The organism is Nocardia tengchongensis (assembly GCF_054781395.1).
In genome coordinates this window covers 169,957-627,732 of sequence record NZ_BAAGUM010000006.1, presented here as the reverse complement: position 1 = coordinate 627,732, position 457,776 = coordinate 169,957, and the positions used below count along the sequence as shown (strand labels likewise).

The 457,776-nt window shown below is 68.5% G+C and carries 421 protein-coding genes, 6 tRNA genes, 1 other RNA gene, 2 pseudogenes and 1 riboswitch (1 of these 431 only partly in view); of the genes and pseudogenes, 236 read left to right on the top strand and 194 right to left on the bottom strand.

All coding sequences use genetic code 11. The features are described from left to right. The 4 genes from ACYVKL_RS13975 to aroA all read right to left on the bottom strand — a co-directional run. On the bottom strand, positions 1–498 hold the 5' portion of the coding sequence (locus ACYVKL_RS13975) for a nitroreductase family deazaflavin-dependent oxidoreductase (RefSeq protein WP_379163099.1). 27 nt of this gene lie to the left of the window's left edge; only the first 498 of its 525 coding nucleotides appear in the window; it begins with the start codon at positions 496–498; its stop codon lies off the left edge, out of view. Between the two features lie 26 nt (positions 499–524). Beyond that, positions 525–722, bottom strand: a complete 198-nt coding sequence (locus tag ACYVKL_RS13970) for a hypothetical protein (RefSeq protein WP_379163096.1) — start codon at positions 720–722, stop codon at positions 525–527. A gap of 84 nt (positions 723–806) precedes the next feature. Then, positions 807–1,814, bottom strand: a complete 1,008-nt coding sequence (gene rsgA / locus ACYVKL_RS13965) for a ribosome small subunit-dependent GTPase A (protein WP_379165720.1) — start codon at positions 1,812–1,814, stop codon at positions 807–809. After that, positions 1,811–3,091, bottom strand: a complete 1,281-nt coding sequence (aroA, locus tag ACYVKL_RS13960; protein WP_379163093.1) for a 3-phosphoshikimate 1-carboxyvinyltransferase — start codon at positions 3,089–3,091, stop codon at positions 1,811–1,813. The genes rsgA and aroA overlap by 4 nt, the downstream gene beginning before the upstream one ends. Before the next feature lie 105 nt (positions 3,092–3,196). Here aroA and ACYVKL_RS13955 point away from each other — a divergent pair, with 105 nt between their 5' ends. After that, entirely contained in the window at positions 3,197–3,487 is a 291-nt protein-coding gene (locus ACYVKL_RS13955) for a hypothetical protein (protein WP_379163090.1), read from the top strand. A 53-nt stretch (positions 3,488–3,540) separates the two neighbouring features. Here the strand turns inward: ACYVKL_RS13955 and ACYVKL_RS13950 are convergent, their stop codons facing one another. Next, positions 3,541–5,049, bottom strand: coding sequence for an aldehyde dehydrogenase family protein (locus tag ACYVKL_RS13950; RefSeq protein WP_379163087.1), 1,509 nt, complete (start codon positions 5,047–5,049; stop codon positions 3,541–3,543). A 128-nt stretch (positions 5,050–5,177) separates the two neighbouring features. Here ACYVKL_RS13950 and ACYVKL_RS13945 point away from each other — a divergent pair, with 128 nt between their 5' ends. After that, the gene (locus tag ACYVKL_RS13945) at positions 5,178–5,945 is read left to right on the top strand and encodes an SOS response-associated peptidase (protein ID WP_379163084.1); all 768 of its coding nucleotides are present in this window, start codon (positions 5,178–5,180) and stop codon (positions 5,943–5,945) included. A 26-nt stretch (positions 5,946–5,971) separates the two neighbouring features. On the opposite strand, the gene ACYVKL_RS13940 is transcribed toward ACYVKL_RS13945, so the two are convergent. The 4 genes from ACYVKL_RS13940 to ybaK all read right to left on the bottom strand — a co-directional run bounded on the left by ACYVKL_RS13940 (position 5,972) and on the right by ybaK (position 9,350). Continuing rightward, complete coding sequence (locus ACYVKL_RS13940; RefSeq protein ID WP_379163081.1) at positions 5,972–6,202, bottom strand: hypothetical protein; 231 nt, start codon at positions 6,200–6,202, stop codon at positions 5,972–5,974. Positions 6,203–6,462: 260 nt separating this feature from the next. Continuing rightward, on the bottom strand, positions 6,463–8,157 hold the full coding sequence (locus ACYVKL_RS13935) for an MDR family MFS transporter (protein WP_379163078.1): 1,695 nt from the start codon (positions 8,155–8,157) through the stop codon (positions 6,463–6,465). After that, positions 8,154–8,702: a MarR family winged helix-turn-helix transcriptional regulator gene (locus ACYVKL_RS13930; RefSeq protein ID WP_379163075.1), complete on the bottom strand. Its 549-nt coding sequence runs from the start codon at positions 8,700–8,702 to the stop codon at positions 8,154–8,156. Before ACYVKL_RS13930 ends, ACYVKL_RS13935 begins: the two co-directional genes overlap by 4 nt. Positions 8,703–8,858: 156 nt before the next feature. Continuing rightward, complete coding sequence (gene ybaK / locus ACYVKL_RS13925) at positions 8,859–9,350, bottom strand: Cys-tRNA(Pro) deacylase (RefSeq protein WP_379163072.1); 492 nt, start codon at positions 9,348–9,350, stop codon at positions 8,859–8,861. A gap of 241 nt (positions 9,351–9,591) precedes the next feature. Between ybaK and ACYVKL_RS13920 the strand changes: the two genes are divergently transcribed. Together ACYVKL_RS13920 and rsrA are read left to right on the top strand one after the other, a co-directional pair. Further along, on the top strand, positions 9,592–10,311 hold the full coding sequence (locus ACYVKL_RS13920) for a sigma-70 family RNA polymerase sigma factor (RefSeq protein WP_379163069.1): 720 nt from the start codon (positions 9,592–9,594) through the stop codon (positions 10,309–10,311). 8 nt (positions 10,312–10,319) lie between these two features. Beyond that, a complete protein-coding gene (rsrA, locus tag ACYVKL_RS13915; RefSeq protein ID WP_246598627.1) occupies positions 10,320–10,589 on the top strand; it encodes a mycothiol system anti-sigma-R factor in 270 nt (89 codons plus the stop codon). Positions 10,590–10,671: 82 nt separating this feature from the next. Here the strand turns inward: rsrA and ACYVKL_RS13910 are convergent, their stop codons facing one another. Next, positions 10,672–10,746, bottom strand: a complete 75-nt coding sequence (locus tag ACYVKL_RS13910) for a 50S ribosomal protein bL37 (RefSeq protein ID WP_153805149.1) — start codon at positions 10,744–10,746, stop codon at positions 10,672–10,674. A gap of 91 nt (positions 10,747–10,837) precedes the next feature. Between ACYVKL_RS13910 and ACYVKL_RS13905 the strand changes: the two genes are divergently transcribed. Together ACYVKL_RS13905 and ACYVKL_RS13900 are read left to right on the top strand one after the other, a co-directional pair. Further along, positions 10,838–11,053: a biotin/lipoyl-binding carrier protein gene (locus ACYVKL_RS13905; RefSeq protein WP_213559751.1), complete on the top strand. Its 216-nt coding sequence runs from the start codon at positions 10,838–10,840 to the stop codon at positions 11,051–11,053. Positions 11,054–11,138: 85 nt separating this feature from the next. Then, positions 11,139–12,653, top strand: coding sequence for a sensor histidine kinase (locus ACYVKL_RS13900; protein WP_357191588.1), 1,515 nt, complete (start codon positions 11,139–11,141; stop codon positions 12,651–12,653). 200 nt (positions 12,654–12,853) lie between these two features. Here ACYVKL_RS13900 and ACYVKL_RS13895 read toward each other — a convergent pair whose 3' ends face one another. Together ACYVKL_RS13895 and ACYVKL_RS13890 are read right to left on the bottom strand one after the other, a co-directional pair. Next, positions 12,854–13,108 carry a WhiB family transcriptional regulator gene (locus ACYVKL_RS13895; protein ID WP_033087439.1) on the bottom strand — a complete coding sequence of 85 codons (255 nt, stop codon included), beginning with the start codon at positions 13,106–13,108 and terminating at the stop codon, positions 12,854–12,856. A 255-nt stretch (positions 13,109–13,363) separates the two neighbouring features. Next, positions 13,364–14,302 carry a diacylglycerol/lipid kinase family protein gene (locus ACYVKL_RS13890; RefSeq protein WP_213559753.1) on the bottom strand — a complete coding sequence of 313 codons (939 nt, stop codon included), beginning with the start codon at positions 14,300–14,302 and terminating at the stop codon, positions 13,364–13,366. Positions 14,303–14,443: 141 nt separating this feature from the next. On the opposite strand from ACYVKL_RS13890, the gene ACYVKL_RS13885 reads away from it, so the two are divergent. Continuing rightward, complete coding sequence (locus ACYVKL_RS13885; RefSeq protein WP_379163064.1) at positions 14,444–14,881, top strand: hypothetical protein; 438 nt, start codon at positions 14,444–14,446, stop codon at positions 14,879–14,881. 134 nt (positions 14,882–15,015) lie between these two features. Here ACYVKL_RS13885 and ACYVKL_RS13880 read toward each other — a convergent pair whose 3' ends face one another. From ACYVKL_RS13880 to ACYVKL_RS13865, 4 genes and pseudogenes are all read right to left on the bottom strand, one after another. After that, on the bottom strand, positions 15,016–15,495 hold the full coding sequence (locus tag ACYVKL_RS13880; RefSeq protein WP_213559754.1) for a GNAT family N-acetyltransferase: 480 nt from the start codon (positions 15,493–15,495) through the stop codon (positions 15,016–15,018). After that, positions 15,492–16,109: an acid phosphatase gene (locus tag ACYVKL_RS13875; RefSeq protein ID WP_379163061.1), complete on the bottom strand. Its 618-nt coding sequence runs from the start codon at positions 16,107–16,109 to the stop codon at positions 15,492–15,494. The genes ACYVKL_RS13880 and ACYVKL_RS13875 overlap by 4 nt, the downstream gene beginning before the upstream one ends. A gap of 21 nt (positions 16,110–16,130) precedes the next feature. Next, positions 16,131–17,354, bottom strand: coding sequence for an Rv3212 family protein (locus ACYVKL_RS13870; RefSeq protein WP_379163059.1), 1,224 nt, complete (start codon positions 17,352–17,354; stop codon positions 16,131–16,133). Between the two features lie 1,209 nt (positions 17,355–18,563). Then, positions 18,564–19,976, bottom strand: a pseudogene (locus ACYVKL_RS13865) (DEAD/DEAH box helicase); the annotation flags it as partial. Between the two features lie 417 nt (positions 19,977–20,393). Here ACYVKL_RS13865 and ACYVKL_RS13860 point away from each other — a divergent pair. From ACYVKL_RS13860 to ACYVKL_RS13850, 3 genes are all read left to right on the top strand, one after another. Next, on the top strand, positions 20,394–21,428 hold the full coding sequence (locus tag ACYVKL_RS13860; protein ID WP_379163056.1) for an alpha/beta fold hydrolase: 1,035 nt from the start codon (positions 20,394–20,396) through the stop codon (positions 21,426–21,428). A gap of 246 nt (positions 21,429–21,674) precedes the next feature. After that, the gene (locus ACYVKL_RS13855; RefSeq protein WP_213559757.1) at positions 21,675–22,376 is read left to right on the top strand and encodes a ferritin-like fold-containing protein; all 702 of its coding nucleotides are present in this window, start codon (positions 21,675–21,677) and stop codon (positions 22,374–22,376) included. Positions 22,377–22,472: 96 nt separating this feature from the next. Further along, entirely contained in the window at positions 22,473–22,700 is a 228-nt protein-coding gene (locus tag ACYVKL_RS13850; RefSeq protein ID WP_213559758.1) for a DUF3107 domain-containing protein, read from the top strand. Positions 22,701–22,780: 80 nt separating this feature from the next. On the opposite strand, the gene ACYVKL_RS13845 is transcribed toward ACYVKL_RS13850, so the two are convergent. Then, on the bottom strand, positions 22,781–23,446 hold the full coding sequence (locus ACYVKL_RS13845) for an HTH-type transcriptional activator FasR (protein WP_357191600.1): 666 nt from the start codon (positions 23,444–23,446) through the stop codon (positions 22,781–22,783). 424 nt (positions 23,447–23,870) lie between these two features. Between ACYVKL_RS13845 and ACYVKL_RS13840 the strand changes: the two genes are divergently transcribed. From ACYVKL_RS13840 to ACYVKL_RS13830, 3 genes are all read left to right on the top strand, one after another. Further along, on the top strand, positions 23,871–24,869 hold the full coding sequence (locus ACYVKL_RS13840) for a DUF3152 domain-containing protein (RefSeq protein WP_379165718.1): 999 nt from the start codon (positions 23,871–23,873) through the stop codon (positions 24,867–24,869). Positions 24,870–24,987: 118 nt separating this feature from the next. Further along, entirely contained in the window at positions 24,988–26,175 is a 1,188-nt protein-coding gene (gene moeZ / locus ACYVKL_RS13835) for an adenylyltransferase/sulfurtransferase MoeZ (RefSeq protein ID WP_379163051.1), read from the top strand. 149 nt (positions 26,176–26,324) lie between these two features. After that, complete coding sequence (locus ACYVKL_RS13830) at positions 26,325–27,176, top strand: TIGR02569 family protein (RefSeq protein ID WP_379165717.1); 852 nt, start codon at positions 26,325–26,327, stop codon at positions 27,174–27,176. Positions 27,177–27,264: 88 nt separating this feature from the next. Here ACYVKL_RS13830 and ACYVKL_RS13825 read toward each other — a convergent pair whose 3' ends face one another. Continuing rightward, positions 27,265–28,725: an MFS transporter gene (locus tag ACYVKL_RS13825; protein WP_379163048.1), complete on the bottom strand. Its 1,461-nt coding sequence runs from the start codon at positions 28,723–28,725 to the stop codon at positions 27,265–27,267. A gap of 175 nt (positions 28,726–28,900) precedes the next feature. Then, entirely contained in the window at positions 28,901–29,584 is a 684-nt protein-coding gene (locus ACYVKL_RS13820; RefSeq protein ID WP_213559761.1) for a FadR/GntR family transcriptional regulator, read from the bottom strand. A 164-nt stretch (positions 29,585–29,748) separates the two neighbouring features. On the opposite strand from ACYVKL_RS13820, the gene ACYVKL_RS13815 reads away from it, so the two are divergent. From ACYVKL_RS13815 to ACYVKL_RS13780, 8 genes and pseudogenes are all read left to right on the top strand, one after another. Continuing rightward, a complete protein-coding gene (locus ACYVKL_RS13815; RefSeq protein ID WP_379165716.1) occupies positions 29,749–30,954 on the top strand; it encodes a CynX/NimT family MFS transporter in 1,206 nt (401 codons plus the stop codon). Between the two features lie 264 nt (positions 30,955–31,218). Beyond that, complete coding sequence (locus ACYVKL_RS13810) at positions 31,219–32,724, top strand: nitrate/nitrite transporter (protein WP_379163046.1); 1,506 nt, start codon at positions 31,219–31,221, stop codon at positions 32,722–32,724. A 38-nt stretch (positions 32,725–32,762) separates the two neighbouring features. Continuing rightward, on the top strand, positions 32,763–35,315 hold the full coding sequence (nirB, locus tag ACYVKL_RS13805) for a nitrite reductase large subunit NirB (RefSeq protein ID WP_379165715.1): 2,553 nt from the start codon (positions 32,763–32,765) through the stop codon (positions 35,313–35,315). 65 nt (positions 35,316–35,380) lie between these two features. Continuing rightward, positions 35,381–35,779, top strand: a complete 399-nt coding sequence (gene nirD / locus ACYVKL_RS13800; protein WP_357191606.1) for a nitrite reductase small subunit NirD — start codon at positions 35,381–35,383, stop codon at positions 35,777–35,779. Then, positions 35,776–36,930, top strand: a pseudogene (locus tag ACYVKL_RS13795) (uroporphyrinogen-III synthase); the annotation flags it as partial. The gene nirD and the pseudogene ACYVKL_RS13795, both read left to right, overlap by 4 nt. Positions 36,931–37,481: 551 nt before the next feature. Beyond that, the gene (locus ACYVKL_RS13790; RefSeq protein WP_379163044.1) at positions 37,482–38,291 is read left to right on the top strand and encodes a sirohydrochlorin chelatase; all 810 of its coding nucleotides are present in this window, start codon (positions 37,482–37,484) and stop codon (positions 38,289–38,291) included. 135 nt (positions 38,292–38,426) lie between these two features. Then, entirely contained in the window at positions 38,427–38,639 is a 213-nt protein-coding gene (locus tag ACYVKL_RS13785) for a hypothetical protein (protein ID WP_379163041.1), read from the top strand. Positions 38,640–38,773: 134 nt separating this feature from the next. Continuing rightward, positions 38,774–39,181 (top strand): nuclear transport factor 2 family protein, encoded by a 408-nt coding sequence (locus ACYVKL_RS13780; RefSeq protein WP_379163039.1) that lies wholly within the window; start codon positions 38,774–38,776, stop codon positions 39,179–39,181. Between the two features lie 2 nt (positions 39,182–39,183). Here the strand turns inward: ACYVKL_RS13780 and ACYVKL_RS13775 are convergent, their stop codons facing one another. Continuing rightward, positions 39,184–39,813, bottom strand: a complete 630-nt coding sequence (locus ACYVKL_RS13775) for a TetR/AcrR family transcriptional regulator (RefSeq protein ID WP_357191613.1) — start codon at positions 39,811–39,813, stop codon at positions 39,184–39,186. Positions 39,814–39,930: 117 nt separating this feature from the next. On the opposite strand from ACYVKL_RS13775, the gene ACYVKL_RS13770 reads away from it, so the two are divergent. The 6 genes from ACYVKL_RS13770 to ACYVKL_RS13745 are packed head-to-tail and all read left to right on the top strand — an operon-like array spanning position 39,931 to position 47,665. Beyond that, positions 39,931–41,313 (top strand): flavin-containing monooxygenase, encoded by a 1,383-nt coding sequence (locus tag ACYVKL_RS13770; RefSeq protein WP_379163036.1) that lies wholly within the window; start codon positions 39,931–39,933, stop codon positions 41,311–41,313. 15 nt (positions 41,314–41,328) lie between these two features. Then, positions 41,329–42,477, top strand: coding sequence for a serine hydrolase domain-containing protein (locus tag ACYVKL_RS13765; RefSeq protein ID WP_379163033.1), 1,149 nt, complete (start codon positions 41,329–41,331; stop codon positions 42,475–42,477). A 58-nt stretch (positions 42,478–42,535) separates the two neighbouring features. Next, complete coding sequence (gene casG / locus ACYVKL_RS13760; RefSeq protein ID WP_379163030.1) at positions 42,536–44,197, top strand: steroid-24-oyl-CoA synthetase; 1,662 nt, start codon at positions 42,536–42,538, stop codon at positions 44,195–44,197. Positions 44,198–44,203: 6 nt separating this feature from the next. Continuing rightward, a complete protein-coding gene (locus ACYVKL_RS13755) occupies positions 44,204–45,949 on the top strand; it encodes an N-acyl-D-amino-acid deacylase family protein (protein ID WP_379163027.1) in 1,746 nt (581 codons plus the stop codon). Further along, positions 45,946–46,725, top strand: coding sequence for an SDR family NAD(P)-dependent oxidoreductase (locus ACYVKL_RS13750; RefSeq protein WP_379163024.1), 780 nt, complete (start codon positions 45,946–45,948; stop codon positions 46,723–46,725). Before ACYVKL_RS13755 ends, ACYVKL_RS13750 begins: the two co-directional genes overlap by 4 nt. A 4-nt stretch (positions 46,726–46,729) precedes the next feature. After that, positions 46,730–47,665, top strand: a complete 936-nt coding sequence (locus ACYVKL_RS13745; RefSeq protein ID WP_379163021.1) for an SDR family NAD(P)-dependent oxidoreductase — start codon at positions 46,730–46,732, stop codon at positions 47,663–47,665. Here ACYVKL_RS13745 and ACYVKL_RS13740 read toward each other — a convergent pair. Then, a complete protein-coding gene (locus ACYVKL_RS13740) occupies positions 47,652–48,233 on the bottom strand; it encodes a helix-turn-helix transcriptional regulator (RefSeq protein ID WP_379163018.1) in 582 nt (193 codons plus the stop codon). The two genes, ACYVKL_RS13745 and ACYVKL_RS13740, sit on opposite strands and share 14 nt — an antisense overlap. 187 nt (positions 48,234–48,420) lie before the next feature. On the opposite strand from ACYVKL_RS13740, the gene ACYVKL_RS13735 reads away from it, so the two are divergent. From ACYVKL_RS13735 to ACYVKL_RS13700, 8 genes are all read left to right on the top strand, one after another. Beyond that, entirely contained in the window at positions 48,421–50,514 is a 2,094-nt protein-coding gene (locus tag ACYVKL_RS13735; protein WP_379163015.1) for a CocE/NonD family hydrolase, read from the top strand. 229 nt (positions 50,515–50,743) lie between these two features. Then, entirely contained in the window at positions 50,744–51,139 is a 396-nt protein-coding gene (locus ACYVKL_RS13730) for a hypothetical protein (RefSeq protein WP_379163012.1), read from the top strand. An 18-nt stretch (positions 51,140–51,157) separates the two neighbouring features. Further along, positions 51,158–52,075 carry an SGNH/GDSL hydrolase family protein gene (locus ACYVKL_RS13725; protein ID WP_213559774.1) on the top strand — a complete coding sequence of 306 codons (918 nt, stop codon included), beginning with the start codon at positions 51,158–51,160 and terminating at the stop codon, positions 52,073–52,075. Positions 52,076–52,250: 175 nt separating this feature from the next. Continuing rightward, positions 52,251–52,643, top strand: coding sequence for a hypothetical protein (locus tag ACYVKL_RS13720; RefSeq protein ID WP_213559775.1), 393 nt, complete (start codon positions 52,251–52,253; stop codon positions 52,641–52,643). Between the two features lie 37 nt (positions 52,644–52,680). Further along, a complete protein-coding gene (locus tag ACYVKL_RS13715; RefSeq protein ID WP_379163008.1) occupies positions 52,681–53,589 on the top strand; it encodes an SGNH/GDSL hydrolase family protein in 909 nt (302 codons plus the stop codon). Beyond that, on the top strand, positions 53,586–54,935 hold the full coding sequence (locus ACYVKL_RS13710) for an acyltransferase family protein (protein ID WP_379163005.1): 1,350 nt from the start codon (positions 53,586–53,588) through the stop codon (positions 54,933–54,935). Before ACYVKL_RS13715 ends, ACYVKL_RS13710 begins: the two co-directional genes overlap by 4 nt. Before the next feature lie 154 nt (positions 54,936–55,089). Next, positions 55,090–56,625: an alkaline phosphatase family protein gene (locus tag ACYVKL_RS13705; protein WP_379163002.1), complete on the top strand. Its 1,536-nt coding sequence runs from the start codon at positions 55,090–55,092 to the stop codon at positions 56,623–56,625. A 99-nt stretch (positions 56,626–56,724) separates the two neighbouring features. After that, on the top strand, positions 56,725–57,375 hold the full coding sequence (locus ACYVKL_RS13700) for a hypothetical protein (RefSeq protein ID WP_379162999.1): 651 nt from the start codon (positions 56,725–56,727) through the stop codon (positions 57,373–57,375). Here ACYVKL_RS13700 and ACYVKL_RS13695 read toward each other — a convergent pair. The 6 genes from ACYVKL_RS13695 to ACYVKL_RS13670 form a co-directional block, all read right to left on the bottom strand. After that, the gene (locus ACYVKL_RS13695) at positions 57,321–57,557 is read right to left on the bottom strand and encodes a hypothetical protein (protein ID WP_379162996.1); all 237 of its coding nucleotides are present in this window, start codon (positions 57,555–57,557) and stop codon (positions 57,321–57,323) included. The two genes, ACYVKL_RS13700 and ACYVKL_RS13695, sit on opposite strands and share 55 nt — an antisense overlap. Positions 57,558–57,814: 257 nt before the next feature. Next, positions 57,815–58,549: a respiratory nitrate reductase subunit gamma gene (gene narI, locus ACYVKL_RS13690; protein WP_379162993.1), complete on the bottom strand. Its 735-nt coding sequence runs from the start codon at positions 58,547–58,549 to the stop codon at positions 57,815–57,817. Further along, positions 58,546–59,226 carry a nitrate reductase molybdenum cofactor assembly chaperone gene (narJ, locus tag ACYVKL_RS13685; RefSeq protein ID WP_379162990.1) on the bottom strand — a complete coding sequence of 227 codons (681 nt, stop codon included), beginning with the start codon at positions 59,224–59,226 and terminating at the stop codon, positions 58,546–58,548. The genes narI and narJ overlap by 4 nt, the downstream gene beginning before the upstream one ends. After that, positions 59,223–59,405 carry a hypothetical protein gene (locus tag ACYVKL_RS13680; RefSeq protein ID WP_379162987.1) on the bottom strand — a complete coding sequence of 61 codons (183 nt, stop codon included), beginning with the start codon at positions 59,403–59,405 and terminating at the stop codon, positions 59,223–59,225. The genes narJ and ACYVKL_RS13680 overlap by 4 nt, the downstream gene beginning before the upstream one ends. Next, positions 59,402–61,117 (bottom strand): nitrate reductase subunit beta, encoded by a 1,716-nt coding sequence (gene narH, locus ACYVKL_RS13675; protein ID WP_379165714.1) that lies wholly within the window; start codon positions 61,115–61,117, stop codon positions 59,402–59,404. Before narH ends, ACYVKL_RS13680 begins: the two co-directional genes overlap by 4 nt. A 10-nt stretch (positions 61,118–61,127) precedes the next feature. Then, positions 61,128–64,859: a nitrate reductase subunit alpha gene (locus ACYVKL_RS13670; protein ID WP_379162984.1), complete on the bottom strand. Its 3,732-nt coding sequence runs from the start codon at positions 64,857–64,859 to the stop codon at positions 61,128–61,130. Between the two features lie 323 nt (positions 64,860–65,182). Here ACYVKL_RS13670 and ACYVKL_RS13665 point away from each other — a divergent pair, with 323 nt between their 5' ends. Then, the gene (locus ACYVKL_RS13665; protein ID WP_379162981.1) at positions 65,183–65,617 is read left to right on the top strand and encodes a YdeI/OmpD-associated family protein; all 435 of its coding nucleotides are present in this window, start codon (positions 65,183–65,185) and stop codon (positions 65,615–65,617) included. A 58-nt stretch (positions 65,618–65,675) separates the two neighbouring features. After that, positions 65,676–67,127, top strand: a complete 1,452-nt coding sequence (locus tag ACYVKL_RS13660) for an HNH endonuclease signature motif containing protein (protein WP_379162978.1) — start codon at positions 65,676–65,678, stop codon at positions 67,125–67,127. Between the two features lie 398 nt (positions 67,128–67,525). Here ACYVKL_RS13660 and ACYVKL_RS13655 read toward each other — a convergent pair whose 3' ends face one another. Further along, positions 67,526–69,694 (bottom strand): arylsulfatase, encoded by a 2,169-nt coding sequence (locus tag ACYVKL_RS13655; RefSeq protein WP_379165713.1) that lies wholly within the window; start codon positions 69,692–69,694, stop codon positions 67,526–67,528. On the opposite strand from ACYVKL_RS13655, the gene ACYVKL_RS13650 reads away from it, so the two are divergent. From ACYVKL_RS13650 to ACYVKL_RS13625, 6 genes are all read left to right on the top strand, one after another. After that, positions 69,599–69,835 carry a hypothetical protein gene (locus ACYVKL_RS13650; RefSeq protein WP_379165835.1) on the top strand — a complete coding sequence of 79 codons (237 nt, stop codon included), beginning with the start codon at positions 69,599–69,601 and terminating at the stop codon, positions 69,833–69,835. The genes ACYVKL_RS13655 and ACYVKL_RS13650 overlap by 96 nt on opposite strands. 140 nt (positions 69,836–69,975) lie before the next feature. Further along, positions 69,976–71,562 (top strand): ABC transporter substrate-binding protein, encoded by a 1,587-nt coding sequence (locus tag ACYVKL_RS13645; protein WP_379162975.1) that lies wholly within the window; start codon positions 69,976–69,978, stop codon positions 71,560–71,562. After that, on the top strand, positions 71,559–72,518 hold the full coding sequence (locus ACYVKL_RS13640; protein WP_357191650.1) for an ABC transporter permease: 960 nt from the start codon (positions 71,559–71,561) through the stop codon (positions 72,516–72,518). The genes ACYVKL_RS13645 and ACYVKL_RS13640 overlap by 4 nt, the downstream gene beginning before the upstream one ends. Positions 72,519–72,874: 356 nt before the next feature. Then, positions 72,875–73,768 carry an ABC transporter permease gene (locus ACYVKL_RS13635; RefSeq protein ID WP_379165712.1) on the top strand — a complete coding sequence of 298 codons (894 nt, stop codon included), beginning with the start codon at positions 72,875–72,877 and terminating at the stop codon, positions 73,766–73,768. Continuing rightward, a complete protein-coding gene (locus ACYVKL_RS13630) occupies positions 73,765–75,444 on the top strand; it encodes a dipeptide ABC transporter ATP-binding protein (protein ID WP_379162972.1) in 1,680 nt (559 codons plus the stop codon). The genes ACYVKL_RS13635 and ACYVKL_RS13630 overlap by 4 nt, the downstream gene beginning before the upstream one ends. A gap of 202 nt (positions 75,445–75,646) precedes the next feature. Then, on the top strand, positions 75,647–76,429 hold the full coding sequence (locus ACYVKL_RS13625) for an MmyB family transcriptional regulator (protein ID WP_379162969.1): 783 nt from the start codon (positions 75,647–75,649) through the stop codon (positions 76,427–76,429). Positions 76,430–76,569: 140 nt separating this feature from the next. On the opposite strand, the gene ACYVKL_RS13620 is transcribed toward ACYVKL_RS13625, so the two are convergent. Next, complete coding sequence (locus ACYVKL_RS13620) at positions 76,570–78,318, bottom strand: NTP transferase domain-containing protein (RefSeq protein WP_379162966.1); 1,749 nt, start codon at positions 78,316–78,318, stop codon at positions 76,570–76,572. Between the two features lie 354 nt (positions 78,319–78,672). Here ACYVKL_RS13620 and ACYVKL_RS13615 point away from each other — a divergent pair, with 354 nt between their 5' ends. Then, entirely contained in the window at positions 78,673–79,503 is an 831-nt protein-coding gene (locus tag ACYVKL_RS13615) for a helix-turn-helix transcriptional regulator (RefSeq protein ID WP_379162963.1), read from the top strand. A gap of 52 nt (positions 79,504–79,555) precedes the next feature. On the opposite strand, the gene ACYVKL_RS13610 is transcribed toward ACYVKL_RS13615, so the two are convergent. Further along, positions 79,556–80,425: an alpha/beta fold hydrolase gene (locus ACYVKL_RS13610; RefSeq protein WP_379162960.1), complete on the bottom strand. Its 870-nt coding sequence runs from the start codon at positions 80,423–80,425 to the stop codon at positions 79,556–79,558. A gap of 251 nt (positions 80,426–80,676) precedes the next feature. On the opposite strand from ACYVKL_RS13610, the gene ACYVKL_RS13605 reads away from it, so the two are divergent. Further along, the gene (locus ACYVKL_RS13605) at positions 80,677–81,117 is read left to right on the top strand and encodes a hypothetical protein (RefSeq protein ID WP_379162957.1); all 441 of its coding nucleotides are present in this window, start codon (positions 80,677–80,679) and stop codon (positions 81,115–81,117) included. A 41-nt stretch (positions 81,118–81,158) separates the two neighbouring features. Continuing rightward, positions 81,159–81,452 carry a WhiB family transcriptional regulator gene (locus tag ACYVKL_RS13600; protein ID WP_281423543.1) on the top strand — a complete coding sequence of 98 codons (294 nt, stop codon included), beginning with the start codon at positions 81,159–81,161 and terminating at the stop codon, positions 81,450–81,452. Between the two features lie 43 nt (positions 81,453–81,495). On the opposite strand, the gene ACYVKL_RS13595 is transcribed toward ACYVKL_RS13600, so the two are convergent. From ACYVKL_RS13595 to ACYVKL_RS13585, 3 genes are read right to left on the bottom strand one after another with little or no spacing between them, the layout of a single operon-like run. Beyond that, positions 81,496–82,251 carry a VOC family protein gene (locus ACYVKL_RS13595; RefSeq protein WP_379162954.1) on the bottom strand — a complete coding sequence of 252 codons (756 nt, stop codon included), beginning with the start codon at positions 82,249–82,251 and terminating at the stop codon, positions 81,496–81,498. A gap of 35 nt (positions 82,252–82,286) precedes the next feature. Beyond that, the gene (locus ACYVKL_RS13590; protein WP_213559794.1) at positions 82,287–82,610 is read right to left on the bottom strand and encodes an MGMT family protein; all 324 of its coding nucleotides are present in this window, start codon (positions 82,608–82,610) and stop codon (positions 82,287–82,289) included. 19 nt (positions 82,611–82,629) lie between these two features. Next, positions 82,630–83,415 carry an alpha/beta fold hydrolase gene (locus ACYVKL_RS13585; protein WP_379162951.1) on the bottom strand — a complete coding sequence of 262 codons (786 nt, stop codon included), beginning with the start codon at positions 83,413–83,415 and terminating at the stop codon, positions 82,630–82,632. Between the two features lie 130 nt (positions 83,416–83,545). Here ACYVKL_RS13585 and ACYVKL_RS13580 point away from each other — a divergent pair, with 130 nt between their 5' ends. The 4 genes from ACYVKL_RS13580 to nudC all read left to right on the top strand — a co-directional run bounded on the left by ACYVKL_RS13580 (position 83,546) and on the right by nudC (position 93,220). Next, a complete protein-coding gene (locus ACYVKL_RS13580) occupies positions 83,546–87,046 on the top strand; it encodes an ATP-dependent helicase (protein WP_379165710.1) in 3,501 nt (1,166 codons plus the stop codon). 23 nt (positions 87,047–87,069) lie between these two features. After that, a complete protein-coding gene (locus tag ACYVKL_RS13575) occupies positions 87,070–91,023 on the top strand; it encodes an ATP-dependent helicase (protein ID WP_379165708.1) in 3,954 nt (1,317 codons plus the stop codon). Between the two features lie 182 nt (positions 91,024–91,205). After that, positions 91,206–92,273 (top strand): potassium channel family protein, encoded by a 1,068-nt coding sequence (locus ACYVKL_RS13570; RefSeq protein ID WP_379165707.1) that lies wholly within the window; start codon positions 91,206–91,208, stop codon positions 92,271–92,273. A 26-nt stretch (positions 92,274–92,299) separates the two neighbouring features. Then, a complete protein-coding gene (gene nudC, locus ACYVKL_RS13565) occupies positions 92,300–93,220 on the top strand; it encodes an NAD(+) diphosphatase (protein ID WP_379162948.1) in 921 nt (306 codons plus the stop codon). Positions 93,221–93,280: 60 nt separating this feature from the next. Here the strand turns inward: nudC and ACYVKL_RS13560 are convergent, their stop codons facing one another. Beyond that, on the bottom strand, positions 93,281–93,532 hold the full coding sequence (locus ACYVKL_RS13560) for a mycoredoxin (protein WP_357191667.1): 252 nt from the start codon (positions 93,530–93,532) through the stop codon (positions 93,281–93,283). A gap of 129 nt (positions 93,533–93,661) precedes the next feature. Here ACYVKL_RS13560 and ACYVKL_RS13555 point away from each other — a divergent pair, with 129 nt between their 5' ends. From ACYVKL_RS13555 to ACYVKL_RS13545, 3 genes are read left to right on the top strand one after another with little or no spacing between them, the layout of a single operon-like run. Continuing rightward, a complete protein-coding gene (locus ACYVKL_RS13555; RefSeq protein WP_213559799.1) occupies positions 93,662–94,084 on the top strand; it encodes an SRPBCC family protein in 423 nt (140 codons plus the stop codon). After that, positions 94,081–94,506, top strand: a complete 426-nt coding sequence (locus ACYVKL_RS13550) for an EVE domain-containing protein (protein WP_379162944.1) — start codon at positions 94,081–94,083, stop codon at positions 94,504–94,506. The genes ACYVKL_RS13555 and ACYVKL_RS13550 overlap by 4 nt, the downstream gene beginning before the upstream one ends. Beyond that, entirely contained in the window at positions 94,503–94,970 is a 468-nt protein-coding gene (locus ACYVKL_RS13545; RefSeq protein ID WP_213559801.1) for a MarR family winged helix-turn-helix transcriptional regulator, read from the top strand. Before ACYVKL_RS13550 ends, ACYVKL_RS13545 begins: the two co-directional genes overlap by 4 nt. 42 nt (positions 94,971–95,012) lie before the next feature. Here ACYVKL_RS13545 and ACYVKL_RS13540 read toward each other — a convergent pair whose 3' ends face one another. Beyond that, positions 95,013–95,831, bottom strand: coding sequence for a low temperature requirement protein A (locus tag ACYVKL_RS13540; protein WP_379162940.1), 819 nt, complete (start codon positions 95,829–95,831; stop codon positions 95,013–95,015). 114 nt (positions 95,832–95,945) lie between these two features. On the opposite strand from ACYVKL_RS13540, the gene ACYVKL_RS13535 reads away from it, so the two are divergent. The 3 genes from ACYVKL_RS13535 (at position 95,946) to ACYVKL_RS13525 (ending at position 99,038) form a co-directional block, all read left to right on the top strand. Beyond that, entirely contained in the window at positions 95,946–98,102 is a 2,157-nt protein-coding gene (locus ACYVKL_RS13535) for an ATP-dependent DNA helicase UvrD2 (protein WP_379165706.1), read from the top strand. Positions 98,103–98,207: 105 nt separating this feature from the next. Then, the gene (locus tag ACYVKL_RS13530; protein ID WP_379162938.1) at positions 98,208–98,585 is read left to right on the top strand and encodes a hypothetical protein; all 378 of its coding nucleotides are present in this window, start codon (positions 98,208–98,210) and stop codon (positions 98,583–98,585) included. 111 nt (positions 98,586–98,696) lie between these two features. Continuing rightward, positions 98,697–99,038 (top strand): WhiB family transcriptional regulator, encoded by a 342-nt coding sequence (locus ACYVKL_RS13525; protein WP_213559803.1) that lies wholly within the window; start codon positions 98,697–98,699, stop codon positions 99,036–99,038. A gap of 91 nt (positions 99,039–99,129) precedes the next feature. Here the strand turns inward: ACYVKL_RS13525 and ACYVKL_RS13520 are convergent, their stop codons facing one another. The 3 genes from ACYVKL_RS13520 to ACYVKL_RS13510 all read right to left on the bottom strand — a co-directional run bounded on the left by ACYVKL_RS13520 (position 99,130) and on the right by ACYVKL_RS13510 (position 103,156). Continuing rightward, a complete protein-coding gene (locus tag ACYVKL_RS13520) occupies positions 99,130–100,518 on the bottom strand; it encodes an ABC1 kinase family protein (protein WP_379165705.1) in 1,389 nt (462 codons plus the stop codon). A gap of 44 nt (positions 100,519–100,562) precedes the next feature. Further along, a complete protein-coding gene (locus ACYVKL_RS13515) occupies positions 100,563–101,393 on the bottom strand; it encodes a TOMM precursor leader peptide-binding protein (protein WP_379162935.1) in 831 nt (276 codons plus the stop codon). 341 nt (positions 101,394–101,734) lie between these two features. Further along, positions 101,735–103,156, bottom strand: a complete 1,422-nt coding sequence (locus tag ACYVKL_RS13510; protein WP_379162932.1) for a zinc-dependent metalloprotease — start codon at positions 103,154–103,156, stop codon at positions 101,735–101,737. An 85-nt stretch (positions 103,157–103,241) separates the two neighbouring features. On the opposite strand from ACYVKL_RS13510, the gene ACYVKL_RS13505 reads away from it, so the two are divergent. Then, positions 103,242–104,267 (top strand): YlbL family protein, encoded by a 1,026-nt coding sequence (locus ACYVKL_RS13505; protein WP_213559805.1) that lies wholly within the window; start codon positions 103,242–103,244, stop codon positions 104,265–104,267. 4 nt (positions 104,268–104,271) lie between these two features. Here the strand turns inward: ACYVKL_RS13505 and ACYVKL_RS13500 are convergent, their stop codons facing one another. Beyond that, positions 104,272–104,886 carry a PPA1309 family protein gene (locus tag ACYVKL_RS13500; protein WP_379162929.1) on the bottom strand — a complete coding sequence of 205 codons (615 nt, stop codon included), beginning with the start codon at positions 104,884–104,886 and terminating at the stop codon, positions 104,272–104,274. A gap of 179 nt (positions 104,887–105,065) precedes the next feature. On the opposite strand from ACYVKL_RS13500, the gene ACYVKL_RS13495 reads away from it, so the two are divergent. Then, positions 105,066–108,053 (top strand): UPF0182 family protein, encoded by a 2,988-nt coding sequence (locus ACYVKL_RS13495; RefSeq protein ID WP_379162925.1) that lies wholly within the window; start codon positions 105,066–105,068, stop codon positions 108,051–108,053. A gap of 70 nt (positions 108,054–108,123) precedes the next feature. Here the strand turns inward: ACYVKL_RS13495 and ACYVKL_RS13490 are convergent, their stop codons facing one another. Continuing rightward, complete coding sequence (locus ACYVKL_RS13490) at positions 108,124–109,089, bottom strand: Lrp/AsnC family transcriptional regulator (RefSeq protein ID WP_379162922.1); 966 nt, start codon at positions 109,087–109,089, stop codon at positions 108,124–108,126. Positions 109,090–109,220: 131 nt separating this feature from the next. Between ACYVKL_RS13490 and ACYVKL_RS13485 the strand changes: the two genes are divergently transcribed. Further along, complete coding sequence (locus ACYVKL_RS13485) at positions 109,221–110,078, top strand: SDR family oxidoreductase (protein ID WP_379162919.1); 858 nt, start codon at positions 109,221–109,223, stop codon at positions 110,076–110,078. Positions 110,079–110,167: 89 nt separating this feature from the next. On the opposite strand, the gene ACYVKL_RS13480 is transcribed toward ACYVKL_RS13485, so the two are convergent. Further along, positions 110,168–110,704 carry a transglycosylase family protein gene (locus tag ACYVKL_RS13480; protein ID WP_379162916.1) on the bottom strand — a complete coding sequence of 179 codons (537 nt, stop codon included), beginning with the start codon at positions 110,702–110,704 and terminating at the stop codon, positions 110,168–110,170. A gap of 534 nt (positions 110,705–111,238) precedes the next feature. On the opposite strand from ACYVKL_RS13480, the gene ACYVKL_RS13475 reads away from it, so the two are divergent. Then, positions 111,239–111,312, top strand: a tRNA-Met gene (locus ACYVKL_RS13475). A 49-nt stretch (positions 111,313–111,361) separates the two neighbouring features. On the opposite strand, the gene ACYVKL_RS13470 is transcribed toward ACYVKL_RS13475, so the two are convergent. Next, positions 111,362–112,501: a glycosyltransferase gene (locus ACYVKL_RS13470; protein WP_379162913.1), complete on the bottom strand. Its 1,140-nt coding sequence runs from the start codon at positions 112,499–112,501 to the stop codon at positions 111,362–111,364. 61 nt (positions 112,502–112,562) lie between these two features. Between ACYVKL_RS13470 and ACYVKL_RS13465 the strand changes: the two genes are divergently transcribed. Beyond that, positions 112,563–113,216, top strand: coding sequence for a TetR/AcrR family transcriptional regulator (locus ACYVKL_RS13465; protein ID WP_379162910.1), 654 nt, complete (start codon positions 112,563–112,565; stop codon positions 113,214–113,216). A 59-nt stretch (positions 113,217–113,275) separates the two neighbouring features. Here ACYVKL_RS13465 and ACYVKL_RS13460 read toward each other — a convergent pair whose 3' ends face one another. The 3 genes from ACYVKL_RS13460 to ACYVKL_RS13450 form a co-directional block, all read right to left on the bottom strand. Then, entirely contained in the window at positions 113,276–114,142 is an 867-nt protein-coding gene (locus ACYVKL_RS13460; RefSeq protein WP_379162907.1) for an SGNH/GDSL hydrolase family protein, read from the bottom strand. A gap of 112 nt (positions 114,143–114,254) precedes the next feature. Continuing rightward, positions 114,255–114,905: a TetR/AcrR family transcriptional regulator gene (locus ACYVKL_RS13455; RefSeq protein WP_213559820.1), complete on the bottom strand. Its 651-nt coding sequence runs from the start codon at positions 114,903–114,905 to the stop codon at positions 114,255–114,257. Between the two features lie 92 nt (positions 114,906–114,997). Continuing rightward, positions 114,998–115,429 (bottom strand): type II toxin-antitoxin system Rv0910 family toxin, encoded by a 432-nt coding sequence (locus tag ACYVKL_RS13450; RefSeq protein ID WP_379162903.1) that lies wholly within the window; start codon positions 115,427–115,429, stop codon positions 114,998–115,000. 139 nt (positions 115,430–115,568) lie between these two features. Here ACYVKL_RS13450 and ACYVKL_RS13445 point away from each other — a divergent pair, with 139 nt between their 5' ends. Further along, entirely contained in the window at positions 115,569–117,842 is a 2,274-nt protein-coding gene (locus tag ACYVKL_RS13445) for an FdhF/YdeP family oxidoreductase (protein WP_379162900.1), read from the top strand. Here the strand turns inward: ACYVKL_RS13445 and ACYVKL_RS13440 are convergent. From ACYVKL_RS13440 to ACYVKL_RS13430, 3 genes are all read right to left on the bottom strand, one after another. After that, positions 117,811–119,127 (bottom strand): FUSC family protein, encoded by a 1,317-nt coding sequence (locus tag ACYVKL_RS13440; RefSeq protein ID WP_379162897.1) that lies wholly within the window; start codon positions 119,125–119,127, stop codon positions 117,811–117,813. The genes ACYVKL_RS13445 and ACYVKL_RS13440 overlap by 32 nt on opposite strands. 189 nt (positions 119,128–119,316) lie before the next feature. Continuing rightward, complete coding sequence (locus ACYVKL_RS13435) at positions 119,317–120,225, bottom strand: LysR family transcriptional regulator (RefSeq protein ID WP_379162894.1); 909 nt, start codon at positions 120,223–120,225, stop codon at positions 119,317–119,319. 19 nt (positions 120,226–120,244) lie between these two features. Next, positions 120,245–120,451, bottom strand: coding sequence for a hypothetical protein (locus tag ACYVKL_RS13430; RefSeq protein ID WP_213559824.1), 207 nt, complete (start codon positions 120,449–120,451; stop codon positions 120,245–120,247). 446 nt (positions 120,452–120,897) lie between these two features. Between ACYVKL_RS13430 and ACYVKL_RS13425 the strand changes: the two genes are divergently transcribed. From ACYVKL_RS13425 to ACYVKL_RS13405, 5 genes are all read left to right on the top strand, one after another. Next, on the top strand, positions 120,898–121,407 hold the full coding sequence (locus ACYVKL_RS13425) for a PP2C family protein-serine/threonine phosphatase (protein ID WP_379162891.1): 510 nt from the start codon (positions 120,898–120,900) through the stop codon (positions 121,405–121,407). Positions 121,408–121,498: 91 nt separating this feature from the next. Further along, positions 121,499–123,481 (top strand): YhgE/Pip family protein, encoded by a 1,983-nt coding sequence (locus ACYVKL_RS13420; protein WP_379162888.1) that lies wholly within the window; start codon positions 121,499–121,501, stop codon positions 123,479–123,481. Between the two features lie 64 nt (positions 123,482–123,545). Then, positions 123,546–123,619: transfer RNA gene (locus ACYVKL_RS13415), tRNA-Met, on the top strand. A gap of 112 nt (positions 123,620–123,731) precedes the next feature. Beyond that, a complete protein-coding gene (locus tag ACYVKL_RS13410) occupies positions 123,732–124,154 on the top strand; it encodes a nuclear transport factor 2 family protein (RefSeq protein WP_379162885.1) in 423 nt (140 codons plus the stop codon). A gap of 197 nt (positions 124,155–124,351) precedes the next feature. Then, entirely contained in the window at positions 124,352–124,573 is a 222-nt protein-coding gene (locus ACYVKL_RS13405) for a DUF397 domain-containing protein (RefSeq protein WP_379162882.1), read from the top strand. A gap of 83 nt (positions 124,574–124,656) precedes the next feature. Here the strand turns inward: ACYVKL_RS13405 and ACYVKL_RS13400 are convergent, their stop codons facing one another. Then, positions 124,657–125,571, bottom strand: a complete 915-nt coding sequence (locus tag ACYVKL_RS13400; protein ID WP_379162879.1) for a helix-turn-helix domain-containing protein — start codon at positions 125,569–125,571, stop codon at positions 124,657–124,659. 159 nt (positions 125,572–125,730) lie between these two features. On the opposite strand from ACYVKL_RS13400, the gene ACYVKL_RS13395 reads away from it, so the two are divergent. Further along, a tRNA-Met gene (locus tag ACYVKL_RS13395) sits at positions 125,731–125,804 on the top strand. A 239-nt stretch (positions 125,805–126,043) separates the two neighbouring features. Here the strand turns inward: ACYVKL_RS13395 and ACYVKL_RS13390 are convergent. Next, a complete protein-coding gene (locus ACYVKL_RS13390; protein ID WP_379162876.1) occupies positions 126,044–127,669 on the bottom strand; it encodes a tannase/feruloyl esterase family alpha/beta hydrolase in 1,626 nt (541 codons plus the stop codon). A 114-nt stretch (positions 127,670–127,783) separates the two neighbouring features. Next, the gene (locus ACYVKL_RS13385; protein WP_379162873.1) at positions 127,784–129,334 is read right to left on the bottom strand and encodes a GMC family oxidoreductase; all 1,551 of its coding nucleotides are present in this window, start codon (positions 129,332–129,334) and stop codon (positions 127,784–127,786) included. Positions 129,335–129,520: 186 nt separating this feature from the next. Between ACYVKL_RS13385 and ACYVKL_RS13380 the strand changes: the two genes are divergently transcribed. The 5 genes from ACYVKL_RS13380 (at position 129,521) to ACYVKL_RS13360 (ending at position 135,712) form a co-directional block, all read left to right on the top strand. Then, on the top strand, positions 129,521–130,369 hold the full coding sequence (locus ACYVKL_RS13380; protein WP_379162870.1) for an alpha/beta fold hydrolase: 849 nt from the start codon (positions 129,521–129,523) through the stop codon (positions 130,367–130,369). Positions 130,370–130,402: 33 nt separating this feature from the next. After that, positions 130,403–130,849 carry a VOC family protein gene (locus ACYVKL_RS13375; RefSeq protein ID WP_379162867.1) on the top strand — a complete coding sequence of 149 codons (447 nt, stop codon included), beginning with the start codon at positions 130,403–130,405 and terminating at the stop codon, positions 130,847–130,849. 23 nt (positions 130,850–130,872) lie between these two features. Continuing rightward, positions 130,873–132,330 carry a dihydrolipoyl dehydrogenase family protein gene (locus ACYVKL_RS13370; protein ID WP_379162864.1) on the top strand — a complete coding sequence of 486 codons (1,458 nt, stop codon included), beginning with the start codon at positions 130,873–130,875 and terminating at the stop codon, positions 132,328–132,330. Between the two features lie 132 nt (positions 132,331–132,462). After that, complete coding sequence (locus tag ACYVKL_RS13365) at positions 132,463–133,905, top strand: aldehyde dehydrogenase (protein WP_379162861.1); 1,443 nt, start codon at positions 132,463–132,465, stop codon at positions 133,903–133,905. Between the two features lie 211 nt (positions 133,906–134,116). Beyond that, a complete protein-coding gene (locus ACYVKL_RS13360; protein ID WP_379162858.1) occupies positions 134,117–135,712 on the top strand; it encodes an ABC-F family ATP-binding cassette domain-containing protein in 1,596 nt (531 codons plus the stop codon). 54 nt (positions 135,713–135,766) lie between these two features. Here ACYVKL_RS13360 and ACYVKL_RS13355 read toward each other — a convergent pair whose 3' ends face one another. Both ACYVKL_RS13355 and ACYVKL_RS13350 read right to left on the bottom strand, forming a co-directional pair. Beyond that, on the bottom strand, positions 135,767–136,807 hold the full coding sequence (locus ACYVKL_RS13355; RefSeq protein ID WP_379162855.1) for an alpha/beta fold hydrolase: 1,041 nt from the start codon (positions 136,805–136,807) through the stop codon (positions 135,767–135,769). An 87-nt stretch (positions 136,808–136,894) separates the two neighbouring features. Continuing rightward, the gene (locus ACYVKL_RS13350; RefSeq protein ID WP_379162853.1) at positions 136,895–139,609 is read right to left on the bottom strand and encodes an ATP-binding protein; all 2,715 of its coding nucleotides are present in this window, start codon (positions 139,607–139,609) and stop codon (positions 136,895–136,897) included. A gap of 152 nt (positions 139,610–139,761) precedes the next feature. Between ACYVKL_RS13350 and ACYVKL_RS13345 the strand changes: the two genes are divergently transcribed. From ACYVKL_RS13345 to ACYVKL_RS13325, 5 genes are all read left to right on the top strand, one after another. After that, positions 139,762–140,166, top strand: a complete 405-nt coding sequence (locus ACYVKL_RS13345) for an SRPBCC family protein (protein WP_379162850.1) — start codon at positions 139,762–139,764, stop codon at positions 140,164–140,166. Beyond that, the gene (locus ACYVKL_RS13340; RefSeq protein ID WP_379162847.1) at positions 140,166–141,107 is read left to right on the top strand and encodes an alpha/beta fold hydrolase; all 942 of its coding nucleotides are present in this window, start codon (positions 140,166–140,168) and stop codon (positions 141,105–141,107) included. Before ACYVKL_RS13345 ends, ACYVKL_RS13340 begins: the two co-directional genes overlap by 1 nt. Further along, positions 141,107–141,238, top strand: a complete 132-nt coding sequence (locus ACYVKL_RS13335; RefSeq protein ID WP_379162845.1) for a hypothetical protein — start codon at positions 141,107–141,109, stop codon at positions 141,236–141,238. Before ACYVKL_RS13340 ends, ACYVKL_RS13335 begins: the two co-directional genes overlap by 1 nt. A 209-nt stretch (positions 141,239–141,447) precedes the next feature. Then, positions 141,448–142,029, top strand: a complete 582-nt coding sequence (locus tag ACYVKL_RS13330) for a hypothetical protein (protein WP_379162843.1) — start codon at positions 141,448–141,450, stop codon at positions 142,027–142,029. Positions 142,030–142,071: 42 nt separating this feature from the next. After that, entirely contained in the window at positions 142,072–142,833 is a 762-nt protein-coding gene (locus ACYVKL_RS13325; RefSeq protein WP_379162840.1) for a lysophospholipid acyltransferase family protein, read from the top strand. Positions 142,834–142,866: 33 nt separating this feature from the next. On the opposite strand, the gene ACYVKL_RS13320 is transcribed toward ACYVKL_RS13325, so the two are convergent. Next, on the bottom strand, positions 142,867–143,418 hold the full coding sequence (locus ACYVKL_RS13320; protein ID WP_379162837.1) for an anthrone oxygenase family protein: 552 nt from the start codon (positions 143,416–143,418) through the stop codon (positions 142,867–142,869). A gap of 283 nt (positions 143,419–143,701) precedes the next feature. Here ACYVKL_RS13320 and ACYVKL_RS13315 point away from each other — a divergent pair, with 283 nt between their 5' ends. The 4 genes from ACYVKL_RS13315 to ACYVKL_RS13300 all read left to right on the top strand — a co-directional run bounded on the left by ACYVKL_RS13315 (position 143,702) and on the right by ACYVKL_RS13300 (position 147,345). Further along, positions 143,702–145,075 carry a cutinase family protein gene (locus ACYVKL_RS13315; protein ID WP_379162834.1) on the top strand — a complete coding sequence of 458 codons (1,374 nt, stop codon included), beginning with the start codon at positions 143,702–143,704 and terminating at the stop codon, positions 145,073–145,075. A 90-nt stretch (positions 145,076–145,165) separates the two neighbouring features. Continuing rightward, positions 145,166–145,765, top strand: a complete 600-nt coding sequence (locus ACYVKL_RS13310) for a dihydrofolate reductase family protein (RefSeq protein WP_213559851.1) — start codon at positions 145,166–145,168, stop codon at positions 145,763–145,765. Next, entirely contained in the window at positions 145,762–146,103 is a 342-nt protein-coding gene (locus ACYVKL_RS13305; protein WP_379162831.1) for a YciI family protein, read from the top strand. Before ACYVKL_RS13310 ends, ACYVKL_RS13305 begins: the two co-directional genes overlap by 4 nt. Positions 146,104–146,112: 9 nt before the next feature. Beyond that, positions 146,113–147,345 (top strand): RNA polymerase sigma factor, encoded by a 1,233-nt coding sequence (locus ACYVKL_RS13300; RefSeq protein WP_379162828.1) that lies wholly within the window; start codon positions 146,113–146,115, stop codon positions 147,343–147,345. Here the strand turns inward: ACYVKL_RS13300 and nicT are convergent. Beyond that, positions 147,316–148,446 (bottom strand): Nickel transporter NicT, encoded by a 1,131-nt coding sequence (gene nicT / locus ACYVKL_RS13295; protein WP_455566206.1) that lies wholly within the window; start codon positions 148,444–148,446, stop codon positions 147,316–147,318. The genes ACYVKL_RS13300 and nicT overlap by 30 nt on opposite strands. 117 nt (positions 148,447–148,563) lie before the next feature. Between nicT and ACYVKL_RS13290 the strand changes: the two genes are divergently transcribed. Beyond that, positions 148,564–149,034: a Fur family transcriptional regulator gene (locus ACYVKL_RS13290; RefSeq protein WP_379162825.1), complete on the top strand. Its 471-nt coding sequence runs from the start codon at positions 148,564–148,566 to the stop codon at positions 149,032–149,034. Positions 149,035–149,169: 135 nt separating this feature from the next. Here ACYVKL_RS13290 and ACYVKL_RS13285 read toward each other — a convergent pair whose 3' ends face one another. Further along, positions 149,170–149,640, bottom strand: a complete 471-nt coding sequence (locus ACYVKL_RS13285; RefSeq protein ID WP_379162822.1) for a MarR family winged helix-turn-helix transcriptional regulator — start codon at positions 149,638–149,640, stop codon at positions 149,170–149,172. A 47-nt stretch (positions 149,641–149,687) separates the two neighbouring features. On the opposite strand from ACYVKL_RS13285, the gene ACYVKL_RS13280 reads away from it, so the two are divergent. Then, complete coding sequence (locus ACYVKL_RS13280; RefSeq protein WP_379162819.1) at positions 149,688–150,062, top strand: cupin domain-containing protein; 375 nt, start codon at positions 149,688–149,690, stop codon at positions 150,060–150,062. 47 nt (positions 150,063–150,109) lie between these two features. Further along, the gene (locus ACYVKL_RS13275) at positions 150,110–150,484 is read left to right on the top strand and encodes a cupin domain-containing protein (protein WP_379162816.1); all 375 of its coding nucleotides are present in this window, start codon (positions 150,110–150,112) and stop codon (positions 150,482–150,484) included. A 16-nt stretch (positions 150,485–150,500) separates the two neighbouring features. Here ACYVKL_RS13275 and ACYVKL_RS13270 read toward each other — a convergent pair whose 3' ends face one another. After that, positions 150,501–152,042, bottom strand: a complete 1,542-nt coding sequence (locus ACYVKL_RS13270; protein WP_379162813.1) for a DUF4185 domain-containing protein — start codon at positions 152,040–152,042, stop codon at positions 150,501–150,503. A 145-nt stretch (positions 152,043–152,187) separates the two neighbouring features. On the opposite strand from ACYVKL_RS13270, the gene ACYVKL_RS13265 reads away from it, so the two are divergent. Together ACYVKL_RS13265 and ACYVKL_RS13260 are read left to right on the top strand one after the other, a co-directional pair. Then, positions 152,188–154,833 carry an ATP-dependent RNA helicase gene (locus ACYVKL_RS13265; RefSeq protein WP_379162810.1) on the top strand — a complete coding sequence of 882 codons (2,646 nt, stop codon included), beginning with the start codon at positions 152,188–152,190 and terminating at the stop codon, positions 154,831–154,833. Between the two features lie 385 nt (positions 154,834–155,218). Continuing rightward, entirely contained in the window at positions 155,219–156,196 is a 978-nt protein-coding gene (locus ACYVKL_RS13260) for a quinone oxidoreductase family protein (protein ID WP_379162807.1), read from the top strand. Between the two features lie 9 nt (positions 156,197–156,205). Here the strand turns inward: ACYVKL_RS13260 and ACYVKL_RS13255 are convergent, their stop codons facing one another. After that, positions 156,206–157,582 carry a DUF2252 domain-containing protein gene (locus ACYVKL_RS13255; protein WP_379162804.1) on the bottom strand — a complete coding sequence of 459 codons (1,377 nt, stop codon included), beginning with the start codon at positions 157,580–157,582 and terminating at the stop codon, positions 156,206–156,208. A gap of 127 nt (positions 157,583–157,709) precedes the next feature. Between ACYVKL_RS13255 and ACYVKL_RS13250 the strand changes: the two genes are divergently transcribed. The 5 genes from ACYVKL_RS13250 to ACYVKL_RS13230 all read left to right on the top strand — a co-directional run bounded on the left by ACYVKL_RS13250 (position 157,710) and on the right by ACYVKL_RS13230 (position 161,766). Next, entirely contained in the window at positions 157,710–159,011 is a 1,302-nt protein-coding gene (locus ACYVKL_RS13250; RefSeq protein ID WP_379162801.1) for a family 1 glycosylhydrolase, read from the top strand. Positions 159,012–159,151: 140 nt separating this feature from the next. Next, positions 159,152–159,970 carry a hypothetical protein gene (locus tag ACYVKL_RS13245; protein WP_379162798.1) on the top strand — a complete coding sequence of 273 codons (819 nt, stop codon included), beginning with the start codon at positions 159,152–159,154 and terminating at the stop codon, positions 159,968–159,970. 210 nt (positions 159,971–160,180) lie between these two features. Continuing rightward, positions 160,181–160,657, top strand: a complete 477-nt coding sequence (locus ACYVKL_RS13240) for a DUF1772 domain-containing protein (protein WP_213560931.1) — start codon at positions 160,181–160,183, stop codon at positions 160,655–160,657. A 43-nt stretch (positions 160,658–160,700) separates the two neighbouring features. Further along, positions 160,701–161,099 (top strand): PPOX class F420-dependent oxidoreductase, encoded by a 399-nt coding sequence (locus ACYVKL_RS13235; RefSeq protein ID WP_379162793.1) that lies wholly within the window; start codon positions 160,701–160,703, stop codon positions 161,097–161,099. 250 nt (positions 161,100–161,349) lie between these two features. Continuing rightward, positions 161,350–161,766, top strand: a complete 417-nt coding sequence (locus ACYVKL_RS13230; RefSeq protein ID WP_379162790.1) for a DUF4442 domain-containing protein — start codon at positions 161,350–161,352, stop codon at positions 161,764–161,766. Here the strand turns inward: ACYVKL_RS13230 and ACYVKL_RS13225 are convergent. The 5 genes from ACYVKL_RS13225 to ACYVKL_RS13205 all read right to left on the bottom strand — a co-directional run bounded on the left by ACYVKL_RS13225 (position 161,763) and on the right by ACYVKL_RS13205 (position 165,888). Then, positions 161,763–162,611, bottom strand: coding sequence for an alpha/beta fold hydrolase (locus ACYVKL_RS13225; protein ID WP_379165702.1), 849 nt, complete (start codon positions 162,609–162,611; stop codon positions 161,763–161,765). The two genes, ACYVKL_RS13230 and ACYVKL_RS13225, sit on opposite strands and share 4 nt — an antisense overlap. Before the next feature lie 362 nt (positions 162,612–162,973). Continuing rightward, positions 162,974–163,531 (bottom strand): nitroreductase/quinone reductase family protein, encoded by a 558-nt coding sequence (locus ACYVKL_RS13220; RefSeq protein WP_379162787.1) that lies wholly within the window; start codon positions 163,529–163,531, stop codon positions 162,974–162,976. A gap of 76 nt (positions 163,532–163,607) precedes the next feature. Continuing rightward, positions 163,608–164,456 carry a class I SAM-dependent methyltransferase gene (locus ACYVKL_RS13215; protein WP_379162784.1) on the bottom strand — a complete coding sequence of 283 codons (849 nt, stop codon included), beginning with the start codon at positions 164,454–164,456 and terminating at the stop codon, positions 163,608–163,610. 162 nt (positions 164,457–164,618) lie between these two features. Then, positions 164,619–164,825 carry a DUF397 domain-containing protein gene (locus ACYVKL_RS13210; RefSeq protein ID WP_379162781.1) on the bottom strand — a complete coding sequence of 69 codons (207 nt, stop codon included), beginning with the start codon at positions 164,823–164,825 and terminating at the stop codon, positions 164,619–164,621. 85 nt (positions 164,826–164,910) lie between these two features. Beyond that, the gene (locus ACYVKL_RS13205; RefSeq protein WP_379162778.1) at positions 164,911–165,888 is read right to left on the bottom strand and encodes an esterase/lipase family protein; all 978 of its coding nucleotides are present in this window, start codon (positions 165,886–165,888) and stop codon (positions 164,911–164,913) included. A gap of 130 nt (positions 165,889–166,018) precedes the next feature. Here ACYVKL_RS13205 and ACYVKL_RS13200 point away from each other — a divergent pair, with 130 nt between their 5' ends. After that, positions 166,019–166,897 (top strand): DMT family transporter, encoded by an 879-nt coding sequence (locus ACYVKL_RS13200; RefSeq protein ID WP_379162775.1) that lies wholly within the window; start codon positions 166,019–166,021, stop codon positions 166,895–166,897. Position 166,898: 1 nt separating this feature from the next. On the opposite strand, the gene ACYVKL_RS13195 is transcribed toward ACYVKL_RS13200, so the two are convergent. Beyond that, positions 166,899–168,059 carry an AI-2E family transporter gene (locus tag ACYVKL_RS13195; protein WP_379162772.1) on the bottom strand — a complete coding sequence of 387 codons (1,161 nt, stop codon included), beginning with the start codon at positions 168,057–168,059 and terminating at the stop codon, positions 166,899–166,901. A 196-nt stretch (positions 168,060–168,255) separates the two neighbouring features. Here ACYVKL_RS13195 and ACYVKL_RS13190 point away from each other — a divergent pair, with 196 nt between their 5' ends. The 3 genes from ACYVKL_RS13190 to ACYVKL_RS13180 all read left to right on the top strand — a co-directional run bounded on the left by ACYVKL_RS13190 (position 168,256) and on the right by ACYVKL_RS13180 (position 172,612). After that, positions 168,256–168,915, top strand: coding sequence for a phosphate signaling complex PhoU family protein (locus ACYVKL_RS13190; RefSeq protein ID WP_379162769.1), 660 nt, complete (start codon positions 168,256–168,258; stop codon positions 168,913–168,915). Between the two features lie 265 nt (positions 168,916–169,180). After that, positions 169,181–171,634 carry an MFS transporter gene (locus tag ACYVKL_RS13185; protein WP_379162766.1) on the top strand — a complete coding sequence of 818 codons (2,454 nt, stop codon included), beginning with the start codon at positions 169,181–169,183 and terminating at the stop codon, positions 171,632–171,634. 93 nt (positions 171,635–171,727) lie between these two features. Continuing rightward, positions 171,728–172,612, top strand: coding sequence for an SGNH/GDSL hydrolase family protein (locus ACYVKL_RS13180; protein ID WP_379162764.1), 885 nt, complete (start codon positions 171,728–171,730; stop codon positions 172,610–172,612). A gap of 190 nt (positions 172,613–172,802) precedes the next feature. On the opposite strand, the gene ACYVKL_RS13175 is transcribed toward ACYVKL_RS13180, so the two are convergent. Then, positions 172,803–174,773 carry a molybdopterin-containing oxidoreductase family protein gene (locus ACYVKL_RS13175; RefSeq protein ID WP_379162761.1) on the bottom strand — a complete coding sequence of 657 codons (1,971 nt, stop codon included), beginning with the start codon at positions 174,771–174,773 and terminating at the stop codon, positions 172,803–172,805. Between the two features lie 215 nt (positions 174,774–174,988). Here ACYVKL_RS13175 and ACYVKL_RS13170 point away from each other — a divergent pair, with 215 nt between their 5' ends. Both ACYVKL_RS13170 and ACYVKL_RS13165 read left to right on the top strand, forming a co-directional pair. Beyond that, on the top strand, positions 174,989–175,366 hold the full coding sequence (locus ACYVKL_RS13170; protein ID WP_213559875.1) for a hypothetical protein: 378 nt from the start codon (positions 174,989–174,991) through the stop codon (positions 175,364–175,366). Between the two features lie 240 nt (positions 175,367–175,606). Further along, positions 175,607–176,368 carry a DUF6319 family protein gene (locus ACYVKL_RS13165; protein ID WP_379162758.1) on the top strand — a complete coding sequence of 254 codons (762 nt, stop codon included), beginning with the start codon at positions 175,607–175,609 and terminating at the stop codon, positions 176,366–176,368. A gap of 66 nt (positions 176,369–176,434) precedes the next feature. On the opposite strand, the gene ACYVKL_RS13160 is transcribed toward ACYVKL_RS13165, so the two are convergent. After that, positions 176,435–177,955 carry a diguanylate cyclase domain-containing protein gene (locus ACYVKL_RS13160; protein WP_357191801.1) on the bottom strand — a complete coding sequence of 507 codons (1,521 nt, stop codon included), beginning with the start codon at positions 177,953–177,955 and terminating at the stop codon, positions 176,435–176,437. A gap of 271 nt (positions 177,956–178,226) precedes the next feature. Between ACYVKL_RS13160 and galK the strand changes: the two genes are divergently transcribed. The 9 genes from galK (at position 178,227) to ACYVKL_RS13115 (ending at position 197,692) form a co-directional block, all read left to right on the top strand. Beyond that, complete coding sequence (gene galK / locus ACYVKL_RS13155; protein ID WP_460771914.1) at positions 178,227–179,360, top strand: galactokinase; 1,134 nt, start codon at positions 178,227–178,229, stop codon at positions 179,358–179,360. A gap of 288 nt (positions 179,361–179,648) precedes the next feature. Continuing rightward, complete coding sequence (locus ACYVKL_RS13150) at positions 179,649–186,194, top strand: SDR family NAD(P)-dependent oxidoreductase (protein WP_379162752.1); 6,546 nt, start codon at positions 179,649–179,651, stop codon at positions 186,192–186,194. After that, the gene (locus ACYVKL_RS13145) at positions 186,191–189,511 is read left to right on the top strand and encodes a non-ribosomal peptide synthetase (RefSeq protein ID WP_379162749.1); all 3,321 of its coding nucleotides are present in this window, start codon (positions 186,191–186,193) and stop codon (positions 189,509–189,511) included. Before ACYVKL_RS13150 ends, ACYVKL_RS13145 begins: the two co-directional genes overlap by 4 nt. Further along, on the top strand, positions 189,508–192,402 hold the full coding sequence (locus ACYVKL_RS13140; protein ID WP_379162746.1) for a type I polyketide synthase: 2,895 nt from the start codon (positions 189,508–189,510) through the stop codon (positions 192,400–192,402). Before ACYVKL_RS13145 ends, ACYVKL_RS13140 begins: the two co-directional genes overlap by 4 nt. Next, on the top strand, positions 192,399–193,457 hold the full coding sequence (locus tag ACYVKL_RS13135; protein WP_379162743.1) for a 3-oxoacyl-ACP synthase III family protein: 1,059 nt from the start codon (positions 192,399–192,401) through the stop codon (positions 193,455–193,457). Before ACYVKL_RS13140 ends, ACYVKL_RS13135 begins: the two co-directional genes overlap by 4 nt. Positions 193,458–193,465: 8 nt before the next feature. Continuing rightward, on the top strand, positions 193,466–194,188 hold the full coding sequence (locus tag ACYVKL_RS13130; RefSeq protein ID WP_379162740.1) for an SDR family NAD(P)-dependent oxidoreductase: 723 nt from the start codon (positions 193,466–193,468) through the stop codon (positions 194,186–194,188). Further along, the gene (locus ACYVKL_RS13125; RefSeq protein ID WP_379162737.1) at positions 194,179–194,952 is read left to right on the top strand and encodes an enoyl-CoA hydratase/isomerase family protein; all 774 of its coding nucleotides are present in this window, start codon (positions 194,179–194,181) and stop codon (positions 194,950–194,952) included. The genes ACYVKL_RS13130 and ACYVKL_RS13125 overlap by 10 nt, the downstream gene beginning before the upstream one ends. A gap of 30 nt (positions 194,953–194,982) precedes the next feature. Further along, the gene (gene ccrA / locus ACYVKL_RS13120) at positions 194,983–196,338 is read left to right on the top strand and encodes a crotonyl-CoA carboxylase/reductase (protein ID WP_379162734.1); all 1,356 of its coding nucleotides are present in this window, start codon (positions 194,983–194,985) and stop codon (positions 196,336–196,338) included. Beyond that, the gene (locus tag ACYVKL_RS13115) at positions 196,325–197,692 is read left to right on the top strand and encodes a cytochrome P450 (RefSeq protein WP_379162731.1); all 1,368 of its coding nucleotides are present in this window, start codon (positions 196,325–196,327) and stop codon (positions 197,690–197,692) included. Before ccrA ends, ACYVKL_RS13115 begins: the two co-directional genes overlap by 14 nt. Here ACYVKL_RS13115 and ACYVKL_RS13110 read toward each other — a convergent pair. After that, complete coding sequence (locus tag ACYVKL_RS13110; RefSeq protein WP_379162728.1) at positions 197,666–198,895, bottom strand: phthiocerol/phthiodiolone dimycocerosyl transferase family protein; 1,230 nt, start codon at positions 198,893–198,895, stop codon at positions 197,666–197,668. The genes ACYVKL_RS13115 and ACYVKL_RS13110 overlap by 27 nt on opposite strands. Positions 198,896–199,244: 349 nt before the next feature. Here ACYVKL_RS13110 and ACYVKL_RS13105 point away from each other — a divergent pair, with 349 nt between their 5' ends. Genes ACYVKL_RS13105 through ACYVKL_RS13090 form a run of 4 tightly spaced genes read left to right on the top strand, consistent with a single transcriptional unit; the run spans position 199,245 to position 203,812 of the window. Continuing rightward, on the top strand, positions 199,245–200,354 hold the full coding sequence (locus ACYVKL_RS13105; RefSeq protein ID WP_379162725.1) for a nucleotide disphospho-sugar-binding domain-containing protein: 1,110 nt from the start codon (positions 199,245–199,247) through the stop codon (positions 200,352–200,354). 15 nt (positions 200,355–200,369) lie between these two features. Then, a complete protein-coding gene (locus ACYVKL_RS13100) occupies positions 200,370–201,455 on the top strand; it encodes a cytochrome P450 (protein ID WP_379162722.1) in 1,086 nt (361 codons plus the stop codon). A 42-nt stretch (positions 201,456–201,497) separates the two neighbouring features. Beyond that, the gene (locus tag ACYVKL_RS13095; RefSeq protein ID WP_379162714.1) at positions 201,498–202,847 is read left to right on the top strand and encodes an NDP-hexose 2,3-dehydratase family protein; all 1,350 of its coding nucleotides are present in this window, start codon (positions 201,498–201,500) and stop codon (positions 202,845–202,847) included. Between the two features lie 14 nt (positions 202,848–202,861). Then, the gene (locus ACYVKL_RS13090; RefSeq protein ID WP_379162708.1) at positions 202,862–203,812 is read left to right on the top strand and encodes an aldo/keto reductase; all 951 of its coding nucleotides are present in this window, start codon (positions 202,862–202,864) and stop codon (positions 203,810–203,812) included. A 69-nt stretch (positions 203,813–203,881) separates the two neighbouring features. Here the strand turns inward: ACYVKL_RS13090 and ACYVKL_RS13085 are convergent, their stop codons facing one another. The 6 genes from ACYVKL_RS13085 to ACYVKL_RS13060 all read right to left on the bottom strand — a co-directional run bounded on the left by ACYVKL_RS13085 (position 203,882) and on the right by ACYVKL_RS13060 (position 211,839). Beyond that, the gene (locus ACYVKL_RS13085; protein WP_379162705.1) at positions 203,882–204,601 is read right to left on the bottom strand and encodes a DUF8020 domain-containing protein; all 720 of its coding nucleotides are present in this window, start codon (positions 204,599–204,601) and stop codon (positions 203,882–203,884) included. Positions 204,602–204,734: 133 nt separating this feature from the next. Beyond that, positions 204,735–206,207 carry a PepSY-associated TM helix domain-containing protein gene (locus ACYVKL_RS13080; RefSeq protein ID WP_379162702.1) on the bottom strand — a complete coding sequence of 491 codons (1,473 nt, stop codon included), beginning with the start codon at positions 206,205–206,207 and terminating at the stop codon, positions 204,735–204,737. A gap of 219 nt (positions 206,208–206,426) precedes the next feature. After that, positions 206,427–207,002: a hypothetical protein gene (locus ACYVKL_RS13075; protein WP_213559877.1), complete on the bottom strand. Its 576-nt coding sequence runs from the start codon at positions 207,000–207,002 to the stop codon at positions 206,427–206,429. A 133-nt stretch (positions 207,003–207,135) separates the two neighbouring features. Continuing rightward, entirely contained in the window at positions 207,136–208,791 is a 1,656-nt protein-coding gene (locus tag ACYVKL_RS13070; protein WP_379162699.1) for an acyl-CoA synthetase, read from the bottom strand. 204 nt (positions 208,792–208,995) lie between these two features. Continuing rightward, on the bottom strand, positions 208,996–210,651 hold the full coding sequence (locus ACYVKL_RS13065; protein WP_379165701.1) for an acyl-CoA synthetase: 1,656 nt from the start codon (positions 210,649–210,651) through the stop codon (positions 208,996–208,998). A gap of 351 nt (positions 210,652–211,002) precedes the next feature. After that, entirely contained in the window at positions 211,003–211,839 is an 837-nt protein-coding gene (locus tag ACYVKL_RS13060) for an SDR family NAD(P)-dependent oxidoreductase (protein WP_379162696.1), read from the bottom strand. A 110-nt stretch (positions 211,840–211,949) separates the two neighbouring features. On the opposite strand from ACYVKL_RS13060, the gene ACYVKL_RS13055 reads away from it, so the two are divergent. Together ACYVKL_RS13055 and ACYVKL_RS13050 are read left to right on the top strand one after the other, a co-directional pair. Further along, positions 211,950–212,735, top strand: a complete 786-nt coding sequence (locus tag ACYVKL_RS13055) for a helix-turn-helix transcriptional regulator (protein WP_379162693.1) — start codon at positions 211,950–211,952, stop codon at positions 212,733–212,735. Between the two features lie 118 nt (positions 212,736–212,853). Beyond that, entirely contained in the window at positions 212,854–213,660 is an 807-nt protein-coding gene (locus tag ACYVKL_RS13050; protein WP_379162690.1) for an SDR family oxidoreductase, read from the top strand. 9 nt (positions 213,661–213,669) lie between these two features. On the opposite strand, the gene ACYVKL_RS13045 is transcribed toward ACYVKL_RS13050, so the two are convergent. Beyond that, on the bottom strand, positions 213,670–214,617 hold the full coding sequence (locus ACYVKL_RS13045) for a serine hydrolase (protein ID WP_379162687.1): 948 nt from the start codon (positions 214,615–214,617) through the stop codon (positions 213,670–213,672). A 218-nt stretch (positions 214,618–214,835) separates the two neighbouring features. Here ACYVKL_RS13045 and ACYVKL_RS13040 point away from each other — a divergent pair, with 218 nt between their 5' ends. The 3 genes from ACYVKL_RS13040 to ACYVKL_RS13030 all read left to right on the top strand — a co-directional run bounded on the left by ACYVKL_RS13040 (position 214,836) and on the right by ACYVKL_RS13030 (position 216,397). After that, on the top strand, positions 214,836–215,327 hold the full coding sequence (locus ACYVKL_RS13040) for a hypothetical protein (protein ID WP_379162683.1): 492 nt from the start codon (positions 214,836–214,838) through the stop codon (positions 215,325–215,327). 99 nt (positions 215,328–215,426) lie between these two features. Then, entirely contained in the window at positions 215,427–216,044 is a 618-nt protein-coding gene (locus ACYVKL_RS13035; protein WP_379162680.1) for a GNAT family N-acetyltransferase, read from the top strand. Continuing rightward, positions 216,032–216,397, top strand: coding sequence for a VOC family protein (locus ACYVKL_RS13030; RefSeq protein WP_379162677.1), 366 nt, complete (start codon positions 216,032–216,034; stop codon positions 216,395–216,397). Before ACYVKL_RS13035 ends, ACYVKL_RS13030 begins: the two co-directional genes overlap by 13 nt. A 12-nt stretch (positions 216,398–216,409) precedes the next feature. Here ACYVKL_RS13030 and ACYVKL_RS13025 read toward each other — a convergent pair whose 3' ends face one another. From ACYVKL_RS13025 to ACYVKL_RS13010, 4 genes are read right to left on the bottom strand one after another with little or no spacing between them, the layout of a single operon-like run. Continuing rightward, positions 216,410–216,763, bottom strand: a complete 354-nt coding sequence (locus tag ACYVKL_RS13025; protein ID WP_379162674.1) for a VOC family protein — start codon at positions 216,761–216,763, stop codon at positions 216,410–216,412. A gap of 23 nt (positions 216,764–216,786) precedes the next feature. Beyond that, positions 216,787–217,302, bottom strand: a complete 516-nt coding sequence (locus ACYVKL_RS13020) for an O-acetyl-ADP-ribose deacetylase (protein ID WP_379162671.1) — start codon at positions 217,300–217,302, stop codon at positions 216,787–216,789. Positions 217,303–217,332: 30 nt separating this feature from the next. Next, positions 217,333–217,998 carry a YdcF family protein gene (locus ACYVKL_RS13015; protein ID WP_379162668.1) on the bottom strand — a complete coding sequence of 222 codons (666 nt, stop codon included), beginning with the start codon at positions 217,996–217,998 and terminating at the stop codon, positions 217,333–217,335. A gap of 36 nt (positions 217,999–218,034) precedes the next feature. Then, positions 218,035–218,379 (bottom strand): hypothetical protein, encoded by a 345-nt coding sequence (locus ACYVKL_RS13010; protein WP_379162665.1) that lies wholly within the window; start codon positions 218,377–218,379, stop codon positions 218,035–218,037. Between the two features lie 74 nt (positions 218,380–218,453). Between ACYVKL_RS13010 and ACYVKL_RS13005 the strand changes: the two genes are divergently transcribed. Continuing rightward, complete coding sequence (locus ACYVKL_RS13005) at positions 218,454–218,765, top strand: ArsR/SmtB family transcription factor (protein ID WP_213559890.1); 312 nt, start codon at positions 218,454–218,456, stop codon at positions 218,763–218,765. Further along, positions 218,762–219,301, top strand: coding sequence for an SRPBCC domain-containing protein (locus ACYVKL_RS13000; RefSeq protein WP_379162662.1), 540 nt, complete (start codon positions 218,762–218,764; stop codon positions 219,299–219,301). The genes ACYVKL_RS13005 and ACYVKL_RS13000 overlap by 4 nt, the downstream gene beginning before the upstream one ends. A 72-nt stretch (positions 219,302–219,373) precedes the next feature. On the opposite strand, the gene ACYVKL_RS12995 is transcribed toward ACYVKL_RS13000, so the two are convergent. Together ACYVKL_RS12995 and ACYVKL_RS12990 are read right to left on the bottom strand one after the other, a co-directional pair. Beyond that, positions 219,374–220,609: an acyl-CoA dehydrogenase family protein gene (locus tag ACYVKL_RS12995; protein WP_379162659.1), complete on the bottom strand. Its 1,236-nt coding sequence runs from the start codon at positions 220,607–220,609 to the stop codon at positions 219,374–219,376. A 27-nt stretch (positions 220,610–220,636) separates the two neighbouring features. After that, positions 220,637–222,025, bottom strand: a complete 1,389-nt coding sequence (locus tag ACYVKL_RS12990; protein ID WP_379162656.1) for an acyl-CoA dehydrogenase family protein — start codon at positions 222,023–222,025, stop codon at positions 220,637–220,639. A 234-nt stretch (positions 222,026–222,259) separates the two neighbouring features. On the opposite strand from ACYVKL_RS12990, the gene ACYVKL_RS12985 reads away from it, so the two are divergent. After that, complete coding sequence (locus ACYVKL_RS12985) at positions 222,260–222,508, top strand: hypothetical protein (protein ID WP_379162653.1); 249 nt, start codon at positions 222,260–222,262, stop codon at positions 222,506–222,508. Between the two features lie 100 nt (positions 222,509–222,608). Here ACYVKL_RS12985 and hisN read toward each other — a convergent pair whose 3' ends face one another. Both hisN and ACYVKL_RS12975 read right to left on the bottom strand, forming a co-directional pair. Then, positions 222,609–223,394 (bottom strand): histidinol-phosphatase, encoded by a 786-nt coding sequence (hisN, locus tag ACYVKL_RS12980; protein WP_213559896.1) that lies wholly within the window; start codon positions 223,392–223,394, stop codon positions 222,609–222,611. Positions 223,395–223,510: 116 nt separating this feature from the next. Continuing rightward, on the bottom strand, positions 223,511–224,107 hold the full coding sequence (locus tag ACYVKL_RS12975; protein ID WP_379162649.1) for an NADPH-dependent FMN reductase: 597 nt from the start codon (positions 224,105–224,107) through the stop codon (positions 223,511–223,513). Between the two features lie 143 nt (positions 224,108–224,250). Between ACYVKL_RS12975 and ACYVKL_RS12970 the strand changes: the two genes are divergently transcribed. The 11 genes from ACYVKL_RS12970 to ACYVKL_RS12920 all read left to right on the top strand — a co-directional run bounded on the left by ACYVKL_RS12970 (position 224,251) and on the right by ACYVKL_RS12920 (position 233,740). After that, a complete protein-coding gene (locus ACYVKL_RS12970; protein WP_379162646.1) occupies positions 224,251–225,108 on the top strand; it encodes a helix-turn-helix domain-containing protein in 858 nt (285 codons plus the stop codon). 192 nt (positions 225,109–225,300) lie between these two features. Further along, positions 225,301–226,419, top strand: coding sequence for a peptide chain release factor 2 (gene prfB, locus ACYVKL_RS12965; RefSeq protein ID WP_213559899.1), 1,119 nt, complete (start codon positions 225,301–225,303; stop codon positions 226,417–226,419). A 59-nt stretch (positions 226,420–226,478) separates the two neighbouring features. Further along, the gene (locus ACYVKL_RS12960; protein WP_379162643.1) at positions 226,479–227,318 is read left to right on the top strand and encodes a mechanosensitive ion channel family protein; all 840 of its coding nucleotides are present in this window, start codon (positions 226,479–226,481) and stop codon (positions 227,316–227,318) included. After that, positions 227,305–227,481 carry an Rv3103c transmembrane domain-containing protein gene (locus ACYVKL_RS12955; RefSeq protein ID WP_379162640.1) on the top strand — a complete coding sequence of 59 codons (177 nt, stop codon included), beginning with the start codon at positions 227,305–227,307 and terminating at the stop codon, positions 227,479–227,481. The genes ACYVKL_RS12960 and ACYVKL_RS12955 overlap by 14 nt, the downstream gene beginning before the upstream one ends. 57 nt (positions 227,482–227,538) lie before the next feature. Further along, positions 227,539–228,228, top strand: coding sequence for a cell division ATP-binding protein FtsE (gene ftsE, locus ACYVKL_RS12950; RefSeq protein ID WP_213559902.1), 690 nt, complete (start codon positions 227,539–227,541; stop codon positions 228,226–228,228). Further along, positions 228,228–229,133, top strand: coding sequence for a permease-like cell division protein FtsX (gene ftsX, locus ACYVKL_RS12945; protein WP_213559903.1), 906 nt, complete (start codon positions 228,228–228,230; stop codon positions 229,131–229,133). The genes ftsE and ftsX overlap by 1 nt, the downstream gene beginning before the upstream one ends. A gap of 215 nt (positions 229,134–229,348) precedes the next feature. Beyond that, positions 229,349–231,556 carry a DNA helicase RecQ gene (gene recQ / locus ACYVKL_RS12940; RefSeq protein WP_379162636.1) on the top strand — a complete coding sequence of 736 codons (2,208 nt, stop codon included), beginning with the start codon at positions 229,349–229,351 and terminating at the stop codon, positions 231,554–231,556. Between the two features lie 32 nt (positions 231,557–231,588). Beyond that, positions 231,589–231,909: a MazG nucleotide pyrophosphohydrolase domain-containing protein gene (locus ACYVKL_RS12935; RefSeq protein ID WP_379162633.1), complete on the top strand. Its 321-nt coding sequence runs from the start codon at positions 231,589–231,591 to the stop codon at positions 231,907–231,909. Between the two features lie 126 nt (positions 231,910–232,035). Continuing rightward, positions 232,036–232,108 (top strand) — tRNA-Glu (locus ACYVKL_RS12930). A gap of 380 nt (positions 232,109–232,488) precedes the next feature. Next, positions 232,489–233,166: a slipin family protein gene (locus ACYVKL_RS12925; RefSeq protein WP_379162630.1), complete on the top strand. Its 678-nt coding sequence runs from the start codon at positions 232,489–232,491 to the stop codon at positions 233,164–233,166. Between the two features lie 49 nt (positions 233,167–233,215). Next, a complete protein-coding gene (locus ACYVKL_RS12920; RefSeq protein WP_379162627.1) occupies positions 233,216–233,740 on the top strand; it encodes an SRPBCC family protein in 525 nt (174 codons plus the stop codon). A 47-nt stretch (positions 233,741–233,787) separates the two neighbouring features. On the opposite strand, the gene ACYVKL_RS12915 is transcribed toward ACYVKL_RS12920, so the two are convergent. Next, positions 233,788–234,111 (bottom strand): putative quinol monooxygenase, encoded by a 324-nt coding sequence (locus tag ACYVKL_RS12915; protein WP_379162624.1) that lies wholly within the window; start codon positions 234,109–234,111, stop codon positions 233,788–233,790. Between the two features lie 130 nt (positions 234,112–234,241). Here ACYVKL_RS12915 and smpB point away from each other — a divergent pair, with 130 nt between their 5' ends. Together smpB and ssrA are read left to right on the top strand one after the other, a co-directional pair. Then, the gene (gene smpB, locus ACYVKL_RS12910) at positions 234,242–234,718 is read left to right on the top strand and encodes an SsrA-binding protein SmpB (protein ID WP_040860814.1); all 477 of its coding nucleotides are present in this window, start codon (positions 234,242–234,244) and stop codon (positions 234,716–234,718) included. A 113-nt stretch (positions 234,719–234,831) separates the two neighbouring features. Further along, positions 234,832–235,204: a transfer-messenger RNA gene (gene ssrA, locus ACYVKL_RS12905) on the top strand. Positions 235,205–235,287: 83 nt separating this feature from the next. On the opposite strand, the gene ACYVKL_RS12900 is transcribed toward ssrA, so the two are convergent. The 3 genes from ACYVKL_RS12900 to ACYVKL_RS12890 all read right to left on the bottom strand — a co-directional run bounded on the left by ACYVKL_RS12900 (position 235,288) and on the right by ACYVKL_RS12890 (position 236,713). Further along, entirely contained in the window at positions 235,288–235,629 is a 342-nt protein-coding gene (locus ACYVKL_RS12900; protein WP_379162620.1) for a helix-turn-helix domain-containing protein, read from the bottom strand. Then, positions 235,626–236,009 carry a type II toxin-antitoxin system RelE/ParE family toxin gene (locus ACYVKL_RS12895; protein WP_379162617.1) on the bottom strand — a complete coding sequence of 128 codons (384 nt, stop codon included), beginning with the start codon at positions 236,007–236,009 and terminating at the stop codon, positions 235,626–235,628. The genes ACYVKL_RS12900 and ACYVKL_RS12895 overlap by 4 nt, the downstream gene beginning before the upstream one ends. 98 nt (positions 236,010–236,107) lie before the next feature. After that, positions 236,108–236,713 (bottom strand): TetR/AcrR family transcriptional regulator, encoded by a 606-nt coding sequence (locus ACYVKL_RS12890; protein ID WP_379162614.1) that lies wholly within the window; start codon positions 236,711–236,713, stop codon positions 236,108–236,110. Positions 236,714–236,829: 116 nt separating this feature from the next. Between ACYVKL_RS12890 and ACYVKL_RS12885 the strand changes: the two genes are divergently transcribed. Further along, the gene (locus ACYVKL_RS12885; RefSeq protein ID WP_379162612.1) at positions 236,830–237,621 is read left to right on the top strand and encodes a hypothetical protein; all 792 of its coding nucleotides are present in this window, start codon (positions 236,830–236,832) and stop codon (positions 237,619–237,621) included. A gap of 68 nt (positions 237,622–237,689) precedes the next feature. On the opposite strand, the gene ACYVKL_RS12880 is transcribed toward ACYVKL_RS12885, so the two are convergent. After that, complete coding sequence (locus ACYVKL_RS12880; protein ID WP_379162609.1) at positions 237,690–239,108, bottom strand: alpha/beta hydrolase family protein; 1,419 nt, start codon at positions 239,106–239,108, stop codon at positions 237,690–237,692. A gap of 266 nt (positions 239,109–239,374) precedes the next feature. Between ACYVKL_RS12880 and ACYVKL_RS12875 the strand changes: the two genes are divergently transcribed. From ACYVKL_RS12875 to ACYVKL_RS12845, 7 genes are read left to right on the top strand one after another with little or no spacing between them, the layout of a single operon-like run. Then, the gene (locus ACYVKL_RS12875) at positions 239,375–240,301 is read left to right on the top strand and encodes an ABC transporter permease (protein WP_379162606.1); all 927 of its coding nucleotides are present in this window, start codon (positions 239,375–239,377) and stop codon (positions 240,299–240,301) included. Continuing rightward, a complete protein-coding gene (locus ACYVKL_RS12870; RefSeq protein ID WP_379162603.1) occupies positions 240,298–241,182 on the top strand; it encodes an ABC transporter permease in 885 nt (294 codons plus the stop codon). The genes ACYVKL_RS12875 and ACYVKL_RS12870 overlap by 4 nt, the downstream gene beginning before the upstream one ends. Further along, complete coding sequence (locus ACYVKL_RS12865) at positions 241,179–242,207, top strand: ABC transporter ATP-binding protein (protein WP_460771902.1); 1,029 nt, start codon at positions 241,179–241,181, stop codon at positions 242,205–242,207. Before ACYVKL_RS12870 ends, ACYVKL_RS12865 begins: the two co-directional genes overlap by 4 nt. Then, positions 242,204–243,247 carry an ABC transporter ATP-binding protein gene (locus ACYVKL_RS12860; protein WP_460771900.1) on the top strand — a complete coding sequence of 348 codons (1,044 nt, stop codon included), beginning with the start codon at positions 242,204–242,206 and terminating at the stop codon, positions 243,245–243,247. Before ACYVKL_RS12865 ends, ACYVKL_RS12860 begins: the two co-directional genes overlap by 4 nt. An 8-nt stretch (positions 243,248–243,255) precedes the next feature. Further along, positions 243,256–244,785 (top strand): ABC transporter substrate-binding protein, encoded by a 1,530-nt coding sequence (locus ACYVKL_RS12855; protein ID WP_379162600.1) that lies wholly within the window; start codon positions 243,256–243,258, stop codon positions 244,783–244,785. Next, entirely contained in the window at positions 244,782–246,038 is a 1,257-nt protein-coding gene (locus ACYVKL_RS12850) for an amidohydrolase family protein (RefSeq protein ID WP_379162597.1), read from the top strand. The genes ACYVKL_RS12855 and ACYVKL_RS12850 overlap by 4 nt, the downstream gene beginning before the upstream one ends. After that, on the top strand, positions 246,035–247,513 hold the full coding sequence (locus ACYVKL_RS12845) for a chlorohydrolase family protein (protein ID WP_379162594.1): 1,479 nt from the start codon (positions 246,035–246,037) through the stop codon (positions 247,511–247,513). The genes ACYVKL_RS12850 and ACYVKL_RS12845 overlap by 4 nt, the downstream gene beginning before the upstream one ends. Positions 247,514–247,523: 10 nt before the next feature. Here the strand turns inward: ACYVKL_RS12845 and ACYVKL_RS12840 are convergent, their stop codons facing one another. Genes ACYVKL_RS12840 through ACYVKL_RS12820 form a run of 5 tightly spaced genes read right to left on the bottom strand, consistent with a single transcriptional unit; the run spans position 247,524 to position 253,098 of the window. Next, positions 247,524–248,504 (bottom strand): ornithine cyclodeaminase family protein, encoded by a 981-nt coding sequence (locus tag ACYVKL_RS12840; protein WP_379162591.1) that lies wholly within the window; start codon positions 248,502–248,504, stop codon positions 247,524–247,526. A 26-nt stretch (positions 248,505–248,530) separates the two neighbouring features. Then, entirely contained in the window at positions 248,531–249,457 is a 927-nt protein-coding gene (locus ACYVKL_RS12835; RefSeq protein WP_379162588.1) for an ABC transporter permease, read from the bottom strand. Further along, entirely contained in the window at positions 249,454–250,551 is a 1,098-nt protein-coding gene (locus ACYVKL_RS12830; protein WP_379162585.1) for an ABC transporter permease, read from the bottom strand. Before ACYVKL_RS12830 ends, ACYVKL_RS12835 begins: the two co-directional genes overlap by 4 nt. Next, positions 250,548–252,110 carry an ABC transporter ATP-binding protein gene (locus ACYVKL_RS12825; protein WP_379162582.1) on the bottom strand — a complete coding sequence of 521 codons (1,563 nt, stop codon included), beginning with the start codon at positions 252,108–252,110 and terminating at the stop codon, positions 250,548–250,550. Before ACYVKL_RS12825 ends, ACYVKL_RS12830 begins: the two co-directional genes overlap by 4 nt. A 1-nt stretch (position 252,111) precedes the next feature. Then, positions 252,112–253,098, bottom strand: a complete 987-nt coding sequence (locus ACYVKL_RS12820; protein ID WP_379162579.1) for a BMP family protein — start codon at positions 253,096–253,098, stop codon at positions 252,112–252,114. Between the two features lie 138 nt (positions 253,099–253,236). On the opposite strand from ACYVKL_RS12820, the gene ACYVKL_RS12815 reads away from it, so the two are divergent. Further along, the gene (locus ACYVKL_RS12815; RefSeq protein ID WP_379162576.1) at positions 253,237–254,001 is read left to right on the top strand and encodes a GntR family transcriptional regulator; all 765 of its coding nucleotides are present in this window, start codon (positions 253,237–253,239) and stop codon (positions 253,999–254,001) included. Positions 254,002–254,005: 4 nt separating this feature from the next. Here the strand turns inward: ACYVKL_RS12815 and ACYVKL_RS12810 are convergent, their stop codons facing one another. The 4 genes from ACYVKL_RS12810 to ACYVKL_RS12795 all read right to left on the bottom strand — a co-directional run bounded on the left by ACYVKL_RS12810 (position 254,006) and on the right by ACYVKL_RS12795 (position 256,669). Beyond that, complete coding sequence (locus tag ACYVKL_RS12810; RefSeq protein WP_379162574.1) at positions 254,006–254,695, bottom strand: DUF899 domain-containing protein; 690 nt, start codon at positions 254,693–254,695, stop codon at positions 254,006–254,008. 94 nt (positions 254,696–254,789) lie between these two features. Further along, on the bottom strand, positions 254,790–255,317 hold the full coding sequence (locus tag ACYVKL_RS12805) for a phenolic acid decarboxylase (protein ID WP_379162572.1): 528 nt from the start codon (positions 255,315–255,317) through the stop codon (positions 254,790–254,792). Between the two features lie 250 nt (positions 255,318–255,567). Beyond that, positions 255,568–256,128 (bottom strand): hypothetical protein, encoded by a 561-nt coding sequence (locus ACYVKL_RS12800; RefSeq protein WP_379162570.1) that lies wholly within the window; start codon positions 256,126–256,128, stop codon positions 255,568–255,570. 139 nt (positions 256,129–256,267) lie between these two features. Next, positions 256,268–256,669: a CD225/dispanin family protein gene (locus ACYVKL_RS12795; protein WP_379162568.1), complete on the bottom strand. Its 402-nt coding sequence runs from the start codon at positions 256,667–256,669 to the stop codon at positions 256,268–256,270. 187 nt (positions 256,670–256,856) lie between these two features. On the opposite strand from ACYVKL_RS12795, the gene ACYVKL_RS12790 reads away from it, so the two are divergent. Continuing rightward, positions 256,857–257,930 (top strand): hypothetical protein, encoded by a 1,074-nt coding sequence (locus ACYVKL_RS12790; RefSeq protein WP_379162566.1) that lies wholly within the window; start codon positions 256,857–256,859, stop codon positions 257,928–257,930. A gap of 1 nt (position 257,931) precedes the next feature. Here ACYVKL_RS12790 and ACYVKL_RS12785 read toward each other — a convergent pair whose 3' ends face one another. Next, the gene (locus tag ACYVKL_RS12785) at positions 257,932–258,696 is read right to left on the bottom strand and encodes an IclR family transcriptional regulator (protein ID WP_379162563.1); all 765 of its coding nucleotides are present in this window, start codon (positions 258,694–258,696) and stop codon (positions 257,932–257,934) included. Between the two features lie 48 nt (positions 258,697–258,744). On the opposite strand from ACYVKL_RS12785, the gene ACYVKL_RS12780 reads away from it, so the two are divergent. From ACYVKL_RS12780 to ACYVKL_RS12730, 11 genes are all read left to right on the top strand, one after another. Beyond that, positions 258,745–258,984 carry a thiamine-binding protein gene (locus ACYVKL_RS12780; protein ID WP_213559929.1) on the top strand — a complete coding sequence of 80 codons (240 nt, stop codon included), beginning with the start codon at positions 258,745–258,747 and terminating at the stop codon, positions 258,982–258,984. Beyond that, positions 258,977–259,366: a helix-turn-helix domain-containing protein gene (locus ACYVKL_RS12775; RefSeq protein WP_379162559.1), complete on the top strand. Its 390-nt coding sequence runs from the start codon at positions 258,977–258,979 to the stop codon at positions 259,364–259,366. Before ACYVKL_RS12780 ends, ACYVKL_RS12775 begins: the two co-directional genes overlap by 8 nt. A 138-nt stretch (positions 259,367–259,504) precedes the next feature. Then, entirely contained in the window at positions 259,505–260,002 is a 498-nt protein-coding gene (gene uraD, locus ACYVKL_RS12770) for a 2-oxo-4-hydroxy-4-carboxy-5-ureidoimidazoline decarboxylase (protein ID WP_379162556.1), read from the top strand. Next, positions 259,999–260,334, top strand: a complete 336-nt coding sequence (gene uraH, locus ACYVKL_RS12765; RefSeq protein ID WP_379162553.1) for a hydroxyisourate hydrolase — start codon at positions 259,999–260,001, stop codon at positions 260,332–260,334. The genes uraD and uraH overlap by 4 nt, the downstream gene beginning before the upstream one ends. A 6-nt stretch (positions 260,335–260,340) precedes the next feature. Further along, a complete protein-coding gene (gene pucL, locus ACYVKL_RS12760) occupies positions 260,341–261,246 on the top strand; it encodes a factor-independent urate hydroxylase (RefSeq protein ID WP_379162550.1) in 906 nt (301 codons plus the stop codon). A 46-nt stretch (positions 261,247–261,292) separates the two neighbouring features. After that, positions 261,293–262,699 (top strand): nucleobase:cation symporter-2 family protein, encoded by a 1,407-nt coding sequence (locus tag ACYVKL_RS12755; RefSeq protein ID WP_379162547.1) that lies wholly within the window; start codon positions 261,293–261,295, stop codon positions 262,697–262,699. A 160-nt stretch (positions 262,700–262,859) separates the two neighbouring features. Then, positions 262,860–263,681, top strand: a complete 822-nt coding sequence (locus ACYVKL_RS12750; RefSeq protein WP_379162544.1) for a hydroxypyruvate isomerase family protein — start codon at positions 262,860–262,862, stop codon at positions 263,679–263,681. A 40-nt stretch (positions 263,682–263,721) separates the two neighbouring features. Then, positions 263,722–264,612, top strand: coding sequence for a 2-hydroxy-3-oxopropionate reductase (locus tag ACYVKL_RS12745; RefSeq protein WP_379162541.1), 891 nt, complete (start codon positions 263,722–263,724; stop codon positions 264,610–264,612). 2 nt (positions 264,613–264,614) lie between these two features. Then, positions 264,615–266,393 (top strand): glyoxylate carboligase, encoded by a 1,779-nt coding sequence (gcl, locus tag ACYVKL_RS12740; protein ID WP_379162538.1) that lies wholly within the window; start codon positions 264,615–264,617, stop codon positions 266,391–266,393. Positions 266,394–266,402: 9 nt separating this feature from the next. Continuing rightward, positions 266,403–267,566 carry a glycerate kinase gene (locus ACYVKL_RS12735; protein WP_379162535.1) on the top strand — a complete coding sequence of 388 codons (1,164 nt, stop codon included), beginning with the start codon at positions 266,403–266,405 and terminating at the stop codon, positions 267,564–267,566. Further along, the gene (locus tag ACYVKL_RS12730; protein ID WP_379162532.1) at positions 267,563–268,420 is read left to right on the top strand and encodes a fumarylacetoacetate hydrolase family protein; all 858 of its coding nucleotides are present in this window, start codon (positions 267,563–267,565) and stop codon (positions 268,418–268,420) included. The genes ACYVKL_RS12735 and ACYVKL_RS12730 overlap by 4 nt, the downstream gene beginning before the upstream one ends. Positions 268,421–268,556: 136 nt before the next feature. Here the strand turns inward: ACYVKL_RS12730 and ACYVKL_RS12725 are convergent, their stop codons facing one another. Next, complete coding sequence (locus tag ACYVKL_RS12725) at positions 268,557–269,348, bottom strand: VOC family protein (protein WP_379162529.1); 792 nt, start codon at positions 269,346–269,348, stop codon at positions 268,557–268,559. 177 nt (positions 269,349–269,525) lie between these two features. On the opposite strand from ACYVKL_RS12725, the gene ACYVKL_RS12720 reads away from it, so the two are divergent. From ACYVKL_RS12720 to ACYVKL_RS12705, 4 genes are read left to right on the top strand one after another with little or no spacing between them, the layout of a single operon-like run. After that, a complete protein-coding gene (locus tag ACYVKL_RS12720) occupies positions 269,526–270,215 on the top strand; it encodes a VC0807 family protein (RefSeq protein WP_379162526.1) in 690 nt (229 codons plus the stop codon). Beyond that, the gene (locus ACYVKL_RS12715; RefSeq protein ID WP_213559941.1) at positions 270,208–270,867 is read left to right on the top strand and encodes a TMEM175 family protein; all 660 of its coding nucleotides are present in this window, start codon (positions 270,208–270,210) and stop codon (positions 270,865–270,867) included. The genes ACYVKL_RS12720 and ACYVKL_RS12715 overlap by 8 nt, the downstream gene beginning before the upstream one ends. A 37-nt stretch (positions 270,868–270,904) precedes the next feature. Then, a complete protein-coding gene (locus tag ACYVKL_RS12710; protein ID WP_379162523.1) occupies positions 270,905–271,405 on the top strand; it encodes a VOC family protein in 501 nt (166 codons plus the stop codon). Continuing rightward, positions 271,402–272,874 carry an FAD-binding protein gene (locus tag ACYVKL_RS12705; protein WP_379162520.1) on the top strand — a complete coding sequence of 491 codons (1,473 nt, stop codon included), beginning with the start codon at positions 271,402–271,404 and terminating at the stop codon, positions 272,872–272,874. Before ACYVKL_RS12710 ends, ACYVKL_RS12705 begins: the two co-directional genes overlap by 4 nt. Here ACYVKL_RS12705 and ACYVKL_RS12700 read toward each other — a convergent pair. From ACYVKL_RS12700 to ACYVKL_RS12690, 3 genes are all read right to left on the bottom strand, one after another. Further along, a complete protein-coding gene (locus tag ACYVKL_RS12700; RefSeq protein ID WP_379162517.1) occupies positions 272,850–274,256 on the bottom strand; it encodes a DUF4132 domain-containing protein in 1,407 nt (468 codons plus the stop codon). The two genes, ACYVKL_RS12705 and ACYVKL_RS12700, sit on opposite strands and share 25 nt — an antisense overlap. Before the next feature lie 222 nt (positions 274,257–274,478). Further along, positions 274,479–275,078 (bottom strand): TetR/AcrR family transcriptional regulator, encoded by a 600-nt coding sequence (locus tag ACYVKL_RS12695; protein WP_357191986.1) that lies wholly within the window; start codon positions 275,076–275,078, stop codon positions 274,479–274,481. A gap of 154 nt (positions 275,079–275,232) precedes the next feature. After that, positions 275,233–275,853: a TetR/AcrR family transcriptional regulator gene (locus tag ACYVKL_RS12690; RefSeq protein ID WP_379162514.1), complete on the bottom strand. Its 621-nt coding sequence runs from the start codon at positions 275,851–275,853 to the stop codon at positions 275,233–275,235. A 76-nt stretch (positions 275,854–275,929) separates the two neighbouring features. Between ACYVKL_RS12690 and ACYVKL_RS12685 the strand changes: the two genes are divergently transcribed. The 4 genes from ACYVKL_RS12685 to ACYVKL_RS12670 all read left to right on the top strand — a co-directional run bounded on the left by ACYVKL_RS12685 (position 275,930) and on the right by ACYVKL_RS12670 (position 279,728). Further along, a complete protein-coding gene (locus ACYVKL_RS12685; protein WP_379162512.1) occupies positions 275,930–277,249 on the top strand; it encodes a YhgE/Pip domain-containing protein in 1,320 nt (439 codons plus the stop codon). 137 nt (positions 277,250–277,386) lie between these two features. Next, complete coding sequence (locus ACYVKL_RS12680; RefSeq protein ID WP_379162509.1) at positions 277,387–278,073, top strand: GAF and ANTAR domain-containing protein; 687 nt, start codon at positions 277,387–277,389, stop codon at positions 278,071–278,073. 114 nt (positions 278,074–278,187) lie between these two features. Then, positions 278,188–278,898, top strand: a complete 711-nt coding sequence (locus tag ACYVKL_RS12675) for a GAF and ANTAR domain-containing protein (protein WP_379162507.1) — start codon at positions 278,188–278,190, stop codon at positions 278,896–278,898. 221 nt (positions 278,899–279,119) lie between these two features. Continuing rightward, a complete protein-coding gene (locus tag ACYVKL_RS12670) occupies positions 279,120–279,728 on the top strand; it encodes a sigma-70 family RNA polymerase sigma factor (RefSeq protein ID WP_379162504.1) in 609 nt (202 codons plus the stop codon). A 24-nt stretch (positions 279,729–279,752) separates the two neighbouring features. On the opposite strand, the gene ACYVKL_RS12665 is transcribed toward ACYVKL_RS12670, so the two are convergent. The 7 genes from ACYVKL_RS12665 to ACYVKL_RS12635 form a co-directional block, all read right to left on the bottom strand. After that, positions 279,753–281,303 (bottom strand): MFS transporter, encoded by a 1,551-nt coding sequence (locus tag ACYVKL_RS12665; protein WP_379162502.1) that lies wholly within the window; start codon positions 281,301–281,303, stop codon positions 279,753–279,755. Between the two features lie 99 nt (positions 281,304–281,402). Next, a complete protein-coding gene (mscL, locus tag ACYVKL_RS12660; RefSeq protein WP_379162499.1) occupies positions 281,403–281,795 on the bottom strand; it encodes a large conductance mechanosensitive channel protein MscL in 393 nt (130 codons plus the stop codon). Positions 281,796–281,954: 159 nt separating this feature from the next. Further along, complete coding sequence (locus tag ACYVKL_RS12655; RefSeq protein WP_379162496.1) at positions 281,955–283,457, bottom strand: BCCT family transporter; 1,503 nt, start codon at positions 283,455–283,457, stop codon at positions 281,955–281,957. A gap of 160 nt (positions 283,458–283,617) precedes the next feature. Then, positions 283,618–283,983: a hypothetical protein gene (locus ACYVKL_RS12650; RefSeq protein ID WP_379162493.1), complete on the bottom strand. Its 366-nt coding sequence runs from the start codon at positions 283,981–283,983 to the stop codon at positions 283,618–283,620. A gap of 12 nt (positions 283,984–283,995) precedes the next feature. Continuing rightward, positions 283,996–284,220, bottom strand: coding sequence for a hypothetical protein (locus ACYVKL_RS12645; protein ID WP_379162490.1), 225 nt, complete (start codon positions 284,218–284,220; stop codon positions 283,996–283,998). 90 nt (positions 284,221–284,310) lie between these two features. After that, positions 284,311–285,609, bottom strand: coding sequence for a D-arabinono-1,4-lactone oxidase (locus ACYVKL_RS12640; protein ID WP_379162487.1), 1,299 nt, complete (start codon positions 285,607–285,609; stop codon positions 284,311–284,313). 33 nt (positions 285,610–285,642) lie between these two features. Beyond that, positions 285,643–286,317, bottom strand: coding sequence for a TetR/AcrR family transcriptional regulator (locus tag ACYVKL_RS12635; RefSeq protein WP_379162484.1), 675 nt, complete (start codon positions 286,315–286,317; stop codon positions 285,643–285,645). Between the two features lie 118 nt (positions 286,318–286,435). On the opposite strand from ACYVKL_RS12635, the gene ACYVKL_RS12630 reads away from it, so the two are divergent. Then, entirely contained in the window at positions 286,436–287,944 is a 1,509-nt protein-coding gene (locus ACYVKL_RS12630) for an MFS transporter (protein WP_379162481.1), read from the top strand. A 90-nt stretch (positions 287,945–288,034) separates the two neighbouring features. Here ACYVKL_RS12630 and ACYVKL_RS12625 read toward each other — a convergent pair whose 3' ends face one another. Continuing rightward, positions 288,035–289,228 (bottom strand): lipase family protein, encoded by a 1,194-nt coding sequence (locus ACYVKL_RS12625; RefSeq protein WP_379165700.1) that lies wholly within the window; start codon positions 289,226–289,228, stop codon positions 288,035–288,037. Positions 289,229–289,360: 132 nt separating this feature from the next. Between ACYVKL_RS12625 and crcB (ACYVKL_RS12620) the strand changes: the two genes are divergently transcribed. The 6 genes from crcB (ACYVKL_RS12620) to ACYVKL_RS12595 all read left to right on the top strand — a co-directional run bounded on the left by crcB (ACYVKL_RS12620) (position 289,361) and on the right by ACYVKL_RS12595 (position 294,500). Continuing rightward, on the top strand, positions 289,361–289,804 hold the full coding sequence (crcB, locus tag ACYVKL_RS12620; RefSeq protein ID WP_379162478.1) for a fluoride efflux transporter CrcB: 444 nt from the start codon (positions 289,361–289,363) through the stop codon (positions 289,802–289,804). Further along, complete coding sequence (locus ACYVKL_RS12615) at positions 289,785–290,141, top strand: DUF190 domain-containing protein (protein ID WP_379162475.1); 357 nt, start codon at positions 289,785–289,787, stop codon at positions 290,139–290,141. Before crcB (ACYVKL_RS12620) ends, ACYVKL_RS12615 begins: the two co-directional genes overlap by 20 nt. Then, on the top strand, positions 290,138–290,500 hold the full coding sequence (gene crcB, locus ACYVKL_RS12610) for a fluoride efflux transporter CrcB (protein ID WP_379162472.1): 363 nt from the start codon (positions 290,138–290,140) through the stop codon (positions 290,498–290,500). Before ACYVKL_RS12615 ends, crcB (ACYVKL_RS12610) begins: the two co-directional genes overlap by 4 nt. A 47-nt stretch (positions 290,501–290,547) precedes the next feature. Continuing rightward, positions 290,548–292,188: a phosphoglucomutase (alpha-D-glucose-1,6-bisphosphate-dependent) gene (gene pgm / locus ACYVKL_RS12605; RefSeq protein ID WP_379162469.1), complete on the top strand. Its 1,641-nt coding sequence runs from the start codon at positions 290,548–290,550 to the stop codon at positions 292,186–292,188. A gap of 239 nt (positions 292,189–292,427) precedes the next feature. Next, the gene (locus tag ACYVKL_RS12600; RefSeq protein ID WP_379162466.1) at positions 292,428–293,654 is read left to right on the top strand and encodes an MFS transporter; all 1,227 of its coding nucleotides are present in this window, start codon (positions 292,428–292,430) and stop codon (positions 293,652–293,654) included. A 105-nt stretch (positions 293,655–293,759) separates the two neighbouring features. Next, positions 293,760–294,500 (top strand): DsbA family protein, encoded by a 741-nt coding sequence (locus ACYVKL_RS12595; protein WP_213559962.1) that lies wholly within the window; start codon positions 293,760–293,762, stop codon positions 294,498–294,500. An 18-nt stretch (positions 294,501–294,518) separates the two neighbouring features. On the opposite strand, the gene ACYVKL_RS12590 is transcribed toward ACYVKL_RS12595, so the two are convergent. Both ACYVKL_RS12590 and ACYVKL_RS12585 read right to left on the bottom strand, forming a co-directional pair. Continuing rightward, a complete protein-coding gene (locus tag ACYVKL_RS12590; RefSeq protein ID WP_379162462.1) occupies positions 294,519–294,839 on the bottom strand; it encodes a hypothetical protein in 321 nt (106 codons plus the stop codon). A 149-nt stretch (positions 294,840–294,988) separates the two neighbouring features. After that, positions 294,989–296,932, bottom strand: coding sequence for a DUF222 domain-containing protein (locus ACYVKL_RS12585; protein ID WP_379162458.1), 1,944 nt, complete (start codon positions 296,930–296,932; stop codon positions 294,989–294,991). 129 nt (positions 296,933–297,061) lie between these two features. On the opposite strand from ACYVKL_RS12585, the gene ACYVKL_RS12580 reads away from it, so the two are divergent. The 3 genes from ACYVKL_RS12580 to ACYVKL_RS12570 all read left to right on the top strand — a co-directional run bounded on the left by ACYVKL_RS12580 (position 297,062) and on the right by ACYVKL_RS12570 (position 297,899). Beyond that, positions 297,062–297,134, top strand: a tRNA-Ala gene (locus ACYVKL_RS12580). Positions 297,135–297,228: 94 nt separating this feature from the next. Then, positions 297,229–297,459 (top strand): ribbon-helix-helix domain-containing protein, encoded by a 231-nt coding sequence (locus ACYVKL_RS12575; protein ID WP_379162455.1) that lies wholly within the window; start codon positions 297,229–297,231, stop codon positions 297,457–297,459. Then, entirely contained in the window at positions 297,456–297,899 is a 444-nt protein-coding gene (locus tag ACYVKL_RS12570) for a PIN domain-containing protein (protein WP_379162452.1), read from the top strand. The genes ACYVKL_RS12575 and ACYVKL_RS12570 overlap by 4 nt, the downstream gene beginning before the upstream one ends. 182 nt (positions 297,900–298,081) lie before the next feature. Here ACYVKL_RS12570 and ACYVKL_RS12565 read toward each other — a convergent pair whose 3' ends face one another. The 3 genes from ACYVKL_RS12565 to ACYVKL_RS12555 all read right to left on the bottom strand — a co-directional run bounded on the left by ACYVKL_RS12565 (position 298,082) and on the right by ACYVKL_RS12555 (position 300,306). Beyond that, on the bottom strand, positions 298,082–298,279 hold the full coding sequence (locus tag ACYVKL_RS12565) for a hypothetical protein (protein WP_343223339.1): 198 nt from the start codon (positions 298,277–298,279) through the stop codon (positions 298,082–298,084). Between the two features lie 354 nt (positions 298,280–298,633). Next, complete coding sequence (locus tag ACYVKL_RS12560) at positions 298,634–299,350, bottom strand: class I SAM-dependent methyltransferase (RefSeq protein ID WP_379162448.1); 717 nt, start codon at positions 299,348–299,350, stop codon at positions 298,634–298,636. Next, positions 299,347–300,306 (bottom strand): alpha/beta hydrolase, encoded by a 960-nt coding sequence (locus ACYVKL_RS12555; protein WP_379162445.1) that lies wholly within the window; start codon positions 300,304–300,306, stop codon positions 299,347–299,349. Before ACYVKL_RS12555 ends, ACYVKL_RS12560 begins: the two co-directional genes overlap by 4 nt. 113 nt (positions 300,307–300,419) lie before the next feature. On the opposite strand from ACYVKL_RS12555, the gene ACYVKL_RS12550 reads away from it, so the two are divergent. Continuing rightward, positions 300,420–300,863: a nitroreductase/quinone reductase family protein gene (locus tag ACYVKL_RS12550; protein ID WP_379162442.1), complete on the top strand. Its 444-nt coding sequence runs from the start codon at positions 300,420–300,422 to the stop codon at positions 300,861–300,863. Between the two features lie 45 nt (positions 300,864–300,908). Then, positions 300,909–301,400, top strand: coding sequence for a MarR family transcriptional regulator (locus ACYVKL_RS12545; RefSeq protein ID WP_379162439.1), 492 nt, complete (start codon positions 300,909–300,911; stop codon positions 301,398–301,400). A 105-nt stretch (positions 301,401–301,505) separates the two neighbouring features. On the opposite strand, the gene ACYVKL_RS12540 is transcribed toward ACYVKL_RS12545, so the two are convergent. From ACYVKL_RS12540 to ACYVKL_RS12435, 22 genes are all read right to left on the bottom strand, one after another. Continuing rightward, on the bottom strand, positions 301,506–302,138 hold the full coding sequence (locus ACYVKL_RS12540) for an SRPBCC family protein (protein WP_379162436.1): 633 nt from the start codon (positions 302,136–302,138) through the stop codon (positions 301,506–301,508). A gap of 81 nt (positions 302,139–302,219) precedes the next feature. Continuing rightward, positions 302,220–303,542 (bottom strand): DUF2786 domain-containing protein, encoded by a 1,323-nt coding sequence (locus ACYVKL_RS12535; protein ID WP_379162433.1) that lies wholly within the window; start codon positions 303,540–303,542, stop codon positions 302,220–302,222. Between the two features lie 54 nt (positions 303,543–303,596). Continuing rightward, on the bottom strand, positions 303,597–305,780 hold the full coding sequence (locus ACYVKL_RS12530) for an MMPL family transporter (protein ID WP_379162430.1): 2,184 nt from the start codon (positions 305,778–305,780) through the stop codon (positions 303,597–303,599). Between the two features lie 6 nt (positions 305,781–305,786). Beyond that, positions 305,787–306,713, bottom strand: coding sequence for an SDR family NAD(P)-dependent oxidoreductase (locus ACYVKL_RS12525; RefSeq protein WP_379162427.1), 927 nt, complete (start codon positions 306,711–306,713; stop codon positions 305,787–305,789). Beyond that, positions 306,710–307,213 carry a DUF2505 domain-containing protein gene (locus ACYVKL_RS12520; RefSeq protein WP_379162424.1) on the bottom strand — a complete coding sequence of 168 codons (504 nt, stop codon included), beginning with the start codon at positions 307,211–307,213 and terminating at the stop codon, positions 306,710–306,712. Before ACYVKL_RS12520 ends, ACYVKL_RS12525 begins: the two co-directional genes overlap by 4 nt. Before the next feature lie 2 nt (positions 307,214–307,215). Then, on the bottom strand, positions 307,216–308,970 hold the full coding sequence (locus ACYVKL_RS12515) for an AfsR/SARP family transcriptional regulator (RefSeq protein ID WP_379162421.1): 1,755 nt from the start codon (positions 308,968–308,970) through the stop codon (positions 307,216–307,218). 38 nt (positions 308,971–309,008) lie between these two features. After that, complete coding sequence (locus ACYVKL_RS12510; RefSeq protein WP_213559976.1) at positions 309,009–309,482, bottom strand: DUF1772 domain-containing protein; 474 nt, start codon at positions 309,480–309,482, stop codon at positions 309,009–309,011. Positions 309,483–309,688: 206 nt separating this feature from the next. Beyond that, a complete protein-coding gene (locus ACYVKL_RS12505; RefSeq protein WP_213559977.1) occupies positions 309,689–310,099 on the bottom strand; it encodes a hypothetical protein in 411 nt (136 codons plus the stop codon). After that, the gene (locus ACYVKL_RS12500; protein ID WP_379162417.1) at positions 310,089–311,054 is read right to left on the bottom strand and encodes an NADP-dependent oxidoreductase; all 966 of its coding nucleotides are present in this window, start codon (positions 311,052–311,054) and stop codon (positions 310,089–310,091) included. Before ACYVKL_RS12500 ends, ACYVKL_RS12505 begins: the two co-directional genes overlap by 11 nt. After that, positions 311,051–311,758: a bifunctional 2-polyprenyl-6-hydroxyphenol methylase/3-demethylubiquinol 3-O-methyltransferase UbiG gene (gene ubiG, locus ACYVKL_RS12495; RefSeq protein WP_213559979.1), complete on the bottom strand. Its 708-nt coding sequence runs from the start codon at positions 311,756–311,758 to the stop codon at positions 311,051–311,053. The genes ACYVKL_RS12500 and ubiG overlap by 4 nt, the downstream gene beginning before the upstream one ends. A 1-nt stretch (position 311,759) precedes the next feature. Continuing rightward, complete coding sequence (locus ACYVKL_RS12490; RefSeq protein WP_379162414.1) at positions 311,760–312,974, bottom strand: FAD-dependent monooxygenase; 1,215 nt, start codon at positions 312,972–312,974, stop codon at positions 311,760–311,762. Then, a complete protein-coding gene (locus ACYVKL_RS12485) occupies positions 312,971–313,510 on the bottom strand; it encodes an ester cyclase (protein WP_213559981.1) in 540 nt (179 codons plus the stop codon). The genes ACYVKL_RS12490 and ACYVKL_RS12485 overlap by 4 nt, the downstream gene beginning before the upstream one ends. After that, positions 313,500–314,648, bottom strand: a complete 1,149-nt coding sequence (locus ACYVKL_RS12480; protein WP_379162411.1) for a 3-oxoacyl-ACP synthase III family protein — start codon at positions 314,646–314,648, stop codon at positions 313,500–313,502. The genes ACYVKL_RS12485 and ACYVKL_RS12480 overlap by 11 nt, the downstream gene beginning before the upstream one ends. A gap of 10 nt (positions 314,649–314,658) precedes the next feature. Next, on the bottom strand, positions 314,659–317,082 hold the full coding sequence (locus ACYVKL_RS12475; RefSeq protein WP_379162409.1) for a beta-ketoacyl synthase N-terminal-like domain-containing protein: 2,424 nt from the start codon (positions 317,080–317,082) through the stop codon (positions 314,659–314,661). Positions 317,083–317,100: 18 nt separating this feature from the next. Continuing rightward, positions 317,101–318,375, bottom strand: coding sequence for a beta-ketoacyl-[acyl-carrier-protein] synthase family protein (locus tag ACYVKL_RS12470; RefSeq protein WP_379162406.1), 1,275 nt, complete (start codon positions 318,373–318,375; stop codon positions 317,101–317,103). Further along, positions 318,372–318,869 (bottom strand): 3-hydroxyacyl-ACP dehydratase FabZ family protein, encoded by a 498-nt coding sequence (locus tag ACYVKL_RS12465; protein ID WP_379162404.1) that lies wholly within the window; start codon positions 318,867–318,869, stop codon positions 318,372–318,374. The genes ACYVKL_RS12470 and ACYVKL_RS12465 overlap by 4 nt, the downstream gene beginning before the upstream one ends. Beyond that, positions 318,866–320,197, bottom strand: coding sequence for a beta-ketoacyl-[acyl-carrier-protein] synthase family protein (locus ACYVKL_RS12460; protein ID WP_379162401.1), 1,332 nt, complete (start codon positions 320,195–320,197; stop codon positions 318,866–318,868). Before ACYVKL_RS12460 ends, ACYVKL_RS12465 begins: the two co-directional genes overlap by 4 nt. Next, positions 320,194–320,646 (bottom strand): hotdog family protein, encoded by a 453-nt coding sequence (locus tag ACYVKL_RS12455; protein WP_379162398.1) that lies wholly within the window; start codon positions 320,644–320,646, stop codon positions 320,194–320,196. The genes ACYVKL_RS12460 and ACYVKL_RS12455 overlap by 4 nt, the downstream gene beginning before the upstream one ends. 34 nt (positions 320,647–320,680) lie before the next feature. Then, positions 320,681–321,466: an SDR family NAD(P)-dependent oxidoreductase gene (locus ACYVKL_RS12450; protein ID WP_379162395.1), complete on the bottom strand. Its 786-nt coding sequence runs from the start codon at positions 321,464–321,466 to the stop codon at positions 320,681–320,683. After that, positions 321,466–321,912, bottom strand: a complete 447-nt coding sequence (locus ACYVKL_RS12445; RefSeq protein WP_213559987.1) for an acyl carrier protein — start codon at positions 321,910–321,912, stop codon at positions 321,466–321,468. Before ACYVKL_RS12445 ends, ACYVKL_RS12450 begins: the two co-directional genes overlap by 1 nt. Before the next feature lie 54 nt (positions 321,913–321,966). Beyond that, entirely contained in the window at positions 321,967–322,956 is a 990-nt protein-coding gene (gene fabD / locus ACYVKL_RS12440; protein ID WP_379162391.1) for an ACP S-malonyltransferase, read from the bottom strand. A 414-nt stretch (positions 322,957–323,370) separates the two neighbouring features. Beyond that, on the bottom strand, positions 323,371–324,687 hold the full coding sequence (locus ACYVKL_RS12435; RefSeq protein ID WP_379162388.1) for a winged helix-turn-helix domain-containing protein: 1,317 nt from the start codon (positions 324,685–324,687) through the stop codon (positions 323,371–323,373). 381 nt (positions 324,688–325,068) lie between these two features. Between ACYVKL_RS12435 and ACYVKL_RS12430 the strand changes: the two genes are divergently transcribed. The 3 genes from ACYVKL_RS12430 to ACYVKL_RS12420 all read left to right on the top strand — a co-directional run bounded on the left by ACYVKL_RS12430 (position 325,069) and on the right by ACYVKL_RS12420 (position 327,652). Beyond that, the gene (locus tag ACYVKL_RS12430) at positions 325,069–326,031 is read left to right on the top strand and encodes a DNA polymerase domain-containing protein (RefSeq protein ID WP_379162385.1); all 963 of its coding nucleotides are present in this window, start codon (positions 325,069–325,071) and stop codon (positions 326,029–326,031) included. Between the two features lie 346 nt (positions 326,032–326,377). Next, positions 326,378–326,547, bottom strand: a riboswitch (M-box (ykoK) riboswitch). An 80-nt stretch (positions 326,548–326,627) separates the two neighbouring features. After that, positions 326,628–327,140 carry a DUF3558 domain-containing protein gene (locus ACYVKL_RS12425; protein ID WP_379162382.1) on the top strand — a complete coding sequence of 171 codons (513 nt, stop codon included), beginning with the start codon at positions 326,628–326,630 and terminating at the stop codon, positions 327,138–327,140. After that, positions 327,140–327,652: a DUF3558 family protein gene (locus ACYVKL_RS12420; RefSeq protein ID WP_379162379.1), complete on the top strand. Its 513-nt coding sequence runs from the start codon at positions 327,140–327,142 to the stop codon at positions 327,650–327,652. The genes ACYVKL_RS12425 and ACYVKL_RS12420 overlap by 1 nt, the downstream gene beginning before the upstream one ends. A gap of 37 nt (positions 327,653–327,689) precedes the next feature. On the opposite strand, the gene ACYVKL_RS12415 is transcribed toward ACYVKL_RS12420, so the two are convergent. The 7 genes from ACYVKL_RS12415 to ACYVKL_RS12385 all read right to left on the bottom strand — a co-directional run bounded on the left by ACYVKL_RS12415 (position 327,690) and on the right by ACYVKL_RS12385 (position 334,714). Beyond that, positions 327,690–327,881, bottom strand: a complete 192-nt coding sequence (locus ACYVKL_RS12415; protein ID WP_213559994.1) for a hypothetical protein — start codon at positions 327,879–327,881, stop codon at positions 327,690–327,692. 198 nt (positions 327,882–328,079) lie between these two features. Then, positions 328,080–329,036 (bottom strand): AraC family transcriptional regulator ligand-binding domain-containing protein, encoded by a 957-nt coding sequence (locus tag ACYVKL_RS12410; RefSeq protein ID WP_379162376.1) that lies wholly within the window; start codon positions 329,034–329,036, stop codon positions 328,080–328,082. Positions 329,037–329,081: 45 nt separating this feature from the next. Continuing rightward, on the bottom strand, positions 329,082–330,041 hold the full coding sequence (locus ACYVKL_RS12405) for an AraC family transcriptional regulator ligand-binding domain-containing protein (RefSeq protein ID WP_379162373.1): 960 nt from the start codon (positions 330,039–330,041) through the stop codon (positions 329,082–329,084). Positions 330,042–330,066: 25 nt separating this feature from the next. Beyond that, on the bottom strand, positions 330,067–330,987 hold the full coding sequence (locus ACYVKL_RS12400; RefSeq protein WP_379162370.1) for an AraC family transcriptional regulator ligand-binding domain-containing protein: 921 nt from the start codon (positions 330,985–330,987) through the stop codon (positions 330,067–330,069). 125 nt (positions 330,988–331,112) lie between these two features. Continuing rightward, the gene (locus ACYVKL_RS12395; RefSeq protein ID WP_213559998.1) at positions 331,113–331,304 is read right to left on the bottom strand and encodes a hypothetical protein; all 192 of its coding nucleotides are present in this window, start codon (positions 331,302–331,304) and stop codon (positions 331,113–331,115) included. A 57-nt stretch (positions 331,305–331,361) separates the two neighbouring features. Continuing rightward, a complete protein-coding gene (locus tag ACYVKL_RS12390; RefSeq protein WP_379162367.1) occupies positions 331,362–333,080 on the bottom strand; it encodes an AMP-binding protein in 1,719 nt (572 codons plus the stop codon). Continuing rightward, on the bottom strand, positions 333,077–334,714 hold the full coding sequence (locus ACYVKL_RS12385; protein ID WP_379162364.1) for an AMP-binding protein: 1,638 nt from the start codon (positions 334,712–334,714) through the stop codon (positions 333,077–333,079). Before ACYVKL_RS12385 ends, ACYVKL_RS12390 begins: the two co-directional genes overlap by 4 nt. Before the next feature lie 55 nt (positions 334,715–334,769). Here ACYVKL_RS12385 and ACYVKL_RS12380 point away from each other — a divergent pair, with 55 nt between their 5' ends. Next, positions 334,770–335,630 carry a helix-turn-helix transcriptional regulator gene (locus tag ACYVKL_RS12380; protein WP_357192066.1) on the top strand — a complete coding sequence of 287 codons (861 nt, stop codon included), beginning with the start codon at positions 334,770–334,772 and terminating at the stop codon, positions 335,628–335,630. 86 nt (positions 335,631–335,716) lie between these two features. Here the strand turns inward: ACYVKL_RS12380 and ACYVKL_RS12375 are convergent, their stop codons facing one another. Both ACYVKL_RS12375 and ACYVKL_RS12370 read right to left on the bottom strand, forming a co-directional pair. Beyond that, positions 335,717–336,073 (bottom strand): ribosomal subunit interface protein, encoded by a 357-nt coding sequence (locus tag ACYVKL_RS12375; RefSeq protein ID WP_379162361.1) that lies wholly within the window; start codon positions 336,071–336,073, stop codon positions 335,717–335,719. A gap of 99 nt (positions 336,074–336,172) precedes the next feature. Beyond that, positions 336,173–337,381, bottom strand: a complete 1,209-nt coding sequence (locus ACYVKL_RS12370; RefSeq protein WP_379162358.1) for a UDP-N-acetylglucosamine--N-acetylmuramyl-(pentapeptide) pyrophosphoryl-undecaprenol N-acetylglucosamine transferase — start codon at positions 337,379–337,381, stop codon at positions 336,173–336,175. Between the two features lie 301 nt (positions 337,382–337,682). Between ACYVKL_RS12370 and ACYVKL_RS12365 the strand changes: the two genes are divergently transcribed. The 4 genes from ACYVKL_RS12365 to ACYVKL_RS12350 all read left to right on the top strand — a co-directional run bounded on the left by ACYVKL_RS12365 (position 337,683) and on the right by ACYVKL_RS12350 (position 342,233). Then, positions 337,683–339,845, top strand: a complete 2,163-nt coding sequence (locus ACYVKL_RS12365) for a terpene synthase family protein (protein WP_379162355.1) — start codon at positions 337,683–337,685, stop codon at positions 339,843–339,845. A 286-nt stretch (positions 339,846–340,131) separates the two neighbouring features. After that, a complete protein-coding gene (locus tag ACYVKL_RS12360; protein ID WP_379162352.1) occupies positions 340,132–340,602 on the top strand; it encodes a polyprenyl synthetase family protein in 471 nt (156 codons plus the stop codon). A 375-nt stretch (positions 340,603–340,977) separates the two neighbouring features. Next, positions 340,978–341,796 carry a hypothetical protein gene (locus ACYVKL_RS12355; RefSeq protein ID WP_379162349.1) on the top strand — a complete coding sequence of 273 codons (819 nt, stop codon included), beginning with the start codon at positions 340,978–340,980 and terminating at the stop codon, positions 341,794–341,796. Continuing rightward, positions 341,793–342,233, top strand: coding sequence for a hypothetical protein (locus ACYVKL_RS12350; RefSeq protein ID WP_379162346.1), 441 nt, complete (start codon positions 341,793–341,795; stop codon positions 342,231–342,233). The genes ACYVKL_RS12355 and ACYVKL_RS12350 overlap by 4 nt, the downstream gene beginning before the upstream one ends. Before the next feature lie 23 nt (positions 342,234–342,256). On the opposite strand, the gene ACYVKL_RS12345 is transcribed toward ACYVKL_RS12350, so the two are convergent. Next, the gene (locus ACYVKL_RS12345; RefSeq protein ID WP_213560005.1) at positions 342,257–343,069 is read right to left on the bottom strand and encodes an SAM-dependent methyltransferase; all 813 of its coding nucleotides are present in this window, start codon (positions 343,067–343,069) and stop codon (positions 342,257–342,259) included. A 172-nt stretch (positions 343,070–343,241) separates the two neighbouring features. On the opposite strand from ACYVKL_RS12345, the gene ACYVKL_RS12340 reads away from it, so the two are divergent. Further along, a complete protein-coding gene (locus ACYVKL_RS12340) occupies positions 343,242–344,354 on the top strand; it encodes a cytochrome P450 (protein WP_379162343.1) in 1,113 nt (370 codons plus the stop codon). Positions 344,355–344,375: 21 nt separating this feature from the next. Here the strand turns inward: ACYVKL_RS12340 and ACYVKL_RS12335 are convergent, their stop codons facing one another. Then, on the bottom strand, positions 344,376–345,191 hold the full coding sequence (locus ACYVKL_RS12335) for a class I SAM-dependent methyltransferase (RefSeq protein ID WP_379162340.1): 816 nt from the start codon (positions 345,189–345,191) through the stop codon (positions 344,376–344,378). Between the two features lie 122 nt (positions 345,192–345,313). On the opposite strand from ACYVKL_RS12335, the gene ACYVKL_RS12330 reads away from it, so the two are divergent. Together ACYVKL_RS12330 and ACYVKL_RS12325 are read left to right on the top strand one after the other, a co-directional pair. Then, on the top strand, positions 345,314–345,940 hold the full coding sequence (locus ACYVKL_RS12330) for a TetR/AcrR family transcriptional regulator (protein ID WP_379162337.1): 627 nt from the start codon (positions 345,314–345,316) through the stop codon (positions 345,938–345,940). A 55-nt stretch (positions 345,941–345,995) separates the two neighbouring features. Further along, entirely contained in the window at positions 345,996–347,405 is a 1,410-nt protein-coding gene (locus tag ACYVKL_RS12325) for a sensor histidine kinase (RefSeq protein ID WP_379162333.1), read from the top strand. Here ACYVKL_RS12325 and ACYVKL_RS12320 read toward each other — a convergent pair. Next, positions 347,319–348,041 carry a response regulator transcription factor gene (locus ACYVKL_RS12320; RefSeq protein ID WP_379165699.1) on the bottom strand — a complete coding sequence of 241 codons (723 nt, stop codon included), beginning with the start codon at positions 348,039–348,041 and terminating at the stop codon, positions 347,319–347,321. The two genes, ACYVKL_RS12325 and ACYVKL_RS12320, sit on opposite strands and share 87 nt — an antisense overlap. A gap of 87 nt (positions 348,042–348,128) precedes the next feature. Here ACYVKL_RS12320 and ACYVKL_RS12315 point away from each other — a divergent pair, with 87 nt between their 5' ends. Then, positions 348,129–348,842, top strand: a complete 714-nt coding sequence (locus tag ACYVKL_RS12315) for a phosphatase PAP2 family protein (protein WP_379162330.1) — start codon at positions 348,129–348,131, stop codon at positions 348,840–348,842. A gap of 49 nt (positions 348,843–348,891) precedes the next feature. Here ACYVKL_RS12315 and ACYVKL_RS12310 read toward each other — a convergent pair whose 3' ends face one another. Then, positions 348,892–350,337, bottom strand: coding sequence for an FtsW/RodA/SpoVE family cell cycle protein (locus tag ACYVKL_RS12310; RefSeq protein ID WP_379162327.1), 1,446 nt, complete (start codon positions 350,335–350,337; stop codon positions 348,892–348,894). 197 nt (positions 350,338–350,534) lie between these two features. On the opposite strand from ACYVKL_RS12310, the gene ACYVKL_RS12305 reads away from it, so the two are divergent. Continuing rightward, entirely contained in the window at positions 350,535–351,470 is a 936-nt protein-coding gene (locus ACYVKL_RS12305; protein ID WP_379162324.1) for a QcrA and Rieske domain-containing protein, read from the top strand. A 5-nt stretch (positions 351,471–351,475) separates the two neighbouring features. Here the strand turns inward: ACYVKL_RS12305 and ACYVKL_RS12300 are convergent, their stop codons facing one another. Next, positions 351,476–352,474, bottom strand: coding sequence for a polysaccharide deacetylase family protein (locus tag ACYVKL_RS12300; protein ID WP_379162321.1), 999 nt, complete (start codon positions 352,472–352,474; stop codon positions 351,476–351,478). A gap of 123 nt (positions 352,475–352,597) precedes the next feature. Between ACYVKL_RS12300 and ACYVKL_RS12295 the strand changes: the two genes are divergently transcribed. Beyond that, positions 352,598–353,920: a putative glycoside hydrolase gene (locus ACYVKL_RS12295; RefSeq protein ID WP_379162318.1), complete on the top strand. Its 1,323-nt coding sequence runs from the start codon at positions 352,598–352,600 to the stop codon at positions 353,918–353,920. A gap of 3 nt (positions 353,921–353,923) precedes the next feature. Here the strand turns inward: ACYVKL_RS12295 and ACYVKL_RS12290 are convergent, their stop codons facing one another. After that, the gene (locus ACYVKL_RS12290; RefSeq protein ID WP_379162315.1) at positions 353,924–355,507 is read right to left on the bottom strand and encodes a hypothetical protein; all 1,584 of its coding nucleotides are present in this window, start codon (positions 355,505–355,507) and stop codon (positions 353,924–353,926) included. Between the two features lie 121 nt (positions 355,508–355,628). On the opposite strand from ACYVKL_RS12290, the gene ACYVKL_RS12285 reads away from it, so the two are divergent. Further along, positions 355,629–355,701: transfer RNA gene (locus tag ACYVKL_RS12285), tRNA-Ala, on the top strand. A gap of 227 nt (positions 355,702–355,928) precedes the next feature. Here the strand turns inward: ACYVKL_RS12285 and ACYVKL_RS12280 are convergent. Both ACYVKL_RS12280 and ACYVKL_RS12275 read right to left on the bottom strand, forming a co-directional pair. After that, positions 355,929–356,294, bottom strand: coding sequence for a hypothetical protein (locus ACYVKL_RS12280; protein WP_379162312.1), 366 nt, complete (start codon positions 356,292–356,294; stop codon positions 355,929–355,931). A 541-nt stretch (positions 356,295–356,835) separates the two neighbouring features. Continuing rightward, positions 356,836–357,435 carry a TetR/AcrR family transcriptional regulator gene (locus tag ACYVKL_RS12275; RefSeq protein WP_379162309.1) on the bottom strand — a complete coding sequence of 200 codons (600 nt, stop codon included), beginning with the start codon at positions 357,433–357,435 and terminating at the stop codon, positions 356,836–356,838. Here ACYVKL_RS12275 and ACYVKL_RS12270 point away from each other — a divergent pair. From ACYVKL_RS12270 to ACYVKL_RS12255, 4 genes are all read left to right on the top strand, one after another. Beyond that, positions 357,428–358,198 (top strand): DUF998 domain-containing protein, encoded by a 771-nt coding sequence (locus ACYVKL_RS12270; RefSeq protein WP_379162306.1) that lies wholly within the window; start codon positions 357,428–357,430, stop codon positions 358,196–358,198. The genes ACYVKL_RS12275 and ACYVKL_RS12270 overlap by 8 nt on opposite strands. Beyond that, positions 358,195–358,965, top strand: coding sequence for an SDR family NAD(P)-dependent oxidoreductase (locus ACYVKL_RS12265; protein WP_379162303.1), 771 nt, complete (start codon positions 358,195–358,197; stop codon positions 358,963–358,965). The genes ACYVKL_RS12270 and ACYVKL_RS12265 overlap by 4 nt, the downstream gene beginning before the upstream one ends. A gap of 224 nt (positions 358,966–359,189) precedes the next feature. Beyond that, positions 359,190–360,065 carry an alpha/beta fold hydrolase gene (locus ACYVKL_RS12260; RefSeq protein WP_379162300.1) on the top strand — a complete coding sequence of 292 codons (876 nt, stop codon included), beginning with the start codon at positions 359,190–359,192 and terminating at the stop codon, positions 360,063–360,065. A 133-nt stretch (positions 360,066–360,198) separates the two neighbouring features. Next, positions 360,199–360,918 (top strand): alpha/beta fold hydrolase, encoded by a 720-nt coding sequence (locus tag ACYVKL_RS12255; RefSeq protein WP_379162297.1) that lies wholly within the window; start codon positions 360,199–360,201, stop codon positions 360,916–360,918. Between the two features lie 587 nt (positions 360,919–361,505). Here ACYVKL_RS12255 and ACYVKL_RS12250 read toward each other — a convergent pair. Continuing rightward, positions 361,506–362,735, bottom strand: coding sequence for an epoxide hydrolase family protein (locus ACYVKL_RS12250; RefSeq protein WP_379162294.1), 1,230 nt, complete (start codon positions 362,733–362,735; stop codon positions 361,506–361,508). Between the two features lie 29 nt (positions 362,736–362,764). Continuing rightward, on the bottom strand, positions 362,765–363,223 hold the full coding sequence (locus ACYVKL_RS12245) for a nuclear transport factor 2 family protein (protein WP_379162291.1): 459 nt from the start codon (positions 363,221–363,223) through the stop codon (positions 362,765–362,767). A 180-nt stretch (positions 363,224–363,403) separates the two neighbouring features. On the opposite strand from ACYVKL_RS12245, the gene ACYVKL_RS12240 reads away from it, so the two are divergent. Continuing rightward, positions 363,404–364,009, top strand: coding sequence for a TetR/AcrR family transcriptional regulator (locus tag ACYVKL_RS12240; RefSeq protein ID WP_379162288.1), 606 nt, complete (start codon positions 363,404–363,406; stop codon positions 364,007–364,009). Positions 364,010–364,174: 165 nt separating this feature from the next. On the opposite strand, the gene ACYVKL_RS12235 is transcribed toward ACYVKL_RS12240, so the two are convergent. Beyond that, positions 364,175–365,203 (bottom strand): Lrp/AsnC family transcriptional regulator, encoded by a 1,029-nt coding sequence (locus tag ACYVKL_RS12235; protein ID WP_379162285.1) that lies wholly within the window; start codon positions 365,201–365,203, stop codon positions 364,175–364,177. Between the two features lie 148 nt (positions 365,204–365,351). On the opposite strand from ACYVKL_RS12235, the gene ACYVKL_RS12230 reads away from it, so the two are divergent. The 7 genes from ACYVKL_RS12230 to ACYVKL_RS12200 all read left to right on the top strand — a co-directional run bounded on the left by ACYVKL_RS12230 (position 365,352) and on the right by ACYVKL_RS12200 (position 371,762). Further along, a complete protein-coding gene (locus ACYVKL_RS12230; RefSeq protein ID WP_379162282.1) occupies positions 365,352–366,782 on the top strand; it encodes an MmgE/PrpD family protein in 1,431 nt (476 codons plus the stop codon). 2 nt (positions 366,783–366,784) lie between these two features. Beyond that, positions 366,785–367,657, top strand: a complete 873-nt coding sequence (locus ACYVKL_RS12225) for an isocitrate lyase/PEP mutase family protein (RefSeq protein ID WP_379165698.1) — start codon at positions 366,785–366,787, stop codon at positions 367,655–367,657. A 6-nt stretch (positions 367,658–367,663) separates the two neighbouring features. Next, positions 367,664–368,911: a 3-isopropylmalate dehydratase large subunit gene (locus ACYVKL_RS12220; protein WP_379162279.1), complete on the top strand. Its 1,248-nt coding sequence runs from the start codon at positions 367,664–367,666 to the stop codon at positions 368,909–368,911. Then, positions 368,908–369,468, top strand: coding sequence for a LeuD/DmdB family oxidoreductase small subunit (locus ACYVKL_RS12215; protein WP_379162276.1), 561 nt, complete (start codon positions 368,908–368,910; stop codon positions 369,466–369,468). Before ACYVKL_RS12220 ends, ACYVKL_RS12215 begins: the two co-directional genes overlap by 4 nt. 33 nt (positions 369,469–369,501) lie before the next feature. Then, entirely contained in the window at positions 369,502–370,071 is a 570-nt protein-coding gene (locus tag ACYVKL_RS12210) for a YbhB/YbcL family Raf kinase inhibitor-like protein (protein WP_379162274.1), read from the top strand. Positions 370,072–370,200: 129 nt separating this feature from the next. Further along, positions 370,201–371,133 carry an NmrA family NAD(P)-binding protein gene (locus ACYVKL_RS12205; RefSeq protein ID WP_379162271.1) on the top strand — a complete coding sequence of 311 codons (933 nt, stop codon included), beginning with the start codon at positions 370,201–370,203 and terminating at the stop codon, positions 371,131–371,133. 80 nt (positions 371,134–371,213) lie between these two features. After that, the gene (locus tag ACYVKL_RS12200; RefSeq protein ID WP_379162268.1) at positions 371,214–371,762 is read left to right on the top strand and encodes a PaaI family thioesterase; all 549 of its coding nucleotides are present in this window, start codon (positions 371,214–371,216) and stop codon (positions 371,760–371,762) included. A gap of 623 nt (positions 371,763–372,385) precedes the next feature. On the opposite strand, the gene ACYVKL_RS12195 is transcribed toward ACYVKL_RS12200, so the two are convergent. Continuing rightward, positions 372,386–374,179, bottom strand: coding sequence for a serine/threonine-protein kinase PknD (locus tag ACYVKL_RS12195; RefSeq protein WP_379162265.1), 1,794 nt, complete (start codon positions 374,177–374,179; stop codon positions 372,386–372,388). Between the two features lie 236 nt (positions 374,180–374,415). Here ACYVKL_RS12195 and ACYVKL_RS12190 point away from each other — a divergent pair, with 236 nt between their 5' ends. Continuing rightward, the gene (locus ACYVKL_RS12190) at positions 374,416–376,992 is read left to right on the top strand and encodes an FHA domain-containing protein (RefSeq protein ID WP_379162262.1); all 2,577 of its coding nucleotides are present in this window, start codon (positions 374,416–374,418) and stop codon (positions 376,990–376,992) included. A 517-nt stretch (positions 376,993–377,509) separates the two neighbouring features. On the opposite strand, the gene ACYVKL_RS12185 is transcribed toward ACYVKL_RS12190, so the two are convergent. Then, positions 377,510–377,992, bottom strand: a complete 483-nt coding sequence (locus tag ACYVKL_RS12185) for a hypothetical protein (RefSeq protein WP_379162259.1) — start codon at positions 377,990–377,992, stop codon at positions 377,510–377,512. A 411-nt stretch (positions 377,993–378,403) separates the two neighbouring features. Continuing rightward, positions 378,404–378,952 carry a TetR/AcrR family transcriptional regulator gene (locus tag ACYVKL_RS12180; protein ID WP_379162256.1) on the bottom strand — a complete coding sequence of 183 codons (549 nt, stop codon included), beginning with the start codon at positions 378,950–378,952 and terminating at the stop codon, positions 378,404–378,406. Positions 378,953–379,043: 91 nt separating this feature from the next. Between ACYVKL_RS12180 and ACYVKL_RS12175 the strand changes: the two genes are divergently transcribed. Then, positions 379,044–379,544 (top strand): hypothetical protein, encoded by a 501-nt coding sequence (locus tag ACYVKL_RS12175; protein WP_379162254.1) that lies wholly within the window; start codon positions 379,044–379,046, stop codon positions 379,542–379,544. A 50-nt stretch (positions 379,545–379,594) separates the two neighbouring features. Here the strand turns inward: ACYVKL_RS12175 and ACYVKL_RS12170 are convergent, their stop codons facing one another. Further along, complete coding sequence (locus tag ACYVKL_RS12170) at positions 379,595–380,815, bottom strand: FAD-dependent monooxygenase (protein WP_379162251.1); 1,221 nt, start codon at positions 380,813–380,815, stop codon at positions 379,595–379,597. Positions 380,816–381,113: 298 nt separating this feature from the next. Between ACYVKL_RS12170 and ACYVKL_RS12165 the strand changes: the two genes are divergently transcribed. Together ACYVKL_RS12165 and ACYVKL_RS12160 are read left to right on the top strand one after the other, a co-directional pair. Then, positions 381,114–382,007 (top strand): SAM-dependent methyltransferase, encoded by an 894-nt coding sequence (locus ACYVKL_RS12165; RefSeq protein WP_379162248.1) that lies wholly within the window; start codon positions 381,114–381,116, stop codon positions 382,005–382,007. A gap of 111 nt (positions 382,008–382,118) precedes the next feature. After that, complete coding sequence (locus tag ACYVKL_RS12160) at positions 382,119–383,495, top strand: flavin-containing monooxygenase (protein WP_379162245.1); 1,377 nt, start codon at positions 382,119–382,121, stop codon at positions 383,493–383,495. Positions 383,496–383,525: 30 nt separating this feature from the next. Here ACYVKL_RS12160 and ACYVKL_RS12155 read toward each other — a convergent pair whose 3' ends face one another. The 5 genes from ACYVKL_RS12155 to ACYVKL_RS12135 form a co-directional block, all read right to left on the bottom strand. Beyond that, a complete protein-coding gene (locus ACYVKL_RS12155) occupies positions 383,526–384,545 on the bottom strand; it encodes an AraC family transcriptional regulator (protein WP_379162242.1) in 1,020 nt (339 codons plus the stop codon). Positions 384,546–384,631: 86 nt separating this feature from the next. Further along, positions 384,632–386,044 (bottom strand): serine hydrolase domain-containing protein, encoded by a 1,413-nt coding sequence (locus ACYVKL_RS12150; protein WP_379162240.1) that lies wholly within the window; start codon positions 386,042–386,044, stop codon positions 384,632–384,634. A gap of 103 nt (positions 386,045–386,147) precedes the next feature. After that, on the bottom strand, positions 386,148–386,990 hold the full coding sequence (locus ACYVKL_RS12145; protein WP_379162238.1) for an acyl-CoA thioesterase: 843 nt from the start codon (positions 386,988–386,990) through the stop codon (positions 386,148–386,150). A 9-nt stretch (positions 386,991–386,999) separates the two neighbouring features. Continuing rightward, complete coding sequence (locus ACYVKL_RS12140; protein WP_379162235.1) at positions 387,000–388,139, bottom strand: DUF7802 domain-containing protein; 1,140 nt, start codon at positions 388,137–388,139, stop codon at positions 387,000–387,002. Then, entirely contained in the window at positions 388,139–389,074 is a 936-nt protein-coding gene (locus ACYVKL_RS12135; protein ID WP_379162232.1) for a metal-dependent hydrolase, read from the bottom strand. The genes ACYVKL_RS12140 and ACYVKL_RS12135 overlap by 1 nt, the downstream gene beginning before the upstream one ends. Positions 389,075–389,247: 173 nt before the next feature. Between ACYVKL_RS12135 and ACYVKL_RS12130 the strand changes: the two genes are divergently transcribed. From ACYVKL_RS12130 to ACYVKL_RS12120, 3 genes are all read left to right on the top strand, one after another. Beyond that, a complete protein-coding gene (locus ACYVKL_RS12130; RefSeq protein WP_379162229.1) occupies positions 389,248–389,862 on the top strand; it encodes a TetR/AcrR family transcriptional regulator in 615 nt (204 codons plus the stop codon). A 49-nt stretch (positions 389,863–389,911) separates the two neighbouring features. Then, positions 389,912–390,250 carry a PNPOx family protein gene (locus ACYVKL_RS12125; RefSeq protein ID WP_379162227.1) on the top strand — a complete coding sequence of 113 codons (339 nt, stop codon included), beginning with the start codon at positions 389,912–389,914 and terminating at the stop codon, positions 390,248–390,250. 65 nt (positions 390,251–390,315) lie between these two features. Beyond that, positions 390,316–390,750, top strand: a complete 435-nt coding sequence (locus ACYVKL_RS12120) for a hypothetical protein (RefSeq protein ID WP_379162224.1) — start codon at positions 390,316–390,318, stop codon at positions 390,748–390,750. On the opposite strand, the gene ACYVKL_RS12115 is transcribed toward ACYVKL_RS12120, so the two are convergent. Continuing rightward, entirely contained in the window at positions 390,678–390,956 is a 279-nt protein-coding gene (locus ACYVKL_RS12115; RefSeq protein WP_379162221.1) for a hypothetical protein, read from the bottom strand. The two genes, ACYVKL_RS12120 and ACYVKL_RS12115, sit on opposite strands and share 73 nt — an antisense overlap. Before the next feature lie 144 nt (positions 390,957–391,100). Between ACYVKL_RS12115 and ACYVKL_RS12110 the strand changes: the two genes are divergently transcribed. Then, positions 391,101–391,880, top strand: a complete 780-nt coding sequence (locus ACYVKL_RS12110; RefSeq protein ID WP_379162218.1) for an MBL fold metallo-hydrolase — start codon at positions 391,101–391,103, stop codon at positions 391,878–391,880. 171 nt (positions 391,881–392,051) lie between these two features. Beyond that, the gene (locus ACYVKL_RS12105; protein WP_379162215.1) at positions 392,052–393,191 is read left to right on the top strand and encodes an alpha/beta hydrolase; all 1,140 of its coding nucleotides are present in this window, start codon (positions 392,052–392,054) and stop codon (positions 393,189–393,191) included. Positions 393,192–393,264: 73 nt separating this feature from the next. Here ACYVKL_RS12105 and ACYVKL_RS12100 read toward each other — a convergent pair whose 3' ends face one another. From ACYVKL_RS12100 to ACYVKL_RS12090, 3 genes are all read right to left on the bottom strand, one after another. Then, positions 393,265–393,930 (bottom strand): esterase-like activity of phytase family protein, encoded by a 666-nt coding sequence (locus tag ACYVKL_RS12100; protein WP_379162212.1) that lies wholly within the window; start codon positions 393,928–393,930, stop codon positions 393,265–393,267. Positions 393,931–394,044: 114 nt separating this feature from the next. After that, a complete protein-coding gene (locus tag ACYVKL_RS12095) occupies positions 394,045–394,902 on the bottom strand; it encodes an aldo/keto reductase (RefSeq protein WP_379162209.1) in 858 nt (285 codons plus the stop codon). Between the two features lie 30 nt (positions 394,903–394,932). After that, positions 394,933–398,667 (bottom strand): arabinosyltransferase domain-containing protein, encoded by a 3,735-nt coding sequence (locus ACYVKL_RS12090; protein WP_379162207.1) that lies wholly within the window; start codon positions 398,665–398,667, stop codon positions 394,933–394,935. A gap of 184 nt (positions 398,668–398,851) precedes the next feature. Between ACYVKL_RS12090 and ACYVKL_RS12085 the strand changes: the two genes are divergently transcribed. Next, the gene (locus tag ACYVKL_RS12085) at positions 398,852–399,838 is read left to right on the top strand and encodes a hypothetical protein (RefSeq protein ID WP_379162204.1); all 987 of its coding nucleotides are present in this window, start codon (positions 398,852–398,854) and stop codon (positions 399,836–399,838) included. Here ACYVKL_RS12085 and ACYVKL_RS12080 read toward each other — a convergent pair. Further along, positions 399,817–400,752 carry an SAM-dependent methyltransferase gene (locus ACYVKL_RS12080; RefSeq protein WP_379165697.1) on the bottom strand — a complete coding sequence of 312 codons (936 nt, stop codon included), beginning with the start codon at positions 400,750–400,752 and terminating at the stop codon, positions 399,817–399,819. The two genes, ACYVKL_RS12085 and ACYVKL_RS12080, sit on opposite strands and share 22 nt — an antisense overlap. Positions 400,753–400,864: 112 nt before the next feature. Between ACYVKL_RS12080 and hutH the strand changes: the two genes are divergently transcribed. Together hutH and hutU are read left to right on the top strand one after the other, a co-directional pair. After that, positions 400,865–402,409 carry a histidine ammonia-lyase gene (gene hutH / locus ACYVKL_RS12075; protein WP_379162201.1) on the top strand — a complete coding sequence of 515 codons (1,545 nt, stop codon included), beginning with the start codon at positions 400,865–400,867 and terminating at the stop codon, positions 402,407–402,409. Beyond that, positions 402,406–404,055 (top strand): urocanate hydratase, encoded by a 1,650-nt coding sequence (hutU, locus tag ACYVKL_RS12070; RefSeq protein ID WP_379162198.1) that lies wholly within the window; start codon positions 402,406–402,408, stop codon positions 404,053–404,055. The genes hutH and hutU overlap by 4 nt, the downstream gene beginning before the upstream one ends. A 22-nt stretch (positions 404,056–404,077) precedes the next feature. On the opposite strand, the gene ACYVKL_RS12065 is transcribed toward hutU, so the two are convergent. Further along, positions 404,078–405,235 (bottom strand): alpha/beta hydrolase family protein, encoded by a 1,158-nt coding sequence (locus ACYVKL_RS12065; protein ID WP_379162195.1) that lies wholly within the window; start codon positions 405,233–405,235, stop codon positions 404,078–404,080. 72 nt (positions 405,236–405,307) lie between these two features. Continuing rightward, on the bottom strand, positions 405,308–405,745 hold the full coding sequence (locus ACYVKL_RS12060; protein ID WP_213560051.1) for a T6SS immunity protein Tdi1 domain-containing protein: 438 nt from the start codon (positions 405,743–405,745) through the stop codon (positions 405,308–405,310). 109 nt (positions 405,746–405,854) lie between these two features. On the opposite strand from ACYVKL_RS12060, the gene ACYVKL_RS12055 reads away from it, so the two are divergent. Continuing rightward, positions 405,855–406,838 carry a cyclase family protein gene (locus ACYVKL_RS12055; protein WP_379162192.1) on the top strand — a complete coding sequence of 328 codons (984 nt, stop codon included), beginning with the start codon at positions 405,855–405,857 and terminating at the stop codon, positions 406,836–406,838. 114 nt (positions 406,839–406,952) lie between these two features. Beyond that, on the top strand, positions 406,953–407,795 hold the full coding sequence (locus ACYVKL_RS12050) for a helix-turn-helix domain-containing protein (protein WP_379162189.1): 843 nt from the start codon (positions 406,953–406,955) through the stop codon (positions 407,793–407,795). A gap of 32 nt (positions 407,796–407,827) precedes the next feature. Here ACYVKL_RS12050 and ACYVKL_RS12045 read toward each other — a convergent pair whose 3' ends face one another. From ACYVKL_RS12045 to ACYVKL_RS12035, 3 genes are all read right to left on the bottom strand, one after another. Continuing rightward, a complete protein-coding gene (locus ACYVKL_RS12045) occupies positions 407,828–408,145 on the bottom strand; it encodes a hypothetical protein (RefSeq protein WP_379162186.1) in 318 nt (105 codons plus the stop codon). Between the two features lie 255 nt (positions 408,146–408,400). Beyond that, the gene (locus tag ACYVKL_RS12040) at positions 408,401–409,189 is read right to left on the bottom strand and encodes a hypothetical protein (protein WP_379162183.1); all 789 of its coding nucleotides are present in this window, start codon (positions 409,187–409,189) and stop codon (positions 408,401–408,403) included. A gap of 77 nt (positions 409,190–409,266) precedes the next feature. Next, the gene (locus ACYVKL_RS12035) at positions 409,267–409,821 is read right to left on the bottom strand and encodes a lipoprotein LpqH (RefSeq protein WP_379162181.1); all 555 of its coding nucleotides are present in this window, start codon (positions 409,819–409,821) and stop codon (positions 409,267–409,269) included. A 148-nt stretch (positions 409,822–409,969) separates the two neighbouring features. Here ACYVKL_RS12035 and ACYVKL_RS12030 point away from each other — a divergent pair, with 148 nt between their 5' ends. The 5 genes from ACYVKL_RS12030 (at position 409,970) to ACYVKL_RS12010 (ending at position 416,619) form a co-directional block, all read left to right on the top strand. Further along, positions 409,970–411,298, top strand: a complete 1,329-nt coding sequence (locus ACYVKL_RS12030) for a hypothetical protein (RefSeq protein WP_379165695.1) — start codon at positions 409,970–409,972, stop codon at positions 411,296–411,298. Further along, positions 411,295–412,380, top strand: coding sequence for a hypothetical protein (locus ACYVKL_RS12025; protein ID WP_379162178.1), 1,086 nt, complete (start codon positions 411,295–411,297; stop codon positions 412,378–412,380). Before ACYVKL_RS12030 ends, ACYVKL_RS12025 begins: the two co-directional genes overlap by 4 nt. Position 412,381: 1 nt before the next feature. Beyond that, the gene (locus ACYVKL_RS12020) at positions 412,382–413,917 is read left to right on the top strand and encodes a tetratricopeptide repeat protein (RefSeq protein WP_379162175.1); all 1,536 of its coding nucleotides are present in this window, start codon (positions 412,382–412,384) and stop codon (positions 413,915–413,917) included. Beyond that, a complete protein-coding gene (locus tag ACYVKL_RS12015; protein WP_379162172.1) occupies positions 413,914–415,185 on the top strand; it encodes a hypothetical protein in 1,272 nt (423 codons plus the stop codon). The genes ACYVKL_RS12020 and ACYVKL_RS12015 overlap by 4 nt, the downstream gene beginning before the upstream one ends. Before the next feature lie 111 nt (positions 415,186–415,296). Further along, positions 415,297–416,619: a serine hydrolase domain-containing protein gene (locus tag ACYVKL_RS12010; RefSeq protein WP_379162169.1), complete on the top strand. Its 1,323-nt coding sequence runs from the start codon at positions 415,297–415,299 to the stop codon at positions 416,617–416,619. Positions 416,620–416,638: 19 nt separating this feature from the next. Here the strand turns inward: ACYVKL_RS12010 and ACYVKL_RS12005 are convergent, their stop codons facing one another. After that, positions 416,639–417,361, bottom strand: coding sequence for an SDR family NAD(P)-dependent oxidoreductase (locus tag ACYVKL_RS12005; protein ID WP_379162166.1), 723 nt, complete (start codon positions 417,359–417,361; stop codon positions 416,639–416,641). Between the two features lie 109 nt (positions 417,362–417,470). On the opposite strand from ACYVKL_RS12005, the gene ACYVKL_RS12000 reads away from it, so the two are divergent. From ACYVKL_RS12000 to ACYVKL_RS11990, 3 genes are all read left to right on the top strand, one after another. Continuing rightward, positions 417,471–418,112: a TetR/AcrR family transcriptional regulator gene (locus ACYVKL_RS12000; RefSeq protein ID WP_379162163.1), complete on the top strand. Its 642-nt coding sequence runs from the start codon at positions 417,471–417,473 to the stop codon at positions 418,110–418,112. Positions 418,113–418,204: 92 nt separating this feature from the next. After that, positions 418,205–418,516, top strand: coding sequence for a hypothetical protein (locus ACYVKL_RS11995; RefSeq protein ID WP_357086311.1), 312 nt, complete (start codon positions 418,205–418,207; stop codon positions 418,514–418,516). Between the two features lie 82 nt (positions 418,517–418,598). Then, positions 418,599–419,066, top strand: coding sequence for a hypothetical protein (locus ACYVKL_RS11990; protein ID WP_379162159.1), 468 nt, complete (start codon positions 418,599–418,601; stop codon positions 419,064–419,066). Between the two features lie 297 nt (positions 419,067–419,363). On the opposite strand, the gene ACYVKL_RS11985 is transcribed toward ACYVKL_RS11990, so the two are convergent. Together ACYVKL_RS11985 and ACYVKL_RS11980 are read right to left on the bottom strand one after the other, a co-directional pair. Beyond that, the gene (locus tag ACYVKL_RS11985) at positions 419,364–419,948 is read right to left on the bottom strand and encodes a TetR/AcrR family transcriptional regulator (RefSeq protein ID WP_379162156.1); all 585 of its coding nucleotides are present in this window, start codon (positions 419,946–419,948) and stop codon (positions 419,364–419,366) included. Continuing rightward, positions 419,945–420,922: a patatin-like phospholipase family protein gene (locus ACYVKL_RS11980; protein ID WP_379162153.1), complete on the bottom strand. Its 978-nt coding sequence runs from the start codon at positions 420,920–420,922 to the stop codon at positions 419,945–419,947. The genes ACYVKL_RS11985 and ACYVKL_RS11980 overlap by 4 nt, the downstream gene beginning before the upstream one ends. Before the next feature lie 124 nt (positions 420,923–421,046). On the opposite strand from ACYVKL_RS11980, the gene ACYVKL_RS11975 reads away from it, so the two are divergent. Then, positions 421,047–422,213, top strand: coding sequence for an acyl-CoA dehydrogenase family protein (locus ACYVKL_RS11975; protein ID WP_379162150.1), 1,167 nt, complete (start codon positions 421,047–421,049; stop codon positions 422,211–422,213). Positions 422,214–422,222: 9 nt separating this feature from the next. Then, entirely contained in the window at positions 422,223–423,302 is a 1,080-nt protein-coding gene (locus ACYVKL_RS11970; RefSeq protein WP_379162147.1) for an acyl-CoA dehydrogenase family protein, read from the top strand. A gap of 379 nt (positions 423,303–423,681) precedes the next feature. Here the strand turns inward: ACYVKL_RS11970 and ACYVKL_RS11965 are convergent, their stop codons facing one another. The 5 genes from ACYVKL_RS11965 to ACYVKL_RS11945 all read right to left on the bottom strand — a co-directional run bounded on the left by ACYVKL_RS11965 (position 423,682) and on the right by ACYVKL_RS11945 (position 431,548). Further along, complete coding sequence (locus ACYVKL_RS11965) at positions 423,682–425,133, bottom strand: HNH endonuclease signature motif containing protein (protein WP_379162144.1); 1,452 nt, start codon at positions 425,131–425,133, stop codon at positions 423,682–423,684. A 53-nt stretch (positions 425,134–425,186) separates the two neighbouring features. Beyond that, complete coding sequence (locus tag ACYVKL_RS11960; protein ID WP_460771868.1) at positions 425,187–427,217, bottom strand: MMPL family transporter; 2,031 nt, start codon at positions 427,215–427,217, stop codon at positions 425,187–425,189. A 1-nt stretch (position 427,218) separates the two neighbouring features. Beyond that, positions 427,219–427,599, bottom strand: coding sequence for a nuclear transport factor 2 family protein (locus ACYVKL_RS11955; protein WP_379162141.1), 381 nt, complete (start codon positions 427,597–427,599; stop codon positions 427,219–427,221). A gap of 79 nt (positions 427,600–427,678) precedes the next feature. Continuing rightward, complete coding sequence (locus tag ACYVKL_RS11950) at positions 427,679–431,107, bottom strand: AfsR/SARP family transcriptional regulator (protein WP_379162138.1); 3,429 nt, start codon at positions 431,105–431,107, stop codon at positions 427,679–427,681. 78 nt (positions 431,108–431,185) lie between these two features. Further along, the gene (locus ACYVKL_RS11945; RefSeq protein WP_379162135.1) at positions 431,186–431,548 is read right to left on the bottom strand and encodes a hypothetical protein; all 363 of its coding nucleotides are present in this window, start codon (positions 431,546–431,548) and stop codon (positions 431,186–431,188) included. A gap of 306 nt (positions 431,549–431,854) precedes the next feature. On the opposite strand from ACYVKL_RS11945, the gene ACYVKL_RS11940 reads away from it, so the two are divergent. From ACYVKL_RS11940 to ACYVKL_RS11925, 4 genes are all read left to right on the top strand, one after another. After that, positions 431,855–432,988, top strand: a complete 1,134-nt coding sequence (locus ACYVKL_RS11940; protein WP_379162132.1) for an LLM class flavin-dependent oxidoreductase — start codon at positions 431,855–431,857, stop codon at positions 432,986–432,988. An 8-nt stretch (positions 432,989–432,996) separates the two neighbouring features. Next, the gene (locus tag ACYVKL_RS11935) at positions 432,997–433,650 is read left to right on the top strand and encodes an FMN reductase (RefSeq protein WP_379162129.1); all 654 of its coding nucleotides are present in this window, start codon (positions 432,997–432,999) and stop codon (positions 433,648–433,650) included. Positions 433,651–433,678: 28 nt separating this feature from the next. Then, a complete protein-coding gene (locus ACYVKL_RS11930) occupies positions 433,679–434,641 on the top strand; it encodes a DUF5996 family protein (protein WP_379162126.1) in 963 nt (320 codons plus the stop codon). Positions 434,642–434,752: 111 nt separating this feature from the next. Next, a complete protein-coding gene (locus ACYVKL_RS11925) occupies positions 434,753–436,126 on the top strand; it encodes a bifunctional lysylphosphatidylglycerol flippase/synthetase MprF (RefSeq protein ID WP_379162123.1) in 1,374 nt (457 codons plus the stop codon). Positions 436,127–436,131: 5 nt separating this feature from the next. On the opposite strand, the gene ACYVKL_RS11920 is transcribed toward ACYVKL_RS11925, so the two are convergent. The 3 genes from ACYVKL_RS11920 to ACYVKL_RS11910 form a co-directional block, all read right to left on the bottom strand. After that, positions 436,132–436,884 carry an alpha/beta fold hydrolase gene (locus ACYVKL_RS11920; RefSeq protein ID WP_379162120.1) on the bottom strand — a complete coding sequence of 251 codons (753 nt, stop codon included), beginning with the start codon at positions 436,882–436,884 and terminating at the stop codon, positions 436,132–436,134. Positions 436,885–436,949: 65 nt separating this feature from the next. Next, positions 436,950–437,699, bottom strand: coding sequence for an SDR family oxidoreductase (locus ACYVKL_RS11915; RefSeq protein WP_379162117.1), 750 nt, complete (start codon positions 437,697–437,699; stop codon positions 436,950–436,952). Positions 437,700–437,712: 13 nt separating this feature from the next. Then, positions 437,713–438,093, bottom strand: coding sequence for a hypothetical protein (locus tag ACYVKL_RS11910; protein WP_357192162.1), 381 nt, complete (start codon positions 438,091–438,093; stop codon positions 437,713–437,715). A 181-nt stretch (positions 438,094–438,274) separates the two neighbouring features. On the opposite strand from ACYVKL_RS11910, the gene ACYVKL_RS11905 reads away from it, so the two are divergent. The 7 genes from ACYVKL_RS11905 (at position 438,275) to ACYVKL_RS11875 (ending at position 448,644) form a co-directional block, all read left to right on the top strand. Beyond that, entirely contained in the window at positions 438,275–438,832 is a 558-nt protein-coding gene (locus ACYVKL_RS11905; RefSeq protein WP_213560081.1) for a sigma-70 family RNA polymerase sigma factor, read from the top strand. Positions 438,833–438,921: 89 nt separating this feature from the next. Next, positions 438,922–439,380, top strand: a complete 459-nt coding sequence (locus ACYVKL_RS11900; protein WP_379162113.1) for a Rieske (2Fe-2S) protein — start codon at positions 438,922–438,924, stop codon at positions 439,378–439,380. 279 nt (positions 439,381–439,659) lie between these two features. Next, positions 439,660–441,414, top strand: a complete 1,755-nt coding sequence (locus ACYVKL_RS11895; RefSeq protein ID WP_379162110.1) for an N-acetylmuramoyl-L-alanine amidase — start codon at positions 439,660–439,662, stop codon at positions 441,412–441,414. Positions 441,415–441,804: 390 nt separating this feature from the next. After that, the gene (locus tag ACYVKL_RS11890; RefSeq protein ID WP_379162107.1) at positions 441,805–442,815 is read left to right on the top strand and encodes an Hsp70 family protein; all 1,011 of its coding nucleotides are present in this window, start codon (positions 441,805–441,807) and stop codon (positions 442,813–442,815) included. 258 nt (positions 442,816–443,073) lie between these two features. Further along, a complete protein-coding gene (locus tag ACYVKL_RS11885; RefSeq protein WP_379162104.1) occupies positions 443,074–444,078 on the top strand; it encodes an AurF N-oxygenase family protein in 1,005 nt (334 codons plus the stop codon). A gap of 15 nt (positions 444,079–444,093) precedes the next feature. Then, complete coding sequence (locus ACYVKL_RS11880; RefSeq protein WP_379162101.1) at positions 444,094–445,677, top strand: FAD-dependent oxidoreductase; 1,584 nt, start codon at positions 444,094–444,096, stop codon at positions 445,675–445,677. 786 nt (positions 445,678–446,463) lie between these two features. Then, complete coding sequence (locus tag ACYVKL_RS11875) at positions 446,464–448,644, top strand: Hsp70 family protein (RefSeq protein WP_379162098.1); 2,181 nt, start codon at positions 446,464–446,466, stop codon at positions 448,642–448,644. A gap of 472 nt (positions 448,645–449,116) precedes the next feature. Here ACYVKL_RS11875 and ACYVKL_RS11870 read toward each other — a convergent pair whose 3' ends face one another. The 3 genes from ACYVKL_RS11870 to ACYVKL_RS11860 form a co-directional block, all read right to left on the bottom strand. After that, positions 449,117–449,881: an SDR family NAD(P)-dependent oxidoreductase gene (locus ACYVKL_RS11870; protein WP_357192169.1), complete on the bottom strand. Its 765-nt coding sequence runs from the start codon at positions 449,879–449,881 to the stop codon at positions 449,117–449,119. Between the two features lie 118 nt (positions 449,882–449,999). Continuing rightward, complete coding sequence (locus tag ACYVKL_RS11865; protein WP_379162097.1) at positions 450,000–450,647, bottom strand: HAD family hydrolase; 648 nt, start codon at positions 450,645–450,647, stop codon at positions 450,000–450,002. Between the two features lie 24 nt (positions 450,648–450,671). Continuing rightward, positions 450,672–451,238 (bottom strand): hypothetical protein, encoded by a 567-nt coding sequence (locus ACYVKL_RS11860; protein WP_379162095.1) that lies wholly within the window; start codon positions 451,236–451,238, stop codon positions 450,672–450,674. Between the two features lie 134 nt (positions 451,239–451,372). On the opposite strand from ACYVKL_RS11860, the gene ACYVKL_RS11855 reads away from it, so the two are divergent. After that, positions 451,373–452,080 carry an AIM24 family protein gene (locus ACYVKL_RS11855; RefSeq protein WP_379162092.1) on the top strand — a complete coding sequence of 236 codons (708 nt, stop codon included), beginning with the start codon at positions 451,373–451,375 and terminating at the stop codon, positions 452,078–452,080. A 44-nt stretch (positions 452,081–452,124) separates the two neighbouring features. Here the strand turns inward: ACYVKL_RS11855 and ACYVKL_RS11850 are convergent, their stop codons facing one another. Genes ACYVKL_RS11850 through ACYVKL_RS11830 form a run of 5 tightly spaced genes read right to left on the bottom strand, consistent with a single transcriptional unit; the run spans position 452,125 to position 457,724 of the window. Continuing rightward, positions 452,125–453,060: a sirohydrochlorin chelatase gene (locus tag ACYVKL_RS11850; RefSeq protein WP_379162090.1), complete on the bottom strand. Its 936-nt coding sequence runs from the start codon at positions 453,058–453,060 to the stop codon at positions 452,125–452,127. Position 453,061: 1 nt separating this feature from the next. Continuing rightward, complete coding sequence (locus ACYVKL_RS11845; RefSeq protein WP_379162087.1) at positions 453,062–454,351, bottom strand: sulfate adenylyltransferase subunit 1; 1,290 nt, start codon at positions 454,349–454,351, stop codon at positions 453,062–453,064. Continuing rightward, positions 454,351–455,277, bottom strand: a complete 927-nt coding sequence (cysD, locus tag ACYVKL_RS11840; protein WP_379162084.1) for a sulfate adenylyltransferase subunit CysD — start codon at positions 455,275–455,277, stop codon at positions 454,351–454,353. The genes ACYVKL_RS11845 and cysD overlap by 1 nt, the downstream gene beginning before the upstream one ends. Beyond that, positions 455,256–455,966, bottom strand: a complete 711-nt coding sequence (locus ACYVKL_RS11835; RefSeq protein ID WP_379162081.1) for a phosphoadenylyl-sulfate reductase — start codon at positions 455,964–455,966, stop codon at positions 455,256–455,258. The genes cysD and ACYVKL_RS11835 overlap by 22 nt, the downstream gene beginning before the upstream one ends. A gap of 15 nt (positions 455,967–455,981) precedes the next feature. Then, complete coding sequence (locus ACYVKL_RS11830) at positions 455,982–457,724, bottom strand: nitrite/sulfite reductase (RefSeq protein ID WP_379162078.1); 1,743 nt, start codon at positions 457,722–457,724, stop codon at positions 455,982–455,984. Positions 457,725–457,776: the final 52 nt, after the last annotated feature.

The following is a 457,776-nucleotide window of genomic DNA, read 5'->3' as shown; positions in this document are numbered from 1 at the left end:
GAAACGGCGCGCACCCGCGTGCCGCTGCTCCATGGCGTACCCCGGCCAGAACTCCAGCGCCCGCCGCCAGGCGCGATCGCGATCCGCGCCGGTCAGTTCGCGCACGCGGACCCCGAACCGCTCGCCCCGCACCTCGAGTTCGGCCGTCTCGGCGTGGCGCAGGTTGGCCGCCCAGGACGGCTGCACGGGCTCGCCCCAATTCGAGGAGATGATCAAGAAGCGCTTCTCGTCGAGTGGATCCGGGGTGTAGAGCAGGCTGACGGTGCGCGGCAGTCCGGTGCGTCGGCCCGCCACCGTGAGCCGCACCGCGGGCAGGCCCGCGATATCGAGGATTCCCATGCGGTCGTGGGTGACTCGGCGCGCGAGGCGTTCCAGGGCGAAGACGGCGGGGGCGGCGCGCATGACGGTGCGCCGGCGGGCCAGTGCCCGCCCGAGCCGGGGGAGCGGATTCCAGCGGGCGGGCGCGCCGGGGCCGCGTCGCCATTCAGCGAACACCATGCCCCGATTATGTTGCCGGGCCGCCGCTAGGGCGCCCAACGCGCCCGATCCCAATCGTCGTTCCAGTCGTTGGGGTCGGCCGGGGACCGATCGTCGTCGTGCTCGCGCGGGAGTTTCCCGGGGTCGCGTTTCCGGGGCTCGGTGTCGTCCCGATCCGGGGCGGGCCGGGCCGCGGTGGGCCGCCGCGCGCTGGCGGGCGGCGGCTCGGGGAGATCCTCGCTCATGACATCCCTTCGTGCCGGTTATGCACAAAAGGTATCGAATCAGCGATTTCTCAGCTACCGATGGGTTGCGGGTTTCCCGGACGGTCAGGACTCGCTGCTGCCCCGGAACCACGGGTCGTTGGTGCCCAGCGCGGTCAGCAGCAGGCGAATGGCCGCTACCCGCTGCTCTTTGCCCGGCAGCAGGTCGAGCGCGCATTCCGGGTCCGCGGGCGGGCCCAGATGGGTGCAGCCGCGCGGGCAGTCCTCGATGGCGTCGGCCAGATCGGAGAACGCCTGAATGACGTCATCGGGCGTGATGTGGGCCAGGCCGAACGAGCGCACGCCGGGCGTGTCGACCACCCAGCCATCTCCGGGCAACGGCAGTGCCACCGATTGGGTCGAGGTGTGCCGGCCCTTGCCGACCCCCGACACCACACCGACCGCCCGGTCTGCATCTGGGACGAGCCGGTTCACCAGCGTCGACTTGCCCACCCCCGAATGCCCGATGAACGCGGTCAGCTTGTCGTCGAGCAACTCCAGCACCGGTTCCAGCGGATCCTCGATCCCGGCGTAGACGATGGTGAGATCCAAATCCTCGAAGGCCGCGGCGAATTCGGATTCGGCGGCCAGATCATGTTTGGTCAGGCACAGAATCGGTTGCAGCCCACCGACGAACGCGGCCACCATGGCCCGCTCCACGAACCCGGTGCGCGGCGGCGGATCGGCCAGCGCCACCACGATGAACAACTGCTCGGCGTTCGCCACCACCACCCGCTCGAACGGGTCGGTGTCATCGGCGGTGCGGCGCAACACCGTTCGCCGCTCCGCCACCCGCACGATGCGGGCCAGGGAGTCGGGCTTGCCGGACAGGTCGCCGACCAGATCCACCTGATCGCCGACCACGATCGGGGTCCGGCCCAGTTCGCGCGCCCGCATGGCGGTCACATTGCGATCCGGATCCCCGTCCAGCACGCACCCCCAGCGCCCGCGATCCACCGAAACCACCATGGCCGCTTCGGCATCCAGATGCTGTGGCCGGGTCTTGGTGCGCGGGCGCGAGCCCTTGCCCGGGCGCACCCGGACATCGGACTCGTCGTACTCGCGGCGCCTCAGTGCTCTGCTCCGGCCAGCATGCTCTCCCACAGCTCGACGAATCCGGGCAGTGTCTTGGCGGTGGTGCCGATGTCCTCGATCTCCACGCCCGGCGTCACCAGGCCGATGATCGCGCCCGCGGTGGCCATCCGGTGGTCGGCGTAGGAGCGCCACTGCCCGCCGGTGAGCGGGTTGGGCACGATGGCCAGCCCGTCGTCGGTCTCGGTGGCCTTGCCGCCGAGCCGGTTGATCTCGGTGGCCAGCGCCGCCAGCCGGTCGGTCTCGTGGCCGCGCAGATGCGCGATGCCGCGCAGCCGCGACGGCGAATCCGCCAGTGCCGCAAGGGCGGCCACGGTCGGGGTCAGCTCGCCCACGTCGTGCAGGTCGATATCGATGCCGGCCAGGCGTTCCGGGCCGCGCACGGTGAGCACGTTGTTGTCGAAGAAGCGCGCCTCCGCGCCCATCCGGACCAGGATTTCGCGGATCACGTCGCCGGGCTGGGTGGTGTACCGCGGCCAGTGCGGGATGCTCACCTCGCCGCCGGTGACGGCGGCCGCGGCCAGGAATGGGGTGGCGTTGGACAGGTCCGGCTCGATGTCCCAGTCCACCGCCCGGATCGGGCCGGGCGCGACGGTCCAGGTCTGCGCCTTGCGCGGATCGTTGGGCGCGTCCACCCGGACGTCGGCGCGCCGCAGCATCTCCACGGTCATCTCGATGTGCGGCATGGACGGCAGCGCCGCGCCGTCGTGGTTCACGGTGACGCCCTGCTCGAACCGCGCCGCCGACAGCAGCAGTCCCGACACGAACTGGGAGGAGCCCGACGCGTCGATGGTGACCGGCCCGCCCCGCAGCGTGCCCGTGCCGTGCACCACGAAAGGCAGCTGGTTGCCGTCGATGTCGAGGCCCAGCGCGCGCAGCGCGTCCAGAATGGTGCCCAGCGGTCGCGTCCGCGCCTGCTCGTCGCCATCGAAGGCGACGTCCCCGCGCGCCAGCGCCGCCACCGGCGGCAGGAACCGCATCACCGTGCCGGCCAGTCCGCAATCGACCATGGCGCTGCCGAATTCGGCGGGCGGCGTGACGACCAGCGTCGTCCCGTCCCCCTCGATCCCGACGCCCATGGCCCGCAGCGCCGCGATCATCAGATCGGTGTCGCGGCTGCGCAGCGCGCCGGTGAGGGTGGACGGCCGATCCGCCAGCGCGGCGAGAATCAACGCCCGATTGGTGATCGATTTGGACCCGGGCAGGGTCACGGTCGCGTGAACGGGAACTCGGACAAGGGGCGCGGGCCAGAAAGTCACAATGCCTATCCTCCCAAATGACCGGGGTCTCGCGGGGCGCACGTCCCGTTCTCGCCCGTACCGCAACCCTCGACGTATACGTATACGAGTACGTATGCTGGGTGGGTGATCGATCCCATCAGCCTCGTAATCGGTGGCGCGCTGGTCGGCGGCGGCTGGCTCGCGGGCCGATTCGGCTCCCGCCGCACCAAGTCCGAGCAGCCCGGTCCGGCGCTCTGCGGCTGCGGCCACGACCTGGCCCTGCACGACCGCGAAGCGGGCCACTGCCACGCCGAGAACTTCCGCAAGACCGGAGCGGGCATCAAAGCCTGGGCGCGCTGCAACTGTCGGCGCTACACCGGCCCGACCCCGCTCGAGGAGTTCTTCGCCGCACCGCCGTTGCCGCCGACCTCCTGACGAACGACGCCGGTCCCCGTGGGGGACCGGCGTTGTCTCAGTGGGCGTTTCGCTTACTTGGCGCGCCCGTGCACCAGCGGCACGATCTTGCGGAGCAGCTTCATGGTGCGGTCGGTGCGGCTGTAGGACAGCAGCGCCATGCCCGGAATCGCGAAGCGCTGCACCGCGATCGAGTGCGGGCGGGCGAACTCCAGCAGGCCCGGGGCGCCGTGGATACGGCCGATGCCGGAGTCGCGGACGCCGCCGAAGGGCAGCCCGGAGATGGCCGCGTAGGACAGCACCGAGTTCACCGAGGTGCAGCCGACCTCCAGGCGGCGGGCGATCTCCATGCCCTGCTTCTTGGAGTAGACCGCCGACCCGAGCCCGTACTTGCTCTTGTTGGTCAGCTCCACGGCCTCGTCCACGCCGCTGACCGTCTTGATGGTGACGGTCGGGCCGAAGGTCTCCTCGCACACCGCGTCCGAGGACTCGTCGGTGTCGACCAGGATGACCGGTTCGATGTAGGGGCCCTTGACCGATTCGGGTCCGCCGAGCACCGCGGTGCCGCCGTTCTTCAGCGCGTCGTCGATGTGCCGGCGCACGATGTCGATCTGGCTCGGCATGGTCATCGGCCCGTAGGAGGCCTTGTCGTCGGAGCCCGGCTTGATGTCGGTGAGGATCCGCTTGACCTCGGCGACGAACTCGGTGGCGATCGACTTGTCCACGTACACGCGCTCGACGCCCGCGCAGGTCTGGCCGGAGTTGGCGGTGGCGCCCCAGGCGACCGCGTCGGCGGCGGCCTTGATGTCGGCGTCGGCGGCCACGATCACCGCGTCCTTGCCGCCGCACTCCAGCAGCACCGGGGTGAGGGTCTCGGCGGCCGAGGCCATGATCTTCTTGCCGGTCGCGGTGGAGCCGGTGAACGCCAGCTTGTCGACGCCGGACTTCACCAGCGCGGCGCCCGTCGCGCCGTAGCCGTTGATGGTGATGAACACCCCATCGGGCAGTTCCGGATTCGCCTCGGCGAACGCCTTGGCCACGAAATTGCCGATGCCGGTGGAGAATTCACTCGGCTTGAAGACCACGCAGTTGCCCGCGGCCAGCGCGTAGGCGATGGAGCCGTTGGGTGTGTAGACCGGGTAGTTCCACGGGCCGATGATGCCGACCACACCGAGGGGGCGGTACTCCAGGTGGGCGGCGAAGTTGGCCATGAACGCGCCGGGCGCGACCTTGCGCGGCTTGAGCACCTTCTCGGCATTGGAGGCGGCCCACTTGATGTGCTCGAGCGCCAGCATCAGTTCGAGGAAGGCGTCGTCGAGGGGCTTGCCGTTCTCGGCCTTGATCAGCTCGCTGAGCTCGTCGGACTTCTCGACCAGCTTGGAGCCCCAGCGCAGGATGTGCTTCTTGCGCTCGGCGTAGCTCAGGGCGCCCCAGGTGGCGGCGGCGCTGCGAGCCTTGGCGACGGCCGCGTGCACGGCCGCCTCATCATCGATCGGGTAGGTGGCGAGGGCCTCGCCGGTGGCAGGGTTGACGGAAGTCAGCGTGTCAGCCTGATCGAGCGGGGCGGCTTCGGTTGCAGTCATGATGTGCGGCGATCCCTTGATGAGAGGTTGATGAGACGAACGTCTCACACCGCCCAAGTGATGTCAATTGCCATCACATCGACCGCGACGCACTGGTGAGTGTCGGGGGGTGATGGCAGCATGGTCGCATGTGCGGTAGATACGCGACCACGACGAATCCCGCGACACTGGCCGCCGAACTCGACGCCATCGACGAGACCGGCGACAAGGGATTCAACCCCAACTACAACGTGGCCCCCACCAACCAGGTGCTCACCATCGTCGAACGCCATGACCGCGACCACCCGGAAGACCCGGCGGCCCTGCGCATCCGGGCCATGCGCTGGGGACTGATCCCGACCTGGACCAAGACCGCCGAGCCCGGCGTCCCGGTGAAGGGCAAACCCCTGTTCAACGCGCGCGCCGACAAGGCCGCCACCACCGCCTCCTTCCGTGACGCGGTGAAGAAGCGCCGCTGCCTGGTCCCCATGGACGGCTGGTACGAGTGGGTCACCGAGGCGGGCGGTTCCGGAAAGGCCGTCAAGCGGCCGTACTTCATGTCCCGCGCCGACGGCGGACGCCTCTATATGGCGGGTCTGTGGTCGGTGTGGCGCGATCGCGACCAGGGTGACGCGGCCCAGCCGCTGCTGTCCTGCACGATCCTGACCACGGATGCGGTCGGCGACCTGACCGAGATCCACGACCGGATGCCGCTGCCCATGCCGCGCGAGCATTGGGCCGCCTGGCTGGACCCGGATCACCCGGCGCCGGAAGCCTTGCTGGAAACACCTGCGGCCGCGACGGTTTCGGACATTCTGATCCGCGAGGTGCCGTCGCTGGTCAACAGCGTCAAGAACAACGGCCCGGAGCTGCTGGGGGCGGTGGACGAACAAGCCGGTCAGATCAGCCTGATCTGACCGGCCCGCAAGTCATTCGGCGACGGCTAACCGCACTTGACGGTCGGCAGGCCGATATTGAGCACGCATTTCAGGGTGTCGGCCATCGAGTCGATCATCTTGCTGACGATCCCGCCACCGAGCTTCTCGGCCTTTTCCGCCTTCTCGTCCTTCTTCGGCTGCGCCCCGCCGCCCGGCGCGCCCGGGTCGGGGAAGCTGGGCCCCTGCTCCGCCACTGCCACCGCCACGGGCGCGGCCGTCGCGGTCACCATGGTCAACGGGCCCGCCGCCAGGGCCAGTGCGAGTACTCCGGCGGCGGCTGTACGACGACAGCGCCTATTCGAATACGTAGGCCGATGGTGAGTCATAAACCGCATCACATCCTCGGGTTCGAATCGGACCTTGCGGACTGCACACGTTCACAACAAGCTCACTGCTCGTTCCCCAGTAACTCACAGAAAACCGCCGGGATAGTGAAAAGGCGGTGCCCCCGCCGCGTCATCGCGTCGGGGGCACCGTGTCTTCGGTTGTCGCCGGGTCAGACCGCGGCGGCCGCCTTCTCGTCCTTCTCGTCCTTGCCGGCGGCCTGGATGCCGCCCGCGGTCCGCAGCGGCACTTCCTTCCAGAACAGCACCAGGATGAAGGCGATCAGCGCCACCACCGTGGCCGCCAGGAACACCCGGTCCATGGACTTGGCGAAGCCCTCCTTGAACGGCTGCGCCAGGGTCGGATCCAGCTTCTGGATGACCGAGCTGTCGTTGAGCACCTGGCCCGCGACCGCCGGATCCTTGGCGACCAGGCCCTTGGCGACCTGCTGGTCGACCGGGTTGTCACTGGTCATGCCGTCCTTGATGGCCTGCACGTAGGCGGGCTGCTGGGCGGCGTGCTCGAGCGAGGTGGTGATGTTCGGGGCGAGCTGGGTGAACAGCACCGACAGGAACACCGCCACACCCAGGGTGCCGCCGATCTGCCGGAAGAATGTCGCCGCGGCGGTGGACACGCCCATGTCCTTGGGCGGCAACGCGTTCTGCAGCGCCAGGGTCAGCGGCTGCATCAGGTTGCCCAGGCCGAAGCCGGTGATGGCCATGAAGATCATCACGATCCACAGCTTGGTGTCGGCCGACACCAGGTGCAGCAGGAACAGGCCCGCGGTCAGCAGTCCCGCGCCGACCGGCGGGAACAGCTTGTACCGTCCGGTCCGCGAGATCAGCTGACCCGCCAGGATCGAGCCGGTCATCATGCCCGCCACCAGCGGCAGCATCAGCAGACCCGCCTTGGTCGGGCTCGCGCCCTGCACCACCTGCAGGTACTGCGGCAGCAGCGTGATGCCACCGAACATGGCCGCGCCGACCACCACCGAGATGAGCACGCCGAGGGCGAAGGTGGAGTTCTTGAACATGCGCAGCGGGATCAGCGCGGCGTCGCCCTGCTTGGCCTCGACGGCGATGAAGCTGACCACACCGATCGCGCCCAGCGCGTAGCAGAGGATGGCATGTCCACTGGTCCAGCCCCATTCGCGGCCCTGCTCGGCGATCACCAGCAGCGGCACCAGGCCGACGATCAGCGCGGAGATGCCCATCCAGTCGATCGGCACCTTGGTGGTGGGACGCTTGGGCAGCTTGAGCACGCGGGTCACCACGGCCAGCGCGATGATGCCGATCGGCACGTTCACCAGGAACACCCAGCGCCAGCCGGTGACGCCGAGGATCTGGTCGGTGCCCGACAGCAGGCCGCCGATGACGGGTCCCACCACGCTGGAGGTGCCGAACACGGCCAGGAAGTAGCCCTGGTAGCGGGCGCGTTCGCGGGGGGAGACGATGTCGCCCATGATGGTCAGCGCCAGCGACATCAGACCGCCCGCGCCCAGGCCCTGGAAGGCGCGGAAGGCGGCCAGCTCGTACATCGAGGTCGCCATCGAACAGGCCAGTGAGCCGGCGATGAAGATGGTGATGGCGGCCAGGTAGAACGGCTTGCGGCCGTACATGTCCGACAGCTTGCCGTAGAGCGGGGTGGCCAGCGTCGAGGTGATCAGGTAGGCGGTGGTGACCCACGCCTGCGCCGAATAGCCTTGCAGCTCATCGGCGATGGTGCGGATGGAGGTCGACACGATGGTCTGATCGAGGGCGGCCAGCAGCATGCCCATCATCAGGCCGCTCATGATCACCAGGATCTGTTTGTGGGTGAAGCCGGCCGAATTGACTTCCGGTTCCGCCGCTTTCGCTTGGGTTGTCACGAATTGCTCTCCGCGGGTTCGTAATAGGAATTCAGGTCTCTATGGGCCGCGATATCGGCCAGCATGCGCTGCCGGGTGTCCTCGTACCCGTCGACGAAGCGGTGCAGCAGGGCGGCGAAACTGTCGCGCTCGGCGGCAGTCCAGTCGGTCAGCATGCTGCGCAGTGAGTCGTTGCGGCGGGCCCGGATCTGGGCGGCCACGGTGCGGCCGGCGTCGGTCACGTCGAGCACGCTGGCGCGGCCGTCGGCCGGGTCGGCGCGGCGTTCGATGAGTCCGCGTTTGACCAGGCTCGCGACCTGGCGGCTGATGGTCGAGGCGTCCGAGTAGAGGTCCTCGGCGAGCGCGCCCGAGCGTTTCGGGCCGCCGTAGATCAGCTGGAACAGGATGCTGAACGCGGCCGGCTCGATCTCGCCCGCGGTGAGGGCGGAGATCTGCGCGTTGGTGCGATCGCGCAGCTTGGTGAGCCGGGCGATCTGATAGGCGATGGCGTCGACAAGGCCGTCGTCGATGTCGGTGGGGGTGGTCGCCGGGTCATCGTCGGTCACGGTCGGTCTCACCTCCTTGCGTCGTGTAATTGCTTGTAGTTGGCAACTAGTTGTACGGCGCAAGTATTCCGATATAGTTGTCACTTGGCAAGGGATTTCCGGAGGTTGTGTCTCCGCTCACGGCCGAAACGGACAATTCGCCCAAGAATCGGCTGGTCAGGACACCGCGACCGACGCGGTCACCGCCCCCGTGAGCCGCACCAGATCCCCCGGAGCCAGCTCGATCTCGAGCCCGCGCTTACCCGCGCTGCACAGCACCCGGTCCCACTCCAGCGCCGAGGCGTCGATGACGGTGGGCAGTCGCTTCTTCTGCCCCAGGGGCGAAATCCCGCCCAGCACATAGCCGGTCGTGCGTTCGGCCTTGGTCTTGTCGGCCATCGCCGCCTTGCCGCCGCCCAGCGCCGCGGCTGCTGCCTTGAGCGACAACGTGGTCGGCACCGGCAGCACCGCCACCGCGAGCCCGCCCGAACCCAGCTCGATCACCAGCGTCTTGAAAATCTGCCCCGCGGTAACCCCGAGCTCCTGCGCCAGCGCGTCCACCGCCTCGGCCCCGTACGAATCACTGCGCGGGTCATGGGCATACGCGTGCACGCGATGCTCCACCTTCGCCTGCACCAATGCCTTGATCGCGGGAGTAGAAGCGGCCATGCGGCCCACCCTAGACACCGTGCGCAAGCGGTTTTCGCGGTGTGGGAACACGGTGAGCGTTCACCCTGTTGCACGCGATACGCGCTTCTCGGCAACCGCCTGGCCCACGGACGAGAAGCACTCGAACCCCATGACCAAGGAGGAGTCGGTGACCGTTCTGCTCGAGGAGCGCCCTGCCGGTTTCCGGGCCGAATCCCTGTTCGCGGTAGATTCAATTGCTACGGCGATCGAAGGGATTAGCGTGACGAGCGACGACGACATGGTCGATCGCCGGCGTGATGACGATGCGGACAGCATCGACGCCGGTGAGGATCAAGCGGTCGACTATGACGAGGTGAGCGAATCCGGCGCCCGGAGCTCCGAATCGCCCACCGAGCTGGCCGCCCGCTTCGAGCGGGATGCCCTGCCGCTGCTGGACCAGCTCTACGGCGCGGCCCTGCGCATGACCCGCAATCCGGCCGACGCCGAGGACCTGGTGCAGGAGACCTTCGCCAAGGCCTACCAGGGCTTCAAGTCCTTCCGCGAAGGCACCAACCTGCGGGCCTGGCTGTACCGCATTCTGACCAACACCTACATCAACTCGTATCGGAAGAAGCAGCGCCAGCCCGCGCAGTATCCGACCGACGAGATCACCGACTGGCAGCTCGCCGCCACGGCCGAGCACACCTCCCAGGGCCTGCGCTCGGCGGAGATGGAGGCTCTCGAGGCGCTGCCGGACGACGACATCAAGACCGCCCTGCAGTCGCTGCCGGAGGAATTCCGGATGGCGGTGTACTACGCCGACGTGGAGGGCTTCCCCTACAAGGAAATCGCCGAGATCATGGGAACTCCCATCGGTACCGTCATGTCCCGTCTGCACCGTGGCCGCAAGCAGCTCAAGGGGCTGCTCGCGGACGTGGCGCGGGAACGTGGATTCAACCGTTCGGGCAGCGATGCGGCGCGCGAGGAGGTCACCCAGTGAGCGACGAGATGGAAGAACTGGACTGCTCGGCGGTACTCGCCGACGTTTGGCTGCTCCTGGACAACGAGTGCGACGAGACCGTCAAGGCGCGCCTGCGTGAGCACATCGACCGTTGCTCGCCGTGTGTCGAGGCCTACGGCCTGGAGGAGAAGCTGAAGTCGCTGCTGAACCGCAAGTGCGGTGGCGACCGTGCGCCCGACTCGCTGCGCCAGCGTCTGACCATGGAGATCCGGACCAGCTACACGGTGGTCGAGACCCGGATCGAACCGGCCGAATAGGACACCCCCGAACAGTTGAGCGGCACCACTTCCCTGGTGGGAAGTGGTGCCGCTCAGCAGTTTTCGAGCTTATCGAAGCAGCTCAGGCGTTCGGCCGCTTGCCGTGGTTGGCGGCATTCTTCTTGCGGCCACGCTTCTTACGTCCACGCTTACCCATAGGTAATCTCCCTTCAGTCGGTCGCCATTCTTTCACGCGGGATCTGCTGTACCTTCAGGGGCTACAGGTCACTCGAAAGCGAGAGGTGTTCATGGCTGAGGAAGTGCTGGCCGAGATGGTGTCGACCGTGCAGGAGATCCTGGTCTCCGTGGGCGACGAAGTGAAGGCCGACGATCCCGTGGTCATGCTCGAGTCGATGAAGATGGAGATCCCGGTCATCGTGGAAGGCCCCGGCACCGTGGCCTCGATCAACGTCAAGCCCGGCGACGTCCTGCAGCCCGGCGACCTGATCGCCGTCATCTCCTGAGCCGAGGTCCCGGCCGCTCCTGACGCATCCTTGCCGTGTCGCGTGGGAACATACACGCGACGTGGGAACAGAGGAGTGTGGGTGAATGTCGACCCTGAGTGAGCTACTGGCCGAGCACACCGATTTGCCGGGCGCGGCGGTCGACCATTTGCAGCGGGTGGTGGGGGACTGGCAGCTACTGGCGGATCTGTCCTTCGCGGATCTGCTGCTCTGGGTCGGGACCGGACCGGTGGCCGACGGCGCGGAGGTGGTGTGCGTGGCCCAGTGCCGGCCCACCACCGCCCCCACCGTGCATCCGGAGGATCTGGTCGGCAGCTATGCCACCAAAGAGGCGAATCCGCATGTGTTCGAAGCCCTGCTGAACGCCGATATCCAGCGTTTCGAGGCGGACAGCGCCCTGACCGGGGTGTATCACCCGCATCCTGTGCACGCCATGCGCGAGGCGATCCCGGTGCGGGTCGGCGACCACATCATCGCCGTGCTCGGCCGCGATACCGACACCCAGCGCCGCAAGATGCGGTCCAGCCTCGAGATCGCCTACATGTCCTGCGCCGACGACCTGTGCCAGATGGTCGCGGACGGCACCTGGCCGGCGCTCGAGGACCGCACCGGCTCGCATTCCAGCCCGCGCGCGGGCGACGGTTTCATCCGCCTCGACACCGAGGGCACCGTCGTCTACGCCAGCCCCAACGCGCTGTCGGCCTATCACCGCATGGGATTGCAGAACGATCTGGTCGGCCAGGATCTGGCGCTGACCACCCGCTCACTGATCACCGATCCGTTCGACGCGCAGGAGGTGGTCGGCGACATCCAGGCGGCCCTGGCCGGAAAGGGCGGGCGCCGAATGGAAGTCGAGGCGCGCGGCGCGACGGTGCTGCTGCGCACCCTGGTGCTGCGCCCGCACGGCGAACTCGGCGGCGCGGCGGTGCTGGTCCGCGACGTGACCGAGGTGAAGCGCCGGGACCGCGCCCTGCTGTCCAAGGACGCGACCATCCGCGAGATCCACCACCGGGTGAAGAACAACCTGCAGACGGTGGCCGCGCTGCTGCGCCTGCAGGCCCGCCGCACCGAGAACGAGGAGGCCCGCCTGGCGTTGACCGAATCGGTCCGCCGGGTCACCTCGATCGCCTCGGTGCACGAAATGTTGTCCATGTCGGTTGACGAAGAGGTCGATCTGGACGAGGTGGTGGACCGGCTGCTGCCGATCATGGCCGACGTGGCGACCGTGCACACCGCCCGGATCAAGGTGCGCCGCGCCGGTTCGCTGGGCGTCTTCTCCGCCGAACGCGCGACGCCGCTGGTCATGGTGCTGACCGAGCTGGTGCAGAACGCCATCGAGCACGCCTTCGACGCGGGTGAGAACGGTACGGTCACAATCCGTTCCGAGCGTTCGGCCCGCTGGCTCGACGTCATCATCAGCGACGACGGCCGCGGCCTGCCCGACGGATTCAGCCTGGAGGCCTCCGACCGGCTGGGCCTGCAAATTGTCCGCACACTGGTCACGGCGGAATTGGGCGGCTCGATCGGACTTCACCCCGGAGCCGATGTGGGAACGGACGCGGTGCTGCGAGTTCCGCTCGGCCGGCGCTCCGCCCGCTGACCGAAATATGTTGCCTCACGCATAAGTTCGGGCGGAGTGAAAAACCTGCGCCCGAACTTTCGTTCGAAAAGTGGGAATCCCGTTGATCGAGAATTCCCCTCTTTACACACTGAAGCCCGGCACCTGTGTTGGTGCCGGGCCGAATTGCGTTGCGGCCCCTAGGCTGGGTGGGCCGTAACGCCTATGTCGTCTAGCTGCAGTCAGACGACGCTGCGGGTGCGCGTGCGCGCGTTGCGACGCTTCAGCGCGCGACGCTCGTCTTCGCTCATTCCACCCCACACGCCGGCGTCCTGGCCCGACTTCAGGGCCCAGGAGAGGCAATCGGCGGTGACAGGGCAGCGAGCGCAGACCAGCTTGGCATCGGCAATCTGCGCGAGCGCCGGACCACTGTTACCCACCGGGAAGAACAGCTCGGGGTCCTCATCGCGACAGATGGCCTTGTGGCGCCAGTCCATTCCTCTGCTCCTTTGCTAGGGCGCGCACGGCGCTGCCCCTTAGGTTTGTGGTCCGTTCACTTGTGCGACTCGAATGTTTCCGCACGGTTGCTTGTGAATGCTTTCACGAACACCGTAGATGTCAATAGATACCTGGTGCACCGTGGGGAAGCTCACGCTGTAAGACCCCTACATGGGGGTCCGCCGTGTCATTTGTACTCGGTCGAGCGGGTTTTCGCAGCGCAACAACGAGTTTTCTCAGGTGTGTCGAACCGGCTAGGGCTTCGGCGCGACCACATCGAGGATATCCGGGACGGCTGTGAAATTCACCATGTTGCGTCGACCGATGAAGTCGCCGTCGATTTGCAACCCGATCGGTTCTTCCGCTGTGACGGTTACGCCCGGAACGTCGTCCTCGCGAAACAATGTGTGGCCCTTGGGTTCCGCACCGGCCGACAGCAACTGCCGCGCGACCATCAGGGTGGGCAGAACACCCATGGTGCGCATGGCAAACACCCCGAGACCGGATTCGAAGGTGGTGCCCGGGTTGGTGATGACGGGCGTGTTGTCGAGATATGTCCAGGGACTCGCGTTGGTCACGAATGCGTAATGCACGTTCGTGACCGGTTCGTGACCTGGAATGTCCAAGGTCACTTGCGGGGCACGACGTTTGGCGCGGAAGAACTGCTGGACCGTGGTGCGCAGATAGCGAGCGGGCGTGGCGGACTTGCCCTTCGCGCGTTTGGCGTCGATGACCTCGCACACATCCGCGTCCAGACCCACACCCGCGCTGAAGCAGAACCAGCGATCGTCGGCCACGCCCAGGCCGATGCGGCGGTCCGCGCTGTCGGCCAGCAGATCGATGAGCTGATTGGCGGCGGTCACCGGATCCGGCTCGATGCCCAGCGAGCGCGCGAACACATTCGCCGAACCGCCCGGAATGATCCCCAGCCGCGGCAGCCACTCCCGGCGCGGCTGCCCGGGCAGCGGGAGGAATCCGTTGATGGTCTCGTTCACGGTGCCGTCGCCGCCGTGCACCACGATCAGATCCATCCGGCTGTCGGCGGCCCAGGCGGCCAACTCGGCGGCGTGCCCCCGCCGCTCGGTCTGGCGCACGGTGAGTTCGGTGCGGCTTTCCAGCGCGTGGGCGAGCAGATCGCGAGTGGACCGGGTGGTCGAGGTGGCATTGGGGTTCACGATCAGCAACGTCCGCACGTGACGCAGCCTACTGAGGTCCGCCGCGACACGGATGCCCGAGTCGGTTGACGCGAGGGCTCGAGGTGGTCCAGCGGGCCGGTGAATGCGGGTGGGCGGGTCCGGGATTCGTCAACGACGCTCGGTCGTAGGCTGGGGGTCGTGGCTGAGCAGAACCAGGGCGAGAACAAGTCGGCGGGCGACACGGGGGCCGTGCCCACCACGGTGCGCGTGGCGGGTGCGCTGGTCGCGCTCGAAGGCGCGGCCGGACTGGTCGCGATGGTCGTGCTGATCATCGTCGGGCTGGACGGGGCGGCGCAGAGCGCGAAGAACAGCTATCTCACCGCCGGGTACGCGGCGATCCTCGGCAGCATGGTGCTGGCCGCCGGCATCACCCTGATGCGCGGCAAGCGGTGGGGCCGCGCACTGGCCACGCTGACGCAGTTGCTGCTGCTGGGCGTCGCCTACTACATGTTCACCTCGGGGCGTCCGGAGTTCGGGACGCCGCTGGGACTGCTCGCGCTGGGCACCCTGGGCGCGCTGTTCGCGCCCGCCTCGACCAGGTGGATGGCCGAGGGTTACGGCTCGACCGAGGAGTAGCCGCCGGACTGCGCCGGGCCGTTCCGATGGCTCAGTGGCGCGTGAACCGATTTTTGGACGCTTGCCCACCAACTTGGGGTGAGCGAGCGCTTTCCAACGGATCTGTGGCGCCGCCGAGCGCCGGGCGCGGATCCTCAGTCGTCGGCGTGCGTGGCGAGCCGCGCCAGCGGCGCCCCGGACAGCCGGTACCCGGTCCACTCGTGCTGGTGCTCGGCTCCGATGGCCTGGTAGAAGTCGATGCTCGGGGTGTTCCAGGTGAGCACCGACCAGTCCATCCGGGCGTAGCCTTGCTCGACCGCCTCGCGGGCCAGCGTCGCGAGCAGGCTCTTGCCCAGCCCGTGACCGCGCGCCTCCGGCTTGACGTAGAGATCCTCCAGGTAGATCCCGTGCACGCCCTTCCAGGTGGAGTAGTTCAGGAACCAGATCGCGCAACCGACCACGCCCTGATCGCTCTCGGCCACGTGGGCGTACAGCGCCGGGTTCGGACCGAACAGCGCGGTCTCGAGCTGCTCCTCGGTGAGCGTGCACTCGTCGGGGGCCTTCTCGTAGTCGGCCAGGTCGTGGACGAGTCCCACCAGTGCGGGAACGTCGGCGGGTGTGGCGCGGCGGATCATGCGGGAGCCCCTTCCATCGGGTCTAGCGGCGCGACCAGGTTGTGCGCGAGCACGGTGCGCGCGTCGTGATCGTGTCCCAGCACGGTAACCGCGGCCGTGGACAGGAAGAATCGCCGGCCCTCGACCACCTCGAACTCGGCCCAGCGCGCGATCAGGGCGCGGGAGAAATGGCCGTGCCCGACCAGCACCACGTCGCGGGTGGCGAGTTCGGGGATGACGGTGGCCAGCACGTGGTCGGCGCGTTTGCGGACATGCTCGGCGGATTCGCCCTCGGGCACAGCGCCGGTCCAGATGGTCCAGCCGGGCGACATCCGCTGGATCTCGGGGGCGGTCAGCCCCTCGTATGCGCCGTAGTCCCACTCCGCCAGATCGTCGTCGACGATGACGCCGGTCAGCCCGGCCAGTTCGGCGGTGCGCAGGGCGCGCTGCCGGGGACTGCTGAGTACCAAGGGATTCGACAGGTCCAAGCCGCGCAGCAGTGTTCCGGCGGACCGGGCCTGGGCCTCACCGATCTCGGTGAGCGGTATGTCGGTGCGCCCGGTGTGGCGGCGCGCGGCCGACCAGGCCGTCTCCCCGTGTCGCAGCACTATCAGCCGGAATTCGCCACCGCTCATGAATTGATCATGCCGGAACGGTCAGGAATGTGCGCCGACGCCGTATACCTGGGTGCCCCGGCGCTCCAGGAACGTCGTGCCCGACACTCCGAGCGAAATGGGTTCGCCGTGATAGTCGCTGCGCTGCAGCGGGATTCGGGAGAGCTGGGCGCCGGTGGCGGGATCCAGGATGGCCAGCCCGTCCGGGACCGGGGCGATCAGCTGGCCGGACATCAGTGCGGCGGTGCCGAGCACATTGTGGGTGCCCCACAGCGGGTCCAGGGTGGTCAGATTCAGCGCGACCAGGGCCTCACCGGTGTAGACGAAGAACCCGGTCGACAGGCGCGCGACCATGGCGGTCTGGGTGAACGCCGGCATCTGGTGCGTGGCAACCATATTGCCGTTCACGTCGTAGAGCGCGAGAACCGGTGTGGTGGAAGCCGTCCCGGGTAGGTAGAGCGCGATCCTGGTGTCGGACACCGCGATCACCCGGGCCCCGTCCACCGCGCCGCCCGGCTCGTTGAGCACGTGCGAGCTGTATTCCTCCGGCGTGGTGCCGTCCTTCGGCGCCGGATTCAGGATGGACAGCCGATCGGCGGCCTCGTTGGGGCAGCGTTCCAGCACCGCCACCCGGCTCGGCGCCGACGCCGCCGACAGCAGGTCGCAGCCGCTGCGCGGCTGGGTGTGCGGATTCACCGGGGCGTCCACGTAGCCGTATTCGAGGGTGCGGACCATGTCCGAACGCCACAGCTCGAGCCGCCGCGGCCCCTGCGCCAGCATGTAGGTGCTGTCGGGGGTGAGGGTCACGTGGTTGTCCATGTAACTGGACCGGGCCGCCACCCGAGCGCCGTTCTCGACATTGAGCAGCGTGGTCTGGCTGCACCCGCGCTGATCCTTGTAGGTGGCGATGACCGTCCCGAATTGGACCTCGGCCGCGCACAGCGGCAGGTCCCGCTCGTAGGTCCACACCTGTTCGCCGGTGCGCGGATCCCGCCCGGACACCGTGCCGCCGTCCGCGGTCACGGCGACCCCGCCCACCACCAGCGACCGTTCCGCCGCCCCGTCCGGCGCGTGCCACAGCTCGGAGACCTGCGACGGCACCGGGTCGGTGGACACCGGGGCGGGGAGGGTGCGGGTGGCGGTGGCGGCGTGGGTACCGCGAACACCGCTGGTCAGCACCACGACCACTGTCGCGATCGCCACCAGAGCGGCGATCGCGACAGCAGTGAGAATATCGGCGCGCGTCCGCCGCTCCGGTGCGAGCACGACAGCGAGAGTAACCGATCCGAGCGGCTAGGCCGAGGCCGCGACCGCGGTGTCGGCCACCGTGATGGCGCCCTCCGCCGCGGAATCGGCCTTCTTGCGCCGCGTCCGCTTGACCGGAGCCGCCTCGGAACCGCTTGCCGCGGCACCCGGCTCGACCGCTTCGGCCTCGGTCTTCGCGGCCGCCTTCACGGCCTTGCGAACCCGCTTCTTCGGCGCCTCGGCCTCGGCCACGATCTCGCCCTGCGCCGCGGCGGCCTTGGCCTTCGCGGCGCCGACCTTGCCCTTGGCGGGCTCGGCCGTACCGTTGGCGGACCCCGCCTCGGTGTCGGTGGCCGCGGTCACGGCCTTGCGAGTCCGCTTGGCCGGGGCCTTCTTCGGAGCCTCGGCCGGCTCGGCGGCGGCGTCGCCACCGGCCTCGACGACGGCTGCGGTTGCGGCCTTCCGGGTCCGCTTGGCCGGAGCCTTCTTCGGAGCCTCGGCGGACTCCTCGGCGACCGTCGCGACGGCGGCCTTGGCGCGGCTCGCCCGCTTCTTCGGCGCAGCCATCGCGGCCTCGCCCGAATCGGTCACGACCGCAGCCGATTCCACCGGGGCGGTCTCGGCCACGACCGCGGCCGCCTCCGATCCGGTGGCGGAATCTGCTGCGCCGGTGCCGGATTCGGCCACGGCCTTGGTCCGGCGGGTGCGCTTCTTGGGCGCTTCGGCGGCGGGAGCCTCGGCGGACACGGTCGCGTCGGCCGGGGCGGCCTCCACGCTCTCCGTGACGGTGACTTCGGCAGCCTTGCTGCGACGGGTCCGCTTGCGCGGCGCGGCAGCCTCGGCGGCCTCCACGACGGCGGGAGCCTCCGCGACCGCGGTGGCCTGCACTGCCTCGGCGGCGACCGCGACGTCACCGGTGTCGGCCACGACCTCGGCGGGAGCGCTCGCACCGTTGCCGTTCTCGGCCGAACCCTTGCCACGGCGGTTGCGCCGGCGAGTACGGCCGGTCTCGGCGGACTCGTCGGCCGCGATCTCCACCGCGGCTTCGGTCTCCACCGAGGTGGCGGCGAGGACCGCGGCGGTCTCGGCACCGTTGGCGCCACCCTTGCCGCGCCGGCGGCGACGACGGCGACGGCCGGACTTCTCCGGATCGCCGACGGTCGAATCCGTCTCGACGGCAGCGGATTCCGTCACCACCGTGGTGGTGGCCGGGGCCGCGTCGCCCTCGGTGCGGCCGCCACGGGTGCGGCGGCGGTTGCGGTCGCGGGGAGCGCGGCGTTCGCGTTCGACGACGACGGCGTCCTCGTCGCGCGGGGCCGGGCCCTTGCGCACGATGCCGGTCACGCCCTGCGGGATGCCGAGTTCCTCGTACAGGTGCGGGGAGCGGGAGTAGGTCTCCGCCGGTTCCGGGATGCCGAGGCCGAGGGCCTTGTCGATCATGGCCCAGCGGTTCAGCTCGTCCCAATCGACCAGGGTGACCGCGACGCCGGCCTTGCCGGCGCGGCCGGTGCGGCCGATGCGGTGCACGTAGGTCTTCTCGTCCTCCGGGCACTGGTAGTTGACGACGTGGGTGACGTCGTCGATGTCGATGCCGCGGGCGGCCACGTCGGTGGCGACCAGCACGTCGATCTTGCCCTCACGGAACTTCTTGAGCGCCTTCTCACGGGCGATCTGCCCGAGGTCGCCGTGCACCGCGCCGACGGCGAAGCCGCGCTCGGCCAGATCGTCGGCGACCTTCTGTGCGGTCCGCTTGGTGCGCGCGAAAATCATTGTCGCGCCGCGGCTTTCGGCCTGCAGGATGCGGGCCACCAGTTCGCTCTTGTCGAGCGCGTGCGCCCGGTAGATGAGCTGCGCGATCCGGTCGTGCACCGCGGACTCGTGGTGCTCCTCGGCGCGAATGTGCGTGGGCCGGTTCAGGAAGGTGCGGGCCAGGGTGATGATCGGGCCCGGCATGGTGGCCGAGAACAGCATGGTCTGCCGCTGGTCGGGGACCATGTTCAGGATCCGCTCGATATCGGGCAGGAAGCCCAGGTCGAGCATTTCGTCGGCCTCGTCGAGAACGAGCACCTCCACCTTGCCCAGGATCAGATGATTCTGCTGGGCCAGGTCGAGCAGGCGGCCCGGGGTGCCGACGACCACGTCGACGCCGGCGCGCAGCGCGGCGATCTGGGTGTCGTAGGGGCGGCCGCCGTAGATGGAGGTCACCCGCACCGGGGTGCCCTGCTCGTCCTTCAGGTACTTGCTGGCGTTCTCGAGATCCTCGGTGACCTGCATGCAGAGCTCGCGGGTCGGGACGATGATCAGGGCGCGCGGGGTGCCGTCGAGGGTCTTGGTGCCGGAGCTCGCGGAGGCGATCCGGTTCAGCAGCGGCACACCGAAGCCGAAGGTCTTGCCCATACCGGTGCGGGCCTGGCCGATGAGGTCCTCACCGGCCAGCGCGAGCGGCAGGGTGAGTTCCTGAATGGCGAAAGTGCGTTCGATGCCGCGATCGGCGAGGGCCCGGACGATTTCCGGCCGCACGCCCAATTCGGCGAATGTGGGAGCGAGGTGGGTGTCGTCGAGTTCCGCGGTCAGCAGCGTGTCCGCCACACCCGGTTCCTGCTCTACGGTGATCTTGCTCAGGTTCTTGCCTTTCCTCGTTATCGCGTCTCGCGCGCACGAGGCGTGGGGCGGACCCGGACGGTCCGCGACAACCACTTGATCCGGTTTCTCGCCGCTGCGGGATGCCTGTCCCCGGGGGATGGGCGTCGACCTGGCGCGGCGGTGCAGTGCTGCGGATCGGAGTGCGCGCACATTTTCCATGGACTACGGGTATGAATTACCGCCGTCCGCGGAGATTGTAGCGTGATACGGCCTTCGGCCTGTTTTCCGCCACCGCTAATGTGTGGCGTTATTGCGCTGGTAGGCGCGCATATCGGTGTCCGCCGGGGGTTTCGCATTGGCGTTAATGATTGCGGCGCACCATAATTCGGGCAGGGGGAGCCGGCGGTCCGGTCGGTCGGCAGTTGAGTTGCTCACATATGTGATACGCCGTGTACCACCATCTGCGAAGGTAGTGCCGTGAGCTTGGCAGACACCGTGACAACCGCAGCCCGCAATGCGTGGGCCCTGACCTTCGGCGACGGCATCGAGTCCCCGGAACCCACCCCGTCAACGCTGCTGTCCGAGGCGCCGCACCGCGAACTGCGCCGCTACGACGGCGCCGGCCCCGACGCCCCGGCCGTGCTGCTGGTGCCGCCGCTGGCCGCGCCCGCCTTCTGCTTCGACCTGCGCCCCGACCAGAGCCTGGCCCGATTCCTGCTCGAATCCGGCCGCGCCCCTTACCTGGTCGACTACGGCGACATCACCTTCGACGACCGCCGCATGGGTTTCGAGACCTGGATCGACGACATCCTGCCCGAGGCCATCCGCCAGGTGTCCGCCGACCGCGGCGGCCGTCCGGTGGATCTGGTGGGCTGGTCCATCGGCGGCGTGCTGGCCCTGCTGACCGTCGCGGCCGACCAGACCCTGCCCATCCGGTCGATCACCGCCGTGGGCGCGCCCCTGAGCTACGACCACATGTTCGGCGCCCGCGAACTGCGTTCGCTGGCCCGTATCGACGGCGGCCGCACCGCGACCACCGCCATCCGCGCCCTCGGTGGCGTCTCGGCGCAGATCACCCGATTCGCCTACCGCGCCACCGCCTGGAATCGGGAACTCGAGCGACCGCTGTTCATCGCGAGCAATCTCGCCGACACCGCGACCCTGGCCCGGATGGAGACCATCGACCGGTTCCAGAATTCGCTGCCCGGCTATCCGGGGCGTTTCTACAACCAGCTCTGGGGCCGCTTCATCCTGAACAACGACATCGGCAAGGGCGGGCTGCGACTGGGTGAGCGCGAGATCGCGCTGGCCGCGGTCACCCAGCCGGTGCTGCTGGTCGGCGGACCGCAGGACGCGATCACCGCGGCCGCGGCCGTGGCGCACGGGACGACGACGCTGACCGGTTCGCCGGATGTGCGGTACGAGACCGCACCCGGTTCTCACCTCGGCATTCTCATCGCCCGTGACACCACGTGGACCTATCTGGACAAATTCCTGAGCGACCTGGCCTGATCGTTCACAGGCCCGGGAGATTCGGGAAAGGCTGCTTCCCGGGCCAGGATTCGGCGTCGAGCTCGCCGATCCGGTAGCCCTTGGCCGGCACGGTCGGGGTGATGCCCTACCAGGTCCTCCGAGTCGACCGGCGTGTTTGTGAATAGTGCTGTGGCACAAAGCCTTTCGAACAATTCGAGAGTACGCCCGGCGCGCGGCACCCGATGGGTGAATGCCCGCCGTTTTCTGGGGCTAGGGTGGGGACCCATGGGAGCAAACTCGTCCACTGCCCTCGGCGCTGCCGCGGAGTCCTCCGACGGCCGTATCTCCGCCGAACATCCCGGAGTCACCGACCTGTTCGCGGTCCTCGCCTACGGTGAGATCTCGGCCTTCTACCGCCTCGCCGAAGAGGCCAAGCTCTCCCCGACGCTGCGCGGGCGGGTGGCCGTGGCCAAGATGGCCGGCAACGAGGCCGAGCATTTCCAGACCCTCGAACAGGCGCTCGCGGACCGCGGCACGGACGTCTTCGACGCGATGGCCCCCTTCGTTCGCGCGCTGGACGCCTATCACGCCTCCACCGACCCCTCCACCTGGCTGGAGTCGATGGTCAAGTTCTATGTCGGCGACGGTATCGCCGCGGACTTCTACACCGAGATCGCCGGCGCCCTGGCTCCCGAGGTCGCCGACGTGGTGCGCGATGTGCTGGCCGAGACCAGTTACTCCGAGTTCGTGATCGAGGAGGTGCGCGGCGCGGTCGCGGCGAACCGGTCCGAGCGCGACCGGCTGGCGCTGTGGGGCCGCCGCCTGCTGGGCGAGGCGATCACCCAGGCGCAGTACGTGATGGCGCAGCGCGACGAGCTGACCGAGCTGGTGCTCACCGCGACCGGTGACCTGAACGGCATCGCCACGCTGTTCGAGCACATGCAGGACAGTCACGCCGAGCGCATGCGCGTGCTCGGCCTGGGCTGAGTTTCGCTGTCAGCGCAGGCGGTCGGGGCCGGTGGCGGTCGCGGCTGCGCTAGCGTGATCGGGACAGGACTACGACTCTAGGTTCGGAGGTTGGCCGTGGAGGTCAAGATCGGCATTTCGGATAGCCCGCGTGAGCTCGTCATCAACAGCTCGCAGACCCCGGCCGAGGTCGAGGCACTCGTCAGCGGCGCGCTGCAGGGCGAGGGCGGCGTCGTGGCGCTCACCGACGAGAAGGGCCGCAAGTTCCTGATCCAGGCTGCCAAGGTCGCCTATGTCGAGATCGGTGCGCCGTCTTCGGGTCGCGTCGGCTTTGCCGCCGTCTAGATATTTCGATCGAAAGGAATTGGCCCGCTGACATTGTCAGCGGGCCAATTCCTTTTTGATTCAACGAGAGTTGTTATCTCTCAATCGATCGGGTGCAGCGGCACGTGCTTGAGCCCGCCCCAGCAGAGCGAAACTGTGGTGTCGACCGCGTCGTCCTTGGTGATCGGGCGGTCCGCCTCGAGCCAGTAGCGCGCGCTCAGCTGGCTGGCGCCGACCAGGCCGACCGCGAGTACGCGGGCCCGGTAGGGGTCCAGTCCGGAATCGTGGGCGACCAGGTCGAACACCGCGTCCACGCAGGCCTCGGTGGCCTGCTCGACCCGGCGCTGCACCTGCGGCTCGTTGGTCAGATCCGATTCGAAAACCAGTCGGAAGCCCTGGGTCTCATGATCGACGAAATCGAAGTAGGAGGCGACGGCGGCGCGGACGCGCTGCTTGTTGTCGGTGGTGGAGCGCAGCGCCTGGCGCACGCTCGACACCAGCATGTCGACGTAGTTCTGCAGTACCGCCAGATACAGCTCGAGCTTGCTCGAGAAGTGCTGGTAGAGCACCGGTTTGCTGACGCCGGCGCACTGCGAGATCTCATCCATGCCAGCGGCGTGATAGCCGCGCTGCACGAAGACCTCGCTGGCCGCGGCGAGAAGCTGCGCCCGGCGCGCCTCACGGGGCAGACGGGTGCCGCGCTTGCTCGTCGCCATGGCCTCGGACGACATACGGTGCGATGTCATCCGGTCCACGAGGTCAGTCATTGCCAATTCTCCCAGTTGATTCCCGGTGGGAAGGATGTGTCACCGGTATCCCACGAACGATACGCGCTCAGAGGGCCGGTGCCGATCCAGGTTCCGAATATTTGTCTGCCGGCTGTTGTCGATCAACACCCGTGATGGTCGAGTGTTGCCCGCCGTTGATTATGCGAGGCCGATCACAACTGTGTAGCACATGTTCCGATTTGTGAGGTCTGCCGCATTCGCGTGAGATATCTCGCAGCAATGACTACGGGCTGGGACGGCACCTCTCTGTGACCGGCCGGGCTGTGAGAGTCTGTCAGGCGTGACCGAGAAGGCCGCCGGCGACAAGCGACGGGGTAGACCCAGCGGGCCGATCTACGATCCGCTCGGTTTGTACGTCGACGACAGCGCATCGGAGACCGGCTCGTCGGTATCTTCTGGGCTCATCGAGTCGCCCGATCCCACCCTCCCCGCTGCCGAGGACCGGCCGCTGCCGCATCAGCCGCTGCGCGCCCGCTGGGATCCCACCTCCCCGCCCGCTGACGCCCGCAACCGCCCGCGCCCGGACCGGGAGACCAAGAAGCAGAGCCCCCTGGGCCGCTTCGTCAGCACCTACGGCTGGCGCGCCTACGCGCTGCCGGTGCTGCTGGTGATCACCGTCGTGGTCGCCGTGGACGCCTTCCGCCACACCGGTGACGCCGACACCGGGCTGCCGGGCTTCGGCCGGCTCAGCGAGCACACCGCGCCGCCCAGCGGCATCATCGGCGGCGCCCCGAAGGGCGACGGCCGCTACGCCGCCGACCTGCCGACCGGCGCGGTCCCGCCGGGCGGGGTCTACGCCGATTCCGGCGCGGGCACCTGGCACGTGGTGCCCGGCACCACCGCGCAGATCGGCACCGGCACCCAGCACGTGTTCACCTACACCGTCGAGATCGAGAACGGGGTGGACACCACCGGCCTCGGCGGCGATCCGGCGATCGGCCAGATGGTCGACGCCACCCTCGCCAATCCCAAGTCCTGGACCCATGATCCGCGTTTCGCGCTGCGCCGCGTCGACACCGGCAACCCCGACTTCCGCATCTCGCTGACCTCCCGCGACACCACCCGCAAGTCCTGCGGTTTCGAGATCCCGGTCGACTCCTCCTGCTACAACGCCGATCTGGGCCGAGTGGTGCTCTCCGAAGTGCGCTGGGTGCGCGGGGCCCTGGCCTTCCAGGGCGATGTCGGCTCCTACCGGCAGTATCAGATCAATCATGAAGTGGGCCATGCCATCGGCTACCACGAGCACCAGCCGTGCGAGATCGACGGCGAGCTGGCGCCGGTCATGATGCAGCAGACCTTCGGGACCAAGAACAACGACATCGCGAAGCTCGATCCCGAGGGCGTGGTGCCGATGGACGGCAAGACCTGCCGCTTCAACCCCTGGCCCTACCCGCGGGCCTGAGCGGCCTCCGATCCCGCCGGTGCGATCGGGGCCTAGGCTTGGGGAAGAACGCTCCCGGTCTCGGTGTTGCAGGTGTGGCCGTGAGTTTCCGGCGTATTCGATTGAGGAGTCCGCACACGTGACAGCATCGCATCCCTCCCTGCCGCCCCTGGTGGAGCCGGCGGCGGAGCTGACCCGCGACGAGGTCGCCCGCTACAGCCGCCATCTGATCATCCCGGACCTCGGGGTGGACGGTCAGAAACGCCTGAAGAACGCCAAGGTGCTGGTGATCGGCGCGGGCGGGCTCGGCTCCCCGGCGCTGCTGTACCTGGCCGCCGCCGGTGTCGGCACCCTCGGCATCGTCGAGTTCGACGAGGTCGACGCGTCGAACCTGCAACGGCAGATCATTCACGGCGAGTCCGATATCGGCCGGTCCAAGGCCGACAGCGCGCGCGACTCGATTCTGGAGATCAATTCCGGAATCACGGTGGAGCTGCACAAGATTCGGCTGGAGCCGGACAACGCGGTCGAGCTGTTCGAGCGCTACGACCTGATCGTGGACGGCACCGACAACTTCGCCACCCGCTACCTGGTCAACGATGCCGCCGTGCTGGCCGGCAAGCCCTACGTGTGGGGTTCCATCTACCGCTTCGAGGGTCAGGTCTCGGTGTTCTGGGAGGACGCCCCCGACGGCCGCGGCATCAACTACCGCGACCTGTACCCGGAGGCCCCACCGCCGGGCATGGTCCCCTCCTGCGCCGAGGGCGGCGTGCTGGGCGTGCTGTGCGCGTCCATCGGCTCGATCATGGTGACCGAGGCGATCAAGCTGATCACCGGTATCGGCGACCCGCTGCTGGGCCGGCTCATGGTGTACGACGCACTGGACATGAGCTACCGCACCATCAAGCTGCGCCGCGACCCGGAGCGTCAGCCCATCACCGAGCTGATCGACTACGACGCGTTCTGCGGCGTGGTGTCCGAGGAGGGTCAGGCGGCCGCGATCGGTTCCACCATCACCGCGCGTGAGCTAAAGGAGATGCTGGACGCGGGCAAGCCGGTGGCCATCATCGACGTGCGTGAGCCGGTGGAATGGGACATCGTCCGCCTGGCGGGCGCGACCCTGATCCCGAAGGACCGCATTCTGTCCGGTGAGGCGCTGGCCGAGCTGCCCCAGAACACCCCGATCGTGCTGCACTGCAAGACCGGGATCCGCTCGGCCGAGGCGCTGGCCGCGCTGAAGAACGCCGGGTTCTCCGACGCCACCCACCTGCAGGGCGGAATCATCGCCTGGGCCAACCAGATCGACCCCTCGCTGCCGGTCTACTGAGGCGGCTGGAACGGGCCTTCGGCGGGGTGCCGGAGGCCCCTGGGTAACGCACCGGTGGCCGGTATTTCACACCATGGTTTCGGCCTGTGGGATGCCCGGCGCGGCGTCCGATGCGAAAACCTGGCCAGCGGTACCGTACGCGCGTGACCATGACTGCTGTGGAACCTCCTGAGCATGTGCGCTCGACCTTCGGGTTGCGCGAGGAAGCGCCTGTTCCGCTGGGGAACTGGGACGGCGGCTGGCGGTGCGGCGATGTGGTGCTGAGCCCGGTCACCGATCACGCGCGCGCCGCGTGGTCGGCGAAGGTGCGCGAGACGCTGCGGGTGGACGGGCTGCGCCTGGCGCGGCCGGTACGGGCCACCGATGGACGGTATGTGGTGTCGGGCTGGCGGGCGGACACCTACCTGGAGGGCGTCCCCGAGCCGCGGCACGACGAGGTGGTGTCGCTGTCGCTGCGGTTGCATCAGGTGACCGCGCAATTGGAGCGCCCGCGTTTCCTGGCCGCACAGCCGGTCGCGCCGTGGGCGGACGTGGACGTGTTCGCCGCCGCGGATCGTGCCGCGTGGGAAGCGGTTCCGCTGCGCAGTCTCAAGATGGGCGGCATGCTTCCGGCCACCTCGCCCGACGGTGACCGCAGTCTGACCCTGATCACCCAGCTGTCCACGCTGCGCAAGCCGGTGACCACGCCGGCGCAGCTGGTGCACGGCGATCTGTTCGGAACCGTGTTGTTCTCCGGTGGTTTCGCGCCCGGCCTGACCGACATCACCCCGTACTGGCGGCCCGCTCCGTGGGCCGCGGCGGTCATCGTGGTGGACGCGCTGTCGTGGGGCGGGGCCGACGACGGTCTCATGGAGCGCTGGCGTGAACTCCCCGAGTGGCCGCAGATGCTGGTGCGCGCGGTCATGTTCCGGCTGGCCGTGCACGCCCTGCACCCGCGTTCCACCCCGGAGGCCTTCCCCGGGCTGGCCCGGACCGCGGACATGACCCGCCTGATGCTCTAGGACTCCGAGGACGCGACGCGGAAAGGCCGCACCGGGCGACGAATCCGATGCGGCCTTTCCGTTTTCCCCAGGGGCGGTAGGGGAGTCTTTACACGTTGGCGTGGGCCAGCGAGGGCGCCCGGCCGACGGCGAACGAGGAGCGCAGGTAGAACCACCAGCAGAGCGCGCCCATGCCCAGGTAGGCCACCACGTAACCCCAGAAAGCGGGATTCATGCTGTGGTAGTGGGTGTTCGACAGTCGCAGCGCCTGCTGCAGGATCCAGCCGCCCGCCGCGCCGACCGCGCCGATGACGCCGATGGCCGCGCCCGCTTGCCGTTTCGCGGAGATCAGCGCGTCACCGATGTCCTGTCCGGTCTCGGCGGCCCGCTGCCGCGCTTCCGCGGTGAAGATCATCGGGATCATCCGGTAGGTGGAGCCGTTGCCGATGCCGCTGAGCACGAACAGCAGCAGGAACGAGGCCAGGTAGAGCGGGAAGTTCTTGGCGGACAACGACGCCACGATGAGCGCGGTGGTCAGCGCCATGCCGCCGAAGACGTAGATGGTGATCTTCGCGCCGGTGAGCTTGTCGGCGATCCAGCCGCCGAAGGGGCGGCTGAAGGATCCGACCAGTGCGCCGAGGAAGGCCAGGTTGCCCAGCGTGCCCATCCAGCCGATCTTGGCCAGGCTCGGGAAGTTGGCCTTGAGCAGGGTCGGGAAGGCGAAGGAGAAGCCGATGAAGGAACCGAAGGTGCCGATGTAGAGGATGGCCATCACCCAGGTGTGGCGGTTGGCCAGCGCCCGCTTGTAGGACGTGCCATCGGATTTCGCGCCGGACAGGGAATCCATGTAGCGCAGCGCGCCCACCAGTGCGATGAGGATGAACGGAATCCACACCAGAATGCCGAGTGTGATGCCGTACCGGTATCCGGCGGGAGTCTTGGCCACGATGTGGGTGCCCAGGGTGATCAGCAGCGGCACGAACAATTGTGTCTGTGCTACACCGAGATTGCCGCCCGCGGCATTGATGCCCAGCGCCGCGCCCTTCTTGCCCTCGGGGAAGAAGAAGTTGATATTGGCCATGGAGGACGAGAAGTTGCCGCCGCCGACACCGGCGATGGCGGCCAGCACCATGAACACCCACATCGGGGTCGAGGGCTGGTTGATGAAATAGGCCAGGCCCAGGGTGGGCACCAGCAGCATGCCGGCGCTGAACGCGGTGAACGCGCGGCCACCGAAGCGCGGGATGGCGAAGGTGTAGGGCACCCGCAGCGCCGCGCCGACCAGGGTCGGGGTGGAGGTGAGCAGCAGCGCGTTGTTGACGGCGTCGGGATTGTTCTTGCCCAGGAAGGCGAATCCGGCCGAGCCCATGGCGGTGACCACGCTGGCCCACAGCACCCAGACGCTGAATCCGAGGTTTTCGGCGAATACCGAGAAGATCAGATTCTTGCGAGCGGTCTGTTTACCGCCGTTCTCCCAGAATTCCGTGTTGTCGGGTTCCCAGCGGTCGATCCATCGTCCGCGTTTCTGAAAACTGATGGTTGTTTCCGATGGCTCGATAACTGTTGCCATGAGCGGCTGTCCTCTCGGCTGTCGCGACCGCCCTCATCGTTCGATTCCCGATCGTCGGGGGGAACCGTTGCGGTCGCGTCAACCGTAGGAAGCTCGTTTTACGTCCGGGTGTTTTTCGGTGACAGAGATGACAATTCGGGCTCACTTGGCCCAGATTCGCATGGTGACGTTTCGGTTACCCGAAATTCGTATCAAGCGTCCGGTATTCGGCCATGAGCGAGTCCAGGAAGCAGTTGGCGGTGCGTGCCGCGCGATCCGGGTCGCCGTCGATCACCGCCTGGACCAGGTCGGCGTGCTCGTCGTGATAGGTCTCGCCCTCGCGCGCGGACCGGAAGCGGATGCCGGCGGCGATGACGGGTAGCAGCGAGTCGTAGAACTCCAGATACACCGCGTTGTGACTGGCCACCACGATAGCGCGATGCAGCTGCACATCGGCCTCGATCGCGGCATCGAAATCGGTGTCCCACAGCCGGGTTCGTTCGCCGAGCAGGCGCCGCAGGTTCTCGATGTCGCTGTCGTCGCGGCGGCTCGCGGCCAGCCGGGCGGCGGTGGTGTCGAGGGCCTGGCGCAGTTCGAGCACGTCGCGCTGCTGGGCGTCGGCGAAGTACTCGGTGAGGGTGCCGCCGAGGGTGGAGGTGGAGATGACGTAGGTGCCCGAGCCTTGTCTGCGTTCGAGCATGCCGGCGTGCACGAGCGCCTGGACGGCCTCGCGCACCGTATTTCGGCCGGTGCCGGTGAGTTCGGTGAGTTCGGGCTCGGTGGGGATGCGCGAGCCGACGGCCCAACGGCCGGAACGGATTTCGGCACGAAGCTGCTCGGTCACCTGGGCGATGAGGCTCGTGCGCCGGACTGGTTGCACGGGGGACAGCGTACCTTGCCTCACATTCGTTGCATCACATCATCGGGTCATCCTATGATTTCGTGGTGACTGCGACGATGGATGAGACGATGGCCCCCGGGCGGGGCGCGACCCGTACCCCTGCCGATTCGGGGCGCATCCACGTCGAACACCCCAAGCCCGAAATGTCGAAGCGCGCCCTGTTCGAGGGGCGCCTGCTGGTGTTCGTCGCCATCGTCATGTCCGCCCTGACGCTGCGCATCGCCGTCACCGCGTTCACCCCGCTGGCCGCCCGCATCGGCGATGACATCGGCTATTCCACCGCGGTGGTCGGCGTCTTCGGCATGCTGCCGACCGCCATGTTCGCGCTCGGCGGTCTGCTCACCCCTGTGTTGTCCCGCCGCCTGGGCCTGGAGATGACCGCCCTGGCGGCCATGCTCATGACCGGTATCGGCTCGGTGCTGCGCGCCCTGGTGCCCGACACCTGGCAGCTGCTGGCCTTCTCGGCCTTCGCGCTGGCCGGCATGGGCATCGGCAACGTGGTGATCCCGCCCCTGGTCAAGCGGTACTTCTCGGATCGGCTGGCGATGCTCAGCTCGGTCTACATCGTGATGGTGCAGCTGGGCACGGTGCTGCCCGCGCTGATCACGGTCCCGATCGCGGACGCGCACGGCTGGCGGTTGTCGCTGGGCATGTGGGCCGTCCTGGCCTTCGCGGCTGCCCTGCCGTGGATCGCCGTGCTGCGCACTCGCCGTGACCACGCCCGCTTCGACACCACCGAATTGCCCGCCGGCGCGGTCGAATCCACCGGCAAGGTGTGGCGCTCGCCGCTGGCCTGGGGCATGGCCTTCATGTTCGGCATGACCTCGCTGATCACCTATTCGATGTTCACCTGGCTGCCGACGATCTTCAGCGACGCCGGCGCGAACGCCGCCTTCGGCGGTTCCATGGTCGGCATCTTCGCCCTGATCGGCCTGGTCGCGGCGCTGAGCGCGCCGATCGTGGTGGGCCGCATGGCCAATCCGTTCCCGGTGGTGCTCGGCTGCGCGGTGTTCTTCTTCATCGGTTTCGCCGGCCTGCTGTTCGCGCCGATGAGCGCCCCGCTGGTGTGGGTGCTGGCGCTGGGCCTGGGTCCGTCGACCTTCCCGATGGCGCTGACGCTGATCAATCTGCGCACCCGCACGGGCGCCGGTTCGGCCGCGCTGTCCGGTTTCACCCAGGGTGTCGGCTACTCGGTGGCCTGCGTGGGCCCGCTGTTGTTCGGTGCGCTGCACACGATGACCGGCGGTTGGCCGGTGCCGTTCGCCTTCCTCGCGGTGGCCGTGCTGATTCTGATGGCGGGCGCGTGGGTGGCGTGCAAACCGCGCTTCCTGGAAGACACCTGGAACTAGCCGGAATTTCACCGTTCGAGTTGCCGAGTCGTGAGGTTGGGTCCATGCTTTGTGGCGAGACTCTCACCTCACGGCTCGGATTCTCGTTTTCAGGCGGTTCGTGACCGCCGGAAACCGTTGCGTCACATAGGCGAAACATAAGGGCACTTCTCACGCCGGGCCCCCGGTAATCGTGAGCAACCGTTGATTCAGCGGACATTTCGCGCAGCATCACCGCAATACCCGTTTTCTACCTTGAGGCCATCCAGATTTCAGGAGGGCCTCTTGTTGACGACGCTGACCCGCAAGCGCGACATCGAGCATTGGGATGCCGAAGATGTCGAGGCTTGGGAAGCCGGTGGTAAGGACATCGCGCGCCGCAATCTGATCTGGTCGGTCTTCGCCGAGCACATCGGGTTCTCGGTGTGGTCGATCTGGTCGGTCATGGTGCTGTTCATGCCGACCGACGTCTTCCACATCGATCCGGCCGGCAAATTCTTCCTGGGTGCGGTCCCGACGCTGGTCGGCGGCTTCATGCGGATCCCCTACACCGTGCTGACCGCCAAGTTCGGCGGCCGCAACTGGACCATCGTGTCCGCGCTGCTGCTGCTGATCCCGGCGCTGCTGACGCTGTACTTCATCAACCAGCCGGGCACCTCCTACACGACGTTCCTGGTCGTGTCGGCCTTCGCGGGCCTGGGTGGCGGCAACTTCTCCTCGTCGATGTCCAACATCAACGTCTTCTACCCGCAGCGGCTCAAGGGCTGGGCGCTGGGCATGAACGCGGGCGGCGGCAATATCGGCGTTCCGGTGGTGCAGCTGATCGGTCTGGCGGTCATCGCCACCCTCGGTAACCACTACGGCAACGCGTCGGTGGTGTGCGCGGTCTACCTGGTGCTGATCGTGATCGCGGCCACGGGCGCGGCGCTGTTCATGGACAACGTGAAGAACCAGAAGGCCGACCTGTCCTACATGCTCAAGGCGCTGCGGGTGCCGCAGTCCTGGGCGATCGCCTTCCTCTACATCGGCACCTTCGGTTCGTTCATCGGTTACAGCTTCGCCTTCGGCCAGGTTCTGCAGATCACCTTCAAGGCCGGCGGCGCGAGCGTCCCGGCGGCGGCGCTGCACGCCGCGCAGATCGCCTTCATCGGCCCGCTGCTGGGTTCGCTGGCCCGCCCGTACGGCGGCAAGTGGGCCGACCGCATCGGCGGCAGCAAGGTCACGCTGTACACCTTCGTGGCGATGACGGCGGCGGCCGTGGTGGTCGCGGTGTCCTCCACCATGGGCGACCACGCCGGGCACCCCAAGGGCGGCGTGCTGGTGGCCATGATCGTCGGCTTCACCGCGCTGTTCGTGATCTCCGGCATCGGCAACGGTGCGGTCACCAAGATCATCCCGTCCGTGTTCGAGGCCAAATCCCGTTCCCTGGAAGGTGATTCGGCCAGCCGTGCGGCGTGGGCCCGCAACACCTCGGGTGCGCTCATCGGCTTCGTCGGCGCCATCGGCGCGCTCGGCGGTGTCGGCATCAACCTGATGCTGCGCACCTCCTACGCCTCCACCAAGTCCGCGACCACCGCGTTCTGGGTCTTCATGGCCTTCTACGTGCTGTGCGGCGTGGTCTGCTGGGCGGTCTTCATGCGCCGCCCGAGCCTGCGGGCACTGTCCACCGAGGCCGCCGACGCCGATGTCGTCGTCGAGGCGGAGGCCCTGGTCCTCGAGGCCGAATCCGGGTCCACCGCAATCGATTCCGCGTCCACCCCCGCCTCGTCCGCTCCGTCGGCTCGCGCCTGACCTGCCTGTTCTCGAAAGGGACCGTCATGACCAACAGCATCGAACGCAAGACCGTCGTAGTGGTCGGCCATGGCATGGTCGGGCACCGCTTCGTGGAAGCCCTGCGCTCCCGTGACGAGGCCGGCGTCTGGCAGGTCATCGTGCTCAGCGAGGAGAAGCTGGCCGCCTACGACCGCGTCGGACTCTCGTCCTACGTCGGCATCTGGGAGACCTCCGCGCTGGCCCTGCCGGGCAACGACTACGAGGGCGACGACCTGGTGCAGGTGCGGCTCGGCGTGCGCGCCGACGGCATCGACAAGGCGGCCCGCAAGGTCACCACCTCCACCGGCGACGTGATCGGTTACGACGCACTGGTTTTGGCGACCGGCTCCTACGCCTGGGTGCCGCCGGTGCCGGGCGCCGACGCCGAGGGCTGCTTCGTCTACCGCACCCTCGAGGACCTCGACGGCATCCGGGCCACGGCCGAGGCGGCCGGTCCGGGCGCGGTCGGCGTGGTGGTCGGCGGCGGTCTGCTCGGTCTGGAGGCGGCCAACGCGCTGCGCCTGCTGGGCATGACCCCGCACGTCATCGAGTACAACAACTGGCTGATGCCCGCCCAGGTCGACGAGGGCGGCGGCGCGATCCTGGAGAAGCTGGTCACCGAGCTCGGCCTGGCCGTGCACACCGGGGTCGGCACCGCCTCGGTCGAGGCCGACGCGGCGGCCCCGCTCGCGGAGAAGCTGACCGTCAAGCTGTCCGACGACAGCGAATTGCGCGCCGCGCTGGTGGTTTTCGCCGCCGGTGTGCGTCCTCGCGACGAGATCGCCAAGACCGCCGGCATCGAGGTCGGCCCGCGCGGCGGTGTCATCACCGACCTGGGTCTGCGCACCTCGGACCCGAGCATCTACGCCATCGGTGAGGTCGCCGCGGTCGAGGGTGTCTGCTACGGCCTGGTGGCCCCCGGTTACAGCACCGCCGAGGTGGTCGCGGACCGCCTGCTCGGCGGCGAGGGCGAGTTCCCGGGCGCGGACATGTCGACCAAGCTGAAGCTGCTCGGTGTGGACGTGGCCTCCTTCGGTGACGCGCACGCCAAGACCGAGGGCGCGCTCTCGGTGGTGTTGCACGACGCCGCCAAGGGCACCTACGCCAAGCTGGTCGTCTCCGATGACGCGCAGACCCTGCTCGGCGGCATCCTGGTCGGCGATGCCACCCAGTACTCGGCGCTGCGCCCGCTGGTCGGCCGCCCGCTGCCCGCCGATCCGGCCGCGCTGATCTCCCCGGCCGGTGCGGAACTGGGCGCGGACGCGCTGCCCGACGACGCCCAGATCTGCTCCTGCAACAACGTGTCGAAGGGTTCCATCTGCGGCGCGATCGCCGACGGCGCCTGCGACGTCCCGGCCATCAAGAGCTGCACCAATGCCGGAACCTCGTGCGGCGGTTGCGTTCCCATGCTCAAGAAGCTGCTGGAGCAGTCGGGCGTGGAGGTCTCCAAGTCGCTGTGCGAGCACTTCTCGCAGTCGCGCGCCGAGCTGTTCCACATCATCCAGTCGACCGGTATCCGCACCTTCTCGGGCCTGATCGCCAAGTACGGCAAGGGCACCGGCTGCGACATCTGCAAGCCGACGGTGGCCTCCATCCTGGCCTCCACCTCGAGCGATCACATCCTCGACGGCGAGCAGGCCTCGCTGCAGGACACCAACGACCACTTCCTGGCCAACCTGCAGAAGAACGGCACCTACTCGGTCGTCCCGCGGATGCCCGGCGGTGAGGTGACCGCCGACCAGCTCATCACCATCGGTGAGATCGCCAAGGAATTCGACCTGTACGTGAAGGTCACCGGCGGTCAGCGCATCGACCTGTTCGGCGCCCGCGTCGAACAGCTGCCGCTGATCTGGAAGCGCCTGGTGGACGTGGGCATGGAGTCCGGTCACGCCTACGGCAAGTCGCTGCGCACGGTGAAGTCCTGCGTCGGCTCGACCTGGTGCCGCTACGGCCAGCAGGACTCGGTCGGCATGGCGGTGCTGCTCGAAAAGCGTTACCGCGGTTTGCGTTCCCCGCACAAGCTGAAGCTGGCGGTCTCGGGTTGCGCCCGGGAGTGCGCGGAGGCCCGCGGCAAGGACGTCGGCGTCATCGCCACCGAGAACGGCTGGAACCTCTACGTCGGCGGCAACGGCGGGCTGACCCCGAAGCACGCGGTGCTGCTGGCCGGCGAGCTCGACGACGAGACGCTGATCAGCTACATCGACCGCTACCTGATGTTCTACATCCGCACCGCGGATCGCCTGCAGCGCACCGCGCCGTGGCAGGAGGCCCTGGAGGGCGGCATCGACTACCTCAAGGCCGTCGTCTGTGACGACAGCCTGGGCATCGCCGCCGACCTGGAGGCCGCCATGGCCAAGCACGTCGACGGCTACAAGGACGAGTGGGCCGCGGTGCTCGAGGACGAGGGCAAGCTGTCGCGCTTCGTGTCCTTCGTCAACGCGCCGGAGGAGTCGGACCCGACCATCGGTTTCGACGAGAGCGGCGAGCGCAAGGTGCCGGTCCTGCTGGGCATCCCGGAGCTGCCGGTGAGCGCGTCGCAGGCCACAGAACCCGCCACGCACGGGAAATGACTGCTTAACGACTTGGAAACAGGGCGCCGGTACCAATAGGTAAGGCGTTCGGAGGAGAGTTACCGATGACCGTGATCGACACACCCGGCACCGCAGTCACCACCGCCACCTCGGGGTGGACCCAGGCTTGCCGACAGGACTATCTGATTCCCGGCCGCGGCGTGGCGGTGCTGCTGAAGGGCGGCCGCCAGGCGGCCCTGTTCCTCACCACCGACGGCATGCTGTTCGCCGTCGGCAACATCGATCCGTTCGGACGCGCCGCGGTCATGTCGCGCGGCCTGGTCGGCGACCGCGGCGGCGTGCCCGTCGTGGCGTCTCCGCTGCTCAAGCAGGCGTTCTCGCTGCTCGACGGGCGCTGCCTGGACGACGACACCATCTCGCTGCCGGTATACGCGGTGCGTACCGCCGACGGTGTGGTGTCGGTGTCCAACGACCCTGTGCAGTTCGTCGGCGGTACCGCATGACCGAGGTCGACGGCGGTACCCCGCTGGCCGGATTCACCGTCGGCATCACGGCGGCCCGGCGCGCCGACGAACTCGGCACCCTGCTGACCCGCCGGGGCGCGAATGTCGTTTCCGCCCCGGCCATCCGGATCATTCCGCTGGCCGACGACAACGAGCTGGAGCGGGTGACGCGACAGCTGGTCGCCGACCCGCCGCAGATCGCGGTCGCCACCACCGGCATCGGCTTCCGCGGCTGGATGGAGGCCGCGGAGGGCTGGGGCCTGGCCGAGGAGCTGCGCTCCACGCTGGGCTCGACCCGCATGCTGGCCCGCGGACCCAAGGCCAAGGGCGCCATCCGCGCGGCGGAGCTGCGCGAAGAATGGTCTCCCGCTTCGGAATCCAGTGCCGAGGTGCTCGATCACCTGCTGGCCCAGGGCGTCGAAGGGGTGCGGATCGCGGTGCAGCTGCACGGCGCGACCACCGAATGGGAGCCAGTCCCCGATTTCTGCGAGGTGCTGCGCTGCGCCGGCGCCGACGTGGTGCCGGTTCCGGTCTACCGGTGGATCCCGCCGGACGACCGCACCCCGATGGATCGCCTCATCGAGGGCATCGTCACCGCCGGACTGGACTGCGTGACCTTCACCAGTGCGCCCGCCGTGGCCTCACTTCTCATGCGCGCCAAGGAAACCGGATTGCTGGAGGCCGTGCTGCACGCCTTCCGCACCCGGGTGCTGCCCGCCTGCGTCGGTCCGATCACCGCCGCGCCGCTCGAGGAGCTGGGCGTGCCCACCTCCATGCCGGGTCGTGCCCGCCTCGGCGCCCTGGCCCGCCACGTGGCCGAGGAACTGCCGCGGCGCGCCAACCGGATTCAGGCCGCCGGCCACGTGCTGAGCGTGCGCGGCGGGTGCGTCGTGGTGGACGGTCAGGTGCGTCAGCTGGCGCCCGCGCCGATGGCGCTGATGCGTTCGCTGGCCCGTCAGCCCGGCCGCGTGGTCTCCCGCGAGGACCTGCTCGCCGCCCTCCCCGGCGGTGGCGACGACACCCACGCCGTGGAGACCGCGATCGCCCGGCTGCGGGCGGGCCTGGGCACGCCCAAGGCCATCCAGACCGTCGTCAAGCGCGGCTACCGGCTGGCGCTCGATCCGGCCGAGTGCATGGACAACTCGCACGAGACTCCGAATCCCGTTGTCCGGCAGGCAGGCCCGGCCCGTAGCAATGGGCTGGGCGCTCGTCGCGAGGTGCCGCCGGCCCGGATCCCCGGTGCCCGTCCACCGCTGACCGACACCCCGCCCGCAGCGGCTTCCCGCCGCCCGGGCGCCCCGTCGGCGGTCAACGGCTCCGCTCACCCGGTCGCGGCCCCGTCGCCGGTGGCACGATCCGTTGGCGCGCCGCTGCGACCGATGCCCGCTCCGGCGGGCCCGAGCACCGGGGCTGCGCGACCGGGCGCGGCTCCGGTGCGCTCGGTCGCTCCGGCGAATGATGGTCGCCCCGTTGGTCTTCCGGCGCAGTCGGGTAGTGCTGCGCCAGCGGCGCCGGTCGCCGGCCCGGCGGCCACGTCCGCTCGGTCGGCAGCCACCGCGCGGGCCGTGTCGGCGTCGCGACCGTCGAATCCCGTTGCCAACCAGCCGAATTCGGTGGCTCGGCAGGAGTCTCCGGCCCGCCCGTACGGCTCTTCCGGCGCCCTGCCGGGGTCGGGAGCCGCCCGTCCGTCGCGGGGTGCGTGGTGAGCGCCCCCGCGCTGGTGCTGGTCGCCCACGGCACCCGCAGCGCGCGCGGTGTGGAGATGATCGCCGAGCTGGCCGAGGCGGTCGCGCGGGAGCTGGGCGCGTCGGCGCTCGCACACGCGGCCCGGCTGTCCGGGACAGGTGCCGGTGCCGATTTCGGGGCCGCATCGGCATCGTTGCGTGAACTGGCGATCGTGGGCGCGCCGCAGGTGCGCACCGCGTTCGTCGACGTGCTGGGGCCGTCCCCGGCCGAGGTGTTGCGGGATCTGGATCCGGTTCCCGCCGTGGTGGTTCCGGCCTTCCTGGCCTCGGGCTACCACGTCTATCAAGATGTGCCGCGAGAGGTGGCCGCGAGTGCGCACGACGCGGTCGCGGTCACCCAGGCCATGGGTCCGGACCCGGCGCTGGCGGAGGTCATGCACCTGCGGTTGCGGGCGGCGGGCTGGCGGCCGGGGGACGCGGTGGTGTTCGCCGCCGCGGGTTCCTCGGACGCGCGTGCTCGTCAGGACGTCCAGCGGGCCGCCAACCTGCTCTCCGAGCGGGTCGGCACGCCCGCCCACCTGGCCTACATCGCGACCGGCGAGCCCAAGGTCCCGGAGGTGGTGGCGGCGGTGCGGGCTGCGGGCGCGCGCCGGGTGTTCGTCGCCTCCTACCTGCTCGCGCACGGCCTGTTCCATCAGCGGCTGCACGAGGCGGGCGCGGACGGCGTCGCCGAGCCGATCGGTGTGCACCCGTCGGTGGTGCGTTTGCTGACCGATCGCTACTACGCGGCGGTCGACGCGCTGGCGGCCGACGCCCGAGTTGCGTGATCGGTCCGATCCGGCACTGCGGTCGTTAGGGGTTCGGCCCTAAACTATTCGCCGAATTCCCCTATGGCTTGGCGATGTTCGGATTCACGTGGCAACCTTTACCGCAATTCGGTAAAGACTCTGGAGGATTCCCACGTGAAGAAGCTTGTCGTCGCCGCTGTGATCGCGGGCGGTATCGCCGGCCCGGCCGCCACCGCCGCCGCCGATTTCCCCACGATCTACGACCCGTGGACGGCCTGCATCCAGTCGGGTCAGACGGTCGAGCAGTGCGAGGCGCTGGTCAACAGCACTCAGCCGACCGATCAGGGCGCGGGTCTGGGTTACAGCGGTTCGTCGTTCTCCCGCTGATCTCTAAAACAATTCAATTTCAGATTTCGGGCCGGCGTCATTCGACGCCGGCCCGAGTCTATTTCGCGCACCCGCCGTCCCGCTCACCGGAATTTGCCGGGTCGGTCCGCGCGAGTGACGGCCAGGATGGCGGGATGTCGCTCGAACACCCCGCTCGCCGTGCCGGACTCGCCTCGCAGGCGGCGGTGCGCGCCAAGCGCAAGGACGAGTGGCTGGCCCTGTTCGCCCCCGAGGCCCGGGTGGAGGATCCGGTGGGCGTCTCGCCGTATGACCCGGTGGGGGAGGGGCATCGGGGTCTCGCGGCCATCGCGGCGTTCTGGGACCTGGCCATCCAACCCAGCCGGATCGAATTCACCTGGGCGGATTCCTTCGCCTGTGGTGACGAGGCCGCCTTCACCGGCACGATTCGCAGCACTCGCGCCGAGCTGGCCGTCGAGGTGGATCTGGTGGCCGTCTACCGGGTGAACGCGGACGGGAAAATCGTTGCGCTGCGCGCGTTCTGGGAACTCGCGCGCGCTCGCGTCACGCCGCTGCCGAACTAGCCCTACGGCGTCTGTAGCGCCGGGAACCAGATGTCGGTGAGAACGCCGGCGGCCTCGTCGGCGGAGACGTCGATGGTGCCCTGCATGGCCCAGCGGGTGAAGAAGCGTTCCAGCTGGGCCACCAGCAGTTCGACGCGCAGCCGGGCTTCGTCCTGGCGGTCGGCGGGCCAGCGCGACAGGTAGGAGCTCATGACGCTGGGCAGCGACATGATGCCCTCCTTGGCCACCTCGCGGAATTCGGGTTCGAGGGCGGTGGCCTCGTCCCAGGCGGGGAGCAGGTCCTTGTATTCCTGGAACCAGTCGATGGCCCGGCGCATCCAGGCGGCGAATTCGTCGCGGGAGCCGGTGTCGAGCACGTGGTCGAGGTCTTCGTAGAAGTTCCGGACGCTGGGCAGTGTGCCCTGTTCCGCGATCGCCCGCAGCACGTCCGGTTTCCCGGTGAAGTGCAGGTAGAAGGTGGCGCGGCTGCAGCCGACGGCGGCGGCGATGTCGTCGACCCGGATCGGCGCGTAGCCCTGTTCGGTGAACAGCTGTTTGGCGGCGTCGATGAGCCGGCTGCGGGTGAGCCGTTTCTGCTCGTCGCGCAGCGAGGTGCGGCGCGGGGTCTCGGGTTGGTCTACGGATCGGGTCACCGTTGAATGATAGACGCAAGTTCACTCACTAGACACACTGTCTAGCGAGTGTTAGCGTGTGTGGCACATCACGTCCGGCAGGGCTCCCGAGACCCGTCGCCGAATCAGGAGAGTGCATTGGCTGCGAAATCCGCACACAACCGTGAACTACCCCGGGTCGCCATCATCGGTGCTGGCCCGTCCGGTATCACCGCCGCGAAGCGGATGGCCGAATACGGCATCCCCTTCGACTGCTACGAAGCCTCCGACGAGGTGGGCGGCAACTGGTATTACAAGAACCCGAACGGCATGTCGGCGTGCTACCAGAGCCTGCACATCGACACCTCCAAGTTCCGTCTGCAGTTCGAGGACTTCCCCGCGCCCGAGGAATGGCCCGACTTCCCGCACCACAGCCAGTTGCACCAGTACTTCAAGGATTACGTCGACCATTTCGGCCTGCGTGATCGAATCCGGTTCAACCACAAGGTGACCGCGGCCGTGCGCGGCGCAGACGGCCTGTGGACGGTCAGCACCGATCAGGGCACCGTCGAGACCTACGACGCGCTGATCGTGGCCAACGGCCACCACTGGGATCCGCGCACCCCCGACTACCCGGGCGAGTTCGACGGCACCCTGCTCCACTCGCACGCCTACAACGACCCCTTCGACCCGATCGATATGCGCGGCAAGCGCATCGTCGTGGTCGGCATGGGCAACTCGGGCCTGGACGTGGCCTCGGAGCTGTCGCAGAAGTTCATCGCCGAGAAGCTGTGGGTGTCGGCCCGGCGCGGCGTGTGGGTGCTGCCCAAGTACGTCGGCGGCAAGGTCGGCGACACCCAGGTGGTGCCGGCCTGGATGCCGCCGAAGGTGGCGCTCAAGCTCAAGCAGCGCTTCGTGGTCAAGAACCGCGGCCGCATGGAGGATTACGGCCTGCCCAAGCCGGATCACCTGCCGTTCGAGGCGCATCCGTCGGCCAGTGAGGAGTTCCTGCACAAGGTCGGTTGCGGCGACATCGATTTCAAGCCCGCCATCACCAAGCTGGACGGCAAGGTCGTGCACTTCGCGGACGGCTCCACCGAGGAGGTGGACGTGATCGTGTGCGCCACCGGCTATCACATCAGCTTCCCGTTCTTCACCGATCCCGTGCTCAAGCCCGATGCGAGCAACAAGCTGCCGCTGTGGCGTCAGATGCTCAAGCCCGATGTCGACAATCTGTTCTATCTCGGTCTGGCGCAGCCGATGCCGACCCTGGTGAACTTCGCCGAGCAGCAGTCCAAGCTGGTCGCGGCGTACCTGTCGGGCAACTACCGCTTCCCGTCGCAGGCCGACATGAGCGCCGCGGTGACCAAGGCGGAGGCCGAGCGCGCCGAGCGCTACTACAACTCGCCGCGGCACACGATCCAGATCGACTTCGACATCTATGTGCGCGAGCTGAAGAAGGAACTCGCCGACGGTGCGCGCCGTGCCGCAGCGGTGGGCAACGCCTTGCCGGTGCGCAGCCGCGCGCTGGTCGAGGCGTAGAGGGGGCCGGTCGGAATGAGCAACGTCGCTGGTTTCTGTGCCGACGAATTCGAAGCTGTCCGTGCGGCTTTCACCGAGCAGGTGGAGTCGGGCGCGGAGCTGGGCGCGTCGGTCTGCGTGACCGTGGACGGCGAGCCCGTGGTGGATCTCTGGGGCGGCTACGCCGATCCGGAGAAGACCGAGCGCTGGGCCCCGGACACCCTGGTGAACACCTTCTCCATCACCAAGACCATGGTCGCGCTGAGCGTCCTGCTGCTGGTCGACCGCGGTGAGCTGGACGTGCATCAGAAGGTGGCCCATTACTGGCCGGAGTTCGCGGCCAACGGCAAGGCCGATATCGAGGTGCGGCACCTGCTTTCGCACACCTCGGGCGTCTCCAGCTGGGAGGCCCCGATCGTGCTGTCGGACATCTACGACACCGAGGCCTCCACGGATCGCCTTGCGACACAGGAGCCTTGGTGGGAGCCGGGCACCGCGTCGGGCTATCACGCCATGAACTACGGCCACCTGCTCGGCGCGCTGGTCAAGCGGGTCACCGGGCGTCCGCTGGGCCGGTTCTTCGCCGAGGAGCTGGCGGGCCCGCTGGGCGCGGACTTCCACATCGGCACTGCCACAGCGGATCTGGGCCGGATCGCGACCCTGGTGCCGCCGGAGCTGCCGGACTTCGATCCGGCGCTGCTGCCGCAGGACAGCGTCATGTTCAAGACCCTGTTCCAGCCGCTGCTGGACTTCGCCGAGTGCGGTACCCCCGCGTGGCAGCAGGCGGAGCTGGGCGGCATGGGCGGGCACGGCAATGCCCGTTCCATCGCCCGGTTGCAGTCACTGATCAGCAATGGCGGCGAGCTGTCCGGCCGGAAGTTCCTGTCGGACAAGACCATCGACCTGATCTTCGAGCAGCAGTCCGACGGCGTGGATCTGGCGATCATGGTGCCGCTGCGGTTCGGTATCGGTTACGGCCTGCCGCAGCCGCAGACCGCCCCGCACGTGCCGGACGGCCGGGTGTGCTGGTGGGCCGGGATCGGCGGGTCGATGGTGGTCAACGACCTGGACCACCGGGTCACCTTCGCCTACGCCATGAACCGGATGGAGGCGGGCCTGATCGGTTCGCCTCGTGCAGACGCCTATCTGAAAGCGACCTTCGATACAGTCCGGGGGTCGGCGTGATCGGTCTCACTCTGGTTACCCGCCACGGTTCGCGCACAAGGATTCGAGGACTTGATTCATGACCAACGCCGTTGACCTCCAGGCTCTCGCCGCCCAAGTCGCCGGAAAGCTGACCGCGCCGGGCGCCCCGTTCGAGATGACGGTCGAGCAGGTACTGGGCGTTCCGCAGCCGGTGTTCAAGAACCGGCACGCGTCGCTGCTGGACCTGCTGGAAGCCTCCCGTGAGCTGGGCGACCTCGACTATCTGGTGTCCGCGCGCACCCGCTACACCTTCGCCGAGCACTATGCCGCCGCGGGCGCGCTGGCCGCCGCGCTGGCCGAGCGCTACGGCGTCGGCAAGGGCGATCGGGTCGGCATCCTGGCCGCCAACACCCCCGAGTGGGTGCTGACCTTCTGGGCCGCGCAGCGTCTGGGCGCGATTCCGGTGGGCTACAACGCCTGGTGGGTGCCGCGCGAGATCGAGTACGGTCTCGAGCACTCCGCCCCGAAGGTGGTGATCGCCGACGCCAAGCGCGCCGCGCTGGCCGCCGAGACCGGCACCGACATCCCGGTGCTGACCATGGAGACCGACCTGCCCGCGCTGATCGCGGAGTTCGCGGGCGGCAACCCGGCCGCCGAGGTGACCGAGGACGATCCGGCGATCATCCTCTACACCAGCGGCACCACCGGCCGCCCCAAGGGTGTGGTGCACACCCAGCGCAATATGGTCGCCGTCGCCGACTACCACCGCTTCATGGACGCGCTGGCCGCCGGCTTCCGCGGCCAGGCCTGGGACGGTTCCCCGGCGGCGCGCCGCTACCTGGCCACCATGCCGCTGTTCCACATCGCGAGCCTGCACAACCTGTCGATCCCGCGCCTCACCACCGGTGACGCCGTGGTCTTCCCGACCTCGGGCGAGTTCGACGCGGAATCGCTGCTGCAGCTGGTCGAGACCGAGAAGGTCACCAACTGGGCGGCCGTGCCGACGCTGGCGAGTCGCATTCTGGGCGTGGACATCTCGAAGTACGACCTGTCCTCGCTGACCGCGTTCTCGCTGAACTCCGCGCCGTCCTCGCCGGCGCTGGTGCAGCGGCTGCGCGAGAAGTTCCCGGTGGCGCTGCAGGGTCTGACCACCAGCTACGGCTGCACCGAGTCCGGCACCGCCGCGACCGTGGCGACCCCGCCGGAACTGGCCGCCGACAACGAGACCGTGGGCCGCGCGGTGGTCGGTGTCTCGCTCGAGGTCCGGGATCCGGACGGCAAGCCGGTGCCCGAGGGCGAGGAGGGCGAGATCTGTATCCGCAGCCCCTACGTCATGCTCGGCTACTGGAACAACGAGGACGCCACCAAGGCGGCCATCGACGAGAACCGCTGGCTGCGCACCGGCGACTTCGGCACCCTGCGCGGCGGCAAGCTCTACATCTCCGGTCGCCGTTCGGATCTGATCCTGCGCGGCGGCGAGAACGTCTACCCGCAGGAGATCGAGAACGTGCTCGACGAGCACCCGCTGGTGCGCGAGTCGGCCGTGATCGGCGTCCCGCACGAGGATCTCGGCCAGGAGGTGGCCGCGATCGTCGTGGTCGACGATCCCGAGTCGGTGACCGAGGACGAACTGCGCGACCACGTGGCCAGGCAGCTGGCCTATTTCAAGGTGCCCGCCCGCTGGCTGGTCACTGCGGATCCGCTGCCGCGCAACGCCACCGGCAAGGTGCTGCGCCGCGATCTCACTATGGGGAAGTGAATTCCTGTGTACGACACCATCATCAAGAACGGCCGCTGGTTCGACGGAACGGGTGCGCCGTCGGCCATCCGTAATCTCGGCATCCGGGACGGCCGGGTGGCGGCGGTCTCGGCCGCGCCGCTGGACGAAACCGGTTGCGCGCGAGTGATCGACGCGACCGGCCGCTGGGTCATGCCCGGCATGATCGACATCCACACCCACTACGACGTGGAGGTGCTGCTCGATCCGACGCTGTCGGAGTCGCTGCGGCACGGCGTCACCACCCTGCTGCTGGGCTCGTGCTCGCTGTCCGCGGTGCACGTCGGCGGCTCCGACGCCGGTGACCTGTTCGGCCGGGTGGAGGCGATTCCGCGCCAGTACGTGGTCGAGTCGGTGGACACGCTGAAGACCTGGAACAGCGCGCACAGTTATGTGCAGGCGCTGGAGTCGCTGCCGCTGGGACCGAATGTCGCCTCGTTCATCGGGCATTCGGATATCCGGACCGCGCAGCTGGGCTTGGAGCGGGCCACCGATCCCGACGTCAAGCCGACCGAGTCGGAGATCGCGGCCATGGAGCACAAGCTGACCGAGGCGCTGGACGCCGGCTTCGTCGGCATGTCCTCGCAGCAGCTGTTGTTCGACAAGCTGGACGGTGAGGTGTGCCGGTCGCGGACGCTGCCGTCCACCTACGCCACCGCCAAGGAGCGCCGCCGGCTGAATCGCATTCTGCGCGACCGCAAGCGGGCGCTGCAGGGTGGTCCGGACGTGGCCAAGCCGCAGAGCATGATCGGCATGGCGGCCAGCAGCCTGGGCTTCTTCCGGCCCAAGCTCAAGGTGAGCCTGCTCTCGGCGGCCGACATCAAGGCGATTCCGGGCGTGGTGAAGGTCTTCCCGCTGCTGGGCAAGATCATCAACGGGCTCGGCGGCGACTTCCGCTGGCAGCATCTGCCGGTGCCGTTCGAGGTCTACTCCGACGGCATCGACCTGCCGGTGTTCGAGGAATTCGGTTCCGGCGCCGCGGCTCTGCACCTGGCCGACCAGCTCGAGCAGCGGCACGAACTGTTCCAGGATCCGGAGTACCGCCGCTGGTTCCGCAAGGACTACGACAAGAAGTGGGGCCCGCGCGTGTGGCACCGCGACTTCTTCGACGCCGAGATCACCGAATGCCCCGACGAGAGCGTGGTCGGCAAGACCTTCGGTCAGGTGGGTGTGGACCGCGGCGGCATCCACCCGGTGGACGCCTTCCTGGACCTGCTGGTCGAGCACGGCCCGAAGGTGCGCTGGCGCACCACCATCTCCAACCACCGTCCCGAGGTGCTGAACGCGCTGGCGGCGGATCCCAGTGTGCAGCTGGGCTTCTCGGACGCGGGCGCGCACCTGCGGAACATGGCGTTCTACAACTTCGGGTTGCGGCTGCTCAAGCGTGTGCACCAGGCGCAGCAGGCGGGCACGCCGTTCATGACGGTCGAGCACGCCGTGCACCGGGTCAGCGGCGAGCTGGCCGACTGGTACGACCTGGACGCCGGGCATCTGCGCGAGGGCGACCGGGCCGATGTGCTGATCATCGATCCGGCCCGCCTCGACGACAGCCTGGAGGCCTACGCCGAGAACCCGGTTCCGGAGTACGGCAACCTGTCCCGCATGGTCAACCGCAATGACGAGACCGTCACCGCGGTCCTGGTCAACGGCGAGTTCGTGTTCGGGCTGGGCGAGAAGGCCGAGACCCTCGGCCGGGAACGCACCGGCGAGTTCCTGAAGGCGGGCGCCCGATGAACGCACGCAGATTCGACGGCCGCACCGCGGTCGTCACCGGCGCCGCTTCCGGCATCGGCGCGGCCATCTCGGCCGCCCTGATCGCCGAGGGCGCGAACGTGGTCGGCTTGGACCTCGACGAGGCCGGACTGGGCAAGCGGGCCGCCGAACTCGGCGACGCCTTCGTCCCGGCGGTCACCGACGTCACCGACGAGTCCCAGGTGGAGGCCGGAATCGGGGTCGCCGCAGCCCGTTTCGGCGGTCTCGACGCGGCGTTCAACTGTGCGGGCGCGTCCCGCATCGGCGCGGTCACCGACCTCACCGAGGCGGACTGGGACTTCACCATCGACCTGATTCAGAAGAGCGTCTTCCTGTGCACCAAACATGAAGCACGCCTGATGAAGTCGAGCGGCGGCGGCGCGATCGTGAACATCTCCTCGCTGGACGCGCGCGTCCCGATGCCCGGCGGCAGCCCGTATTCCACCGGCAAGGCGGGCGTGGTCATGTTCACCAAGAACGCGGCGCTGGAACTGGCCCAGCACCGCATCCGGGTGAACGCCATCCTGCCCGGCCTGGTGGACACCCCGCTGGTCGCCGCGGTGATGGGCTACGAGCCCGCGAAACAGATGTTCCTGGACCGCATCCCGATGGGCGCGCCCGCGACCCCGGAACAGATCGCCGCCCCCAGCCTGTTCCTCGCCTCCGACGACGCCTCCTACATCACCGGCATCGACATGGTGGTGGACGGCGGCTGGGAGTTGAGCAACTTCCCCAACCTGGCGAAGCTCGCGGGCTGACCCGATGAGCTCAGCGCCAACCGAATACGGCGCGACGACCGAGACCGGCGATGTGATCGCCGGTCTCGATCTGGCCGGGCGCGTCGCCGTGGTCACCGGCGCCACCGCCGGTCTCGGCGCCGAGACCGCCCGGGCGCTGGCTGCCGCCGGGGCCACCGTCATCCTGGCCGCGCGTGATGTGGTGGCCGCCGCCGCGGTCGCCGACCGCATTCGCGGCCGGCATCTGCGGGCCGAGCTCGACGTCGTGCCGCTCGATCTCGGCTCGCTCGAGAGCGTGCGCGCGGCGGTGCGGACGCTCTGCGCCGCGCGCCGCCCACTGCACCTGCTGATCAACAACGCGGGGGTGATGTACACGCCGTTCGGGCATACCGCCGACGGGTTCGAATCGCAGTTCGGCACCAACCATCTCGGCCACTTCGCGCTGTCGGCGGGCCTGTTGCCGGCCCTGTCGGCGGGCGCGGAGCGGGCGGGGGAGCCGAGCCGGGTGGTCACCGTGTCCTCCGCCGCCCATCACGCGTATCCGGCCGATCTCGACGATCCCAACTTCGAGCGGCGGGAGTACGACAAGTTCGCGAGCTACGGACAGTCCAAGGCGGCGAATGTGCTGATGACGGTCGAACTCGCCGCCCGCGGTGCGGACGGGGGCGTGCACGCCTACGCGGTGCACCCGGGCACGTGTGCCACCGATCTGGCCCGGCACATGTCCCGGGAGGACTTCACCAGGATGCGAGAACTGTCCAGCGGTGACCCGGGCGTCCTGAACAACCTGAAATCGGTTCCCGCCGCGGCAGCGACCACCGTGTGGGCGGCGACCTCGAATGTGCCCCACTCCGGCGCCTATCTCGCGGATTGTGGTGTCGCGCAGGCCAGTAGCCACGCCACCGATCCGGCCACCGCCGCTGCTCTCTGGGAGCTGTCCGAACGCCTCACCGCCCGGTAGCGGGCTCCGAACCGAAACTGGTTGGAGTGCGACGCGATTCGGGTGATCGCGCCGCACTTCTGATCTGCTGGGGAGTCTGCCCGTACCAGCGGCGTACCGCCCGGGTCAGCGCGGACTGTTCGCGCAGGCCGATGAGGGTGGTGATGCGGCTCATCGGCAGATCCGTCTGGCACAGCAGCCGGTGGGCGGCATCGCGGCGAGCCTCGTCGAGGACGGCCGTGAAAGTTGTTCCCTCGGCGGCCAATGCGCGTTGCAGGGTGCGCTCGTGCACCGTGATCATGCGGGCCACGGTGTCGATGTCGGCGTGGGATTCGAGAAAGGCGCGGTCGATCGCGGACCGGACCCGCGTGGTCATCGAGCGGTCGGGGTCCGGGTAGTTGCGGTCCAGGAAGTCCATGGCGACTTTCAGTGCCCGGCTCAGGGATTCGGCGGGGACGAGGGCATCGTCGTCGGCGATGGCCTCGGGGGTGATCCCGAATCGCCGGAGCAGGCCGGCGCCGTCCCCGCCCAGTTCGTCGATGAGTTCGCGGTATCCGCGCAGATTCGCCGCGCGCGCCATGATCGCCATCGGCCGGTCGCCTCCCGCCGGTTCCTTCGTTCGCGCCGGGATCCTAACCCGGTCCGCAGACTGTCTGGGACGGAATGACCGAATGGGTCTGTCGCCCAGGGGTAAAACGATGTCGCCTTGGGGCGAGTCGTTATTACTCGTCAGTAGCAACAATCGGTCCCGACAACGGTACGAGAGGTGGGACTCGATGATGACGGCTCGATGGCGAACCCGGAGATCGGCGGGGAAAGTGCTGGTGATCGTGGCCGCGGTGCTCGCGGGAACACAGTTCCTCGCGCCGATGGCCGTGTCGGACACCGCATTCACCGGTATCGACGGCGGCCCGTACGCGGCGGACTGGACCGCGGCGGTGGACGGTCCGCAGCCGCACAACGGCATCGTGCCGGATCTGGCGGTGCCGATCACGATGTCCGACGGTGTCGTGCTGAAGGCCGACGTCATTCATCCCGCGGACAACGGGCGTGTCCCGGACGGTCGCCGGCCGGTGATCCTGCAGATGCAGGGATACGGCAAATTGCCGCTGCTGGTGGGTGAAGCGGTGCTCAGCGCCGCCGACGGCCTGGGCATCAAGCAGCCACTGGAGGCGTGGGCCGCGTCGCTGAATCTGCCGGGCGCGGGTGTGGACGGGCTGTTCGACCTGACCCGCCAGCTCGACTCCGGTGCGCTGGAGGCGGCCGCGCAGGATTGGGCGCTGGCCGAGGCGGGATACACGCTGGTGCAGGTCGATACGCGGGGTACCGGCACCTCCGAGGGCGCGTGGCAGGTCTTCGGCGACCGGGAGAAGCAGGATGTCGCGGAGGTCGTCGACTGGATCACCCGCCAGTCCTGGAGCGACGGAACCGTTGGGGCCATGGGGATCTCGTTCACCGCGATCACCGCGCTCGAGGCCACCGACCGGGCGCCGGCGGGCCTGAAGGCGGTCTTCGCCTACGAGGGCAGCGCCGACATCTTCACCGATATCGCGGGCCCGGGCGCCGCGGTCGGGGTGGGGTTCCTGGTCCCGTGGCTGTTGGGTGTCAACGCGCTCAAGATGATTCCGGACGTGACCGCGCTGCTGGTCGGGAAGTTCGACCCGGTGCAGCAGGCACGCTGGCTGCGTGACCGGATCGCCGATCCGCTGACCCTGGTCGACATGGTCGTCAACGGCTACACCGCCATGACCCCCGATCAGCTGACCGCGCGGACCCGGGAACTGGTGGACCCGAACTCGGGCTTCCGGCGCGGCCTGAAGACCGACATCACCCGCATCCAGGTGCCGACGTTCATGGTGGGCGCGTGGTTCGACATCTTCGGCACCACCCCCGCCGACACCTTCGACGCCATTCCGCTGCCGCGCGAACAGAAGAAGCTGATCATGGGCGACGGCTATCACCTCGGCTCGGGGGTCGGCGGATTCGGTCATCCCGGCCTGCCGCCGCGCCTGGATGTGTTGCAGCGGGCCTGGTTCGACCACTGGCTGCGCGGAATCGACAACGGCATAGATCGATTCACCCCGATGATCGTCAGGCAGCAGGGCGGCGGCTGGACCGACGCACCCGAATTCCCGCGCGCCGAAGCGGTGTACCGGCGCATGTATCTCGATGACATCCCGTCGGGCACCAGCCCGGGATCGCACTACGACGGTGGCCTGTCGGCCGACCCCCGTCAGGTCGCGGTCCGTGATCTGACGGTCACCCCCGCCCTGTCGAGTCTGTGCGGCCGCGACGCCGCCCGCATCACCGCGGGCGCGACCGCCATTCTCGACCTGTGCACCAACGACTCCCGGGTCTGGGAGAACGACGGCCTGTCCTTCACCAGTGGCCCGGTGCCCGCCCCGACCACGGTGTCCGGTCCGATCGCCGTGCATCTCAACGTGGTCGAGGACGCCGCCGACGGGTACTGGGTCGCGACGGTCAACGATGTTGCCCCCGACGGGGTCTCGCACGAGATCGCCACCGGCCAGCTGGTCGCCTCCATGCGGCAGATCGACGAGGACGCCGGCAAACGATCCCCCAATGGTGACTACACCGAGCCCCACTACTTCCTCGACCTGGGCCGGCGTCAGCAGACCGTCCCCGGCGTCCCGGTCACCCTGGACATCGCCCTGACCCCCATCGAGGCCGTGCTCCAGCCCGGCCACCGCCTCCGGATCGACGTCTACGCCAGCAACTTCCCGAAGGCGCTGCCGCCGATGATCTTCCTGGCCGATTCGGGCCTGAAGCCCGAACACCTGCGCCTGGATCCCGACGCGCCCAGCTGGGTGAACATCCCCTTGACGGCCGCGATCCCGGCCGGTAGCTGAGATCGGGCGAACCCTGGTCCGGGGCCGGTGGATGCCGGTCCCGGACCGGGGGTAGCTGTAACTTGTTTCACCAGGTACGGTGTGCCTGATCTGGGCGGACGCAGTCCGATGCCCCTAGAGCTCGGGGCAGTTTTCTGAATCCGGACGGTTTGGGGTGGCGGATTTTGTACACTCCCCGCTGAAGTGAATAGTCCACACTTCAGTTTCAGTTTCCCGATTCGAGGTACCCATGAAGTCTGCTACACCGGGGGTGTTCGCCGTCCGTACCGCCGCGGCTGTTATCGGTGGTGCGTTGTTGTTCGCGGGGGTCACAGGGTGCGGCAGCGACAAGGCATCAGAGGGTTCGCCGACCGGTGGCGCCGTGGTGTCCTCGGCGGTGAAGGCCACGGGCACGCCCGCGCCCACCACCACCGCGGCGGCTCCCGCGCCCGCCGAGGCGCCCGCGCCGGCGCCCGCGGCCACCGAACCGGCCGCCCCGCAGCCCGCCGCGCCGGAAGCTCCCGCGCCGCAGCAGGTCGCCCCGCAGCCGGTGGCGCCCAAGCCCGCTCCGCAGGTCGAGCAGCCCGCGAAGCCCGCCCCGCCCACCCTGGACGCACCGGGCTTCGAACCCCGCGCCGGATACTGAGAGAGCTGGACTAGTCAGTTGCTGGGCAAGAATGGACGGTGGCTGTGTGCTGCCGTCGTCGCGGTGGCGGCCTCGGTCTCCGCGATGAGTGTGACCCCCGCCGGCGCCGATCCGGGCGCCGAGGGCAGAGAGCTTGTGACACTGGGTGATTCGTTCTCGGCGAACGCCTGGGACTTCATGGACGGCGACAACACCTGTCAGCGTCATGGCAGGACCGCCTGGCCGGTGCAGCTGGCCGAGCTGATGGGCGTGCACGGGACCGACCGGGTGTCGGACCCGTCCTGCCCGGGTTCGTCGATCGACAGCGGCCCGGGCTGGACCATGGCCCAGCAGGCGCAGAAGGCCGACAAGGAAGGCGCGTTCGGTCCCAAGACCAAACTGGTGACGCTGCAGTTCAGCCTGAACGACAAGTGGGGCAAGAACGACCAGACGCTGTGGGGGTCGTTGCAGAAGTGCGTGTTCAACCTGCCGCTCGGCTGTGACCCCGAGGCCATCGACGAGGATCGGTTCCCCGACTACAACGGGGTCTCCGGTGCGCTGATGGCCAAGCGCATGACCAATGCGATCACCTACATCAAGTACTACGCGCCGAACGCGAAGATCGTCCTGGTCGGCTATCCGGAGCTGTTCACGCCGGGTTCCAGCACGGTCTGCCTGAGCATCGTCGGCGTCGCGCCGTTCATCCAGTCGCGCGGTCGCGCGGTGGTCGAGTACTTCGACCGCATCGACAAGGCGGAGCGGGAAGCCGCCCAACTACTCGGGATCGAGTTCCTCGATGCCCGCGGGCTCACCGCAGGTCACGGCCTCTGCTCGTCGCAGCCGTGGCTGAACGGTGTGTTCGACCCCCGGACAGATCTGGACGGTCTGTTCTTCCATCCATCCACCCAGGGTGACACCGTGGTCGCCCGTGCCATCTACGACCGCTACGGTCACTGACCGTGTGCACAACCAGCTTCCGGTGGTTTGACCGCCGGTAGCTACTCGTCGAGTCTGCTGGTTGCGCAGGGGTTTTGCAGTTTGCCGAACTCTTGTCGCAGCTCTCGCAGCCTCTTGTACACTCCGCGCAAAAGTGAAAAATCCGCAGTTCAATTTGCGATACGAGGGTTTCAACATGAACATCCGCATCACCGGCAAGTCGACCGCGCGCGCCACCGTGGCCGCCATCGGCTCCGTCCTGATCATCGGTGGGCTCGCTGCGTGTGGCAGCGACAAGGCCGCCGACTCGCCCGCCCCGACCACCACCTCGGCGGTGGCCCCGGCGAGCACCACCGCCGCTCCCGCGAGCAGCGCGGCCCCCGCGCCCGCCGCCCCGCCGGCCGCCACCGAGGCCCCCAAGGTCGAGGCCCCGGCTCCCGCACCCGCCGCCGCACCGGAGGCCCCGGCGCCGCAGCAGGCCGCGCCGCAGCCGGTCGCCCCCAAGGTCGAGGCTCCGGCACCCGCGCCGGCCAAGCCGGCCCCGCCGACCCTGGACGCTCCCGGCTTCGAGCCCCGCGCAGGCTACTGACGAACGCGCGCGGGTTCTGAAACAACGGAGATAGCACGTGTCGGGAAACAACGGACGGTGGCTGTGCGCCGCGGTGCTGGCAGTCACCGCGGCCATGGCGGGAACTTCGGGGGCACAGGCGGATTCGGCTCCGCAAGGCAAAGAGCTGGTCATTCTGGGTGATTCGTTCACGGCGAACGGATGGGACCCGCTGTCGCAGGACAACAAGAAGTGCCAGCACGGTGACACCGCGTGGCCGGCGCAGTTGCAGGCCCAGCTGGGCCTGCAGGGCGACGACCAGGTGTGGAACCAGTCGTGCCCGGGTGCGTCGATCGACACCGGGAACGGCTACATCCTGAAGGTTCAGGCGAGCAACGCCGACAAGGCGGGCGCGTTCGGTCCGAAGACGAAGTTGGTGACCCTGCAGTTCGGTCTCAACGACGTCTGGGGCGACTCCTCGAAGTCGCCGTGGGACTCGATGCAGAGCTGCTTCTACGATCCGGCCGGCGGCTGCGGTCCCGACGCGGTGGCCGACGGCCGGATGGCCGACCCGAAGAACGTGACCGGTCCGGAGTACGCGGCCCGGATCGCCAAGGTCGTCGCCTACGTCCGTTATTACGCTCCCAACGCACGCATCGTGATCGTCGGCTACCCGGAGTTGTTCTCGCCCGGCCAGGACGCGATCTGCTTCGATATCGCCGGCGTGGAGATCGGCCAGCCCCGCGGTCGTACGGTCGTCGACTACCTCGACCGTTTCGACCTGGCCCAGCGGGAAGCCGCCGCTCTGTTGCACATCGAGTACCTCGACAGCCGCTCGCTCACCCGCGGGCACGGCCTGTGCACGCCGGACCAGTGGGTCAACGGCGTGTTCGACCCGAAAGTCAATGTCGCCGGTCTGCCGTTCCATCCGGCTCCGCAGGGCGACGCCGTGATTGCCAACGCCCTGCACGAGAGGTACGTCCGATGACCCGTCCACCCGAAGTCGTGCCCGGCACGCGGGAGGACTCCACCGCCCTGGCGGTGGAGTCGTTCCCCACGGAGTTGATCCAGCCGGTGCACGCCACCCGGACCGCCGCGCCCGCCGAGACCGTCGAATCCGTCATCGAGCGGGCCGCGCGGCAGCGCCCGCCGCTGCCGTCGCTGACGGGTGCTCGCTGGTGGGCGGCGTTCGCGGTGTTCCTGCTGCACGCGCTGGTGTTCCTGCCGGTGTACCCGTTCCAGAAGTCGGAGATGTTCCGCAACATCCACGCCTGGGTGCCGATGCAGCTGGGCGCCGCGGGCGTCACCTTCTTCTTCGTGTTGTCGGGCTTCATCATCTACTGGTCGTTCCGGCCGGGCATGGCGAAGAGCGCGTTCTATCGCCGTCGCGTGCTGAAGATCTACCCGACACATCTGCTGGCGGCCGCGGCGTTCATCGTGGTGGCGAGCGTGCCGCTGCACCGCGCGATCGTATGGGTGCCGAACCTGCTGCTGGTGCACACCTACGTGCCGAACTGGACCACGGTCGGCGGCCTGAACGTGCCGTCCTGGTCGCTGGCCGCGGAAATGCTGTTCTACCTGAGCTTCCCGCTGGTGCTGCCGCTGATCATGAAGATCCCGACGCACCGGCTGGTGCTGGCGGCGGCGGTGCTGCTGCTGGGCATCGCGGCCCTGCACACCTCGTACTTCCTGTTCTTCGACGGTCCCAAGGGCATCGCCAACGCCTTCGCGCCGCGGCTGGTGCCGGGCACCACCTCGCCGTACTACGAGCTGCACGCCTCCCCGGCGTGGTTCCAGCAGGCGAACATCCCGGTGTCGCTGTCGTATTGGCTGAGCTACACCTTCCCGCTGTCGCGGCTGCCGGAGTTCTTCCTCGGCGTGCTGGCCGCGCGCATGGTGCTCGAGGGCAAGTGGCGCAACACCAATCTGACGTGGCCGCTGCTCGCCCTGACCGTCGCGTACGCGGCGACCTGGGTGGTGCCGGTGAACTACAAGATGTCGGTGCTGATGCTGGCTCCGATGACCGCGGTGGTCGCCACCATGGCGAACCGTGACCTGCACGGCATCGGCAAGGTCAACTCCCACCCCCGCATGGTGTGGCTGGGCAATATCTCCTTCGCCTTCTACCTGATCCAGTTCCCGGTCATGGTCGTGATCACCCGGCATCTGATCGGCGGCAAGGAGTTCGGCGTCGTCGGCTGGGCGGGCTTCTCGGTGCTGAGCCTGGTGGTCTCGACGGTGCTCGCCGCGGCGCTCTACCACTGGGTGGACCTGCCGATCATGAAGAACTTCGCCCGCTCGAAGAAGAAGGCCGTCAAGGTAGCCGCACAGTAACCGGCTTCGACTGTCGCACAACCGCTTCCGCCTATTGGACCTACGTCCAATAGGCGGTTCGCGTTCATCGCCCGGCCACTGCCGGGCAGGCACCGCGACATCTGAAACATGTTCCATTTGGGGCGCATTTGTAACGACCCCGTAAGGAACACATATGCGCCACAACGGCGTTGGAAAGCACCTCGGCAGGGCCTTCGCGCTCTCCGCGGCGGCCGCACTGTCCATCCTGGGCGGCTCGGCCGTCGCCCCGATCGCGGCGGACGCCGCGGTCACCAGCCCGAACCTGATCGTGGACGGCGATGCCGAAGCGGTGGCGCAGTGCTCGCCGCGCGGGCTCGACGGCATGACGCTGCCCGGCTGGAACGTCGGCAAGGGCGAGCCGAACGCGGTGTGCTACGGCCAATCCGGTTGGCCCTCAGCGTCCTCGACCGGACCGTCCAACCGCGGCGCCAAGTTCTTCACCGGCGGCGGTACCGGCAGCTCCGAGATGGATCAGTGGATCGACATCTCCGGCGCGGCCGCGGCCATCGATCAGGGTGGCGTGAGCTTCGACCTCAACGGCTGGCTGGGCGGCTACGGCGCGCAGATGGACAAGGCCGGCCTGACCGTGTCCTTCCTCGACGGGTCGCGTTCCAAGATCGGCTCGGCCGACGCCGGCAGCGTCAGCAGCATCGACCGCGGCTTCAAAACCGAACTGCTGCAGCGTGATGCGAAGGGCACCCTGCCCAAGGGCACCCGCTCGGTGCGGGTCGCGGTGGACTTCACCTGGACCGACGGCGACACCACCGACGGCTACGCCGACAACCTGTCGTTCACCATCGGCGCCTCCCTGCCCGCGCCGTCGCTGAGCCAGTCCACCACCACGGTGCCGGGCTACGACCACGTCTTCATGGTCTACCTGGAGAACCAGGACTACGACGGCATCAGCGGCATCATCGGAAATTCGCAGGCCCCCTACATCAATGGCCTGCGGCCGCAGGGCGCGACGTTGAGCCAGTCCTTCGCCACCACGCATCCCAGCGACCCGAACTACGTGGCGCTGGCGGCGGGCGGACTGTACGGGCTGGTCGACAACAGCGTGACCACCACGACCCTGAACGCGCGCCACATCGGCAACAGCGTCGACGCCGCGGGCAAGACCTGGAAGGGTTACGCCGAGGAGGCCAACGGCAACTGCGATCAGACCGCGCACGGCCAGTACTACCAGGACGACCTGCCGTTCCTGTACTTCCAGAACATGAAGTCGGATCCGGCCTACTGTGCGGCGCACCTGCAGCCGCTCACCCAGATGACGACGGACCTGCAATCCGCCGCCACCACACCGAATTTCGTGTGGTTCGCGGCCAATGAATGCCACAACATGGAGGGCTGCGGCGTCGCCTCGGGCGACCAGTGGCTCAGCGCCACGCTGCCGACGATTCTGAACTCGCCGGCGTGGAAGACGCAGCGCTCCCTGCTGATCGTGACCTTCGACGAGGGCACGGTCAAGGCGTTCGGCCCGCTGTACCCGAACCGCGTTCCGACCATCGTGCTCGGCTCGCAGAACACGGTGAAGGCCGGGTACACCAGCTCCCAGCGCACCGACCAGTACGGTCTGCTGCGCACCATCGACACCGCGCTGGGTCTGCAACCGCTCACCAATAACGACCGCTACGCGGGCACGGTGAACGACATCTATTCCGGCCACTGACATCTGGCCCGGGGCGCGGCGTGTCATTGCGACGCGCCGCGTCCTGGGCGGATGGCGGAGGTCCGGGATCCTGTCGGCTCCCACCGCTAATCTGCGGGGATGGTGAAACCGGAATCGGCACTGCGCCGCTTGATGCGCGACACGGGGAAGTTGCTGCAGCCGTACGGTTTCGACGGAGCCGAGCCCACCTGGACGCGCGTGCTGCCCGACGGTGTCGCCACCATCGCGCGGACGCGCACGTTCCGGACCTTCACCGGTGGGCAACAGGTGCTGCGATTCGGCCTGGGCGCGTGGGCGACTCCGGCCGCCTGGCAGGAATTCCAGATGTGGCGCACCGAGCGCCGCGGCCTGCGCCCGCTCGCCGTCGAGGTGGCCACCGGTCCCGGCCTGCTCCCCGGCGAGGGCCTGCCCGCCGAATCCGGCGACCTGTGGTCGCTGCGGCTGGACCCGTACCAGCCCGGCCACGTCCAGCCGGAGGACATCGAGGCCATCCGCGCCGAGCTGCCCCGCCGCGTGCACGCCCACGCCCGCCGCGCCCTGCGCCTGCTCGAACCGGACAGCTATCTGGAAGAGCTACTGGCCCTGCCGAAACCGGGCCTCGACGCCTGGGAGGCGATCGTCGTCCTGCTCGCCGACCACGGCCCGGATCCCCGCCTGGACGCGGCCCTGGGCCGCCTGCGGGACCAGCCCGGCACTCAGGACGTCATGGAGTTCATCGCCGCTCGCACCCTGTCGAGCCGGTCAGCGTAGAAGAACACCCGCCCGCAGCCGATGCAGAGCAGGGCGAGCAGGTCCGACAGGGGCCGCCCGCCATTGCGCCGGACCAGATACATATCCATGCTGCCGCCTACCAGGACCCGGCGTTCACCGCAGTCGGGGCAGGGCGTTTCCTGCGGCGTGACCCGCTCGGGCTCGAAATTTTTCGATAGCATCCGGCTATTGTCGCCCGGCTGACTTCTGATATTCGCGCCAGGCCTGCTGCGTGTCGGTCAGTTTTGGTTTCGGCGTGCGAGTGCGGAAGAAATTCACCACCATCACGACCGGCAGGATGAATGCCTGGAAGAAGATCAGGTAGGAGTCGCCGTCGAAGAGGAAGGCGAGGTAGAAGGCGTAGCCGAGGTAGGCCGGGCCGAACGATAACAGCGGCCGAAACCGGGCGCCATCGACTAATCGATGAACGCCGGGTATCTCAGCGGCGCGGAATGACCGGGGTTTCCCAGGCCTTGGAATAGCGCTTCTTGTCGGCGGACTTGTCGGGCTTGCTGCGGTAGACCACGTACGGACGGACCAGGTAGCCGACCGGTGCGGAGAACATGTGCACCAGGCGGGTGTAGGGCCAGAAGCCGATGAGCGCGAGCACGACCAGGCCGTGTAGCTGGAAGGTCCAGGGCGTGCCGACCATGAGGTCCGGTTCGGGGTGCCCCGTGAAGATGCTGCGGAACCACGGTGACACGGTCTCGCGGTAGTTGTAGGTGCCCCACAGCAGGTTGCTACCCCAGGTGTTGAGCAGGCCGGTGACCAGGGCCGCGGTCAGCAGGACGTACATGACCTTGTCGTTGACCGTGGTGGCCTGCCGGACCGCGGAGACGGTGATCCGGCGGTAGGCCAGGATGGCGACGCCGATGATGACCGCCAGTCCCGCAACGGATCCCGCGGAGACCGCGACCAGGTGGTACGCCTCCTCGGAGATGCCGATCGCATTGGTCCACGACTCCGGGATCAGCACGCCCATCACATGCCCGCCGATCACCCCGAGCATGCCGAAGTGGAACAGCGGGCTGCCCAGCTTCAGCAGCCGCGACTCGTAGATCTGCGAAGACCGTGTGGTCCAGCCGAATTGGTCGGTGCGGTAGCGGTACAGGTGGCCCAGCACGAAGGAGGTGAAGGCGATGTAGGGCAGCATCAGCCAGAGCACGGAGCTCATCGGCGGGCCTCCGATCCGGAGAAGGCGAGCGGGTCCATGGCGAAGGGGTCGAGGCCGACCTCCTCCTCCGGCGGGCCCTGGGCGGCGAGTTCGGCGATGCGCCGGCGGTCGGCGGTGGTGACCGGTGGCAGGGTCGCCACCACCGACGCCAGCACCCCGGCGTAAGGAGATCCGCTGTCGGAAAGCGACAACCGCAGCAGTTCCAGCACCGGGACGTGTTCGCCCAGCAGTCGTTCGCCGCCGATGGGGTCGACGGTGGCGGCGAATTCGAGCAGCACGGGCAAGTGGTCGGGCAGTTCCTCGTCGCCGAGTTCGACACCGGCGTGGCGGTAGGCGTGCTTGAAACGCAGCAGCGCCATCCCGCGCTTGCGGGTGTCCCCGTAGGCGTAGAAGGTCAGGTGCAGGCTGGCCCGGCGGCGCATGTCGAAGGTCTCGACGTACTCCTGGGCCAGCGCGATCGGGTCGCCGTCGCGCAGGTGCGCGAGGAACCCGGCCAGCAGCGGACGCACCGAATCCGGCAATTCTGCTGTGGCGGCGTCGAGTTCGTCGAGCATGGCCAGGGTCTGCGTGTTCGGGTAGTCGAGCAGCAGCGCACCCAGCCGCCATACCAGCCGCCGGTCGCGATCGCTCAGGGCGACGGCCGGTTCGGGCCGGCGCCGCAGTTTCAGCAAGCTCATCGCGTCGCTCCGGTGGCTTCCGGGGCGGCGGTGTCGGTGGCGTCGGCGTCGATCAGGGCGCGGGTGCGTGGATGCGGGTAGTCCAGCGCCAGCGCGTCGATCCGCCAGTCCAGGCGCTGCTGGGGATCGACGGGGGCGATGGCGGGTTCGGTGCGCCGCCGCAGGTTCCACCGGCTCATCGCGCCGCCCCCGTCGGTTCGGGCTCGATCGACTCGACGCCGACCGGCTCGGGTTCGGGCGCGGGGGAGTGGTGCCCATTTCCATTGGCTCCGTTGCCATTACCGACGGCGCCGTTGCCGTTGGCGGAAGTGGGCACCAGCCCGCTGGTGCTCTTGCCGTCCCAGTTGAGCAGGTTGATCCGGTTGGATTTCTGTTCGGGCGCGGCAGCACCGTTGGTATCGGTCAGGTGGAACTTCTCGGCCATGTAGTCGAAGGCCGTCATGCCGGGTCCGCCGTCGGTGTCCAGCGAGCAGCCGGTGGCGAGCGAATCCAGTTCGTGCGCCTTGGAAGTCGCGCCGGAGGGGATCACGTAGCGGTGCTCGTACTTGGCGATGGCGAGCAGCCGGTACATGGCCTCGATCTCCTCGGGTTCCAGGCCGACCGCGTCCGGGATGGACAGGTCGGGCTCCTGGCCCAGGTTGATCGAGCGCATGAACGACCGCATGCCCGCGAGCCGTTGCAGCGCGGCCCGGACCGGGCCGATCTCACCGGCGGTGAACAGTTCGGCCAAGTACTCCAACGGAATTCGCAGCGCGTCGATGGCGCCGAACAGGTTGTTGTGGTTCTCGCCGTCGTGGCCGGTCTGGGTGAGGGTGTCGACCACCGGGGACAGCGGCGGCACGTACCAGACCATCGGCATGGTGCGGTATTCCGGGTGCAGCGGCAGCGCGATCTGGTAGTCCACGATCAGCTTGTAGACCGGTGAATCCTGCGCGGCGGCAATCCATTCCGGGGAGATCCCGGCCCGCTCGGCCTCGGCGATGACGCGCGGGTCGTGCGGGTTGAGGAACACGCCCAGCTGCGCCGGGTAGAGGTCCTGGTCGTTCTCCACCGAGGCGGCCTCGAGCACCTTGTCGGCGTCGTAGAGCATGACGCCGATGTAGCGCAGCCGTCCCACACAGGTTTCCGAGCACACGGTCGGGATGCCGACCTCCACGCGCGGGTAGCAGAAAGTACATTTCTCCGCTTTGCCCGTCTTGTGGTTGAAGTAGATCTTCTTGTACGGGCAGGCGGTGACGCACTGCCGCCAGCCGCGGCACTTGTCCTGATCGACGAGCACGATGCCGTCCTCGGCGCGCTTGTAGATCGCGCCGGAGGGGCAGGCGGCCGCGCAGGACGGGTTGAGGCAGTGCTCGCAGATGCGCGGCAGGTAGAACATGAAGGTCTCTTCGAACTCCAGTTTCACCTGATCGGACAGCTTGGCCAGCAACGGATCCTTGCCGACCTGCTCGGGTCCCGAGCCCAGCGAGTCGTCCCAGTTCGCGCCCCAGGTGACATCGGTGTCCTCACCGGTGATCAGCGACTTGGGCCGCGCCACCGGGGTGGTGTCCATCTTCGGGGCCGAGAGCAGGTTCTCGTAGTCGTAACTCCACGGGTCGTAGTAGTCCGACACGGTGGGCAGGTCCGGGTTGGCGAAGATGTTGAGCAGCCGCTTCATCCGCGAACCGGACTTCAGGGTCAGCCGGCGCCGCTTGTCGCGGACCCATCCGCCCTTCCACTTCTCCTGGTCCTCGTAACGCCGCGGATAACCCTGTCCCGGACGGGTTTCCACATTGTTGAACCACACGTACTCGGTGCCGGAGCGGTTGGTCCAGGCCTGCTTGCAGGTGACGCTGCAGGTGTGGCAGCCGATGCACTTGTCCAGGTTCATGACCATGGCGAGCTGAGCCATGACGCGCATATCAGTACTCCACTTCCTGCGAGCGCTTACGAATCGTGGTGACTTCGTCGCGCTGATTTCCGGTGGGGCCGTGGTAGTTCAGCGCGAACGACTGCTGCGCGTAGCCACCGATGAGATGCGAGGGCTTGATCATGATCCGGGTGAGCGCGTTGTGGATACCACCGCGCTTGCCCTTGCCGACCTTGGTGTTCTCGGCGCCCTCGATGCGCGGGACGTTCACCGCGCGGTCCTGGGCGTGATACATGAAGACGGTGCCCTCGGGCATGCGGTGCGAGACGATGGCGCGCGCCACCACGATGCCGTTGCGGTTGATCGCCTCGATCCAGTCGTTGTCGGCGACACCGATCTTCTTGGCGTCGACGTCCGACATCCAGATCGCCTGCCCGCCACGCGAAAGCGTCAGCATGTGCAGATTGTCCTGATAGGCGGAGTGGATGGACCACTTCGAGTGCGGCGTCAAATACCGAACGGTCATCCCGTTGCCATCGACATTGCCGATACCCGGTTCGGCGAACAGCGCCGACATGTCCAGCGGCGGCCGGTAGATGGGCAGCTGCTCGCCGAGCTCCATCATCCAGTCGTGGTCGAGGTAGAAGTGCTGGCGTCCGGTGAGGGTGTGCCAGGGCTTGGACCGCTCGACATTGATGGTGAACGGGGAGTACCGGCGTCCGCCGGTCTCGCTCCCGGACCATTCCGGTGAGGTGATCACCGGAACGGGCCGGGCCTGCGTGTCGGCGAAGGTGATTCGCTTACCCTCGTGCTCGGCAGCCAGATCGGCCAGCTCGGTTCCGGTGCGCTCTTCGAGCGCGTGGAACCCTTCCACCGCGAGCCGGCCGTTCGTGGTGCCGGACAGTGCCAGGATCGCCTCGGCCGCGTGGGTGTCCTTGGCCAGAGACGGACGGCCCTGCGCGACACCGGAAACCACCGTGCCGTTCACGCCGCGCAGGTAATCTACCTCGGCGTCGGGAATTGTGGTGACACCCTTGGTGGTGAGTCCCAGAGTTTCCACCAGCGGACCGAGCGCGGCCATCTTCTCCGCGACCTTCGGGTAGTCGCGTTCGACGACAACGAGTTTCGGCATCGTGATACCCGGAACAGGTTCGCATTCGCCGTATTTCCAGTCCAGTACGCGTCCACCGGCCTGCGCCAGCGCGTCGGCCGAGTCGTGCTGCAACGGCATCGCGACCAGGTCTTTGCGCACGCCGAGATGCTTTTCCGCCAGCCACGAGAAGCCGCGGGCGATGCGGTGGAACACCTCGAAGTCGGTCTTGGCCTCCCACGGCGGGGAGATGGCCGGGGTGAAGGCGTGCACGAACGGGTGCATGTCGGTGGAGGACAGGTCGTGCTTCTCGTACCAGGTGGCTGCCGGGAACACGATGTCGGAGAACAGTGTGGTGGAGGTCATGCGGAAGTCCAGCGACATCAGCAGGTCCAGCTTGCCGGTGGCGGCCTCGTCGCGCCATTCCAGTTCCTGCGGGCGGATGCCGGTGGCCTCACCGGTCTGCAGGTTGGAATCCGCACCGAGCAGATGCTTGTGGAAGTACTCGTTGCCCTTGCCGGAGGAGCCGAGCAGGTTGGCCCGCCACACGGTGAGCACGCGCGGGAAGTTCTCGGTCGCGTCGGGATCCTCGCAGGCGAACCGCAGATCACCGGACCTGAGACCGTCCACCACATAGTCGGCGGGCGTTTTGCCCGCTGCCTCGGCGTCGTCCACCAGGTCGAGGGGGTTGCGGTTGAGCGTCGGGTAGGACGGCATCCAGCCCAAACGCGTAGCGAGCGCGATGTTGTCGGCCGCGGTGCGCCCGGCGAAGGTGCCCTTGCTCAGCGGCGAGGCGAACGATTCGCTGGTGAACGGGTCGTAGCGCCACTGGTTGTTGGCCAGGTACCAGAACACGGTGCCCTGCATCTGGCGCGGCGGCCGCTGCCAGTCGGAGGCGAAAGCCAGTGTGGCCCAACCGGTCACAGGGCGGCACTTCTCCTGGCCCACGTAATGGGCCCAGCCGCCGCCGTTCACGCCCTGGCAGCCGGTGAGCAGCGTCAGGGTGAAGAAGGACCGGTAGATCTGGTCGCTGTGGAACCAGTGGTTGGTGCCCGCGCCCATGAGGATCATGGACCGGCCCTTGGAACGTTCGGCGTTGTCGGCGAATTCGCGGCCGAGACGTTCGGCCTGTTGGGCGGGGACGCCGGTGATCGACTCCTGCCAGGCGGGAGTGTACGGCTGAGTCGCGTCGTCGTAGCCGGTCGGCCAATTGCCGGGCAGGCCGGACCGTCCGACGCCGTACTGCGCCAGCAGGAGATCGAACACCGTCGTCACTCGTCGACCCGCGATGACGGTGGTCGGCACGCCGCGGGTGAGGACAGCCGCATCGCTGCCCGCGGTGAGCCCGTCGAAGCGGGGGAACTGTACGGCTGCAACATCATCGGTGCGGCCGTACAGGGTCAGCAGGGGGTCGGTGTCCCCCAAATCCAGGTTCCAGCGTCCCTTGCCGGCTTCGGTGAAGCGGTGGCCGAGGGAGCCGTTGGGCACCTGCGGAACACCGTCGGCGTCCAGCAGGACGGTCTGGTGCTCGACGCCCTCACCGGTGTGGCCGAGATCGGCCGCGGTGAGGAACTTGCCCGGGGTGAAGGTGTGGCCGCTGTAGTCACCGTCGGTGTTCCAGCCGCCGTCGTGCTCGTCCAGCGCCACCAGGTACGGCAGGTCGGTGAACCGCTTGACGTAGTCGTTGAAGTAGGGAGTCTGCTTGTCCAGGAAGAACTCTCGCAGCACCACGTGCCCCATGGCCATGGCCAGCGCGGCGTCCGTGCCCGGGCGGGCCGGAACCCACTCGTCGGCGAACTTGGTGTTGTCGGCGTAGTCGGGGGAGACCACCACGACCTTCTGGCCGCGGTACCGGGCCTCGGTCATGTAGTGCGCGTCCGGGGTACGGGTCACCGGAACGTTGGAGCCCCACATGATCAGGTATCCGGCGTCGAACCAGTCGGCGGACTCCGGCACGTCGGTCTGATCACCGAACACCTGCGGGGAGGCCACGGGCAGGTCGGCGTACCAGTCGTAGAACGACAGCATCGAGCCGCCGATCAGCGAGATGAAGCGCGCGCCGACCGCATGCGAGACCATCGACATGGCCGGGATGGGAGAGAAGCCCGCCACCCGGTCCGGGCCGTACTTCTTGATGGTGTGCACGTGCGCGGCCGCGGCGATCTCGGCGGCCTCCCACCACTCGGCACGGACGAAACCGCCCTTACCGCGCGCGGACTTGTAGGACTTGGCCTTGTCGGCGTCCTCGACGATGGACTCCCACGCGAGCACAGGGTCTTTCAGCCGCTCCTTGGCCGCGCGATACAGCTCCAGCAGCGTGCCGCGCACGTACGGGTAGCGGATTCGGGCGGGGGAGTAGGTGTACCAGGAGAACGACGCGCCACGCGGACACCCGCGCGGTTCGTACTCCGGCTTGTCGGCGCCGACGCTCGGATAGTCGGTCTGCTGCGACTCCCAGGTGATGACCCCGTCCTTGACGTAGATCTTCCAGGAGCAGGAGCCCGTGCAGTTCACGCCGTGCGTGGACCGCACCACCTTGTCGTGGGACCACCGGTCGCGATAGAACTCGTCGGCCTCACGCCCACCCACCTTGTGCAGGGTGCGCATGTCGCCGGACACTTCGCCGCGGTTGAAATACTTCCCCAGTCGAAGCAGCGCATCGGCGGACGAGTGTCCGTTCTGCGAGATGGTCATAACGCCCCCTTCGAGCTGGAAAACCGGGCTGCTGGCTCGACTGTAGGGACGTTCGGGGAGGCATCAAAACGGTTTGCTCACAATGCTCGACACCGAATTGTGAGCTGTGAGATCGCCGCAATGTCCCGGTCACTGAGGGGTAGCGGCCGAGGTCACACCCCTGGGGCTCGACCTGGGAAAACCCTTCCATCGCCGCTGAAACATGTACCCGCGAAGGTGTTTCGGACCAGCGGCGGTGAAGCTTCCGAAACGGTTGGTTCTCGCTTACTTAATATTTGTTAACACACCTTTGGGTAGCTGGATGATCGCTATATCGTGCAGCCATGCATCGATTCGACGGCGTCATCGAAGCCGCCACCGGCGGCGGTGCCTACATTCCCGTCCCCGCCGATATCATCACCGCGCTCGGTGGCGGCGGACGAATCCCAGTCCAGGCCACTTTCGACGGGATTCCCTATCGAGGGTCCATCGCCAACATGGGCGCCGGCCCGTGTCTCGGACTTCTGAAGGCCATCCGCGCCGAACTCGGCAAGGGGCCTGGAGACCGGGTCGAGGTGACCGTCGTCCGGGATACCGGCGAACGCACGGTCGCTGTGCCTGAAGACCTGGCGGTCGCTTTGGCTGCCGGAGGGGTTCGTGCGGCTTTCGACGAGCTCTCGTACACGCGCCGTCGGGAGTATGTCACGGGCGTTGTCGAGGCCAAGAAGACCGAAACACGTTCTCGCAGAATAGAAAAGGTTGTATATTCGTTGAAATAGTAAGGTAGAACGGACATTTCGGGTTCCCAGGCTCGGTGTGCGGGCGTAGAATTAGCACATGGGTTCGAATGGGGTGACACTCGACGACTGCGGTATCGCTGAACTGGCGGCCGCGGTCTCGACCCTTTCGGACTCCGTTCAGAACGCGACGATGGCCCAGTTCTCCGATGAGGATGTCGTGGCGTTGATGCAGCAGCTCGAAGGCTGCAAAAGGCAACTGGCCGCACTGGATACGCGCCTGATTGTCGAAGCTGGAGAGCGTTCACTGCATGCGCGTTCTGGGGCCGGGAAGATGGTGCCGTTCCTGCGGCACACCCTCGGACTTTCGCGGTACGACGCGGCCCTGCGTGTGAAGGTGACCCATCACTGCGGAGAGTTCTTCGAGCCCTCAGGGCACCTGCGTCCGGCGACTTTGCCGGTGATGGCGGAAGCCTTTGCTGCCGGGGAGATTTCACGGGATCACGTCCGCAACATCATGGACGTCATGGACCACCTCCCGACCGACATCCCTGCCGAAGCACGCGCAGAAGCCGAGGAAATTCTCGTCGACTACTCGCGTGAAGGCTGGCCGGATGATCTGCCCAAGATCGGCCGCGACATCCTCGCCCGCCTGGATCCGGACGGGAAGATGGTCTCCGATGCCGACCGTCGGCGTCGTCGTGGGATCACCCTGTGCCGTCCCGGGCTGGATGGCATGTCGCGGATCGAAGGCTGGATCACTCCCGAACTGCGGGCATGCCTGGATGCGGTGTTCGCCAAGCTCGCCCGGCCCGGCATGTGCAACGTCGAAGATGCTGAAAGCCCCACCGCCAGTGGTGGGTTCATCGCCGACAGCGTCCTCGACGCTGCCGCGCGCCGTGACCGGCGTGATGTGGGGCAGCGCACCCACGACGCGCTGATGGCGCTCGTGCAGCCGGGGGTGAACATGCGCGCACTGGGCATGCACCGTGGGCTGCCGGTCGAGGTCGTTCTCACTATGAGCCTGACCGACCTCGAGAACGGGACCGGGGTGGCCACCACCAACACCGGTACCCAGATCTCGATCAACGAGGCGCTGAAGATGGCCGAGGGAACCCACCCGGTGATCGCGGTTCTCGATGGCGACGGGATGCCGCTGTACCTGCAGCGGTCCCGCCGCACCGCCAACCGCGCCCAACGCCTCGCCTTGCTGGCCCGCGATAAGGGATGTACCCGTCCGGGTTGCGAACAACCCGCTTCGATGTGCGCCGCCCACCACGTGAATGATTGGGCAAAAGGCGGTCCCACAGACATCAACAACCTGACCTTGGCATGCGATCACTGCCACGCGTTGATCAACGATGGCCCCGATGGGTGGAAAACCGTTGTCATGGGCAAGGACTCACCCCATCGAGGCCGCACCGGGTGGATTGCACCGAAGAGTGTTGACCCCACCGGCACACCGCGCGTGAACGATCGTCATCACGTCGGGCAGTCGATCGCGGCTGCGATCGATTCGAGTTGCCGAAAGTGGCGCTCACGGGCAGCGTGAAACCAGTGCTGCTCGTATCCTGCTGGCGTGCGCAAAACTACATAGAGTGTGGTCGCCTTGCCTGCCCTACCGCACCTGGGCTGACGCCGAGCCGGGAGCCGTGCCCGCCGATCCCGGCCCACGGACTGCACGGATCACCTTCTCGAGACAAAGACCCAAAGACCAAAGACTCGAGGACTCGAGACGACCCCCAACCCTTCCCTCCCAGCACACCTCACGGTGCGTGTACCTCGACAACTTCAGAGTGCTTGTACCCCACACCGGGCCGATCCACGGCCGAGCCGCAATGGGGCTGGTAGGTGAGTGAGCCTCCCCAGCCAGCCAGCCCCTCTCCCTTCTCCAGGCGTCTTTTATCTTTTAGTCCTCTTTTAGTCTTGGCCTTTTCGGCTTTTGCTCCCTTACTCCGCAATCAACTCCGCTTCAGAATCCAACGCCCGCTGAGCCTCCTCGGAAACCCCAACGGCTCCAGGCCGATACGTAACAGCCTTCAACTCACCGCTATACCGAAACGCCCCCCACCGCTCCCGCAGCTCCCACGACACCGGCCCCCGAGCATCAAGCCCCACCGAGATCCCGGTCCACGGCGACATCCCTACCAACTGCACCTGATCCAACAACGCCCCAGCCTCAACCCCATCGATCCCGATAGCAAAATCCCACCGCAACCGCGGCCGAACACGCGCAGCCACGGTGAGAACCTCACTACCGCCAGGAATCTCACCAGCATCCACAGTCACGTATCGCCCATACGCGTTGTACCCGAAGATCAATCGCCCATCCTCGACGTACAAGATGTACCCACCGAGCGGATCCCCATGGGCAACCAGCACCCCCTCATCACCCCACCGATACCCACCCAGCTCGACGACAATACTGAAATCGCGATAAGCGATGAGCCGCTGCGACCGATAACGCTCCAGCGTAGGAGTACCGGGAAGAATCCGAACCGCCTCACCCAACCGAGCTTCCTCAGGCCGCCGCCGAGCCAGATCCTGCCGAGTCAACAACGGAAAAACCGTGTTATGCCAAGCAGCTTCGTCCCAAGCAGCGGAAAGCTCAGCCACCTTGTCCGGCAGCTGCCCAGCCAGATCGTGCAGCTCCGTCGGATCGGTCCGAACATCGAAGAGCTGCCAACGCGGATCGTCGATCCCCCGCTCGGGCTCGTGCAGAGCGAGCAGCTTCCACCCGTCACGATAGAAGCCACGGTGCCCGGTCATTTCCGAGTACTGCTCCACGTGCCGGGAGACGGCGGACGAATCGTGCAACACGTCAGTGGCGGAGACACCGTCGAACTCCTTGGCAGGCAACCCATTACGCACGGACGGCCGATCCAGTCCGATCAACTCCAGCAATGTCGGAGCCAGGTCGGTGATGTAGACGTACTCCTGCCGGACACCGCTGTCGCTCTCCGCGCGCGGCAGCCCCCGCGGCCAGGACAGCACGAACGGCACCCGGACCCCGCCCGCGAAGGTCTGCCCTTTGTAGAACCGGAACGGCGTATTCGAGGCCTGCCCCCACCCGCGCGGATAGTGGACACCGAGCTTGGCGGTGCCGATCAGCTCGTCGTCGTGCGGGACGTCGCGTTCCCAGTCGGGCTCATCGACCTGCGCGAACTGCGCGAAATAGGTGCGGGTGCCTTCCGGTCCGCCCTCCGCGGTGCCGCCGTTGTCGGAGGTGAACACGATGATGGTGTTGTCCAGCTCCCCGAACTGTTCGAGGGTGTCGACGATGCGGCCCAGGCTCTGGTCGATGCTGTCGACCATGCCGGCGTACACCTCCATGTAGCGCTCGAACCGTGACCGCTGCTCATCGGTCAGCGAATCCCATTCCTGCGCTTCGTAACCCGGTTCGGTGTTGCGCGGCTTCTGTTGTGTTCCGGGTGGGAACAATCCCTGCGCGAGCTGGGAGGCGAACCGGCTCTGCCGCAGGCGATCCCAGCCCTCCCGGTACTTCCCGCGATACTTGGCCTGATCCTCCGGCTTGGCCTGCAACGGCCCGTGCATCGCGGTGTGCGCGAAGTACAGGAAGAACGGCTTGTTCGCGTCGTGAGCGCGCAGTTCTTTGAGGTAACCGACCGCGCGATCGGTGTAATCGTCGGTGAGGTAGTACCCCTCCGGATACTCCTCGATATCCACCGGTGAGTTGTCCGAGACGAGTTGATTCGGGTAGTAGAAGGAGTTCAACCCCTCCAAAGAGCCGTAATACCGGTCGAATCCGCGCTGCGTCGGCCACGAATCACGTGATGCCGCAGGGTGCAGCGTGGCATCACGCACCAGATGCCATTTGCCGACCGCGTACGTGGCATAACCGTTGGCGCGCAGTATTTCCGGAAGTGTCAGCACATCGTCGGCCAGCTCCAATCGCAGTCCCGGGTAGCCGGGATCGGCATTGGCGACGAATCCGAAACCCGCACGGTGGGAATTGATTCCGGTCAGCAGCGCGGCCCGGGACGGTGAGCACAGTGGCGTGGTGTGGAAGTTGGTGAGCCGCAATCCATTCGCGGCCAGCCGATCCAGGACCGGCGTCTCGATCTCCGATCCGAAGGGGCCGATATCGCTGAAGCCCATATCGTCGACCAGCACCACGACGACATTGGGCGCACCGGCCGGCGCGACCGGCGGATACTGCCATTCCGGCGTGGAATCGGCGGTGGTGCGGCCGATCTCACCGGCGAAACTCTCATAACCACGGGCATTGTCGGGGACTGACATGCTCCCCAGCAAAGGCCGCAGGCCCGGCCGGAGGCCAGGGTTTCACTCTGGCTGCGTGCAACCGGTGATCCGTCATGCATCCGCGGATAGCGTCGCCGCACACAATCCAGGCCCGGTCCACACTCGAGGATTTCCCCATGAATTCGTCCCCCGGCGATCTCCACCGCCGTAACTTCCTGCGCGGTTCGGCCGTCGCCGCCCTGGCGATCTTCGGTGGCGGGGCGCTGGCCGCCTGCACCTCGGCGGTGAGCCAGCAGCGTGGCGGCGACGACAACGCGCAACCCGTGCGCGGCGGAACCCTGAAGTACGGCGTGCTCCTGGACCTCGTCCCCGCCAACCTGCTCACCAATACCGGCAGCACGCCGTACGTGGTCGGCCTGGTCTTCGAAACCCTGGTGCGGTACCCGCACGACAAGTTCGAACCGCAGCCGCTGCTCGCCAAGAGCTGGATCGTCGCACCCGACGGCAAGTCCATCACCCTGGACCTGCGCGACGACGTGAAATTCCACAGCGGACGGCCCTTCACCTCCAAGGATGTGGAGTTCTCGCTGCGCACCTACGCCGACCCCAAATGGTCGGGGCAGCTCAAGAGCACGGCCGCCGCGGTCACCGGCATCGACAGCAGCGACCCGCACCGCGTCACGCTGACCCTCGCACACCCGCTCAGCAACCTGTTCGACCTGCTCGACACGGTGCCGATCCTCGACAGTGAATCGATCGATCAGCTCGGCACCGGAGAGAAGATCGTCGGCACCGGCCCGTTCCGGTTCACACAGCGAATCCCCAACCAGCAGTTGGTGTTCGAGAAGAACCCGAACTACTGGGTGCCGGACCGCCCCTACCTGGACCGCGTCGAGATCACCATCATCCCCGACAATCAGGCGCAGCTGAACGCCCTCAAGACCGGGCAGATCCATCTCGCCGACGGCGTCACCTACCGCGACAACGAGAACCTCGCCAAGACCGACGGCTACCGCGTCATCACCTACGAAGGCGCCGAGATCGAGATCTACGTCGGCGCGAACGTCGCGGACCCGGTGCTGTCGGACGTGCGGCTGCGGCAGGCCATCGCCTACGCCGTCGATCGGGAGCGCATCATCGCCGAGGTGTTCCGCGGCGCCGGCTACGCCGCGAACCTGCCGTGGCCCAAGAACTCTCCCGCCTTCGACGCCGCCCGCAACACCCGGTACTCGCGAGATGTGGCCAAGGCCAAGCAGATCCTCGCCCAGTTGCCGAAGCCGCCGAAGATTCCGCTCAGCTACAACACCGCCCTGTCCGCGTACGAGGCGACCGCGCAGATCGTGCAGGCCAACCTCGCCGAGGTCGGCATCGAGGTGGAACTCACGCCCACCGACAACGCCACCTTCGTCAAACAGCTGATCGGCGCACAGTTCCCGGGCCTGTGGATCACCGACCACTCGTGGGCGCAGTTCGTGCCGTCCACCCTCACGGTCAGCGCCTACCCGTTCAACGCCCGGAAGAACGCCTCCCACTTCGAATCCCCCGCCTACGTGGCCGCCGCCGACGCCGCCTGGCAGCTGCCGCAGAGCACCGGCCCCGAAGCCGTCCGCGCCTACCAGGCGTTGAGCGATCAGCTGCTGGACAGCCTGTTCCTCATCGAGATCGGCGTCCGATACTCGCAGGGCTCGGCGACGCGGAAACTGCACGGCTTCAACTGGACCAAGCGCCGCGAACTGGCATTGACCGAAGCGTTCCTGGCATGACCGCCTACCTGCTGCGCCGGGTGCCGTCCGCGCTGGCGGTGCTGTTCGGGGCCTCGGTCCTGATCTTCCTGCTGCTGCGGCTGGTACCCGGCGACCCGGCGACCATCCTCGCCGGAGCCGACGCCTCACCGGAAACCGTTGCGGCCATCCGGCATCAACTCGGATTGGACCGATCCATTCCGGCGCAATACCTGTCCTGGCTGCGCGGCGTGGTGACCGGGGACCTGGGGCGCTCCTACCTGATCGGCGGCCAGATCTCCGATCTCATCGGCCGCGGCCTGTCCAACACGCTGATTCTCGCGGGGGCGGCGCTGCTGCTGGCGGTCACCGTCAGCCTGGTGGTGTCGGTGTCGTCGGTGCTGTGGGATCGGCGCTGGCTCAACGCGATCGTGGCCGCCGCCAACACCGTGACCGTCGCGATCCCGGTATTCGTCACCGGCGTCCTGCTGGTGCTGGTGTTCGCCGTCGCGATTCCCGTCCTGCCCGCCGGCGGGCTGCCGCCGGACGGGTTCGTCGCCCGCCCCGATATCGCTGTCCAATACCTGCTGCTACCCGCGACCTGCCTCGGCCTCCCGGTGGCGGCCGCACTGACCCGCTTCCTCACCGAGGCGCTACGCACCGAACTCGCCAAGCCCTACGTCCTGACCGCCCGCGCCCTGGGTATCCCGCGCCGCCGCATCGTCACCCACGACGCCCTCCGCAACGCGCTCCCCACCATGCTCACCACCCTCGGCATCCAAACCGGCAACCTGCTGGGCGGCGCCGTGCTGGTGGAAGCCGCCTTCGCCTGGCCGGGCATCGGACGCCTCATCGAAGAGGGCATCAACCGCCGCGACTACCCCGTGGTCCAGGCCCTGCTCCTGTTCTCTGTAGCGGTATTCGTGACCATCCAACTGACCACCGACATCGCCCACGCCTACCTCGACCCCCGCATCCGCATCGGAGGCCGCGCATGAGCGATCTCATCGCCCCCACCCAACCGTCCACCGACACCGCGTCCGAACTTCGCGGTGACGCCGGCCGGCCACTCGCGGGGACCACGACAAAACTGTCCACGACCACCGCAACGGAACCATCTACCGCGACCGCAACAGAACCGCCTACCGCGACCGCAGCCGAGCCGACTGGCGCGACCACGGCTGACCCGCCCGTAGTGACTGCGGCTGAGCCGCTCGCGGTGACCACGGTCGAGTCGACCGATGTGACCGTGGGCGAGTTGCCTGGCGTGTCCGCTTCCGAGGAGCCCGCAGTGACGGTGGCCGAATCGGGTGGTGTGACCGCGGCCGAGCCCGCCGCGGCGACCGCGCCCGAGCTGCCCGGCGGTGCCGTACCCGAGCCCGGTGCTGGGGACAAGGCGGCGGCGGAAACGCCCGTACGTGAGTCGAATCCACGGCGCTCCGGGTTGCGTGCGCTGGCGCACGGGCAGGGGCTGGCCGGGTTGCTGCTGATCGCGGTGATCACTCTCGCGGCGCTGGCCGCAGGCGTGCTCACGAAATACGGCCCGCTGGAGCAGATTCCGGGGGCCAATCTGCTGGGGCCCAGCGGCGAGCATTGGCTTGGGACCGATCATCTGAACCGTGATGTGTTCACTCGCATGCTGTACGGGATTCGGGTGGATCTGCTCATCGCCTTCCTGGCGGTGCCCACCGGTGCGGCGCTGGGGTCGGTGGTCGGGCTGGCGGCGACCGTCAATCCGGTCGCGGATGTGGTGGCGCAGCGCGTGTTCGACCTGATCCTGGCGTTTCCGGCGCTGATCTTCGCGATCGCGCTCACCGCGGTCACCGGGCCCGGCGCGCACGCGGTCGCCATCGTGATCATCGCCGCGGAGATCCCCATCTTCGGCAGGCAGATCCGCACGGCCGTACTGGCGGTGCGTGAACAGCCGTTCGTGGAGGCCGCCACCGTGATCGGTGCGAGCACCGGGTGGACGCTGCGTAAACATGTGCTGCCCAACGTGATCGAACCGCTCGGGGTGCAGTTGGCGTTGTCGCTGTCGCTGGCCGTCTTCGTGGACAGCGCCATGAGCTTCATCGGCATCGGGGTGCGGCCGCCGGACCCGTCACTGGGGTCGATCATCGCCGAGTCCACCCGCAATCTGGATGCCAATCCCGCCATGGCGGTCGGCCCACTGCTGGTGGTGTCGGCGCTGACCCTCGGATTCCTGTTGATCGCCCAGGCTCTGGGCCGTGCCCGGAGGGCGATATGACCGGCGAGACCCTGCTCGACATTCGCGACCTGGCCGTGCGATTCGCGGCACGCACCGTCGTGCACGGGGTGGATGTCCAGGTGGCGCGCGGCGAAACCGTCGCGCTGGTAGGCGAATCCGGCTCCGGCAAGTCGCTCACCGCCCGCGCCGTGCTCGGGTTGTTGCCCGCCGGCGCGACCGCCACCGGATCGATCCGGCTCGACGGCACCGAGATCATCGGCGCCACCGACAACGACCTGCGTCCGCTGCGCGGCACCCGGGCCGCGATGGTGTTCCAGGAACCGCAGACCGCCCTGAACCCGGTGCGTCGCATCGGCAGTCAGATCATCGAGGCCCTGCGTGCGCACCGGCCGATCGGTCGAGCGCAGGCCCGCGCCCGCGCCATCGAATTGCTCGGCCTGGTCGACATTCCGGAACCGGACAAGCGGGTCGACTGGTATCCGCACCAGCTTTCCGGCGGTCAGAAACAGCGGGTGGTCATCGCGCTGGCGCTTTCCGGCGACCCGGACCTGCTCATCGCCGACGAGCCCACCACCGCCCTCGACGTCACGGTGCAGGCCGAAATCCTGCGCCTGCTCCAGGACCTGCAGCGCCGCAACAACACCGCGATCCTGTTCATCACCCACAACCTGGGCGTGGTCGCCGCCATCGCCGACCGGGTGGTGGTCATGCGCGCGGGGGAGTTGGTCGAAACCCAGCCGGTCCGCGAGCTTTTCGCGCATCCACGCGAGCAGTACACGCGAGAACTGCTGGCCGCGGTCCCAGAGTTGCCGGAGGACACCGCCGAAGCGGTGACCTCGGAGCCCGCGTCGCCCGCCGAATCGCGGGAGCCGGTCACCGAGCCCGAGCCGGTACTGCGTATCCGCGATCTCTCGGTGGTCTACCGCCGCCACGGCAAGCAGTTCCAAGCATTGCAAGACGTGTCATTGACCCTGGCGCCCCGCGAGGTGATCGGCCTGGTCGGGGAATCCGGTTCGGGGAAGAGCACTCTGGGCCGCACCGCACTCGGTCTGGTGTCCGCCGCGGCGGGCGAGGTGGTGCTGCAGGGCGTTCCACTCACCGGGCTCTCCCAGCGTGAACTGCGTGGCCTGCGTAAGCACGTGGCCCTGGTGCATCAGGATGTGACCGCCTCACTGGATCCGCGCCGCACCCTGGAGGATTCGATCGGCGAGCCGCTGCGCGTGCACCGGGTGGCCTCGGGCGCCCTGCTGCGCGCCAAGGTCGGCGGCCTGCTCGAATCCGTGCGGTTGCCTCGCGACTACGCCACCCGTCGCCCGGGCGAATTGTCCGGCGGTCAACGCCAACGGGTGGCGCTGGCCCGGGCGCTGGCCCTGGCGCCCCGCCTGCTGGTGGCCGACGAGCCCACCAGCGCGCTGGACGTCTCCGTGCAGGCACGGGTGTTGGAGCTGTTCGCGGACCTGCGCGCCGAGTACGGATTTGCCTGCCTGTTCATCAGTCACGACCTCGCCGTCGTGCATCAGGTGGCCGATCGGGTGCTGGTGCTGCGGGAAGGGCGTATGGTCGAATCCGGGCCGGTCGAGACCGTCTTCCGGGCCCCGAACGCGGAGTACACGCGCCGCCTGCTCGACGCCGTTCCGGCCCCGGATCCGGCTCGTTCTCGGCCGGCGGAGGACGTTTCCGCGCGAGTGCCCCTGGTTTCGGGGGCACGGGGGTAAGTTCGAAAGCACACTCTCCGCCGTAGATCCAGAGCGACGCCGAAAGGTATACCAATAGGAGTATCGGGAGATACTGATTGGATTTGCCGCCCTGACCAGTTCGTATCCGGATCTGTGTAAGTATCCGTCCAGAAGGAGATCTCGGCGTTGCCTCCATGGGGAGGCAAGGTGGGCCGCCGGGATTCCGTTGAGGAGGGAACCAGTGGGCGCGAGAGCGGTATGCGGACAGGATTTTCAGGAACTCGAAGCACCCACTTTCGGAAACCTGTTGCGGCGACTGCGTGACAATCGTGGTGTTTCCCGCGAACGCCTGGCATTCAACGCCGGTGTAAGCGCAAGTTACACAACGCATCTGGAGAAGGGCGACCGCGGCAACCCGACCCGGGAAGTGGTCACCGCGCTCACCCGCTATCTGGACCGGCTGGTCCCGCTCTCCACCGCGGACCGCCGCCAGCTGGACGACCTCGCGGGTCTGGGAGCAGGCGACTTCCCCTCCGTGGCGGAGCTGCGCCGGGCCGTCACAACGGAGATGACCCGGACCCTGGAACTGCACAACCCCAATATGGCCGCCCTGATGGACACCCGGGCCAACCTGCTGGCCACCAATGACGGCTGGAAAGACGCGTTCCCGGGCCTGTCCGAGCACGGCAATATGCTGCGCTGGTTCTTCGGCAATGAGCTGGCGACCAAAGTGATGGTCAACTGGGAGTCCGACGCCCGGTTGCTCGCGCGTTGGATGCGCGGATTGATCGGCCGGTCGGGTAATGCCGACGGATTCGCTGACCTCATCCGGGAACTCGGGGAATTCCCGAATTTCCGGCACGCCTGGTCCGAGGGCGGCGTGGAGTTCGCGCCGCACGTCTTCACCCTCCATATGCGCAATCCGGTGACCGGCGCCCGCCGCCGGGTTTTCGCCCAGACCGGGCGGATCGACGGCGCGTCCTATCCGGGACAACTGCTGACGATTCTCGGATTGCCCGGCTGACCCTGCCACACTCGGTCCCGATACCGCGTTCCCGCTGCATATCCGTTGGAGTGCAGCGGTTCTGCCGTGTCCGGCGACCCCTACCTTGGATGCGGTACGTGTATCAGATGCAAGTTCAGGATCGACTGATCCGCGTCGGCTCAGCCGCGCAGCGGGATGAACTCGGCGAGGTCCCCGTCGACGGCGTCGGCCGGGACCACCACCAGGCCGTCACGGTCCAGCAGGTCCGCCAGGTGCGCCGTGTGCAGGCGCAGATCGCCGTGGAAGCCGCCACCGGGCAGCGCGCGGGCCGGGACGATGCGGGCCACGGGCGCGGTCAGCTCGCCCGCGTTGGCGAGCGGGCCCAGGATCTTGCGGGCCGGTGTCGCGCCCGTCATGGCCTCCACGGTCGCGCCGATCAGGGCCAGCAGGGTGCCGATGGCCGCGAACGGGTTGCCTGGCAGGCCCAGAACGACTGTGCCGGAATCCAGTTGGGCGGCCACGGTGGAGCCGCCGGGGCGCAGCCGCAGGCGGCGCAGCAGCATGGTGGCCTCGGTGCGGTCCAGGGCCGAGCGCAGTTGATCGGCCGCACCGCCGCCGGTGGCGCCCACGATGACGAGCAGATCGCAGTCGGCGGCCGCGGCCAGCACCTCGTCGAAGGCGTTCTCGGAGTCGCGCAGATGCACCCGATCGATGGTCGACACGCCGTACCAGGCCAGTATGTCGGGCAGCACCGGACCGATCGCGTCGCGGGTCTGGCCGGTGTGCAACGGGCCCTCCCCGCGAATCTCGTCGCCGGTCATGACGATTCGGGCGCGCACCGGGCCGCGCACGGACGCCGCCGCGACCTCCGCGCTGGCGGCCACCGAGATCAGCGCCGCGTTCACCGGGGTGCCGGCGGGCGCGACTTCGTCACCGGGCAGCCAGTATTCGCCGCGGCGGCGCACATCCTCGCGAATGGGCGTGTCCGGCAGGCGATACAGCGTGCCCTCGGCGTCGATGCGGACGAACTCGTCCCGCACCACCGAACTGGTCCCGTCGGGCACGTGCGCGCCGGTCGCGATCCGCACCGCTTCGCCGTCGAGCAGGCCCACCGGCCGCTCGCCGCCGGCGAAGCCGATATCGCGGCGCAGCTGCCAGGGCCCGTCGCCGCTGACCGCGTACCCGTCCATGGCCGAAACGTCGAAGCGCGGCAGCGCATCCGCCGCGCGCAGCGGGGCCGCCAGGGTGGCCCCGCGCACCGATCGCAGGGTCGCGCGGCGGGCCGGCAGCGGGGAGATGCTCGTGCGCAGCACATCCCGGGCCTCGTCGAGCCACAGCGGTTCGGCCGCGCGGGCGGCCCCGGTGCGGGCCCGGCGCACGTCCTCGGGAGTGTCGCAATCCTCGACCCCGGGCAGCGCCACCATGGCGGTGTCCACCGGCACCAGCGCCTTCATCGGCCGATTCACCAGGGAGTCCAGGGCTTTCAGCGCCGTGTCCAGCGCGGCTCGGCGCCACACGCCGACCAGGTACTGCGGGCGGCCCGAGGCGTCCGCGGCGAACACCGCGTCGCTCCCGGATTCCCTTGCGTGGGAGAGCAGTTCATCGATCGCCGCGGCGGTGAGGAACGGCATGTCCGCGGCCAGCACCACGATCAGCCCGGCCGGGAACTCGCAGCCGGCCAGTGCGCCCAGACCTGCGGCGATGGCCGCGACGGGGCCCGCGCCGGCCGGTATCTCCTGTGCCTGAAGGACTTCCGGCGGCAGCTCGGGCCGGTGCGGTCCCACCACCACGGTGCGCGTGCAGCCGGCGACCGCCGTGAGCGCCGCGTCGAGCATGGACTGACCGCCCACGACCAGGGCGGGCTTGTCCACGCCGCCCATTCGGCTGGCCTTTCCACCGGCCAGCACGATGGCGTCGACGGGTGTCACGATCCCCGTCCGGGGCGGGGGAGTGTCGGTGGCTCGGAGCGCATGGTTGAAGATCGTAGTGGCAGGCTGTTGAAGGTCTGTCGGGCGCGCCGGAAACCTGCGCTTGCTAAGCAATTGCCGATAGTCGTTACGTTATGAGATGTGGCACGACACATAGTAGAAATGGTCTTGTTTTAACCTTCGGAACAATCGCATATGGCAGTATCCGAGTCGAGAACTGGCGGAGTATGCGGCGTTCGTCACAGTTCGCACCAGGCGTCACACCGGGTCCCACTGTCCGGAACCAGGAGGACTCAGAGCGATGAAGGTTGGTTTGCTGAGTGTTTGTGGAGAGGGAACGGCGTGGTGCTGGGCGTGAAACCGGATAGGGACTCGGACGATCTGAAGCCGCCGACTTTCGGACTGCTGCTGCGCCGGTTGCGTGATGCCCGGGGCGTATCACGCGAACGACTCGCCTTCAACGCCGGCGTGAGCGCCAGCTACATCAGCCATTTGGAGAAGGGCGATCGTGGCCACCCCACCCGCGAGGTGGTCGATGCGCTGCTGCGCTATCTGGATCGAATAACCCCGCTGTCCGCCGTCGAGCGCCGCCATCTGCTCGATCTGGCCGGACTCGGCGTGAGCGAATTCCCCTCGGTGGAACAACTGCGCGCCGAAATCACCGACGACATGCGCCGGGCGCTCGATCTACACGAGCCGAACCTGGCCGCCTACGTCGATACGCGCTGGAATGTGCTGGCGTGCAACGAAAGCTATGCCCGGGCATTCCCCGGACTGGAGCGCGACACCAATATTCTGCGCTGGTTCCTGGGTAACGAGGCCGCGCGCGGGGTGATGGTCGAGTGGGAGGAAGAGGTCCGGCTGACCGTGCACTGGCTGCGCGGGCTGATCGCGAGCTCAGGAGATACCGCCTGGTCGGTTGAATTCCTTGCGGAACTCGGACGTTTCGGACTTTTCCGGGAAATGTGGGACGAGGGCATCGCCGCCTACGGACGGCCCCGCGCCACCATGCGCCTGCGCGAACGCGACAGCGGCCGGCGCTTCGACATCGCGGTGCAGCTGTTCAGCGTCTTCAACGCCGCCTACCCCAGCCAGATCCAGATCTTCCTCGGCATTCCGAGCTGGCACGAGGCCGGAGCCGGGTTCGGCGAAGCCGGTCTCGACGAGGGAACCGGCCGGCCGTGACCGCCATGGGCACGGCCCGCGGGGCTGCTGCGAACTCGACGAGCGCGACCGGTTACTGCGCGGCCTGAATCTCGCGCTCGGCGCGCATCCCGCGCTCGCCGCGGACCTTCGGCCACGGCGCGGACAGGGCCCGCGTCAACTTGCTCTCGCGGCGCGCGGTGGACTGTTCGACCAGCCGGATCAACAGTGGCGCAACCACTTCCGGGTGGGTCCAGGCCGCACCGTGTCCCGCGCCGGGGATGGTGACGACGCCGTCGGCGCCGGACAGGCCGGCGGTCAGCGCCTCGGATTTCTGGGATGTGCTGTTGCTGTCGTGGCTGCCGCGCACGACGAGGGCGGGTGCGGTGATCTCCGATAGTCGATGGAGCACCGATCTGCGGTCCATCAGGCAGCGGGCGGCCGGCATGATGCCGTTGCGGTCGGAGCTGTACCAGCGACTGGTCCAGGCGCGCCACAGCCGCGGATCCGTGCCGCCGATGAGCTGCGGTGCCAATTCGGCCACCAGTGGGGCCAGCGGCTCGGTCCCGGACCAGCGTTCGAAGAATTCGCGGTAGTAGGCCAATTCGGCCGGGGTGCACGCGGTGGCCTCGGTATCGATCAACGCGAGGCCCTGGATGCGTTCAGGGGCCAGCAATGCCATGCGCAATGCGGAGTAGCCCCCCTGGCTCATTCCGCCGATGACCGCCTGCTCGATTCCGAGTTCGTCCAGTACCGCCAATCCGTCGGCGGCCAGATCCCAATAGCTGAACGGTTCGCCATCGGGTGACTGCGTCCGTCCATGGCAGCGCGCGTCGACCGTTACGAGATTGATACCGGCGGCTGCCAGAGATTCGCGCATGGGCTCGAACATGGACTCGTCCATGAAGAATCCATGGGCGAGCAGCAGCGTGGGGCCGCTGACCTGGCTGGAGGTGTAATGCACTGTTGCTGAACCTGATCGCACATAAGGCATGGTCAGACCATAAACGGCGGAACACGCCGCTCCCTATATGTTTGCCCGCGTGGTGCCAGGCACCCTGCGGTGCGGTTCCCGGCGGGTACCCACACTGGCCAGTGTCAGTACTGCTAGGGGTTTGCCCCAGATTGCCTCAAAACTGGACAACAAGATCACGAGGCCTTTTAAATCAGCGCATGGCGCTTTTGGGACAAGCGCAATTTCAAGGGAGGAAACAAATGTTCGACGTCACCACCGCAGCGCGACGGAACGACTTCCGGATCGATCGCGGCGCGGGATTGCGGGAGTCGCTCGAAGGTCTCTTGCTGCACGACGGAGTCGGCCTCGACGCCCGGATGCGTCACGCGATCGCCGCGGTCGTCCACCTGGCTGTGGACGCCCCGCTGGGCGTTCCGGAAGACGCCGAGGAATTCCTGGGCCGGTTGGACGCCTCATGGCTGTTCGCCGCCTGGAATGACAGCGATCAGGAACTCTCTCTGCTGAATACCCTCTGCGGCGGCGAGGTCCCGGCATTGAGCTGGTGCGAACTCATGTTCACCACCTCGCTCGCGCCGTGGTCCGGTGCGCCGGCAGCGGTGCATGCCCGTCGCATCTTCGTCAATGGTGAACAGGCCAGGTTGGCGGCGGTCAGTGGTGACTGCGGCATGGGTCGCGCGTAAACATACCGCGCGTTTTTCTTTCTGATACTTGTATTGAAGGGATGAGGATAGTGAAGCTGCTTTTCACCAATTTCGACGCCATGTTCGAATCTCTCGCCCGCCGCGACGGCGCCGACTCGGAATCCTGGCACCAGCAGGCGCTGTGCACCCAAACCGATCCCGAAGCATTCTTTCCCGACAAGGGCGGCTCCACCCGCGAGGCCAAGCGCATTTGCTCCTCGTGCGATGTGAAGAAGGAATGCCTCGACTACGCGCTCAGCCACGATCAGCGTTTCGGCATCTGGGGCGGACTCTCGCCGCGTGAGCGCCGGCGCTTCGAACGCGGCGCGGCCTGACGGTCGTCCGGCCCGGCAATTACGCCGATCCGGCCGGAGTTTTTCAATCGATTGTTGCTTGTAAGAGACAGAATTCATTGGTCTCCGGATCGGCCAGCACCGCCACCGGCGCACCCACCGGCGAATCCCCGCCGGGCGCCGTCTCGCGGTCGACCGGAACCGCGCCCGCGGCCCGCAACCGGGCCGTCTCCTCGACGGGATCGTCGGAGGGGAAGGCGACGAGATCCAGATGCAGGCGCCCGTGCTCGCCCAGCGCCTGCGGCGAACGCAGGAATTCCAGCCACGGGCCCAGCCCGGTGGCCGCCCGGATTCCCGCGTAGCGAGAGGTCTGGTGGGTGAGTTGCCAGCCCGAGGCCGCTGACCAGAACTCGGCCAGCCGCAACGGATCCCGGGTATCGACCACGATCGCCGCCACCGCGCCGGTGTCGACGTATTGCTCCCGGGGCTCCAGCACGCAGAACTCGTTGCCCTCGGGATCCGCCAGCACGGTCCAGGGCACCACGCCCTGACCGATGTCCAGCCGCCGGGCGCCCAGGGACAGTGCCCGGTCCACCAGCACCCCCTGCTGGTCCAGGGAGCGGCTGCACAGATCCAGATGAATACGGTTCCGCGCCGTCTTGGCCCGCCGCGCGGGGAGGAAGGTGAGCGCCACGTCCGGCCCGTCCGGGTCCGGCGCGGCGATATCGACCTCCCCGGGCCGGTCCACCATCACCTCCCAGTTCAGCAACGCGGCCCAGAAGCGGGCGACCATAACGGGTCGCTCCGCATCGAACACCACGCGCGCCAGCCGGGTGGACATATCTCCACGGTAACCGGCGGCCGGGGTGACGGGTATCAGCTTTCGGCGAACCGGCCGAGAGACGGGTCCCAATGGACGCGCGCCCGGGACAGGTCCACCCGGTCCCCGTTCAGCGGACAGCCCTCGGCGGCCAGCTGGGCCAGCTGCCGATGCGCCAAATGTGGTGCGGGCGTGCCGTTTGCGCGCAGCACCCGATGCCACGGCAGATCCGCGGAATCGGTGCGCATGATCCACCCGACCGTGCGCGGTGTGGACAACCCCGCCGCGGCCGCGATATCGCCGTAGGTGGCTACCCGACCGGGCGGAATCGCCGCGACCAGCTCCCGCACCCGCTCGACCTCGGCATCGGTGGTCGCCATGTCACGCCTCCCTCTGGGCTCAGAGCAGCCCGCGGACCAGTTCCGCGGTTCGCGCGGGCCGGGCCTGGGGCACCATGTGATCGCAGTCGAATTCCAGCACCGTGAGCCGGTCGCCCAGGTGCTCGGTGAGCGCCGCCCGGAACGTGGGGGACACCAGCGGCGGATCCACCTTCATCGCCTGCACCAGCACCGTGGGCAGCGTCGCCGGCGGCAGCACGAAATCGCGGGCGATCTCACCCCAGAAGGCGATGATCGCGGGCATCGTCACCCGCCAGCCCACCCGGCCGTCGGCCGTGGGCACCAGATGCTCGGCCAACTCGGCCTCGAGCACCGCGGGATCGAGCTCACCCCAGGCGGTCTCGAGCTTGTCGAAGCGAGCCTGCTCGACGTCCGCGTAATCCGGGGACGTCAGCGTCGAACTCGCGATGCTCAGCATGCGGTCGGGGTCGAGGCCCAGCGCCGGATCCAGTAGCACCAGCCCGCGCACCAGCTCCGGCCGCCGCCGCGCCAGGTGCACCCCGATCGCGCCGCCGAACGAATGCCCGACCACCACCACCGGTTCGCTGGTCTCGCGCTCCAGCAACGCGGCGAGATCATCGACCAGCGTCTCGAAATCCCACGGCGGCACGCCGGGCGACCTCCCGTGCCCGCGCAGATCCGGTGCGATGATCCGGACGTCGGGGAGATGATCGTCGGCCAGGATCTGCCAGCGCCGGCCGTGGCCCGTCAACCCGTGCAACGCCAGCACGACCGGACCGGTCGGGGGACCGAAACGATGAGTATGAAGCTCCACCACACCGCCCATTCTGCTGCCTGCGTCGCCAGCGGCGAATCGCGGACCATGATCATGAACGGCATATCGAATGTGACCGTCGGCACGGACAACTCATGGCAAACGAAAACTGTCGGGGCGGTCTGTTGAAATAGCCGACGTGATGCGATCGGATAGCTCGGTGCAATTGGTGCGCCGGGCCGAGGCGGAAACGCTCCCCCGGGAGTGGGACCCCGCCCTCCGGCCGCTCTTCGACGTGCTCGGCGCCGACCCCGGCTGGGCGCCCTGGCAGGTGCTCGGCGGACCCGGCACCGGGAAGACCGCGCTGCTCGCCGACCTGGCCGCCACCCGCATCCTGGCCGGGGTCCCGCCGGAATCGGTGCTGGTCCTCACCTACACCAAGCGGGCGGCCACGGACGTGCGCGCCGCCATCACCGCCCGCGTCGCCGCCGCGGCTCCAGCGGCGGCCTACGGCGCATCCGGCTACTCGGCCGCGGACCGCGCGGCCTTCGATCCAGCCGATGACGGCTCGGTCGTGGACGGCGTGCCCGGCGCGACCCGCGGCCCGCTGGTGCGGACCCTCCACTCCTACGCGTTCGGCCTGCTGCGTTCGTTCGCGGCCGCGCACGGCAACCCGCCGCCGCGCCTGCTCACCGGATCCGAGCAGGACATCGTCATTCGTGAATTGCTGCGCGGCGACGTCGCCGACGGCGCGCTCGGCTGGCCCGAACGGCTGCATCCGGCACTCACCGCGGCCGGGTTCGCCGAACAATTGCGGGACCTCATGTTGCGGGCCACCGAACGGGGTCTCGGACCCGAGGATCTGATCGAGCTCGGCCGCCGCCACCGCCATCCCGAATGGGTCGCCGCCGGCTATTTCGCCGAACGCTACGAGCAGATCATGATGCTGCGCTGGTCGGTCGGCATGGACGTGCCCGAGGCCAGCGCTCCCGCCCTCGACGCCGCCGAACTCGTCACCGCCGCGCTCGAGGCCTTCCACGTCGATCCGGAACTCCTTGCCGCCGAACGCGATCGACTGCGCTGCATCCTCGTCGACGACGCCCAGCACCTCGATCCCCATGCCGCCCAACTGATCCGCCTGCTCGGCTCCGGCACCGCCACCACCGTCATCGCCGCCGACCCCGACCAATCCGTCTACACCTTCCGCGGCGCCGACTCCCGCTTCGCCGCCACCCCCGACGCCCCCGCCGACCGTCGAATCATCCTTCGCCGCAACCACCGTTCCGTCCGCGCTGTCCAGGAAGTAGCCGACCGCATCGCATCCCGGCTGCCCGGCTCCGCGATCCACCGCGTGCAGCCTTCCGCGCCCGCCGATGCCGACGAGACTCACCGGGGTGCCGTGCAACTCGAGGGCGAGGTGCGGGTGCAGGTGCTCACCACCCCCGCCAAGGAGGCGGCGCTGATCGCCGACCACCTGCGGCGCGCCCACCTCACCCACGGCGTGCCCTGGTCCCGCATGGCGGTGATCGTCCGGTCGGTGCCGCTGTCACTGGCCCCGCTGCGCCGCGCCCTGCTGGCCGCGGGGGTGCCGGTCCGGCAGCCACCCGCCGACGTGCCGCTCGCGCGGCGGCGGGGCGCGGCGTGGATGCTGTTGGCGCTGCGGGCCGTAACCGCCGGCGATCCCACCGCGGTGCGGCATCCGCGACCGATCGGCTTCACCGCCGACGACGCGCTCGACCTGCTCGCGGGACCGCTCGGCGGCGCGGACCAGATCAGCCTGCGGCGACTGCGCCGCGGCATCCGGCGCACCGTCATGGAGCTGGGCTACCCGGAGCCTCCCGTCGCCGACGCCGCGGAGAACGACTCGGTCGAAACCCTTGTGGTGGAGACGAATTCGGTTGGCACGGAATCCTTCGACGACACCGACCGCTTCGCCGACCTCGACCGGTCGTCGGCGGAGATTCTGCGGGACCTGCTGGTGGGGACCCGGAATCGGGTGGTGCTCGAGAAGCTCACCACGGTGGAGGCCGCGCCGCTGCGGCGGGTGCTCAAGGCGCTGGGGCGGGCGCGGAAGGTGCGGCGCGAGGGCGGTGGGCTCGAGGACGTGATGTGGGGGGTGTGGACGGCGTCCATGCTGGAGCGGCGGTGGACGGGGCAGTCCGAGCGCGGGGGCGCGGGCGGGATGCAGGCCGATCGGGACCTGGACGCGGTGGTGGGCCTCTTCGAGGCGGCCGCGGCGTACGTGGATCGGCTGCCGCGCGCCACCGTCGAGGGTTTCGTGGAATACCTGGAGCAGCAGGTGATTCCGCAGGACAACGCGCCGATCACCGATCCCGGCGAAGCGGTGACCATCTGCAGTGCGCACGCGGCGGCCGGGCGGGAATGGGACACCGTGGCGGTGGCGGCGGTGCAGGAGGGCATCTGGCCGGACCTGCGGTTGCGGGGCACGCTCCTGGGTGTCGAGGAACTGGTGGATCTGCTCGCCGGCGTCGGCGGTGCGGGCGAGAAGGTGAGCCGTTCCGCGCCGCTGCTGGCCGAGGAACGGCGGCTGCTGCTGGTGGCGTGTAGCAGGGCGCGGCGATCGCTGCTGGTGACGGCGGTCGAATCCGTCACGGGGGATCAGGATCTGGTGCCCTCGCGCTTCCTGGGCGAACTGGACGCGGACGCCGAGGACGGCCGGCCGGGCAAGATCCCACCGCCGGTGGATCCCGGCCGCGCCCTGGCCATGCACGCGCTGATCGCCGAATTGCGCACCGCCGCATGCGATCCCGAGACCAATCCCGCCCGCCGGATGCGCGCGGCCCGGCAGCTGGCGCGGCTGGCGCAGGCCGGGGTGCGCGGCGCCCACCCCGACGACTGGTACGGCACCGCCGAACTCTCCTCCGTGAATCCGCTGTGGGACACCGAATCCGGGATGATCTCGCTGTCCCCGTCCACCGTCGATCAGCTCGAGACCTGCCCGCTGCGCTGGGCGCTGGAACGGCACGGCGGCGGCGACGGCGAGAACCCGCACGCCCTCAAGGGCAATCTGGTGCACACCCTGGTGCAGGCGCTGGCCGGGCAGGTCAACGAAACCCAGGTCAAGCAGGCCCTGGTGAAGGCGTGGAAGAAGGTCGACCCCACCGCCCGCGACGGCGAGAACTGGCATTCCCGGGCCGAACTGCGCCGCACCGAGACCATGGTCGACACCTTCCTGGCCTGGCTGCGCAACACCCGCGACGAGCTCACCACGATCGGCGTCGAGGTGCCGGTGGACTGCGTGCTGCCCGCCCGCGGCCCCGGCGAACTGCCGGTCCGGATCGCCGGACGGGTCGACCGGGTGGAACGAGATGCCTTGGGCCGCTTCGTCATCGTGGACGTGAAGACCGGCAAGACGCCCATCTCCAAGCAGGCCGCCGAGGAGCACGCGCAGCTGGCCACCTACCAGGTCGCGGCCGCCGAGGGCGCGCTCGGCGAGGGCGAGCCCGGCGGCGCGCGCCTGGTGTACGTCGCCAAACCCAGTGCCAAGGAGGGCGCCACCCAGCGCACCCAGCCGCCGCTGGACGCCGCGGGCGTCGACAGCTGGCGCGCCATCGTCCACCACGCCGCCGACGCCTCCAAGGGCCCCAGCTACCTCGCCATGCGCAATGACGGCTGCCGTCACTGCAAGGTCGCGGGCAGCTGCCCCGTGCAGGACCGCGGCCGCCAGGTGACGGACGAGTGAGCGCCCCATCGGGTGACGGGTCGATGGCGGGCGACGGGGCGACCATCACGCCGCGTCAGCTCGCCGACGCGCTCGGCCTGCCCCCGCCCACCGAGGAACAGGCCGCCGTCATCGCCGCCCCGCCCGGCCCGACCCTGGTGGTGGCCGGCGCGGGCGCGGGCAAGACCGAGACCATGGCAGCCCGCGTGGTCTGGATGGTGGCCAACGGTTTGGTGGAACCCGACCAGGTGCTGGGCTTGACCTTCACCCGGAAAGCCGCCCAGCAGCTCACCACTCGCATCCGCACCCGCCTGGCCCGGCTGGCGGGCGCGCCCGTGGTGCGCGACCTCGACCCGACCGGCCGGCTGCGCGCCCAGCTCACCGCCGCCGAACCCGAGATCAGCACCTACCACTCCTACGCGGGCCGCCTGCTCACCGAATACGGCCTGCTGCTGCCGGTCGAACCGACCGCCACCCTGCTCACCCAGACCCAGCTGTGGCAGCTCGCCTACCGTGTGGTCTCCACCTGGGACGGCGACCTGGACACCGACCGCAGCCCGGTCGGCGTCACCGAGGCGGTGCTCGCCCTGTCGGGCCAGCTCGCCGAGCATCTGGTGCACCCGCGCGAACTGGCCACGGCCCACCTGGAATTGGAACGCCTCGTCCACACCCTGCCCGCCGGACCCCGTCAGAAGGGCGGCCCCAAACGAGCCCTGCTCGACATCATCGAAGCCCAGCAGGAGCGCGTGGCCCTGCTGCCCTTGGTGGATCGCCTCGCCGAGGAACTCCGCCGCCGCGGCGCGCTGGATTTCGGTGCGCAGATGTCGCTGTCGGCCCGCCTGGCCGCGACCCACCCGGAAGTCGGTGCGGCCGAACGAGACCGCTTCCGTCTGGTCCTGCTCGACGAGTATCAGGACACCGGCCACTCGCAGCGCATCCTCCTGTCGGCCCTGTTCGGGGCGGCGGCCGACGAGACCGTCGTGGACATGGAAAGCGCAGCGCCGCACAGGAATACGGCCGCGAGACACGACGACTCCGCGGATATCCCACGACCAGTCGACGGGCAAGCGACCCCGCGGATCGCCGGTGCGGACGATCCCCGTGCCCACGGCACATCCGGCGACTCGGCCGGCGCACAGACGCACCGACACCGGCTGGCGGTCACGGCGGTCGGCGATCCGATGCAGTCGATCTATGGCTGGCGTGGGGCGTCGGCGGCCAACCTGCCGCGCTTCACCACCGACTTCCCCAGTGCGCCAGGGATTCCCGCGCCCGTGCTGCCGCTGCTCACCAGCTGGCGCAATCCGCCCGAGGCGCTGGACCTGGCCAACCTGGTGTCGGATCCGCTGCGGGAGCGCGCGGCGCGGGGTGGGGGAGTGACGGTGGACGCGCTGCGACCACGCCCCGACGCCACCGCCGGGCTGGTCGCGCTGGCGCTGGCGGAAACCGTTGCGGAGGAACGGGACTGGGTGGCCGAGCGGATCGCCGCGGAATGGGCCGAGGCGCGAGAGGCGGAGAACCCGCCGCCCACCTCCGCGGTCCTGGTGCGGCGCAATGCCGACGCCGCGCCGCTCGCCGAAGCCCTGCGCGAACGCGGACTGCCGGTGGAGATCGTGGGCCTGGGCGGGCTGCTGCACACGCCCGAGGTCGCCGACATCGTCGCCACCCTGCGCCTGATCGCCGATCCCGCGGCCGGCAGTGCGGCGGTACGCATCCTGACCGGTGCACGCTGGCGCATCGGCGTCTCCGACATCGCGGCCCTGTCCCGGCGCGCCCGCGAACTGTCCATCCGCCGCCCCGCCGGGCAGACCGACGCCATCACCGACACCGCCACCCTCGACGAGGCGCTGCGCGAGGTCGCGCCCGAACCCGCCGAGAAGGCGGGCCTCGGCGACGCCATCGCCGATCCCGGTGACGCGGAACAGTATTCGGCGCAGGGCTTCGCCCGCATCGTGGCGCTGGGCCGGGAGCTGTCGGCGCTGCGCGAGCGGTCCGGGCAGCCGCTGGCCGAACTGGTCGCCGACGTCGAACGCACCATCGGCGTCGGCGTCGAGACCCAGGCCCGCCGCACCCACGCCGCCGCCGGCCGCGAACACCTGGACGCCTTCGCCGAAGTGGTCGCCGGATACACCGCCGACCACCGCTCCTCCCTGACCGGCCTGCTCGACTTCCTCGCCGCCGCCGAGGAGGTCGAGAACGGCTTGGAGCCCGGCGAAGTGGAGGTCGCGCACGACCGGGTGCAGGTGCTCACCGTGCACGCCGCCAAGGGCCTGGAATGGGAGGTGGTCGCGGTCCCGCACGTGGTGGACGGCACCTTCCCCTCCGGCACCGGCACCGCCACCTGGATGGGCGCGCTCGCCGAACTGCCCACCACGCTGCGCGGCGACCGCGCCCAGGAGGACGCCACCGACGGCGTCCCCGTCCTCGACCTGACCGACCTCTACGACCGCGCCGACCTGGAACGCGCCCTCGACGACCACAAGAAGGCCCTCGCCGCCCGCCGCCTCGACGAGGAACGCCGCCTGTTCTACGTGGCCCTCACCCGCACCGAGCGCGCCCTGTTCGTCTCCGCCCACCACTGGGCCGAGACCGGCTCGAAACCCAAGGGGCCCTCCGGTTTCCTGCTCGAACTGAAGCGCGAGACCGAGACGCCCGGCTCGGCGCTGTCCGGCGGCGTCGACATCGACCGCTGGGACGACCCGCCCCTGCCCGGCACCCCCAACCCCTTCACCGACAACCCGCAGACCGCGACCTGGCCGCGCGACCCGCTCGGCTCCCGCCGCGAATTCGTGGAAGAAGGCGCGGCCCTGGTCAAGGCGGCGCTGGAGGTGCTGCGCGAGGAATCGAAGCCCGAGCAGATCGAACTCGACTTCGGCCCCGGATTCGGCGACGCGGCAACCGATCCCGAATCCGCCGAGGACGATCCCGCGGACGACGATCCCGCGGACGACGACCCCGACGGCGAGGACCCCGAGGGCTGGGCCGAGGACGTCGACGCCCTGATCGCCGAGCATCGCGCCGCCGAACAAGCCGTCCGCGAGGTGGAACTGCCCGGCCAGCTCGCCGCCACCGCCCTGGTCGACCTGCGCGCCGACCCCGCGAAACTGGCTGCGCGCCTGCGCCGTCCGCTCCCGTACCCGCCCAGCCCCTACACCCGCCGCGGCACCGCCTTCCACGCCTGGCTGCAACGCTGGTTCGCCGGTGCGCGCCTGCTCGGCTTCGAAACGCTGCCCGGCGCGGCCGATGTCGCCGACACCGACGCCGACCTGATGCGTCTCCAGGAAGCCTTCCTCGCCTCCCCGTGGGCCGATCGCAATGCCGTGGACGTGGAGGTCTCCTTCGAAACCACCATCGCGGGCACCGTGATTCGCGGCCGCATGGACGCCGTCTTCCGCCGGCCCGACGGCGCCTGGGTCATCGTGGACTGGAAGACCGGCGCGGAACCCCGGCGCGGGGAAGAGGATTCGGTCGCCGTGCAGCTGGCGGTCTACCGGCTGGCATGGGCCAGGCTGGAGTCCGCGCGCAGCGGCCGCGCCGAATCCGACGTGCTGGCCGAGACCTTCGCGGCCTTCCACTACGTCCGCTCCGGCCGCACCATCGCCCCCGCGCACCTGCCCGGCCCGGCCGAACTCGCCGCCATCATCACGACCGCGGCCCCCCGCCGCCGCGCCCCGGAACCGCCGCTCCCCGACGAGCCCCCGCTTCCCGACGAACCCGACTTCGATGATCCGGGGCCCGACGAGCCCATCGAAGTCGAACTGCTGCGCCCCCGGCCGACCGAGCCGCCGGACCCAGAAGCGTCACCCGGCATCAATGCGACATCGGATTTCGCGATGCCGCTCGTTCCCGAGACGCCACCGGCGCACGCGCCACTGCCCCCGCAGGACGCGTGGACGTCCGAGGGTTCGCGGCGGGATGCCGTGTCCGACTTCGACTTCCCGCCGGAATTCGAACCGCCGCCGGACCCGGAATCGCTGCCGCCGGATCCGTCGGCTTGATCGGCCACGGCCATCCCCGGTCGCTCGGGCTGTACGACGGGCCCGGTGATTTCGGGCCGGTCGGCCCCCGCATCGCGACGCGCCCCCGGTCGAACCGTGGTGCGCGGCGGTTCGCCCGGTACGCTCCGGACCTGTGCCGCTGCCAGAAGTGTCGACGTGTCGATCTCGAGAATTGAACGGTGATTCGCGTGATCGGTGATTCGTCGTCGCGTGGATTGGCCGGGCTGACCGAACGGCCCGACTTCGCGCTCGTCGGGGTGCTGCGCATCCCGTCCGCACAGTCCAGTCCGTGGTATTCGCTGGTACGGCGAGTGGGCCTGGCCGTGCTGCTGCTGGCCGGGGCGACCCTGGTGGTGTACGTCGGCCGCGACGGCTACCACGACAATGCCCGCGAGCACATGAGGCTGCTCGATTGCGCGTACTACGCGACCGTGTCCCTGTCGACCACCGGCTACGGCGACATCACCCCTGTCACCCCGAGCGCGCGGCTGATCAATATCCTCGTGGTCACCCCGCTGCGGATCATGTTCCTCATCGTCTTGGTCGGCACGACCCTGGCCGTGCTCACCGAACGATCCCGGCAGGCGTTCAAGATTCAGCGATGGAGGCGCACCGTGCGTAATCACACCGTGGTAGTCGGCTACGGCACCAAGGGCCGCACCGCCGTGGACGCCATGCTCGCCGACGGCGCGCAGCCGAGCGACATCGTGGTGGTGGACACCGACCCGCAGGTGCTCGAATTCGCCGCCAACGCCGGGCTGGTCACCGTGCAGGGCTCGGCCACCAAGTCGGATGTGTTGCGGCTGGCCGGAGTTCAGCACGCCGCGGCCGTGGTGGTCGCCGCCAACCGCGACGACACCGCCGTGCTGGTCACCCTGTCCGCCCGCGAGATCAACCCCAAGGCAAGGATTTCCGCGGCGGTCCGGGAGGCCGAGAACACCCACGTGCTGCGGCAGTCCGGCGCGGATTCGGTGGTGGTGTCCTCGGAGACCGCCGGCCGCCTGCTCGGCATCGCCACCACCAAGCCCACCGTGGTCGACATGATCGAAGACCTGCTCACCCCCGACGCCGGCTTCGCCATCGCCGAACGCGACGTGGAATCCGAGGAGGTCGGCGGATCCCCGCGCCACCTGCGCGACATCGTGCTCGGCGTGGTCCGCGAGGGCCGGCTCATCCGGGTCGGCGACCCGGAGACAGACGCCCTCGAGGCCCGCGACAAGCTGCTGTATCTGCGGCGCGTCCACGCCTGAGTGACGCCCCCGTCTAGTCTCGGGGTGTGTCAGGTTTTGAGCTCAATGCGGTTCCGGTGCTGTCGCGTACCTCGCTCGACCGCGCGGAACACCTCCGCTCCGACGAACAGGCCCTGAAAGAGGGCTGGCCGCAGGCCAAACTCCTCCGGATGAACAAACGCGGCCAGGTCCGCATCGAGCAGGGCGGCGTGGTGCTCGACGCCGCGCTCACCCTCGCCCCCGAACGCGCCCCCGAGGCCGTCTTCCTCGGCGTCGACGGCGACACCCACCTGTGGGCGGTGCGCGACAACACCATCGAGGGCGAACTGGCCGACCTGCGCGCCTTCGGCGCCACCCTCGACCTCGACGACTTCGGCACCGGCCTGCTGGCCACCGCCATCGCCGTGCTGAACTGGCACGACAAGGCCGCCTTCAGCGCGGTCGACGGCAGCCCCACCGCGTCCGCCAACGGCGGCTGGTCGCGGATCAGCGCGACCGGGCACGAGGACTTCCCGCGCACCGATCCGGCCGTCATCTGCCTCATCCACGACGGCGGCGACCGCGTCCTGCTGGCCCGCCAGCACACCTGGCCGGCCGGATTGTTCTCGCTGCTGGCCGGTTTCGTGGAGGCGGGGGAGTCGCTGGAGCGCTGCGTCGAACGCGAGATCAAGGAGGAGGTCGGCGTCGACGTCCGCGAGATCCGCTACCTGGGCAGCCAGCCGTGGCCGTTCCCGCGCTCACTCATGCTGGGCTTCGCCGCCCTCGGCGACCCGGACCAGCCGCTGGCCTTCCACGACGGCGAGATCGCCGAGGCGTACTGGTTCACCAAGGCCGAGGTGCGGGAGGCCCTGGCCGCGGGCGCGTGGGGCTCGCCCACCGGAGCCACCGGCGGCGCGGCGAAACTGCTACTGCCGGGGTCGATTTCGATCGCGCGGACCATCGTCGAATCCTGGGCCGCCGAAAACTGAGCTCGGACAACGGGAAGCCGCACACCTGACGGGTGTGCGGCTTCTTCGGTATGTGGGGCCTCAGCCGATGGCGGCGAGGGCTTCCTTGACCTGAACCAGGGTCGGGTTGGTGGCGGTCGAGCCGTCCCGGTACTTCACGGTCGGCACAACGTGATTGCCGTTGTTGACGCTGCCGACGAACTCGGCGGCCTCCGGGTGGTCTTCGATGTCGATCACCTCGTAGGTGATCCCGGCCTCGTCGAGCTGGGTCTTGAGGCGGCGGCAGTAGCCGCACCAGGTCGTCGAGTACATGGTCAGATCGGTAGCAGTCACGGTCGGTGCAACATACTCGCCGTCGATCGTGTTCCTGTCGCGGGGTCGGGTGTGAGCGGATCGACCCTGTTCGGAACCGATCGGAGATCAGGGGTTGACGGGTGAATAGTAAGCGCGCATACTAATTGCATGACGTTCATCGCTGAAGCCTCCGCCACCTCGACCGCCGCTCCCGCCGCCTTCTTCGCCAAGTGGGCCGACATGGCCACCTGGCCCGAATGGAACCAGGACACCGAGTGGGTCACCCTCGAAGGCCCCTTCGTCCAGGGCGCGACCGGCGTTCTCAAGCCCAAGGGCGGACCCAAGACCAAGTTCGTGGTCACCAAGCTCACCGACACCGAGTTCATCGACTCGTCCAAGCTGATCGGCGCGCGGCTGATCTTCGCCCACGAGATCGCCACCATCGCTGGCTGCACCACCGTCACCGTCCGCGTCACCATGGAAGGTCCGCTGCGCGGGCTCTGGAACAAGATCATGGGCGGCGGGCTGCGCGACTCGCTGCAGCGCGATGTCGACGCCCTGGTCGAGGCCGCCGAGGCGGTGCGGGTATGAGCACCAGGTACTGGCTGGCCGTGGTCTCCCGCGACCACGTCCGGCGCGGCGTGGAACTCGGCTTCGCGCAAGCCAATCACGGCAAACGCGCCGCGGTCGAACGGATGAGCGCCGGCGACGGACTCGTCTACTACTCGCCCCGCACCGGCATGCGCGAGGGCGAACCGATCAAATCCTTCACCGCCCTCGGCACCATCGCCGAGGGCCCGGCCTGGCAGGTCGAAGAACTCGGCGGCTGCTTCCGCCCCTGGCGGCGCGCGGTCGACTACGACCGCGACGCCCGTCAGGTCCCCATCGACGATCTGCGCACCGAACTGGACCTGACCAGCGTCCCCAACTGGGGCATCGTGTTGCGGCGCGGCCTGGTCGAACTCACCGCGCACGACTTCGAACTCATCTCCCGCGCTATGGTCGGCCAGTGACGAATGGCGGACTACACACGGAGTTCGACGACGCCGACGAAAGCCCCGGTCTCTTGCTCTGGCAGGTGACCAATCGCTGGCAGGCCGCGCAACGCGCGGCCCTCGCCCCCTTCGACCTGACCCACGTCCAATTCGTGCTGCTCGCCGCCCTGACCTGGCTCACCGGCCGGTCCGGCGGCGACCCCGTCACCCAGCGCGACGTCGCCGACCAGGCCGCCACCGACCCCATGATGACCTCCCAGGTGCTGCGCACCCTGGAACAGAAGGGCCTGCTCGAACGCCACGACCACCCGACCGACAAACGCGCCAAATCCCTGCTCCCCACCGAAGCCGGAGCCGCCCTGGTCAATCGCGCCATCGGCGCGGTCGAAGGCTGCGACCGAGAATTCTTCGAACCCCTCGGCGACCAGACCCCCCGCTTCACCGCCGCCCTGCGCCGACTACGCGACCGCGACTCCGACTGAGCCCGAACCGGTTGTGGCGTAACTGATCCGAGCGGCCGGATGTCAGGCCGCTGACCCTCGCGGGACCCGGCGCGGGCGGTCGGGGCCGGAACTGTTGCCCCACTTGCCCGCCGCCCAGGTCTCCCACAGCAGCGGCCAGATCACCAGCGCCGCCACCGCGCCGACCAGGGGCAACGCTGTCAGATGCGGGGCGAAGAAGCCGAGCAGGACGGCCAGCACCGCGCACGGCAGGGGCCAGACCAGCGTCCATCGCCAACCCGCGCCACTGCGCACGCCGCTCAGGCCGATCACCGCGAAATAGCATGCGGCGCCGCCGCACAACGCCCAGCCGACACCTGTACTCAGGTGTCCGTGCGCGTGGTCCAGCGCCAAGCCCAAGCCCGCCGCGAGCGTGGCCAGGCCGCCGGTGATGCCGCAGTGGGTGAGCATGATGCGCTGCCAGGGCTCGTCGGCGCCGGCGGCGGCCTCGGTCATCAGACGGGGCACGAAACCGAACAGCAGGGTCAGCGCCCAGAGCCCGGCCAGGATCACGAACGCCGCGAAGGCCAGGCCCAGCACGGCCGCCGCCATCAGGCCCAGACCCAGCATCGCGGCCAGCATCAACGCCACCCGGGTCTGGTCGCGGGCGATATTGCCGTACAGGGTGATACAGGCCCAGACCATCCAGAACGCCAGGTAGAGCACCACATACAGGCCCACGTCACCCAGCGACGGCCCGCGATGCAGCAGGTGCGTCAACTGACCGATGCCCGCCACCGCGACCAGGTCGAAGAACAACTCCATCCAGCTCGCGTGGCGCTCGTGCGTCCCCGATGTCTCGGCGCTCCCGGCATCGGGCGTCTCAGGCGTCTCATCGACCACGTCCGCACGCTAACGCACCATTCGCCGCATCGGCCCGATCCGGTGCCGCCACGACGGCGCCGTTTCACGCCACCGCGCGGATGGCCGCCGACTGTGTCGGAGTGCGCTGTCATGATGGAGCGCGTGACTGCCGCGACCACCCAGGCCCAGCTCCGGCTCGACGACCTCGATGCCGAGCAGGCGGCGGCCGTGCGCGCACCCCGGGGACCGGTCTGCGTGCTGGCCGGCGCGGGCACCGGCAAGACCCGCACCATCACCCATCGCATCGCGCACCTGGTCTCGGCCGGGCACGTACGGGCCGATCAGGTGCTGTCGGTGACCTTCACCGCCCGCGCGGCGGGGGAGCTGCGGAACCGGTTGCGGGCGCTGGGGTTGAGCGGGGAGGCCGGGCAGGTGCAGGCGCGCACCTTCCACGCGGCCGCGCTGCGGCAGCTCAAATACTTCTGGCCGCAGGTCGTCGGTGACGTGCCGTGGCGGCTGATCGACGGCAAGTTCCCGATCGTGGCCCAGGCCGCGGGCCGCGCGGGCCTGCCCACCGACACCGACAGCCTGCGCGATCTGATCAGCGAGATCGAATGGGCCAAGGGCTCGCTCATCGCGCCCGAGGACTACGCCGGCGAGGTGGGCCGCCGCCACCGCGACGTGCCCTACGAGGCCAAGAAGGTCTCGGCGGTCTACACCTACTACGAGGCGCTGAAGAACACGCCCGACGGTCTGCTGCTCGATTTCGACGATCTGCTGCTGCACACCGCCGCCGCGTTGGAGGACTACTCCTCGGTGGCCGAGGAGTTCCGCGGCCGCTACCGGTGTTTCGTGGTGGACGAATACCAGGACGTCACCCCGCTGCAGCAGCGGGTGCTCGACGCCTGGCTCGGCGACCGCGACGATCTGACCGTGGTCGGCGACGCCAACCAGACCATCTACTCCTTCACCGGCGCCAGTCCGTCCTTCCTGCTGGACTTCTCGCGGCGCTTCCCGGAGGCCACGGTGGTCCGCCTGGAACGCGACTACCGCTCCACCCCGCAGGTGGTGTCGCTGGCCAACCGGGTGATCGGCGCGGCCCGCGGCCGCATCGCGGGCACCCGGCTGCAACTCATCGGCCAGCGCCCCGACGGCCCGGAACCGGCGTTCGCCGAATACGACGACGAACCCGCCGAGGCCGCCGCGGTCGCCAAGGCGGTCGCCAAACTCCTCGGAAAAGGTGTTCCCGCAGCGGAAATCGCCATCCTGTACCGCATCAACGCGCAGTCGGAGGTCTACGAGCAGGCGCTCACCGAGGCGGGCATTCCGTATCAGGTGCGCGGCGGCGAGGGCTTCTTCCAGCGTCCCGAGGTGCGGCAGGCGGTGTCCGCGCTGCGCACCGCCGCCAATCGCGACGACCTGCCCGACGCGCGTGGCGCCAAGCTGGTCACCCTGGTGCGCGCGGCCCTGGCCGGGGTCGGGCTCACCAAGGAGGAACCGGTCGGCGTGCAGGCCCGGGAGAAATGGGCCTCACTGGTGGCGCTGGTCGCGCTCACCGAGGAACTCGCCGAGGCCGAACCCGAGCTCGACCTGAGCGGGCTGCTGCGCGAGCTGGCAGCCCGCGCCGAGGCCCGGCACCCACCGACCGTGCAGGGCGTCACACTGGCCTCGCTGCACGCGGCCAAGGGCCTGGAGTGGGACGCCGTCTTCCTGGTCGGCCTGGCCGACGGCACCATGCCCATTCAGCATGTGCTCGGCCCGGATTCGACGGTGTCCGACGAGGCCGCCCTGGAGGAGGAGCGCCGGCTGCTCTACGTCGGCGTCACCCGCGCGCGAGAGCATCTCCAATTGTCCTGGGCGCTGGCCCGATCCGCAGGCGGGCGCAAGGTGCGCCGCCGCTCCCGGTTCCTGATCGGCCTGGTCCCCGACGACTCCCCGGCCTCGCGCATCGCCACCCACACCACCGAGCGCCCCAGCGGGCCCAAACGGGTCCACCCGACCTGCCGGATCTGTGGCCGCCCGCTGCTGAACACCCAGGCCACCATGCTCGGCCGTTGTTCGCGCTGCCCGGCCGACGTGGACACCGGACTGCTCGAGGCGCTCAGGGAGTGGCGCAAGGAGAAGGCCGACGAGCTGAAGGTGCCCCATTTCGTGGTATTCAGCGATACGACCTTGACAGCCATCGCCGAACAACGCCCGGCCGACGATCGTGCCCTGGTCGCGATACCCGGGATCGGCGCGAAGAAGCTGCAGACCTACGGCGCGGACGTGCTCGCCGTTGTGAGGTCGAAAACCGCAGGTCAAAAATAGGTTGTGTGTATCTGTATGGATACCTAATGTGGTTCAGGTGCACAGGGGAAGACCCCGCGCGCACCGAGTACTGATCGCAAACGAGTGAAGGAGGGAGGCAGACCAATGAACAACAACGCATGCATCGCATCGACCGGCATCAGTGCCGGCCGCGTCAGCATGACGTCCGTCATGTCCGTTGCGCCCGTCTCCCTGGGGATCCTCGCTTCGCAGGGGATTCGTCTGTCCGGCATGGGTGGCGATCTTGGTCTTCAGGTCTTTGCAAGCAAAGCCCAAGCGGATCAGCAGATCGTGATCAAGCAGGACAAGCCCGAGGGCTACTGGTTCCCGGCAGCGGCAGTCGTTGACAGCAACGCCGTCGCCGTCGAAACCGTCACAGGCGCAACCGGATCCGAGCGACCGGTGCATCTGCTGGCAGCCCGCCCCAACACCACCGACCCAGCGTCCGTGAACAGGAGTCGACACCGAAGTCGACTCAGGTAGGGATTCACTCCCAGACCTCCTGGCCACGGATCGCGACAGACGCGAAACCGTGGCCATTGTTTTATCGGCCTCCAGCCACGGCACCGGTTTCGCGAAACCTACGAACGACCGATGCACGAGCTGAAGGAGAACGACGTGTCCACCACGGTCATCCGTGAACGAGTGACATGCCGCAACACCGTGGCCAACACGACCGCCCGCACCCGCCGGACGGTCACGATCAGCGTCCCTTGCCGCGCCGGCAACCCGGACCTCTGGTTCGCCGAGTCCCCGGCCCAGCTGGAAGAGGCGAAGGCGCTGTGCGCCAGCTGCCCGATCCGTCAGGGCTGCCTGTCCGCCGCGCTGGATCGCGCCGAGCCGTGGGGTGTCTGGGGCGGTGAGATCTTCGACCAGGGTGTCGTGATCGCCCGCAAGCGCCCGCGTGGCCGCCCGCGCAAGGTCGCGGTGGCATGACCGCCCCGGCTTCCGGGGGACTAGTACGCATACGGCCCGCTTACCTGAAGGTAGGCGGGCCGTTTTGCGTCGCAACGACTTTCGGCCGGGACTAGCCGGCGGCGCGGCGGGTTTCGGCGTAGCCGGGGACCCAGTCGTTCATCAGTTTCATGAAGGGGACTTCGGCGTCGAGCTGGGCGCAGATGCCGACCGAGCCGCCCAGGACCCGGAAGATCATCACGTGTTCGGCCGGAAGTTGCAGGGAGCGCGCCGTTTTGATCATCTCGGCATTGGAGATGTCGGTGGCCTTGCCCGCCACGCGCTGCATCCAGCGCCGGGTGAAGTGGAAGGTCTCGGTCCGGATGGGGTCGGTGAAGGGGCGGAGATAATCTTGAATCTCCTGGATGCTCACCGTCTTTCCGGGGATGACCCAGCCGTGATCGTGCAGCAGCGCCACCACTTCGTCGTAGCGCTCCTCGGCCTCGAGCGCCACCAGTTCACCCAGGACCTTGGGGAAGCCATTGGGCAGCGGCGCGCACGCGCCGTAGTCGATGACCGCGAGCCGGCCGTCCTCGAGCATCATGAAGTTGCCCGGATGCGGATCGGCGTGCAGCAGGCCCGCGATGGCCGGTGAGCTGAAATGGAATTCGCCCATCAGCGCCGCGACCCGATTGCGCAGCTCGACGGTGCCTTCCGGATCGGCCATGCCGCGCTGGATGATCTGCGAGACCGGGGTGGCGTTGTCGAGCCACTCGGTGACGATCACCTTCGGGGCGCTGGCCACCACCTTCGGCACCACGAAGCGCGGATGCCCGTTGAAGGCCTTGGCGAACTGCCGCTGGTGCCCGGCCTCGATGCGATAGTCGAGCTCTTCCTCGGTGCGCTCGCTGATCTCGGCGAGAATCGGCTTGATGTCCGCGCCCGGGATCAGCGCGCCCATCATGCCCGCCATCCGGTTCAGTGTCTTGAGATCGGCGCGCAGCGCCTCGTCGGCGCCCGGGTACTGCACCTTCACCGCGACCACCCGGCCGTCGGACCAGACCGCCTTGTGCACCTGGCCGATGCTCGCCGACGCGGTGGGCTGGTCGTCGAATTCCCGGAAGCGTTGCCGCCAGCCGGTTCCCAGCTGCTGATCGAGCTGCCGGTGCACGGCCGCCACCGGCATGGGCGGCGCGGCGGCCTGCAGTTTGGTGAGCGCCTCGCGGTAGTGCTCGCCGAACTCCTCGGGGACGGCGGCTTCCATCACCGACAGCGCCTGGCCGAACTTCATGGCCCCGCCCTTGAGCTCACCGAGCACCGCGAAGAGCTGTTCGGCGGCCTTCTGGTTCAGCTCGGCGTTGATCTCCTGCTTGTCTCCCCCGGCAAGTTTGCGGCCGAATCCGACAGCCGCCCGCCCCGCGATGCCGAGCGGAATCTTGGCCAGCTTGGCGTTGCGGGAGGAGCGCTTGCTCACAATCTCTGACACGTTCCCATCATGCCGATGTCCCAGACGGTTCGCCATGGGATTCGGGTGTTCTGCCGGGTAGCGGGCGGGAGTGGTTTCCATCACACCACCGCGCTCGCGCCGCAACCGCAGTCCGGGTGCGCCGGCCAGGGCCGCCGATCCAGGTGCGGGGTCTCCGGATCCCACTCCAGGGTGGCGTTCAAACTCGCAGGTGGACGCTCCGCGGGGCCGCGGGACACGGTCTCGATCTCGCGCAGTGCCAGGGCCGCGGTCAGGGCGATCACCGCGGGGGAGGCGCAACCGACCCGGCCCAGCAGCTGCGCGGCCAACTGCGGCCAGGCCGGTTCGGCGGCGGTGCGGTACAGATCCGCGCAACGCAGGCAACCGGTTTCGCCCGGCAGCACCAGCGGGCCGACGATGCCGCGACCGTCCCGGAGGCGTACCTGCAGATGTGGGATACGGCGGCGCATGAGGTCGGCGACCAGGCCCGGATCGGGCACCAGGGTGTCGGACAGCACCAGCAGATCCGGGCGTTCCGCCGCGCTCCCGCCCCGGCCCGGGGCGCCCGGGTGTCCGTGGGAGTGCTTGGCCCGCAGCCCGATTCGGTGCAGCCCGTCGAGCAACGCGTCGGCCAGCGGGCCGCGCCCGTGCACGCGCACCACCCGCAGCCGGGCGCGCGGTTCCGGGGCCGCCAGCAGATCGGCGGCCGCCAGTTCGCGCAGGAGCGAGCGCGTGTGCTCGATCTCGAAGCCCAGTTCCCGTGCCCGCCAGAGGATCTCGGACTCGGCGCGGGAACCGTCCAGCAGCCGCAGCAGCGCGGGCACCGCGTCGACGGGACCGGGCGGCCGCAGAAAGACCGCGTGCTCCGGACTCCAACCCAACTGCACCACGCCATTCGGGCGTATCAGCACGGTGATCCGGGGATGCAGCATCGGGCTCCGGTCGACCGTCGCCGCGGCACGGTCGGATGCCGCTGTCGTTCGCGAAGCCGCGCTGGTCCCTGCTGTATCCGCGCTGATGCGTGGGGGAGTTGTGCTGGTGCGAGGGCCAGTTGTGCTGGTCTCCGCGAGAGCCGCGCCGGTCCATGGCGGAGTTGCGCTGGTGCGTGGGGGAGCGGTGCTGGCGCGTGGGGGAGTGGCGCTGGTCTGCACAGGAGTCGCGCTGGTGCGTGGGGAGGTCGCTGCCGTCATGTACACAGCCTGCGCGCCCCCGGAAACGCGGAAACCCGCGAAAATGCTTGTTCATCAGCGCTTTCGCGGGTTATCCACAACTTCTACTTCGGGTCTTGCCCATCCGATTCGTCCGGCTTTGCCTCGGTGTCGGCGGCCTTGGCCTCCTTCTCGGCCCGCTCCCGCGCCTCCGTCTCGGCCAGCTGCGCCAGCGGATCGTCGAACACGGTCGAGCCGCCGCCCAGCATCGAGTCGATGAAGCCGGCGGGCGAGTCCAGGTCGGAGGAGTCGGGCAGCAGATCCGGGTGCGCCCAGACGCCGTCCCGCTTCTCCAGCCCGGTGTCGGCGGTCAGCCGCCGCCACAGCGCCGCGGCCTCGCGCACCTTGCGCGGCCGCAACTCCAGGCCGACCAGGGTGGCGAAGGTCTGCTCGGCCGGGCCGCCGGTGGCGCGGCGGCGGCGCAGCGTCTCGGCCAGCGCGCCGGCGCCGGGCAGCCGATCGCCCACGGCGTCGGTGACCACGGTTTCCACCCAGCCCTCGATCAGGGCCAGCAGGGTTTCCAGCCGCTCCAGCGCCGCCTTCTGCTCGGGCGTGGTCTGCGGCTCGAAAGTGCCCTGGGACAGCAGCTCTTCCAGCTTCGACGGATCCTGGGCGAGGGTCATCGGGTCCAGGCCCGCGGCGGCCTGCTCGATGGCGGAGAAGTCCATCTTGATGCCGCGCGCGTAGTCCTCGACCGCACCCAGCACCTGCTGGCGCAGCCACGGCACGTGCGCGAACAGCCGCTGGTGGGCGGCCTCACGGGCGGCCAGATAGACCAGGATCTCGCTTTCGGGCTGCTCGAGCCCGGCGCTGAATTCGGAGATGGCCGCGGGCAGCAGCGCCGAGATGCCGTCGGGGCCCAGCGGCAGCCCGATGTCGGTGGAGGTCAGCACTTCCTTGGCGAGCTGGCCCAGGGCCTGGCCCAGCTGCGAACCGAAGGCGAGCCCGCCCATCTGACCCAGCATGCCCATCATCGGCCCCGCGAATTCGCGGGCCTCGGCGGGCAGCGTCGCGGTCCACATGCCCGAAACCTGTTCAGCCACCGGATCACACAGCCGCTTCCAGGTGGGCAGCGTCTCCTCGATCCAGTCGTTGGCGGTCCAGGCGACGGTCTTGGTCGCGCCCGCCGGGAAGGTGGTCGCGGCGTCGAGCCACAGTTCCGCCAGGTGGGTGGCGTCGTTCACGGCGCTCTGCGTGGTCGCGGACACGGGCGTGACGGACGCGCCGAGCTGCTGGCGGGCCAGCCGTTTGGCGATGTCGTAATTGACCGGTCCGGCCTGCGCCGCGCCCGGCTGTCCCATGCTGGAGAACATGGCACCCAGCTGCGAGAGCATCTGACCGAGTTGCGAGGGATCGAATCCGCCACCGCCCGGGCCGCCCATGCCGAACCCGAACGGGTTGTTCGCACCAGAACCGCTGGACTCGTCACCGGGCTTGCGCTCCGGATCGTCGTCGCGATTCGAGAATCCGAACGGCATATCACTCATACCCACTACGGTACTGGAGCCGCGGATCACGCGAACCGCCGAGCGGAGCGCGGCAATGGCCTCGATGACCAGTACCCTTGGCCGCGTGAACCGTCGGATATTCACCCTGCTCGCCGCTCTGATCCCGATTCTGACGCTGGGCATCGTAGGCAGTGTCGTCACCGTGCCCTTTGTGGCGCTCGGACCTGGGCCGACCTTCAATACGCTGGGTGAATTCGACGGCAAACAAGTGGTTGACGTGCAGGGCGCGGAGCTGAAATCGGCTTCCGGCAATCTGAATATGACGACTGTCTCAGTTCGCGATCAGCTGAATATCTTCGACGCGTTCCGCCTGTGGATCGACGGTGAACACGGATTGGTGCCGCGCGCGGAGGTGTATCCCCCCGGGCAGACGCGTGACGATGTGGACAAATCCAATCAGCAGCAGTTCAAGGATTCCGAAGACTCCGCGGAATTGGCGGCTTTCAACTATCTGAAGCTGCCGACCGCGGTGCAGCTCGCGAATGTCTCCGACGACGGCCCCGCCAAGGACGTGCTGCGCAAGGGCGACGAACTGGTGACCGTCGACGGCAAGCACATCGTCACCGCCAAAGACGTTGTGGCCGCCGTGTCCTCGGTGAAGCCCGGCACCACCATCGGCGTGGTCTTCCGTCGTGACGGCGTCGAGCAGACCGCCGAGATCACCCTGGCCCCGCGCCCGGACGACTCCGGCAAGGGCTACCTCGGCATCACCCCCGACGAGATCTCCAAGGGCCCGGTCAAGGTGGCGTTCAACCTCGGCGAGATCGGCGGCCCCTCGGCCGGACTCATGTTCACCCTGGCCGTGATCGACAAGCTGACCACCGGTGACCTGTCCGGCGGCAAGTTCATCGCCGGCACCGGCACCATCGACCCGGACGGCAAGGTCGGCCCGATCGGCGGCATCCAGTACAAGATGATCGCCGCCCGCGAGAAGGGCGCCGAGACCTTCCTGGTCCCGGCCGCCAACTGCAACGAGGCCGCGCAGCGCACCCCCGCGGGCCTGCGCCTGGTGAAGGTCGAGAACCTCACCGGCGCGGTTCAGTCCCTGGAGGACATCAACGCCGGCAAGGACGTTCCGAGCTGCGGCTGACCGCCTAGAGGAACTCGTCGGGGTCGTTCTCGAGGGTGTGCCGCAGCGCCTCGACCAGATTCGGGGCCAGGTTCGGCGCGGTGCGCAGTTCCAGATCGCCGAAGGGGTCCTCATCTTCGTCCTCGCCGGGACGCACCTGCAGCAGCGACAGCGAGGTGCCGTCCCGCAGCACGCCCACGAACAGCCGCGCGTCGCGGCGTTCGGCGTGGGTCAGCGCCGCCTGACGTCCGGCCTGGTCGGCGGCGTCGCGGTCGGCGAGCAGCGGGGCGATGGCCTCGTCGAGGCTCTGTTCGGCGGTGGGCGGCAGCACCACGATCTGCTGCACCAGCACACAGCCCTCGACCGAGGCGGGCCAGCTGGTGGTGCCGAGGAATTCGTCGAGCGCCATGGCGTCCGCCTCGCCCATGATGTCCTCGGGGAAGGGCTCCTGCGCAATGGGAGTCAGCGCGTCCTTCTCGTCGAGCTGATCCAGCAGCGCGGGCTCGGCGGCGACCAGGTCCGCGGTCGGGACCAGCGCGAACATCTGCGGCGGCCGATCCCAGCCCTCGCCGTCGACATACTCCGCTACTTCCCGAATACACCGGTACAGGGCCGAGGCCGCCCACTGCTCTGGATTCACCCGGCCATCCTCGCATCCCGTGAATACCGGTCCCACCCGGCACGTGTTGGGCCGCGCGGCGGGCGTTTTACGTAGAGTGGGGCGCGAACGGTCCCCTGGGACCGACTCGCATCATCGGACTCGACGTCCGGCGCCGGTTTTCCCGGTTCGGACGTCGCCGGACCCTGGGAGAGTGGCACGTGGGCATGCGCCCCCCGACCGGCTTACCCTCGCTGTCGCGACGCAGCCGCATTCTGCTCGTCACGGCCCTGGTGCTGGCGGCCCTGTTACTGGTCGGCCCCCGGCTCACCGACGCCTATACCAACTGGTTGTGGTTCGGGGAGGTGGGATTCCGCAACGTCTACCACACCGTGCTGCTCACCCGGGTGCTGTTGTTCCTGGTGGTCGCGGTGGTCGTGGGGGCGATCATCTGGCTGGCGCTGCTGCTGGCCTACCGCACCCGTCCGGTGTTCGTGCCGGTCAGCGGGCCCGGTGATCCGATCGCGCGCTACCGCACCACGGTGATGAGCCGGCTGCGCCTGTTCGGGCTGGGCATTCCGCTGCTCATCGGCGTGCTGTCGGGTCTGGTGGCGCAGTCGAGCTGGGTGACGGTGCAGCTGTTCCTGCACGGCGGCGACTTCGGCGTCCAGGACCCGCAGTTCCATCTCGACGTCGGCTTCTACGCCTTCGACCTGCCGTTCTACCGGATGGTCCTGAACTGGCTGTTCGTGGCGGTGGTCATCGCGTTCTTCGCGAACCTGGTGGCGCACTACGTGTTCGGCGGGCTGCGGCTGTCGGGGCGCGAGGGCACGCTCAGCAATTCGGCGCGGGTGCAGCTGGCCATCCTGGCCGGAATCTTCGTGGCGCTCAAGGCCGTCGCGTACTGGTTCGACCGCTACGCGCTGCTGTCGAGCACCCGTAAGGAGCCGACCTTCACCGGCGGTTCCTACACCGATATCAACGCGGTGCTGCCGGCCAAACTGATTCTGCTGTCCATCGCGGTCATCTGCGCCATCGCCTTCTTCGCCGGAGTCGTGCTGCGCGACTTGCGGATTCCGGCCATGGCGGCGGCGCTGCTGGTGCTGTCGTCGGTGCTGGTGGGCGCGGTGTGGCCGCTGCTGGTGGAGCAGTTCTCGGTGCGCCCGAACGCGGCCACCAAGGAGCGCACCTACATCGAGCGCAATATCGAGGCCACCCGCGCCGCGTACGGGCTCACCCCGGACAAGGTCGAGTACGTCAACTACAAGGGTGTCGCGACCAACGAACAGGTCTCCTCGCCCGCGGACCAGCAGACGATCAAGAACATCCGTCTGCTGGATCCGAACCTGCTGACCCAGACGTTCATTCAGCGCAACCAGCAGCTGCAGAACTTCTACGGCTTCCCCGATCCGCTGGACATCGACCGCTACACCGTCAACGGTGAACTGGGCGACTACGTGGTGGCGGCGCGCGAACTGCAGCCGCAGAACCTGTCGGAGAACCAGACCAACTGGCTCAACAAGCACACCGTGTACACCCACGGCAACGGTTTCGTGGCCTCGCCCGCCAACAAGGTGAACGCGGCCCCGCCCAAGGAATCCCAGCAGGCCGGGCAGAGCGCGGGCAGCACCGATTCCAACGGCGGCTACGGCTATCCGGTGTTCACCGTCGGCGACATGTCCACGGTCAGCGACCTGATCACCAAGAAGGCCGGGCTCAAGGAGGCCATTCCGGTCGAGCAGCCGCGCATCTACTACGGCGAGCTGATCTCCAAGAGCGACGCCGACTACGCCATCGTCGGCGCCAACGGTCAGACCCCGCGCGAATACGACACTCCCACCGACCAGTTCACCTACAACGGTGCGGGCGGCGTGAAGATCGGCAACTGGTTCAACCGGGTGGCCTTCGCGGCCAAGTACGCCGAGCGCAACATCCTGTTCTCGGGCGCCATCGGCTCGGATTCGAAGATCATCTTCAATCGCAATCCGCGCGAACGGGTCACCAAGGTCGCGCCGTGGCTGACCGCCGACGGCAATGCGTACCCGGCCGTGGTGAAGGGCCGCATCGTCTGGATCGTGGACGCCTACACCAGCCTCGACAACTACCCGTACGCGCAGAAGACGCCGCTGGACGGTGCGGTCGAGGACAGCATCGATCAAGCTACGGGGCGTCTACTACCGCGCAAGGAAGTCTCCTACATCCGCAACTCGGTGAAGGCGACGGTCGACGCCTACGACGGCACCGTCTCCCTCTACGAGGTGGACAAGACCGACCCGGTGCTGAAGGCCTGGGAGGGCGTGTTCCCGAACTCGGTGAAGCCGGAGAGCGAGATCTCCGACGAACTGCGTTCGCACTTCCGCTATCCCGAGGACCTGTTCAAGGTGCAGCGCGAGATGCTCGCCAAGTACCACGTGGACGATCCGGTGGAGTTCTTCAACGGCAACGCCTTCTGGTCGGTCCCCAATGATCCGACCCAGGAGGGCGCGGCCAGCAGCGCGCATCAGCCGCCGTACTACGTGCTGCTCGGCGACCCGAAAACCGGTAAGCCGCAGTTCAATCTGACCAGCGCCATCGTGGGCTACAAGCGGAACTACATGTCCGCCTACCTGCAGGCGAATTCGGATCCGACGAACTACGGCAAGCTGACGGTGCTCAAGTTGCCCGCGGATTCGCAGACCCCGGGCCCGGGACAGACGCAGACGTCCATGACGACGGCCGATCAAGTGTCCAGAGACCGGAACCTGTTGACCGGCGGCAATGTCAACAAGATCAAGTACGGCAATCTGCTGACCCTGCCGGTCGGTGACGGCGGCATCCTCTACGTCGAACCCTGGTACCTGGAACGCAATACCGGCGGCCCCAACGCCCCGTCGTTCCCGCAGCTGGTGAAGGTCCTGGCCAGCTACCGCGACAAGGTCGGCTACGGCGCGACGGTCAAGGAAGCCCTCGACCAGATCCTGCCCGCCGCCGGCAATGCCGCGACCGACCAGCCCGGCCAGACGGTTACCCCGCCCACCCAGGGCGCGACGCCGCCGGCCAATCCGCCTCCGCCGACCGGATCCACCGGTAAGGACGCGGCGGTCAAGCAGCTCGACGACGCGTTGCGGGCAGTCCAGGACGCCCAGAAGTCCGGCGACCTGGGCGCGTTGGGCAAGGCGCTCGAGCAGTTGCAGAACGCCGTGAACAACTACCAGAAGGCCGGCGGCTGACCGTGGCCGGCTGACCTGAAAGGCGCTGACATCTCGTGGATGTCAGCGCCTTTCGCGTCTCTGCGTGCGGTCAGGCCCGAACGCCCAGCGGACTCGGCGCTCCGGTCGCCTTCACCGTCGCGAGCACCGGCGTGGTCTCGAGCGCATGGATGGCGTCGAAGGACCCCAGCCGGTGGGTCAGATACCGGTGCAGCGCCGCCGGATCCGGGCACAGGGCCTCGACGATCAGATTGGTGCGGCCCGTGGTCGCGGCCACGAAGGCCAATTCCTCGTGCCCGGACAGGGCTTCGGCGACGGTGTCCAGCTGTCCCGGGGCCACCGTCGCCCACAGCAGGGCGCGGGTGGTGACGTCGAAGACCCGGTCGTCCACCTCGACATCCAGATAGAGCGCGCCGGTCGCCCGCAGATCCGCGATGCGGCGGGCGAGGGTGGACTGCGACCAGCCGGTGCCGGCCGCCAGATCGGCGAGCGTTGCGCGGCCGTCGGCGCGCAGGGCCGCGAACAGTCGTGCGTCGGCAGTAGAGATCGGCCGATGGCCGCCGGTCGGGGCCGGTGGCAACAGCTTTCGCCGCTGCCCGACGTCGAGGACGGTGAGTCGTCCCGGCCAGGCGGTCGGCCCGCCCAAATAGGTGTGCAGCACATAGTGCGCCGAGATACCGGTGATCGCGGAGGTCCTGGGCAGGTCATCGAGCAGCAGCGCGGGGGCGCCGGGTCCCGGGCCGTCGACGATGAGGAACACCTCGGTGCCGCCGGAGGTGAGCATCACCCAGCTGGTGTCATCGCGTCCGGCCAAGGCCCTGGCCAGTTTTCGCGCGGCGGCGGGTGCGCAGGTGAGACGAACCAGCCACTGCGTCGTGCCGGTGCGCCCCGGGTCCGGCAGGCCGACCACTCGCAGCCCGAACTCGGTGCGCAGGCGGCGATAGCGGCGGGCGACGGTCTGGGTCGAGACGCCGAGCACCTCGCCGACGCGTGTGAACGGCGCGCGCCCATCGATGTGCAGGGCGTGCACGAGGCCGCGATCCACTTCGTCGAGCATGGAAGAAATCATCACAGATCGAGACAATGTGGAAAATGCTGCCGACCGGTTCGCGCTGAATGGTCTTCTTCTCGCCCCGTTCGCACGATGGGGGAGCGGGATGCCCCCGCTGAGCGACGAACGGAGTACCCATGTTTCTCGTTACCGGTGCCACCGGCACCGTCGGCCGCGCCGTGATCGATCATCTGCTGGCCGAGGGTCTGCCGGTGCGAGCGATCACCCGCCGCCCCGAGGCTGCCCGGCTGCCCGCGGAGGTCGAGGTGGTGCGCGCGGACCTGAGTGACGCCGCGAGCCTGCCGGCCGCCCTGGCCGGTGTCGATCGCGTGTTCCTCTCGACCGCGGGACCCGAGATCGCCTCGCACGACGCGAATCTCGCGGCCGCGGCGGCAGTGGCGGGTATCGGCCGGATCGTGAAACTCTCCTCCGGCCGGGCCGGTGACGTGGCCGCCGCCGATCCGATCCCGGCCTGGCATCGCGCGGGCGAGGAGGCCGTGCGCGCGAGCGGGGTGGCGTGGACGATGGTGCGGCCCATGGGCTTCATGTCCAACGTGCTGCACTGGACGGGCTCGATTCGCGAATCCGGTACGGTCCGTGCGCCTTTCGGGCAGGGCCGGATCGCGGTCGTCGATCCCCGCGACATCGCCGCCGTCGCGGTCGCGGCGCTGACCGAGCCGGGGCATGCCGGACAGGTCTACACGGTGACCGGTCCCGAGGCGTTGTCGGCGGCGGAACAGACCGCTGTGCTCGCCGAAATCCTAGGCCGCCCACTGCGATTCGAGGAGATCACGCCGGAGCGGGCGCGGGCCGATCTGGAGCGGTTCGGTGTCGAGCCCGAGCTGGCCGCGGCCATCATGGCCTTGCGGGCGACGGCGCTGGAGTCGTTCACCTCGGTGGTGCATCCGACGGTCGCGGCGGTGACGGGCCGGGCACCGCGAAGCTTCCAAGAATGGGCTTTCGAATATCGCGCGAAATTTACTGCCGCACAATAAGAATTGTTGCCCTGATATAGCGAATGGTGCCGCATCGCCATTGATGCAGCACCATTCCATAACTTCCGGAAAGGAAGGAGATGCGGGGGCTACTTGCCCCAAGTCTCGATGAGGCCGGCGTTCGAGGCGAGGATCTGGTTGTACTGATCCTGCATGCCCAGCTGCCCGGCGACGGTGTTGGCGACGACCTTGGCCTGGTCGATCAGGGCCTGGCGGTCGGTGGGGGCCGCGGGCGCGGCGGGGGCCACCGGTTCGGGGGCGGGCGCGGGTTCGGGCTCGGAGGTGCCCGCGCGCAGGTACTGGCCGCAGACCGGCCAGGCGCCGACGCCCTGGGAGGCCAGCACGTTCTCGGCCACGCGGATCTGCTCGGCCTTGCTGGCATTGGAGGCGCTGCCGGCGCCGCCGTTGGCGGCCCAGGTGCTCTGCGAGAACTGCAGACCGCCGTAGTAGCCGTTGCCGGTGTTGATGCCCCAGTTGCCGCCGCTCTCACACTGGGCGACGCCGTCCCAGTCGTGTGCCGGAGCGGCGGAGGCGGTTGCGGTGAAGCCGAACGGGACGGCAACAAGTGCGCCTGTGACGGCGGCGAGGCCGAGGGCGCGGGTGTTGATCTTCCGGTTCTGTTTCATGTGTTTTTCCCTCCCTGTGCCGACCGGCCCGGCGCGGATGCTCCGCCGTGGTCCCTGTCCCCAGGAGTCGGGGTGCTCGACCGCGGGACAGGGTTTCCGGAGTGCAGCGGTTCGAGTCGGAGCCCATCGCAGGTTTGATCCGGGCCGGGACTGACGATAACGAGTAAATCTCGGCAGATCACGTCTTGATAACTTCAGAATTGCATGAAGCGAATGACCGAAAAATCGGCTTCGATGCAGGTTGGCTATGCTGCAAATGCCAAACCAGAGCGGTCTGTTATCTACCCGTGATGTGACTCGAATCACCGGGAATTTGTGGCACCGGTCACGTTTTCGGCGCATGCTCACGGCCGAACGCACGCGCGAGCCTCTCAAACGGAAGATTTTCACACCGATTCCTCCGCTTAATGGGCAACCGTCCGGTCTGGTTCGCGGCGCAAGCTCTCACGCCGACGTTTCCAAACCCCCCGAAATCCCGTCTGACCAGACGATTTGGTGCATCTGCTCGCCCGTGTGTAATGTTGTGTTCACCGACGCGGGGTGGAGCAGCTCGGTAGCTCGCTGGGCTCATAACCCAGAGGTCGCAGGTTCAAATCCTGTCCCCGCTACTAGTGGCCCCGGGCCGAAGATCGAGAGATCTCCGGCCCGGGGCTTTTTTCATTCCCCGAGCGTCAGCAGGGTCTGTGCGACAGCCGCCGGGGATGGCCTGGCGGCGATCTCGGTGCGCAGGCGTCCCGCGGCGAGGCGATAGGAATCCTCGGTCAGGACGGCCTCGATCGCGGTCTGCACGGCTTCCGGGGAAACCAGATCGGGCGTCAGCACCTGCGCTGCACCGGCTGCACGGCAGGCGGCGGCGGTGGGGAACTGGTCGGCACCGCGCGGCGACAGCACCAGAGGCAGTCCGTGTGACAGCGCGGCGAGCGTGGTCCCCGCTCCGGCGTGGCACAGCACGGCGTCGCAGCGGGGGAGCAGGGCGGACAGCGAGAGCCATCGCAGGACGAACACATTGGCCGGTACCGGGCCGAGTGCGGCCGGGTCGGTACCGGCGCCGACGGTCACGACGACGTCCGCGCCCGAGTCCGCCAGACCGGCCAGCAGTGGCTCGAACGCGTCCGGCTGGTTGAAGATCGGGACCGTCCCCAGCGATACGTAGACCACCGGCCGATCACCCAGGCGGCGAATCGATTCCGGTAGTTCGTCGGCGACGTGGCCGGAGACGGCGGGCTGGATCGGCTGCGCGATCGCCTTCGCCACGCCGAGGTCGGGTTGCAGACTCGCCGGGACCGGATCCAGATAGCCGTGGCGGTACAGTCCGGCATGCTCATCGACGTCGAGACCCGCCGAATGCCACAGTGGCGCAACCCATTCCGCCATGGCCGCGACCAGTTCTGGCTCGAGCATGAGGCCGGTGCCGTAGGTGATCGACGGTACGCCGAGCCGCGCCGCCAGGATCGGGGCGGCCAGATCCACCGGCGCGTGCAGCACCAGATCCGGCGCGAAGGACGCGGCGATCGCGAACAGGTCGGGCAGCTTGCGTGGGGCCATGATCTTCGAGAACATCACCGCCCCGATGCGCCACGGCTGTGTGCCGGCCGAGAACTCCGGCAAGGTCACGGCCTCGGCCGCCGCATCCGGGCCCGCCTCCGCTACGGGTAGCCCGGCGCTGCGCACCCGGGCGGCGAGTTGCGGGGCCGTGGCGATCAGTACTCGGTGTCCGGACGCCTGCAGGGCTGCGGCCAGCGGCGCTACGGGCGCGAACACGCCTTCCATGGGTGTCGTTGCGATGAGAATGCGCATGTCTACCGACCCTCCCTCGGTATAGCGAACTATATAGTGAACTATAGATAGGATGACGGGTATGTCAACCGCGTCCCGCGGCGGTGGCCGCCGCCGAGCCACCCGCCGTCGCATTGCCGAGGCCGCCGCGCTGCTGTTCGCCGAACGCGGCTATGCCGCAACGACTCTGCAGGCCATCGCGGATGCCGCCGGGGTGCATGTGCAAACCATCTACCAGGCGTTCGGCACCAAAGTGGGGGTGCTCGCGGAGACCGCGGCCGTCCTGGTCGCCGGCCCCGACGAGGACGCCTCGACCCCGCCCCCGGAGCGCGCCTGGGTCCGCGAACTGTTCGCCGAACCGAACCCGGCCCGCCAACTGGCCCTCTACGCCGCCCACATGCGCACGGTCTCCGAGCGCTACCTCGGACTCCTCGACATCATGCGCGTCACCGCCGCCGTCGACCCCGAAGTAAGCGCCTTCCTCGCCGCCGCCGAACAGGGCCGCTACGACGGCCCTCGCCACATCACCCCGCAACTCGCCGCCAACGGCGCACTCAAACCCGGCCTGACCGCCGAACGTGCCGCAGACATCATGTACGCGCTCACCGCCTACGACGTCTACCGCTCGCTCATGATCGACCGAGGCTGGACCGGGTTGGAAACCGAACAGTTCGTCTCGGAAACCCTCGTGGCAGCGCTGCTTCCGATGCCGGGCCAGACCTCGCCCCGGGACTGAGAAGCGGCCCGGCGCCATTTGGTTCCGGGCCGCTTCGGCATGGTCTGGGCGCTACCGCCTCACAGCGCCTCCGCGATCAGCTTCGCGAACGCCTGTCCGCCACGGGCATTGGGATGGAACGGCGCGGCCGGGGCCGCGGGTGCCAGCGGCTCGATCCAGCGGTCCTGCGGGGCGGCGCACGCATCGTGTCCGATGCTCGCCGGGCGCAGGTCGACGAAGGTCGCGCCGTGCGCGGCGGCCTGCTCGGCGATGCGGTCGCCGAGACGGTCGATGGTGGTCTGGAGGTAGTCGGCGTCGCGGGCGGTGATGGGAGTCGCGAGATCCGGGCATCCGCCGGGCCGCAGGTATTCGCCGTAGCTGGTGATCATGATGCGCGCTCGCGGTGCGCGGCGGGCGATCTCGTCGAGGGTGGCGCCGATGGTGGCCGCGGCCGCGTCCACCTTGTCCGCGAGTTGGTCGCCGCCGCCACCGGTGAAGCGGTCGACGCAGGCGCGAGTGGTGTTCTGCGGCACCGGGTTCAGGCAACCGATCAGGTCTTGGAACAGCCCGGCGTCGTTCGCGCCGATGGTGAGGGTGACCAGATCGGTGTTCGCGCTCAGGGCGTCGTACTGCGGTGTCGCGCCACGTCCCCAGCCGGGACCGGCCTTGTCGAAGTCCTGGGCCTTGGCCCCGGAACAGGTCGCGTTCCGGAAGTTCCGGATGCCGATTGTGGCGGCCAGTCGTGCCGGATATCCGTTGTCGACCGACTGCAGGCAACTGGCCGAGTCGCCGTTCTGGGCGGGCACCAGCGGCCCGGCCGCGAAGGAGTCGCCCAGGGCGACGTACTCGACATAGTCCTGCGGGGCCGCGTCGGCTGCCACGGGTGTCATCAACATGGTTGCGAGGGTCGCCGCCACGGCGGCGCTGCCGGTCAATGCGGAACGCATGGGGCCTCATCTCGATCGAATGATATCTGTGCGAACGTACAGATTAGGAGAATCTGTGCGAATGTACAGGTTTTTCGGGTGAATCGGTGCGTGGCCGGGGGATTCGAGAGAGTTAGGGGCCGACGCGCCGCTGCAACAGCTGGTCCGCCGCGTCGCGTTCGGGCCCCGCGAGATGCGGCAGCGTCAGCGCGCGCAAGGCGCGGTGCAGGGAATCCGCTTCGACCGCGCGGGTGCGCGGCCGGCCGAGGCGATGCAGCAGGAAGCCGTCGATCATGGCCACCATCTGCCCCGCGGCCTCGTCGGGGTCGTCGGCGCCGCACGCGCGCAGCACCCGCGCCGCGAGCGTTTCGAACTGCTCGAGCGCCTGGGTCACCGGCCCTTCCAGCTCGGGTCGCCGCCCGGCGTCCAGATACAGCTGGAACTGGGCGATCACCGCGGTGCGCGATCGGGCCGCGGTGGTCGCGATGAGGCGCAGCAGTTCGTCGAGGGTGGGCCGATCCGCGAGCGCGCGCTCGAGCATCGGGCCGAATTCGGCGATGCGGTCCTGAACCTGCAGCGCGAGCGCCTCGTCGATCAGGTCCTGCACCGAGGCGAAGAAGTATCCGGTCGTCGCCCCCGGCAGTTCGGCGCGCGCGGCCACGCGTCGATGCGTCACCGCTGCGGGCCCCTGCTCGGCGATCAACTCCAGGGCGGCGCGGACCAGCGCTTCACGCCGTAGCCGGCTGCGTTCCTGTCGTGGTTGCTCGCGCGCGGGGCTGCCCATGCCTCCCAAACCTTTTCGGTGCACAGGCCTCCGAATGCTGTGCGAATGCCCAGATTCTAATGCCTCTGCCGCGCGCCTTCCGGTATCGGTTGTCAGCCGTAGAGCTGGACGAATCGCTCCATCGACCGTTCGATGTCACCGCGCAGGGCGCGCGCGACCGCCGACCCGATCGGACCGAACAGCGGTGCCCCGCCCAGCTCGAGGTCGGCGGTGACCTTCGACCCCGTGGAACTCGGCGCGACCCGCAGTTCGATGCCGAACTTGGTGCCGCCGATGCCGGAACCGTTGAGCACCAGCCGGTTCGGCGGTTCCGCGGTCTTGACCGTCCAGGTGACGCGGTTGCGGAAGCCCTTGACGGTGGCGACGCCGATGAGCCGCGTGCCGGGTTCCAGGTTGTCGGGAAGCCGGCCGCGCCAGCCCTCGTGCAGGGTCAGCCACTTGTCCAGTTCGGGCAGGTCGGAGGCATGCGACCACGCCTTCTCGGGCGGGATCGGGACGTCTACGGAAACCTTCAGCTTGGCCACGGGGCCGATAGTATCTGTTACAGGCTGTAGCGGCTGATGGCGCGTCGGGGACCGGAGACAATCGTGTCCGATCCCCGGGTGAATACTGAGCCTTGGAATCGCTTCACGAACGACACCGGATCGTCGAAGGGATCGCATGATGGCCACGGATTCGACCGGGGAACCGTCCTTCCACCCGTATACGCACCCCGCGGCCGGGTGGGGCGCGGCCAAGAGCGTCACCGCATTCCTGGCCCGGGAGGGTGAGGGCATCGCGGGGCCGCGCGCGGTCATGAAGATGAACCACGAGAACACCGGCTTCGACTGTCCGGGCTGCGCGTGGCCCGATGACATGAAGGGCCTGCACCTCGACATCTGCGAGAACGGCATCAAGCACGTGGCGTGGGAGATGACCCACAAGCGTGTCGGCCGGGAATTCTTCGCCGCCCACACCGTGACCGAGCTGTCGAACTGGAGCGAGTTCGAGCTGGAGAACCAGGGCCGGCTGACCGAGCCGATGAGTTACGACCCGGGCACCGACCGCTACCTGCCGATCTCCTGGGCTGACGCTTTCGAGCTGGTGGGCCGGTCCTTGCGTGAGCTCGCCGATCCGAATCAGGCCGCCTTCTACACCTCCGGCCGGCTCGGCAACGAGGCCACCTTCCTGTACCAGCTGCTGGCTCGGGAGCTGGGCACCAACAATTTGCCGGACTGCTCGAACATGTGCCACGAGGCCAGCGGCCGCGCCCTGCAGGCCGCGTTGGGCACCGGTAAGGGCACCGTCGACCTGGTGGATTGGGAGGCCACCGATGCGCTCTTCATCCTGGGCGTCAATGCCGCCTCGAACGCGCCTCGCATGCTGACCTCGTTGGTCGAGGCGCACAAGCGTGGAGCCCAGATCGTGCACATCAATCCCTTGGTCGAGGCCGCGGCCCGCAAGGCGATCATCCCGCACGACTTCCTCGAGATGGCGACGTTCCGGGCCACGCCGACCAGCACCCTGAACCTGCAGCCGCGCATCGGCGGTGACATGGCGCTGTTGCGCGGGATCGCGAAAGCGGTACTGGAACAGTCGAAGTCGGATCCGAAGGCGATCGACGCCGAGTTCATCGACCGCTACACCTTCGGGTTCGACGACTACCGCGCCGTGTGCGAGGCGACCTCCTGGGCCGAGATCGAATCCCGGTCCGGCGTCAGCGCGAAGGATATCCGCAAGGCCGCCGACATCTACCGGGTCGCCGACCGCAGCATCGTCAGCTGGTGCCTGGGCGTCACTCAGCACGAGCACGGCGTCGACACGGTGCGCGAGATCGTGAATCTGCTGCTGCTGCGCGGCAATCTGGGCCGGGAGGGTGCGGGCCCGTCCCCGGTGCGCGGGCACAGCAATGTACAGGGCAACCGCACCTGTGGCATCGACCACCGGCCCGCCCCGGCGTTCCTGGACCGGCTCGCCGAGGTGTGCGGCATCTACCCACCCCGCGAGCACGGGCTGGACACGGTCGCCACCATCGAGGCGATGGCGGCGGGACGGGTGCGGGTATTCGTCGGTATGGGCGGCAATTTCGCCATCGCGGCGCCCGACACCGCGTATACCTTCGAGGCGCTGCGCAACTGCGAGCTGACGGTTCAGGTCAGTACCAAACTCAATCGCAGCCACTTGGTGCACGGGCGGCGCGCCCTGATCCTGCCGTGCCTGGGGCGGACCGAAAAGGATATGCAGCGCAGCGGAATTCAATCCACCTCGGTCGAGGATTCGATGAGCATGGTGCACCTGTCGACGGGTATGAAGCGGCCCGCCTCACCGCATCTGTTGTCGGAGCCCGCCATCATCGCCGGCATCGCGCAGGCCGCGTTGCCGGGCAGTCGTACGCCGTGGCAGGACTATGTCGAGGACTACGACCGCATCCGCGACACCATGGCGGCGGTCCTGGACGGCTTCGAGGACTTCAACCGGCGCGTGCGGCTGCCGCTGGGATTCCGGATCCGCCAGCCCGCAAGGGAACTCGTCTTCCGCACCCCGTCGGGCCGTGCGGAATTCTCCGCCGCCGCCCTGCCCGAGACGCGTGATCTCCCCGGCGCGCTGACCTTGGCGACGATGCGCTCGCACGATCAGTGGAACACCACCATCTACTCTGACAACGATCGGTACCGAGGCATCAAGAATCTGCGAACACTTGTCTTCATGAACGCCGAGGACATGCGTGAGCGGCAGCTGCGCGAGTTCGACGAGGTCGACATCACCAGCATTGCTCGTGACGGATCAACTCGTAAGTTGTTGCGCTACAAGGTGATTCCGTACGACATTCCTCGCGGCTGCGCGGCCGGCTACATGCCGGAGATGAACGTGCTGTGCGCGATCGGCGACTTCAGTACCCAGAGTGACCAGCCCATCATGAAGAACCTCACCGTGCGGGTGGAGCGGTCCGAACCCTGAACTCGGAGACCGCCTCCGGTGTGCGCGGCCGCGTGAGCACGGCGACCGCCACACCGACGGTGACGCCCAGAACGGTGTCGGTGCCCCGGTCGAGCAGTAGCCGGACCGGATCGGCGGGCGCCGCCAGCTCGGTCATCACCATGATCAGCGGCGTGAAGAAGCCCAGCGCGAGCGCGTAATTGCGGGCCATGAACAACTCGGTCGGGAACAACAGCACCAGCACCGAAACTCCCAGCAGCCACGGCGGCGGATGGGGCAGCAGCAACAGCGCGGACGCACCCAGTCCGACGAAAGTCCCCGCCACCCGCTCCACCCCGCGCAGCACCCGGCCGCGCGAATCGCCCGCGGCCAACGGCACGGCGGCGGCGGCCATCGCCCAATTGGCATGAGCCACACCCAAAGCCACGCCACCCGCCCCGGCGATGGCGACCGCGAGCGCATACCGCCCCGCGTGCCACAACTCCTCCCGTGCGAATACGCGCTGCCCGGTTGCCGCGATCGCTGCCTGCCGCGCCCCGCGCGCAGTCGCCGGCTGCTGAGCAGTGTGTGCCGCCACCGTCTGCTGGGTGGTGCGGGCCGCCGCGCGCTGCTGCGCCCTGCCTGCAGTCGCGGACTGCTGGGCAGTGTTTGCCGCCACCGTCTGCTGGGCGGTGCGAGCGGCCGCTTCCTGCTGCGCCTCGCGTGGGGTCTCTGTCGGCTGCGCAGGGCATGCCACCGCCGCCTGGCTCGCAGGTGGTGCCGTCTGCCTGGACGGGCCTCCCGAATCCGTGTGCAGGGTGCCGAGCAGCACGCACAGTGCGGCAGTGGCCGTATATAAGGACAGTCCCGCCAGCGGTGTGCCGGTGCCCGGGAGAATCGCCGCCACCGCACCGAGCGCGAACAGCCCGAAGAAGGGTCCGGCGGGGCGCAGCCCGGCCCGGTCGGCCACCAGGGAGGCGAGCGCGGCGAAGGCGGTCTCGACGAGGACGAGGGTGATCGGCCGGGCGTGCGTCCGGGCCAATGCGCCGCCGATCACCACGCCCGTGCCGAGCACGGTGGCCGCGACCAGTTGCTGCCGCACTCGCGGCCCGCGGCTGTACCCGCGGCCGTACATCCCGACGAACGAGCCGAAGGCCGCGAACACCAACATGTCGGTCCGGCGCGCCAGCACCAGCATCGCGCCCGGGATCGCCAGTCCCAGGGCGACGCGCAGTGCGTAGTGGTGATCGTCGCCCCGCGGCGCGATGGACAGCAGCTCCCGGATCAATCCCCGCCAGGGGTGTGCGGTGGGTCTGTGAGGGTGCACCGCGGTTCTCCGATCGTCGCGCGGGCCGCTCCCGGTAGCTGGTGGAGGTGGAAAGCGCACCAGCGCAAGGGAATACGGTGTGGTTCCCGACGATTCCGGTCGGAGTGAGGGCGTTCGCCGCTTCCAGTGTGCGCGATGGCCAATGCCCTGATCAAACGGTCTTTCGGATGGCCCGATAGGCCGCGCCGATCACCGCCGGTCGACGTCCGCGTCGATCGGTGTGGAGCGCGCCGATTCGGTCAGCGCCCGCGTCAGCACCGAGACCGGTTCGCCGGCCCGGGTGACCATCGCGACCGTGGCCCGGATTGACGGATGCTCGAGCCGCAGGACTCGGGTGTCCGCCGGCGGTCGCATGGTGCGCAACCAGGTCGCGGGGATGATGGTGGCCCACCGGCCGGTGGCGACCTGCCCGATCAGGGTGGCCACCGAATCGGTTTCCAGCTGCGGGTTGGCGGTCAGGCCCTGGGCGGCCAGGGCGTCGTCGATCAGTTGCCGTCCCCGCATCCCCGGAGTGAGCAGACACAGCGGCAGTTCCACGACATCGGCCCATTCGAGCGGCTCGGTTCGGCCGGTCAGTACATCGTTGCCCGCGAGCAGCACCTGCTGTTCGCGGTACAGCGGTGTCACGGTCAGTCCCGAGGTGTCCTGGCCGTCGGGGTAGACGACCCCGGCGTCGAGTTCGAATCGTCGCAGCCGATCGACGATATCGGCCGACTTCAGTCCGGTCTCGAGGCGCACCTTCACGAGTGGATGTTCGGCGCAGAACGGATCGGTGAGCAGGGCTACCGTCGCCGCGGCGGCGGGAATGACGCCCAGGCGCAACTCCCCGGTCAGACCGGTCTGCAATGCGCGCACTTCGTGTTCGAGCGCGTCGCGGTCGGCCAGGATCCGCCGTGCCCACAACACGAGCCGCTCGCCTTCGGGCGTGAGTCCTTCGAAGGTGCGCCCTCGTGTCACGAGCGGCACTTTCAGTTCGCTCTCGAGTTTGCGGATCGCTTCCGACAGGGCCGGTTGTGAGACGTGACAGGCTTCCGCGGCCCGGGCGAAGTGACGCTCGCGCGCGAGTGCGACGAAGTACTCGAGCTGGCGGAACAGCATGCCCTATTCGACCACGGCGCTAGACCTCGTCGTCGATCTCCTCGCCGGCGGCGTTGATGCCGAGCATGTCCAGCAGATACTTGCAGTCCGCGGCGTCGAGGGCGTGACCTGCGACGGTGAGCGCGGCCATGGCGTTCTGCTTCGCGCAGGCGGCCTTCTCGGCGGCGCGTGCCGCGGTGAATTCGCTCTGTTCGTGGACGAGTGTGGTCTTTCGGGCGTTGGTCATGTGATCGCTTCCGGTGCCACGCCGGGTTGCCGTAACCGAATGACTCAGGCCAACTCCGTCTAGGGGTCAGCCTACGGGGTGCGCTCTGATTACTCAGTAAGCCCTCAGGCAATTCGGGAGCGGTGTCCGGGTTTCGCCCGTTGAATGGGTAATGCTGGTCGACAGCACCCGTGAGACCGAGCCCCAGGAGGTCGGGTCGTGCACACCGAAGCCATCGAGGTGGGAGATGCCTGGGCCGCTGACGCCGAGGCGCGGTTGCGGCTGGATCGGGTGGCCGGGGCCGGGGTGAGCCGCGTGGGCCGGCGCACGGTCAATGCCGACGCGTTCGCCACGTTCAGTGACGCGGCGAGTGGTCGCAGCGCCTTCGTGGTGGCCGACGGGTCGGGGATCATCTGGCGGCGGCCCGGGCGGCGCGGCTGGCGGCCTCGATCGCGGCCCGCGTCGCGGTGGAGCGAGGTGCGCGGGCCGGCATTCTGGCGGCGCAGCACGGTCTGCTGGCGGAACTACCCGAGTCCAGCGCCGACAGTGTGCTGGTGGTCGCGGTGCTGCCGAGTCAGGGGCAGCCGGATGGTCCCGGCGATATCGCGTGGGTCGGCGACTGCCGGGCGTATCGCTGGAACGGCCGGGTACTGCATCGCATGACCACCGATCACACGGTGGCCGAGTATTTCCGCGCACGCGGGCACGACCCGCTGCCCGGCATGCGTCATCTGGTGACCACGTCGGTGCGGACCGTGCGGCCCGCCGATATCGGGCACACGGCGACGGGGTCGAGTGCGGGGCGGCTGCTGCTGTGCAGTGACGGCGTGGGCAAGAAGCTGGGTATGCCGGTCGTCAAGTCGATCCTGGCCCAGGGATCCTCGCCGGGTCAGGCGGCGGAAGGCCTGGTCGGTGCGGCTCTCGGGCGGGGTGGCACCGACAATACGACGGCGTTGGTGGTCGACGCGATCCGCTGAGCGCGAAGGTGTTTCACCGAATTTACATCTACTGGACGGGTGACCAGGTAGCTTGGTCCGAAATCGGAACTGGGCAGTATCGGGGTTCGCCGTGGCAGACAGATCGACATCCATCCGCGCTCGTATCGGCGGCGTACTCCGGGCGCGCCGGGCATCGGCGCCCGCACGGGTCCTGATCGTCCTGCTGCTGGTGGTGCCGACGCTCGTCTCGGCCGTCTACATGTGGATCATGTGGGACCCGGAGCTGTACCTGAAGCAGATTCCCGTTGCTGTCGCCAGTGACGATGTCGGCGGCGTCTCCGACGGCAAGGCTCAGAACATGGGCACCGAGATTCTCGACACCCTGGTGTCGGGCGGTGAGCTGCAGTTCCATCGGGTCAGCAGCGAGGAAGCGGTGCGCGGCCTGCGCGAGAGCCGGTACGCCTTCTCGGTCGTCATCCCCGCCGACTTCACCCGCAATGTGCTGAGCGTGACCGATCCGGTGCCGCAGCGCGCTCGAATCGCGGTGTGGTACAACGACTTCAACGGCACCCTCGGCCCTGCTGTGGCCAACAGCGTGGTCGCCGACGCCCAGAATCAGATCGCGGCCACCATCGGTCGCGGCTATGCCTCTCAGATCCTGGTCGGCGTCAACAGTCTCGGTGCGGGCATCGGCGACGCTTCCAAGGGCGCGACCCAGCTGGCCCAGGGCACCGCGCAGCTCGCCGACGGCTCCGGGCAGCTCTCGACCGGACTCGACCAGGCCGCCACCGGCGCGGCGCAACTGGTCGCCGGAACCGGTGAACTCCACACCGGCACAGTGCAACTCGCCGACGGAACCTCGCAATTGGTCACCGGCACCGATCAGCTCGGCGCGGGCGCGGTCCAGATCCGCGACGGCGTGGACCAGGTCGTGACGCCCCTGCTGGACGCCCTCGAACCGGCCGGAAAGTTCGCGACCGATCTGACCCCCTTGCTCGACCAGCTGAGCAAGAACGCCGATCCGGACCTGGCCGACGCCATCACCCAGCTGAAGGGTCTGATCACCCAGGTCCGTCCCGGCGATCCCGACTCCATCGTCGGCCAGCTCACCCAATTGCGCGACGGCACCAAGGAATTGGCCCGCCAGCTCACCGACCCCAAGGCCGACTACCGCGCCGGCGTTCTCGCCTTGGCCACTGGCGCCACCCAGTTGCGCGACGGCGCGGGGCAGTTGGGCGCGGGCGCGACCGAACTGTCCACCGGACTGCGTCAGCTCGCCGACGGCGGCCACGAACTCCGCGCGGGTGTCGGCCAATTGGGTGACGGCGCAACCCAACTCGACACCGGCCTGCGCGACGGCGCCGCCGCCGCACCCCACATCACCGACCCCACCACCTCCGCCGACGTCATCGCCCAGCCCGTCACCATGGACATCCGCAATCAGGAACCGAGCCAGGTGGTCCGCGGCGGCGACCGCAGCCACAAGGACGTCTCCCGCGGCGCGGGCCCCGTCCTGGTGGTGATGGGCGCCTTCCTGGCGGCCATCGTCCTGTGGATGTTGTTGCGCCCGTGGCGCGGCGCCGAGACCGGCCGCACCCCGTGGCGTCGCTCCGCGGGCCCGCTGCTGCGCGCGTCCGCGGTCGGTGCTGCCGGTGTCCTCGTCGTCACTGCGCTGGCCGCGCTCTACGGCAGCTCGGTCGGCTGGTCCCCGCAGCAGTGGCCGGCCATGGCCGCCGTGATCGTGCTCGTCGCCGCGGTCGCCGCTGTTACCACGCAACTCTTCATCGTCCTGTTCGGCCGAGTCGCCGGCTCCATCGCCGCCTTCTCCTTCTACATGTTCCAGATCTTCACCTTCGGCGGCGTATTCCCCGCGGGCACAACGCCATCCGCGTTCCGCCCCTTCAAGGACATCGCCCCGATGACCTTCGCCCGCCGAGCCGTCATCCGAGCCGACATCGCCCTCTACGACACCATGTTCTGGACCTCGATCGCCGTCCTACTCCTCATGCTGGCCGCTGCTTTCGCCCTCATGCTCGCCGCCCGCCGCTTCACCTCCACCCCCGCCCCCGACCCCACCCCTCAACCCCTGCACCCGATCGCCTCCTCAGCCTGAAAACCACCCCTGATCGGCCGATTAGGTACATCTCCATCCCCCTGTGTACGGTTGTGTTACCCGACGCGGGGTGGAGCAGCTCGGTAGCTCGCTGGGCTCATAACCCAGAGGTCGCAGGTTCAAATCCTGTCCCCGCTACTACGAAGAACGGCCCTGGAACCACTGGTTCCGGGGCCGTTCTTCATGCGGCGGTCTCGCTCAGCGAGATCGATCCGAACGTGTTCTACCCGGCGGGGCGATATTCGCGTCCATGGACAACGACACCGCTGCCGTCATCGGCTTGCTGCACACCTATGCGGATGCCCTGGATAGACGCGACTGGGCCGCGCTGGACGACGTGTTCGCCGCCGATGTGCGTGCCGACTACGCGGGCTCGGAAATCCGGACCGGGGCAGGTGATCTGGTGGCGATGATTCGGGGCTATCTCGACAACTGTGGTCCCACGCAGCATCTGATGGGCAACGAGCGTGCCCGGATCAGCGGCGATCATGCCACCGCGACGGCGAAGATGCGTGTTCACCACGTGGCGGCGCACGCGCCGGACCTTACCTTCGAGGTTTTCGGCTGGTATCACGCCGAGGCTCAGCGCACCGCTGACGGGTGGCGGATCATGGCCTGGCGGCAGGAAGCATCGCATCATGTCGGCACCTTCGAGGTCTTCGCGCGTACCTGATCGGAGCGCCGCCCGGGCGCCCATTTCTGTCGGTGGGTCGCCGTAGAGTTGCTCTCATGAGCGTTTCGATGTTTCGGCGCGCAGGACCCGATGAATTCGGTTGCGCTGCCGGTGGTTCGGATAGCACTGTGATGGGCGTAGGTGATGCACGTGCAGGGTCATGGGGAGTGGCCCTCCGGGGGGAAGGAAAAGATGTCATGAACCGCAAGATGATTCACGGGGGGCGTCGTGGCCCCAGGTTCGCGAAGAGCAGTTTCAGCTACGGTGGCGGCGATTGTGTGGAGGTCGCGTACCACGAAGGGCAGATCGCTGTGCGTGACTCCAAGGACCGGCACAGCCCCACACTGTGGTTCACGAAGTCCGAGTGGCGAGCGTTCACCTCGGGAGTCCGGGCCGGCGAATTCGACTTCGCCGACTGATGGAAAGGTGGTGTCGCAGCGAATTCGCTGCGACACCACCACCCCCACGTGCGGCCGACCCCTCGACGGCCGCTGGAATCAGGTCAATGGGTTGCGATGCGGTGGATTTCGTCCCGAATCTCGGCGAGAAATCTGCGGGCATCGTTGTCGTGTAAGGCCATTCGACTCAAAGCCACCCAACGGCGGCGGTGAGCCTCGACGAGTTCGGGTCCGCGCGTGACCAAGCTTCCGGGGATCGGTTCCGCGGAGGCGAGCGCGTGGTCCTCGTTCTCGTAGATGACGAAGCCGTGCGGGATCGTGGTGCTCGCCTCGACGTCCTGCGGAATCACCCCGACGGCGACGGTTTCGAGGGTCTCGATCGAGATGATCCGGTCCAGCTGGGCGAGCAGCACGCGATGTGGTCCGGGCCGAAAGCGCAGGGCCGCTTCGGTTATCAGGAACTCGAATCGCTTCGCCGGGTCGTACAGCACCCGCTGGCGATCCAGACGCGCGGCGAGCGCCGCGGCCAGCGCGTCGGGCGCATAGGGTGGATCGAAGGTGGCGAACACCCGGCGGGCGTAGTCGGCGGTCTGGAGCAGACCTGGCACCAGCGCGGGCTGGAAGTTCCGCACGATCTGTGCGTCCTCCTCGAATGCCCGTACGTCGTCCTGCAAATGCGGCCGCTCCGCCAGTGACGCCGCCCAGTCGTGCACCTCGGGTGTGTGCGCCGCCTCGGTGAGCGCGCGCAGCGCTTCCTCGCAATCCGCGTCGGCCCCAACCGCTTTCGCCCAGTCGAGCACCTGCGGCAGCGGCGGAACCATCCGCCCGGCCTCGATCCGGGACAGCGTCGACTGGCTGATCCCCACCCGTTTGGCCAACTCCCGCCCCGAGATTCCCGCCATGTCCCGCAACCGGCGCAGCTCCGCAGCCAACTGCTGGCGCGGGCGTGACTGGCGCACAGCCGAATTCGCGGCCATCGCCACGTTCGGCGCTGTCGCGTCCGCTGCCGGTTGATTCACTGGAAACATGATGATTCAGATCGAATCATTTCGATTCACGAGAGTCAAGACTCAGTTGATCTTGCCCGCCTGCACCCGCCGCCGCGCGGTCCCCGAACCCTGGCTCCGGCCAGCGATTTTGCCTGTAGGCGCCAGCTGTGTAGTGTTGTGTTCACCCGACGCGGGGTGGAGCAGCTCGGTAGCTCGCTGGGCTCATAACCCAGAGGTCGCAGGTTCAAATCCTGTCCCCGCTACTAACGAAGTAGCCCGGAACCTTCTGGTTCCGGGCCATTTTCGTTTCGGCAGGCCATCGGAGATGCTGCCGGTCTGTCCAGGTCCGGTCGACGTACCCGGTCCGCATGCCGCGCTGGGGGAGATGCCCGGGAGCAGATGCATGAACCACATCAGCAGGCCCGTGAACACCACTGTCGTTCACGCACAGTGAAACTCACCTGGGGTCGGGCCCGCCCCTGTGCGAGGGCGGGCCCAGCCGTCAGGACGAGGGTGCGACGCAGCGGAAGCTGGCCGCGGACGTCGGGTCGCCGTCGCCGTTGTAGCGGGAGACGAACGGGAGACGGCAGATGTCGCGTGCGACCGTCTGGCCGGTGGCGGTGGTCAGGTCGGCCCGCAGGACATCCGGCGCCTGGCCGTGCTCGACCCACTCCGTCAGGGCGGTCAGGTCGTTGCTGCCGGTGAGGGCACAGTGCGCGACGCCCGGTGCCAGGAAGACGCGGTAGAAATCGTCGACCTTGGCGGTGCCGCCCATCAGCGCGTCCACCCGGTTGCGATAGTCGATGGTGCCCGCGGTGGGGATCAGCTGGTCGGCGTCGCCCTGCCAGGTGATGATCTTGCCGCCGGCGTCGCGGAACGCCGACAGGTTCGGGTCGGCGGTGCCGATGATCGAGTCGAACTCGGAGCGGGCCTGCTGGAAGATCTGATCGAACTGCGCGTAGGTGAGGTTCGCGGTGTCGAAGGCGGGCTGCTTCTCCACGAACGTGGCGACCCACTGGGCGGGGACGGGGAACGGCGAGCCCACGGTGACGCCGTCGGGGCCGGTGGTACTGGCCGTCAGGTTGCTGAAGTCGGCGCCGATCGGCAGGCCGTACCAGAGCCGGCGGCCGTTGCCGTCCCGTGGACCGTCCCAGATCTTGCGGACCACTTCGGCGTCGGCCTCGCTGATCGTGCGCTCCTTTCCGTCGCACACGACCTTGGTGCCGATCAGGCTGCGCGGGTTGAAGTTGCATCGGCCCGGGTCACTGATCAGACCGTCGGCAACGCCGTCCTGCGGGTCGCAGGCCTTGACCGCGGCCTGATTGAACGCGTTGAACTCGCACGCGGTCGGGTAGGTGTGCGCCTCCTTCGTCACCACCTGCGGCCAGAGTGTGGCGACCTCGAACTGATTCCAGTTGATGGCCGGGGCATCGGCATTGATGCCATCGAAGTCGGTCGGGTACTTCGTGGCCTCCATGTAGCCCTGTCGTCCGCCGGTGGAGCAGCCGTTCCAGTAGGTGTAGGACGCGGCATGGCCGTAGACCTCGTTGACGACCTGCTTGCCCACGACGGCCAGCTCGTGCACCGAGCGGGAGGCAAAGTTCTCCAAAAGCGCGGTGTTGATCCGACCGCTCGAATTCAGTGCCCAGCTGCTGTCCAGACCGGTGGTATCCACCCCGGCGTCAGTGGTTCCGGTCGCGTAGCCCTGCTTGACGGCCGTGGCCACGCTGCCGATGTTCCCGGCGGCGTAGGCGGCGCCGCCGACCGCCTGGAATCGGCCGTTCCAGCCGGACTCCGGCAGCCAAACCTGCAGCTTGGCATGGTCGTTCGCGCCGGGGTGGGTCAGCGTGACCGTCACTTCGCAGTGCGCGGGGACATCGGGCACGGGGTAGCCGCCCAGCGGCGGGGTCCCGGGGACCTGGAACGTTCCCGCGGGGACCGTGGTCGCGGTCAGGGACTCCACGGTGGCGCCGGCCGGTGCGGGTATCTGAAATGTATTGCAGTTGAACGCGTTCGCGTTCGCCGGAGTGGTGGGGGAATCGTCCGACCGGTCCACCAGTGCGTAGATTGCGGCGGCGCCTGCCACCGTGACACCGGCGGTCGCGAGTGCCAGTACTCGTCGTTTCAAGATCTCTCCTCAGTTGGAATTGCACCCACTGTGTCCGGCGTGCCACCACCGACACATCAGTCAGATGACGCTCGGCCGACGTAATTCGGGTGCACGCCGTTGACCTCGTCCGTACTAGGACCGCCGCAGCAGATCTGCGGCGCGTTCGGCGATGGCGTAGACCGTCGCGTTCGTATTGGCCGACGGAATCGCCGGTATGACCGAGCCGTCGGCGATCCGCAGCCCGGTCAAGCCGCGCACCCGCAGTTCGGAATCCACGACGGACGATTCGTCCTCACCCATGGCACAGGTGCCGACCGGGTGGCAGTAGGAGCCGAAATTCCGTCGGGCGTAGTCGCCGAGCGCCGTTTCATCGGTGACGTCGAGCCCAGGCGCGATTTCGGTGACGCCCCATCCGGCGAGCGCCGCCGAACCCGCGATCTCGCGGGCGGCTTCGATGCCCGCCACGACTACCGCGACATCGGCTGCCTCCGTGAAGTATCCGGGGTCGAGGACCGGCGGTGCGGCGGGGTCCGCCGAGGTGATGCACAAGGAACCTCGGCTCGCGGGAAGCATCGGTGAGACCCCGATGGTGAAGCCGTTCGGCACCGCCGCAACGGGATTGGGCAGCGGGATATCGATGAAGATGACCTGCACATCCGGCCCCGTCAGGTCGGGATCGCTGCGCAGCAGGCCGATGACCTCGCCGTGATTCGCCCGCGGCGTCGGCACCAGCCGCCGGGAACTGTGCACCAGGTTGATGCGGGGATGGTCGTGGAGATTGCGGCCCACCCCGGCCAACGGGTGTGCCACCGCTACGCCCGCGTCCCGCAGTACGGATTCCGGTCCGATGCCCGAGCACAGCAACAGTTGTGCGCTGCCGATGGTCCCCGCGGTCAGGACGACTTCAGAAGTGGCGGTGGCGCGGTGGATTTCACCGGCCGCCCGGTATTCGACCCCGGTGCAGTGCTGACCTTCGAGGAGCAGCCGCTGGGCGAGCGCGCCGGTGATGACGCGGAGGTTCGGTCGTCCCAGCGCGGGCCTGAGGTAGGCATCGGCGGCGCTCTGCCGTTGTCCGGCAACGATATTGAGGTCAACCGGGGCGAAACCGTCCTCGAGTCCGCCGCTGATGTCGGTCGCGCGCGGGAATCCGACTTCGATCGCGCCGGCCAGGCAGGCGCGCAGGATCTCATTGGGTTCGGTGGCCGGGCCGACGGTCAGGGGACCGCCGGCGCCGCGGCCGGGCGCGCCGCTCACGGCGGTCTCGGTGCGCTGGAAGTAGGGCAGCAGATCGTCGTAGGTCCAGCCCTCGGCGCCGTGGACATTCCAGCCGTCGTACGAGGTGTGATGACCGCGCGCGAACACCATGGCATTGATGGCCGACGAGCCGCCCAGTCCCTTGCCACGCGGCAGCGGCACCGGTGTGCCCGAAAATACCTGTGGCACAGTGTGGTCGCCCCATCCGGCCGGTGAGTTGGCGAGCGTCGGCCAGGACGGGGGATGCGCGACCGCATCGGGCAACACCGCATCCCCGGCCTCCAGTAGCAGCACCCGCAGGTTCTCGTCCTCGGTGAGCCGGGCGGCGAGCACGCAGCCCGCGCTACCGCCACCGACGATGACGAAGTCGTAGGCATCAGAGGAAGGCATGTAGTTCATAGACACCGTGTTCATGGACAACGTGTTCATGGATTCCACCCTTGCGGCGGGCCGCTGACCCCCGCATCCGTCAGCCGACGCTGATCGCGACGTAGGTCGTCGCCCGGCGAGCACGTACGTCGACGCCACCGTCACCTGACGGATGTGCGACCCGGGCTCCGGCGGCGACAGTGGTATCGCACCGCTCGAACCCACCTGCTGGAAGGACGAAATCCCATGGTCGACAATGGATATGGTCGTAGGTGTCGCGCCACCCGGGCCGCCGCCGCACTCGTGGCCGGTGTCGCGGGCCTCGGCCTCGCCGTCGCCTGCACCGCGAACACCGTCACCCATGCCGGTCCCGACGAGGACGCGCCGCGACCGACCATCGTGCTGGAGCACGGCGCGTTCGCCGACGGATCCAGCTGGAACGATGTGATCGCCAAGCTGAGCAAGGACCGGTATCCCGTGGTGGCGGCGGCCAACCCGCTGCGCGGTCCCGCGAGTGACGCTGCCGCGCTGCGCAGCGTGATCAGCCACATCGACGGGCCCGTCATTCTGGTCGGGCATTCCTACGGCGGCTCCGTCATCAGCGCGGCCGCTGCCGGAAACGACAAGGTCAAGGGGCTCGTCTACGTGGCCGCGTTCCTGCCCGCGCCCGGCGAGACCGCACTCGAACTGACCGGCAAGTACCCCGGCTCGACGCTTCCCGGCACCTTGAATCCGGTGCCGTTCACCACTGCCGACGGAAGCACCGGCACCGACCTCTACATCCAGCAGGACAAGTTCCGCGCCCAGTTCGCGGCCGATGTTCCCGTGGATCGCGCCGCCCTCGCCGCCGCGTCGCAGCGGCCGATCGCGCAGTCCGCGCTCGAGGAGAAGGCCACGGTCGCCGCCTGGACCGAGAAGCCCAGCTGGGACATCGTCACCACCAAGGACCTGAACATTCCGGTCGAGGCGCAGCGGTTCATGGCCGACCGCGCGCACGCGAAGGTCACCGAGGTCGACGCCTCGCATTCGGTCGCCGTTTCGCATCCGGATGTGGTCGCCGAGGTGATCGAGCAGGCCGCCGCGGCCGCGCACTGACCCGAAACCCGACCATCACAGGAGAACACGATCATGGATATGAAACTGGAAGTCGTCGTGCTGCCCGTCGCGGACGTCGACCGAGCCAAGGCGTTCTATGCCGATCAACTCGGATTCCGCCTCGACGCCGACTTCACGGTGGACGACGGCTACCGTGTGATCCAGGTGACCCCGCCCGGCTCCGCATGCTCCCTCATCTTCGGAACCGGAGTCACCGCCGCCGCGCCCGGTTCGCTGGATGGCCTGCATCTCATCGTCAGCGACATCGAGCAGGCCGTCGCCGAACTCACCGAACACGGTGTCGTCGTGGACGGACCGTTCCGAGACGCGAGCGGCGTCTTCCACCACGCCGGAACCATCGACCGCGTCGCCGGCGCACATCCGGAGCGTCGCAGTTACGGTTCTTTCGCCGCCTTCCACGATCCGGATGGCAACGGCTGGTTCCTGCAGGAAATCACTCAGCGCGCGCCCGGCCGCTGACCCCGAAGCCCCGAAAGCACATCATGTCTGACGAGAACATCCAGACCTACGACGTCATCGTCCTGGGGGCCGGGCCGGTCGGCGAGAATGTCGCCGACCGCACCAGCGCCGCCGGACTCAGCACCGTCATCGTCGAATCCGAACTGGTCGGCGGCGAATGCTCGTACTGGGCTTGCGAACCCAGCAAGGCGCTGCTGCGGCCCGCTCTGCTGTACGCCGAGGCCGCGCGATTCCCGGGTGTCGCGAACGCCGTCACCGGATCGCTCGATGCCCGAGCGGTTTTGAAACACCGCGACCGCATGGTCGGCGACTGGAACGACCAGGGCCAGGTCGAATGGCTCGAATCCGCCGGCATCGCACTCATTCGCGGCCACGGGCGACTCGACGGAGTCCGGCAGGTGACGGTCGAGACGCCCGACGGTGGCGCCGTGCGCTTGCGCGCCCGGCACGCGGTCGCGGTCTGCACCGGTACTCGCGCGGCATTGCCGCCGCTGCCGGGCCTGGACACATTGCGGCCATGGACCAGTCGGGAGGCCACCAGCGCCTCGGACGTGCCGCGCCGGCTCGCCATCCTGGGCGCCGGGGTGGTCGCGGTCGAAATGGCCACGGCCTGGCGGGCTCTCGGCTCCGAGGTCGTCCTCATCGCCCGGGAGCCGCGGCTGCTCACCCGCGTCGAACCCTTCGCCGCGGACCTGGTGGCCGAACGGCTCCGGGCGGCGGGCGTCGAAGTGCGCTTCGGCTCGGGCATTGCGACCGCCGAACGAGCGGGTGGACCCGATGACAGCGTGCACCTGAGCCTGGACGACGGGGCCCGGATCGTCGTCGACGAACTGCTGCTCGCGACCGGACGCGCACCGCGCACCGATGACATCGGCCTGGACACAGTCGGTGTGGCCTCGGGGGAGTGGCTCACCACCGATGACACCTTCACGGTGACCGCGGTCGAGGGCGAATGGCTTTATGCCGTAGGCGATGTCAATCGCCGGGCGCTGCTCACCCATCAGGGCAAGTACCAGGCGCGGATCGCGGGTGCGGTCATCGCCGACCGAGCGTCCGGTGGGGAGCTCGACACGTCCCCGTGGGGACGGCACACCGGCACCGCTGATCTGGTCGCCGTCCCGCAGGTCATCTTCACCGATCCGGAGATCGCCGCCGTCGGCCTCACCACCGAGGACGCGGCGCGGGCGGGCCGCACGGTCGATATCGTCGACTACGACATCGGCCGGGTCGCCGGTGCGCTCCAGCATGATCCGGACTATCGGGGCCGCGCGCGCATCCTCATCGATCCCGAGCGCGGGGTGATCGTGGGGGCCACTTTCGTCGGTGCGGGCGTGGCCGAACTGCTGCATTCCGCCACCATCGCCATCACCGGCGAGATCACCCTGGACCGGCTCTGGCACGCGGTGCCCTCGTTCCCGACCATCAGTGAGGTGTGGTTGCGGCTGCTCGAGACCTATCGGGATCAGCGTGCGAAATCCTAGTTGGGCCGCCCGGACGAGCGTCGTATGACCGTCGGAGATTACGTCATCCGACGCTCGCCGCCCGGGCTCGGCGGTCCCTAGCGTCGGAGCTATGACGACGACCACATTTCAGCTCGGAGGCGGAGAAAACGAATGATCACCTACGACCGGCTCTACGTCGGCGGTTCGTGGACCCAACCCAGCGAACCGGCTCTGCTGGAGATCCTCTCGCCACACGATCGATCGCTCATCGGCCGAGCTGCGCAGGCGCAACCCGCGGACGTGGATCGCGCGGTGGCGGCAGCGCACGCGGCCTTCGAAAGCCGGGTGTGGCGCGACACCGCACCCGCCGAGCGGATCGCGCTGCTGCGCCGGTTCAATGAGCTGCGCGAGGAACAGGCCGACCGGATCGCCGAGCTCATCACCGCCGAGAACGGTTCCGCCGCCTGGTTCACCAAGGCCGGTCAGGCCGGTCTGACCCGGCAGGCGAACGCCTATCTCGTGGCCGCCGAGAATTTCGACTGGGAGCGCACCCTCACGCCGTCGGACCCGGATACGCGGGTGCGCAGCGTGGTACGGCGCGAGCCGGTCGGCGTGGTGGCGGCGGTGATCCCATGGAACTCGCCCTTCTCCTCCGCGACATCGAAGATCCTGCCCGCCCTGCTCACCGGAAACTCGGTGGTGCTGAAGGTATCTCCGGAGAACTCGCTGAGCATGGGCGTGCTGGCCGAGCTGGTGGATCGCATCGGCCTGCCGGACGGGGTGATCAGTGTGCTGCCCGCGGAACGGGAGACGAGCGAGCACCTGATCTCTCATCCGCTGGTGGACAAGATCGCGTTCACCGGCTCGACCGATGCCGGTCGCCGAATCGCGACGGTCGCGGGTGAGCAGCTCAAACGGGTCAGCCTCGAACTGGGTGGCAAATCGGCGGCGGTGATCCTGCCCGACGCCGATCTGACCGCGGTCATGAACGGCCTGAAGTTCGGTTCGCTGCTGAACAACGGGGAGTCGTGCATTGCCCAGACGCGGATCCTCGCCCCGAACTCCCGCTACGAGGAAATCGTCGCGGCGCTGGCGGCGTTGGTCGAGTCCTTGGCGGTCGGTGATCCGCGCGACCCGGAGACCTTCGTCGGACCCATGGTCCGCGGTGATCAGCAACAGCGGGTCCGCGACTATATCGAGGTCGGCATCGCCGAAGGCGCGCGCCTGGTCTGCGGCGGCTCGCAGCTGCCGCCCGGCGTGCCGGACGGCTTCTACGTCACACCAACGGTTTTCGCCGACGTGACGCCGGACATGCGCATCGCGCGGGAGGAGATCTTCGGTCCGGTCCTGGTCGTCATCGCCTACGACGACGTCGACGATGCGATACGCATCGCCAATGACTCCGAATACGGGCTCTCCGGCGGCGTGTGGTCGGCGGACGAGGACGCGGCCGTGGCCGTCGCCCGGCGCATCCGGACCGGCACGGTCACCATCAATGGTGCGCCGGTCGGATTCGACGGTCCCTTCGGCGGATTCAAGGCCAGCGGGATCGGCCGGGAATACGGGGCCGTCGGCCTGGGCCAGTACACCGAATACCAGACGATCACCGTCTGACACCGCTGGTAGGGTGGTCGCGTGCTCATCGAGGAAGTCGACAGACTCTAGCCGCCCAGTCGAAGGCGGCGCTCTCCTCGCACATTTCTCTCGGTGACCTGTTTCGAAAAACAGCCCGAGGCATTTCGGCGCCTTCTGCCTTCGTCTGCTTCCGCAATCTCTGGAAATCACGCGGCCCGCTCGTTCGCGAGCAGGAAAGAGTCGACGACCCATGTCCACATCCATGCAATCAGCGATCACCCTGAAAAACCTGTCCTTCGAATGGCCCGACGGAACCGTCGCGCTCTCCCGGCTCAATGGGACCCTGACCACCGGGCGCACCGGTCTGGTGGGGCGCAACGGCTCCGGCAAATCGACCTTGCTGCGATTGATCGGCGGCATCCTCAGGCCGACATCAGGACGTATCGAAACCACCGGAGAGGTGGGATATCTACCGCAGACGCTCACGCTGGGCCGCGACGCCACCATTGCCGAATTGCTCGGTATCGCAGGCAAACTCTCGGCCCTGCGCGCGATCGAATCCGGTGCGACGGGGGAGGTGCACTTCGAGACGATCGGTGACGACTGGGACATCGAGGCCCGCGCCGAGGAAGCGCTGCACGACATCGGTTTCGGTGCGGCCGATCTCGACCGGAAGGTGGGAGAGATCTCGGGTGGCGAAGCCGTGCTGGTCGCGATCACCGGGCTGCGCATCCGGCGGACGCCGATCACTCTGCTCGATGAGCCGACCAATAATCTCGACCGCGAAACCCGTGCCAAGCTGGCCGAATTCGTGGCCGGGTGGCCGGGCACCCTGGTCGTGGTGAGTCACGACCTCGAGTTGCTCGAGCATATGGATTCCACCGCGGAACTCCACGGTGGAAGGCTGGAGGTGTTCGGCGGACCCTACAGCGTCTGGAAGCAGCACCTCGAGGAGGAACAAGCGGCGGCCGTGCAAGCGGCCCGCACCGCCGAGCTGGCCTTGAAGGTCGAGAAACGGCAGCGCATCGAGGCCGAGACGAAGCTGGCCCGGCGGGAGCGCACCGCACGTGCTACCCAGCGGGACGGCGGCATACCGCGCATCCTCGCGGGCAACCGTGCCAGTAGCGCACAGGATTCCGCGGGCGCTTTGCGTACCACACTCGACGCGAAAGTGATTGCTGCCCAGGAGGCTTCGAACGCCGCGGCGAGCCGGGTTCGCAGGGAGGAGCACATTCGTCTCGAACTGCCCGATCCCGGGGTGCCGCGCAGCCGCCGGATCGCGGAACTGCGCGACGGTGACCGGGCCATCATCATCCAGGGCCCGGAGCGGGTCGCCCTGGTGGGGCGCAACGGTACGGGAAAGTCGACCTTGATCGAGAACCTGATCAGCGGTCGCGATCCGGAGCGCGGCACGGTGTTCACCGATCGGGTCGGATATCTGCCGCAACGTCTGGACGGGCTGGACGAGCAGGCCGGTGCGCTCGAGAATGTCCACGCGGTGGCCGCCGCTACCGCGCCGGGCACGATCCGCAATCATCTGGCCAGGCTCCTGTTGCGCGGCAGCGGCGTCGAACGGCCGGTCTCGACACTGTCGGGCGGTGAGCGTTTCCGAGTCTCCCTGGCGCGCTTGTTGTTCGCCGATCCGCCGGCGCAATTTCTGATCCTCGACGAGCCGACCAACAATCTCGACATCGCCAGCGTGGACCAGCTGGTCGAGGCCCTGGCCGACTATCGCGGCGCGATACTCGTCGTCAGCCATGACTATCCGTTCCTGCGCAGAATCGGCATCGAGATGGTTCTCGAACTCGGTACCGACGGCGGCATTCAGCAACGCGACTCCCTCTAGACAGCGAACCGCCGGACCCGGCTGTGCGGCCGGGCCCGGCGGTCTGCGCAATGTTCAGAGGTGGTCGGCGTCGATGATCGCCTGGGCGAACGGGTGCGGCGCTTCCTGCGGGACGTTGTGCCCGATGCCGTCGAGCACACGGTGTTCGTACTTCCCGGTGAACTTGGCGCGGTAGCCCCTCCCGTCCTTGGCGGCTCCGTCGAAGTCGCTGCCGATCGTGATGGCGGGCACCGAGATTGCCGGTCCGGTGGCGAGCTGCTGCTCGTAGGCGTCGTATTGCGGTTCGCCCGGGGCCAGGCTCAGGCGCCACCGGTAGTTGGAGATGACGATGTCGACCTGGTCGGGATTGTCGAAGGCGGCGGCGCTGCGGTCGTAGGTGGCGTCGTCGAAATTCCAGGCCGGGGAGGCGCGCTTCCAGATCAACTTGTTGAAGTCGTGCCGATTCCGGTCGTAGCCGAGGCGGCCGCGTTCGGTGGCGAAGTAGTACTGGTACCACCAGCCCAGTTCGGCCTCGGGCGGCAGTGGCTGCTGCTGGGCCGCCTGCTGGGTGATGATGTATCCGCTCACCGCGACCATGGCCTTGACCCGCTGCGGCCACAGTGCGGCGATGATGTCGACCGTGCGTGCGCCCCAGTCGAATCCACCAAGCACGGCCTTGTCGATGTGCAGGGCGTCCATGAAATCGACGATGTCGCGCGCGATGGCCGACTGCTGCCCGTTGCGGGCGGTCTGCGCGGACAGGAAGGTGGTCTGGCCGTAGCCGCGCAGGAACGGGACCAGTACCCGGTAGCCGGATGCGGCCAGCAGCGGGGCGACATCGGCGTAGCTGTACGCGTCGTAAGGCCAGCCGTGCAGCAGGATCACGGGTTGCCCGGTGGCGGGGCCGAATTCGGCGTAGGCGACCGAGAGGACGCCGGCGTCGATCTTCTTGATGGGGCCGAGGCTGGTGTTGTCTCCCGATCCCGCTCGTAGTGCCGCGCCGGGCGTGCTGTTCGCGGGTGCGCCGGCGGAGTCCGTGGAGCAGGCGGTGAGGGAAGCCGCGGCCACGCCCGCCGCCAGCACTCCGGCGAACAGTCCGCGTCGGTTGATGTTCATGCCATTGACGCTAGGCAGCGCACCGCTGCCGCCGCGTGCGTCGGATGACGTAATCGGTGTCGCTCGGCCGGGTCGGCAGCCGGTCGATCAACCGGCTGTTTCCTCCAAAGTGGGCAGCAGCGCCGCGAGATCCCCACGTGAACTGATCCCGAGCTTCGGGAAGATGCGGTGCAGGTGGGTGCTGACGGTCCGATGCGACAGGTACAGCCGCTGCCCGATCTCCCGGTTGGTCAGCCCCTGCGCCGCCAGTTGCGCGATGCTCAGTTCGTGCGGGGTGAGCCGCTCCCGGGCGTCCGGGTCGCGATTCGGGCTGGATTCTCCCGCGCTGCGCAGTTCCAGCCGAGCCCGCTCACTCCATGCGGTGAAGCCGAGGGCATCGAAAATCTCTCGGGCCGTGCGCAAATGGGTGCGGGATTCCACCACCCGCCGCTGCCGCCGCAGCCATTCGCCGTAGGCCAGGTGCAGGCGGCCGCGTTCGGCGGGCCGACCGGTGAGATCCGCCTCCAGCGCTTCGTTGAACAGCTCCGCGGCCGTATCACCGGCGAGCACCGCTCGGGCGTAACGCATTCCGATGTGCAGGGCGGGCGACGAGGTGGACGCCGTCACCGGCTCCAGTTCGCGCAGCAGTTCCACCATGACGTCGCCGCGCCCGCAGCGGACCGCGGCCTCGGCGAGTTCGGTGAGGAAGCAGACTCGCAGCGCGGGCGAATACGCCGGGTCGCGCGGATTGTGGATGCGGGCCAGATCGGCGAAGGCGTCGTCGAATCGGCCCTCCCCGAAGGCGATGAGCGCCCGGGTGAGCTGTACGGTCGCCAGCACGGGCCGCGCGCCGGCGGTGAGTCCGGCCCGTTCGGCCTCCGTGGTGAGCGCCGTGGCCTGCGCGTAATCCCCGCGCAGCGCCGCGATCTCGGCCTGCACCGTAATGACGGTCGCATGCATGAAGGGCTGCCCGGTCTCGAGGGCGAAAGCGGCCGCCTCTGCCGCGATCGGGGTGGCGGCGGCGAGGTCACCGACTCGGGCCAGGCTCCATGCCTGGATCGCCAGTGCCCGCGTCAGCAGCCCCAGCTGCCCGGCGGCACGGAAGCCGGGCGCGGCCGCACCGGCAAAGTGCGATGCCAGGTCGAAAGCGCCGACCTGGTAGGCCGCGCTGCTGAGGAAGTGATCGGTTTCGGTATCCCGCCCCGTGCTCGTGGCCAGCACCCGCAGGTGGCCGAGGACCTCCTCGCCGCGTTCGAACGGGGCCACGATCGAGTCGATCGCGAGCTTGCGCGGATCGCCGTCGGGAATGCCGAAGGTATCGGCGACGGCGAGTACCGCGCGCCGGATATCGGGCCCGGGTTCGGACCAGAAGCACCGTGAGGCCGCGGCCCACAGGATCCGTAGTCCGGCATCGGGAAATCCATCGGTTGCGACGGCGGCCGCCAGCGCCGCCAGTTCACCGATGTGCGCGGGACTGTCGCGCATGCCGTCCTCGAACCCGCTGAGCACCCACTTCGCGGTGGCCTCCTGCTCGGCCGTGAGCGGGAGCATACGCGCGGCGTCGACCAGTCGTTCGACCGTCTCGCGGTGACCGGAGTCGACGGCCAGCTCGGCCGCGCGCAGCAGGCGATCCGCGCGGCGGACGGGGGTGGAGCTCAGGGCCGCGGCCCGTTCCAGCGCCGCGATCGCGCCGCCGCGGTGCCGGGACCGTTCGGCCGCGTCCTCGAGTGCCGTGGCCACGTCTTCGTCGGCGCCCGACGTACCCGCCGCCCGATGCCACACCTGGCGATCCGGCAACGGTTCGAGCGTTTCGGCGAGTGCCTGGTGCGCGCGTCGGCGCTGCTCGGCCGTCGCCGCCGCCACCAGGGCGGACCGAACCAGCGGATGGCGGAAAGTCACCGTGCCTGAACCGATGCCGATCAGCCGGGCCGCCACGGCGGGCGCGAGCACTTCGGACGACACCGCATCGCCCAGGAGAATTCCTGTGGCAGTGAGTATTTCGATGGTCGAGTCGCCGTCGTTGAGGGCGGCGACGAGCAATGCCGACCGGGTCGGCCCGGGCAGTGTGGAGCCGCGTGCCGAGAACGCCTGCTCCAGACGCTCGGTCAAGGGCAGTGCCGGGGCGTTGTCGGTGAGATCTGCTGTGGCCGCGGGCAGCTCGGTCAGCGCCAGCGGGTTTCCGTGGGACTCGGTGAGCACTCGCCGGCGCAGCTGCGCGGGTATGCCCGGTGCGATGGTGTCGAGCAGCGCGTTCGCGTCGTCCTCGGGCAGCGGACCGAGCCGCATGACGGTCAGTCCCGCGTCGCGTAGCGGGGACGTGGTGGCGTCACGCACAGTGGCCAGCAGCGCAACAGGTTCGGAGTCGATGCGGCGCGCGACGAATGCGAGCACCTCGGCGCTGGCGAGATCGAGCCAGTGCACGTCCTCGGCGACCACCAGCACGGCGCGGTCGGTCGCCGAGTCGGCCAGCAGGGTCAGGGCGGCGAGGCCGACCAGATGGATGCTCGGCTCGTCGGTGCTGTCCGACATGCCCAAAGCGGTTGCCAGCGCGTCGAACTGGCGCGATGGCAGGGCGTCGAACTCGCGCCGCAGCGGGTACAGGAGCCGCTGCAGTCCGGCGAAGGCCAGATTGCTCTCGGCTTCCACCCCGGCGGTCCGCAGTACCCGCAGCCCCGCACCGGCCGCGGCGGCGGTGGTCTGCTCGACGAGCGTCGATTTCCCGATGCCGGGTTCGCCCTCGATCAGGATGCCGCTGCGGTCGCCGGGGCCGTCCACGAGCGCGGACAGGTCTTTCAGTTCGGTGTCGCGTCCGAACAACGGCATCGCGCGGAGTCCTCCTCTGGGCTCGAAACGGTATCGGGCCCGGTCGAGACCCTACCGAAACAGGATTACGTCAAGACAGCGTCATCTGACAGATTCGGCGGCCGGCCACCGGCGGCGAAGGTATTTCCATGGCTACCGTTCGATTTCACCTGATGTCCACTCTGTCTCCCGCCGAGGTCATGCACGTGCTCACCGACTTCGGACCCACCCGGCCCGACGCATGGCCGAGCATCGATGCCGAACACTTCGTCGTCCACGCCCGCGGCGAGAACTGGGCCGAGGTCACCGAGGGCACCGCCGCCGCCTGGGAACGCGCCCGCTACGACTGGGATCCGGCCGGAGACACCGTCACCGTCACCACGCTGGATTCCAAGCTGTTCGGCGCGGGCGGCGGCTGGGTCTTCACGATCACGCCGGACCTGCCCGGCTGCCGGGTCGATGTGGAGCTGACCCGCACCCCGCAGGCGTTCAAGGGCAAGATCCTGGCGGCGTTGCTGCCGTTGGTCGGGCCGTCCACGCTGCGCAAGTCCTTCGCTACTCCGCTGCGCGCCGCGTGATGTCCGGGTCGAACCAGCTCGTCGCGGCGCTCGCACCCGGCGCGCACGCCTTCGACTCCGACGGCATCACCCAGCGCTACCACGTATCCGGCAGTGGACCGGTCTGCCTGGCGCATCCGGGCGGACCGGGTATCCACTGGGAATACCTGCGCATGCCCGAGCTCGAAGAACACCTGACCATGGTGTACGTCGAGGCGCTCGGCACCGGCGAGTCCGGCCGGCTGCCGACCCATCCCAACGGCTACACCCGCGAGCGCTACAGCATTGCGCTGCAACAGATCATCGACCATCTCGGTGTGCCGAAGGTGTATCTGCTCGGCCACTCGCACGGTGCGTTCGTCGCCGCCCATCACGCGATCCATCGCCCGGCCGGGCTCGCGGGCATCATCCTGTACGAGGGCGCACCGGTGACCGGACCCGAACACGGCGCGGAGGCCACCCGGCGGCTCCAGGAGTTCGCCGCCGCGCACGCCGATCGCCCCGGACTGTCCGACGTACTCGCGGCTTTCGGTGCGATGCAGGATATTTCGACCGACGCGCAGACCCTCGCCGTCGCCCGCGGCGTGCTGCCGTCGTACTTCGCCGACTACTGGGGCAACGAACTGCGCTGGGCCCCGGTACGAGATGCGGTGCGCGCCAACTATATCTCGGGGCTCGACGCGATCGGTTCCCCCGAACTCATCGACGATCGCGCCGATCTGCCGAAGGTGACCGTCCCGGCGTTGGTCCTCGTGGGCCGCTTCGACGTCATCTGCGGACCGCGCTGGGGTCAGGAACTGCACGACCTGATCCCCGGTTCGCGACTGGTGATCCTGGAAAACAGTGGCCACCTGGGGCATCTGGAAGAGCCCGAGCGCTTCACCGACGCGGTCCGGAACTTCGTCCTCTCCACACCATCGCTGCCCTCGCCGAGCGGTGGAAGTCTCGAAAGGCTCATGTGATGAAGCGTCAATATCCCGAACGCCCCCCGATCGCAGAGCTTTTCGTCTGTGGCCCGATCGCGATGCTGATCTGGTCGGAGACCGCCCTGCTGCACGGTCGTGGACCGTCCGCACGGGAGCTCATGAGCTAGCGCCACAGGGCACCCCTATCGCAGCCCTCGGCCGCCGGGTGTATCGGTGTCACGGTTGCGTGCCCCTGTCCCCGCTACTACGAAGCGGCCCCGGAACCACTGGTTCCGGGGCAGTTCTCGTGTGGATCGGCAACGGATTCTGCAACGTTGTCGTCGGTTGGTTCGATATCGGTGATGGATTGGGGCACTGGAGGAATTGGGGGAATCGCATGCGGGCATGGGTACTGGCCGTGGCGGCCGTCGCGGCGGTAGGTGTGGTCGCGGGCTGCAATGACGACACCGCGCAGGGCGGGGGCGCCGCTTCCTCGAGCGTGACGACGAGTAGCGCGGCCGCGGGTGGCGCGACGACGGGAACGCCGGTGACCACCCTGCCCGACCGTGATGCCGCGAATGTGGATGCGCGGGACTTCCAGCAGCAGGAGTTCTACTACTTCCAATCGCCGACCGGGAACATCATGTGCGCGTTCACCCCTGCCCACACCTTGGGGATGGGTTGCCAATTGGAGCACGCCTCGGTCGTGCCCGCAGCATTGCCGGGCTGCGGAACGCGGCCCGATCGCGCGGTGGCGGTGCAGATCGTCGAAGGCACGGCGAAGTTCCTGTGCACGAGTCAGGGCATCTACGTCGGCCCGCCCCTCAACGGTGGCAGCAAAGGCGGCGGCAAGGTCCTCGAGTACGGCCAGACCCTCATCGTCCGAGGCACCGCCTGCACCTCCACAACGGCCGGCGTCCGCTGCGACAGCGGTGGCCACGGCTTCCTCATCGCGGCCGATCAGCAGCAGCTCTTCTGACTGCTTCGATCGGCGGAAATTTGCTAGGGATACGCTGTTGATATGGAGCCGCCCGAGGTCACCCTCGAAAACTGTGACGCCGTGTACGACTATTACCGCGATCATCGGCAGAACCTGGTGAAGGCGAAGGCGGCGTACTGGTTGCTCGGGCGCCGCTTCAAGCCGCGGGTGGGCTTCGCGGCGGGGGCGCGGAAAGGGTTGCGGGACTTCATCTCCGCAGGCCGGCCACTGATCATCAGCATCAATCACCTGTCGGAGCGGGACCCCTACACGGTGAGCGCGGCGGCATGGCGCAGTCCATTGCGGCCGGTCATCGGACACACCAGGGTGCTGGCCAAGCATGAGGTGTTCGCCGATCCCAAACTGCGGAGCACACTCGACATGATGGGCGGCATGCCGGTCTTCCGCAGCAAGGACCATGAGAGCTCCTCGGTCAACGCCGCTTCGGAGCGGTTGATCGACACCTGCGCGGTAGTCATGGCGCGTGGCGACAGCATCGCATTGTTCCCCGAGGGCACCTGCAACACTGTCGACCACACGCGGGTGCTCGATCTCGGTGGCGGCATCGGGCACATCGCCTGTCGCGCTCGCGAACTCGGTGCCGACCCGGTGCTGGTCAGCCTCGGACTCAGTTACGGCCCCCGGCCGGATCCCGCCGCCGAACTCGGCAAGGCGGATGTCCTGTCGGCCAGCTTCTACTTCGGGATGCCGGTCGGCGAACTGCCGGCACAACCCGCCGACATCACGAGCGTGGCACGCGACGAACTACAGGCCGCGCTCGACGGAGCGGTCGCAGCCTACTGAGCGCCGCTCAGGCGGCGGCACTGTGCGCGGGCGTCAGCGGCTGAGGCGGCCGTGCTGGACCAGGGCCCAGCACAGGGCGGTGAGGGCGCCGGTGTTGGCGAGGGCGCGGGCGATATTTCCTGTCAGCCAAGGGGTTTCGAAGTCCTTGCGCAGGGCGGCGAAGTCGACGAGGCCCTGGGCGTCGGTGGCGGTGGCGAGGTTGTTGTTGAGGGGGACGTTGAAGCCCGAGGTGATGATCAGGCTCAACAGGTTGAGTGCCGCCGCCACCGCGATCCAGATCAGGACCGGGCGTAGGTCCGAGCGGAGGTAGAACACGCCCGCCAGGATCGAGAAGGCAAGGGAGCCCAGGAAGCTCAGCATGAAGACCGGGTTGACGATGACCACGTTGATCTTGTTCATCACCTCGACGAAGGTCTTGTCGTCGAATTTGCCCAGGCCGATCATCACCGAGCACGCGTAGGCGTAGAACACGCCGGCCAGCAGGCCGGTCGTCACGGTGGCGATGATCAGTGACACGGCTCCGAGCGTCGGGGGCGCTCGGTGCGCGTCCAGTACGTCCTCGGCCAGTAGTCCGCTGTGTGTCATGGTCGTTCACTCCCGTCATCGGTATCGACTCCGTCATCGGTATCGACCTGTTCAGCCTCGGCGGGCCCGTGGAATCGATCAACGGGGAATTACGCATGGCCTGATTAGCTGATGTGATTGATAGCGAGACCGCATGATCCGAAGTCGGGGTAACTGAAACGATTATGTGTCTGAAAAACGTGCGAAACCGGCGGTGAACCGCGAGAATAGCTGTGACTGTGCTGCGAATCTGGCCCTCGCCGCGCGGGAACGGGAACCCTTCGGCGGCAGAGGAATCGGAACAATGAGCAGGCTGGCGACCTCGTGCGCGGCGATCTTGGTCACCGCGGCCGTCACGGTCGGGACCCCGGGGATCGGCGCCGCGCGGGCGGAAACGCCTGCCGCACAGTCGTGTACCCCGTACACCGCGATCCTCGCGCCCGGCACCTGGGAGACCCGATCCGATGCCGACCCGACCGTGCCGGTCGGTTTGCTGCGGCCCATCGGCGACGGCCTGCAACGGCAGTTCGGCGACGACATCACCGTGCTCTACGCCAATTACGCCGCCAGTGCCTTCGACCAGGGCCTGACCTACGCGCAGTCGCTGGGCACCCTGGAATCCCGCCTGCGTCAGATGGTGAGCGGCCTGTGCGCCACCACGCGCGTCCTGCTCGCCGGATACAGCCAGGGCGCGGACGGCGTCGGCGACTTCGCCACCGAGATCGGCAATGGTGAGGGCCCGATCAGCCCCGACCGGGTGGTGGGCGTCGGGCTGGTGGCCGATCCGCACCGCGACCCGAAAACCACGCTCTCGCTGGGTACTCCGCAGCCGGGCCACGGCATCGCCGGCACCCGCGGCCAGGGTTTCGGCGCGCTCGCCGACCGGGTGCGCACCGTCTGCGCCGACGGTGACCTGTACTGCTCGCTCAATGCCTCGATGTCGCCGTTCCTGGCCGCGCTCGGCCAGGTCGTCATCGGCAATCCCGCGGCCATCGCCGCCATCATCCCGCCGGGCACCGATCCCACCACCCTGCTCGCGCAGGCCGTGAAGGTGGGCGCGGGCTGGGCCGCTACAGCGGCGAACTTCCCCACCGTGCTCTCCGGCATCTCCGGCCTGCAGAGCCTGGTCGAGTCGGGCAATATCACTGCCGCACACCAGATCGCGACCGATGTGAACGTCGCCCTGGCCCCGATCGTCCAGGCCGCGGCCGGCGTCGATCTGCCGCTGGTCGCCGAGGTGATCCGCGCGGCCGCCGGCGTCGACCCGTCGGGCTGGACCGCCGCCGCCAGCGTCCTCGCCGATGCCCTGACCCAGATCGACGTCCTGCACATCGCCGAAGTCGCCGGCCATGTCCAGGAAACCCTGTGGCGCACGATCGAATCCATCAACCGCGGCGACAAGGTCGGCGCGGGCGTCGAACTGGTGTCGCTCACCTCGGCGGGTCTCGACCTCGCCGGCGCCGTCGTCGGCCCCTTCACCACCGCCATCCGCCGCGACATCCGCGCCGCCACCCAGACCCTGCTCAGCTTCGGCAACCCCGACAGCCTCAACGACCTGCTGGAGCTGACCCGCCAAGGCGTCGACATGGCCACCTTCTACGCCTCCAAGGCCCACGTCGACTACGGCGACGACACCCAGCTGCTGCTGAACTTCCTCGGATCCCAGGCCGCCTCGTAAGGTCGCCGCCCCGCACTGTCGTATTCGCGATCACCCGTTCGTGTAGAGGGTGAGCCCGGTATCGGACCGGGCACTGCGGAAGGAGTGATCGTGGGCAGGATCATCGCGGTTGTCAGCCTCACCCTCGACGGCGTCATGCAGGCGCCGGGGCGGGCGGACGAGGACACCCGGGGCGGGTTCACCCGGGGCGGCTGGGCGCAGCCCTACGCGGACCCCGAGCAGGGGCGGGTCGTCGGGGCGCACATGGCGGCGTTCGGCGGGGGATTGCTGTTCGGGCGGCGCACCTACGAGGACTTCTACGGGGTGTGGCCGCAGCGGACCGACAACCCGTTCACGGAGGTCCTGGACAGGACCGAGAAGTTCGTCGCGTCGCACACCCTGGCCGAACCGCTGCCGTGGCAGCACTCGACCCTGCTCTCCGGCGACGCGGTCAGCGCGGTGGGGAAACTCCAGCTCGAGCGACCCGAGCTGGACCTCGTCGTGCTCGGCAGCGGCGATCTGCTGCGATCGCTGATGCCCGCGGGCATGATCGACGAGTACCTGCTGCAGATCCATCCGCTGACGCTGGGCACCGGACAGCGGCTCTTCGACGGTGTGGACCTGGGCGCGTTGCGACTGACCGAGAGCGTCACCACGACGACCGGCGTCGTGATCGCCACCTATCGGCCGATGGGAGAGGAGTCGCGGTGAAGCAGTACCTGCTCAGCATCTACCAGCCCGCCGAAGGCGATCCGCCGGACAATCTGGACGAGATCATGCGCGACCTGGAGACGCTCAACGACGAGATGCGGGCGGCCGGGGCGTGGGTGTTCGCGGCCGGGCTGTATCCGCCCAGCACCGCCACCGTGCTGCGGGCCACCGGATCGGAGGTGCTGGTCACCGACGGGCCCTTCGCGGAGGGCAAGGAACAGATCGGCGGGTTCACCGTGATCCGGGCGGAAGATCTCGACGCCGCGCTGGAGTGGGCGGGACGGCTCGCCCAGGTCGTCGCGCTGCCGATCGAAGTGCGGCCCGTGCAGGAGCGCTGATCCACCGCGATGGCCGAGAAGAGCAGCGGTGCAATCGATGTGGCGGCGATCGCGAGCGTCTTCGCCACCCAGTACGGGCGCGCCGTCGCCAGCCTGATCCGCGTCTTCGGTGATGTCGACATCGCCGAAGACGCGGTGCAGGACGCGTTCGCCATCGCGTTGCTGCGCTGGCCCGCGGACGGATTGCCGCCCAGCCCGCCCGGCTGGATCATCACCACCGCCCGCAACCGGGCGGTCGATCGGCTGCGTCGCGAGGCCGCCCGGCACGACAAATACGCGCAGGCCGCGCTGCTGCACGCGCGCGACGAACCCGCACCGGAGGACACGGTGGGCGACGACCGCCTGCGCTTGATCTTCACCTGCTGCCATCCGGCGCTCGCGCGTCCGGCCCAGGTGGCGCTGACGCTGCGGCTGCTGGGCGGACTCACCACCGAGGAGATCGCCCGCGCCTTCCTGATCCCCGAATCGACACTGGCGCAGCGCATCACGCGGGCGAAGGGCAAGATCCGGGACGCCGGAATCCCGTATCGGGTGCCGTCGGCGGCCGAGCTGCCCGCCCGGCTGGACGCGGTGCTGACGGTCGTCTACCTCATCTTCACCGAGGGGCACACGGCCACCGCGGGCGATCAGCTGATCCGGGCGGACCTGTGCGCGGAGGGGATTCGCCTGGGTCGCGCACTCGCCGAGCTGATGCCCGACGAGCCGGAGGTCCGGGGGCTGCTGGCGCTGATGCTGCTCACCGAATCCCGTCGCGCCGCACGCACCGGGCCCGACGGCGGGCTCGTTCCACTACCGGAGCAGGATCGGCGACACTGGGATCGGGCACTCATCGACGAGGGGCAGGCGCTGGTTCGAATGTGCTTGCGGCGCAATCGACCCGGCCCCTACCAGATCCAGGCTGCGATCAACGCCGTGCATGCGGACGCGCGCACCGCCCAGGACACCGACTGGTCGCAGATTCTCGCCCTGTACGACCAGCTCGAAACCCTCGCCCCCGGCCCGATCGTGGCGTTGAATCGTGCCGTGGCACTGGCCGAGGTGCACGGTCCGGAGGCCGCGCTCGGCGTGCTCGACGGTCTCGACCTGCGCGATCACTATCTCTTCCACGCTGTCTGGGCCGATCTGCTGCGCCGGCTGGGACGCACGGCCCAGGCCGGGCAGGCCTACGACGCGGCCATCGACCTCGCCCGTAATCGCGCCGAGCGCGACTTCCTACTCGATCGGCGCGGGATCCTGCGCTAGCCCGGCGCTCCACTTCTCCTCGATGCGCCCGTAGCGCCAGGTGAGGACCGCGGCGGCCCAGGTGACCACGAACAGTCCGACGATCAGGAACCCGATCAGGTTCAGGTCGATGCCGGTGATGGCGTCCCACGGGCCGCCGGTCCAGCCGAACTGGTCGGCCAGCAGTCCGAGCAGTTCGATGGTGCCGATGATGAGGGCGACCGCGATCGAGAGCCCCGTGATGGTGATGTTGTAGTAGATCTTGCGCACGGGCTTGGCGAAGGCCCAGCCGTAGGCGAAGTTCATGAAGGTGCCGTCGATGGTGTCGAGCAGGCTCATGCCGGCGGCGAACAGGACCGGCAGGCACAGGATCGCGTACCAGGGCAGCCCCGCCGCGGCACTGGTACCGGCCAGCACCAGCAACGCGACCTCGGTGGCGGTGTCGAAGCCGAGGCCGAAGAGCAGGCCGATCGGATACATCTGCCACGACTTGGTCACCGATTTCATGATCGGGCCGAGGATCCGGTTCACCAGGCCGCGGCGCGCGAGCTGGTTCTCCAGCTCGGCCTCGTCGAAGTCGCCGCCGCGCATACGCCGGAACACTCGCAGAATGCCGACCAGCACAACGATATTGAGGATGGCGATGAGGTAGAGGAAGGTTCCCGACACGGTCGTGCCGATCAGCCCGGTGTAGTGGTGCAGCGCCGAGGAATCGTCCTCGACCGGCCCGACGATGGCCTTGACCCCCAGCGAGAGCAGCAGCGCCAGCCCGAACACGACCGACGAATGCCCCAGCGAGAAGAAGAATCCCACCGACAGCGGCCGCTTCCCCTCGTCCATGAGTTTGCGCGTGGTGTTGTCGATCGCGGCGATGTGGTCGGCGTCGAAGGCGTGCCGCATGCCCAGCGTGTAGGCGGTCAGCCCGACCCCGATGCCGAGGGTGCGGTCACCGAGGCTGAAATGCTGCGGTGCGACGAAGGCCACCAGCGTGAACCAGCCGAGCACGTGCAGGCCGACGATGAACCCGGCCATCGCCGCGAGTCGCATCCATTCCTGCCGGGTCAGCGCCAGCCGGCCGGTCAGGGTTCGAAGCGTTCCGCGCCGCTGTAATGCTGATCCCACCGGGTGCCTCTCCACGCGAACCGAATTCGTCGAAGGTAAACACGACGATCCTCTTGTTGCAACTCATTGGCAAGACGGGGTTGGCGGACGACCGGGTGGAAGCGGCAGACTGTACCCATGGCAGGCGTTCCCGCTCACACCCATGCCCCGGCCCCGGCCGGAGAGCAGTTCGCGCGCCTGCTGCTGCGCGACCACGGGCTGCGCTGCACGGCGCCGCGGCTGGCCGTGCTCACGGCACTGGATCGTGCCCGCAAGGACGGCCATCTCACCGTCGCCCAGATCCAGCAGGTATTGACCGAGACCGGCCACGACGTGGACCTGACCACCGTCTACCGCACCGTCTCGACGCTCACCGACGCGAACGTCCTGCACGCCTTGGTCATCGACGAGCGTGTCACCAGCTACGGCCTCACCGACATGCCGCACCATCACGCGGTCTGCACCCGCTGCGGCGCCATCGACGAGGTCCCTTCGGCGCACCTCGCCGAGGCGTTGGCCGAGGCCCGCGCCGGCAGCCGCTTCGTGCTGCCCGACACCGGGGGACTGACCCTGCACGGGCTGTGCCCGGCCTGCCAGCACACCCAATGAGGTGAGCGGGCCCGCCGATGGCGTCGAAAGTCCCGCGACCGGCGTGATCTACCCCCCTTGCGTGGGTGGGAGCGCACATAGATTTACCCCCGTCCGGGCCCGCGCGGGGTGGGCCCGGACCACTTCCGGGGCAGGTCAGAGCGGGCGAAAGGTCTTGCGGCTGGAATCGGTTGCGTCGCTGACGATATCGACGAGTACGGTGCGCGCGGTATCCACCTCGCCCGCGCCCACCCGCCCGGCGAGTCGGCGTTCGTAGTCGGTGTGGAATTCGCGCACGGTGCGCAGCATGTCCTCGCCGCGGGGCGCCAGGTGCAGCAGTTTGGCGCGCTTGTCGGTCGGGTCGGGGCGGCGTTCCACGTACCCGTGCCGGACCATCTCGTCGACCACCTTGGCCGCGCCCTGGGCGGTGATGCCGAGCTGTTCGCCCAATCGGCTGGCCGTGCACGGGGATTCGGCGAGGGCACGCAATACGTAGCCGTAGGACGCGCCCATCACCTCGTGGCCGTGGGCGGCGAGGTGGGCGTGCAGCTGCTGCACGAACGACTGGTAGGCCTGGCCGAGTAGCACGCCGAAATCCATTTCTTGACGCTCCGTTCGCGGGGACATATATTCAACTGTAGTTGAACACCTTGGTTGAACATCTGGGAGACACTATGCCACTCATCAAGTCCGCCGACGCACCCACCTTCGAGGCCCCGCTCATGACCGCGACCGGCCTGGCCGCACCCAGCCGCGGATCCAAGGAGAACAGCGTGTGGCGGTTCACCCTGGCGGGCGGCAACCCCGGGCACGCCCACGCCGTGTCGCGGGAGGAGATCTTCGTAGCGCTCGCCGGGGCCGCCCGCGTCGAAATGGACGGCGAGACAAGCGAATTCCGGGCCGGGGATGCACTCGTGATCCCCGCGCACACCGTGTTCAAGCTGTCGGTGCCCGGCGACGAGCCGTTCGAAGCGGTCGCCATCCTGCCGGTCGGCGCGTACGCCCAGGCCCCCGGCGGCGACCGGGTCAGCCCGCCGTGGGCGCAGTAAGGCCACCCGCTCAGCCGAATTCACCGACACCGAGAACAGGACCGCACATGCCGCTGATCACCGCTGCCGACGCCCCGCGCTTCGAGAACGAGCACGCCATCTTCGTCGGCCTCGCCGCCCCCAGTCGCGGCGCGACCGAGAACTGCGCGTGGCGGCTCAGTATCAAGCCCGGCGTCGACGCACCGCCACACGCCCTGGATCGGGAGGAGATCTTCATCGCCCTGTCCGGCCGGCTCACCGTGACCATGGGCGCGGAGATCCTCACCGTGGAGGCGGGCGACGCCCTGGTGGTGCCCGCGCACCAGCAGTTCGCCATGGCCAACCCGGGTTCCGAGCCGTTCGAGGCCGTGGTGGTGCTCCCGGTCGGCGGCCAGGGCCTGATCCCCGGTCAGGACCCGGTCATCGCCCCTTGGGCGCGGTGACCGGGATCAGCTTGCGTCACTTCAGTTTCGCGTGCATGAGGTAGACGTTGTAGCTGTTCCACGCCGAGATCGTGAAGTACAGATCCTTGCCGGTGGACCAGGGGTGGATGAAGCCGCCGTAGGCGGTCGGATAGTCCTCGGTGTTGATCAGCGTCACCGGTTCGGTCCAGGTTCCCTGGGGATCGGAGGCGGTGCGCAGCACGATCTGCTGGCGCACCGTGTCCAGGTACACCAGCTGCCAGCGGTTGGATTCGGCGTCGAAATGCACCGACAGTTCACTCGCGGTGCCGGAAATCAGTGGCGTGGCCAGCAATTCGTTGGCCCCGTCGGCCGGCGCCCAGGCGTCGTTCACCCAGTACTGGTACGAGGACTTGTCGAGTACGTGATCGGCGGGCACCCGGGCGAGGCCGATGGTGCCGAGGCGGCCGTTGGGCGTTCCGAACATGTAGACGTAGTCGCCGTGCGGGACCATGGTCGCGACCTGGAACCGGCCGAGCCCGAACAGGTTGTCCCAGCGGGCCCACTGCGATTTGGTCCAGGTGCGCCCGTTGTCGTCGGACCAGGCGATGCCGCCGAGATTGGTCCACCACATGCCCGGGATCTTGGACCAGCGATTGACCGACATGTAGGTCAGGTACTGCCGGTCACCGACGGCGAAACCGGAGGTGGGGATGGTGGTGGTCTCGAAGTTCTTGACCTTGCGGCTGTCCAGGATCTCGGCGGCGTGGCAGCGCTTGTTCTGCACGAAGTCGTCGAGCACGAGCCCCTGCGACAGATCCTTGGTGCTGCTGTAGGCGATCACATTGCTGCGCCAGTCCTGCGTGTCGGTGCCCGCGCCGCCCACTTTCCAGCCCTTGCCGAAGGTGTCGCCGAACACGACCGCGACCTGACCGGGCTTGCTCTCCCACATCAAGCCCAGATCGGTGCCGTCCACCGACCAGCGGGTATCGGTCCGGTTGATCGAGCCGTGCCCGGTCACCTGATTCACCAGCTCCACCGAATCCACCTGCGGCGCGGCCACGGCGGCGGCCGGGGGTGCGGGGACGGCCTGCTGCAGGGGCGCGGCGGTGGGGGCAGGCTGCGGCTCGGGCGGCTCACCACCGGGCACCACGACGGGGATGGGCTCGGCCTCGGTGGTGACCTCGACCTGCGGCAGTGATGCGCTGCCGCCGCCCGGCGCGGCGGGCGGTGTCGGGGCCACGGTGTCGCGGACGTCCGGGCAGGGACTGGCGCACGGGTCCGCGGGCAGGTCGACGTCCACGCGGTTCTGGTCCGGCTTGGGCGCGAACTGCTGCACGGTCACGATCTGCGGCACCGGAATCGGCACCTTGACGGTCACCGGGGCCTGCGAAGTCGATCCGCTCGGATCCGCCTGCCGATTGACCGGGTCGAATCCCGTTTCTCCGCAGCTGTTCACCGGCGCGGGAGCCCACGGGTGCGGCGCGGCGGCGGCCGGGGTGGCGGGCAACAGCATCGCGCCCAGCGTGACCACGGCCGACAGCGACAGCGCCGCAGGGATTTCGGCATGGTTCGAGCGACGGCGGGATCGAATTCCCATGGGGTAGGCGGCTCCTCGTTGGCGATCGACGCGCACCACCTTAGACCGATCTTGTTCAGCGGTGAATCACCTTGGACGGGTCGCGGGATCGGTCGCCGGTAGGGGGTCGCGGCGGCGCGCCGCGGGGACGGCAGACTGAACGGTAATGAAGCTGCCTGACCTTCCCGACCTTCCGGTGCGCGGGGCGCTCGACGAGATCGCCGCCACGCTGTCCGACCACGGCACCGCCGTGCTGGTCGCGCCGCCCGGAACCGGCAAGACGACGCTGGTCCCGCTGGCCCTGGCCGCCACCACCGCCGGGCGGGTGGTGGTGGCGGAGCCGCGGCGGCTGGCGGCCCGGGCGGCCGCCGCGCGCATGGCGGCGCTGCTGGGGGAGCGGGTCGGGCAGACCGCCGGATATTCGGTGCGCGGCGACCGCAAGGTCGGGCCCGGCACCCGCATCGAGGTGGTGACCTCCGGGCTGCTGGTGCGGCGCTTGCAGAACGATCCCGAGCTCTCCGGGGTCGATGTGGTGGTGCTCGACGAATGCCACGAGCGACACCTGGACGCGGACCTGCTGCTGGCGTTGCTGCTGGACGCGCGCGCCGGACTGCGACCGGATCTGCGGGTGCTGGCCACCTCCGCGACCGTTGCGGCGGACCGGCTTTCGGCGCTGCTGGGCGGGGAGTCCGAGCCGTCAGCACCGGTCTTGGAGGTGCGCGGACGTGCCTACCCGGTCGAATTCGACTACGTGCCACCGCTGGCCCGCGAGCGGATCGAACAGCAGGTCGCGCGGGCGACCCGGATGGCGTTGGCCGGCAGCCCCGGTGATGTCCTGGTCTTCCTGCCGGGCGCGGGCGAGATCCGGCGGACCGCCGCGCTGCTGTCGGGACTACCCGACGTGGACGTGGTCCCGCTGCACGGCAGATTGCCCGCGGCCGCCCAGGATTCGGCGCTGCGGCCGGGCGCCCGCCGCCGGGTCGTACTGTCCACCGCGGTGGCCGAATCCAGCCTGACCGTGCCCGGCGTGCGCGCGGTCGTCGATTCCGGACTGTCGCGGGTGCCCCGCATCGACCATCGGCGCGGACTGTCCGGGCTTGCCACCGTCCGCGTTTCGGCCGCCGTCGCCGAGCAGCGCGCAGGCCGCGCGGGCCGCGAAGGCCCGGGCTGGGCGTGGCGCTGCTGGCCCGAATACGAGCACACCACCCTCCCCGCCTACCCCGAGCCGGAGATCCGCACCGCCGATCTGACCAGGCTGGCACTGGAACTGGCGTGCTGGGGAACCGTCGACGGACAAGGCCTGGCGTGGTGGGACGCACCCCCGCCGGGCGGCCTGGCAGCCGGCCGCGCGGTGCTCCGCGCACTCGACGCCGTCGACGACCATGGGGGAGTGACGGACCGGGGCCGTCGCATGGCGGCCGTGGGCCTGCACCCACGCCTGGCCCGCGCCCTCCTCGACGGCGCCACCGAGGTCGGGTCGCGCGCCGCCGCCGAAGTGGTGGCACTACTCGACGACGACTCACTGGCTCCCGGCGTCGATCTGGTCGCAGCCCTGCGAACTCTGCGCGCCGACCGTCCGGCCCGCTGGCAGAAGGAGGCACAGCGGCTTACGCGCCTGGTCGAGGGCGATGACGCCGAGCATGGTCGGTCAGCCGAACCGCACTCGGGCGCGATGCGCGCTCCGGCCGCTGCGCCGAATGCAGGAGCTGCACGGAGTCTGGAAGCTGCGCCGAACCCAGGAGCTGCGCCGAGTCCGGAGGTGCCGCCGGGCTCCGGAGCGGTGCCGATGTCCGGAGCCGCGCTGAAGCGGACGGTCGCAAATGGTGCGCGGGCCGATGACCCGGCTTTCGTTGCGGCGCTGGCCTATCCGGAGCGAATCGCGCGTCGTCGCGCGGCGGGGTCGGCCAGCTATCTGATGGCGGGCGGCACCGCTGTGACCCTGCCGCCGGGGAGTGGGCTCGGTGACGCCGAATGGCTGGCCATCGCGGTGGCCGGGCGTGATCCCGGGCAGTCGGAGGGTCGAATCCGGCTGGCCGCCAAGGCCGATGAAGAGCTGGCTCGCCAGGCGGCCGCCAATCTGCTCGAGACGGCGGACGAAGTCGACTGGGTCGATGGCGATCTGGTGGCGCGGCGGGTGCGGCGGCTGGGGGCGATCGTATTGTCGGAGCAGCCGCTGCGGGATCCGGATCCGGGTCTGGTGTCCGCGGCGCTGCTGCGCGGGCTGCGCACCGGCGGTCTGGGGCTGTTGCGTTGGAACGAGGACGCGCGCAGCCTGCGGCAGCGACTGGACTTCCTGCACCGCACTCTCGGCGAGCCGTGGCCCGCCGTCGACGACGAGGCCCTGCTCGCCGACGCCGAAACCTGGCTCGCCCCCGAACTTTCCACCGCTCGTCGCCGCGCCGACCTGGAACGCGTCGACGCCGGTCAAGCCCTGCGCCGCCTGCTGCCGTGGCCGGCGGCCGCCCGCCTCGACGAGCTCGCCCCCGAACGCCTGGAGGTCCCCTCCGGCAGCCGCGTCCGCGTCGACTACTCCGCCGACCCGCCCGTGCTCGCGGTCAAGGTGCAGGAGATCTTCGGCTGGACCGAGACCCCGCGTCTGGCCGAAGGCCGCGTTTCCCCGGTGCTGCACCTGCTCTCGCCCGCTCAGCGCCCGGTGGCCGTCACCGCCGACCTGCCGTCCTTCTGGCGCACCGGCTGGCCGCAGGTCCGCGCCGACCTGCGCGGCCGCTACCCCAAACACGCTTGGCCCGAGGACCCGACGACGGTCACCGCGCATCGGGGCACCGCCCGCAACGCCAAGCGCTCCGAATAGCGGGGTGTATCGCGCAGGGACGTGAATGGTGAACGGCCGCACCTGGATACGTGCCCACCGTCCATGCGCATCGCCCGCAACGCCGAGTGCTCTGAATTGCGGCGTGTATCGCGCAGGGACGCGAATGGTGAACGGCCGCGCCTGGATACGTGCCCACCGTCCATGCGCATCGCCCGCAACGCCGAGTGCTCTGAATTGCGGCGTGTATCGCGCAGGGACGCGAATGGCGAATGTCCGCGCCCGGACACGTTGCCCACGGTCCGCGCGCCTGCACCGTCGCATGCGGAATACCGGTGCGCTCGGGCATGCTGCACAGGTGCGTCCGGGGTTCCGGATGATGTGGTGCGACTCGTCTGGTGAGCAGGCGGGGGAGGAGTGTGGCGGTATGCGCGCGATTCGATTCGACGAGTACGGCGGGCCCGAGGTGCTGCGGTCGGTGGACGTGGAGATTCCGGAGCCGGGTGCGGGGCAGGTGACCATTGACGTGGCCTACGTCGGAGTGAATTTCGCTGACCTGCAGGCGCGTTCGGTGGGGTACCGGGTACCGGCGCTGCCGTTCGTGCCGGGGCTGGAGCTGTCCGGGCGGGTGCGGGCGATCGGCGCGGGCGTCGAGGGTTTGAGCGTGGGGCAGCCGGTGGCGGCCATCTCAGACGGTGGCGCGTACGCCGAGGTGGTGGTGGTCTCGGCCGATACCGTGTTCCCGGTCCCCGATGGTGTCGAACTGCGCACCGCCGCAACACTTCCCACGGTTCTGCCGACCGCCTACGCGCTGGTGCACACCGTCGGCCGCCTGCAGCCGGGCGATACCGTCCTGGTGCAGGCCGCCGCCGGCGGGGTCGGCACGGTGGCCGCCCAGATCGCCAAGCTCGCGGGTGCGGGCGCGGTATACGGCGTCGTGTCCAGCGAGGCCAAAACGGAATACGCCCGTGAATACGGGTACGACGACGCGTTCCTGTCCGCGACCTTCGACGCCGACGTCCGCGCGGCCACCGGCGGACGCGGGGTGGACCTGGCGTTGGAGTCGGTCGGTGGTGAAACCCTGCGCCGCACACTGGATTCCCTGGCCCGCTTCGGCCGCGTGGTGTCCTTCGGCAATGCGGGCGGCGAGGCGCCGTGGCAGATCGGCGCGCCGGAGCTCTACCCGCAGGGCCGTTCGATCGCCGGATTCTCCATTCTCGGTCTGAGCGCAGCTGCCCCGGACGTGCTGCACGAGATCGCTTCCCATGCCTTCGATCTCGCGACCTCGGGGAAGGTGCGGCTGCCGATCACCGCCGAGTTCCCGCTGGCGGAGGCCGCCGACGCGCACCGGCTGATGGCGGGCCGCTCCTCGACCGGCAAGCTGGTGCTCGCGGTCAACCCCTGAGCTGTCCGGTCACGCCGATCCGTTCTCCGCCGCCGTGATCCGCCCGGATTCGATGGCGGCGAGCAGGGATGCGTAGTCGGTGTCGGTCTGGTCGGCGTAGGTCAGCGCGAATTCGCCGATGGCGTTGTCGAAGACGTCGTTGCCGCCCAGATACGCCGCGATGGCCGTCCGGTCCCCGGACCGGGCGTGCCCGCGGGCCAGCGTGTGCCCGCACAGGCCCGCGTACTCGCGCAGCTGGGCCGCGGACATGTCGTCGATGACCAAGGAGCCCTTCATGTCTCGCAGTTGCCGCCAGTAGTAGAAGAGTCCGTCGGGGCCGGTCGCCCAGCCCAGGAAGATGTCCCCGGCGGACTGGGTGAGCCGCTGCCCGTGCACGACGCGATGGCCTTGATGCTCGAACTGGCTGTCGCTCAGATGTGTCGCCAGCACCGAGTGCTCGGCCTGCTTGACCTGTAGGAACAGGGGGTCGCCGGTGTTGCGGCCGGTCAGCAGCGCGATGAAGCATCGGGTGCCGACACTGCCCACGCCGACCACCTTCATGGCGATGTCGCGCAGTTCGTAGCGGTCCAGCAGCACCCGCCGATCCTCGGGGAGGGTGTCGCGATAGTCCGACAGCACTGAAATCAGTTGTGTGTGCAGCTCTTTCGGGATCGGGCGGAGCAGCGGCGGATCGGCTTTGATGCGCGGCGCGCCGTCGGGCCCGGGCTCGGTGAGCTTGTCGAGCGCCTGCAGGCTGGTGCGGGACCGCGCCCGGTTGATCACCTTCTCGGTCTGTTTGCGATCCCGCGGCCGCATGAGTGCGGCCACCTCCTCGGCGTCGACCATCTCGTACCAGACATCGGTCTCGCCCAGGCCGGCCAGCCGGACCATGGTCTCGCGATAGGCCCGTGCCGCCGCCACCGCGGCCTCGCGGGCTTCCGCGTCGTCGCTCCCATTGGCGCGTGCCGCCACCGCCACGCTGGCGGCGAGCCGTTTCACGTCCCATTCGAACGGGCCGGGCAGTGTCTCGTCGAAGTCGTTGACGTCGAACACGAGCGACCGCTCCGGGGAGGCGAACAGTCCGAAGTTCGACAGGTGCGCGTCGCCGCACAGCTGGACGTGCAGGCCGGTGTTGGGTGCGTCCGCCAGGTCGGACGCCATGATCGCGGGCGCGCCGCGATAGAACGGGAAGCGTCCGGCGGCCATCCGCTGGTATCGGATCGCCACCAGTTCGGGCACCCGGGTGGTGGCCTGCCGCTCCAGTACCGCGATCGGATCCGGCCGGTCCGCCGTGGCTTTCCATTCGCCCAGCGACCGCCGCGGCACCCGTTTGCGCACCGCCCGGCCGGCTTCCGCCGCCGAAGTGTCTCCGGCGTCCGCTGTTGACTCCGTCTCCGATGTCGACATGCGCTGACTCTATCCCCGATTGTGCCAAACCACTATCGACCTGGCACTGGCTCGAAACAATTCGCAGCTATCCAGGAGTAAGTAGCCGCATTCACTCATTTCGAGTACTGGTCCCGGGGAAGTGCTGATGCGCACTCGATTTCGCTGTCTCGTCGCGGCCGGGCTCGTCACGGCCGCTGCCCTGCTCCTGGTGCCCGGTGCCGCCAGCACCGCACCGGAGACACGCACCGGCGTGCTGGGCGAGGATTTCCTCTGGGGCGTGGCGGCTTCCGGATTCCAATCCGAAGGCCAGTCACCCGACAGCAATTGGACCCGCTATATCGAAGCCAATCCCGGCTGGGATCGCCTGGGTGATTCCGTCGATTTCCGTTCCCGGTTTCGATCCGATATCGCCGCGGCCGAGAATCTGGGCGTCCGGGTATTTCGGATCGGCGTGGAATGGGCGCGCCTGGAACCCCGACCGGGAGTGTGGGATCCGGCCGCTTTCGCCTACTACGACGACGTGGTCACCGCGATCGTGGCGGCCGGCATGCGCCCGATGCTGACCCTGGACCACTGGGTGTATCCGGGCTGGGCGGCGGATCGCGGCGGCTGGCGCAATCCCGGCATGGTGTCGGACTGGCTCACCAATATGTGCAAAGTCGTCGACCATTTCGCCGCCCGAAACCCCATCTGGGTGACCATCAACGAGCCGGTCGCCTACATCATGCACGAGGTCCGCCAGAACGACACCGACGCCGATCAGATGCTGGACCGAGTAGCGGAGGCGCACAACAGCATCTACGACTACATCCATCGGGTCCAGCCGAATGCCCTGGTTACCAGCAACGTCGGCTACGTGGCCGGCGCGGAGTCTCGAGTCAACGGTCCCCTGATGGACCGCATAGCCGACAAACTCGATTTCATCGGCATCGACTACTACTTCGCCTACGAACCCCCGGACCTCGCCACCACCCCCGCTCCGTCCGGAATGTGGGATCTCCCTGTCCGTCCCGAAGGCATCTACTTTGCCCTCCAACACTATTCGCAACGTTTCCCCGGCAAGCCCCTGTGGATAGTCGAGAACGGCATCCCCACCGAGGACGGCGCGCCCCGTCCCGACGCCTACACCCGCTCGGAACACCTCCGCGACACCGTCTACTGGCTGCAACGCGCGAAATCCGACGGCATGAACCTCAGCGGCTACAACTACTGGAGCCTCACCGACAACTACGAATGGAGTTCCTACACACCCCGATTCGGCCTCTACACCGTCAACGTCCACGCCGACCCAACCCTGACGCGCATTCCCACAGATGCCGTCGCGACCTACCGCGACATCATCGCCCGCAACGGCCTGCCCGCCGGCTACCTCCCGTCCCGCCCGCCCGACGACTGCCGCTTGGTCGACCCGCCCGCCAGCTGCACCGCCCCGGTCACCGCGCCCTGAGCCTGAAATCGCGGTTCGCGGGCGGAAATCACGGCCCCCAAAAGCGTGGGCATGCGACGGGCCGCCGATCGGTGAACAGTGCTATTCGCAAACGATCACTGTGCTCCCGTGAGCTTTTCCGAATCGAGAACAGCCGCAATATGCGTACCCGCACCTCAGCTCGAACCCTCGCCGCGGCCGGTATCACCGCCGCGGCCTCCGCCCTGACCGTGCTCAGCGCCGGTACGGCCGCCCATGCCGATATCGTCGGCACCGGAATGACGGTGCAGGGCAGCAACTTTCAGGTCGGACAGACCTACAACGTCGTGGTCCCGATCTCCGGCTGCTACAGCCCCGGCCTGTCGGACACCTCCGGCGGCGTGACCATCCGCTCCGCCTGGGCCGTCACGTCGAGCATGCCGGCCGGTACCCCATGCAGCGGTACCACGTCCACCACGACCATTCACTGGACCCCGCTGACCCCCGGCACCCACGTCCTGGGCTTGGGCTACGGCAACACCAACCCGAACCTCCCGCCCTACACCGACCAAGGCACCGCCACCGTCGAGGTCGGCGGCACCGCGAGCACGGACCCCAAGTCCTGCGGCGACGCGGCCGCCAAGCTCTGCACCACGGTCCACGGCACCCCCCAGGTGGGCTGCGAACTGTCCGTGACCATCTCGACCATCCCGGCCTCGGTGGCTTCCTCGGGCTCATCCATCCTCCAGAGCCTGAGCGCCGGAGCCCCCACCCGCAACGCGTGGGTCTCCGACAACGGAACCGGCGTCGGCGCCACACCAATCAACGGCAGCTCCATCACCACCAAGTGGACCCCCACCACAACTGGCTCCCACCACCTGACCGGCCAATACGACACCGGCGCCCAGCCCGGCTTCCTCAGCGACGCAGTGATCTTCCCCGGCACCGCCGGCGAGATGTGGATGCAGGTCGCCGCCTCCGGCACCCAGCCCTGCGCCTGACCCACCCCATCCGAACCGCCCCGCCCCCGAGTGAAGCTTGGAGGCGGGGCGGTTTTTCGCGTTCGCGGCAAACCCGAACCCTCCCTGGCCATATCGGCAAGCGAGCATCTTTCGGCGAGTCAAAATCTAGCAGCGCTAGACATGCTAGCGGACGAGTGCTACCGTTGCTTCAGGTTCTAGCGATGCTAGATTTTGGAAGGGAAGCCGGAAATGCTGATCGTCACCGGGCAGATCGTTGCCACCGTCGCTGTGCTCGCCAATGCTGTTGTTTATGGCACCGATGTTTGTGGGGCTGTGATCATGCGGTCCGTGTATCGCAAGCTCGACGATGCGACCGTGACCATCAGTGCGGGGTGGGGGCACTACTACGGCGATAAGCGGATGCCGGTGGTCGGGGCGGGTGGTGTGGTCACCGCGGTGCTGACGTTGGTGATCGCGCTGGTGGCTGGGCAGATCGGCGCCGCGGTCGCGGCGGGGATCGCGGTGGCGGCATTGCTCACCTGGCTTGCCTTCTATGTCCGGGTCGCCAAGCCGATCAATACTCAGCAGACCGCTGCCGCGCAGAGCGGCATCATTCCGGCCAATGCCCGTGCGCTGCAGGACAAGTGGGACAGCATCCTGAAGTACCGGGTCGCCCTGCAGTTCATCGCCATCGCCGGACTGTGCGCCACGCTGATCCTGTTCTGACCTCGACTCACCTGATATCGAATTTCACTGAGGAGTAATCGACATGACCTTCACCATCAACGAACAGAAGTTCCTCGCCGAGGCCGGGATCGGTCGGCTGGCCACGGTGTCGCCCGACGGCGTCGTGCAGAACAATCCGACCACCTATCGGGTGAACGCGGACGGCACCATCGACATCGGGGGCATGCGGATGCGTAGCAGTCGCAAGTTCCGCAATGTCGAGTCGGGTAGCCGGGTGTCGTTCGTCGTCGACCAGCAGGTTTCGTTGGAGCCGTATGTGATTCGCGGTATCGAGGTACGCGGTACGGCCGAGGCGCTCGACGACGAGGAGCCGCCGTTCCCGCCGCAGGAGCGCGCGGTCATCCGAATCCACCCGGAGCGCGTCATTTCCTGGGGTATCGACGGCGGATCCTTCGACTTCACCAGCCGCGCCGCCGAGTAATCCCGCAAGGCACAACAACATCTATTGATCGCCCGAGCCGCCGCGCTGACCAGTTTGGTCAGCGCGGCAGCGGCATGTCAGAGCACTCGGCTGGCCACGAGATGCGGTGTTGGAAATGATGGGACCGCAACGAGTATCGAGATGAAGCTGTAGACAGGATCGACTGATGCCCACGCCCGCAGAACCCCGAACGTCCGCAGGACGAGCCGGCACCCAGTCGCTTCCCGCTCCGCAGGTGGTTCGCCGAATCATGAGCCTGTACCCGCCACTGTTGGGCGCCGGCGTCCGCGTCACCCATATCGCCGACGATTGGACCAGCGTGGTCGCCACGCACCGAATTCGCCGATGGAACCGCAACCCGAACCGGGCAGCCTTCGGCGGCACGTTGTACGCGATGACCGATCCGTTCTTCGGGATCATGGCGCGTGGTCAACTCGGAGCCGGGTATCGGGTATGGACCAGCGGCGCGAGCATCGAATTCATCGCGCCCGGTCGCGAACTGGTGACGGCCACCATGTCACTCCCGCGCGAGGAGGTCGCGACGATCCGTGCCGCCACCGACGACGGCAGCAAGTCGATCACCTCGCACACCGCCGAAGTCGTCTCCAGCGCAGGCGTTCTCGTCGCGCGAGTCACGCAGCAGCTGTACGTGCGCCGCAGCGATTAGCAATTTCGGAGAGCGAGCATGGCGGAGGCGACTTGGTCGGCATCGGCAGTCCGCAAAGTGGTGCTCATTCCTTCGAGGACGTGCAGTCGAGCCGCCGGGATCTCGGCGGCGAGTGCCTCACCGTTGCCGACGGGGAAGAACGGGTCGGCGCGCCCGTGCACCACGAGCGTGGGCATATCGAGCTCCCCGAGCTGCTCTCGCCATCGCGGGGCACAGTCGATCCGGGAGAACACCATCCCAAGCTGATTCGCCTGGTGCACCGCGGGATCGTTCGACGGCGTCCGGTCCCAGATACGGGCCGCCGTCGCGCGCGCGTCCTCCGGGGCGTCACCTCTGGCTTTCGCGCCCTCGGCAGCGAACGCCGCGACGGCATCCCGATCGGTCCAGTCCGGCAGCGGGCGGGAGAACAGCGTGGCCATGACCGCAGGGTCGTGTTCCGGTAGGTCCGCATCCGCCGGGCCCGGCGCTACCGGCCGGGTGCCGACGAGCGTCAGCGCGGAGAACTTCTCCGGGTGGTCCAGCGCGGCAACCTGAGCGACCATCCCGCCAACGCCGACCCCACCGATATGAGCGGCCCTCGCCCCGAGCACCTCGACCAGCGCGGCCGCGTCCGCCGCGAGATCGCGCAGGCCGTAACCCGGATTCAGTGGATCGAGAGTCGTCGACGCGCCGGAATCCCGCAGGTCGTACCGAACCACCCGCCGCCCATTCGCCGCGAGCTCCTCACACAGAGTGTCGGGCCAAGACAACATCGTTGTCCCACCGACCAACAGGATCAGTGGATCGTCCGCGCGTCCGAAGCTCTCGATGCCGAGCTCCACACCATTCGCCCGCACCACCGTCATGCCATCCCGAACCGGTCGCACCATGCCCGGACTCCTCTCTGTCGGTATGCCCAGAGGTATCGACGACGCATTCACCGGAAAGTCATCGGTGCCGTTGCGCCAGCGGCATGCAGCATGCCTGGGTGGGCGCCTACGAGATTCGCGGGCAGTGGAAACGTCGATCGCATCGGCGCCGGTCGGATCAGGCAGGGCAACGACCACTGATCCCTGCTGCGAGGGCGCCGGCTCGGATCGGGCAACGCCGTTCACCGCGACCGAGGCGAGCAGCAGAATCAGTAGATACCGAAATATTCTGCCCAACAAGCCAATTCCCCCAGGTCCCGACGGTACTTGGCTTCGACCGGCTCAGCCTAGCCCAGGCCCTACGTAGCCGAGCCTGCCTCGCGTGGGGTCAACCGAATGATCGGGATGGTCCGGCCCACCTGGCTCGCTTCCCGGCGATACGGGATGTAGGCCGGGAAAACGTGATCGGCGATGGTCCAGAGCCGTTGGCGCTCGGTGGCGTCGTCGATCACGGTCGCCCGCATCGGTGCTCCACCGAAGACGACATCGGGATTGGCCAGCAGGTTGTAGTACCAAGCGGGGTTGGTTGCCGCGCCCGCGTTGGATGCCGCGATGACGGCGTCATCGCCATCCATGAAGTAGATGATGGCGTTGCGGCGCCGAGCTCCGGTTCGGGCTCCCTCGGTCTCCAGCACTGCGGTCGGGAAGACCAACGTCGCCGATAGGCGGCCGCGCGTGAGCCGCAGCAGCACCGGATCGAGCTTCCACGCGATGTGGCGAGAGATAAATCGAGGCAGTCGCCCGACGGCAACGGCAGCGTAGGCGCGGACGAACCACCTCGGCCGACCCGTCGCATCGACTGGCTTCGCCCGCAATCGCACCGGCTTCTGCTGCTTGTCCCCACGATCGGTCTTCATGTCGTACCCCCAGGTCCGAGAACGGCCTACTACAATGCATAGTAGGCCGTTCTCGTTGGTGTGCAAGGGTTTGCGACTACTGGTGAGTCAGCCGGACGACCCCGCTGTAGGGCTGCTCGCCAGGCGCCCATGGATCAGGCTGCTGAGCGGCGACGACTTCAGCGGGAACGGGCGGCGAGAGCCGGTTGAATCGAGCCGCACCCACCACGATCGATTCGAGGTAACTCGCATTCCATCCGAGCTCCTCGAAGAACGTGACCCCATCGGCAGGCAGGAATGTCCACGGTGCCCGCTGCAACAGACCCTCGTTACGGTCGGTCATCAGACGAGCGACTCCCGCAGAACTGAAGTCGAGGCACCACCCGGCGATCTCAGGCCGCGTCAACGCCGCCGACAAGGCGACCACGTCAGCCTCCTCCAGGTACATCACCAACCCCTCGGAGATCACCAGTGCTCGCGTCGCGTCGGTGAGCACCGAGTCGAGATACGTTGTGACAGCACCAGAATCGGTGACATCGAGCGCGGTCCGAACCAGCCGGCACCGAGGTGTCTCCCCAGCGAGCAGCGCGGATTTCTCGGCGACGAGGTCGGGCAAATCGGCTTCGATCCACACCAGGTCGGCCGGCAATTCCATCCGGTACGGCCGCGCATCGAGCCCGGCCCCCAGATTCAGCACCAAATTGCACCCACCGGCGACCGCCTCGGCCACCTGATCATCGATGAGTTTGGTGCGAGCAACCAGGAACCAGTCATCCGCCATCGCCTGCCCGGCAACCTCGGCGATCACCCGCCCCCGCTCCCCGGCGAGCCGCTCGGCCAGTGGGTCCCGGAACAACGCATCAGGCCGCGCGGACTCCATGGCCCGATGCGCGGCCACCCACCGCGCGGTATCCGAAACGTTGGAAACCAATGGTTGCGAAGACATTCGACCCATCTCCCTTGCTCGCCTCTGCATCAACAGGATGCCTCTACATTTATAGAGTGTCGGGCGGGGGCGTGGACCGAGATGTGGGCGATGCCACCCGTGAAACCCCAGGGCAACACTCGAATCCGCAGGCAGATGAGCTTGGCAACGGGTGTGATGGCCCTACGGTCGGTCGAACTCGCCGTCCTTGACTCCCTGGGTGAAGGCGTCCCATTCACCCGGCGTGAAGGTCAGGGCCGGGTCGGTCGGGTTCTTGGAGTCTCGGACGCCGACTCGGCCGGAATCGAGGAACGCGACCTCGACGCATTCGCCTTGGGCTTGGCTGTATGTGCTCTTGAACCAGTTCGTCACGGGCAGTTCGTTATTCACATTCGAAATCCTCTGCGTGGGCGCTGGACTGTGGCTTGGAAGCGGTAGAAGTTGGGCGAATACCTCTGCGGGGAGCGGGGTTCCGCTACTCCGTGAGGAGTTGTTCAATCACCCACTGGGCTGCGTCGGGTTGCATAGGAAGGGTGGCGTGGTCGGCTAATCCGGCTCGGGGGTAGAGGTCTTCGAAGTAGTCGTTTTCGACGCGGGGGTCGTCGATGAAGGAGGCTGGGCCGGGTGGGGTGAGGACCTGGTCGCCTCGGGTGGCGAGGACGGAGTAGACGACGCCGGGGACGGTTACTCCGCCGTTGAGGATGGCGCGGGTTATTCGGGATCCGGCGAGGCAGTCGAGGGCGCCTGCTATGCCGGTGAATATGGTGTCGCGCAAGGGATCTTTTGCGTCGTCGAGGATTCCGGCCAGGCCCTCGGGGGAGCCGGGGAGGTCGAGGCCGCCTACCAGGGTGGCGGCTGTGGTTCCCTGGGTTACTGGCGCTAGGTAGATCGCGCGGTCCACGTGGGGGCCGCCGTGCAGGAACTTCAGGTAGTAGTTGGCGATCAGGGCGCCGGATGAGTGGGCGACGATGTCGACGTGGTCGGCGCCTGTTGCCGCCTGCACCTTCGTGATGAATCCTGCCAGTTCTCCGGCGGATTCGGGCACCGGGGCGGCGGCCTGCATCGGGCCGATGATGCCGTACCCGAAGACGAACGGGCATCCGCCGAGATCGCGAATTCCACCGGTGATTCCCGCCATCTGCTTGTCGAGTGTCGCGCGAATGTCCCCTACCGCCCCGAAACCACCAAGCACTACAACAGGATTCGGCTGCTCGGCGGACGGAATGCAGTCCAGCGTCGGCTCGAGTGTTCTGGCGGTCTGCGCCGCCCCGGCGACGTTCGAAGGTCTGACCCTGGACCCGAAGGCAGGTCCCGATCCGATGATCGACGGCTGCCCGATGATCGGGCCGGGCCGGGGGACCGCCTCCGCCGGTGCGGCGCTCAATCCGATCGCGGCAGCCGCCACCACCACCGCGGTACCAACTCGAACCTTCAGTTGTGTCCCCGCCCTCATCGATTTCCATTGTCTGTTCGCCGGTGTCGCAGTGCTCACCGAAATACTTCGGCTGGCGGGGGTGTTCGGACGACTGGCCCAGCGTGTCGGCGGCGTGCCATACGCTCCGGGGGATCGGAAGGAGTGTGGGGTGAGTAAGCGCGGCTGGCTGTTGTTCCTGGGTATGGGCGTGATCTGGGGTGTCCCGTACGCCATGATCCGGGTCGCGGTGCGGGATTTCGATCCGGTGTTCGTGGCCTTCGGCCGGACGCTGCTGGGCGCGCTGGTGTTGTCGCCGTTCGCGTTGTATTCGAAGGTGCTGTGGCCGGTGTTGCGGCAGTGGCGCTGGGTGCTGGTGTACACGCTGGTGGAGATCACCGGGCCGTGGTTGCTCATCGGCCACGCGGAGACTCGACTGACCAGTTCGACGGTGGGGCTGCTCATCGCCGCCGTCCCGTTGATCGCGATCGTGATCACCACCCGCCTCGGCCACGAGCGCCTCGACCTGCGCCGGGCACTCGGCCTGGTGATCGGCTTCGCGGGCGTGACCGCCCTCGTCGGCCTGGATATCGACGTCTCGAATCTGGGTGCGCTGGCGGCCATCGGAGTGAGCGTGATCGGTTACGCGCTCGGCCCGATCATCATCGACCGCAAGCTCGCCGACCTGCCGCCGATCGGCGTGGTGACCGCGTCGCTGGCCATCGCGGCCGCGCTATACCTGCCGTTCGCGCTGTGGCGCGTGCCGGACCGCTTCCCAGCCGGGGCGAGCTGGTCGGTGGTGGGCCTGGGCCTACTCTGCACGGCGCTGGCGTTCGTGGTCTTCTTCGCTCTCATCGGCGAGGTCGGCCCCTCGCGCGCGACCGTCATCACCTACATCAATCCCGCGGTGGCCCTGCTGATCGGCGTCTCACTGCTGAACGAACCGCTCACCGCGGGCATGGCGATCGGCTTCCCGCTGGTGATCGCGGGCTCGATCCTGGGCACCGCGCGTGCCAAGGACCGGCCCGAGGTGGTTCCGGCGCGGGCCTAGCTCACTCGTCGGACTCCGCGGCCTGCTGTGCCGCGGCGCGATCCGCCTTGCGCTGCTTGTGCGCTCCGCCGCGCCGCTCGATGCGCGGATCCTCGCTGACCTCGTAGCGCTTCACGTACTCCCCGAGGAACGCCTGCAGGGTGGCGGTGGCGGGAATCGCCAGCAGCGCGCCAACCGCCCCGAGCAGCGCCCCGCCCACGATCACCGACAACAGCGCGATCGCCGGATTCACGTCCACCGTCTTCGCGGTGATGCGCGGCTGCAGCACATAGTCCTGAATCCACTGGTAGATCACCACGAACAGGATGATCCACACCGCATCGAGCGGTTTGATGGTGAGCGCCACCAGAATCGGCAGCACACCCGCCAGATACGTCCCGATGGTCGGCACGAACGAGGCCACCACGCCGAACCAGATGCCCAGTGCCACCGCGTTGGGTATCCCGAGCAGCGCCAGGAACGCCCCGTGCGCCACGGCCGAGATGACCGCTAGCAGCGCCCGCGAATACAGGTAGCCGCCGGTCTTGTCGATGGCCAGGTCCCAGGCATGCAGCACCGCACCCTGTTTCGCGGGCGGCAGCAGCGAGCACACCGTGCGCCGCAGTTTGGGCCCGTCGGCGGTCATGTACACGCTGAACAGGGCGATAGTCAGCAAGCGCGCCAGCCCGCCCAGCACCGTGCTCGACAGTCCCCACACATTGTTGGCGGCCCGCTCGGCCCAGGAGCTGATCACGTTGGAGTCCTTGAACAGCCGGTCGCGCAGTTGGTCGAGGGTGAAGCTCTGGTGGAACACGCGATTGACCCAGTTCAAGAGCTCGTCGAGCAGCCGCGGGAGTTCGTGCACCACATTGGCGACGGTCTCCACCATGAGCACGCCCAGTGTCGCGATGAACCCGGCGGTGCAGGCGAACACGATGATGAACACCACCGCGGTGGCCAGTCCGCGATTGACGCCGCGCCCGGCCATGCCGTCCACCGCCGGCTCCATGGCGAGGGAGACGAAGAAGGACACGGTCATCATGATCGCGATGCCGATCAGCTGGTGCGCCGCCCAATTGGCGAGTTCGAACAGTCCGAGCAGAGCCAGGGCGAGCACCATGGCGCGAGGTAGCCAGGCGGGCATGGCGGCCCGGAGCGTGGGTTCTGGGTTGTCGGCGGCCACGGGCCCCAGTCTCGGGCACCGGCGCGGCTTTCCCGGGACGACCCACCGAGGGGTCCGAAATCGAACGGCGGGTGGACGAATCGGACGAATCTGGACGGTCTGTTTATTTTTGGTGAACGGAATCGAGACCCATTCGGAGAGAAAGGTTTTCCCGCGATAGTGTGCAGGCATGCGGGAGGGCGGCCAAGATATGCGAGTGCGCACGAAATTCTCCAGCGAACTGATAGCGCTGACCGAGGAGCTCGCGCATATGGCGCAGCTGACACAGGAGGCGTCGGAGCGGGCCACGGCCGCGCTCGGCGGCGCCGATCTGACGGCGGCGTACGAGGTGTTCGCGCTGGAGGAACACGTGGAGATCGAGCACGCTAAATGTGAGGACCGCTCGGTCATCCTGCTGGCGCTGGAGGCTCCGGTCGCCCGCGACCTGCGGCAGGTCATCACCGCCATGCAGATCGCCGACGACCTCATGGCCGTGAGCCGATCGCTCAGCCGGGTCGCCGACGTGGTGGTGCGCCGCTACCCGGCCGTGGTGGCCCCTGCCCACGTTCTCGACCTGCTGGTGGAAATGTCCGGTGCGGTCACGCATCTGGCCGGCAGCGCCGTGAGAGTCATTGCGGCGCAGAACCCGCCACGCGATCGGGTCCTGGTCCCGCGCGACGAGAACCTGGAGCGGCTGCGCGGCCGCCTGGTGGAGATGGCCGCCGACGACGGCTGGCCGCACGGGTCGGCCATGGCCATCGATATCGCGCTGCTGGCCCACCATTTCGAGCGCGCGGCCGACCACTGCGTGCGCATCGGACGGCTCATTCGCTTCTTCCACACCGGTATTCCGCTCTACGCGCAAACGGAGGCGTAACTACCACCTCCTGTGAGGGGCCCCGATCGGCGGGAGTAAGCTGCCCGAATTGCTTCATGGCGAGGTCTTTTCGAGTAGCACCGCACGCACGGACAGCCGAAATCCGACAAGGGCCCCAAACATGCCAAACAGCTCTACCCAGGCATCGGTATCCACCCCGTCTCGGGTGGCAGCGCCGGTCCGGGTCGCACCGTCCATCGCACCGTCGGCGCCGACGATCGAGCAATCGGCGCCCCCCGAGAGAACGCTCACGCACCGCCAGATCATGACCATCCTGTCCGGTCTGCTGCTGGGAGTATTCCTCGCGGCACTGGACCAGAACATCGTCAGCGTGGCGATCGTCCGCATCGCCAACAGCCTGCACGGCTTCGACAAACAAGCCTGGGCCACCACGGCCTACCTGATCACCGCCACCATCTCCACGCCGCTCTACGGCAAATTGGCCGACATCTACGGCCGCAAACCCTGCTACCTCATCGCCATCGGCGTCTTCGTGCTCGGCTCGGTGGCCTGCACCTTCGCCACCTCGATGTACCAGCTCGCCGGCTTCCGCGCGCTGCAGGGCGTCGGCGCGGGCGGGCTCATGTCGCTGGCCTTCACCATCATCGGCGATATCGTGCCGCCCCGCGAAAGGGTCAGGTACCAGGGCTATTTCATGATGGTGTTCGGCATCGCCACCGTGCTGGGACCGGTGCTGGGCGGCTTCTTCTCCAATGCCGACCACATTCTGGGACTGTCGGGCTGGCGCTGGGTGTTCCTGGTGAACGTGCCCATCGGCGGGCTCGCGCTGGTCGTGGTCGCCAAGGTGCTCAACGTGCCCTTCGAACGACACCGGCACCGCACCGACTGGCTGGGCGCGATAACCCTTGCGGCGGGCACGGTTCCGCTGCTCATCGTCGCCCAGCAGGGTCGCGAGTGGGGATGGCGGTCGCAGCACGCCCTGCTCTGCTACGGCATCGCGGCCGCGGGGCTGGCGCTGTTCCTGGTCGTCGAATTCCTGATGAAGGACTCCGCGCTGATTCCGCTGCGGCTGTTCCGGAGTCGCACGTTCAGCATCGCCATCCTGGGCGGATTCGTCGTCGGCGTCGCCATGTTCGGCGCGATCGTGCTGGTGCCGTTGTACTTCCAGGTGGTGCGCGGGTATTCGCCCACGCGCTCCGGGCTTTTCATGCTGCCCCTGGTGGTCGGCATCATGATCGGCGCGCAATTGTCCGGGCTCATCACCAAATTCACCGGACGCTACAAGGCGCTGCCCGTCCTCGGATCGCTGGTGATCGGCGTGGGATCGCTGCTGTTCGCGCTGGTCCGCTTCGACAGCCCGCTGTGGCAGCCGCTGCTGTACTGCGGCGTCATCGGTTTCGGGCTGGGCGGGTGCATGCAGACGCTCATCATCGCCGCGCAGAACGCCGGGCCGCGCGCGGACATGGGCGTGTCCACCGCATCGGCCACCTTCTTCCGGCAGATGGGCGGCACCCTCGGCGTCGCGGTGTTCCTCACCATCCTGTTCAACCTGCTGCCGCGAAAGATCATGGCGGCCTTCGGCGGTCAGCTGCCGCCGGAGTTCGACGCCGCGCAACTGGGCCGGGTCGAAGCCAACACCAGCGGTATCGCGGCGCTGCCCGAACACCTGCGGACCCCCATCCTGGTCGGGTTCACCCACGCCATGGGCGGGGTGTTCGCGGTGGCCGCCGCGGTGGCGGTGGTGGCGGCGTTCGTGCTGCTGTTCATGAAAGAGATTCCGCTGCAGGACACTCCGAAGCCCGTCGTGGTCGTCGAGGAGATCGTCGAGGCGGAACCCGAACCCGAACCCGAAACCGAGCCGGAGCCGGAGTACGAGTTCGAGGAGTCCTCGGGCCTGTCGGTGTCGGGTCGGGTGCAACGGGAGGACGGGCAGTCGGTGCCCGACACCGTGCTCACGCTCATCGATCAACGCGGACGCCAGGTTTCGCGAGCGATCGGCCATTCCGATGGCGAGTACCTCATCGCTGCGCCGCATGCGGGTGGGTACGTGCTGATCGTATCGGCGTTCGGGTATCAGCCCGCCGCGCTGAGCATTTCCGTCGGCAGCCGCCCGCATCGCCTGGATGTCTCGCTGCTCGGCTCCGGCGAGGTGTCGGGCGTGGTGCGGTCGGCGGGACGGGGCGCGCCGCTGGGGGATGCGACGGTCACCCTCACCGACGCGTTCGGCGATGTGGTCGGGTCCGCCGTCACCACCTCCGACGGTGACTTCACCTGCCGCGGCGTGCTGGCCGGGACCTACACGCTGGTCGCGGTGGCCGAGCACATGCGGCCCTCCGCCATCACCCTCACCGTGCCCGACAGCGGGATGCTGCGCCACGACATCGAATTGGCGCCGCGGTCGGTGCTGGCCGGGTCGGCCTGCAACGAGCGCGGCGACGGCATCCCCGACGCCCAGATCACCGTGCTGGACGAGGCCGGGGACCTGATCGCGGTCACCCGCACCGACGGCACCGGCCGCTATGTGGTGCCGGACCTGGCCGAGGGGCGCTACACCGTGATGGCGCGCGGGTATCCCGCCGCGTTCAGCCGGGTCACGGTGGCCGACGGTGAAGTGGCGCATGACGTGCTGCTGGGATATGAGCGGATGGAGGCGGTGTCCGACGTACGCCGAGAGGTGTCCGTCGACCGCAGAGAGGTGTCCGTCGACCGGATGGAGACGGTGGGAGCCGACCGCAGGGAGGTGGCGGACCGAGTTTGAGATTCGGTGAGCGGGACAGCCGTCCAGCTGTTAGGTTTCCGCACTGAAAACAGTCCATTATTCGGTATTGGGCTGACCCAGGGGAGACCAGACATGAAGACCTCGCGCGCACTGCTCACCGCCGCCGCCCTCGCCGCCGTCCTGCCCACCGCGGCGGTGGCCGCCGAACCGCCCGCGACCACTGTCAACGAGTATGTGGCCCTCGGTGATTCCTGGGCCGCCGACGCCACCCTCAGTCAGCTCAGCACCGCGTTCACCCCGGTGCCCTGCGTGCAGAGCGCCCACAACTACGCCAAGCAGGTGGCTGCGGCCCTGGCCGTGCCGGTGTTCCGCGACGCCACCTGCGGCGGCGCGGTCACCGCGAACATGACCCAGCCGCAGTCCATCGGCGGCAGCTCCAACCCACCGCAGTTCGACCGGCTCACCGAGTCCACCGACCTGGTCACCCTCGAAATCGGCGGCAACGACGCGAATCTGGCCGCCATCGTCACCGACTGCATCACCCTCGACCCGGCGGTCAGCCCCTGCCTGAACTCCATGGTCGCCGACGGCGTCGACCGGATGTCACAGAACATCGCCAAGACCGAACCCCGCGTGGCCGCCACCATCGCCGGCATTCGGGAACGCGCCCCGCACGCCCGCATCCTGCTGCTCGACTACTTCGAAGGCATCGGCCTCGACGGCGGCTGCTGGCCGGTCATCCCCATCTCCGACCCCGACGCGATCTGGCTGGGGCAGAAGCTGATCGAACTGCACACCATGCTCGCCCGGGTCGCCGCCACCACCGGCGTCGACTTCGTCGACACCTACGCCGGCAGCTCGGGCCACGACGCCTGCCGGCCGGTCGGCACCCGCTGGGTGGAGGGCCTGGTCCCGTTCTCCGGCAACCCGGTCGGCCTCGCCGTCCCCTTCCACCCCAACCAGCTGGGCGCGGACTACCAAGCTCGCCGGGTACTGGAAACCCTGGGCGCGTCCTGACTGCTCACCGCCGTGCCCGGCGGCTGCCGTGCCCGGCGGCCCAACCGCTGAGCACGGCGGTCTGTCGCCTCCCAGCTATCTCGATACCCCGCAGCACGAGCAACGTCCACCGGTCGCCGAGTACCGCGGCGGTGCGTGGCGCCGCCAGATCACTCCCGCATTCGGCAGCGCCAACCGCGCACCCGGCGCTTCATTCTCGCGGGCGCGGTGTGATCCGCACGCGGTTGTCGTGGAAGACCGCGCCGCCGCCGTAGTCCGAATCCCGTTCGGCGATGGTCGCGTTCACGGTCGCGCCGCCGGAATGCTTGGCCCAGCGGCCTTTCGGGGTCGCGGCGACGCCGGGACGGACCGTGTCGGAGACCTCGGCGATCGCGTCGAAGGAGCCGCGGTCGTTGCCGACCGTCACCGGATCACCGTCGGCGATGCCGCGTGCCGCCGCGTCGTCGGGGTGGATGGTGACGCGGAGTTCGCCTGCGCGCCGCCGCAATTCGGGATTCGAACCGAACCCCGTATTGAGGAAATAGTGCGAGGCGGCCGAGATCAGCACCAGGCCGTCGCCCGGATCGGCGGGCGGGGTGTAGCCGGCCAGCGGCGCGTGCCCGTCCCGCTCGGCCAGGTCGGACACGAACCGCAGCTTGCCCGCGGGCACCGGACCCGGCGCGATCTTCAGGAAGCCCTCGGCGCGCAGCCGGTCCACGTCGTACTGTTTCAGCAGCTGGTTCGCCAGCTCCTCGTCGGACTCGTAGAGCGCCGGTTCGGTGAGCCCCATGCGGCGGGCCAGGCGGCGGAAGGTTTCGGTGGTGGGCAGGCAGTCGCCGGGCGGCGGCACGGCCGGCTCGTTCCAGACCAGATAGAGATTGCCGTACGCGGCCAGCACATCCAGGTGCTCGGGCTGCATGGTGGCCGGGAGGACGATATCGGCGTAGTCGACCGTGTCGGTCGGGAAGTGTTCGAGCACCACCGTGAACAGGTCCGCACGGGACAGACCCTCGATCACCCGGCGCTGATCGGGGTTGGAGCCCACCGGATTCGCGCCGATCACGAACAACGCGTGCACCGGCGGGCCGTCCGGATCCAGCAGCGCCTCACCCATCCGGGTCATGGACAGGGTACGCACCGGGTGCGGCAGCAGATCGAAGCGGGTCAGGGCGGGCGTGTCGAGGCGGAAGTGTCCGCTGGTCGAATAGTGCAGTCCACCACCGCGAATCGCCCAGTCACCGGTCACGCCGGGCAGACAGGCCAGGGTGCGCAGGGCCATACCGCCGCCCGCGTGCCGCTGCATGCCCTGCGAGGCGCGGATGGCCGTGGGGCGGGTGCGGGCGATGCGCTCGCCCAACGCCACGATGCGCTCCACCGGCACACCGGTGATGGCGGCGGCCCGCTCGGGCGGGTACTCGGCGATGCGGGACCGGAATTCCGGCCAGCCCTCGGTGTGGGCCGCGAGGAACTCCTGGTCCTGCGCGCCCAGCCCGACGATGACGTGCATCAGGCCCAGTGCGAGCGCGGCGTCGGTGCCCGGCAGCGGGGCCAGGTGTTCGTCACAGCGTTCGGCGGTCTTGGTGCGCACCGGATCGATGGCCACGGTGTACGCGCCGCTGTCCTGGATGAACTTCCAGACGTGATGTCCGGAGGTCATCGGGTTGGTGCCCCACAACAAGATCAGCTTCGACGCCGCCAGGTCCTCGGGGTCCATGCCGCCCGCGGTGCCCAGGGTGTATTCCAGCCCGACGGTGCCCGCGACCGAGCAGATGGTCGGGTCGTGGCGGGAGGCGCCGAGCGCATTGAAGAAACGTCGTCCGGAAAGACCCTCCAGCCCTTGGATGTAGCCGAGGCTGCCGGTGCCGTGGAACGGCCACACCGCCTCGCCGCCGTGCTCGGCGATGATGGCGGTCAGGCGTTCGGCGATCTCGTCGAGCGCCTCGTCCCAGCTGATCGGCTCGAAGCGGCCCTCACCCTTGCGGCCGATCCGGCGGAGCGGGCGGGTGAGGCGTTCGGGGGAGTGGACCTGTTCGAGGTAGCGGTTCACCTTGACGCACAGCGCGCCCCGGGTGACCGGGTGCTCCTTGTTGCCGCGCAGTCCGGCGGCCCGGCCGTCCTGGACGTCCACCACCCAGGAGCAGGCGTCGGGGCAGTCGAGGGGGCACGCTCCCAGAACCTTCACACCGTAGATCGTAAGCAAGTGCTCAGGCGGGTGCGAAAGGCGAGGATACGGCCGGTTTTCCAGTGCGACACGCCTAGGTCGTCATGTGAAGACACGCGGTCGCACTGGGGTAGTCTCGGCGCGCGGCTAATCAGCCGCAACAGGAGTGCGGGGGCGGAAGTGCGCGGTGGAATGGGAGATTCATGATCACCCCCGGCCGAGGTCTAGTCGGTGTCGTGTCAGGGTGCGCGGCGCTGCTGACCGGCTGCGCGCACGCAGGTCACGCCGATACCGCGCACGCGAGCCGGCCCCATACCGAGCTGGCCGCCTCCGATACCTCCGAGATGCAGCGCAGTGCCTTCGTCACCGCCTGCGCGGGCACCGCCGCGGGCTGGCAGGCGACCGCGGTGGTCAGCAACCGGGATGTGGTGGAGCACCGGTATCTGGTGGTGATCAGTTTCATGACGCCCGAGGCCGCCGATCTGGAACGGACCCGCACCGAGGTGCTGGTGGCGCCGGGCGCGACCCAGGACTTCACCACCGAGACGCTGCTGGATCCGGTGGCCCGGCCACAGACCGTGCGGTGTGTGCTGCGCGGCGTCGAACAGCTCTGATCGATACTCGCTATTCGGGCACGGGACGGATGGGTCCGTCACGAAAGTTGCGCGGGGACAGGGGCGGACGCCTAGGATCACCTGCGCCGGCCATGTTCCGTGGGCCGCACCAGTAGGAATAGCTGAAGGTTCACCAACCGTGTGGTGGTGACCATGCGCATTCTCCGGATGTGGATTTGTCGGTGCCATGGTGCATGCTCTTGGCACGCAGCTGTCCGCCCCGTCCGCCCCGGAGTGCCCATGTCGACCCGTACCAAGCCACAGCCCTTGTCGGATACCGAGATTCGGGAGATCGCCGCGGAAATCGACGCGGGCAGACCGCCCATGGTGTGGTTCACCGCCCTGGCGGTCGGTGTCCCGGAAGGCCGCTCCGGCAAGGTGATGTCTCTCGGTGATCCGTCCGAAGGCGATTTCCTGCAGGTGAAGCCGACGGGCTCGAAGGACGTCCTGTCCTTCGGTCCCACCGAGGTGACCCTGACCAAGCCGGCCCGGCAGAACCCGAAACCGGCCCCCGCGCCGGCGCCCGCGGTCAAACCGGCGAGTGCAACCCCAAGAACGGCAACCAGGAAGGAACCGACCGTGACGATGTCGTCCCCCGCGACGATGCCGGCCGCCGCGCCGAGCACCCCGCCCGCTCCGGAAGCCACCCCGCAGCCGACGGCCGAGGGCGAGGCCAAGAAGCCCGCCTCGCGCCCGGCTCGCAACGCCGCCGCGAACTCGGCCGCCGCCCGCAAGCCCAAGGCTCCCGAGGTGACGGTCACCCTCTCCGGCACCGGCGAGGGCGAGTGGACCCTCGACGTCGTCAACGGCAAGAAGCGCACCATTCGCGGCCTGGCCGTGCCGAGTTCGGCTGTCTCCCAGGCGGCCAAGATCCTGCACCCCGAGGTGTCGGAGGTGGTGGACTCGATCCTGGAGTCCGTCCGCGCCTCCCAGCGCGCCAAGGTCGAGCAGCTGCAGGCCGAACTCGAGTCGGCGCGTCGGCTACTCGAAGACCTGGCCTGAACCGGCCTTCCGGCCCGAGGGCTGATGGCCCAACCCTTTTCGTGTGGGTTGGGCCACAACTCGTGCTCAGACCGCGGATTCGCGTTGCCAGGTGAGCGGGCCCGATTCCGGGCGGCCGCGGCGTAGATCGTCGTGGAAGATGTAGCCGAGCGAGTATTCCTTGGCGTGGTACATGGCCGAATCCGCCTCGCGCAGTAGCTCGTAGACCGTGGTCTCGGTCTCGCGCGGCTTGGTGCAGGCGATGCCGATACTGGCCGCGATGCGCACCTCGGCCGCGCTCAGCTCGAACGGTTCCCCCAGGGTGGCCAGCAGGCGTTCGGCCAGCTGCCGCGCCTGCGCCTGCGCCAACGGCGCCAGCACCACGAATTCGTCGCCGCCGTATCGCGCGGCCGCATCGTCGCGCCGGATCACCCGGCGAATGCGGGCCGCCGCGTTCGCGATCAGCTCGTCGCCCACCGCGTGCCCGTAGTTGTCGTTGACCCGCTTGAATCCGTCCAGGTCGATGAACAGCAGCGCCAGCGGCTGCCCGGCCCACCGCTCCCGATTACGATGCAGCGCCCGCAGCAGGGCGGCGCGGTTCAGGAGTCCGGTGAGCATGTCATGGTCTGCCTGATACTGCGCGCGCCGCTCGCTGCGGGCGCTGCGTTCGATTGCGCGCTCACTGCGTAGCAGCACCCCGGCTAGTAGGAGGGCGAACAGCGACGACACCACGACGCGGTCCAGGGTGTCCAGGCTGGAGCCGACCACCGGCACCAGCGAGGCAACGATCATGACGATCGCGATGATGCTGGCCCGCTGCCGGGACCGGTGCGGATGGATATCGCGCGGCCCGCCCAGCACCACCATGCTCGGATGCAGCGCGGCCGCGCCGATCAGCGTGAAACCCAGCTGCAGCGGCAGCAACTGGATCTGCCGCCCGATCACCGCCGAACCCGCGGTCTCCAGGTTGTAGGCCAGATCGCCGGCCAGGATCACCAGCATGGCCAGATGCACCAGGCGCAGTGAGGTTTCCGAGCGCGCCGAGGTGATCACCGAATGCACGATCACGGTGAGCAGCAGGGCGTCCACGATCGGATCCGCGACGCAGGTGATGGCGGTGAAGTTCACGTGGTGCGCCATGTGCAGCACCGGGGAGATGAGGAACGTCCACGAGAGCAGCAGCGCGCCCAGGCCGATCAGCCCGGAGTCGAGCAGCAGGTCGTGATCGGTGCTGTTCTGGCGCGGGCGCAACCACAGCACCGCGGCCACACCGACGCAGCAGTAGCCGCTGAGGGTGAACAGATCGTCGAAGGGGTGCCGCTGGGAGTCGGAGACGTGGCGTAAGGCGGTGCCGATGGCGAACTGCACCGCGGCCGCGGAGAGCAGGTACCAGGGCAGCGGATGGCGGGGCCGGAACTTGCGCACCCCCATGCCGATCATGGTGAGGCTGATCGCGACCGATACGAACAGGGTGCCCAGCGCCACGGCTTTGGAGTCGATCGCCAGCGGCAGGCCGAGAATCAGTACGCCACAGATGAACAGGACGGTGCGCCAGCAGATATTGAAGCGTCGACCGGGCCGTTCGGCCGGTTGTACGTCTGTTCCCACCAGCCCCCCTTATCCGAGCAGTACTCGAAAAGACACCGCCGATCATCAACCGAGTGTTGCGGTACGAGCATAGGTGCCCACGCTGCGGTGGCAGAGTGCCCGGTCGAGAAAGGCGCTGCCACTAATTGGGCAACCGGTCCGATCATTACATGAAAGCGCGCGCTCCGGAGCGGAGTTCGGCGAACCCGCAGGGCTGCTTTCGCGAGACTCGCTATGCTCCCCGCAGACCGAACCGTACGGCCCGCAACACCCGGTGCAGAGGAGCCCGACTGTGGAATCGACGGTGGGACGCTGGTGGGCGCCGGGCCGGGTCAACCTGATCGGCGAGCACACCGACTACAACGACGGCTACGTGCTGCCCCTGGCCCTGCCGCTCGGGACCACCTGCACCGCCCGCGTCCGCCCGGATGGCGTGGTGCGCCTGCGATCCCGGCAGGCTCCCGGCGACGCGGTCGGCACCACCACGGCCGCGCTGGATTCGTCCGGTTGGTCCGGTTTTCCGGTGTGGTCGCGCTACCCCCTCGGCGTCATCCGCGAGTTCCAGCGCCGGGGTCACGAACTCCCCGGCATCGAACTCGACCTCGACAGCACCGTCCCGATCGGCGCCGGCCTGTCCTCCTCGGCCGCCCTCACCTGTTCGGTCGCCATCGCCCTGCGGGACCTGTTCGCACCCACCGTCTCCGCCACCGACCTCATCGACATCACCCGCACCGCCGAGAACGTCTACGCCGGCGTCCCCACCGGCGCCCTCGACCAATCCGCCGCCCTCCTCTGCACCCCCGGCCACCTCCTCTTCCTCGACACCCGCACCGGCGCATCCGAACAGATCCCCTTCGACCTGGACCACTTCGCCCTCACCCTCTTGGTCGTCGACACCGGCAGCCCCCACACCTTGGTCGACAGCGAGTACGCGGCCCGCCGCACCGAATGTGCCGCCGCCGCAGCCGTACTCGGCATCCCCACCCTCCGCGACGCCCCCACGGTTCCCACCGCCGCCCGCCTCCCCGACCCCCTCCTCCGCCGCCGCGCCCGCCACGTCATCACCGAAAACGCCCGCGTCCAGCGAATTGCCGAACAATTGCGCACCGGCGCCGACCCCCGCACCATCGCCCCCCTCCTCACCGCAGGCCACACCTCCCTCCGCGACGACTTCGAAGTCTCGGCCCCACCCCTCGACACCGCCGTCACCGCCGCCCTCACCGCCGGTGCCCACGGCGCCCGCCTCACCGGCGCCGGCTTCGGCGGCAGCATCATCGCCCTGGTCGATCGGGACCGCGCCGAATCCGTCGGCACCGCGGTCCGAGAAGCCTTGATCGCCAAAGGGTTCGAGACTCCCCGCATCTTCACCGCCACCCCCTCGGCAGGCGCGCACCGGATCTCCGCCGCCGGCATCCCATCGCCCTGATCGGGCCTTGTCGGAGGTGCCCCGGGACCTCCACTCCGGGGCGGCAATCCGTCGGTCTGCATCGCGCGATTGCTCAAAATACATTTCACTAGAACGTGTTTCAGATCTGTGCTAGCGTCGCTGGGGCAAGGGTCAGGGGACCATCCAGTTCGGACGCGAATTGGGCGACTTGCATGTGTTCGGCCAGAGGGAGTTTGGTCGAAAATCTCTCCGGTGCTGTTGATTTCGGCATCGGCATAAACGCTTGCGGTCCTCGGTGGCTTCGCATGCAGTTTTTCGGGAGGGTATATGACTGATCATTCATTCAATTCCGGATCCATCGCCATTACCGGTATCGGCTGCCGATTCCCGGGTGCGGCCACTGCGGCGGATCTGTGGCGGCTGCTGGAGAATGGCGGCGATTCGATCACCGAGGTGCCGCCGGATCGATTCGACATCGATGCCTTCTACAGTCCGATCGCGGGCGTTCCGGGGACCATAACCACGCGATTCGGCGGCTTTCTGCCCGACGTGACGCGGTTCGACAATACGTTCTTCTCGCTCTCGCCCCGCGAGTCCGCGCGCATGGACCCGCAGCATCGCCTGCTGCTCGAAGTCGCCTGGGAGGCACTGGAAGACGCGGGTGAGGAGCCCGGCGCCGATGCGGCCGGGCGCAAGGGCGTGTACATCGGCCTGATCAACAACGACTACAAGGATCTGCTGCTGCGGAGGCCGGAATTCCTCGATGCGCATGCCAGTGCGGGCGTGGCCAACGCGATGGCCTCCGGACGGGTGTCCTTCGCGCTGGGCTTCGAGGGTCCGAGTCTCACCGTCGACACCGCGTGCTCGTCCTCGTTGGTGGCGGTGCACTCCGCATGTGCCGACTTGCTCTCGGGCACAAGCGATCTGGCGCTCGCCGGTGGCGTGAACATCGTCTTGACCCCGGAACCCAGTATCTGTTTCGCGCAGTCCGGGATGCTGGCGGCCGACGGGCACTGCAAGTTCGGTGACGCCTCGGCGGACGGCTTCGTGCGCAGCGAGGGCTGTGGCATCGTGGTGCTCGAGCGGCTCGAGGACGCGGTGGCCGCCGGCAAGCACATCTACGCGGTCATCGCGGGCAGCGCGGTCAACAATGACGGCCGCAGCGGCGGCGGACTGCAGATGACGCCCAGCAGCGCCGGCCAGGCCGCGGTGATCCGGGCCGCGTGCGCGAAAGCCGGAGTCGCACCGTCGGATCTGCAGTACATCGAGGCGCACGGCACCGGGACCGCGGTCGGCGATCCCATCGAGATCGAGACGCTGGGGCGGGTGGTGTCGGAGCAGCGTCGCTCGGGCGAGCCCTGCCTGTTGGGCAGCGTCAAGACCAATATCGGGCACACCGAATCCGCCGCGGGGATCGCGGGACTCATCAAGGTGGCGCTGTCGATCCACCACCGCAGGCTGCCCGCCAGCCTGCACTTGCGCACACCCAACCCGGGCATCGCCTGGGACGAGTATCCGATCGAAATCAACGGCGCGGCACGGGATTGGCCGGACCGGGAGGGACGGCTGCTCGCGGGCGTGAACTCGTTCGGACTGTCGGGCACCAACGCACACGTGGTGCTGGCCGGATCGCCGACGGTACCGAGTGCCGACCCGATCGCCGAGGCCACGCGCCCGGTGCTGCTGCCGGTGACCGCGCCCACCGCCGGGGGCCTGCACCGGCAGGCCGAGCGACTGGCGCAGTGGTTGCGCTCCGCGGACGGGGTGGATGTGCCGGGACTGGCCCGCACGCTGTCCCGCTACCGAACCCACCATCGGCATCGCGCCGTGGTGGTCGGGCGCTCGACCGATGATCTGAGCCACAGGCTCGACCTGGTGGCCGCCGGAACGACCCGTCCGAACGTCGCGCTCGGCGTCGCCGGCGAACCCGGCAAGGTGGTGTTCGTCTTCCCCGGACAGGGTTCGCAATGGGCCGGTATGGGCGCCGAACTGTGGCAGCGCGACGCCGTTTTCCGAACCTCGATCGAGCGGTGTGACCGGGTACTGCGGTCGGTGGCCGGGTGGTCACTGATCGAGGAGCTCACCAAGGATCCGGCTCAGGGGCTGCCCGACCGGCTCGACATCGTCCAGCCGATGCTGTTCGCGGTCCAGGTCGCGCTCGCGGAGACCTGGCGGTCCTGGGGCATCGAGCCCGACGCGGTGATCGGGCACAGCATGGGCGAGGTGGCCGCGGCCCATATCGCGGGGCGGCTGAGCCTCGAGGACGCCGTCCAGGTCATCTGCCTGCGCAGCCGGCTCGCCGCGCGGATCGCGGGGCGCGGCGCCATGGCGACCGCCGAAGTGTCGCGGCAGCAGGCCGCCGAACTGGTTGCCGCCTACCCGGATCGGCTGGCCGTCGCGGTGTGCAACAGTCCGTCGCAGACCGTGATCTCCGGCGACGTGGATGCGATCGACGAGGTCCTGGCGCAGCTCGAGGCGCGCGGCCTGCAGGGGTGGCGCATCGATGTCGATTTCGCGTCCCACTGCCCGCAGATCGACGAGTTCGAGCCGGAATTCGCGGCTCAGCTGGCGGGGATCACCCCACTGCCGGGCACGTTCCCGTTCTACTCCACCGTGCTGGGGCGGGCGCTCGGCGATGAGCAGCTCGATGCCGCCTACTGGTTCGCCAACATGCGCTCGACGGTCCTGTTCTGGGACGGGGTCGAGCATTTGGTGGCGGACGGCTGTCACACTTTGCTCGAGATCAGCCCGCACCCTGCGCTGCTGGGCGCCGTGCAACCGGCGCTCGCCGCCGCCGAATTCCCTGTCCAGGTACTACCTTCGGGTCGGCGGGAGCGGGAACTGGAGTCGATGCTGTCCACGGCCGGCGCGCTGTTCACCCAGGGCCGGGCGCTGGACTGGTCCCCGCTGCAGCAGCCGGGCGCGCCGATTCCGCTCCTGCCGGTCTTCGCCTGGGAGCCCAACCGGCACTGGCTGCCCGAGGACACCGGTTCGAGTCGGCGGTCCCGGGTGCCGGGCCGGCATTCCTGGGCGGAGAAGTTCTCCGCCGCGGTCACTCTCGCGACCAGGCCGGAGATTCGCATCGCGGACGCGGTCGCCGATCTCGGCGAGCTGTCGTATCTGACCGACCACCGGGTCGGGGAATCGGCAGTGCTGCCGGCCACCTGCTACCTCACCGCGGTGCTCGGTGCGGGCGGCCCCGGAACCGAGTTGACCGATGTCGACATCGCGAAGGCGCTGTTCCTGACCGAGGACCGGCCCGTAGACGTGCAGCTCGTGATCGAACGCAAGACCCCGGAGACAGCCGAGTTCAGTTTCTGCAGTGCGGAATTCGGGCAGCCCTCGGGCACGCCGAGCTGGACCGAACATTGCACCGGTGGGCTGCGGACCGCGGAACCCGATGCGGCGCCGCCGCTTCGAGTCGATCTGGCGGCGATCCGAGCTCGGATCACCGAGCCGGTCGCGGTGGACGAGTTCTACGCTGATCTCGGTGGTTTCGGCCTGCATTACGGGCCTGGTTTCCAAGGCGTGGTGTCGGTACATCGCGGTGCCGGTGAGGCATTCGGCCGAATCGAGGCCCCGGCCGGCATCGCGGACCGCGCGGACATCATCCACCCGGCGGTGTTCGACGCCTGCCTGCAGGTCGTCGGTGTGTGCGAGTTGAGCGGGCAAGCGGCGTCCGGGCAGGTCTTCCTGCCGGTCGGAGTGGAGCGGCTGCGGCACTTCGGTGGCGGTCGGGAAGTCTTGTACAGCCATGTGGTGCGTCGGCCCGAATCCACCGTGGACAGCCCCCTGATGGATGTCCGCGTGTACGACGAGGCCGGCGACCCGGTGCTCGAGGCGCTGGGGCTGCGACTGCGTGAAGTCGGCGGCGCTCAGCAGACGGGAACCTGGCGGGTCGAGGACAGTCTGCTCGAACTCGCCTGGGCGCCGGGCGAAGTGGCTCCGGAACCCGTGGAGCGATCGGCCGACGGTGCGTGGATGCTGCTGACCGACGCGTCCGGTGCCGGGCGTGAGCTGGCAGACCGCTTGACCGGCCTCGGTGCGGTGGTGTCGACGATCGAGCGGGGGGACCGCTTCGAGGTCGTCGAGCCGGGCCTGCGGTATCGAGTAGTGCCGGGTTCGACCGACGATCTCGCCGCCGCCATCGCCGATTTCGGTCAGGTGAGCGGCCGGTCCATCACGGATGTGGTGCATCTGTGGAATCTCGACGTGTCCCCGGCCGCCGATCTCGATGCCGCGGCCCTCGCGGCGGCGGAGCTGCTCGGACCGATCAGCCTGCTCACCGTCGTGCATGCGCTGGGCGAGACCGCGCGGCCGCGCATCACCGTGGTGACGCAGGGCGCCCACGCCCTCGACACGGACGCGCAGGTGGCCGTGGCCCAGGCGCCGTCCTGGGGCCTGGGCCGGGTGATCGCCCGGGAACGCCCCGAATTCGATTGCACGCTGGTCGATCTCGCGGCCGGTGCGGAACCGGCGAAGCAGTTGGACGCACTGGTCGCGGAGTTGCTGAACCGCGACGGTGAGCGCGAGATCGCGCTGCGCGAGCTCGGTCGCCACGTCGCGCGCCTGGACCGGACCGATGGGTCCGCCGACCACGACGTCGTCCGCACCGCACTGCCCTCCGCCGAGCCGTTCCGGCTGGAGAACCGCACACCGGGGATCCTGGACGGCTTGGTTCTGCGCAACACCGCGCGCCTGGATCCGCAACCCGGATTCGTCGAGATCAATGTTCGCGCGGCGGCACTGAACTTCATCGACATCATGTCGGCGATGGGTGTGCTGCCCAACTACGGCCGGTTCGAGGGCCCGCTCGGCATCGAATGCTCGGGCGTGGTCACCGCGGTCGGCGCGGGTGTGGAGGACTTCGCGGTCGGCGACGAGGTGGTCGCCATGGCGCCCAACAGCATTGCCTCCTATGTGGTGACCAATGCCTACTGTGTCGCCCACAAGCCCGCCCAGATGACCTATGCCGAGGGCTCGACCATTCCGGTGGCCTTCCTGACCGCGTGGTACTCGCTGATCACACTGGGCCGGTTGGCGCCCGGCGAGCGGGTGCTGATCCACTCCGCGGCCGGCGGTGTCGGACTGGCAGCCATCGAGATCTGCCGGATGGTCGGCGCCGAGGTGTTCGCGACGGTCGGCACCGAGGAGAAGCGCGAATTCCTGCGTGCCCGCGGCGTGCGGCACATCATGGACTCGCACGCGCTGGACTGGGCCGCCGAGACGATGCGCCTCACCGACGGCGCCGGCGTCGACATCGTGCTCAATTCCTTGGCGGGGGAGGCCATCCCGCTCGGCATCGGGGTGCTGGCGCCCTACGGCCGGTTCGTCGAGATCGGCAAGCGCGACATCTACGACAACAAGGAGATCGGGCTGTACCCGTTCCGGGCCAACCTGAGCTTCTACGCCGTGGACCTGGATCGGATCACCCGCGAACGCCCGGAGATCTGGGGCGGGGTGCAGCGCGAGATCATGCCCAAGTTCGCGGACGGCACCTTCTCCCTGCTGCCCTTCCGGCAGTACGACTCCGACGCCATTCCCGACGCCTTCCGGTTCATGGCTCGCGGTCAGCACATCGGCAAGGTCGTCATCGATCTGGATTGCCCGGAAGTCATGGTGGCGGGCACCGCCCAGGGCGCGTTGCTGCGCGCCGACGGCACCTATCTGATCACCGGCGGCCTCGGCGGGCTGGGTCTGCTGACCGCGGAGTGGCTGGCCGAACGCGGAGTCGGCCGCCTGGTGCTGATGGGCCGCAGCGCACCGTCCGAGCAGACGCGGGCCAAGCTGCGGGAGATCGAGGTGATGGGAACGCAGGTCGAGGTGGCTCGCGTCGACGTCACGGCCGAGGCGCAGGTGATCGAACTGCTCGCCCAAATCCGGGAGACCGGGCCGCCGTTGCGCGGAATCCTGCACTGCGCCATGGTGCTCGACGACGGGGTGCTCGCCGAACTCGACCCCGACCGGATGCGCACCGCCATGGCGCCGAAGGTGCAGGGCATCTGGAACCTGCACGCGCACACCGCGTCCGATCCACTCGCCCTGTTCGTGCTGTTCTCCTCGGCGGCCTCGCTGCTGGGCTCGCCGGGGCAGGGAAACTATGCCGCCGGCAATGCCTTCCTCGACGCGCTGGCGCACCACCGCCGCTCCCTGGGACTGCCGGCGACCAGCATCAACTGGGGTGCGTGGGCGGAAATCGGTCAGGCCGCGCAGGACGGCCGCGACAGCCGGCTGGGCAACCGCGGCATCGGGAGCATGACACCGGCACAGGGTCTGGAGGCGCTCGAAGCGGTGATCATGGCCGACCCGGTACAGGTGGCGGTGCTGAATTTCGATGTCGCGCGCTGGGCGCAGCTCTATCCGTCGGCGGCGGCCTCGCCCTTCTACAGCCGCTTGGTGGATGACGTGCCGCAGGCCGGCGGCGATGGCACCGGCACGCTGATCCGCCGCGCCCTGCGGACGGGCGACCGCGCCGAGGCCACCGCGGCCCTGGCGGAGTTCCTGCGGGAGGCCGTCGCCCGGGTCATCGGCATCCAGTCGGGCGAGCTGTCCGTGGACACCGAACTCACCCGGCTCGGAATCGATTCGCTGATGGCGGTCGAACTGCGCAACAAGATCACCGCCGAGCTGCGCGTGGAGCTGCTGCCGACCGTACTGCTCAAGGGCCCCACCGTGGTTCAGCTGGAACAGCAGATTCTCGCGCTGCTGGACCAGGAGATCGCCGACAGCGGCACGGCCGAGGTCATCGAATCGGAGGCACCGCTCGACCCGGCGCGAGCCGAGGAGCTGCTGGAGCGTATCGACGAGCTGTCCGACACCGAGGTGGAAGCCTTGCTCGCCGACCTCGCCGCCTCGGGTGAGGCCACGGAATGACCGGCGTACCGGTCGCCGATCCCGCGGCGAGGCAACGAGAACGATTGCGGGAGTTGCTGCGACAGCGGGCGAGCGTGGCGGCGGCCGGGCATCCGCTGTCTGAGGGGCAGCAGGCGCTGTGGCTGCTGCACCAGCTGAACCCGGATGATCCGGCCTACAACGAGGTCATGATGGCCGAATTGGCGGCCGAATACAGCGATGACCACGTGCGGTCGGCCTACCGGACCCTGTTGGCCCGGCACGCCACCCTGCGGACGACCTACGGTGACAACGCCGGTGTGCCGACCCAGATCGTGCGCCCGGTGGACGACTCGATGGCGTTCACGGTTCATCAGCTGGGCCCGGTCTCCGATGCCGAGTGCATGAGTGTCGCGCAGCGACTGGTCCGGGCGCCGTTCGCACTCGGCGTCGGGCCAGTGGCCCGCGTCGATCTGCTGCGGCGCCCGGACAGGCCGGCGATCCTGCTGTTCACCGCGCACCACATCGCCCTGGACGGGTGGTCGTTCATGCTCCTGACCGAGGACCTGTGCGCACTGCTGTCCGGCGCGGAACCACGCGCGCTGTCACCGGTGTCCTACCTGGATCATTGTGCGGCGCAGGCCCGTTCCCTGAGTGGACCGCGCGGAGCGGAGCTGCGTGACTATTGGCGGGCTCGCCTCGCGGACCTGCCGGATCCGCTGGATCTCGGCGCGAGCGGAGCGCGGGGGCCGCTGGCGTCGGCCCCCGTCGCGACGCGCGAATTCCGGGTGGACGCGGCCCTCAACCGGCAGCTGCGGGACTTCGCCGCGGCGACCGGCGTCACGGTGTCGACGGTGTTCATGTCGACGTTCCAGGCGCTGCTGCGGTGGTACGCCCTGCGCGACGACATCGTGATCGGGACGTTCGCCGGCGGACGACCGGCGAGCGTATTCGAAACCGTGGCCGGATATTTCGTCAATCCGGTCGTGCTGCGCGCGGATCTCGGGGACGACCCGTCGTTCACCGAGCTGGTGCGCCGGGGGCACACCACCCTCATCGACGCGCTCGACCATCAGGACTATCCGTTTCAGCGGATCGTCGCCGACCAGGGCGTGCCCCGGGACGTGAGCCGCAACCCGATCTTCGACGTGCTCTTCTCCTTTCAGAGCCAACGGCGGTTCAGCGGCCGCACTCTCGACGAGCTGACATCGAAGCTCACCGCCGGTGACGGTGGCGGTGAAGCGGCCGGTGCGCCCCTGCGGTTCCTCATGTTCGAGCACGAGTTCGCGAAATTCGATCTGATACTGGAGGTTTTCGAGGTCGGCGCCGACCTCACCGTGTACCTGCGGTACCGGGCGGACCTGTTCGAACCGGAGCTGATCGAGCACCTCGGTGAGAGCTTCCTGACCCTGACTCGACGCGCACTCGACGACCCCGGTGCCCGGATCTCGCAGCTGTCACCGGTGTCCCCGGCGGAGTTCGAGGAGGTCATCGGCGAATTCAACGCCACCGCCGCGGAATTCGACGGGGACGCGATCGGGCTGCACGCGATCGACGAGCAGATTCGGCGCACGCCCGAGGCCATCGCCTGCGTCTGCGGCGAAGAGAGCTTGACCTACTCCGAACTCGGACAGTGGACCGGCCACTTCGCCGGAGAACTGGTACGCGCCGGAGTACGGCCCGGCGAGTTCGTCGGCGTCGCGCTGGACCGCTCCTTGGAGCTCATCGTCGCCATCCTGGCGGTCCTGCGGGCCGGCGCGGTGTACGTTCCGCTGGATCCCGAACTCCCCGCCGACCGAATCGATTACGTGCTGCGGGATACCGCCGCGCGATTCGTGATCGGGGACGGCACGAGGGACATGGGGACGGTGCGCGGGCTCAGCGTGCGCCGGCCCGAAGAGACGGCGACCCCGCCGATCACCTTCACCGCGCCCGCGCCGGACGCGGTCGCGTACGCCATGTACACCTCGGGCTCGACCGGCCACCCGAAGGGCGTGCTGATCAGCCACCGCGCGCTGGCCAACCGGCTCCGCGACGGCGCGCGGCGGTTCGGGCTGACCACCGCGGACGCGATGCTGCAGCGCACCGCCATCAGTTTCGACGTCTCGGTGGGCGAGCTGCTGCTGCCGCTGGTCTGCGGCGCCCGGCTGGTGTTCGCCCGGCCGGGCGGGCATCGCGATCCGGGCTATCTGGCCGATCTCATTGCGCGCGAGGGCATCACCACCGCTTACTTCGTGCCATCCACGCTGCGGCTGTTCCTGGCCGCCGCGGACGCCCGATCCTGTGCATCGCTGCGGCGGGTGTTCTGTATCGGCGAGGAGCTCACCGCCGATCTGCGCGACCGGTTCTTCGAACGCCTCGACAGCGAGCTGTACAACTTCTACGGTCCCACCGAGGCGACCATCGAGGCGACCGCCTGGCGATGCGACAACGCTGACGAGCGTCGCTATGTGCCGATCGGCACGCCTCTGGCCAATACCTCCGTCTACCTGCTCGACGACCGGCATCAACCGGTGCCGGTCGGCGGCATCGGGGAGATCTGTCTCGGCGGCGTGCAGGTCGCCCTGGGTTATCTGAACAAGCCCGGCCGTACCGCGGAGTCCTTCGTCGCCGACCCGTTCACCCACCGGTCCGGCGCACGCATGTACCGGACCGGCGATCTCGCGCGCCGGCACGTCGACGGAACCGTGCGCTACCTGGGTCGCCGGGACGGACAGGCCAAGGTGCGCGGCGTTCGCATCGAAACCGCCGAGGTGGAGAACCAGCTCTCGGCTCACCCGGCGGTGGACGCGGCGGTGGTGTCCGTCGTGGAGACCGACGCGGGCAACGATCTGGTCGCGCACCTGGTGGTTGCGGAGCCCGCGCCGTCGGTGGCCGAGCTCCGCGAGCACCTCGGCGCGGTGTTGCCGCAGGCGATGATTCCGCATCGCTTCCATGTCATGGACGCCATTCCCTTGACCGCCAGCGGCAAGGTCGATCGGCGGGCGCTGCTCCGCAACGCCGCCGATCGGGCCGGAACCCGTCCCGCGTCGCGTGGCCCGTTGTCGGATCTCGAGATCGCCGTCGCCAAGGTGTGGCGGGAAGTGCTGGGGGCCGACGAGATCGGGATCGATGACAACTTCTTCGACCTCGGTGGCGACAGTGTCCGGCTCGTCGCCGTGCATCGCGAATTGACGCGGATCGCGGCGCGGGAATTCCCGCTCGTCGAATTGTTCCGTTATCCGACAATCGGTTCGACGGCCGCTTTCCTGGAACATCCGGCCGTCGATAATCGGGCCGAATCGGGCCGGCAGCGCGGGCAGGATCGACAAGCCTTTCTGCGCGCGGCGCGACGCAGCGGCGGGCGGGCGGCGCGATGACGAACAACTCGGTACCCGCGGTCGCCATTATCGGTTGTGTCGGAAGGTTTCCCGGAGCGCGAAACGCGGAGGAATTCTGGGACAATATCGCCCGCGGAATCGAATCGGTGACCGAACTGTCGGCCGAGGAATGCCGCGGCAACGAGCTGGATCCCGCGATCGTGGACACCCCGTCCTATGTTCGCCGCGGCGCGTTGCTCGACGACGTCGAATACTTCGACGCGGAATTCTTCGGATTCTCGCCGGGCGAAGCCGCCGCCACCGATCCACAGCAACGCATCTTCCTCGAATGTTGTTGGGAGGCACTGGAAAGCGCAGGTATCGACCCGGACCGAGCGCCCGGCCCCATTGCTGTCTTCGCGGGCGCGGGCACCTCGACCTACGCCGAAGCGCAGCTGATGCGGGCCCGCCGCCGACCTGCGTTCGGCGAATTGATGCCGCTGGTGATCGGCAACAACCGGGACTTCCTGGCCACCCGCGTGGCCTACAAGTTCGGCCTCACCGGTCCCGCTCTCACTCTCCAGACCGCCTGCTCGACCTCCCTGGTGGCCGTGCACTACGCCTGTCAGAGCCTGCTGCTCGGCGAGAGCGATGTGGCGCTGGCCGGCGGCGTCGCGATACGGACACCGTTGCGGGTCGGGTATGTCCACGAGCCCGGCGGCATCCTGTCCGCGGACGGACACTGCCGCGCCTTCGACCACGAGTCCGACGGCACCGTGCCGGGCAACGGCGCTGGCGTCGTGGTGCTCAGGCGTCTCGATGACGCGCTGCGCGCGGGTGACCCGATCCTGGCGGTGATTCGGGGCTCGGCGGTCAACAACGACGGCCGGGCCAAGGTCGGCTACACCGCACCAGGCGCCGACGGCCAGGCGCGGGTACTCGCCGAGGCGCTGGCCGTCGCCGATATCGAGCCGGACACCGTCTCGTACGTGGAGGCGCATGGGACGGGCACCCGACTGGGTGATCCGATCGAATTCGCGGCGCTGCGTGAGGTTTACGGCAACCGACAGGCCGCCGGGCGGCCGTGCTACGTCGGCGCCGTCAAATCCAATATCGGTCATCTGGATACCGCCTCGGGCATCGCCGGGCTGATCAAAGTGGTCGGCGCGTTGCGGCAGCGTGTGATTCCCGGAACCGCGAACTTCCGTGTGGCCAACCAGCTGCTCGGTCTCGGCGACGGATCGGCGCTGGCGATCGCCGATCGCCCCCGGGTCTGGGACAGCACCGGCCCGCGTCGGGCCGGAGTCAGCTCGTTCGGGCTCGGCGGCACGAATGCGCATGTGGTGCTGGAGGAAGCGCCCGCCGCCCGGGTCGAGCACTGCGCCGATCCGCAGTTGCTGGTGTTGTCCGCCGCGGATCCCCGGGCCCTGGACGCGATGGTGTCGGCGCTGTTCGCGCACCTCGCGGATCGCCCGGAACTGTCGGTCCGGGATGTCGCTCATACCCTGCACGCCGGGCGAAAGGTATTCGCACACCGGTTCGCCCAGGTCGTCGACGGTCAGGGCCGACCGCTGGGGGAGCCGATCCGGGGTCGTGCTTCCGCACACCGCGGCGCCGCGGTGGTATCGATTTCGGGCGCACTCTCGTCGGCCGAGCGGGTCCAGCAGCTCGACGCGGCCGCGCGAGCCTGGGTCGACGGTGCCGAATGTGACTGGAGCGTACTGTATTTCGGCCTTCCTGTCCGGAAGGTGACACTGCCCGGCTACCGATTCCAGCGCGACCGGCACTGGTTGGGGGATGACCTGGCGCGGTCGGCGAGCCGGTCGGATGCCGGGCGGACCCCGACCGAGACGACCGTCGCGGAGATCTGGGGTTCGATACTCGGATTGGCGGACATCGAGCCCGGCGAGAACTACTTCGCCCTCGGCGGTGACTCGCTGCGCGCTTTGCGCATGGCGCGCAGCGTTACCGAACGATTCGGGGTGCCGGTCACCCTGCAGGACCTCGTGTCCGCACCGACCCTGGGTGAATTCTGCGCCTTCCTCGATCGCGTCGAGTCCGGCGCAGAGCAGACGCCTGATGGCAAGGCAGCGCCGTGGATTCACCTGAATCAGAACGGTTCTCGGCCCCCGATCGTGCTGATCCATCCAGGCGGGGGATCAGCGCTGACCTATGTGCCGCTCGCCACCGCTGTCGGTGCCGACCAGCCACTGATCTGTATCCAGTCGCCGACGTATCGCGGTGGCGTGGAACCGGATTCGGTGGAGGCGGCCGCCACCGTCTATCTGGCCGATCTGGCGGCCGCCGGCGTCGAGTTCCAGGAACTGTGCGGATGGTCCTACGGCGGCAATGTGGCCTTCGAGATGGCGAGACGGATCCGGAAGGAGAGCGGCCGGATGGTCGGGGTGTATCTCATCGACAGCCTGCCGCCCGCCGCCTATCCCGATCGTCCGCCGAGCGAATCCGAGCTGTACGCTGCCTTCCCGGTGGTGCTCGGGCAATTCGGTCGCGCTTCAACCGAAAGCGTTGCCACCGAACAGGATTCGGAGATCCCGGTTGACTTCGAGGAGGCGGTCGCGGCTTTGCGCAGGGCGGGCGCGCTACCCGAATGGCTGCCCATCGACGCGGCCCGCACCATGTTCGACGTCTGGCGCCGGCACATGGTCGCGGTGTACGGCTATCGGCCCGGACCCGCTGTCACCGACATCGACATCACGCTGCTGCAGGCGAGCGAACGACAGCCGGACGCATTGACCGAGCTCTTGCGCATCGACCCGGATCCGCGGGTGACCCGCACCGGATGGGCCGAGCTCACCACCGGGCGATCGACGGTGCATCCGATCGCCGGAAACCATCACTCCCTGGCGCGGGAGGGCAATGTGGAAAGTCTCGCCGAGGTACTGCTGCGATTGATCGCCGCCTCGCGAGCAGACAAGGGGGAGGGGCAATGAAGAAGGCGGGCAACAGAATAACTCCGCACCGCACGGGACTGCGACGGTCGGTGGGATTCCTCGGATCCGGGCTGTACGTGCCCGACCGGGTGGTGACCAACGCCGAGCTGGCACGCACCCTGGATACCTCGGACGAATGGATCACCGCGCGCACCGGCATCCGGGAACGTCGCTTTCTCGACGATGGGCTGGCCACGTCGGACATGTGCCTCCCGGCGGCACGGGAGGCCTTGCGGCGCACCGGGATCGAGGCGGAAGACCTCGACGCCATCATCGTCACGACGTCCACACCGGACCAGCCGCTGCCCTCGACGGCGGTGACCGTCAAGGACGGACTCGGCGCAAGCAGGGCCATTCCGCTGGATATCGCGCAAACCGCCTGCGCCGGCGGAATCTACGCGCTGCTGGTCGCGGCGCACCTGCTGCAGGGCGAGATGTTCGAACGCGTGCTCGTCATCGGCGCCGATACCGGTTCCCGGGCCACCGATCCCACCGACCGGGGCACCCGGGTGTTCTTCGGCGATGCCGCGGGCGCTGTGGTCCTCGGCCCGGTACCGGCCGGATTCGGTGTGCAGTCCTGGGATTTCGGTGACGAGCTGTGCTTCGACGTGGCAATCCCGGCCGGTGGCTCACGGCGGCCGACCACCCCCGAGACCGCCGAGGCGGGCGACCACTTCGTGCGGATGAACGGTCCCTCGGCGTGGAAGTACGCCACCGAGTATCTGCCCGCCAGCATCCAGCAGACCCTCGACCGGGCGGGACTGGCCGTCGGCGACGTCGACTACTTCCTCCTGCACCAGGCCAATCTGAACATCATCACCCATGCCATGGACGCACTCGGGGTCTCCATGGATCGAGCGCCGACCACCGTCGAGCGCTTCGGAAACACCGCCGCCGCAAGCCTGTTCACCGTGCTCCACGAAACGCTCCTGGCCGAGCCCGAGACCGGCCGGCTGCTGGTACTGGCCGGCATCGGTGCGGGCGTGCTGTGGGGGTCCATCTGCTTCCGCCACTACGCGATACCCGGCGGCCTCGTGAAGGGTGAAGCCGAATGACCGGCCGGATGACGGGCAAAACCGCCGTGATCACCGGCGGCACAGCCGGGTTGGGTCGCGGCATCGCCGAAGCGTTCGCCGCGGAAGGCGCCGAGGTGGTGTGCGCCGCGCGCCGCGATCCGCGCTCCGACCCGGACTGGCCGGAGGAATTGCGATACCACCCTGTGGACGTGACCGACCCCGACTCGGTCACCGAGATGATGGGGGCTGTCGCCGAGCGCCTCGATGGGATCGACGTCGTGGTCGCCAACGCCGGCATCAGCATCGACGGCCGGGTGACCCGGCTGGCGCCCGCGGACTGGGCCAGGGTCGTCGAGGTCAATCTGAACGGTGTCTTCCACACCGTGCAGGCGGCCGTGCCGCACCTGACGCCGACCGAGGGCACGGTGATCACCGTGTCCTCGGCCCTGGGCAGCCGTCCGGCGGTCGGCGCCGCGGCCTATTGCTCCACCAAAGCAGCCGTGGAGATGTTCACCAAGGTCTGTGCCGATGAGCTGGGCGCTCGCCGGATCACCGTCAACTGTCTTGCCCCGGGCATCGTCGACGGCGGAATGACCGACGAGTTCCAGGAGCAGAACCAGGCCGCGTGGGAGTCCTATCGCTCACGCCTGATCTCGGGACGTCCCGCCAATCTGACCGAGATCGGCGCCGCGGCAGTCTATTTGGCCGCCGGCGCGGGATACATCAACGGCCATGTGCTCGCCGTCGACGGGGGACTGCGATGGACGTGAAGCGGGAAGCGGTGCGGCTGACCGTATTCGGCGGCATCGGCCACGTCACGCTGGATCGGCCGCCGGTCAACGCGTTGAACTTCGCGGCCCAGGATCGGCTGTGCGAGCTCGCGGACGAGATCGCGCGGCGCGGCGACATCCGGGCGGTGCTGATCACCGGGGCGAACGAGAACTTCAGTGCCGGAGCCGATCTGAAGGAGCTCCGCGCGGTGGACCAGGCCGAGATGGCGCTGCGGGCGCCACGCATGCAGACGGCGCTGGCCCGGCTGGCGGCGATCGCGAAGCCGGTCGCGGTGGCCCTCGACGGCGTCACGCTGGGCGGCGGCTGCGAGATCGCGCTGTGCGCGGACCGGCGTTTCGCGTCGGCGCGGCTGTCGATCGGATTACCCGAGGTCGCCGTCGGGGTGATCCCGGGCGGTGGCGGTACCCGGCGGCTGGCACGACTGGTCGGCCATTCGCTGGCCAAGGACCTCATCTTCAACGCCACCATCCTCGATGCCGAGGCGGCGCTGCGGATCGGTCTGGTCGATGAGGTGTCCGACAACCCGGTCACGGCCGCCCACGACTGGCTGGCCCGCCTGGCCGTGGGACCCGCGCGGGCGCTGGCCGCCGCGAAACGCTCGATCGACTTCCTGGCCGAGTCCTCGGACGCCGGACTCGCATACGAGACGGCGGCGCTGATCGAAGTATTCGGAACCGCCGACCGTGAGAGGGGGATCGATGCCTTCGTCGCGAAACGTGCGCCGAACTTCCTGGGCCGGTAAGCGCCTGGGCGTCGGACGGGAGGTGCGGTCATGATCGATTCCCTCGCCGCGGCGGCGCTGAGTGGGGCATCCACCGAAGAGCTGCTGGCCGAACCCGTTCCCGCCGACTACTTCGCCGCGCACCTGCACCGGGGCGACCGGGCGCTGTTCGACGGCACGGCCGATCGCGATGTGCGCCGGTCGATCCGGCTCGGCCGGGTCCCCATGCCGGAACTCGCGCCGGACGAGGTGCTGGTCGCCGTGATGGCCAGCTCCATCAACTACAACACCGTGTGGTCGGCCATGTTCGAGCCGGTCTCCACCTTCGACCTGCTGGGTCGCTTCGCGCGGGAAGGCGGCCATGCCGGTCGCCACAATCTCGATCATCAGGTGATCGGCTCCGACGGCTCCGGGGTCGTGGTGCGGACCGGGGCCGGGGTAAGGCATTGGCGGCCAGGCGATCACGTGGTGATCAGCCCGGCCTACGTGGATGACCAGGAACCGGCGACGCACGGCGACGGCATGCTCGGCGAACGCCAGCGGGCCTGGGGATACGAGACGAATTTCGGTGGGCTGGCGCACTATTCGATCGTCCGCGTCTCCCAGTTGCTGCCCAAGCCGGCGCATCTGAGCTGGGAAGAGGCGGCGAGCTTCACGCTGTGCGCGGGCACCGCCTATCGCATGCTGGTCGGTGCGCACGGCGCCCGTATCAAGCAGGGTGACATCGTGCTGATCTGGGGCGCCACCGGCGGTCTGGGAGCATTCGCGGTCCAGCTGGTGAAGAACGGCGGCGGCATTCCGGTCGGCATCGTGGGGTCCGAGCAGAAGGTCGAGCTGGCCCGGCGGATGGGTTGCGACGTGGTCGTCAACCGGCAGCTGTTCGGAATCCCGGACGACGACCAGGATCCGGTGGAGCGGGCGGTCGCGGTCGGCAAACGGCTCGGCAAGATCATTCGTGCCGAGGTGGGCGAGGATCCGCACGTGGCCTTCGACTACGTCGGTCAGGAGACCTTCGGAACCTCGGTGTTCGTCGTGCGCCGCGGCGGCACGGTGGTGACCTGTGGCTCCAGCACCGGCTACCGGCATTACTTCGACAACCGCTACTTGTGGATGAATCTCAAGAAGATCATCGGCAGCCACGTCGCCAACCTGCAGGAGCAGTGGGAATGCAACCGGCTCTTCGATCTGGGGAGACTGACGCCGGTGCTGTCGCGGACGTACCCCCTGGCCGAGGTCGGTGCGGCCGCGCGCCTGGTGCAGCGCAACGAACACCTCGGCAAGATCGGGGTGCTGTGCCTGGCTCCGCGGACCGGCCTCGGCATCACCGATCCCGAGGCGAGACAACGACACGGGGAGGAACGAATGGCGTTGTGGCACAGCGCGGGAGGACGCGATGACCGAGCATGACCACGCGGTTGTCACCGCGCCGGGGGCGTTGCCGCTACTCGGCCACGCCGGAGCATTCCAACGCGATCCGGCGCGGTTCCTGGCCTCGCTGTCCCGCCACGGTGATCTGGTCCGCATCAAGATGGGCCCGATGCGGGTACTCGTCGTCTGCCACCCGGCGCTGCTGGAGGAAATGCTGGTCCGGGACAAGATCTTCGACCGCACCGGGCCGTTGTTCCAGCGGGCGCGCGACGTCGTCGGCAACGGCGTCGCCACGTGTCCGCACGCCGAGCACCGGCGGCAGCGCCGACTCGTGCAACCGGCTTTCCACAAGACACGGATGCCGGGATACGCGGCCATCGCCAGTAATCAGATCGCGGAGCACACCGCCGCCTGGCGTGCCGGGCAGCCCATGGACGTCATCGCCGAGCTGAACCGGCTCACCTGTGCCGTGGTCGCACGCACGCTGTTCTCGACCGAAATGGACGCGAGCGAACTGGCCCGGGTGGTCACCGACATCCAGACCGTCCTCGACGGGCTGACTCGCAGCGCCATGACCCCGCCGCGGCTGGAACATCTTCCGATCGTCGGGATCCGCGGCTTTCTCGCCGCACGGGATCGACTGCGGCAGGGCACCTTACGGCTGGTATCGGACTACCGGCGCGCGGGTGGCGACCGCGGCGACCTGCTGTCGATGCTGCTGATGGCCGGCGACGCGGCCGACGGCAGGCTCTCCGACGAGGAGGTCTGCGACCAGGTCCTGACCTTCACCATGGCGGGCACCGAGACCTTGGCCAACACCATGGCCTGGGCGCTGCACAGGTTGTCCCGGCACCCCGAGGTCGAACGCCGGCTGCACGCGGAGGTCGACGCGGTCCTGGACGGTCGCGTCGCGACCTTCGACGACCTGGACCGGCTCGAGTACACCGGGCAGGTCATCGCCGAGACGCTGCGGCTGCACTCGCCCGCCTTCCTGTTCCTGCGCCGGGTCTCCATCGATGCCGAACTCGGCGGAGCTCCCGTCGCGACCGGCGATACCGTGCTGTGGAGTCCGCACGCCATTCACTACCGTCCGGACCTGTACCCCGATCCGGAACGATTCGATCCGGGTCGGTGGGCCGGCGATATGCGAAAGACCCTGCCGCGCGGCGCGTATGTGCCGTTCGGCGGCGGGCCGCGCAAGTGTGTCGGCGAGTACTTCGCGCTCACCGAGGGGACCATGGCCCTGGCGAGCATCGTGGCGCGTTGGCGCTTGCGGCCTACCACCGACCGGCCGGTTCGAGGGGTGTTCCGGGCGACCTTGCGGCCGCACGCGCTACACCTGATCCCCGAACCGCGTGCCCGATCCTCAGTGCGAAACCAGTTGGGCGCGTAGTACTTCGACGGCGTGGTCAGCGATGCGGTGCGCCCGTGCCGCTGACAGCACGCCTTCGGCGAAAGTGAAGTTCCATCGCAGCACGCCGCCGCTGGTGACGGCGCCGGCCACCATATAGGAGACACAGGAAACGCCGACCGCTCCCTGCAGCCCGGACAGCCGCCAGTCCCCGGCCCGGTCCGGGAAGGCCGACAGCCCGATATTGCTGACCAGCACGGTCCGGGCCGCCCGCTGATTCACCAGATCCACGATGAATCCGCTCTTCGCAACCGACTTCGGGGTGACCAGCCGCCACGACGCGAGTCCCGAGAGATGCTGACGAAGCCGGAGTCGCTGCCGCACGATCCGATTGGATCTGCGCGCGGTGGTCCACAGATCGATATTCGGTCCCGCGAGTAGGTAACCCGAAACACTGGAGGCATAAGGACCCAATTCTTCGAGACCGATCGGCGGCTCGAGTTCACCTCGACAATTCACCGGTGATCCGATCGGCACACGCCGGGAACTATTCGGCGTGATTTCGTGAGCGACGGCCGTGGCCATGGCTGCCGTCAATGCTCCATGTACGGTGACGCCCCGGCTCTTGCAGAGCGCGATCAATTCGGAAGATTCCTTTGTGGAAAATTCTCGGCAAATGAGTCGGCTGCGCCGTTGGGCCGGTGGCACTTCGGCTTCCGGCGGCAGTAGGACCGGTCGGCTCAGCACGGACACCGCCTGGTCCAGGATCAGGGCGAGCACGGCCCGGGTCAGGCTGCGGGAACCGCGCGGGATCAGTTCGTCCGCCGGGCGCAGCGGCGGCCGGGACCGGATCGTCGCCGGATCCGCCGCCTGCTCGGCGGCGTAGCGGACCACCTGGCCCAGCAGCGAAACCATCGACAGCGCATCGGCGATCACGTGCGCGATGGTCAGGATCAGTTCGTGCGATTCGTCGGCGGTGCCTTCCCCGTGCACGATGTCCACCAGCCGGACCAGCGGACCGGTCCGCCAGTCCAGGGGTTCACGCAGTTCCACGGCATCGACCTCGGCGGCGGCGGTCGTCTCGTCGCCCGCCGCCGCGCGCACCGTGCGGACACCCACCCGGGGATCGGTCGCCGCGACGAAGCGGGGCCGGGTGCCGTCCGGCCGGGCCTCGATGCGCACCCGCAACAGCGGATGCTCGGCGACGATGCGGGCCGCGGCCTGTGTCAGTTGGGCCGTGGTCATCCGGCCGTCGATCCGGATCCACGCGCAACCGTTCATCGTCGAGATCTGATCGGCTATCCAGAACCATCGTTCCGAATTGCTCAGCGGTCGGCGAACTTCAAGCAAATTATCGTTCGAATGATCAGTAATCGTGGCCACGATTCCCCCGGTTCACGTCGTCATGCGCCCTCCAGCGCCGTATGGAATCGAAGGGAGCGCGGTTTGCCGCGCAATCGTGGCATGGCTATTCGGGAGGATCAAGGGCCTTGTGCCGCTTGGGTTCCGGCGCTAGGCTCGGCGCGGGAGTTGAAACACGTTCTAGGTGGGGTGCAGTTTATTCATGCGTGTATTGTTCATTTCCGCTCCAGGAATGGGGCATGTCTTTCCGATGATTCCGCTGGCGTGGGCGCTGCGCGCGGCCGGGCACGAAGTTCTCGTCGCGACGGCCGGAGACGCGCTGGCCGCGAAGGACGCCGGCCTGCCGGTGGTCGATCTGGTGCCGGGCTTCGACATCAAGGTGTTGTACGGCCAAGTGCTGCGTGACAATCCGGAGCTCGCCAAGGAGATGGAGGCGGGAATGAAGGTCACCGACCTCCGTGATCCCGTCGTCCTGTCGAGGCTGGCGCTGGTGTCCATGATGCTGACCGACGGGGCCGTGGCACTCGCCGAACAGTGGAAGCCCGACGTCGTGGTGGAGTCCATGATTCTCGGTGCGGGACACGTGGTGGCGGGCAAGCTCGGAATCCCGCTGTTCGCCCATGGATTCGGGTTCGCGCGCGGCGGGGGACTCGCACCGCGGTGGCGCGAGTACCTCGCGGCGCAGTTCCAGCAGCACGGCGCCGAACTGCCCGAGCGGACCGGGTACATCGACATCGCTCCGCCGAGCATGCTGCACGAGCAGCCGACCGGTTGGTCTATGCGATTCGTGCCCTACAACGCCGGCGGCGTGCTGCCGGACTGGGCGCGCCGCACGCCGGAACGCCGGCAGATCGTCGTCACCCTGGGGACGATCGCACCGATCATGAGCGGGCTCGGACCCGTCGAACGACTGCTCGCCGCCGCACCCGAGATCGACGCCGACTTCATCCTGGCGCTCGGCAGCGCCGACACCAGTGGTCTGGGCGCAATGCCGTCGAATGTCCGTGTCGTGGACTGGATCCCGCTCGACGCACTGTTGCAGCACAGCCCCCTGCTCATTCATCACGGTGGCGCGGGCTCCACCTTGACCGCGCTGGCCATGGGCGTGTCGCAGATCGCGTTGCCCAGCGGAGCCGACCGATACATCAACGCGATCGCCATGCACGATTCCGGCGCGGGCGTATCGGTGGAAGAGGACGAGCTGGACGCCGCGCTCATCGAACGGGTCCTCACCGACGACAAGATCCGGCACGAGGCGGGCCGGATACGCGATGAGATCGCCGGCCTGCCCACCCCCGGCACGGTGGCGGCACGGTTGCACGAATTCGTCGTCCAGCGCTGAAGATCGAAGGTAGACATGCACAAGAATCAGACCGCCACGGGCGACCCCATGTGGGTCGCCACCGGTCACGCCGAGATCCGCAACCTGCTCTGCGACGAGCGGCTGGGCCGATCGCATCCGAATCCGGAGACCGCGGCGCGGGTCAACGATGCCGCCCTGTTCGGGCCGATGGGCAACTTCGAGACCGAAGTGTCCGACCACGCCCGGATGCGGTCGATACTGCAGCCCCAGTTCTCCGCCCGGACCATGGGCAAGCTGCGCCCGCGCGTCAGCGCGCTCACGTCCGAACTGCTCGACACGCTCACGGATCGGCCGATGCCGGTGGATCTGATTGCGGCGGTGGCTGTTCCGCTGCCGGTCCTCGTCCTCTGCGAACTGCTGGGCGTGCCCGGCGAAGATCGTGAGCAATTCGGGGCGTGGATACAGCAAGCGTGGGACGCCGGCGATGGCGAACGGGCCGCGCAAGGGCAGGCCGCGCTGTTCACCTACCTCTCCCAACTCGCCACCGAGAGACAGGCGAACCCCACCGACGACGTCCTCTCCCGGATCGCGACAACCGAGGGCGTGCACGCCTTCGAGGCCGCGGCGCTGTCGATGGCAACGCTTTTCGCCGGCCGCGAGACGATGGTCAATGCGATCAGCGTGGGGGTCTCGACGCTCCTCGAAACCCCCGACCGGTGGAGCCGGCTGGTCGCCGAGCCCACCCTGGTGCCCGGCGCGGTAGAAGAGTTCCTGCGGGCGCCCGGGCAGCCGGACGCCGGGCTGGTCCGCTACGCGCGCACCGACATGGACGTCGACGGCGCCACCGTCTGCCAGGGCGATCTCGTCCTCCTCGACGTCAACACCGCCAATCTGGACCCGGAGGTGTTTCCCGAGCCGGAACGATTCGACATGACTCGGCAGTCGTCGGCGCACCTCACGTTCGGCCACGGCCTGCGCTACTGCATCGGCGCCCCACTGGCGCGGATCGAGCTGCAGGAACTCTTCACCCAGTTGATCTCCCGATTCCCCGATATGCGCCGGGCCGTTCCGGTGGCCGATCTGCGCCGCCAGGACGACGTGGTGCCGGGCGCGTTGGTCGAACTCCCCGTGACCTGGTGAGTATCGCGGCGCGATCGCGGCCATGAAGGACATCCGCAACCGATGATCGACAACCTGTCCGACTTCAATGATTGGTTCTCCATACAGCAAGCCGCGCACAGGTTTTCGGTGCGTCGCGTCCCGCTCGCCGACACGGCCGGCTGGATCGTGGAGGACGGCACCGCCAACGTTCGACACCTGAGCGGGAGGTTCTTCTCGGTCCAGGGCGTGCACGTGGAGACCAACCACCGCGACCAATCCTCGTGGCGCCAGCCGATTATCGTGCAGCCCGAAATCGGAATACTCGGCATGCTGATCCGGGTCGTTGGCCGGCGAGTCTATTGCTTGATGCAGGCCAAGATGGAGCCCGGAAACATCAATCACCTTCAGCTCTCTCCGACCGTGCAGGCCACCCGCAGCAACTACACCGGCGTGCACGGCGGACTCGATGTGCCCTACCTCGACCACTTCCGGGCGCCCCGTCGCGGTCGCGTGATCTTCGACGCCTTGCAGTCGGAGCAGGGGTCTTGGTTCCTGAAGAAGCGGAACCGCAATATCGTGATCGAGGTCGAGTCCGCGCCCGCGGGGCGCGACGGATATTGTTGGCTGAGTACGGATCTGATCGCAGAACTGTTGCTCACCCCGAATCTGGTGAACATGGATTCGAGAGCCGTCCTCTGTGGAGTCTTCCACGCCTTCCCCGGATCGATCTCGTCGCGCACACCCTTTCGCGGGCCGGCGGTCCACCCCTTCGAACAGGTATTGAGCTGGTTCTGTGACGCCAAGTCGGAATTCAGTCTGTCGCAGCGGTTGATTCCCCTCGGCGATGTTCCGGATTGGGGCATCGCGGATGGCACCCTGACGCATCGGGACGGGCGCTACTTCTCGGTGTTCGGTGTGGATGTCGAGGCGGCGGGGAGGGAGGTCGCGACTTGGTCCCAGCCGATACTCGAACCGGTAGACCGAGGCTTGATCGTCTTCTTGGGCCGCACCATCCGAAGCGTGTTCCATGTGCTCGTCCATGCTCGCACCGATGCGGGGACGCGAGACATCGTCGAGATCGGCCCGACCATCTCCTGCAATCCTGCCAACTATTCTCACGTTCCGGACGACCGCCGCCCCCGGTTCCTCGACATCCTCCAAGGCGTGCACGAAAGCGACATCCTGTTCGATGCCGTCCATTCGGAGGAGGGCGGACGCTTCTTCCACGCGGAGAATCGGTACATGGTCGTCGATGTGGGCGAGGACTTCCCGCTCGAAGTGCCGTCGGACTATTGCTGGATCACACTCGAACAGCTCGGAACATTGGACCGATTCGGCAACCTGGTGAACATCGCCGCACGATGCCTGGCCAGTTGCATGACGAGCCTGCCCTACGACGTGTCAGAACTCGCCACCGCCTCGTTTCGATAGGAACTGTTCCGACCATGGAGTACGTAAACCTGGGCCGTAGTGCCCAAGTTGTCAGCCGACTCTGCTTGGGCACACTGAACTTCGGCGTGCGCACGACCAAATCCGACAGCTTCCGCATCATGGATACGGCCTTGGACCGCGGAATCAATTTCCTGGACACCGCCAACGACTACGGCTGGCAGGTCCATCGCGGCTTCACCGAAGAGCTGCTCGGCGAGTGGTTCCACCTCGGTGACCAGCGGCGCGACCGAATGGTGTTGGGCACCAAGGTATTCAATCCGATGAGCGACTGGCCCAACGACCGGGGATTGTCAGCTCGCAATATCATCAGCTCCTGCGAGCAGAGCCTGCGCCGACTCCGCACCGACTGGATCGACCTCTATCAGATGCACCACGTCGACCCGTCCGCGACCTGGGATGAAGTCTGGCAAGCGATGGAAGTCCTGACCAGCCAAGGCAAGATCCGCTACGTGGGTTCCTCCAACTTCCCGGCCTGGAACCTCGCGGCGGCACAAGAGGCGGCCATCAGACGCAGCTACCTCGGCATCGTGTCCGAACAATGTTCATACAACCTGGTCACCCGGCACATCGAGGCTGAACTGCTACCCGCGGCGAATGCATACGGAGTCGGGGTTGTCGCCTGGTCGCCCCTCCACGGAGGCCTGCTCAGCGGCGCGTTGCGCAAGCTCTCCCAAGGCACCGCGGTCAAGAGCGCACAAGGTCGGGCCATGGAGACTCTCCCGAAAGTCCGCAAGGCCGTGCACGAATTCGAACGGCGCTGCGGCGAATTGGGAATCCCGCCCGCCGATGTCGCACTCCACTGGGTATTGACCCGCCCGGGCGTAACCGCCGCCGCTATCGGCCCCCGGACCCTCGACCATCTCGAGGACGCAACTCGGGCACTGCATCTCGACCTACCCGCCGACCTCATGCGCGAGATCAGCGAGATCTTCGACAGCCACTGACCGGCCGCCTGGGCGCTGCCGCCTTCCGATCGCGAAAGTGAGATCGGAAGGCGGCAGCGGGTTTTCGGGCTACTTCGGGGCCGGCGCGACCGACGGCTGGGTGATGGTGGTGAAGTACTGGACCGCGGCGGCGACGGCGACGGGGGCGGTGACGAGCACCTGGCCGGCGATGGTGCCGAGGAAGCCGACGGCGCTGGCGCCGATCAGGCAGCCGGTGCCGGCCGCGCCCAGGAGGGGGACGAACAGGGCGGCGAGCAGGCCGGCGGAGCCGAGGGTGACCAGGCTCGCGCCGGCGACGCCGCCGATCAGGCAGCCCAGTGCGGCGCCGCCCAGGCCGCCGGTCAGGGTGCCGATGGTGGCGCCCATGGACAAGGTGCTGGTCATGCGGCTCCAGGCGGCCTGCTCGCGCTCGTAGTCGGTCTTCCAGGGGGCGCTGTTCTCGAACGGGAGGGCGACCGGCTGGTACGACGCGTGGGCGAGGTCGAGCTGGGGGGTGAGGGTGGCCACGCGGTCGTGGATGTCGGCGGCGATCGGGAAGACGAAATCGTCGACGCGCAGCGACAGTTCGGTGCCGGCGACGGTGGTGCCGTCGGCGGCCTTGATCCGGAACACGCCGTTCTCGACGCCCAGGGAACCGGCGTCGGTGCGGATCACCACGTCCTTGTCACCGGCGGTGGCGGTGTAGTTGATGGCGTCCGCGGCGGCGGGCGCGGCGTTCACGGTTCCGGCGGTGACGCCCAGGGCGGTGGTCACGAGGGCGGCGGACACGGCGAACTTGTTGAGCTTCATCAGGTTTCGATCTTTCGTCGGTGCGGGTCAGAGGCCGCACGAGAGGACGCAGGTCGCGTCTTGCGAGCTGCGAAAGGGTGCAGTGGGCCGGCGGCACGGCCCGGAGGCCGTGTCGCTCAGCGGTTTTCGGTGGTTAAGCGGTCTTGGCGCGCACGCGGGCTCCCACACCCACGAGCACGTCGATCACCAGGAACGCCAGCAGCGGGAGGCCGATCATCGGCGCGAACCAGCCGACCAGCGCGGCGCCCGCCGCCAACGGCAGCAGCACGACCAGCGGGGCCTGCGCGAACGCCCGGCGCGGGGCCTTGCCCACCGCGAGCTTCGACTCCTTGGTCGGGCGGCGACGCCACCACATCAGGTAGCCGCGCACCACCACCGTGCCCAGCCCGACCATGGCGGCCAGCAGCAACAGCTGATTGACCAGGCCGAACAGCAGACCCATGTGGAACTGGATGCCCCAGTTGGTGAGCTTGGCCATCAGCGGCCACTCGGCGTAGGGCAGCTTGGCGGTGACATTGCCGGTCGCACCGTCGACCGCGATGGCGTCGCGGGTGTACTGGCCCGGGCGACGCAACTCCTGCGCCACGAAGGCCATGCCGTCCTTGGCCGGAATGCTGATCTCCAGCGGCCCGGTCAGCCCATTGGCGCGGGCGACGCCGTACACGGTGTCGGCCAGCGCGGCCTTGCCCGCCGGGGGAGTGGCGGCGGGCGCGCCACCGTGTCCCGCGTGCTCGCCGCCGGCGGTCATGGCCGGACCGGTCGTGCCCGGCAGCTTCGCGTTCACCGCGGGGGTCTGCCAGCTCATCGCCTTACGCAGCTCGGTCACGTTCTCGCCCGCGTACTTCGACCAGGTCATGCCGGTGGCCGAGAGCAGCAGGATCACCGGCAGGATCCAGACACCCACCACCGCATGCCAATTCAGCGTGCGTGCGCGGGGCCGCGAGCGATCCGGGCGCACCAGCCAACCGGCCGAACGCTTCTCGCGGCGCGCCCGCACCCGGCGGTACCAGAGCACCAGCCCGGCCAGCGCGACCAGCCACATCCAGGAGGCCGCGATCTCGCTGTAGAAGCGGCCGACCTTGCCCAGATGCAGATCCTTGTGCAGCTTGTCGATCCAGGTGCGCAAGGGCAGCGCGCCCGAGCTGCCGTAGACGACGTCGTCACCCACCGTCTGCGCGGTGACCGGATCGACGAACACGGCGCGACGCTCGGACTCGCCCAGCGACGGATCGCTGAAGATGACTCGCGTGGTGTCCCCGGCGTTCTGGCCGGGAGCCACGGCCACCAGCGCCAGCGTCGGTTCGACCGCCTGCGCGGCCGCGATCTGCTCCTTCAACGGCTTGGCCGGACCGGTCGAATCGGTGTGCAGCACACCGCTGGAGGTGAAGTTCTCCAACGTCGGGGAGATCGCGTACAGCGCGCCGGTCACGGCCGCGATCAGGATGAACGGCGCCACGAAGACACCCGCGTAGAAGTGCAGCCGCAGCATGAGCGCCTGGAAGGCATTGCCCGCGCCACGTTTCGTGGACTTCCCGGACGCCGGTTCCGGCGTCGGGACAGGGGAGGGCGGCGGTGCCGTTTCGACACCGCTGTCAGTGATTGTCACCAATGGTCTTTCGGGTTCGAGGGAACACCCGGGCAAACGCGGGTACGGGACACGTCGGGATGGCGCTGGGTCGGCACCCATGACCCCCTCACGGCGCGCACGTGGGCGCGCAGCGGTCACGGGAGGCCGGGACGCGCAGACACCACCGCGACCGGTCGCGGGCGTACAGCGAAGTCACACGGACGCGAAAGCCCGTGTGCCCGGATGAAAGTTAAGGAATCAGCCTCGAACGAGCGCGGGCGGCCCGCGCGTGCGGAAGACGTCTGCGGCGAAGATCCGCAGCACGACCAGATCCCGGTGCGCGATGGGCAGCAGCGGCGGCCCCGACAACACCGGCAGTGCAATGGGCAGCGGCAGCACCCGGGCCAGCACCATGGTGCCGATCCGATAGGCCGCCTCCGCGCCCAGAATGACCACGGCCGCCGCGCACGCCGCCACGATGTGCGCGGCCAGCATGGCCGGACTCCACATCGAGGCGCTGTGGTGCATGTGGTGCATGCTGCCCGGCGAACCCCACATCATGGCGAAGTGCCCGAGCAGCTGCCCGCCGGTCAACGCGACCACCAGGCCCAGCGCCGTGGCGCGCAGCGCGTGCACGCTTGCCACCGCCGCACCGACCGCGGCCGAGGCGGCGACCAGCAGCGTCAACGGCCCCGATTCCAGGGGCGAGGCCCCCGAGATCCAGCCGTGCGCGGCCATCGCGAGCGCCCCGGAAACCGAACCGGCCGCCCCACCACGCAATACCGCAGCATCGCTGCGGAATTGCGCCGTAGGGCGGCCGGACTCGAAACTCACGCGCTGATAATAGCGATCGCTGTTTGCTCAAACGCTCGTGCCCCGCTGCGGGGCAGCGGGGCACGAAAGGAACTGGCTATGAAGGTCTTCTGCACCCTGGTCGGGGTATGGAAGCTGCTGGTCGGCGAAGAGCCTAGTCCGCTGTGACGTCCATCTCGATGAGCGGCTTGCGCAGCAGCTTGCCGGTGGCGTTGCGCGGCAGCTCGTCGAGGAAGATGACCTCGCGCGGCACCTTGTACCGGGCCAGGTTGTCCTTCACGTAGTCCTTGATCTCCTGCACGTCGCGCTTGGAGTCGGGGCCGGGAACCACGATGGCGCGCAGCCGCTTTCCGAAGTCCCGGTCGTCCACGCCGACCACCGCGGCCTCGAGGATGTCGTGGCGGTTCGACAGCAGGTTCTCGACCTCCTGTGGGAAGACGTTCTCACCGCCGGAGATGATCATGTCGTCGTCACGGCCGTCGATGAACAGCAGCCCGTCGGTGTCGAAGTGGCCGACATCGCCGGAGTTCATCAGGCCGTCCACGTACTCCTTGGTGCGGCCGTCGGTGTACTGCTTGAACGAGTGCCCGTTCTCGATGAAGATCGTGCCGGTCACGTTCGGGGCGGAGATGCGCTTGCGGTTCTCGTCGTAGAGCGCGACGCGAATACCGACCGGGGCCTTGCCCGCGGTGGTCGGGGCCTTGCGCAGCTCGCTCGGGGTGGCCACGGTCATGACCGCGCACTCGGTGGAGCCGTACACGTTGTAGAGGGTCTCACCGAAGTAGTCGAGGGTGCGGGTGACCACGTCCGGCGGGATGGCCGAGCCGGCCGCGAAGATGACGCGCAGCGTCCGCTTCGGGTCGTACTTGGCCAGGGTCTCCGGCGGCAGGTCCAGGATGCGCTGCAGCATGGTCGGCACCACGGTCAGGCCCTGCGCCCGGAACTTCACGATATTGGCGAGGGTGGTCTCCGGGTCGAACCGGCGCTGCTGGAACACCACCCGGTTGCCCAGCGCGATCGACAGCGTGAACTGCGACAGGCCGGTGGCGTGGAAGATCGGAGCGGCCATCACCACGGTGCTGTTGCGCGGCAACGGGATTCGATCCAGGAACTGGGCCGTGATGAACGGCGACACCTTGTCGCGTGGCGCGCCCTTGGGGGTGCCGGTGGTGCCCGAGGTCAGGATGACCATGCCGCCCGGCTTCTCCGGCGGCGACAGCGGCTCGGTGGACTGCCCGGCCGCAACCGACTCGATGGTCGGAATCGACGGGTCGGCGTTGTCCTTCTCGTCCACCCAGGTCAGGATGCGCGGGATATCGGCCGGAATCGCCGACATCAGGTCGAAGAACTCGCTGTCGTGCAGCACCGCCTTGACCTTCTCGCGCACCGCCACATCGGTGAACTGCGGCTTGGCGAAACCGGTGTTCATCAGCACCGCGCGCACGCCCAGCTTGCCGGCGGCGACCAGGCTCAACACCATGCCGCGGTGATCGCGGGCCAGCACGCCGATCACATCGCCGGGGCCCAGGCCCTGCGCGACCAGGCCGCGGGCCAGCGCGGTCGACTGCTTGTCGAGCTGCTCGAAGGTGAGCTCGCCGCGCTCGTCGACGATGGCCGCGGACTTGGGGTTGGTGTTGGCCGCGTGCACGACCGCGCCCGCGAACGGACCGAACTTCAAGACATTGATCGCCGAGCGCACCGCCTGATCGGGGCGCAGCGGACTGAACAGTCCCCCTCGGACCATGGCGTTGACGCTGAGTGCGGTATCGCCGGCCTTGCGTAGAACCGTGCCCGCCGATGGAAGTGACATGGGTACAACCTTCCGCGGTCCCCCTGCCGGACGAGTCCGCCGACGGACCACAACATCGAGATCCAGTGCGGTGCTAACCCTAGCAAGCGCAGGCAGCGGCGATGTGGCCGAGGTCTCCGTTACCGACGGTTACGAATAAACCTCGCAGCTCGTGGCGCGGATCCCAGGATTGCCACCGTGTCGCGGCCATCGTCCGGGCCCGGTTCATGCTGTGGGCGGCTCGTATTCGACCAGGACGCGGCGCAACAGTTTGCCGGTCGCGTTGCGGGGCAGATCCTCGAGGAAGAAGACATCCCGGGGCACCTTGTAGCGGGCCAGGTTCGCCTTCACGTGCGCCTTGATCTCCTCGCCGTCGAGTTCCGCGCCGGGCTCGGGAACGATGAACGCGCGCAGCCGTTTGCCGTACTCGACATCGTCGACGCCGACCACGGCCGCATCGAAGATGTCGGGACGCTCCAGCAGCAGGTTCTCCACCTCCTGCGGGAAGACGTTCTCGCCGCCGGACACGATCATGTCGTCGTCGCGGCCATCGATGAACAGCAGCCCGCGATCGTCGAAGTGCCCGACATCGCCGCTGGACATGTAGCCGTCGATGACCTCTTTCATGCGACCGTCGGTGTAGCCCTTGAACGGCGAGCCCGAGCGGATGAAGACCCGCCCGGTGACATTCTTGGCCAGAACGCGGCGGCCGTCGTCGTCGAACAAGGCCACCTCGCAGGTCAGCGGAGCCTTCCCGGCGGTGCCCGGAGCGATGGTCAGATCCTCGGGCCGCGCGACCGAGGCGATCGCGCATTCGGTGGAGCCGTACAGGTTGTAGAGCACCGGCCCGAACACCTCGGCGGTGCGCACCGACAACTCCGGCGACAACGCCGATCCCGCCAGCACGATGCCCTTCAGTGACGAGGTGTCGTACTTCTGCCGAATCTCCTTGTCCAGCTCCACCATTCGATGCAGCATGGTCGGCACCGCCACCAGCATGTCGGCCCGGTGCTCGGCGATCAGGCGCAGCGTCCGCTCGGCGTCGAAGCGGCGGGCGGTCACCACCTTGTTCCCGAACGCGCACCCGGTCAGCCAGGTCGCGAAGCCGGTGGAATGGAAGATGGGGGAGACGATGACCATCGTGCCCCGCTGCGGGAAGTCGATGCGATCCACCATCTGCACCGTCGACAGCGGTCCGGTGCGCTCACGCGGCGCACCCTTGGGCAGACCGGTGGTGCCGGAGGTCAGGATGATGAAGCCGCCCGGCTTCTTCGGCGCGGGCAGCGGCGTCGGCGCGTTGGATTCGACGAGCTCGTCGAGAGTCTTCGCGCCGGAAGGGATTTCGGCGCCCTCGTCCACCCAGGTCAGAATGCGCGGCAGGTCCTCGGGCAGGGCATCGAGCAGTCCCAGGAATTCGCTGTCGTGCAACACGACTCGCACGTTCTCGCGCTCACAGACCTGGGCGAACTGCGGTTTGGCGAAACCGGTGTTCATCAACGCCAGCCGGGCGCCCAGCTTGCCGACCGCGGCCATGGTCAGAATCAGTCCCCGGTGGTCGCGGGCCAGCACACCCACCACGGTGCCGGGCTTCACGCCGTTGCGCTGCAACCCGCGCGCGAGCGCGTTGGACTGGTCCTCCAGCTGCCGGTAGGTCAGCTCGCCCCGCTCGTCCGCGAGCCCGGGCTGGTCGGGGAACATGCGCGCCGCTCGCCTGATCGCCGTCGCCGGTGGGCCGAAAACCCTGGCGTCCCTGAGCAATCGGACCGTCCCCACCGGATCCGACGGATCGCTGAGTCCCAGCTCCCGCAATCGCTTGAGACCCTGGAACGCCTCACCGGTGTGCGCCACCCGCTGCCGCGCCGAATGCAAGACCGAGACCATGCGGACCACCTCCACTACGAGCCGCCCGCCGCCCGAACCCGACAGCGGTAGCGCCACCGTAACAGCGGTATGTGACGTCGGTTACACAATTTCGGTCACATGAGGCATCGGTATGAACCGCGAAATGCCTCCGACTGTTAACCCGGACGTCGCTCGAACGTCACCCTGGTCGCCCAGGCTGCGGGTTTCTGCTCTCGACCCGGATGAGGAATTCAAATGGAACTGCTCGCTGTGCTTGCCAACATCATCACCACCATGGGGACCGGCAGCGCCGCGCTCACCGCTCTGTAGCCGATAGGCATGACAACAGCCCGCCGGAATCCCGGCGGGCTGTTCGCTGTCACGGGGTCCTCACGCCTCGTCGAAGGCGGTGGTCAGACCCAGATGCGCGGTGGCGTCGAGCTCGGCGGCGACCGTTGCCAGCTTGCTGCGGATGGCCCCCACGGCGTCCGCGCCCAAGGCCAGACGCAGCGGAGCATCCGGCTGACCGACCGTGGCGAGGACCGCGGCCGCCGCCTTCGCCGGATCGCCGGACTGCTGCTGATCGGAGGCGGGCAGGCCGTCCCGGATCGCTCCGACCGTCTCCGCGTAGTCGGGGATGGCGGAGCCGAAAGTGAGGGCCGCGGGCTTGGCGAAGCCGGTCCGGAACTCGCCGGGTTCCACGATCAGCACCTGGATGCCCAGCGGATCCACCTCCGCCGCGAGCGCCTCACTGGCCAACTCCAGCGCACCCTTGGCCGCGCTGTAGGCGCCCACGCCCGCGAACGACATGAACCCGCCCATGCTGGTCAACTGCACGATCGCGCCCGCGCGACGCTCCCGCAGCTGCGGCAGCACCAGCCGGGTCAGCCGCAGCGGCTCGAAGAACATGACCTCCATGGCATCTCGCAGATCGGCGTCGCTGGTCTCCTCGATCGCGCCGACGATCCCGTACCCGGCATTGTTCACCAGCACATCGATCCGCCCGGCCTCTTTCACCGCCCGCTCGGCGGCCTCCGCGTCCCGGACGTCCAAGGTCACCACCTGCACCTGATCCGGGTGTGCGGCAACCACTTCCGCCATCGTCTCGGGCCGGCGCACCGCGGCCACCACCTCGTCCCCGGCGGCCAGCACGGCCTCGGTGATGGCCGCGCCGAAACCACTGTTCGCGCCGGTGATCAGCCAACGGCGGGTGGGCTCTGCACTCATGGTCGCTTCCTTCGTCGCTCTGCCCCCGGCGGATTCACCGGGGCGGTTGCCCCACAGTCTTCCGGCGCGCGGCATCGCCCGGTATGGCCCAAAGGTGGAAGATGGATGGGGTGACTGGAGCCCTCCTCGACCCGCATCGCCGCCCCCGGCCACTGCCCGACAGCAAACCGCTGAGCGCCGAGGATCATCGGCGGCTGATCGGCGTCCTCGAAACCGTGGATCGCGCCGCGGACCTCCTCGAGTTCCGGGAGCGGCTGGTGGTCGCGCTGCAGAGCTGGTTCGGATTCATCGGAGTCGCTGTGCTGCACGGGGATACGCTGGCCGAGGCGATCGGTGAGGGCTGCGGCGTCCAAGGCGGATACACCTCGGAGTTCATGGCCGACTACGCCGAACGCTGGGCCGAGATGGATCCGCTGCGCAGCGAGGCGGTGCCCGGGCTGCTGCGCACACGCGGCGTGATCCGGCTCAGCGAGGTACCCGGATCCGAGGCGTTCCGCCGAGAGTTCCTGCACCCCAACGGCATTACCGACAAGGCAGCCATGCTGGTGGACGGTGGGCCGGCCGGCGTGCTCTGTGTCGGGATGGCGGTCGCGGACTCGCCGAGTGTGCCCGAACGCGATATCGCCCTGCTGCACGCGCTGCGCCGTCACCTCGCGCCCCTGGTCGCCGATCAGCTCGCCCGGGACCGCGAACGCCGGGCCGCCACCGCCAACTGGCAGCTGACCCCGCGCGAATGGGAGGTCGCCGACCTGGCCGCCCGCGGCCTGACCAACCGGCAGATCGCCGAACGCCTGTTCATCGGTGTGGACACCGTGAAGAAGCACCTCAGCCGGGTGCTCGCCGAAACCGCCTGCACCAGCCGCACCCAATTGGCCGTCCGCTTCGCCGCCGCCTGACCGGACTCCACAGTCGGACGGGTCCTCGCGTCGGCGACACGGCCCGAACCGGTCGCGAGCCCGCATCGAACCGCTCGAACCCGACCCCGGGGACGGTGACTCGCCGCAGAATCATGTGATGAGCGACCTCTTCGACTACTCCGGCCGGACGGTATTCGTGGCCGGTGGCACCAGCGGCATCAATTTGGGCGTGGCCAGGGCATTCGCGCAGGCGGGGGCGTCGGTGGGGGTGCTGTCGCGCTCACCGGACAAGGTCCGCGCGGCGGTGGACTCGATCGGCGAGAGCGGGGTCACCGTGCTGGGCTTCGACGCCGACGTGCGCGACTATGCGGCGGTCGCGCAGGGGATCGGCGCCATCTGCGGCGAAATCGGTGAACTGGACGTGCTGGTGTCGGGCGCGGCGGGGAACTTTCCGGCCGCCGCGGACACCATGTCGGCGGGAGCGTTCGCCGCGGTCGTGGACATCGACTTGAAGGGCACCTTCAATGTGCTGCGGGCCGGCCGCGAGCATCTCCGCACGCCGGGCGCGTCGGTCATCACCATCTCGGCCCCGCAATCGACCATCCCCATGGCGATGCAGGCGCACGCGTGCGCGGCCAAGGCGGGCGTGGACATGCTCACCAAATGCGCGGCGCTCGAATGGGGGCATCACGGCATCCGGGTCAACGCCGTGATGCCGGGCCCCATCGAGGACACCGAGGGCATGGCCCGCCTGGCTCCCACGCCCCAAATGGCCGACCTGGTGGCCAGATCCGTGCCCATGGGCCGCTACGGCACCGCCCAGGAGATCGCCGACTGCTGCCTGTGGCTGGCCTCGCCGTACGCCGCCTACGTCAACGGCGCGATCATCCCCGTCGACGGCGGGTGGTCCCTCGGCGGGGCTTCGGAAGTCTTCACCGTCATGCGAAACATGCTGGCGGGCTGAGCATTCCGCTCAGTGTCCGCCCGCCGCGATCTTCTTCGGATCGATGAACGACTGCAACGGCGACAGATGCGTGTAGGTGTCGAGCAGAGATCGGCCCAGGGTAGCGTGCGCCTCCACCACCGGATTGGTCGCGCCGTAGTTGTCGGCGTCCGGCGCCTGATCGGTGAAGAAGGAGAACACCACCAGCGGCGCTCCCGCCGCGTCGAACATGATGCCGGTGTCGTGCCGCTTGTCTTCGGACGCACCATGTTTGGTGGCGAAGCGGGCCCGTTCGTCCGAGGACATGTTCCGGCGGACGCCGTCCGTGTAACCCACCGCCGACCACGTCATGATCCGCAGCACCGCCTGCGTCGACTCCTTCGACAGCAGCGTCCCCGAAGCCAGCCGGAACAACAGGTCATTGTTCTCGCGAGGGGTGGTGACGCCCAGATAGAAGCGGTTCTCCCCGGGCAACGGAACCACCCGGGTCTGCTTGAACCCCAGCCGATCCAGTGTGTCGTTGATCTGCTCGCCCGACACGAATCGCGATATCAACCGCACCGCGGTGTTGTCGGAAACCTGCAACATCGTGGTCAGCAGATTCGCGACGGTCAGTTGATCGCCGAACGCCGCCTGATTCAAATACAGCCCACTGCCCTCGGCCACGATGTCGGCATCGAGCGTCGTCGTATCCGATAACTTCACCCGCCCCGCGTCGACCTCACTCATGAGCGCCGTCATCACCGCCAGCTTCTGCACGCTGGCCCCCTCGATCACGAAGTCGGCATCCTCCGCCACCACCGGCACCGGCTTCCCCGACCCCAAATCACTGACCAGGCAATGCCACCGCCCGCCGGCGACCTTCGTGATCGCCCGATACTGCGCATCGAACGCGGGCCCCACCACCGGCACCCCGGCCCGGCCCACCGCCGCCGGCAACAACGCTCCCGCCGTTAGAGCCCCCGCCCCCAATAGCATTCGCCTACTGAATCCACGCACCGCCGAAACCTATCCGCGCAGATCACATTTCGGCAACCGCGCTGCCACCGCCGCACCTCGATCCCCACCCATATCAGCAGGTAGCCCGCCCGCTACCGAACCTCGAGAATTCCCTGTGATTCCCCGAATGCCGGCAGTATCCTGATCCTGCCGCTCCCGGCGAGCGGCCACTGTGCGTTCGATCAGGGGAGGCGCGCATGTCCGACCGGGCAGGCGTAGCGATCGCAGTCGCCGTCATCGGCGCCGCCGCCACCATCGCCGCCGCATTCATCGCGGCCGGCGCCTTCGGCAACAGCCACTTCGGCACCGGCGGCAGCGACCAGCCCAGCACGGTGGTGGTGAACGGCGGCGGAAACGACACGGGCAAGCAGGATTCGAAAGGCCCATCCGCCGACCAGATCGCCTCGTTCATCCGAAGCTACTACGGCCAGCTCCCCAACGGAGTGGACACCGCCTGGACCCAACTGTCCCCGAGCTACCAGGCCCAAAGCGGTGGAAAATCCGGCTACACCACCTTCTGGTCCAAAATCCGTTCCGTCCGAGTGGATTCCATCACCTCCACCGACTATCGAACCAGCACCGCGGGCCTGACCTACGTCTACTCCGACGGCAAAACCCAAACCGAAAAACGCTGGCTACGAGTCGAATACGTGAACAGTCAGCTCGAGATCACGGGTTCCGGGATCTGATCACCTTCTCGGGTATCAGCCGACGGTTGAATCCGGCGTCGACGAGGCGATCAAATCTCCCAGCCGGAACGAGATCGCCGAGAGGCTCGTTGGCAGGACATGACCTCATCGACGGGCACCGCGCGGCTGATCACCGACGCCGACGTTCCCACCGCGGTGGACACCCTGGCCCGCGCGTTCGCCGACTACCCCTACACCCGGTACGTGATCGACGCCGACAACCACCTGGAACGGATCCGCCGCTATCAGGAGCTGTGTCTGACCCGCATCGCGATGGTTTACGGGAAGGTCTGGATCGTCGACGGCGGCCACGCCGTCGCGGCCTGGTCCACCCCGGATCACGACCCCACGGCCGCATTCGCGGAGATGGAAGTGGAACTGAGCGAACTCATCGGCGACCGATCGGAGGCGGCGGCAACCTCCGAAGCCGCCATCGAGCCCTACCGGCCACAGGAGCCGGTGTGGATGCTCAACACCGTCGCTGTCGCCCCCGAACATCAGGGCCGAGGACTGGGCACTGCCGTGCTCCGGCCGGGCATCGAGGAAGCCGCCCGCGCAGGCTATCCGGCCTTCCTGGAAACCTCGAGCGAGGCCAACGTCCGCTTCTACCAACACCTGGGATTCGAAGTCACCGCCGACGTCACGCTGGCCGACAACGGCCTGCGCACCTGGTGCATGCGCCGGGAACCGAGTCAGGAGAGTCAATGGCGTCGGTAAGAACGATCCAAGTCACCTTCGACTGCGCGGATCCCGCGCGCCTCGCACATTTCTGGTGCGAGGTACTGGGATACGAGCAGCAGGGATCAGCATGCGTCGACCCCTCAGGCGTAGGCCCGCGCCTGTACTTCCAACGTGTCCCCGAAAGCAAGGTCGTCAAGAACCGGCTGCATCTGGACGTGCGCGTCGGCACCGGTCTGGTGGGCGCGGACCGCGTCGCCGCCCTCGAGGCCGAATGCGCCAGACTCGTCGCCCTGGGCGCAGTTCGGCAGCAGCTGCTGCTCGCCGACGGTGTCAACGAATCGTGCCTGATCATGCAGGACATCGAAGGCAACGAGTTCTGCCTCGACTGAGCGCTGCGAGCGTCAGAAGTACTGAACCAAGCAGAATTCGTGGCTCTCGGGGTCGGCCATCACGACGACCACTCCCCCGTCGTGATCGTGCCGCTCGCCCGTGTACGTGCCTCCGAGAGCGATCACCTGGGCCATCCCTTGCTCGACATCGTCTACTGCGACATCGAGATGAAGGCGCACCTTGCCGTTCTTGGGTTCGCTCACCGGCTGGAAAACCAGACGCGGCTGCGGGTCATCAGGACGTCCGAGGTAGACCCAACCAGGTTCGGACGGACCCTGCGGGCGGTCCAGCAGAGCACTCCAGAACGAGGCAACCTCTTGCACATCAACGCAATCGATCGTCAAGCCGACCCAACGGTTCACCATCTCGCCAGTATCGTGGGTCTGCGTCAGTATCGCGCCTGTGCACTATCGAAGGAGTCGTAGGCGTCCTGGCTGAACAGTACGAACCGCACTTCCCGCACCGCGGTGTCGGAGACTCGCACCGTCTCGATCGCGATCCGGGCACCGTCGTCCATCGGCCAGCCGAAAATGCCGGTAGAGATAGCCGGGAACGCTACCGTCCGTGCACCCAATTCATCCGCCACCCGCAGTGATTCGCGATAGCAGGAGGCCAGCAGCTTCGATCGATCGTCCTGCGCCGACCACACCGGCCCGACCGTATGAATCACCCACCGCGCGGGCAGATTCCCACCGGTCGTCGCCACGGCCTGCCCGGTCGCCAGCCCTTTCCCATAGTGGGACGCCCGCAGTTCACGACATGCGGCCAGAATCGCCGGACCACCTTTGCGATGAATGGCCCCGTCCACGCCCCCGCCTCCGAGCAGTGACGAATTCGCCGCGTTCACCACGGCATCAACATCCTGCTCGGTGATATCGCCACGAACCAGCACGACTTCGACCATGGACCCATTGTCCCTGCGTCCGGAGCCGGATCACCCCTCGGTCACCAGTCGACGTGTGAATCCGGCTTCGACGAGCCTCTGGTAAGCCGCCGTAACCTCGGCGGGCACATCCTGCGCGATCGCCCAGCCTTTGGCGGGGTAGACCCAGACCCGTTGAGTGTCGCCGACGAGCATGTTCATCACCCGCTCTGCGTCGCAGATGCTAGCCACGTAGTCGTCCAACGCGAGCGGAAGCGACCCGCACGTGACATCGACTCCAGGCCAACGCTTTCGGCAGATGGCATAGCTCCGTCGCTGCTGATACGGCCGTGAGATCAGCATTACCGACGAGATCGAGCCGAGCAGTCCATGCTCGTCGAGCAGGACACGGGAGAAGTCGATGTTGTCGCCAGTGTTCGTAGCCTTGGGCTCGACCAGAATCGCCTCAGCCGGCACCCCCAGCCCGATGGCATGCTCTCGAAAGTGGTTGGCCTCGCCGCGGGGAAACCGTTCTACCGTCGTCGGAGCGTTCGCCCCGGTGAACACAATGAGCGGGAACATGCCCGCGTGATGCAACTCGGCTGCGTAGGTGGCAACGCCGATGTCATGGCCACCGAGCCCGATGCCGACATCGACCGGTCGTGGCGTGTGGTGCATCTGGTTGTAGTCCCAGAGGGTTCCGACATCCGAACGGAACTCGGCTGGCAAGGTCGTCACTCGACCATCATCGGCCGCCTTCGCGGATATGGGTTTTCAGGACTGCAGTTCGGGGAGGGGTTGTTCTTCGAGGATGACGATTTCGCACTGGTCGGCCCAGTGCAGGTGGTGGTGGTTGTCGACCAGTTTCAGGGCCTCGTCCATGGAGATGGCCTGGAGGATGGACATTCCGATTACTTCGCTGGGGGTTTCGGTGGTTTCGGTGCGGGTGATGCGGCGGGCGTTGCCGAGGGGCTTGCCCGGGTCGAGGAGGGCGGGGCCGAGGCGGGTGCTCCAGTCCACCCACAGTTGCATGCCTTTCGCGGCTTCGGCGGGGGCGACCTGGGCGAATCGTTCGGCCACGGACAGTGGGGCGAGGTAGAGGACTACGTAGCGGTTCATGAGCCGACAATAGGTGACCAAAAGGTCACATGTCAACAGTTAGGTGACTGATTGGTCTCGTATAAAGTCGGGGTGTGGACGAGGATGCCGTGTTCAAGGCGCTGGCGGATCCCACTCGGCGGCATCTGCTGGACGCGCTGTTCGTCAGGGACGGGCAGACGCTGACCGAGCTGGAATCCGGGGTGGAGATGACCCGGTTCGGGATCAGCAAGCATCTTCGGCTGCTCGAGGACGCAGGTCTGGTGACGGTGGTCCGTAGCGGGCGGAAGAAGTTGCACTACCTCAATTCCGTGCCGATCCGGCTGATCCACGACCGGTGGATCGACAAGTTCACCGAACAGCAGATCTCCGCGCTCGCCGACCTGAAGAAGGACCTGGAATCGTGACCTTCGAGGACATCCTCTCGCGAGCACGCCCCGAGACCACACAGATCCACCGCGTGATCATCGCCGCACCGCCAGAACGGATCTGGGAGGCCGTCACCGACCCCGATTGGACCGTCCGCTACGGCTTCGGCGGCCGCAGCGTGATCGAACCCCGCGTCGGCGGCGCGTTCACCGTCTTCGCCCCCACCGGCCCCCGCCCGCTCGACACCGACCCCGACATCATCATCCGCGGCACGGTCACCGACTACGCCCCGCCCCTGCGCTGGGCCGCCCGCATCCGCTTCCTGGGCGACGAAAACCTGGTGGCCGAGCCGGAAACCCACCTCTGCTACGAAATCCGCGACCGAGGCGACGGCACCTGTGCCCTCACCGTCATCCACGACGTCGCCGGCGCCCCCCTCATCTCGATCATCATCTCCGGCGACCTGGAACCGGAAGGCTTCGGCGGCGGCTACCCCTTCATGCTCAGCGACCTCAAATCCCTCCTGGAAACCGGCCACCCCCTCCCTGTCAGCCGCCCCACCAACAAGACCTGACCACCCCGAGAAACGGCAAAACCCCGGTGCCGGCCCTGCAGGCCACACACCGGGGTTTCGTTGTGCCAGAACTTACTTCAGCTTGTCGCTCGACAGCCCGAGCACACGCCGGGCCACGATGAGCTGCTGGATCTGCTGGGTGCCTTCGAAGATGTCGAGGATCTTCGAGTCGCGGGCCCACTTCTCGAGGAGGGTGCGCTGGGAGTAGCCGGTGGCACCCGCGAGCTCGACCGCCTTGAGGGTGACGTCGGTGCCCATGCGGCCGGCCTTGGCCTTGGACATGGAAGCCTCGAGGGAGTTGGGCTTCTTGTTGTCGGCCATCCAGGCCGCGCGCAGCGACAGCAGGTAGGCGGATTCCCAATCGGCTTCCATGCGAAGGAATTCGGCTGCCGCGGCGTGCTGGTTGTTGGCGGGCTTGTCGTAGGAGATCTCGACGCCGGCGTCCTCGAGCACCTTGCGGAGTTCCTCGAGCGCGGCGCGGCCGACGCCGACCGCCATGGCGGCGACGAGGGGGCGGGTGTTGTCGAACGTCTGCATGACGCCCGCGAAACCCTTCTCCACGTTGACTTCCGGGGAACCGAGGATGTTGTCCTTCGGGATCCGGCAGTCCTCGAAGCGGATCTCGGCGGTGTCGGACGCCTTGATGCCGAGCTTGTGCTCGAGGCGGGACACCGTGAGGCCCTTGGCGTCCCGGGGGACCACGAAGGACTTGATGGCGGCGCGGCCCAGGGACTTGTCGACCGTGGCCCAGACCACGATGTGAGTGGCGCGGGAACCGGCGGTGACGAAGATCTTGGTGCCGTTGAGGACCCACTCGTCACCATCGAGGGTGGCGGTGGTGGTGACGGCCGCGGAGTCCGAGCCGAACGACGGCTCGGTGATCGCCATGGCGGCCCACACCTTGCCGAACCGGGACAGCTGCTCGTCGGTGGCGACCGCGGCGATAGCGGCGTTGCCGAGACCCTGGTAGGGGATCGACAGCATCAGGCCGGCGTCGCCCCAGCAGGTCTCGAGCGCGTTCATCAGCGCGGACATATTGCCGCCGTTGGTGTTTCCGAGCAGCTCGGCGGCGTGCGTGTCCGGCTCGCCTTCGCCCTTGGCCTTACGGCCGCCGGTTGCGCCGGAGATGTCCGCCGTGCCCGAGTCCGACAGGCCCTCGATCATGGCGGCCATGGTGTCGAGCTCGGTCGGGTATTCGTGCTCGGCCAGGTCGTATTTGCGGGAAGCCGGGCGGAAGATCTCGGCGGCGACCTGGTGGGCCTGGTTGGCGCTGGCCCGCAGCTTCTTGGGGAGTTCGAGATTGATCATGAGTGGTCTCTCCGTTGAGAAGTCGGGTCAGAGGAGAACGACGCCCTCGGCGACGCCCACACCGCGCAGATCGCGGTACCAGCGCTCGACCGGGTGTTCCTTGGTGAAGCCGTGGCCGCCGAGCAGCTGCACGCCGTCGAGGCCGATCTGCATGCCCTTGTCGGTGGCCAGCTTCTTGGCCAGCGCGGCCTCGCGGGCGAAGGACAGACCCTGCTCGGCGCGAGACGCACCCCGCAGCGTCACGAGGCGAAGACCGTCCAGCTCGATCGCCATGTTGGCGACCATGAACGCGACCGCCTGCCGGTGCGCGATCGGCTCACCGAACGCCTCACGTTCCTTCACGTACGGAATCACGTAGTCCAGCACGGCCTGACCGGTGCCGATGGCCAGCGAGGCCCAGCCCAGACGGGCCAGCCGCACCGCGTCGGCGTACTCCTCGGCGCGCTGCGCGCCCTCGGAGTCACCCAGCAGGGCGGTGGTCGGCACGGCGACGTTGTTCAGGATCAGACGACCCAGGCCCGCGGCCCGCATACCCATGCTCGGGTCCGCCTCGATCACGACACCTTCGGTGTTGGACTCGACGATGAAGAACGTCGGACGGCCGTCCAGCTCGGCGGCCACGATGAACAGCTCGGCGTCACCGGCGGCCGGCACCAGGGTCTTCACACCGTTGAGCCGGAAGCCGCTGGGCGAGCGGGTGGCCTTGGTCTTCAGCGCGAACGGGTCGAACAGCGCCTGCGGCTCGGCGATGACCACCGAGGACTGCGGCACGTTCTCACCGGCGTAAGCGCCCAGGTAGCTCTGCTGCTGCGCGTCGGTACCCCACTGCGACAGCGCGACCGCGACACCGCTCGGCGCCAGGATCGGCAGCGCCAGGCCCATGTCGCCGTGCGCCAGCGCCTCGGCCACCAGCGAATTGGTGACCGCGCCACGCTCGGACGCCGCACCCTCGAGCTCCTCGGGCACGTTGATCAGCGTGACACCGAGCTCGGCGGCGCGCTCGAGCAGATCGCGCGGCGCCTTGGCGGCATTGTCGGCCTCGTAGGCGGCCGGGCGCAGGATCTCCGCGGCGAAGTCGCGCACCGTCTCGACGATCATCTGCTGCTCGTCGGTCGGGGTGAGGTCGAAGTAGTCCTTCTTGCGAGACTCGTTGGCGGGCAGCCGCTTCGGAGCGCCACCGCCGGAGACCTTCTCGAACGCGCGAGTCGCGGCACCGAGGGTGCGGAAGCCGGTCTTGGTGCCCTCGTAGGTGAGCCGCTCGATCGGCTTGCGCAGGTTGTACTTCTCGGCCAGGTCGGACCCCGTGATGGTCGTCATGACCCGCATCGCCGCGCCCATCCAGTCACGTTTGACCGGGTTGAGGCCAACGGCGGAGGTATCCCGCTTCGTTGCGGTGTCTCGAGTGCTCATAATCACCAGTTTTCTATCGAGGAGGTGGGTGATCCTGCCCAGCAATCTTACTCCTGAGTAAGACTATCTTACTTCAGAGTAAGAACAGTCGTCGAGTGTTGTCGAATCGCGAGGTCAGGGCGATGGTGTGAACTTACCGAGGGATTGAACCGGATCTAGTGAAACAAACACACTTCAAACGATCGCGAGCTGGGCTAAGGTGTCGGCGCATAACCCGATCCTGATGGAGGCTCGTACATAATGAAGATCGCGCTCGGAACGGTCGGCTTCATCGCCGCCGGTCTCTTCCTCACCGCCCCCGCCGCCAATGCCGAAGTGCCGCTGCAGAACATCGACATCGGCATCACCGGCTCCGGCGCCGGCTCCAGCACGGGCGGTTGCGGTGGCGGCGTCCTCAACACCGAGATCGGACTCGGCTCGGTCGGCGTGGGTTCCTCCGCGGCCACCGGTCCGTACATCGACCTCGGCTCGGTGTGTGTCCCGCTCTGAAACGCCACAGGCGTAGCGACGTCCGAGTAATCAGGGCATAGCAACGCGCCCGGCCGCGGGACCGCAGCCCGCGCCGGGTATCCCCGTCGAGATCTTCGAATCAGGCCTGCAGGGCCGCCAGCACCTGGTCCTGCAGATGCGAATTGGTCGCCACCGCGCTGCCGCCGTGCGGGCCCGGCTTACCGTCGAGGGAAGTAAACGTGCCACCCGCCTCGCGAATCAGAATGTCGAGCGCGGCCATGTCCCACAGCGACAACTCCGGCTCGGTGACGATGTCGACCGCACCCTCCGCCAGCAGCGCGTACCCGTAGAAATCGCCGTACCCGCGCACCCGCCACACCTCGTCGGTGAGCGCGATGAGCTTGGCCCGGCGCCCGATCGCGCGCCAGCCCGACAGGCTCGAGATCGCCAGACTCGACGCCCCCAGCTCCGCCACCGCCGACACCGAAATGGCCTTCGGCTCACCCTTTTCGAAGGTGGCCCAGGCGCCCTGGCCCGCCGCCGCCCACCAGCGCCGCGACAGCCCCGGCGCGCTCACCACGCCCACCACCGGCACGCCGTCCTCCAGCAGCGAGATGAGCGAAGCCCACACCGGCACGCCTCGCACGAAGTTCTTGGTCCCGTCGATCGGGTCGATCACCCACTGCCGCCCGCTGAACTCGGCATCCCCGCCGAATTCCTCACCGAGCACCAGATCCAGCGGGCGTTCCGCCGCGAGCACCTCGCGCACCATCCGCTCGACCGCCAGATCCGCGTCCGATACCGGTGTCAGGTCCGGTTTCGAATCGATCTTCAAGTCGAGCGCCCCGAACCGCTCACGGGTGATCACATCGGCCGCGTCGGCCAGCCTCAGCGCAAGTTCCAGGTCAGCGGAGTATCCGGTCACGCCGAGCACGTTAGTCCTCCCCAGTTAACGCCGGGTGTCCCACGTCCCGAACCGGGCATCGGAACGCCGGTGAGGGGATTTGCCCGAAATTCTCTCAACGGCGTACCACTCGACGGTCAGGCGGGGACGGCGGCCTGGCGGGCGGAGGCGAGGGCCGTTGCCCACCAGTGGAGTTGGGTGAGCAGGCGCTCGGCCGAATCGTCGAATTCGGCGGGTTCGCGAAGCGCGCCGGACTCGTCGAACAGCAGGAAGTATCGCGGGAAGGAGACGTATTCCTTCACCGTGTGCGCGTTCAGTTCGTTGAAGACCGCGCGCAGCCCCTCGATGGCCAGCAGGCCCCCGGACTTGCCGCTGTAGCCTACGAATCCGACGGTCTTGCGGTCCCATTCGGTGAGGTGCCAGTCGATTGCCGTCTTCAACGACGCCGGGAAGCTGCGGTTGATGTCGGGGGTGACGACCACGAAGGCGTCGGCTGCGGCCAGGCGCGCGGCCAGCTCGTCACCCCGGCCCGGGCGCACCGGGTGCGGGTCCATCACCGGCGGGACCGCGGGCAGTTCGTGCGGCAGGTTGTAGTCGGCCAGATCGATGACATCCACTTCGAACGCGCCGTGGGCGCGGGCCCGCGCGGCGAACCAGTCGGCCACCACCGGTCCGAAACGGCCCTCCCGGACGCTGCCGATGATCACTGCGAGGCGCAGGGACGTGCTGGTCATGAGGGTCTCCTCGAGAATCCGTGGCGACCGGTCGGCCGCGCTGAGATCAACTCTGCGAGTGGGCGAGACCGTTAGGGAGGCCACGCTGAGAGTGGTAGTGGCAGGGTCACCCTCGCGGGCGCGACCGTTGTTACCGTCGAAACGTGAGTGAGAACGAGCTGGGACTGTTCCTGCGCCTGCGCCGGGAGGCGGTCACGCCCGCCGAGGCCGGGCTGCCGGCCGGGCCGCGCCGTCGCACCCCCGGGCTGCGCCGGTCCGAATTGGCCACGCTCGCGGGCGTTTCCGTGGAGTACCTCACCCGCCTGGAGCAGGGCCGCGACCGGCATCCGTCCGCATCGGTGCTGATCGCGCTGGCCGACGCCCTGCGCCTGAGCCCGGCGCAGCGAGTGCATCTGCTCAATTTCGCCAAGGCCGGCGATCCGAACTTCAACTGCCGCGGCGGTTCCGGGCCCAACCGCCGCGTCCGCCCGGCCGTGCGGGCCATGCTCGACCAGCTCGAACCCGCGCCCGCCGCATTGATGAACCGCCTCAGCGAGATCCTCGCCGTGACCGACGGCTACCGCGCCCTGTTCGAGCCGACCGGTCTGCTCGATGGCGGGCTGCCCGGGAGCTACGCGCGCTACGTCCTGTCCGACCCGCGGGCCCGCGAGGTCTACCCGGACTGGGAACACAAGGCCGACAAGGTCGTCGCCACCCTCAAACAAGGCCCCGGCCGCGCCGACCCCTTCGTCAACGCGCTCGTCGAGGAGCTCGCCACCACGGTCGGCCCCGAATTCACCCACCGCCTCGACACCATCCCCGGCCTCCCCGACACCAACGGCGTCGGCCGCCTCACCCACCCCGAAGCCGGGCCCCTTCGCCTCGCCTACGAAACCCTGAACCTGTCGGCCGACGACGACCAATACCTGATGGTCTATCTACCTGCCGACGACGCCACCGCCACCGCGCTCGACCGCCTGGTCGGACGCCGTCCCGGTGGCCTGCGCGCTGTCGCCGGGTGATTGCCACGAGAGTTCCCGGTGGCGGGTTTGTTCGATCGAGAGGTGACACTGATTTCGCAACGGTCGGGGTAACTCACCGGGTACGTCCAAGGTCGGGTCGGCTCCCAACCGGCCGCTCCGGGTGCATAAGTGACTACGGCACTCAGCTGTCCGCTGAAGTCCCGGGGAGGCGGGGTAGTAGATTTGAACACCGTGCATCCTGACGTCTCCGCTGATCTGGCCGAACTCGACACGACTTTGAAGACCATCGAGTCGGTGCTCGATATCGACGAGCTGGCTCGCCGCATCGACGAACTGGAACACCAGGCGGCCGATCCGGAGCTGTGGAACAACCAGGAGCACGCCCAGAGCGTGACCAGCGAGCTGTCGCACGCGCAGGCCGAGATGCGGCGGGTCAAGGACCTGCGGCAGCGGCTCGAGGACCTGCCGGTGCTCTACGAGCTGGCCGAGGCCGAGGAGGGCGCGGACCAGGTCGCGGCGCTCGCCGACGCCGATGCCGAGCGGTCCGCCCTGCACGCCGACGTCGAGGCGATGGAAGTCCGGACCCTGCTGTCGGGCGAGTACGACAAGCGTGAGGCGCTGGTCAACATTCGCTCGGGCGCGGGTGGCGTGGACGCCGCGGACTGGGCGCAGATGCTGATGCGCATGTACGTGCGCTGGGCCGAGGGCCACAAGTACCCGGTCGAGATCTATGACACCTCGTACGCGGAAGAGGCGGGCATCAAGTCGGCGACCTTCGCGGTGAAGGTGCCGTACGCGTACGGCACGCTGTCCGTCGAAATGGGCACGCACCGACTGGTCCGTATCAGCCCGTTCGACAACCAGGGCCGCCGCCAGACCTCCTTCGCCGAGGTCGAGGTGCTGCCCGTCGTCGAGACCACCGACCACATCGAGATCCCCGAAGGCGAGATCCGGGTCGACGTCTACCGCTCCTCGGGCCCCGGCGGCCAGTCGGTCAACACCACCGACTCCGCGGTGCGCCTGACCCACATCCCGACCGGCATCGTCGTCACCTGTCAGAACGAGAAGTCGCAGCTGCAGAACAAGATCTCGGCCATGCGCGTGCTGCAGGCCAAGCTGCTCGAGCGCAAGCGGCAGGAAGAACGCGCCCAGATGGACGCGCTCAAGACCAACGAGGGCGCGTCCTGGGGCAACCAGATGCGCTCCTACGTGCTGCACCCGTACCAGATGGTCAAGGACCTGCGCACCAACTACGAGGTCAACAACCCCTCCGCCGTACTCGACGGCGACATCGACGCCTTCATCGAAGCGGGCATCCGCTGGCGCATGAAAGAGCAGCCGGCGAACTAGGACTGATCGGATCAACTCGGCTTGCCGCTCCGCTGTCGGCGGGGCGGAGCGGAGGCGCTATGAATTCAGAGCTCGGAAACTGGCTGCGGTCCAGCGGTTTGGAGATCGTGCTCCTGGTTGTCGGCACGATGCTGTTCAGCCGGGGCGCGAACCATGTGCGGGACCGGATCACCCGGCGGATCGACGCCGGATTCCACAGCAGCGACTCGCTGGTGCGGTCCGAGGCGAGCAAGCATCGGCACGCGCTGGCGCAGGTCATCACCTGGGTGGTGCTGTCCCTCGTCTACTTCCTGGTCTCCCTGGAAGTGCTGCGCCGCTTGGGTTTCGAACTCAGCGGTCTGGTCGCCCCCGCGGCGGTGCTCGGCGCGGCGCTGGGTTTCGGTGCGCAGCGCATCGTGCAGGATCTGCTGGCCGGATTCTTCCTGATCACCGAACGGCAGTACGGCTTCGGTGATGTCGTGCGGATCGCGGTGAGCGGGAACTCGGCCGAGGCCGAGGGTACGGTGGTGGATGTCACGCTGCGTATCACCACGCTGCGCAGCGCTGACGGTGAAGTGGTCATCGTTCCCAACGGTCAGATCGTGAAAGTGACCAACCTGTCCAAGGATTGGGCGCGGGCCGCGATCGATGTGCCGGTCCCCGCCACCGCCGACATCAACAAGGTCAACGAAGTCCTGCGCGAAGTCGGGGCCAAGGCGTTCTCCGATCGCAAGCTCAAGGCGCTGCTGCTGGACGAGCCGAGCGTGATGGGTGTCGAAGATCTCACCGTCAATCAGATGAACATCAAGATGGTGGCCCGGACGCTACCGGGCAAACAGTTCGAAGTCGGGCGCGAGTTGCGGGTGCGGGTGGCCGCGGCGCTGCGCCGGGAGGGTCTCAGTGTCGGTGCCGACCAATAGAATCCGTAAGTCCACGGCGATCCTGATGGCCGTGTGGGTCGCCACCCTCGTGCTCTACCTCGTCGTCAAGCCCACCGGACATGAGCCCAAGAGCACCCCGCCGATGGTGAACACCGTGCTCAGCAACTATCTGCCAAACACATCCGAGCACCCGCAGCGCTGACTCCACGCCCGCGCGGTGTAGTCGGCGGCGCGCCCGCCCTGGCTACACTGGCTCCCCGTGATAACCCTGCGCAACGTCACCAAGTCGTATCAGACCTCGACGCGGCCGGCGCTGGACAATGTCTCCGTCGATATCGAAAAGGGCGAGTTCGTCTTCGTTATCGGGCCCTCGGGCTCCGGAAAGTCCACGTTCATGCGACTGCTGTTGAAGGACGAGAAGCCGACCGCCGGTGAGGTGTGGGTCGCCGACTTCCGAGTCGACCGGCTGCCCGGACGCAAGGTCCCCAAACTGCGCCAGCGCATCGGCTGCGTGTTCCAGGACTTCCGGCTGCTGCAGCAGAAGACCGTGGAACAGAACGTGGCCTTCGCGTTGGAGGTGATCGGCAAATCGCGAGCATTCATCAATCGCTCGGTGCCCGAGGCCCTCGACATGGTCGGGTTGGCCGGCAAGGCCGACCGCCTGCCCGGCGAGCTCTCCGGCGGTGAACAACAGCGCGTGGCACTCGCCCGCGCCTTCGTGAATCGGCCGCTGGTACTGCTGGCCGACGAACCGACCGGCAACCTCGACCCCGAGACCAGCCAGGACATCATGACGCTGCTCGAACGCATCAACCGCACCGGAACCACGGTGGTCATGGCCACCCACGACAACACCATCGTCGACGCCATGCGCCGACGTGTGGTCGAACTCGATCGCGGGCGCATCGTGCGCGACGAGGAGATGGGCGTCTACGGGGTGGGCCGGTAATGCGCGCGGGATTCCTGTTCAGCGAGGTCTTCACGGGCCTGCGCCGCAACGTCACCATGACCATCGCCATGATCCTCACCACCGCGGTGTCGCTGACCATGCTCGGCGGCGGCCTGCTGGCGGTCCGGATGGCGGACAAGATCCAGGACTACTACGTCCAGCGCGTGGAGATCCGGCTCTACCTCGACGACCAGGTGTCGAAGACCGACCCGGACTGCACCGGGCAGCCCTGCGCGTCGCTCATGGCGGATCTGAAGAAGCACGACTATGTCGCGAACGTGCAGTACATCAATGCCGCGGATGCGGTGAAGGAGGTCAAGGAGACCACCTTCAAGGATCAGCCGGGGCTCGCCGACGAGGTGAGCAAGGACGGGCTGCCCGCGTCGTTCCGGGTGAAGCTCGACGATGTCACCAAATACCGGTCCATCTACGACGACTTCTCGCTCCGGCCCGGCGTCATGACCGTGCTCAATGACATGGATATCGTGGACCGACTGGTCAGCTTCTTCGTCGGATTGCGCAATGCCGCCTTCGGATTGGCCGCTTTGCAGGCGCTGGCGGCCCTGATGCTGATCGCCAACATGGTGCAGGTGGCGGCGTTGGCGCGGCGGACCGAGGTCGGCATCATGCGGCTGGTCGGCGCCACCCGCTGGTACACGCAGCTGCCGTTCCTGCTGGAAGCCGTGCTGGCCGCGCTGGTGGGATCCGTGCTGGCCGTGGGCGGTCTGTTCATCGCGCAGCCGCTGGTCATCAACCGGGCGCTGGGATCGCTGTTCAACGATCAGGTACTGCCCCGGATCACCGGCGACGACATCGCGTCCGTGGCCATGATCGTCACCCCGATCGGTATCGGATTCGCCGCTCTCACCGCCTATGTCGCGCTTCGCTACTACGTTCGGGAGTGACGGCGGCCGCTTCGTAGCCGGACGCGACCCACTGATCTCGTGTCGATGCGGGTAACTCATCGGGTACGTCCAGAATTGGTTCGGCACTCGACCGCATGGACGGGTGCACGACTGCTCACGGCACTCGGCTCTCCGCTGAAGTCGCGGAGAGGCGGGGGAGCGCGAAGTTTTGTAGCGGGGTCCGCGCGTCGGATGGTGTCCGTAGGATTGCCGTCGTGAGTGCGCCGGAGGTCGAGACCATTGACGGGAACCTGGGTGATGCCGGAAGTGATCCGGCACACCAGGTTTTGCGAAAGACGTTCGGATACGACAATTTTCGCGGACCGCAGCGGGAGATCGTCGAACAGGTGATCTCCGGCGGCGACGCCCTGGTGCTCATGCCCACCGGTGGCGGCAAGTCGCTGTGTTATCAGATCCCGGCGCTGGTGCGGCCGGGTGTCGGTGTGGTGATCTCGCCGCTGATCGCGCTCATGCAGGACCAGGTCGACGCGCTCACCGCGGTGGGCGTGCGGGCCGGGTTCCTGAACTCCACGCAGTTCCCCGATGAACGGCGCACCGTCGAGGCGCAATTCGTGGCGGGGGAGCTGGACGTGCTCTACCTCGCGCCCGAGCGGCTGCGGCTCGAATCCACCGCCCAGCTGCTCGACCGCGGCAAGATCTCGGTCTTCGCCATCGACGAGGCGCACTGTGTGTCGCAGTGGGGCCACGACTTCCGGCCCGACTATCTGGGCCTGTCGATGCTGCACGAGCGCTGGCCGGACGTGCCGCGCATCGCGCTCACCGCCACCGCCACCGAATCCACCCGCAAGGAGATCGCCGAACGGCTCGATCTGCCCGAGGGGCGCGGCGCGAAGCATTTCGTGGCCAGCTTCGACCGGCCCAACATCCAGTACCGGATCGAGGGCAAGAACCGGGCCGAGCACCAGCTGCTGTCGTTCATCCAGAACGAGCACGCCGGGGACGCGGGCATCGTGTACTGCCTGTCGCGCAATTCGGTGGAGAAGACCGCGGCGTTCCTGTCCGCCAACGGCGTGGAAGCCGTCCCGTATCACGCGGGGCTGGACAATCGCACCCGCGCGACCAACCAGTCGCGGTTCCTGCGCGAGGACGGCCTGGTGGTGGTCGCCACCATCGCCTTCGGCATGGGCATCGACAAGCCGGACGTGCGTTTCGTCGCCCACCTGGATCTGCCCAAATCGGTGGAGGGCTACTACCAGGAGACCGGCCGCGCCGGGCGTGACGGCCAGCCGTCCACCGCCTGGATGGTGTACGGCCTCAGTGACGTTGTGCAGCAACGGAAGATGATCGACTCCTCCGACGGCGACGCCATGCACCGCCGCCAGCTGCAACTGCACCTGGACGCCATGCTCGCGCTCTGCGAGACCGTGCAGTGCCGCCGCGTCCAGCTGCTCGCCTACTTCGGTCAGCAGGGGGAGCGCTGCGGCAACTGCGACACCTGCCTGACCGCGCCCGAATCCTGGGACGGCACCGTGCCCGCGCAGAAGGTGCTCTCCACCGTGCTGCGGCTGAAACGCGAACGCGGGCAGAGCTTCGGCGCGGGCCACATCGTGGACATCCTGATCGGCAAGCGCAATCCCAAGGTGGAACAGCACGCCCACCACGAGCTCAAGGTGTTCGGCATCGGCACCGAACTGCGCGATATCGAATGGCGCGGCGTCGTCCGGCAGCTACTCGCCCAGGGCCTGCTGGCCGTGCACGGCGATTACGGCGTGCTGACCCTCACCGAGGCCAGCAACCAGGTGCTGTTCGAGAAGCGCGAGGTCATGCTCCGCCGCGAGCCCGAACGCGCCAAGGCCGGCCGAACCGCCAAGCCCGCCAAGGCTTCCCGCCTCGCCGCCGGCGACCTCAGCAAGTCCGACACCGACCTGTTCGAGAAGCTGCGCGCCTGGCGCGCCGCCACCGCCAAGGAACAGGGCGTCCCCGCCTACGTCGTCTTCCACGACGCCACCCTCCGCGACATCGCGACCCGCAAACCCGCCAGCCTCTCCGACCTCGCGGGCATCTCCGGGATCGGCGAGAACAAGCGCGCGAAGTACGGCGAAGGCGTGCTCGAGGTGATCGCCGCGGCAGGTGGTTCCGCCGCCGGGGGCGACTCCACAGCGGGTGGCCCGGTGGCCGCTGCCGCGCCTGCACGGCACGAAACAGCGAGTCCCGCACCGATTTCCGGGTCCGCGTCCGCCGGCTCGGCGACCTCGGCTTCCGGGTCCAGGTTCGGCGCAGCCGACAGGCCCGCGACCGCAGCCTCCGCAGCGCAGCGCGGCACCCGTTCCGCCGCGCCATCCACCGTGGGCCGGGGGTCGAGCTCTGCGACCTCTATGCCCAACTTCGCGGCCACCGACGACATCCCCTGGCCCGACGAGGTCCCGCCGGACTTCGACGACCTCCCGCCGGACTACCAGTAGAGCCGCCTGACTCGAATAGATCGGTCGCCGCCATGACAGTTGACATGCCGCAGGTAGCGGCTGAAATCCTGGCCCGCCTGCGGGATGCCGGGTTCCCGGCGGAGGGGTCCGCGAATCGGCAGGTGCTCGCGCTGGCAGAGGAGACCGGCGAGTTCGTCGGGGCGTACCGGCGCTGGTCCGGGCAGGCCCGCCGCACAGGCACATTCGACGAGATGCGGGCCGAGCTGGCGGATGTGGTCATCTGCGCGTGGATGACCGCCGCCGAACTGGGCATCGACCTCGACGCCGCGGTGGCCGACAAACTCGCGGTGATCTACGAGCGCGGCTGGCGCGACGAGGACCCGCCGAGTTGATCGCGCCTGGTGGCGGCGCAGCGCTCGTGAGCTCGCGCACAGCCGTCAGCAGGCGATTTGGTTGCTGGGCGACGGCACGATAAGCTTTCGGAGCTGCCGCGGTCCACGGATCGCAGCGAGCGACCTGGTCCCGTCGTCTAGCGGCCTAGGACGCCGCCCTCTCAAGGCGGTAGCGCGGGTTCAAATCCCGTCGGGACTACTGTGAAAGGCCCTTCAGTGAAAACTGAAGGGCCTTTTCGCATTTCAGGGTTCCCCACGCGATCTCAGGCTTCTCTCGCACCCCCGGAAAATCATTGGCGCGCATCGTGATGCGCTGGCTACCTTTGATCTCAGCCGCTACCAAGGGGCGCACCGGAATCTCCGGCCGCGTTCCCCGTATCGGGTGTGGCCACTCCCTGGTGACGCAGATTCCATCTGCCGAGGTTCGACTCCTTGACGTGATGCGCCCTGTCCGGTCGTACGCGGCATCGAGGCTCTGCGAGCTCCCCGTCCCGGACGGGGGAGGCTCCCGCCGCGTGCCGTGATCGGGCAGGGCGTGTCCGGTCGTGCCTGATGCCAAGTGAGGGAAGGAGATTGGGAATGACTACGAAGACGATGTTCACGAAGACGTATGTGACTGTCATGGATTGGCAGCGCACCCTGCTGTACCGCGACGGCATCCTGGTTCAGACGCTGGAGCCGGGCCGCCACCGCTACGACGCCAAGCGCTGCACGCTGGTCACCGTCGACATCCGCCCGCGGGTGCTGCAGGTCCTCGGCCAGGAGCTGCTGACCGCGGATGGCCTGTCGCTGCGCGCGAGCTTCGCCGCCGACTGGGTGGTGACCGACCCGGTCGCGTTCACCACCGCCGCCCAGAGCGCCGAGGTAGTGCTCTACGGCGCGGTGCAGGAGGTCGCCCGCGATCTCGTGGCCGCCCGCACCCTCGACGAGCTGATCGCCGACCGCGCCCTGCTCGGCGGCGGCACCGCGACGGTCGCGGCCGCGGTGGAGCGGCTCGGCATCCGGGTCGACGCCGTGCGCGCCAAGGACCTCATGCTCCCGGGCGAGCTCCGGAAGGCCGCCCTCGAGACGGTCCTGGCCCGCGAGCGTGGTCGCGCCGAGCTCGAGCGCGCCCGCGCCGAGGCCGCCGCCCTGCGTTCGCTGGCCAACACGGCCAAGTTGCTCACCGACAACCCGGTCCTGCTGCGCCTGCGCACTCTGCAGGTGGCCGCGACCCCGGGCGCCAAGGTCGTTCTCGACTCGCGCGAGAACGTCTGAGGCTGGTTTTGCTTGCATCATGAAAGTCTTAGTGCCTAAGCTCACTTTCATGATGCAAGCAGAATCGGAGCAACACTTCACCACCGCGTTCTCGGTGGATCGGACTCCCCAGGATGCCTTCGAGGGCATCGTCAACGTTCGCGGCTGGTGGTCCGAGGACGCGGCGGGCGTCACCGATCAGGTCGGCGGCGAGTTCGTCCATCGCTACCAGGACGTTCACCGCTGCACGATCCGCGTCACGGAACTGGTGCCCGGACGCAAGGTCGCATGGCTGGTCGTGGACAACTACTTCAACTTCATCGAAGACCAGGCGGAATGGAAGGGCACCGAGATCATCTTCGAGATCGCCGAGAAGGAGGGCGGGGCAGAGGTTCACTTCACCCATGTGGGTCTGGTCCCGCAGTACGAGTGCTACGACGTGTGCTCCAACGCCTGGGACGGCTATCTCGGCGGGAGCCTGCGCAATCTGATCAATACCGGTGTGGGGCAGCCCAACCCGGCGGCCGGTGGCGAGGCCCCCGCTCATCAGGACGCGGCTTCCGAGTTGCGCGCGGACCGCGCGCCTCAGGGTTAGAACATGCGGGTTCCCGGCCGGAGCCTCGCGTTCCGGCCGGGATCGGTTCAGGCCAGGGCCGTGGTGTGGTTCTGTTCCCACACCTGGATGTGCGGCCCGAACTCGGTGAGGAAGGCCCGCACGTGCGGGGTCGAGCCGTGATCGTCGAGAGCCTGGCGCGAATCCCAGTGTTCGAAGCACAGGAACAGTGACGGATCGTCGTTGTCGCGGTAGAACTCGTAGGTATGGCAGCCCGGTTCGGCGAGTGTGGGCGCGGTCAGCTTCAGCATCGCCTGCGCGACCTGGTCGGCGGCAGCGGGATCGACCTTGATTCGGATGAAAGCCGTGTGCACGGAAGTCCTTTCGAGCAGAGTCGCTGTGAACTGGCTCACGCCAGCACCGGTTCATGACTAACACCGGGCGGCGTCATCCGGGCTGAGCGCGTCCCGGCCACCGGAACGCGGCGCAAGCATCCGTAAGCTGGTCGGGAATTCCGGCCGGCGACGGGACGATAGAGGAGACATGAAGGAAAAGGGGCGCAAGGTCATCGCCAGCAACAAGAAGGCGAGGCACAACTACGCGATCCTCGAGACGTTCGAGGCCGGCGTGGCGCTGGTCGGCACCGAGGTGAAGAGCCTGCGCGAGGGCAAGGCCTCGCTGGTCGACGCCTACGCCTCCATCGACGACGGTGAGGTGTGGCTGCGCGGTCTGCACGTCCCCGAGTACGGCCACGGCACCTGGACCAACCACGCCCCGCGCCGCACCCGGAAGTTGCTGCTGCACCGCCGCGAGATCGACAAGCTGCTCGGCAAGACCAAGGAGTCCAGTCTCACGCTGGTCCCGCTGTCCATGTACTTCTCCGACGGCAAGGTCAAGGTCGAACTGGCTCTCGCCAAGGGTAAGCAGGACTACGACAAGCGCCAGGACCTGGCCCGACGCGACGCCGAACGCGAGGTCACCCGCGAACTCGGCCGCCGCATCAAGGGCATGCGCGGCTGACCGGAAGCGCCCCGGTCGGTGGCGCGTTAATGGAATGAACCAAGGTTTGTTCGGTGTTAGGATAGGTAGCCCGGTGAGAGCCGGGAAGTTCAACTGAATCGTTGAACACAGACGGGGCTGAACGGTTTCGACTGCGTACGTTGATTCAGGGGAAGCGTGTCGGTGCAGGCAGGAGACCACCGTATAAGCGTCGCTGCAACCCTATAAGCGCCGATTCCAATCAGCGCGACTACGCTCTCGCTGCCTAAGCAACGAAGCGTGTCTGTCAGCCCGGGTTCGCCCTCGACCCGGTCCCTGGCATCAGCTAGAGGGCTCTACCGTCCGGCGCGGTCGCGGCGTCGGATGGGACATCTAACAGCGACTGGGATCGTCATTCCGGCTTGTTCGCGTGACCGGAAGATCCGAGCAGAGACATAGCGAACTGCACACGGAGAAGCCCTGGAGATGCGGCGGAGGACCCGGGTTCGATTCCCGGCAGCTCCACCGAAAAGGCCCCTCACCTACGGGTGAGGGGCCTTTTTCATGGGTCCGCGCCGCCGAACATCCAGCAGCGGTGGTCATTTCGACCTTCAGGCTGCGTCGGTGTGGTGACCGGCGAAGTTCACGCTGGTGTTGTCGGCGTCGAGTGCAATGTTGAGTGTGGCGTCCAGTGCTTCGGCGAGCTTGGCGAGCAGGGGGAGTGTGGGCACGGTGTCGGAGCCCTCGATGCGTGAAATCTTCGCTTGGGTCAGGCCGGCGCGGGCGGCTAGGTCTGCTTGCGTAAGGCCTAGTTCCGTTCGTCGATCGTAGACGGCCTGGGCCAGTGCCATGGAGAGCTGGATTTCACGGCGGACCTCGGTGACATCGTCGGGTTCGGTGTAGCCCTCGGCGAGTTTGCGTTCCCGGAGGGTCTTCCATCGTGCGTGGCTCATCGGTCCAGTTCTCCCTTCTCGATCGTGCGAATGAATTCTTGATGGGCGGGTCCGTGTTCGGCCTGGCAGGTCTGTTGGGCCAGCTTGGCGCGCTTGACCTCACTGTCCTCTCGCATTCGGGTCTTGCGAAACACTGTCAGCAGAATCACCCGCCGGCCAGGTGCGACCCAGTAGGTGATGCGAATGGCCGCACCATCGAGCGTTGGGCGTAGCTCGCGGACCCCGTCGCCGAGGTATCGGGCGTAGGGCTCGCTCAGTGATTCCGCATGTTCGGCGAGCAAGCCAACGTATTCGTCGATCTTGAGGAAATGTTTGGCTGGCAGTGCTTCCAGCCAGTCCTGCACCTCAGGCTCGATCTCGATGGTGAACAGTTCACCCACGACATCAACACTATATGTCGTTGACGACATGCGGCAAGGAATCGAATGGATGGGGATGCGGCAGAGGCCCCAGGTTCGCTTGCCCTGTTCTGGTCGGGTCACTCGGCGCGGCTGTACAGGGTCATCGTGTGGTTGATGCAGCGGGTGATGAACGGGGCTTCGAGCGGGCGGTTGCCGACCAGGAGGCGGAAATACAAAGGGGCGGCGAGGGTTTCCATGACCTCGCGCGGATCGGTGTCGATGGTCAGCTCGCCGCGGTCGATCGCTCGGGTGATCACCTGGGAGGTGCGTTCGAATCGGTCGTTCCAGAAGTGGCGGCGGGCGGCGTCGACATCGGGATCGACGGAGAGGGCGAGTGCGCTGCCCAGTAGGCGGGCGATGCCGGGCTGGGAGATGAGGGTTGCGATCTGGTCGGCGAGTTGCTGGAGGTCTCCGCGGAGGGTTCCGGTGTCGGGGACCGGATTGCCTTCTGCGGCAAGCTCGCCTACGGCATCGGCGACGAGGGCTGTTCGGGTGCCCCAGCGGCGGTAGATCGTTGTCTCAGCGACGCCGGCTCGGTCGGCGACCTCGCTGATGGTCAGGCCTTCGAGGCCGTGCTCGGCGATTTGGGCGACGGTGGCGGCCAGGATGGAGTGCCGTACGCGGGCCGAACGGCCTCCGGTCCTTTTGCGGGGTGCCGTCGGCTGTTGTTCGGGCTGGTCCATAGGCTGTTCTTAGCAGGGTGCAGCAGTAAAAGCTACTTGATCTGGCGTTAGTCTTCCGCCGGTGCTCGGTTAATGCTAATTTTCCTTTCGTTAAGGACTTGCGAGAGGACGTGGATATGGCCGAAGTCATCGAGATACGTGCAACCGTGGGGGAGCGGCCGGTCACGCGTGACCAGGTGCGGGAGTGGGAATCGCGCCGTGCCACCGGGGTTCTTCGAAAGCTGGCTTCCCACCTCGGATCTCGCGGACTGGCCGAGCTCATGCCGGGCTGCTCGGTCGAAGCGCTGGTTGCCGCGCCACTTGATGTGCAGCAGTCCGCGCTGACCGAGCTGAAGACTGGGCTCGGTCACGCCGGTATCTACGCCATGTTGAAACGTGAGCTGGATGTGTCGGACCGGATGGCTCGCACCGGTGTGGCGCTCAGTCGGGGGCGGACCAAGCACTCCGCGACTTGCCTGGAAGTTCCGGGCTACTCCGCCGAGCGGTTCGCCACCTGGTTCAACAACCTGGTGACCGCCAACAATGAACCCGACATGGTCGCCGCCTGCCCCGACCATTACCTGCTCCGCGGCCTGCCCGGCGGTCGTCAGGAAGTCGTCGAAACCACCGGCGGTTCCCCGATGCCGTCCCGTTTCCTGGTCGACTACACCAGGACCGAGGCCCTCACCATCCCGGTGGATCCGCGCTACCCCATTCAGATCGCCGGCCAAGCCTTCCTCGACGACGGCCTAGCCATCGGCGGTGTCCGCCACCAATTCCTCGACCGTGATGGCACTCTGCACGCACTCCTCACGGTCCAATTTCCAGCCACCTTGCCCGGCAGGCTCATTCGCCAGCATCAATGGCATCTGGCGGTGGAATTCAGCAACTGGCTGATCGCGGCAGCGCCCGCTGCGGCAACCGCGTGACGCCCTGGATAGGTTGTCGCGCGTGACGGAAGCGGCGGAGACTGACGGGCGGGTCGACGCTCGTGGCCTCATCGGCTGAGCAGTTGCCAGTGCAGTGCCCACGGCACGAATGCCGTTGCCGTTGCGAGCAGGACGACGGTGTGCCGCTGCAGTGGTGCGGTGAGCTGGGTGCGCGCCCGCCATGCCGAGAGGGCCAGGATCACGGCGAGTGCGGGGACCGCTACGGCCAGGCCGTGTAGGAGGAGCCACGGCAGGGGTTGGCCGAGGGTGAAGGAGGTCGGCGGCCGGCTGCCACCCGTTGCCAGGATCGCTACGACGTAGGTCACGGTGCCCAGAGTGGTCACCAGGCCGAGAGCGGACAGCGCCCGTGCTGCTCGGCGCGCTGCTCGGTCGGCATCGGATGGCTTGCGGCGCAGGATCATTCGGGCGAGCGCCGTGAGGGGATAGGTGGCGAAGCCGAGTAGCAGTACCGCTAGGGCCGCGTACTCGAAACCGGGGTGGCCGCCCGGGGCGTGGCTGGGGGCCGTCTGTGGGGGAGGGGTGGCTGCGCTGGTGGGTGGTGGCTGGTCGGCGGCGACGGCGTGGATCCAGTCGGTCATGACGTCGGTGTAGCCGGGGTCGAGAGCGCCCAGGGGCTTGCCCTCGAACAGGTCGCCGCCGACCTTGTCGAAGCCGTCGGTGGTGCGGTGGCCGTTGTGTCCGGCGTTCGGCACGAAACGTGTTGTCACCGAGTTGTTTTCGGCGGATGCGAGTTCGCGCTGATAGATCGCCGCGCTTTCGGCGGCGGGGACCTTGACGTCGTGGTCGCCCCACAGCGCCAGCACGGGCACCCGCACCTGCCGCAATGCGGGCGCCGGGTCGTAGTCCGCTGCCGGGAATACGCCCAGCCCGTCGACCACGGCGGCGCCCGGGCCGCTCACCGCGTCCGGTAGGCGGCCCGAGACGCCGTGGTGCCGTGCCAGATTCGCCAGCAGCCAGGTCTGGGTGCGCAAGGGGGTCAGGCCGGATCCGCCGATGGTGACCACGAATCCGACTGTCGCCGAGCGGGCGGCCGCGAGCGTCGCCACCCAGCCGCCCTCGCTGAAACCCCACAGGCCGACGTGTCCGGCGTCCACATCGGGCCGATCCCGCAGCAGCCGCACTCCGGCGAGCGCGTCGTCGGCCAGCACCGAGAAGTCGCGGTGGGTGGTGGAGTATCCCGCGGTGCGCTTGTCCACCACCAGTGTCGTGATGCCCGCCTGGGCGAAAGCGACTGCCTCGGAGTGATATTCGGCCCGAGGTCCCGGACCGGATCCGCCGATCAACACGATTCCCGGATGTCGCCCCGCGCCCGCGGGCCGATAGACAGCGCCGTGCAGGGTCACGCCGTCGCTGTCGAACGTCACCTGCTCCTGCCCGAGGTCCGGCTGCCCGGGCTGCGCGGCGGCCTCGCCGCCACCGAATCCGCAGCACAGCAGTACCGCCATCGCGACCATCATCACTCGCATGCCGAAAACGTAGGGCCGTCAACCGCTTCTGGGCATCGCTCCACGGTACCGATGCCCTTCACCCTCCGGTACGGGCCGAACCGAGCCGCGGGCCTGCGCGACCGCCGCGGTTCGATCCCTTCGTTCGAGTGTGCCCGAATGTTGCGAAACATCGCAATTTGCAGGTCATTTCATATATCTCAGCGTTCACCGCTCGGAAACACCCGGATGACGACGCGGATACGGATCCCTCCAATTCTGTAGACCGCATGCCCGGATGAGAAGAGTTGAGCTTGGTCGTCTATCTGCTACGCCGTTTGGTTCAGGCGGTGATCACCGTGTTCGTGGTGGTCTCGTTGGCCTTCGCGCTCGGGCGCCTCACGGGTAGCCCGGCGGCCACCCTGCTGCCCGAGACCGCGACCGAGGCCGATATCGCGGCGCTCGACGCGAAACTCGGCTTCGACAAGCCGCCGTTCACCCAGTACCTCGATTACCTGCGCGGAGTGTTTGCCGGAGACTTCGGCGACTCCTACCGGCAGCAGGGCACTTCGTCGATGGCGATCGTCGGGGAGCGGCTGCCCGCCTCGCTGCAGCTCGGGACGGCCGGATTCGTGCTCGGCATCCTGCTCGCCTTCCTGGCGGTGCTCACGGTGCATCTGAGCGGCATCCGGTCGCTGCGCGGGGTACTGCTCGGGCTGGGCGCGGCACGACTCGCGGTGCCGGACTTCCTGTTCGGTCTGCTGTTGGTGCTGCTGTTCTCGGTGACCTTGGGTTGGCTGCCGTCGCTGGCGAGCGCGAATCCGCTGTCCATCGTGATGCCGGCCGTCACCATCGCCACAGCGCAGTTCGTCGTCTACGCCCGGCTGCTCGACAATTCGCTGACCACCGAGAGCACACAGGATTACGTGCGCACCGCCTATGCCCGCGGCGAACGGCGCTCGACAGTGGTGCTGCGCGACGTGCTGCCGAACGCGCTACTGCCGGTCCTGACGGTTTCGGGCATCAATTTCGGCACTCTGCTGGGTGGGTTGGTGATCGTCGAAAGCGTCTTCGCCTGGCCGGGTCTGGGCCAATTGATGCTCACCTCGGTCTTCAGCCGGGACTTTCCGGTCGTGCAGTCCGGACTGGTCGTCATCGCGACCATCTTCGTCATCGTCAATCTCGCCGTCGACATCCTGTACGGCTTCGTCGATCCGAGAGCGAGAGTCCGATGATTCGATCCTTCTTCGCCCGCATCAGTTCGGCTCGCGATATCGCCGCGCTGCTCGGCGTCGTCATGATTCTCGTGGTCGTGCTGTTCTCGCTGCTGTATCCCGTCACCGACGGTTACAGCCCGTACTCGCAGCAGTTGGCGGACGCGTTCACCCGGCCGTTCACCACTGCGCGATATCCCCTCGGCACCGATTCACTGGGCCGGGACCTGGCCAGCCGCCTGGCGCTGGCGGGCCGGATCACGCTGGGTCTGGTCGTGGTCATCGTGGTGGTCAACTCGGCCATCGGGGTGATCATCGGCACCGTCTCGGGCTACTTCCGCGGCGCCCTGGACAGCCTGCTCATGGGGTATGCCGATGTGCAGCTGGCGGTTCCGATGAGCCTGGTCATCATGGCGCTCTCCGCGGTGCGCGGACCGAGCGTCGGGCTGATGGCCACGATTCTGGGACTCACCTTCTGGGTGGGGTACGCCCGCGTCGGACGCTCGGTGGCGCTGGGTCTGTCCACGCGCGACTTCGTCATCGCGCCGCGGCTGCTGGGAGCGAGTGCGAGCTGGGTGATGCGGAAGCACATCGTGCCGCACGTGCTCGTGCCGGTGGGCATTCTGGCGACCGCTGATCTGGGGAACGTGATGATCATGATCTCGACGTTCGACTATCTCGGGCTCGGTGTTCAACCACCCACTCCCAGTTGGGGACTGATGATCACCGACGGCCAGAAGTATGTCCGGCAGGCGCCCTTCCTGACGATCGTTCCGGCGGTCGCGCTGCTGCTCGTCATTGCCGGAACCCTGCTGATCAGCCGGCGATTCACCGCAGAGAAGCGCGGACCGCGCCGGGCGACCGGTGTTCGGGCGCCTTTCCGGAAGGCGGTGACGGCATGAGCGAGAACCGATCCCACGACACCGGTCCGCTCCTCGAGGTCACCGATCTCACCATCGGCTACGTGACCGAATCCGGCGAACGGGTGGTGCTCGTCGACTCCGTCTGCCTGCGCCTCGAGGCGGGTGAAGTGCTCTGTCTCGTAGGCGAATCCGGCTCCGGCAAGTCGGTGACCGTGCTCGCCGTGCTGGGTCTGCTCACGCCGCCGCTGACCGTCTTCTCCGGCAGTGTGAAGTTCCGCGGGCGTGAGCTGGTCGGGGCGGACGAGACGACCCTGCGTCGGCTGCGCGGGGCGGAACTGGGGATGGTGTTCCAGGATCCGATGACCTCGCTCAACCCGGTGCGCCGGGTGGGGACGCAGATCGAGCGGGCCCTCGCGATCCATCAGCGTCTCGACGCCAAGACCCGCCGCCGGCGGGTCGTCGAACTGCTTGCCGAAGTCGGTATTCCGCAGCCCGAGCAGCGCTCCCGCGCCTATCCGCACGAGTGGTCGGGCGGCATGCGGCAACGCGCCGTCATCGCGATGGCGATGGCGAACGATCCGGCGGTGCTGATCGCCGACGAGCCGACCACAGCCTTGGACGTGACCATTCAGGCCCAGTTGATGGACGTGCTGGCGACGGCTCGGGCACGCAGCGGAGCGGGCATGGTGCTGATCACCCACGATCTCGGACTCGTCGCTCAGCACGCCGACCGCGTCGCGATCATGTACGCGGGCCGGGTCGTCGAGACGGGCACGGTCTGGCAGGTCTTCGACGACGCCACCCATCCGTATACCCGCGGGCTCCAGCGCAGCCTGCTCGGCCAGGCGGGTGCCGAGACCAAAGGCCGCGCCTACGCCATCCCCGGGTCGCCGCCCGCGCCGGCAGCTCGTCCGCGCGGCTGCGGGTTCGCGCCGAGATGCGAATTCCCCGGAAAGGGCAGCGAGTGTGCCACGGCCACACCGGTGCTCGTCGCGTCGAACACCGGTCACGCGATCGCCTGCCCGCCCGCGCGGGCCGTCACCGGACAGGAGGCATGGTCATGAATCCGACCGCTGTTCCCGAAGCCGTCATCCGGGTCGAAGACCTCGCGGTGACTTTCGACATTCGTCGCGGACTGCGCCGATCTCGAACACTGCGCGCCCTCGACGGGATCACCTTCGAGGTCCTTCGCGGCGAAACATTCGGTCTGGTCGGCGAATCCGGAGGCGGCAAGTCCACGCTCGTGCGCACCCTGTTCGGGATCAACACCCCGACCGCCGGGCGCGTCTGGATTCTCGGCCGGGACCTGCGCACCTTGTCGCCGCGAGCCCGGCGGGCACTGCGGAACAGGGTGCAACTGGTCTTCCAGGACCCGTACTCCTCGCTCGACCCGCGCATGACCGCGCACGACATCGTGGCCGAACCGCTTCGCATCGTCGGCGGATACTCCCGTGAGCGGGTCGTGGAACTCCTGGACCAGGTCGGGCTCACCGCGGATGCGCTGCCGCGCCGCCCCGCCGAGTTCTCCGGCGGGCAACGGCAACGCCTCGGCATCGCACGCGCGCTCGCGCTGGAACCGGAGGTCCTCGTCCTCGACGAACCGGTCTCCGCGCTCGATGCGTCGGTGCAGGCGCAGGTCATCAATCTGCTGCAGGACCTGCAGGAGAGGCTCGGGCTCTCCTATCTCTTCATCGCGCACGACCTTTCGGTGGTCCGGCACATGGCCGACCGGGTCGGCGTGCTGCATCTGGGAAAGCTCGTCGAAATCGGCGAGACCGAAGCGATTTTCACCGATCCCAGCCATCCCTATACCCGCGCGTTGATCGCGTCCGCACCGGTCCCCGATCCCCATCGGCGTGACGGTGACGCCGCGGTGCTCGTGCGGGGCGAGATGCCCGATGCCGCGAATCCGCCGAGCGGGTGCACATTCCGCACCCGATGCCCCGACGCGCGAGCCGAGTGCGCCGAGCGGGAACCCCGGCTCACGCCGCTCGACCCGGCCGACACGCTCGATCTGCTCGGTCGTACGGGTCACTCGGTCGCCTGCCATTTCCCGGCATTGCCGACCCGACCCGCGAAATCCCTTTCCCTTCTCAGTGATTAGGAACACCAGTGAGATTCAAGATCCCCGCCGCCATGGCCGCACTGACCGTCGTGGCCGCCTCCATGGCGCTGACCGGCTGTGCTCCCGCCGGCAGCTCCGGCGCCTCGGGCAATGCGATCGTGGTGGGCGCGGTCGCCGAGCCCGAGCATGTCCCCGACCCGATCGTCGACGGCTCGCTGGCGGGCTACAACTATTACTTCGCGGCCTTCGATCAGCTGGCCCGCTTCGATGACGACGGCAAGATCACACCGCTGCTGGCCACCAGCTGGGAGCCGAATGCCGACTTCACGAAGTGGACGTTCACGATTCGCGACAACGCCAAGTTCCACAACGGTGAGGCGGTGAAACCGTCCGATATCGCCTTCACCTACAACACGATCAAGGCGACGCCGTCCGGCGACCCGGCCTCCTATATGGAGATGTTCGAGTCCGCGGCCGTCGGACCGCAGAACACCGTCGTGTTCACGCTGAATGCCCCGTACGCCGCGTGGCCGACCATTGTCACCGGCGTCTCGATCGTGCCCGAAAGCGTGTACACCAAGCTGGGTTCCGCCGGTTTCGCCGCCGCGCCGGTCGGCTCGGGTCCGTTCCAGTTCGACCACTACACCCGCGGTGTCGAGTACGTGGTCAAACGCAATCCGAACTACTGGGGTGCGGCGCCGGCCGTGGAGAAGGTGACCTTCAAGACGGTGGCCGACGCCGACGCCCGCCTCAACGGAGTGCAGTCCGGCAGCCTGGATGTGGCGCTCATCGCGCCGAATCAGGTGTCCGCGCTGGGGGGTTCGTCGAACGTCACCGTCAAATCCAAAGTGTCCAACGGCGTCACGTTCCTGGGCATGAACTCGTCGGGCGGACCGCTGGCGAACGAGAAGGTACGCGCGGCCATCGCGGTGGCCATCGACCGTGAGAGCATCGTGAAGAACGTGCTCGCCGGAAAGGCGACGGTCGACAATCAGCTCATCGCGGCGAATGTCGGCGGCTACGACCCGGCCTATCCGCGAGCCACGTACGACCCGGCCAAGGCCAAGCAGCTGGTCGCCGAGTCCGGCTACACCGGCCAGGAGATCCCGTTCCAGTACGCCACCAACGGCCGCATCCCGCTGAGTTCCGAAATTGCGCAGGCGATTCAGGGCGACCTCGCCAAGGTCGGCATCAAGGTCACCCTGCAGGGCACCGATCAGGGCAGCTTCTCGCAGATCATCTACGGCACCAAGACCGCGAAGGGCCTGTACCTGAACACCTACGCGCCCTCGACGCTGGACGGTGACGCACCCGTGTCGTCCATGTTCGGCGGCCAGCAGAACGACTACGCCATGCTGCCCGCCACCGCCGCGCTGGTCGCCAAGACACGCACGGTCAGCGGGCCGGCCCGGATCAACGCCTACCGAGAACTGTTCCAGTTCAACGATGCTCGGGCACTGCTCGTCGGCCTGTACACGCCCGACACGAACTACGCGGTGAACCCCAAGCTGAACTGGACGCCGCGGGCCGACGGCATGATCACCGTGCACGCCGCGACCTTCCGGACCGCCGCATGACCGACCTGGTCATCGGCAACGTGCACCCGTGGGGCGGGCAGCCGGTCGACCTGGTCATCGAAAACGGGGTAGTGGCAAAGGTTTCCGATGTATCGGCGACCGGGCCGGCCGACCATGCGACCGCCGCCCGCACGTACCTCGATGGTGGCGGTCGGCTCATCCTGCCCGCACTCTCCGACGTCCATCTGCACCTGGACTCCAGCTGTCTCGGCCTGCCCGTCCGCCGCTACACCGGCGGGCCCGGCCGCTGGGGCCGGATCATGAACGATCGGGAGCACTGGCGATCGGCGGAACGGACCGTCACGGAACGGGCTTCGTTCACCCTCGCCGTGGCGGTCGCCAATGGCGCCACCCGGATCCGCACCCACGCTCAGGTGGATGCCGACTCCGGGTTGGACAAGCTCGAGGGCGTACTGGCGGCGCGGGAACGCTACGCCGAGGTCGCCGATGTACAGATCGTCGCGTTCCCGCAGGTCGGGATTCTGCGTGAACCCGGCGTCGTGGGACTGCTCGACGCGGCGCTGCGGGCGGGCGCGGACCTCATCGGCGGCATCGACCCGTGCGAGATCGATCGTGACCCGGTGCGCCACCTCGACGCCGTCTTCCTGCTCGCCGAACGGCATCAGGTCGATGTCGACATCCATCTGCACGAGGCCGGCGAGCTCGGGTTGTTCACGCTGTCGCTCATCCTGGAACGGGTCGAGGCGCTCGGGATGCAAGGGCGGGTGACGATTTCGCATGCGCGGTGTCTCGCGAGCCGCCTGCCCGGCGTCGCGGCGGCGATCGCCCGCCTCGCGGCGAACGAGGTGGCGATCACGCATGCCGCGGGCGGGAACGGCTGGGAGCTGCCGCTGCTCGAGTTGGCGGCGGCCGGGGTGCGAGTCGGGGTCGGCATGGACGGCCAGCGTGACTTCTGGTCCCCGTACGGCAACGGCGACATGCTCGATCGGGCCTGGCAACTGGCCTTCACCAACGGATTCTCCGGCGATGCGGAGATCGAGCACGCGCTCGCCATCGCTACCTGGGGCGGTGCGGGCGTGATCGATCGCCGCCTGGGCGTCCTCGACCGGCTCGGGCTGCACCCCGGGTTCGAGCCGGGGGATCCCGCCGAATTCTTGCTGGTCGAAGCGCTCAGCCCGACCGAGGCCGTGATGGATCGGCCTGCTGAGCGGACCGTTGTGCATCGTGGGGCGGTCATCGAAGTCGACACGGCTCTGGAGGGTTTCGAGTGGCCCGGCGGGAAGGGGAGGTGAGCGTGCGTCGCGCCATCCGGGCAGCGCATGTGCTCGCCCATTCGGGGGACGGGCATGTGCTGCTGGACAATGCGGAGGTCGTGGTCGACGGGACGCGCATCCTCGCCGTCGGGCCGCACGGCGCGGCGGCGGTGGACGAGGTGGTCGATCTGGGCGAGGCCCTGTTGATGCCAGGATTCATCGACCTCGACGCGCTGACCGATATCGACCACGCCCTGATCGACTCCTGGCAGTCACCCGAGCTCGGACTCGGGCTGCAGTGGTCCCGCGACTATGCCGAGCAGCGGCGGCGAGCGGTATTCGACAGCGCCGAACGGGCTTTCATCCGCGAATACGGGTTCGTCCAGCTGCTGCTGCACGGCGTCACCACCGCCATGCCCATCGCCTCGGAGGTGCACAGCGACTGGGCGGAGACCTTCGACGACGCGGTGGCCATGGCCGGGACCGCCGAACGGCTGGGGCTGCGTGTCTATCTCGGGCCGAGCTACCGGTCCGCGGTGAATGTGGTGGACGACGACGGGACCCGCTCCCTGTATTGGAACGAGGCGCTGGGTCTCGAAGGATTCGACGGGGCCGAACGATTCTTGGATTGGGCCCGCCGCAACCCCTCCGATCTGGTGCACGGCGTCCTGTTGCCCTGTCGCATAGAGACACTCAGCGAAGATCTGCTGCGGCGGACCGCGAAGCTCGCCACCGAGACCGGGGTGCTGGTCCGATTGCACGCGCTGCAGGGGCTCACCGAACGCAGTCTCGTGCTGGAGAAGTTCGGTGCGCCTCCGCTCCAGGTCTTGGAGCGCACCGGTCTGCTCGGTCCGAAACTGCTGCTGCCGCACGGGATCTACGTCGACTCGCATCCGCTCGTCGGCCTGGGGACCGATGTCGACGTCGCGACTCTGGCCGGCGCGGGCGTCACGATCGTGCACTGCCCGCTCACCTCGGCGCGCTACGGCGCGGCCCTGGACAGTTTCGAGCGCTATCGGGCGGCCGGAGTCGGTCTCGCACTCGGCACCGATTCCTTTCCGCCCGACCTGATCCGGGGCATCGACACCGGCGTCAACGTCGCCAAGGTCGCCGCACACCGCCTCGACGCGGCCCGCTACGGCGACTACCTGACCGCCGCGACGCTGGGCGGCGCCACCGCCCTCGGCCGCCCCGACCTCGGTCGAATCTCGGCGGGCGCCACCGCCGATCTGGTCGCCTTCCGGCTCGGCGACATCCGTGACGGCGTCCTCGACGATCCGATCCGCACCATCTGCATGAACAGCACGGCCCGCGCGGCGACCTTCTCGATGATCGCCGGCCGCATCGTCATGCGCGACGGCGAACTGCCGGGCATCGACCTACCCACCATGGCCCGCCGCGCCCAATCCCTGTTCGACCGCATGCGCCAGGCGTACTCCGAAAGGGACTATCTGCGCCGCAACCCCGACGCCCTCTTCCCGTCATCCTTCCCCCGAACGCGGTTCACCGCCTGAGCGAATGCGGTCAGGAACTGAGGTCCACTTCGGTGCCGATGCCGTCGGCTCGGGCCTTGTCGATGATCAGGCGGGCGGTGGCCAGGTCCTGGAGGCCGATGCCGACGGAGTTGTAGAGGGTGATGTCGGTGTCGGTGGTGCGGCCGGGGGAGGTTCCGGTGATGACGTCGCCCAGTTCGGTGGTGACCGCGGAGTCGGGGATCGCGCCCTCGGCGATGGCGAGGAGGGTGTCGCCGGATTTGGTGAGGGTGGTGGCGATCGAGTCGACTATGACGCGGGAGCGGCGCATGGCCTCGCCGTCGACCTCGCGGTGGTCGTTGCGTGGGGGCGCGCCCACCGCGTTGACGTGGAGGCCGGGGGTGAACCAGGCGCCGTGCACGATCGGGTCGCGGGACGGGGTCAGGGTGCAGAGGATGTCCGCGGCTCGGGTGACCGCCTCGGGGGTGTCGAGGGCTTCGATGGTGAGGTCGAGATCGGCTACGGCAGTGCGGAATTCGCCGATGGTCGCGGCGGTGCGGGACCAGACGTAGACGGTGTCGAGGGCGCGGACGCGGGCGATCGCGCGGGTGTGCTCGACGGCCAGGTTGCCCGCGCCGATCACGCCGAGGGTCGAACTGGCCTGGCGGGCCAGGTATTTCGTCGCGACCGCGGTGGCGGCGGCGGTGCGTACGGCGGTGACCAGCCGGCCGTCGATGAGGGCCTCGCAGCCGCCGTGCTCGGCCGAGGTCACCACGATCACCGATCGCTGCACCGGCAGCCCGCGGGCTCGGTTGTCCGGCAGATCGGCGAGTAGTTTCACGGCGGCCGCGCCCGCGGATTCGGCGGCGGCGGCCATCGGGATGAACGCGGCCCGGCCCAAGGACATGGCGGGCGGGGCGGGGACCACCGCGGTGCCGCGGGCGAGGTCGGCGTGTGCGCGTTCCACCGCCGCGAGCACCTCGCCGCGGTCGAGCACGGCGCGCACATCGGAATGCGACAGGATCAGAGTCAACGGTGCTCCTCGAGAACGGTTGCGGGTCAGAAGGTTCGGGCGAACGCGACGGTCAGGTCGCGGGGGGAGCGGCTGTTGCCGACCAACCCGCTCACGGCGACGATCGCGATCAGATAGGGCAGCATCACCAGCAGCGCGAACGGCACGTGCAGACCGAGCGCGGGGAGCGCGAACTGCAGCGCCTGGGCGATACCGAAGAACACCGAGGCCAGGACCACCCCGAGCGCCCGCCACCGTCCCGCGATCACCGCCACCACGGCCAGATAGCCGATGCCGCCGGTTATGTTGTCGCTGAAGGAATGCACCTCCGACAGCGCGAGCTGCGCGCCGCCCAGACCGGCGGCCACCGCGGCCACCAGGACACAGCCGTAGCGGACCGCGCGCACCGGAAGCCCGGTGCGATCCGCCGCCACGGCATCCTCGCCGATGGCGTCGACCACCAGACCGAGCTTGGTGCGCCGGGCGAACACCACCGCGAGCACGGCGACCAGCAGCATGCACAGATAGCCGAGCGCCGTCTGCCCGAACAACGCCGGCCCGACCACCGGGATGTGGTGCAGCAGCGGAATGGGCAGCGGGTCGAAACCCGGAGCGCTGTGCCCCTTGCCATCGGCGAGCAGCAATCGTGCACCGTAGGTGGTCGCGCCCAGCGCCAGCGCATTGCTCGCGATTCCGACGACGATCTGGTCGGCCCGCAACGCGACGCTCCACACCGCTTGCACCACACCGAAGATCGCCGCCGCCGCGACGGCCGCGAGCGTGCCGAGCACCGGCGAACCGGTGGAGACCGCGCCGAGGACACCGGCGAACGCGCCGGTCAGCATCATCGCCTCGAGACTCAGATTGAGCACTCCGGCACGTTCGCTGACCAGCTCGCCACTGGCGGCCACCAGGATTGGTAGGGTGAAACCGATTCCGCTGGTGGCGATATCGGTGACAGTGTCGAGACTCATCGCGTCGCCCCCGTCAGCTCCGGCATGGAAACATCCTGGGTGTCGGATGTTTCGACCTTGGGGCGTCGCGTGGTCCAGATGGCCGCGCCCGCGATGAACACGATCATCAACGACTCCACGACCGAGACCGTCGAAGCGGGCACGTTCGCCGCCAGCTGCAGGTTGATGCCACCGGAGACCAGGAACCCGAGTAGCATCGACACCGCGGCGACCGCGGTGAGCGAGCCGCGGGCCAGCAGCCCCACCACGAGTCCCGAGAAGCCGTAACCGGAAGAGAATCCCTCGGCGAGCACGAACGGTGCTGTCGCGACCAGCAATCCGCCCGCCAGGCCCGAGAACGCGCCCGCTCCGGACAAGCTGAGAAAACGCAGCCGATCGACGGGCAGGCCGAGCCGGGCCGCCGCGTCGGGATTGCGCCCGACCGCGCGCAGCCGGGTGCCGAGTGCTGTGTGGCGCACCATGATCGCGGTACCGACTGCGGCTGCCAGCGCGATCCACAGCGCGATGGTCGCAGGGGAGCGCGGGATGCCGAGCAATGGCAGATGCGCTGCGGAAGTCAGCGGTTCGGACTGTGGCAGCGTCTCGGAGGAGGTGACCGGCTGGCGCAGCAGCGCGGGCTCGTGCACGACCAGCAACACCAGGGCCAGGCCGACGAAGTTCAGCAGCAGCGTGGTGATGATCTCGCTGGTGCCGCGCCGCACCCGCAGATACGCCGCGATCGCCGCCCACGCCCATCCGGCGGCCGCCGCGCCCGCCAGCACCGCGGGCAGCGTGACCGCGGCGGGCGCGCCGGTCAGGGTGGTGCCGATCGCGGTGGCGGCGATACCGCCGGCGCAGATCTGGCCCTCCCCACCGACATTCACCAGTCCGGCGCGGTGCGCGATGGTGAAGCCGACCGCGACCAGCATGAGGGTGGCGGCCACATTGAGGGATGCGCCGACCGCGTAATTGCTGCCGAACATCCCCTCCCACAAAGCCGTCACCGCGGTGCCGGGTGCCGCACCGGCCGCGGCGGCCAATGCGAGGCCGATCAGCCCGGCGGCGACCATGGCCGCGGCGGCGGCCACGATCGGCCGGTATGCCGTGACGCTCATCCGGCGACTCCCATCATCAGTTCACTGATCTGCTGTGCCGCAGCGGGATCGGCGGTCGACACCGGCCCGGTGAGCGCGCCCCGGTAGGCGACGAACACCCGGTCGCACAGCGCCAGCAGTTCCGGCACCTCGCTGGACACCACGAGCACCCCGCAGCCGTCGGCCGCCGCGCGCCGCAGCCGGGTCAGCACGAAATCCACCGCCCCGATATCGAGTCCCCGCGTCGGCTGGGCGGCGACCAGGCAGCGCAGGTTCTCCGTCGACAGCTCACGCGCCAGCACGACCTTCTGCTGATTGCCGCCCGAGAGCGACCCCATCCGCACCCACGGCCCGGCGGCCCGCACATCGAAACGCTCGAGTTCGGCCTGCGCGGCCCGGCCCATCGCCCGCTTGTCGAGCAGACCGAAGCGGCGGAAGCGGCCCAGCCTGCCCAGGAACAGGTTTTCGGCGAGGGACATGTCGGCGATCATCGCGTCGCGATGCCGGTCCTCGGGGACGACGCCGAGTCCGAGCCTGGTCCGGCTCGCGGGTGTGGCCGCGGTGATGTCGCTGCCGTCCAAGGTGATTCGGCCGCTGTCGGCCGGAGTCGCGCCGGACAGCACGCTCACCAGTTCGCTCTGGCCATTGCCCTCGACCCCGGCGATGCCGACGATCTCGCCGGGCCGCACCGCGATCGCCACATCGTGGAGCGCGGTGCGGCCGTCGGGGTGGTCGACGCTGAGCGCCGCCACCTCGAGGACCGCGGGCCCGCTTGCCGGCTTAGGCGAATGATCCTGTCGGACAACAGCAGCCGAGGCCGTATCGATGCCGAGCGTGGCCGCGACGGTCGGGTCGAGGTCGGCGGGGCTGCGGCCGACCATCGCGGTCAACAGCTCCGACACCGTGGTGCCCGGCAGCCGCCCGCCGCCCGCGACGGTGCCGCGGCGCAATACCGTCGCGGCATCGGCGACCCGGGCGACCTCGCCGAGTTTGTGCGTCACCAGCACCACCGCCTTGCCGTCAGCGGCGATCGCGCGGCAGGTGTCGATCAGTGCATCGATCTCGGCCGGATCCAGGACCCCGGTCGGTTCGTCGAGCAGGATGAGCGAGGGATCGCGCAGCAACGCCTTGACGATCTCCACCTTCTGCCGCGCGCCGACCGGCATGGCGGCGACCCGCTGATCGAGATCGATACGCAGCCGGTAGCGCTCGGCGATGTCGTCGAGCCGGACGGCGAGTTCACCGCGGCGCATCCGCCATCCGCTCTGGGTGAGGGCGAGGTTCTCCCCGACGGTCATGGTGGTCACCAGGCTGAAGTGCTGATGCACCATCGCCACTCCGGCGGCCATTGCCGCGGCCGGTGAATCGGGTTGAAAAGTCATGCCGCCGAGCGACATTCGACCGGAATCGGGTCGGTAGCCGCCGAATACCAGATTGCACAGCGTCGACTTGCCCGCGCCGTTCTCGCCGAGAACGCAATGCACGGTGCCCTTTTCGACGGTGACATCGACCCCGTGCAGCGCCCGGACCGCGCCGAAACTCTTACCGAGGCCCTGCAGGGCCAATGCCGGATCGCTCATCTCAGTACGGCTTGACCGCGCCGGTCGACAGCGCCGTCTCGGCCTTGGCCAGCGCGTCGGCGGTGCTCTGGTCGCACAGCTTGAAATCCGTGCCGTGGTTGGGCGAGGTGAGCCCGAACTTCACGTTCTCGGCCTTCCAGGTCCCGTTCACGGCGGCATCGACGGCGTATTCGACCTCGGCGCCGATGTCGGTGTGCACGTAGCCGAGGTAGGCGGGGTTGGTGCAGTCGCCGGGGACCGGGCCACCGATCATCGCGGTATTCGACTGGGCCGCAGCCTGTTCCATGCCCGCCTTGCCCAGGTTGACGATCTGTCCGAGCGCACCCGCGCCGGCGCCGTAATCGGCCAGCGCGGCCTGCTTCGCCTTGGCCGGATCGTTGAAATCGCCGACGTACTGCGGGGTCAGCACCTTGATGTCGGGCTTGGTGAAGCGCGCCCCGTTGCCGTACGCGGTCGCGGCATTGACGATCGCGGGAAGTTCGACGCCGCCGACGAAGGCGACCGTGCCGGTCTTGGATCCCGCCGCAGACACCGCGCCGCTGAGGAATTCGGCCTCGGCCTGCTGCGGGTCGTAGTACGCGAGGTTGGACAGCGGCTTGGCGTCGGCGGGGCCGCCGATCTCGACGAACTTCACGTTCGGGAACTGCGGGGCCACCTTGCGCACGTCGGCGTCGGTCTGCCCGCCCAGCGAGATCACCAGATCGTTCGACGAGGCGAAGCGCACCAGCGCCTGCTGGTAGTCCGCGGCCGCGACCTGCTCGACCTTGCTGAGTTCGACCTTGCCGCCGAGGCTTTCGGAGACGCGCTGGTATCCGAGGTAGCCGGACTGCATGAAGCCGGTGTCCGACAGCGAGCCGGGGAAGAACACACCGACCTTCAGCTTCCCGCCGGAGGAAGCGGTGTCGGCGGAGCCGCAGGCCGACAGGACAGCGGCGGCGGCGAGTGCGGCCGAGCCGAACGCGATCGCGCGTCGAGTGGACTTGTGCACGGGGGGACTCCTTGCTCGAACGTTCCGCCGACTTAGCGGTATACCATTAGATGATGAGCGTGGTTTCCCCATGTGACGTGCGGATTACCGAAACGTAAGAAATCGTGACCCACTTCGCGGGCCGCTACCGTGGGAGGCGTGTGGGAGCGGAAGGACGGTGTCGTGGCGCAGGAAACGACGAAGAAGTCGCTGCGGGATCAGGCCTATGAGGAATTGCGGGACCGGATCATCGATCTGCGGCTGAGTCCCGGCCAGCGACTCGTCGAACGAGACCTGGCCGCGGAACTGGCGATCTCCCGCATCCCCTTACGCGAGGCGTTGCAGATGCTGGAACGCGAAGGGCTGGTGGTGATCGTGCCCCGGCAGGGCGCGATCGTCGCCCCGTTCACCGTCGCCGACGTGCGCGACCTGTTCGACGTCCGGGAGAGCCTCGAAGTGCTGGCGGCCCGGCTCGCCGCGGAACGCGTCACCACCGCCGACCTGGCCGTGCTGCGCGACCAACTGACCGCGGCCCGCGACGCGACCGCCCGCGGCGATCAGGCCGCGATCGCCGCCGCCAACGCGAGCTTCCACGCCGTGATCGTCGATATCTCCGGTAACCCGCTGCTGCAATCCCTGTTGCGCCCCTTGGAATCTCGGGTCCGCTGGCTGTTCCACCTCACCAAGGAACGCGACCCCGGCACGCAATGCGAGGAACACGAACTCCTCTACGCCGCCATCGCCGACCACGATCCCGCAGCCGCCGCCGAAATCGCCTACCGGCACGTCGCTTCCGGCCGCGAACCCAGCATCGCCCTGTCCGAACAATGGTCGATGCCTGCCATCGACCCGGTCACCGCCACCCGCACGCGCCAGCGCATGCCGCAACGCGACTCGATGCGGCTGGTGCGCGGGGAGGCGTAACCGGTCAGAGAGCCGGGTCGCCGTAGGCGGCGGCTACTTCCTGGGAGGTGCCCCAGCGGCTGTAGGTGGGGGATTGGGGCCAGTCGGTGGGGGAGTCCTGCCACTCTTCCTGGCGGCCGTAGGGGAGCAGGTCGATGAGGGGGAAGGTGTGGGTGAGTTGTTCTACGCCTCGGCCGTTGGTGTGCCAAGTGCGGTAGACGGTGTCGCCGTCGCGCAAGAAGACGTTGACGCCGAAGCCGCCTGCGGGTGGGGCGTCCATATCGGTGCCGAAAGGGCTGTTGGCGGTCGAGTACCAGGGCATTTTGTTGCCTACTCGGCGTTTGTAGGCGAGGGCTTCGTCGATCGGGCCCTGGGTGACGATGACGAAGCGGGCGTCATAGTTGTCGAGGAAGTTCAGGCGGGTGAACTGGGCGGTGAAACCGGTGCAGCCGGGGCATTGCCATTCCTTGCCCTCGAACCACATGTGGTTGTAGACGATCAGCTGGGATTTGCCCTCGAAGATGTCGGCGAGGGCGATCGGGCCCGCTTCGCCCTCCAGGGTGTAGGCGGGGAGTTCGACCATGGGGAGGCGGCGGCGTTGGGCGGCGATGGCGTCCAGTTCGCGGGTGGCGGCCTTCTCACGGGTGCGCAGGGTTTCGAGTTCTTTGCGCCAGGTGGCGGCGTCGACTATCGGTGGCAACGGGTGGGTGCTCACGGGAGGTCCTCCTGACCGGCTCACGGATTGCGTGTTGTAGGCAGAGACGGTGGGGGCTCGCCGAATTCATCGGTGCCGCGCGATCGGGTCCGGATCAGTTGGCGCGGTTCGCGTAATCGTGGGGGAGCTTGCCCGGCGGCCGGTCGATGACGGTGTCGTCGTCGGGGCTGCGGGTTTCGAGGAACGTGATGTGGCCGGTGGCGGCGACCAATGTCTGCGGGTAGGTGGGGCCGCGGTTGCGGGCCGCGGTGATCTCGGGGGTGTTGTCCTCGTAGCGGCCCAGCGTGAATTCGGGGTAGTCGAGCATCCACTGCGGGTAGCAGATGGTGGTGTGGACGCGGCGTTCCCCGAGCCAGGCGATGACCACGGTGACCGTGCCGGTCGGTTCCACCCAGGCGAGTTTGAACATGTCGTCGCTGAGTTGCACGATCTTGGCCGGCTGTGCGGTGGACCAGCGGCCGAACATGGGGCCCATCAGGCAGCGGAAGGCGACGGTGTGCGAGTTGCGGACGTAGAGCTCGTACTTCCAGCCGTTCTCGTACGTATAGATCAGGTGCTGTCCGACGATGCCCGTCAGGTCACCGGCCCAGGCCGGTATGGTGGCAGCTTCTTCGGCGCTCATCGTGCACTCCTCTCGGCCGACCTGCATCGAGCCCCGGGTGTCCCCGGCCAGCCTATCCGCTGATCACGCCGTTTCGAGGAACCCCGGCGGACCGCCGGGCCCGCGGGGTCATGCCGACCCCGCGGGCGCGGCGTTGCGCGCACAGCTCGACGAGCAGGTGTTCAGCTCGGTGCCCGCTCTCGCCGTGCCGGATGACCGGCAGCGACGCGAGCTGTACGCGCTACTGGAACATGGAGCGTTCCAATGGCATTCAGCTGTTCGCTGCCGCCCCCGCCGGGATGCTCGCCGCGGGCGGGCTGATGAACCCGTCCGCCGTGCCGACCACGGCGCCGACGCCCGCGCCGAGAGCCGCGAACGGTACGGCGACGAAGGCATAGCCGAGGGCCGCTCCCACCACCGGAACCACCACGAGACCGATCGGTGCGAAGGGGAGCCCGGCGACGAGTCCGGACACGGCGCCGATCACAGCGCCGACGGAGGCGATCGGGCTCGCGGCGGTGGCGCCGACGGCCGCGCCGATCGCCGCATCGCCGATCACCTTCTTGGCGACGTGGGTCGCCCGCGGTTGATCGACCCCGGCCGCCTGGAGCGCCTGCGCCAGAACGGCTTCCGCGTTCGCCGAGGCGGTGTTGATCTGCTGCGTCTGCTCGGCGGTCAGGAAGAACGGCTGCTCGAGCCGGACGGTGCCGATCTGGATGGCCGAATCGGGGATGGCGTCGGCGGGCTGGACGGCCGCCGCCGGCTCCTCCGCGAGTGCGGGTCCGGCACCCAGCAGGGTGAGGGACAGCGGAAGGGCACTGACGACAGCCAATTTGGCGGCGCGCCGAAATGCCGGACGAACGGGACTCTTAGCCTGGGCACTGCCCATAGGTGACCTCATTCCGTAGTTTCGATGCCGTTCGCATCTTCATTCGGAACCGGAGGCCGCACGGATCGTCCGGATCTCGGAACTATCGCCCGCCGTGGCCCATTCGCGGGCCGGGGCCACCCCAGTTGTGGTGGCCGTGATGGCCGTGGTGCAAGAGCACCAGCATGCCCACGATATAGAGCGCGGCGAACACGACGAGCAGTGCACCGCCGATCCACAGGGAGAGAATGCCGAGGTAGCGGGCTCGGCCGGAGGCGTACCGGGCCCCGTCGGCGTCGCCTTCGCTCCACAACGGGAAGACCTCGAGGGCGTGGGTGAACGCGGAGAACGACAGCGGCCAGAAGAACAGCAGGGAGGCTACGGCCCAGCCGATATTGTTCGGTGGGCGGGTCGCCGTTTTCTGGATATTTGCGGTCGGGGCGGGCGCCGGGAGTTCGGTGGTCCGGGGCTCGTCGGGTGTGGCGGCCGGGTCGGGTGCGGTCATGGCGGAATCCTTTTCGAATTTGCCTGGTCCGCGAGGTTTCGCGAACCCTGTGAGATCGATTACGACACCGTTGTCTGGTAGGTGGCCGAGAACCGCCGGTGAGGTCCCTGCGTAGCTGGACACGGCTGCGCGGGCACCGCGGAATATCACCGCTGCACCGGACTGGCTGGACAATCGCATCCCGACGATGATTCCCTCACTCCGCCCGGGCTACTGGCAGCAGGACGGATTCTGGACCGACGCCTCCGACAACCGGCAGCCGGTCGGCGGCGCGGGCGTCACCACCGCGTATGTGCTGAGCGAGCAGGGCAATCGGATCGCGATCCTGGATCCGTGGTTGCCCGGCGGCGATCCCACCGCGCCCGACGACTACTCCTACGAGATGCCCACTCCGAAGCACGGCCGCTACGAGGCGGTCAACCTCAGCTCGGCGGGCTCGACCACGCTGGTGATCAACCGGTTCGGCGACATGTACACCCGACTGTGGGATTTCGACATGTCCGGCGCGGACGACATCTTCTTCCGCTATTCCTACGACGATCAGCGCGGCAAGCCGGCGGCGCCCAACCTGAGCATGGACGAGATCGACACGCTCTTCGGTCCGAAGGCGTACGCCGCCAACCAGCTGCCCGCCCCGGACTGGGTGCGGCAGCCCAAGATTCCGGGTGAGATCACTTCGGCGGTCAGCATCCATCAGACCGGCGGGGACTCCTCGGACCGGGAGCTGCGCGTCGAGGGTCGCAGCGGCGGCCGGACCGGGTACTGGCACAAGCCGGTCGATCCGGACGCGAGCTGGAGCTTCGAGGCGACCGGCGCGGGCCTGACCGCGGATCTGTTCGACAATCGCCCCGGCGACCACTCCGACGAGACCCTGGCCGGGCCGTCCGGGATCGACTACGGGTATGCCGATCCGGCCCAGTGGACCTTGGGCACAACCGATTTCGACTATGCCGCCTCGCCCGCGCCGCTGCGACTGTGTGCCGGTGAGGCGTGCGTGGACCTGCGCCTGCACCTGGTGGACGGCCTGCGACTGCTGCGAGCCGCCGACGGCCTCACCGGTGCGCCCCGCGAATATCTCGCCGCGATCGAGGTCCCGCAGTCCGTGCTCGACGAGCTGCCGGAACAGCCCCCGGCCCTGGCCGCAGCCATCCGAACTCTCACCGGCACAGCCAGATTCCGAGAGTTCAAGGCGACCGCGACCCTCGATGACCTGACCCTGCCACTGCCGGGCGGCCCGATCGTGCTGCGCCGAACGCGCTGACCTACTGGAGGTCGTCGGACAGCGCCGCGGCGACCTCCGTCAGCAGCGGCGCGGCCCGCTCGACCAGCTCCTCGGTCATGCGTCCCACCGGGCCGGACACGGAAATCGCCAGCCGGGCAGGCGCCTTCGGGACGGCGACGGCCACGCATCGCACGCCCAGCTCCTGCTCGCCCTCGTCCATGGCGTACCCGGTGCGCGCGGCCTGCTCGAGCTGGCGAGCGAATTCCTCGGGTTCGGTGATGGTGGTGTCGGTGTAGCGCGGCATTCCGGTGCGCCGCAACAGTTCCCGGGTGAGGTCCGGCGGTGATCCGGCCAGGATCGCCTTGCCGACGGCCGTGCAGTGCGGCAGCACCCGGCGCCCCACTTCGGTGAACATCCGCATGGAGTGCCGCGACTGCACCTGTGCCACATAGACGATCTGATCGCCGTCGAGCATCGCCATGTTCGCGGACTCGCCCAGTTCGTCGACCAGCCGCGCCAGGTGCGGCCGGGCCAGCACCGACAGCATCTGGGAGGAGCTCTCGCCGAGCTTGATCAGCTTGGGGCCCAGCACATATTTCCGCGACGGCTCCTGGTGCAGGTAGCCGAGATCCACCAGGGTGCGGACCAGGCGGTGGATGGTGGGCAGCGGCAGTCCGGAGGCGGTGGCCAGCTGGGAAAGCCCCATCATGCCGCCCTCGTCGGCCATGAGTTCCAGTAGTCCGAACGCGCGCTCGATGGATTGCACACCCCCGGTGCCGCCCTTGGACTCCCTCGCTGCGGGCACCCGGTCCTCCTTAGTTTTTCCGAATGCCGGAATAGTAGCCTGGGGCGCATGCGGCTACGCGCGGAGTTCACGACCGAACCGTTCCACGGCGAAGGGGAGGCGCCGCCGCATGCGCTGGCGGCCCTCGAGCTCGCCGAATCGGCCGGTTTGGAGTGCGATTTCGGTCCGCTCGGCACCTCGGTGGCCGGGTCGGACGAGCGGCTGCTGCCGGTGCTGGGCGAGATCATGGTGACCGCCTTCGCGCACGGCGCGACCCGGGTGACCATGCAGGTCGAACAGGATGACTGAGGGTTCGCCGGTGGATGCTTCCCACCCGGTTCTGGTGACTCTCGCACCACTGCTGGAGAAGACCGGCGGGCGGCTGGTGCCCGCGCACGAGGCGACCGCCGAGGATGTCCCGCTGGTGTGGGAGGGGCAGACGCTGGCGTGTGTGCGCTTCGGTCAGCCGGAGGCCGACACGCTGGGCGGTCTGGAGCGGCTGCTCGACGAGGTGGCTGCCGAACTGGGCGGTCCACTCACCGAGTTGCCGCGCGTCGACAAGCAGCGTGCCGTGCGGTTGCTGGAAGAGCGCGGCGCGTTCACCTTCCGCAAGTCCGCCGAGACGGTGGCGGCGGCGCTGGGCGTCACCCGCTTCACCGTCTACAACTACCTCAACCGCGAGCGCGCCTGACCGCTCCGCGGCGCTCACCATTGCGCTGACCTGCACCCTCTGTATATTTTCAACAAACTGTTGACGGGTTGTTGTGGCCCGTGCCACTCTTCTCGGGTGGCGGAATCACCCTTCCGTTATCCGAGAGAGGTTGCGCCGATGGTGACGTTGAGCGAATTCAATTCGACAGCCGGTGATCGACTCCGGCCGGACCTGCTGACCTGCTGTGACGTGCCCGCCTGGGTCGACAGCCTGCTGGCCGACCGGCCCTATGCCGACATCGACGGCCTGCTCGCCCGGGCCGACGAACTCGCCGGCGCCCTGACCGGAGCCGATGTGAACCGCGCGCTGGCCGCGCACCCCCGCATCGGCGAGCGGGTCAGCGGCACCGGGACCGGATCGGCCTGGTCGCGGCAGGAACAGGCCGGGGTCGGGCAGGACGCGGCCGTCTCGGCCCAGCTGCTCGACGGCAACCGCGCCTACGAGCAGCGGTTCGGCCGGGTCTTCCTGATCTGCGCCACCGGCCTCTCCGCCGAGCAGATCCTCACGAATCTGCGCGAGCGCCTCACCAATGACGATGCCGCCGAGGCGGCCGTGGTGGCCGGAGAATTGCGCAAGATCGCCGTCCTCCGCCTGCGAAAGGTCTTCGAACAATGAGCACCATTACGACGCACATCCTGGACTCCGCGCTCGGCAAGCCCGCCGCCGGCGTCCCGGTCCGGCTGGAACACCTCGGCCCCGAGACCCGGGTGCTGGCCGAGGGCAAGACCGATGACGACGGCCGCATCCGCGACCTCGGCCCCGAGGGCCTCGAGGCGGGGCACTACCGGCTCACCTTCGACATCGAGTCCTATTCCGCCGCAACGCGACAGACCTACTTCTATCCCACGGTGTCGATCACGTTCATCGTGGCGGGCGAGCCCGGCGAGCACTACCACGTGCCCCTGCTGATGAGCCCCTTCGCCTATTCCACCTACCGAGGAAGCTGAACTCACATGGCAATCAAGCTGGGACAGAACCAGTACGGCAAGGCCGAGAACCGCGTCGTCCGTGTCTACCGCGACACCCCGCGCCACCAGATCCGCGACCTGAACGTCTCCTCGGCGCTGCGCGGCGAGTTCGCCGATGCCCACATCACCGGTGACCAGGGCGACGTGCTGCCCACCGACACCCAGAAGAACACCGCCTTCTCCTTCGCCAAGGAGAAGGGCGTGCACTCCATCGAGGAGTTCGGCCTCACCCTCGCCGACCACTTCATCTCCCGCGCCCCCACCGCCACCGGCGCGCGTGTGGAGGTCGAGGAGTACTCCTGGGATCGCATCGAGGTCGACGGCTCCGGCCACGACCACTCGTTCGTGAAGTCGGGCCAGGGCATTCGCACCACCGTGGTGAACGTCGACGGCGTCGGCCCGGATCGGGTGGCGCACGTGGTATCCGGGGTGCGGGACCTGACCCTGCTCAAGACCACCGGCTCGGAATTCCACGGCTTCTTCAAGGACAAGTACACCACTCTGCAGCCGACGAACGACCGCATCATGGCGACCTCGCTGGTGGCCAAGTGGCGCTACAACCACACCGACGTCGACTGGGACAAGACCTACGACGCCATCCTCAAGACCATCCTGCGGCAGTTCGCCGTGGTGCACTCGCTCGCGCTGCAGCAGACCCTGTACTCCATGGGCCGCGCGGTGCTCGAGCAGTTCACCGAGGTCGCCGAGATCCGTTTCTCCGCACCGAACAAGCACCACTTCCTGGTGGACCTCAGCCCCTTCAACGTGGAGAACTCGGGCGAGGTCTTCATCGCCGCGGATCGCCCCTACGGCCTCATCGAGGCCACCGTCGAGCGCGACGACGCCCGCGAAGCCGGCAACGCCTGGCTCGCCACCCCCGGCTTTTGCTGACGGGACTCAGCCGGATCCCCCTCTTCCTGAACTAGGAGGTGCGGCGATGGGCGATGACCAGAGCCGCGTGTCAGTGATCGTCACCCGTCCCGAGGATGCTCGACATTCGTTGGGGCAGTTGGCGATCTACGGAACTCAGCACATCCTGACGATGTACGGCGGCGTGATCGCGCCGCCACTGATCGTCGGCGGTGCGGCCGGGCTCTCGGTGTCGGACATGGCTCTGCTGGTGACAGCGGGCCTGTTCCTCTCCGGCCTGGCCACCCTGCTCCAGACCCTCGGAATCGGGCCGGTCGGCTCCAGATTGCCGATCGTGCAGGGCATTTCGTTCGCCAGCGTCTCCACGATGGTAACCATCGCGAGCGACGGCGGACTCCGGCCGGTCTTCGGGGCGATCATCGTCGCCGGTCTGATCGGCCTGGCGCTGTCCAGCTTCTTCGCCAAGCTGGTGCGCCTGTTCCCGGCGGTGGTGACCGGGACGATCATCACGGTGATCGGACTCTCGTTGCTGCCCACCGCATTCCGGTGGGCGATGGGCAACAATCCGAAGGCCGCCGATTACGGCTCCATGGGCAATATCGGTTTCGCCGGGCTCACGCTGCTCATCATCCTGGTGATCAGCAGGCTGTTCCAGGGCGCGATCTCACGGCTGTCGATCCTGCTGGGCCTGGCGGTCGGCACGGTGCTCGCCGTGCTCACCCACCACGCCGACTTCGGTGCGGTGAAGGACGCGAAAATCATTGCGCTGCCGCCGATCCTGCACTTCGGCGGGCCGACCTTCGAGGTCGGGGCGATCGTGTCGATGACCATCGTGATCCTGGTGATCATGACCGAGACCACCGCCGACATCCTCGCCATCGGTGAGATCGTCGGCACCGAGGTGGATTCCGCGCGAGTGGCGGCCGGTCTGCGGGCCGACATGCTGTCCACGACCGTCGCGCCGGTGTTCGGCAGCTTCCCGTGCAGCGCTTTCGCGCAGAACGTGGGTCTGGTGGCGCTGACCGGCATCAAGAGCCGGTTCGTGGTCGCCGCGGGCGGTTTGGTGCTGGTGCTGCTGGGGCTGTTCCCGGTGGTGGGCGCGGTGGTGGCCGGGATTCCGTATCCGGTGCTGGGCGGTGCGGGCATCGTGCTGTTCGGCTCGGTGGCGGCGAGCGGTATCCGCACGCTGGCGCGGGTGGACTTCACCGACAATCTGAACATGGTCATCGTCGCGGTGGCCTTGGGTGTGGGCTTGATTCCGATTGCCGCGCCGACGTTCTGGGACAAGTTCCCGACCTGGCTCGGGGTGATCATGCACTCCGGGATCAGTGCCACCGCCGTGGTGGCGATCGTGTTGAACCTGGTGTTCAACGAGATCACCAGTGGAAACCGGGCGGGCGCTTCGGTGTTCGCCGCAGCCGAGGACCTGAAGGACGATCTGGGCGAACGCCTGGACGACGACATCCGCGACTGACTCGGCAACTTCGTATATTTCCTGCTCTACCGGCCGGTAGCTCCCGGAACTCTCTTGACGGGCTTGTTCCGGGAGCTCTAGCATTTTCATATACCGAAAAAACATTTCCGCATTATGGAAAACAGCGGAGAACCTGCGGGAACGACTGGAGGGATTCCTGATGACCCACACGCTGAACTACGCCGTGAACTGCTCGCTGCTGTACACCGAGCTGCCCGTCCTGGAGCGCCCGGAAGCCGTGCGGCAGGCCGGATTCGACGCCATCGAGTTCTGGTGGCCGTTCGCCGAGGCGGTCCCGTCCGACAAGGATGTGGACGCCTTCGTGACCGCGGTCCAGAACGCGGGCGTGCAGCTGATCGGCCTGAACTTCTTCGCCGGTGACATGCCGGGCGGCGACCGCGGCCTGGTCTCCTGGCCGGCTCGCGCTGCCGAGCTCGAGGACAACATCGACGTCACCGTGGGCATCGGAGAACGCCTGGGCACCAAGGCTTTCAACGCCCTCTACGGCAACCGCGTCGACGACGCCACCCCCGAGCAGCAGGACGAGCTGGCCGTCGAGAACCTCTCCGTCGCAGCGCTGGCCGCCGCCCGCATCGGGGCCACCGTGCTGGTCGAACCCGCCTCCGGCGCACCGCGTTACCCGCTGCTGACCGCCGCCGACGGCCTCGCCGTCATCGACAAGGTGCAGGCGCATTCCGGGGTATCGAACATCGGCCTGCTCGCCGACCTCTACCACCTCGCCGTCAACGGCGACGACGTGGACAAGGTGATCACCGAGCACACCGACCGCATCGCTCACGTGCAGATCGCCGACAACCCCGGCCGCAACGAGCCCGGCACCGGTGAACTGCAGCTCGAGCTCCAGCTCACCGACCTCGCCTCGCGCGGCTACCGCGGCTGGGTCGGCCTCGAGTACAAGCCTTCCGGCCGTTCCGAGGACGCCTTCGAATGGCTGCCGCGCGAGCGCCGAGCCGCCAAGTAGACCGAAAACTTTTGACATTCAACGACTTAGGGAACAGATCATGACCAACATCGCTTTCATCGGCCTCGGCATCATGGGCAGCCCGATGGCCGTCCACCTGCAGAACGCCGGCCACGCCGTCAAGGGCTTCGACCGCAGCCCCGCGCAGGCGCAGCCGCTGGTCGACGCGGGCGGCCGGGCCGTCACCTCCATCGCCGACGCCGTGCGCGGCGCCGACGTCATCGCCGTGATGGTGCCGGACTCCCCGCACGTGCAGGAGGTGCTGGCCGGGGAGAAGGGTGTTTTCGAGACCGCCGAGCCCGGCGCGCTGATCATCGACTTCTCGTCCATCCGCCCGGACGTCACCCAGGAGCTGGCCAAGCAGGCCGCCGAGCGTGGCTTCCGCCTGCTCGACGCCCCCGTCTCCGGTGGTGAGCCGGGCGCGGTCAACGCCACCCTGTCGATCATGGTCGGCGGCGCGGCCGAGGACTTCGCCACCGCCGAGCCGCTTTTCGACACCGTCGGCAAGACCATCGTGCACGTCGGCACCAATGGCGCGGGCCAGACCGTGAAGGCCGCCAACCAGCTGATCGTGGCCACCAACATCCAGGCCGTGGCCGAGGCCGTGGTGTTCCTCGAGGCCTACGGCGTCGAGCTGGGTCCGGCACTGGACGTGCTGGGCGGCGGCCTGGCCGGTTCGGCCGTGCTGAACCAGAAGCGCGACAAGATGATCAACCGCGAGTTCGCGCCCGGCTTCCGCATCGACCTGCACCACAAGGACATGGGCATCTTCACCACCGCCGCCCGCGAGGCCGGTCTGGTGACCCCGGCCGGCTCGCTGATCGCGCAGCTGGTCGCCTCGGCCCGCGCCAACGGCGACGGCCACCTGGACCACTCGGCCCTGCTGCGTGGCGTCGAGCGCCTGAGCGGCTCGCTGGACAAGGAGAACTGAGCATGACCCGGATGCGCACCGTCGACGCGGCGGTCCTGATCCTGGAGAAGGAAGGGGCCACACAGGCTTTCGGCCTGCCCGGCGCCGCGATCAACCCCTTCTACAGCGCCATGAAGAAGCACGGCGGCATCAAGCACGTGCTGGCCCGCCACGTCGAGGCCGCCTCGCACATGGCCGAGGGCTTCACCCGGGCGCAGCCCGGCAATATCGGCATCTGCATCGGGACCTCGGGTCCCGCGGGCACCGACATGGTGACCGGCCTGTACGCCGCCTCCGCGGATTCCATTCCGATCCTGTGCATCACGGGCCAGGCGCCCGTGGCCAAACTGCACAAGGAGGACTTCCAGGCCGTCGACATCGCCTCCATCGCCAAGCCGCTGGCCAAGTGGGCCACCACCGTGCTGGAGCCCGCGCAGGTGCCGGGCGCGTTCCAGAAGGCGTTCTGGCTCATGCGCGAAGGCCGCCCGGGCCCGGTGCTCATCGACCTGCCGATCGACGTGCAGCTGGCCGAGATCGAGTTCGACATCGAGACCTACGAGCCGCTGCCGGTCGTGCGCCCCGCCGCCACCCCGGCGCAGGCCGCCAAGGTGCTGGCGATGCTGAACGCCGCCGAGCGTCCGCTGATCATCGCGGGCGGCGGCATCATCAACGCCGACGCCGACGAGCTGCTGGTGAAGTTCGCCGAGCTGACCGGTGTTCCGGTGGTCCCGACCCTGATGGGCTGGGGCACCATTCCCGACGACCACGAGCTGAACGCGGGCATGGTGGGTCTGCAGACCTCCCACATCTACGGCAACGAGTCGCTGCTGGCCGCGGACTTCGTGCTGGGCATCGGTAACCGGTGGGCCAACCGCCACACCGGTGCGCTCGACGTCTACACCAAGGACCGCACCTTCGTGCACGTCGATATCGAGCCGACCCAGATCGGCCGGGTCTTCGCGCCCGACTACGGCGTTGTTTCCGATGCCGGTGCCGCGCTGGAGCAGTTCATCGCCGTCGCCGAATCCCTCGACAAGGTGGGCGGTTTGACCGACCACAGCGAGTGGGTCGAGGAGGTGCGTGCCAAGCGCGCCACCGGTCAGCGCAAGACGCACTTCGAGAACGTGCCGCTGAAGCCGGCGCGCGTGTACGAGGAGATGAACAAGGCGTTCGGCCCGGAAACCCGCTACGTCACCACGATTGGTCTGTCGCAGATCCAGGCGTCGCAGATGCTGCACGTGTACAAGCCGCGGCACTGGATCAACGCCGGTCAGGCCGGGCCGCTGGGCTGGACCCTGCCCGCCGCGCTGGGTGTGGCCACCGCGGTCGAGGACGAGCCGGTCGTGGCGCTGTCCGGTGACTACGACTTCCAGTTCCTGATCGAGGAATTGGCGGTCGGCGCGCAGTTCAACATTCCGTACATCCATGTGCTGGTGAACAACTCGTACCTGGGCCTGATCCGTCAGGCGCAGCGGGCGTTCGACATGGACTACTACGTGCAGCTGGACTTCGAGAACATCAACTCGCCCGAGGTCAACGGTTACGGCGTGGACCACGTGAAGGTCGCGGAAGGGCTGGGCTGCAAGGCGATTCGCGTCTTCGAGCCGCAGGACATCGGTCCCGCGTTCGAGAAGGCCAAGTCGCTGATGGCCGAGTACAAGGTGCCCGTCGTGGTCGAGTGCATTCTCGAGCGCGTCACCAATGTGTCCATGGGCGCGGCCGGGATCGACCAGGTCGTGGAGTTCGAGGAGCTGGCCTCCGCGTTCGCCGACGCCCCGACCGCCACCGTCCCGCTGGACTAGAGGATTCCCATGGCTCGTGTGCTGATCGCCTCCGACAAATTCAAAGGCTCGCTGACCGCGGTGCAGGTCGGGGCCGCCGTGCGAGCCGGAATCCGGCGGACGCGCCCCGACGCCTCGGTGTCGGTGGTGCCGGTCGCCGACGGCGGTGACGGCACCGTCGCCGCCGCCCTCGCGGCCGGGTTCGACGCGGTCCCGTTGACCGCGTCCGGGCCGACCGGGGAACCGGTGCTGACCGCCTACGCCCGCCGCGGCGATCTCGCCGTCGTGGAACTGGCCGACGTGTCGGGCCTGGTGCGGCTGCCGGAAGGCCGCCCGCACCCGATGACCGCCACCAGCCGGGGCACCGGTGAGGTGATGGCGGAGGCGGTGGCGGCGGGCTGCCGCCGCATCGTCCTCGGGATCGGCGGCAGCGCCGGAACCGACGGCGGCGCAGGACTGTTGGAGGCGCTCGGCGCTCGGCTGCTCGACGATGCGGGGCGACCCGTCGGCGACGGCGGGGCGGCGCTCACCCGGGTGGCCTCCATCGACCTGACCGCCCTGCGCGAGCGGATGGACGGCGTCGAGGTCATCGTGGCCTGCGACGTCGACAATCCGCTCACCGGGCCCCTCGGGGCCGCCGCGGTCTACGGACCGCAGAAGGGCGCCGATCCGGCCCAGGTAGCCGAGTTGGACGCCGCGCTCGGGCAGTGGGCGGGGCGGCTGGCTGCCGAGCTCGGGTCGGATCGGCGTGCCGCGGCGGGGGCCGGCGCCGCGGGGGGCGTCGGATTCGCCGCGCTCGCGGTGCTCGGCGCGACCTTGCGGCCCGGCATCGAATTGATGCTGGAGCTGGTCGGATTCGACGAGCGGCTGGCCGGCGTCGACCTGGTCATCACCGGTGAGGGGAAGCTCGACGAGCAGACCCTGCACGGCAAGGCGCCGGCCGGCGTCGCCGCGGCCGCGCGGGCGGCGGGCGTGCCGGTGGTCGCGGTGTGCGGCCGGAACACCTTGCCGCCGGAGCGGTCCCGTGCCGCCGGTTTCGCGGCGGTGTACTCACTCATCGAGATCGAACCGGACGAACAGCGCTGCCTGAGCGCCGGGTTGATGCTGTTGCAGCAGTTGGGCGTTCGCGTCGCGGACGACTATCTACCCGCCGTGGCGGCGACGGTATCCGAGCAGTCCGGAGGCGAAGCATGAAACTGTTGCGAGTAGGGGCCAAGGGCGCCGAGCGGCCCGCGGCCATCGACGAACAGGGAGTGCTGCGCGATGTCTCGGCTGTCGCTGCCGAGATCGACGGTGCGCTGCTGGGTGATCCGGTCGCCCTCGGTGCGATCCAGCGGGCGCTGGCGTCGGGGACCCTGCGCGAGGTGGATGCCGCCGCCCGGATCGGAGCGCCGATCGCCCGTCCCGGCAAGGTGATCGGGGTCGGGCTGAACTACACCGACCACGCCGCCGCCATCGGCGCGGCCATCCCCGAACGCCCGGTCGTGTTCCTCAAGCCGGGCACCACGGTGAGCGGTCCCTACGACGCCATCGAACTGCCGCGCGACAGCGCCGCCACCGATCACGAGGTGGAGCTGGGCGTGGTGATCGGCCGCCGGCTGCGTGACTGCCCCGACGCCGCCACCGCGCTGGGGGCGGTGGGCGGCTATGTCACCGCCAACGACGTCACCGAACGCAATGGCATCGCGGGCGAACCGACCTGGGTGAAAGGCAAGTCCTTCGACACCTTCACCCCGATCGGGCCATGGCTGGTCACCCCCGACGAGGTCGCCCAACCGCAGGCGCTGCGCCTGCACCTGTGGGTCAATGGTGAACAGCGGCAAGCCGGTTCGACCGGCGACATGGTGTCCGGGGTCGGCGAGGTGCTGTGCTACCTGAGCACACTGATGACCCTGGAACCCGGCGATCTGGTGCTCACCGGCACCCCGGCGGGCGTCGCGGTCAGCCGGCCCGAGCCGAAGCCGTATCTGCGCGACGGCGATGTGGTCGTCGTGGAGGTCGCCGGACTCGGCAGGCAGCAGACCCTGGCCACCGGGGTGCGCGGCTGAACCGAACCGTCCCGCACCGCTGAGACTTCCCGCGACGACGCCCGACGCGCTGCTGGGGCGCTGACCTCGTCGCCACGGGATGATTCGAACGGCCCGGCCGCTGTGGAGGCCGGGCCGTTCGTCCTGTCGGGGCCGCTCAGGACTTGTTGCCGCCCAGGCTGAATCGCACGCCGGACGGATCGGCCACCGCCGCCAGCCGCCCGTACGGGGTGTCCTCCGGCGGCCGCACCACGCTGCCGCCCAGCTCCGCGACCTTCCGCACCGAAGCGTCCACCTCCTCGACACCGAAGTACACCGCCCAATACCCGGGCACCGCGGGCGGCAGGAAACTCGACGAATCCATCACGCCACCCAGCATCGGCGTCATGGAATGGATTGTGGTGTAGCGGAATTCGGGCGTCTCGGCGATCGTGAACGGATCCTGCCAGCCGAACGCCTCCCGATAGAACTTCAACGCGTCGTCATAGCTGCGGGTGTGCAGTTCGAACCAGGAGGGCGCGCCCACATGGCCTTCCCACTTCCCGTCGCCCACCACGCCGCGCTGCTCGAACCCGGTCATGGTGCCGGGCTCCCACACCCCGATCCCGACCCCGCCGTTGTCGCCGAACACCCCGAACTTGCCGAGCTCGGCCACCGGCATCACCGGCACCACGGTCCTGCCACCCGCCGCCGTCACCTTCTCGGCCGTGGCCTCGGCATCGGTGCTGGCCAGGTACACCATCCACTGGCTCGGCCCGCCCGAACCGTCGTCGGCCATCCCGCCCGCCACCGCCTTCCCATCCTTGCGGAAGGTGATGTAGTTCCCGTGCTCGGGCGAAACCTCGGCGGTCCAGCCGAACAGCTCACCGTAGAAGGCCATGGCGCCCTCGGGGTCGGTGGTGAAGAGATCGGTCCAGATCGGATCGCCGGGCTGCGTTGAATAGGACATGTCAACTCCTCGAATCGATGTCTTCGTCTCCTGGGAATGGAGACGACACGGCGCTGGGGAAATCATCGCCCGTGACAACTGTCATGGCCGGGAGGTGATGGTTGGCAGATTCGGCGGGGCGGCGGTCTCCGTAGCGTCATTCCTGTAGCGCAGAAACCGATTACAGGAGCTTCCATCATGGCTGACCACACCCTCGCCGCGCCCGCCCCGCAGGCCGCCGGACGGCCGAATGTGCTGCGAATGCTCGCGCCGACGATCCGTGACATCGCGGTGCCCCTCGCCGCCTACTACGTGCTGCACGCCGCGGGCTACTCCGACTTCATCGCCTTGATGGCGGGGGCGCTGTTCTCCGGCGCCGTGGTCCTGGCCGGGGTGATCCGGGCGCGGAAGGTCGACGCGCTGGCCGCGCTCATCCTCGCGGGATTCGCCTTCGGCATCGGCAGTTCGCTGATCAGCGGGGATGCCCGGATGATCATCGTGCGGGACTCGGTCACCACCGCGGCGATCGGGCTCGCCTTCCTGGTCAGCGCGCTGCTCGGCAAGCCCTTGACCTACGTGGCGGCCCGCAAGGGTCTGGCGGGATCCCCCGAGAAGCTGGCCCAGCTGGACCACAAGTTCCGCACCAACCCGCTGGTCCGCCGACTGCTGAACCGGATCGCCCTCATGTGGGGTGTCGGGCTGGCCGGCGAGTCGGTCCTCCGGGTGGTCCTCGTCTACCGTCTGCCCATCCACACCATGACCTGGCTGTCGAGCGTGTTGATGATCGGCGTCACCGCGATCATGACCATCATTACGGTGCGAACGGTCAAGCGGGTCAAGCGAACTGAGCCGATCGAGGAACCGGGTTACGCTTCGATCCATGAGTGAGGGATCGGTTCCGGAACGCACGCTGGCGGGAACCGCTCGGGTGGAAGCGTTCAGCGACGGGGTGATGGCAATTGCCATCACCCTGTTGATTTTGGAGATCCGGGTGCCCGAGCACGAGCCGGGTCGGCTGCTGCAGGCGCTCGGGCATATCTGGCCGTCGTATGTGGCGTATCTGGCGTCGTTCATGACGATCGGGGTGGTGTGGATGAACCACCACACCTTCTTCGGGCGGTTGCGGCGGATCGACCACGTGCTGCGGTGGTGGAATCTGATGCTGCTGCTGGGGATTTCGCTGGTGCCGTTCCCGACCATGGTGGTGGCCGAGAACGTGGTGCACGGGACGCATCGGGACGCGGTGGTGGCGGTCGGGCTGTACGGGATCGTCGGAGTGCTGATGACCGTGCCGTGGGCGCCCATGTGGTGGCGGCTGGCGAAGCGGCCGGAGATGCTGAAGCCGGGGTTGGGCGCGGATTACGCACGGCGCGAGAGCTGGCGGGCCTGGCCCGGGATTCTGGTGTACGGGGTGTGCGTCGGGGTCGGATTCCTGTCGCCGATCGCGGCCCTGGTGCTGTATCTGCTGGTGGCGACGTTCTACGGGTTGAGCAACAAAGGGTGGACGGCGCCGTCGGAGGACGATCCGGACGACGAGTAGCCCTTGCCAAATTAAGCGATTGTGATTAACTGCCGAGATGGACAGCACGAGCGTGGCCGGCGGGCCGGTCACCCAGATCGCATGGGTCGTCACGGACATCGAGGCCAGTGAACGATTCCTGAAAACCACCATGGGGGCGGGCGGCTGGATGCGGATGCCCGATATCCACTTCGCGCCCGAGACCTGCCGGTACCGGGGCGAACCGGCCGACTTCACCGCCCACATCTCGCTGTCCTACAGCGGCGACACCCAGCTCGAGCTGATCCAGCCGGTGCGCGGGAAGTCGATCTATACCGAATTCCTCGAGCGCGGCGGTCCGGGCCTGCACCATGTCTGTATGGAACCCGAGGACTTCGACGCCGCGCTGAAAGACGCCGCGGCCCGGGGGATTCCGGTGGTGCAGCGGGGCGATATGGGCGGGGAGATGCGGTTCGCCTACCTCGACGGCACGGACTCGGGCGTACCGTACATCGAACTCGCCGAGATCGGGCCGAACATGCGGCTGTTCTTCGAGCAGATCAAGAAGGGTGCCCAGTGAGCACGCAGATCCCGGAAACCGTTGCGGCGGAATCCATTACCGACTGGTCCGACGAGGTCGACGTGGTCGTCGCCGGATTCGGCATCGCGGGCGGCTGTGCGGCGGTCGAGGCGGCCACGCGCGGGGCCCGCGTGCTGGTGCTGGAACGGGCCGGCGTGGCGGGCGGCACCACCGCGCTCGCGGGCGGGCACTTCTATCTCGGCGGCGGCACCGCCGTACAGCAGGCGACCGGCCACACGGACTCGGTCGAAGAGATGTACAAGTACCTGCTGTCGGTGGCGCGCGACCCCGAGCCGGACAAGATCCGCGCCTACTGCGAAGGCAGCGTCGAACACTTCGACTGGCTGGAGAGCCTCGGCTTCGAATTCGAGCGCAGCTACTACCCGGAGAAGGCCGTCATCCAGCCCGGCACCCAGGGGCTGATGTACACCGGCAACGAAAAGGTCTGGCCCTACCGGGAACAGGCGGTTCCCGCGCCGCGTGGCCACAAGGTTCCGGTACCCGGCGACACCCAGGGTGCGGCCATGATCATCGACCTGCTGGTGAAGCGGGCCGCCACCCTCGGCGTCGAAGTGCGCTACGAGACCGGGGTGACCAACCTGGTCGTCGACGCCGACGGGGCCGTGGTCGGCGTCGAGTGGAAGAGCCTCGGGACAGGGTCTTCTAAAAGAACCGGTGCGGTCAAAGCGAAGTCGGTGGTGCTGGCCGCCGGCGGCTTCGTCATGAACACCGACATGGTGGCCGAGAATGTGCCGTGGCTGACCGAGAAGCCCTTCGTGCTCGGCACCCCGTTCGACGACGGGCTCGGCATCCGGCTCGGCGTCTCCGCGGGCGGCGTGACCCGCATGATGGACCAGGCGTTCGTCACCGCGCCGGTCTACCCGCCGTCGAAGCTGCTGACCGGAATCGTGGTGAACCACAAGGGCGAACGGTTCGTCGCCGAGGACTCCTACCACGCGCGCACCTCCGCCTACGTGCTCGACCAGCCCGGCGCGATCGCCTATCTGATCGTGGACTCCGAGCACATGGAACGGCCCATGTTCCCGCTCGCACCGTTCATCGACGGCTGGGAGACCGTCGAGGAAATGGCCGCCGCACTCGGAATCCCCGCCGAGACACTGCGATCCACGCTCGACCGCTACAACGAGAACGCGGCGCGCGGCGAAGACCCCGACTTCCACAAGGCCGCCGAATGGCTCCAGCCCCAGGACCAGGGGCCGTGGGCGGCCTTCGACCTCACCCTGGGCAAGGCGCTCTACGCGGGCTTCACCCTCGGCGGCCTGCGCACCTCGGTCGACTCGGAAGTACTGCGGGACAACGGATCACCCATCCCGGGCCTCTACGCGGCGGGCGCGACCGCCTCCACCCTGGCCCAGGACGGCAAGGGCTACTCCAGCGGCACCCAGCTCGGCGCGGGCTCCTTCTTCGGCCGCCGCGCCGGACGTCACGCCGCCAGCCGCTCCAACTGACGGATCAGCTCCGAGACGGTCACAGGGTCCAGCACCCCGAACGTGCCGCCTCGGAGCTCCACCGCCAGCACCCGCTGCAGCTCGGGCTCGTCGCGGAAACCGCCCGCGAACCCGGGCTCCAGCCTGACCCGCACCTCCCGGGCCGGGCCGAAGCGGCGAATCAGGATCTCCCGCGACACCTCCCACCCCAGCTGTTGCAGGCCGAACACCCGATCGGTGCGAACCGGGCGATCAGTGAAGCGGGCCAGCAGATTCGAGCCCGCCTCCTCGGCGGTAAGGGTGTGTATCCGCCGCTCGAGCTGCTCGAACGGCTGCCGTAACCGGTTGTCGTCGAAGACCTTCCGCCAGTCCGCGAGCGAATCTCCCAGATGGATCGGGTGGGCCACACCCACCAGTGCGTTGCCGGGCAGTTCGACCGGCTGGTCATCCGCGCCGACAAGTACGCCCTCCGCGTCCACCCGGAACGCCCCCGCCACCCCGAATTCGCCTGCCACCGAGGACTTGCCTGCCACCGAGGACTTGCCTGCCACCGCGGAGGTGCCCGCGCCTGTGGGGGTGCCCGCGACAGTGGAGGTACCTGCCACCGTGGACGTGCCCGCGACCGCGGACGTGCCCGCCACCCTGGACGTGCCTGCTACCGCCGACTTTCCCGCCACGGCGGTGCGGCTATCGAAGCTCGCCCAGACCAGCCGCCGCGCAACCTGTCCGAGCGCGGGATCCTCGAGCACCAACCGCAGATACGCGGCCGCCCGCCACCGTCTGCCGTCCACCATGGCCGCCTCGAGCCGCCGAATCTGCTCGGTCGTCACCGATTTCGGCTCCACGGCCACTCGCGTCGCATCCGGGCGCGTGATCTCGGGCGCTTCCCCGAGCCGTTCGCGCACCCGCGCGTGCAGCGCCTCGGCGGCGGGCTCGGGCTCCTCTCCAGGCGCGGTCACGCGCAGCCACGGGGTCATCCGGCCCGCGCGCGGCTCCGGCTCCTCCACCCGAATGCCCGACCGGGCCACGGCCGCACCGGTCGTGAACACATGCCCGTGTTCGATCATCCAGCTGTCGATGAACCGATCGATGAACTCCTGCTCCCGCCGCGCCCCGGTCCGGTAGGCGACCGCCGCGTGCTGTGCGATGGCGAAGGCGATTGCCGCGCCTTCCGGCGCACAGGCTCGGTCGGGCGCGGCGATGTACTCGGCTGCGGCATCGGCGAGTTCGTCCAGCCCGTCCACCCGGGCGGCCGTCAGCACGGTCTCCACCGCGGCTCGATGCCGGCGCAGCAGCTTCCGCACCGCCTCCGTGGCGTGCGGGTCGGCCCAGCGCCGCTCCCCGTCGGTCATGCCCCTGATCTTGCCGCCGGGCACCGACAGATTGTCGGCAGGCGGCGGCATCGTCGGCTCGACGGCGCCCGAATCGGGGCGTCGCGACGTTCAGTGGGGGATTGCACGGTGTCGTGCAGAACTGGAATCCACACCGTCGCGGCCTGATCGGCCGTCGTCCTGCGGCAGGCCGAGGGCATCGAGGGTGTGTTGATGAGGCGCGTGGCTGACGCGGGTCGCGGGATCGGAATCCACGCCGCTGCTGCGGGAGCGGCGGTGGTCCGGTGGCCTCGGCTAGTCCGCGTCGCGTGTGATCAGTGAGACCGTCATGGGGACCAGCACTTCCACCAGATCGCGGACCGGCGGGCGCGGGTCCGAGAGCAGCCATTCGTGGGCCAGGCCGTTGATCGCGCCGATCAGGGCGCTGGTGGCCAGTTCCGGGGTGCCGCGCAGGGTCGCGTCCGGGCCGGCCAACGGCTGCACGGCCAGGCGCAGGGTGTCGCCCCAGGCGTGGCGGCGGGCGCGGCGGTGTTGTTCCATGCGTTCACTCACGCCGACGACCTCGACGAAGGCGACCCGGGCGCGGAAGGCGTCCGCACCGATCGAGTTCAGGAAGGCCGAGAAGGCCTGGGTCACGGACTCGGCCGGGTCCGGGTCCGGTCCCATCGCGCTCAGCGCCGTCGCCAGGGCCGCGGCGGCCTGATCCTGGATCTGGTCGTAGGCGGCGACCAGCACGTCCTCGCGGGTCTGGAATTCCTCGTAGAACTGGCGTTTGGAGAGTCCGGCGGCCGCGCATACATCGGCCAGCGAACAGTTGGCGTAGCCGCGCTCGCCGAAGATTCGGATGGCCGCGTCCAGGAATCGCTGCCGGCGCTCGGCTTTTCGTTCGGTCACGGCGCGTCCGCCGTACTGCCTGCCTTCGATCGTCACTGTCGTTTCTCGATCGTCACACCTGAAAGGTTACGGGTGCGGGAGCCACCGATTCCGGGGGCGGCGACGGGGGTGACGCATTTTGTGAACAGCTGTCAGCGTCATGGACGCAAATCTCTCAGCGTCGCGGACGCAAACCGTCGAGCATGTGGGTGACCATCTCGTCGAAGAGGCTGTCCGCCTCGGCGGCGGCGACCAGGCCCGACCCCATGATCGAGGCCAGGCCCTGCAGGGCCGCGACCGCCGACAGGCAGATGCGCCGCGGCTCGCCGGACACCACCTCCCCGCGCGCCTGCGCGTCGGTCACCATCTCGATCGGCACGGTGAACGCCCGCGCCGCGGCCTCGCCGATGGCCGGGGTGGGGCTGTTCTTCCGGGCGAACATGAGCGCCAGCAGTTCCGGATTGTCGATGGCGAAGCGCAGATAGCTGTGCGCCATGGCCCGCATGCGTTCCAGGAAGGTGCCCGCGGCCGCGGCCTTCTCGAATCCGGCGCCGAGCCGCTCGAATCCGGCGACGGTCAGCGCGTCCAGCAGCGCCTGCTTGTCCCGGAAGTGCCGCGAGGGCGCGGCATGGCTGACACCGGTGTCGCGGGCCAGCTGCCGCAGCGACAGGCGGTCGGCGCCCGCGGCGCGCAGGGTCTCCTCGGCGCGGCGGAGCAGTTCGGCGCGCAGGTCACCGTGGTGGTAGGAACGCGCCCGCTCGACCACTTCGCGGGCCTTGCGCTTGGCGATGCTCATGGTGAGAGCAGGATATCGGACACACTCGGGGATGTTGGCATTGACTACTTTGTTGACGCTGCCTACATTCGTCCGCATGGCGAATGAGATCCCGGCCCGGCCCGCGGTTCCACTGCGCGGATGGATCGGCCCGATGGTGGTGCTCGGCCTGCTCGCGGCGCTGATCGGCACCATGTACCTCGGCTACACCTCCGACCCGGAGAAGAACCTGCACGACTTCCCGGTCGCCCTGGTCAATCAGGACGTGGGCGACGTGATGGACGGCCGCACGGTCAATGTCGGCGATCAGATCGCCGCCGCGCTGACCGAGAAGATCCCCGCCGACAAGATCGACCTGCGCACCGTCGGCATCAGCGAGGCCCGCCAGCAGCTGGGCACCGGCCAGATCTACGGCGCCATCATCATTCCGGGCGATTTCACCAAGCGGCTCTCGATTCTCGCGGCGGCCTCGGTGGTGCCCGGCGACGTGGAGCGGCCGGCCATCACCGTGCAGACCAATCCGCGAGCGGGCACGTACGCCTCCTCGATCATGCAGCGCATCGCCGATCGCGCCATGGCGCAGGTCAATTCGACGGTCGGCGCGCAGCTCACCGACCAGGTGAAGGCCAAGCTGGCGCCGCAGGCGGGCGCACCCGCGACCGAATTGTCCGGTGCCGCACGGCTCCAGCTCGCCGAGCCCATCGACGTGGTGACCAATCCCTACCGGCCGCTCCCGGCGGGCACCGGCCAGGGCCTGTCCGCCTTCTTCTACACCCTGGTGCTGCTGTTCGCGGGCTTCAGCGGCGCGATGATCATCCACTCCATGATCGACAACGTGCTCGGTTACGTCCCCGCCGAATACGGCCCCTGGTTCCGCGCCCCCGAGCCCGCCTCGATCAGCCGCTGGCGCACCTTGCTGGTGAAGTGGGCCATCGCCGCCATCACCGCGCCCTTCCTCTCGGGCATGTTCATGGGCATCGCCCGGATCTTCGGCATGCCGATCGACAATCCGCTGCCGCTGTTCCTCTACGGCACCCTGGCCATCATCGCGGTGTCGGTGACCGGGCTGTCGGTGCTGGCCGCCTTCGGCACCGCGGGCCTGCTGATCAACATGATCGTGTTCGTGGTGCTGGGTCTGCCGTCGTCGTCGGGCTCGATTCCGGTGGAGGCGATTCCGCGCTGGATCGCGTCCCTGTCGAGCTTCGAGCCGATGCACCAGATCTACCTGTCGGTGCGGTCCATCCTGTTCTTCGACGGGCATCTCGAGGCCGGACTCGGCACGGGCATCTGGATGACGTTGTTCGGGCTGGCCTTCGGGCTGCTGCTGGGCGCGGTCGCCACCCATGTCTACGACCTGCGGGGCCTGTACCGGCTCGGTGTCCCGCACCGGCCCGCCGCCGACGCCCTGGCCGGGTAGGTCCCGCCGACGGCGCCCGGAGCGCATGGCCCACAGTGACTTTCGGCCCTGTTCGTTGCCGAGCTGTGACGGTGATACTGGCTCCGGGCACCGAATAACTCATCGCCGGGCGATGATTGTGGGGCGGTTCGATGGTGATGGCTTCGTCGCAGTTCGATCAGCTGACGGGACAGTTCCTGCGCGCCGTGCGCGATGCCGGCGGCGGGCTGGGTGCGGTGTGCACCGCGTGCGTGCGGGTGCTGCCGGTCCGTCGCGCCGCCATCGTGCTCGAGGAACGCGACGCGGGCATGCAACCCTGGTGCGTCAGCGACGAATTCGCCGAACGGGTGGAGCACGCGCAGGCCACCGCGGGGGAGGGGCCCGCGGTCACGGCGGTGGCCGACGGCGTGCCGGTGGTGATCACCGATCTGAGCGCGGACTGCGAGCCGTGGCCCGGTTTCGCCGAGGCCCTCTCGGGTGCGCCGGTGTCGGGCTCGCTGTTCGCGGTGCCCTTGCGGCTGGGCGCGATTCGGCTCGGCGCGGTCGACCTGTACCGCGAATCGGTGGGGCGGCCCGGCCCGCGACTGCTGTCGGCGTCGCTGCACATCGCGGATCTGGTCACCGCCAGCCTGGTGCTGGCCACCGGCGACGACGCGCGCCAGTGGGCACAGCCGTTGTCCAGCCGCTGGATTCACCAGGCCGCCGGCATGACCAGCGCGCAACTGGGCATCGGGATTCCCGACGCCTACGCCCGCCTGCGCGGATACGCCTTCACCCATGGGCTTTCGCTGGTCGAGGTGGCACGGCGGGTGGTGGAGCGCAGCATTCGGATCGAGGTGGAATGAGCGCAACTGTTCCGCGCCGGCCCGCCCGGCAAATACCATGAGCTGAACGGCAAGAGCGGCACAGGAATACTTTCGTGGCGGGCGCGCGGCGTCCGTCGATGCGGGGTGATGGCGGTGTCCGACAGTGAGTTGATGGTGGCGGTGCTGGCCCGGTTCGCGCGGCTGCTGCCGGCGGCGAGCGAACTGCCCGAGATTCTGGACGAATTGATGCGCAGTGCCATCGATGTGCTGGAACCGGGTGGGGTCACGGTGGCGCTCTCCGCGCAATTGCGAGGCGACCGGTCTGAACTCTTCACCGGGATACCCGAAGACCTGCTGGAACTCGAAGTCTGTCAGCGCGACCACGACCGCGGCCCCGGCGTGGTCGCGCACGCCTGCGGCGCGCCGGTGACCGTCACCGAGATCGGCAGCTACGGCGACCTCTGGCCCGAGTACACGACGCTGGCCGGGCGGCACCGGATCTCCTCCGTCGCCGCGGTCCCCATGCGCCTGGACGCCACCGAAGCCGGTGTGCTGAGCCTGTATTCACGCACCCCGCGCCGCTGGACCGGCCAGGATCTCTCGGTGGCCACCCTGCTCGCGGGCATGGCCACCGGACACATCGCCACCGCCAACCTGGTGCACCGCCACCAGCGGGTCACCGAACAGCTCCAGCACGCGCTCACCACCCGCATCGTGGTGGAACAGGCCAAGGGCGTGATCGCCCACGTCCACCACACCACCCCCGACGCCGCCTTCGAACTCATTCGCTCGCACGCCCGCCGCAACCGGGTCACGGTGCACGCCGTCGCGCACGGCATCGTCGCCCTGGGCCTGCGGATCTGAGCAGCGGGTCACCGAAACCCGGCCCGCGAATTCGAGCACTCGCCACCGGACTGTCGTCCAGGTGGCGTAGCCTGGATAGCTGGCGGAACCGAAAGCCCCTGCCCCCGGCCGGTTTCCGTGCACGGTTGGCGACCGTCCCAGTCCTCGACGGCTCGTTTCGACATATCTCTCCACCCGATTTCTGTCGATCTGCCTCGCTTTCCGTCGACCTGGGGGCCTTCGTGAATTCCTCACGTGCACTGCACCGTTCCGCTGCTTACACCACGACCGTCGCTGCCCGCCGTACCCGGCGCGGCAGCGAATTCGACAGTCTCGTCCGCCGGATCGGCGAGCACGACCGCGTCGCCTACGCGGAGCTCTACCGCCGCACCCGCGGCCTCGTCTACTCCCGTGTCCTGAACATCGTGTGCGACACCGGCTATGCCGAGGAGACCTGCCACGAGGTCTACCTCCAGGTCTGGCGCAGCGCCGCCTCCTTCGACCCCGCCCGCGGCAACGCCCTGACCTGGCTCACCACCCTGGCCCATCATCAGGCGGTGGATCGGGTGCGGCGCGAATGCAGCGCCGCCGGGCACGAACACCGTTGGGGCGTCTGTGATTACCGCCCCGCCACCGACGTCGTGGCCGAGGAGATCCTGCGCCGCCAGGAGGAGCGCGCCATCCGCCTCGGGTTGTCCACACTCACCCCCATCCAGCGCGAATCGGTGGTGCTCGCCTTCTACGGCGGCCTCACCTACCCGCAGGTCGCGGCACAGCTGGGGATCGGGCTGCCGGCGGTGAAGGCCCGCATCCGCTCGGGCCTCGCGCAATTGAAAGTCGCACTGGCGTAACCGAATGCCGACGCACCGGGTGGTTCAGTGCGCGGCGGTCGCCTGGAAGCCGCGCGGAACCAGGATCACGGTGAGCACCGCGACCGTGCCCACCAGCGCGGTGGAGATCCAGGAGGTGGTGGTGAGCGCGGCATCGTAGGCATGCTGGGCGACGTGCAGCACCTCGTCGCCGGCGGGTCCGCCGATCCGTTCGGCGACGTGGGCCGCGCCGCCCACCGAGCCCTGCGCTTCGGCCAGATCGTCGCCGTGTAGCGGCAATCCGGTCATGTGCCCGGTGAACAGTCGGCCGTGGATGCTGCCCAGCAGCGCCACGCCCAGGCCGATGCCCAGTTCGTAGTTGGTCTCCTCGACCGCGCCCGCCTGCCCGGCGCGTTCGGCCGGCACCGCCGAGACCAGCACCGCGGCGGCCGTGGTGATCGCGATGCCGTCACCGATGCCCAGGCACACCAGCACCAGCGCGACGATCGGGTAGGTGGTGTCGGGAACGGCCGCCAGCACGGCGAAACCCGCTGCCAGCGCGCCCAATCCGAAACCCATCAGCGCGCGGACGCCCACCCGCTGGATCAGCCAGGGGGTGGACAGTGAACCGAACAGGGTGGCCAGCGCCGCGGGCAGGGTGCGCGTACCGGCCTCCGACGGCGTGTAGCCGTGAATGTACTGGAGCCACAACGAGATCAGGAACAGGGCCGCGCCGATGGCGAGCATGGCCAGCAGGGTGGCCAGCGCCGCCGCGGTGAAGGCCCGATTGCGGAACAGTCGAACGTCGAGCAGCGGATCCGGCGACTTCAACTGCCGGTAGGCGAACAGCCCCAGCAGCAGCACCGACGCCACCATGATGATCAAATCGATCGAGGCCGGATTGCCTTTGGCCACATGCTTGATGCCCCACGCCAGCGCCACCACGCCCAGCACCGACAGCGCCGCGCTCGCCCAGTCCAGGCTGCCGTGCCCCGGGGCCCGGTACTCCGGCAGCAGCCACAGTCCGGCGGCCACAGTGAGAATCACGACGGGCACATTGAGCCAGAAGGCCGCCGACCAGCCGAACGACTCGACCAGATGACCGCCGATCAGCGGTCCGATGGCTGCGCCGCCACCGGCGACCGATGCCCAGATGCCGATGGCGAGGGTGCGTTCCTTGTCGTCGGTGAAGATATTGCGGATCAGCGACAGCGTGGACGGCATCACCATGGCGCCGCCGACGCCGAGCAGGGCCCGGCCCGCGATGAGCTGGGCGGGGGAGTGCGCGGTCGCCGCGACCACCGAGGCCAGCCCGAACAGCAGGAAGCCGAGCAGGAACAGCCGTTTGCGCCCGTACCGGTCGCTGATCGCGCCGCAGGTGATCAGCAGACCGCCCAGCACCAGCCCGTACAGGTCGACGATCCAGAGCTGTTCCATCGGAGTGGGCGACATGTGATCGATGAGCGAGGGCAGCGCGACATTGAGGATCGTCGCGTCCATCGCCACCAGCAACAGGCTCGCGCAGAGCACGGCGAGCATGGCCCATCGGCTCGCCGGCGCGGGCGCCACCTGGTCCGTCAGATCGTCGGACTGTTCCCGGGGTGGGGTGGGGCCCACGGTTTCCGCCTCCTCGGCTAGACCTTCGTCAGGATGTTGGCAACAACCTGGCTAAGCCTAGTCGAGGGCGGCGTCGAAAACCGGCTCGGAAGGTGGGGACTACCGGCTCGCGTTCTGCTTCGCCAGCAGGTCGCGGATCTCGGTGAGCAGCTCCAGCTCGGTGGCCGTCTTCTCCTCCTCGGCCTTGGTGAAGCGGCTCTTGAGGGTGTTCATCGGGAGGATGAGCACGAAGTACAGCACCGCCGCGACGCAGACGAAGTTGATGCCCGCGCTGATGATCGGCCCGAGGGCGACGAAGGTGGACGGTTTGTCGGCGAGCAGCTGGAAGCCCAGGCCGAACTCCTTGTTGCCGCCGAGGGTGGCGAGCAGCGGCTCGATCACGCCCTTGGTCACCGAGGTGACGATGGCCGTGAACGCGGTGCCCATGACCACGGCCACCGCGAGATCGATGACGTTGCCCCTCATCAGGAAGTCTTTGAAGCCTTTGAGCATGTGCGCGCAGTTCCAATCCGAGACGTTTTCGTTATGTTCCGGATGGGAGTTTAGAGGCTGGTCCGCCCGCTGTGTGCACATGGCACACCCCCCTTGACGCGCGTCACTCCGGTTCGCCCGAAGGGTGCAGCACACATGCGGCAAACCGACGGGCCGGAGTCAGCTCCCGCGATCGGCCCGGAAGGTCTTCACCAGCGCCACGCACATGGCCAGCAACACCACGCTGAACGGCAGCGCGATCAGGATCGCCACGGTCTGCAAGGTCGTCAACGCGGCCGTCCCGGTGCCGCTGGCCACCAGCAGCGCCGCCGCCACCGCGCCCTGCGCGCAGGTCCAGAAGGCGCGACTCCAGGTCGGCGGCTCCGGATTGCCGCCCGAGGACAGCATGTTCACCACCAGCGCGCCCGAATCGGCCGAGGTGACGAAGAACAGCACGATCACCAGGATCGCCAGACCCGCCGTGAGCGATCCGCCCGGCAGCGTGTTCAGCAACTCGAACAGCGCGCTGTCGCGATCCGGCCCGTCCGGGCCGACCAGCCCGCCGCCGCCGAACATCTCGCGGTGCAGGCCCGCGCCGCCGAAGACCGCGAACCACACGAAGGTCAGCAGCGTCGGCACCAGCAGCACCCCGGCCACGAACTCGCGCACGGTACGGCCGCGCGAGATGCGCGCGATGAACACACCCACGAAGGGAGCCCAGGAAATCCACCAGCCCCAATAGAAGACCGTCCACTGCTGCGTCCACGCCGTTCCGGTGGGACCCTCGGTCGCGCCGGTGTACATGCTGATCCGCGGCAGCGACTGCACATACTGGCCCAGGTTCTGCACCAGATCGTCGACGATGAACAACGTCGGCCCGACGATCAGCACGAACAGCATCAGCGCGCCCGCCACGCCCATGTTCAGCTGGGACAGCAGCTTGATGCCCTTGTCCACACCGGTCACCACCGACACCGTGGCCAGCGCGGTGACCGCCACCACCAGCGTCACCTGCAGTCCCTTGCCCGGTTCGTGCAGCCAGCCTTGATGATTGAGGCCCGCCGAGATCTGCAGCACGCCCAGGCCCAGCGAGGTGGCCACACCGAACACCGTGCCGATGACCGCCACCACGTCGATGACGTCACCGCGCCAGCCCCGGACCTTTTCGCCCGCAATCGATTCCAGCGACCACCGGATCGACACCGGCCGGCCCTTGCGGTGGATCGAGTACGCGATGGCCAGCCCGACCACCACATAGATGGCCCACGGGTGGATGCCCCAGTGCAGGAACGTCTGCACCATGGCCGAATCCGCGCGCTGCGCGGGGGTGGACCCGACGCCGGGGCGGGGGTCGTCGTAGTGGAAGAGCGGTTCGGCCACGCCCCAGAACACCAGGCCGATCCCCATGCCCGCCGCGAACAGCATGGAAAGCCAAGCGCCGATCGAGTATTCGGCCTTCTCGCCGTCCTCGCCCAGGGGGATGTCGCCGAACCGGCCCAGGCCCAGCCAGATCGCGAACACCACGAACAGGCTGACGATCACGATGTAGTACCAGCCGAACCCGCCGATCACATTGTCCTGCAGGGTTTTCGCCTGCCGGGCCGCGGTGTCGCGGAAGACGATGGCGTAGACCGTGAAGGCCGTCACCACGATGGCCGAGGGCCAGAACACCCTGGGCGCCACCGCTACTCGAGGATGGACCGGAACCGATTCATTCGAGGTGTCGCTCGGTGCGCTCACGTGAGATGTCCCCTGTGGTGTAGTCACTCGGCGGACCCGCCGCCGAACCCATGCGAACAACCCCGGTTCCGGGCCGTGTGGCCCGGAACCGGGGTTGGCTGAACTACTTTCCGCCGGCCCTGTTCTTCAGAGCGGTGACGATCTCGTTGACCGCGGCCAGCACGTCCTGTGCGGCGTGGTCGAGGTTGGCCCGCACTTGTTCGAGGGTGTTCTGGAAGTCCTCGGGAGTGATCTTGTCGGCGAAGGACTTCGCCATGTCGGCCAGGTCGGCGGCCGCGTTCTGGGCTCGGTCGGCGAGTTCGGCGGCGGCACCGCTGGCCCGTTCGGCCAGTTGCCCGGCCGCCGACTCGGCCCGCTCGCGCAGGTCGGCGGCGGTGACGCCGAGATCGGTGGACAGGTCGTCGGCGGTGGTGCGCAGGTCGTCGGCCAGGCGGTCGGCGTTCTCGCCGGATTTGTCATCGGTCGGCATCGTCGCGGATCCCTACTTCGATCCGCGGTCGAACATCCCCTTGACCTTGTCGGTCAAGCCGCCGGCCCACTCCTTGACTTCGTCACCGGCTTTCTCGGCCCATTCCTTGACCTCGTCACCGGCCTTCTCGGCCCATTCCCTGGCGTCGTCGGCGCCGGATTCGGCCTTGCCGCCCAGGTCCTGGGCGGCGTCCTCGATCTTGTCGCCGGCATTCTCGTTGTCGCTGAAAGAAGTCATCGGAACCTCCTACGTGGGGTGGTCACGCCCGGACGAGCAGCGATCTTTCAGCAACCGATACTAGTCGGTTTGTTCAGCTCGCGTGGATACTCAGCTCACCGGTCCGAGCACGCGTTCGATGTAGGCGTTGGTGAACCGGCCCTTGGGGTCGAAACGGCGGCGGACCTCGGCGAACTTGTCCCACTCCGGGTACCGCTCGCGCAGGGTCTCCGCGGTCTGGAAATGCCGCTTGCCCCAGTGCGGCCGGCCGTTGTACCGGTCGAAGACGCGCTCGCAGGCCCGGAAATACGGCTCGTAGTTCATGCCCTCGTACTGGTGCACCGCGATGTAGCAGGTCTCGCGGCCGCCGGCGGGGGAGAGGAAGGCGTCGTCGGGAGCGACCCAGCGCACCTCGATCGGCATCGGGGTGTCGAAATGCTTGGCCACCTCCTTGATCTCGCGGATCGCGTCGACCGAATGCTCGCGCGGGATGGCGTATTCCATCTCGGTGAAGCGGAACAGCCGGGGGCTGGCGAACACCTTGTAGGAGCGTTCGACCTGCCGGCGGTAGCTGCCGGCGTAGGCCGCGGCGCGCTGCACCATCGGGATCAGGTTCGGGCGGCTGCGGGTCAGGCGGCACAGCGCGTCGAAGGTGTAGTTGGTCATGAGGATGTCGGAGAACCAGTCCATGGCTTTGCCGCGCGGTTGCTCGGGTAGCTCGACGCGGTTGTTGCGCTTGGTCATCGCGAGCGGGCTGTGGGCGAACATGTAGAACTCGAAGTGCTCGTTGCCTTCGACGTAGGTGTCGAGATCGGCCAGCACCTCCTCGACCGGCACCGGGCGCTCGACGCCCTCGAGCACGAACGAGGGCACCATCTGCAGCGTCACGGCGGTGACCACGCCGAGCGCGCCGACATTCACGCGCGCCGCGCGCCAGCCGTCGGGATCGGTCTGCTCGTTGAGCTCGACCCGGCTGCCGTCGGCGAGCATGAGCTCGACGGAATGCAGTGCGGCGGAAAGGTTCTGCAGCTTGGATCCGGTCCCGTGGGTACCGGTCGCGGTGGCGCCGGCCACCGACTGCACGTCGATGTCGCCCAGGTTCGGGAAGGCCAGGCCCAGCGGGTGCAGCGCATTGCTGGCGGCGTTGAGCGTGATGCCGGCTTCGGCGCGGACCAGGCCGGTGGCGCGGTCCACGTGCAGGATCTTGTCGAGCTTGTTCAACCGCAGCAGCGTGCCGTCGGTGAGCACGGTCTCGGTGAAGGAATGGCCGGATCCGGCGACCCGGACGGTGTGGCCGTTCGCTTCGGCCTGAGCGAGTACTGCCGCGACGTCCTCGGGCGAGCTCGGTTCGGCGATGGACGCCGGGGTACAGCTCTGATCCCCGGCCCAGTTCACCCAAGAGTTGGTCATGCGACCAACTTTAAACCGCGCGTGTGATGCGCGCTACCGTTTGCGCGGGTTGAAGGCAGCCGCCTTCGCTCGCTCCACCTCGTCCTCGGACAGCGGGGGCTGAGTGAGCGGCAGGCGAGGCACGCTGTCGCCGCGCACGCCATTGAGGATCACCGCCATGTAGCGCTCCCACACTTCGGGATTGACCGGCCGCGCGAAGCCCGCGATGCCGTCGACCATGTTCACCATGGCGAAGAAATCGGCCGGCTCGATATCGGGCTGCAGCACGCCGGCGTCCTTGGCGCGCGAGATGACCGCCTGCATGCCGGGCCGGATCTGATCCTTCATGCACACGAATCGGTCCATGCTGTCGTGCAGTTCGAGGATCACCTCGCTGAAACCGCGGTTGGCTGCGATGTGCCGGCAGGAGTACTCGAACAGGTCGACCAGGCCCTCCCAGGGATCCGGGTGGTGCAGCGCCACGTTCACGGCCTCGGCCAGTTCGGTGACCATCTGCTCGAAGACCTCGGAGATGAGCTCCTGCTTGTTGGCGAAGCGGCGGTAGACCGTGCCGACGCCGACGCCCGCCCGCTCGGCCACGTCGTCGAGGGTGACGTCCAGCCCGCGATCGGCGAACAGCTCGCGGGCGGCCGCGATGATGCGCTGCTGATTGCGGGCGGCGTCCGCGCGCAGACGCCGAGGTGGGGGCGCGGTGGTGACGTGATTCACAGGCTAATCCTATCAGCAATCGGGATTATCCGGAGGAGCTATCTCCGTTTAGCTGGTAGCTTGATTCGGTAAGCGGAGATGGCTACTCCACTAAGTCTAGGGGACGAGGACACCAACCATGACTACAGCGCTCGAGAAAGAGGTCACAGCCCCGGCTGCGACCGAGGACAAGGCAGGGCGGCGCGGCTCGCACGCCCTGCGCTGGTGGGTGCTCGCCGTACTCGGCGTCGCCCAGCTGATGGTCGTGCTCGACGCGACCGTCGTGAACATCGCGCTCCCGCACGCGCAGGCCGATCTCGGCTTCTCCAACGGCGACCGCCAGTGGGTCATCACCGGCTACGCGCTGGCCTTCGGCTCGCTGCTGCTGCTCGGCGGACGGCTCTCCGATCTGTTCGGCCGCCGCACCACCTTCATCACCGGCCTGATCGGCTTCGCGGTCGCCTCCGCGGTCGGCGGCGCCGCCGGCAACTTCGAGGTGCTGGTCGGCTCCCGCGTCGCGCAGGGCGTGTTCGCCGCGCTGCTCGCGCCCGCCGCGCTGTCGCTGCTGACCGTCACCTTCACCGAACCCGCCGAGCGCGCAAAGGCTTTCGGCATCTTCGGCGCCATCGCCGGCGCGGGCGGCGCGCTCGGCCTGCTGCTGGGCGGCGCGCTCACCGAATGGGCCTCGTGGCGCTGGGTGATGTACGTGAACCTGGTCTTCGCGGCCATCGCGCTGGTCGGCGCGATCCTGCTGCTGGCCAAGCACACCGCCACCACCCGCCCCAAGCTGGACCTGCCCGGCACCCTGACCGTCACGGCCGCGCTGTTCGGCATCGTCTACGGCTTCTCGCACGCCGAATCCGACGGCTGGACCAACGGCGTGACCCTGGCCTTCCTGCTCGGCGGCGCGGCCCTGCTGGGTGTGTTCGTGTGGCTGGAACAGCGGGTCGCGCACCCGCTGCTGCCGCTGCGCGTGGTGCTCGACCGCACCCGCGGCGCGTCCTACGTCGCCGTGTTCACCATCGGCATCGGCATGTTCGCCATGTTCCTGTTCCTCACCTACTACATGCAGCAGCAGCTGGGGTACTCGCCGATCCGCACCGGCGTGGCCTTCCTGCCGATGGTCGCCGGCATGGTCGCCGCCTCGACCACCGTGCCCGCGCTGCTCATCCCCCGGGTGGGCCCGAAGGTGACCGTGGTGACCGGATTCCTGCTCGCCACACTGGGAATGGCGCTGCTGACCCGCATCGGCGTGGACACCGCCTACGCCAGCCACATCCTGCCCAGCCTGCTGCTGATGGGCCTGGGTCTGGGTATGGCGATGTCGACCGCGTTCAGCGGCGCGACCGCGGGCGTCGAGCACGCCGACGCCGGTGTCGCCTCGGCCATGGTGAACACCAGCCAGCAGGTGGGCGGCTCGATCGGCACCGCGCTGCTGAGCACGCTGGCCGCGACCTCGTTCAACGACTATGTGTCCGGCCACGTCCCGCCCTCGCCGCGGGTGCTGGCCGAGGCGGCGGTGCAGAGCTACACCACCACCTTCTGGTGGGCCGCCGCGATCTTCGTGGTCGGCGCGGTGGTCACCGGTCTGATCATGCCGAACAAGGTACCGGTCCCCGCCGAGGGCGAACCCGTTCTCGCGCACTGAGATTCGAGCCCCCTGGACAACGCGCTCCGCAGCGAAGCGGCCCCGCTCACCGAGGTGAGCGGGGCCGCTTCGTTTTCCTTCCGACGGCGATCAGCGGCAGTTGGAGGGCGGGGCCAGGCCCGCGAACCGGTCGGAGAGATAGTTCACGGCGTTGACCGTGCCGGGGAACGCGGCGGTGCCGTGGTCCGCGCCCGGGATGACGTCGAACTGGACCGGCGTCCCGGCGGCGCAGTAGCGGCCCGCGGTGTACTGGGCCAGATCCAGCGGCACCTGGTCGTTGCCGCCGTGCCATTGGTAGAGCGGCTGGCGGATCAGCTCGGGCACGGTCTCGAGCGCGTTCTCCTGCAGGGCGCGGATCAGCGCCGGATCGTTCTCCCTACCCGGGGTGAAGACCTCGCCGATGCTGTGGTTGGCGCCGACCACAATGATGTCTTCCACGCAGGAATTGGCGATCCGGTCGCGCATCCAGAAGCCGTAGGGTGTGAGTGAGCTGTCGAGCTGCATCTCGCGGGGGTACTCGCGTTCCATGCCCGCGGCGACCGCGAAGCCGAGTCCGAACAGCGGCTGCGGCGTGTTCCCGGCCTGGATGGCAATTTTGCCCGGATTGACTGGTACGCCGCCCATGGCGACGCCGACGATCGGCAGCTCCGGCGCGTAATCGGGGGCGATGGCGGCCGCGAATCCGGTGGACATCGAGCCGCCGGAGTATCCGGCCAGGCCGACCGGTCCGACGCCCAGTCCGGCGGGGGTGAACCGCTGGACCGCGCGAATCCCGTCCAGGGTGATCTGGCCGCCCATGCGGGCCGCGCCGTAGGCGCTGTCGGGCCCGAGATGATCGGGCACCGCGATCGCCCAGCCCCTGGCCACCAGCAACGGGATCGCCGGCGCCTCCTTCATGCCCCCGTCGAACAGGCTGTGCGACGGCGCGCATTGCAGGCCCAGGGAATTCACGAACGGCTGATAGGACACCAGCGGCCGCGGCCCGGGTCCGGGGGAGATCAGGGTGGTCACGGCCGCGATGGGCGCGCCGGTGGAGTTTGTGGAGCGGAACAGGATCTGCCACACCGTCGCCCCGGGGAAGGGGTGGATGGGCACCAGGCGGGAGTTCAGCACGTCGCCGTTCTGGGCGGCGTCGAGATTCCCTGCGGCGTAGTAGAACCCGTCCGGGTCCGGGATGGGGAAGATCGCCCCGGCATGGGCCGCGGGCGCGGCGGCCATGACGGCCACCAGGGCCGTGGCGATTCCGAAGCTTTGAACCAGCATCTTTCTGATCGACTGGCGCACCGCCAACTTGGCTCTCCTCGAGGCCGATGGGACAACACCGGGCAAGCAGCACTATCCTCGCAGTTCCGGGCTGCTGTTCGGGCTCAGCAACACGCCAGACAGCAATGATTCGGCACATTGGACGGGAGGGTGATGGCGGCGAACACCGCGGGCGTCGACGTCGCCCTGCTCGGCACCATCGCCCTGGGCGGGGCGATCGGGGCGCTGACGCGCTACGGGGTGAGCCTGTGGGTGCCGCACCGCGGGGACATCCCGTGGCACACCTTGGCGGTCAACGTGATCGGCTGCTTCCTGATCGGGGTGCTCATGGTCTGCATCACCGAGATCTGGGCCGCGCACCGGCTGCTGCGGCCGTTTCTGGGGGTCGGCGTCCTCGGCGGATTCACCACCATGTCCACCTACGCCGTGGAAGTTCGTACACTGCTCGAATCGGGCCGAATCGGCTCCGGTCTCGGCTACCTCGGGGGGACGGTGGTGACCGGGCTGATTGCGGTCGTGCTGGGCGTGGGTACGACACGATGGGTATCGGGAACGGCGCGACGATTGGGGGCTGGCGATGACGACAGGATCCGGTGACGCGGTCCGGCGGTGGGTGCCGGCGTCGCGGCTGACGGTGCTGCTCGGTGAGGACGACACATATCGGCATCGCCCCCGCTATCACGAGATCGTGCGGCGTGCCCGGGATGCCGGATTGGCCGGGGCGAGTGTGTGGCGTGGCGTCGAGGGTTACGGGGTGTCGTCGCAGATTCACACCACGCGGCTGCTCGATCTGGCCGAGCGGCTGCCGGTGATGGTGATGATCATCGATGACACCCACCGGTTGCGTTCATTTGTGGAAAGCAATGCGGACCTGCTGGATTCGTTGACCGTGGCGCTCTCGCCCGTCGAGGTCTTCGACAGGCCACGGCCGTGACGCCGCTGCTGGTGATCCTGGGCGCGCTCGTCGGGGCGCCCGCCCGATATCTGGTGGATCGCGCGTTGGCCCATCGATTCGATAGTGTTCTCCCACTGGGCACACTGGCGGTGAACATGGGCGGTTCGGCCCTGCTGGGCGCGTTGATCGGTGCGGGAGCAAACCATTGGCTCTTCGCGGCCGTGGGAACGGGCTTCTGCGGGGCGCTGACCACGTTCAGTACGTTCGGATACGAGACTGTTCGATTGGCCGAGGAGGGCGCTTACAGCTATGCGGTGGCGAACGTCGTGATCGGCGTCGGCGCGAGCCTGGCGGCGGCCTACCTCGGTGTCCAGCTCGGACAGTGGGTGCGGTCGTGATCCTGATGACCAGCCGGGCGCAGGCGATACGGAAGGGAGGTGCGAGCATGGCCCACGATCGAGCCGGACGACCGGCGCGGGCCACGGACCTCGAGGACATCGCGCACCTGGTGACCGCCTACTACAGCCGGATACCCGACCCCGCCGACCCCGCGCAGCTGGTCTCCTTCGGCACCTCCGGGCATCGCGGATCCAGTCTGGACAACGCGTTCAACGAGGCGCACATCCTGGCCATCACCCAGGCGATCGTCGAATACCGGGCCTCGCGCGGCATCACCGGGCCCGTCTACCTGGCCCGCGACACCCACGCCCTGTCCGAACCGGCCTGGACCACCGCACTGGAAGTGCTGGCCGCCAACGACGTCACCGCCATCATCGACGCCCGCGACAGGTACACGCCCACACCGGCTTTGAGCCACGCCGTGCTGCGGCACAACCGCGGCGGCACCCGGCACCAGGCCGACGGCATCGTGGTGACGCCCTCGCACAATCCGCCGCGCGACGGCGGCTTCAAATACAACCCGCCGCACGGCGGACCGGCCGACACCATCGCCACCGACGCCATCGCCGCCCGCGCCAACGAACTGCTGCGCACCGGGCTCGCCGATGTCCGGCGCACCTCGCTCGCGCACGCGCTGGCCACCAATGTCGAGCGCTACGACTACCTGGACCGCTACATCTCGGACCTACCCAACGTGCTGAATCTGGATGCCATTCGCGGCGCCGGGATTCGGCTGGGCGCGGACCCCATGGGCGGGGCCTCGGTGGACTACTGGGAGGAGATCGGGCAGCGCTACGACCTCGAACTCGAGGTCGTGAACCCGTTCGTCGACCCGACCTGGCGCTTCATGACGCTGGACGCCGACGGGCGGATCCGGATGGATCCGTCCTCGCGCTACGCCATGGCCTCGCTGGTCGCCATCCGCGACGACTACGACGTCGCCACGGCCAACGACGCCGACGCCGACCGGCACGGGATCGTGACCCCCGATGCGGGACTGATGAATCCGAACCACTACCTGGCGGTCGCGATCGAATACATGATCGCCAACCGGATGGGATGGGACGCGCTCACCAAGATCGGCAAGACGGTGGTGACGTCCTCCATGATCGACCGCGTGGTCGGGGTGCTGGGCCGCGACGTGTACGAGGTGCCGGTCGGCTTCAAATGGTTCGTGCCCGGATTGTTCAGCGGCAGCCTCGCTTTCGGCGGCGAGGAATCCGCGGGCGCCTCGTTCCTGCGCATGGACGGCACCGTGTGGACCACCGACAAGGACGGCATCCTGTGCGCCCTGCTGGCCGCGGAGATCACCGCCGTCACCGGGCAGAGCCCGTCCACCCGCTACGCCGAACTCGAAAAACGCTACGGCTCACCCGCCTACGCCCGCGTCGACGCCACCGCCACCCTGGAACAGAAGACCCGTCTCGCGGCGTTGACGCCGGACATGATCACCGCGACCGAAATCGCCGGCGAACCCATCACCGGCATCCAGACCCGCGCCCGCGGCAACGGGGCCGCGCTCGGCGGCGTCAAGATCACCACCGAGAACGCGTGGTTCGCCGCCCGGCCGTCGGGAACCGAGGACAAGTACAAGATCTACGCCGAATCGTTCGAAGGGCCCGAGCATCTCGCACAGGTGCAGGCCGCGGCCGAGGAAATCGTCGGACACGCGCTTTCCGGTGAGTGACGGCCGTATTCGGATGGGCCAGACGAGTGGATCGGTGTGGGCCGGGCGTATCGGAGTCGTGGGCCCCACTATGCGTTCGGACAATCCGAGCGGCCGCCGGGCATAGAGGAGCGTGGGCCGGTGAGTAGTGCGGAGTTCGATCGGATGAGTGGATCGGTGTTTGCGGTGGAGTTATCGGTGCTCAGGGCTCCGTGGTGTAGTGCGGCGATCGCGCGACTATCGGTGCGGGGCGTGTTGCGGTGAGTGAGTCCGTGGAGGTCGGGGATACGCGGCATCGGCTGCCCGTGGAGATCTGGGTGCTGGTGGGGTCGGCGTTCACGATCGCCATCGGATTCGGCTTGGTGGCACCGGCTTTGCCGCAGTTCGCGCGGAGTTTCGACGTGGGGGTGGCGGCGGCCTCGTTCATCGTGAGCGCGTTCGCGCTGATGCGGTTGATCTTCGCGCCGATGGCGGGGCGGCTGCTGCAGAAGCTGGGGGAGCGGCCGGTCTATCTGACCGGGCTGCTGATCGTGGCGGTGTCCACCGGCGCGTGTGCGCTGGCGCAAAGCTATTGGCAGCTGCTGGTATTGCGGTCGCTCGGCGGCATCGGGTCGACCATGTTCACGGTGTCCTCGCTGGGACTGGTCATCCGCATGTCACCGCCCGCCGAACGCGGCCGGGTGTCGGGCGTGTACTCGACCAGCTTCCTGATCGGCTCCATCACCGGTCCGCTGGTCGGTGGCGCCTTGTCGTTCCTGGGCCTGCGCGCACCGTTCATCATCTACTGCGTGGCCCTGCTGATCGCCACCCTGATCGTCTATGTGGCGCTGCGTGATTCCCCGCTGGCCCTGCCCGAGAAATCCAACGGCGCGCCCACGATGTCGTTCCGCGAAGCCGTGGCCCGCCCCGCCTACCGCGCGGCCCTGTGGGCCAATTTCGGCAACGGCGCAGCCGTTTTCGGTGTCCGTATGGCGCTGGTGCCGCTGATCGTCGTCGAGGTCCTGAAGCAGGACGCCGCCCTCGCGGGCGTCGCTCTCACCGCCTTCGCCCTCGGCAACGCCTCGGTCCTGTTCCTCTCCGGCCGCTGGTCGGACACCCTGGGCCGCAGGCCCTTCCTGATCGCGGGGACACTGGTGTGTGCCGTCGGGACGGCGGGGATCGGCCTCTCGCCGACCCTGCCCTGGCTACTCGTCGCCTCCTGCGTAGCCGGCATCGGGTCCGGCATGTTCGCGCCCGCCCTGCAGGCCGCCGTCGCCGACATCATCGGCCCGGGCACCCGCGGCGGCCCGGTCCTGGCGGGCTACCAGATGTCCGCCGACCTCGGCACCTTCCTCGGCCCGTACGCCATCGGCATGCTCGCCGACCGAGTCTCCTACGGCGTCGCCCTGGGAGCCACCGCAGTCCTCCTGGCCTCGGCTTCCGCGGTCTGGCTGGTCGCCCCGGAAACCCTGCGTCGCAAGGAACCCGCTCTCGCCGCCGACCGCTAGTTCACCAGTCGTCACTCGGGTCGTAGCCACCCACCGCGGATCGACTTCATTTCGGCGGGCGGGGTGGGTGTCGCCCGGGTGGGGGCGTCGGGCAGAGTGGTGCGGGTGAGCAAACCGACGTCGAAGCACACTCCGCAGCCGGTCTCCAGTAAGACCACCTATGCGCTGGCCGGTTTGGCCGTGGTGGTGGTCGCGGTCATCGTGGCCGCGGTCGTTCTCTGGAATCGCGGGGGCGGGGACGAGGTGCGCAACGACGGGTACGGCCCGCCGCACGATCCGGCGGTGACGGTGGCGCTCGACTCGGACGGCGCGATCGTGCTCGGAAAGCCGGGAGTCTCGAAAACGATTGACCTGTTCGAGGATCCGCTGTGCCCGGCCTGCGGCCAGCTGGAGACCATCTACGGCCAGGAGATCGCCCAGGCGGTGGACACCGGCAAGATCGCGGTCCGATACCGCCTGGTGAACTTCCTCGACTCGCGCTCGGGCAGCAAGGACTACTCGACCCGCGCCATCGCCGCCAACGAGTGCGTCGCCCAGGGCGGTGACGGCCCCGTCTACGGCAAGTTCCACTCCATGCTGTTCACCACGAAGCAGCCCTCCGAGGGCGGCTCCGACCACAGCAACGACGAACTCGCCGCCATCGCCAAGGAAGCGGGCGCCGGCGACGACGTCGCCAAGTGCATCACCCACCGCGACCGTGCCGACACCGCCCGCGCCCACGCCGAAGCGTCCATGAAGGCGCTCAACGAGGCCCTCAACAACCGTGCCGCCACCCCCTCGGTCTTCATCGACGGCAAGAAGGTCGACGTCAACAACAAGAACTGGGTCCAGGACGCCGCGAAATAGGCTGCGGAACAGCTCGGTTCACACGTCGAGTACGGGCCGGCGCAGGCGACTCGTGTAGTCGGCTGCCCGGCCCAAAGCGTCGTCTGCGGCGTTCAGTTCTATGAGGGCTTCGTCGAAAACCTCTGCGGCGCCGGCGATGCAGTACACCGGGGTGGTGAGGGCGCCGGTGCCCGGGGTGTCGAGCAGTAGGCCGGAGCTGGGGAGGGAGCGGTAGGCGGCGGTCAGGTCGGCTAGGTCGGTGCGAAGGGCTTGGAGTCTGTCCCGCAACAACTTTCGGCGTTGTTCCAGTAGTAGCGGATCGCGGGTGTCGGCGGTGTGGCCGGGTTCGTGGTCGCTCATGGGAACAGAATGGCGTGACTCGCGCGCCTGTGCACGACGGTGGGGGATTGGGTGGGGTGCGGCCCATCAGGGAACGGAGAATTGAGCCGCACCCCGGGGAAGGGGCCGGGCTGGGTGCCCGGCTCCGTTGTTCGGGGAGACCTCGCGGGTCAGTGGGGTACAGCTGGGGTGGGGGTTTCGGGGATGTCGTTGTCGGCGGTCGCGCGCGACAACTGCGGGTGGATCAGGACGTGGGTTTCCAAGGGGTACGCCAGGTCGGCTGTGAAATGGCTTCCGGGCGGGGATGATTCGGTGGGGATGGCGCGGAGGCGGGGCGGCCGGACGGGGGCGTCTATGTCGGTGTGGGGGAACAGGTAACGGGCTCCCTCACGGACGGTTTCGTGGGTTTCGCCGCTGGGGTCGATCCAGCGCATGCGGTCGGTGTCGGCGAGGTAGACACGCCACGGGTGTTTTCCCTTGTCCGCCAGTGACTTCAGACGATTGTGGTGAGTACACAGGACCGCCCGGTATGCGGAGTTCGGTTGTGGTGCCGGGAGGTTGGGGAGCGGGCCGAACTGGATCAGCGAGGTTTCCGCGGCGGGCATGGTGCAGCCGGGGAAGCGGCAGAATCCGTCGACGGCGCGCACCTCGCGGGCCGGGGCGTTCGAGAACGGCCGCACCCCTGCGATTTTGGCGCGTTTGCGGTGCGGCTTCGTTGCCGGGTCGGAGTCGGCGGCCACGGCCGATCGATCCGGTGTGGACGCGGGTGCGCTGGGCTGATTCGGCAATGCTGCGGGCGCAGTGGGCTGATCCGGGGTGGACTCTGCGACAGTGGTGAATCGATCCGGTGCGGTCGCGGGTGCCACGGGCGGATTCGGCATAGCCGCGGGTTCGTGGGGTTGCTCAGGAGCCGCGCCATCGGTGGTGAGGCGCCCGCGATCCACTCGCGGTGTCGTGGACGAATCGTCGAGGGCCTGCCGGTGGTGGGCGGCCGCTCGTTCCCAGGGCGCTTCCGCGGCGATGCGGGTCCGGCGGGTTCGGCGTGGGCGTGGACCGTCACCCTCGCCACCCTTGGCGCTCTCATCGGTGCCGCTCCGCTCGCGGCCGGCGTTGGCTGTCCGGGTATTCGCGGACGGTGTGGGCAGGTCCGCGGTACCCGTGATGGCCGGGCCCGGGCCGCTGCCGTCGCGGGAGTGTTCGGTGTCGTCGGGGAAGTACTCGGGGATGACCTGGAAGCGGGCGTGTTCGGCGAGGGAGCGGGCGAGGTTCGCGTCGATGGGGCCGTAGCCGGCGAGGAAGGCCGGATCGTCGCGCAGGCCGAGGAGGGTTTCCGCGGCGACGCCGACCTGGATGAGGGGTCGTCGCGTCGTGGTGGGCGCGTCCGCCTTGGGGCAGTCGAGGTTTTTGCCGCAGTCGCAGTGCAGCCGGCCGGAGCCGTCGGCCAGGGCGATGAGGGCGTCGGCCCGGCGCTGCGCCATGGTGCGCGGGTCCTGGTCGCAGACCTGGAGGCTCATTTCCCGCAGCCGCATGGCGAGAGCTTGTGCCCCGGCGGCCGGGAGCAGTCCTTCGAAGACGGCCATCCCGTCCTGCACGGCGCGGATCCGGACGTCGCGATCCTGTTCCCGGTTTTCGCGTCGCCGGGTTTCGCCTTTCGGGTCGAGGCGGATCACCCACCGCTGCGCGGTCTGCCGTAATCGCGCCGGGTCGGACCGGAGCGCCGCGTCGATCAGCTTGGGCTCCAGCACTTCTCGGACTTCCCGCGACAGCCCCCGCAGGCAATCCGTGATCACCTGCACCCGAGACAGGTCGATCCGCCCCGCCGCGAACGCCAGCTTGGTCTGCGGTAGCGAATCCAACGCCAGCCCGATATCGATCAGCGCCGCGGCCACCCCCTCCGACACCTGCACGGCCACCGCGATCTCCGCGGCCGCGAACTCCCCGGCCCGCACCCCGCCGACCCCCGGTTCGGCATTGACCGCCCGATGCCGCCGATACATCTCGCGCACCGCGGTGACCTCCGCCGCCTGCGCGAACGCCGCCGCCCCGTGTGCCCGCCGCAGCGCGTCGACCAGCTCGTCCTCGCCCATCGCCTCCACCTCTCGGCTATCGAACATGCGTTCGAGACTACCTCCGAAAGATCGCCACCGCCAGCTCCTGTCCAGGCGATTTGGTTTGTCCACCCCCGGTCGTGTAACTTCGTTCAAGCAAGCAGGGCAACGCCCGGCTGGCACAAAAGTGAACACGGGGCTATGGCGCAGCTGGTAGCGCACCACACTGGCAGTGTGGGGGTCAGGGGTTCGAGTCCCCTTAGCTCCACAGAACAAGAGAGCCGCAGGTCATTGACCTGCGGCTCTTTGTCTTTCCGGAAATGCGCGAACCCGAGAGGTGCCCTACGCGGTACCCTACGTTCATGAAGGCCAAAACGAGCGTGTACCTGGATCCCGAGCAGGCTGCCCGTCTCAAGGAGGCTGCCGAGGCGGCGGGGCGATCGGAAGCTGATTTGATCCGCGAGGGGATCGACCTGGTGCTGTTGCGGTCGCACAGGGTCCGCCGCACCCGTCCGTGGCCGTCGTTCGATTCCGGCGATCCTGGGTTCGCCGCCAACAGTGAGGACTTGCTCGACGAGGCATACGGCGAGTGAGCTTCTTCATTGCCGATACCTCGGCCATCATCGCCGCGTACGACCGCGCCGCGGAACTGCACGAGCAGGCCCGTGAATTCCTCGCCACCTCCGTCGCGGTTGTCTCGCCACTCGTACTGGACGAGGTTGATCATCTGCTCGTCGCACGATTTGGAAAAGACCGTCGCACAGCCGATCTCGTCCTCGACGACCTGCTCACCTCGGCTGAGGAGGGTGCGGTGCTGGTGCCACCTGTGGACCGTGATGACCTCCGGGTCGCTCAGAAGATCATCGAGCAGTATCGCGGCCTGCGGCTCGACCTGGCCGACGCGGTCACCGTCGTGCTCGCCGAGCGCTACCTCACCAACGACATACTCACGTTGGAAGAGAAGGACTTTCGCGCCGTGCGACCTCTGACTCCCGCTCATCCGGCGTTCCGGCTCTTGCTTCAGGGCGACTGAACCGCGGACAACCGCGGCCGGGCACCCGCCGCCCGGATCATGATGTTCGGCTCGTCGGCCAGCGCCCCGAGGTTCGTATGGTAGTCCGTCAGATCCGCCGAAAGTTGCTTTGCGCGAAGCGATCCCAACGGGGTCGATGCCGCAGGTCGTGCGGTATCGGCCCCGTTGTCGCCATCAGGGTTTCAGATGTGGTCGACCAGGCCTATGGCACCTTGGGAGACGGCGCAGTGCACGCAGCAGAAGAACCGGCCTTCCGACTCCACACCGTGGCCGATGATCTTGCAGTTGCAGTGCTCGCAGATGGGTGCCATCCGATGGATCGCACATTCGAAGCAGTCGAAGGTGTGCCGCACTCCCTGAGCTTCGACGACGATCGGCATAGCGTAATCATTACCGCAAACCTCGCATATGCTCATGGACCGCACGCTACGCCGGGGACTGGTCTGATGGCTGCAAATTCCCGCTTATATGCCCTTGACCAGCCGAGAAGCCCGGTCCTACTGCGCCACCGGAGCGGTCATCCCTGACCAGGCGGACCGGGTGTACTGAGCTAGGACGCCACCGCCTGCCGGACACCGCGGCCCCTACCGGCCTGATCCGGCGTCTGGCCCGTCGAACCGGCACCGCGCGGTTCGTATCCTGATCTGTCAGGTCCACTGAACAGGCAGGCCCGGCGAGACGCCGGCATACCGTTCTGTTTTCCGGAGTTCGCCGGCTGCCAATCGGCGCGGGAGTCAGATGCGCTGCGCCTCGAGTACCAGGATCGGTAGCAGCAGGGCGCCCTTCTCGTCCCGGGCAGGGTGGAAGTTGTTCTGGGCGAACAGGTTCGACTGTTGGTCGGTCGGCACCGTCGTCTCCAGGCGATCGGCTCGCAGGGTGGTGATCTCCCAGATCGGCGGAGCGAACAGGGTCCGTAACTCCGACTCGGGGATCGGATACGGGGCGTAGAGCTCGGTGTGTTCGGCAGGGGTGAAGCAGAATTGGATCAAGCGGCCGCCCGGCTCGAGCACCCGGGCCAGTGCGCTCGCGTGGGTTCGGCGTTGTGCCGGGTTCAGGCAGTGCAGCAGTGCGCTGCTCACGACGGTGTCGAAACGGTTGTCGTATCCGTCCAGGATCGCGGCGTCGGCGACCTCGAAGGTGACCGATACGCCGCGTCGCGCGGCGCGTTGGCGAGCCTGTTCGATCGCGGTGGGTGCGACATCGAGGCCGGTCACGCGGTAGCCGAGGCCGGCGAGATGGATGGCGGTGTCGCCGGGCCCGCAACCGATGTCGAGGACTTCGCCGCGGATGTGGCCGGCCGTCTCCAATGCCGTCAGTAGCGGTTGCGGCCTGCCGATATCCCATGGCGGTCGGTGGACGACGACGCCGGGGAAGAGCTCTTCGCCGCGGTACAACTGCTCGTAATCGACTGTCGTCGGGTCGATCCGCGGTGCTGCGTCGCTGTTGCTCATCTGATCGGTTCGCTTTCGGGAGTGGGGGTGTGGAACGTGCCCCGAGTTCGGTCGGGGGCGAGCAGATGCGTACGGAGAAACCGCAATTCGCTGTCGAGGGCCTGCTCGTGTGCGTCGAGGAACGGCGCGTAGTGTCCGCCCGTCACGTGGGCGACTTCCGCGTTCGGCGCTGATCGCGCCGCTTCGATCGCGATGTCGGCCGGAGCGGTCTGATCCTGGTCAGCTACGAGAACCAGTAAGGGGCTGGTGACTCGGGGCGCGTATCGGCCAGGTCGGTACAGGCCGATCCGGATCCCGCTGCGCGCGGCGATCAGTTGCTGCCATTGCGGATAGCTGTTGTCCGGGTTGAGTGCTCGGTTGCCGTCCCGGCTATCGGGCGTGGTGAGCATCGCGACGGTTCCGGGTTCGCCCGCCAGCGGTATCAGCAGCGGCGGGCGGCCGGCCAGGCCGCCGACGGCATCGAGGATGCCCGATCCCAGGACGCGCAGCATCGCGAGCGGTCGTTGATGGCGTCCGGCCCGAGCCGCGCCGCGGACGCCGTCGACCAGTGGGGTCTGTGCGATGGCCGCGCCGAGTCGCGGGTGCCGCGCCGCTACCCGGAGGACGTGTCCGCCGCTCAGGGAGAAGCCCCAGATCGCGATCCGGTCGGGTGACACCGCCGGCAGGGTCGATGCGTAGGCGATCGCGGCGTCGAAGTCCGTGAGTTGCTCACGCATCCGGATGATCTGGCGGGGCTGCCCGCCGCTTTCCCCGAGCCGTCGGAAGTCGAAGGCGAGCACGGTGAACCCGTCGTCGTGGAATCGGCGTGCGAACAGGTCGGTGCCCGGTTCCTTGGTGACCGCTCCGCCTGCCGCCATGACCACGCAGGCGCCATTGCTGCCGGGGTAGTGCCATGCGACGCACTCGATGTCGCCGCTGGTGAACCGCACCCGCACGCGTTCTGTCTTGCTCTGCACCGGAACCTCCCGTTTGTGATCTAATATGATTTACATACTATATTGAAACCATAGCTTATGGGTCACGTATTTTTCTGAGGGGGACCGGCACGGTCCCGATGGGAGAGCACCTCATGAACGCCGAAACCAACCGCCGCATGACCAATGCCTTCAACAAGATCATCGTCGGATTGCAAAGGGGCGGAATCGCTTTCGGTCCGATGCGTTTGCTCACGGTGCGGGGCCGGCGCAGCGGGCAGTTGCGGACCTTCCCGATCGCGGTGATCGCGCTCGACGGCGGGCAGTACATCTTCCAGGCTTTCCCGAAGGCCGCCTGGGTCGCGAACGCACGGGCCGCGGATACCGTCGAGCTGGCGCGGGGCCGGCGCTCCTCGACTGTCCGACTGGTCGAGGTCCCGGTGCACGAACGACCGCCGCTGCTGCGCCAATTGGTGACCACCAGTCCGGCCAGCGTCGGCAATCGTTTCGTGACCACGGGTCTGGCCGAGACGTCCACTCCGGATGGAGTGGCGGCGGCCGCACATCGGATCGCGGTGTTCCGCGTCCAGTCGATCTGATCGAATACGATACGGAATCCGTACAAACCGATCGGAGTAGCACGCATGAGTTCGACAGCGGATCAGGCGGGGGCTCGCCGCCGGCGGCAGCTCACGGTTGCCGTCAAGGATGCGCTGCGCGACTTGAACATCCAGCTGTCGCTGCTCAATCGCCGGTTCGGCGGCCGAATCGAGCTCCGGGATGTCGACTGGACCTGCCTCGATCTCATCAATCGACACGGCCCGTTGACCCCGACCGAATTGGCGCGCCGGGCCGGCCTGCACCCGGCGACGCTCACCGGGATTCTCGATCGGCTGCAGAAGGGCGGCTGGATCGTGCGTGAGCGCGATCCCGAATCGACGGACCGTCGCGCGGTCGCGCTGCGCGGCGTCCGCGAACGCAACGCCGAGCTGTTCCGGGTGTTCGCCGGAATGAACAGCCGGATGGACGAACTGTGCGACCACTATTCCGAGGCCGAACTCGAGGTGATCGCCGACTTCCTCCGCAGAACCGGCTCGGCCGGTCACGAATCAGCCGAGGAATTGGCCGACGGCTGAGAGGAATCGGATGCGCGCCCCGCGGCGTCGCATTCGAAAGGCCCGGTCCGATGGACCGGGCCTTTTCGTTTCACGCCGGGGTGGCGGGCCTGAGAGGCGCAGGGGTCAGAGGGTGCCGTTTTCGATGTCTCGCTTCAGGGCGGCCTGGTAGGCCTTGTGCGAGGAGATGCCGTTGTCGGCGGTGAAGCCGATGAGGACCGGGTTGGCGGTGAAGCTGATGTGCTCGTTCACCGTGGTGGTGCCGTTGCCGTTGTCGGTGAAGGTGATCTTCTGGTGGGTGATGATGCCGGGATCGTCGTAGCTGTCGGTGAGGTAGTAGCGGTCGGCGGGGTAGAGGCGTTGTTCGGCCTGGGTTTTCGCGGGGTAGTCGACCGAGCCCATGGGGACGTTCTCGAGGGCGGTGAAGTCGATGGTCTGGCTGACGCCGTCGGTGCAGGTGCGGTGGGTGATGATGTCTTTGAGGAACGGGTGGCGGCCGATGTCGTTGCGCAGGTTCGAGTACACCGTCCACACCTTGTCGATGGGGGCGTTGATGGTGATCGGCAGATCGGCGGTGCGGGTGGCGGCGCCGGAGGACGGGCTCTTCTGGGCGGCCTGGTAGGACGCCCAGCCGGTTTGCCAACCGGCGGTGTAGGAGTTCGGGGTGTCGGTGCACGTCGGTGCGGAATCCGCCTGCGCTGCCGGTGAACCCGTCGCCGCGAACGACAGGGCCATTGCGCATCCCACAAGATATTTCACGGCCGGACTGTAACGTGTTCTCGCGCGGATTGCTCGCGCCGTCGCCGATTTGATACCGACCGACCAGAACGTGCGGGTTGGCTACCGGTCGATGCGCCGCTGACCGTCGAGACGGGCCCGGTCGGCGGCGGCCCGCCCGGCCTCCCAGCCCTCGGCGCTGCGGATGGTGATGCCGCGATTGCGGGCGTGCGGGAACAGGGTGTCGAAGGCGGTGTCGACGGCGATCTGATGTGAGGCCAGCACCGGCAGCAACCGTTCCGGCTCAGCCGATTCCGCGATGGTGGCCGCGGTGGCCGCCGCGAGCCGCTCGCCGATGCGCGCGGCATAGGCGACCAGGAACGACTTCCGGAAGGTCCGGCTGCGCGCCTCATCGCCGCGGGCATCCCGGTCACCGCTGGCGATCATCGCCCGGGTGGCCTGCACCAGCAGCGATGTGGTCAGCACCTCGATCGCCTCGAGATCGGCCTCATCGCCGACGATTGTCACGAATCCCCAGGCGGAGGCGACGATCGCACGACTGCGATTGGCCCCGGCGACCACATTGACCAGCAGCGCCTTCGCGTCGACGTAGGGCGTCTCGAGCCAGATGCGCCGCGCCCCGGGCAGATCGGGGACGGAGGCGTCGGCGTCGACCAGCACGCGATCGAGCGCGTACTTGGTCATCAGCTCCTGCGCCTTGGCCGACAAGGTCTCGGCCTCCTCGGGGAAGGAGGTCGACTCGGCCTTGGCGAGCAGCCCCCGAACCCGTCCGAGCACTTTCTCGTCCACGTGATGGTGCACCGCGCCCTGCGGCCGCGCGGTCCCCGGCAGCGGCCGGATGAGCTCCAGCTCCGGCAGCAGGAGCAGCAGCGCCAGCGCTTCGACGACCGTCGTGATCGCCTCCGCCACGGTCAGCATGTGTTTGGCGGCCCACTGCCCGAAATGCGGTTCCGAGTCCGACCACCAGGTGTCCGCCTCGATCGCCCGGATCTGTTCGATCCAGGTCTCGTCCATGGTCGCGGGCGCGAACGGCCGCACGTAGTCGGCCATCACGTCGACCAGGAAGCTGACCGCGAAGTCGTCGACCCGCCTCCGCGCGGCCTGCTGCACGTCCCCGGGCAGCCACCCGTGCTGAAAGACTCGCTTGATGATGTGCCGCCCGGCGAGGTGCACCCCGTACCCCAGGTCGTGACCGGGCAGCTCGCGCGCCGCGACCTGCCCGGCGAACCGCGCCGCGACACCCGAATCGCCGCGCGGCGTCTTGCTTCCCGCGCCGATCCGAGCGGACGCCATGGCGGCTGCCAGCACCGCGTTGCCGATCTCCTCCGACGTCGGTGGCTCGCCGCCTTCCGTCGCCCAGAATTCGGACGCGCCTTGCTGCGCCCGCTGCTTGGCGGCCCGATGCTTGCGATTCGGCTTACCCACGTCCGGCAATGTACCGGTCACGCCCAGCGTGACCGGTACATCGGCTCGTCCGGACTAGGTTGTCACCGGCTCCGGCGCGGGTGTCCTCGCACGCCCCGGCACCCACCAGTTGAGCCGCCCCATGGTCTGCATCAGGGCGGGCACCAGGATGGTGCGGATGACGGTCGCGTCGACCAGCACGGCCAGGGTGAGTCCGAGGCCGAACAGCTGGACGAAGGACACGTGCGCGAAGACCATGCCGACGAAGGCGATGGCCAGCAGCGCCGCGGCCGCGGTGAAGATGCGTGCGGTGCGGGCGATTCCGACCGCGACGGCCCGCCCCGTCTCTCCGGAGTTGAGGTACTCCTCCCGGATCCGGGACAGCAGGAACACCTCGTAGTCCATGGACACCCCGAACGCCAGGCAGAACATGAGGATCGGCATGGTGGGCACCAGGTACCCGGTCGGCGTGAATCCGAGTGCGCCCGAGAGGTGCCCGTCCTGGAAGATCCACACCATCGCGCCGAAGGTCGCGGTCAGCGACAGCACGGTCAGCACGAGCGCCTTGATCGGCAGCACCACGCTGCCGGTGAAGACCAGCAGCACCAGGAACATCGACACCGCGATCAGGGCCAGCGCCACCGGGACCCGGGAGGCGAGCGCGTGCACGGAGTCGGCATTGCGTGCCGCGGGTCCGCCGAACTGCACTCGCCCGGGCGCGGGGACGGCCCGCAGCCGGTCGAGTTGCTCGGTGGCGGCCGTCGAGTACGGGTCGAGCCGGGTGCCGATGCGCAGGTAGGTGCCGGCGTCCCCGGCCATGGTGGGTTGTGCTCCGGCCAAGGGCATTCCGCCGCCGTAGACTCCGCCGCTGGACAGCACCGAACTGACGCCGGGCACCAGCGACAGGTTGCGGGCGTACTCGGCGACTTTCGCGGTGTCGCCGTGTGTGTCGGGCAGGACCGCGAGGATCCCCGCGGTGAGGTTCTCGGAGAAGTCGGTGCGTGAGGCGTCGCCGACCTCGCGGCTGGACCCCGATGCCAGGACCCGATCGTCGGCCCATCCGAAATGCACGCCGAGGAACGGTGATCCGAGCAGCAGCAGCCCGGCGACGACGGCGACGATGGCGATCACCGGCCGTCGCATCACCCCGGTGGCGAAGCGATACCAGCGGTCCTGTTCCACCGGCGTGGGCACCGGGTCCGGCCGGCCCAGCCGGCGCCGCAGCCACTGCCGCACGTCGAGCGCCTCGACCCGCGAGCCCATCAGCGCCAGCGCCGCGGGCAGCACCAGCAGTGTCGTGAACACCGCCGCGGCGAGCACCGCCAGCCCCGCGTACGCGAACGACCGCAGGAAGTACAGCGGGAAAACCAACAGCGCGGCCAGTGAAAGTGCCACGGTCAGACCGGAATACAGCACGGTGCGCCCGGCCGTGCGCACGGTGCGGGCGACCGCGTCGACGGTGTCGGAGCCCGCCGCGATCTCCTCCCGGAACCGGCTCACCATGAACAGGCTGGAGTCCAGCGCCACCGCGAACCCGAGCGCGGTGGTCATGTTCAGCGCGAAGATCGACACGTCGCTGACCGCCGCCAGGATGCGCAGCACGGCCAGCGCCGCCCCGATCGTGACGACGCCGACGAGCAGCGGCAGCATCGAGGCGACGAGGCTGCCGAACACCAGCACCAGGGCGATGCCGGCCAGTGGAATGGCGATGGATTCGATGAGCACCAGGTCGAGGGTGATCTGTTTGCTCATCTGCGCGAGCGCGACCGCCTCGCCGCCCGCCCGCACCCGCACGCCGTCGCGGGTGCCGTTGTACTTGTCGGCGAGGGCGCCCGCCAGTTTCGGTGCGGCGGTGTCGTCGCCGCGCGCGTAGGCCACCAGGACGGCGCTGTGCTTGTCGGTGCTGCGCAGCGCGGTCCGCATCTCGGCGGGAACGCTCCAATACGACTGCACGCCTTGGAGATCCGGGTTGGCGGTCAGTTCGTCGGTGAGGCGTTGCCCGACCGCGCCGGCGGCGGCGGTGTCGATGCCGTCGGGCGCGGTGAGCACCAGCACCACATTGGGTGCGGCGCCGGGGAAGTGGTCTTCGAGATACTGGTCAACCCAGGTGGATTCGGCGTCCGGTGCCTGAAACCCGCCGGATTTCAGATGCATCGGGGCCGACCACCCGATGGCGTAGCAGAGGACGGCGGCGATTCCCGCCGCCACCAGCACGCCGCGGGCCCGGCGTTGGGCGAAGTGGGCGATGGCGAGCAGCACGCGCGGTCACCGCCGTTCGGCGGGCGGTATCTGCCGCGCGGTCCGCACCAGCTCGTCGGACACCTGCCACAGTTCCGCGGCGCGCTCGGGGTCGTAGGATTCCGGCGCGCTGGGCACCTCGGCCGCGCCGGTGAAGTATTTGCCGGTGGTGCCGGCGAGCTCGGGTCCGATGGCCAGCCAGGCGAGGTCGGCGGCCGACTTGGCGACGGTGCGGGCGATGGGCATGATCCGGATGAGCAGCGGCGCGAGGAACCGGAACCCGATGCGCGCCGGGGCCGGATAGCCGCGCGACAGACCGGTTTCCGGCATCAGCCCGGGATCGAACGCGTTGACGGTGATCCCGCGATCACCCCACTGGTTGGCGAGCTCATAGGTGAAGTAGACGTTGGCGAGCTTGCTGTTGGCGTAGGCGATCCGCCCGTCCCGCCCGGAACCCGCACCGGGAGTGGCGAGTTCGCGAGGCGCCCGCCATTGCGGCGCGGGGAACCCCATGGACTTGCGCGGCCCCTGATGCACGTCGCTGGACACCACCACGACCCGCGCCCCGGATTCGAGCAGATCCTCGCACCCGGTGACGAGCGCGAAATGGCCGAGATGATTGACCGCGAAGGTGAGTTCGTAGCCGTCCTCGGAGGTGCGCACCCCGTCGACGATCTGCAGTCCGGCATTGCACACGATCGCACCCAGCCGCGGCTGGGTCCGGTTGTGCAGCTCCTTCACCGCGGCGCCGACCGAATCCAGTGACGCCAGTTCCAGATCCAGCAGCTCCACCTCGGCCGCGGGTGCGTGCTCCAGAATCTGCTGTCGCGCCGCCTCTGCTCGCTCGACGTTGTGGCATCCGAGGATCAGTGGAACACCCTGGGCGGCTAGCACTTTCGCGGTCTCCAGGCCGAGCCCGGAAGATGCGCCGGTGATCAGTACAGGAAGATTCATGCCGCGTTCTCCAACCATTTCATGGTGAATTCGTCGATGGCGGCCGCGGTGGTGGTGAACGTCTTGCCCATGTCGGCTTCGATCAGCCTGCCGATCAAGGGAACTCGCGCCTCGATCTGTCCGGACATGGTGAATTCGCAGCCGGTGTCGGTGCGCCGCAGCAGCAGATCGGCCCCGAGTTTGATGGTCATCCCCTCGACCTGTCCATCCATCCGTCCCCGCGCGACCCCATTGGCCGGTTCGGACCAGGTCTCACTGTAGCGGTAGCGCACCCCGTTGGGCCGGAAGGCGGCCGCCGGGCCGGGCAGCGCCGAGGCCGGGATGACGGTGTCGACGGTGACGAGCGTGCGGCTCGGGCTGACCTCGAATTCGGCCAGTTTCGAGTCGGGGCCGTCGATTTCGATGATGCGCTGCTCCCAGTACTCCCGGCTGCCGAGGGCGCGATGGAACAGGGCGTCGGAGTATGGATAGGGCGTGGTGTGCTGCACGGAACGCGGCATGGTCAGTCTCCCAGGTGCTTGGCGTAGATGCGGTGGATGTCGAGCATTCGGTAGAGGGCGCGGTCCGCGTCGTCGCGGCCGACCTCGGACAGCAGGTAGGCGTCGACGAGCCGGTCGAGGGCGTCCTCGACTTCGTCGGCGCTGAGTTCGGGGTGGTCGGGGGCGGTGAATTCGGTTCCGGCGCTGGTTTTCCGGCCGAGGTCGCGGAAGACTCCGGCGGCCGTGCTGTCGAGCCGGTCGAAGGTCAGGTCGAGGCTGGCCCGGATGTCGAGGGCCTGGTAGGACACGACTTCGAGGCGTCGTTGCTCGTCGCTGATCCGGGCCAGCATGCGGGCGAAGGTCCAGTGGGGTCGCGCCGACATGCGGCAGGCGACGGCGCGCAGCGCCAGCGGGATGCCCGAGCAGTGGTCGGCGACGCTGCCGGCGTCCTCCCATTCGGGGAGCACGCGTGCCCGCCCGACGGTGGCGACCAGCATTTGCAAGCCCTGGGTGCGGGACAGTTCGTGCAGCACGAAGGTCCGGACGGTGGTGAGTCCCAGGGCGAATCTGCTGGTGATGAGCGCGGTGCTGGATCCGCCGGCGGGCAGCAGCGGGATGATCTGCGATTCGGTGACGGCATTGTCGAGGATCACCAGCACGCGCCGGCGGGCCAGTCGGGCGCGATACAGGTTGGCGCGCTCGGTGAGGGTGGCGGGCTGGGCGTCGGCGGGAATGCCGAGGGCGGTGAGCAACCGGCCGAGCACCGTCTCCGGGGTGGTGTTCGGTCCTTCGGCGAGGTCGGCGTAGAGCATGCCTTCGGGGAAGCGGTCGCGCAGGCAGTCGGCGGCTTGCAGGACCAGTGCGGTCTTGCCGACGCCCGCGCCGCCGGTCACCAGGACCGGCCGCGGCGCCGGGTCGTCGGTGAGCATGCCGGTGAGGGTGGCCAATTCGGCGTCGCGGCCGCTGAATCCGAGTGGCGCCAGCGGCACCATGTCGGGTGCGAGGCCGAGGGTGACGGTGGGCGGGTCGCCGCGCAGGATCTGGCTGTGCAGTTCCCGCATGCCCGGGCTGGGGTCGGCGCCGAGTTCGTCGGCGACGAGCCGGCGGGCCACTTCGTACTGCCGCAGCGCCTGGGCGGTCTCGCCGTTGAGGAAGTAGGCGCGAATCAGCCGCTCCTGCAACCCTTCCACGAGTGGTTCCTCGAGCAGGGCGGTCTGCAGGCGGTTGATCACCAGGGAGTGGTTGCCGCGCCGGATCTCGGCGTCGGCCCAGTCGGCGGTCACCTCGTGCTTGAGCCGGTGCAGCGAATCGCTGAGCCGGCGCGCCCATTCGCTGTCGAGGCCGGTCATGGCGCTGCCGTTCCACAGGTTCAGTCCCGCGGCCAGTTGTTCGACGCGACCGGGATCGTCGATGTCGGTGGCGCGGGCCCGGTCCACCAGATCCATGAAGTGCTGCAGATCCACCGAATCCGGTGGGGTGGAAAGGGTGTAGCCGCCGGATCCGCGGTTCACCTGGACGGGCGGCCCGCCGTGGCCGGCGGTGGCCTCGGTGAGGACGCCGCGCAGCCGGGCGACGTAGGTGTAGACGGCGTCGCGGGCGGCGACCGGCGGGGAGTCACCCCACACCCGGTCGATCAGCGTGTCGATGGGCAGCGGCCGTCCGGAGTCCACCAGCAGCGCGGCGAGCAGGCTGGTCTGCCGGGGCGGCCCGAGGTCGACGGGTTTGCCGTGGACATGCAGCTGCACGGGGCCCAGAAGCTTGAATCGAATCATTGTCATGCCTTACTTCCCCCCGGAATCTGGTGCGGCACTGCCCATTACATGGCGAGCGCCGCGAGAAATAGTGCGACCAGGGCGATTCCCTGCAGGATCACGCGGACGACGATGACGCTGTCCCAGGTGCGCTGCATCTCCCGGACGTCGGCCGGGACCCGGTCGGCGAGGACCGCGGCGGTGAGTTCCTTGTTGACCGGTGCGCTGATCCGCGCGTAGATGCCGAGCCAGATCGCCAGGGTGGCGACGGCCAGTGCCGCGAGGGCCCCCGCGGCGGCCTTGCCGTCGAGGAACGCGATGCCGGTGGCGAGGACGGCGGCGACGACGCCCACCGCACCGGGGATCGGCATGCGCTTGTCGGCGACCTCGTGGATGCGCCCGGTGACGGCGGCCAGGGCGCGGTCGTCGATGCGGGCGAAGGCCGTGCGCAGCACCAGGGCGCAGAAGAAATCGGTGCCGTAGACGACCGCGGTCGTCAGAATTGAAAGGCCAATGGCGAACTGGAACAGAATTTCCATGTGCAAATCCTCGGCGAATGACCAAGGGCGAGAACGGTTGCGGCCGTGTCGCCACGTCGGTGTGATTGGTTGGTTATCGTCGCAAACTGTCGTGAACATTATCTTGCACCGTGTGGGGCAAGGCATTTCACCGGAATGTGATTGTGGCGATGGCCAGTTCTCGCCCGGTCAGGATTGTGATCGGTTATGGGGCAGTGGACTGTTCGTTACTCCCGCAACGCTGCGGCTACCAATATTCCTCCGGCCAACCCCGCTGCTGTGAGCAACTCCCAGGTGTCCGGTGGTCCGGTGATGCCCTGGCGGCCGCGTTTGTTCAGCGTCACCGTGGCATCCACCAGTTCGAGTGCGACGCCGAGCACGAACCAGTGCCTCACCGGATGCCCGCGCCGCAGCGACCACACGGTGCCGAGCCCGATCACCACGTCGCGGGTGCCGAACGCGCGGGTCGGCAGCGACGAGGCGGTGTCGTCGTATTCACCCGACCAGGACTTGGAGACGGTGGCCGGTTGGGTGAGCATGCCGGTGCCGATCGCGATCCGGGCCAGCGCCTGCGACCAGGCCATCTGCCGGACCATGCCCTGCACCCGGCGGTGGGCGAGCATCGAATTACCGTTCATTGTAAGGGTTTTCCTCCTGGCAGGCGGCCTCGTCGACGGCGACCACCACCTTTCCGCGGGCGTGCCCGCCCTGACTGAGCAAGTGCGCCTGCGCGGCGTCGGGTAGCGGGAAGATCGCGCCGACCGGAACCCGGAACACGCCCTTGGCGGCGAGCGCGGCGACCACGGGCAGGTCGCCGGTGTCGGGCCGGGTGAAGACGTACGAGCCGCCCAGTTCGCGGGCCTTCGGATCGACCACCGAGGCGAATCGGCCGTGCGGCGCGAGCAGCGGCAGCACCGTGCGCTGGATCCGTTTGCCGACCGCGTCGAGCAGTACGTCGACTCCGTCCGGGGCGATCGCTCGCACCGAATCGGCCAGTCCCACCGTGTAATTCACCGGCTCCGCGCCGAGTTCGCGCAGGAACTCGTGGTTGCGCTCACTGGCCGTGCCGATCACCCGGGCGCCCAGGTGCACCGCGATCTGCACGGCCACCGCGCCGACGCCGCCGGCCGCGCCGTGGATCAGCACGGTCTCACCGCGCTGCACGTCCAGCACCCGCACCAGGGCCTGATAGGAGGTGAGCGCGGCCAGCGGCATGGCCGCGGCCTCGGCCCAGCCCAGGTTCGGCGGCTTGATCGCCAGCGCGCGCACCGGCGCGGGCATGACCTGCGCGAAGCTGCCGCGGCTCAGGTAGTCCTCGCGCACGCAGCCGACGACCTCGTCGCCGACGGCGAATTCGTTGACCCCGACGCCGATTTCGCGCACGATGCCCGATACGTCCGCGCCCGGGACGATGGGGAAGACGGTGTCGGCGAACGGATCCAGGTAGCCTTCGCGCGCCTTCCAGTCGATCGGGTTGACCGCGGCGGCCTTGACGTCGAGCAGGACCCCGTCGAGCGCCATCTTCGGGATCGGCAGCTCGCCGTATTCGAGGACCGACGCGTCGCCGTAGCGCCGGTAGAAGACCGCCTTCACGAGCGCACCGCCGCCCCGATATAGGTGGAGGACAGGTCGGCGGTGGTGAACATGATCAGGTTGCCGTCGCGCTTCTTGCCCAGGATGGTCAGTCCGCGCTGCTTGGCCAGCGGGGTCAGGCCCGCGGCGTCGAGGTGGCGGGCCAGCTCGGCGGGCTTGATGAACTGGTGGTGATGGTGGGTGCCGCGGGCCACCATGCCGGTGAGGTATTCGGGGATCCAGATCATCACGATCCGTGCCAGCAGCGTGCGATTGATGGTGTCGTAGCAGAAGATTCCGCCCGGCTTCAGCACGCGCGCGATCTCCCGCACCGCCAGCGCCGGGTCGTCGACGTGCTCGAGTACGTCCACGCAGGTGACCACGTCGAAGGTGTGGTCGGGGTAGGGCAGCGCCTCGGCGCGGCCGACGGAGTATTCGATGGCCTTGCCGGTGGCCTCGGCGTGCGCGCGGGCGGCGGCGACCAGGCGGTCGGAGGGGTCCATGCCGCTCACCTCGGCGCCGCGGCCGGCCAGGTATTCGGTGGTGAACCCGCCGCCGCAGCCGACGTCGAGCACCTTCTTGCCGGCCCAGTCCTGCACGAACTTGTCGAAGTATTCGAAGCGCGGGCGCTGGAACGAGGTGAGCCCCTTCATGGCGGAGTCGTCGTCCCACCAGGATTCGGCGAAGTCGCCGAAGAAGTCGGCCTCGGTCTGGGATTGCTTCATGTCAAACACCGTCTTTCTGCAGTGGTCTGGTCGGTTCGGGGGTGCGCCAGCGGGTGGCGTAGGCGATCTGGTCGCGTTCGGCGATGCGGAAGACGAGCCACGGCCACACCGCGCGCATGCCGAGTTCGCGCAGCCGGATGAGCAGCGGATTCTCCAGCGCCCCGAGGCGGCCGATCCGCCACGCGACCTTCTGGAGGCCGGCGGTGCGGGCGCGGCGCTGTTTCTCGTAGCGGCGCAGGGCCGTCACCGGATCGGTGGCCTCCAATTCCTCGGCCAGCACGAGGGCGTCCTCGAGGGCCTGGCAGGCGCCCTGGCCGATATTGAAGGTGATGGGGTGGGCGGCGTCGCCGAGCAGCGTGACCCGGCCGGTGCCCCAGCGCTTGTCGGGCGCCCGGTCGAGCACGTCGCCGCGGATGATGGCCTCCGGCGGGGTGGCGGCCAGGATTTCGTCGATCGGCGACATCCAGCCGTGGTGCCGTTGCGCCAGCATCGCTCTGGGGTCGCCGTCGTCCTGGCCGCCGGGCGCGCCGTTGGCCACGCTCATCCAATGCACGACGCCGGGGGCGACGTCGTAGAAGGTGAATCGGGTGCCGTTGCCGAACAGCGCGTAGAAGGTGCCCGGCGGGATCTTCGGGTGCCGCAGTTCGGCTTTGCCGCGCCAGGCGATGTAGCCGGTGTAGCGCGGCCGCCGCATGCCCAGCAGCCCGTTGCGGATGGTGCCGTTGATGCCGTCCGCGCCGATCAGGACATCGCCGCGCACCCGGTCGCCGTCCGACAGCTCGACGGTGACCCCGGTCTCGTCCTGTTCGAAGCCGATAACCGCTGCGCCCGTGCGGATCTCGGTGTCGTCGGAGAACGCCGACACCGCCGCGCTGAGCACCCGGTGCAGCACCGAGCGCTCGACGGCGATGGTCGGGCAGCCGTACTTCTCGACGAATTCGCCGACCGGCCACGCGCCGAAGAGCTGTCCGCGCCAGGTCCCGAAGTGGGTGACCTGCTGCACCGGGGCGGTATCCAGGACTTCGCGCAAGACGCCCAGTCGTTCCAGCGCGATGGTGCCGTTGGTCCAGATGTGCAGTCCCGCACCGCCGTCGCGCAGTTCGGTGGCGCGTTCGAAGACGCGCACCCGGATGCCGCGCTGCCGCAGGGCGAGCGCCGCGGCCAGGCCGCCGATCCCGCCGCCGGAGATGAGCACCGTGAGCGGCCGCTGGGTCACGGCCGGTCCGCTTCGGTGAGGGTGGCCACGGTGGCGGCCAGCTCCGCGAGATCCATGCCGCCGCCCTTGCGGCGGCGGCCCTTGCGGCCCAGCGCGCCCGACATCAGCCAGCCCAGGCCCAGCGCCTCGAGCATGGCCGATTCGACGCCGATGCCCCAGCGTTCGGCGATCAGGCCGTCCGCCAGCCGCCACACCACGACACCCTTGAATTCGATGGCCTCCCCGGTGGGGTCCATGCCCAGGAACTCGCCGGTGAAGGTGCCGCGCCAGGTGTTGTGGATGACCACGTGGTCGGCGTGCGCGCTGAGCGCCTCGATGGTGACGTGCAGGTCCGGGAAGCCCTCGCGCAGACCGGCGATGGTGTATTTGACGCCGGGGATGCCGTCGGGCGCGCCGGGCAGCGGCTGGTGGTCGACCATGTCGGGGGAGTAGATCTCGTCGACCACCGAGAAGTCGCCCTGGTTGACGAACTCGTCGAAGACGCGCCGGATGATGCGGGCGTTGTCCTCGGGGGTGTGTACCTGCTCAGGCGACATGGTCGATCTCCTCGGCGGATTCGGCGAACGGCGCTTCCCATCGCAGCGACAGGCCCGCGTACAGGTAGCGGCTGGCCTCCACGGCCAGCAGCAGCACCTGGTCGCCGGGCCGGACCCGGCCTTCGACCCAGCCCTCGTCGAGGGCCAACGGCACCGCCGCGGAACCGGTCGCGCCGACGGTGGTGAGGTTCTCGACGATGTTCTTGGCCAGCACGGCCTGGTCCTCGGGAGAGACTCCGGCGGCGTCGAATTCGGCGGTGAAGTAGTCGGCGTTGCCCTCGGGCAGCACGCAGGCGTCGATCTCGGCGACGGTGAGCCCGGTGCGCGCCAGCATGTCCTTCATGCCCGCCACGAAGACCTGCGGCCCGAAGGTGGCGGTCCCGTTGACGTCGAGCTTCATCTCCACCAGGCGCTTGCGCTTGGCCTGGTCGAACACCGGCTCGTGAGTGCCGCCGCCGACGATCTGCATGCCGGGCTTGCGGTCACCGCCCAGACAGGCGGTGGCGAACCGGAATTCGCCGTCGGGGTCGGCGCTGCCGGGTTCGCCGGCACGCAGCACCACCGCCCCGGCCCCGTCGCCGAAGGAGTTGATGACCAGCCGGTCGCGCATGCGCACCAGCTCGGGATCCATACCCAGGTACATCGGAACCAGCAGCGGGGAGATCGATTCCGCGCCGATCACCACGGCGGTCTTGTAGGTGCCGTCGGCGAGCAGGCGGCGCGCGTAGTCCAGGCCCTGCACGAAACCGGTGCAGGCGGCCCGGAATTCGATGGCCGCACAGTGCGCCAGGCCGAGGCGCTCCTGCACGTAGGTGACCACGGCGGGCAGCTGATATTCGGGGCTGGCCGAGGACATGACCAGCAGGTCCACCTCGGCCGGATCGATGTCGGCGCGGGCCAGGGCACGCCGCGCGGCGGTGGTGGCCATGGCGGAGGTGCCGGTGGTGTGGCGGCCGGTGGCCGGGTCGATGATCCAGTGCCGTTGCCGCACTTGGATGTTGTCGAGGACCTCGGCGGGCATGGGGCCGCACAGGCGCTCGAGGGTGGCGTTGTCGATCGGGTCGCCGGGCAGGTAGGAGCCGGTGGACAGGATCGACACGTGGCGTGGTCCGGGGTGGGACATGGTGTCTCCGTTCACGATTCGATGGTCACGATGCGAGGGGTGCGGCGGCGGGCGGCCGCAGCACGAAACTGGTGTGGGTGCCGCCCAGCGAGGAGCCGTTGACCAGCACCGGGCCCTGGACACCGCCGTGCGCCCAGGCGGTGACGGCCAGCGCGGCGGCCAGCTGCGCGCCCGCGCCGACGGGGTCGCCGAGCACCCGTTTGGGTTCGTGCCGGGCGCAATTCGCGCTCAGCCCGAGCCGATCGACGGCCCGCCGTTCGGGGCCGTCCACCGCGGGCAGCCCGGCCGCCGCGGTCCAGACCGCGGTCAGCTCGGCGGGCTCGACTCCGGCCGCGGCGAGGGCCTCGCGCATGGCGCGTTCCACACCGTGGCCGCGCGGGTCCCAGCGGGCGATGCCGAGCGCGTCGCAGGTGGTGGCGTAGCCGGCGAGCACCGCGAGCGGGGTAGCCCCGCGCTCCCGTGCCGCGTCGGCCCGTTCCAGCAGCAGGGTGACGCTGCCCTCGGCGAGCCGGAAGTCGCGGCCGTGGCGGCCGGTGAAGGGTCCCGCGCCGCGGTAGGCGTCGAGCGCGTAGGGCGAGAGTTCGTCCGCGCCGGTGCACAGCACGGCGTCCGCGCGTCCGGCGCGCAGCAGGTCGAAGGCGGTGCCGAGCGCGGCCGCGCCCGCGGCGTGACCCGAGGTGAGGGTGGAGGTCGGGCCCTTCGCGCCCAGCACCATGGCGACCTGTCCAGCGGCGGCGTTGAAGACGGTGTTGGGGAAGATGGCCGGATTGCCTTGCAGCGGACCACCGGTCACGGTCGGCTCGAAGAACCGGGAGATGCTGCTCATCGGCCCGACGCCGGTGCCGAGCACCACGCCGACACGCTCGTCGGCGGTGAGCCCGGCGGCGGTCAGCGCCTGCTCGCTGGTCGCGACGGCCAGCTGTCCGAGCCGATCCATGCGCCGCCGCTGCTTCGCCGGGATCGTCGCACCCGGGTCACTGGTGACGCGCGCCAGCCGTAATCCGTTGTGCGACTCCGCAGATACGGTGCCGCTCTGCCAGGCAGCCCACAGCTGTTCGATGTCGGTCGTGTCGCCCACGAGCGCACCGATCCCGGTGACGACGACCTCATCCTCGGTCTGGTCGTTCGCAGCGGGCGTGGGCTCGGATCGGGAGTCGGCGGCCCGCCCGTACACGACGCAGGCGTTGGCTCCGGCGAAGGCGAAGTTGTTCGAGGCGGCGACCCGCATGGGCAGCGCCCGCCCGGTGTTCGGCGCGGCATCCAGTCCGCAGGCCGGGTCGGTTTCGGCGAAACCGGCTGTCGGCGGGACTGTCTGGTCGCGCAGCCCGAGGATGGTGACGATGGCCTCGACCGCCCCGGCCGCGCCGAGCAGATGCCCGATCATGGATTTCGTGCTGCTGAGCACCACGTGCTGCGCGGCGTCGCCGAGGGCGGCGCGCACCGCATTGCTTTCGGCCGAATCGTTTTTCGGCGTGCCGGTGCCGTGCCCGTTGATGTAGGGGACGTCCGCGGGGGTGAGTCCGGCGCTGTCGATGGCGGCGCGGATGGCCCGGGCCGCGCCCGCGCCCTGCGGATGCGGGGCGGTGGCGTGGTAGCCGTCGGCGGACATGCCGTAGCCGAGCACCTCGGCGATGATCGGCGCGCCGGCCGCGGCGGCCACCTCGGCTGAGGTGAGCACCATCATGCCCGCGCCCGCGCCGAGTGAAAGTCCGTCGCGGTCCCGGGAATACGGCCGCGCCGGTCGCGAGGACAGCGATTCCACGCTGTTGAAGCCGTAGTAGGCCATCTCGCTGAGAGCGTCGCTGCCGCCGACCAGCATGGCGTCGGCTCGTCCGGCGCGGATCTGCTCGACCGCGTGGGCCAGGGCGTGGGCGCTGGACGCGCACGCCGTATTGACCGACAGCACCGGGCCTTTCAGCCCGAAGGCGGAGCTCAGCGCCTCGGCGCAGAACTGCGGGGAGACCAGCAGCAGATGCCGGTCGTCGCCCAGGCCGAGTTCGTCGGCGTCGACCGTGCGCCCGGCGTCGACCGCGCGGCGCACCGCCTTCTCGGCGCTGTGAATGCCGCTGTTGCAGCTGCCGAACGCCACCCCCCACCGGTGCGCGGGCAGGGCGTCGGGGCGGGGCGCCGCGCCCTCCTCGAGTACGCCCAGTCCCGCTCCCGCCATGGCTTCCTCGGCGGCGATGAGCGCGTAGTCGATGGCGGGTTCGGGGTCGGTGAGGCCCAGTGGGGCGAGGTAGTCGTATTTGGGGCGCGGCGCGCCGAGGATCTCGCCGCCGATGGCCGCGGGCAGTCCGGCGACGGCGAACTCGCGCAGCGGCCGGATCGCCACCTCGCCGCCGCGCACCCGCTGCCACAGTTCCTCCGCACCGGCGCCGTGCGCGGTGATCGCGCCGAGCGAGGTGATCACGATGCGCCGGTGTGGCGCGAGACGTCGGTTTTCGTGCATGGCCGAAAGTCCTGTCGGTCAGTTCGATTGGGTGAGGGCGAGCGCCACGGCCTGGCCTTCCAGGCCCCGGGCCAGGGCCAGCGCGACCCCCGGTCGTGCGTGCCGCGCCGCGCCGGTGACGATGTCCAGATCGCACTCGGGGGCGGGTGTTTCGTGATTGGCGGTGGCGGGCACCACGCCGGAGTCCAGGGCGAGCGCGGCCAGCGCGGCATTGAGCGCGCCCGCACCGCCGACCAGATGCCCGGTCTGGGGTTTGACGCTGGTCACCGCGGCCCGCGCGGTCTCCGCGCCGAGGGCGGTGCGCAGCGCCCGCACCTCGCTGGTATCGCCGAGCGCGGTGGCGCAGCCGTGAGAGAACACGCAATCGGTCCCTGTCGCAGCGGCATCGGACAGTGCCGCGGAGATGGCACGGGCCAGCCCGCGGCCCTCCGGATCGGAGGCGGGCGGGCGCACGCAGTCATTGCCCATCCCGTAACCGGCCAGCTCGGCGTAGATGTGCGCGCCGCGCCCCACCGCCCGGTCCCGGTCCTCGAGCACGAGGATGGCCGCGCCGTCACCGATGACCGATCCGCTGTGCTCCCGGTCGAAGGGCCGGAAAGCTTTGGTGTCCAGGTCGTTTCGCGGGGACAGGACGCCCAGACCATCCAGTTTCGCCATCGCCCACCAGTTGGTGGCGTCGTCGTAGCCGCCGGCGACGGCGATATCGGCCTCGCCGCGGCGGATGGCGCGCATGGCCCGCCCGATCGCGGTGGCCCCGGAATCGGCGGCGCCGGCGTAGAAGGCGTTGGGTCCGCGCAGGCCGAACAGCGAGGAGATGTGGTAGGTCCCGCCGTTCTGCAGTCCCTCCACATACGCCAGCGGCGGCACGATCGAACGGGCCAGTTCACCGAGCTTGCGCATATCCGGTTCGCCGTCGGCGCCGCGGATGGCCTCCATGTCGGCGATGGAGTCGTCGCGCTGGCAGATGTCCTTGTTCCCACCGAGATACAGGCCGGTCCGGTGGCCGAGGTCGCTGCGTTCGAGGCCCGCGTCGCGCAGCGCCAGGGTGGCCGCGGCGACGCCGTACTGGTCGCCGCGGGTGGAGGTGCGCATGGACCGCAGCGAGAGGTACTTGCCCGGATCGAAGTCCGGGATCTCCGCGCCGAGGCGGGTGCGCAGCGGCGCCGGGTCGTAGGCGCGCAGCGGTCCGATGCCGGTGCGCCCCGCCACCAGGGCGTCCCAGGTCTCTCGCGCGCCCTCGCCGAGCGCGGTGACCAGGCCGATGCCGGTGATCACCACGCGCCGCCCGGTCACGACTTCACCTCGGGGACAAGGCCGTTGGCGGCCTCCCGCACGATCGCCGCGGCGCTGTCGCCGTCCGCCGCGGCGATCGGCCCGCGCACCAGGCGCAGGTTCTTGATGGCGGCGACGAGTTTCCCGTCCACCTTGGCGGCGGCCCGCCACACCGATTCCGCCGGATCGGTGTCGGCGCTGACCTTTTCGACGGTGATGTGCACCTGGTCGCCAGGGGTCACGAAGCGCCGGAAGCGCAGTCCCTCGGCGGCGCGCAGCCGCAGCAGCGGATCACCGGCCGCGAGGACGGCCAGCGCGATCATGCTCTCGGTCAGCAGCACCCCGGGCAGGATGGGGCGCCGTGGGAAGTGACTGTCGAAGAACGGCAGGGTGCCGGTCACGTTCAGCAGGGCCTCGGCGCGAACGCCGGGGCTCACCTCCAGGATTCGATCGAATCCGGGGGTGCCGATGCCCGCCGCCGGGACGTCGGCGGGCGCGGGGTGGGACGCTGTCATGCCTGCTCCCTGAGTTCGGAGATGTGCGGGGGTGCGCCCACCACGAGGCAGGTATTGGAACCGCCGAACGCGAGGGCGTTGATCATGGCCGCGCGCACCGGCATCGGGCGCGCGCGGTGGGGGACGTAGTCGAGATCGAGGGCCCGATCCGGGGTGTCGAGATTGAGGGTGGGCGGCACCATCGAATCCCGGATCGCGCCCAGCGCCGCCAGCAGATTGAGCGCCGCGGCGCCGGCGGTGAGATGCCCGGCCATGGATTTGGGCGAGGACACCACCAGCCGGTAGGCGTCGTCGCCGAACACCTTCTTGATGGCCCGGGTCTCGGAGACGTCGTTGCCGGGCGTGCTGGTCCCGTGCGCGGCGATGTAGTCGATATCGCCGGTGCCCAAACCGGATTCGGACAGCGCCGATTCCATGGCCTCGATCGCGCCGGCCCCGTCGGGCGGGGAGTCGGTGATCCGCCAGGCGTTCATGGTGGACCCGTAGCCGAGCAGCTCACCCAGGATGGGCGCGCCGCGGTCCACTGCGGATTCCAGGTCCTCGAGCACGAAGGCCACCGCGCCCTCGCCGATCACGAACCCGCTGCGGTCGGCGTCGAAGGGCCGCGACGCCGCGGCGGGATTGTCGTTGTAGCGGTCGGTCATCGCGCCCAGCAGCCCGAAGCCGAGGATGTCGGCCCAGGTGGTGAGCGAGTCGTAGCCGCCCGCCACCATCATGCGGGCGTCGCCCTCCTGGATCAGCCGGAAGGCCTCGCCCAGGGCGTGCCCGGAGCCGGCGCAGGCGGTGTGGATGCCCACCATCGGACCGGTGGCGCCGATCATCCGGACCATGGCGTTGAGGGCCAGGTTCTGGTTGCCGGTCAGGGTCGCCGAGGGCGCGGGCCGCACGAAGGCGTCGGATTGCCCGGTCCGGGAACGTAATTCGGAGACCTTCAGCACCATGGTCAGGTCCGGGCGGCCCACGCTCGCGCCCATGGCGACGCCGCGGTCCGCGGCCGGATAGGGCGCCTCGGTCAGCGGGTCGAGACCCGCCGACCGCAGGGCCTCGCCGACCGCCGCGAGCCCGAACAATCCGGGCCGCGACACCCAGCGCTGGTCGGCGCCGGCCGGGATGGCGGTGGCCGGATCGAAGGAGTCCGGGACCAGCCCGGCGATCCGGACCGGGAAGGTGGTGCAGTCGAAGGTGGTCAGTGCGCCGATGGCGTTGCGGCCCGCGACCAGTCCTTCCCAGGTGGCGGGCGCGTCGACGCCGAGCGGGGTGACCGCGCCGACGCCGGTCACCGCGACCCGCCGGCGTCCGGCCGCGTCGGTGTGCGCCGGGGTGCTCATCCGACCAGCTCCTCACCCAGCAGATGGCGCGCCATCCGTTCGGTGTCTTCCGGGTCGTCGAGCCGGTCGGCGTCGATGAGGGCGCACATGATGTTGCGGGCGTACATGATTCGCTCGCCGTCGACCTCGATCCAGCCGTCCACCACCGCCGCCTCCGGCGTCGCGTGCACCACCTGGGCCGTCATCCGGAGCACGTCACCGGGTACCGCGTCGCGATACATGGTGACCTCACCCACGGTGAGCAGCGCGGCGCGTTTGGTGTGCGCCGAGCTGAGCAGCACCAGCCACGCCCCGGCCTGGCACAGCGCTTCCAGAGCCAGGCCGAAGGGCAGCACGGGTCCGGTGGCGGACGGCTGCCAGACGTTCTCGTAGACCGAGGTGAGCTTGCGAGCCGTGATGTGCTGCAACGGTTCCCAGGACTCGATTCGGTCGATGAGATGAAATCGCATGGCAGTCACGTCCTTTCCGATTCGACGGGGGAGATCAGCGGGAGACCAGGCGGCCGTTGCTGAGCTGCACCGCGAGGCCGCCGTCCACCCGCAGCAGCTCTCCGGTGACGTAGTCGGCGGCGGGGCTCGCCAGGAACGCCACCGCTTCCGCGACCTGTTGCACGTCGCCGTAGCGCCGCATCGGGACATGGGTGCGGCCCCGCCCGTTGTCGCGTTGCAGCAGGTCACCGATGAGATCGGTGGGGATGACGCCGCCCAGGACGGCGTTGACCCGCACCCCGAACCGGGCCATCTCCACCGCGCAGGCCAGCGTCAGCGCGTTCATCGCGCCCTTGGAGGTGGAGTAGTTCGACTGCCCGGTCAGGCCCTTCTCGCCCATGATCGACGAGACGTTCACGATCGCGCCCTCGCCCTGGGCCATCAGGTGCCCGGCCGCGGCGTGCGTGCAGTTGAAGGCGCCGCCCAGGTTGACCTGGATGACCTTCCACCACTCGGCCGGGTCCATGTCGTGCAGCAGGCCGTCGCGGGTGATGCCCGCGTTGTTGACCAGAATGTGCAAGCCGCCCAACTGGTTCCGGGTCTGCTCGACCAGGTCCTTGGCCGCCGCGAGGTCGGAGACGTCCGCGCCGACGGCGATCGCCCGGCCGCCGCCGCCCTCGATCTCCGCGACCACCTCGAGGGCTTCGTCCTTGTGCGATCGGTAGTTGACCGCGACCGCCGCGCCGCGGCGGGCCAGGGTCAGCGCGACCGCCCGGCCGATGCCGCGGGACGCGCCGGTGACCAGCGCGACCTTCCCGGCGAAATCCTGCTGGTCCGACATCAGGCGACCTCTTCGGCCTCGGCCGCCGCGGCCTCTTCGGTGTTGTCCGGCGCGGCCGAGCGCTGGGCGACCAGGTCGACCAGGTTGCGCACGGTGACCAGGCCGAGCACCTGCTCGCCGCGCAGCGGGCCGTTGAGCTTGCTGCGGTCGAACTGCGGCAGCACCTTCTCCAGGTGGGCGAGGCCGATCTCGGAGACGATCTCGTTCTCGTCGCCGAACTCGTCGTCGGGGATACCGCCCTGCAGCAGTTCCTGGACGTCGGCGACGGCGATCTTCACGCCGGTGTCGCGGTGGATGCGGAACAGGATGTCGAGCAGGTCGATGGATTCCGCGCCGAGTTCGTCGATCAGGGTGGCGTCGAGGGTGACCTCGGACTGGTCGATGCCGAGGGCGTCGGCGATCGCGTCGATGACGGCGGGGGCGAAGTCGGTGGTGGTTTCGGGCATGGTTGTACTCCTTCTCGGTGGGGGGTTGGGTGATCAGCCGTATTCGGCTGGGAGTCAGGCGTATTCGGCGACGGCCGCGGCGATGCGGCGGGCGTCCTGGGTGCTGCGCACGGTGGCGTCGGCGACCATGCGGTTGGCGAGTCCGGACAGCACGCGTCCGGGGCCGATCTCCAGGTAGTCGGTGCAGCCGAGTTCGGCGGCGGCGCCGATCACCTCGATCCAGCGGACCGGGGCGGTGAGCTGGCGGCGCAGCAGTTCCCGCGCCTCCTGGCCACTCGAAACGGGTTGTGCGGTAACGGAACTGATGACAGTGGTGGTCGGATCGCGGAAGTCGGCCAGGTGCAGTCCCGCGGCGAACCGCTCCTCGAGCGTGGCCATGAGCGAGCAGTGGAACGGCGCGCCGACCCGCAGCGCGGTCAGCGAGCCCGCGCCCTCGGCGCGCAGCAGTTCGGTCGCGGCGGCCACCGCGTCGGCGGTACCGGAGATGACCGACTGGTCGGGCGCGTTGTAGTTGGCGAGCTCGACGACCCCGTCCACGCCGGCGCAGATCTCCTCGATCCGGGCCGCGGGCACCCCGGCGACGGCGGTCATCGCACCCGGCACCGCGGCCGCGATCTCGGCCATCAGCTCGCCCCGCAACCGCACCAGGGTCAGCGCGTCGGCCAGGTCCAGCACCCCGGCCGCGGCCAGCGCCGCGAATTCGCCGAGGCTGTGCCCGGCCACCAGGTCGGGCGCGAAGCCCTCGGCGCGCAGCACCTCGAAGGTGGCCAGCGCGGTGGCCAGGATGGCCGGTTGCGCGATCTCGGTGGCGCGCAGCTGCTCCGCGTCGCCCTCGGTGCACAGTGCCCGCAGCGGCAGGCCCAGGCATTCGTCGGCCCGTTCGAAGACCGCTCCGGCGGTGGCCGGGTGTTCCCGGATCAGGTGGGCGGCCATGCCCTCGCGCTGGGATCCCTGCCCGGGGAACATGGCCAGCACCCGTCGTTGTCCGTCATGGGCGGCCGGCTGGGCCGGCGTGTGGGCCGCCGCGATCAGATTGGCGTTCATGATGTCTTCCGAATCGTGCAGGTAGCCATGGCTACTTCGGGTCAGATCCCGAACGTCGCTGTCCGCGTCCCGAGTATGTGAATCGCGGCTCGAGCGGGCCTCGAGGAAAACCAAACACGCAGTAGCGATCTGGGCGATGCAGGTGATTCGAAGTAGTCGCGGACGCTGTCGTGATGGTGGAGCGAGCTGCCCGGATGCCGGTGTGAGCGGGGAAATACCGTCGTGAGCGCATGATGCGACCCCCTTGCCAGCGGCGACCCGGAGAACGGCCCGCGGCTTGAAACCTGTTGACCGACAGTATTATTACGATCAAGCCGGTAAATCCGGGGTCTGTCGGAGCGGGCAGGATATTGCTATTCGGCGCGGGTGACCCACGTCGATACTGTGACCGGTCCCGGATGGTGCGGCGAGTCCTCAGGCGGGCTGCTGGGTCTCGCGTTCGATCACCAGGGCCACGTGCAGCCGCGACGGGCACTCCAGCTTGGTCATCACCTGGCGCAGATGGTTCACCACCGTCCACTCGGCGATGCCGAGCTGGGTGGCGATCATGCGATTGGTCATGCCCGCCGCGACCAGATGCGCGATCTGCAGCTGGCGCTTGGTGAGCCGGGACACCGGCGACTCCGGATCGGCCTCGGGCGGCGGAGCGGCCGAGCGGTGTTCGCGCCGTTCGGGTTCGGCGTGCAGCAGCTGCCGGCAATAGGTCCTGGTGAGCCCGGACATGCGGTAGCGGAGATTGCCCGCGGCGTCGGCGTCGTGGTCGAGCAGGCTGTGATCGACCAGCATGGCCAGTCGCTCCTCGGTGCGGTCGCCGGGCTCGCCGCTGAGCAGCCGCACCTCTTCGAGGTCGACGGCGACCTCGTATCTCGACAGGTGCAGCAGCAGTTCGAGGGTCGCGTCGTCGAGCTCGGTCGGAGCCCATTCCACACAGTCGCGGATGGTGCGGTGCCGGGCCGGGGTGTCGACGAACGGCGAGGGCATGAGCGGATGGCCGGATCGGATGCGCTCCAGCGTCCGCTGGGCGCCGATCCGGCCGATCGAGCTCGCCGCCAGTTCCAGCGCCAGCGGCACCCCGCCCAGTTCCCCGGCGATCGCGTCGAGCAGACCGGTGGCGGCGACGGCCGCGGTGCTGCGGTAGCGCGTGTCGATGCTGTTGAGCAGCAACCGAACTGCCGGGGAGGTGCCATAGGCGGGATCGGTGTGGTCGGTGCGCCAAGGCAGCGGCGGCACCTGGAACAGGCACTCCTGATAGAGCGCGAGCGCGCGCCTGCTGGTGGTGACGACGGTCAGCTCCGGGCATCGGGCGAGCAGCGCGGCGACATCGGCGGCGATCTCGGCGGCGAGCCGATCGCAGTTGTCCAGCACCAGGATCGCGGGCCGGCCGTCGAGCGCGGCGGCCAGGTCGGTGAGGATCTCGGTGACGCCGCCCTCGGGGCAGCGCGGCACCGGGCGGCGCACGGTGGCGGCCAGCACCGCGAGCCACAACTCCGGCGCGTCGATGACATTCGCGAGATCCACTGTGGCAGTGGGCCGATCGCGGTATTCGGGTGCGGCCAGCGCCGAGGCGGCCAGCCGGCTCTTGCCCACCCCCGCCGGTCCGGTCACGGTGAGCAGGCGGATGGCGGGATCGCGCAGGAGTCTGCGCAGCTCGGTGAGCTGCGCGTGCCGTCCGGTCAAGGTCGGCACCCGGTAATCGCCGCGGGCGGTGTCGATGCGGTGCGAGGTCGGCACCGCGGACAAGGCAGGGTGAGGGGGACCGTCCGACAATTTCTCACCTGATCTCGTGAAAGGGTGGCGCGCGGAGAACACGTGCGCGCAGGACAGGCGGCGTTGCCTATGAGGCCGGGAGTTTAGGGCAGATCTGCTCGAATTTCGGAAGAGGTCAACACAATTCGGGGCAGTCCCGCGGCCGTCGCGTGAAGTGACCGGCATCACCGCTGCGTATCGGCGTGCGGGGTCGCCGGCCATGGCGCAATGGCAACAAATTGCCGGTTTCGAAAACCCGCCGTCGTTGCGCATTGATGCGATTCCGAAATCATCGGGATACGTTTTCCGCCGCGCCGCTCGGCCGCGACGGTTGACGCGGCCACGGCCGCGGCGCAAGGTGGGCCGATGGGTGAAGACGCGCGGGCCGGTCTGAAGTTCTCCAGTCTCGACAGTCCCCTCTTCGACGGGGCCGAGGCCACCAAGGGGGAGCTCATCGACTATCTCGAGGCGGTCGGCGAGCGCATGGTGGGGTCGCTGCGGGAGCGGCCGCTGTCGGTGGTGCGGGTGCGTCCCGGGCAGGAACCGTTCATGCAGAAGAACCTGCCCAAGTACACGCCGGACTGGGTGCGGCGGGCGACGCTGTGGGCCGGCAGCTCGAAACGTGAAGTGTCCTATGCCCTGTGCGACGACGTGCGGACGCTGCTGTGGTTCGGGAACCAGCGGGCGGTGGAGTATCACGTCACGTTGCTGCTCGCCGAGAACCTCGCCGACTATTCCGGCGGGCCCACCCATCTGGTGCTCGACATCGACCCCGAACCGGGGCAGCCGTTCGGCCGGGCGGTGGCCGCGGCCGAACTGGTCCGGCAGGCGCTGGCGGCGGACGGGCTGGCGGGCGCGGTGAAGACCAGCGGGTCCAAGGGTGTCCACATCTTCGTGCCGGTGCGGTCCGGCGTCGATATCGAGGACGCCGCGGCCGCCACCCGGGCCGTCGCGGCCCGCGCCGAGCGACTCGATCCGGACCTGGCGACCACCGCCTTCATTCGGGAAGACCGGGGCGGCAAGGTTTTTCTCGATTCCACCCGGGCGGGCGGCGCGACGGTGGTGTCGGTGTACAGCCCGCGCGTGCGACCGGGCGCGACCGTCTCGTTTCCGGTGAGCTGGGCGGACCTGCCGAATGTCGATCCGCGCGATTTCACCGTGCGCACCGCCGCCGGGCTGCTCGGCGACCGTGATCCCTGGGCCGAGGCGATGCCCGAACCACAGTCTCTCCCAGCGGATCTCATCGCCGAGGGGCACACCATCCCGGTGGCCCGGGTGCAGGCGATGCACGAGGGCAAGCGCCGCGCCCGGGCCCGCCGCGAGGAGTGACCCTCAGGCCGCGCGGCGGGTGTGTTCGTGCTCGCCGGTGTCGGCGGGTAGCCGGTAGGCCTGGTCCACTTCCGCGGCAGTGGCATCGGCTGCCGTGTTTCGGGCGGGGTGGGAATGGTGATCTGGAGCGTCATTGGATCAATCCGCATCTATTCGGAAAATGGCACGCGGAAATAGACGAACACCGAATCGCGGGGGCGGGCGTCGCCGAATACCGGAGAATTACGAGTGCGGGACCGGAGGTCCGGGGTCGTCATCAGCTGTCATGTGACCGGAACCTCCTCACCCAGCTCATACGCGGATTCATCAGCGCACGCGGGGGGGTCTGCCCGGGAACCGGGCGGGACGCGCACCCCTCTCGTCAGAGCTTCGGCACTGCACGACGTGTTCCGAATCGGAAAGCCACTTTGGATTACCCCTTGATCCGGGGAAATCTGTCCTGACCTTGGGCGTCTCTCGACGTCGTCAGATCAGTGGCCTGTGTTCCTGCAGGAGCCTCGCCTATCGAGGTGCGATATCGACGGTAGTAAAGCCCCTATGAATTGTCGAAGAGCACCGGTATTCGCCGATCGCGGGATTCGCCTACGCTGGGCGGCGTGACGAGAGCGGGACGCGCGGCGGTGGGGATCGCCCTGATCGGGCTGACGGTCGCGGGCTGCGGCAGCTCCTCGGAGCAGCGGGCGGCGCCGGCCACCACGACCGCGCCGCAGGCGGTGCTGCCCTCGCCCGACACCGTCGGCCTCTGCGGCGGGGTGTCCGACGCCGAGGTCGCCCAGGCGACGGGATCGATCGGTGTGCAGCGCGTTTCGGCCAATCCGGTGAGCTGCGCCTGGCAGCCGGCCGCGGGCGGCGACTACGCGGTCGTGTTCCACTGGTTCCGGGGCAGTTCGCTGGAGGCCCGCCGGGACCAGGTCACCGCCGGGAAGCCCGAAACGGTCCGGGTCGCCGGGCAATCGGGCATCGAGTGGCGGGGCGCGCAATCCTGTGAGGTCGCCGTGGCATTCGGCGACACCGACTTCATCGACTGGTCCGAGCGGGTGAGCGCGCGATCCTGTCAGGGCGTGGAACAACTGGCCGCGGCCACCTTGACGAACGCGGGGCAGAGCTGATGGCACGGACCATAGCGCGAATCACGCTGGCGGCGTTGCTGATCGCCGCTTTGTCCGGTTGTTCGCACGGTGGTCCGCAGGCCGAGGTGCGCCCGGCCGCCGACCCGAACCTGCTCGCGGGCTGCGGTCCGCTCGAGGATCAGAAGCTCGCCGCCGCCATCGGCGTCACCGGCATGCGGCAGCAGAGCGCGCCCACCGTGTGCGACTGGACCGCCACGAATCCCGGTGGCGGCGCGGTGGACATCACCTATGCCTGGCTGCGGGACGACACGCTCGCGCGCGAGGTGCGGATCGCCGACCGATTCGGTTACCAGATCGAGCGTTTGGTCGTGAAGAACTTCGGCGGCATGTATTGGCGTGACCCGAATGATCCAGGTGCCTGCGCGGTCACGGTGGCCGATACCGGCACGGTCACCTGGTGGGTGCGCAACCGCGATCACGGTGCGCGCCCCGATCCGTGCGCCGCCGCCATGAATCTGATGAACGCGACGCTCTCGGTCGACGGGATCTGACGCGCCCCCGGAACGCCGGTGGCCCGCGTCGCTCGACTCAGTGCTCCAGGAACGTGGCGACGATGTTCCAGAACATGTTCGGGTCCACGGTGTGGAAATCCCAGCTCTCGGTGAGGCTGTGGGTGGTGGTCACGATGGACTTGATGTCGAAGTCGTGCCGGGTGGCCGTGCCTTTGGCCTCGACGGCGGTGACGACGTAGGCGGTGGCGGTTTCTGCGGTGTGGGGCACGAGGAAGCTCCAATCGAGTACCGGTCCGGGGGTGGAACGCAGGGGCCATCATGGCGTTGCCGACCAGTCTGATTTCCGGCCGCGTCGTGCGGGAGTTCCGAAAGCGCCAAACCGGTCCGGGACACGCCAACCTTGCTGCGTGGTTGCCGGAATACCGTACGGTAGGTGCGATTTCGGTCTTCTGGCAGGGTCAGGATCTCACGAATCATCGCGCTCACGCCAGCGCTGGACCGCCCGTCGCAGGCTCGCCGGATCCGCGTAACCGAGGAATTCCGCCTGCTGGGCGCGCGGAAGATGTTCGGCGGCTTGTAATCTGCGGCGGCGTGCGCGGTCAACCTCACGCCGCCAAGTGGTTCCGGCCTCGGCGAGCCGGCGTTGCAATGAGCGAGGGGAGGTCAGCAGCCTTCGCGCAACCACTTCCAGAGTGGCCGCGCCGTCCGCCAGGGCGCCGTCGATGGCCTCGCCCAACTGCTCCAGCCACGTCACCCCGACCTCCGGAGTGGCCGGCAGAGTGGCCGCGTAGGCCAGCAGCACGGCCGTCAGTTCGGGATCGGCCGTCTTCATGGGCAGCGCCAGATCCGCCGTCCGCAGTGTCACGGAGTCGGCCGCGTTGCCGAAATCGACTGCCCGGGTGCCGAACAGCTCGATGACGGTGGCCGGGTCGGCGGGCGCGGCCTGCCGGAAGGTCACCGCTGTGGGCACCACCGGGCACCGGGTCGAGGCCCGCCCCCGCCCGATCAGCAGCGCGAAGGTGGCCTGTACCAGCAGTTCCCGGCCCCGGCAGTCCTCCACGCCGGACAGCACCTGGAAGCGGATCTCCTCGTCGGAGCGCTCGGCCACCCGGAAGCTGTAACTCGTTGTGAGACTGCCGGTATAGCGCACACAAGCGTCCAGTGCGTCGCCCAGTGTCGCCGCGGACAGGAACAGGTACTCGAGCAGTCCGAACTCGCCGGTGGTGCTCTCGTCGGAAACCCGTAGCGCGATATCGGGATCCCCGGTCTCGCGCTCGATCAGTTCCCACACCCGCAGGCAGTACCGGGGCGAGACCCGGGTGTCCTCACCGCCCTCGCGCCAGGCGGGCACCCCCGCGAGCCGGGCGATCCGGTCCGGGTCGAGTCCGGCGCGCGCCGCCCGCTCCAAAGCGAAGCGGGCCATGAGAATGCTGTCGTGACAATCGGATCGAGTGTTCACGGCCGCCCGTCAGCACGCGGTCCGGCGGCGAGCGCTCGCCAGCTCCCGGGTCCAGCTGGTGTCGGCCGCCGCCAACCGCCGCTGCACGGTGCGCGGACTGGCACCCAGCCGCCGCGCGATGTCGTCCAGTGACACCGTCTCGAGGGTCACCGCCGCGCGGAAGTCCGCGCCGTCCGGATCCGATCCGGGCGTCTCCGCCCGGTCGCGCAGCGAATCGAGTTCGGCCGCAAGGAGATCGACCCAGGCCCGGGCGGGCGGGCTGGACAGGGTCGCAACCGCAGCACCGCGGCGCAGCACCGCGGCCAGCCGTGGATCGGCGGAATGCTGCGGCCGGTCCAGGTCGTGGCGCAGCACCGTGAAGGTGTCGGTCTCGGCGCCGAAATCGACTGCCGCCGTGCCGAAGAACTCCCGGTACGGCGTCTGCCGCCGGGGTGGGCGCTCGCGCAGCGTGACCGCGACCGGTGTGATCCGCGCCCGCGCCGCCTGCCGGGCGCGGGCAGTCAGGAAGGCGAAACTCGCCTGTGCGGCGACCTCCGACCCGCGCCCCTGCGCCGCCGTCTCCGCTGTGAAGGTGACCTGCCGGTCGTTCTCGGCGAATACCGCCACCCGGCGGTTGCCCGATAGCCGCGACCCGAATTCGCCTACGGCCCGGAACCCTTCGCCGACCGTCGGCGCGGTCGCGAGCAGATAATCCATCATCCCCAGTTCCCCCATTCCGTGACGTTCGGCCGCCCGCAGTCCCACGTGCGGCATATCCACCCTGCGCTCGAACAACTCCCACAATCGCGGGTAACACTGCCCCGGAACACTTCCCGAGGTCTCCTCCATCGCGCCCGGCCCGATCCCCGCCGCGCGCGCCAAATCCACCGGGTCCAACCCCGCCGCCCGAGCCCGGGTGAGCACGAACCGCGCCAGCAGCACGCTGTCCGCGCCGGTCACCCGCGCACCGCCGGACGGATTGTGAAACATCGTGCGACAGCTGGTGTTCGATCGGTCATAGCGCGTCGTGGGCGGGCGGGCCCGTCCCAGCCGAGCGGAACTCCTCGAGGTGCCGCTTGCGGGCCCGATCGACCTCCAGCCGCCAGGTGGTGCCCGATTCGGCGAGGCGGCGCTGGAGGGTGCGGGGGCTGGTGTAGAGGCGGCGGGCGACCTGATCGAGCAGCGGGTCGGTGCCGTCGAGCGCCTCGGCCAGCGCCGCGGCCACCCGGTCGGGCCACTCGGTGGCGCGCGGGGGCGGCGGCGGCATGGTGGCGGCGTGTCGCCGCAGCACCGCCGCCAGCAGGGGATCGGCGGTGATCTGCGTTCGTTCGAAGTCGGCGTTGCGGAAGGTGACGCGGTCCAGTGCGGCGCCGAAATCCAGGCGGGCCGTGCCGAACTGCTCGGTGAAGGCGTCCAGCCGGCGCGGAGCGCGTTCCCGCAACTCCACCCGCACCGGATCCATGGGCTGACCGGTTATCTGGCGCATGCGCGAGACCAGCGAGGTCAGGGCCATCTGCACCGACAGATCCCGGCCGCGGCCGTCCATGTTGACGGTGTAGACGTCGAAGGTCGACTCGGTCTCGGTCTGCTCGCCGGGTTCGAGGCGGAAGTTGGTGGAGATCGAGCCGACGAAGGGTCCCAGCACGTGCAGGCCCGCGCCGACCGTGTCCGCGGTCGAGATCAGGTAGTCGATCAGGCCGAATTCGCCGAGCCGGTAGCTGCCGGTGGCCCGCAGGGTCGCCTCCGGATCGTCCAGCTCGTGCTCGAACAACTCCCACAGCCGCGGGAAGTAGTCGCTCGAGACCCGGGCGTCACCGTCGGCCAGTAACCAGCCCGGTATGCCGGCGGCCCGCGCCAGACGGGTCGGATCCAGGCCCGCGGACGCGGCTCGGGACAGCACGAATCGGGGCAGCAGCACGGAGTCGGAGGTGTGCATCTGCCAATGGTGCGGTCAATTCCGGGCCGGAAACCCGGAATTCGCCGAACTGTGAGACAGCCCGCTCGCCCACCGAATTTCTGCGGGTGGCGGCGAGCGGGCCGGGTCGAGCGTTTTCCTGTGGGTCAGGCCCGCAGGAAAGTGGCGGCGATGCCCCAGAAGCGGCCGCGGTCGACGGCCCGGAAATCCCATGTCTGCGTGATGTTGTGGGTGGTGCTGACGATCTCGGTCACATCGAAGTCCTCGCGGGTGGCGGTTCCCTTCGCCTCCAGGGCTTCGATGACGTAAGCGGTAGCGGTTTCCACGGTGTAGCGCACGGGTGTTCCGATCTGTTGTAGGGGCAGGGCATCGAAGGGGTGGTGCGGTATACGGATTCAGCGGGTGGTGTCGCCCAGGACGTCCTCGTAGCGGTACTCGGTGGGGATGGTGGTGCCCGCCGCGTGCGCCTGCTCCTCGCGGTGGCGCAGGTCGACGCGGCGGATCTTGCCGGAGATGGTCTTCGGTAGCTCGGTGAATTCCAGGCGACGCACCCGGAGGTAGGGCGCCAGGTGATCGCGGGCGTATTCGAGGATGGCTCGGGCGGTTTCGGCGTTGGGTTCCCACCCGGCCGCCAGCGAAACGTATGCCTTCGGCACGGCGAGCCGCGTGTCGTCGGGCTGCGGGACAACGGCGGCCTCCACCACGGCCGGATGCTCGATCAGCACGCTCTCCAGTTCGAAGGGCGACACCTTGTAGTCGGAGGACTTGAACACGTCGTCGGTGCGGCCTATATAGGTGATGTGGCCATCGGCATCCCGAGCCGCGACATCGCCCGTGTGGTAGTAGCCGCCCGCCATGACCGCGGCATTGCGTTCGGGGTCACCGAGATAGCCGGTCATCAGGTTGACCGGCGCCGCGGCCAGATCCAGGCAGATCTCGCCCTCGTCGGCGAGCTGCCCCGTGATCGGATCCACCAGCACCACCGGCACGCCGGGCGCGGGCCGCCCCATGGAGCCGGGCACCAGCGGTTGCCCGGGCGTATTGCCCACCTGCAGCGTGGTTTCCGTCTGACCGAAGCCGTCCCGGATGGTCAGGCCCCAGGCCTTCTCGACCTGCGCGATGACGTCGGGGTTCAAGGGTTCACCGGCGCCGAGGATTTCACGCAGACCGGCCGGTCGCTCGCCGAGGTCGGCCTGAATGAGCATGCGCCACACCGTGGGCGGCGCGCAGAACGTGTTCACCTCCGCGCGGCGCAGCTGCGCCAGCAGGGCCGCGGCATCGAAACGCGCGTAGTTGTAGACGAATACGGTGGCCTCGGCCAGCCACGGCGTGAAGAAGCAGCTCCAGGCGTGCTTGGCCCAGCCGGGCGCGCTGATGGCCAGGTGCACGTCGCCGGGCCGGACCCCGATCCAGTACATGGTGGTCAGATGACCGACCGGATAACTGATCTGGGAGTGCTGCACCATCTTGGGCTTGCTGGTGGTGCCGGAGGTGAAGTAGATCAGCAGCGGATCGGTCACTTCGGTGACGGCCCGGAACGGCCCGGCCGAGTCCACGGCCGCGGCGTCGGCGTAGGGATGCCAGCCGGCGGTGTCGTTCGAAAGACCCGCCTCGTCCACCACGATTCGGGTGTAGTCACCGGGCACCTCGTCGAACTTGCCGGTGTCGCCGTGATTGGCGATGACGAAACGCGCTCCCGCCCGCTCGATCCGGTCGCTCAGGTCGGCCGGGCCCAGGGCGCCGGTGGTCGGCATGATGACCGCGCCCAGCTTGGCCACCGCCAGCATCGCCTCCCACAGCTCGACCTGATTGCCCAGCATGAGCATCACCCGGTCGCCCTTGCCGACGCCCAAACCGGACAGCCAGGTCGCCACGCGGTCGGAGCGGTCGGCCATCTCGTCGAAGCTGACCCGCTGCTCGGACCCGTCCTCTTCGACGATCCACAGGGCGGGCCGCTCGTTGCCGCGGGCGATGACGTCGAACCAGTCGGTAGCCCAGTTGAATTCACCGGTCAGCCGCGGCCATTCGAAATCGCGGACGGCCGAGTCGTAGTCGGTGCCGGCGGCCAGCAGCCCGTCCCGGGCCGCACGATAGGCATCGGTGTTGTGCTTCACGCGTTCTCCTCGTTCAGGCCGAGCAACCGCACGCTGATCTCGCGCATCTCGACCTTGCGGATCTTGCCGGTCACCGTCATCGGGAACTCCTCGACGACATGCACGTAACGCGGCACCTTGAAATGGGCGAGCTTGCCGGTGCAGAACTCGCGCAGACCTGCGGCGGTCAATTCGGTCGCGCCCGGCCGCAACCGGACCCACGCCATCAGTTCCTCGCCGTACTTGGCGTCGGGCACGCCGATCACCTGGGCGTCGAGAATGTCGGGGTGGGTGTAGAGGAATTCCTCGATCTCGCGCGGGTAGATGTTCTCGCCGCCCCGGATCACCATGTCCTTGATGCGCCCGGTGATGGCGACGTAGCCGTCGGCATCCATGGTGGCCAGGTCGCCGGTGTGCATCCAACGAGCGGCGTCGATGGCCTCGGCGGTCTTCTCCGGCTGACCCCAGTAGCCGAGCATGACCGAATACCCGCGGGTGCACAGCTCGCCCGCCTGCCCGATCGGGACCGTCACGCCGGTCACCGGGTCCACGATCTTGATCTCCAGGTGCGGCCCGGCCCGCCCGACGGTGGCGGTGCGCTGCACCAGCGAATCGTCGCGGCGGGTCTGGGTGGAGACGGGGCTGGTCTCGGTCATGCCGTAACAGATGCTCACCTCGCGCATCCCCATGCGCTCGATGACCTGCTTCATCACCTCCACCGGGCACGGTGATCCGGCCATGATGCCGGTGCGCAGCGAGGACAGGTCGTAGGCGTCGAAATCCGGATCGGCCAGCTCGGCGATGAACATGGTCGGCACCCCGTACAGCGAGGTGCAGCGTTCGGCCGCAACGGCTTCCAGGGTGGCGCGCGCGTCGAAGGACGGGGCCGGAATGACCATGGCCGCGCCGTGCGTGGTGGCGGCCAGATTGCCCATCACCATGCCGAAACAGTGATAGAAGGGGACCGGGATGCAGATGCGGTCCTGCTCGGTGTAGCCGCACAGCTCGCCCACGAAATAGCCGTTGTTCAGGATATTGTGGTGGCTCAGCGTCGCGCCCTTGGGGAAACCCGTTGTGCCGGACGTGTACTGGATATTGATCGGATCGTCGGTGGACAGCGCCGACTGCGCCGCCGCCAGCAGATCCGGATCGGCCGCGCGGCCGGTGGCGAACACATCGCGCCACTCGATGCTGTCCAGCAGCACCACCTGCTCGAGCTCAGGACACTCCGGGCGCACCTCGTCGATCATGGCCGCGTAGTCGGAGGTCTTGAACGAGGGGGCCGCCACCAGCAGCCGGACCCCGGCCTGGCCCAGCACATAGCGCAGCTCGTGGGACCGGTAGGCCGGATTGATATTGACCAGGATCGCGCCGATCTTGGCGGTCGCGTACTGGGTCAGGGTCCACTGCGGGCAGTTCGGGGCCCAGATGCCCACCCGGTCGCCCTTGCCGATGCCGGCCGCCAGCAGGCCCAGGGCCAGCGCGTCCACCTCGGCGGTGAACTCGCGGTAGGTCCAGCGGACGCCGGTGGTGTAGTCGATGAGGGCCTCGCGGTCCGGATGCGCCGCGGTGGTCCGGTCCAGGTTCGCCCCGATGGTGTCGCCCAGCAGGGGAGCGTCCCAGACTCCGTAGGTGTAGCTCGTGCTCTCGCTCACACCAGTAGGATCTACGTCACACTCACCCTCGACTACCCCCGAAAGGGGCTGACCGATGACCACCGCCGCCGACGGGCTCCTGCGTCCCAGCGACGGCGACGCCCTGCGCGCTGAGCTGCGCGGTCTCGCCGCGCTCAGCAAACTTCCGGTGGTGTTCGGGGGCGAGGTGCACGCGGGCACGCTGGTGCTCAGCGAGTTCGTCGGGACCCGCACCAACGGCATGCGCGGGCTGGCGGTCGCGCCCAGCTCGGGGCTGGGCGGCTCGGTGGTGGCGTCCGGCCGGCCGCGCTCGGTGGCCGACTACCGCTCGGCCTCCACCATCACCCACCACTACGACGGTCCGGTGCTGGGCGAGGGCCTGCGCGCGGTGGTGGCGGTGCCGGTGGTGGTGAAGGGCGAGGCGCGCGCGGTGATCTATGTCGCCACCCGCGAGTCGGGGGTGATCGGCGACGGCGTCGCCGACGAGATGGTGCAGGCCGCCCGGCGGCTCAGCACCGAACTGGTCATTCGGGACGAGGTGGATCGGCGACTGCGGCTCTCGTTCGCGCGCGACGCCCTGACGAGCGCCAATTCGATTGCCACCGAACAACTCCGGGACCTGCATGCGGAACTGCGGGGCATCACCCAGGTGGTCTCCGACGCCACGGCGCGGGCGCGCCTGCGGGATGTCACCGAGAAGCTCGCGCGCCTGGTCTCGGGCGTGGCCGCGGCCGACGACGCGGTGACGCTGGCTCCGCGGGAACTGGACGTGCTCGCCCACATCGCCCTGGGCTGCACGAATCTGGAAGCGGCACAGCGGCTTTCCCTGCGCGCCGAAACCGTCAAGAGCTACTTGCGCAGCGCCATGACCAAGCTCGGGGCCCATAATCGCCACGAGGCGGTCGTGCGAGCACGCCGCCTCGGGCTACTTCCGTAGTCACCCCTACCCCGTAGGGCAGGGGTGACAACATCTGGGATTCTCCTGGGCTCTCAGGGGCATGCCCCTGAGAGCTACGAGAGTTGTCAATCCGCGACGAGGTGGCGAATGCTTTCGCCGCCCTTGGCGTGGTGGAGTCTGCCGAACTTGCTGTCGAGCAGGTGCGCCATGCTGTCGGCGGCCCCGGTGTAGGCGTCCTCGGCGGTGGCCGCGCGGTGGGTGGTGGCCACCGGTGGCTGGCCCTTGGGCCGGGCTTCGAGGGTGCACTTCTTGTCTTCGGAACCGCCCTTGTGTCCGTTCACATCGGTGATGTGGGCTTCGACCCGGGTGAGATGATCCGCGAACCGGTCCAGAACCGCAGCGATGGTACCGGTTGCATCCTGGGCGATCGCGCCGCCGCCGACGTTCCGGTCGGCGAAGACCTGGATTTGCATGGCTGGCATCTCCAATCTCTCGGTAATTGCCGAGAACTTGCTGACACCTTCGACCATACCTATCCAGGCTGAGACTCGCCTGTGCGATTCATCGCGTGGCGACCGAAATCACCGGGTGGCCAGGTCCAGCACGGTCAGGGCGAGGTGCTCGGCCGCGTCGGGGTGGCCCAGGGCGCGCGCGGCGGCGGAAACGGCTGCGCGGGTCTCGGATTCGGTGAGCAGCTCGGTCAGCGCGGCCCGCAGATTGTCCGCGGTGGCGTCCGCGCCGTCCAGGGTGCGAGCGGCATTGTGGTCGGCCAGGATCCGGGCGTTGCGGATCTGCTCGCCGCCCACCGAGTGCGGGTAGGGGATCAGCACCGACGGCTTGCCCAGCGTGGTGAGCTCGGCGAGAGTGCCCGCGCCGGAACGGGATACCACCACATCGGCCAGGGCCAGCACGTCCGGCAGTTCCGGGCCGATGAACTCGCGCACCAGGTAGCGCCCGCGCACGTCGTCGGGCAGCGTGGCGGCGAAATCGCGCACCTGCTCGAAGGACAGCCGCCCGCACTGGTGAATCACGTTGGCGGAGTGCAGCAGTTCGGGCAACAGCTCCCGGATCAGGTCGTTGATCTGCACCGCGCCCTGCGCGCCACCGGTGATGTAGAGGGTCGGCAGGCCGGGGGTGTAGCCGTCCCAGTCCAGCGCCTTGACCGCCGCGGCCGGATCGCCGGTGGTCAGGGCGGGCCGAATCGGGTTGCCGGTGACCAGCGCCCGGTCCCGGACCTTGGCGGGCAGCAGGGCGACCGAGGCGTCGGAGCTGAGCGCGATGCGGTCGGCCATCCGGGCCAGCAGCAGGTTCGCCTTGCCGATGCCGGTGGTCTGCTCGTGGATCACCAGGGGTCGGCGGCGCAGCGCGGCCGCCATGCCGATCGGGGCGCACACGTAGCCGCCGGTGCACAGCACCGCGTCGGGCCGGAACCGGCCCACCACGCCCTGGGCGGCGAGCACGCTCACCGGCACCCGCAGCGCGTCGCGGGCATTGTCCTTGTTGAGCATTTTGAGCGGATTGCGGTCGCGGCGAAGCTTTCCGGCCTTGATGCCGGTGAAGGCGATGTCGTTCTCGGCCGCCACCCGCTGCTCCAGGCTGTCGGGCACGCCGACCCAGAGCACCTCGGCCGCGGTGCCGGCCTCGGCTGCCAGATCCCGAAGCGCGCGCACCGCCGCCACCGCCGGATAGGTGTGCCCGCCGGTGCCGCCGCCGGCGACGATCACCCGGACCCGGTCGCGATCGCCCAGTCGACGCAGGATCGGGGCGCGGTCGGCGGCGGGATTCGACATGGACGATCCTCCTGGGCTGGATGGCGGGGCGCGGGCGGGACAGCCCAGGCTATCTCGCGCGGGGGACAGGGGACGGTTGCGGGAGGTACCGGTCGGTCGGACTGATTTGCGGGGTGTTGGCGAGACGGCTACGGGCCTTTACCATGGTTGTGACACTGATCACGTTGGCGCAGTACGAGTCACGTTCGCAGTGAGTTCCGACGCGGTCCCGTTCGGTCTTTCGCAAGCATTCATATTTCCCAAAACACAGCGCATACCGGCCTGTCCCTCACATGATCATCCCCAGCGAGAGGGCCCCGCATTGAAGCCCTTCACCCTGCCCGACTTCTATACCCCGCACCCTGCCCGGCTCAACCCCCATCACGACTACGCCCGCGTCCACGCCGCCGCCTGGGCCGAGCGCCTCGGCATGCTCGGCGAGCCCGGGGTCGACGGCAAACCCATCTGGGACGCAGAGAAATTGGATCGCATGGGGTACGCGCTGCTGTGCGCCTACACCCATCCCGACTGCGACGCCGAGACTTTGGCGCTGCTCACCGAGTGGTACATCTGGGTCTTCTACTTCGACGACTGGTTCCTGGCGGAGTACAAGCACACCGGCAATCGCGCCGAGGCCACCCGCTACCTGGCCCGCCTGGAAGAGTTCATGGCCGAACCGGGCTGTCCCGCACCGCAACCCGAGAATGCCTCGGAAGCCGGTCTGGCCGACTGCTGGGCCCGCACCGTCACGGCCATGTCCCCGGACTGGCGCCGGCGCATGCGCCGCTCCACCCACAACCTCATGGTCGAATCCCTCTGGGAACTGGACAATATCGCCCGCGACCGGGTGGCCAATCCCGTCGAGTACATCGAGATGCGCCGCCGCGTGGGCGGCGCGCCCTGGTCGGCCGCCCTGGTCGAATTCGCCTGCGGCGCCGAGGTACCCGACCGGTTCGCGGAGGAACGCCCGCTGCGGGTGCTGTGCGAAACCTTCTCCGACGCGGTGCATCTGCGCAACGACCTGTTCTCCTACGAACGCGAGGTCCGGGTCGAAGGCGAGAACGCGAACATGGTGCTGGTGCTGGAACGGTTCCTGGGCCTGCCCACCCAGGCCGCCGCCGAGCTGACCAACGACGTGCTCACCTCCCGGCTGAAGCAGTTCGAGGACACCGCGCTCGCCGAAGTGCCGCAACTGTTCGCCGAACGCGCGGCCACCCCGGCCGAGCAGTACGCCGTGGCCCGCTACACCCAGGGTTTGCAGGACTGGCAGTCCGGCGGCCACGAGTGGCACCTGCGCTCGAGCCGCTACATGAACAGCGGCGTCGATCGCGGGCCGACCGGCCTGGGCACCGCCGCGGCCCGGCTCGCGCCCGGGTTGCGGGTGCAGGTGAAACAGCATGTGCCGCCGCCGCGGGTCGCGGGTCCGCTGCCGGTGCGCGGGCTCGTCATGCCGTACCGGGTCACGGTGAATCCGCACGTCGATCTGGCCCGGGCGGACCTGCCCGAGTGGACGGCGTCGGTGGGCCTGCTGGACACACGGGTCGGCTGGACCGCCGAATCGCTGGCGGCCGCGGACTTCCCCGCGCTGATGGCCATGCTCGATCCCGCGGCCGACGCGGCGAACCTGGTGCTGCGCAGCCGCTGGTGCACCTGGGGAACCTATGCCGACGATCTGGCCACACGGGTGTTCCGCGCCGATCCGGTCGGCGGCCGGGACCAATTGCGGCGCTTACCGCTTCAGCTCACCGAGGCCGCCCCGGCGCCGATCAGTCCGCTCGAACTGGGACTGGCCGCGCTGTGGGCCGATACGTCGGCCGAGTGCGACGAGCGTGGTCGGAATCTGTTGCGCGCGACTCTGATCGAATTGTTCGAAGGCTGGATCACCGTGCTGGACAATGAGACCCGGAAGCGATTGCCGGACCCCGTCGACTATCTCGAATTGCGACGAGTCACCTCCGGCGGGCCGTTGTTCGGCGCGCTGGATGCTCTGCATTCGCCCGAGTTGGCCACCGATTCCCGGATGGTGGAGCTCGCCGACGCCAGTATCATTCGGCAGCTGCAACATTCGGCGCAGGATTTCTCCGGACTGGTCAATGATCTCTATTCCTATCAGCGGGAGATCGAATACGACGAGGAGTTGCACAACCTGGTGTATCTGACCCAGTCGTTCCTGGGCTGTTCGCGCGAACAGGCGGCCGCGATCGTGGTGGATCTCGCCAATGAGCGGCTGGCGCAGTTCGAACTCGTCGTGCGCGACCAGCTGCCCGGATTCTTCGCCGATCACGCACTGCCGGAGCAGGTTCGGGCGGCGATTCTGGACCACGTCGAGCGGCTCCGCGGTCAGATGGCGGGAAACCTGTACTGGCACAGCATGACCGGTCGCTATTCCGAGGCGGCCTTGCGGGTATCGCGGCCCCGGCCCGCGTTCGGCCGCCCGCTGGGTCCCTTCGTCAGCGTGCTGGCCGACCCGGCGGCGCGCCGCTGATCCGGTCGTCCGTCACCGAGCGAGCCGGGTCGGCGCTGCATCCGGCGACCATGAGTCCGCAGCGGTTCACTGGAGGTTGCCATGAGTTCGTCGACAGCGGCCGGCCCCGCCTTCTCGCACCGGAAGGGCCTGCGGGACAGCGGAATCGGGTCCGGTGACCGCGCCCACTATCTGCTGCGCCGCGCCCAGCGGCTGACCCGGCCGCTGCTGCGGGCGGCGTTCGACACCCTGCCCAGTGAACTGCGCCTGATGGCCGAGTATCACCTGGGCTGGTGTGACGCCAACGGTGCCGTCACCACGGGGGAGGGCCGCGCTGCTGGGTTGCGCGTGCGCCATCGGTGCGCTGTGCGCGGGCGCGCCGTCGGAGGCGGTGGCGGCGATGGACCGCTTCGGCCGCGAACTCGGTCTCGCCTGCCAGTTGTGCGAGGACCTGCGCGGCATCTGGGGTGAGCCCGGCAATCCGAGCCGGCCGATCGGTCATGATCTGATGCGGCGCAAGCATTCGCTGCCGGTGGTGGTCGCGCTCGAGTCGCCGACGCCCGCGGGCCGGGAGTTCGCCGCGCTCTACGCCTCCGCGGCCGCGCTGGATCGGGAAGCGGCCGTCCGCGCCGCCGATCTCATCGCGCGGGCGGGCGGAAAGGACTGGGCGCAAGCGGAATCCCGGCGTCATCAGCGTGCCGCCGCGGACATGCTGGCGGGGCGGCCCGCCGCGGATCTGCTGGCGCTGGCCGAATGCGTGGTGCCGCGGGATCGGTGAGGGTCGAATTCGCGGACCGATGCAAATTCGGACAAATCAATTCGACCGGGCGGTTCATATTGTGCGGCAATATCTTTCCGTGATCCCGACGTCAAGAAGGGTTAACCGAGCTGCGGCCGGTGTAGCGGATCACTTGCGCTGGTGATGCTGGTTTCCGCGCCCAGTGAATTCGGTAGCGCGAAGGGACTTAGGTAATTGATTCGCCGGAATCCATTGCTCCAAAACTGCTGGGCTGTCACGATATCCCACACGCGGTGAGCGGGTTCGATGCGGGTCGCCGTCGAAATATCAACCAGGCGTGCGTGTTTCGCCATCGGCTGCCACCGTTCGCGAATTCACGCCGTGCCGTCGTGCCTATTTCCCAGGAGTTCGCGCATGACTACCGGAGCTGTCGCCGGACCCGGGGGACCGCCGGCGCTGGACCGCGGACCCGCGCGCGACCTGGTCCGGGAATTGGCGCAGGCCGCGGCCACCACGCGGACCGGGGTGCTGCGGGTGACCGGGGAGCCGGGCGGGGACCTCCATGTCGTCCACGGGCTGGTGGTCACCGTGGATTCGCCCGGCGCGCCCGGGGTGCGCGAATTGCTCGCCCGCCCCGGGCGCACCTCCACGGGGGCGGCCGATCGGCGGCTGGTGGCCATGGCGGCCGCGATCGACGGCTGTTTCGCCATCGCGTCCGGCTGGATCGGCGCTTGCTTCTGGCAGGCCGACGAGGCCGAGTCCGCGGCCTCGGAGCCGGGCCTCGAACCCGGTTGGCTGCTGCTCGAGACCGAACGACGGCTGGCCGCGCTCGCCCACGGCCGCGTCTCGCCGCACCGCAATCCGCTGCTGCTCACCGAACGCGGCCGGGTGCTGCTCAGCGGTCCCGGCAGCGGACAGCGCCGGGAGATCCTGCTCTGGGCCAACGGCCGGCGCAGCTGCCGCGATATCGCGAAGCTGTTGTCCCGCAGCCTGTATGCGGTCACCGTCGAGGTGGTGCGCATGCTCGACGACGACCTGCTCGCCATCGCGCCGGTGGAACCCGACCCGCTGCCGGTGGACACCGCGCCCGCCCACGGCCCGGGCCGCTCGCGGCTGCCGCGCCGCCGGCGCGGGGCCAGCGGCATCAACGACACCCTCCCGCCCTGTCCGCCGCAACCCCTGCCGCGCGGCCAGCGAAGCCTCACCCCAAGAAGATCAGAGAGGACGCAATGAATACTCCGAGCGGGTCCGGCGGCGCCGGCAGCATGACGGATCGGGTCTCGACGCTGGTGAAGATGCTGCGATCGGACGTGCCCGAATGCATCGCCGCGGGCGCCATCGACATGTCGACAGGCATGCTGCTGGCCGTCGAGACCGTCGACAACCATCCCACCGAGGTGCTCGATCTGCTGGCCGCGGCCACCCTGGAACTGTTCCAGGGCCGCAATGTGGTCATGATCGAGAACATCTGGAAGGAGCGGCGCGGCATCCGCCTGGAACGCCACTACTTCCAGGAGATCCTGGTCAACAGCGAGAACCTCACCCACCTGTTCGTGCGCACCGAGAGCCGGGAGGACGTGGTCGTGGTGGTGGTGTGCCGCAAGTCGGTCAATGTGGGCATGCTCTTCGCGCAGGCCCGGCGCGTGCTCAAGGACATCGGCAGGCTCTGATCGCGCGGCTCGGTGCGGACCGGTCAGGGAATGCGGGCCACCGCGCCGAGCATGGACACCGCTTCGGGCCGCGGATGCGGGCGGTACTCCTCGGGCCGCCACAGGGTGACCGCGGTGATGCCCGGCGGGACCAGGGTGAAGCCGTCGAAGAACTTGGCGAACTCGGCGCCCGACCGTAGTTGGAACGGCACGCCGCTGCGGGTGTTGGCCTCGGCGGACCGCGCCAGATCGTGCTCGTCGAGATAGTCGTTGGTGGCGTGCGACATGACCAGGTAGCTGCCGGGCGCCAGCGCGTCGGTGAGGGTGCGGATCAGTTCGTAGGGCTGCTGGTCATCGGTCATGAAGTGCGCGACCGCGACCACCATGAGCGCGACCGGCTTGCTCAGGTCGATGGTCGAGAGCAGGTCGGGATGGTCGAGGATGTGCCGCGGATCGCGTAGGTCGGCGTCTAGGTAGGCGGTCGCGCCCTCAGGGGCGCTGTCGAGCAGATGACGGGCGTGCACCAGCACGATCGGGTCGTTGTCGACATAGACGATGCGCGATTCGGGGGCGATGCCCTGGGCGATCTCGTGCACATTGCCCGCGGTGGGCAGCCCGGTGCCGATGTCGAGGAACTGGCGGATCCCGGCCTCGCCGGTCAGGTACGCGACGGCGCGGCGCAGGAAGTTCCGGTTCTCCACCGCGGCCAGTTGGACCGTCGGGAACGCCTCGGCCACCGCGTCGGCGGACTCGCGATCCGCGGCGAAATTGTCCTTACCACCCAGCCAGTAGTCGTACCGGCGGGCCGGATGTGGTTTGGTGGTGTCGACGCGCTCTGCCGCTGAATCCGAGTTCACAACGCTCCCAATCCTTTTCGGCTACTGTCTGACTATGTCAGCTCCAGTTGCGGACCGGTAGCGGCGGCCCCGCGCCCGCGCCCGCGACATCGCCGGAAGGTTCGTCATGCCGTTGCGCTACAGCCCGTTCGATTTCGATGTCCATTCCGATCCGTACCCTTACTATGCCAGGTTGCGCAGTGAGGCCCCGGTCTACCGGAACGACACCGACGACTTCTGGGCTTTCTCACGCCACGCCGACGTGCTCGCCGCCCTCCGCGATTCCGACCGTTTCTCCAGCGTGAACGGGCTGCGCATGGAACCCGCCTTCTGGGGTCCGCAGGCCGAACGCTTCTTCTCCTTCGTCGCCATGGACCCGCCCAAGCACACCCGGCTGCGCGGTCTGGTCACGCGCGCGTTCACCGCGCATCGGGTGCAGGCGCTGGGTCCGCGGCTGCGCGAGATCGCGGTCGGCATGCTGGAGCCGCTGCTCGAGCGCGGCAGTTTCGACCTGATGGCGGAGTTCGCCGGACCGTTCCCGACCGAGGTGATCTCCGAGCTGGTCGGCGTCCCCGAGGGCGATCGGGAGATGCTGCGCAAGCTCGGTATGGAGATCATGTACACCGAGGAGGAGTCCACCGACCTGCGGCCCGAGGCCATGCAGGCGATCGGCGCGCTGGTCGGGTACTACACCGAGCTGACCATCGAGCGCAGCAAGTCCCGGCAGGAAGACCTGCTCTCGGGCCTGCTCGACGCCGCCGACGGTGACGACCGGCTCACCCCCGAGGAGATCGTGGGCGTGCTGATCCTGCTGGTCGGCGCGGGCATCGAGACCAGCATGCTGACCTTCGGCAATGCCTGGCACGCCGCCGCCCTGCACCCCGCGCAGCGCCGCCAGGCCCTCGACGGGCGCATCGACGACTGGATCGCCGAGGCCATGCGCTGGGATCCGGCCACCCAGACCCAGCTGCGCACCACCACCGAGGCGCTCGAGCTGCACGGCGTCAGCATCCCCGCCGACGCCCGCATCCTGCTGCTCACCGGATCGGCCAACCGCGACCCGGAGGTCTTCGCCGACCCCGACACCTTCGACCTGGACCGCGACACCTCGGCCTCGCTGGTCTTCGGCAGCGGCCGCCACCACTGCCTGGGCTCCAACCTGGCGCTGCTCGAGTTGCGCACCGCCCTGCAGGAAATCGCTTCTCGCGTCGCCGATTTCGAGGTGGACGTCGCGGGCGGCAAGCGCATCCACGCTTCGAACAACCGCGGCTTCGCCACCTTGCCGACCACGGTCACCCTGCGCTGAGCGCAGCTTCCGCGGACTCGCTCAGGGCTTGCGCGCCCGGGCGAGGCCGCGGATGGCGCGCAACCGGCCGTCGGTCAGCGCCCGGGTCAGGTTCTCGATCTTCTCCGGGAAGTTCGCCACAAAAGATTGCAGGCCAACGGGATTCGGCGGATTCTCCAGTACCATCCGCATGATCGTGGCGGCCTGATCGGTGAGATCGTCCCAGCGTTCGACGGTGAACCCCGCCCGCTCGATCGCGCCGCGCAACTCGTCCGAGGTCACCAGATGGCTCTGGTCCGGGCGGTCCGCCCACGGCAGCGGAAAGTCGGGATGATTCCCGTCCGTCCCGGTGATGTCCCAGATGGCAAGCAGGCCACCGGAATCCAGTACCCGATGCGCTTCGCGGTAGAGGCGGTCCTTGTCGGCGATGTTCATCTGCACGTGCTGGCTGAAGACCACGTCGAAGCCGCCGTCGGCGAAGGGCAGATCGGTGACGTCGGCCTGGCGCACCGAGATTCGATCATCCAGTCCCACTGACTGATTGAGCCAACGCGCCGTCTCGCAGTAGTCCTCGGTCAGGTCGACGGCGGTGACCTGACAGCCATAGCTGTCGGCGACGAAGCGCGCGGTGCCGCCGATCCCGCTCCCGGCGTCGAGCACCCGGGTCTCCACGGTGAGTCCGGCCAGCTCGGTGAGACCGCCGGTGGCGATCCGGCCCATGGTGTGAAAGTCCTCCACCAAAGCCAGATCGGCGATCCGCAGCGTGTCGAGGTCGATGCCCGCCGCTGACAGGGCCTTCTCGATGGCGATGCGGGAGATGCCGGACGAATACGGTGTGTCGATCGAAATATCGTTCATATCAGCACTTTTCATGAGAAGGCTGGTGGTGGAACGGAAAGTAACCACTGGTCACATCTACGAGTATGCGACGGTATGTGACCGTCGTCAACATTTCTGCCGAATTGTGGGATCCTGACGGCATGGCCCGGACCACCTACCATCACGGCGCGCTGCGCGCGGCCCTCATCGATGCGGGCCTGGCGCTGGCGAACGACGGCGGGCCCGACCAGGTGGTCCTGCGTGAGGTCGCCCGCACCGCCGGGGTCTCGCATTCGGCCGCCTATCGCCACTTCGCCGACCGTGACGCCCTGCTCACCGAGGTCGCCCGCCGCGCCCGCGCCGAACTCGCCGCCGAGATGCGCGGCCGCATCGCCCGCGCCACCGACCCCCGCGCGCGCCTGCAGGCCACCGGCACCGCCTACATCGGTTTCGCGCTGAGCCGTCCCGGCCTGTTCCGCACCGCCTTCGGCGCGCTCCCGGCCACCGAACCCGACCCGGATGCCGCGCCCGCCGACGACCCGCATCGCATCCTCGGCCAGGTCCTCGACGAGGCGCAGGCGGCCGGCCTGCTGGACCCGCGGGTGCGGCCCGGGGCCGAGATCGCCGCCTGGTCCGCGGTCCACGGCCTGGCCTCCCTGCTGCTCGACGGATCCCTGCCGGCCACCCCGGCCGATATCGATTTCGCGGTCGCCCAGGTGCTCGGCCTGGTGAACCGCGGGCTGCTGGACGACGGGACGCCGGAACCGGCCACCGCGCAACGCGGGTAGGCGGCGTTCGCGGGCCTGACGGGGTCCGGTGGCGCGGGTGCCCCATGATGGGGGCGTGCATCGGATCCGGGAATGGCTGCGGCCCTCGCTTTGGGGACTGCGGATTCGCTCGGCCGTGGTGGCCGCCCTGACCGTGGGCGCGGTGCTGCTGCTCGCAGCCGGGGCCATGCTGGGTCTGCTGAACCGGTCGCTGCTGCGGGAGATCGACACGGCCGCCTCGACCCGCGTGGATGCGATCGCCGGTGAATTGACCCGGACCGCGGTCGCGGAGTTGCCGGATTCGCTGTTCGAGGTGACCGGACAGGTCGGCGTGGTGCAGGTCATCGACGCGCAGGGGCGGATCGCGCGGGAGTCGAACCCGAAACTGGCCACACCGCTGCTGGATCCGGGAACCGTGGGGGAGCGGGAGACCGCACGCCGGCCCGTGCCGTCCTACGACGAGGATCTGCGGGTGTCCGCGCGCACGGTATCGGCACCGGATGGCCGGTACGTCGTCTTGGTCGCCGGGGACAGCGAATCCGCCGAGCACACGGTGAAACGGGTCGCGGCGCTGACGGCGGTGGGCGGGCCGATCGTGGTCGTCGCGGCCGCACTGGCCACCTACCTGCTGGTGGGGCGTTCGCTGCGGTCGGTCGAGGAGATTCGCAGCCGGGTGGCGGTGATCGGCGCGGCCGGGCTCTCGGAGCGGGTGCCCGTGCCCCCGGCCCGCGACGAGATCGCGCGACTGGCCGAGACCATGAACGACATGCTGGCCCGCGTCGAGGCCGGGCACGCGGCGCAGCGCCGATTCGTCGGCGACGCCTCGCACGAACTGCGCAGCCCGCTGGCGGTGGTGACCGCCGCCCTGGAATTGGCGCGGGACCGGCCCGAGGCCCTGGACGCCGAATTGATCGGCGGCACCCTGCTTCCGGAAGCCGAACGCATGCGGCTGCTGATCGAGGACCTGCTGACCTTGGCCGCCGCCGACGAGAGCGGCCTCGAGGTGCGCGGCGACGACGTGGATCTCGACGATCTGGCCGGGGCGCAGGTGCAGGCCTTGCGGTCGCGCGGCGACCACACCGTGCGGGCGGCGATCGAGCCGGTGCGGATTCGGGGCGATCAGCCGAAACTGGCTCGGGTGCTGCGCAATATCGCCGAGAACGCCGCCGCGCACGCCCGCTCCACCGTGGCGGTGACGGTCCTGCGCGACGGCGAATTCGGCCGCGTGATCGTCGACGACGACGGTCCCGGCATCGCCGCGGCCGACCGCGAGCGGGTGTTCGGCCGGTTCGTGCGGCTGGAGGCCGACCGGGCCCGCGCCACCGGCGGATCCGGGCTCGGCCTGGCCATCGTCGCGGAAATCGTGGCCGCCCACGGTGGTTCGGTCACGATCGGTGAATCACCGTGGGGCGGAGCCCGATTCGTCGTGGATCTGCCCGTCGCCGGACCGGCCGGGATCGACCATCCGATAGCCGACGCCCCGTAGCGTCTCGATACTCGTGCAGCCGAACGGCGTATCGATCTTCTTGCGCAGGTAGCCGATGTACACCTCGACGACGTTCTCCGGACCGTCGTAGTGGGCGTCCCACACATTGCGCAGGATCTCGTGCTTGGTCAGCGCCAGACCCTGGTGCCGCAACAGGAATTCCAGCAGCCCGAATTCTCGGGGCGTCAGGGTGAGCGCGGTGTCCCCGCGCAGCACGGTGCGCCGGGCCGGATCCAGCACCAGGTCACCGGCCGACAGCAGGGCCGGCTGTTGCGGTGCGCGGCGGCGCAGCAGGGCCCGCAGCCGGGCGATGAGCACCACGAAGGAGAAGGGCTTGGTCAGGTAGTCGTCCGCGCCGAGGTCGAGCGCGTCGGCCTGTTCGTAGTCGCCGTCCTTGGCGGTGAGCATGAGGACCGGGGTGGTCACGTCCTGCGCGCGCAGCCGGCGCAGCACCTCGTAGCCGCTCAGTCCGGGCAGCATGATGTCGAGCACGATCACGTCGAAGCCGTCCTCGATCGCGGCCGCGAGCCCCGCGGTCCCGGTGTGGGCCAGCTGGACCACGAAACCCTCGAGCTCGAGCCCGCGGCGCACCGTCCGCGCCAGCCGCTCCTCGTCCTCGATCACCAGCACCCGCACGGCCACCAGCATGCCCGACCGCCGCGCCCGCGTCGGCCCGACCCGCTCTCAACGTTCTCTCAGCGATGCCGTGGCAACCTCGGTGGCATGCTGTCCTCACCACCCGCGCAGAAGGAAGAAGCCACGACGACACCGCCCACGGGGTTCCCCGATCGCACGTTGACCGGCGTGTGGATCGCGTCGGCGCTGGCCGCGGTCATCCTCGTGCTCACCTGCGCGGTGGTGTGGGCCGACGGCCCGGCCGGCCCGGACGCGGGCTGGCTGCAGTGGTTCATCGACCACCGCACCGGCACCTGGACGACGGTGGCGAAGGCGGTCAGCGCGGCCGGGGACACCACCACCGTCGCGGTGTACTCGACGCTGGCGTGTGCGGTGCTGGCCTGGCGCAAGCACTGGGACGACGCGGTGCTGGTCGCGGTGACCGCGATCGGCGCGGGCCTGCTGGTGTTCTTCGGCAAACTGCTGATCGGCCGCGACCGTCCACCGGTCGTCGACCACCTGGTCACCGAGACCAACCACTCCTACCCCTCGGGTCACGCCCTGGGCTCGACGGTGGTGATCGGCATCCTGGTCGCGGTCGCCCTGCCCACGCTGCGCGGCCTCACCCGCGCCATCGTGGTGGCCCTCGCGATCCTGTTCGTCCTGGCCGTCGGCATCTCCCGCCTCTACCTGGGCGTGCACTGGCCGACGGACATCCTGGCCGGCTGGCTCATCGGCGCCTGCTGGCTCACGATCTGCCTGACCCTGCGCCCCTTCACCCACCTGGTGACCGACCGCCTGCCCGCCCGTCTCCGAAGCTAGCGGGGACCAGCTTGCTCCGATGCCCGCTGTGGCGCAGCGTGATTCCCGATCAGGAGCGGCGCGGCAGCAGTCGCCGCGAGACGTGCGCGGTGAGGTCCTCGGCCAGGGGCGGCGGTGCGGGCCGGGCGGGCGGTGGCGGGGCCGAGCGGGCGTCGCCGGAGATTCGGATGAGCAGCCCGAGGATGATGTAGTTGGCGAGCAGCGACGAACCGCCGTAGGACATGAACGGCGTGGTCAGACCGGTCAGCGGAATCAGTTTGGTGACACCGCCGACGACCACGAACAACTGCCAGCCGATGGAGAAGGCCAGCCCGCCGCCGAGCAGTTTGCCGAACGCGTCGCGGATGGTGAGCGCGGCGCTGAAGCCGCGGATGCACAGGATGAGGAACAGTACGAGCACTCCGGCCAGTCCGACCAGCCCGAGTTCCTCACCGATGGTGGAGATGATGAAGTCGGTCTTGGCGAACGGCACGTCCTGCGGCCGCCCGTTGCCCATGCCGGTCCCGATCAGGCCGCCGGTGCCCATGCCGAACAGGCCCTGCGAAATCTGGTATCCCGTCGTGTAATACGTGGCGAGCGGGTCCTGCCACACCTCCACGCGCACCCGCACGTGCGCGAACAACTGGTAGGCGATGATCGCGCCCACCGAGAACATGGCCAGCCCGATCAGCAGCCACGACGCCCGCCCGGTGGCGATGTACATCATGGCCAGCACGGTGCCGAACACCAGCAGTGAGAAGCCCAGGTTCTTCTCGTACACGAGCACCAGCACCGCGACGAAGGTGACCAGCAGCAGCGGGGCCAGGTCGCGCAGGCGCGGGAAGGTCATGCCCAGGAAGCGTTTTCCCTCGCTGGCGAACAGGTCCCGGTTGGCGACCAGGAACGCCGCGATGAAGATGATCAGCAGCACCTTGGCGAATTCACCGGGCTGAATCGAGAACCCGCTGATCAGGATCCAGCTCTTACCGCCGTTGACCTCGCTGAAGCGGGAGGGCAGCAGCGCGGGGACGAGCAGGGCGACCACCCCGGCCAGCCCGCAGGTGTAGCCGTAGCGGGCGGGCTTGGTGTGATCGGGCACCAGGGCCAGCACCAGCACGAACAGCAGCATCCCCAGGCCGGTCCAGATCAGCTGATGCGCGGAGTCCGAGGATGGCGCCGGTGTGCCCGCGTGCGCGGCCTGCGCCGCCTCGGCGCGGTCGAGCCGGTCGATGAGGACCAGGCCGATACCGTTGAGCAGCACCACGCAGGGCAGCAGCACCGGGTCGGCGGCGGGCGCCCAGCGCCGCACCGCCAGATGGGTGACCGCCACGAAGACGCTGAAAACGACCAGGGCGCGGATACTCTGGCCGTCGAAGCCGTTGCCGGTGGCCGAGGTCATGGCCAGATAGGCGAAGGCGGTCAGCGCCAGGGCCGCGACGCACAGCAGCAACTCGGCGTTGCGCGGAACTCGTCCGCTCGACCTCGCCGGGGCAGGGCTGTGCCGAATCGCGCTCACACCGAACAGTATCGCGCGCGGTCGAGGGATCAGGAGCCAAAGCAGCGGGGCAGCGGTGATCACTGGGGGCACGCTGGGGGATCGGCTGGGACGGATCCGGTGGACCCCGATCTGGGGCGGATTCGGGCCCCGCATCGAACCGAACGGCGGGCCGGTTCGTGTCAGCGATACCAGCGTGCCGACGATTCGAGGTCACGATGAGCATCGATCAGGTCGGGCGGCGAGAGGTCGTCGTCGCGGCGGGAGTGGTGATGGTGGCGGCGTGCACGAACCAGCGCGCCGCGGCACCCGTGACCGGCTCCGGTGCGCCCGCGACGACCACCACGACCCCGCCCGCCACCACGACCACCGCCGCGCCGCCGCCCGCCGCCGAACCGCCCGCGGCCGAGCCCGGTCCCGCACCGGTGAACGGCACTGTGCTCGCCGGGACCGCCGACGTGCCGGTCGGTGGTGGCGTGATTCTCGGGGACACCGTGGTCACTCAGCCGAATGCCGGTAATTTCCTGGCCTTTTCGAGCGTCTGCCCGCATCAGGGCTGCGCGGTGAACGCGATTTCCGGCGGCATGATCAACTGCCCTTGTCACGGCAGTCAATTCGCGTTGGACGGGTCGCTGGTGCGCGGCCCGGCCACGCGCGGGCTCGCCGCCCGGCAGGTGTCGGTGCGCGACGGGCAGCTGATCGCCGGGCCCGCGCCGGCGCCGGCGGTGGCCCCGGCGGCCGAGGAAGCGCCGCCCGCCGTGCCCGCACCGGCGACGGTGACCGAGCCGGGCGCCCCCGACAACGCCATCGCCCGGACCTCGGACGTTCCGGTGGGCGGCGGCGTGATCGTCGGCAATACCGTTGTGACGCAGCCGAATGCGGGCAACTTCGTCGGATTGTCGGTGGTCTGCACGCATTTGGGCTGCGCCGTCAACGACATCTCCGGCGGGACCATCAACTGTCCCTGTCACGGCAGCAAGTTCAACCTCGACGGGTCGGTCGCGGCCGGTCCCGCCACCCGATCGCTGGACGGGCGGGAGGTGAGCGTGCAGGGCGACTGGGTGGTGTCGGGTGCGGGCGATCCGAACGCGCCGATCCCGCCGCCGAAACCCTGGTGGTGCGAGATCATTCCGCCGGGGTGCCTGGGCTGCTGACTCGGTCAGTAGGACTGGGCGGTCGAGGCCCAGTGCGGGGACAACTGGTCGGCGACCGCGCGGGGGAACGAGACGTGCTTGGGGTCGCCGTCGGAGGTGTAGCGGGCGCCGGGATTGGCGTCGAACCAGTCGAGCCAGTACGTGGAATCGAAGGCAACCGGGTTGCGGCCGGAGCGGATTCGGGGGATGGCGGTGGGGTCGAGCGCCGCCGTGATGGGGGAGACGGCGGGATTCGCGCCCACCAGCAGGATGCCGCCGAATCGGTAGGGTGTGCCGTCCCAGCTGCCCGCCGAGGCGAGGCCGTGGTCGGCGGGATAGACGCCGAGCGGCAGGGCCATGGAGTGAATGGTGGTGCCGGGCGCGGCGGCGGTGATCGCGCGCAGGTTCTGCACCAGTTCGCGTTGCACGTCGGTGGGCGGGAGCTGCCCCAGGTTGGCGTGGGTGGCGGTGTGCGCGCCGATGTCGTAGCCGTGGCGGACCAGCCAGGGCACGGCGCGCGGGTCCTCGCCGAAGGGTTCGTTGTTGATGTAGAAGGTGGCGGTGGCCGCGAAATCCTGGTGGCGGGAATGGAATTGCTCCAGCAGGCCGACCGCGCAGTCGGGGGCCGGGTCGCCGCTCGGCGTGAGGGTCAGCTGGGCGCCGGTGGAGTCGTCGAAGGTGAGGACCACCGGATGGGTGCCCGCCGGCAGATCGATGGCGCCCGCCAGATACTCGGCCATGGTGATCGGGCGGTAGCCCTCGGTGTAGAGCCGTTCCAGTTCGGCGGTGAATTTCGCCGGGGTCTGGTCGTATTCGCCGGCCGGTGCGGCCTCGACGCGGTGATACATGAGGATCGGGATCTGTCCGAGCTCGTTGGCGGCGACCGCGGCCGGATCCGGTGGCCGCGACGCCGGGGGTAACACGGTGACCGCGGCCGGGCTCGGCGTGGTGGATCCCCCGCACGCGGTGGCGGTCGCGCACAGCAGCGCCGCCGTGACCATTCGCAGCATGGCCGTGCCCTTCATCGCCGCAACGCTACGCGGCGACAACGGTTTTGAGGTGATCTCGACGAAAATCGGACGTCGCTCGCGCGCAGGCGCGATAGTGATGCCAACAGCCGTCTGTGGAAGTTGGTGTCTAGGTTGCTCATGCGACTCCGGTCGATCCGCCGTCGGCGGGCCGCCCTGCTCGCGATCGGCGCGGTGGTGTTCCTGCTGCTAACCGCGGTGGTGTTCGTCTTCGGGCGCAGCCGCCCCTCGGCCGCCGTGCAGCCGCCCACCCTGGAACTGGCGCCGACCCCCGCCGCCACCTCCTATCGGGATCCGGTGCTGGTGCGCGGCAAGGCGATCGGCGCGAAGCAGGTCGCCGTCGGCGAGCTGTCGGTGCGCCCGGCCGCGGACGGCTCGTTCGAGATCCGGCTCGGCCATGCCCCGATCGACACCACCGTCGTCGCCACCGGCGCCTCCGGTGATGTCGTCACCAGCCCGCTGAAGGTCGAGGTGGCATTGCCGCGCATCCGCGCCGTGCATGTCACCGCCTACGCGTGGGCCTACGACCCGATGCGCGACGCCGTGCTGGACCTGGCCCGCGAGGGCCGCATCGACACCGTCCAACTCGATATCAAGGACGAGGACGGCATGATCGGCTACGACTCACAGGTGCCGCTGGCCCGTGAATCCGGCGCCGCCACCTCGATTTACGACGCTCCGGCCGCGCTGAAGCAGCTGCACGACATGGGGTTGAAGGTCGTCGGCCGCATCGTCGCCTTCCGTGACCCGACGCTGGCCGCCTGGGCCTGGCACAACGGGCACCCCGACTGGGTGATCCAGAACGGCGGCGGTCAGCCCTACTCCAGCGGGTACGGCGCGATCGCCTTCACCAACTTCGCCAGCCCCGAAATCCGCTCCTACAACCGTGATCTCGCGGTCGAGGCGGCCCGGCTCGGCTTCGACGGCGTCATGTACGACTACATCCGCCGCCCCGACGGCGCGCTCGGCGGCATGCAGTTCCCGGGACTCACCGAATCGCCGTCGGAGTCCATCGCGAACTTCCTGCGCGACTGCCGCGACCCGATCCACGACGCGGGGGCGTCGGTGAGCGCCGCCGTCTTCGGTATCGCCGCCACCCGGCCCGACGAGATCGCGCAGGATATTCCGGCGATGGCGCGCTACTCGGATTTCCTGGCCCCGATGCTGTACCCCTCGCACTGGCACGCCGGTGAATACGATGTCGCCAGCCCGAATTCGCAGCCCTACGACATCGTGTTCCGGTCCCTGCAGGACTTCCGGGCCCGCACGGCGGGCACCACCGCCCAGGTGATCCCGTGGCTGCAGGACTTCAGTCTGGGCGTCGCCTACGGTGACGCCCAGGTGAAGGCTCAGATCGACGCCACCTACGCGGCGGGGTACAACGGGTTCTTCCTGTGGAATCCCGCTGTCAGCTATCACCCCGGCGCGATGGTCCCCAACTGATTCTCAGTCGCGGGTGAGGGTGGTGGCGAGCGCGGCGACGGCGAGCTGGGATCGGGTGGCCTGCACGGTCACCTCGTAGACCGGCCGGCCGCTCAGCTGGGTGTTCACGAATCCCGCCAGCTCCGGATCGTCGGCCGGATTCGCTTCGCGCACATCGAGAGCGCCCTCGAGTTCGCGGGGATTGTCGTCCAGTCCGGCCGCGCGCGGCAGCAGGCGCAATCCGTCGGTGGTGTAGAGCTGCACACCGTAGTCGCGGCCGGTCGGTGAGGTCAGGGTGGCCGGGTGTTTGGTTTGCGCCCAATCGAAGTCGTCGAAGCGCAGGGTCCAGCCGGCCGGCAGGCCGCCCCGGAAGGTGATGCCGGTCGGGTCCACCAGCGTTCGCGCGGACATGTCGCTCGCGGGATTCTGGACGGGGCTGCCCGTGAGCGGCTGATCGTCGGCGGTGAATTCCCAGGCCGGGCCGCGAAGATCCTTGTGCCAGTAGCCGGTCCGGCCGCCCTGCGTGCCCTCGACCCGCAGTTCGCGATTCTCCGCCGCGTCGCCGGTGACGTGAATCGAGATGCGCGAGGTGATCTCGCCCGGAATCTTGGGCTGGGGCTGCCAGTCCTCGGCGGGTAGCGAGATCGCGGCATAGGCCGGGTTGAACCGTTCGGTCAGCTGGTCCGGCGCCGACGGCAGCGCCCCCTGATCCAGCCAGGTGTAGCGCCCCGGAATGTGATTGGACCCGGCCATGTCCAGGTCGTACTTGCGGGTGAACATGTCGCCGTACCGATTCATCACGAACGTCACCGAACCCGACACCGACAGCGACTCGGAGACGAACCGTCCGCCCAGCGGTCCACCGATCTCGTAGCTCAAATCGGCTGGCAGCCAAGGGTCTTGATAGGTGATGCGCGACCCGTCCTGCGACAGGGCGACCAACTCGACCAGGCCCGCCTGCGTCGGATGGTTGTAGCCCTTCGCGTCCTCGAAGCTCTTCGACATCCGATGACTGATGGCCCACCGGCTCGACGCGACCGGACCGTCCCCGGTCCCCGGCACCTGCTCACCCGGCCATAACCAGATCGGCCCACCGTAGGAGAACGTCCAATTCCACAGCATCGGTCCCGACAGCAGATTGTCCATCGAGTAGATCCACCCGTTGTGGTCCGCCGCGACGAGCATGTTCCCGTCCACCGAAACCGCCGCCACCTGCCCGTCCAGACACCCCGGCGTAGGCACCTTCCGCCACGCGCCCTCCGACCCCCGCGGCCGCGTGTACAACGACCCGTCCCGCAGCACGACCTCCGCGAAACTGTTGAATCCCTGTGTCCCGTCCCGCAGTTCGACATTCGGCGGGAAACTCACCCTCGCCGGCGCGGCCGACAGATCATCGAATTCCGCCACTCCCCGAATGCTCGGCAACGGCAGGAAAAGTCCCGGCAACGGCGGAATCACCTGCAACGTACTCATAGCGGGCACGCACCCCAACGGCCGAGTCCCCGCCTCCACGTCCGCATTGGCGACCGCCCCACCATCGTGCACCGCCACCACCACGCCGACAGCCACCATCGCCGCCACCGATTTCCACACCGAGCGCCCTGTCATCCGAGCAATCTAACCCAGCCCCTTCCCCGAAAGACCCACCATTACCAGGCGATTTGCGCACCCCCAACCCCCATGGTGTACCTTCGTCCAGTCGCCGGGGAATCCCGGCAACAACCCATCCGGGGCTATGGCGCAGCTGGTAGCGCACCACACTGGCAGTGTGGGGGTCAGGGGTTCGAGTCCCCTTAGCTCCACCCATTGATACAGGTCAGGCCCGGTCTAATACCGGGCCTGACCTGTTTTTATTTCACCAACCCCGCGTTTACCCCACGGTTTCGATTGAAAACGAATCGGGCCCTGCCGCGGCATGGGGCGAAGATGTGCGCGGGATCCGTCCAGTTCTGGCGGGCGGCCATGATCGTGTTTCTGGTCGATACCGGTTCGCGCGCATGGTGCCCGCCGACGAATAATCCCTTCTAGATCAGTTGCCGGCGACCTGATTTCGTGCGATGGAAGCGGCGTGCCCCATGAACGTCTCCGTCGGCACCGATATGCGGTCGACGTGCTTGCGGCGCCAGGTGCTCTCGATGCTGTGCGGGTCCAGAACGTCGAGGCATTCGATCATCGGGCACTTCTCCTCCTCGAACAGGTCGAAGCGGTGCACGTCGCCGCCAGCCTGGTGACGCGGATAGACGACGGCGGGGAGTGCCGGCACAGGGTCATCGAGATAGTGATGTTCGGCCGCGGGGAGAACGCACCAGCCGGTGACATCCGCCCAGCCAGCTCGATCGAGGGTCTCGGCACCCTTCTGGTGCACAAGCTGCCAGGCCAAGGGCGGGAAGAACACCGTCGCAATGCTGTGGAGACAGGCTGCTGACCCGTCGGGATTCGGTATCCGGCGGGGGCCTGCGAGGTAGCCTCCACTGCTGGTTCCGGATACCCAGGCGGTCTTGCCCCTTCTTGCCGTGGTGCCGAACCGAGGCTGCTGGCCGTCGTGCCCGTGTGGACGTTTCCATCACCTGCTCTCGTTGATTCCTGCTGGAAGAATCCAGGAATTGTAGGTGCCGAGACATGGGGCGAGGAAATGGATTTCAGAGCGACGAAGCCATGGTGGCTGTGGGGTCGTCGAGCACTCGAATCCGAACTCGCTGTTGTGGGTTCGGGGTTCTTCGATGTTCACGCCCAAGAACCGGGAGTCGCGATGGCCAGTCGCCAGGCGGCCTCGTTGAAATCCTCTTCACGGTCGATCACCGACAGTCACCGTGAAAGTTTGGGGTAGTTTTGGCGCGGGTCGAATCCGTCGTGTTCCCAACGCTTCCCGGTCGGAAGCCGACCATGATGGAGCGCCGATGCGTGGCGCCCACCACCCACCACTTTCAAAACACTGCCTAGGTGTCGAACGATCCCTCGTATGCGTGCAACAGGGCGAGAGCCTGGTGGAGTGCGTTCGTGAGGTGCTGGTGGGAACCGGTCGCCCTGTCCATGATCGCGCCACCCTGTAGGGCGGCGACGAACGCGGACGCCAGTGCAGGCACCGGGGCGTCCGAGCGCACAAGCCCGGCGCTCTGCATGGCCGAGAGCTGCTCGCACAGATTGTCGATCCACCGCTCGTACATGCGCGCGACCAGATTGCGGGTGAAGGTGTCGTTGTCCAGTGCTCGTCCCGCGAGGGCCGCGATTTCACAGGCGTCGTGGATTGTCTGCTGGGAGTGCAGCTCCACGATCCGGTCGATCCAGCGTTCCCACGCCGGCCAGGAGGTGAGCGGCTCGGCCGGGGCGTCGGCTTCCGCTACGCGGCTCAGATGGCGTTCGGCGGCGGCGCGGCGCAGTTCGTCCTTCCCGTGTGGGAAGTAGTGGAAAATCTGGCCTTTGCTGGTACCGGTCAGGCCGATGACATCATCGAGGTTGACGTCGTTGCCGGATATGAGTAGATCGGCGGCGGCCTCGACGATACGAGCCTTGGTCGCCTCCCCTTTGCGAGTGGGCATACCACACCCTACATTTTTGGACTTGAAAGTCCAAAAAGTTGGTGCCAGCCTGGCGGACGTGAAAGTCCACAACCTCTCGGGCCGGGGACGTTTCGCGGGCGCACTGCTGTTGCTGGCCGGGCTGCAATACCTGGCGCTGGAGTACGTTTCGGCTCGCGCCTGGCACCGGCCTACCTATAGCTATGCCGTGAATTTCATCAGCGACCTGGGCAATCCGGTCGCCGGGGATGTCTTCGACGGCCGCAGTATCAATTCGCCGCTGCACTCGGTCATGAATTTCGCGTTCGTCGCCCAGGGGGTGCTGTTCATCGCCGCGGGCGCGCTGCTGCTCGCCGCCCGGGAGCGGAGTGACCGCCTGCTGTTGGGACTCGTGATCGCTCACGGTATCGGCGTGATCCTGGTCGGGTTCTTCCACGAGTCGGCCGCCAACCTGCACAACGGCGTTCTCGTAGTGCACGGTATCGGCGCGGCCGTGGCCATCGTGGCGGGCAATGTCGCCGCGATCCTCGCCGGAAGACGGCCTGGCATGCCGACGTGGCTGCGCCGAACCAGCATTGCCCTCGGAGCGCTCGGGCTGGCTTCGTTCGTGCTGCTGCAGGCCGACCGGCCTTTGTATCACGCGGCGGGCGGGATCCCCGAACGCGGTTCGGTCTACACGATCTTGGTGTTCGAAATCCTGCTCGGCACAGTTCTTCTCGTTGCCGGGGCCCGCCGGGCTCCGGACTGCTCCCCAGCGCCAACCGCTGAAAGGTTCCCCGCATGAACAGCATCGCAACACAGCGCTTGATCGGTCGCCGCGCATTGGTCACCGGATCGACCTCGGGTATCGGACGCGCAATCGCTACCGCGCTGGCTCGGGAGGGTGCGGCCGTCGTGGTGTCGGGCCGTAGCAAGGATGCGGGCGAGGCCGTCGTCGAGACGATCCGCACGGCCGGGGGCGCGGCGCATTTCGTGCGCGCCGATCTGGCCGAATCAGGCAGTACCGCAGCCGAACTCGCCGATGCAGCGGCGGCGGCCCTGGACGGCCCGGTCGATCTGCTGGTGAACAATGCCGCTCTGCTCATCCCCGCCCAGTCTCTGCTCGACGTCGACGAGGCGCTCGCGGATCTGGCCCTGACGGTGAATGTGAAGGCCCCGGCACTGTTGACCGCTGCGATCACTCCAGCGATGGTCGCGGCCGGTGGCGGCGCGATCGTCAACACCGGCTCCATCAGAGGTCTGGCCGGCAATGCCGTATCCGCGCTGTACGGGGCGACCAAGGCGGCGTTGCATTCGCTCACCACATCGTGGGCGGCCGAGCTTGCGCCGCAGGGCATCCGCGTCAACGCCGTGGCCCCCGGTCCGACCATGACCGACGAAAACGCCTCCTACCACGACACATTGCGGAGCTTGGCCGCGTCGACACCCGACCGCCGCCCCGGCACCGCCGCCGAGGTCGCCGCTGCGGTGGTTTTCCTCGCCAGCGCCGAGGCAGCCCATATCCACGGTGCGATCCTGCCCGTCGACGGCGGACACCTGGCCATCCGCTGACCACGTATCTCGCCGGTGACTACCGGCGAGATCCCGGCCGGGCTGCCGTCGTGACTTGCCGATAACCCACACGCCAGATCGCAGATCCGCCGATTTCATTCTACCACAGGGCAAAAAGAGCCTACTTCCTGCAATTTCCGAGTGGACAGGGAGCGCTCACGCATGCTCGAAATCCACTACATCGAACCCGCCCTCATGATCCACACTGTTGGGAGTTCACCGTCATGAAGACTTTCGCTCGCCGGGCCGTCGTCGTCGCCGCCACCGTGGCCGTCGCGGCCGGGGCCTTGACCGCTTGTTCGCAGACCGGCGACCACGACTCCACGCAGGCGTCCTCTACCTCTACCTCTGCCGTGGTGCCGGGGGTCGCGGACTGGAAGGGTGACAAGCCGACGATCGTGCTGGTGCACGGCGCGTGGGCGGACGCGGCTGGTTGGACGCCCGTCGTCACCGAACTGCAGAAGGCCGGGTTCCCGGTCAAGGCGCCGCCGAATCCCTTGCGGGGGTTGGATTCCGACGCCGCATACATCTCCGGTGTGCTGCGCCAGACCACAGGACCGATCATCCTCGTGGGCCATTCTTACGGAGGCGCGGTCATCACCAACGCCGTCGCGGGCAACACCCAGGTCAAGGCGCTGGTGTACATCGCCGCATTCGCACCCGACCAGGGCGACTCGCTGGCGAGCCTGAACTCCAGCGCACAGGGCAAAGAGATCCCCTCGGTCCCGGCCACGCCCTCGTCCTACCCCGACACCGGTGGCAGCACCGGAACAGAGCTCACCATCGACCCCGGCCAATATCCGAATGTGTTCCTGGACAACACCGTAGCGCCAGACCAGCAACATGCCCTCGCGGTCGAACAGCGTCCCCTCAGCCTGGCCGCGGTGACGGGGACCTCCGGCGCCCCGGCCTGGAAGGCCCTGCCGTCCTGGTACATGGTCGCCGAACAGGATCATGCGATCGCGCCGGACCTGGAGCGATTCATGGCAACCCGTGCAGGCGCCCACACCGTCGAGGTGGAAGGACCGCACCTGATCATGCAGACCAGCCCCGACGCCGTTACCGCCCTGATCGAACAGGCAGCGGTAGCCACCCGCTGATCACCGCATTCGGGACCTCGAATGCACTGCTTCGGCTGTCGCGCAGTGCCATAGAGACAAGACTCCCGAACTCCGGCTCAGCCGGGAATCGATCGCGTTTGTTGAAGCTGCACAACGATTCAAGGAGAACACTATGTCCGATCAGACGGCTCCGACGGTGGTGCTCGTCCATGGAGCTTTCGCCGATGCTTCCGGATTCACCGGGGTCATTCGGGAACTGTCCGCGTCCGGGTATTCGGTGATCGCGCCACCGAATCCCCTGCGAGGGTTGGGAAATGATGCCGGGGTGGTGCGGTCGGTCGCGGCGGCGGTCGACGGTCCGGTGGTGCTCGTGGGTCATTCCTATGGGGGCGCGGTGATCGGTCAGGCGGCGGCCGGGCTCAGCAATGTGACGGGGCTGGTGTACCTGGCGGCGTTCAGTCTCGACGTCGGTGAGAGCTGTATGGATGTCCAGCAGCCGTTCGCGCCGTCGCTACTGGCCGATACGGCTCGGCCGACGGCCTACGACGCGCCGGGTGCGGCCGGCGGGCCCGACCTGTACATCGACGGGAAGCGGTTCCGCGAGACGTTCTGCGCCGATGTCCCGGTCGACCTGGCTCAGGTGATGGGTGCCGCTCAGCGACCGCTCGCGGCGGCCGCGTTGGCCGAGAAGGCCACCGAGGCCGGGTGGAAGCGGATCCCGTCTTGGTACCAGGTCGCCCGGCACGACAACGCCATCAACCCGGAAGCTCAGCGGTTCATGGCCGATCGCATGGGCTCGACCATCGACGAGATCGACGGCTCACACACCGCATTCATCAGCCGGCCCGTACGCGCCGCCGAATTCATCGTCAACGCCACGCGGGGGCGCTGACCGGCTCACCGACAGGGGAGCGGCACGGTCAGTTCGCGGGCGTGTCGCTCCTGTGCAGCAGCTGCGCACCCTGTGCCGCCGCCACGGTGCACAGTGCGAGGAGGCGCCGGTGTAGTGCGTCGATCTGAGCCTGGACGGCTCCGTTCGTGAAATGCCAACCTGGCGGCGGGTGCGCGGCCGGGGCCTGCTGTCGGCGGAGATCGATGCCGACGATGTCCGCCACCTGGTGCGTGGTGCCACGTACGCCGCCGACCTCAGTGAAGGCGATCCCGGTCCCCGCGCGCAGAACTATCTGGCAATCACACTTCGTGGCTTGCGAACCGCTGAACCCCGAGACCGGGCGGCGGGATCCTGACCTGATTTCCGGGGTGCCGGCGAAGGTGTTCTGCCAGCTCGATCGCCCGCACTGCTGCGTCTGCGGCCACTCAGTGTTGCGTGATGTCGCCGCTGGCAGCCATCAGCTCCCGCCGCTGATCGCCTCGCAATCACGAACGCGGCGTGCCGCATTCGCGGGCGGACTCAGCTTCGGAGATCCCGAAGTCTCGGGAGTCGCCATCGGCGTGAGCCGCCCGCGAGTGCTCAGTGGCTCAGCGCAGGCCCCGGAAGGTTGTGCGCACATCACCGATGAACGCCTCGGGGTTCTCGAAGTGGCCGAAGTGGCCGCCCCTCTCATGGGCGTTCACGTTGACGGCGTTGAAGAATCCGCGCGACGGTCCGTGTTCGAATGCGGCGATCCGTTCCTCCACAGTGTGGACCCCGGGCGGGTACACATCACCGAGCAGCAGGGTGAAGCCCGCGGGAGGCTCGACGATGGGCAGCCGGTCGTGAACCGGCTGCCATGGGTATCGGACCGAGTTGCGGTACATCCTGATCGAGGACCCGATGGATTGCGTGACCCAGAAGATCGTCGCTTGGGTCAGGATGAAGTCCCGGGAGAACACGGCGTCGAAGTCTCCGTGCTTGTCGCTCCACTTCTTCCAGCGCTGCAGCAGCCAGGCGAGCATGCCGATCGGGGAGTCGTCGAGGCCGTGGGTGATCGTCTGTGCGTCGAGCATGTGGACGGCGACATGGGATGCGTAGGTGGCGTGAAGTTTGAGGATCTCCTCGCGTAGCTGTGGCGAGGCGTCCGCCGGAATGGGTTCGCCGGCGGTGAGGTCCCAGTAGCGGTCGTGCTGAAACATTCCGGGGACGAGGTCGTGGCCGAAGTGGAGCCCGATGATGCTGTCGCCGTATTTGTGGCCGAGCGCGCTGTTGACGAGTGCGCCGTAGTCGGAGCCGAGCGAGCCGTACTTCTCGTACCCGAGTACTTCGGTCATGAGGGTGTGGAGAATGTCGGCGATCTTCCAGTAGTTCAGATCACCGCGACCGACCGGCGTCGACCAGCCGAACCCGGGCAAAGTGGGGACGATGACATCAAAGGCGTCTGCGGCGATGCCGCCGTGTGCGGCGGGGTCGGCGAGCGGATCGATGAGTCCGTAGCTGAACTCGCCGGGCCACGGCCATCCGTGCAGCACCATCAGCGGGATCGGGTTCGGGCCCTTGCCGGGCTTGCGGACGAAATGGACTGGTGTGCCGTCGATGTCGACCTTGTACTGCTCGAATCCGTTGAGGCGCTTCTCCGCGGCCCGCCAGTCGAATCCGTCGGCCCAGTATTCGACGAGCGGCTGGAGATAGGCGGTGCTCAGTCCGTAGTACTCGGTCTCGTTGTCGAGGTCGGCGGCGAAGCGGGTTGTTTCGAGGCGGCGGCGCAGATCGTCGAGGGCGTCTTGGGCTACGTCGATCGTGAACGGTGTCAGGGCATCGAGGTTGTTGCTCATGATGTGGTCTCTTTCGGTTCTCTGGGTGTTCAGTGCGTGAAGTCGAGCCGGAGGCGGGTCTGGATGAGTTCGGTGATCCGCCACAAGCCGTCCGTTTTGAGGAACTGCGCGTGGTAGTGGCCGAAGCCGTGCATGCCGACGAACGGGAGCCCTTCGGGGATCTCGGTTCCCTCGACTCGGCTGATCAGGTCTTCCATGGACCACACCCCGCGGGCTGAGGTCGGCGAGTCGACGTCGATCTCGTCGGAGAACAGGTGATGGATCAGCACCACGTCCGCGCCGCCGCTTTGTTGCAGGGTTGCGACGATCTCGTCACGACCCTGCATTCGCATCCAGACCGAACCGTCGGGCTTGTGCGGAGTGAAGGTCCCGTCGGGAGTGAAGAGCCCCGCGAGGTCCTCCCATCGCTGCTGATCTGCGAAATGGACGTACCGCGCCATGACACGGCGGAGCTCCTCGATGATGCTCAACCGCTCGAGAGTGTCCATGTGAATCACCTCTTTCGTCGACTGAGGTCCGCCACACCACGTAAGCGGACCGGATGGTCATTTTTGACGATAACAGATAACCGGACCGGGTGGTCACTTTGCTAGAATTAAGATGACCCGACGGTCCGGTTCATTCGCGATCCGGCACCCTGCCTCGGGCTGAGGTGTGCGGAGGATGCGGTGGCAGAGCCGGCAAGGCAGATGCGTAGCGACGCGGTGCGGACGAGAAAGCTCCTCCTCGACGCGGCAACCGAGGCGTTCGCGCGCCACGGAACCGAGGTGTCGGTGGCGGAGATCGCCGAGTCGGCGGGAATCGGCAAAGGAACGGTGTTCCGGCACTTTCCGGCCAAGGACGATCTACTCGCGGCGATCGTCTGCCAGAACATGGAACGGATGGTTGCGACCGGTGAGCGCCTGCTCGGGGAGGGTGATGCCACCGCCGGGCTGTACGAATTGATGACCGTGGCGGTAGAACTCCAGGTGAAGGACCGCGCCTTCTGTCAGGTCGTCCACGGAGCCCTTCGCGAGCACGCCGACGTCGCGCGCGACCGCAAGCGGCTCGAGGCCGTGACCGAGGCTCTCACCCGCGCCGCTCAAGATCAGGGTGGGATCCGTGGTGACATCACAGGGGCCGACGTCATCCTGCTCATGGCTGGCATCTACCAAACCGCGGCACCAATGCTCGATGAGCAGCCCGACCTGTGGCGGCGCTACCTGTGCTTGGCGTTCCAATCGCTGCAGGACGTGACGGCTGGCCCACTACCTCACCCCGCGCCACCATGGTGAACCGATGAGTTGCGTGTCCGACGTTCCGATCGGGAGTCGATGGGAGTCCGACGGAACCAACTGTCTGGGCCGCCAGCGGCAACCACTGGGCCGAACCACCAAGGCCCGCATGGTCCCCAGCGGCACGAAGGCACCCAGCTCCGGCCCGAGTGATCGAGCACCCGGTTATGGCACCGGACCGGTAGGCGCCCAGGGGTCGACCGGAACGTGGTCGAGGGCATGGCCATCGGCGTCCAGCAATCGGCCCCAGGATTTGACGGCTCGCAGGACCAGCCGCTGGTCGGTGACGACCGCCTCCGGTGGGAGTCGTTCGAGAATCCGGGTCACGTCGCGGTTGCGGTGAACCTGCGCCATGACCATGAGATTCGCGGTGCCGACCGTGGACAGGCAGATCCGGGTCTGCGGCCATGATCCGATCTGTGCGCCCAACTCGTCGAGCTGGTCGTGGGGGACCGACAGCCACAGGACGTATTCGGTCGGCCAGCCGCCCTCGCTGCGCGCGAAATCGGTTCGGAAGGAAAGCATTCCGCGTTCGACGAGAGTTTCCACCCGGCGCCGGACCAGGGTCTCGGACGCGCCCACCTCCCGGGCCAGGTCACGGTATCGGGCTCGGCCGTCGCGCTGCAGCGCCACAAACAGGGTCCGGTCCGCCTCGTCGAATACTCGGTTGCGGTCGGATCGAACCTGCTCCTTGCGGTGCTGCTCGGACACCGAACGCTTCTGGGCGGCGTCCATCGCGCCGAGTTGCCACCGCACGGCGCTGTACCAGACCAGGCCGATCCGAGCCTGGGCCATGGCGATCCCGGGTGTCCGCGGGAGCCCGTCGAGGAGCAGTGTTGTCAATGCCGCCATATCGCCGGCGAAAACGAGGGTGTGCAGGTCGAAGGCACCGTCGGTGGCGTACACGCTGACGACCTGCGGGACCGCGCTCAGCGCGTGTGCGACCTCGGTGACACGGCCGGGCTCGGCCCGCACCTGATACACCGCGCCGACCAGAGCCAGCTGTGGGCCGGGCACCGATGACACCCACGCCCGGCCGGACTCGCTGAGCCGCTGCCATCGGCGCGCTGCGGTGACCGCGGAAATGCCCAGCGCTGGGCCGAGTCGCTCGAAGCTGGCGCGCGGATTGGTGTGCAGCGCGTCGAGCAGCATGACGTCGACCTCGTCGACGCCGCCGCTGCGATCCTTGGTCATCAGCACTCCGTCCCGATCGGGGCATCCGGGCTCTGCCGCTTACCTGCATCAACCTATCAAGATCGCCTGTTTCCAACGATATGCCCGACACTGAGACTTGTTTCCTTCAATATCCGGGTCTTGTTCCTTTGGGGCGTTCACTGAGTTCATGAGCGATTCGACAGTCACCGGTGTCACCGTGCCGCTGGTGCGATGGGTCGAGCAGTTGACGCTGGCCACGATCCCGGACCGCGTCCGGACACGTGCCAAGCATCTGCTGCTCGACGGCGTGGCCTGTGGCCTGGTGGGCGCCCAGCTGCCGTGGTCCCGGGTCGCGACCGATGCGGTCCTGGGTCTGGAAGGCAGCGGGGACTCGGTGGTGATCGGTACCGGCGCCACCACCAGCGGCCCCGCCGCAGTGCTGCTCAACAGCACCTTCATTCAGGGTTTCGAGCTCGACGACTTCCACCCGCTGGCACCGTTGCACAGCAATTCGCTGATCGTGCCGACCATCCTGGCGACCGCCGAATCCCTCGGCGGAGTCACGGGTGCCGCGGCGCTGACCGCCGCGATCGCGGGGTTCGAGGTCGGGCCCCGGGTGGGGCTGGCGCTGCACGGGGCGCAGATGCTCGACCGCGGCTGGCACAGCGGTCCGGTCTTCGGGACCCACACGGCGGCAACGGTGGCCGGGAAGCTGCGCGGACTCGACGTCCCGCGGCTGGAGGATGCGCTGGGCATGGCGGGCACCCAGTCGGCCGGGCTGATGGCGGCCCAGTACGAGGCGATGTCCAAGCGCATGCAGCACGGATTCGCCGCGCGCAACGGCTATTACGCGGCCGGACTGGCCGCCGCCGGCTACACCGGCATCAAGGAGGTGTTCGACCGGCCCTACGGCGGCTTCCTCGCGGTGTTCGGCGAGGGCCACGATCCTGATCCCGCGCAGGTGATCGCCGGACTCGGGCAGGGCTGGCACACCGAGCTCGTCATGGTGAAATCCTATGCCGCGCAAGGCGGTTTGCACGGAACCGTGCAGGCTGCCCTCGAATTGCGCGCCGAGCACGCCATCGATCCGGCCACCGTCTCCCGCGTCGAGATCCGGGTCGGCCGCACGGTTTACCACCACGGCTGGTGGGAGCCGCAGCGTCCGCTGACCTCGGTCGGCGCGCAGATGAACCTCGGCTATGCGGCGGCGGTCGCGCTGCTGGACGGACAGGTGCTGCCGCCGCAGTTCACGGCGTCTCGGCTCGATGCCGGCGACGTGTGGAAGTTGCTCGGAAAAGTCGAGGTCCAGCTGGACGAATCCATCGAGAACGGCCCGGTACAGGACAGATTCGCCACCGATCTCACTATCCGTCTCGAGGACGGCACCGTGCTGCACAGGCGAATCGCCCAGCCGCACGGCGGGCCTTCGGACCCGGTCACCGACGACGAGATCGTCGCCAAATACCGCTCGCTGGTCGGGCCGCTGCTGCCGGCCGCCCGGCTCCACACGATCGCGGACGCCGTCCTGCGGCTCGACGAACTCACCGATGTCCGCGAGCTCGCGGACCTGCTCGCCGCGCCGGTGGCCGGTGCCCTGGACGGAAAGGACGCGCAGTGAATATCGCGCACGCGGCCCGGCGAAAGTTGCGGCGCAGCTTGGCATCCGGCGAACTGGTGGTCGCACCGGGCGTGTTCGACGGATTATCGGCGTCGCTGGTCCGCCGGGTCGGATTCACCGCCGCCTACATGACCGGCGCCGGAGTAGCGGCGTCCGGATTCGGGCTGCCCGACATCGGACTGGTCACCCAGACCGAGATGACCGAACGCGCCCGGTTGCTCACCGCCGTCCTCGGCGATCTCCCGTTGATCGCCGACGCCGATACCGGGTACGGCGCTCCGCTCAACGTGATTCGCACCGTGCGCGAGTACGAGGCAGCGGGTGTGGCGGCGATCCAGCTGGAAGATCAGGCATTTCCGAAGAAGTGCGGTCACCTGCCGGACAAGGAACTGATCAGCACAGCCGAATTCGTGGTGAAGCTCCGCGCCGCGCTCGAGGCGCGCACCGATCCGGACCTGGTCGTGATCGCGCGCACAGACGCCCGCGCGCCACTGGGCCTCGGCGCCGCGATCGAACGGGCGAACACCTACGCCGACGCCGGTGCCGACGTCCTGTTCATCGAGGCGCCCCGGTCGATCGACGAGATCGAACAGATCGCCCGGGAGGTTCCGGGCCCCAAGCTGATCAATCTCGTCACCGGCGGTCTCACCCCGATCGAATCCACCCGCCGGATCGCCGATCTCGGCTACGCGATCGCCATCCAGCCGTCCCTGCCCCTCGGGGCCGCAGCCTACGCGATGCTGACCGGTCTCGCCGAGCTCGCCGGCCGCGACCCCGCACCCCTGCTGCCGACGAAACCGGCCGAATTCTTCGACCTCGTCGGCCTGGCCGAGTGGTCCGAGCTCGGCGACCGCCACCGTATCGAAGGAGTTTGACCCGCCATGGGAATGACCATGATCGAGAATCTGCTGGCCCGCAAGGCCGGGCTCGCACGGGTCCGGCCGGGCGATCTCGTCACCGTCGAGGTCGACATGTGCGTCATGATCGACCTCCAGTTCGCGACCCTGTGGATCCCGCCGGCCCGGATCCACGACCCCGACAAGGTCGCGGTCGTCATGGACCATGCCGTTCCCGCGCCGACGCTCAAGGACGCGGAGGGCGGTCCCAAGGCGCGAAAGTTCGTCGCCGACTTCGGGATCGAGAGGTTCTTCGATGTCGGGCAGCACGGGATCTGCCACCAGGTCATCGCCGAGAACGGGTTGGCTCTCCCAGGAGAAGTCCTGGCCTGCACCGACTCGCACACCTGCGCCGGCGGCGCCTACAACACCGCCGCCCGGGGACTGGGCCCCGCGGAGGTGTACTCCATCCTGTGCACCGGTGTGACCTGGTTCCAGGTCGCACCGACCGTGCGGTACGAGCTGGTCGGTTCGCTGCCGCCGGAGGTCGGCGGCAAAGACGTATTCCTCTATCTCGCTGACACTTACGGTGACGCGACGAACCGGAATCTCGAATTCGGCGGACCGGGCTTGGCCGGCATTCCGTTGAACGACCGCCGGACCATCGCGACCCAGGCCGCTGAGATCTCCGCCGATTTCGCTACCTTCGGTGTCGACGACCGGCTGCGAGAGTTCTTCGCGGAGAAGGGCATCACCGACTTCGTGCCCGCGGACGCAGACCCCGATGCCGAGTACGACGCCGTGCGCACCGTCGATCTGTCCGCCCTCGAACCGTATGTGGCGCGGCCGGGCACCGTGGCGCACAACGGAATACCGGTGTCGCGCATCGAACATCGCAGCATCGATCAGGCGTTCATCGGCTCGTGCGCCAACGGGCAGCTCGAGGACCTGCGCATCGCCGCGGGGATCCTGCGCGGCCGGACCGTCGCTCCCGGCGTGCGCCTGCTGGTCACACCCGCCTCGCAGCAGATCTACCGCGACGCGATGCGGCTGGGTTACCTGCAGGCCCTGGCCGACGCGGGCGCGGTCGTCACCAACTCCACCTGCGGTGCGTGTTTCGGCTACCACATGGGCGTGGTGGGCCCCGGCGAAGTCTGCCTCACCTCGAGCACCCGCAACTTCACCGGCCGTATGGGCAGTACGGAGGCCGAGATCTACATGGCCTCTCCGGCCACCGTCGCGGCCTCGGCCGTCACCGGCTACATCACCGACCCCCGGAGCGTCACCGCATGAGCACCACCACGACTATCGGCGGCAAGGTCTGGGTCTTCGGCGACTCGATCGACACCGACGCCATGTATCCGGCGTTCGCCATGAAACTCGACCTGCCCGAGGCCGCCCGGCACATCTTCTACCAGCTCCGTCCCGGCTGGACCGACCAGGTCGGCCCCGGCGATATCGTGGTGGCCGGCAAGAACTTCGGCGTCGGCTCCTCCCGCCCGGCCGCCGCGCTGTTCCGGCACCTGGGCGTCGCCGCACTGATCGCCGAGGAATTCAATTCGCTGTTCTTCCGTAACGCGATCAACGCGGGGCTGCCCGCGCTCACGGTGCCCGGCGCGACCAGCTTCTTCCGCGACGGGGACCGGGCCGTCGTCGATATCGCCACCGGCGCCTACCGCAACGAAACCACCGGCGCCGCGGCGCGCACGACTCCGCTGCCGCCACTGATCCGCGAAATCCTTTCCAGCGGAGGCGTACTCGCCCGGCTGGCCGAAAACGGTTACCTCCCTGCGGAACTTCTCGCTGCGCTGCGCTCGGGTGCCGTCGGTGCCGGCGGATCCGCGGCGTGACGAATTCCGCGACCGAGAGCAACGGAGACCCCCATGGCTGTACATCTACTCGCGCGGCTGCTGCGCCCGGTCCGAGCCGGAATCGGGCGGACCACCTGGCACCACCCGGCGGCCGTCGCCCCCGAGACGATCACAGTGACCAGCAGTGCCTTCCGCGACGGCGGGCCGATACCCCAGCGCCACGCGGGATCCGGTGTGGGAGAGAACATCTCACCGCAGATTGCGTGGTCGGGAGTCCCGGCGGCCGCGGTGGAGCTGGTGCTGGTCGTCGAAGACCCCGACGTGCCGTTGCCATGCCCCATCGTGCACGCTCTCGTCACCGGAATCGACCCTGCGGTAGGCGAACTCGGTGAGAACGCGATCAATCGCCCCAGAGCCGAGCTCGCTTCCGGGCAGATCGGCATCGGATCGTTCCACCGCCGTGGATACGCCGGTCCACGCCCGATCCCCGGCCACGGCCCGCACCGGTACGTGTTTCAGATCTTCGCCCTGGACGCAGCCAGCAGCCTGAACTCCGACGCCACCCTCGCCCGAACCCTGACTGCGATCGATGGTCACGTCCTCGCTCGCGGAAGGCTGACCGGTACCTATCAGCGGGATTGAGATCCCTGTACCGCTGTTCCCCCAAGGCGCGGCAGAGAAGAAGTCAGGTTCGTGAAGGGTCTGTCTAGCTATAGATAGGTATAGTAAGGTGCTTTACGGCAGCGGCATACCGACAGAAAGGCCGATGCAGTGACGCACAGTGCGACACAGTCGAATCCGATCCTCGTCACCGGCGCGACCGGCCGTCACGGCAACACCGGCGAGCATGTGGTCAGACGCCTTCGAGACGAAGGGCACCGGGTGCGGGTGCTGGCCCGGGAGATCAGTGACCGCACCGAGCTGCTCGAGTCCCTCGGTGCGGAAGTGGTGGTGGGCGACCTACATCAGCGCAGAACCCTCGCCGCAGCCCTCACCGACGTCGATCTGGCGTACTTCACCTACCCGGTGGCTCCAGGAGTCGTGCCGGCCGCAGCCAACTTTGCCGCCGCGGTACGCGAGGCCAGCAGGCAACCCCGGGTCGTGGTGATGTCCATGGGCCCAGCACATCCCGACCATCCCAGTGAACTGGGGCGAAACCAGTGGCTCGCCGAGCAGGTGCTGCAGTGGGCTGGGTTGGACGTGCTCATCTTGCGCGTGGTCGCCCTGTTCCACGAGAACCTCGAGGTACTGCACGCTCGGTCGATCCACGACGAGAGCGTGATACGGAATTCGTTCGGTGACAGTGCGATCGGCTGGATCAGCGGTCGAGATGCCGCCGAACTCGCCGTTGCGGCGATGCTGCACCCGCAACGATTCGACGGCCCCGTGGTGTTTCCGCCCGGCCCGGAGTCGTTCACCCATGCGCAGATCGCCGAACTGCTCGGCGACGTGCTCGGGCGCCCGGTGCGTTTCGAAGCGGTCTCGGCCGATCGATGGCGCCGCGAACTCGAGGGCCTCGGCGACGGTGTGATCAACCACGGTATGGCCCAGCACATCTCGTCGGTCGGAGAGGTCATCGCCCGCAGCGGGCAATCCATCCCGGCGGACCCGCAGAAGATCCGCGATTTGATCGAGCGTGAGCCCATCTCCTTGCGGGAGTTCCTGACCTCGCGCACAGCGGCGTTCCGGGCCGTCTCCCCGTAGTTAACCATTTTCGTGACCGAGCCGGCACCCGGATCGGTGGGCTTTCGTAGCAGATGACGAACAGGCAACAGGAGATTCGTGTGAACCACAGTGCAGCACTGAGCGCTGAAACCGGTGTCCGACTGCGTAGTTATGCGTGGGACGATCCGATGATTGCCGCGAACGCCGCGGCAACCATGTCCGGCTTGAAGTTTCTTCGGTCCGTCGCGGAAGGCTCTGTTCCGCCGCCGCCGCTGATGAACACACTGGACGTGCGCCTGGAGTCGGTCGAGGCGGGCACAGTGGTATTCGGCTTCACACCTGCCGAATACCACTACAACCCGATCGGTTCGGTCCACGGAGGTGTGTCGTCGTCCCTGTTGGACTCGGCCGCCGGATGCGCGGTGCACAGCCTGCTCCCGCTGGGTACGGCCTACACCAGCATCGACCTGTCGGTCCGGTTTCTCGCCCCGATCCGCGTCGACACCGGCCCCGTGCAGTGCACGGGCACCGTCCGGCACCTGGGAAGCCGGGTCGCCATGGCCGAGGCGGCACTCACCAGTCGAAGCGGCAAGCTCCTCGCGACCGCGACCAGCAGTTGTTTGCTGTTCGCCGTACCCGGGGACCGCGAGCGGGCCGAGCGCAGCTGAGGCAGTCCACTCCGAGGTGTGGACACAGACTCGGCCCAGCCCCACGGTTACCCCGCGCTTTCGTCGTCGAACTGGTTCAGGCGTCGGGTGCGACCGAGCGCGGGCGCTCGCGGACCGGAAGTGACATCGTCGGCCTTGCCGCCGTTTTCCCTGCTCGAGCGCCATGGCCAGGCATCACGGACCGTCGGGGTCTCAGGGCGGGAGATACTGCGTTGTCATCGGGCGATTTGACGTCCTGACGATCGGTCATTGGGGCCTGGTATCCGATGCGCGAGTCTTTCGGGGTCGCCCAGTGAGGAAGTCGTGTAGATCGGTCCTGGCGGGAGTGCCTCGCTATGCGCGGCACTTTCGTTGTCGCCGAACATGATTCGTTGGGCTTGTGACGGTTGGTCCGGCCGTGCCCGGCGCGGTCGCGGAGACGGCCGTCGGCGGCGACGCCGGCGGTCGATACCTTGCCGGACCGATGAGTCTCATGAACCTCGTTGTGGGGGTCAGGGGTTCGAGTCCCCTTAGCTCCACCAATGGAAATGCTCGGCGAATCGCCGGGCATTTTCTCGTTGTCGTGTCGAATGCCAGATCCGTTTTCTTCCAGTCGTTTCCGGCTCCGAACTTCTCCTCCAGCCTCAGCCGACCGGGAGTTTCAGCACCGGATCGGGGCCCTGGTCGGTGATGTAAACGTTTCCCGCCGTGTCGACGGCCACACCCTGGGGATTCTTCAGGCCGGTGAACGGCAGCGGGGTCGGCGTCGATGCGCCCGCCGCCAACCTCACCACCCATTGATTACCCCAGTCGACGACGAACAAGTCACCCGCCGCGTCGACCGCCACACCCTGAGGATCCTTGAGTCCGGTGAACGGCAGCGAGGTGGCCGTCGACGCGCCCGCCGCCAACTTCACGACCCGCTCGGTACTCAATTCGGTGACGTATACGTTGCCCGCCGTGTCGACCGCCACCCCTTGGGGATCTTGGAGCCCGGTGAATGGCAGCGGGGTCGGCGCCGACGCGCCTGCCGCCAATTTCACCACCCGGTCGTTACCCCGGTCGCTGACGTATACGTTGCCCGCCGTGTCGACCGCCACACCCTGGGGATCCTTGAGCCCGGTGAACGGCAGCGAGGTCGCCGTCGATGCGCCCGCAGCTAATTTCACCACCCGATTGTTACTCGTGTCGGTGACGTAAATGTTGCCCGCCGTGTCGACCGCCACACCCTGGGGATTACTCAGGCCGGTGAATGGCAGCGGGGTCGGAGTCGATGCGCCCGCAGCTAGTTTCACCACCCGATCGTTACCCATGTCGGTGACGTACAGATTGCCCGCCGCGTCGACAGTCACATCGGTGGGCAAGCTGACGCCGGTGAACGGCAGCGGAGTCTGTGCCGAGTAGCCCGAGGTGATAGGTGTGGGCGAATTGCCACCGCCTGATCCGAGGCGGACGCCGATGACGACCGCTATGGCGGCCACCACCGTAACCGCGACCGCGGCGGCGAGCAGCCCGGCGGTCTTGGGCGACAATTTGATTCGCCGCCCATGGCGCGCAGCCACGCCCCCGCTGGTGCTGACCGCGGAACCGCCCAGCGCGGTGCGGGCCGCCGCGGCCAGCTCGCGCACGGTCTGGTAACGATCGTCGGGGTCTTTGGCCATGCCCTTGGCGATGATCGCATCGAACGCAGCCGGTACATCGGGTGTAATGGTGCTGGGTCGTGGCGGCGGGGTATGCAGGTGATGGGCGATCACTCCCTGCACCCCCGCTGCGCTCGCAAACGGTGGTTCGCCGGTCAGGCACTGATACAGCACGCACGTCAACGCGTACACGTCCGCTCGGGCATCGGCCTTGATCTCCGCGGTGATCTCCTCCGGCGCCATGTAGGCGACGGTGCCGAGGGTTTCGCCGATCGTGGTCAGCGTACGGTCATCGGTGGCGTGGGCGATCCCGAAGTCGATCAGGTAGGCGAACTCATCGGCCCCCAGCAGGATGTTGGAGGGTTTGACATCGCGATGGACCAGCCCGATGTCGTGGGCCGCCTGCAGCGCGCCGGCCACCTGTGCGCAGATCGCCACTGCCCGCCGCGGCGACAAGGCCCCTTCTCGGCTGATCACCGCACGCAGGTCGGTGCCCTCGATCAAGCGCATGTTCAGATACAGCCGACCGTCGATGTCGCCGAAATCGTGGATGGGGATCACATGCGGCTCGGTCAACTGCGCCACCGCCCGGCACTCCCGGCGGAACCGTTCGCGCAGCTCCTCGTCATCGGCGAAGCGCTCAGGCAACACCTTGACCGCCACCACCCGGTTGGTCAGCGAATCATGCGCCCGCCACACCTGGCCCATGCCACCGTGCCCCAGCAGCGACAACAGCCGATAGCGCCCGAACACCTCCGCTGAGGTGGTGTCTCCGCCGCCAACTGACGTGTCGTCCATTATGTCGTCCCGTGACCACCCGACTGGCAAACGGTGTACTTGCTTGCAATCCAACCCCCGCCCGAGCTGGTACCCCACCCTCGTCGATTCAGCCAGGCCAGACAGTCGAGAGTCGGCGCTATCCGCCAACAAACCTGTAGCAACTCGAGCGTACCTCTTTGCTTGCGATTCAACCGTGTGGCACCGGTGGCGCACAACGCAAATGGGGGGTAACGAAATTCGGTGCATGAAACAGATTGAGCAATATTCGGCTTCGATATTGCTTCAGCTTCTGTCGTATTAGTATTTCAAATCCAATCAGCACTCGCCGCGGCAGTTCGGCACGGTCGTATACTCCCGTTATGGCGGATGTGCGGTCCTCCACGGAATTCCCGGAGTCAGCCGTTCTCGTGGTGCAGACGCGAGAACACGTCTATCGGCTACGTGCCGGGGGCGCATACAACATCGGCCGGGATCCGACCGCCGACATCGTTGTCACCGATCCGCGTGTTTCGTCCTTGCATGCCGTGCTGGAGCGAGGGTCGCAGGGGTGGGAGATCGAGGACGCGCACAGCCTGAACGGCACCTTTTTCGACGGTCACCGCGTCGAGCGGATGCTGATCGACCACGACGAGACCTTCCAGCTCGGGCATGCCAAATATGGTGCGCAACTGTCCTGCTCGCTGGAATCACCCAACCCCGCCCCCGCGCCCGAGCCCGAACCCGATGACGATTTCGGTGGGGACACGATGGTCGTCCCGAATCCTGGCTATGACTTGGACGATGAAGCCACCGTCACCCTGTTCGAGCCGGGGCTGCCGCGGCGAGTGTCGCGGTCGTCGCCTCCGACTACTCAGCCCAGCGCGGTAGTACGGATCGTCTCGGGCACGCTCCGGATCGGACGCGCCGCCGACAACGACATCGTCGTGCCCGATCTCATGGTGTCTCGCCATCACGCCGAACTACAGGTGATCGCCGACGGCAAATATCGAGTCGTCGACCTCGACAGCCACAACGGCACCTACGTCAACGGCCACCGCATCGAGACCGCGGACCTGTCCGAATCCGACTTGATCGGCATGGGGCACACCACCTACCGGCTCGTCGGCAACGAACTGCGCGAGTCCGTCGACACCGGTGACATCTCGGTCTGTGTCCAGAACCTGATCGTGCGGACACCGGAAGGCAAAGTGCTGCTCGACGACGTGACCTTCCCCATCGCGCAGCGCTCACTCGTCGGGGTCATCGGACCCAGCGGAGCGGGCAAGTCGACGCTGTTGGGCGCGGTCACCGGGATGCGGCCCGCGACCGAGGGGACCGTCCGCTACGACGGACGCGACCTGTACACCGATTACGACGAGCTGCAACACCGGATCGGATTGGTTCCGCAGGAGGACATCCTGCACAAAGAGCTCCCGACGCGACGCGCCCTGCTCTACGCGGCCGAGCTGCGGTTCCCCGGTGACACCCGCCGCGAGGAGCGCGAGCAGCGAGTCGACGAAGTCCTCGACGAACTCGGCCTGACCCGGCATGCCGACACCCGCATCGACCGGCTTTCCGGCGGGCAACGCAAACGGGTGAGCGTCGCATTGGAATTGCTGACCAAACCGTCGCTGTTGTTCCTCGACGAACCGACCTCCGGCCTGGACCCCGGCCTGGACAAGACGGTCATGGAAATGCTGTCCGAACTCGCCCACGACGGGCGGACCGTCATCGTCGTCACCCACAGCGTGGCGAATCTCGATTCCTGTGACCGCCTCCTGGTGCTGGTGCCCGGCGGCAAGCTGGCCTACTACGGACCGCCCGCTGAGGGGTTGCAGGAGTTCGGGCAGCGCACCTGGGCCGAGGTGTTCCAAGCATTCGACCGGGACGAGGACCGCGACTGGGCCGGTGAGTTCCGGAACTCCCCGCGCTTCGAGAACTACGTCGATGTCGGGCCGATCGACGACATCGGACCGGCGGAAGTACACGCACCGGCAGCGCCGCCGCCCGCCCGGCAGTCCAAGTTCAGCCAGCTCAGCACACTGTGCCGGCGGTATCTGGCGGTAATCGCCTCGGACCGCAGTTATCTGGCGCTACTCGGCGTGATGCCGCTGCTGCTGGGCGGTTTGGTCGCCGCGGTGCCGGCGGGCGCGGGTTTCACCGGGGCGCCGGGAACCAACGAAGATGCCCCCACCAAGCTCATGATCTTGGTTTTCGGTGCCTGCTTCGTCGGCACCGGCAACGCGATTCGCGAGATCGTCAAGGAACAGACGATCTACCGCAGAGAACGCGCGGCAGGACTGTCGGCCGGCGTCTATCTGATGTCGAAACTGCTCGTCTTGGGTGTGATCACCATCCTTCAGGCGGCGGTGTTGTTCTTGATCGGCACTATCGGTACGAGCTTTCCGCCGAGCGGGATATTCACTTCGGTTCAGCTGGAGTTGATCTTGGCGATGGCGATGCTGGGCATCGCGTCGCTGACGTTGGGCTTGCTGGTGTCGGCTTCGGTGAGCACCTCGGAAAAGACACTGCCGCTGCTGATCGTGCTGTCGATGGCGCAACTGGTGCTCACCGGCGGGCTGGTGCGGCTGCCCGGCACGCCCGTTCTGCAACAGCTGTCCTACCTGTCGCCGTCCCGTTGGGGCTACGGCGCCGGAGCGGCCAGCATCGACCTCGACACCATCACGCCGCACGAGGGCGGGCCCGACCCGCTGTGGAAACACACCATCGGCACCTGGCTGCTCGATATGGGAGTCCTCGCCGGTCTCGCGGCGATCTTCCTCGCGCTGGCCTGGTATCGCCTGCACCGGATGCAGCCGCGGCGGCGCGGCGCCCGGGCCGCTCAGATGTGAGCCTGCCGTTGGCCTTTCGGTGATGAAGCTGACGTCATCGATCCGTCATCGGTTCGCGGCCTTGATCGGTCGGATCCGTATTCTCGATATGCGACCGTGTTCTTTCGATAAAGAATGCAACACATTTCGCCCCCGGTGTGGGCACTCATGAGTGCCTACCACTGATCAGGGTCAATATCTTTGGTTACCGACTAGCGAACTGCTGGCTTACCTTTGGGTAAGAGGTCTTTCCTCGAAATTGCAGCCTGACAGGGAGTTGATGAAATGATTGCAAGAATCGTGAGTACGGCAGCCGCGACCGCGGTCGTACTGTCACTCGGTGTTGCCGGGGCGTCGACGGCGTCCGCCAGTGAAGTCCAGGCAACGCCTGTGGATGGATCGATCGGCTTCTGTTTCGTGATCCCGCTGCCCGGATCTGCGGACCTGGTTTGGTGCCTCTGACAAAACATACCGAACTTCGACGGGCCGGTGCCGCGAAAGCGGCACCGGCCCCCTGCGTTTCGGTCGATCGAAGGACTCAGGGAGTCATCGAAGTACCCAGCCCCGAGGACACATTGGCGGCGACGCCGTTCGCGGTCGCGAGTGCGACGATCCGGCCGGGTCCGGTCTGCACCGGGACTGCCGCCGGTGCGCAGGTGCAGGGCTGTTCCGCCGTTTCCCGGACCGGAATGTCGACCACACCCCAGGCGCCGGTGTTCACGTTCACCCACCGGATCCGGACCGACGAGTCGAGCACGTGGTTACCGTCGAACGGCGGCGGGTTGGCGACACCGAAGCTGGTGACGCCCGGTTCCTCGCCGGCGGTGGCCGTCATGAAGAGCGAGAAATACGCTGGAACGCCCCATGATTGGGATACTTCCATCAATGGGAGCTGGAACGTGGTCGTCTCCGCGGCCTGCGCGACGCCCTGCTGACCGAGCAGTAGCCCGCCGGCCACCGCACCCGCGAAACCCAGCCTGCCGACGGTACCGGCAGCCCGGCGAGTCACGTCGTTCGTCACTAATCCTCCTCATGGTTGATTCGTGCGTGCATCGAGTGATTCCTGCGTAACTGGACGCCGGCGCGAGCGCAGCGGCGCCTAGGTATTCGACGCCGCGCGCCCTTCGGGTACCCCTGCCGAAAAAATTGCCAAAGATATGCCGACCACTATTGACTCCGGCCCGAGGCGGAGGAGACTTGGGTATACACCGAAACACCGGAGAACGACGCAACGGCGATGGAGACGTCTGTCGAAGTGAGCGACGCTCCCATAGGATTCGGCCAGGCCCCCGGCAAGTCGATCGGGAATCGAGTCAGAGCGACGACTAGGACTCGAGATTTCGGTAGAGACTACCGGGGACTGATCTGTTCGGGGGCAAACGAAAAACGGCGCGGCGACCAACCAAAGGTCGCCGCGCCGTTTTTTACCGTCTTATCGCTTCAGGATGATGTCGGCGGCGGCTGCTCGCACCTGGGCTCGGGTGTGGTCGGGGTGGTCGGCGGCCAGGAGTTGTTCGCCGATGCGGAGGCAGAAGGCGAGCAGGCTGCGGGCCTCGACTTCGGCGGGGTCGTCGCAGAAGGTGGCGATCATTTCCCGGAGTAGCTGCATGCGGGTGTTGTCGACGCGGCGAAGGCGTTGGGCGACAGCGGGATCGCGGCGGGCCCAGTCTCGGATGGCCAGGTCGACGGGGAGGAGTTCGGCGGACAGGGTCAGGGCGCCGGCGCGCTGGATCTTGGTGCGCGGGTCGCCGCCGTCGCGTTCGACACGGTCCAGGACGTCGTCGGTGCTGTGCCGCTCCCAGGTGTCGAGCATGGCCTCGAGTAGTGCGTTGCGGTCGGCGAAATAGCCGTAGAAGCCGCCCTTCGTGACGCCGAGCGCCTTGGCCAGCACCTCGACGCGGACCGCGTCGGGTCCGCCTTCGGCTAGGGCGTGCAGGCCCTGCTCGATCCACTTCTCGCTCGGGGTCCGTGCGATCGCCATGCGCCTCCTGTCAGATCTATACGCCACCGTATATTACCTGTAGCCTCCGATATATACGGCACCGTATATATCGCCGAGGGAGGCACCCGACATGACTTCGACCGACACGCCCACCGCCTTTCAGCAGCACGAGATTCCGCAGGAGTTGCGCGCTTTCGTCACGTTCGCCGAGCCGTACTACATCGACGTGTTCACGCTGCCCATCGACGCCGCGGCGCTGGGCTCGCCCGAGGAGTGGGCCCGCGCCATGTTCGAGCGGGTCGCGGGCGCGGGCGGCCAGTTCATCTGGCGCGTGCTGCTGACCATGCGCCTGGCCCGGCCCGGCGCGCCGAATCATGTGGCGGGCTGGCGGATCGACGGTGGCGGTGACGACTGGATCCGCCTCGACGTGCAGGGGTGGATGCTGGACGGGCAGCTCGTCGTTCGCGCGGACGAGCGGGAACTGACCATGGTCACGGCTGTCCGCTATCCCAAGCCTGTCGGCCGACCGGTGTGGAAGGTGCTGTCGAACGTCCACCGGTACTTGACGGGTGGGCTTCTCGTCGACGCTTACCGTGTCATGCTCTGGCGTCCATCCACCGCCTCCCTCTAGCGGTAGGCGGATCCCGGTTACATCTCTGTGTCCGCAGATGTGTTGCGCGGCTACGGCATTCGCGCCGCGATCGATGGCGGGTAGTCATCGACCAGCATGGAGTCGTAGAGGCGTCCGCTCTTGGTGGTGAGGCGCAGCAGAGCTCGGCCTGGGCCGGCGGGCAGCGCCGAGATCAGGCGGGCGCCTTGCGCGAGCCCGGAGACGCCGAGGCGGGAGGTGGGGATCAGGGTCTTCGCGGCGCTCAGTGCGACCGCGCGGCTCCCGCGGACGTGATCCGCCATCGCCCGCTCGTAGGCGGGGAAGGCGCGCTCGTGGTCGCCGCCCGCGCGCGCCAACTCCCCGGCGAGGATGTACGCGCCGACGACGGCGAGGGTGGCGCTGCCGCCAACGGCCGGGCCGGGGCAGTAACCCGCGTCGCCGACCAGCGTCACCCGCCCCCGCGACCAGGTGTCCATCCGGAGCTGGGTGATCGAGTCGAAGTAGAACGCCGGGGTGCGGTCGAGCTCGCTCAACCACCGGTCCACCTCGGGGTGCATTCCCTGGAAAGCGTTGCGCAGCAGCTCTTTCTGCCGAGGTACATCGTGGTGGTGAACTTCGAGCTCGCGTGGGCTGCGGAACAGGAACAGCGCCCGCGCCTCCCCGGATTGCCGGGCGCCGTACATGCCCGCGGTCCGGCCCACTCCGACATGCATGACGAGTTCGCCGTCGACCGCGGCGACGTCACGCAGGGTCAGCACGCCGAGGTAGGCCCCGATGAAAGCGCTGGAACCGGCGCGCTCCCCGAAGGCCAGCCGCCGCACGGTGGAGTGCAGCCCGTCCGCGCCGATGACGAGGTCGAACCGCCGCGCCGGCGCCTTCTCGAACCGCACCTCCCCGTCGGCCGACAGCTCGGTGATCGAGTCCCCGAACAGATACTCGACCTCGTCGCACGCTGCGTCGTAATAGATCTCGCTCAGATCGTCCCGCATGATCTCGACGTGCGTGCCCGATGCCGCACCGAAAATCTTGCCGAGATCCACTCGAACCGGACGGCGCGCACCCTCCCTGCGCAGCGTCAGCCGTTCCGTCCCGGTGGCCAGCCCCTCGACCCGCTCGCGCACCCCCATCTTCGCCGAGATCTCCAGCGCCGGCCGATACAGATCAACCGCATGCCCCCCGCTCTTCCGCAGCCCCGCCGCCCGCTCCACCACGGTGACCGAAAACCCGTGCCTGCTCAGCCAATACGCCAGCACCGGCCCCGCGATGCTCGCACCGGAGATGAGAATCCGCATGAAGCCCTCCTCGTGAACGAGCCCCCACCATCCCCCGAACCACCACCCCGAGTCTTGAACGAATGTTCCCGTACAGCGGCGGTGCCGCTCCTGGAACCTGGTCGGCGGTTCGTGAGCCACCGTGGTTCGTCTGCCGCTCCCGATACTGGGCGCGAGTTTTGCGACCGTCCAGGAGGATTGTGGTGGGGAGATTGGCTGCTGGGTGTCGCGTTCGGCACGACGGCGATGGTCTGGGACGCGGTGGTCGTGACCGCCTGCGGCCGCGATCGGGCTACGGCTGGGCGGCAAGGTGTTCGGCGTGGCCGAACCGGGGGTGGGGAATGTCTGGCTGCGGTATACATCGTCAGACGGGTTTTCGGATAACGGGCCACAGGGGGCTGCCGTGTCGGGATCGAATGAGTTGCGTACCGATGTGCCGCATTCGGCTCGGATGTACGACTACTTCCTCGGGGGGAAGGACAATTACGAGGCGGATCGGGAGGCCGCGGAGAAGGCGTTGCAGGAGTTTCCGGCGGCCCGGGTGACGGCGCGGACCAATCGGGAGTTCATGCGGAGTGCGACGAGCTTCTTGGCGGGGGAGGGGATTCGGCAGTTCCTCGATATCGGGACGGGGATTCCGACGGAGCCGAACCTGCATCAGGTCGCGCAACGGCTGGCGCCGGAGAGCCGGGTCGTCTACGTGGACAACGATCCGATGGTGTTCTCCCATGCGCGGGCCCTGCTGGTGAGCGTGCCCGAGGGGCGCACCTCCTTCGTGCTGGCAGACGCTGCGAAACCCGCAGACATCCTGGGTGCGCCGGAGTTGCTGGAGGCGCTGGACCTGTCCCGGCCGGTGGCGGTGTCGCTGATGGCCCTGCTGCATTTCGTGCCCGGCGATGTGCACGACATCGTGCGCACGCTGATGGAACCGCTGGCGCCGGGCTCCTACCTGGCGATCTCGCATGTGACGACCGATTTCGACGACGGCGCAACCGATCCCGACGGCATGGCCCGCCTGCTGCAGGTTTACATCGACCGTGGCATCCCGGTGCGGCCGCGCACGCGCGCAGAAGTGGAGCGGCTGTTCGACGGGCTGGAACTGGTCGAGCCCGGCGTGCAGGTCATTCATCGCTGGCGTGCCGGCGACGTCGAGTTCCCGCCCGGCCACGACAAGAACGTCTCGCTCTACGGCGCGATCGGCAAGAAGGTCTGACCCGGGGCCGCCGCGTGTCCGGTTCGCCCCCCATCTTTTCCGCATTTCCCCTCATCGCCGCAGGTCGTCAGCCGGTTGGATGTGTCCATTCCCATTTCGAGTGGAGGGTTCATGTCGGACAGCGGTGCGGTCGCGGGATCGCGGAAGATTTGTGTCATCGGCGCGGGGCCGGCGGGGCTGTCGGCGGCTCGCGCGTTGCGGCGGCTGGGAATTCCCTACGAGCAGTTCGAGCGTCATTCCGATGTCGGCGGGATCTGGGACCTGAACAATCCGGGCACGCCGATGTACGAGTCCGCGCACTTCATCTCGTCGCGGAAGACCTCGGGGTTCTTCGACTATCCGATGCCGGAGGACTATCCCGACTACCCGGGCAACCGGCAGATCCTGGCGTACACGCGCGCGTTCGCGGCCGCGTACGGGTTGCGTGAGGCCATCCGGTTCGACTGCGCCGTCACCGATGTCGCCGAGGACGGCGACGACTGGCTGGTGACCCTGGACGACGGGTCCGTGCGCCGCTATCGGGCGGTCATCTGCGCGACCGGTATCACCTGGTCGCCGCGCACCCCGCAGCATCCGGGCCGGTTCGACGGCGAGATCCGGCACTCGTCGACCTTCCGCAGCGCGCTCGAGTTTCGCGGCCGGCGGGTACTGATCGTCGGGCTGGGCAACTCCGGCGCCGATATCGCCTGCGACGCCGCCGCGAACGCCGATGCCGCGTTCGTCAGCATCCGGCGGGGCTATCACGTGATCCCCAAACACGTCTTCGGCATCCCCAGCGACGAACTCGCCAATACCGGACCGCAATTGCCGCTGTGGCTGGAGCGGCCGGTCTTCCAGGCGCTGCTCCGCCTGCTGCTGGGGGACCTGCGGAAATACGGGCTGCCCAAGCCGGATCACAAGCTGTTCGAATCGCATCCGCTGCTCAACAGTCAGCTCGTGCACCATCTGCAGCACGGCGATGTCGCCATCCGTCCCGATATCGCGGCGCTGGAAGGTTCCCGGGTCCGGTTCACCGACGGCACCAGCGAGGAGGTCGATCTGATCCTCTACGCGACCGGCTACGACTGGGAGATCCCGTATGCCGAGAAGTATTTCCACTGGAGCGATGGCCGGCCGGATCTGTACCTGTCGGTGTTCAATCGCGAACATCGAAACCTGTTCGGACTCGGCTACATCGAGGTCAATTCCAGCGCGTACACGTTGTTCGATCACATCAGCAATGTGGTCGCGCAATACCTGCACGATCAGGACCACAATCCTTCGCGCGCAGCCGATTTCGATCAGCTGATCGCGGCCGATATGCCGAAGCTGAACGGCGGCATCAAATTCCTCGCCACCGCACGCCATCGCTCCTATGTGGATGCCCACGCCTACCACGGCTATCTGGCCACGCTACGCAAGCGGCTCGGCTGGCGGAATCTCACGCCCGGCATGTTCGATCCGGAGCGTACCGATGCGGCCCAGCGGGGTTCGGGTACTCGGCCGTGACGGGCGAATCGCGCCGCCGCCGCGCCCCCGCTACACCGGCATGCCGCGCGCCGCACTGGGCGCCTGCCCGGTCCAGCGGATGTAGGCGCGGCGGAACTCGCGAATGTCGCTGTACCCCAGCTGGTGCGCGATCGCCGAGACCGGCAGGGCCGATTCGCGGAGAAGATACGTGGCCCGCCGCTCCCGCACCCGATCCCGGACCGAACTGAAACTCTCACCCGCGGCGGTCAACTGGCGGCGCAGCGTCCGCTCGGTGACGTGCAGCCGGGCGGCCACCTCCGTCATCGTCAAGGGCCGGCGCAGGTTCTGCTCGAGCAGCGTCTCGACGACGACCACCACGTCCGGTTCCCGCCGCCCGAGGTCGAGCAGCCGGCGACAGGCGTCGACCGCGATCATCCGGGTCGGCTCACTGTGTGTGGCGAACGGCAGGGCCAGGGCCGCCGCGGGAAATACCACCCGGTTGGTCTCGGCGGCGAATTCGACCGGGCATCGGAAGAACCGCTCGTAGTGGCCGGCGTACGGCGGCTGGGGATAGCTCAGTTCGACCCGGGTGGGCGACCAGTCCGCTCCGACCACGGAACGAATGAAAATCAGTGTGCTGCACAGTATTTCCTCGCAGAGGAAGCTGATCAGCTCCGGTTCCGGCCGGCGTTCGTGCAGGCGCAGCGCCGCGGTGTCGTGGTCGCGTTCGAGTTCGACGTCCATCAGGGTGCCCGACGCCTGATGCAGTTCGAGACCGATCGATACGGCCTCGCCGACCGTGGCGGCCGATCGCATGGCCACCCCCAGCATGCCCATGGTCAGCAGCACGTCGCGTCCGCCCACCTGCATGCCGAGCGGCCGGCCGGGCATGGCCGCGATCGCCCGGCGCAGGATCGTGGCGGCCTGCCGGAAGGACACTTTGATCGAGTCCGCGGTGAGCACATCGGCCGCGGTCAGCCCGGTGCCCGTGAACCACTGCCCGACGTCGTGCGCTTCCCGCGCGCCGATCTCGACGAGCCCGCCCAGTATCGCGGGGGGAATGGTGGGCAGATCCAGCCTGGTACTCACCGCGCCGGCACCCCGCACCGACTGCCGCTAAACCTGGTCACTTGTCCAATCTAGGTTTGCGGCGTCGGTTTCACCAGTGCCCGGCCTCAACAGCCGCCGAGCCGGGACAGCACCGCGCGGTAGAGCGCATGCCACTCGTCATTGCCCTGACCCGCGAACTTCAGGTCCGTGCTCAATTGCAGGGTGTGCGCCAATCGGACCCCGGTCACGCACGCGGACGGGGCGACCGTGATGTACTGGCCCTGAAAACCGTTGGCCTGAAAGCCATCCGGCGTGGCCCCACTCCACCACTGGAAGCCGTAGCCGCCGACGGTGTCGTCCCCGGCGTCGCTGGCCGGCTTCATTCCGGTGGTGGCCGCGGTGATCCACTGCTCGGACACGATCCGACGACCGTCCGGGGTGCGGCCGCCGTTCCGCATCAGCTCCCCGAGCCGCACGAAGTCACGAGGTCGGGCGAACAGCTCCTCCGAGGCGACGGCCGCTCCGACCCGGTCGGTCATGATGTCGGCGGAGGCTTCCATCCCCGCCGGTTGCCACAACTGCTGGGAGAGCACCTGATCGAACGGCTGGTGGTAGATGCTCTCGAGCATCCAGGCCAGCACCTGCGTGTTGGCGCTGTTGTAGTTGAAGTGGTCGCCGGGCGGCTCGGACCGCGGCAGCGACCGCAGGAACTCGTTGCGCGTCTTGCCCGACCGGCCGTCGGTGTAATAGTCCAGCGCGAGCTCGATCCACTCCTCGACCTGCGTGTTCTGCGCGAGCTCCTCGGTGTGCTCGTCCCAGTGCACACCGGATCGCATCTCCAGCACGTTCCGGATGGTGACGCCCTGCCATGCGGTACCGGCCAGATCGGGAACATAGGTCTCGATCGGATCGTCGAGCGAGGCGATCAGGTGCTGGTCGACGGCGATGCCCACCAGGGTCGAGACGAACGACTTGGTGGTCGACCAGGCCTGGTGCGCGGTGCCGTCGGACCAGCCGTTCGCGAAATACTGTGCGACCAGCGTGCCGTCGTGCGCGAATTCGATGACATCGGTCCCGGCGTCGTGCAGGAAGTCGGCGACGGTCTTCGTCCTGCCGGCCCACTCGTAGGTCACCCCGAGCAGATCGATCGGCGCGGACGGCAGCGCCGACACGTAGCCACCGGACGCGACCGGAACGTGCGGGAGCACCACATCCGGCTTGACCACGTCGATCGGGATCGGCAGCAGCACCTTGTTGTTCGTGACCACCTCGCGCACGTAGTTCGACCAGAACTCGGGCGAGGCCAGATCGGCGGCACTGCCCGCGATCACGTCCGGCAGCGGCGGCACGCCCAGCAGCCGACCGCCCTGAATCGCCGCCAGCAGGTCCTGCGCGCTGGAAATCGCCGGCGGGCCCGCGTCATCGGCCGTCGCGAGCGGGAGTGGCCCCACCGAGCCGAGCACACCGATCACGGCCACGGCCGCGCCGAACCGCATCACGGGACCGCGATTGCCTTGGCGGCGAACTGATCTGAGCATGCCGCCAGAACATACTCGCAGGCGGGTGTCGTGCGGTGGCCCTTCGCCGGCGTGGCCGACCGGACACCCGTCCTTGTCCGGTTTGCCCCCCGTCGCCGCGGGGTCAGGCGGCGCTGCGCATCAGGCCCTGGGTGTCCACCGAGGCGACCAGATCGCCTGTCCGCGTGAAGATCTGAATCCGGCCGTGCATGCGGCCGCTGCCCGCGAAGTTGCTCTCGCACCGCATCAGGAGCCAGTCATGCAGGGAGAACGGGCGATGGAAGGTGACGGTCTGGGTGAGCATGGCGGCTGCGCCGCGGCCACCGCGGCGGGCGATCTCGGATTGCGGATACGGGCGCATGGCGACCGGGCCGAGGAAACCTTCGCTGCCGTGGGCCAGCAGGGCGCGGCCCAGGGTGGGCTCGTCGGGGGCCTTGTCGCAGCGCATCCAGACGTCCAGGGTCGGCGGACCGGAGAGTTCGAGGGCGAGCGCGTCGGCGCCGCCCACGGTGCGCACCTCCCAGGGGAGCAGGGCGCAGGGCAGTTCGGCGCAGTCGTCCGGGCCCGGAATTCCGTCGGGCAGACGTGCGGCGTGGTCGAGGAAGTCGGGCTCGTCGGTGCTGAGCATGGCCAGCACGCGCGCGTGTTCGCGCCCGTCCTGCCGGAACGACACCTGTACGGTGGCCAGCGCCCGGCCGGACTGAACGGTCTCGACCTCCACGTCGACCTCGCGATCCGCGAAGCCCCCGCGCGGGAAGACCCCGTGCAGGGACTGCACCGCCATGTGCGGCACGGTGCGCTCGGCGGCGACGACGGCCTGCGCGAGGGTCTGGCTGCCGAGGGTGGTCGGCAGCGTCGAGGTGACATTGCGGGCCCGGAATCGGCCGGGCCCGGCATCGGTCAGATCGAGGACGTCGAGCAGGTCCGCCAGATCGACGACCGGCCACATGTGGGTTCCACCAGCCATGGCCGAATGTTAACTGCCCTCCCCCCGCAGGGCCGGAGCCAGTCCCGCGTCGTGGGATCCCGCCGCCGGCCGCAGGGAAACCGCTGCCACGCACGCGATCCCGACGGCGAAGCAGGCCAGGGTGTACGGCAGGTTGCCGATCGGGTCGCCGTTGGCGGTGACCCCGTTCTTCGCATCGAAGAAGGCCGGGAGCGCGGTGGCCCACAGAACGCCGAAAACGATGAGGTAGAACGCGGCATAGAAGCGGACGAAGCGATTGTCGTAGTGGGTTTCCGCCTGACGTTGCTGCGACCAGGCGCGGTACATCAGCCAAACCGCTGCCACGGACAGCACGATCAGCTCCAGGGCATAGATGACGCCGCGGACGGTGATGCTGCCCGCACCCAGCACGGTGGCCGGGAGCGGGAGGATGAACGTGCCCGCCGAGGCCGCCAGCCCGATCACGAGGGTGCGCCAGACCAACTGGAGACCGGTGAACTGCTCGCCCGCGTCCACGCGGCGGCCGACGAAACGGTAGACGCAGAACGCCAGCGACATCGGCCACAGCGCGGCGAAGACCACCACGCTGGGCAGCGGCACCGAGTCGAACATGGGCTGGTTGAGCGGATTGTCGGTGGTCCACTCCCACCAGCGCAGCTGCGGGCCGAGCTGGTCGAAGATCTCGTAGAACGCGTGGTGCACGAAGCCGACGCAGGTGGCCCCGGCGAGCGCGCCGAAGCGGAAAACGCCCAGCATGCGCACGATTTCGTAGGCGATGGTCGCCATGAACGGATAGATCGCCACGATGTAGAGCGGCAGCCGTCCCCACAGGAAGTCCACCGTGAACACGTTGTGCGCGAACATGGTGTCGACGTGACCGGAAATGCCGAACGCGGCAGGGAAATACAGCGGCGGCTCGATGACGAACAGGTAGGCGGTCGCGCCGAACCACAGCACCAGATTGGTGGGGTCGCCGTGGCGGCGCAGCCGCATGATCGCCCACGCCAGGGCCAGCACCGAGCCCAGGATCACCGTCAGCTCCAGCACCGGCAGCGTCCAGTTCTCCAGGGCCAGTGGGTTTCTCACCTCGACCAGGCCGCCGGCCTGCTCACACGAGAAGCCGAGCGATTTGGCGAGCCCCTCGAAGGTGGGTGCGCAATGGTCGGCCATCAGTTCGCCTCCGCCCCGGAGGTTTCGGCGGTGTACCAGCGGGTGACGTCGTAACCCTCCTGGTAGCGCTTGAACCAGACGTCGGCCAGCGCGGGCGTGGCCTCGTGCACGGGTTTGTGATTGGGCAGCTGGCTGCGGATGACGCCGCGCAGCGCGATGAGCTGCTCGCCCATCGGCAGGTCGTCGAAGGCGCGCGGCCCGGGACCGGCGTAAGGCTTGGCGAAGCGGGGCAGCACCTTGCCCAGCAGCTGCTGGGAGCGGTAGGTCGCGAACATCGACATGGCGTCGATCTGCCGCTCCTCGAGCGGCACATGCTTGTTGAAGCCGGCGCAGGCGATCCGCATGATCCGCAGCACGTGCCGGAAGATGGACGGCGCCACCCGCATCCGGTAGAGGTCACTGCCCACCAGGGAATCGAAGATGATGAGCGCGGAGCTGCGGTGCTCGACCTCCTCGACGAAATGCCAGATGAACAGCGAGGCGACCCGGTCGTCGCCGGGCCGGAACAGCGCGGCCTCGTTGTCGAGCATCAGCTTGAACACCGAGGTGAAGGTGGCCTCCAGGTCGGCGGTGTAGGCCAGCCGGTACTTCAGCGGCTTCTCGGCAGTGAGCTTGTCGAATTCGCCGACCACCTCGTCGAGGGTCTCCTGCAGGCCCGGGTAGTTGCGGATCAGACCGCGCACGTGCTGGCGGTGGGCGGTGGAATGCTGCCCCTCCTGCCGCATGAAGGCGTCCGCTTCCTCGGCCACCTCGGGGTCGGTGAATTGGCTCTTGGCCTGCGTGATCATCTGCACGATCATCTTCTCGAAACCGATGGCCAGGAACGACACCGCGTTGGCCATGCTGGAGAAGGCCGGGTTCTCGGGATTCCAGAGGAACGGCACATCGTGTTGCTCGAACGCGAAAGTCAGCTTCCGCACAATCAGATCAGTCATATCGGGCGATTCCTCGTCTTCCGGAAGGGGATGGGTCCGGTGGCCCGGTTGCGCGCTCCGATGCCGCTGTGAACATACAAACATACACAGGCGCGTACAAGTGTATGATTTGAAAACGCAGCTCAGAGGCATCACGGGCCGAGGGCCACGCTCCCGCGTGTTACGGTCGGGCCGTGGCACGCAGGCGCGGTTGGGGCGGAAGTCCGCCGGAGAACGACGAGGAGGCGTCGGCTCGAATCGTCGCGGCCGCAGTCGAATTGATCGCGCGCACGGGCGCGGAGATCAGCATCGCCGACGTCGCGGAATCCCTCGGCGTGATCCGGCAGACGGTGTACCGCTATTTCCCCAGCGCCGACGCCCTCATGCGGGCCTCGGCCATCGCGTCGGTGGACGGCTTCCTGGACCGGCTGACCGTCCAGGTCCGCGGCATGACCGATCCGGTCGAGGCGATGACCGAGGCCATCGTCTACACCCTCACCGAGGTCCGCCGCACCCCGCACCTGGGCATCATGCTGACCGCCACCTCCTCCAGCGTCGACCATGCCGGCATCACCTCCGAGGCCGCCCAGGACTTCGGCATCACCATGATCAACCGCTTCGATGTCGACTGGCGCCACTACGGCTACGACGACCGATCCCTGCGCGAACTGGTCGAATACCTGCTCCGCACCATGCAGTCCTTCTTCATCTCCCCGGGCAACCCACCCCGCGACGACGCCGAGCTCAGGCGCTACCTGCGCCGCTGGATGGGCTCGGCGATCATCGCCCAGACCACCGTCATGAACTAGGTCGCCGCGCGCCGAGTGTTACCGTGCCCCCGACAAGGAGGGCAGGACCATGAAAAATGTTGTGGCACTGATCGGGAACGGTTTCAATGCGGGCATGGTGGCGTTGACCAAGCTTCCGGTGATCGGATCGTTCGTCGGGCGTGGGCTGGTCGTGATCACCTACCAGGGCCGGCGGTCGGGTAAGACGTTCTCGATTCCGGTGGGGTACGTGCGGTCCGGGGACGACATCGTGATCGGGGTCGCCATGCCGGACAAGAAGACCTGGTGGCGGAACTTCCAGGGTGAGGGTGGACCGATCTCGCTGCACCTCGACGGGGTCGATCGCAGTGGCCACGCGGTCACGCAGCGCGACAACGGCCGGGTCAGCGTGCGGGTGACGCTGGACTGATTGCCTCGGATCCGGGAGCGTGCCAGCCTGGATCGTAGAAGGATCCAGGTGGCGAGGAGGCGGCGGTGAAATCCCGGTCAGGAGTCGAGCAGCCGTTCGTGCTGGGCGTGACCGTCGATTTCACCGATCCGGCGCATCGATCACTGCGAGTGCGGTGGATCGCGAACGCGGCCGCATGTCCTCGATTCGAGTCCGCGCGCATATTCCTGGTGGCGCTCCGATCCCCTTCGGCCCGTACCTATCTGGGACTGGTCGACGGGTTGGATCGGGCCTCGGTCGAGCTGCCGCCGGCGCTGGCCGCCGGTGCGTATGCCATCGAGATCGATGCCTACGGCAGCGCCAGCTGGGGCGACGGCCGGTTGGATGCGCGCGGGCGCAGTGCCGAATTCACCGTCGAAGCGGCCGAACAGTCCACCGGTAGTGGCGATCAGCGGTCGGACGGCCCGGAGAAATCGACCGGGCCGAGCAGATCGGCCACGTGCATCAACGGACCCGCGTAGCCCGGAATCATGTTCGGGTCCTTGAATACTCCCGCCGGTGCGTAGGCGAGCAGTTCATTGCCGACCAGACTCCACTGCGGCACCCTGCCCGCGATGTGCGCGGCGATCAGGTGCGGGCTGACCATGGCCTTGGCGTGTCCCGCGTCCGCCGCCTCGACCCGGGGTCCGACCAGGAAGACACCCAGGATCGGAATCAACACCTCCATGCCCACCCATTTCTCTCGGAGATCAGGATTGGCAAGGGGCCTTTCGGTTCGGTTAACAAGATCTTCGGGGTACGGCGGTCGCCGATCTGATTAGGTGTCGGCAACGGCGAACAGCTCTCTCCGACTCGAAAGGGGTTCCCTTTCATGAAGGTTCACCACCTCAACTGCGGCACCGTGCGCCTGCCGTCCGCGAGACTGGTCTGTCACGTACTGGCGATCGAGACCGAGAACGGTCTGGTGCTGGTGGACAGCGGTTTCGGACTGGCCGATATCGCCGATCCCGCAGGGCGTCTGGGCATCTCGCGGAGATTCAATCGACCGGTGCTCGATCCCGCCGAGACCGCGGTGCGGCAGCTCGAGCACCTCGGATTCCGGCGCGAGGATGTCCGCCACGTCATCGCCACCCATCTCGACGGCGACCACATCGGCGGGCTCGCCGACTTCCCGGACGCCACCCTGCACCTCACCGCGGCCGAGGCGCTGGGCGCGATCCACGAGCCGTCCTGGCGTGAGCGCGCCCGGTTTCGGCCCGGGCAGTGGGCGCACGGGCCGAAGATCGTCGAATACGCGCCGGACGGGGAGAGCTGGCGCGGGTTCACCGCGCAGGAGATGACCGGGATCAGCCCGGGCATCGTGCTGATCCCGATGCCCGGCCACACCCGCGGGCACGCCGCGGTCGCCGTCGACGCCGGTCACCGCTGGGTGCTGCACTGCGGCGACGCCTTCCTGCACCCGGGCCGGGTGGACGGGTCGACAGTGCCGCGCCCGCACGCGCTGGCCGAGTACCTGCTCGCCCACGACCGCACGGTCATGTACGCCAATCAGGCGCGCCTGGCCGAGCTGTACCGGGCGAGCGGGCCGGACCTGCTGATGGTGTGCGCGCACGACGCCGGCATGCTGGCGCACGCCGTCGCCACCGCCTGATTCGATCCCGGCTGGGCCGCAACGGTATTCGGCGCGACCGTGGACCACGCACCGGATATGCTGCCCGGTGGACCGCCGCGCCGGGAACGGCGAGCGGGGGAGATCGAGGGGAGCGGCCGGGTTCGGTCGTGGGACGGCTCGGTCGTGGGAACAGAAAGGCGACAACAACATATGCGGGGTGGATGGGCCAAGCGGGGCCTGGTCGGGGCCGCGGTGGCCGCCGTCGTGCCGTTCGCGGTGGGGACGGCGGGACCGGCTGCGGCGGAGCCGAATCCGAAGGCATTCGATTTCTATGTCGACTCCAGCATGGGGTCGATCAAGTCCCGGATCGTGCGGGCGGCGGACGGCAATACCGATCGGGTGGTGTACCTGCTCGACGGCGAGCGCGCCCAGAACGACTACAACGGCTGGGAGCTGCACACCGAGATCCCCGCCGCCCTGGCCAAATTCAATATCAACGTGGTGCTGCCGGTCGGCGGCGAGTCCAGCTTCTATCAGGACTGGGACGCCCCCAGCAGTTTCGGCGGCGTCAACCCCGACGCCGCGCTGTTCCCCAGCCGCGACTCCGGTTCGGCGATCGCGGGCTGGGACGAGTCCTCGGGCAAGTCCTACACCTATCGGTGGGAAACCTTCCTCACCCAGGAGTTGCGGGACGCGCTGCGGGATCGCCTGGGGTTCAGCGACTCTCGCAACGGCATCTTCGGCCTGTCCAGCGGCGGCAGCGCGGCCCTGCTGATGGCCGCCTACCACCCGGACCAGTTCGTCTACGCCGGTTCGATGTCGGGCTACCTGTCGATGGCCGCGCCCGGCATGCGGGAGGCGCTGCGCCTGGCGCTGCTCGCCGCGGGCGGCTACAACATCGATTCGATGGCCGGCGCCGACAGCGCCAAATGGCGGCGCATGGACCCGTACGGCTTCGCGCCCAAGCTGATCGAGAACAACACCCGCCTCTACATCGCGGCGGGCAGCGGGGTTCCGGCCCAGCAGGACCTGTCCTCGGCGGACGCCGTCATCCAGGGCATGCCCTTGGAAGGCATCGCCTTGGCCAACACCAAGGCCTTCCAGTCCCGCCTGCAGACGCTGGGCTACGACAACGTCAGCTACGACTTCCCGAGCATCGGTGTGCACAACTGGGGCAACTGGGAGCAGGTCGCCAACCGCATGCTGCCCGACCTGGCCCAGCACATCGGCAAGCCACTGCCCCCGGGCGCGCAACCGACTCCGCCGCCCGGTGACGGTCCGGGCGGCGCGCAACCGCCGAACGGCCCCGGCGGCGGTCAGCCGCCGAGCGGCCCGCCGCCGCAGAACTAGCGGAACCGAAAACCCGCCGCCGACCGGCTTTTCCGGTCGGCGGCGGGCTTTTTCGGCGAGAGGCTCCGCGCGGTCAGCGTGCGTTGTCGACGGCCAGGAGATGGAAGGCCGTCTTGCCCGCCTGACCGAAGTTGTTGTCCGAGACCAGGACCAGGGAGCGTGCGCCGCCGGGCAGGTCCGGGCCCCAGGTCATGCCCTCGGTGCACTGGGGATCCACGCCGTTGGCGGCGAAATCGAACAGCAGGCGCTTGGACATCGGCTTGGCCGAGGCGGGCGCGGCGGCCTGGCCGGTGACCGGGTCCGCGCCGGCGGTCGAGGTCTCGTAGATGCGGGCGGTGAAGCCCTTGCCGGGGATCAGGCTGCGTTCCAGGGTGAGATAGCGGTCGGCGTCGATCGAGAGGATCTCGGCGACACCGGTTGCGATCGGGAGGGCGCCGGGGGCGACCTTGTCGACGGGGTAGATGTACTCGGCCAGATCCGCGCCGGTGGTGTGGTGGATCTGCACCAGGCGGGCGCGGCTTTCGACGTCGGGTCCGGCGGCGGGACCGTCGATGCCCGACAGGCCGCCCACCTTGAATCCGCCGAACTGGGTATCGTCCGACACCACCACGGAATTGACGTAGCGGATGCCCAGACCGGACTCCGCCCGGCTCGGCGCCGCCGAATCCAGTGGTAGCAGCGGGGCGGTGATGCCCACGGTCACGGCGCAGGCGACGATGCTCAGGCGTGCGAACTTCATTGGGGTGAAGGCCCTTTCGTTACGAGGAAGCCTTGCTTCCCGGTAAGCGTCCGAACCCGCACCCTGGTGAGCCAGAGATCGTCCCGCTCAGCAGACCGACTCCGGAAACCCTGGTCAGACGTCCAGGCCGTAGGTGAAGACGTCCGGGTCGGGACCGATGCGGGTGCCCTGATCCAAGGCGGAGATGCGGTGCATCTGATCGGGGGTCAGCTCGAAGCTGAAGACGTCGAAGTTCTCCCGGATGCGGGACGGGGTCACCGATTTCGGGATCACCAGATTGCCAAGCTGCAGGTGCCAGCGAATGATGACCTGGGCGGGAGAGCGGCCGGTCTCGCCGGCGACCTCCACGACAGCGGGATCCTTCAGGTCCGTGCCCCGGCCGAGCGGGCTCCAGGCCTCGGTCGCGATGCCGTTCTCGGCGTGGAAGGCGCGCAGTTCGGTCTGGGCCAGGTGGGGATGCAGTTCGATCTGGTTCACCGCGGGGATCTCACCGGTCTCGCCCATGACCCGGGCCAGGTTGTCGCGGGTGAAGTTGGAGACCCCGATGGATCCGACGCGGCCCTGCGACTTGAGGGTCTGCAACGCCCGGAAGGAGTCCACGAACCGGTCGGCCGCGGCCACCGGCCAATGAATGAGGTACAGGTCCAGGAAGTCCAGGCCCAGGCGGTTCATGCTGTCGTCGAAGGCGCGCAGCGTGGAGTCGTAGCCCTGCTCGGCGTTCCACAGCTTGGTCGTCACCGAGACCTCGTCGCGGGGCAGGCCGAACTCGCGGATCGCGCGGCCCACTTCGACCTCGTTGCCGTAGATGGCCGCGGTGTCGATACTGCGGTAGCCGGTCGCGAGCGCGGCGGTGACGACATCGAACGCTTCCGCGTCGGCCACCTGGAACACCCCGAAACCCAACGTCGGAATGGCGTTTCCGTCGTTCAGCAGAGCCGACGGGACCGTGCTGCTCTCGCTTCGAAAGGTCATCGATCGACTATAGGCTTCCCGCCGCGCGGGCTACGGGGACCGGGCCGGGTCGGCGCGGACGGGGGCATCGTCCGCCCAGCCCCAGCGGGTCTCGACCCGGACCGTGACCGGGGCGGCGGAGGCGTCGACGTACGGGGTGAGCCGCTGTAGTTCGCCCCAGTCGCGGGTCCAATCGTGATTCAGGTAGGCGGGGACGGGATGGGCGCGGACGAGCAGATCCGACCAGCCGAGCGGGCCGCCGCCGGAATCGCCCTGCCAGGTGTCGGCGACCTGGGCGTTCAGCTTGTCGGGCAGGATGCGCCAGGCGGGCAGCTGGGCCACACCGTCGCGGTGGTCGAACGGGTGCTGACACGGGAAGGCCAGGCCGACATGGAAATCGGTCAGGACCGGGGTGTCGTGGCCGACGACCGCGTCCACGGTGGCCAGGCGCGGGAGGCGGGGCGGGGTGATGGCGAGCCACTGCTTCCCGGTGGGGTCGTCCGCGGTCACCGTCAGCCGAACGGCATTGGTGTGGGCGGGGATTCGGTCCAGTGCGATCGGGAGGTTCCGCCAGCCGGGTGCGCCGCCGACCGTGGGCGGGGTCAGGTCGCCGAGGGTTTGAACGGTGCCGTCGTCGGCGCGGTGCGCGAACTCGACGCGCAGGCGGGCGCCGTCCACGGGGTGGCCATCCCGTTCGCCCGCGATATGGCCGGCCGCTGTCAGGACCAAGACGCTGTAACCGGAATCCTGTTGTGCCGCAGCCAGGTCCATGCGATACCACTGGGTGGTCAGGTGGGCGGGACGGGGGTGGTCGGTGGTGTAGTTGCCGAGGACTGGTGTCCGTTTGGGGTCCAGGTCGTAGGGCAGGGCGGCCGTGCTGCCGTTGATGCCGGGTTCGGCGTCGGGCTTGCCGCCGGGCGGGGGAGCGGGTTGCTTTCGGCCGCCACCCGCACCGCCGCCCTGGCCGCCACCGGGACCTCCGCCGTCGGGGGCGAGATCGCCGACTCCGTTGGCCGTGAATCCGGCGTTGTCGGCGGCGAGTCCGTCGGCCGCGGAACCGGTGTAGGGCTGTAGGAGGGAATTCGCGGTGTCGGTTTCCGCCAGGACGTCATCGGCCAAGGCGCACGGTTTACCCTCCAGCGCAAGGATATTCGAGAGGGCGACCGAATAGGCCGGATACTGGGTCCAGGCCGCGGATGCCATGGTCGCGACCTCGAATGCCACGAGGACGGCTGCCGCGACGGTGAGCGGACGGACCGCGACGCGGTCGAAAGATGCGGTCGCCGTGCCATTTCCGGCCGACCGGAACGGCTCGCGATAGTACTGCCAGGCGGCCACGGCCAGGCACAGCGCGCCCAGGCCGAAGATCAGCGAGGCCAGGCCGACGCCGCCCAGCTGAGGTGCGCGATCGGGCCAGCGCACCCCGTACCCGGAGACGTACCACCAGCCGTTCGAGCCGGTGCAGCAGAATGCCACCAGGAACAGGACCGCCGCCGCGAACAGCGTGCGCAGGTACCGCAGCCGAATACCGCTGCCGCCCACCGCGACCGCCGTCACCGCCGCCAGCGCACCCGCCAGTCCGGCGTAGACGCCGAAGTGATGCGTCCACTTGGTCGGGGTGAAGGCCATGAGCAGCGGCGACATCACCGCGATACCGAGCACCCGGGCCGCCGGGCCGCGCGCGGTATCCGGAATCCGGCCGCCCTTGCGCAGCGCCACCGCGAGGCACACCGCCGCGCAGAGCGCCATCGCGAGCACACCGAAACGGCGGGACAGGGAACCGTCCGGGGTCAGCGACAGCAGGGAGATCCAGCGGGCCGGCTCATCGGGCCAGGAGAAGTCCGGGCCCACCAGCTTTCGCACCCGGGTGGCCTCCGCCACCGACGCCAGGGTTTGATCGGCGAAGACCACCGTCAGGACCAGCGTGCCGGCCGTCAGCACGGGGGCGATGCGCGCGAGGTAGCCGAGGAACCCGCCGGACGCGGCTCGCACCTGTGCGACCAGGACGAACAGCACCCGCCGGGAACCGGCGAAAAGCGCGGCCAGGCAGATCAATCCGGACGGACCTGCCGCCAGCGAGAAGGCCGCGACGAGCACGGCCACCGCGGCGGGCAGCAGCCGTCGCGTCGCGATGGCGCGCTCGATGGAACACCAGGTCAGTAGGGCGCCCAAGGCGATGAAGGGTTCGGGCCGCAGACCGTTGTTGTACGGCAGCCACAGGGCCAGGAACACCAACGCGGCGGTCCATCGCGGCGCCGCGCCCGACCGTACCCGGGAACCCAAGCGCGGCAGCACCTCCCGGCTGATGACCCACCAGCACAACACTCCCGCCAGCAGCGCGGGCAACCGTAGCCACACACTGGCATCGCTGAACCGGGTCATCTGCGCCAACAGCTCGTACGGCCACCCGAAGGGGGCTTCCGCGACCCCGTACCAGCGGTAGTAATTGGCGGTATAGCCCGCGGACTTCGACACCCGCGCCATGGTGAGGATGTAGCCGTCATCGGAGGTATTGGCCCCGATCACGTGCCAAATACCCAGCGTCCCCACCACAACCGCATCGGTGAGCGTGAACCGCCACCACTGCGCGGGCAGGAATCGCCGCCTGCGCCGCCCATCCGCCGCATCCATCAGATACAGGCAGACCAACGCGACCAGCGTGCACAGCACCGCCCCTGCCATCGCCGCCAGCTTCCACGCGCTCGGCCGCGACGAGAACCGCGAATCCACCTCGGCGTGCAGCGACGCATCCCCCAGCCGAGCCCGATCCAGATCGGTGTACACGCCCACGATCTGCGGCCGTACGTCCTCGGTGAGCGCAGCCCGGAACGGCTTCCCGTCCGGCTTGCCGAGCCCCGTCAGCTCCGCGGTCGTCCCACTCGCGGTCGAATGCACGACGAGTGCGTCGCAACCATTGTGCGGCACGATGTTCGGCGTCGATCCGGCCCCGACGCCTGGCACCGAGGTGGTGCCGCTGCCCGAGTCGGTGCTACCGGCAGGTGGCAACGGTGTGGCAGCCGACGGGGGTGTGGGCCCGGTAGGTGGCGTCGACCCAGCCGGTGGTGTCGGCTCCGCCGGTGGTGTGGGCCCGGCGGGCGGTGTCGGACCGGCAGGTGGCGTGGGCCCCGTCGGTGCGGTCGGGCCGGGAGGAGGTGTCGGACCGGTCGGCGGAGTCGGCCCTGCGGGTTGGGTCGGACCATCCGCCGATGTCGGACCGGCAGGCGGTGTTCCGCCTTGGGGCAGCTTCGAGCCCGCGGGCGGGGCGGATCCTGTCGGTGGGGTCATCGCGGCCGGTTTCGTGTCCGGCGGTGCGGCCCCGGGCGCGGGCGTCGGTGTGTTTCCGGTCGTGGTCGTGACGGCCGATGGTGTGGTGATCGCCGCGTCGGAAGCCGTTCCGATGCCGGTCATCTGGAAGACCGAGGCGGTGATCAGGGGAATGTTCCGAAGCGTCACCGAAAACGTGCGCCCGCTGCCGGGTAGGTCTTCGACGCGCGCGATCAGGGCTTTGGCGGCGGCGCCGGGGGCTTGGGTGGGCGCGGTGGACAGGACAGTCCCGGTCGGCACGTCGCGCAGTGCGGCGCAGGGGATTCGGAGGTCCATCGACAGGGGGACATAGTCCACCAGTGGTGCGGTCAGTTGAAGCGCCTGTGCCGGTTGCCAATCGATGCTCGCCCGGTCCTGACGTACCGGCAGCAGCGGCACCAGCACCGCAAGAACGACACCGAGCACCCCCGCCACGAGGGCGATCAGTCGAATATGAAAACTTCCCCCGAAAACTGAACGCACGAATGCCGATGCTAGCCACACCATCCGCGAAACTCATCGCGGATTATTCGCCAAGCCCCCGGTGACGGGCGGGGTTTCCGCCACGGGAACACCCGCAACCTGCCCGTTCGAAGATCTACGATGCACGGTATGAGCGCGCGAAATGTGCACTTCGTCGGTAGCTTTCCGGCCGAGAGCACGAGCGATGCGATGCGGGCGATGCTGGACGGCGCCGGCCCGCCGGCTACGCACGCTGCCGACCGGAGAGACTCGCCGCTACGAGCGGTACATCCAGCCGATCGTCGCGGACCTGGTGGCGCAGGGGGTGCTGGAGGTGAAGCGGAGCGGTTCGTGGCGCTCCAGCCACGAGCGCACCATTCACCGCGCCGCGCGGGGCGTGCGGTTGACCGGGGACCTGATGGAACTGGGCTACCTGGGTGAGGCCGAGGAGGCACTGTCGATCTTCCGGGCCCTGCGCGCGGAACGGGATCTACCCGAACTGTCACTGCAGATCGGCATGCCCACCGCGTTCACGATGGCCTTCATCACCATGGGCCGCAGCGGGGTGTGGAGACACCGGAAGGCGCTCCAGGACGCCAGTATTCGCGATGTCGAAGCCATTCGTGCGCTGGCCGGCGACGACGTGGTCATCCAGTTCGAGGCCACCGCCGAAATGGTGCTGATGGCCACCGCCCAGCCCCTGCACCGGCCCGTCGAAGCCGCGCTGGGTCTGGGTCGCGGGGTCGCCGAGATGGCAGCGGCGACCCCGCCGGGTACCCGCATCGGCGTGCACCTGTGCCTGGGTAGCATGAACAACAAGGCTCGGACCACCCTGCGGAACACCGAACCGCTGGTGATGCTGGCGAATTCCATTGTCCGGCAGTGGCCTTCGGGGCGACCCCTGGAGTTCGTGCACGGCCCGCTGGCGGCCGGCGACATCCCGCCGTCCACCGACCCGGCCTGCTACGCGCCGCTGGCGGGTCTGAGGCTGCCCGCCGGAACTCGCTTCCATGCCGGGCTCGTGCACGAAAGCCACACCGAGACAGTGCAAATCGAGACGCTGCGCACGATCGAGACCGCGCTGGGGCGTCCGGTCGACGGTGTGGCGAGCGCCTGCGGACTGGGCCGCCGCCCCCGGGTGATCGCCGACGCCATGGTCGCCCGCGACGCCTACCTGGCCGCCGCGGGCTGAGTGCCGGTCGGTCGCGCGACCGATACCGCGGCGCTCGATGTCGCTGAGGCACAGCCCACGACCGACTTCATCCAGTCGATGACGACGGCGTGGTAATCGCGGGTGTTCGGGGCGAGGTTGATGGCGTGGCCGCTGTCGGGCAGCACGTACGTGCGCAGTCGTGTGGCCGGTGGGAAGAACGGGCTCTCGGTGGCCTGCAGGGTGGCGCTGTCGGCGCAGGCGGCGAAGCCCGCCCCGCAGACCATGCGGTCGTGGCTACCGTCGACCAGCAGAACCAGGGCGGTCATCAGGCTGGTCTCGCCGGGCAGGGTGGCCAGCAGCCCGTCGGGATACTCGGTGAGCGAGAAGGTTTCCTTGGTGGCCTCGTCCAGGGCGACCACCCGGGGGTCCGGATTCAAGCCGTAGAAGTCGGCGGCGCGCGCGCCGGGACGGGTGACCAGATAGGTGGAATCGTAACCGCGCCCGGCGAATCCGGGATCGTCGGCGGCCGGGTAGTAGCTGCTGATGACCCCGAGCACGTCGGGGACGCTGAGCATGTGCGAGTAGCCGGTCAGCAGTACGCCGTCCACGTCGTGATGGCCGATGGCCTCCATGATCGACGTACTCGAGGTCAGCGAGTGCCCGACGGTGACGACCTTGGCGAAGGGGGCGTTGCCCGCCAGCCCGGCGCGCAGCGACTGCACCATGACGTGCAGGGCGTCGGTGGTGGCGGTGGCCGTCAGCGAGAGACTGGGCGGCCGGCTGCTCGAGCCGACCGGTTGCGAGAAGTCGATTCCGGCTTCACTACTGGTCAATTCGAGAACTTTGTCTGGTTTGCGGATGTCGGCGAGGATCGGCGTCACGCCCGGCGCACCGGTCAGCAACGCATTGCTGTGGGCGTACACCACGGGATCGAAATCGATGGACGCGACGATCGATTGTGCTCAGACACCGCACCTCCCTCGACATCCACGCCGATGGTAACAATCGGCGGCGCGCCCCAGAGGGAAACGCGCAGCTTACTGGCAACCCGACAGAATGATGCCCATGACGCGAATCGGAACCGAGCGGGTACCGGTGGGAGCGGGGCCCCTGACACGGGCGGCGGTGGTGGCGGTGGCCCGCCACCACGCCTGGGTGGACGTGGACGCGGCGGCGCTGGCGGCGCTGGCCCGGACGCGCCGCGAGATCGACGACCTCGCGCACAGCGATCGGCCGGTGTACGGCGTGTCCACCGGATTCGGGGCGCTGGCGCTGCGGCACATACCCCCGGACCGGCGAATCGACCTGCAGCGCTCGCTGATTCGCTCGCACGCCGCCGGCGCCGGCGCGGCCGTCGAACCCGAAGTGGTGCGGGCCATGATGCTGTTGCGGCTGCGCACCCTGCTGTCCGGGCACACCGGGGTGCGGCCCGAGACCGCCCGCGCACTGGCCGCCCTGCTGGACAGCGGACTGATTCCGGTGGTGCCGGAATACGGTTCGCTGGGCTGTTCGGGCGATCTGGCCCCGCTCGCGGCGGTCGCGCTGGCGCTGATGGGCGAGGGCTCGGTGCTCGGCCCGCACGGCCCGCGCCCCATCGCGCCCGCGCTGGCCGAACACGGGCTGACCCCGATCACGTTGGCGGAGAAGGAAGGCCTGGCGCTCACCAACGGCACCGACGGCATGCTCGGCATGCTGGTGCTCGCCGCCGCGGACCTGCGCCGGCTGCTCGACCTGGCCGACCTGACCGCCGCGATGAGCGTGGAGGCGCTGCTCGGCACCGACCGGGTCTTCGCCGCGGACCTGCAACGCCTGCGGCCGCATCCCGGGCAGGCGGTGTCGGCGGCGCACATGCGGGCCGCGCTGGCCGGATCGGAGATCGTGGCCAGCCACCGCGGCGAGGACTGCCCGCGGGTGCAGGACGCCTACTCGCTGCGCTGCGCGCCGCAGGTGCACGGCGCGGCCCGCGACACCCTCGCCCACGCCGAGACCGTCGCCGACCGCGAATTGGCTTCCGCCATAGACAATCCCGTCGTGCTGGCCGACGGACGGGTGGAGTCAAACGGCAACTTCCACGGCGCGCCCGTGGGCTATGTGCTCGACTTCCTGGCCATCGCCGCCGCCGACGTGGCCGGGATCGCCGAGCGGCGCACCGACCGGATGCTGGACGTGCACCGCTCCCACGGGCTGCCCGCGTTCCTGGCCGCCGACCCGGGCGTCGACTCCGGCTACATGATCGCGCAGTACACGCAGGCCGGGGTGGTGTCGGACCTGAAGCGGTGCGCGGTGCCCGCCTCGGTGGATTCCATTCCCTCCAGCGCCATGCAGGAGGACCACGTGTCCATGGGCTGGACGGCGGGCCGCAAACTGCGGCGCGCGATCGACGGGCTGACGACGGTGCTCGTCATCGAACTGCTCACCGCCGCACGGGCATTGGACTTCCGTGCGCCGCTGCAGCCCGCGCCGGTGACCGCGGAGCTGCGGGACCTGGTCCGCACCCGGGTGCCCGGACCCGGGCCCGACCGCCACCTCGCTCCCGACATCGCCGCCGTCACCGAACTGGTCGGGTCCGGCGCGATGGATCACCTGCTCGGGCAAGGGGTTTCGGCATGACCAGGACCGTCCGCGCCGCCCGCGGCAGCACGCTCACCGCCCGCAGCTGGCAGACCGAGGCGGCCTGGCGCATGCTGCACAACAACCTGGACCCCGACGTGGCCGAGCGACCCCAGGACCTGGTCGTCTACGGCGGCACCGGCAAGGCCGCCCGCGACTGGCCCTGCTTCGACGCCATCGCCCGCACCCTGCTCGACCTGCGCGAGGACGAGACGCTGCTGGTGCAATCCGGCAAACCCGTCGGCGTCCTGCGCACCCACGAATGGGCGCCCCGGGTACTCATCGCCAACTCGAATCTGGTTCCGGACTGGGCGAACTGGCCGGAATTCCGGCGGCTGGAGGCGGCCGGACTGACCATGTACGGACAGATGACCGCCGGCTCCTGGATCTACATCGGCACCCAGGGCATCCTCCAGGGCACCTACGAGACCTTCGCTGCGGTGGCCGCCAAGCGATTCGGCGGCACCCTCGCCGGAACTCTCACCCTGACCGCCGGTCTGGGCGGCATGGGCGGCGCGCAACCACTGGCCGTGACCATGAACGGCGGGGTGGCGCTGTGCGTCGAATGCGATCCGCGCCATGCCCGCCGCCGCCTGCAGACCCGCTACCTCGACGAGATCGCCGACGACATCGACGACGCCGTGACCCGGGTGCTCGCCGCCAAGGCCGCGCGGCGGCCACTGTCGGTGGGACTCATCGGCAATGCCGCCGAGGTGGTGCCCGAACTGCTGCGCCGGGGGATCCCGGTGGACATCGTCACCGACCAGACCTCGGCCCACGACCCGCTCACCTACCTGCCGATCGGCATCGCGCTCGAGGACTGGGACGACTACGCGGGCCGCAAACCCGACGAATTCACCCGCCGCGCCCGCGAATCCATGGCCCTGCACGTCGGCGCCATGGTCGGCTTCCTGGACCGGGGCGCGGAGGTCTTCGACTACGGCAACTCGATTCGCGGCGAGGCGAAGCTGGCCGGATACGAGCGGGCCTTCGACTTCCCCGGCTTCGTGCCCGCCTACATCCGCCCCCTCTTCTGCGAGGGCAAGGGACCCTTCCGCTGGGTCGCGCTCTCGGGTGATCCGGCCGATATCGCCGCCACCGACCGGGCCGTCCTGGACCTGTTCCCGGAACAGGAATCGCTGGCCCGCTGGATCCGGCTGGCCCGCGACCGGGTCGCGTTCCAGGGCCTGCCCGCCCGCATCTGCTGGCTCGGCTACGGCGAACGCCAGGCCGCCGGACTGCGCTTCAACGAGCTGGTCGCCCGGGGCGAGGTGAGCGCGCCGTTGGTGATCGGCCGCGACCACCTCGACTGCGGCTCGGTCGCCTCGCCCTACCGCGAAACCGAGGCCATGGCCGACGGCTCCGACGCCATCGCCGACTGGCCACTGCTCAACGCACTGGTCAACACCGCCTCCGGGGCGAGCTGGGTGTCCATTCACCACGGTGGCGGGGTCGGTATGGGGCGCTCCATCCACGCCGGGCAAGTCACCGTCGCCGATGGGACGCCGCTGGCCGCGCAGAAGCTGGAGCGGGTGCTCACCAACGACCCGGCCATGGGCGTCATCCGCCACGTGGATGCCGGATATCCGCGCGCCGAGCAGGTCGCCGGCGAGCAGGGCATCCGGATTCCGATGGGGGAGGGGTGAATCGACCGCCCGATCGCACGGTTCAGGGCAGGTGGGTGCCGAGGAAGGTCAGCGCATCGGGCAGGGAGGCGAGGAACGCGCCGCTGTGATCCTGGCCGGGGTAGGCGGTGACGGTGACCTTGGACCACGGGTTGTGCGCCTGCAACCGGGTGCCGTAGGCGGGCGTGTCGGTCGGAGGCACGTCGATATCGGCGGTGCCGTAACCGATCTGGAGATCGGCCGGGACGAGATCCTCCTGGTAGGAGACCAGGGAGCGGATGGCGGACTCGAAGGTCGGCGTCGGGTTGTCGGGGTCGGCGACCAGGGCCGCGGGACGGCGGCCCTCGGCATCGGCCACGAGGGCCGAAAGGCATTCGGTGGCAGCCTTCTCCACGTACTGCCGGCCGAAGTCGGAGAGGTACGGGGTGACGCTGCCCGGCTCGAGTTCCTCGAGCGTGGCCAGGTAGTAGCCCGCGTACCCCACTTGATTCGCGGAGCCGGTCGAGGTGCGGCGGAACATCTCGCGCAGGCTGGTCGCCGGATCGGTGCGCAGGCCGGTGGCGATGACCCCGGTGAGTCCCGGTGTGGAGACCGGGTTCCGGGCCGAGAGGGCGGCGGCGCTCATGACCGCGTGCGCGCCCTCGGACTGGCCGATGAGCACCCAGTGCTGCGAGACCGGGACGGGCAGCCCGCGCAGAGTGGTGACCGCGTCGAGCAGGGAGCGGCCCTCGACGGTGGCGTTGTAGTAGCTGAACCTGCCGCCGGTGCCGAGGCCTTGATAGTCGGGCGCGAGCACCGCATAGCCGTGTTCGAGAATCGCGTTGAAATAGGTGCGATTCCGCTCGGACTGCGGCCGGTGCGACGGCGCGCAGTCATTGCCGATCCCGACCGTGCCGTGCGCCCACACCACCAGCGGCCAGCCGCCCGCGGGCGGCGAACCCGGCGGCAGATACAGCGCGGCGCTCGCCGGGGCCCGGTTGTCCCGCTGATCGACGGTCGAGTACGTGAAGCCCACGGAGATCGCGGCGTTGTCGAAAGACCATGCGCGGTCGAGCAATTCGAGACCGGAGAGCCGTCCGAGGTCGGCGCTGTCGGCCACCGCCGGTGCGGCCGTCGCGGTGAGGGCGGCGCACGCGCTCAGCGCGCCCGCGGCCAGTGCCGCCCGCCGGACCGCGACCGCGAGCCTGCGACGAATCGGCATGGCCATCACTCCCTTTCGGTGTCACGACGACCCGACCATACCGCTCGGCCGACCCGCAGGACGGGAGCTTGCTCACGAATCCTGTTCGTGCGCCTGCGCCACCAGGTCGAAGAACACCCAGACGCCGCCCTTCTGGTACGAATCCGGCGACTCGGATCCGCCCAGGAAGGGATACGGCGTGGCGATGTACACCTCGTCCGGGTCCAGCGGACCCAGCCGCCGCCGGATCTCGGCGACATGGCCCGGCTGCAGCACGTAGGTGATGACGTTCGGGTCGAACAGCACCTGGCTGACGAATTCGGTGACCTCGGTGAAAACCCCGTAGTCCTTGACGCCGGGACTGTACGGGTCGAAGATGCCGTACTCGCCGGTGCGGCTGCTCAGCAGGAACGCGTATCCCAGATCCGAGTAGCCGACCACGGTGTCGTACGGCGGGAACTGCTCGGCCCACGCCGGCATCACCCGGTCCATACGCAGGTCGCCGATGAGACGGAAGGGAACGCTGGTCACCGCGCCCATCCAACCAGAGCGACCGGAACGCCCATTCGACGGACGCCGCCTCGACAGGTTCCGCCGCAGCGGGTAGACATCGAGCGACCCGTCGAAGTGGAGGAGTCCGGTGACCGAAGAGTGGCGCAAAGCCGGTGAGCGCGTGCGGAACTGGGGGCGCTGGGGCGAAGAAGACCAGCTCGGAGCGCTGAACCACCTCACCCCCGAGCGCATCGCCTACGCGGCGACCCGGGCCCGCCAGGGCCGCACCATTCAGCTCGGCATCCCGATCGACGCGTACGGGCCGCAGGGCTCGAGCGGCTATCGGCGCAACCCCATCCACCTGATGTCGCTCGACGGCGGCGACGCGGAGCTTGCCGGATTTCTCGAAGGCTGGGGCGGCGCCACCGAGGCGCAGGTCGCCGGGCTGTACGGGCACGGCCCGATGCGGTTCAACGACGACTACATCATGATGCCGCTGCAATCCTCGACACAGTGGGACGCGCTCTCGCACGTGTACTACGACGGGCTGCTCTACAACGGGTACCCGGCCGCGGCGGTCACCAGCTTCGGCGCGACCCGGCTGGGGATCGAGCGGATCGCCGAGCACGGTGGCGTGGTCGGCCGCGGCGTGCTGCTCGACGTGGCCCGGCACCGCGGGGTGGATCGGCTCGAACCGGCGAGCGTGATCAGCCCGCAGGAGCTGGACGCCGTGGCCGCGGCCCAGGGTGTAGACGTGCTGGCCGGTGACATCCTGGTGGTGCGCACCGGCTGGTGGACCCGCTTCCTCGAAACCCGCCGGCACGGCGAATGGTTCTCCGGCAGTCCCGGATTGAGCTGGCGGTGCGCGGAATGGCTGCACGAGCACGATATCGCCGCCGTCGCCGCGGACAACCCGGCCGTGGAGGTGATCCGCCCGGAGGACGGGGTGATGATGCCGTTGCACATGCTCGCGCTGCGCGACATGGGCATGCCGCTCGGTGAGATCTGGGACCTGGAAGCGCTGTCCCGCGATTGCGCCGAGGACGGCGTGTACGACTTCCTGCTGTGCGCGCCCGCGCTGCGGATTCCGGGCGCGGTGGGGACGCCGATCAGCCCGATTGCCATCAAATAGGCGGGCCCGGAGCGTCTTTCGCCGCCGGAGCCGCTGGATCGTGCCCGTTGGTTTGTTTTGCGTCGTCGGTATGGGCCCCAAACGTGGTCCGGGCCGGTAGATTCGGCAACGCTCATGGTCGAAAGCGGACAACCCAGTCGAACGCCGCGGTACGCGCCGAGGGCCGGTGCACCCACCGGTCTCGAACTGCTGGACTTCGACCGACTACGCGGCATGCCGGTCGCGGCGGGCCGGGAAATGATTCGCGGCGACTTCCACGTCCTGGCCCGCTGCACTGCGGGCAGCGGGCGGCTCACCGTCGACTTCACCGAACACGACCTCACCGCCGACACCATCGCCTGGATCCACCCGGGCTGGACCCACCGCTGGGACGACATCGCCGACCTGAAGGGCGATCTCGTCCTGGTCCGCTCCGACCTCGTGCCCACCGCGGCCCTCGGCCGGCTCCCGTCGACACCCCCGATCGTGCCCGCGAACACCTTGACCGACACCGCCTTCGACCACCTGGCCGGGGAATACGCCGCCGACCGGCCGGACCCCGCGGTCCTCGGCCACCTCCTCGGCGCGATGACGCTCCGGCTGGCCGCGGCCCTGCCCGCGGTGCCCGGATGCACCGATCTCTTCGGCCGCTTCGCCCGCCTCGTCGAGCGCTACCACGCCGAAACCCGCGAAGTCTCCTGGTACGCGGCACAACTCGGCTGCTCCCCGCGCACCCTCTCGCGCACCGTGCACACCGCCACCGCCGCCACCGCCAAGCAGTACGTGAACGCCCGCGTCATCCTCGAAGCGAAACGGCTACTCGCCCACGGGGCCGCCACCACCGCCGACTGCGCCCGCCGCCTCGGCTTCGACGACCCGGCCAACTTCACCAAGTTCTTCCGCACTCACACCGCGACCACACCCACGGGCTTCCGCCTCGACGTCACCCCACGCGCAACCCCGGCGGCACGCCCGTGAATGCGTGACGCCGAGGTGGACCGCCGCGGCCGTCAGGTCGTCGGCGCCGGCGCCGGCTGCCAGCACCCCAGCGGAGGTCCGGGCGGGGTGAGCAGGGTCCAGCCGATGATCGCGCCGATGCCGGCGCCGATCAGCGCACCGGGCAGGGCGCTGCCGCTGCCACCGATGACGCCGCCGATCAGGGCGCCGAGGATGGCATTGCACTGACGTATCGTGTCCAGGTCGTCCACGGGCTGCGCGCCCGTATCGGCGGCCGGTGGCGTGGGGGATAGTTCGTCGACCTGGACCGTGATGCCCGGTCCGGAATCGGCCTGTGCGGGGTCGGCAGCTGCCGTGCCGACCGTGATCACCGTTGCTCCCACTGCGAGAACGGCGGCTGCGGTAAATCGCCTGATTCTCATCGCTCCTTCTTCCGTGCTGGTAGAAGTGCATTTCGAATTCAATTCGGCAACCTGGTCGCTGGATCATGCGTACCAGAAAGGGGTTCGTGGCAGGTCGTTTCCGGATTATTGTGATCACCGGGAAATTGGGCCGTGACGGTTCCGGACATGGAAAAGAGCCGCCGGCGACTGCGCCTGCGGCTCTGGGAAATTCGGTATGCATGGCTAGTTGGCGGTGTTGACCGGCAGGGACAGGACCACCTCCTGCTCGTTCTCGGGCAGGTAGTGCACGCCCACGATGCGCCCGACCTGAACCAGCGCGACCGCAGTCGGGGGCAGGAACTTCTCGGTCCGCGTCTCGAAGGTGGTGCCGTCCGGGCGGGTGACCACCAGGACCAGGTCCAGCCGGGTGTAGCCGTCGCGGATCTCGCCGGGCACCGACAGCGAACGCACCACGGCCTGCGCGGACACGCCGCGGCGGGCGATATCGAGCTTGGCGGGCGTGGTGAAGCCCTTGCGGATCATGGCCGCGTTCATGGCTTCCTGCGCCGCCGAGGTGTCACCCGAGAGGTCCACCTCGACCTTGTCCGGATTGCCGGGCAGATACCGGACCGGCAGCACCACGCCCGGCCGCAGCAGCGCCAGCTGGGTCAGCGGCACGATCATCTTGGCGTGCGAGGCGAATACCTTGCCGTCCGCGCCCTCGACCCGGAAGTCGATGCGCACCTGCGGCTGCTCGTTGAGGTAGACGCCGGTCTGGCGGACGCCCTCCACGGTGCCCAGACCCACCAGGCCGTGGCGGAACTCGGAGCTGTTGTTGCCGGTGAAGGCCGAGATGATGCCGTCGCCGGTGAAGGCGAACGCGATCGGGACGATGGTCACGGCGATGATCGGCAACGCCATCTGCGGGCCGACCCAGCCGAAGACGTCGTCGGAGGTGAGGCCGTGCCATACGTAGTAGCCGACGGCCAGGAGGCCGAGAGCGAGGACCGTGTAACGGATTTGGTTCTTCATGGTGCTTTCCGAATCGAGTCGTGTGGGGTGGACCCGCTCGTGCCCGACGGCACGAGCGGGGCGAACAAGGTTCAGTGTCAGCCGCCGACGACGGTGCTGCAGGCGAAGACGATTTCGAACTTCTCGGTCTTCGGGCCGGCCATCGGGTTGGACAGATCGACGCCGCCGACACCCTCACCCGAGACGGTGTAGGTGTTGCCACTCTTGGTGACCTTGGCGGAACCGCCCGGCATCCCGTTGCCGAAACCCACCGCGTACGGCTGGCCGTTCGCGCCGCCCTTGGTGCCGGTGATGCCGACCGCCTGCACGGTGCTGTCGCCGGTGATGGTGGCGCTCGCGGCGAGCGTGCCGTAGGTGGCGTTGCTCTGATCGGCCAGCGCCAGCGCCAGATTGCCGCCCTGCTTGGCGCAGGTGGTCTCGAACTTGCCGCTGATCGCCTTGCCGTCGACCGAGGCGGACGACGAGCCGCCGGCGGGGGCCTGGTTGCCCGGCGCCGCGGCGGTCGACGTGGCCGCGGAGGTGGCGGCCGGGCCGGACTTGGAATCGGTGGAGCTGCAACCGGTCACCAGCAGTGCCGCTGCGGCGGTCGCGGTCAGGACGGCGGTGGTGAGGCGGATCGGCTTGCTGTTCATGGTCATTCCTCGTTCTCGTGATGCTGGCTCCGGGGTGGAACCGATGCCAGAACAGTAGGAATCCGTACCCCGCCTACCGATCCCAACTTCCGGCGCGCGAACGGCCGGGAAACTGGGATAACCTGGGCGAATGCGACGACCGCGGGCCATGGTGCTGGATGAGGTGTGGCGCCGCCTGACCGGAGTCGAACCCCTCAGCGGGCCGCACGGAGGGCCGCTGCGCCGCACCGTGAAACTCATCCTCGACCCCCTGGTGATCCGCCCGGTCCAGCACCCGCCGTGCGCGGGAGCCATGCTCTCCGCCGACGGCGCGGTGCTGCTCGCGGCCCGCGTGCACGCCGCCGCGGACGTCCTCGCCGCCACCGCCGGCTGGTTCACCCTGCTCAAACAGACGCGGCGCGCACTGCGCATCACCGAGGGCAACGCGCAGGACCTGTACTTCCAGCGCTGCTTCGAACTGGCCACCGTCTCCGGGCCGCCTGATCCGATCCGCGACCGGGCCGCCGCCGAAGCGGCGCTGCGGGAAATCCACGGGCTCACCGCCGGGCGCACCACGCAGGCCCTGCGGGACTACCTGTCCGAACCGGCCCGATCCGGGGCACTGGCCGAACTCATCGGGACGGCCTGGCGACGCCGCCCGCTGACCGAGGTCCCCGACCACGCGGAGACGCTCGCAGATCTGCTCGATGCCTGCGCCGCAACCAGATTCGACGACGGCGGCCGTCCCGCCGGTATCGAGGACGCCATCGACGCCTCGGTGGGAACCCACACCGGGATTCGCCTCTGGAACGGGGAAATCGGCAGCCTCGCACAGGAACTCGGGCTCACCCTGTACCCGCTGCCGCAACCGCCCGGGGTCGGCGCGTCGGCCGCGACCGCCACCCTCGGCCTCCCGTTGGACCGCACCATCCACGAGCGGGTCTTCACCGTGCTGCAGGCCTCCAGCGAACGAGCCGACCTGCCGCCGATCCCCGAACTCGTCGACGCCGAGATCGCGCGCGCCTGCGCGCCGTGGGCCTTCCTCGACGAATCCCTGCGGGTGGCCGCCGCCGCGGGCGCGACCCTCGCCGTCACGCTTCGGCCCCTGGGCGACGGATACCGCCCGAACGGAAACAGCGGGCTCGCAACCCAACCCCCGGCCGGCGCGGCCGCACGACTGATCAACGGCCGCTGGCAGCGCGAGGCCTATGTGCTGCAGGCCCGGCGGATGGCGGTGTGCACCGACGCCGTCGACGGGCCGCTCGGGGCCATCGCCGCCGACCTGCGCGTGCCGTGGCGTCCCTACCTGCGCAGGTTGTGGCCACGCCTGCACGGGCGGGACGTCCGCGAATTTCCGGTCTACGCGACCGACGAATTGTGGGACCTGCTGGACGGCGTGGCCCGGTCGGTCATCCTCGACCACCGCATGCGCGTGAAGCGGGCCCTGGCCGCCATCGCGGCCGCCGAACCCGAGGACCTGGAATCGAGGGTGGGATGACGAACACGACCGTCACCATCCGCCGCCACCCCGACGGAATTCGCGCCATTGTCCCGGCGGGAACCCCGGCCACCTCCGCCGCCGGCCCCGAGGTCATGGTGCTGGAAGTGATCGGCGGCCTGCTGACCTGGAATGTTCTTGCCGCACAGGAGCTTCCCGTCGCGATCATCGAGGATATCGACGCCGCGCAGGAGTGGGTGTGGGCGCTGTACGGCGAGCCGGTCGCCGTCGTGCTCGACGCGGTGCGACCGCAGGTCCGCGAACTCGACGGGGATCCCGCCGAGTTCGAGCCCGCCGGAAACCACCTGACCGAAGCGGCCGTCGCCCCCGGGCTTCCCGGGCTCGTGGTGAGCGCTCGCCGCCTCGCGTACGCGCACTGGGCGTCCCGATGGTGGCCGGCGTCGATGCTCGACGGCATCGCGGCCCTCGACCCGGCGCTGCTCGACCGCGACATCGCGTTGCTGACCGAAGAGTGTGAATCATTGGTGGACGGTGCGGACGCCATCGTGCCGCGTGTCAGGGGCGCCGTCGAAAGCTCCTTGCGTGCCTCGGATTACGCGCTGGCGGCCGGTGACGCGGACCGGTCCGGCGGCGCCCTGGTGCTGGCCCGGGGCACCGGCGGCTGGGACTGGCGGTACTGCCCGCCCGGCTTGGTCGACGCCTCCGAGACCGCGGTGTCGTGGGAGCTGGTCCGGGCCGCCGGAACCACCACCGTCGCGATCACCGTGGCCGCGCATCCGCAGCTGCCCGCCGAGATTCCCGGTCACCTGCGCCCGTGGGCCCGCGTCGATACCGGACGCGGCGAACTGACGACCGAACTGCGGCCCGGCGGCGACACCTGGATCGGTGAATCACCGCTGCCCGCACCGGCTTCCGAGGTACGCATCGGCCTGCATGTCCCCGGCTTCGGGCCGGGCTCGGAAGTCGACCCGCACGTGACCGGGCAGGTCGTCCTGCGGGAGCGGATTCGTGAATTCGCGGCTGCACGGCTGCGCACCGCGTCCACGTCGACCGATGCCGACGAACCCTTTGCTTCGCTGCTGGCCGAAATCGACGCTGCCGCAGTGGATTCGGACTTCTGACATGGCGGTGACAGGCTCGGAGGGCAGTACATCGGGGACGCCGGACGCGGGCGAGAGTCCGTTATTGCGGGCCGGGGCCGAAGCGGTCGAGCGGGGCCAGCTGCGGGAAGGGTTGCGGATATTCGAGCGGGCCGCCCAGGTCGAGCACGGGGATCTACGGTTGTGCGCGCTGGTCGATGTGGCCGTCGTGACCGATCGGCTGGGCGATCACGCCGCGGCCGCCGAGCGGTTCCGGGAAGCGTTGGCGCAGATGCCGGTCGACGCTCGTCGGATGTATCCGGGTGCGTTGATCGGGTTGTCGCAGGCGTTGCAGAACCTGGGGGATCTGGACGGAGCGCAGGAGGCGCTGGAACGGGCTCGGGAAGCGTTGGGGCACGACGACGCGCCGGGGGATCTACGGCTGGCCTGTCTGGTGTCGTCGACGGCGGTCGCATTGCATCGGCAGCAGTGGTGGCGGGCGTTGGAACTCGCGAGTGAATCATTGGACGCCGCACGCCGTTTCGGTCCTGAGCATGCCGGGCATCCGCTGATGAATCTGGCCGCGGCGCACTTCGAGACCGGGCGCTGGGAACTGGCACAGGATTTCGCCGGACAGGCGCTGGCCGCGTTCGAAGCGGTCGAAGACCCCGCCGGGGTCGCCGAGACACGGCAGAACCTGGCCCTGATGCACACGCGGACCGGATCTTTCGAAGCGGCCGAGCCGCTGCTGGCCGCCGCCCAGGAGTATTTCGAGGCGGCGGGGGCGGCGCATCGTGCGGGGATCGGGCGCAAAGTCATGGGGTTCATCGCCGAACAGCGGGGCCAGACCGACGCGGCCGAGGCCCGGTATCGCGAGGCGCTGCACCGGTTCGAGGAATCACACGCGGTCATCGACGCCGCCGACGTCCGACTTCGGCTGGCCACCACGGCGTTCGCGGCGGGGCGGTTCGAGGACGGGGAGTCGGAACTGGCCCTCGCGCGCGGCAGCTACGCCGTGCGCGGGCTCGGCCTGCACTGCGCCCAACTCGACTACTGGCACGCGGGGCTGCTGGAACCGCTCGTCACCCAGGTCCCCGGATTGCTCGCGCGCGCGGTGGATCTCGCGGTCCCGGCGGCGCTGGCCCTGGACGCGGTCCGCTACGAACTGCCCGACGGTGCGCAACGCGACACCTGGAACCGGCGCATCGTGAACCCCGCGCTACGGCTGGCCTTCCGGTACGCCTACCTCGCCGGGGACGCCCGGCTGGTCGCCGACCTCATCGAAAACCAATGCGCGGGAACAATCTTGGACATCGACCGGCTCGACGCCGCACCACCCGCACCGCTGGACCTGTTCGAGCCGTTCGATCCGCCGTCGGAGTCGGCGGCCGCGGTCCAGGACGCGCTGCAACTGGGCACCGCCCTGGCCGCGGTGGCGGCCGGCGCGGGACTGCCCGTCGCCCCGCCGGCCCGGATCGCGGTGCCACCCGACGGCCATATCGCGCTGTCCGCCTGGCTCGACGCGGCCGAACAACGCTACGGCCGCCGCGTCCGCGCCGACCGGGTGATCCCCGCGTGACGCCGACCGTCCAGGTCCGGATGGCGGACGCGGGAGACCTGTACCTCACCTGGCGGTGGACCGACGACAGCGCACCCGCGGGCGTCGGCGTGGTGCCGGAGGAACAGGTCGAGGCCGCCATGAGCCGCTTCGCCGCCGCCCTGCCCGCACCCGGCGTGCCCGGGGGCCTCGAAGCCGCGCTCACCACCGGTGAACTCGCGACATTGGCGGCGGAAAGCGCACTCGCGCAATATCTCTCATCGGTGTTCCTGCCCTACAACTTGGCGGTGCGGCTGCACGAGCTCTACGTCCGAGGTGTTCGCCCGCACATCCGGATCCAGCCGTCCCCGCGCACAGCGCAATTGCCGTGGGAGCTCATCGCCCCCGACCCCGATGTGCGCCTGGTGGAGATCGCCGACGTCAGCGTGCTCGCGCCGCCCGGCATCGTGCACGCGCCCGCCCGGGTGGCGCGGTCCTGGACCGACACCCGCGGCCTGCCCGTGGTCGCGGTCCTCGACCCCCGCGTGCCCGGCTTCCGCGCCGACTCCGCGCTCGGATCGGTGCTCGGCCGCATGGATTCCGCCGCCGCGCCGCTGGCCGCCTTGGTCGCCGGCCACGCCGCCGCCGGCCGCCTCACCCCACCCGTCGCCGATCCCGCGGAGGCGTTCCGCCGCACCGATCTCGACCGGGCCTGGCTCAGCCGCGCCCTGCACGCGGGTGCGGCCCGCCTGCTCTACGTCGGTCACGTCACCGCCGCCGCCCCCGAATCCGGCCGCAGCGAATCGGCCACCCTGCACCTGTCCTGCACCGCCGCCAGCGCGGGATGTGCACGCGCCTACCGGGATCACCGCCCGCTCTCGGCTCGTGACCTGCTGCTGGGCACACACGCCCTCGCCGCGGCGCCGGATTCGATCGCCCGGACCGGACCCGAGATCTGGCCGATCCCGAGTCGGGTCGCGTTGATCGCCTGTGAGAGCGGCGGAGACCTCCGGTTCGCCGAACCGCTGGGTCTGGTGGCGGCCATGCTCACCGGCGGCGCGGAACTGGTGACGGCCGGGCGCTGGCCGCTGCCCACCGACCTGGCGTTCCACCGCTTCGCGGGCACCCCCGACACCGTGCACCCGTTCCAGGAAGCGGTGTGCGCCATCGATTCCGCGCACGAGTCGCCCGATCCCGTGCTCGCCCTCAATGCGTGGCAGCGCACGCATCTGGCCGCCTGGCGCGCGACCGGGGCGGTCGAGCATTCACCGCTGATCTGGGCGGCCTTCGCCACCGTCGATACCCGCTGAGCCCGCTGCCCCGAAAACCCGCGCCCCAGAAACTCACGGGTCGGGAAGAGCTAATCGCGCCCCCTGATTCTCCGATGAGCCTTATGGATTCATCGGAGAGCGGAGGATCGGGTGGCACGTTTCCTGGCAGGCATCCTGGCTGTGGTGACGGCGGCCGCCCTGACCTGCATCGCCGCGCCGGGCGTGGGGGCGACGCCGGACGGGCTGCGGCACTGTGAAGTCAGCGACGGCCGACAGCCCGAGACCGCGACAGCCGAAGAGGTGGGCCTGGATTCGGCCGCGCTGCGGCGGGCCATTGACTTCGCCTCCGACCCCACCCGTTTCACCGTGCAGGTATTCCGCAACAACTGCCTGATCGCGGGCGGGCCCGGCAACGCGCGTGCCGGCGGGGTGCCGTGGAATCTGTGGAGCGGCACCAAGAGCGTGGTGTCGATGGTGGCGGGGATCGCGGTCGGCGAAGGTGTACTGCGCGTGGACGATCCGATCGGCGACTACCTGCCGGACGGGCTCGGGGACGCCGAGCATCGCGCGATCACCGTGCGCAGCCTGCTGACCGAGACCTCCGGCATGGAGATCGCCATCGCCTCCGAAGGCATCACCGGGCTGGCCCGGCTCGACCCGAACGTGGTGGCGCAGGCCCTCGCCATGCCGATCCAGCATCCGCAGGGGGAGACCTGGCAGTACAGTCAACGCGCCGTCGACCTGCTGGTGTACGTGATCCAGCGGGCCGTGGGGGAGGACTTCCAGGCCTACGCGCAGCGAAACCTGTTCGACCCGTTGGGCATCCGGACAACGGACTACCTGTGGGCGCGCGACCGCAGCGGCAACACCTACGGGCACGCCCACCTGGTGATCCCGCCCGACGACTACGCCAAACTCGGCCTGCTGCTGGTCAATCGCGGCAATTGGCATGGCCGCCAGGTGATTCCGGCCGGGTACCTGACCCAGGCCACCACACCCAACGGCGTCAACCCCTGCTACGGATTCCTGATCACCGTCAACGGCCCCGACTGCGACGACCTCTTCCCCGGCCTGCCCGCGGACGCCCTCCAGATGGCCGGGATGATGCGCCAGGACAACTTCATCGTGCCCAGCCTCGGCCTGCTGGTCAGCTGGACCGGTGTCACGGTTCCCGGTGGGGCCGTGAGCTTCCCGCACGACGTCCTGCGCGGCCTCACCCAGGCCTTCCGCACCCCGACCCTGCCCGACCCGGGGCCTTACGTGCAGCGACCGGATGCCAGCATCACCGACCCGATGTTCCTGAACCCCGACGCCACCATGGCCGCCCTGGGCCTCGGGCCCATGGCCTACCCGGGCTGCGGACTCCTGGAATGCCTGGGCAAGCCGCTGTATCCGCCGTTCGGCAACTGGCCGCCCGGCTGCTTCATCCTGGGCTGCGCCGGGGTCGACCCCGCGACCCCGGGTATCCGCTGACGGCCGCTACGGCGTCGGATCAGGCGGCGAAGCCGACCTCCACCTCGGTGCGGTCGCGGCGGGCATACATGTCCCAATAGTGGTCGCCCAGTTCGCTGTTGGTCATGCGCGGGATGCTGACCCCCGGCGGCACCACTTCGGGGTGCTCGTCGACCATGCGTTCCGCCTCGCTGTCGCCGATCAGTACGCCGATGTTCATCAGCCCCACGTGAACGCCGGTATCGTGCAATTCCTCGGCCAGTTGCAGCACGTAGGCCCGCTGCGCGGCCAGGGCCACACCGAAATTCGCCAGATAGGGCATGACGGTGTGCGCGGACGCGCCCGACGAGAACAACAGGGCGCCGCTGTCGCGCTCGAGCATGGCGGGCAGCAGGGCGCGGGCCATCAGGATGGGGGAGTGCAGCTTCAAGCTCATGGGGAGGCGCAGGTCCGCGAGGTCCACGGCGCGGGTGGACGGCGTGCGGTCGGTCATCTCGGCGGCCGCGCCGTGGAGTGCGACATCGATGTCGCCGAAGGTCTGCCGAATGGCCGCGATGGCGTCGTCGATCTGGTCCGCGGCGGTGACGTCGGCGGGGAATGCCCGAGCTTCGATGCCCTCGGCTTGCAGGTCGGCCACGTGCTGCGCGGCCTTGCCGGGTTTGCGGCCGATGACGGCTACGCGGAACCCCTCTCGCCCGAAGCGTCGTGCGACGCCCATGCCGAGGCCGGGGCCGAAACCGAAGATCGCGATGGTCTTGCTCATGCTCGCTCCTCGCTAAGTTGAGCAATGGTTCAAGTTATGCGGTCGACGCTAACACGAAGTTGAACCTATGCTCAACATAAATCTCGGCCCCGATTTGTAGGATCGGCGCATGCCCGCCCAGAGACCACTCCGCCTCGACGCCCGCCGCAATCGCGACGCGCTGGTGACGGCGGCGCGTGAGGTTTTCGCCGAACGCGGACTCGACGCGCCGCTCAAGGAGATCGCCGCTCGTGCGGGCGTGGCCATCGGCACCCTCTACAACCGCTTCCCGGCGCGCGACGATCTGATCGCGGCTGCCGTCGAGGACCGCATCGAGGCGGGCGGTCGCATCGCGGAAGCCGCTCTGGCCGTGGATGATCCGTGGGATTCGTTCGTCTACCTCGTCGAGAAGATCTGTGAGCTGCAGGCTCACGACCGTCTGCTCAACGAGCTCGCGCTGCGGGCCGCGCCCAGCCCGGAGATCGCCGCCCAGCGCGATCGCGGACACGCCGTCATGCGCGAAATCATCACGCGCGCACAGGATGCCGGGGTACTGCGGGCCGACTGGGCGCTCGAGGACATCGCGTTCATCACCTGGTCGCACACCCGGGTGGTGGAGCAGACCGCGGGCATCGCCCCGGAAGCGTGGCGTCGCAATCTGGCGCTGATATTGGACGGTCTGCGTGCGGAAGCCGCTCACCCGCTGCCGGTTCCGCCGATCAGTGCCGACCAGTTGAACCACTCGCTGCTCGCCGATCCGGACCGCGACTGAACTCAGAACGCCGACCCGGAGAAACGGCGGAATCAGCTCCGGTTACCGTCGGATGGTTAGTCGTTCGCTCGAAGTTGTTGGAGGTAGTGGAAATGGCTGGGATCCCCGCAGTACCGACGTCGCTGCTCGCGGCCGGTGGACTCACCGGCGGCTTCGCGCTCGCCCAGGCCACCAAGAAGCGTCAGCTCGGCGGCGCGGTGTTCGCGGCGGGCACGGCGGCCGCGTTCCCGCGCTGGCGCAAGACCGTCGGCACCGGTGGCGCGGCCGCGCTGACCGGGCTCGCCATCGGCGCGATGGGCGCCTCGCACCCGCTGGCCAAGAAGATCGGCGCCTGGCCGTCGGTGGCCGTGGTGTCGAGCGTCGTCGCCGTGGCCGCGTGGGCCGCGGTCGATCGTCGCGCCTGATTCATCCGCCGGTCCTCCGGCGTGTTTCGGACCGTAAGGTTCCATCACGTGCCGGGGGGCCGTCCGCGCAATACCGTGGAGTATGCGCACTTTCGTACATCTGCTGCTGTTCGTCGCCGCCATCGCGGTGGCGGTCGGGGTTTTCGGTCCGCTGGTCGGCACGGTCGACGCGCGGAATGTCCAGTTCACCGATCTGCGAAACGGGTTCGCCCAGGGCCGGATGCTGGAGCAGATCGGGGCGCAGTCGGGCAGCTTCGTGACCTCCCTGGCCATCGGGCTGCTGGGGGCGGCGGCGCTGGTGCTGGTGGCCGCACTGGTCGGGTCGCGCCTGATCGGCTGGATCGGGGTGCTCGCCGGGCTGGCCGGACTCGGCGTCCTGACCTGGCGGCTCGATCAGCGTTTCGACCACGAACTACGCACCGACTACCGGCATCTGCTCAGCGGTACGTGGGGCCTGTACCTGGTCGGCGGCGGCCTGCTGCTGTCGCTCCTGCTCCTGCTCGTGCCGCGCGAGCGTCGCCTGGCCCCGCCGCCCGGTCCGCGTTTCTGATTATTCGGACAAGCGCCGGCTGTGCCCGGAATTACATGCGGGCCGGGCGGTGAGTGGACTCATGATGCCGGGAATCGGGCCGCTTATTACGTTGGAACTGCAATATGTTCCCGGCCCGAAAGATCTGACGCATGCCCATCATCAACCTCGGTTCCGCCGCCCTCGACCTCGCCAACAGCGTGACCGCGCTCGCCGCGAACGTCACCTACCTGCTCAAGGCGTGGGGCCTGGCCTGATCCGACGTCGGCAACACACGGAACCGCCTCCATGGGGGCGGTTCCGCGCAGAGAGCGGCGGTCACCCGCGCAACAACGCGGTCTGGACCTTGCGCAGGCGTTCCACATCACCGCGGAAACCGGCCACCGCGTCGTTGTAGAGGAACGCCTCCCACAACCTGACCAAGGCGTAGGCCAGGGTGTCGCGTTCGATCGGCGGGCGGTAGCCCTCGGTCTCGGCGCGTTCGATGTGCCGCTCGATCAGGGCGACGGCGGTCTGGTGCACCACGCCGTCACCGCGGGTGATCAGGCGCAGGGCCGCGGTGGACTCGTTGTCGAAGTAGGCGCGCAGGGCGTCGTTGGCGACCAGCAGGTCGATGGTCCGGTCGAGCGTCGCGGTGAGCCGTTCGCCGCCCGAACCGCGGGTGCGGCGATCGGCCAGCGCCACCACCTTCTCCAGCTGCCGAGCCACCGCCGCGCCCAGCAGGCCGTCACGGGAGCCGAACCAGCGGTAGATGCTGGCGCGCCCCACACCCAGCTGGGCGGCAATAGCATTGACGTCCAGCCGTTTTCCTTCCAGGAACACGGCGATCGACGCCTCCAGCACATCCTCTCGGCTCGCCGAGGCCGGCCGGCCCGGCGCCCTGGTTCCTTCCGCGCGTGTCACGCGGACAGCTTAGGAGCCAGATACTCCGACAGCGTGCGCGCGGTCGTCGCGCGGCCCAGCGCGAGGGCGGTGCGCAGCACCTCGGGATCGCGGTCGATGCGGCCGATGTCGGGTGCGTCGCGCGGCGGCCGGATCTGCAGCACGGCCGGATCGGACTCGAAATCGCGTTCGTCACTGTGATGCCGCTCGACCCGCGACAGCCAGGGCTCGACGGTTCCGGGCGCGTGCCGGGACAGGAATCGTGCCACCACCCGGGATTCCACACTCGACGGGGGACGCATGGTCTCGTCGTCGCGACGGGTGCGCAGCACCAGCACCCGAGTCGCGCCCTGCGCCAACGCCGTTCGCACCGGCACCGACTCGGAGAGCCCGGCATCCACAAACCGGCGCGCGCCGATCCGCACCGGCCGCCCGGCCAGGATCGGCAGACAGGTCGAGGCCCGCAACGCCGTCTGCACCGAGCGCGCATCGCTGAGTTCGGGATGCAGGTCGACGGCCGCGCCGGTGTCGGCGTCGGTGGCGATGGGGTGAAAGGTGATGGGATTGGCCAGGATCGCCGGGAAATCCATCGGCACGATCCGCTCGTAGACGGTGTGCACCAGATAGTCGGTGTCGACCACCTTGCCGCCGCGCAGCGCCCGGACCGGATTGATGACCCGGTTGATCACCTCCGGATTCCAGGCCCGCCGCGAATCCAGCGCGCGCCCGCACAGCAGCCAGGCCGCGTTCAACGCGCCCGCGGACGCCCCGTACACGGCGTCGAAGCAGGGCAGCACCCCCAATTCCTCGATGGCCACGGCCATTCCGTGCGAGTAGGCGCCGCGCGAGGAGCCGCCCTCGATGACCAGCGCGAGCCGGTGCCCATCCGTGCGGCGACCGGGCGCGCTGTCCTCGCGGTGGCGGCGGGCGAGGAGTTCGCCGACGCCGAGGGTGCGGTCGTCGTCGAACACGGGGGTGCGGTCCTGGTCGGACAAGGGCGGTCCTTCGGGGTGAGGGCTTCGGGCGCGATTCGAGTATACGATCCTATTTGAGACACGTGAATCCGTGTGTATCATTTCCGGCGATGGCGTGGGTAGCCATGAAACTGGAGGTCAACGCATGCAACTAGCGCTCACCGACGACGAGCTCGCCTTCCGCGACGAGCTGCGCGCGTTCTATCGGAGCGAAATCCCGGCCGACATCCGCAACCGGCACCGGCACGGCCAGGAACTCAGCAAGGACGACATCGTCACCACCCAGCGCATCCTCAACGCGCACGGGCTGGCCACCCCGAACTGGCCGGTCGAATGGGGCGGCAAGGACTGGACCCCGATCCAGCGCCACCTCTGGCACGACGAGATGCAGCTGGCCTCGGTGCCCGAGCCGCTCACCTTCAACACCAACATGATCGGCCCGGTCATCGCGCACTTCGGGTCCCAGGAACTCAAGCAGCGCTTCCTGCCGGCCACCGCCAACCTCGACATCTGGTGGTGCCAGGGCTTTTCCGAGCCCGAAGCCGGTTCCGACCTGGCCGGGCTGCGCACCGTCGCGGTCCGCGACGGCGACGAATACGTGATCAACGGCCAGAAGACCTGGACCACCGCCGCCCAGTCCGCCGACTGGATGTTCTGCCTGGCCCGCACCAACCCGGACGCCCCCAAGAAGCAGGCCGGCATCTCCATGCTGCTGTTCCCGCTCGACACCCCCGGCGTGACCGTGCGGCCGATCAAGCTCATCGACGGCGGCCACGAAGTCAACGAAGTGTTCCTGGAGAACGTCCGGGTACCCGCGAATCAGCTGGTGGGCGAAGAGAACCAGGGCTGGACCTACGCCAAGTTCCTGCTCGGCAACGAACGCACCGGCATCGCCGCCGTCGGCCAGACCAAGGTGCGCCTGTGGCTGGCCAAGGAACACGCCAAGCAGACCCGTCTCGGCGACCGCACCATGCTCGACGACCCGCTGTTCGCCACCCGCCTCGCCGAACTCGAAAACGAGCTACTGGCACTGGAACTCGTGCTGCTGCGGGTGGCGTCGGGCTCCGCCGACGGCAAACCCAACCCGGTCTCCTCGATCCTCAAACTGCGCGGCACCGAACTGCAACAGGCGGTCACCGAACTGCTCGTCGACATCGCCGGCCCGGATTCCCTCGCCCGCGAAGACGAGTCGAATCCCGATTGGGCTCGGCGCAGCACCGCCACCTACCTGAACTATCGCAAGACATCGATCTACGGAGGATCCAACGAGGTGCAGCGTGGCATCATCGCCTCGACGATCCTCGGATTGTGAGGCAGCACCATGGATTTCGATCTCACCCCCGAACAGGAAATGCTCCGCGACACCGTGCGCGACCTGCTCGCCCGCGATAGCCGAGCGGACCGCTGGAGCACCTTCGCCGAAATCGGTCTCCTCGGACTGACCTTCGCCGAGGATGAAGGCGGCATGGGCGCCGGACCCATCGAAGCCATGCTCGTCATGACCGAGATCGGCCGCGGCCTCGCCCCCGAACCGGTCCTGGACTGCGCGCTGCTGCCCGGCACCCTCGTCTCGGCCGTCGGCAGCGAGGTACAGCGCAAGGATCTGCTGCCGCGCGTCGCCGAGGGTGAACTGAAACTCGCCTTCGCCCACAACGAGCCGGGACTGCGCTGGCCTGCCGCCGAGATCGCCACCCAGGCGGTCCGCGACGGCGACGGCTGGCGTATCACCGGACGCAAACACCCGGTTGCTCATGGTGATTGCGCGGACACTCTCGTCGTCAGCGCGGTGAGTGGTGACGGTGTCGGATTGTTCCTGGTCGCTCCCGCCGACCCCGGCGTCCGGTTGCGGCCGTACACCACGCATGACGGGCAACGGGGCGCGGACATCGAATTCGACGGTGCTCTGGCCGAGCCGCTAGGCGACGCCGCCGACGCTACCGAGGCCATTCGCGCGGCCCTGGCCGGAGCTCAGGCCGCGCTGTGTGCCGAGGCTGTTGGGGCGATGGAGGAATCGCTGCGGCTTACCGCTGAATACCTGAAGACTCGCAAACAGTTCGGTGTGCCGCTGCGTACCTTTCAGACTCTCACCCAGCGGGCTGCCGACATGTACGTGTCGCTGGAGTTGGCGCGTGGCATGAGTATGTATGCGTCCATGTCTCTCGCTGACGGGGTTGTCGATCCGATGGTTGCGTCTCGTGCCAAGCTGCGTATCGGGCGGTCTGCCAGGCACATTGGGCAGGAGGCTATCCAGATGCACGGTGGTATCGGTATGACCGACGAGTATCCGGTTGGCCACTACACGGCGCGATTGAATGCCATCGAACACACGCTCGGCGACTCGGCTGACCATTTGCGGTATCTCGGGGGGCATGTCGCTGACTATCAGATGGTTGAGATCTGATCGAAGAGCCGAAGAACAAAAGATACAAGACGCCTGGAGAAGGGAGAGGGGCTGGCTGGGTTGGGGAGGCTCACTCACCTACCAGCCCCATTACGGCTCGGCCGTGGATCGGCCCGGTGTGGGGTACAAGCACTCTGAAGTTGTCGAGGTACACGCACCGTGAAGGTGCCGGGAGGAAAGAAGATTCGAGGTCGTCTCGAGTGTTTGGGTCTTGGGTCTTTGGGCTTGTGTCTCGAGAAGGTGATCCGTGCAGTCCGTGGGCCGGGATCGGCGGGTTACGGCTCCCGGCTTGGCGTCAGCTCAAGTGCGGTAGGGCAGGCGAGGCGACCACACTCTATGTAGTTTTGCGCACGCCAGCAGGATACGAGCAGCACTGGTTTCACGCTGCCCGTGAGCGCCACTTTCGGCAACTCGAATCGATCGCAGCCGCGATCGACTGCCCGACGTGATGACGATCGTTCACGCGCGGTGTGCCGGTGGGGTCAACACTCTTCGGTGCAATCCACCCGGTGCGGCCCCGATACGGTGAGTTTTTCCCCATAACAACGGTTTTCCAGCCATCAGGCCCATCGTTGATCAACGCGTGGCAGTGATCGCAGGCGAGTGTCAGGTTGTTGATGTCGGTTGGGCCGCCTTTTGCCCAGTCGGTGACGTGGTGGGCGGCGCACATACTGGCTGGTTGTTCACACCCCGGGCGGGTGCATCCCTTGTCGCGGGCGATCAGTGCCAGGCGTTGGGCTCGGTTGGCGGTGCGGCGGGAACGTTGCAGGTACAGCGGCATCCCGTCGCCGTCGAGGACCGCGATCACCGGGTGAGTGCCCTCGGCCATCTTCAGCGCTTCGTTGATCGAGACCTGGGTGCCGGTGTTGGTGGTGGCCACCCCGGTCCCGTTCTCGAGGTCGGTGAGGCTCATGGTGAGCACGACCTCGACGGGCAGGCCCCGGTGCATGCCGAGTGCACGCATGTTCACGCCCGGCTGCATCAGGGCGAGCATGGCGTCGTGGGTGCGCTGCCCGGCATCACGCCGGTCACGGTGCGCGGCGGCATCGAGAACACTGTCGGCGATGAACCCGCCACTGGCGGTGGGGCTTTCCGGGTCTTCGAGGTTGCACATGCCGGGCCGCGCGAGTTTGGCGAACACCGCATCCAGGCATGCCCGCAGTTCGGGGGTGATCCAGCCTTCGATGCGGGACATGCCGTCTACGCCGGGGCGGCACAGGGTGATCCCGCGGCGACGGCGACGGTCGGCATCGGAGACAACCTTCCCGTCCGGATCCAGCCGCGCCAGGATGTCCCGGCCGATCTTCGGCAGATCATCCGGCCAGCCCTCACGCGAGTAGTCGACGAGGATCTCCTCGGCCTCTGCGCGTGCTTCGGTGGGGATTTCGGTCGGGAGGTGGTCCATGACGTCCATGATGTTGCGGACGTGATCACGGGAAATCTCCCCGGCGGCAAACGCTTCCGCCATGACAGGGAGCACCGCGGGCCGCAGGTGTCCGCTTGGTTCGAAAAATTCCCCGCAATGGTGGGTGATCTTCACCCGCAAGGCCGCGTCATAACGCGACAAGCCGAGGGTGTGCCGAAGGAACGGCACCATCTTCCCCGCACCACTGCGCGCGTGCAGCGACCGTTCCCCGGCTTCGATGATCAGCCGCGTATCCAGCGCCGCGAGCTGCCGCTTGCAGGCTTCGAGCTGCTGCATCAACGCCACGACATCCTCATCGGAGAACTGGGCCATCGCCGAGTTCTGGATGGTTTCGGTCAGGGTCGAGACCGCGGCCGCCAGTTCAGCGATACCGCAGTCGTCGAGTGTCACCCCATTCGAATCCATGTGCTAATTCTACCCCGACCCAACCGCGATCGATAGCCGAATTGCATTGTGAATCAAGCCATTTCGGATATCGCATCGCTCCTTCGTCGAGGCCACCACAGCCGATCACCCAGATCGACCGCCAGCGCCGGCATCAGAACCGTCCGCACCACAAAGGTGTCGAGCAGCACCCCGAACGCCACCGCGAACCCGATTTCCGCCGCGAAAACCAAAGGCAGCGTGAGCAATGCCGCAAATGTCCCGGCCAATACGACGCCCGCAGCGGTAATCGTTCCGCTGGTCGTGCGCATCGCGATGACCGTCGCCGCGGCGGTATCGTGGTTCGCGGTCTCCTCACGGATTCTGGGCATCAGAAAGATGCTGTAGTCGATGCCCAAACTGACGAGGAATACGAAGGCCCACAGCGGAAACGACGGATCCGCGCCGGCGAAGCCCAGCACCCGGTCGAACACCACCGCGCTGACACCGAGGGCTGCCGCCAGCGACAGGACCACGGTCGCCAGCACCAGTGCGGGGGCGACCAATGCCCGGAGCAGGATCGCCATGACGACCAGAACCACCAACAGAACCAAGGGCACAACCAGATTACGGTCGTGACGGGCCGACACCTGGGTGTCCAGGGCTACCGCGCTGCTGCCGCCCACCATCGCGCCAGGCACCGCGTGCACCGCCGAGCGGAGATGTTTGACGGTAGCGAACGCCGCATCGCTCCAGGTGGTGTCGGCCGTTGTTGCCTCGAGATAGGCGAGACCGTCGACCTGCATAGGCGTCGAAATCATCACCACCCCAGAGACTCCCGCCGCCAGCTCCCGCAGCCGATCTGCCTCCGATGCCGGACCGATGATCTGCGCGGGATCTCCCGAACCCCCCGGAAAGTGCTCGAGCAGCAGTTGCTCACCGGCCACCGCGTCCGGGCGGGTTCGGAAAGTGTCCTGCGCCCGCAGTCCGGACGCGTGCAAGCCGAACAAACCCAAGGCGAGAAATGCCAGTATCACCGCGGTCACCTGCCACACCCGCCGTGGATGGGACGTGATCAGGCGTTCGAGGCCGCGGCCCCGCCGGCCGCAGGCGCGTTCCGAATCACCGAAACGTGGTGCGGCAGGCCAGAATATCCAGCGGCCACACAGCACCAGCAGCGCCGGGTACAGGGTGGTGAGGACGGCGAAGCTGACCAGGACGCCCGTCGCCATCACCGGGCCGAGGCTCTTGGTCGAGTTCAGATCGGCTACCACCAGACACAGCAGGCTCAGGGCGACCGTGACCGCACTCGCGGCGATCGCCGGTCCTGCGTGGCGGATCGCCGTGATCATGGCTGTGTATCGATTCTCGGTGCGCCGCAGCTCCTCTCGATAGCGTGCGGTGAGGAGCAGCGCGTAGTCGGTGCCCGCGCCGAAAACCAGGACGGTGAGCAGGAATTCGGTATCGCTGTTGACGGTGAGACCGGCATGCGCGGCCAGGAGGTAGATCAGCCCCTGGGCGATGGTCAAGGCCACTCCGACGCACAGTAGCGGCAACAGCCACAGCACCGGACTGCGATAGGTGACGAGCAGGATGACGATGACGATCGCGATGGTCACGTACAGCAGTGTCGAGTTCACCGCCGAGAACGCATCGGCGGAATCGGCCCCGTAGCCCGCCGGGCCGGTGACATGGACGCTCATGCCCGCGTCGGAGACGATCTCGCGGATCGACTTCACAGTGGGCAGGGCGCCCGTGACGCCCTTGTCTCCCACGCTGATCGGGACCACCACCTGAATCGCTTTGCCGTCGTCGGATACGACCGGACTCGAGATGGGCCCGCGCACCTGCGGCAGCATCCCGAACCGAATGGCGTCCGCCTCGGCCCGCGCTCGCGCGGATCCGCTCGAGACTGTGTCACCCCGGTCGTAGACGACCACCGCCGGATACACATCCGTCCCGATGAACCTTCCGGTCAGCTCGGAAACCTTTGTCGACTCAGCGCTTTTCGGAAGCCACGTGGTCGCGTCGTTCTTCTCCGCCCCGCCCAACTTGCCCGCGAGGCCACCGGTCGCGATGACCGCCACCACCCAGAAAGCGATGGCGACCCAAGCGATTCGCCGCACGCTATTCACCAGCCACCGGTACCGAGCGGGTGAGCTGATCGATCCGGGCGATGCGGCCGTCCGGGGCCAGCCGGCCGACCATGCAGATCTCCGTGGCCGTCGGTCCGGTCGTGCGCAGGGTCGCGAACAAGGTGTAGTGGGCGGCGATGCTGTCACCCGACAGCAGGGCGTGGTGCACGTGCACACGGACCGATTCGGCGTTCTTGCGGGCCGGGCGGGCATGGACGACCAAGGCCTGGCGGGTCAGGTGGAGGCCGTCGGTGCGGTAGTCGATGTCGGGGGTGAACCAGCGGTCGACCACGGCGGCCGGTTCGTCGGCGCCGAAGGCCATCTCGTGGGGGTAGGTGGTGAGGTACTCGTGCAGGTCGGATTCGCTTCGCATGCGGCCACAGTGCGGGGCAGGCCTCACAACGGGCTCACAGCGCGCTCACATCCGCGCGTACTGCACCCGCATCACATGCTCACGCGAGCTGATCGCGGTCGTGATCGTGCCGCTCCCGCGCCCTCCGTTCACAGGCCCCGGCCTCGGTCGCTACCCGTAGGCAGGCTTCGATCGCCGCGAGGGCCTCGGCCCGCAGGAGGGCACGGCCGCGCTCGTAAGCGGTCGCGGCCACCTCGCGGCCGAGAGCGGCGTCCAGTTCCGTTCGGAGCGCTACGATGTCGGGATAGCCGGCATCGGGAGCGCCGCGCAGGGAATGTCCGGCTCCCAGCGCCTCGGCGGCCGCTTCGGCTGCCCCGCCCGCCAGGCAGGTTCGCGCCACGCCGACGCTCACCTCGGCGGCCATCGGCAAGTCCCGGATCGCCACCGCGTTCGCCCACGCGTCGGCACAGTGGGTGGCGGCCGCCGCGATCCGGCCCTCGGCCGCGCGGAGCAGACCCATCCGCAGGCCGAACATGGCTCGGTACGACCGGTCCTCGCCGACGGCCCGGTTCAAGTCGGCCTCGACCCGGCGCAGACAGCGCGCGGATTCGGCCGGGTCCCTGTCGAATCGCGCGATATCGGCCGCCAACAGTTGAGTCATGACCGTGTCACCGGCCGAGAGAGACTCCTGAGCCAGTGCGGTCAGGTCCGACCGCGCGGCCTCCACCTCGCCGGAATGCAAGCGCACCATGACCAGCCACACCCGCAGCGCGACAGGCCTGCCCAACTCCTCCGCCGCGACCAGCGCCGCCGCCATCGCCTCCTCGCCCCCGCCGAAATCGCCGAGCGCGGCCCGCGTGAACGCCAGGTACGTCAGCGCCGTCGACCATCCCCATCGCTCCCCGGCCGCCTCGAAACACTCCGTGGCCATCCGCAAATCCGCGTCCAGCAGCGCCAGCCCGGACTCATTGGCATGCAAGAACGATCGCACCAACCAGAACATCCCCCGAGTCCACGCATCCGGATGCCCCAGCCACGGCTCCACCACCTCCAGCCCCGCATCAACCCGCTCGGCCGCCAATGCCACCAGTGCCCAAGCCAATTCCGCCGCGCCGTCCGCCTCCTGACCCGGTGCTGCACCCGCTTCCGCCGCTGGAGCAGGTCCTCCTGCCGCCGACGTCGCAGATCCTGCCGCCGCCCCATCGGTCAGCGGGGTTTGGCCGGGCGATCTGCCCGGCTGCTGATTCGGTGAGGCCGGTCGATGTGCGGCAGCGCCGGCGGCAGGGAGATCGATGCCGCTCCAGCGGCGGATGTGGTCGGTGGCGGCGGCGAGTTCGGTGGCCTGGGCCGCGAGCATGGAGTGGAGGGCGAACGCGGCGGCCAGCGGCGGGTGGGGGTGGGCGGGCGATTGCTCGAGGATCGGGCGGAGCAGGCGGACCGCGTCGTGGTGGTTGGCGTGCAAGGCCCAATACATGCCGAGGGCGGAGCCCAGGCGGGCCGCGGTGGCGGTGTCGCCGGATTCCTGGGCGAAGCGGAGGGCCGCGATCAGGTGATCGCGGTCGGCGTCGAGGAGTTCGAGCCAGGGAAGCTGGTCGCGGCCGCGTAGGTGCGGGTGGGCGGACTCGGCGAGAATTGCGTAATAGGCCGTGTGGGCCGCCTTGGTCGAATCCAGTTCGCTTCGGGCGGTGAGCTGTTCGAGTCCGTAGGCGCGCACCGATTCGAGCATGCGGTAACGGGGTTGTGGCGCTGAGACAATGGGATCGGAGTCGGTGACGTCCACGAGTTGCAGCAGCGACTTGTCCAGCAGTGCTTCCAGTTCGGCCGCGTTCACGCCGATGCCCTCGGCTGCGGGCGGGGTGAACGGGGCGGGAAAGGCCGACAGGCGGGCCAAGGCGGTCCGTTGCGCGGCGTCGAGAAGCTCCCAGTCCCAATCCAATACAGCGCGCAGCGTGCGGTGGCGGGGGAGTGCGGTGCGGTTGCCGCCCGACAGGACGGTGAAGCGATCCCCCAGTCGGGAGCGCAGCACGGACAGGGGCATGACGCGCAACTTCGCGGCGGCGAGCTCCAGCGCCAAGGGCAGTCCATCCAGCCGGCGGCAGATCTCGGCGACGGTTTCGAGGTCGGCCTCGGTCGGCTCGAGCTCCGGGCGGATCGCCGCGGCCCGATCCAGGAACAGCCGGACCGACGGATAGTCGGCGGCATCAGCCGAATTCGCCGACGGCACCGCCAAAGGGGCTGTTTCCCACAGTGTTTCCCCGGCGATACCCAGCGATTGACGGCTGGTCGCGAGAACACACAGCTGCGGGACCCGGCCGAGGAGATCCTCGGCGAAGCGGGCGACCCCGTCGATGAGATGCTCACAGTTGTCGAGCACCAGCAGGGTCGGCGCGGTCGGCAATGCCTCGGCCAGCAGCCCTGTCGGATCGGCGGCCGAGTGCTCGATCGTCCGCGACGGCGCCACCCCCAGTGCCGCCGCCACGGCTTGCGGTAGATCCGAAGAATCGGTTACCGCCGCCAGTTCCGCCATTCCCACCCCGCCCGCGAACCGCCCACCCACCTCATTCGCGACGGCCACCGCCAACCGGGTTTTCCCAGCCCCGCCCGGCCCCACCAACGTCACCAGCCGCTCGCTTCCGGTCAGCCTCCCGACCTCGCCCAGCTCCAGCTCCCGCCCGATGAATCTGGTCAACGGAACCCGCAGTCGCGCCGCCGAACTCGCACCCGTCTCGCTTGTGGTGCGCGGATCCCGAAGCGCCACTGCCGAATCCGGCGAGTCCCCGGCGTGGCTGTCCGGAGCCTCGCCGCGGAGCAGCTTCAGGTGGACAGCGGCGAGTTCCGGACCGGGGTCGATGCCCAATTCGGCAGCCAGCAGGGTTCGGTAGCGGTCGTAGGCGGTGAGGGCTTCGGCAGTCCGGGCGGCGTCGTGGAGGGCCTGGATATGAAGGAGGCGAGGGCGCTCACGGAGGGGGTGGGCGGCGAGGAGGGCTTCGAGTTCGGTGATCAGGAGCGGGTCGCCGGCCCGGGCGGGCAGCTCGATTGCCAGGGCCGATTCGGTGGCGATGACGCGGAGTTCGTCCAGGCGGGTGGCGGTGGCCGCGGCGAAAGGGAGGGTCGCGATGTCGCTGAGGGCGGGGCCACGCCACAATGCCAGCGCCTCGCGCAGTTGCTGGACGGCGCGAGTCCGGTCGCCGCGTCCGGTGCTCACCGAGCCGCCCCGAACCAGACGTTCGAAACGGTGGATGTCCACGGACAGGCCGGCGATATCGAGCAGGTAGCCGCCGGCGCCCGAGCGGATCGGCGCTTCGGCCGGCAGGGTGCGGCGGAGGCGGGAAACCAGCTCGTGCAGTGCGTGTTCGGGGCGTTTGGGCGGGGTCTCGGGCCATAGATCGGTGATCAGCGTCCCCACGCTCACCGTGCGGCCGGGGTCCAGGGCCAGTCGAATCAATAGTCCCCGCAGTCGTGTTCCTGCGACGGGGATCGGCCGGTTGTCGGCCGAAACCTCCAGTGGGCCCAGGATCGCGATGCGCACTCCGCGAGTCTGGCACGGCGGCACACCGTGTACCGCAATCCGCTCGACCCCCCGAGCGGGTTCCGGTCCGCGACGGCGTCAGTGCGCCGGGGACAGTAGGCGGGTTCGCTGGCGGGCTTCCTCTTCGGCGCAGGTGGTCGTGAGGGCGCGGTGGCGGTTGGTGCGGACGGCGGCGCTGAAGAGCTGGTATTCGGCCGAGGGGACGCAGACTTCGCGATAGGGATGTCGCTGGCCGACGCGGCGCTGTGGGCCGGGGATGACTACACCGCGGCGGGGGTCGGGACCGGTCTCCTGGTCACGGACCCACGTCTGCATGATGTGCGAATCGATACTGGGCAGGTATTCCACCGCACGATCCCATTCCAGGCCCTCCACCTGCATCGGATCGGCGACCGCGGTGACGACGACAGCGTATGCCGCACCGACGGAGTTGTCCGCCATTGGATCTACCCCCTGTCCATGCTCGAGATCTCCGGCGTTGCGCGGGGAATGTTCAGGATACTTCGAAAGATCTTGCACTACTGAGTGTTTCGCTGTACCCGCAAGTGGGCTGCGGGTACTCGTCAGTCTTCGGGGGTGCGAATCGGGCAGGTGCCGACGGAATTCCGGCCCCGTCGCGCGGGTCGAGCGGGGGTGGTCGCAGTGGCGCGAATCACCCCGTGAACGCATCCAGGAATACCCCTCCGGCCCGCTATGTTCAAGTGGTTGCCATATCCACCAAATGTGGACGCGCCCCTAGGAGGACCCGTGCAGTTCGGAATTTTCAGCGTCGGCGACGTGACGATGGACCCCACCACCGGCCGGACGCCCAGCGAGGCCGAGCGCATCCAGGCCATGGTCAGCATCGCCCTCAAGGCCGAAGAGGTCGGTCTCGACGTCTTCGCCACCGGCGAGCACCACAACCCGCCCTTCGTGCCCTCCTCGCCGACCACCATGCTCGGCTACGTCGCGGCCAAGACCGAGAAGCTGATCCTCTCGACCGCAACGACGCTGATCACCACCAACGACCCGGTCAAGATCGCCGAGGACTTCGCCATGCTGCAGCACCTGGCCGGCGGCCGGGTGGACCTCATGATGGGCCGCGGCAACACCGGGCCCGTCTACCCCTGGTTCGGCAAGGACATCCGCGACGGGCTGCCGCTCGCCATCGAGAACTACCACCTGCTGCGCCGCCTGTGGCGCGAACAGCGCGTGGACTGGGAAGGCAAGTTCCGCACCCCGCTGCAGGGCTTCACCGCCACCCCGGCACCCCTGGACGGCACCCCGCCGTTCGTGTGGCACGGCTCCATCCGCTCGGCCGAGATCGCCGAGCAGGCCGCCTATTACGGTGACGGCTTCTTCCACAACAACATCTTCTGGGACATGCAGCACACCAAGCAGATGGTGAACCTGTACCGCCGGCGCTTCGAGCACTACGGGCACGGCGCGGCCGAACAGGCCATCGTCGGACTCGGCGGGCAGGTGTTCATGGCCGAGACCGAGGCCGCGGCCAAGAAGTTCTTCCGGCCCTACTTCGACAACGCGCCCGTCTACGGGCACGGTCCGTCGATGGAGGACTTCACCGAACTGACCCCGCTCACCGTCGGCACCCCCGAACAGGTCATCGAACGCACCCTCGGCTTCGCCGACAGCGTCGGCGACTACCAGCGGCAGCTGTTCCTCATGGACCACGCCGGCCTGCCGCTGGAGGTGGTGCTCGAACAGCTCGAGATCCTCGGCAAGGAGGTCGTGCCGGTGCTGCGCAAGGAATTCGAGGCGCGCCGCCCCGCCGGAGTGCCCAGCGATCCGCCCACCCACGCGTCGCTGGTCGCCGCCGGCCCCGACGCCCCGCACCACCTGGTCGAGCCCGCCCGCGAGCACGTGCTCGCCGAAAAGAACTGAGGCCGAGCATGAGTCGCAAACTGGTAGTACTGACCGCCGGGCTCTCGCAGCCCTCCTCCACCCGGCTGCTCGCCGACCAGCTCGCCGCCGCGGTCACCGCGGCGGTGGGCGGGCGCGGGGAGAGCCTCGAGGTCGAGGTCATCGAACTACGGGAACTGGCAAGCGATCTCGCCACCATGATGACCACCGGGCTGCCCACGCCCGCCGTGGCCGCGGCGCGGCAGCAGGTTTCCGACGCCGACGGGCTGATCGCGGTGACACCGGTGTTCACGGCCAGCTACAGCGGGCTGTTCAAGATGTTCATCGACGTCCTCGACACCGATTCGCTCAACGGCATGCCGGTGCTGATCGCCGCCACCGCGGGCACTGCCCGGCATTCGCTGGTGCTCGACCACGCCCTGCGGCCGCTGTTCTCCTATCTGCGTGCCGTCGTGGTCCCGACCGGCGTGTTCGCCGCCACCGAGGATTTCGGCTCCACCGGACTGGCCGAGCGCATCCACCGCGGGGCCGCCGAACTGGCCCAACTGATCGTCGCCGAACCGACCAGCGTGCAGGGCTTCCTGCAGGACGAGCCGATCCGGCACCGGACCTCCGGCAATGGTGTCGGCGCGGTACGGCCCTTCAGCGAACTGCTGGCCGGGCACACCGGCGACGGACGGTAACTAATCGATAGCTGAGTAGCATGAGCGGATGGCCCAGGACGTGTTGCCCGCCATCCCGCTCGACTCATGGCGGCCCACCAAGGAAACCCTGCACCGCTACGCCCAGATCGTCGGCAAGGTTGCCCTGGCCAAAGGCATCAGGCGCAACCACTGGTGGCACATGACCTACCGGCTCACCGCCCGCGGCTGGACCACCCTGCCGCTGGGCAGCGCCACCGACGGACCCGTCTTCACCTGCGCCTTCGACTTCTTCGACCACGCGCTGCGGATCTGCAACGACCGCGGCACCGAAGAGGAGGTGCCGCTCGCGGGCCAGTCGGTGGCGACTTTCTACACCGAGACCATGCACGCGCTGCGCAACCTCGGCGTCGACGTGGTCATCGCCCATCCCACGCCCTTCGATCTGCCCGACCACGGCCGGCCCTTCGACGAGGACGAGCAACACCACACCTACGACCCGGCCGCCGCGCAGCGCGCATTCCACGTGCAGAGCCAGGTCGGACGCATCCTGGAAGAATTCAGCGCCACCTACTCCGGCAAGATCAGCCCCGTCCAGATCTTCTGGCACACCTTCGACCTGGCGGTCCAGCGCTTCTCCGACCGCAAGATCCCCATGCCCGACAGCGTGGACCCGGTGACCCGCGAGGCCTACTCGCGCGAGGTGATCAGCGCCGGGTTCTGGTTCGGCGACGACAAGGTCCCCGCCCCGACCTTCTACTCCTACACCGCGCCCGAACCGGCCGGGCTCGCCGACCAGCCGCTGCGGCCCGCCCAGGCCCACTGGGTGGCCTCTGGGTCCGGGCACAGCGCCTACCTGCCCTACGACGACGTCCGGGCCAGCGCGGACCCGGTCGCCACCGCGCTGGACTTCTTCCAATCCGCATATGAGGCCGGATCGAGTCTCGCGCGCTGGGACGCTGTCGGTCTGGCCTGCCACAATGGCATCACAGATCCGGTGCTCACCACACCACGGCTGGGCTGGCCGGAATAACCCGATGCCCCGAACCGTCTCTCACACATAGTGTGTCGTATGGGAGATGCGGGAGGGTCACCATGGGGAGAAGGCCCGTGAGGCTTTCGCGTGTGGAGAAAAGGGGTCCAGATGCGTGAGGAACGCGTACCGAATCCGACGCTGACCGCATACCGCGAGACCGCCTTCACCGCCGGGCCCAGCACCCGGCTCGGGCTGATGGGCGCCCTGGTTCTCGGCAGCGTCATCCTGGTCTGGGCCGCCGAACGAGCCTCCAGCGAAGGCGACGACCACGGCTGGTTCGTCGCGGTCTCGGTTGCCGGACTGTTCGTGGCCCGCGGGCTGTACCTGCGCCGGCCCATCACCCTGCCGCACCTCACCGGCGCGGCCATGACCCTGGTCGTCTCCAACTTCAGCTACCGGACCGATCACCCGGGCGTCGGATTCGTGTTCCTGGCCGTCAGCGGCGCCATCCTGGTGCTGCCGCAGGGCAGCAAACCGCAACCCGAACAACTACCGCGAGTGGCCGAGCTGGTGCGGCGCAGCAGCAGGGATCCGCTGGCACCGTTCGCGCTGCACTCGTCCAAGACCTACTACTTCGACACCCACGGCTCCGCGGCGCTCGCCTATCGGGCCCGCCTCGGGTTCGCGGTCGTCTCCGGCGATCCGATCGGCGACCCGTCGCAGTTCCCGGGGCTGCTGACAGAGTTCTCGCTGTTCGCGGGCAGCCACGGGTGGCGCATCGCCGTGCTCGGCGCCAGCCCCGAAGTCAGCGAGTTGTGGCAGCAGCGGGCCGTCGACCATCGCGGACTGCGCGCCATCTCGGTGGGCCGGGACGTGGTCGTCGACGTCGACCGCTTCGACCTGGTGGGCCGCAAGTTCCGCAACTTGCGCCAGGCCGTGAGCCGCACCAAGAACGTCGGTGTGACCACCGAGATCCTGCCCGAGGTCGCGCTCACCGAACCGCAGCGCGAGAACCTGCTGTCCATCGTGGACGAATGGGGGACCGGACGGCAGACCCGCGGCTTCTCCATGATCCTCGACCACCTGCTCGACGGCCGGCACCCCGGCATGCTCGTGGTACTGGCCCGCGACGCCGACGGTGAAGTGGCCGGCTTCCAGCGCTACGGGTCCTCCGGCAACGGCCAGGACCTGAGCCTCGACGTGCCCTGGCGGCGGCACGACGCACCCAACGGGCTCGACGAACGCATGATCGTGGACCTGGTGGAGTACGCGCGCGACCACGGGATCAAGCGAATCTCGCTGGCGTTCGCGGCGTTTCCGGAGATCTTCGCCGACAAGCATCGGTCACGGACCATGCAGGCGGTGTATCTGGCGGTGCGACTGGGCGATCCGTTGATCCGGCTGGAATCGCTGTACCGATTCCTGCGGAAGTTCAATGCCTTCGGCGATCAGCGCTACGTGCTGATCCGCTGGCGCGAGGTGCCGATCGCGGCGCTGGCGCTGCTGTCGCTGGAGTTCGTGCCGCACCGCAAGCAGTACTGAATTTCTCAGCGCAGGAAGTCGACCAGCGCCGCGGCGAAGGCCGGGTCGGCGACCGCGGCGAGGTGATCGCCCTTGACCACCACGCACTCGGCGTTCGGAAGCGCGGCGGCGAGGCGTTGGGGTTCGACGGCCAGCGGGTCGGCGTCGCCCGCCAGCACCAGCGTCGGAACGGTGACGCCGGTGAGGGATTCGATCGGGGCCTCGTTCAGCGCGGTGGCCACCGCGGCGATGGCCGCGCGGTCCGCGCCCAGGGCGTCGGCCAGGATGCGGAACATGCGTGCCAACTCGGGGACATCCGCGGCGTCACCGGACATGGCGGTCACGATGTCCTGGGCTTGGATGACCCGCCAGTCGATGCCGCCGCAGTCCACCACGCCCGCGCCGATGCCGCCGATCACCAGCCGCTGCACCCGCGCATCTGCTCCCGCCACCAGCAGCGAGATGATCCCGCCCATCGAATAGCCCACCAGCGCAACCTGATCCAGGGCGAGATGGTCGAACAGCGCGCGCATGTCGTCGGCCATGGCCTGCCAGGAGTAGCGGGCCGGGTCGTGCGGCTTGTCCGAACGGCCGTGCCCGCGCGCGTCCAGCGAGATGACGTGATGGCCGGCCTTCTCCAGTGCCGCGACCACGCCCATGCTCATCCAATTGGCATTGGTGTCGGCCACGATTCCGTGCTGCAACACCACCGGGACGCCCTCGCCCTCCCACACGCGGTAGTTGAGTTCGAGGCCGTCCCAGGTGGTGAATTTCGCCATGGCGGCGATGCTAGCGGCCAGGTCGGCGACTTCGATCGGTAATAGCGGCCAGGCGCGCCGGTGTCTCAGCCCATGCGGGCCATGATCGCGCGGGGCAGCAGCGGCATCGCCAATCCCAGTACCCGCCACGGCCATTCGGGCACCGAGGCGCGCACCGTCTCGCGCTCGATGGCGGCGACCATCGACCGGACGCCCTTCTCCAGCGGCACCACGAGCTTCGCGTCCCCGGCCTTGGCGGACATGTCGGTGGCGATGAAGCCCGGCTGCACCGTGGTGACCTTGATCGGGGTGCCGCGCAACTCGATCGCCAGGCCCTCGCCCAGCGCGGTCACGCCCGCCTTGCTGGCCGCGTACGCCGCCTTCTTGCCGGGCAGTCCGCGCACCGCGCTCATGGACGAGACGAGCACCAGGTGCCCGGCGTCCGCCCGGCGGAAGATGCTCATCGCCGCCTCGGCCTGGGCCAGCGCGCTCACGAAATTCGTGGTGGCGGTGGCGAGATTGGCGTCGGCGCGGCCGGTGCCCAGGCGCGCGCCCTTGCCGATCCCGGCGTTGACGATGATCCGGTCCAGCCCGCCGAGCTCCTCGCGCAGCTCGTCGAAGACCTTCGGGACGGCGGCGTGATCGTCGACGTCCAGGCCGCGTACCGCGACGGTGATGCCGGGGTGCGCGGCCAGCAATTCGTCCCGCAGCTCCTCCAGATTCGAGACCCGCCGGGCGCACAACGCCAGATCGCGTCCGCGACTCGCGAATTCGCGGGCCATGCCCGCCCCCAGTCCGGAGCTGGCGCCGGTGATGAGAATCTTCCGCCTGGTCATGCGCTCACCCTAGTTACCCGAACGAACCGGTGCTCGCGGGTGCGGGCGCCAGATGCCAAGCGCCGCAGTTCTTGGTGGAGAAGGCGACGTCGGTTGCCTTGATCTCCACCGTGATCGACCGCAGCCGGGTGAAGTCGCTGGCGATGATGTAGTAGTTCGGGTCCGGGTAGTCCTCGGCGGTCTGGACCTTCCACAGCCGCCGCCAGAAGCAGCCGGCGGGGGCCGGGTCCGTGGTCCCGTCGCCGATATAGAAACCCGGCTTGATATCCAGATTGACCAAATACGTCCCGTCGACCGTGATATCGGTGGCGGGTTCGGCAGCCGCAATTCCGGATGCCGCCATTGTCAGCGCGGAAGCGAATGCCCCCGCGGCCATGAGCGCGCCTGCACGCACGATGATCCTCCCTGAGCAGTTCAGTGCACCGCACGGTTCCCTGCGTGCGGTGTCGGGCGATCCCCGCATCTCCCGGGGAGGGGTTTATCAGAAATTCCGGTCTGTTTTCGGGAAATCGGACGATTTCTGGGAATTCACAATCGCGGCGATGCTCTTTCGGTCTCTACAGCGATATTCAGTCATGGGAAGACTTCGCCCGGTCACGACCGGATGCGCCGGCGACTGCGCCCGGCTGTGCACCGACACCGGACTCGCGGCTGTCCTCGCCGCCGATCGCGGCCTGCTGCACTGGCGTGCTATGAGCCGCCTCGGCGACCCCGGCCTGGCCGAACACGCCGTGCAGGAAACCCTGCTGCGGGGGTGGCGGGCCTGCGCCAGCTATGACCCGGACCGGGGCAGCGTGCGCACCTGGCTGCTCACCATCGAACGCAATGTGCTCACCGACATCGCGCGCTTCCGGGCCGCCCGGCCCGGCGACACCTGCTGGGACGAGATCGGGGAACAGGCGGAGAACCGGTGCGCCCGACCCGACTTCACCGAGGCGCTGACCGACGGGATGCTGGTCGCCGACCTGCTGGCGCAGCTGCCCGCACCGCAGCGCGACGCCGTCGAACAGGTCATCCTGCGCGACCGCGCCTACCAGGATGTGGCCGCTGACCTGGGCATTCCGGTGGGCACGGTCAAGACCCGGGTGCACTATGCGCTGCGATCGTTGCGGCGTGTGCCGATCAGTGCGTAATCCGGCGGGGTGAACCGACGGGCCCTCCAGCACGTCGAACAAGTAGCGGACGTATCGAACTCGTCCGCGGCCCGAGCGAGGAGTTACCCATGACCGACACCACCCCGGATCCCGGCGGTTTCCGCCTCGATCGCCGCACCGCCCTGGCAACCACCGCGGTCGCCGCCACCGCGCTCGTCGTGGTGGGCTGCGGCAGCACCTCCGACAAGCCCGCGTCGGCCGCGCCGAGAGCCGAACCCGGCGGGCCCGACCCGATGCCCGCCAAGAAGCTGGACACGCTGGCCAATACCTCCGATGTGCCGGTCGGTGGGGGGTTGATCACCGGCGGCACCGTCATCACCCAGCCCTCCGCGGGGTCGTTCCAGGGGTTCTCCGCGACCTGTACGCACCTGGGGTGCCAGGTGAATTCCGTGTCCGGTGGCCTGATCCGGTGCCCGTGCCACGGCAGCACCTTCAATCTGGACGGCTCGGTGGCCGGGGGCCCGGCGCCGCGGGCGCTGGACCCGCGGGCCATCCGCGTGGACGGCGACCAGATCGTCACGGCCTGACCAGGTAGAACGTGGGTGCGGCTCGACGCCGGGGGATTGCGTCGAGCCGCTGTGGCGCGCCGTTCGGGCGGGACACGCGGGGTGCGGGATAGTTGGCCCAGTGGTTGCTCGTCATTGCGCCCGGTAGTGCTGATGATCAGGGCATTTCGGTCGTTTGACCACTCATAACGGTTCCGTCACGACGCTTGCCAGTGGGTAACTGGTGTTGCAAGAGTGAGCCACTGGGTCTGGTGTTACTAGTGGGAAGGGAGGGGCGCTCTGCCCCGAGCGCCGCCGCTTATGAAACGAAGCATCACCAAGTCCGGAATCTGCACCGCCGTCACCGCGGCGGCCATCACCACCGTGGCCGGGATAGTCCCGGTCGCCGCGCTGGCTGCGCCGGCGCTGCCCGAACTACCCCAGAAGCTCGCGGGGAAGACCATCTTCCTGGACCCGGGTCATCAGGGACCCAATCACAGCCAGGACACCAACAAACAGGTCAGTGACGGACGCGGCGGCACCAAGGAGTGCCAGACCACCGGCATGACCACCCTGCACGGCATCGCCGAGCACACCATCACCTGGAACGTCGCGCAGCTGGTCCGCACCTCGCTCGAGGGCCTGGGCGCGCACGTGGTGCTGAGCCGGCCCGACGACACCGGGTGGGGCGGCTGCATCGACGAACGGGCCAAGGCCGCCAACGCCTCCGGCGCCGACGTCGCCGTCAGCATCCACGCCGACAGCGGTCCCGCCGACGGCCACGGCTTCCACCTCATCGTGCCGCAGCTGCCGGTCGCCGACGCCAAGGTCAACGAGGTGCAGTCCGGCCCCGGCCTGGCTGCCAGCAAGGCCATGCGCGACACCTACGTGCAGAGCGGGTACCAGGTCGCGACCTACAACGGCGCGGTCGACGGATTGCAGACCCGCTCCGACATCGCCGGTCCCGCACTGACAACGGTGCCGGATGTCTTCCTCGAAATGGGCAACGGCGCCAACGCCGAGGACGCCCAACAGCTGGAGAGCCCGGAAGGGCAGCTCAAGCACGCGGTCACCATCACCACCGGGATCGCATCGTATCTGCTGGGTGTGCCGGTACCCGGCGTCGAGAAGGCGGCCGAGCCGGGAACTCAACCGGGACAACAGGTTCCGGCGCAGGCGGCGCCGGCTCCGGCCGCTCCCGCGGCGGTACCGGCCCCGGAGGCCGCGGTGGTTCCGCAGGCCGCCGTGCCGGTTCCCGAAGCCGTCGCGCCGCAGGCTCCGGCGGCGGCTCCCGAAGCCGTCGCTCCGCCGGCTCCCGCGGCCGCGATTCCGCAGGCTGTGGCGCCCGCGGCGGTGGTACCGCCCGCGCTCGTGGTTCCCGCCCGTGCTCCGCAGGTCACGGGTCCGGCCGCGCCCGCTCCGGCGCAGCCCGGGCAGACCCCGGCCAAGCCCGGACAGGCCCCGGCCCAGCCCGGGCAGACGCCGGCGCCACCGGCCCAGCTGCCCGGACAGTCGGGAGCGGCTCCCGCACAACAGAATCCGGCACAGCAGCAGCCGGGCGACGCGGTGCTCCAGAACGGGCTCCAGATCATCCAGCAGCTCGCCGATCAGTTCCTGAACAACTGGGAGCACGCGCAGACTCCGGCGCAGCCGGGAATCCCGCAGAAGAGCGTGCCGCAGCCGGGAACCACCCCGCAGCAGCAGGGAACTCAGCCGGGGACCTCGCCGCAGGCGGTGCAGCCCAAGCCCGCCACCCCGGCGGTGCGGCCGGTCGCGGATCTGCGTGCGCCGGTGCGGCAATCGCCGGCCACTCCGGGCGGTTCCGGGAACACGGCCGTCAGCCCCGGGACACAGTCGGCGCCGGGCGCACAGCTGGGAACCGACAACAACTCCAGGTCCAATGGTCTGGGCGTGGAGGGCGTGAGCTCGCTGGTGCAGATGGCGGTCAAGTTCCTCGGTCCGCTGGCCAAGATGCTCACCGGTGATTCGGGTCTGGCCCCGGATCTGCTCAACCTGGCCTACAGCGTGGTTTCGGTGCTGAGCTCGACGTTGTTCAGTCCGGCCGCCACCAAGTAGTCGTCCGGCGCTGCCGGGCGGTAGCCCGGCGCTCGTGTCACGGCCGGCTCGCAGTTCGAGATTCGCCCCCGCTCCGGATCATCCGGTGCGGGGGCGATTTTCGTCGGCCTCGGCGCGAATCGAACCGTCCGGCATCATCTGTCGCGTATCCGGAGAATGGGCGACCTCGGGCAAACATTCCGCGATCCGAACACGCGCGGGCTCGTTCGCGGTCGCCTGCCTGGACAGCAAGGTTGTTGCGGCACACCGGCGCACGACCGGACAACTTCGTGTCCGGTGGTTGGCAAGCATCCGGCGCAGGAGTTGCATTGATCGGGCCGGGTCAGCGGGCCGGCGCGAGTGCTCGGCCCGATCAGGACTCGTCGATCGAGGTGGATGATGGCGTTCGGCGTGGGTTTGAGTATCGGCACGGTCAACACGGTCTGCTCCACGGCGGCGGATCGGACCGGAAAGCTTCCCTCCGGCCGTCGAAGTATTCCGCCGGCCACCTGGCGCACCACCCTCACCTTCGACAGTTCGGGCACCGCGCGGGTCGGCCGGATTCCCCGGCACGGGCGCGTCATCACCGACTTCGCGGACCTCACCCAGCGGGGCGCTCCGGTCGCGCGGGTCGGGCACCGGGCGCTCTCCGCGGCCGATCTGGTGGCGACGGTGGCCCACAGCGTGGTCGCGGAGGTGCTCGGGAAACAGCCGGCGGAGGTGCTCGGCCACGGTGACACCGGCATCGCGATCACCCATCCCGCCGGTTACCCGGCCGCGCAGGTGGCCGATCTGCGGACCGCGCTGGACGGGGTCGGTCTCACCGCGGCCGCGCTGGTGGCCGAGCCGATCGCCGCCGCGGCCTGGCTGGCGGCCGAACGTGGTCCGCTCACACCGGGATTGGCGCTGGTCTACGACCTAGGCGGGGCCGGGCTGGACATCACGCTGTTGCGGGTCGGCATGGGCGCGCCGAGCAATCCGATCGTCGGCCTCCCGCTGCATTCGCTGGACTACGGCGGCCGGGCCTTCGGCGACATGGTGGCGCGCACGCTGCGTCGCACGGCCGGGTCCCAGGTGGTGCCGCGAGGGCTCTCCGACGCGGATTCCGGTGAGCTACGCGGCGAGCACATCCGGCGGTCGCTGTCGCTGGTCTACAAATGCCTGCGGATAGCTGACGTCACCATGGCCGATGTGGATCGGATCCTGGTGGTCGGCGGCGCGGCGCGCCCGCCCGAGGTGGCCCAGGTGCTGGCGAAGGAGTTGGCCCGTCCGGTGGTGGTCTCGGCCGATCCGGAGCGGACCATCGCCGACGGCGCGGCCATCGTGGCCCGGCAGGCGCTGCTGGCCCAGGAGTCGGCGAGTCACCGGCATCATTCGCTGACCGGACTCTTCCGGCGTGTCACAAGGGTGGCCGCCCTCTGAGTTGATCTTTCCGTCCCCCAGCGTGAGAACTGATTTCGCACCGTATGGGTACCTCGCCGGGTACGTCCAAGATCGGATTGGCTCTCAACCGCCGGCACGGGTGTGTGACGGTCCACGGCTCTCAGCCGCCCGCTGAAGTCGCGGGGAGGCGGGGGAGCGCTAACTCGTGCAAGCATCTTGCGAACTGTTGTTGACGCCCCTCCAGTTTGGTGTAACTATTGGGTACACATAACGCCACTGACTGGAGAGGTGACGACGATGTCTCCGACCACGACCCCCCTTGACGACCCCGTGGTTGCCGAAGCTCAGGAGTATGCCGACAAGCTGCTGCTGCTCTCGGAAGGGTCGGTGAACAAGCACTTCGACCCGTTCGAGGACATCGACTGGGAAAACCCCGACTTCGATGCCGACGCCCGCCCCGAGCGCTGGATCCTGCCGGAGTCCGCGGACCCGCTCGGCCGCCACGACTGGTACCAGTCGCTGACGGTGGACCAGCAGATCGCGGTCGGCAAGTACCGCCAGGCCAATATCGCCAAGGTCGGCCTGCAGTTCGAGTCCATCCTGATCGCCGGCATGGTGAACCACACCTTCGCGCTGCCCAACGGTGACCCGGAGTTCCGCTACTGCACCCACGAGATGTCCGAGGAACTCAACCACACCCTGATGTTCCAGGAGATGGTGAACCGCATCGGCGTGGACGTCCCGGGCATGGGCCCGCTGGTGCGTCAGTTCCGTCAGATCGTGGTGCCCTTGGCGATCGCGTTCCCGAACCTGTTCTTCATGGCCGTGCTCGGCGGCGAGGAGCCGATCGACCACATCCAGAAGCAGATCCTGCGCTCGGGCGAGGAAGTGCACCCGATCATGCGCGGCGTCATGAGCATTCACGTCGCCGAGGAGGCGCGTCACATCTCCTTCGCGCACGAGTTCCTCAAGCGCCACGTGCCGGAGGGGAATGCGGCCAACCGCTTCGTGCTCTCGATCGCCATGCCGATCGTCATGTTCATCCTGGGCCGCTCCATCGCGACCCCGCCGAAGAAGTTCTTCGACGAGTTCGACATCCCGGAGCAGGTGCGCAAGGAGCTGTTCTACGGCTCCAAGGAGGCCAAGCAGGTCTTCGCCGACTACTTCATCGACGTGCGCGCGCTGGCCCAGGACATCGGCCTGATGAACCCGATCTCCAAGCGGGTCTGGAAGCTGCTGGGCATCGGCGGTCCGGCCTCGCGCTACCGCTCGGAGCCCATCCGCTCCGGCAAGGCCGCGTAGGAAAGGGGACGTACAGTGCCGTACGTTGTCACGCAGTCCTGTTGCAGCGACGCGTCTTGCGTTTACGCCTGCCCGGTCAACTGCATCCATCCGACGCCTGACGAGCCGGACTTCCTGACCGCGGAAATGCTCTACGTCGACCCGCAGGCCTGTGTGGACTGCGGCGCGTGCGCGACCGCCTGCCCGGTGGACGCCATCACCTCGTCGAAGAAGCTGACCGATGAGCAGTTGCCGTTCATCGAGATCAACGCCGACTTCTACCGGCAGGAGCGGCCGCGGCCGTTGCTGGCCATGCCGATTCCGGCCGCGGAGGTCAAGCCCGGCCGGGAGCCGTTGCGGGTGGCCGTGATCGGCTCCGGGCCCTCGGCCATGTACGCGGCCGACGAACTGCTCACCCAGCCGGGCGTCTCGGTGACCGTGTTCGACAAGGTGACCACGCCCTACGGGCTGGCCCGCTTCGGCGTCGCGCCCGACCACACCAAGACCCGCCAGGTCGGCGAGCTGTTCGACGTGATCTCGGCGCAGCCGGGGTTCGGCTCCTACCTGAATGTGAATGTGGGCGAGCATGTCTCGCACGAGGAGCTGCTGGCGCACCACCACGCGGTGATCTACGCGGTCGGCGCGTCCTCGGACCGCAAGCTCGGGATTCCGGGCGAGGGGCTGCCGGGCAGTTCCTCCGCCACCGACTTCGTGGCCTGGTACAACGGGCACCCGGATCAGGCGGGCCGGTTCTTCGACCTGTCGCAGCGGCGCGCGGTGATCGTGGGCAACGGCAATGTGGCGCTCGACGTGGCCCGCATCCTGACCACCGATCCCGAGCTGCTGGCCGGCACCGACGTCTCGCAGCGGGCGCTGAACGCGCTGCGGCGCAGCAATATCGAAGAGGTGGTGATCCTCGGGCGTCGCGGTCCGGCCGAATCCGCCTTCACCGTGCCGGAATTCGTGGGCCTGCTGGGCGCCGATGTCGACATCGTGGTGGAGGGTGAGATTCCCGCCGTGGTCGAGGGCATGTCGCAGAAGGTCGAGCACAAGCTGAAGCTGTTGCAGGGCTTGGCCGATCGGCCGGTCGGCGGGCGTAAGCGCATCGTGTTCCGGTACCTGTCGGCGCCGCTGGCGATCGCGGGCGTGGACCGGGTGACCGGGGTCGAGGTGGTCCGCAACGAGCTCGTCACCGGCGACAACGGTGCGGTGCACGCGGTTCCGACCGAGGATGTCGAGACCCTCGACGCCGGGCTGGTGCTGACCTCGGTCGGCTACCGCGGCGTGGCGTTGCCCGGCGTGCCGTTCGACGAGCGGGCCGGGATCATCCCGAACCTGGACGGGCGGGTGCTCGAGGAGTCCGGCGGCGCGGTGGTGTCCGGCGCGTATGTGACCGGGTGGATCAAGCGTGGCCCGACCGGGTTCATCGGGACCAACAAGTCCTGTGCGCAGCAGACGGTGCGGCAGCTGGTGGACGACTTCAATGCCGGCCGGTTGGCTCGGCCGGGCCGCAGCGCAGGCGATTTCGACCGACTGGTCGGTGAGCGGCAGCCGCACGCCATCCGTGGCGGCGCGGTCAACCGTCCCCGGCGCAAGCTTTCCCTGATGGTGCGCCGCTGACCCACCCCCTGTCGGCGTCGTTCCCCGAAGGCCGCGGTACGCAACCCCTGTGCGTGCGGCGGCCTTCGCCTTTTCCGGACTCCGTGACTTTTTGTGCCGGGCAACGTATCCGGCTGTGTAGCGGCTGCGAATCTCCGGGGTTCGTGTGTGCGCCTTCGCGAGGTGCCGGGCACACTGTACCGATGGTGTTGTGCGAGTTGTAATGCCGCGTTTGCTCGGGGCGACATCTCCCGTAGTAGAGAAGAGTTCGCCGGTAATCACGGACGGTGAAGTTGCCCGCGTGGGGTATTCAGGGGCAGCTACCGACCAGTGATCGGTAATCCGTCCGCACGTACTGACGTTGCGGTTTTGTTTTTCGGACACTACTCGCCTACCGGTCGGTATGAATTTGATGTTCGCTGTGTTGTAGCCACCGAGAAAGACTGTTCAGTCGCCTTTGTCTGGCAGTTCGATTCGATCTTGCTGCTGCGATTGCCTGACCAGTAGATTCGCTATCTTCGCTACTGGACGCGAAATCTTCTCCCCTGATTCGATATTCAAGTCCCGCAAACGCCAGCTAACCTGAACGCGCTGTTTGGAAAACGACCGCGACCACATGGTTGGTACGCCTGAGGGCCGTGGTCTCGGTGCGTTGACGGGATAGCGATGACAGTTGGCTTTGGCATGAGCATCGGCACAGTGAACTCCGTATGGGCGACCACGGCCGGGGATCGAAACCGACCAGCCGTGCGGGTTCGTCGGACCGCTGTGACCTTCGATAGCGCCGGCGGCCCGCGTATCGGGGGGATGCCCCGGTTCGCCCCGGTGGTGACCGACTTCGCCGACCTGACGGCCGAGCCCGACCCGGTGGTCATCGGCGGGCGCATCTGGTCCCCGGCGGACCTGATCGCGGCGGTGGTGAACGGGCTCATCGAATCCAATGCGCCCGAAGCGCCCGCCGTAACCACCTATCCCGCTTGCTATTCGGACAAACACGTCACGCGTTTGCGGCGGGCGCTGGACTGGTCCGGCGCGGCCGGGGTCACGCTCATGCCCGAACCGGTGGCCGCCGTCGAATGGCTCGACGAGGAATACGGCATCTCCGACAACGGGCTCACCCTGGTCTACGACCTCGGCGGCAACTGCCTCGACCTCGCGGTGGTGCGCACCGAGGCCGACGTGGAGGAACGCGGCATCCTCGGGCGCGCCGAACGCTCCTACGAGTACGGCGGCCGGCCGCTCGGCACGCTGCTGGCCCGCTACGCGCGCAGCATCGCACCCGACTCGACCCAGCCCGTGTCGGCCGTGGTGCCCGCCTCCGATACGAATCGGCTGCGCAGCTGGCATATTCGCAACTCGCTACGACTGGTCCGATCCGTCGTGCACCGGGCCGGACTGCACATGGAGGAGATCGACCGGGTGCTGCTGATCGGCGGCGCCGCACGGCCCGTCGAAGTGGAGCGGGTGCTGGCCGATCTCGGCCGCCCGGTGGTCATCTCGCCCGATCCCGCCCACACCTCGGCGGTCGGCGCGTCCATCGCCGCGTTTCGCAGCGTCGACACCGGCTCCGCCATCGGCCGCTATGCCCCCCGCGCCGCCGTGATCTCCGGCGCCGCGGTCGCTTCCGCGCTCGCCATGTCCGCGGCCACCGTCCTCGGCGGCCCCGTCGCCGGCCCGCCCGGAATGCAGGCCGCGCCCGAACCTACCGAGCCGCCCGTCGGCACCGCGGCCCTCGGCACCGGCGATGTCATGGTCCTCGAGGACTCCGCCGCCCCCGCCGGCACCCGCTCCCACGCCGTGGCCACCGTCGCCGCCGTCCGCAGCTACGCCCCCCAGACCCCGACGGTTACCTCCACCTGGTTCAACGGCCGCCCCGTCGACACCACCGGCGGCGGCACCCACTGCGAAACCCGCACCCTCACCGTCACCAACCCCGCTGTCACCTACGCCAACCCGGCCCAGTTCATCAACCCGCTGCCCTTCCAGAACCCCGTCCTCACGGGCTGGACCATCGGCGGCTACGTCGGCCAAACCCCCACGGTCAGCGTCCCCGGCACCCCCATCTCCGGAACCCTCCCCGGCGCAACCCAACCCGGAACCGGCCAGCCAGGCACCACCCAGCCGGGCACCGGCCAACCCGGCGGAACCCAGCCCGGTGCAACACAACCCGGCGGCACCCAACCCGGGGGCACCCAACCGGGCGGCACCCAACCCGGGGGCGCTCAACCGGGCGGCACCCAACCCGGGGGCGCTCAACCGGGCGGCGCCCAGCCCGGCGCAGGCCAGCCGTCCACCGGTCAGCCCGGCGCGAGCGATCCCGGTGCGGGCCAGCCCGGTTCGGGACAACCAGGCGGCACCACCCCCGGCAGCTCTACGGGCGGCGCGCCCGGCGGGACAAACCCCGGTGGCACCGGAACGCCCGGCGGCTCCAACCCCGGCGGCGGCACCGGCGGAACCGCCACGGGCGGCACCGCATCCGGCGGCGGTTCCGGTACCTCGACGCCCGGCGGTGCAACGGGCACCCCGGCCGGAGCGAATACGGGCGGCGCGACCCCCGGCTCCAACACCGGCGGTTCCAACCCGGGTGGTTCGAATTCTGGTGGCTCCAACCCCGGCGGGTCGAACCCGGGTGGGTCGAATCCCGGTGGCTCCAACCCCGGTGGCTCGAACCCTGGTGGTTCCAACCCGGGTGGTTCCAAGCCCGGCGGCACCAACGGTGGCGTCGGAACCGGCGGCAGCGCAGCATCTCCCGGCGGCTCGACACCCGGTGGCGGCTCCCCGGGCGGCATGTCCGGTGGTGGTTCCCAGACCGGTGGCGGCGCATCCAAGGGCGGCTTAGGCAGCCCCGGCGGCTCCTCGACCGGCGGCAGCCACAGCGGTGGCGGCATGGGCGGCGGAACCGGTGGCGGCATGGGCGGCGGTGGCATGGGCGGCGGTGGCGGCATGGGCGGCGGTGGCAAGGGGGGCGGCGGTGGTGGCAAACACTGACCCCCTGCGGCACAGCGCAATCCGCCGAATCATTCCCTGCCGATGCGGTCCGGGAGTGGCGGTGCGTCCGCTCCGATCGGTCGACTGCTGTGGCGCGCAGGTGCCGGCGGCGCCGAGCCTCGGGACCTGGCTGTACCGGTCCGGGACGGGATCGGGTTGGGGGCGAAGGGCTTTCGGTCAGACCCTCGTTATCAGGCGCGTTGTTCCGCGCGCCGGCGAGGGATGCGGGGGAGATCGGGCGGTGGCGTCCCACCATCCGCTCGCTTCCCACGGTGACGTAGGTGGGGGCCGGACCGATCAACCCGCCCCGCCTCGTCCCGTCGAGTGAGGGTGAACCCTCTCCTGGACCGGCGTCGGGGGAGCAGGGGAGCCGCGTGCTCCGCTGCTTCGGCGTCGACAGTGACCGGCCCACCCCGCGTTCCAGTGCCCGGGCGCGGTGGTGGGCCTGTCTCTGTGTTGTGCGTGGTCGCGATCAGCGGGCGGTGAAGCCGCCGTCGATGGCGAGGGCCGCACCGGTGATGAAGGAGGCCTCGTCGCTGAGGAGGTAGGCGCAGAACGCGGCGATCTCCTCCGGGCGGGCGACGCGGCCGAGGGGGTGCAGGGCCGCGATGGCGGCTTCGCCTTCGGGGGTGGCGCCCATGGAGGCGCGGAAGGCGGGGGTGTCGACCGCGCCGGAGACCAGGGCATTGACCCGGACCGACTGCTCGGCCCCTTCCAAGGCGACGGCGCGGGTCAGGCCCACGACGCCGTGCTTGGCCGCCGTGTACGGGGCGACCTGAGCCATGCCGACGACGCCGAGGTTGGAGGCGTTGTTGAGGATCGCGCCACCGCCGGTGGCCGCGAGCGCCGGAACCTGGTGGCGCAGGCCGTAATAGACGGCGGTCAGGTTCAGTTCCAGATCGGCCCGCCAGGCGGCGTCGTCGATGTCCTGCACGGGTCCGAAGGCGTTGATCGCGCCCGCGTTGTTGAAAGCCGCGTCCAGGCGGCCGAATTCGGTGACGGCCGCGGCGGTGAGTCGTTCCACGTCGGCTTCGACGGTGACGTCGGTGGGCACGAACAGCGCCCGGCCGCCCTGGTCGCGGATCTCCTCGGCCATCCGGTCGCCGGCTTGTTTGGCGCGGGCGCCGAGCACCACGGTCCCGCCCTCGGCGGCGATCCGCCGGGCCACGGCCGCACCGATTCCCGAGGTGGCTCCGGTGATCAGGACGACCTTGGCGGCGAAGCGGGTATCGGACATGACGGTGTCTCCTTGCGGTAGCACTGATTTCGTTGACATGTCATAGTCAACGCCGCGGGGAGACCGGCCGCTGGCGGAAAACGGCCGTCACACTTGATGCGTCATGTACCTGTCGCCGTCAGGCGGGCGCGAGCAGATCCGGCAGTTCGTCGAGGCCGTCGATCACGGTCGCGAGGGCAGCATCGGGCAGCTCGGCCGTCAGGTAACCCCAGGGCCCGCGCCGGATCAGCACCGGCCGCATGCCCGCGGCGAGCACCGGCACCACATCGTTGTCGACGCGATCGCCGACGTAGCAGATCTCGCCCGGCTCGACGCCCGCCACGTCGGCGACCTTGGTGAAGAACGCGGGATCCGGCTTCTCCAGGTCCCATTCGGCCGAGGTGTAGACCGCGTCCACCGGCAGGTCCATGCGCTCCAGCGCCGACTTCGCCTGCGGCGGCTGGTTTCCCGCGATGATCACCGTGATCCCGCGCCGCTGGAGTTCCCGCAGCGCGCGCCGCACGTCCGGGTAGAGATCCGCGTCGTCGAAGTTGTTGCGGAGGCTGCCGGGTTCCGCGGCGGCCCAGGCCTGTTGCTCGGCGTCGAGGTCCAGGCCCGGCCGGAACAGCTCGAAGGCGTCGGTGAGGGGGCGTCCGGTGGCCGCCATGCCGCCGATCACGCCCAGGAACGCGAAGCGGGGCACGCCGAGCCGGTCGGCCCAGCGGCACCAGATACGCGTCTCGTCGATCAGCGTCTCGCCCACATCGAATACCGCAGCCTTGATCATCCGCCCAGCGTATCGGGCGGTCGTTCAGCGCTGGGCGTTGAGGAAGCCGATGGCGGTCGCGCCCCACCAGCAGACCTGCGACACCACCCCGGTGGCCGCGCCCCAGGTCAGCAGCCGCGGGGTCAGCGGCAGGTCGCCGCGCGCCTTCAGGTGGCGGTTGAGCGAGTAGGCCTGTATTCCGTTGAGCGTCAGCACCAGGACCAACGCCAGCTTGGTGCGGGTCATGGTGGAGGCCAGGTTCGGTTCCAGGACGCAGCCGCTGGTCACCAGGCCCGCGAGGCCCAGCCAGATCGGGACGTGCAGGCGGCTCACCGCGCTCAGCGCCGCGGCGAGGTCGAGACGGCCTGCGGCCCAGCGCAAGACGTAGGAGTCGGCGGTGAGCACACCGCCGAATCCGAGCACCAGGGCGGTGAGGTGGACGAACACGCCGCCGGTGTGCACGGCCGGGCTGGCGGTGACGTGGGCGGCGATCCAGACGGCGGCGGTCAGCGCGCCGGTGGCCAGGACCGCGTACGCGGACGCGATTCGCCAGGAATCGTGGGGGATTCCCGCTGTCCCGGTGGGAAACCGGGCGCCACTGGTCTGGAGCATGCCGAGCCTTCTATTAGGTAAGGAAAGCCTAATTTACTGAAGTGGTCGGTCCGGTGGCAAGTCGACAACGATCGCGACACGACCGGCTTCGGGGCACACTGGGGTGAATTGTGAAACACGGGAGGGGAAGCCTGATGGACGCCAGAATCCGGGGCACCGTCATGCCTGTGCTCGAGGTCACGCTCGACCCCGGCGACGCGCTCATCGCCGAAGCCGGTCAGCTGTCGTGGATGACCGACTCCATCCGGCTCAGCACCTCCACCCGGGGCGCGGCCGGCGGAGTCTTCGGGGCGGTCCGCCGCGCCATGGCCGGGGCCGGGCTGTTCATGACCGAATACACCGCCCATCGCGATCCCGGCAGCGTGTCCTTCGCCGCCAAACTGCCCGGCCAGATCCTGCCGATACAGATCCACAAGGACCGCGAATACCTGGTGCACCGGCACGGATTCCTCTGCGCCGCAGGCGATGTCCGCGTGGCCCTGAGCTTCCAGCGCCGCCTCGGCGCGGGCATCTTCGGCGGCGCCGGCTTCACCCTGCAGCGGCTCAGCGGCGACGGCTACGCCTGGGTGGAACTCTCCGGCGAAGTGATCCCCTACGACCTGGCACCCGGCGAAACGCTGCGCGTTCACCCCGGCCATGTCGGATTGTTCGACGCCTCGGTCAGTTTCGACATCACGATGATGAAGGGCGTCCGCAATGTGCTCTTCGGCGGCGACGGCCTCTTTCTCGCCGCCCTGACCGGCCCCGGCCGAGTCTGGCTGCAATCCCTCACCATCGCCAACCTCGCCCACTCCCTGATTCCGTACCTGCCGTTCCCTGAGCCCGGACCCCAGTCCCGTTGAGCAGATACTGAACCCGTGCGCGCCGCACGGATGGTGGCGAGCGGTCAGGCGGTGAGTTCCAGCGGGAGCGCCGCGGTGGCGTAGCGGTCCAGGGCCACCTCGGCCAGCAGCGGGTGCGCGCCGATCGTTTCGGCGTGCCGGACCAGCGGCAGGGCATCGCGCAGGCGGTCGGTCAATAGGCCCGGGGCGAGGAACCAGGGGGCGACGAGGATGCGCTCGGCGCCGCGGGCGCGCAGCCGGGCGAAGGCCTTGTCGACCGTGGGTTGCGTGGTGGCGAAGCAGATTTCGGTGTCCCAGCCGGTCATGGCGGTCAGCAGGCGCGCCACGTCACCGGTGCGGGTGTTGGCGGCCGCGGACGACGAGCCGACGGCGGCGACGGCGATGCCCCAGCGCGGACCGGTCATCCGGCGCAGGCGGCCGGTCGCGGCGTCGGTGACGGCGGCGGGCCGCGGGTCCGAGTCGACGGTCATGGCGGCCGCGATGCGGTCGCGCAGGGCGATGATCAGGTGCGGGTCGGGACCGAGGACCTCGGCCTGGGTCAGGCGCAGCCGGGGGTGCCGGTCGCGGGCGGCATCGAGCAGACCGGGCAGGTCGACGCGGGCGTGGAACGCGTTGCCCAGCAACAGCGGGACCACGACGGCGTGGGAATGTCCGTCGGCGGCAACGGCATCGATGACCTGATCCACCGAGGGCGTGCTCAGATCCAGGAACGCCAGTCGCACATCGAGATCCGGGCGCTGCGCCGCGATCCGTTCGACCACGTCCCGCATGGTCGCGGCCGAACGCGGATCCCGGCTGCCGTGCGCCACGGCGATGAGTGCGGGCGGGCGTGTGATGGCTGTCGGCGCGGGGGCGACCTGCGTGAGTGCGGACCCGCCGCGCACCACCGACACGTTTTCGAGTGCCGGTTCGGGTGCGCGGCGGACGGACCGTCCGCCCGGCGGAACGGCCGGAATTGCGCCGTGGCCGGGCGGATTCATCTCAGGCTCCGACTTCGACCGCGGTCAGCGCGTCGCCGACCAGGCCCGCGGCCAGGGTGTTGCCGCCCGCGGGGTCGATCAGCAGGAAGGAGCCGGTGTGGCGGTTGACGCTGTAGTCGTCGGCCACGATCGGGTCGGCCACGCGCACCGAGATGCGGCCGATGTCGTTGAGCGACAGCGACTCCGGGTCGGGGTCGGCGGCCAGGTGCTGCTCGTCGAAGCGTTCGATGAGCGCGCCGACGATGGCCTGGGTGGTGCGGGTGCCGTGCTTGAGCAGCAGGCGCGCGCCCGGGCGCAGCGGCTTGTCGCCGAGCCAGCAGACCGTCGCGTCGAAGGCGTCGATCGGCTCGGGGGCGCCGACGGCGGCGGCGATCACGTCGCCGCGCGAGACGTCGACGTCGTCGGCCAGCACCAGGGTGACGCTGCGGCCCGGCTGGGCCGAGACGAGTTCACCGTTGGGGGTGTCGATGCGCTCGACCGTGGTGCGGGTGCCCGAGGGCAGCACCACGACCTCGTCGCCCTTGGACACCAGGCCCGCCGCGACCTGACCCGCGTAGCCGCGGTAGTCGGGGTATTCGGCGGTGCGCGGTCGGATCACGTACTGCACCGGGAAGCGCAGGCCGATCTCGTGGCGGCCGTGCACGTCCGCGTCCACCGGCACCGACTCCAGGTGCTCGATGAGCGAGGGCCCGTCGTAGTAGGGGGTGTTCTCCGAGCGCGAGGCGACATTGTCGCCGTGCAGCGCGGAGACCGGGATCTCCTGCACGTCTTCGGGAGCCCAGCCGAGTTTCGCGGTCAGCTCGCTGAATTCGGCGGTGATCTTCGCGTAGACGCCGGCCGGGTCGTCGACCAGATCGATCTTGTTGACGGCCAGCACCAGCTTCGGCACGCCCAGCAGCGCCATCACCGCGGCGTGCCGGCGGGTCTGCTCGATGACACCCTTGCGGGCATCCACCAGCAGGATCACCAGCTGCGCGGTCGACGCACCGGACACCGTGTTGCGGGTGTACTGCACGTGGCCGGGGGTGTCGGCGAGCACGAAAGACCGCTTCGGCGTGGCGAAGTAGCGGTACGCGACGTCGATGGTGATGCCCTGCTCGCGTTCGGCGCGCAGGCCGTCGACGAGCAGCGACAGGTCCGGAGTCGACAGACCCTTGTCGACCGACGCGCGGGTGACGGCGTCGATCTGGTCCGCGAGCACGGACTTGGTGTCGTACAGCAGTCGTCCGACCAGGGTGGACTTGCCGTCGTCGACCGATCCGGCGGTGGCCAGTCTCAGGAGGTCGGACATCAGAAGTAACCCTCTCGCTTGCGGTCTTCCATGGCGGCCTCGGAGACACGGTCGTCGCCGCGGGTCGCGCCACGTTCGGTGAGCCGGGACGCGGCGACCTCGGCGAGAATCGCGTCATTGTCGGCGGCGTCGGAAATGATTGCGCCGGTGGTGGATCCGTCGCCGACGGTGCGGTAGCGCACCGACTTGACGAGCAGCTCCTCGCCCTCGGCCGGGCCGCCCCACACGCCGGGGGTCATCCACATGCCGTCGCGCTGGTACACCGGGCGCTCGTGGGCGTAGTAGATGCTGGCCAGCTCGACATCCTCACGCGCGATGTAGCGCCAGATGTCCAGCTCGGTCCAGTTGGAGATCGGGAACACGCGGACGTGCTCACCCGGAGCGTGGCGGCCGTTGTACAGGTTCCACAGCTCCGGACGCTGCCGCTTGGGGTCCCAGCGGCCGAAGGCGTCGCGCAGCGAGAAGATGCGCTCCTTGGCGCGCGAGCGCTCCTCGTCGCGGCGGCCGCCACCGAAGACCGCGTCGAAACGGTTCTCGTTGATGGCGTCCAGCAGCGGCACCGTCTGCAACGGGTTGCGGATGCCGTCGGGGCGCTCGGTCAGGCGGCCGTCGGCGAGGTAGTCCTCGACCGCGGCGACATGCAGTCGCAGGCCGTACTTCTCGACGATCTTGTCGCGGAACTCGAGCACTTCGGGCAGGTTGTGCCCGGTGTCCACGTGCAGCAGCGCGAACGGCAGCGGCGCCGGCCAGAAGGCCTTGATCGCCAGGTGCAGCAGGACGGTGGAGTCCTTGCCGCCGGAGAAGAGGATCACCGGCCGCTCGAATTCGCCTGCCACCTCACGGAAGATGTGGATGGACTCGGATTCGAGCGCGGCCAGGGTGTCGAATTCAGTCTCGATGGAGGTCATGAGGCGTGCAACCCGCATTCGGTCTTGGCGAGCCCGGCCCAGCGGCCGGATCGCGCGTCGGATCCCGGTTCCGGCTTCCGCGTGCACGGAGCGCAACCGATGGAGGGATAGCCCTCTTCCACAAGGGGATTGACGAGAATTCCGTTGGCCTCGATGTAGGAGGCCATCTCGTCATCCGACCAGGCGGCGATCGGGTTGATCTTCACCAGGCCGAAGCCCTCGTCGTAGGAGATGAGGGGTGCGTTGGCGCGAGTCGGCGCCTCCACTCGACGGATGCCGGTCACCCAGGCGTTGTATCCGACGAGGGACTTCTTCAGGGGGACCACCTTGCGCAGGCGGCAGCATTCGGCGGCGTCGCGCGCGAACAGATCCTTGCCCAGCAGCTGATCCTGTTCGGCGACAGTGTTTTCCGGCTGCACGTTCACGATGTTCACGCCGTACACCAGCTCGACCGCGTCACGGGTGCCGATGGTCTCGGCGAAGTGGTAGCCGGTGTCGAGGAACAGCACGTCCACGCCGGAGCGGACCTGCGAGGCCAGCTGCACCAGGACGGCGTCCTGCATGTTCGAGGCGACGATGTAGTTGGAACCGAAGTTGTCCTCGGTCCACTGCAGCAGTTCCTGCGCGGTCGCGTTCGGGCCCAGCTCGGCGTTGCCCTTCTCGACCAGGGCGCGCAGCTCGGACTCGGCGAGTTTGGTTGTGGTCATTGATGTTTCTCCCAACTACCGCAGGTCTGCTTCATCGGCACGAACAGCCCAGACCGCGAAACGCTCACCCTCGTTACGGTTCTTCACGAAGTTGCGAACGACACGCTCGATGTAGTCGCCCAGTTCTTCGCTGGTGACCTTGTGCTGGCGCAACTTCCGGCCGAAGCCGGAGTCGAGGCCGAGGCTGCCACCGAGGTGAACCTGGAAGCCCTCGATCTGATTCCCGGCACCGTCGTCGACGAGCTGGCCCTTGAAGCCGATGTCGGCGATCTGGGACCGGCCGCAGGAGTTGGGGCAGCCGTTGATGTTGATCGTGATCGGCACGTCGAGCTGCGCGTTGATGTCGGCGAGCCGCTGCTCCAGCTCGGGCGCGAGCACCTGCGAGCGCTTGCGGGTCTCGGTGAACGACAGCTTGCAGAACTCGATGCCACTGCACGCCAGCAGGTTCCGGCGCCAGATGGACGGCCGGCCGTGCAGGCCCAGCGGTTCCAGCGCGTCGATCAGCTGCTCGACCTTGTCGTCGGGGACGTCGAGGACGATGAGCTTCTGGTAGGGGGTGAAGCGCACCCGATCCGAGCCGACCGCCTCGACGGCGTCGGCGACCTGGGTCAGGATGGTGCCCGACACGCGACCGGCGATGGGGGAGAAGCCGATGGCGTTGAGGCCGTTGCGCAGCTTCTGCACACCGATGTGGTCGATCGGGCGCTCCGGCTGGACCGGCGCGGGACCGTCGATGAGCTTGCGCTTCAGGTACTCGTCTTCCAGCACCTGACGGAACTTCTCCACACCCCAGTCCTTGACCAGGAACTTGAGGCGGGCCTTGGTGCGCAGGCGGCGGTAGCCGTAGTCGCGGTAGAGCGAGACGACCGCTTCCCACACGTCGGGCACCTCGTCGAGGGGCACCCACGCGCCGAGGCGCTGGGCCAGCATCGGGTTGGTGGACAGGCCGCCGCCGACCCACAGGTCCAGGCCGGGCCCGTGCTCGGGGTGCTCGACGCCGACGAACGCGATGTCGTTGATCTCGTGGACGACGTCCTGCTGTCCGGAGATGGCGGTCTTGAACTTGCGCGGCAGGTTGGAGTATTCCTTCTTGCCGATGTAGCGCTTGACGATCTCGTCGATGGCCGGGGTCGGGTCGAGGATCTCGCCGAAGGACTCACCGGCGAGCGGGGAGCCCAGCACGACGCGCGGGCAGTCGCCGCACGCCTCGGTGGTCTGCAGGCCGACCGCTTCGAGGCGGCGCCAGATCTCCGGCACGTTCTCGATCTCGATCCAGTGGTACTGGACGTTCTCGCGGTCGGACAGGTCGGCGGTGTCGCGGCCGAACTCGGTGGAGATGCCGGCCAGGGTGCGCAGCTGGGCGAGGTTCAGCGCGCCCGCGTCGCACCGCACCCGCATCATGAAGTAGCGAGCCTCGAGCAGGTCGATGTTCTCGTCGCCGGTGTAGGTGCCGTCGTAACCCTGCTCGCGCTGGGTGTAGAGACCCCACCAGCGCATGCGGCCGCGCAGATCGCTCTTGTCGATCGAGTCGAATCCGCCCTTGGCGTAGATGTTCTCGATGCGCGCGCGCACGTTGAGCGGGTTGTCGTCCTTCTTGGACTGCTCGTTGGCGTTGAGCGGCTCGCGGTAGCCGAGCGCCCACTGGCCCTCCGACTTGCGCTTCACCGGACGGGCCGTGCGCTCACGCCGGACGGGCTGCGCCGAATCGGGCACAGACTGCGGCGTATCGGAACTGGTGGCGTCGGTGCTCGACGTCATGGGGGTCGCTCCTGAAGGTCTTGCGGGCAGGCGGGAGGGGCTGGCTCACGCC

Coding starts and splice junctions, on each gene's coding strand:
- ACYVKL_RS13970 (WP_379163096.1), bottom strand. CDS start 722: ATGAGCGAGGATCTCCCCGAGCCGCCGCCCGCCAGCGCGCGGCGGCCC.
- ACYVKL_RS13950 (WP_379163087.1), bottom strand. CDS start 5,049: ATGACTGCAACCGAAGCCGCCCCGCTCGATCAGGCTGACACGCTGACT.
- ACYVKL_RS13945 (WP_379163084.1), top strand. CDS start 5,178: ATGTGCGGTAGATACGCGACCACGACGAATCCCGCGACACTGGCCGCC.
- ybaK (WP_379163072.1), bottom strand. CDS start 9,350: ATGGCCGCTTCTACTCCCGCGATCAAGGCATTGGTGCAGGCGAAGGTG.
- rsrA (WP_246598627.1), top strand. CDS start 10,320: ATGGAAGAACTGGACTGCTCGGCGGTACTCGCCGACGTTTGGCTGCTC.
- ACYVKL_RS13905 (WP_213559751.1), top strand. CDS start 10,838: ATGGCTGAGGAAGTGCTGGCCGAGATGGTGTCGACCGTGCAGGAGATC.
- ACYVKL_RS13900 (WP_357191588.1), top strand. CDS start 11,139: ATGTCGACCCTGAGTGAGCTACTGGCCGAGCACACCGATTTGCCGGGC.
- ACYVKL_RS13895 (WP_033087439.1), bottom strand. CDS start 13,108: ATGGACTGGCGCCACAAGGCCATCTGTCGCGATGAGGACCCCGAGCTG.
- ACYVKL_RS13880 (WP_213559754.1), bottom strand. CDS start 15,495: ATGATCCGCCGCGCCACACCCGCCGACGTTCCCGCACTGGTGGGACTC.
- ACYVKL_RS13875 (WP_379163061.1), bottom strand. CDS start 16,109: ATGAGCGGTGGCGAATTCCGGCTGATAGTGCTGCGACACGGGGAGACG.
- ACYVKL_RS13855 (WP_213559757.1), top strand. CDS start 21,675: ATGGGAGCAAACTCGTCCACTGCCCTCGGCGCTGCCGCGGAGTCCTCC.
- ACYVKL_RS13845 (WP_357191600.1), bottom strand. CDS start 23,446: ATGACTGACCTCGTGGACCGGATGACATCGCACCGTATGTCGTCCGAG.
- ACYVKL_RS13830 (WP_379165717.1), top strand. CDS start 26,325: ATGACTGCTGTGGAACCTCCTGAGCATGTGCGCTCGACCTTCGGGTTG.
- ACYVKL_RS13825 (WP_379163048.1), bottom strand. CDS start 28,725: ATGGCAACAGTTATCGAGCCATCGGAAACAACCATCAGTTTTCAGAAA.
- ACYVKL_RS13815 (WP_379165716.1), top strand. CDS start 29,749: ATGTCGAAGCGCGCCCTGTTCGAGGGGCGCCTGCTGGTGTTCGTCGCC.
- nirD (WP_357191606.1), top strand. CDS start 35,381: ATGACCGTGATCGACACACCCGGCACCGCAGTCACCACCGCCACCTCG.
- ACYVKL_RS13780 (WP_379163039.1), top strand. CDS start 38,774: ATGTCGCTCGAACACCCCGCTCGCCGTGCCGGACTCGCCTCGCAGGCG.
- ACYVKL_RS13765 (WP_379163033.1), top strand. CDS start 41,329: ATGAGCAACGTCGCTGGTTTCTGTGCCGACGAATTCGAAGCTGTCCGT.
- casG (WP_379163030.1), top strand. CDS start 42,536: ATGACCAACGCCGTTGACCTCCAGGCTCTCGCCGCCCAAGTCGCCGGA.
- ACYVKL_RS13750 (WP_379163024.1), top strand. CDS start 45,946: ATGAACGCACGCAGATTCGACGGCCGCACCGCGGTCGTCACCGGCGCC.
- ACYVKL_RS13745 (WP_379163021.1), top strand. CDS start 46,730: ATGAGCTCAGCGCCAACCGAATACGGCGCGACGACCGAGACCGGCGAT.
- ACYVKL_RS13740 (WP_379163018.1), bottom strand. CDS start 48,233: ATGGCGATCATGGCGCGCGCGGCGAATCTGCGCGGATACCGCGAACTC.
- ACYVKL_RS13735 (WP_379163015.1), top strand. CDS start 48,421: ATGATGACGGCTCGATGGCGAACCCGGAGATCGGCGGGGAAAGTGCTG.
- ACYVKL_RS13730 (WP_379163012.1), top strand. CDS start 50,744: ATGAAGTCTGCTACACCGGGGGTGTTCGCCGTCCGTACCGCCGCGGCT.
- ACYVKL_RS13720 (WP_213559775.1), top strand. CDS start 52,251: ATGAACATCCGCATCACCGGCAAGTCGACCGCGCGCGCCACCGTGGCC.
- ACYVKL_RS13710 (WP_379163005.1), top strand. CDS start 53,586: ATGACCCGTCCACCCGAAGTCGTGCCCGGCACGCGGGAGGACTCCACC.
- ACYVKL_RS13705 (WP_379163002.1), top strand. CDS start 55,090: ATGCGCCACAACGGCGTTGGAAAGCACCTCGGCAGGGCCTTCGCGCTC.
- ACYVKL_RS13700 (WP_379162999.1), top strand. CDS start 56,725: ATGGTGAAACCGGAATCGGCACTGCGCCGCTTGATGCGCGACACGGGG.
- ACYVKL_RS13695 (WP_379162996.1), bottom strand. CDS start 57,557: ATGCTATCGAAAAATTTCGAGCCCGAGCGGGTCACGCCGCAGGAAACG.
- narI (WP_379162993.1), bottom strand. CDS start 58,549: ATGAGCTCCGTGCTCTGGCTGATGCTGCCCTACATCGCCTTCACCTCC.
- narJ (WP_379162990.1), bottom strand. CDS start 59,226: ATGAGCTTGCTGAAACTGCGGCGCCGGCCCGAACCGGCCGTCGCCCTG.
- ACYVKL_RS13680 (WP_379162987.1), bottom strand. CDS start 59,405: ATGAGCCGGTGGAACCTGCGGCGGCGCACCGAACCCGCCATCGCCCCC.
- narH (WP_379165714.1), bottom strand. CDS start 61,117: ATGGCTCAGCTCGCCATGGTCATGAACCTGGACAAGTGCATCGGCTGC.
- ACYVKL_RS13670 (WP_379162984.1), bottom strand. CDS start 64,859: ATGACCATCTCGCAGAACGGACACTCGTCCGCCGATGCGCTGCTTCGA.
- ACYVKL_RS13665 (WP_379162981.1), top strand. CDS start 65,183: ATGCATCGATTCGACGGCGTCATCGAAGCCGCCACCGGCGGCGGTGCC.
- ACYVKL_RS13660 (WP_379162978.1), top strand. CDS start 65,676: ATGGGTTCGAATGGGGTGACACTCGACGACTGCGGTATCGCTGAACTG.
- ACYVKL_RS13655 (WP_379165713.1), bottom strand. CDS start 69,694: ATGGGCTTCAGCGATATCGGCCCCTTCGGATCGGAGATCGAGACGCCG.
- ACYVKL_RS13645 (WP_379162975.1), top strand. CDS start 69,976: ATGAATTCGTCCCCCGGCGATCTCCACCGCCGTAACTTCCTGCGCGGT.
- ACYVKL_RS13640 (WP_357191650.1), top strand. CDS start 71,559: ATGACCGCCTACCTGCTGCGCCGGGTGCCGTCCGCGCTGGCGGTGCTG.
- ACYVKL_RS13630 (WP_379162972.1), top strand. CDS start 73,765: ATGACCGGCGAGACCCTGCTCGACATTCGCGACCTGGCCGTGCGATTC.
- ACYVKL_RS13605 (WP_379162957.1), top strand. CDS start 80,677: ATGTTCGACGTCACCACCGCAGCGCGACGGAACGACTTCCGGATCGAT.
- ACYVKL_RS13600 (WP_281423543.1), top strand. CDS start 81,159: ATGAGGATAGTGAAGCTGCTTTTCACCAATTTCGACGCCATGTTCGAA.
- ACYVKL_RS13595 (WP_379162954.1), bottom strand. CDS start 82,251: ATGTCCACCCGGCTGGCGCGCGTGGTGTTCGATGCGGAGCGACCCGTT.
- ACYVKL_RS13590 (WP_213559794.1), bottom strand. CDS start 82,610: ATGGCGACCACCGATGCCGAGGTCGAGCGGGTGCGGGAGCTGGTCGCG.
- ACYVKL_RS13585 (WP_379162951.1), bottom strand. CDS start 83,415: ATGGGCGGTGTGGTGGAGCTTCATACTCATCGTTTCGGTCCCCCGACC.
- ACYVKL_RS13580 (WP_379165710.1), top strand. CDS start 83,546: ATGCGATCGGATAGCTCGGTGCAATTGGTGCGCCGGGCCGAGGCGGAA.
- ACYVKL_RS13575 (WP_379165708.1), top strand. CDS start 87,070: ATGGCGGGCGACGGGGCGACCATCACGCCGCGTCAGCTCGCCGACGCG.
- ACYVKL_RS13555 (WP_213559799.1), top strand. CDS start 93,662: ATGACGTTCATCGCTGAAGCCTCCGCCACCTCGACCGCCGCTCCCGCC.
- ACYVKL_RS13550 (WP_379162944.1), top strand. CDS start 94,081: ATGAGCACCAGGTACTGGCTGGCCGTGGTCTCCCGCGACCACGTCCGG.
- ACYVKL_RS13535 (WP_379165706.1), top strand. CDS start 95,946: ATGGAGCGCGTGACTGCCGCGACCACCCAGGCCCAGCTCCGGCTCGAC.
- ACYVKL_RS13530 (WP_379162938.1), top strand. CDS start 98,208: ATGAACAACAACGCATGCATCGCATCGACCGGCATCAGTGCCGGCCGC.
- ACYVKL_RS13525 (WP_213559803.1), top strand. CDS start 98,697: ATGCACGAGCTGAAGGAGAACGACGTGTCCACCACGGTCATCCGTGAA.
- ACYVKL_RS13520 (WP_379165705.1), bottom strand. CDS start 100,518: ATGGCGAACCGTCTGGGACATCGGCATGATGGGAACGTGTCAGAGATT.
- ACYVKL_RS13515 (WP_379162935.1), bottom strand. CDS start 101,393: ATGCTGCATCCCCGGATCACCGTGCTGATACGCCCGAATGGCGTGGTG.
- ACYVKL_RS13510 (WP_379162932.1), bottom strand. CDS start 103,156: ATGAGTGATATGCCGTTCGGATTCTCGAATCGCGACGACGATCCGGAG.
- ACYVKL_RS13490 (WP_379162922.1), bottom strand. CDS start 109,089: ATGCTCGACGAAGTGGATCGCGGCCTCGTGCACGCCCTGCACATCGAT.
- ACYVKL_RS13485 (WP_379162919.1), top strand. CDS start 109,221: ATGTTTCTCGTTACCGGTGCCACCGGCACCGTCGGCCGCGCCGTGATC.
- ACYVKL_RS13480 (WP_379162916.1), bottom strand. CDS start 110,704: ATGAAACAGAACCGGAAGATCAACACCCGCGCCCTCGGCCTCGCCGCC.
- ACYVKL_RS13470 (WP_379162913.1), bottom strand. CDS start 112,501: ATGCGCATTCTCATCGCAACGACACCCATGGAAGGCGTGTTCGCGCCC.
- ACYVKL_RS13465 (WP_379162910.1), top strand. CDS start 112,563: ATGTCAACCGCGTCCCGCGGCGGTGGCCGCCGCCGAGCCACCCGCCGT.
- ACYVKL_RS13460 (WP_379162907.1), bottom strand. CDS start 114,142: ATGCGTTCCGCATTGACCGGCAGCGCCGCCGTGGCGGCGACCCTCGCA.
- ACYVKL_RS13455 (WP_213559820.1), bottom strand. CDS start 114,905: ATGGGCAGCCCCGCGCGCGAGCAACCACGACAGGAACGCAGCCGGCTA.
- ACYVKL_RS13445 (WP_379162900.1), top strand. CDS start 115,569: ATGGCCACGGATTCGACCGGGGAACCGTCCTTCCACCCGTATACGCAC.
- ACYVKL_RS13435 (WP_379162894.1), bottom strand. CDS start 120,225: ATGCTGTTCCGCCAGCTCGAGTACTTCGTCGCACTCGCGCGCGAGCGT.
- ACYVKL_RS13430 (WP_213559824.1), bottom strand. CDS start 120,451: ATGACCAACGCCCGAAAGACCACACTCGTCCACGAACAGAGCGAATTC.
- ACYVKL_RS13410 (WP_379162885.1), top strand. CDS start 123,732: ATGGACAACGACACCGCTGCCGTCATCGGCTTGCTGCACACCTATGCG.
- ACYVKL_RS13405 (WP_379162882.1), top strand. CDS start 124,352: ATGAACCGCAAGATGATTCACGGGGGGCGTCGTGGCCCCAGGTTCGCG.
- ACYVKL_RS13385 (WP_379162873.1), bottom strand. CDS start 129,334: ATGAACACGTTGTCCATGAACACGGTGTCTATGAACTACATGCCTTCC.
- ACYVKL_RS13380 (WP_379162870.1), top strand. CDS start 129,521: ATGGTCGACAATGGATATGGTCGTAGGTGTCGCGCCACCCGGGCCGCC.
- ACYVKL_RS13375 (WP_379162867.1), top strand. CDS start 130,403: ATGGATATGAAACTGGAAGTCGTCGTGCTGCCCGTCGCGGACGTCGAC.
- ACYVKL_RS13370 (WP_379162864.1), top strand. CDS start 130,873: ATGTCTGACGAGAACATCCAGACCTACGACGTCATCGTCCTGGGGGCC.
- ACYVKL_RS13365 (WP_379162861.1), top strand. CDS start 132,463: ATGATCACCTACGACCGGCTCTACGTCGGCGGTTCGTGGACCCAACCC.
- ACYVKL_RS13360 (WP_379162858.1), top strand. CDS start 134,117: ATGTCCACATCCATGCAATCAGCGATCACCCTGAAAAACCTGTCCTTC.
- ACYVKL_RS13355 (WP_379162855.1), bottom strand. CDS start 136,807: ATGAACATCAACCGACGCGGACTGTTCGCCGGAGTGCTGGCGGCGGGC.
- ACYVKL_RS13350 (WP_379162853.1), bottom strand. CDS start 139,609: ATGCCGTTGTTCGGACGCGACACCGAACTGAAAGACCTGTCCGCGCTC.
- ACYVKL_RS13345 (WP_379162850.1), top strand. CDS start 139,762: ATGTCCACTCTGTCTCCCGCCGAGGTCATGCACGTGCTCACCGACTTC.
- ACYVKL_RS13340 (WP_379162847.1), top strand. CDS start 140,166: ATGTCCGGGTCGAACCAGCTCGTCGCGGCGCTCGCACCCGGCGCGCAC.
- ACYVKL_RS13335 (WP_379162845.1), top strand. CDS start 141,107: ATGAAGCGTCAATATCCCGAACGCCCCCCGATCGCAGAGCTTTTCGTC.
- ACYVKL_RS13330 (WP_379162843.1), top strand. CDS start 141,448: ATGCGGGCATGGGTACTGGCCGTGGCGGCCGTCGCGGCGGTAGGTGTG.
- ACYVKL_RS13325 (WP_379162840.1), top strand. CDS start 142,072: ATGGAGCCGCCCGAGGTCACCCTCGAAAACTGTGACGCCGTGTACGAC.
- ACYVKL_RS13320 (WP_379162837.1), bottom strand. CDS start 143,418: ATGACACACAGCGGACTACTGGCCGAGGACGTACTGGACGCGCACCGA.
- ACYVKL_RS13315 (WP_379162834.1), top strand. CDS start 143,702: ATGAGCAGGCTGGCGACCTCGTGCGCGGCGATCTTGGTCACCGCGGCC.
- ACYVKL_RS13300 (WP_379162828.1), top strand. CDS start 146,113: ATGGCCGAGAAGAGCAGCGGTGCAATCGATGTGGCGGCGATCGCGAGC.
- ACYVKL_RS13290 (WP_379162825.1), top strand. CDS start 148,564: ATGGCAGGCGTTCCCGCTCACACCCATGCCCCGGCCCCGGCCGGAGAG.
- ACYVKL_RS13285 (WP_379162822.1), bottom strand. CDS start 149,640: ATGTCCCCGCGAACGGAGCGTCAAGAAATGGATTTCGGCGTGCTACTC.
- ACYVKL_RS13280 (WP_379162819.1), top strand. CDS start 149,688: ATGCCACTCATCAAGTCCGCCGACGCACCCACCTTCGAGGCCCCGCTC.
- ACYVKL_RS13275 (WP_379162816.1), top strand. CDS start 150,110: ATGCCGCTGATCACCGCTGCCGACGCCCCGCGCTTCGAGAACGAGCAC.
- ACYVKL_RS13270 (WP_379162813.1), bottom strand. CDS start 152,042: ATGGGAATTCGATCCCGCCGTCGCTCGAACCATGCCGAAATCCCTGCG.
- ACYVKL_RS13265 (WP_379162810.1), top strand. CDS start 152,188: ATGAAGCTGCCTGACCTTCCCGACCTTCCGGTGCGCGGGGCGCTCGAC.
- ACYVKL_RS13260 (WP_379162807.1), top strand. CDS start 155,219: ATGCGCGCGATTCGATTCGACGAGTACGGCGGGCCCGAGGTGCTGCGG.
- ACYVKL_RS13255 (WP_379162804.1), bottom strand. CDS start 157,582: ATGTCGACATCGGAGACGGAGTCAACAGCGGACGCCGGAGACACTTCG.
- ACYVKL_RS13250 (WP_379162801.1), top strand. CDS start 157,710: ATGCGCACTCGATTTCGCTGTCTCGTCGCGGCCGGGCTCGTCACGGCC.
- ACYVKL_RS13245 (WP_379162798.1), top strand. CDS start 159,152: ATGCGTACCCGCACCTCAGCTCGAACCCTCGCCGCGGCCGGTATCACC.
- ACYVKL_RS13240 (WP_213560931.1), top strand. CDS start 160,181: ATGCTGATCGTCACCGGGCAGATCGTTGCCACCGTCGCTGTGCTCGCC.
- ACYVKL_RS13235 (WP_379162793.1), top strand. CDS start 160,701: ATGACCTTCACCATCAACGAACAGAAGTTCCTCGCCGAGGCCGGGATC.
- ACYVKL_RS13230 (WP_379162790.1), top strand. CDS start 161,350: ATGAGCCTGTACCCGCCACTGTTGGGCGCCGGCGTCCGCGTCACCCAT.
- ACYVKL_RS13225 (WP_379165702.1), bottom strand. CDS start 162,611: ATGACGGTGGTGCGGGCGAATGGTGTGGAGCTCGGCATCGAGAGCTTC.
- ACYVKL_RS13220 (WP_379162787.1), bottom strand. CDS start 163,531: ATGAAGACCGATCGTGGGGACAAGCAGCAGAAGCCGGTGCGATTGCGG.
- ACYVKL_RS13215 (WP_379162784.1), bottom strand. CDS start 164,456: ATGTCTTCGCAACCATTGGTTTCCAACGTTTCGGATACCGCGCGGTGG.
- ACYVKL_RS13205 (WP_379162778.1), bottom strand. CDS start 165,888: ATGAGGGCGGGGACACAACTGAAGGTTCGAGTTGGTACCGCGGTGGTG.
- ACYVKL_RS13185 (WP_379162766.1), top strand. CDS start 169,181: ATGACCATCCTGTCCGGTCTGCTGCTGGGAGTATTCCTCGCGGCACTG.
- ACYVKL_RS13180 (WP_379162764.1), top strand. CDS start 171,728: ATGAAGACCTCGCGCGCACTGCTCACCGCCGCCGCCCTCGCCGCCGTC.
- ACYVKL_RS13165 (WP_379162758.1), top strand. CDS start 175,607: ATGTCGACCCGTACCAAGCCACAGCCCTTGTCGGATACCGAGATTCGG.
- ACYVKL_RS13150 (WP_379162752.1), top strand. CDS start 179,649: ATGACTGATCATTCATTCAATTCCGGATCCATCGCCATTACCGGTATC.
- ACYVKL_RS13145 (WP_379162749.1), top strand. CDS start 186,191: ATGACCGGCGTACCGGTCGCCGATCCCGCGGCGAGGCAACGAGAACGA.
- ACYVKL_RS13140 (WP_379162746.1), top strand. CDS start 189,508: ATGACGAACAACTCGGTACCCGCGGTCGCCATTATCGGTTGTGTCGGA.
- ACYVKL_RS13135 (WP_379162743.1), top strand. CDS start 192,399: ATGAAGAAGGCGGGCAACAGAATAACTCCGCACCGCACGGGACTGCGA.
- ACYVKL_RS13130 (WP_379162740.1), top strand. CDS start 193,466: ATGACGGGCAAAACCGCCGTGATCACCGGCGGCACAGCCGGGTTGGGT.
- ACYVKL_RS13125 (WP_379162737.1), top strand. CDS start 194,179: ATGGACGTGAAGCGGGAAGCGGTGCGGCTGACCGTATTCGGCGGCATC.
- ccrA (WP_379162734.1), top strand. CDS start 194,983: ATGATCGATTCCCTCGCCGCGGCGGCGCTGAGTGGGGCATCCACCGAA.
- ACYVKL_RS13115 (WP_379162731.1), top strand. CDS start 196,325: ATGACCGAGCATGACCACGCGGTTGTCACCGCGCCGGGGGCGTTGCCG.
- ACYVKL_RS13110 (WP_379162728.1), bottom strand. CDS start 198,895: ATGACCACGGCCCAACTGACACAGGCCGCGGCCCGCATCGTCGCCGAG.
- ACYVKL_RS13105 (WP_379162725.1), top strand. CDS start 199,245: ATGGGGCATGTCTTTCCGATGATTCCGCTGGCGTGGGCGCTGCGCGCG.
- ACYVKL_RS13100 (WP_379162722.1), top strand. CDS start 200,370: ATGCACAAGAATCAGACCGCCACGGGCGACCCCATGTGGGTCGCCACC.
- ACYVKL_RS13095 (WP_379162714.1), top strand. CDS start 201,498: ATGATCGACAACCTGTCCGACTTCAATGATTGGTTCTCCATACAGCAA.
- ACYVKL_RS13090 (WP_379162708.1), top strand. CDS start 202,862: ATGGAGTACGTAAACCTGGGCCGTAGTGCCCAAGTTGTCAGCCGACTC.
- ACYVKL_RS13085 (WP_379162705.1), bottom strand. CDS start 204,601: ATGAAGCTCAACAAGTTCGCCGTGTCCGCCGCCCTCGTGACCACCGCC.
- ACYVKL_RS13070 (WP_379162699.1), bottom strand. CDS start 208,791: ATGTCACTTCCATCGGCGGGCACGGTTCTACGCAAGGCCGGCGATACC.
- ACYVKL_RS13065 (WP_379165701.1), bottom strand. CDS start 210,651: ATGGTCTCGGTCTTGCATTCGGCGCGGCAGCGGGTGGCGCACACCGGT.
- ACYVKL_RS13060 (WP_379162696.1), bottom strand. CDS start 211,839: ATGAGTGCAGAGCCCACCCGCCGTTGGCTGATCACCGGCGCGAACAGT.
- ACYVKL_RS13050 (WP_379162690.1), top strand. CDS start 212,854: ATGAGCGACCTCTTCGACTACTCCGGCCGGACGGTATTCGTGGCCGGT.
- ACYVKL_RS13045 (WP_379162687.1), bottom strand. CDS start 214,617: ATGCTATTGGGGGCGGGGGCTCTAACGGCGGGAGCGTTGTTGCCGGCG.
- ACYVKL_RS13040 (WP_379162683.1), top strand. CDS start 214,836: ATGTCCGACCGGGCAGGCGTAGCGATCGCAGTCGCCGTCATCGGCGCC.
- ACYVKL_RS13035 (WP_379162680.1), top strand. CDS start 215,427: ATGACCTCATCGACGGGCACCGCGCGGCTGATCACCGACGCCGACGTT.
- ACYVKL_RS13030 (WP_379162677.1), top strand. CDS start 216,032: ATGGCGTCGGTAAGAACGATCCAAGTCACCTTCGACTGCGCGGATCCC.
- ACYVKL_RS13025 (WP_379162674.1), bottom strand. CDS start 216,763: ATGGTGAACCGTTGGGTCGGCTTGACGATCGATTGCGTTGATGTGCAA.
- ACYVKL_RS13020 (WP_379162671.1), bottom strand. CDS start 217,302: ATGGTCGAAGTCGTGCTGGTTCGTGGCGATATCACCGAGCAGGATGTT.
- ACYVKL_RS13010 (WP_379162665.1), bottom strand. CDS start 218,379: ATGAACCGCTACGTAGTCCTCTACCTCGCCCCACTGTCCGTGGCCGAA.
- ACYVKL_RS12995 (WP_379162659.1), bottom strand. CDS start 220,609: ATGATCAATCTCGAACTCCCCAAGAAGCTGCGGGCCAGCGCCAACCAG.
- ACYVKL_RS12985 (WP_379162653.1), top strand. CDS start 222,260: ATGAAGATCGCGCTCGGAACGGTCGGCTTCATCGCCGCCGGTCTCTTC.
- ACYVKL_RS12975 (WP_379162649.1), bottom strand. CDS start 224,107: ATGACCAGCACGTCCCTGCGCCTCGCAGTGATCATCGGCAGCGTCCGG.
- ACYVKL_RS12960 (WP_379162643.1), top strand. CDS start 226,479: ATGAATTCAGAGCTCGGAAACTGGCTGCGGTCCAGCGGTTTGGAGATC.
- ftsX (WP_213559903.1), top strand. CDS start 228,228: ATGCGCGCGGGATTCCTGTTCAGCGAGGTCTTCACGGGCCTGCGCCGC.
- ACYVKL_RS12935 (WP_379162633.1), top strand. CDS start 231,589: ATGACAGTTGACATGCCGCAGGTAGCGGCTGAAATCCTGGCCCGCCTG.
- ACYVKL_RS12925 (WP_379162630.1), top strand. CDS start 232,489: ATGACTACGAAGACGATGTTCACGAAGACGTATGTGACTGTCATGGAT.
- ACYVKL_RS12920 (WP_379162627.1), top strand. CDS start 233,216: ATGATGCAAGCAGAATCGGAGCAACACTTCACCACCGCGTTCTCGGTG.
- smpB (WP_040860814.1), top strand. CDS start 234,242: ATGAAGGAAAAGGGGCGCAAGGTCATCGCCAGCAACAAGAAGGCGAGG.
- ACYVKL_RS12900 (WP_379162620.1), bottom strand. CDS start 235,629: ATGAGCCACGCACGATGGAAGACCCTCCGGGAACGCAAACTCGCCGAG.
- ACYVKL_RS12890 (WP_379162614.1), bottom strand. CDS start 236,713: ATGGACCAGCCCGAACAACAGCCGACGGCACCCCGCAAAAGGACCGGA.
- ACYVKL_RS12885 (WP_379162612.1), top strand. CDS start 236,830: ATGGCCGAAGTCATCGAGATACGTGCAACCGTGGGGGAGCGGCCGGTC.
- ACYVKL_RS12880 (WP_379162609.1), bottom strand. CDS start 239,108: ATGCGAGTGATGATGGTCGCGATGGCGGTACTGCTGTGCTGCGGATTC.
- ACYVKL_RS12870 (WP_379162603.1), top strand. CDS start 240,298: ATGATTCGATCCTTCTTCGCCCGCATCAGTTCGGCTCGCGATATCGCC.
- ACYVKL_RS12865 (WP_460771902.1), top strand. CDS start 241,179: ATGAGCGAGAACCGATCCCACGACACCGGTCCGCTCCTCGAGGTCACC.
- ACYVKL_RS12860 (WP_460771900.1), top strand. CDS start 242,204: ATGAATCCGACCGCTGTTCCCGAAGCCGTCATCCGGGTCGAAGACCTC.
- ACYVKL_RS12850 (WP_379162597.1), top strand. CDS start 244,782: ATGACCGACCTGGTCATCGGCAACGTGCACCCGTGGGGCGGGCAGCCG.
- ACYVKL_RS12835 (WP_379162588.1), bottom strand. CDS start 249,457: ATGAGTCTCGACACTGTCACCGATATCGCCACCAGCGGAATCGGTTTC.
- ACYVKL_RS12830 (WP_379162585.1), bottom strand. CDS start 250,551: ATGAGCGTCACGGCATACCGGCCGATCGTGGCCGCCGCCGCGGCCATG.
- ACYVKL_RS12825 (WP_379162582.1), bottom strand. CDS start 252,110: ATGAGCGATCCGGCATTGGCCCTGCAGGGCCTCGGTAAGAGTTTCGGC.
- ACYVKL_RS12805 (WP_379162572.1), bottom strand. CDS start 255,317: ATGAGCGCCGAAGAAGCTGCCACCATACCGGCCTGGGCCGGTGACCTG.
- ACYVKL_RS12795 (WP_379162568.1), bottom strand. CDS start 256,669: ATGACCGCACCCGACCCGGCCGCCACACCCGACGAGCCCCGGACCACC.
- ACYVKL_RS12790 (WP_379162566.1), top strand. CDS start 256,857: ATGATTCCCTCACTCCGCCCGGGCTACTGGCAGCAGGACGGATTCTGG.
- ACYVKL_RS12780 (WP_213559929.1), top strand. CDS start 258,745: ATGCGGCTACGCGCGGAGTTCACGACCGAACCGTTCCACGGCGAAGGG.
- ACYVKL_RS12775 (WP_379162559.1), top strand. CDS start 258,977: ATGACTGAGGGTTCGCCGGTGGATGCTTCCCACCCGGTTCTGGTGACT.
- uraD (WP_379162556.1), top strand. CDS start 259,505: ATGGTGACGTTGAGCGAATTCAATTCGACAGCCGGTGATCGACTCCGG.
- uraH (WP_379162553.1), top strand. CDS start 259,999: ATGAGCACCATTACGACGCACATCCTGGACTCCGCGCTCGGCAAGCCC.
- pucL (WP_379162550.1), top strand. CDS start 260,341: ATGGCAATCAAGCTGGGACAGAACCAGTACGGCAAGGCCGAGAACCGC.
- ACYVKL_RS12755 (WP_379162547.1), top strand. CDS start 261,293: ATGGGCGATGACCAGAGCCGCGTGTCAGTGATCGTCACCCGTCCCGAG.
- ACYVKL_RS12750 (WP_379162544.1), top strand. CDS start 262,860: ATGACCCACACGCTGAACTACGCCGTGAACTGCTCGCTGCTGTACACC.
- ACYVKL_RS12745 (WP_379162541.1), top strand. CDS start 263,722: ATGACCAACATCGCTTTCATCGGCCTCGGCATCATGGGCAGCCCGATG.
- gcl (WP_379162538.1), top strand. CDS start 264,615: ATGACCCGGATGCGCACCGTCGACGCGGCGGTCCTGATCCTGGAGAAG.
- ACYVKL_RS12735 (WP_379162535.1), top strand. CDS start 266,403: ATGGCTCGTGTGCTGATCGCCTCCGACAAATTCAAAGGCTCGCTGACC.
- ACYVKL_RS12730 (WP_379162532.1), top strand. CDS start 267,563: ATGAAACTGTTGCGAGTAGGGGCCAAGGGCGCCGAGCGGCCCGCGGCC.
- ACYVKL_RS12725 (WP_379162529.1), bottom strand. CDS start 269,348: ATGTCCTATTCAACGCAGCCCGGCGATCCGATCTGGACCGATCTCTTC.
- ACYVKL_RS12720 (WP_379162526.1), top strand. CDS start 269,526: ATGGCTGACCACACCCTCGCCGCGCCCGCCCCGCAGGCCGCCGGACGG.
- ACYVKL_RS12715 (WP_213559941.1), top strand. CDS start 270,208: ATGAGTGAGGGATCGGTTCCGGAACGCACGCTGGCGGGAACCGCTCGG.
- ACYVKL_RS12710 (WP_379162523.1), top strand. CDS start 270,905: ATGGACAGCACGAGCGTGGCCGGCGGGCCGGTCACCCAGATCGCATGG.
- ACYVKL_RS12700 (WP_379162517.1), bottom strand. CDS start 274,256: ATGCCGCCGCCTGCCGACAATCTGTCGGTGCCCGGCGGCAAGATCAGG.
- ACYVKL_RS12690 (WP_379162514.1), bottom strand. CDS start 275,853: ATGAGCATCGCCAAGCGCAAGGCCCGCGAAGTGGTCGAGCGGGCGCGT.
- ACYVKL_RS12685 (WP_379162512.1), top strand. CDS start 275,930: ATGGCGAATGAGATCCCGGCCCGGCCCGCGGTTCCACTGCGCGGATGG.
- ACYVKL_RS12680 (WP_379162509.1), top strand. CDS start 277,387: ATGGCTTCGTCGCAGTTCGATCAGCTGACGGGACAGTTCCTGCGCGCC.
- mscL (WP_379162499.1), bottom strand. CDS start 281,795: ATGCTCAAAGGCTTCAAAGACTTCCTGATGAGGGGCAACGTCATCGAT.
- ACYVKL_RS12650 (WP_379162493.1), bottom strand. CDS start 283,983: ATGCCGACCGATGACAAATCCGGCGAGAACGCCGACCGCCTGGCCGAC.
- ACYVKL_RS12645 (WP_379162490.1), bottom strand. CDS start 284,220: ATGACTTCTTTCAGCGACAACGAGAATGCCGGCGACAAGATCGAGGAC.
- ACYVKL_RS12640 (WP_379162487.1), bottom strand. CDS start 285,609: ATGACCAACTCTTGGGTGAACTGGGCCGGGGATCAGAGCTGTACCCCG.
- ACYVKL_RS12630 (WP_379162481.1), top strand. CDS start 286,436: ATGACTACAGCGCTCGAGAAAGAGGTCACAGCCCCGGCTGCGACCGAG.
- crcB (WP_379162478.1), top strand. CDS start 289,361: ATGGCGGCGAACACCGCGGGCGTCGACGTCGCCCTGCTCGGCACCATC.
- ACYVKL_RS12615 (WP_379162475.1), top strand. CDS start 289,785: ATGACGACAGGATCCGGTGACGCGGTCCGGCGGTGGGTGCCGGCGTCG.
- pgm (WP_379162469.1), top strand. CDS start 290,548: ATGGCCCACGATCGAGCCGGACGACCGGCGCGGGCCACGGACCTCGAG.
- ACYVKL_RS12590 (WP_379162462.1), bottom strand. CDS start 294,839: ATGAGCGACCACGAACCCGGCCACACCGCCGACACCCGCGATCCGCTA.
- ACYVKL_RS12585 (WP_379162458.1), bottom strand. CDS start 296,932: ATGTTCGATAGCCGAGAGGTGGAGGCGATGGGCGAGGACGAGCTGGTC.
- ACYVKL_RS12575 (WP_379162455.1), top strand. CDS start 297,229: ATGAAGGCCAAAACGAGCGTGTACCTGGATCCCGAGCAGGCTGCCCGT.
- ACYVKL_RS12565 (WP_343223339.1), bottom strand. CDS start 298,279: ATGCCGATCGTCGTCGAAGCTCAGGGAGTGCGGCACACCTTCGACTGC.
- ACYVKL_RS12560 (WP_379162448.1), bottom strand. CDS start 299,350: ATGAGCAACAGCGACGCAGCACCGCGGATCGACCCGACGACAGTCGAT.
- ACYVKL_RS12550 (WP_379162442.1), top strand. CDS start 300,420: ATGAACGCCGAAACCAACCGCCGCATGACCAATGCCTTCAACAAGATC.
- ACYVKL_RS12545 (WP_379162439.1), top strand. CDS start 300,909: ATGAGTTCGACAGCGGATCAGGCGGGGGCTCGCCGCCGGCGGCAGCTC.
- ACYVKL_RS12525 (WP_379162427.1), bottom strand. CDS start 306,713: ATGAATCTTCCTGTACTGATCACCGGCGCATCTTCCGGGCTCGGCCTG.
- ACYVKL_RS12520 (WP_379162424.1), bottom strand. CDS start 307,213: ATGCCGCGTTCCGTGCAGCACACCACGCCCTATCCATACTCCGACGCC.
- ACYVKL_RS12515 (WP_379162421.1), bottom strand. CDS start 308,970: ATGACAATGATTCGATTCAAGCTTCTGGGCCCCGTGCAGCTGCATGTC.
- ACYVKL_RS12510 (WP_213559976.1), bottom strand. CDS start 309,482: ATGGAAATTCTGTTCCAGTTCGCCATTGGCCTTTCAATTCTGACGACC.
- ACYVKL_RS12505 (WP_213559977.1), bottom strand. CDS start 310,099: ATGAACGGTAATTCGATGCTCGCCCACCGCCGGGTGCAGGGCATGGTC.
- ubiG (WP_213559979.1), bottom strand. CDS start 311,758: ATGAAGCAATCCCAGACCGAGGCCGACTTCTTCGGCGACTTCGCCGAA.
- ACYVKL_RS12485 (WP_213559981.1), bottom strand. CDS start 313,510: ATGTCGCCTGAGCAGGTACACACCCCCGAGGACAACGCCCGCATCATC.
- ACYVKL_RS12475 (WP_379162409.1), bottom strand. CDS start 317,082: ATGCACGAAAACCGACGTCTCGCGCCACACCGGCGCATCGTGATCACC.
- ACYVKL_RS12465 (WP_379162404.1), bottom strand. CDS start 318,869: ATGACAGCGTCCCACCCCGCGCCCGCCGACGTCCCGGCGGCGGGCATC.
- ACYVKL_RS12460 (WP_379162401.1), bottom strand. CDS start 320,197: ATGAGCACCCCGGCGCACACCGACGCGGCCGGACGCCGGCGGGTCGCG.
- ACYVKL_RS12455 (WP_379162398.1), bottom strand. CDS start 320,646: ATGCGATTTCATCTCATCGACCGAATCGAGTCCTGGGAACCGTTGCAG.
- ACYVKL_RS12450 (WP_379162395.1), bottom strand. CDS start 321,466: ATGTCGGACCAGCAGGATTTCGCCGGGAAGGTCGCGCTGGTCACCGGC.
- ACYVKL_RS12445 (WP_213559987.1), bottom strand. CDS start 321,912: ATGCCCGAAACCACCACCGACTTCGCCCCCGCCGTCATCGACGCGATC.
- fabD (WP_379162391.1), bottom strand. CDS start 322,956: ATGAACGCCAATCTGATCGCGGCGGCCCACACGCCGGCCCAGCCGGCC.
- ACYVKL_RS12430 (WP_379162385.1), top strand. CDS start 325,069: ATGGGTGAAGACGCGCGGGCCGGTCTGAAGTTCTCCAGTCTCGACAGT.
- ACYVKL_RS12420 (WP_379162379.1), top strand. CDS start 327,140: ATGGCACGGACCATAGCGCGAATCACGCTGGCGGCGTTGCTGATCGCC.
- ACYVKL_RS12410 (WP_379162376.1), bottom strand. CDS start 329,036: ATGGCCCGCTTCGCTTTGGAGCGGGCGGCGCGCGCCGGACTCGACCCG.
- ACYVKL_RS12405 (WP_379162373.1), bottom strand. CDS start 330,041: ATGTTTCACAATCCGTCCGGCGGTGCGCGGGTGACCGGCGCGGACAGC.
- ACYVKL_RS12400 (WP_379162370.1), bottom strand. CDS start 330,987: ATGCACACCTCCGACTCCGTGCTGCTGCCCCGATTCGTGCTGTCCCGA.
- ACYVKL_RS12380 (WP_357192066.1), top strand. CDS start 334,770: ATGACCACCGCCGCCGACGGGCTCCTGCGTCCCAGCGACGGCGACGCC.
- ACYVKL_RS12375 (WP_379162361.1), bottom strand. CDS start 336,073: ATGCCAGCCATGCAAATCCAGGTCTTCGCCGACCGGAACGTCGGCGGC.
- ACYVKL_RS12370 (WP_379162358.1), bottom strand. CDS start 337,381: ATGTCGAATCCCGCCGCCGACCGCGCCCCGATCCTGCGTCGACTGGGC.
- ACYVKL_RS12355 (WP_379162349.1), top strand. CDS start 340,978: ATGACTACCGGAGCTGTCGCCGGACCCGGGGGACCGCCGGCGCTGGAC.
- ACYVKL_RS12350 (WP_379162346.1), top strand. CDS start 341,793: ATGAATACTCCGAGCGGGTCCGGCGGCGCCGGCAGCATGACGGATCGG.
- ACYVKL_RS12335 (WP_379162340.1), bottom strand. CDS start 345,191: ATGAACGATATTTCGATCGACACACCGTATTCGTCCGGCATCTCCCGC.
- ACYVKL_RS12330 (WP_379162337.1), top strand. CDS start 345,314: ATGGCCCGGACCACCTACCATCACGGCGCGCTGCGCGCGGCCCTCATC.
- ACYVKL_RS12315 (WP_379162330.1), top strand. CDS start 348,129: ATGCTGTCCTCACCACCCGCGCAGAAGGAAGAAGCCACGACGACACCG.
- ACYVKL_RS12305 (WP_379162324.1), top strand. CDS start 350,535: ATGAGCATCGATCAGGTCGGGCGGCGAGAGGTCGTCGTCGCGGCGGGA.
- ACYVKL_RS12300 (WP_379162321.1), bottom strand. CDS start 352,474: ATGAAGGGCACGGCCATGCTGCGAATGGTCACGGCGGCGCTGCTGTGC.
- ACYVKL_RS12295 (WP_379162318.1), top strand. CDS start 352,598: ATGCGACTCCGGTCGATCCGCCGTCGGCGGGCCGCCCTGCTCGCGATC.
- ACYVKL_RS12290 (WP_379162315.1), bottom strand. CDS start 355,507: ATGACAGGGCGCTCGGTGTGGAAATCGGTGGCGGCGATGGTGGCTGTC.
- ACYVKL_RS12275 (WP_379162309.1), bottom strand. CDS start 357,435: ATGCCCACTCGCAAAGGGGAGGCGACCAAGGCTCGTATCGTCGAGGCC.
- ACYVKL_RS12265 (WP_379162303.1), top strand. CDS start 358,195: ATGAACAGCATCGCAACACAGCGCTTGATCGGTCGCCGCGCATTGGTC.
- ACYVKL_RS12260 (WP_379162300.1), top strand. CDS start 359,190: ATGAAGACTTTCGCTCGCCGGGCCGTCGTCGTCGCCGCCACCGTGGCC.
- ACYVKL_RS12255 (WP_379162297.1), top strand. CDS start 360,199: ATGTCCGATCAGACGGCTCCGACGGTGGTGCTCGTCCATGGAGCTTTC.
- ACYVKL_RS12250 (WP_379162294.1), bottom strand. CDS start 362,735: ATGAGCAACAACCTCGATGCCCTGACACCGTTCACGATCGACGTAGCC.
- ACYVKL_RS12245 (WP_379162291.1), bottom strand. CDS start 363,223: ATGGACACTCTCGAGCGGTTGAGCATCATCGAGGAGCTCCGCCGTGTC.
- ACYVKL_RS12235 (WP_379162285.1), bottom strand. CDS start 365,203: ATGACCAAGGATCGCAGCGGCGGCGTCGACGAGGTCGACGTCATGCTG.
- ACYVKL_RS12230 (WP_379162282.1), top strand. CDS start 365,352: ATGAGCGATTCGACAGTCACCGGTGTCACCGTGCCGCTGGTGCGATGG.
- ACYVKL_RS12220 (WP_379162279.1), top strand. CDS start 367,664: ATGGGAATGACCATGATCGAGAATCTGCTGGCCCGCAAGGCCGGGCTC.
- ACYVKL_RS12215 (WP_379162276.1), top strand. CDS start 368,908: ATGAGCACCACCACGACTATCGGCGGCAAGGTCTGGGTCTTCGGCGAC.
- ACYVKL_RS12210 (WP_379162274.1), top strand. CDS start 369,502: ATGGCTGTACATCTACTCGCGCGGCTGCTGCGCCCGGTCCGAGCCGGA.
- ACYVKL_RS12195 (WP_379162265.1), bottom strand. CDS start 374,179: ATGGACGACACGTCAGTTGGCGGCGGAGACACCACCTCAGCGGAGGTG.
- ACYVKL_RS12180 (WP_379162256.1), bottom strand. CDS start 378,952: ATGGCGATCGCACGGACCCCGAGCGAGAAGTGGATCGAGCAGGGCCTG.
- ACYVKL_RS12175 (WP_379162254.1), top strand. CDS start 379,044: ATGACTTCGACCGACACGCCCACCGCCTTTCAGCAGCACGAGATTCCG.
- ACYVKL_RS12170 (WP_379162251.1), bottom strand. CDS start 380,815: ATGCGGATTCTCATCTCCGGTGCGAGCATCGCGGGGCCGGTGCTGGCG.
- ACYVKL_RS12160 (WP_379162245.1), top strand. CDS start 382,119: ATGTCGGACAGCGGTGCGGTCGCGGGATCGCGGAAGATTTGTGTCATC.
- ACYVKL_RS12150 (WP_379162240.1), bottom strand. CDS start 386,044: ATGCTCAGATCAGTTCGCCGCCAAGGCAATCGCGGTCCCGTGATGCGG.
- ACYVKL_RS12145 (WP_379162238.1), bottom strand. CDS start 386,990: ATGGCTGGTGGAACCCACATGTGGCCGGTCGTCGATCTGGCGGACCTG.
- ACYVKL_RS12140 (WP_379162235.1), bottom strand. CDS start 388,139: ATGGCCGACCATTGCGCACCCACCTTCGAGGGGCTCGCCAAATCGCTC.
- ACYVKL_RS12135 (WP_379162232.1), bottom strand. CDS start 389,074: ATGACTGATCTGATTGTGCGGAAGCTGACTTTCGCGTTCGAGCAACAC.
- ACYVKL_RS12125 (WP_379162227.1), top strand. CDS start 389,912: ATGAAAAATGTTGTGGCACTGATCGGGAACGGTTTCAATGCGGGCATG.
- ACYVKL_RS12115 (WP_379162221.1), bottom strand. CDS start 390,956: ATGGAGGTGTTGATTCCGATCCTGGGTGTCTTCCTGGTCGGACCCCGG.
- ACYVKL_RS12110 (WP_379162218.1), top strand. CDS start 391,101: ATGAAGGTTCACCACCTCAACTGCGGCACCGTGCGCCTGCCGTCCGCG.
- ACYVKL_RS12105 (WP_379162215.1), top strand. CDS start 392,052: ATGCGGGGTGGATGGGCCAAGCGGGGCCTGGTCGGGGCCGCGGTGGCC.
- ACYVKL_RS12100 (WP_379162212.1), bottom strand. CDS start 393,930: ATGAAGTTCGCACGCCTGAGCATCGTCGCCTGCGCCGTGACCGTGGGC.
- ACYVKL_RS12095 (WP_379162209.1), bottom strand. CDS start 394,902: ATGACCTTTCGAAGCGAGAGCAGCACGGTCCCGTCGGCTCTGCTGAAC.
- ACYVKL_RS12085 (WP_379162204.1), top strand. CDS start 398,852: ATGCGATGCGGGCGATGCTGGACGGCGCCGGCCCGCCGGCTACGCACG.
- hutH (WP_379162201.1), top strand. CDS start 400,865: ATGACGCGAATCGGAACCGAGCGGGTACCGGTGGGAGCGGGGCCCCTG.
- hutU (WP_379162198.1), top strand. CDS start 402,406: ATGACCAGGACCGTCCGCGCCGCCCGCGGCAGCACGCTCACCGCCCGC.
- ACYVKL_RS12065 (WP_379162195.1), bottom strand. CDS start 405,235: ATGCCGATTCGTCGCAGGCTCGCGGTCGCGGTCCGGCGGGCGGCACTG.
- ACYVKL_RS12050 (WP_379162189.1), top strand. CDS start 406,953: ATGGTCGAAAGCGGACAACCCAGTCGAACGCCGCGGTACGCGCCGAGG.
- ACYVKL_RS12040 (WP_379162183.1), bottom strand. CDS start 409,189: ATGAAGAACCAAATCCGTTACACGGTCCTCGCTCTCGGCCTCCTGGCC.
- ACYVKL_RS12035 (WP_379162181.1), bottom strand. CDS start 409,821: ATGAACAGCAAGCCGATCCGCCTCACCACCGCCGTCCTGACCGCGACC.
- ACYVKL_RS12030 (WP_379165695.1), top strand. CDS start 409,970: ATGGTGCTGGATGAGGTGTGGCGCCGCCTGACCGGAGTCGAACCCCTC.
- ACYVKL_RS12025 (WP_379162178.1), top strand. CDS start 411,295: ATGACGAACACGACCGTCACCATCCGCCGCCACCCCGACGGAATTCGC.
- ACYVKL_RS12020 (WP_379162175.1), top strand. CDS start 412,382: ATGGCGGTGACAGGCTCGGAGGGCAGTACATCGGGGACGCCGGACGCG.
- ACYVKL_RS12005 (WP_379162166.1), bottom strand. CDS start 417,361: ATGAGCAAGACCATCGCGATCTTCGGTTTCGGCCCCGGCCTCGGCATG.
- ACYVKL_RS12000 (WP_379162163.1), top strand. CDS start 417,471: ATGCCCGCCCAGAGACCACTCCGCCTCGACGCCCGCCGCAATCGCGAC.
- ACYVKL_RS11995 (WP_357086311.1), top strand. CDS start 418,205: ATGGCTGGGATCCCCGCAGTACCGACGTCGCTGCTCGCGGCCGGTGGA.
- ACYVKL_RS11990 (WP_379162159.1), top strand. CDS start 418,599: ATGCGCACTTTCGTACATCTGCTGCTGTTCGTCGCCGCCATCGCGGTG.
- ACYVKL_RS11975 (WP_379162150.1), top strand. CDS start 421,047: ATGCAACTAGCGCTCACCGACGACGAGCTCGCCTTCCGCGACGAGCTG.
- ACYVKL_RS11970 (WP_379162147.1), top strand. CDS start 422,223: ATGGATTTCGATCTCACCCCCGAACAGGAAATGCTCCGCGACACCGTG.
- ACYVKL_RS11965 (WP_379162144.1), bottom strand. CDS start 425,133: ATGGATTCGAATGGGGTGACACTCGACGACTGCGGTATCGCTGAACTG.
- ACYVKL_RS11955 (WP_379162141.1), bottom strand. CDS start 427,599: ATGCGAAGCGAATCCGACCTGCACGAGTACCTCACCACCTACCCCCAC.
- ACYVKL_RS11945 (WP_379162135.1), bottom strand. CDS start 431,548: ATGGCGGACAACTCCGTCGGTGCGGCATACGCTGTCGTCGTCACCGCG.
- ACYVKL_RS11935 (WP_379162129.1), top strand. CDS start 432,997: ATGAGTCGCAAACTGGTAGTACTGACCGCCGGGCTCTCGCAGCCCTCC.
- ACYVKL_RS11930 (WP_379162126.1), top strand. CDS start 433,679: ATGGCCCAGGACGTGTTGCCCGCCATCCCGCTCGACTCATGGCGGCCC.
- ACYVKL_RS11925 (WP_379162123.1), top strand. CDS start 434,753: ATGCGTGAGGAACGCGTACCGAATCCGACGCTGACCGCATACCGCGAG.
- ACYVKL_RS11920 (WP_379162120.1), bottom strand. CDS start 436,884: ATGGCGAAATTCACCACCTGGGACGGCCTCGAACTCAACTACCGCGTG.
- ACYVKL_RS11915 (WP_379162117.1), bottom strand. CDS start 437,699: ATGACCAGGCGGAAGATTCTCATCACCGGCGCCAGCTCCGGACTGGGG.
- ACYVKL_RS11905 (WP_213560081.1), top strand. CDS start 438,275: ATGGGAAGACTTCGCCCGGTCACGACCGGATGCGCCGGCGACTGCGCC.
- ACYVKL_RS11900 (WP_379162113.1), top strand. CDS start 438,922: ATGACCGACACCACCCCGGATCCCGGCGGTTTCCGCCTCGATCGCCGC.
- ACYVKL_RS11895 (WP_379162110.1), top strand. CDS start 439,660: ATGAAACGAAGCATCACCAAGTCCGGAATCTGCACCGCCGTCACCGCG.
- ACYVKL_RS11885 (WP_379162104.1), top strand. CDS start 443,074: ATGTCTCCGACCACGACCCCCCTTGACGACCCCGTGGTTGCCGAAGCT.
- ACYVKL_RS11875 (WP_379162098.1), top strand. CDS start 446,464: ATGCCCCGGTTCGCCCCGGTGGTGACCGACTTCGCCGACCTGACGGCC.
- ACYVKL_RS11870 (WP_357192169.1), bottom strand. CDS start 449,881: ATGTCCGATACCCGCTTCGCCGCCAAGGTCGTCCTGATCACCGGAGCC.
- ACYVKL_RS11865 (WP_379162097.1), bottom strand. CDS start 450,647: ATGATCAAGGCTGCGGTATTCGATGTGGGCGAGACGCTGATCGACGAG.
- ACYVKL_RS11860 (WP_379162095.1), bottom strand. CDS start 451,238: ATGCTCCAGACCAGTGGCGCCCGGTTTCCCACCGGGACAGCGGGAATC.
- ACYVKL_RS11855 (WP_379162092.1), top strand. CDS start 451,373: ATGGACGCCAGAATCCGGGGCACCGTCATGCCTGTGCTCGAGGTCACG.
- ACYVKL_RS11850 (WP_379162090.1), bottom strand. CDS start 453,060: ATGAATCCGCCCGGCCACGGCGCAATTCCGGCCGTTCCGCCGGGCGGA.
- ACYVKL_RS11845 (WP_379162087.1), bottom strand. CDS start 454,351: ATGTCCGACCTCCTGAGACTGGCCACCGCCGGATCGGTCGACGACGGC.
- cysD (WP_379162084.1), bottom strand. CDS start 455,277: ATGCGGGTTGCACGCCTCATGACCTCCATCGAGACTGAATTCGACACC.
- ACYVKL_RS11835 (WP_379162081.1), bottom strand. CDS start 455,966: ATGACCACAACCAAACTCGCCGAGTCCGAGCTGCGCGCCCTGGTCGAG.
- ACYVKL_RS11830 (WP_379162078.1), bottom strand. CDS start 457,724: ATGACGTCGAGCACCGACGCCACCAGTTCCGATACGCCGCAGTCTGTG.